This is a genomic window from Variovorax sp. VaC1, assembly GCF_043658315.1.
In the GTDB taxonomy this organism is placed as follows: Bacteria; Pseudomonadota; Gammaproteobacteria; order Burkholderiales; family Burkholderiaceae_C; genus Variovorax.
The window spans coordinates 447192-891900 of sequence record NZ_JBIGLT010000003.1; the positions used below are offsets into that span (position 1 = coordinate 447192).

The window sequence follows — 444709 nt, forward strand, 5'->3', positions numbered from 1 at the left end:
GTTGGTCGCGGGTGCTGGCGCGCTTTTCGCCAGAAGCCGCAGCCTTGTCGGCACCGATGGCGCCGCCTTCGGGGGTCTTGGCTTCGTCGCCAGCAGGACCAGCAACCTTGCCAGCGGGCTTGGCAGCCTTCTTGGCTTCAGCGCGTTCTTGCGACTTGCTGTTCGTGGCGTTCCCTTGCTCGGGCGACGTGCCAGCCGGGTTTTGGGCGTAAGCGCCAGCGGCGAACAGGCCAGCGATCATGACTGCGAGAATTTTGCTCATTGATGATTCCTCTATCGAGAATTGGTTGGAAACGCCTCCCGGCGAGCAGAAGGTCAGCCACTAACGAGGCCATTGGCCCTATGGTTGACAAACGCCAGCTGATGGGTTGCGTCTAAAATGTACAGCGATTTGTTCATGGGCTGTACAGCGATTCCCCCTCGTGTCTGAATTCGCTGACAGTCGCCAAGATTACGCCACCCCCGGAGCCATTTCCCCCATGTCCAGCTACCAGCACATCAAAGTTCCGGCCGAGGGCCAGAAGATCACTGTCAACGCAGACAACTCGCTCAATGTGCCGGACCAGCCGATCATTTCGTTCATCGAAGGCGATGGAACCGGCCTGGACATCACCCCCGTGATGCTGAAGGTGGTGGACGCAGCCGTGGCCAAGGCCTACGGCGGCAAGAAAAAGATTCACTGGATGGAGGTTTTCGCCGGCGAGAAGTCGACGAAGGTCTACGGTCCCGACGTCTGGCTCCCCGAAGAAACGCTGCACGCCGTACGCGACTACGTGATCTCCATCAAGGGCCCGCTGACCACGCCCGTTGGCGGCGGCATCCGCTCGCTGAACGTTGCGCTGCGCCAGGAGCTCGACCTGTACGTCTGTCTGCGTCCTATCCAGTACTTCGAAGGCGTGCCCAGCCCGGTGCGCGAGCCGCACAAGACCAACATGGTCATCTTCCGCGAGAACTCGGAAGACATCTATGCCGGTATCGAGTTCGAAGCCGAAAGCGACAAGGCCAAGAAGCTCATCAAGTTCCTGCAAGACGAACTGGGTGTCAAGAAGATCCGCTTTCCCAATACCTCGGGCATCGGCGTCAAGCCCGTGTCGATCGAAGGCACCGAGCGCCTCGTGCGCAAGGCGCTGCAATACGCCATCGATAACGACAAGCCCAGCGTGACCATCGTGCACAAGGGCAACATCATGAAGTTCACTGAAGGCGGCTTCCGTGACTGGGCCTACAACCTCGCTGCCAAGGAGTTCGGTGCCGAGCTGATCGACGGCGGCCCGTGGATGAAGTTCAAGAGCCCGAAGACGGGCAAGGAAATCACTGTCAAGGACAGCATCGCCGATGCGTTCCTGCAGCAGATCCTGTTGCGTCCCGCCGAGTACAGCGTCATCGCCACGCTGAACCTCAATGGCGACTACGTGTCCGACGCGCTGGCCGCGCAGGTCGGCGGCATTGGTATCGCACCGGGCGCGAACCTGAGCGACACCGTTGCCATGTTCGAGGCCACCCACGGCACTGCGCCCAAGTACGCCGGCAAGGACTACGTCAACCCCGGCTCCGAAATCCTCTCGGCCGAGATGATGCTGCGCCACATGGGCTGGACCGAAGCGGCCGACCTGATCATCAGCGCGATGGAGAAGTCGATTGCCAGCAAGAAGGTCACCTATGACTTCGCGCGCCTCATGGAAGGCGCAACGCAGGTGAGCTGCTCTGGCTTCGGTCAGGTCATGATCGATCACATGTAATTGCTGTCGCCGACGCCTTCTGGCGTTGAGCATCAAAGCCCTTGAAGTTCCGAGAGGAATTCAAGGGCTTTTTTCTTGGCTGCCATCGCTTTCTTATTGAGTTGAGTTACTACTTTAGTGAAAGCCAAAACAGGCTGCATTGGGCAAATTGCACGCTTCAATCGCCTGCTTTTTAGGGGTAACTATTGGTAGAAACTGTGCTTGTCGCATGCCCGTGCACGGCCCCCAGAATCGCGCATTCATAAAGCACGAGGAGTGTTGGAGTGGGCAAGAAAATCGCAGAGAGTGGCGCGATGTGGGTGGGCGTCGCATGCAATGCCATTGAACAAATGGCATTGCGTGCCGAGCTCTGGATCGCCCCATGACGATTTCCCGACGGGCGTTGTTCGGCAAGCTTGATCTCACTCTGTTTCGCGGCATCGAATCCGCGACAGCCTTTGCCAGATTGCGTGGCAATCCATACGTCGAACTGACGCACTGGATTCATCAGCTCTGGCAACTCAGCGACAGCGATCTGCATCGCGTCTGCCGCCATTACCAGATCGATTCGCAGGTCATCGAAAAAGACCTGACTGCCGCTCTGTCCGGATTGCCCTCGGGGGCCACGTCGCTGGTCGATTTTTCGCATCACATCGAGTCGGCGATCGAGCGCGCTTGGGTGTTGTCCAGCCTTGAATTCAACGGCCGTTGCGTGCGCGGTGCCTGGTTGCTTGCTACCTTGGTGCAAACACCCGACCTGCGACGCGTATTGCTCGGCATCTCGCCTGCATTCCAGCGGATTCCCGCAGATCAACTGACGGATGCCATCGCCGCGATCATTGCCGGATCTCCCGAAGACCAGGAAGGGCCGCACGACGGTTCCGGTCTGCCGTCCGCCTTGCCAGGAGAAGCCAGTGGTGCCATCGCCGATCAGTCCGATGGCAAGTCAGCGCTGGCCAGGTACTGCACCGATCTGACGGAACGCGCGCGCAGCGGGCAGATCGATCCAGTGATCGGGCGCGAACACGAAATTCGCACGATGGTCGACATCCTGCTGCGCAGGCGGCAGAACAACCCCTTGCTCACCGGTGAGGCTGGTGTGGGCAAGACCGCCGTGGTCGAAGGGCTCGCCCTGGCAATTGCCAATGGCGAAGTGCCACCAAGTCTCAAAGAGGCGCGTTTGCTGAGTCTCGACGTGGGGGCGTTGCTGGCCGGAGCCAGCATGCGGGGCGAGTTCGAGTCGCGCCTGAAGTCACTTCTCGAAGAAGCGGGCAAGTCGATCCAGCCAGTCATTGTCTTCATCGACGAAGTGCACACCCTGGTCGGCGCGGGTGGACAGGCTGGCACGGGCGACGCCGCAAATTTGCTCAAACCGGCTCTTGCCCGAGGCACCTTGCGAACCGTGGGAGCAACCACGTGGAGCGAATACAAGCGCCATATCGAGAAAGATCCCGCACTGACCCGGCGCTTCCAGACACTGCAAGTCATGGAGCCCGAAGAGGCTTCCGCCATTGAGATGGTGCGCGGTCTGGTGGCAACATTTGCCAAGCATCACGGCGTGACCGTTCTGGACGAAGCCGTGCAGGCCGCTGTCACGCTGTCGCATCGATACATTCCTGCGCGCCAGTTGCCAGACAAGGCCATCAGCCTGCTCGATACAGCCTGCGCGCGCGTCGCGATGTCGCTGCATACGCCACCTCCCGTGGTTGAGCAACTGTGCCGGCAAATCGTGGCACTCGACGTGGAGCTCGAGTTGCTGAATAAGGAGCGATGGGTTGCTCAGGGCCACGATGTCAGAGCGAAACGCATCGAGACCGCAACTGACTAACAACAGCCAGGCACCTGACTGTGCGCGAGGTCGAGCGTGCATGGACGGTGCCTCGTCCGGCCGACGCGTACAGCCCCGAATCGGTGGCGCAGCAACTGGCCGAGCTGCACCGCGAGGCGGAGGGCGACGTGACCGCTGCGGTGCGCCTGCTGGCGGAGGCGTCGCAGTCCGCGCAATGGATCGGCGGCTGGGCTGCGGATCATCTCGGGCACGATGCGCCTCCACTGCAAGCGCTCCTGCGATTGTTGAAACCGTTCGATCCGGTCGCGCCGATCATCGTGGCCGGGGCCGATGTGGCGGGCGAAGCGGCCAGAGGCTTGCTTCCTGTGAGGTTGGCCGGCACCGCCACGCGTGACGACATTCAAAGAAGCATTCGCGCTGCGCGAGAGTGGTTCGAAGACCACGAGCCGAGCAGCCCGGTAGCCGTGCTGCTAAGACAGGCTGAACGCATGGTCGGCAAGCGCTTCGCAGAGGTCGCCGATGCGATTCCCCTGGACCTGTTGCGCAAATGGGATGCCGAGGGAGAGCTGTCGCGATGACGGAAGCCCACCTCGGCTTTCTGGTTGTCTGCCTTGTGGTTGGTGTCCTGGGGGCGGTGCTGGGTGCCTGGGCCTATTCGCGCAGCCGTCAAGCGGAACTCGAGGCACAGAGCCATGCCTTCGAGCTTGCCCGGGAGAAGGCGAATCGGGATTGGCAACAGGCCTTGCTGTGCGTGCCGCAATGGATCCAGCAGAACATCCGGCTCGAGCTTGAAATCGTGGTGCGGCAACAAGCCGAGCGCTGGAAGGAGCAGCTTCGCGAGCAGCAACGCTGGCAGTCCGAGCAGGACGAGTTGAGGCAGGCGGAGTGGCGCGCACTGCTGTCTGGCTCGCCGCAGCGGCCAGGTAGGGCGCCCGCGCCCGTTGTCACCACTGCACCAAAGCGGTCCACTCTGGTCTCCGAGCGTGCGTTCGTTCCAAGGCCAATACCGGCGCCACTGCCGGCTCACTCGCCAGAGCCGTCGGAGACCCCACGGCCTCAGCCCGTGCCGGTATACATGACGCAGGTCCCGGAGCGCGAACTCAGCGACGAAGAAATCGACGCCTTGCCACCCGATTTACCGGCGCCGAACCGGCTCTCGGGTCGAAAATTGCCGGCACCCAAAGGGCCGGTCCTGCGCAACATCTGAAAAGACCGGCAGCCTGCCGGTTTTTTTATGCCAACTGGGCTGGCGCACACGGCGCAAGCCCCTTGATTTGTCGAATACGCGCCACCAAGTCTGCTGGCGTCGGCACGGTGCTTGCACGCTCTATAGAATCTTTTTCATGGCAACGAGAATTCCCAAGACCCCCAGCACCCCTCCGGCGCAGAAACCGGGCGGGGATGACGGAGATTCGGTCGTCCTGGAGCGCCGGCCGCAGAAAACTGCGCCGCCCCAGATGTACCAGGTGGTGATGCTGAACGACGACTACACGCCGATGGAGTTCGTGATCGTCGTGCTGCAGGAATATTTCAGCAAAGACCGCGAAACCGCGACCCAGATCATGCTCAAGATTCACCTCGATGGCCGAGGCGTCTGTGGGGTTTATTCCCGCGACATGGCGGCCACCAAGGTCAACCAGGTGATGGAAGCTGCGCAGCAGGCCGGGCATCCGCTGCAATGTGTCAGCGAGCCTGTTGCATGAACCAGTTGAATTGCGCAAGCTCCAACCCATCTGAGAACTTATTTACAGCAAGGCAAAAGGAAATCACATGATTGCCCAGGAACTGGAAGTCAGCTTGCACATGGCCTTTGTCGAGGCCCGGCAGCAGCGCCACGAGTTCATCACCGTGGAGCATCTGTTGCTCGCTTTGCTGGACAACCCGAGCGCCGCGGAAGTTCTGCGCGCCTGCTCGGCGAACGTCGATGACCTGCGGGCGTCGCTCACCAACTTCATCAAGGACAACACGCCGCAGGTGGCGGGTTCCGACGATGTCGACACCCAGCCCACGCTGGGTTTCCAGCGCGTGATCCAGCGCGCCATCATGCATGTGCAGTCCACCGGCAACGGCAAGAAGGAAGTCACCGGCGCCAATGTGCTGGTCGCGATCTTCGGCGAGAAGGACTCGCACGCGGTGTACTACCTCCACCAGCAAGGCGTGACCCGTCTCGACGTGGTGAACTTCATCGCCCACGGCATCAAGAAGAGCGATCCGCCGGAAGCCGTCAAGGGCAGCGGTGAAGCCCCTTCGGGCGAAGGCGAAGAGGGCGGTGGCGAGCGCAACGAAAAGACGTCGCCGCTCGAGCAGTTCACGCAGAACCTCAACCAGCTTGCCAAGGACGGCAAGATCGATCCGCTGATCGGCCGCGAATACGAGGTCGAGCGCGTCATCCAGATCCTGTGCCGCCGGCGCAAGAACAACCCGCTGCTCGTGGGCGAAGCCGGCGTCGGCAAGACCGCGATTGCCGAGGGCCTGGCCTGGCGCATCACGCAGAACGACGTGCCCGAGATCCTCGCCGAGGCGCAGGTGTACTCGCTCGACATGGGCGCATTGCTGGCCGGCACCAAGTACCGCGGCGATTTCGAGCAGCGTCTGAAGGGTGTGCTCAAGTCGCTCAAGGACAAGCCGAACGCAATTTTGTTCATCGACGAAATCCACACGCTGATCGGCGCGGGCGCTGCCTCGGGCGGCACGCTCGATGCGTCGAACCTGCTCAAGCCGGCGCTCTCGAGCGGCCAGCTCAAGTGCATCGGCGCGACCACCTTCACCGAGTACCGCGGCATCTTCGAAAAAGACGCGGCCCTGTCGCGTCGCTTCCAGAAGGTCGACGTGGTCGAGCCGACGGTGCAGGAAACCGTCGACATCCTGAAGGGCCTGAAGTCGCGCTTCGAGGAACACCATGGCGTGAAGTACGCCGTGGCGGCCCTGCAGGCCGCCGCCGAGCTGAGCGCTAAGTACATCAATGACCGCCATCTGCCCGACAAGGCGATCGACGTCATCGATGAAGCCGGTGCCGCCCAGCGCATCCTGCCGCCGAGCAAGCGCAAGAAGACCATCAGCAAGGCCGAGGTCGAGGACATCGTCGCGAAGATCGCGCGCATTCCCCCGGCCAACGTCAGCAACGACGACCGCGGCAAGCTGCAGACCATCGAGCGTGACCTCAAGAGCGTGGTGTTCGGCCAGGACAAGGCACTCGAAGTGCTGGCCTCCGCGGTCAAGATGGCGCGTTCGGGCCTGGGCAAGGGCGACAAGCCGATCGGCTCGTTCCTGTTCTCCGGCCCCACGGGCGTCGGCAAGACCGAAGCCGCGAAGCAGCTCGCCTACATCATGGGCATCGAGCTGATCCGCTTCGACATGTCGGAGTACATGGAGCGTCACGCGGTGAGCCGCCTGATCGGCGCGCCTCCGGGCTACGTCGGTTTCGACCAGGGCGGTCTGCTGACCGAGGCCGTCACGAAGAAGCCGCACTCGGTGCTGCTGCTCGACGAAATCGAGAAGGCGCACCCGGACATCTTCAACGTGTTGCTGCAGGTGATGGACCATGGCACGCTGACCGACAACAACGGGCGCAAGGCCGACTTCCGCAACGTCATCATCATCATGACGACGAATGCGGGTGCCGAGACCATGAACAAGGCGACCATCGGCTTCACCAACCCGCGCCAGGCGGGCGACGAAATGGGCGACATCAAGCGTCTGTTCTCGCCTGAATTCCGCAACCGGCTGGATGCCATCGTCAACTTCAAGGCGCTCGATGAAAACATCATCCTGCGCGTGGTCGACAAGTTCCTGCTGCAGCTCGAAACGCAACTGGCCGAGAAGAAGGTCGAAGTCACCTTCAGCGACAAGCTGCGCAAGCACCTGGCCAAGAAGGGCTTCGATCCGCTGATGGGCGCGCGTCCGATGCAGCGCCTGATCCAGGACACGATCCGTCGTGCACTGGCCGACGAGTTGCTGTTCGGTCGCCTGACCGACGGTGGCCGCCTCGAAGTCGACCTCGACGACAAGGACGAAGTGCTGCTGGACATCCAGCCTCTTCCCAAGAAGGAAGGCAAGTCCAAGCCCGAGGCTGAAGAAGCAGCCGCAGGTTGAGAAACCGGGCATTCCGTGGCCGATGAGGCCGTGGAACCGCCTCCAAAGGCCGGTAGCATCGCGCTGCCGGCCTTTTTCTTTGGGCCGGTCGAAACCACACAGCGTTCTTCGCCTTGATCCTCCCCGAATTCAGTCACGAATGGAAAACCGGCCTCTCCCTGGCGTGGAGCGGCTACATCGCCGTGCTGTCGGTCTGGATCGTGATGCAAAAGCGCGCGCCGGTGTCCACCATGAGCTGGATCCTGTCGCTGGCGCTGCTGCCGTTCGCGGGCTTCGTCATCTATTACTTTCTCGGGCCGCAGCGCTTGCGCAAGCAGCGGCTCAAGCGGCTGCGCAACCGCGCCAGCGCCTACGCCCAGGCCGACCTTGCGCGGCTGCGCGATGTGGCGCAAAGCGCGCCACCGGCCCTGCAGCAGATGGCGCGGCTGGGCACTGCGACCTGCGGGCTGCCGGTGTCGAGTGCGGTCGATGTCGAGCTGCTGTCGGGCGGAGCGCGCACCTTCGACGCGATCTTCGAGGCCGTGCGCGCGGCACGCGACCACATCCACCTCGAGTACTACATCTTCGAGCCCGACAAGATCGGCACCGCACTGCGCGACCTGCTGATCGAGCGTGCGAAAGAGGGCGTGACCGTGCGCCTGCTGATCGACGCACTCGGCTCCAAGCGCATCGGCCGCGAGTTCATGGCGCCCATGCACGCCGCCGGCGTGAAGGTCGCGCTCTTTCACGACACCAAGATCGGCCGCCGCCTTAGGCCCGTGACCAACTACCGCACCCACCGCAAGATCGTGGTGTGCGACGGCCGCGTGGGCTTCACCGGCGGCGTGAACATCACCGACGAGGAAGACAAGCGCACCAACCCCGAGGCCTACCACGACGTGCACCTGCGCATCGAAGGCAGCGCGGTGCGCTGGCTGCAGACCACCTTCCTCGAAGACTGGACCTACGCCACCGGCGAAGACTCGCGCGGCATGGACGACACCATGGACGCCATGCTGCCGCAGCTGGAGGCCGGCGACATCCCCGTGCAGATCGTCACCAGCGGCCCCGACAACACGCTCGAAGCCATCCATCGCATGCACGTCGAGGCGATCCATTCGGCCACGACCCGCGCCTGGCTCACCACGCCGTACTTCGTGCCCGGCGAGCCCGCCCTGATGGCATTGACCAGTGCCGCGCTGCGCGGCGTCGACGTGCGCCTGCTGGTGCCGCGCCGCAGCGACTCGGCCGTGGTGAGCGCCGCCGCGCGCTCGTACTTCGACGAGCTGATCGCTGCCGGCGTGAAGGTCTGGGAGTACAAGGCACGCATGCTGCATTCCAAGACCTTGGTGGTCGACGACCATTGCGCGATGATCGGCACCGCGAATTTCGACAACCGCAGCTTCCGGCTCAACTTCGAGGTCTGCGCCGTGGTCTATGGTCCGGCCTTGGCCCGGCCGCTGGCGGCGCAGTTCGAGACCGACCTGCACAGTTCCGGCGCCGTGCGTGCCCATCGGCCCCAAAGTTTCTGGCGCCGCCTCGGCGATTCCGTTGCGCGCCTGTTTTCACCCTTGCTCTGAATGAACCACACCTTTCTCTGGCACGACTACGAAACCTTCGGCGCCGTGCCGCGCCGCGACCGGCCCTCGCAGTTCGCTGCCATCCGCACCGACGCCGAGTTGAACGAAGTCGGCGAGCCGCTCATGGTCTATTGCAAGCCCGCGCCAGACTACCTGCCCAGCCCCGAGGCCTGCCTCATCACCGGCATCACGCCGCAGGTGTGCCTGGAGCGCGGCATTCCCGAGCACGCGTTCGCCGCGCAGATCGAGCAGGCCTTTTCGCAGCCCGGCACCATCGGCGTGGGCTACAACACCATCCGCTTCGACGACGAGGTCACGCGCTTCATGTTCTGGCGCAACCTGATCGACCCGTATGCGCGCGAGTGGCAGAACGACTGCGGCCGCTGGGACCTGCTCGACGTGGTGCGCCTCACGTATGCACTGCGCCCCGACGGCATCGAGTGGCCGAAGAAGGAAGACGGCAAGCCCAGCTTCAAGCTCGAAGACCTGGCGCGCGCCAACGGCCTGCTGCACGAGTCGGCGCACGATGCGCTGTCGGACGTGCGCGCCACCATCGCGTTGGCCCGGCTCATCCGCGACAAGCAGCCCAAGCTGTTCGACTTCGCCTTCGGCCTGCACCGCAAGGACCGCGTGGCCAGCGAACTCGGCCTGCCCGCGACGCGCGAAACCGCCAAGCCCTTCCTGCACGTCTCGGGCATGTTCCCGGCCGAGCGCGGCTGCCTGGCCGTGATGTGGCCGCTCGCGAGCCATCCGACGAACAAGAACGAGTTGCTCGCCTGGGATTTGTCTTACGACCCGAGCGAGCTGCGCGACATCGACGCCGACACGCTGCGCCTTCGCATGTTCACCCGCACCGCCGACCTGCCTGAAGGCATGGTGCGGTTGCCCGTGAAGGGCATTCACCTCAACAAGTCGCCGATGGTGGTGGGCAACCTGCGCACGCTGGCACCGGCCATGGCCGAGCGCTGGGGCGTCGATCTGGACACGGCCATGCGCCATGCCGCCATCGCACGCGACCTGCCCGACATGAGCGCCATCTGGTCGAAGGTGTATGCCCGGCCGAAAGAGGCCACGCCCGATGTCGATGAAGACCTCTACGGCGGCTTCGTCGGCAACGCCGACCGGCGCCGCCTGAACCAGCTGCGCGCGTTGTCGCCGGAAGAACTCACCAAGGACCGCACCGGCTTCGACGACGGCCGGCTCGACGAGATCCTGTTCCGCTACCGCGCGCGCAACTGGCCCGAGCTGCTGAGCGAGGACGAAACCGAGCGCTGGGAAGCCCTGCGCGTTGCAAAGCTCTTCAAGGGCGAGGGCGGGGCGCGCACCATCGAGATGCTGTTCAGCGAGGTCGACGCGCTTTCCGAGAACGCCGACGAGCGCGGGGAAGAGATCCTCGGCGCGCTTTACGAATACGCCGAGGCCATCGCGCCCGAGGCCTGACAGGCGCACCCCATGAGCCTGACGATCAACGCCGAACTCTCGAAGGGCCTCGAAAGCTACGGGCTCTTCATTTCGGAAGGCTCGCTGCTGCCGACGCCGTTCCGCTTCGAGACGCCGCTGCGCGTCTGGCACGCCGTGCAGATGCACGGCCGGTGCGCCGTGGGCGCGTATTCGAGCATCTCGCCCGGCGCGCTGCTCGTCGACGTGCACATGGGGCGCTATTGCTCCATCGGCGATGGCGTGCAGACCCTGTCGGACCATCCCGCCGACTGGTTCACGACACACATGCTGGCCTATGCGCCGAATTTCCCGGAACCCTACCGGCACCAGTCCGTCGGCCAGTTTCCGTCGCATTCGCCGGTGACGATCGGCAATGACGTGTGGATTGGCTCGCGGGTGAGCCTCAAGAGTGGTATCACCATCGGCGACGGTGCAGTGATCGGCGCGGGTGCGGTGGTGACGCGCGACGTGGCGCCTTTCACCGTCGTGGGCGGCGTGCCGGCCCGGGTGATCCGCCAGCGCTTTCCCGACGCGCTCGTCGAATGCATCCGCGCTTGCCCCTGGTGGGACTGGGACCTGCGCACGCTGGCGCTCGACTGGCAGCATCCGGAGGTGGCGCAGTCGACGCTGGAGGCGGCAGTTGCCGCGGGCAGCCTGTCGCGCTGGAATCCCGGCTGGCGCCTGCTCGATCGCGGTGAGCCGCCCGCCGAGGGGCAACCCGCGCCGCTGATCTTTCTGCCCGGTTGACGACGACGCACGGAGGTTTTTTCGCATGAAGACAACAGGCATCCCGTCTCTTGCCCGTACCGCGTTGGCGGCTGCCTTGGTGGCCGTGGCGCTGGCCGGATGCGGTGCCTTGCCGCCATCGGCATCCGGCGGTGCGAAGGCCTGCGCCAGCGGCTTCGAACCCTTCGAGCGCGACACGCTGTTTTTCGGCCGAGCCATTCCCTCGGGTGGCCAGGTGTCGGATGCCGAGTGGACGGCGTTCCTCGATGCCACCGTGACGCCAGCCTTTCCGCAGGGCCTGACGGTGATCGATGCCGCCGGCCAGTGGCGCGGCGTGTCGGGCGAGGTGGTACGCGAGCGCTCCAAGCTGGTCGTGCTGCTGCATTCGCGCAGCGAGAAGGACGATGCCGCCATCGCGACCATCGTCGGGACCTACCGTCAGCGCTTCGCGCAGGAGGCCGTGCTGCAGGAAAGACAGGCCGTCTGTGTCCGCTTCTGAGGCTTCGCCGCAAGACCGCGACGTCGTCCGCCAGTTGAACGCGGCCGACGCGCAGGCCTATCGCGGCGTGATGCTTGATGCCTACGCCACGCACCCCAGCGCCTTCACCTCCACGGTGGAAGAACGCGCCGCCTTGCCGCTGGGCTGGTGGATGCAGCGCCTGGGAGCCGACGACGGCGGCGAGAGCATCGTCTACGGTGCCTTCGACGACAGCGGCGCGCTGGTCGGCGCGGCGGGCCTGAGTTTCGAGACGCGGCAGCGAACGAGCCACAAGGCCACGCTGTTCGGCATGTCGGTGGCGGCCTCGGCGCGCCGTGCCGGTTTTGGCAGGCGACTGGTGCTGGCCTTGCTCGACCACGCACGCGCGCGCGGTCACCTGAGGCTCGTGCAACTCACCGTCACCGAAGGCAATGAAGCGGCGCAGAAACTCTATGAGGACTGCGGCTTTCGCGTCTTCGGCACCGAGCCTCTGGCCATCGCAGTCGGCGATGCCTTGCTGGCGAAGGTCCACATGTGGTGCGACCTCGACGCACCCGGATCTTGATCCGGAGAGTTCAGGCCGGTTGCGTATCGACGGCCGGCAACCCGCTCAGGCCTTCCGACCACGCCAGTGCCGAGCGGCACCATATCCGTCGGCGTGGAGGCAGCAGCGCGCGCTGCGCCAGGGGGCCGATGCGCAGCGAATGGCTGGTCGGGGCATCGCTGTCCGCGCTGGCGTGGATCGGTGTGCCGCAGTTCCAGGCGCCTTGGACTTTCATGCGAACTCCTGGTGAGGTGGTGCAGGCATCGTAGGAAGGGCTGCCTCGGGGCGCAACAGCTGTCGTTCGACGTGGCTCCCTCGGTGCCGGCCATTTCCCCCTGGCCGCACGGCTCACGGCGAGGCCACGTATGCTCCCCGGATGGACGCCAATTCCGCCGCGCTCGCCGACTTCGCCACACGCCACCGCAAGCTCTTCGTGCTCACCGGCGCAGGGTGCAGCACCGATTCGGGCATCCCCGACTACCGCGACGTCGATGGCGAATGGAAGCGCCCGTCGCCCGTCACTTACCAGGCCTTCATGGGCGAGGAGTCCACGCGCCGACGCTACTGGGCGCGCAGCCTGATCGGCTGGCCGACCATGGCCGGCGCCCGTCCGGGCGCGGCGCATCGCGCGCTGGCGCGACTCGGGGAGGCAGGCCGCGTGGGCATGCTGCTGACGCAGAACGTCGATGGGTTGCACGAGGCCGCCGGTAGCCGGGGCGCCATCGATCTGCACGGCCGCATCGACACCGTACGCTGCATGGGCTGCGAACGGCGCACATCGCGCGCGGAGCTGCAGATCGAATTGCGGCAACGCAACCCGCGCTGGGCCGAGCTGGAGGCCCGCGCCGCTCCGGACGGCGATGCGGACCTGGAAGGCCGTGATTTCTCCACCTTCGACGTGCCCGCCTGCCCGCATTGCGGCGGCCTGCTCAAGCCGGATGTCGTGTTCTTCGGCGAGAGCGTCCCGAAGGAGCGCGTTACCGCCGCCTTCGCGGCGATGGAACAGGCCGATGCGGTGCTCGTGGCCGGTTCGTCGCTGATGGTGTATTCGGGCTTCCGCTTCGTGCAGGCGGCCGCTGCGGCAGGCAAGCCCGTGGCGGCGGTGAACCTGGGCCGCACGCGGGCCGACGCGCTGCTTTCGCTGAAGATCGAACGCCCGGTGGGCGAGGCGTTGTCCGAACTCGCGCAGCAGCTGGCGCCTGAGCCGCAACCCGACGCTGCCTAGCTCCGGCCCGGCGCGCCGCGCAAGGCCAGGGGCCGGATGAACGCATCCACCGTCGCCGTGTATGCGCCTGGAAGCCCCAGCTCGGCGTTGACCTGCGCGTGCGACAGGTCTTGCGGCGCCACTTCCGCACGACCGCCGGTGGCGGCGATCCGCGCAGCGAACGCCCGAGCCTGGGTGCACGAGCCGTCGCGGCGCTGGGTGGAGCACACCAGCAGCATTGGCGGCGCGCCACGCGTGAGCGTGTCGGTGGGCGACACAGTGCGCCAGTAGGCGGGATCGTTGCCGAAGACGCGGTCGTAGAAGGGCATGTGGCGACGCTGCATCAGCGCGGCCGTGTCCAGCGCGGCGCTGTCGAGTGCCACGGTGCCAAGCCATGGGCGGGCGCCTTGCTGCCGCGCGATGCCGGGCGAGGCGCTGAGCAGCGCGACGAGGTGCGCGCCGGCCGAATGGCCCATGAGCACGAAGCGGCCGGCATCGCCGCCCCAGGCGTGCGCGCTGGCCTGTGCGGTGGCCACGGCTCGGGCCACGTCCTGCGCCTGCTGCATCACATCGACCTGCGGCACAAAGCGGTAGCCCACTGATACGAGGATGAAGCCCTGGTCGCGCACCCAGTGTTCGACCTTCTGGTTCACCACCGAGGCCGCCTCCTTGCTGCCGAACATCCAGGCCCCGCCGTGGACCATCACGAGCACCGGGGCGTCTTGCGCATTGGGCGGCAGGTAGACGTCCATGCGCTGCCGAGCATCCGGACCGTAGTGCTGGTTGGCCAGCAGCCGCACACCACCGGGTGTCGCGGTCGCCTCGGCAGGCTGCTGCGCCATGACCGGCGAGAAGGCCAGCACGAGCAGCCATGTCGCGCAGATTCGTGCAAGACGTTTCATGAGAGGGCTCCCGATGAACCGATGAGATTCGAGATTTTCACGCGGCAGCCCTTTCGGCGGGCTGACCGCTTCACTCACTCAGCCGGCGTGCCTCGGCGCCATCCAGCTCGTCGAGGCCCCCCGACCCGCTAGATGCAGGCTGGCGGTGGCGGCGGGCGTCTCGGCCAGCAACTGCCCCTTGCGGAACACCTTGAGTCGCACGGCACGCAAACGGATCGCCTCGACCGGGTCGCGCGCCTGCAGCAGCACGAAGCTCGCGTCGCAGCCGGCCGCGATGCCGTAGTTTTCCAGGTGCATCACGCGCGCGGCATTCGTCGTCACTGCCTCGAAGCACTGGCGGATGCCGGCCTGGCTGGTCATCTGGGCCACGTGCAGGCCCATGTGCGCCACTTCGAGCATGTCGCCCGAGCCCATGCCGTACCACGGGTCCATCACGCAGTCGTGGCCGAAGGCGACGTTCACGCCGGCGGCCATCAGCTCGGGCACGCGGGTCATGCCGCGCCGCTTGGGGTAGCTGTCGTGGCGGCCCTGCAGCGTGATGTTGATGAGCGGGTTCGAGATCACCGCCACGCCGCTCTGCGCGATCAGCGGCAACAGCTTGCTCACGTAGTAGTTGTCCATCGAGTGCATCGAGGTGCAGTGCGAGCCGGTCACGCGGCCCTGCATGCCCAGCCGCTGCGCCTCGAAGGCCAACGTTTCGATGTGGCGCGAGAGCGGGTCGTCCGACTCGTCGCAGTGCATGTCGACCAGCTTGCCGCGCTCGGCCGCCATTTCGCACAGCAGCTTCACGCTCGCGGCGCCATCGGCCATGGTGCGCTCGAAATGCGGAATGCCGCCGACCACGTCCACGCCCTTGTCGAGCGCGCGCTCGATGTTCTCCACGCCGCCCGGCGAGCGCAGCACGCCATCTTGCGGAAAGGCGACGAGCTGCAGGTCGAGGTAGGGCGCCACCCGGCGCTTGACTTCGAGCAGCGCATTGACGGCGAGCAGGCTCGCGTCGCTGGTGTCCACGTGCGAGCGCACCGCCAGCAGCCCCTTGGCCACGGCCCAGTCGCAGTACGCCAGGGCGCGTTCGATCAACGCATCGGCCGTGAGCAGCGGCTTCAGCTCGCCCCACAGCGCGATGCCTTCGAGCAGCGTGCCGCTCTCGTTGACGCGCGGCAGGCCGTAGCTCAGCGTGGCGTCCATGTGGAAGTGCGGGTCGACGAAATGCGGCGCGAGCAGCAGGCCCTGTGCATCGAGCTTCTCGTGCGCCGGTGCGTCGAGGCCTTCGGTGACTTCGGCGATGCGGCCGTCCTGCACGGCAATCGACATGCCGGTGCGGCCGTCGGGGAGGGTGGCGTTGGTGATGAGAAGGTCGAGCATCGTGTGGAGGTCTCTGGAGGACGGATGGGTGGGCGGTATTTTCCGCCGCGATGCCGCTGGAATGCGGGGCGGGCCGTGAAAATCCCGCGATGGCAAAGAAACCCGGGACAAAGACCGAGGCCGACGGCGGCATGCCCGACCTCAGCGAGCGCGCCGACGGCCCTGCGCTGATCGCGCTGTGGGGCGACGACGACGCGGGCAACGAGTTCCGCCTCGGCACGCGCGAATACGACTGGCACAGCCACTTGCGCGGACAGGTCTTCTGCGTCGAAAGCGGCCTCGTGCACGTGCGTACCGCGCACGGCTCATGGCTGCTGCCGCCACACCGTGCGGGTTGGCTGCCGCCCGGCGAGGCGCACAAGGTCAGCATCAGCGGCGCCATGAGCGGCTGGAGCGTGCTGATCACGCCCCAAGCCAGCCACGAGCTGCCCACGCGCCCCTGCGTCATCGGCATCAGCGAGCTGATGCGGGCGCTGGTGCGTCGTGCGGTCACCTGGACCGGGCAGGCGCAACTGGACGCCGAGCAGGAGCGGATGATCGCCGTGCTGCTCGACGAAATGCGCCGCGCGCCGCACGAGCCGCTGCACCTGCCGATGCCCACCGACCGCCGCCTGCTGCGCATCGCAACGGCCATCTACGCGCAGCCCGAGGACGGCCGCACGATGGATGAATGGGCACGATGGGCAGGCCTGTCCGCGCGCACATTGAGCCGCCTGTTCCTGGCCGAAACGTCCGTGAGCTTTGCGCAATGGCGCCAGCAGGCGCGACTGGTGCATGCGCTGGAGCGGCTTGCGCGCGGCGAGGCGGTGGCCGACATTGCCGATGCGCTGGGCTATGCGACGCCGAGCAACTTCATCGCGATGTTCAGGCGCAGCTTCGGGGAGTCGCCGGCGCGGTACTTTGCGAGCCGGGCTGCGCTGCATTGAGTTGAACGGTCAGCGCGCCCAGGTGTTGTTGCGGGTGTGAACGTAGATGTGAACGTTCTCGCTGCGATCCCTGGCGATGCCGACCTCGCCCCAGGGGAAAGATGCGGGCGTGGCCGCGATGCCGATGGACCGGAGCCAGCGCGCGTGCACGCGTTGGCGGTCGTCGGCACTGTTGTAGAAATCGTCGCCGCTCAGGTTGCGAAAGCGCGGCGGAGTGAGGGTGATGAAGGCGCTGACCAGCAGTTCGTTTTCGAAGCGCAGTGTCAACTCTGCGGTCATGTTGTCGACGGTGCCGGTGGCACTAGCGAAGACGCAGCTGACCGGCCTGCCTTCGATGTTCGCGGCCTGGCATGTCTTCGAGAAGAGCGCGGGAAGGTCTTCGGCCTTGATGTCGGCATCGATGGCGATGCCGAAGGCCGTGATGCGGCCATCCGCGGGAGCGATGCTGAAGACGGCGCTGGTCATCAGGTGCGGGTCGCGTTGCTCGTCGGCAAAGATTCCGCTCAACGCGTGCGCTGCGCCCGATACCGGTACTGCCCAGCCGCCGGCCCGACCTCGATCGTCACCCGCCGCAGCTTGTCGTCATGCCCTGACGAGGCCTTGGCCGTCACCACAACGCCGCGCGGGGAGGCGCGGCAGGTGAGGTCCGACAACGCGATCTCCGCATGGTCGTTGTCCAGCTCGGCGATGGCGGCGGTGTGTTCGGCCTGCAGGCTGCCGTTGGCATCGCGCCCCATCCACTGCACGTAGAGGAACGACTGCGCGAACTGCTCGGCATGCACCACGCGGTAGGTGCCCTGGTGGTCTTTACCCCAGGTGCCGCACAGCTGCACCCAGTTGACTGTGTCCGGCGTCTTGAAGGTCTCGTAGCTGTAGTCGGCGCCCAGCGCCTGCGCGTTCGCGCCGCACAGCGCCAGCCATGCGGCCAGCAGGGCGCCGCGCGTGGGGAAGAGCGTTGTCTTCATCAGCGTTCTCCCTTGCGGTAGGGCTTCATCAGTGCCTGCGGATAGCTGGCCTTGCGCGCGACCAGCACCAGCGCCAGGATCGACAGCAGGTACGGCAGCATCAGGTAAAGCTGGTAGGGCAGCACGGCATCGCCCGATTGCTGCAGGCGCAGCTGCAGCGCGTCGAAGAATGCGAAGAGCAGGGCGCCCAACAAGGCCTTGCCGGGCCGCCACGAGGCAAACACCACCAGCGCCACGCAGATCCAGCCGCGCCCGTTCACCATGTTGAAGAAGAAGGCGTTGAAGGCCGACAGCGTGAGGAACGAGCCCGCCATGCCCATCAGCGCCGAGCCCGCGACGATGGCGCCGGTGCGCGTGGCCGCGACCGACACGCCCTGGCTTTCAGCGGCCTGCGGGTTCTCGCCGGCCATGCGCAGCGCAAGGCCCAGCGGCGTGCGGTAGAGCACCCAGCCAACCACCGGCACCAGCAGCAGCGCGAAGAGCGTGAGCGCGGTCTGCGCGCTCAGGATCGGGATGGGCAGCCAGTCCATCGGCGCGAAGGGCGTGATGGTCGGCGGCGTGTTGACCTTCGGAAAGCTCACGCGGTAGCCGAAGTAGCTGAGCGCGGTCGCAAGCAGGGTGATGCCCAGGCCCGACACGTGCTGCGACAGCGCAAGGCCCACGGTCAGGAAGGCATGCAGCAGCCCGAACACCATGCCCGTGAGCGCGGCCACGCCGACGCCCACCCACAGCGGCGCGCCGGCGTACACCGCGAGCCAGCCGGTGAAGGCGCCCGCGACCATGATCCCTTCGATGCCCAGGTTGAGCACGCCCGCGCGTTCGCACAGCAGCACGCCGAGCGTGCCGAGGATCAGCGGCGTGGCGATGCGCAGCACGGCGACCCAGAAGGCCGGGTTGGCAAGAATGTCGAGAAGGTCGGTCATGGGGTATCTCTCCCTCCCCCGTTGGAGGAGGGTTGGGGTGGGGGCAGGCGGCGCTCGAAGTGGAGGCCGATGCCCCCATCCCAGCCTTCCCCCAGGAGGGGAAGGGGCAAGGCAAAAGAAGATGCGAAGGCTGCCGTCATTTCTTCATCCTCACCCGGTATTGGGTCAGCAACGTCGCCACCAGCACCGCGATCAGCGATGCGGCCACGATCACATCGGCGATGTACGTCGGCACGCCGACCGCGCGGCTCATGGTGTCCGCGCCGACCAGCACGCCGGCCACGAACACGCCGGCGGCAATCACGCCCAGCGGATGCAGCCCCGCGAGCATCGCGATCACGATGCCGGTGTAGCCGTAGCCCGGCGACATGTCGAGCGTGACGTAGCTGGTGCGGCCGGCCACCTCGATGGCGCCGGCCAGCCCGGCCAATGCGCCCGAAAGCAGCGCCACCATGACCACGGTGCGCGTCACCGGTACGCCGGCAAAGGCGGCGGCGCGCGCGTTGGCGCCCACGGCGCGGATGTCGAAGCCCAGCACCGTGTACTTGAAGACTGCCCAGACCATCACTGCGAGCGACACGGCCCACAGCAGCCCGGTGTGCACGCGCGTCTGCGCGATCAGCTTGCCAAGCTCCAGGTCGGACTGCAGCGACACACTCTGCGGCCAGCCCATCGCGGTCGGGTCTTTCATCGGCCCGTCGAGCAGCGCGGACACGCCCAGCAGCACGATGAAGTTGATGAGCAGCGTGGTCACCACCTCGTCGACGCCGAGCTTGTTCTTCATCAGCGCCGGGCCCAGCAGCATCAGCGCGCCGGCCACCGCCGCCGCCAGCATCATCAGCGGGAACAGCAGCCAGGGCGACAGCTCGAAGCCCATGCCGCCATGCATGCCGCCCACCGCCACGGCCGCCAGCGCGCCCGCGTAGAGCTGGCCCTCGGCCCCGATGTTGAACAGCCGCGCCTTGAAGGCGACCGTGGCCGCCAGCCCGGTGAGGATCAGCGGGATCGCGCGCGTCAGCGTTTCGCTCCACGCGAACACCGAGCCGAAGCCGCCCTGCAGCAGCAGCGCATAGGTGCGGCCAACCGGCGCGCCGGCCCACAGCACCAGCAGCGCGCTCACCACCATGGTGAAGACGACCGCGCCGATCGGTGCGAGCACCAGCGCGGCGCGCGAGGTCTCGTGGCGTCGTTCGAGCCGCATCATGACGAGGCTCCCGTGCGTTGCGGGGCGGCAGCAGTCGCGCCGGCCATGGCCAGGCCGATGGCTTCGCGTGTCCAGGCCGCAGCGGGGCGTGCCTCGCCCAGGTGACCGCCGTGCATCACGGCCACGCGGTCGCCCAGCGTGAGCACTTCGTCGAGGTCGTCGGAAATCACCAGCACCGCCGCGCCGGCATCGCGCGCTGCAATGAGCTGCTGCTGCACATAGGCGACCGCGCCGATGTCGAGGCCCCAGGTCGGTTGGTGCGCCACGATCAGGCGCGGCGCGCGCGTCGGGTACTTCTTGTTGTCGTTGCCCTTGGCCTCGTCGGGCTGCTCGGGCGCGAGCAATGCGCGCCCCAGAATCAATTTCTGCATGTTCCCGCCAGAGAGCGAGCGGGCCGGCGCCATCAGGCCGGCGCCGCGCACGTCGAATGCTTTTTCAATGCGCCGGGCGTGCAGGCGCGCGGCCGCGCGCTTCACGATGAACGACCAGCGCGAGAAGACCGGGCTGCGCAACCGCTCCGACACCGCGTTCTCCCATACCGGCAAATCGCCGACCACGCCGACCGCGTGCCGGTCTTCCGGAATTCGCGCCACGCCGCGCTGCACCAGCCGCGCAGGCGAGGGCGGCAGTGCCCGACCCATCAGTTGCGCGGAGCCAGAACTGGCCCGGCGCGTGCCGCACAGCAGCTCGGCCAGCACCACCTGCCCGTTGCCGGACACGCCCGCGATGGCCGTGATTTCGCCTGCGCGCAGCGTCAGCGACACCTCGCGCAGCCGGTCCTGGCCGCCGTCCTTGCTGGCCGCGGTGCTCACATGGTCGAGCACGCAGATCGCATCGCCGACCGACTTCGCGGGCCGACGCTGCGGTGCCTCGACCGCGTGGCCGACCATCCACAGCGCCAGCTGCGCTTGCGTGGTGTCGGCCGTGCGCGCCTCGGCCACCAGCTTGCCGCCGCGCAGCACGGCCACGCGGTGCGACACGCGCAGCACCTCGCCCAGCTTGTGGCTGATGAAGATGACCGACAGGCCCTGCGCCACCATCTGCGCGAGCGTGGCGAACAGCGCCTCGCTTTCCTGCGGTGTCAGCACGGCGGTTGGCTCGTCGAGGATCAGGATGCGGGCGCCGCGGTACAGCGCCTTGAGAATTTCGACGCGCTGGCGTTCGCCGACCGACAGGCTACCGATCTTCGCGTCGGGCTGCACCGGCAGGCCGAAGCGCTGCGCCACTTCCAGCAACCGCTCGCGCGCGGCCGCGCGGCGCGACACCGGGCGCCACAGCGGCTCGGTGCCCATCATCACGTTGTCGAGCACGCTCAGGTTGTCGGCCAGCGTGAAGTGCTGGTGCACCATGCCGACGCCGGCGGCGAGCGCGGCCTTGGGGTTGCCGGGCGGCAGCGGCGCGCCGAACACTTCGATGTGGCCTTCGTCGGCGACGTAGTGGCCGAACAGGATCGACATGAGCGTCGACTTGCCCGCGCCGTTCTCGCCGAGCAGTGCGAGCACCTCGCCAGATTGCAGGTCGAGGGAAATGGCATCGTTGGCCACCAGTTCGCCGAAGCGCTTGGTGATGCCGCCTAGCCGGAGCACAGTGGGGTTCATGGTGTGGCGGGCTCGGGGTTGCCAAGCTCGCGGCAAAAGGTTTCGATGGCGCGGGCGGCGGCAACGGGCGCGGCCTGCAGCAGGCCGTGCGGCCCCTCCAGGCGCACGATGCGAAGGCCCGACAGGGCGCGTTGCACGATGCGGGCCGCCTGCGCGGGCACGATGCGGTCGTGCATGGCCTGCAGGTACATCGCGGGCACGCGCACCTGCGAGAGTTTGTCGATCACGTTCACGCGCTGCACTTCTTTCATGCGGCGCGTCATGACGGCAACCGACACCTGCCGCAGCGAACCCTGCAGCAAGGCGACAAGGTGCGGCGTGGCGAAGCGGCCCAGCAGCATGTGGCGCATGGGCCCGCGCATCAGGCTGGAGTGCATGAACTTCATCGACATCTCGAGCAGGCCACCGCGCAACAGCGCCAGCCCGGGCTTGGGGCTGCGGGCGAAGCTGCAGCACAAGATCAGTCCGCGCAGTCCCGGCGGCGGAGCGGCCGCGATCGAGATGGCCAGCGGGCCCGAGAACGATTCGCCGAGCAGCACGAAAGGCTGGCCGGCGGGCAGTTGCGCGCGCACCAGCCGTTCGAGTTCGTCATAGCCCAGCGCCTCGGTGCCGGGGTAGCGCACCACGTCGATGGTGTCGCGCGGCCCCATGGCTTGCGCCAGGGGCTCGAAGAGGTCACCCGTGCCGTCCATGCCCGGAAGCAGAACAAGGCGAAGGGGGCCAGCGGGCGCCGCCGTCACTTCCAGGCGGCAAGAAAGGCCAGCATGACCTTGGCGGAGTTGTCCGCCGCGATGCTCATGAAGGTGCCCATCTCGTTCTCGCCGTCGCCGCCGCCCGCGAGGTCGCTGAGCGAGCGGAAGGCGATGTACGGCACGCCGTTGCTGTAGGCGACCATGCCCACGGCCGCGGTTTCCATGTCGAGCACGTTGGCCTGGAAGGTCTTGTAGGTGTATTCGCGCAACGCCTTGTTGTCCATGAAGGCCTGGCCCGAGACGCCGTTGCCGCCCACCACCAGCTGCGGCTTGCGCGCCAGGCACTTGCCCGCGCTGCAGTTCGCCAGGTCGACGTTGCGGATGCTGCGCGCCACCTCGAGCATCTTCGGGTCGGCCTCGAACCAGAACTTGCGCACGATCTCCGGCTTGGCCGCCGAGCGCACTTCGACCGGGCGCGGAAACATCATCCCGAAGTTGGGCAGCGTGGCGTCGGTGATGAAAGGCGGCGCGCTGTATTTGCCCGGCGCGGTTTCGCGCGCCATCAGCACTTCGAGGTACTGGCCCCATTGCGCCGGCACCGTGACATCGCCCACGTGCAGTTGCGGGTTCACGCCGCCCGCGATGCCGCTGAACACGATGTTCGTGATGCGAAAGCGGTTGAGCACGAGCTGCGTGTTCATGGTCGCGTTCGTCATGCTGATGCCCGACAGGAACAGCACCACCGGCTTGCCTTCGAGCGTGCCGGTGGTGAACTCCACACCGTTCACGCTGTGCTTCACCGGCCCTTGCAGGCGGGTCAGCAGCAGCTTCAGCTCGGGTTCGAAGGCCGAGAGCACCGCGATGCGCGGCGTGTCGTCCAGGCGCGTGCTGCTGTTGATGCTGACCACGTCGGACTTGCTGTAGACCCCGACGCAGCCCGTGAGCGCAAGCCCGACCACGGCGGCAACGAGCGGACCGCGCAGGCGCTGAAGCAGGGAAGTAGTGTGGGTCGTCATGGGTTCATTGCGTGAGTTGAGGGCGGTGCGCTGCGTCGGGCGTGGCGATCCAGGCCTGCAGCGACGCAACGCGTGCGTGCTTGGGCGACAGGCCGACGAAGGTGGTGTAGGCGGCCAGCGCCTTGGTGTCGTTGCCGGCCTGCAGGTAGGCATCGCCGAGGTTCAGGTAGGCGAGCGCGCGGCTGCCGTCCATCTCGATGGCCTGCTCGAACCAGCGCGCGGCCTCGACCGGCTTGCCGCGCTTGAAGTACACGAAGCCCAGGTTGTTGGCCGCCAGTGCAAAGCGCGGCTGCAGCTTCAGCGATTCGGTGAAGGCGGCCTCGGCCTCGTCGTAGCGGCGCTCGCGGTACAGCTGCAGGCCACGGTCGTTGGCGCGCTGCGCGGCCACGCGTGGCGGGAGCGGCGCGGCGGCCGGCATGGTCAGCTTGGCGTCGCCGCCTTCCAGGTTCTTCACCACCACCTCGATGGCGGGCGCACCGGCTGCTGCACCGGCCTTGGGCGGCGCGGCGGCATGCACGGCTTGCTCGTTGGCTTCGTCGATGCGCTTGTTGACCTGGCTGGCGGCTGCGTCGAGCTGCACGCTGTCGCCACTGAGGCCTTCGCGGTCCACGGGCAGCTCGAACACGAATTCGCCGCCCTCCGAGCCCGGCAGGCTGCCGAAGGCCGGCGTCTGCCGCGCGATGGCCGAGACGGCCGGCGCCACGTAGGCCGCGAGCTCGGTGCCGGTGATGACGCCGTCGCCATTCAGGTCGGCCTTGCCCGAGAGCGCCTGCAGCACCGTCCAGGTAAAGACCGAGTGGCCGCCGGGGCCGTCGTCGGCCACCTGCTGGTCGGCACCGCCGGCGGTGATCATCTGGCGGCCGATGCGGCGTGCGTTGTCGCTCAGGAAGTTCTTGCTGCCGCGCGGCGCACCGCCGCGCGTGAGGCCCAGGCCCGAGTAGCAGGCGTCCACCAGAAAGAGCACGTGCTTGGCCGACAGCGCCTCGGCCACTTCCTGCAACTGAGGCATGGAGATGGCGTCGGAGGCGAGGTCGTCCAGCGCCGCGTCGACCGGGATGATGTAGCCGACGTCGCGCCCGCTGGCGAGCTTGCGGGTGCTGCCGTGGCCGGCAAAGAACACCAGCACGCGGTCGTCGCGCTTCACACGCTTGCTGTCGGTGAGCTTGTCGTTGAGCACGCGCAGGATGTTGGCGCGCGTGGCTTCGCCGTCGTACAGCGCCGTGACGTTCTCGGGCTTGAAGCCGAAGCGCGTGACGAGCAACTGCTCTATCGCCTTGGCATCGGGCACCGCGTGGTGCAGGCCGGGCCACTTGGCGTACTTGTCGATGCCGATCACGAGTGCGTGGCTCTCGCGATAGAGCGTGTCGCCGGCGGCGGCCACGCCGTCGTCGGGTGCGGCCTTCTTGGGTGCGTTGACGACGAACTTGCCGTCGCGCCAGGTGGCGAAGCGGTAGCCGTCGGCCACCAACTGGTCGAGCACCGTGGGCAGGGCCTGCACGGTGCGGCCCTGGATGTCGTGGAACAGGATCACGCCGCGCTTGGCCTTGTCGACCTCGGCCAGCACGCGGTCGGCAATCGACTTGGGCACCGGGTCGGCCCAGTCCATGGAGTCGACGGTCCAGAGCATGGAGCGCAGCTTGAGCGCTTCGACGGTGCTCAGCTTGTCTTCGTTGCGTGCGCCGTAGGGAAAGCGGAACAGGGTCGATTGCGGGCGGCCGGTGGCGTCGAGCAGGGCTTCGGTTTCGGTGGCCTCGTTGCGCACTGCGTCGTCGCTCATCTTGGCCATCATGCTGTGGCTGAAGCTGTGGTTGGCCAGCACGTGGCCGGCGGCCAGCACGCGCTTGGCCACCGCGCCATTGGCGCCGAGCTGCGCCTTGCCCTGCGCGTCGAGCTTGCCCAGGTTCTGGCCGAGCTCGAAGAAGATGGCCGGCGCGTCGTAGCGCTTCAAGATTTCCAGGATCTCGTCGGTGTGCTTGGCGTGCGGGCCGTCGTCGAAGGTCAGCACCACCGTCTTCGGGGGCAGCGAGGTGCCGAAGATCTCGCGCACGTCGCCGCCTTCCTTGTCCTTGGCTCCGCCCGCGGGCTGGGTGTAGGGAACGATGGAGCCGAAGTCCTTCAGGATCTTGTCGCGCGAATACAGGCCCTGCAGCTTGGCCACGTAGTCGGCCCACTTCTCGCGCTGGGGCTCGATGCCGCGCTGCGCAAAGCGGCCGAACACGTCTTTCAGCTCGCGGTCGTAGGCCTGCTCGATCTCGGCGAGCACCGCCAGGTCTTCGCTCGCGCGGCGGCCAAGCTTGAGGCCGGGCAGCGATTGCGCCTGCCCGTAGCGCGTGCTCAGCTCGCCCAGGAATTCCTTGAACGCGAGGCGGTCGGCATCGAACCAGCTCGGCTCGCTTTCGATGCGGTCCAGCAGCGCGTTCAGGGCCGGCACCGTGGCCGGGTCGGCCATGTCGCCGGCCTGCGCGATCAGTGCGCGCTGGCGCTCCTGCATGTCATGAAACAGCAACTGGCCGACGGCCCCGACGGCGCGCTTCTCGGCCGCGCCCAGCGCGCGCTCGCCGGTCATCAGCACGATCATCTGCCGGTGCGCGGCGAGCAGGGCGTCGGCGCGTTCCTGCAGCGCGGCCGGAATGCCGACCGGTGCCGCGACCACAGGCGCCGCCGCCGCGGCCGAAGAGGCCGCAGCCACGGGCGGAGCGGCCGCTTCAGCCGGTGTTGCCGTGCCCGCTGGCTCAGGTTTGCATGCGGCGAGCGAAACGGCCAACGCCGCAACAGCTACACCATGGATTGCGGTCCGCCATCGCGCACGGTTCATAGGTCTTGGAGATGCTTACTTCGCAGTGGACTTGGGCTGGCCGTCGTCCACCTTGACGGTGAACTTGCCCGCCAGGATGTCGGCCTGCTTGGCCTTCACCTTCGCGATGATGTCGGCCGGCACCTTTTTCTCGAAAGTGCCGAGCGGCGCGAGTTCGGAGCCCTTGTGCTTCATCTGCGCGTACACGCCGTAGTCTTCGGCGGCGAACTTGCCTTCCTTCACCAGCTTGATCGCGTGGTCGGCGGCGGGCTCGAAGTTCCACAGGGCCGAGGCGACCACGGTGTCGGGGTACTGGGCCTGGGTGTCGATCACGTTGCCGATGGCGAGCTTGCCCTTTTCCTTGGCCGCGTCCGACACGCCGAAGCGCTCGGCGTACATCACGTCGGCGCCCTTGTCGATCATGGCGAAGGCGGCTTCCTTGGCCTTCGGCGGGTCGAACCAGCTGTTGATGAAGCTCACGCTGAACTCGACCTTCGGGTTCGTTTCCTTGGCGCCCGCCATGAAGGCGTTCATCAGGCGATTGACCTCGGGGATCGGGAAGCCGCCGACCATGCCGATGCGGTTGCTCTTGGTCACGCCGCCGGCCACCATGCCGCTCAGGTAGGCGGGCTCCTGGATGTAGTTGTCGAACACGCTGAAGTTGGGTGCCTGCGGCTTGAGCGACGAGCCCATCAGGAAGGCGACCTTCGGAAAGTCTTTCGCGACCTTGCGCGCCGCCGCTTCCACGCCAAACACCTCGCCCAGGATCAGCTGGTTGCCGCCGGTGGCGTACTCGCGCATCACGCGTTCGTAGTCGGCGTTGCTGACGTTCTCGGTGGCCTTGTATTCGATCTCGCCGCGCGCCTCGGCCGCCTTCAGCGCCTTGTGGATGCGGCCCACCCATTGCTGCTCGAAGGGCACGGTGTACACCGCCGCCACCTTCAGCTTGGCCTGCTGCGCAAGCGCCAGGCCGGGGGCGCCGGCCGCGAGTGCCGCGGCGATGGCGACGGAACGAATGATCAACTGACGGCGTGCTGCCATGGTCTTCTCCTCGAGGTGTGGAAATATTGTTCTGGGCTGTCCCATGGACAGCCGGACGCCCCTCGGAACCGGAGGGGCGTTGGGTGGGGCGGTTTACTTGGTGCCGAAGATGCGGTCGCCGGCGTCGCCCAGGCCCGGAAGGATGTAACCGTGGCTGTCGAGTTCGCGGTCGATCGCGGCGGTGTAGATCGGCACGTCCGGGTGCGCGGTCTGCATCGTCTTCACGCCTTCGGGGCAGGTCAGCAGGCAGACGAACTTGATCGACTTGGGGTTGAGCTCTTTCAGGCGCTCGACCGCGGCCACGGCCGAGTTGCCGGTGGCCAGCATCGGGTCGACCACGATCACGTCGCGGCTGTCCATTTCGCCGGGCATCTTGAAGTAGTACTCGACGGCCGTGAGCGTCTTGGGGTCGCGGTACAGGCCGATGTGGCCGACGCGGGCGCCCGGCACCACGGTCAGCATGCCGTCCAGGATGCCGGTGCCGGCACGAAGAATGGACACCAGCACCAGCTTCTTGCCGTCGATGACCTTGGCCTGCATGGTTTCGAGGGGTGTTTCGACCTCGATGTCCTGCATGGGCATGTCGCGGGTGACCTCGTAGGCCATCAGCATGCTGATTTCATTGAGGAGCCGGCGGAAGCTGTTGGTGGACGCATCCTTGCGGCGCATCAGCGTGAGCTTGTGCTGGACGAGGGGGTGATTGACGAGGTGGACGTTGCTCATTTGAATTTTTTCTGGCGTTGCTGAACCCGGGAGTCTAAAAGACGGTGCCGTCGCTCTCGATCAACAGGGGTGGCGCACCGTCTCGCAAGCGTTGTGCCAGCGCCCGGCCGGCGGCCCAGGTGCCGCCTTCGAGGATGCAGGCCAGCGGCAGTTCTTCGGCGGTGCGGTCGAGCACCTTGCGCACGCGCGGCGCCACTTCGTCGAGCAGAGCCACGGTCAGCGCGCGCCATTCGACGATGAATTCGTCGCTTGCCTTCCATCGGCAGGTGAGGAAGGCCGGGTCTCTGGGCACGATCACGCCGCTGTCGATCAGGAGGCCGCCGTTGCGGTATTCGGGCAGGGCGGTGAGCGCATCGAGGTGCCGCACCTTCACGCCCGCCCACTCGAAGGGTTCGAGCAGCGAATAGGTGAGCCATTGCGACAGCTTGTGGAAGGGCATCCAGCCATTGGTGAGGCCGGGCCCGCGCACGGCGCTGTGGCGCCAGCAGTCGCCGAGCGCCAGCGCCGGATCGCCCGAGCCGATGCCGCCCGCGTTGTCGCTGCCATCGGCCGCGATGCTGTCCACGGCATTGGCCGAGGGCCAGATGCGCGAGAGCGAATCGAGCAGCAGCGACAGGATCTGGTGCGCCGTGATCTCGGCGGTGGGCGGCGCGGCCGGGCCATAGGGGCCGACCAGCGCGTCGAACAGGCGGCCGGGCCGGCCGTCGTCGCCGAAGATCTCGGGCTGCTCGTTCATCGCCTCGCCCAGCCGGCGCAGCAGCGTGGCGCGGCCCGCCAGCCCGACCAGCGGATTGACCTCGCTGACCTGGAAGGCGTCGCCCAGCCGGTCGGTGACAAGGCCGCGCAGGCCGGCCGCATCGACCTGGTACGGATGGTCGGGGTCCGAGGAGAACAGCCCGCCCATGAAGGCATGGAAGCTCGCCACGCCCAGGCCCTCGGAACGCGTGAAGCGCTCGCCGGTGGCCGATTCTGTGTAATGCCAGTCGGGGCCCGCGCCCGCATCGAGCAGCACGCTCACCAGAACGAGATCGATCTGCGCGCGGGCGCGCTGCCGCGCATCGAGCCCGTTCAGCCGGGCGTTGAGCTCCTCGATGCGGTCGACTCCGCCGGCCTCGAAGTGGCGCCATCGGCTGTGATAGGGGATGGTGTCCCAGGGATAGCGCTCGCGCGTGACCTCGGCCACGGTGCGCGCCGCGTCTTCCAGCGCATCGTCGCCGCCGATGCGGAACCACTGCGATTCGCCCCGGCGCGCGCGTGCCAGCAGGGCGCTTGCGCGCTGGCGGATGGCGGCGGTGGTGCGCAGCAGGCTTGCCGCGCCGGCCGGGTGGCCGGTGTCGGCGGCGAACTCGATCGATGGATCGACCTTGCCCGCGCCGCCGGGCGGCAGGCTGCCGGAGCCGTCGACGGGCATGTGGGGGTCGGTGTTGCGGCTGGTGGTCATTCAGTCAGTCCCCGGCCCTTGGCCTTCTTGAGTTCTTCGGCATCCGGCACCGGGCCGGGCGTGAAATAGCCGGCCGCCATCTTGGCGTCCATCTCGACGCGGGCGTCGGCCGGAATCAGTTCGTCGGGAATGTTCACGCGCTCGCCGATCTCGATGCCCGAGCCGGTGATCGCGTCGAACTTCATGTTGCTCATCGATACGAGGCGATGGATCTTCCGGATGCCAAGCCAATGGAAGACATCGGGCATCAGCTCCTGGAAGCGCATGTCCTGCACGCCGGCCACGCACTCGGTGCGCGCGAAATACTGGTCGGCCGTGTCGCCGCCCACCTGGCGCTTGCGGGCGTTGTAGACCAGGAACTTGGTCACCTCGCCGAGCGCGCGGCCCTCCTTGCGCGAGTAGGCGATCAGGCCCACGCCGCCGCGCTGGGCGCCCATGATGCATTCCTCGATGGCGTGCGTGAGGTAGGGGCGGCAGGTGCAGATGTCCGAGCCGAACACGTCGGAGCCGTTGCACTCGTCGTGGATGCGCGCGGTGAGCTCGACCTGCGGATTCGCCAGGTCGCGCGGGTTGCCGAAGATGTACAGCGTCTGCCCGCCGATGGGCGGCAGGAACACCTCGAGGTCGGAGCGCGTGACCAGCTCGGGGTACATGCCGCCGGTTTCCTCGAACAGGGTGCGGCGCAGGTCGGTCTCGGAGCAGCCGAAGCGGCGGGCCACCTCGGGCAGGTACCACACGGGTTCGATGGCCGCCTTGGTCACCATCGCGGCACCGCCCGCGGTGAGGAAGTGGCCGTCGGCCTTGAGCCGGCCGCTCTGCAGCGCCTCGATCACCTCGGGCAGGATCACGTGCGCCTTGGTGATCGCGATGGTCGGGCGGATGTCGTAGCCGGCCGCCAGCTCGGCCGAGAACACATCGGCCACCAGCGCGCCCCACGGGTCCATCGAGACGATGCGCCCCGGCTCGCTCCATTGCGGGTACGGCCCGATCACGTCGGTGGGCGCGGTGTTGGTCAGGTCGGCCTTGTGCTCGCGCTTGAGCGCGCCGGAGGCCACCGCCAGCGCGCGGTACACGCTGTACGAGCCGCTGTGTGTGCCGATCACGTTGCGGTGCGCGCGCTTGGTGGTGGTGCCGACGACCGGGCCGCGCTCGGCGGCGGTGGCCGCGCCCCACTGGATCGGCAGCGCGCCGAAGCCGCCGGCGTGCGATGTCAGCCGGATGTGGCCGGTCGACGAGGAGGGGTGAAGCGCAGGGGAAGGCGTGGTGCCGGCGGGTGGTTCGGCGGTCGCGAGCGGCGCGGCGAACGGGGCGGCAAGCGGCGTTGCAGAAGGGATCGTTGTGCTGTCGGCAGACATTGGTAGCCCTCAAAAAACACAATGTACCGATGGTGTGTGGTGCTTGCAAGCGGGCGGCTTCGGCACAATCGGCCGGAATCTTTTTTCGACAAGGCTGTAACCAGCCAGCCCGATGGCACGAAACACCGTAGGCAGCAGGATGCAAACAAGCGACGCGGAAGCGGCGCTGCGGAGCCTGTTCCTTCGCGGCCTCGATGGCGACGCGACGGCCTACCGCGAATTCCTGCAGAAACTCAGCGCGCACCTGCGCGCCTTTCTGGGCAAGCGCCTCTTTGGCTGGCCCGATGAAGTGGAAGACCTCGTCCAGGAATGCCTGCTCGCCATGCACAACCAGCGCCACACCTACCAGAGCGACCAGCCGTTGACGGCCTGGGTGCACGCGATCGCGCGCTACAAGATGATCGACCTGCTGCGCGCCAAGTCGGTCCGCGAAGACCTGCATGACCCGCTGGACGACGACCTGGCCGTGTTCGCCGAATCGGCCACCGAGGCCAGCGATGCCAAACGCGACCTGGGCGGCCTGCTCGACAGCCTGCCCGAGCGCCAGCGCCTGCCGATCGTGCACGTGAAGATCGAGGGCCTGTCGGTGGCCGAGACGGCGAGCCTGACGGGCATGTCGGAGTCGGCCGTCAAGGTCGGCATCCATCGGGGCCTGAAGGCGCTGGCCGCCAGGTTCGGCAACAGCTGGGGCGGTGCCGCATGAAGACCGACGACCTCGTGGCGATGCTGGCCACCGGCCACGTGGCCGTGCCGCGGCGCGGCGCGGGCTGGCGCATCGGGCTGGCGGTGCTGGCCGGCCTGCCGCTGTCGTTCGCGATCCTCTTTGCCGAATACGGGCTGCGGCGCGACCTGATGCAGGCCCTGTCGTGGCCGATGTTCTGGGTCAAGGTGCTGTTTCCGCTGTGCATCGCGGCAGCGGCCTTCGTGATGGTGCAGCGGCTGGCCCGTCCGGGTGTCGCGGTACAGCGCTCCTGGCTCGGCGCGGTGCTGCCGGTGCTCGCGATCTGGGCGTTGGCCGTGGTCGCCTGGTTTGCCGTGCCGGTCGAGGAACGCATGTCGTCGCTCATGGGGCAGTCGTGGCGCATCTGCGCGCTCAGCATCGGGTTCATGGCGCTGCCGATCTTCGTGGCCACGCTGGTGGCCCTCAAGAACCTGGCGCCCACGCGGCCGGCGCTGGCGGGCGCGGCTGCCGGGGCGTTGGCGGGCGGCGTGGGTGCCGCGGTCTACGCGCTGCACTGCATGGAACTGACCGCGCCGTTCCTGGCCGTCTGGTACGTGAGCGGGATCGCCGTGCCGGTGCTGGTGGGGGCCGTGCTGGGGCCCCGGCTTCTGCGCTGGTAGCAGGCGGGCCGAAGACTCAGCCTGCCGGGTCGAACATCGCGGTGTAGCGGCGCTGCATTTCCTCGGGCGTCAGCTTCTCGATGCTGTGGCCCACGTTCCAGCGATGGCCGAAAGGGTCGCGGAAGACGCCGGAGCGCTCGCCGTAGAACTGGTCCTGCGGCGCCATGTCGAGCGTGGCGCCGGCCGCGACCGCACGTGCCACCACCGCATCGGCGTTGTCGACGTGCAGGTGCAGCGTGACGGCGCTGCCGCCCAGCGTCTTGGCGCTGTAGATGTTGCACTCGGCGAACTCGTCCGAAATCATCAGGATGGCGCCGTTGTGGAAGTCCAGTTCCGCGTGGCCGATGCGACCGCTGGGCTCGGTGAGACGGAAGATTTCCTTCACCTCGAACACGTTGCAATAGAAGTCGATGGCCGCGCCGGCGTCGTGCACGCACAGGTACGGAAACAGCTCGTGGATTGCCATGATGGGTTGCCTTTCAGAGAGGGGCTGCAGAGTCGTGGCGGCGATTCTGGCGCGCCGCGCCACTAGCGTCTTGAACGAATTTGACCTGCGGCCGGCACGTGCCTCGGCGACGTCGCGCCCGCCTGCCGCCAGGCCTGCGGGGACATGCCCGCCAATGCCGAGAACTCGCGGCTCAGGTGCGCCTGGTCGCTGTAGCCCGCGTCGAGCGCGATGTCGGTCCAGGCCCGGTCGGCGTCGGCCGCCAGCGCCAGTGCGCGGTCGAAACGCATCACGCGTGCGTATTCCTTGGGGCCAAGACCGATGGCGCCGCGAAAGAGCGCGATGAAGCGGCGGTGGCTGTAGCCGATGTGCGCCACCAGCGCGGCAATCGACGGGTTCTGGTGCGTGAGCGGGCCGAGCGTTGCCGCCACGGCCGGATGCAGGCCATTCAGGCCGGCCCGCAGTGCGGCGGCGAGGCGTTGCGTCAGCAGGGCCTCGAACACCTGCAGCTGCAGCGCGGGGTCCCCGGCTTCATGGAGCCTTTCGAGCGCGTCGGCCGTCAGCCGCTCGCCCCACACCGCTTCGAGCGGCGTGTGTTGCCCGGCCAGCGCGTCTTCGGGCGCGCCGAGCAGGGCGCGGGCGGCGCCCGGCTGCAATTGCGCGCCGACCGAGCACGTGGCCACGGACACATCGCGCAGGTAGAAGGCGGCACGCGCGCCGCCGACGATGGCGTAGCCGACTGTCTGGCCCAGGGCGTCGCCCGTGTGGCCGAACAATTTCAGCGGCGGCCCGGACAAGCGGAACACCAGGTGCATGCCGCCGGTGGGCAGCACGTGCTCGCGGGCACCGGGCCGCTCGGCGGGCGTGCCGTCGGGCGCCGAGGCCCACAGCTGCCGCACGAAGGGCTGCAGGTGCGGGGCGGGAGGCCGCGTCAGTTGCATGCGGCAGGGCCTGTCGGAGGCTGGCGGTGGCACATCGGCGCATTGTGCGCCGGGGCTTTGCCGGGCGGGCGGCTCACCAGTCGCGCGGCGCGATCAGCTCTTCGGTGTCGATGTCGAACCCGTAGGCCCTTGCGATGGTTTCGAAATCCGCCGCGATGGCCTCGCGCGCGGCGGTTTCCAGTTCGCTGTCGTTCTCTTCGAATTCCTCGGCGATGGCGTTGAATTCTTCGGTGGCGGCGTGGGTCAGCCGCAGCAGGCCGGCGTTGTCCGAAGGCTTCTGCGCTTCGATCGCCTCGCACAGGCGAACGAGGATCTGCTTGCACTTGTCCACCAGGAAGTCGGGAAAGTACGCGTCGCGGTACATGTCCTGGAGGAACGGGTGGCTCAGCAGTTGCGGGTTCGTGATCGGCATGAAACGGGCTCCTGGTTTCCGCGCGGCGCGCACGGCCGCGGCAGTCTAGGGCGAGGTGTTTTCCGGGATATGACGGCCGCGCTAGCATCGGTGCATGAGCAAGCCTTCTACAGCACTGATCCATCACCCCTACACCCCGCCCGACACATTCGCCGCGCCGCAGCCCGGCGTGTTCAAGGCGTCGACGGTGTTCTTCGCCGACGTGGCCGCCATGCGCGCGCGCGACTGGAAAACCAAGGCCGGCTACACCTACGGCCTGCACGGCACGCCGACCACCTTCATGCTCGAAGAACGCCTGGCTACGCTCGAGGGCGGCACCGAATGCCTGCTGGTGCCGAGCGGGCTGGCGGCCATCTCGCTGGTGGCGTTCGCCTTCCTGAAGACCGGCGACGAGGTGCTGATCCCCGACAACGCCTACGGCCCCAACAAGGCGCTGGCCACCGGCGAGCTGGCCAACTTCGGCATCACCCATCGCCTGTACGACGCGATGGACCCGTCCGACCTGGCGGCCAAGATCTCGCACCGCACGCGGCTGGTGTGGGTCGAAGCGGCGGGCTCGGTGACGATGGAGTTCCCCGATCTGCCGGCGCTCGTGAACGTCTGCCGCGCGCGCGGCGTGCTGACGGCGCTCGACAACACCTGGGGCGCCGGCCTTGCGTTCGCGCCCTTCGATTTCAACGACAGCGGGCAGGGCGTCGACATCTCGGTGCACGCGCTCACCAAGTACCCGAGCGGCGGCGGCGACGTGCTGATGGGCAGCGTGGTCACGCGCGACGAGCGGCTGCACCGCGCGCTCAAGCTCACGCACATGCGCATGGGCTTCGGCATCGGCGTGGGCGACGTCGAAACCCTGCTGCGCTCGCTGCCCAGCCTGTCGCTGCGCTATGCCGCGCACGATCGCGCGGCGCGCGAACTGGCGGGCTGGCTCAACGGCTGCGAAGAAATCGCGCAGGTGCTGCACCCGGCGCTCGAAGATTCGCCGGGCCACATCCATTGGCGCGCGCTCTGTGGCGCCACCGACCTGGCCGCCGGCCTGTTCTCGGTTGTGTTCGACGAGCGCTACAGCACCGAGCAGGTCGACCGCTTCTGCGACAGCCTGCAGCTGTTCCGCCTGGGCTACTCGTGGGGCGGGCCGATCAGCCTCGTGGTGCCTTACGACATCGGCCTGATGCGCGATGCCAGCGTGGCGCGCTGGCCCTACAAGGGCACGCTCGTGCGTTTTTCGATCGGCCTGGAAGACGTGGACGATTTGCGGGCCGATCTGCAACAGGCCCTCGCGAGGATGTAAGAAAGCGCGTCGGCGGCCTTGGGAAGTCCGCCGCCGGGCGCTCTGAAGACGTACCGTTATCGCTTACAGTAGCCCAACGCGCAGTCACCGTGACTGCCTCGCCCCAAGGAGAAGCAGTGGCAACACCAAATTACGGCTACGAGAAGCGCCAGAAGGAACTGGCCAAGAAGAAGAAAAAGGAAGACAAGCTCCGAGAAAAGGCGAACCGCAAGCTCAGCCCGAGCAGCGATGGACTGGCTCCCGGAGACCCGGAGACCGACGTGGCATCGCTCGAGCGCGATCCCCCCACGGTGCCCGAGTTGCCCACCAAGAACGGTTGATCCGCTCCTGGCGTCCCCTTCAAGAAGCCGCCGCAGGCCTGTGCCTGCGGCGGCTTTTTCATTGCCGGCGCCTGGCGTTATTTCGGCAGCAGCTTGCGCAGCTCGGGCCAGACGTTGTCGAGCAGTTGCGGCTGCGCCACCGCGGTCGGATGGATGCGGTCGGCCTGGAACAGCGAGAGCGCATCGGGCGCGTCGGCCACGCCCTTGAGCAGGAAGGGCACCAGCGCCGCCCGGGTCGTGCTTGCGACCTTCGAGAACACCGCCTCGAAGCGCCGCGTGTAGTCGGCACCGTAGTTCGGTGGCACCTGGATGCCCACGATCAGCACCTTGGCGCCGGCGGCCTGCGCGGCCTTGGTGATCTGCAGCAGGTTGTCTTCGGTGTTGGCGAGCGGCAGGCCGCGCAGCGCATCGTTGGCGCCCAGCTCCAGCACCACGTAGTTCGGCTTGTGCTGCGTAAGCAGGGCCGGAAAGCGGGCGCGGCCGCCGGAGCTGGTGTCGCCGCTGATGCTGGCGTTGACCACGGTGGCCGCGATCTTCTGCTGCGCAAGCCTTTTTTCGAGCAAGGGTACCCAGCCTTCGCCGCGCTTGAGGCCGTACTCTGCACTCAGCGAATCCCCGAGCACCAGGATCACCGGCTTGCCTGCCGTCGCGGCCTGGGCTTGTGCCGCGGTCGTCCAAGTCCCCGCGCTGCCGAGCGCGGCGGTGGTCAAGATAAAGTCACGTCGATTCAAAACCAAAGCCTTTCCATGTCCCAACCCCCGTCTGATGCCATTGTCGCCGTCGAGCATGTCTTCAAATCCGTCACCGACTCGACCGGTACGCTGGACATTCTGCAGGACATCGATTTCACCCTCGGGGCACGGGAAACCGCCGCCATCGTTGGCGCCTCGGGCTCCGGCAAGAGCACCTTGCTGTCGATCATCGCGGGCCTAGACACGCCCACGCGCGGCACCGTCAAGCTGGCCGGCGACGACCTCTTTGCCATCGACGAGGACGAGCGCGCGGCATTGCGCGCGCAGCGCGTGGGCTTCGTGTTCCAGAGTTTCCAGCTGCTGGGCAACCTGAGTGCCCTCGAAAACGTGATGCTCCCGCTGGAGCTGGCCAACCGCAAGGACGCCCGCAAGGCCGCCACCGAGATGCTGGGGCGCGTCGGGCTGGGCCAGCGGCTGGGCCACTATCCGAAGGTGCTGTCGGGCGGCGAGCAGCAGCGCGTGGCGCTGGCCCGCGCATTCGTCGTGCAGCCGGCCTTGCTGCTGGCCGACGAGCCCACTGGCAGCCTCGACTTCGCCACGGGCGAGCAGGTGATGAAGCTGATGTTCGACCTCAACCGCGAACTGGGCACCACGCTCGTGCTCGTGACGCACGACCGCGGCATCGCCGCCCGTTGCGAGCGCCGCATCACCATCGAGGCCGGCCGCGTGGCGCTCAACGAGAAAACGCCCATTTCGATGGGCGAACCTGCGCTGTAAGCTATCAAATAAATAGCGGCCCCATCAATCAACGAGGAGGAGATGCCCGTGGACACGCTACCCCCCGAGGCTGTGCTCGCGCTGCGGCGCGGTCAGCTCATCGAGGCCATCAAGATCGTGTGCGAGAGCACGGGCATGGATCTCAAGTCCTCCAAGGACGCGGTCGATCGCTACGTCAAGCGGCTGCAGGACCAACCAGGCTGGCAAGAGGCCGACGCGGGCCGCGAAGCGCCCGATGCGGCCATGCAGGACAGGGGCTTCGCCTCGATGCCGTCCACCGCGCTCGCCGCCCTGGCACAGGGCAACAAGCTCGAGGCCGTCCGCCTCACGCGCGAGGCGACGGGGCTGGGCCTTGCCGCGGCCAAGCGGCTGGTCGAGAACCACGAGAACCCGCCGGTCGGCGCCATCGGTCATCTGCCGTCGGAAGTGCCGCGCAGTCCCATGGCCGAGCCCGGACGCGTGCGGCCGGTCGGCTACGACAAGTGGCTGCCCGTGGCCATCGTCTTGCTGGTCATGGCGATGGCCTGGATCTATTTCGGCGGAAAGGGCTGAGTCGATGATCGTTCCCCAGTACTGGGCCGAAGGCCGCATTCAAGAGCAGGTGGCGGGCAAGCAGCTCACCGTGCGCCGCTACGGCTGGTCCGACGACAGCCCGCTGGCTGCGCAGGCGCATGCCGACCAGCGCACCCGCGAAGCCTTCGACCGCATCGCCAGTGGCGAGAAGCTCGACCGCCGCGAGCGCAAGCTGGCCTACAACGGCGCCAACGGCGTGCCGATCCGCGAGGAAATCGTCGAGCGCCAGGGCGACACCGTCATCACGCGCAACAGCTACGGCGCCCGCTGCCTGAACACGCCCGACGTGCTTTTTGTCGACATCGACTTCGACGAACCGCTGCGCGGCAGCCTGTTCCTGTTCGCGCTCTTTCCCGCGCTGATCGCCGGCGTGGTCGGCGGTTGGGCCGGCCGGACCTGGCTCGGCGGTCTGATCGCGTTCTTCATCGTCTTTGCCGTGGCCTACGGCATCGGCCGGCGCAAGAAGCGCGGCGAGCACACGGACAACCCGACGCCCGAGAAGCGCGCGGCCGAGCGCATCGGGCGCTTCGTTCACCAGCACCCCGACTGGCATCTGCGCATCTACCGCACGCCGGCCGGTTTTCGCGTGCTGGCGATGCACGATGTGTTCAACCCCGGCGATGCGGTCGTGGCCGACTGCTTCCAGCTGATGGGCGTCGACAAGATCTACGCGCGCATGTGCCGCAACCAGAACTGCTTTCGGGCCCGCCTGAGCGCAAAGCCCTGGCGCATCGGTATCAGCGAGCCGATGCGGCCGCGACCCGGTGTCTGGCCGGTGTCGCCCGACAGGCTGCCGCAGCGCGACGCCTGGGTGGCGCGCTACGAAAAGACCGCCGAAGGCCATGCCGCCTGCCAGTACCTGGAAAGCGTCGGCAACACCGAACGCCTGCACCCTCGTGCGCAAGCGGTGCAGGAACTGCACGACGAACGGACCCGCGCGACCAGCGGTTTTCCGCTGGCCTGAGGGCTCCGAATCGTTCGAGGCTCGGGGGTGGGGATAATCGGCGGATGTCTTCCCCCAAAGTGATCTTCGGCTTCCATGCCGTGGGCGTGCGCATCAAGACCGCGCCCAAATCGGTGCTCGAAGTGATGTTCGATGCCAGCCGGCGCGATGCGCGCATGAAACAGTTCATTGCGCGTGCGCAAGAAGCCGGCGTGCGGCTGGTCGAGGCCGACGGCCTGCGGCTGTCCAAGCTCAGCGGCAGCCACGGCCATCAGGGCGTGGTGGCGCGGGTCGAACCCGCCGCGCAAATCCATTCGCTCGACGAACTGCTCGAAGGCCTCGAAGAGGCCGGCACCGTGCCGCTGCTGCTGGTGCTCGATGGCGTGACCGACCCGCACAACCTCGGCGCCTGCCTGCGCGTGGCCGACGGTGCTGGCGCACATGCGGTGATCGCGCCCAAGGACCACGCGGCCGGCATCAACGCCACCGTGGCCAAGGTGGCGAGCGGCGCGGCCGAGACCGTGCCGTACTTCATGGTCACCAACCTGGCACGCACGCTCAACGAACTCAAGGAACGCAACATCTGGTGCGTAGGCACCAGCGACGACGCGCCGGGCACCATCTACCAGAGCGACTTCAAGCGCCCGCTGGCGCTGGTGCTGGGTGCCGAGGGTGAGGGCATGCGCCAGCTCACGCGCAAGACCTGCGACGAGCTGGTCAGCATTCCGATGGCCGGCGCGGTCGAGAGCCTGAACGTCTCGGTGGCCAGCGGCGTGTGCCTTTATGAAGCGATGCGCCAGCGAAGCCTCTGACGAGGCCTGAGCGCGCCGCGTGACCGGTGGCCATGCCGTGGGTCATCCGGCCGATGGCCCGCCCTTGCGGTGGAAGTAGATGAGTTCCGCCACGCGCCGCATCTGCGGCGTGCCCAGCAGGTGGTTGAACATCCAGTCGCTCTGGAAATTGTCGAAAGCCCAGCGCAGCGTGCGCTTGAGCAGAAAGCTTGGGTAGCTGCGCACGAACCACGTGGCCGGGTCGTCGGCCTCGCCGCGCACGAAGCGCGCCACCGCCTCGCCCGCGCGTTCACCGTGCTGCAGCGCCGTGTGGATGCCGCCGGCCGTGACCGGCGACACCATGCCGGCCGCGTCGCCCACCAGCAAGGCCCGCTCGCGCGCGACCATCGGCAGCACGCCGCCGCAGGGGATCATGCCGGCGCGCACCGCCACCGGCGGCGCATCGCCCGGCGTCACCACCGAGGCGATCTTGTGCAGCAGCGGGTCGAGCCGCAGCGCGCCCGCGTCACTGGGTCTCATGCGGCGGGCCAGCCCGATCTGGCTCACGCCCACGCCGTCGAGCGCCCAGCCGATGTAGCCGGGCGCCAGCTTGCGGTCGATGAAGCAATGCAGCAGGTCGGGCGCCATGCGCGCGCCCTGATATTCGTGCTCGATGCCGTACAGAAAGCGTTTGTTGCGCGAGAGGCCGAGCGCCTTGGCCACGCGTGAGTGCGGCCCGTCGGCGCCCACGAGGTAGGTGGCCGTGACGCAGGGCCCCTGCGTCACCGGCACTTCCCAGCGGCCGTTCAGCCACAGAGCTTGTTCGAAGAGCGTGCCCAGCCGCACGTCGACGCCGCAGTCGCGGGCCGACTTCACCATCCAGTCGAGCAGCGCGGGCGCATCGGTGGCCCAGAACCAGTAGCCGGGCGCGTGCAGGTCCACGTGGCGCATGTTGGGCGCATAGAGCCGCACGCCTTCGATGCGGCGCACGAGCTCGGGAGGAACCTCTCCCAGCCACGGCACGCTGTCGACCGCGTCCTTGACGATGATGCCCGTGGTGTGAAGCTTGGAACCGGCGCTGGCTTTCTTCTCCAGCACCATCACGCGGAGCCCGGCAAGGGCGGCGGCGCGTGCGCAGGCCAGGCCCGCAAAGCTCGCCCCGACCACGAGAAGATCGACCTTGGTGTTGCCGGTGCCGTTCGCGGCCATGGGAGCGGGGGCGCAGCCGGACGCGGCGCGGGAAGAGGGGGCGAGAGGAGAAAAGAAACTGGAGGAAGTTGTCATGGGGCAGCTGACCGAAGTCGATGGGCACCGCGATCTGCGGTGCGCATGCGAAGTTAGCGACGCCATGTGCGCGCGGCGTGAAGCCTGTGTGAACTCCCGCGTCCAGCCCGCCGCAACGATCAGGCGGGGCTGGCCACCAGCAGATAGCGGCAGGCGCCGCGCCCGAGCGCCTTGAAGACCAGCGGCCGATCGACGCCGAAGTCGAGGCAGTCGCCGGGTGCCAACTCGAAGCGTTCGTCACCGTAGTCCACCCGCAGTGCGCCTTCGAGCATCCACAGGCACTGGCGATAGGGCTTGCCGCTCCATCGCGGGTAGCTGACCTGTGCCGAACGCGGCAATTCGACCTCGACCAGTTCCACGCCGCTGCCCGCATGCCGCTCCGCGACCTGGCGCCGCAGATAGCCCGCCTCGGGGTCGCGCCAGACTTCCTGCATGGCCCTGGTGCGCAGCCTTTGGGGTTGTTCCTTGTCTTCGGTGAGAAGCTGCGCCAGCGGCACGCCGAGCCCGGCCGCCAGGCGTCCGAGCAGCACGGCGGTGGGGCTGCTCTGCGCGCGCTCCACCTTCGAAATCATCGCCTTGCTGACGCCCGAACGTTCAGCCAGCTCGGCGAGGCTGAGGCCCTGCGCCTGCCGCAAGGCCAGCAGCCGGGCGGCGATGAGCGCGTCGATATTGGTGGCCGGATCGCTTGGGGCAGGTGAGGTGTTTCTCATATGAGATTATTATTCTCCTATATTCAACGATTGGCCGAGCCGGAATTTCCGTCCGCGCAGCCCCGAAAGGAACACCATGCGTCTCGTCCCCTGCACTGAAGAAGCCCACTCGGGCGCCATCCTCGCCATCCTCAACGAAGCCATCGTCACCTCGACCGCGCTGTACGACTACAAGCCGCGCACGCCCGAGAACATGGTGGCGTGGTTCGCCACCAAGCGCGCCAACGGCTTTCCGGTGATCGGCGCGGTGGACGAGAGCGGCAAGCTGCTGGGCTTCGCGAGCTACGGCGCCTTTCGCGCCTTCCCGGCCTACAAGTACACGGTGGAGCACTCGGTGTACGTCGACAGCGCGCACCGCGGCTCCGGCCTGGGCCGCACGCTGATGGAGGCACTGATCGCCGAAGCCATCGCGCGCGATGTGCACGTCATGGTCGGTGCCATCGACGCCGCGAATGCGGGCAGCATCGGACTGCACGAGCGCCTGGGCTTCGAGCACTCGGGCACGGTGCGGCAGGCCGGGTTCAAGTTCGGCCGCTGGCTCGACGTGGCCTTCTACCAGCGCATTCTTTCTACGCCGCTGAATCCCGTCGACGGCTGATCGCCCGCCATCGGTCGCCGCGCGGGCTTCAGCTTCGCACCAGCGTGCCCGATTCCGACGTGCCCCACAGGTGGCTGGCCGGTGCCCCCGGAAACAGCCAGTACGGCGTGCATTCGCTCGACGGCACGACGTTGCTGAACGCATGGCTGGCCGCGCTGCCTGCGATGGTCTTCTCGAGCACCATCGACAGGTACTGGTCGTTGCTGCTTTCCTGCGTGTTGCCGTTGAGGATGACTTCCGCCCCGGTGGCCTTCGCGAAACGGCGGATGCCGTTGTGCCGCGAGTTCGCGGGCGCCCAGCTGTCGGCCGCAACGCCGTTCTCGCTGCTCACGCGCAGGCCATCGGCGGTGCGCCACACCAGAGAATGGTTGCCCTCGGTGTGCCCCGGCGTGTGAACCAGCGCAAGCCCTCGGCCGAGCTGCACGCTGCCGTCGAAGGCAACGATGCGTTCGGCCGGCACGCCATCCAGCCCCTGCGGGCAGTACCAGTCCGCCTGCACCGGCAGCAGGCCGCTTACGCTCGCCAGCTCTTGCCGGTGCACCAGCAGCCGCGCATTCGGGAACAGGCCCGGCTCGCGCGCGTTGCCCAGCCAGCGCCGCAGGTTCTGCGTGTGCAGGTGGTCGTAGCTGATGTAGTCGATGCACGCCGGGTCCAGGCCGATGCTCGCCAGCGCCTGTGGCACCGTCGAATGGATCGGCGCGATGGTGCTGTGCAGGAACCTGGGCGTCTGCTCGCTGAGCCGCTTGAAATAGGGCGTTTCGCTGCCGGTCTCGAAGTCGGCCGGCGTGAAGAGCAGGTGGCGCAGTTGGCCGTCGAAGTCCTCGAACTGGACCAGCACGGTGCGCGCCAGCAGATGGACCATGTGCGGCTTGAGCAACTGCTGCGAGTACACGCCACTGAACGCATACCAGGCCGGATAGGGAATGCGCAGCAGGTCGAAGCTGCGCACGTACCGAACCGGTGGCTCGTCGAGGAAGCGTTCGCGAAACCGCAGCCCGCCGTAGCGCAGGGCGCGCAACCTGTCCTGCGGCATCGCGTGCTGTCGCGCGCCGTCGAACTCGGTGATGGGCCGCAGGAGGGGCAGAGGCGGCGTGGCGTCGCGCATCATGGCGGCCTTTCGCTCAGGCTGCGGCAGCGGTGCGTTCGGGGGCGGCGGTTGCATCGGCGGCCGACTGGCCGAGCAGCCCGCCGATCACCGTCGGCAGCATCGCGGCCGGCACGCCCACGAGCAGTTGCCTGAGCATCGTCAGCGTGTCGAAGTAGACGCGCTCGCACATCAGCCGCTCGCCCTCGAAGATGAAGAGCGCGATCATCCGGCAGCGAAAGGCGTTGCCCGTGGGCGGCAGGCCCTTGAGCGGGCCGCGGTGCGTGCCGAGCAGCCAGAACTCGACGATCACCGAGTCGTCGGCATGGCGCAGCTGGATGATCTCGTGGCGCTGGTCGGGGAAGGCGGTGCGCGTCTCGGTGTAGTACTGGCGCACGTTGGCCGTGCCGTCGTGCACCTCGCCGCTCGGAATCAGCTCGTAGTGCGGATGCGGGAAGGTGCCGAGCACGGCGTCGAAGTCCTGGCGGGTCTCGTCGGCGAAATGGTCGAGCACGAGGCGTTCGCGGCGGGCCTGCAGGCCGGTGTCGGTGGTCATGGGGTTTTCTTTCTCCATCGTGGGTTGGGGGTGCGCTGCGGCGGGGTCGGACGTACGGACGTACTATCGGCGCCGCCCTCGACGCAGACTGTCCGGTGTTGGCAGTTGCAGCTCGGGACAAACCCGCAATGACCATTTCCGCCCCCGAGCCGATCGACGCCGACGACCGCATGCGCCTGCCCGACGCCGTGCAGCAGACGCTGCTCGACGTGGCGCATCGCAGGCGCCTTGCGCGCGGGGATTCGCTGTTTCTCAAGGGCTCGTCGCCCGATGCGCTGTTCGGCGTGATCGCGGGTTCGCTGCGCGTGAGCGTGGTGGCGCCGGGCGGGCGCGAGGCGGTGATCGCGGTGCTGGAGCCTGGTCACTGGTTCGGTGAGGTCTCGCTGCTCGTGGGGCGCGAGCGCGTCTACGACACCTGCGCGGTCGAAGACACCAAGATGGCCGTGGTGCGCGCCGAAGACTTCCATCGCCTCATTGCCGAGCGGCCCGACGTGCACATGGCTTTCACGCGGCTGGTCTGCCTGCGGCTGCGGCAGGCGCTGGCGTGGATCGACGACGCCATCCTGATGCCGCTGCCCGTGCGCCTTGCGCACCGGCTGCTGACCATCGACGTGCACCCCGCGTCCGCCGGTGAGGCGGCGATGCTCGCGGTGTCGCAGGAAGACCTGGCCTTCATGCTGGGCGTTTCGCGCCAGAGCGTGAACCGCCAGCTGAAGCTGTGGGAAGAAGAGGGCATGCTGCGCCTGCGTTACCGCGGCGTCGAGCTGCTCGACCGCGACCGTCTCGCGGCGTGCGCGCAGCCGGCCGCCTGAGCGGCGCGGCGGGCGTTAACAGGCCCTAAACCAGCGCGAAGAAGCGCATCAGCACCTCGGCGGGGTGCCTGACGCCGGCGCCAACGAACATTCGTTCATTGATCCACTGGAGCGCGGGAGACGCGGTCTCGAAGCGCGGGTTGCAGCGGAAATACACCTGCCCCGCATCGACCGGCTCGCCGTGCAGCAGCTTCGCCATCACCTCCGGTGGCGCCGAGCGAATGGCCCGGTTCTGCACGTAGACGAGGTCGCCCGCGTCGGTTTCGAGGCCGTAGCGTGCGTCGAGTTCGGAGAAGGTGTCGCTTGCGATCAGCTGGAAGTCGCTGCCGCCCGGCAGCACGCGTGCGCGCCAGCCATGGCCGATGGCTTCGCCGCCGGTGATGGGCACGACACGGTGCAGCCCGCGCGGGCCGCTGCCGAACACCTTTGGCACGCCCACTTCGACGCGCAGGTCGACGAAGTGTTCGAGCGCGGGCGCGGCGATCGAATCGAAGATGCTCATCGCTGGTGTCCGGTTGTCTGGCTCAGACAGCCGCCGTTTCGGCGCTGGCGCGGTCGAGCATTCCGATGGTGCCCGCGTCGAGCTTGAGCTGCGTGGCCACCACGAGCTCTTCGAGCTGCGCGATCGACGTGGCGCTGGCGATGGGCGCCGTCACGCCCGGGCGCGCGATCTGCCACGCGATGGCGACCTGGCCCGGCTTGGCGTTGTATTGCTGAGCGACGCGGTCGAGCGCATCGAGGATGCGCAGGCCGCGCGGGTTCAGGTACTTCTTGGTGGTGTTGGCACCGCGCGCGCTCTTGGAGGCATCGGCCTCGGTGCGGTACTTGCCGGTGAGGAAGCCGGCGGCCAGCGCGTAGAAGTTGATCACGCCCACTTCGCGCTTCAGGCACAGCGGTGCGAGGGCATCTTCGAACACCGCGCGGTCGTACAGGTTGTACAGGGGCTGCAGGCTTTCGTAGCGTGCAATGCCGAGCCGCTCCGACACGTCGAGCGCCTCGGCCAGCCGCGGCGCGGTGTAGTTGGAAGCGCCGATGGCGCGCACCTTGCCTTCCTTGATGAGCGCATCGAAGGCGCCGAGCGATTCTTCGAGCGGCGTGTTGGCGTCGTCGTCGTGCGACTGGTACAGGTCGATGTAGTCCGTCTGCAGGCGCTTGAGCGAGGCCTCGACCGCCTCGCGGATGTACTTGGGCGACAGCCCCACCTTGCCTTCGCCCATCGGCTTGCCGACCTTGGTGGCAAGCACCACGCGGTTGCGCTTGCCGCTTTGCTTGAGCCACTTGCCGATGATGGTCTCGGACTCGCCGCCGGTATGGCCCGGCACCCAGGCCGAGTACACGTCGGCTGTGTCGACGAAGTTGAAGCCCGCGTCGAGCCATGCGTCGAGCAGCTTGAACGAGGCGGCCTCGTCCACGGTCCAGCCGAACACGTTGCCACCGAAGGCGAGCGGGGAAACCAGGAGGCCGGAGCGGCCGAGCGGGCGAAGTTGCGACATGAGGATGTGTTCCCGAAGAAGCGTTGAGAAAGAGAAAGGGTCAGACGAAACCGATGGCGCCCAGCACCGCACCGGCACCGAGCAGCCAGAGCAGGTGGATGCGCGTGCGCCAGACGATAAGCGCGGCCGCGCCGGTCAGCAGCCACAGGTGCCACGCAGGCGCATTGCCGGCATGGTTACCGGTGGCGAGCACCCAGCCGGTGGCGATCAGCAGGCCGACCACCACGGGCGCCATGCCCTGCTTGAAGGCGCGCACCTCGCGGCGGGTGCGGTTGCGATGGCCCCAGCGCGTGGCGAAGTAGGTCAGCGTAGTGCTCGGCAGCATGATGCCCACCATGGTCACCAGCAGGCCGAAGAAGCCGAGCAGCCACGCGCCCGGTCCCGCGCCGATGCCGCCGCCGGCGTTGAGCCCGACGTTCCAGCCCATCAGCGCCACGAACAGCACGTTGGGGCCAGGCGCGGCCTGGGCGATGGCGACCGAGGAGCTGAACTGCGCATCGGTGAGCCAGCCGTGCTGGGCCACCAGGAAGCGGTGCATGTCGGGCACGGTGGTGATGGCGCCGCTGATGGACAGCAGTGAAAGCAGCAGGTACTGGCCGAACAGGGCCAGCCAGTCGTGCCATTGCATTGCGATGGTCATGCGGGGATCTTTCGCCAGGTCCAGACGCAGGCCACGCCGCCCAGCACCAGCAGCACCCAGCCCAGCGGGATCTTGAGCATCGTGATGGCAAGGAACACCAGCGCCATGATCGCCAGGCAGACCGCGAAGCCCAGCGGGTGCTTGCGCAACTGCGGCACCAGCTTGATGCCGGTGGCCGCGATCAGCCCGCCCGACACCGCGCCCATGCCGCGCAGCGCGGCCGCCACCTGCGGATTGCCGGCGTAGTGCGCATAGAGCACGGCCAGTGCGAGGATGACGACCAGCGGAATGGTCAGCATGCCCGCCACGGCGGCGAGCGCGCCGCGCAGGCCGAAGTAGCGGTCGCCGATCATCAGGCCGAGGTTGATGACGTTGGGCCCGGGCATCACCTGGGCCACGGCCCAGTCCTCGAGGAACTGCTCGGGCGTGAGCCACTTCTTTTTCTCGACCATCTCGCGCTGCACGATGGCCAGAACGCCACCGAAGCCCTGCAGCGCAAGCCAGGTGAATGACACGAACAGGTCGCGCGGCGACTGGGGCTGGGCGGGGATGGGTGGCGCCACCGCGCCGGAGGCTGGGGGAGACGTTTGCATGTGGAGCGATTATCGTAGGCGGGCCTGCAATATGCCGGGCACCGGGCCGGCGGGCCGCGGGCCATTCCACAGGGAGACTCCATGCTCACGCAAATCCGCGCACTCTTCGATCTCTGCCAACGCGCCGTCGCCTCCTGGTCGAACGACTATGCGCCCAGCATGGGGGCGGCACTGGCCTACTACACGGTGTTTTCGATTGCGCCGCTGCTCCTGATCGTGATCGCGGTGGCGGGCCTCGTGTTCGGGCAGGAGGCGGCACGCGGCGAAATCTTCGCCCAGTTGTCGGGCCTGATGGGCGAGCAGGGCGCAACGGCGGTGCAGGGCATGCTGAAGGCGGTCAACAAGCCGGCCGAAGGCATCGTGGCCACGGTGATCGGCATCGGCCTGCTGGTGGTGGGTGCGACCACCGTCTTCGGTGAACTGCAGGACGCGCTCGACCGTATCTGGCGTGCGCCGGCCCGCGAAAAGAACAAGGGCCTGTTCAACATGCTGCGCGTGCGGCTGCTGTCGTTCAGCATGATCATGGGCATCGGTTTTCTGCTCATGGTGTCGCTGGTGGCGAGCGCCGCGCTGGCGGCGCTGGGCAAATGGTGGTCGCCCATCTTCGGCGCGTGGGAGACGCTGGCGCAGGCGGTGAACTTCATCTTCAGCTTCGGGATGGTCACCGTGATCTTCGCGATGATCTACAAGATCATGCCGCGCGCCAAGGTGCAGTGGCGCGACGTGTGGGTGGGCGCTGCGGTCACGGCGCTGCTCTTCACGGTCGGCAAGCACCTGATCGGCCTGTACATCGGCAAGAGCAGTGTGGCCTCGGGCTATGGCGCGGCGGGCTCGCTGGTGGTGGTGCTGGTGTGGGTGTACTACTCGGCGCAGATCTTCCTGCTGGGCGCGGAGTTCACCTGGGTCTATGCGCGCACCTATGGCTCGATGAAGGACTCGAAGGGCGCGGCCGATCTGAACCCTTCACCGACGCGGGATGTGCCGCTGGCGCACAACGACGCCTGAGCCATCCGGCGCATCCGGCGGCCATTCAGCCGGCGAAGCCGCCTTCGTCGAGAAACTTCTGCTCCTCGGCCGTGGACTCGCGGCCCAGCAGCCTGTTGCGATGCGGGAAGCGCCCGAAGCGCGCCACGATGTCCCGGTGCAGCACGGCGAAGCGCTGGGTGTCGCTGTCGAGCGCGGCATTGAGTTCGACCGAACGCTCCTGCTCGGCCAGCACTTCGGAGTGCATGAAGGGCAGGTAGAAGAAACGCCTCAGTGCCGGGTCGGGCTGCAGGTCGAAGCCTGCGGCAACGGCTGCCTTGGCCACGGCCAGCGCCTTGCCGTCGGTGGCGAGCATGTGCGGGTTGTTGCGCCAGGTGTTGCGCGGGAACTGGTCGAGCAGCACCAGCAGCGCGAGCGCGCCTTCGGCATCGGCCAGCCAGTGGTCGAGTTCGCCACGGGCGGAGGCCTGGTGGGCAAGCGAGAAGCGGGCGGCGAAGTCGGTGTCGAAGGCTTCGTTCTTGGCAAACCAGCGGTCGGGGCCGGCTTCGCGCCAGAAATCGACGACGGCGCGGGCGGCGGGGAGGGCATTGGAAGTCATCGTTGCATTCTCTTTCAGCCTTGTGAGCCTCGCCCTGCCTGGGCGACCAAAGTCGGGGTGGTGGCCGACAAGACATCGCTTCAGGGCTGCCTATGCTGGCATGTTCTTATAACCAGGAGATAACGCTCATGAACCGATATGGCACTCTTTTGCGCGCAGCCCTCGTGACCGGCGTGGCCGCGGCTGCACTGGCCGGCTGCGGAATGATGTCGAAGTCGAACGTCGCCAGCTTCAGCGGCGCGATGAACGCCGCCAGCGAAGTCCCGCCGAACATGACGCGCGGTAGCGGCATGGCCGAAGCCTGGCTCAACCGCGACACCAACGTACTCAAGTACAAGATCACCTACACCGGCCTGAGCGGCCCGGCCACCATGGCGCACTTCCACGGCCCTGCGGCCGCGGGCGCCAACGCGGGCGTGGTGCTGCCCTTTGCGAATCCGATGAGCCCGATCGAGGGGCAGGCCACGCTCACGCCCGCGCAGGCCGCCGACCTCGTTGCCGGCAAGTGGTATGCCAACGTGCATACCGCGGCCAACCCGGGTGGCGAGATCCGTGGGCAGTTGCTGCCGAAGATGTGAAATCGTTCCAGGGGTGAACAACCCCTGGTCAGGTTGGTGTCGCACGGCTGGTGTCAAATGAACGCATGACGACACCAACGAAGAAGAAACCCCGTGCCGCATCCCAACCCCTCAACCCTTTCGCATCACGCCGCGAAGACATGCGCAGCGCCCGCAAGGCGCTCGTGCTGCAGGGCGGTGGGGCGTTGGGTGCCTACCAGGCGGGGGTGTACGCGGCGCTCAGTGAAACCGACCTGCAGCCGCACTGGATCGCAGGCGTTTCCATCGGTGCCATCAATGCGGCGCTGATTGCGGGCAACGCGCCCGAGCGGCGGGTCGACCGGCTGCGCGAGTTCTGGCATCTGGTGTCTTCGGGGCCTTCGCAGCGCCTGCCGTCGTGGCTGGGCGACCGGGCCACGCAGAACCAGTGGAGCGCGACGATGGCCTCGCTGGTGGGCATTCCGGGCTTCTTCGAGCCGCGCTATTCGCCGGCCTTGCTGATGGGCGGCGCGGCGCCGCTGCTGAGCTACTACGACACCTCCGCGCTCAAGACCACGCTCGAGCGTCTCGTCGACTTCGACCGCATCAACGCCTGCGAAGCGCGCTTCAGCGTGGGGGCCGTCAATGTGCGCACCGGCAACTCGGTGTACTTCGACAACACGCGCCAGCGCATCGGCCCCGAGCACATCATGGCCAGCGGTGCGCTGCCGCCGGGCTTTGCGCCCATCACCATCGATGGCGACGACTACTGGGACGGCGGCATCGTTTCCAACACGCCGCTGCAGTACGTGCTCGACATGCACCCGCGCTCAGAGCCGCTGGTGGTGCTGCAGGTCGACCTGTTCAATGCGCGCGGCGAAATGCCCCGCACCATGGCGGGCGTGATGGAGCGGCAGAAAGACATCACCTATTCGAGCCGCACCCGCATGAACACCGACGCGATGGCCGCCAACATGAACCTGCAGCAGGCCATTGCCGACCTGATCAGCAAGCTGCCAGCCCATCTGCGCAAAGACCCGAGCGTGCTCGAGGTGCAGTCGCAACTCACGCACGAGCCCATCGACATCTTTCACCTGATCTATCGCGACAAGCCCTACGAACTCGAATCGAAAGACTACGAGTTCTCGCGCGCCGCAGTCGAAGAGCACTGGGAGTCGGGCGCACGTGACATGCGTGTGACGCTGGCCCACCCCGAGACGCTGCGCGCCGATGCCACCGTCAACGGTGTCACCACCTTCGACCTGGGCGAGCATGGCGCGGGGCGCGTCAAGCGTCCGGGCCTGTCGCGCTGAGCGACGCATCAGGTTCAGTTTCAACTAAGAAACCAGCGCCAGACTGGTCGGCCACTTCAACAGGAGGAAATGTTCATGAACATTGAAGATGTGCGGCGCCAAGCCTTTGCGATGCCGTTGACCAGCCCCGCCTTTCCGCCCGGACCTTATCGCTTCGTCCGGCGCGAATTTCTCATCATCACGTACCGCACAGACATGGACGCCCTGCGCGCCGTGGTGCCCGAGCCGCTCGAAGTGGTCGAGCCGCTGGTCAAGTACGAATTCATCCGCATGCCCGACTCCACCGGCTTCGGCGACTACACCGAGTCGGGCCAGGTGATTCCCGTGCAGCTGCGCACCGACAAGGGCGTGGAGAAGGGCGCGTACGTTCACGCGATGTACCTCAACGACCATCCGCCGATTGCCGGCGGACGCGAGCTGTGGGGCTTTCCGAAGAAGCTCGCCTCGCCGGTGCTCGACTACGAGACCGACGTGGTCGTCGGCACGCTCGACTACGGCAAGGTGCGCGTGGCCAAGGCCACCATGGGCTTCAAGCACCGCACGCTCGACCCCGCGCCGATCCTTGCGGGCATTGCGCAGCCCAACTTCCTGCTGAAGATCATTCCGCACGTCGATGGCACGGCCCGCATCTGCGAACTGGTGCGCTATCACATGGTCGACGTGACGTTGCACGGCGCATGGGGCGGGCCAGGTTCGCTCGAACTGCATCCGCACGCGCTGGCACCGGTGGCCGATCTGCCGGTGCTGAAGGTCGAATCGGCCGTTCACTACATCGCCGACATGACGCTGGCGCTCGGCACGGTCGAACACGACTATCTCGCCTGATTCCTGTCGACACCTTTCAACTCCACTCTCAAGGAACATTCCCATGCAACTCAAGGACAAGGTCGCCTACATCACCGGCTCGGCCAGCGGCATCGGCAAGGAAATCGCCATTCTTTTCGCACAGGAAGGCGCGAAGATCATCATTGCCGACCTCAACAAAGAGGCCGCGGACGCCACCGCGGCCGAGCTGAAGGCCACGGGCGCACAGGCCATCGGCGTGGGCGTCGACGTGACCAACGAAGACCAGGTCAATGCATCGGTGGAAGAGGGCGCTGCCGCCTTCGGCGGCATCGACATCCTGATCAGCAACGCCGGCATCCAGATCGTGCATCCGGTCGAGGAGTTCAGCTTCGCCGACTGGAAGAAGATGCTCGCCATTCACCTCGACGGCGCGTTCCTCACCACCAAGGCGTGCCTCAAGCACATGTATGCGCAAGGCCGTGGCGGCAGCGTGATCTACATGGGCTCGGTGCACTCCAAAGAGGCTTCGCTGCTGAAGGCGCCTTACGTCACGGCCAAGCACGGCCTGATCGGCCTGGCCAAGACGGTCGCCAAGGAAGGCGCCAAGCATGGCGTGCGCGCCAACGTGATCTGCCCGGGCTTCGTGCGCACGCCGCTGGTCGAAAAGCAGATTCCCGAGCAGGCCAAGACGCTGGGCATCAGTGAGGAAGAAGTCATCAAGAACGTGATGCTCAAGGAAACGGTCGACGGCGAATTCACCACGACGGAAGACGTGGCGCGCGTGGCGCTGCTGTTCGCTGGCTTCCCGACGAATGCGCTGACCGGCCAGTCGCTCGTGGTGAGCCACGGCTGGTTCATGCAGTAAGTTTTTTCTTTCTTTCTCCCTCCCCTTACGGGGGAGGGTTGGGGTGGGGGCTCGACGGCCTCCATTTCCAACGCTCTGCCTGCCCCCATCCCGGCCTTCCCCCAGAGGGGGAAGGAGCAAGTCAAGGCCGGCGTGGCGCTACAGCTTCAATTCCCAGGTCTCACCCACGAGCGGTTCGCCGTAACCCTCGTGCGGTTCCGAGTGCGTCAGCTTGAAGCCGCGCGTGGCGTAGATGCCGCGCGCAGCCAGCAGGACGCTGTTGGTCCACAGCACCATCTTCTTGTAGCCCTTGCGCCGCGCAAAGGCGATGCACTCGTCGACGAGCCGGCCGCCCAGGCCCAGGCCGCGCGCAGCGGGCGCAAGGATCAGCAGGCGCAGTTGCGCCACCGTGGCCGATTTGCGCACCACGAAGATCGCCCCCACGCGCTCGCCGTTGAGCTCGGCGATCCAGCAGCGCTCCCACTCGGGCTGGAACTTGAGCAGGAATTCGCTCGCGATACCCGCCACCAGCGCCTCGAACTTGCTGCCCCAGCCATATTCGCGCGCATAGATTTCGCCGTGCTGCTGCACCACCCAGCCGATGTCGCCCGGCGCCGGATCGCGCAGCACGGCTGTCTGTGGCCGGGCTGGGGCGGCTTCGGGGTCGAGCAGCGACTGCATCGTGCCCATGGCCTGCACCAGTTGCTGGCGTTGCGCCGGTGCGAGCGGCGTCAGCAGGGCCGCAGCCTCATCGCGCGATTTCTGTTGCAGGGGCGCAAAAGCGGCGTGGCCAGCATCGGTCAGGCGCAGCACGCTTTGCCGTGCGTCGCGAGCGTCTGGCGCGCGCGTGAGCCAGCCTTCGGTCTCGAAGCGGCGCAGGATGCGGCTCATATAGCCCGCGTCGAGCCCGAGGTCGCGCCCGATCTCGCTGGCGACGGGCGTTTCGCGATGCGCCAGCTCGTACAACACGCGCACATCGGTCAGGGACATGGGGCTGCCCAGGTAGGGGTCGAGGGCGCCGATGCGGCGGGTATAGAAGCGGTTGAACTGCCGGATTGCCTTGACGGCGGCGGTATCGACGGTGGGTGATGGCGTAGACATGGTTGCCATTGTCATTCAATTGATTGACTTTAGCAATCGATTGATGAGCAGGCAACGCCCCGGTCACTGGATGTTTGTCGCGACAGGGATGCTGGAAAACCCTAAAATCGAGGGTTGCCCACAACAGCGCGCCCTTGGCGCTGTCAACTCCCACCGATGAACGCCCCCGTCGACGTCTCCTTTTTCGCGCGTGCCGCCAAGCCGCTGACCAGCTACCGCAAGTACTGGGCGGCCCGCTTCGGCACGGCCAAGTTCCTGCCGACCACGCGCAAGGAGATGGACGCCCTCGGCTGGGACAGCTGCGACATCATCGTGGTCACCGGCGACGCCTACGTCGACCACCCCAGCTTCGGCATGTCGGTCATCGGCCGCATGCTGGAGGCGCAGGGCTTCCGCGTCGGCATCATTGCGCAGCCTGACTGGCAGAGCGCCGAGCCCTTCAAGGCGCTGGGCAAACCGAACCTGTTCTTCGGCGTCACGGCCGGCAACATGGATTCGATGATCAACCGCTACACGGCCGACCGGAAGATCCGCAGCGACGACGCCTACACGCCCGGCGACGTCGGCGGCTCGCGCCCCGACCGCGCGGCCATCGTCTATTCGCAGCGCTGCAAGGAAGCCTGGAACGACGTGCCGATCATCCTCGGCGGCATCGAAGGCAGCCTGCGCCGCATCGCCCACTACGACTACTGGTCGGACAAGGTTCGCCGCTCCATCGTGGTCGATTCGAAGTGCGACCTGCTGCTGTACGGCAACGCCGAGCGCGCCATTGTCGAGATCGCGCATCGCCTGGCCGCCAAGGAGCCGGTGCAGCAGATCACCGACGTGCGCGGCACCGCCTATGTGCGCCGCGAAACGCCAGAGGGCTGGTTCGAGATCAACTCCACTAGCGTGGACGAGCCGGGCCGTGTCGAGGCGCACGTCAACCCGTACCTGATGGTGTCCGAGCAGGCCAAGGCCAACGGCGCCACCTGCGCGAAGGAAGACGAGGCGAACGACGTGGCCAAGGCGGCGGAGGCGGCCGGTTCGCCGGCGCTTCAGTCGGTGGTCAACCCCGCGATCAAGCCGCTGACCTTCATGCCGAATCCGGCGCTGCAAGGCCGGGGCAAGATCAGCGTGCCACCGCGCGACCGCTCGGTGATCCGCCTGCCTTCGTACGAACAGGTGCGCAGCGACCCGGTGCTCTACGCCCACGCCAACCGCGTGTTGCACCTCGAAACGAACCCCGGCAATGCCCGCGCACTGGTGCAGGCGCACGGCGAAGGCACCACGGCGCGCGACGTGTGGATCAACCCGCCGCCCATTCCGCTCACCACGGCGGAAATGGACTACGTGTTCGACCTGCCATATGCGCGCAGCCCGCATCCACGCTACGCCGACGAAAAAGGCAGCCACGACGGCGCGACGAAGATCCCCGCGTGGGAAATGATCCGCTTCAGCGTGAACATCATGCGCGGCTGCTTCGGCGGCTGCACCTTCTGCTCGATCACCGAGCACGAGGGCCGCATCATCCAGAGCCGCTCGGAAGATTCGATCATCAAGGAGGTCGAAGCCATCCGTGATTCCGTCAGCGGCTTCACTGGCGCCATCTCCGACCTGGGCGGCCCGACCGCCAACATGTACCGCCTGGGCTGCAAGAGCCCCGAGATCGAAGCCGCTTGCCGCAAGCCCAGCTGCGTGTACCCCGGCATCTGCCCGAACCTGGGCACCAACCACGACCCGCTCATCAAGATCTACCGCCGCGCGCGTGCGTTGCGGGGCATCAAGAAAATCCTGATCGGTTCCGGCCTGCGTTATGACCTGGCCGTGCAATCGCCCGAGTACGTGAAGGAGCTGGTGCAGCACCACGTCGGCGGCTATCTGAAGATCGCGCCCGAGCACACCGAGCAGGGCCCGCTCACCAAGATGATGAAGCCCGGCATCGGCAGCTACGACAAGTTCAAGCAGATGTTCGAGAAGTTCTCGGCCGAGGCGGGCAAGAAGCAGTACCTCATTCCGTACTTCATCGCTGCGCATCCGGGCACCAGCGACGAGGACATGATGAACCTCGCGATCTGGCTCAAGAAGAACGGCTTTCGCGCCGACCAGGTGCAGACCTTCTACCCGTCGCCCATGGCCACCGCGACGACGATGTACCACACCAACAAGAACCCGCTGCGCAAGATCACGCGCGAGAGCGAGACGGTGGACATCGTGCGCGGCGACAAGCGCCGCCGCCTGCACAAGGCCTTTTTGCGCTACCACGATGCCAACAACTGGCCGCTGCTGCGCGAGGCGCTGAAGAGCATGGGCCGCGCCGACCTGATCGGCAACGGCAAGCACCACCTGATCCCGACGTGGCAGCCGCTGACCGATGGCGGCTACACGAGCGCGCGCCGCAAGAACTCGACGGCCGTGCCCGTCAAGGCTGCTTCGGCGCCGGTCAAGCTGACGCCGGTGAAGCCCTCGAAGGGCCGCATCCTGACGCAGCACACCGGCCTGCCGCCGCGCGACAACGGCTCGGCGCCGCGCAAGGCGTCGTCCGGTCCGGTGCGCGGCAGCATTCGCAAGCCGCGCTGAGCCCCACGCCGAAAGGCTGGCCGGCTGGCATGCGCCCCGCCAGTCCGGCAGGGGCCGCTACGCGTACTGCATTTCCCCGTTGCCGAACGACCAGTTCTCCTTCGCCACCTCGACGAGGTTGATGAAGACATCCTCGCGCCGGATGCCCAACTGGCCGTGCAGGTCGTCGGCCACGCGCCGGTAGAAGGCCTTCTTGAGGTCGATCGAGCGGCCATGGTTCAGCGTCACCTGGATCATCACCAGCCCCGCCGAGTATTCGATGCCGAGGTAGCTGGCCGGGCGAACCAGTTCGCCGGCAGCGTGCCGCGTGACGATCTGGAACTTGTCGTCTGCCGGCACGTTGATGGTGTCCCGCATGGCCTGGTAGATCAACTCGCCGATGGCGGTGCCCAGCGTCTCGGGGCTGTCGTTGGAAAGATCGATTCGAACGAGTGGCATGTGTGTTTTCCTTGAAGGGATGGGGTGAGGGTAGGAGCATCCCGAGGCCATAGTCTGCGCCCAAGCCTCTAAGATCGCCGCCATGGCTCTGTACCGTTCTCCCCCTCCGTCGACCCGCAGCTGACGCGCGCCTCGTGCCGCGCTCAGACCCGCAAGTGGTCGCCGCCGTCCGCCTTCTTCGCGAAGGCCGGATGACGGCCGGATGGTCGTGCCCGCCCTCTGCAAAGAGAAAGAAGCGGCGGGCCTCATGGAGAACTTTCAACAATGAACGCAAGAATGTCTGCCGCCCTGGCCTGGGGCGGTGTGTTGCTGGCCGGCGCGCTGTGGGGCGGCGGCGCGCTGGTGGCGCAATTCCTGATCGATGGCGGCATCGCGCCGCAAAGCCTGTCGCTGGCGCGCTTTGCGTTGGGGCTTCCGCTGCTCTGGTGGCTGTATTGGCGCGCGCCTGCCCAGCCGGATGCGCGTTGGGCCGATCTGTCGGGGCGGGAGCGCTTCCAGATCGTCGCCACGGGCGCGGCCATGGCGCTCAACGTGAGCTGCTGGTTCGCGGGCATCGCGCACCTGGGGGCGGCGTTGCCGACGGTCATCTCGATCTGCTGTGCACCGGTGATCGTTGCGCTGGTGTCCGTGCTGCGCGGCTACGAGCGTTTCGGCGTGCGCCTGCTTGCGGGGCTGCTCCTCGCGCTGGCGGGCGTGCTGCTGCTCGTGATGCCCGCCGAAGGCTGGGGGCCGTTGGCGCAGGGGCACGTGGCGGGGCTGGCCTGGTCGTTCGGCTCCGCGTTCTGCTACGCGCTGGTGGTGCTCGGCAACGCGCGCATGCCGGTGCGGGTGCCTGCGGTCACGGCGTCAGCCTGGGGCATGACGGTGGCGGCGCTGTGCATGTTCGCGATCGCATGGCCCGGCGGCATCACCTGGCCGGCGAATGCCGCGCAATGGCTGGGCGTGGGCTACACGGGCGCGGTGACGACTTCGGTGGCGTACCTTGCATTTGCCTGGGGGGCGCGGCGGCTGTCGCCGACGGCCGCCGTGGTCGGCACGCTGATCGAGCCGCTGGTGGCGGCCGTGCTGGCGGCAATGCTGCTTGCACAGCCGATGTCGCCGCGCCAGTGGGCTGGGGCCGTGCTGCTGGCCGGGGCGATGGTTCTTTTGGTCAGACGCCAGGGAACTACGGGAGCGGCCTGAGCGCAAACTGAGGCACTCCGTTGTATGGTGTGGCCCCATGAGTCATTCGCTCCGTACGCCGGCCCCATGGATGCGCACCCTGGCGGGCGCCGTGCTGTTCGCCGCGGCGTTGCCGGTGCTGGCGGCGTCGCCCGAGGCCGCGCCGGCTGCGTCGGCCACGCCCGCCCAGACCTTGCGCGCCGCCCATCAGCGCATGAGCGACAAGCTCGATCACAGCAGCTTCGGGCGGCCCGTGCAGCTCGACTCGGAGGAGACGCCCGGTGGCCTGCAGGGCGACGTCTATGCGGTGGTCGACCATTCGCTCTCGGAGATCACCTCGACGCTGAAGGGGGCCACGCGCTGGTGCGACGTGCTGGAACTGCACATCAACAACCGCCGCTGCCGCACGGGCACATCGCCGCAGGGGCGCGAGACGCTCACGCTCTACGTGGTGCGGCGCTACGACAAGCCGGTCGACCAGGCCTTCGAGCTGCCTTTCGTCTATCGGATCGTGAACGCCGCGCCCGAGCACCTGTCGGTCGAGATGACGGCGGCCAGCGGCCCGCTGGGCACGAGCAACTACCGCGTCACGCTCGAAGCCGTGGCACTGGACGAGCGCAAGAGCTTCCTGCACTTCAGCTACAGCTATGACCACAACATGATGGTGCGGCTGGGCACCCAGGCCTACCTGGCGACCTTCGGCCGCGACAAGGTGGGCTTCACACCGGTCGGCAAAGGCCCGGACGGCCAGCCCGAGTACATCCGGGGCCTGCGTGGGCTGGTGGAGCGCAATGCGATGCGCTACTTCCTCACGCTCGATGCCTTCCTGGCGGCGCCGGCGCAAGACCAGGCCGAGCGCCGCGAGCGCTACTGGTTCGCGGCGGCCGAGCAGTATCCGCGGCAGCTGCACGAGGTCGACCTCGACACCTATCTCGCGCTCAAGCGGGAAGACCGCAAGCGCGAAGGCCCCGCCCGCTGACCGGCCAGGCTGCGTTGCAGCGGATCAGTCGGCCAGCGTGAGCAGCGGCACGTCGCGCTCGCGGCTCATGGCGTCCAGCTCGGCACGCGTGCGTGCGGCCAGCCACGCGGCCAGCGCGTCGTGCGTGGCCGGTGCCAGCATGTCGCGCGACGTCACGCCCGCCGCTTCGCAAAGGCGTGCCGCGAAATGCGGCTCCAGCGCCGCGACCGCCACCCGGCCATCGGCACAGCGATAGATGCGGTAGCCCGCATGCGCGCCGCCCACCGCGCCCGAGGGCTGCGTCAGGCCCCAGGTGCGCGGCAGCGCGAGCCAGTCGGCGGAGGCGTTCAGCGCGACTTCGAGGTACACGCCGCCGGCCTTGTGGTCGTCGCCTGTGCCGGCGCGGGCGCGCAGCAGCATGGCCTTCAGCACCGCCTCGCTCGCGAGCAGGGCCCCGCCCATGTCGGCGTAGAGCGTGGGCGGCAGTTCGGTGCCGGTGACGAGGCCGCTTTCGGCCAGGTAGGTGAGGTCGTGGCCCGGCTCTTCGGCCCGCTCGCCCGGCGCGCCGACGATGGCCACCTGCGACAGCGACGGGTGGCGCGCCTGCAGCGCGGGCCAGTCCAGGCCCAGCTTGCGCAAGGCCGAAGGGCGGAAAGAGGTGAGCAGCACGTCCGTCTTCGCCAGTTCGGCGTGCAACTGCTGCTGCCCTGCCTCGGTCTTCAGGTCCGCGGTCTGGACGGTGATGCCTTCGTGCAGCGCGGCATACGCGGGCTGGTTGTAGAGCCCCATCGGATCGCCGCCCGGCGGTTCGAGCTTCAGGCAATCGGCGCCCATCTCGCGGCAGCGCAGGAGCGCGGCAGGGCCGGGCAGGTTGAGCGCAAGGCTCAGGACGCGCACGCCCGCGAGCGGCAACAGGGAAGGGGCTGATTGGCTTGGCATGGGCGTGTATCCAGAAGCAGGTGGCTGTCGAATGGCAGCGATTCTCGCCCGGCCGCCCAAGCCCACGAGAGCCAGATTCCGCAAGCCGGCGCACCGGGTGCGCGCGTAGCATGCGGCATGGCGGCGCTCTTTCCTGCCGCTGCCGCAACGACAAGGAGATGAACATGTTCGAAGCTTCCCTCATGAGCGGCCAGCGCATCCTCGTGACCGGTGGCGGCACCGGTCTCGGTCGCGCGATGGCCGAGCGCTTCCTCAGCCTGGGTGCCGATGTCGCCATCTGCGGACGGCGCCAGTCGGTCTGCGAGGAAACGGCGGCCGAGTGGCGCCAGCAGTTCCCGGCGCGGCGCATCGACACCTTCGGCGTCGACATCCGGGTGGCGCAGGCGGTCGATGAAATGGTCGATAGCCTGTTCCAGAGCGGCGGCCTCACCGGGCTGGTCAACAACGCGGCGGGCAACTTCGTGTCGCCGACCGAAGCCCTCTCGCCACGCGCCTTCGACGCCGTCGCCAACATCGTCTTCCATGGCAGCTTCTACGTGACGCAGGCCGTGGGCAAGCGCTGGGTGGCGCAGTCCAAGGCGGGCGAATGGAAGCAAGGCGATGCCTTCCGCAGCGTCATGAGCATCATCACGACCTGGGTCGACAACGGCAGCCCCTACGTGGTGCCCTCGGCCATGAGCAAGGCCGGGATCGACGTGATGACCAAGTCGCTCGCGGTCGAATGGGCGCGGCACGGTATCCGCCTGAATGCCGTCGGCCCCGGCGAGATTCCGACCGAAGGCATGAGCAAGCGCCTGAACCCCGGCGAAGAGCCCGGCGCGCGCAGCAAGCAGAACAACCCGATGGCGCGCACCGGCCGCATGAGCGAGCTGCAGAACCTCGCGGCCTTCCTCATGGCTCCGGGCCAGTGCGACTGGCTCACCGGCCAGAGCATCATGATGGACGGCGGCAATGCGCTGGCCACCGGCGGCAACTTCTACGAGCTGCGCCAGTGGAGCGACGCCGACTGGCTCGCGGCCCGCGAACGCATCGAGGCGCAGAACCAGAAGGACAAGGCGCAGCGCTGACGGCTGCACGGCTGCGCTGCCGCGCGGTCACTTGCGCGGCAGCTTCGCGGCGTGCACGGTGACGTGCTTGTTCACGGGGCTCGACAGCACCAGCGAGGTGGTCACCGCGCCGTCGACTGCCAGGGCGTCCACCACGTGCTGCAGGTCGGCCGGCTCGGCGATCGCGCAGCGCACGATGAAGCAGTCTTCGCCGGTCACGCGGTCGGCGCTCAGCACTTCGGGCATGGCGTCGAACAGCTTCAGGTACTTGGCGATGCCCGCATGCGTGGTCTCGATGCGGATGATGGCCTGCAGCCCCACGCCCAGCGCGCGCAGGTTGACGCGGGCGCCGTAGCCTTCGATCACGCCCGCGTCTTCGAGCTTGCGCACGCGCTCGCTCATGGCCGGTTGCGAAAGGCCGATGCGCTTGCCCAGCGCGGCCAGGCTCTGGCGGGCATCGGCCTGCAGGGCTTCGAGGATCAGGCGGTCCTTCTTGTCGATGTTCATGTGTGCGCTCGGGCAGGTGTGGCGGTGGCCGATGGTTGATCGGTTTGCGGCCCCGATTTTCGATGGATTGCCATTCGGCGCGGGCATGGTGGCCGGTATCGTGGCGCATCTTCTTCAGGAGAAACAATGCAACTCGTCGGCATGCTCGACTCACCCTTCGTGCGGCGCGCCGCCATTTCGCTGCGGCTGCTCGGCGTTCCTTTCGTGCACCGGTCGATCTCGGTGTTCAGCACCTTTGAGCAGTTCCGCCAGATCAACCCGGTGGTGAAGGCGCCCACGCTGGTGTGCGACGACGGCACTGTGCTGATGGATTCGACGCTCATCATCGACCACGCCGAAGCAAGCTGCGGCCGCAGCCTCATGCCGCGCGATGCGGCCGAACGGCTGCGTGCGACGCGCGTGGTGGGCCTTGCGCTGGCCGCGTGCGAGAAGACGGTGCAGATCGTCTACGAGCGCAACCTGCGCCCGGCCGAGAAGCAGCACCAGCCGTGGATCGACCGGGTGCACGGCCAGCTCATCGCGGCGTACGCGGCGCTCGAAGAGGTGGTGGCTGCGCATCCGCTTGCGGCTGAAGAGGCGGCGATGACGCAAGCCGGCGTGTCGACCGCCGTGGCCTGGGCGTTCACGCAACTGGTGTTGCCCGATGCCGTCGCGCCTGGCGACTTTTCGTTGCTGGCCGCGTATTCCGCGCAGGCGGAAAGCCTGCCGGTGTTTCTTTCCGCGCCGCAGGTCTGAATCAACCCGCGATGTCGGCGCCGCGCTCGGCCAGCAGGGCGCGCAGCACCGAGCGGTGGCAGTGCGATTCGTCCTCGCAGTAGCAGCCGACCGCGAGCGACGTGCCGTGCGACAGCGCGGCGAGCAGGTCGAGGCTGCGGCTCGCGTCGGCCTCGGCCATCTCGGCCTTGAACTTGCGCACGAAGGCGTTCCATTGCGCGGGCGTTTCCGCTTCCTGCGCCTGCTTCATGGTCTCGACCGAGGGTGCGAGATTCGGGTACCACACGTCATACCAGTTCTGCGACGCGAATTCCGTCTTCGGAACGCCGCGCGGCGGGCGCCTGACGGTGCCGATGCGCAGGCCCTCGCCGGTTGCGCGCGGGGTGCCGAGGCGAACGATGCGGATGCTCATGACATGGTCCTTCTGTTGTCTAGTCTCGTGAGGGGTGTGATGCGATGCGCTCAGGTGCCGACGATACCGCCGTCGCGCCGCCGGATCGCCAGCGTGGCCGAGCGGGGGCGCGTGCTGCCCGGCGTCGTGCCGTCGGGCCATGCGCTGTTCGGTGTGGCGCTGCCGTCGTCGCGCGCCTCGCCCGGGTGCTGGATGTTGACGAACAGCGTGCGCCGGTCGGGCGTGACCACGCAACCGGTGATCTCGCAGCCGTTCGGCCCCGTAAGAAAGCGCTGGATGCGGCCGGTGGCGGGGTCGGCGCACAGCATCTGGTTGTTGCCCAGTGACGCGTACGGCGGCTTGCCGATGACTTGGCCGCTCATGTCGGTCTGGATCCAGAGCAGGCCGCCGCTGTCGAAGTGCAGGCCATCGGGGCTGCCGAACATGTCGGCATCGGCCGACGGGTAGCGCGCACCGCTGCCCGGTTGCGCGGGGTCGCCCGCCAGTGCGAAGTGGTCCCATGCGAAGCCGGTGCTGGCGGCGTCGCCACCGTCCTCGCGCCAGCGCAGGATGCCGCCGAAGAGGTTGTTGGCGCGCAGGTTGGCCGCATCGGTCGCGGGCTTGCCGGCATCGCCGCGCTGGCTGTTGTTGGTGAGGGTGACGTACACCTCGCCGCTTTGCGGATGCACCGCGATCCATTCGGGGCGGTCCATCTTCGTGCCGCCCACGGCGTCGCCCGCAAGGCGTGCGTGGATCAGCACGTCGGCCTGGTCGGCAAAGCCCTTGCCAGCGTCGAGCCCGTCGCGGTCGTGCGCGAGTTCGAGCCACTGGCCGCGGCCACCCGCGTCGTAGCGCGCAACGTAGAGCGTGCCTTCGTCCAAGAGGTGCCGGTTGGCGGCGCGCGCTGCGGCATCGGTGCCGGGGCGCACCTTGTCGCGGCTGACGAACTTGTAGATGTATTCGAAGCGCGAGTCGTCGCCCATGTAGACGACCACGCGGCCGTCCTTGGCTAGCGTGCAGGTGGCGCTCTCTTGCCGCTTGCGGCCCAGGGCGGTGCGCTTGATGGGCGTGGAGGTCGGATCGAAGGGATCGATCTCGACCACCCAGCCGAAGCGGTGTGCCTCGTTCGGATGCCGGCTCAGGTCGAAGCGTTCGTCGAAGCGCCAGTACTCGACCCATTGCGAGCCCGGCACCGTGCCGTAGCGGCGCTGCGCGTCCGTCATGCCTTTCGCGGCTTCCTTCGGTCCGCCGAAGTAGCCGTGGAAGTTTTCTTCGCAGGTCAGGTAGGTGCCCCAGGGCGTGACGCCCATGGCGCAGTTGGCGAAGGTGCCGAAGACCGCATCGCCGGCCGGGTTGGCGGCGGTGCGCATGCGCGGCGTGCCAGCGGCCGGGCCGGCAATGCGCATGGGGGTGTTGCCGTGCACGCGGCGTGCGAAAGGCGAGGGCAGCACCTGCTGCCAGCCGGTCGGCGTGCGGCGGATCTCGATCACCGAGACGCCCATCGCGTGCAGCGACTTGCGGACCTTGTCCGCTGTCCAGGCCTTGATGCCGTCGGTGTGCAGCAGCTGCTCGTCGGTGTATTCGTGGTTCATCACGAGCAGGCCGCGCTCGCCGCTTGCGTCGAGCGCAAAGAAGTGCATGCCGTCGTGGTGCATGCCGGCCTGCACTGCCTGGTCGGCGGCGCTGTTGCCGGCGTCGGGTGCAAAGGCCGGCATGTGGCCGGCAACGCCGGTCGGCGTGCCCCAGGGATAGAGCACCTGCCACTCGTATTCGGGCGGCACCACGACGGCGTCGCGCAGCGAGGCGGGCACGCTGGTGAAGCCGGGCGCACCGCTCCGGCGTGGGGTAACGGGCGAAGCGCAGCCTTGTCCGAACAGCGCGACCACGGCGGCGGCGGAGCCCGATTGAAGAAGAAAGCTGCGGCGGTCCAGTGGCATGGCGAAGGTGTTGTGTAGGCGACAGCCGCCATCATCGCCCAGCGCCATGCCGGGCGATACTGCCCACCAGAACCGCCCAGGAGACACGTCCCATGACCGACCGCCGAATCGAATGGACCCGCCACCCCGATGGCGTGGTGGAACTGCAGCTCGCACGCGCCGACAAGATGAACGCGCTCGATCCAGCGATGTTCGATGCGCTGATCGAGTCCGGCGAGGCGCTGCGCGGCGACGGCTCGGTGCGGGCGGTCGTGATCTCCGGCCGCGGCAAGGCTTTCTGCGCGGGGCTCGACATGGCCTCCTTCGAGCGCATGCAGCAGCAGGGCGGTGCCGCCGATGTCTTGGGCGCGGGCGCTGCAGGAACCGACCTGCTCAAGCGCACGCACGGCATCTCGAATGCGGCGCAGCAGGTCGCGATGGTCTGGCGCGAAGTGCCGGTGCCGGTCATTGCGGCCGTGCACGGCGTGGCCTTCGGCGGCGGCCTTCAGGTGGCGCTGGGTGCCGACGTTCGCATCGTGGCGCCCGACACCAAGCTGTCGGTCATGGAGATCAAGTGGGGCCTGGTGCCCGACATGGCCGGCATGGTGCTGATGCGCGAGCTGGCCCGCAGCGACGTGGTGCGCGAGCTCACATTCACCGGCCGCATCTTCTCGGGCGAAGAGGCTTTGCAGATCGGCTTCGCCACGCGCCTTTCGGCCGACCCGCTGACCGAGGCCCTGCAGATGGCACACGAGATCGCGGGCAAGAGCCCCGATGCCATCCGTGCCGGCAAGCGCCTGCTCAATGCCGCGCTGGCACAGAGCGCGGCGCAACTGCTGATGGCCGAATCGGTCGAGCAGCAGGCATTGATCGGCAGCCCGAACCAGATCGAAGCCGTCAAGGCCAACATCGAGCGCCGCGCACCGCGCTTCAACCCGGCAGCCTGACGGCGCTTCGGCAGCGTTCCGGCGGCGGGTGCCGCGACATCGACGCAAGGGGCCTGCAGGCACGCATGCAGCCCTTGGTGTTGCGTGCCCTGCACACGGCTGGGTGGGTATTCCCGGAGATGGCTTGCCGCAGCGCTGGCTCTGCGTGCACGCTCGCACACTTCCTCTTTGTTCTTCCTTGCAAGCGCCACATCGGTGCTTGTTTGCCCCGAGTTCGGGAGCATTTCGCGCTACCAACGCCCGAAAAACGCTGAAAAGTGCACTTGGAGTGCCCTTGTGTAAGAATAAAGTAGTTGTTTTAAGGGGAGGATGGATGAAAATGGAGACAATTTGTGTGCAGAAGGTCACGTCTTCCCGTGAGACAGGCCTTAAGGAGGATGGCTCCTGACGTCACAGTCATCAACAATCGAACACTTTGCCTAGCGACGGCGATCCTGCATGTCGACGACCACGTTTTTCTGTAACCTCAGCGTGCCCATCCTGGTGGGCGAGGATCGCTACAAGTACGTCCCCATCGTTGGGGTCTTTCGCAGTATTCCGTTCGATCAAGTGGATGAATGGGTGATGCACCCCGATGGCCGGCCGCGCAGCGACCGCGAATTGGCGGCTGAAGTTCTTGTCGAGATCCGCAAGCCACTCGGTTCGAGTGGACGCACCGCCCCGCACGCCTTCGACGTGGGAGACATCCTGCAGCTCGATCGCGCCGCCGCGATCGTCGTGTCGACCTATCTTGCGGCGTTGCCGCGCATCTGAGCCTCGCGCTCGATCACACCTCCATCGCACCAGGGCAGAAGAGCACGCCGTTGCCCGGCACGCTTCAAATGGCCTCTCTTCAAGACGCGACCGCGCCCACTGCCCAGTAGAAAGTCGGCCTTGCTCCGTTGAGCAGATGGTCGCCCACCACCCGCCCTTTGTAGATCGTCGGGTTGTGCGAAGCCAGCGTGCGCGCGTTGCGCCAGTGGCGATCGAGCCGACGGTCTTCCTGCAGCGCTGAAGCGCCCCCGATATCGAACAGCCGCGTGCCGGCCTGCAGCACCGCATCGACGATGCCCGCCTGTGCCTTGGCGGTGTTGAGTTCGACCTCGAACAGAAGACTTTCGGGCACGGTCTCGCCGCGCTGAAGAAAGCGGTCGATCTCGCCAAGGCCGCGTGCCACCGCCTGCACGGTCGATGCCGCAATGAACGCGGTGCTCGCCAGTTGGCCGATGACCTGCTGCACCAGCGGATCTTCACGCGGCGTGTCGCCGCTGCCGTGGCTGTAGACGCGCTTGCGCGGCTGCACGAAGGCCACTGCGTCGCGCACGATGGCACGCGCGATGCCCGCCAGCGTCGCAAGGTGCGTGAGCTGAAAGTGCGCGGTCAGCGGCGTGGGTTGGTCGCGCACGTACAGCAGCACGTTCTCGGGCCTCACGCGCACGTTGCGAAAGCGCGTGGTGCCCGATGCGCTCAGGCGTTGACCGAAACCGCGCCAGTCGTCGACGCGTTCCACGCCGACCGCCTCCGAGGGCACGAGGGCGATCACGCGCTCGCTGCTGCCGTCGTCGTTCAGGCGCTGGGCCGAGACCGAGATCCAGTCGGCATAGAGCGTGCCGGTGCTGTAGTACTTGTCGCCGTCGAGGCGCCACGCATCGCCGTCGCGCTTCAGCGTGGTCTGCAGGGTGCTCAGCGAGCCTTCGCCGAGTTCGGTGGTGGCGTTGCCGAAGATCACGCCTTCGGCGGCAAGACGCATCCACGGGCCGTGCAGCGCGGGGTCGATCTCGGCGAACAGGCGCTCGATGAAGCCGAAGTGCGCGCGCAGGATCTGCGGCAGATTGGAGTCGGCTTCTCCCAGTTCGATGAGCAGGTCGTAGAGCTGCTCGACCGAGGCACCGAGGCCGCCGTGTTCGACCGGCACGCGCAGCGCGCCGAAGCGCTCCGCATTGAGCCAGGCCACGGGCTCGTAGGCCAGCTCGCGTTCGTTCTCGCGCTGTGCGGCGCGTTCGGCGATGCGATGAAAGATCGGGCGAAAGCGTTCGGCGAGTTGCTGCGAAGTGAAAGGGGATGCGGGCTTTGCCGCGTGACGCGGCCTCGCCGCCTGTGCCGCGAGGTCGGCCGTTTCTTGGATGGATGCCATGGAGACCGGACAGCCCCGGGGCCGTCCGCGAAAAGAGAGACAGGCGCCGACTGTGCCCCCGCGATGCCTGCCTTGTGAAATACGCTTTTCGAGTTTCCTTATGCCGGTCGGTGCCTACCGCTTGCCGCGCGCGTCCACCGGCCAGATGGCGACCAGCGTGTCGCCATCGACCACGTGATAACTGTCATGCAGATTGACCGTCGGGTCGCAATGCGGCGTGACGAATTCGACGCGGGCGCCGAGTTCGGGCCGGGGCCCTGGCGGCAGCATCAGCTTGCCGTGCTCGTCGCCGAAGAAGGCATAGCGGCTCGACGGGTCGACGCCATGCGCCACCAGCGGCACGCCGCTGTCGGTCGAAAAGCACTTGCTGCCGCCATCGACCGTCACCCATTCCGCCGCATTGGTGCTGACCACCGCGGTCTGCACCAGCAGCGAGACCTCGAAGGGAGAGGGCTGCGTGCCACTGGCCAGCACGCGCGTGTATTCCGCGTCCATGAAAACGTAAGAGCCGGCCTGCAGTTCGGTGAACGCGTTCTCTTGCGAGTCGAGGTCGTGCGTGCCAGTGCCCGCGCCGGTGACGATCTCGAAGTGAATGCCCTTGGCCTTCGCCGCGGCGACGATGCCCGCCACCGTCTCGCGCAGGCCCGCCGCCGCAGCGCTGCGCCGATCGCGCTCCACGATGTGCTGCAGGTTGCCGGCATAGGCCTGCAGGCCGCGCAGCCGCAGGCGCGGCTCGGCTGCAACCTGTGCCGCCAGTTCGAGCACTTGCGCCTCGGTGGCGGCGCCGGTGCGGTTGTAGCCTGCACCGTAGTCGACCAGCACGTCGAGCGGATGCGCGAGTTCGCTGGCAGCCTGCGCCAGGTCAGCCAGGTTGCGTGGGTGGTCGACCACCACCATCACGTCGCCAGGGCGCGCGCGCTGTGCGAGCTTCATCAGCCGCGCGATCTTGCTCGGCGTGACGGCCGGCGATGTGATCAACACGCCGGTGATGCCGCCCTCGACCATGATCTCTGCCTCGCCCAGCGTGACGCAGCTCACGCCGATGGCGCCGGCCGCCACCTGGCGCCGGGCAATCTCGACCGACTTGTGCGTCTTCACATGCGGGCGCAGCCCGATGCTGCGCGCCTTGGCAAAGGCCGCCATGCGTTCGATGTTGCGCGTCATCGCGGGCAGGTCGATCAGCAGGGCGGGTGTGTCGAGCAACTGGCGGCCGCCAGGCACGCCGATCAGTGGCGCGTTGACTTGGAGTTCAGTGGGCATGGGCGAAGCCTTGGTTCTTGAAGATGACGGTGCGATGCAGGGAGCGCCGCGCTGTGAAATGATCGCATCGAAATGCGTGCACCCCCCTTGTTTGCGAAATGGCAGGCCCGCGATGAAGGCCCTCGACATCGAAGCCGTGCAGGCCTTCGTGCGCGTGGCCGACCTCAAGAGCTTCACGCGCGCGGCCGAAGCCATGGACAGTGCGCAGTCGGCCGTGAGCCTCAAGATCAAGCGGCTCGAAGAGGTGTTGGGGCGACGCCTGCTCGAACGCACGCCGCGCTCGGTGCGGCTTTCGGCGGAGGGGTTGGCCTTCTTGCCATCGGCGCGCCATTTGCTGGCCGCGCACAGCGGCGCGCTCGAATCTTTCGGCATGCAGCCGCGCCGCCTGGTCGTCGGCATCAGCCACCACGTCGTGGGTGCGGAGCTTCCCTTGCTGCTGCGGCAGATGAAGGACGCGGAGCCCCGCGTGGTGATGGAGGTTCGCGTCGCGACCTCGCGCGAACTGCTCGATGCCTTCGACCGCGGGCTGATCGATGCCGTCGTCATCCTGCGGCACGACAGCCGGCGGCTCGATGGCGAGTTGCTGCTTGAAGAGAAATTCGGTTGGATGGCCGCACCCGACTTCGTGCACCGCTCGGGCGAGCCGTTGCGGTTGGCCACGCAAGCCGAGCCGTGCAGCGTGCGCAGCATGGCGGTTGCCGCGCTGGCCGAAGGCAAGGTGCCGTGGACCGAGGTGTTCGTGGGCGGCGGCGTGCTCACGGTGGGCGCCGCGGTTTCGGCAGGGCTGGCGGTGGCGGCCCTGGGGCGGCGCGTGGCACCGCCAGGAACCATCGACGTCGGGCCGGCGCTGGGCTTGCCGCCATTGCCGTCGCGCGAGGTGGTGCTGCACACCGGCGTGTCCGATCCGCAGGGGCGCAGTGCGCTGCGCTCGCTGTCGGCGGCGATTCGTTCGACGGCGGCGTAGCCGCTGCGCAAGGGCACGCGGCTACGTCGACAGCAGGCGATGCACCGCCATTGCCGCCAGTGCGGCAAGCCCGCAGATCGATGCGGCAGCAACGCCCAGGCTTGCGAGATGACCCAGCAGTATTTCCGTGCGGCGGGATGAGCGGTCGTGGGTCATTCGAGTCGGCCGATGCCCGGCTTCGCAAGGTGCAGCACTTCGTAGGTCGTGGCGCCGTCGACATGCGCTGGCGCGCGGGTCGAGAGCGTGAAGCGGACCAGCCGCCAGCTCGCGAGATCGAGTGCCGTCCAGACGGCGACGGTGTCGGGTCGCACCGCCCGTTCGCGGTTGCCTTCGGCCTCCGTCGCTTGAAAGGCGGTGCGGTCCATCGCCGCATCGAGCACGCGTTCCTCGCGAAGGAGCGAATGCGCATGCTGGGCGCTATCGGTGCCAGCGCGCGCATCAAGCGGCAGCCAGGTTTCCACGCGCGGCCGCCCGAAGGAATCGATCACGCTCTGGAAGCGCTCGCCCATGAGAAAGCGCACTGCTGCCGCCGAATCGAGCCAAAGATAGACCGAGGCATAAAGGTGCCCCGTGGCGCCGTGCCGGCCGCGTTCCTGCGCGACGATGGCCTTGAAGGCGAGGCCTTCCGTGTCGTCCCACAGCGGGCCCCGGCGCGCCGCGCGCTGGCGGATCGTCTGCATGTCGTAGTCGGCCGGCAGCCTGTGCGAATACTGCATCGCGAACATCGTGTCGCTCCTTGTCGTGAATGGAGCAGACAAGCTTGCGCGCGTGCGTGCACCAGGAGAAGAGGGCGCGCGATATAGCTGTGATTCGTCGGCGCAATGGCTGGCGTGGCTGGCCAGGGGCCTGCGCCTTTCCCCGCTGCGCGTGTCCGGCTATGCCGAGTGCGACGGCACGCGATGCACCTGCCGGCGTCGACGCAGCGCCAGCCACCACAGCAGCGCCGCATTGATCGCCCAACTGCCGGCAAGCAACAGCAACGCCGTGTGGGCCACGCCGGGCGATAGGCCCAGGGTCAGCAGGCTGAGCGACCACGGAAGGCCGCCCAGGATGGCGATGAGCATGCCCACGTCGCTTTCCGGCGCGAGGGCGCAGGCCACGATGCAAATGACGCCCACGATCGTGTAGATCGACGCTGCAAGGCGCCATCCGGAGAGCTGGAACGACCGTGAATTCGCGGTGGGCATACCGCAAGCTTCGCCGATTGCGCGATTCGGTGTGAAGGCCTTCAGCGCGTAGGGATGTAGTGCTTTGACGATGGTTGCTGGGGCGGGCCCGGCAACCGGTTTTCAGGCGTGTTTATTTCTTCTGCCTGTCACTTGAAGGCGCCACCATCCGCGCATGACAGGCCAACTGATCTCCATCGCCCTGACCGTGGACCAGCACGACGGCGGCGACTATTTCTGGGTATTGCTCGAATCCTTCGACCACTCGATGGAGTTCGAGCCGCTGCTGGAAGCGGCTGCGGGTTTTTCCACTTACGCCGATGCCTTGCAGGCAGGCTATGCGGTGCTGAAGGGCTTGTCGGAAGACCTGAACATCGGCCCTCGGGAAGAGCGCGACGATCCGGTCGAGGCGGCCGACGACAGCGCCTTTCTGTAGCACACCGCTTGGGTTGAGGCCGTACGTGCGGTGATCGCCGTGCGGCGGTCGGCGCCGTATGCGGGGCGGGCTATGCTCGCGGCAGTTTTTGCGCCACCGAACTGCCTGCCATGAAGAAATCCAAGCCCCCGAAGAAGACGAGCACCTACGACATCAAGAAGCAGTGGCATTGGGGCCGTGCCATGCGGGAGCTTCGCATCGCCGACTTCCTGAAGGACGGCCGGCTTCTCGTTCCCGGCGAGTACACAGGGGAGGGCCCCGCCACCGACGACGGAACTGGCGCACTCCGGACCGTGGGAGGCATCCAGGTCGGTGCCGCCGATTACGCGACGGGAATGATGTGGGTCGGCCGCAAGCTGCGAGAGGGCGATCTGCCCGCGAAGCCGGCCTCGCAGGCATAGGGTAAGTCCTCGCGATTTTTGTCTCTTGCAGGTCTATCTTGGGTTCGTGACCCACTGCAGGAGACGATCATGCTGATGGTTACGAAAGTGGTTGCAGCGGGGGTGACCGCCCTCGCATTCGGCGGTGCGCCCTCTCCGAACAACGGCGTTGCCGACCAGTACCGTCCCGCCGAGCCGGTCGTTGCCGCGCAGGCCCATCCAGACGCGCAGTGCCCGAACGGATGCAATGTCTGGCGCCTGATTTACGACGGGCGCTGACGCTCGCCGGCGTTCGATCAAAAGCGGCCCGTTGCCGCATGGGTCCGCGTTGGCTTGCAATCGCTCGACAGCGGCATCGAATGGCGGTGTCGAGTCAACGATCAAGGCGCGGAAGTGGGTAGAATCCGGCCTTCCCCGGTTTGCAGAAACAGCGGCTAAGTCGTTGATTTGCTTGGAATGTCGCCCTGCATTGGAAACAGACGGCCGAAAGCTCGAAGGCTTTCGCACCCGGCCAGGCAAGCCTCTCCAGCTTTCGCTTGCAGCTTCTCTGTCCAACCCGGAATCTGCCCGTAGCTCAGTTGGATAGAGCACCTGCCTTCTAAGCAGGTTGTCGGGGGTTCGATCCCCTCCGGGCAGGCCAATTCAATGCCAATGTGAGACGCGGTTTGCCGTCAATCGTCAGGCCCTGCATACCCTTCGAAGACATGCGCATCGTCGGCACAGCCAGCCACGAATCACGAAGCGCCGGAAAGAAAATCAGACCCCGAAAAGCAAAATGCCTGCAACGACATGAGTCATTGCAGGCATTCACTTTTTTTGGTCGGGGCGAAAGGATTCGAACCTTCGACCCTCTGGTCCCAAACCAGATGCGCTACCAGGCTGCGCTACACCCCGACAAGCCTTCTATTCTAGCCCGGATATTGACCCGATTCAGCGTTTCTCGTACTGAGTCTTACCGAAAAGAATCTCGCGCTCCTTGTCGCCGGTGATCGGCTGGCGCAAATCGGCCAGCACTTTCACGCCGCGCTGCACGGCGGGGCGTGCGGCGATGCCGTCGAACCAGGCCTTCAGATGCGGGAAGTCGGTGAGGGTGATGCCCTGGTTCTCCCAGCTGCGCAGCCAGGGGAAGATGGCGATGTCGGCAATCGAATAGGTCTTGCCGGCGATGAACCTGTTCTTCGACAGCTGCTTGTCGATCACGCCGTAGAGGCGCCGCGCCTCGTTGGTGTAGCGGTCGATCGCATAGGCGATCTTCTCGGGGGCATACATGCGGAAGTGGTGCGCCTGGCCGAGCATCGGACCAACGCCGCCCATCTGGAACATCAGCCACTGCAGCACGTCGTAGCGCTCGCGATCGCCGGTGGGCAGCAGCTGGCCGGTCTTGCCGGCGAGGTAGACGAGGATGGCGCCCGACTCAAAGAGCGAGATCGGCTTGCCATCCGGACCGTCGGGGTCGGTGATGGCGGGGATCTTGTTGTTGGGGCTGATCTGCAGGAACTCGGGCGCAAACTGGTCGCCCTTGCCGATGTTCACGGGGTGCGCGCGGTAGGGCAGGCCGCACTCCTCCAGCATGATGTGAATCTTGTGGCCGTTCGGCGTGGGCCATGAATAGACCTCGATGGGCGATGCGGACATGTCGCGGGCTCCGGTGGGTGTGGATGTGATGCGAGCGCGCAGCATATACGCGCGAATCCACCCGCGTGCAGGCGCGGGAATTGGCCCACCGCAAGCCTTTTCAGCCGACCTGTTTCTCGTGTGCGTTGCACCACATCCAGGCTTCACCGGGCTCGATGGACTGGATCACCGGATGCCCTTCGGCCTTCGAGTGTCGGGTTGCGTGGCGGTTCTTCGATGAGTCGCAGCAACCCACGTGGCCACAGTGCACGCACACGCGCAGATGAACCCAGGTGTCGCCCGTCTTCAGGCAGTCTTCGCAGCCCTTCAGGGTGTGAGGCTGGGCAATGGTCGAGGGCACGTGGTCGCAGGCTTTGATGGGCACCGGGAGGCTCCTTGTTGCAGGGGATGTGGGAGACGAATGAATGAACGGCTTCAGGCAACAGCCGACGCCGAAGACAGATGCTGGTGGATCAGCGCGACCGCCGCAGCGCCTTCGCCGATGGCACCACCCACGCGCTTGACCGAGCCCGAGCGCACGTCGCCCACGGCGAACACGCCCGGCACGCTCGATTCGAGCGCGGTGGCCGGCCGCGCCGGAAAGCCGCTGCTGGCCTCGGTGCCGGTCAGCACGAAGCCGTGCTTGTCGACCGACACGCCGCAGCCTTCGAGCCACGATGTCTCGGGTTCCGCGCCGACGAACAGGAAGATGTTGCGTGCCGGGCAATCGTGCTCGTTGTCCGTCGTGTGGCAGCGCCACGTCGCACCCGTAAGGCCTTCGTCCGAACCGCCATGCAGGCGCACGAGTTCGGTGTGCGGCTGCAGCGAGATGTTGGGCGTGGCCTCGATGCGATCGATCAGGTAGCGCGACATGCTGGCTGCCAGCGACGGTCCGCGCACCAGCACGTTGACCTTGGCCGCGTGGTGCGACAGGAACACCGCCGCCTGGCCGGCCGAGTTGCCGCCGCCGACCAAGGCCACTTCCTGATTCGCGCAGATCTTCGCCTCGATGGCCGATGCCCAATACCAGATGCCGCGGCCCTCGAATTCGGCCAGCCGCGGCACGCCGGGACGCCGATAGCGCGCGCCGCTGGCAATGACCACCGTGCGCGCGTTGATCGTGCGGCCATCGGCCAGCGCAACGGACAGGCTGCCGAGCGCGTTGTTGCGCGAGCAGTCCAGCGACACGACCTTGGCCGGGATCAGCATCTCGACGCCGAACTTCTGCGCCTGCACGAAAGCGCGGCCCGCCAGGGCCTGGCCGGAGATGCCGGTCGGAAAACCCAGGTAGTTCTCGATGCGCGCGCTGGCGCCGGCCTGGCCGCCGAAGGCGCGGCAGTCGAGCACGATCACGCGCAGCCCTTCGGAGGCTGCGTACACGGCGGTCGCCAGGCCGGCCGGACCGGCGCCGACCACGGCCACGTCGAACAGTTCGTCGTGCGCCACGGTATCGACCATGCCGAGGCAGCGCGCCAGCGCGTCGTCGCCCGGGTTCACCAGCACCGAGCCGTCGGGGCAGACGACGAGCAGCTGGCTGGCGCCGTACTGCGCGAGCAACGCCGCAGCATCGGGGTCTTCGACCGCATCGACCACGTGATAGGGATAGCCGTTGCGGCGCAGGAAGTTCTCGAGCCGCGCCATGTCGGGCGACTGCGGCGGGCCGATCAGCACAGGGCCGCTGGCGCCCGATTCGATGAGCGCCACCCGGCGCAGGATCAGCGCGCGCGTGATGCGTTCGCCCAGGTCGGCTTCGGCCACCAGCAGCGCGCGCAATTGCGCGGGCGACACCAACAGTGCCTCGACGTCTTCGTCGGCGTGGCCGTCGACCAGGGCAGGGCGGCCGCTCAACTGTCCGACTTCGGCCAGGAACTCGCCCGGCCCCTGTCGAACGATCGGCACCACATGGCCCAGGCCATCGCGTTGCGTGACAGCCACGATGCCTTTGAGCAGCACGAACATGCCGGGGCCGGTTTCGCCAGCGGTAAACAACCGCTCGCCGCGCGCAAAGCGCTGCACGCTGCCAAAGCGTGCAATGCGCGCAATCTCGGTGTCACTGAGGACCGGGAAGGTCTGGTGAAGGCGGCTGTTGCCGGTGTTGCTGATGTCGATGGGCATGGGCTGACACTCCGTTTCGCGAATCCAGCGCATTAAACGCCGAAGCCTTGCCGACGCGTTGTAACACCGTCATGTGGCTGCAATGTTCCTGACATGCCGGCTTCATCGCAGGTGCGGAGACTCCCTCGGCAGAAAGGGTTCCCCATGAAAGAACTGCCCAACCCGACGTTTCCGCTTTCGCAGATCGGGCTGCGCGCGGCCTTGTGGCCCGCTCCTGCAACCGGCGCCTCGACGGCAGCCCGCACGTCGGTGCCCCAGGCCCCGGCCGTCATTCTTCCGCCGGTCATCGAGTCCAAGCAAGGCATCACGGTGGGCTGGGCCCGCCACCTCGACGACGTGCGCGCCGCCCAGCGCCTGCGCTACGACGTATTCGTCGGCGAGATGGGCGCACGGGTTTCGTCGCCGCTGGCCGGCCACGACATCGACCTGTTCGACGACTTCTGCGAACACCTGCTGGTGCGCGACGAATCGACGCAACAGGTGATCGGTACCTACCGCGTGCTCACGCCGGCACAGGCCCGCCGCGTGGGCAGCACCTACAGCGACACCGAATTCGACCTGACCCGGCTGCGCGACCTGCGCGAGCGCATGGTCGAGCTGGGCCGCAGCTGCGTCCACCCGGACCATCGCCAGGGTGGCGTGATCCTGGCGCTGTGGGGTGCGCTGGCCGGTTTCATGCACCGCAACAAACTGGACACCATGATCGGCTGCGCGAGCATCCCGATGTCACACAACGGCGTGACGAACGGCGACGCGGCCGCCAGCATCTGGCGTCAGGTGTCGGCCAAGCACATGGCGCCCATTCAATATCAGGTGCAGCCCCGCCTGCCGCTGCCGGTCGAACGGCTCGACAGCACGCTCGACGTGGAGCCGCCGGCGCTCATCAAGGGTTACCTGCGCCTGGGCGCCAAGGTGCTGGGCGCACCGGCCTGGGACCCGGACTTCAACGCCGCCGACTTGCCGATGCTGATGCGCATCGACGATCTGCCGGCGCGCTACCGCAAGCACTTTCTGGGCGCATGAAGCCAGCGGCCGCCCGGCCCGACACCGGGCCGCTTGCTTCTTCCCCGGCGGGCGCCAGGCCGTCATCGGCCGGCACAGGGGCGTCACAAGAATGTCATGCAACTGTCACAAGCGAGGCTGACACTGTCATATTTCAGCCTACGTGTTCTCCCGTGCCGCTTGCATCAGAATCAGTGCCCATGCCATCCGCCCCCGCAGACCTGTCGCCCGACGTCGCGGCGCCCACGTTCACGCTGCTGGACCGCGATCACAGCATCCTGTCATTCAATGAGCGGGTGCTCGACTGGGCGCATCGCCCCGAAGTCCCGCTGATCGAGCGCCTTCGCTACCTGTGCATCGTCTCGTCGAACCTCGACGAATTCTTTGAAGTGCGTGCCGCGCCGCACCTGATTGCAGGCAGCGCCGGTGACCACAAGGGAACCTACACCGTCGAGTCTTTCGAACGCCTGGCCGAGGCGGCCCATACGCTCGTGGCGCGCCAGTACGCGCTGTACAACGACGAGTTGATGCCGACCTTTGCCAAGCACGGCATCCACATCATTTCGCACGGCGAGCGCAACCCCGCGCAGCGCAAGTGGGTCAGCGAGTATTTCGAGCGCGAAGTGCGCCCGCTGCTGATCCCGGTCGGGCTGGACCCGGCGCACCCGTTCCCGCAGGTGGCGAACAAGTCGCTCAACTTCATCGTGCGGCTGGGCGGCAAAGATGCGTTCGGGCGCGAGAACCCGATCCAGATCGTCAAGCTGCCGCGCGTGCTGCCGCGCCTGATCCGCATGCCGGCCAAGGTGTCGGACGGCAAGACGCTGTTCGTGGCGCTGTCGAGCGTGGTGCGGGCGCACCTGTCGAGCATGTTCCCGGGCCGCGAGGTGGGCGACTTCTCGCAGTTCCGCGTGACGCGCCACTCCGACCTCGCGGTCGACGAGGAAGACGTCAAGAACCTGCGCACCGCGCTGCGCCAGGGCCTGCAGCACCGCCATTACGGGCAGGCCGTGCGGCTCGAGGTGTCGGCCAGTTGCGCCGAATCGCTCGCCAGCTTCCTGCTGGCGCAGTTCAACCTGCCGCCGGAGGCCCTGTATCGCGTGCACGGGCCGGTGAACCTGGCGCGCCTCACGCAACTGATCGACCTGATCGACGAGCCGCAACTGCGTTTTCCGCCGTACCCGGCGTCGTATCCCGTCACGCTGTCGCCGGCCCAGTCGTTCTTCGAGCGGCTGCAGCGCGGCGACGTGCTGATTCACCAGCCCTTCGAGAGCTTCGACGGCGTACTCGCCTTCCTGCGCGAAGCCGTGCTCGACCCGCAGGTGCTGGCGATCAAGCAGACCATCTACCGCACCGGCGCCGACTCGGAGCTGATGGACCTGCTGCGCGAAGCCGTTCGCCGCGGCAAGGAAGTCACTGTGGTGGTGGAGCTGAAGGCGCGCTTCGACGAAGAGGCCAACATCAACTGGGCCGAAATGCTCGAGTCGATCGGCGCGCAGGTGGTGTATGGCGTGGTGGGCCTGAAGACCCACGCCAAGATGCTGCTGGTGACGCGGCGCGAGGGCAAGCAGATGCGCCGCTACGGCCACCTGTCGACCGGCAACTACAACCCGCGCACCGCGCGCCTGTACACCGACATCAGCCACCTCACGGCCGATCCGATGCTGACGGCCGACATGGAGGCCGTGTTCGTCCATCTGGCAAGCCAGAGCCGGCTGCCCAAGCTCAACCGCATGTGGCTCGCGCCCTTCGACCTGCACAAGAACCTTGTCACGCAGATCGACGCGCTGGGCGTGGCGGCCGCGAGCGGCCAGCCGACCCGCATCGTCGCCAAGATGAACGCGCTGACCGATGACGAGATCATCGGCGCGCTGGTCCGCGCGGGGCAGAAGGGCGTGAAGATCGATCTCATCGTGCGTGGTGCCTGCACGCTGCCGGCGCAGGTGCCGGGGCTGACCGACAACATCCGCGTGCGCTCGGTGATCGGCCGCTTCCTCGAGCACTCGCGGGTCTTCTACTTCCGCAATGGCGAAGACGAGTCGCTCTACCTGTCGAGCGCCGACTGGATGAACCGCAACATGATGCGGCGCGTCGAACTCGCCTGGCCCGTGACCGACCCCGGGCTGCGCCAGCGCCTCATCGACGAATGCCTGGTGGCCTACCTGCACGACGGGCGCGATGCCTGGGACCTGGGCGGCGACGGCATCTACACGCGCGTCAACCACGACACGCATGCGGGCGAGGCGGGCGCTTCACCTGTCGTCGAGGCGCATGGCGCACAGGCTGCCCTCATGAACCGCTATGCATCGCGAGGGCATCATCGTGATGCAAGCAGCAACTGAAGACCGAAAGACGATGACCATGGACTTGATCTTCTGGCGTCATGCCGAAGCCGAGGACTGGACCGAGGGCTGCGACGACATGCAGCGCTCGCTCACCGCACGCGGCGAGAAGCAGGCCAAGCGCATGGCCAGCTGGCTGGACCGCCAACTGCCCGATGGCACGCGCATCATCTGCAGCCCCGCGCGGCGCTGCGAGCAGACCGCGCTGGCACTGGGCCGCAAGTACAAGGTGCGCTCCGAGCTGTCGCCCGAGACCACGGCCGAGGCGCTGCTCGGCGCGGCCGGCTGGCCCAACGGCAAGTCGGTGGTGCTGATGATCGGCCACCAGCCTTCGGTGGGGCAGGCGATCTCGCTGCTGCTCGGCCTGAAGCAGGACAGCTGCCCGGTGCGCAAGGGCGCGCTGTGGTGGATTCGCACCCGCGAGCGCGACGGCGACGTGCAGACCGTCGTGGTGACGGTGCAGTCGCCCGAGCTGCTCTAGCGCGCTGCCTTAACCCTCGCTCAGCTCCACGCGCCAGTTGCTGGTCTTCTGCCAGGCCAGCACTTCTTCGCGCAGCAGGTGCGCCGACTGCGGATAGGCCTCGGCCCAATCCGGCGCGCAGGCGATCGTGAACGCCCGCGCGCCCAGCGCCGCAAGGTGCAGGGCTTGCGGATCGGGATCGCGGCGCGCGTGGCACAGGATCACCGCCAGGCGCAGCGCGAGCAGTTGCATCACGAAGGTTTCGTCGTCCAGCGCCACCTCGAGCTTGCGCAGCTTGCCGCGCTGGCCCAGCACGAGCTGGCCGAGCGCATGCATCTCGTTGACGGCGAAGCCGGGCGCATCGGTGTTGTCCAGGATGTAGGCGCCGTGCTTGTGATAGTCGCTGTGCGAGATCTGCGTGCCGATCTCGTGCAGTTGCGCGGCCCAGCCCAGCTTGCGCAGGGCGCGGCCGGCACGGCTCGAGGTGTTGCCGCCGCGCGCCGCGGGAGACAGCTGCAGGAACAGGGTCGCGGCCGTTTCGCCGACGCGCTTGGCCTGCGCCGCATCGACGGCGAAGCGATTGGCCAGCCGCGCGACCGTGGCGGTGCGCATGTCGGCCACGCTGTCGTCGCGCTCCAGCAGTTCGTAGAGGACGCCGTGGCGCAGCGCGCCCTGGGCCACTTTCATCTCGGTGATGCCGAGCAGGTCGAACACCGCGCGCAGCACGCTCACGCCGCCGCCGATCACGGCCTTGCGGTCTTCGCGCATGCCGTCGATGCGCAGCTTGTCGGCGCTGCCGGCCTTGAGCAGGCGGTCGAGCAGCCAGTCGAGGCCTTCGCGCGTGACGAGGCCGGGTTCGGCGCCGGCGGCGGCCAGCACGTCGCCGACGGCGCCGATGGTGCCGGAGGCGCCGTAGGCCACGTCCCACTGGTCGCGCGTGTAGCTGGCCAGTGCGTCGTCGAGCACGGCCTTGGCCGCGACCTCGGCGGCGCGGAAGGCGGGCAGGGTGAACAGGCCTTCGCCGAAGTGCTTCATCGACCAGGCGACGCTGCCGACGCGGTACGACTCCATCCGCTCAGCTTCCAGTGCGTGGCCGATGATCATTTCGGTGGAGCGCCCGCCGATGTCGATCACCAGCCGGCGTTCGCGGTCGGAGGCGTCGGTGTGCGGGAGCATGTGCGTCACGCCCTGGTAGATCAGGCGGGCTTCTTCCCGGCCCGGGATCACATCGATGCCAAAACCCAGGATGGTGCGCGCGCGCAACAGAAATTCTTCGCGGTTGCGCGCTTCGCGCAATGTCTGCGTGGCCACGGCGCGCACCTGCGAGCGCTTGAAGCCGGCCAGCCGTTCGCCGAAACGCGCAAGGGCGTCCCAGCCACGCTGCATGGCCTCGGGCGTGAGGTTGCGCGCGCTGTCCAGGCCGTTGCCCTGGCGCACGGTTTCCTTGAGGTACTCGGTGCGGTGAATCTGACCATGGTCGACCTGTCCGATTTCCAGCCTGAAGCTGTTCGAACCCAGATCGACCGCTGCGAGGCGGGTGCCGTTTTGCATTGTGTAGTGAGGAGGGCGGTTCTCTGATCGTAGCGCCGTGACAGAACGCGCCGTCGCCCAAGTGTCATCACGGGGAGGGTTGGAGACTAGGTGCGGCGCATGACGGTTGTGTGACAGCGTCACACAAACCGATGGGGAGAAGACGGCATTTTCCCTCGACAGAGGGGTGTCATATGGATGTCACAGAAGCTTTTTAGAGTCCGTCCCAAGCCCGAAAGGGACTACTTCTTACTTCTAAAGGAAGCTTTATGAAAACGACGTTCAAATTTGCTGCAGCCGGCCTGATCGCCGCTGCTTTCGCCCAAGCTCCCGCCTTCGCACAAGATGTGACGGGCGCCGGTGCCAGCTTCCCGGCACCGCTGTACGCCAAGTGGGCTTCCGACTTCAACAAGGCCACCGGCGTCAAGATCAACTACCAGTCGGTCGGTTCGGGCGCTGGCATCAAGCAGATCGAAGCCAAGACCGTCGACTTCGGCGCATCGGACGCTCCCCTGAAGGACGACGAACTGCAAGCCAAGGGCCTGATGCAGTTTCCCACCGTCATCGGCGGCGTGATCCCCGTGGTCAACATCCCTGGCATCAAGCCCGGCGAGCTGAAGCTCAACGGCCAGGTCCTGGGCGACATCTACCTGGGCAAGATCACCAAGTGGAACGACCCCGCCATCAAGGCACTGAATGCATCGCTGGCCCTGCCGGACGCCGCCATCGCGCCGGTTCGCCGCGCCGACGGTTCGGGCACCAGCTTCCTGTTCACGAACTACCTGAGCAAGGTCAACGCCGAGTGGAAGTCGAAGGTCGGCGAAGGCACGGCCGTCAACTGGCCCACCGGTGCGGGTGGCAAGGGCAATGAAGGCGTTGCCGCTTTCGTGAGCCGCCTGCCGAACTCGATCGGCTACGTCGAGTACGCCTACGTCAAGCAGAACAAGATGACGTATGCACAGATGCAGAACGCTGCTGGCACCTTCGTGTCGCCTGACGACACCGCCTTCAAGGCCGCTGCCGCCGGCGCCGAATGGAGCAAGAGCTTCTACCAGGTGCTGACCAACCAGGCTGGCAAGGACGCATGGCCCATCACCGGCGCCACCTTCATCCTGATGCACAAGGTGCAGGACAAGCCCGCCAACGCGACCACCGTGCTCAAGTTCTTCGACTGGGCCTACAAGAGTGGCGACAAGACTGCCGACGACCTCGACTACGTGCCGATGCCTGACGCCGTGAAGGCCACCATCGCCAAGTCGTGGGGTGAAGTGAAGGACGCGTCGGGCAAGGCCGTCGCGTACAAGTAAACCCACCCATCAGTCCAGGACGGCGCGCCCATGAGCATTTCATCGCTCGAGGACGCGCCGATTTCGTCTTTGCCGGAGCGACCCTTGTCATCCACCTTTCCTGCCGCCGCCGCCACGCTCGACCTCGCGGCCGAGCGCGGTCGTGCCACCGCCCCTCCGCCTCCTGCCAAGGCACCGCGTTCCGGCCCCATGGCCGACCGGCTGTTCGGCTGGGCCGCCAAGGGCGCCGCGCTGCTGACGCTCGCGATGCTGATCGGCATCCTGTTGTCACTGGTGATCGGCGCCTGGCCCGCCATTTCCAAGTACGGCCTCGGCTTTCTCACGAGCAGCGTGTGGGACCCGGTGAAGGACGAGTACGGCGGCCTGGTGATGATCTACGGCACGCTGGCCACCTCGTTCATCGCCCTGGTGATCGCGGTGCCGGTGAGCTTCGGCATTGCGCTCTTCCTGACAGAACTTTCGCCCAACTGGCTCAAGCGCCCGTTGGGCACGGCCATTGAACTGCTGGCGGCGGTGCCTTCGATCGTCTACGGCATGTGGGGCCTGCTGGTCTTCGGCCCGATCCTCTCGACCTGGGTGCAACAGCCGCTGCAGAAGCTGTTGACCGGCGTGCCGTACCTTGGCGCGCTGGTGTCCGGCCCGCCCGTGGGCATCGGCATTCTTTCGGCCGGCATCATCCTGGCGATCATGATCATCCCGTTCATCGCCTCGGTGATGCGCGACGTGTTCGAAGTGACGCCGCCGCTGCTCAAGGAGTCGGCCTACGGCCTGGGCTCCACCACCTGGGAAGTCGTGTCCAAGGTCGTGCTGCCCTACACCAAGGCCGGCGTGATCGGCGGCATCATGCTCGGCCTGGGCCGGGCGCTGGGCGAAACGATGGCCGTCACCTTCGTGATCGGCAACATGAACCAGCTCAACTCGCTGTCGGTGTTCGAGGCTGCCAACAGCATCACCTCGGCACTTGCCAATGAATTCGCGGAAGCCGGCGCCGGCCTGCACCAGGCTGCGCTGATGTACCTGGGCCTCGTGCTGTTCTTCATCACCTTCGTCGTGCTATCGCTCTCGAAGATGCTGCTGACCCGGATGAAGAAGAGCGAAGGAACGAAGTCGTGAGCACAGCACAAAACCTGCTGAGCGCCAAGGCGCTCGCCGAAACGCGCCAGGCGAAGTTCGCCTCGCGCAACCGTGTCAACAAAATCGCGCTCACGCTGTCGCTCGCTGCGATGGCGTTCGGCGTGTTCTGGCTGGTGTGGATCCTGTGGGAAACGCTGCGCCAGGGCGTTGGCGGCCTGGCCATCGCCACCTTCACCGAGATGACGCCGCCGCCGAACGAGGCGGGCGGTATTGCCAACGCCATCTTCGGCTCGTTCGTGATGGTGATGCTGGCCACCTTCGTGGGCACGCCGATCGGCATCATGGCCGGGATCTACCTGGCCGAATACAACCCCAAGGGCTGGCTCGCCTCGGTCACGCGCTTCGTCAACGACATCCTGTTGTCGGCGCCGTCGATCGTGATCGGCCTGTTCGTCTACGCCGTGGTGGTGGCCTACTTCAAGACCTTCTCGGGCCTGGCCGGTGCGCTGGCGCTCGCGCTGATCGTGATTCCGGTGGTGATCCGTACCACCGAGAACATGCTGCAGCTGGTGCCGCCGGGCCTGCGCGAAGCGGCCTACGCCCTGGGTACGCCCAAGTGGAAGGTGATCCTGAGCATCACGCTGCGCGCCGCGCGTGCCGGTGTGGTCACGGGTGTGCTGCTGGCCGTGGCGCGCATTGCCGGCGAAACCGCGCCGCTGCTCTTCACCGCGCTGAACAACCAGTTCTGGACCGCCGACGTGAGCCAGCCGATGGCCAGCCTGCCGGTCACGATTTTCAAGTTTGCGATGAGCCCGTACGAGAACTGGCAGAAGCTGGCGTGGGCCGGCGTGTTCCTGATCACCGTCGCCGTGCTCGCCCTCAATATCCTGGCGCGGGTCCTCACGCGCACCAAACACTGACTGAAGAAGAAGATCACCCATGGCAAATACCGTCGCACAACCGTCGCGTTCGAAGATCTCGGTCAAGGACCTGAACTTCTACTACGGCAAATTCCACGCGCTCAAGGGCATCAACCTCGAGATCCCCGAGAACAAGGTCACGGCCTTCATCGGCCCGTCGGGCTGCGGCAAGTCGACCCTGCTGCGCACCTTCAACCGCATGTTCGAGCTTTACCCCGAGCAGCGCGCCGAGGGCACGATTGCCCTGGACGGCGAGAACCTGCTCACGTCCAAGCAGGACGTGGCGCTGATCCGCGCCAAGGTCGGCATGGTGTTCCAGAAGCCGACGCCGTTCCCGATGTCGATCTACGACAACATCGCCTTCGGCGTGAAGCTGTTCGAGAACCTTTCGGCCAGCGAGATGGACGACCGCGTCGAGTGGGCCCTGAAGAAGGCGGCCCTGTGGACCGAAGTGCGCGACAAGCTGCAGCAAAGCGGCTCGGGCCTCTCCGGCGGCCAGCAGCAGCGCCTGTGCATTGCGCGCGGCATTGCGATCAAGCCCGAAGTGCTGCTGCTCGACGAGCCGTGCTCCGCGCTCGACCCGATCTCGACAGCCAAGATCGAAGAGCTGATCGCCGAACTCAAGAATGAGTACACGGTCGTCATCGTCACGCATAACATGCAGCAGGCCGCCCGCTGCAGCGACTACACCGCCTACATGTACCTCGGCGACCTCATCGAGTTCGGCGCGACCGAACAGATGTTCTTCAAGCCGCAGCGCAAGGAGACCGAGGACTACATCACCGGCCGTTTCGGTTGATCCCCAGGAGACACCATGACTGAAAAACACCTCTCCAGCCAGTTCGACAGCGAACTCAACGGCGTTTCGTCGCGCGTGATGGAACTCGGCGGCATGGTCGAGTCGCAGATCCACCAGGCGGTGTACGCGCTGCTGCAGTTCGACCCCGAGGCGGCCGACCGCGTGATGGAAACCGAGCACCGCGTCAACGCGATGGAAATCGACATCGACCGCGAGCTGTCGTCGATCATCGCGCGCCGCCAGCCGACCGCCCGCGACCTGCGCCTGTTGATCGCCATCTCCAAGACCACCGCCAACCTGGAGCGTGTGGGCGACGAGGCCAACAAGATCGCGCGCATGGTCAAGTCGATCATCGAGAGCGGTTCGGCCCGTGCGCTGCCCACCACCGAGCTGCGCATCGCGGCCGACCTCGCGTCGAGCCTGCTGCGCACCGCGCTGGACGCCTTCGCGCGCCTGGACACGGCCGCGGCGCTGTCGATCCTGAAGGACGACGACCTGATCGACAAGGAGTTCGACGGCTTCGTGCGCAAGCTGGTCACCTACATGATGGAAGACCCGCGCACCATCTCCGCCAGCCTCGACCTGCTGTTTCTGGCCAAGGCCATCGAACGCATCGGCGACCACGCCAAGAACATCGCCGAGTTCATCATCTACATCGTCAAGGGTGCCGATGTGCGGCACACTTCGATGCAAGAAATCGAGTCCGCGCTGCAGTAAGCGCGGCAAAAGACTCCCAAAGAAAGCATGAAGAAACCCCGAGTCCTGATCGTCGAAGACGAGTCCTCGATCGCCGAGCTGATCGCCGTCAACCTGCGCCACAACGGCTTCGAGCCGATCTGGTCGGAAGACGGTGCCGCAGCACAGCGAGAGATCGACGCCTTCCTGCCGGATCTGATCCTGCTCGACTGGATGCTGCCGGGCCAGAGCGGCCTGCAGCTCGCGCGCCAGTGGCGCAAGGACCCGCGCACCAAGGCCATCCCGATCCTGATGCTGACTGCGCGCGGCGACGAACCCGACAAGGTGGCGGGCCTCGATGCAGGCGCCGACGACTACATCACCAAGCCTTTCTCCACGCAGGAGATGCTGGCCCGCATCCGTGCGGTGCTGCGCCGCCGTGCACCCGAAGTGGTGACCGAGCGCGTCGAGATCGGCGAGCTGGCACTCGACACCTCCACCCACCGCGTGACGTGGCAGGGCGGAGCGCTGAAGGTCGGGCCGACCGAATTCAAGCTGCTGGCCTACCTGATGCAGCACGCCGAGCGCGTGCACAGCCGGGCGCAACTGCTCGACAAGGTGTGGGGCGACCATGTCTACATCGAAGAGCGCACGGTCGACGTGCACGTCAAGCGCCTGCGCGAGTCGCTGGGTGCGGCCGCGCCGATGGTGGAAACCGTCCGGGGAGCGGGCTATCGCCTGACCGCCCAAGTCACGGTTTGAACGCCGTGACGTCCCTTGGCTGCGGGCGCGGATAATCGCCCGCCATGCCCTTTCGAATCGCTACATTTTTAATAGCGTCCCTCGTAATAGGAGCGGGCGCTGTCGGCCTTTTCGGCTGGAAGTTCGCCTGGCTCGGCGCCTGGTTGGGCGCCGTGCTGTGGCTGGGGCTCGACGCCTGGCGCGCCGAGCGCCTGCTGCAGGTGCTGCGCAACGACGCCCTGGGCCTGCCGGCGCGTGGCCCCGGCGTGTGGGGGGAACTCTCCGAACGCATCCGCAAGCTGCTGCGCGACCGCGAGCAGCAGACCCGCCAGGCCGAAGACCGGCTGCAGGAGTTTCTGGCTGCGATCCAGGCGTCGCCCAACGGCGTGGTGCTGCTCGACGAGCAGGGCCGCATCGAGTGGTGCAACGAGACGGCGGCCGGCCAGTTCGGCATCGACGCCGAGCGCGACCTTGCGCAGCATCTGGCGAACCTCGTGCGCGACCCGGCTTTCGTGGCTTACCTGGCTTCGTGGAACTACAGCCGCGACGTGATCATCGATGCCTCCGGGCCGGGCCATGCGCACCTGCGCAGCCATCCTGTGCGGCTGTCGGTGCAGGTGCATCCCTACGCAGGCAACCGCCGGATGCTGCTTACGCGAGACATCACCGCGCTCGAACAGGCCGAGGCGATGCGGCGCGATTTCGTCGCCAACGTCTCGCATGAAATCCGCACGCCGCTGACCGTGCTGGCCGGCTTTGTCGAGACCCTGCAGAACCTGCCGCTCGATGCGGACGAGCGCACGCGCTATCTCGCGCTGATGGGACAGCAGTCGCACCGCATGGAAACGCTGGTGAACGATCTGCTCACGCTGTCGCGTCTCGAAGGCAGTGCGGCGCCTTCGGGCAACCAGTGGATTCGCACCCGTGCCTTGTTGGCGCAGTGCGAGGACGAAGGCCGTGGCTTGTCGGGACGGCTGGCGCCACTGGGGCATCGGCTGTCGTTCACCATCGATGCCGAGTCCGAGGTGTCGGGTGCGCCCACCGAACTGCAAAGCGCGATGTCGAACCTGTTGAGCAACGCAATCCGCTACACGCCCGGTGGTGGCGAGGTGGCCGTGAGCTGGAAGGTGCTGCCGGATGGCCGTGGCGAGTACGCGGTGCGCGACACCGGCCCGGGCATTGCGGCCGAGCACATTCCACGGCTGACCGAGCGCTTCTACCGCATCGACCGCAGCCGCTCGCGCGAGACCGGCGGCACCGGGCTGGGCCTTGCGATCGTGAAGCACATCGCGCAACGCCACGGCGCCGAGCTGCGCATCGAGAGCACGGTCGGCAAGGGTTCCCGCTTTGCGCTGCTGTTTCCGGCGGCACGCGTGCGGGAAGCGCGCGTACTCGCGAAGTAAGCGGCTGGCGGGTCGGGCGACTCAGGCCGCCCGCTTCGCCATCGTCCAGCGCAGCAGTGCGCCGAACAGCAGGGCAGTCAGTGCCAGTGCCGCTGCACTCATGATCCAGAACGCCAGCGGCGACTGCATGGCCTCCCAGGGGCCGAGCCCGTGGTACGCCAGCAGGTAGCTGCCACCGAGGCCCAGGCCCCAGAGCATCGTGCAATAGATGACCAGCGGCGCCAGCGTGACCCGGTAGCAGCGCAGCACGAACACGCAGAGCGTCTGCATCGCATCGGCCAGGTGGAATGCGGCCACCGGCAGCATCAGCGCCGCGGCCAGCGCAATGACGGCGGGGTTGTCTGAATACACATTGGCCAACGGAAAGCGCAGCGTGACCAGCGCCGTCGCGAAGAGCAGGGCGCACAGCACCGCCAGCTCGAAGCCCAGGCGACAGCTGTGCCGCGCCTTGGCGGCATCGCCCGCGCCGAGCCAGAAGCTCACGCGCGCGCTGGTGGCGATCGAGAGCGACAGCGGCACCATGTAGGCCACCGCCATCAGGTTTGCGGCGATCTGGTGGGCGGCTGCCGCGGCGGTGCCCAGGCGCGCGATGAACAGCGCCATCAGCGTGAACGAGGTCACCTCGACCAGCACCGCAAGGCCACCGGGTATGCCCAGTCGTGCGAACTGCCGGATCTGCTGCCAGTCGGGCTTCTCGATGCGCTCCCAGAGCCGGTAGTTCCGGTAGAAGGGGCTGCTGCGCAGCAGCCACACCGCACACGCGAGCATGGCCCAGTTCACGCACAGCGTCGCCCAGCCGCAACCTACGAGGCCCATCGCCGGCAGGCCCGCACCGCCGAAGGTGAACCAGATCGACAGCGGGAGCTTGACGAGCAGCGAGCCCAGCTGCAGCCAGGTCACGAGTTGGGGCTTGCCCAGGCTCTGGTTCAGGGTGCTGAAAAGGCGAAACAGCAGGGAAGGCGCGAGGGCGAAGGCCAGCACGCTCAGGTACATCTCCACTTCGCCGCGCATTTCCGCAGGCACCTGCGTCAGCCGCAGCACCGCGCCGGGCGACAGCAGCGCCGCCATGCCGACCACGATGGCGATGGCGGCAAGGTACAGCGATTGCCGCACCGAGCGGCCCACCTCGCTGCTGCGGCCGCCGCCGTGCAGTTCGGCCCAGATCGGCAGCAGGGCCTGCAGCACGCCCATCAGCGAGACATACACGCTGATGAAGATGGCGGCACCGACCGAGAGCGCGGCCAGCGCGTTCTCGGAATAACGGCCGGCGATGATGGTGTCGGTGACGCCGAAGGCCATCACCGCCAGCTGGCCGACCAGCACGGTGCCTGCGTGCCGCGCGATCAGGCCCCGTTCGCCTTTCACTGCGGCGGGATCTTCTGATACAGCAACAGGTCGTCGGCCGGGCTGCTGGGACGGCGCAGGGTGCCGCTGAACCGCCATTGATCGAAGGGGATGATCGTGTGCAGCCGCCCGATCGTGTCGGGGCTCACCAGCAGCCAGGGGCAGTTGGTGCCCAGCAGCAGCGGCTGCAGGTTGAAGTTGCCGTGGTGGCGCAGCGCGGCGATGTGCTGCCGGCTCAGGGCCAGTTCGGCAATGCAGCGCGGCTGTCCGACCCGCTCGGCCACGGCGCGCACCTGCGGCACGTAGCTGCGTGCGTAGTCGATGGGAGGCAGCCAGAGCGTCATCAGCAGCATCCAGCACAACGCGGTGCCACCGGCTGGCAGCACGAGCGTCTTCCAGAGCGCGGCGCGGTGCCGCCCGGTGCGCCAGCGCACCAACCAGCACCAGGCGATGGTCGCGGCCAGCGCGAGCACGAAGGCGATCGGCGAGAACTCAGGCACGAAGCCGGGCACCAACCGGGCCACGCTGGCCGCGGGCTTCGGCGGCACGCCGGTCAGCATGGCGATCCAGTACATCCAGCCCAGCGCGGCGAGGCTGCTGAACAGGAGCACGTTGAACCAGTCGATCAAGGCCAGTGCGCTCCGGCGGAAGGTGGGCAGGGCAAAGGCGGCCAGGGTGGCGAAGGCCGGAAGCGCCAGTAGCAGCGAGCGATCGGAGAAGTCGGTGGTCCAGGTGGCGGCCAGCGGAACCAGCGCGAACCAGAGCGGCAGCGCCACATGGCGCGCGGAGAGCTGGCGTCGCCAGCGCCACAGCGTCCAGAGCGCGAACGGCCAGACCGGCCACGTGAACCACAGCAGCAGCTTGGCCTGGCTGCGGATGTCGCCGAACAGCGAGTTGCCGATCAGCGTGATCTTCCACTGCTGCAGGCCCAGGCCGAAAACCAGCGCGGCCGCAAGAAGGACGACGCAGACCATCGTGATCAGCGCGCCGCGGGTGTAGCCCGGGCCGTCGTCGGGACTGGCATCGGCGCCGAGCTTTGCCGTGCGACGGCGCTCGTAGGCGATGTACAGCGCACTGCCGGTGGCCAGCGCAAGGCCGACCGTCGGCGCGCCGCTCAGCGTGATGCCAAGCGTGCCCACGATCAACCCGATCACCGGACCGGCGCGGCGGTACGGAAGTGCCGCCACGCCGTAGAACAGGTGCGAGGCGAAGTACAGCTGGGCCAGTGCCGGCGTGGTCTCGTGGCCGAGCTGGGCCAGGCCCATGCAGGCAATCAGCGCCAGCAGGCCGCCATCGGCGATGGCACGTGCGTAATCGGTGGGGCGGGCCTCGCCGCCGAACGCGAACGCGACAGGCTGCGCGCGGGCTGTGCGGGCGAGGTAATAGACGGCGTACCAGGTCGCGGTGAAGGTGCCCCAGAGCAGCAGCGCAAAGGCGATGCGCACGGCCAGGTCGGGGTTCAGCCACGAGGGAGAAATCTTGATGGCCCAGGCGCCGATCCAGTAGGGGATCAGCGCGGGCGTTTCCGGGCGCATGCCCAGCAGCATCGGGTCGAACCAGCGGGAAATGCCCTCGGTGGTCCGCGCCAGTTCGGCCATGTAGCCGAAGGCCGTGATGTCAGCGCTCTTCCAGGGGCCCCGGCCCACCAGACCCGGCAGCAGATAGGCCGCGCAGAGCAGCAGCAGCGCGATGCGCGGCAGCCGGCGCACGGCGTTCTGGGCAACGATTGCGGGAGTGGGTTGGTTCAAGAGACGGGGAGCCGGGTTCGGAAAGAAAAAGGGCAGCGCGGTAAACCGGGCTGCCCTCGACGCAAAAGCGCGTGCCTTACTTCGAGGCGGCGCCGGTGGTCTTGCCGAAGCGGTTGCGGAACTTCTCGACGCGACCGCCCATGTTGTCGACCGACTTTTGCGTGCCGGTGTAGAAGGGGTGCGATTCGCTCGTGGTGTCGAGCTTGAACAGGGGCAGCTCGCGACCGTCATCGGTCGTGCCCATTTCCTTGGTGTTCGCGCACGAACGGGTCACGAACTTGAAACCGTTCGACATGTCGACGAACAGGATTTCGCGGTAATTGGGGTGGATGCCTTCTTTTGCCATGGTCTTTCCTTTTGCGCTGTTGGAATCAATGCGCGGTCGATGCGAGAGCCACCGGTGTGCCAGCAATCTGGCGCGCCGTTCTCAAGTGAATTGAGAAAGCTGGGCGACGCTGCCCAGCCGCACTTTTCGCGGAGCCCATGATTATCGCATACTGGCCCATTTTCGAACAAACCCGACCCTCCCATGACCTCCACTCCCCTGCGCGCCGGCCTCGTCGGCTACGGTTTTGCCGGCCAGACCTTCCATGCGCCGGTGCTTTCCGCCGTGCCGGGGCTCGAGCTGGCGGCCGTGGCGAGTTCGCAGCCCGACAAGGTCCGGGCCGACTGGCCGGGCGTCGCGGTGGTGCCCGACGTGTCGGCGCTGGTGGCGCGGGCGGACATCGACCTCGTCGTGGTCGCCACGCCCAATGCCCAACACTACCCGGTCGCGAAAGCCGCGCTGGAGGCCGGAAAGCACGTGGTGGTGGACAAGCCCTTCACCCTCGATGTGGCGGAAGCCAGGGCACTTGAAGTGTTGTCAAGGCACAACAATCGAGTGCTGGCGGTCTACCAGAACCGGCGTTTCGACGCCGATTTCCTGACGCTCAAGGACGTGCTGGCAAGCGGCGAGCTGGGCCGGCCGGTGTATCTGGAGTCGCATTTCGACCGATTCCGGCCCGAAGTGCGCGAGCGTTGGCGTGAGCAGGCCGTGCCGGGATCGGGCCTTTGGGTGGACTTGGGCGCTCATCTGGTCGATCAGGCGGTGCAGCTGTTCGGTCGGCCCGACACGTTGCAGCTCGACACCGCCGCCCTGCGCGATGGCGCGGTGGTCGAAGATTACTTTCATGCCGTTTTGCGCTACGAGCGCGGCGCCCACGCGCCGCTGCGCGTGGTCTTGCACGCCACCGCGCTGGCGGCTGAAGCTGCGCCGCGCTACATCGTCCACGGTACCCGGGGCAGCTACATCAAGCACGGTGTCGATACGCAAGAAGATGCGCTGCGCGCCGGACAACGGCCGCCAGCGGCAGGGTGGGGCGTCGATCCGCTCGATGGCGAAATCACCGTGATCGGCAGCGACGGCGTGCCGCAGCGGCGTGCCTTGCCGACCCGGGCGGGCAACTACGTCGACTACTACGTCGCGGTGCGCGACGCAATCCTTGGCAATGGCCCCAATCCCGTGCCGCCCGAGCAGGCCGTCGCGCTGATGGAGCTGCTCGACATCGGCCGCCAGAGCGCTCTCGAAGGCCGCGCGATCCATACGTCGCACCCATGAAAAAAGCGCGTTGGCCCGCAAGGGCCAACGCGCTTTTGCGACAGAGCTTGAAGCTCAGCCGCCGCGACGCATCATGTCGAAGAACTCGACATTGGTCTTCGTCGCCTTCATGTTCTTGAGCATCAGCTCCATCGACTCGATCTCGTCCATGTTGTACATGAGCTGGCGAAGAATGCGGGTCTTCTGCAGGATCTCGGGGGCCAGCAGCAACTCTTCGCGGCGCGTGCCGCTGCGGTTCAGCTGGATCGAGGGGAACACGCGCTTTTCGTACAGGCGGCGGTCGAGGTGGATTTCGGAGTTGCCGGTGCCCTTGAACTCTTCGAAGATCACTTCGTCCATGCGGCTGCCGGTGTCGATCAGCGCGGTGCCGATGATGGTCAGCGAGCCGCCTTCTTCCACGTTGCGCGCGGCGCCCAGGAAGCGCTTGGGGCGCTGCAGTGCGTTGGAATCGACACCGCCGGTCAGTACCTTGCCCGACGAGGGCACGACGTTGTTGTAGGCGCGGGCCAGACGCGTGATCGAGTCCAGCAGGATCACCACGTCCTTCTTGAGTTCGACCAGGCGCTTGGCGCGCTCGATCACCATTTCGGCGACGTGCACGTGGCGCGCTGCAGGCTCGTCGAAGGTCGAAGCAATGACTTCGCCCTTCACCGTGCGCTGCATTTCGGTCACTTCTTCAGGGCGCTCGTCCACGAGCAGCACCATCATGTGGACGTCGGGGTAGTTGGCGCTGATCGCGTGGGCGATGTGCTGCATCATCACCGTCTTGCCGCTCTTGGGCGGCGCCACGAGCAGGGCGCGCTGGCCTTTGCCGATGGGGGCGATGATGTCGATGATGCGGCCGGTGATGTTCTCTTCGCCCTTGATGCCGTCGCGCTCGAGCTTCATCTGCTCCTTGGGGAACAGCGGCGTCAGGTTCTCGAACATCACCTTGTGCTTGTTCTGCTCGGGCGGGCCGTCGTTGACCTTGTCGAGCTTCGTCAGCGCGAAGTAACGCTCGCCGTCCTTGGGCGTGCGCACTTCGCCTTCGATCATGTCGCCGGTGTGCAGGTTGAAGCGTCGCACCTGGCTGGGCGAGATGTAGATGTCGTCGGTACTGGCGGTGAAGCTGGTGTCCGGGCTGCGCAGAAAGCCGAAGCCATCGGGCAGGATTTCGAGCACGCCGTCGGCAAAGACCTGTTCGCCGGCCTTCGCGCGCTTCTTGATGATCGCGAACATCAGCTCCTGCTTGCGCATGCGGCCGACGTTTTCGATCTCAAGCGCTTCAGCCTGCTTGAGGACTTCAGACACGTGGAGTGCCTTGAGTTCGTTTAAGTGCATGGAATGACCCCTCGCGGGGCAATCGAACGGAAAACGGGGGGAGGTTTGATGTGAAGCGAGAACTGCTTCACTAACCGGGGAACTCGAACCGGTTGCCAGAAAGGGCCGGTGATCTGTGGAAGATTATGACAGTAAAAAAGCGCTCCGGCCAACGCATTGCGCGTCGGCCGGATCAAATGTCGCTCAGGCGAGTTGCTGGTCGATGAAGGCCGTGAGTTGCGCCTTGCTCATTGCGCCGACTTTGGTGGCGGCCAGTTGGCCGTCCTTGAACAGCATCAGCGTTGGGATGCCGCGAATGCCGAACTTGGCGGGGATGTCGCGGTTCTCGTCGACGTTCAGCTTGGCGATCTGCAGCTTGCCTTCGTAGGTGGCCGAGACTTCGTCCAGGATCGGGGCGATCATCTTGCAGGGGCCGCACCATTCGGCCCAGTAGTCGACCAGCACCGGCTGGCTGGACTTGAGCACGTCGGCCTCGAAGGAGGAATCGGAGATGTGTTTGATGAGTTCGCTGGCCATGTAATGGGTCCTTGTGCGCAGAGAGTTTCGGTGCAGCTAAAGTGCAGGTCATTGTGACAGAAACCAAGGGGTGGCGCGCCATGCGCAGACGCTATGGCACCGATAGCCAAAGCCCTTTGCGGGTCACCTCCAAGCGCTCTTCAACCCCTCGATAGAACATGAACGAAGGCCACCCTGTACAGGCCCTGTGGTGCGATCCCGCCGACGGCGTCGTCGCGCGGATCGTCCGCGCGCTCGAGCAGCGTCAGTTGCATGCGGCGCGTACTGTCGTGCTGGTGCCGTATGCGCAACTGATGGGTGTGGCGCGCAGCATGTGGGCGCGGTGCGGCAGCCCCGGTTTCGTTCCGCGCTTCGAGACCACGCACAACTGGGCGCGCAGCGCGGGCGGTTTCGTGCCGACCGGTTACGACATCGCGCACGACATGGCCCGCGATCTCGTGACGGCACAGGCGTTGCTGTCGCAGGCTGGCTTCAACGCCGAACGCTTTGCCCTGGCGGGGCGCGTGGTCGAGTTGGTCTACCAACTGGCGCCGCTTGCGGCCGCCGTAGCACCGGAAGAGCGGGGCGTCGAATGGGCGCAGCGCGCGTCGGCGGTGGCCGAGGCCGGCAGCGAGTCCGAGTGGTTCCGCACCGAAAGCGCGCTGATCCGCATCGCCGTCGCGTGGGCCGCGAACTCCGGCTTCGCCACCGATGTGCTGCTGCGCGACAGCACGCGCGACCAGGTCGATGCATTGATCGTGCTCGATGGCTTCCAGACCGACCCTTTGACGCACGCGCTCTGCAATCTGTGGGGCGACCGCGCCCTGCATCTCTCGTTGGTGCCTCTCGAAGCCCCGACCGAGGTCGCGGCTTCGCACGTCGCCCTCGACCCCGAAGACGAAGCCGAGCTGGCGGCCGCCTGCGTGTTGCGCCACCTTGCCGAAGACCGTGCGCCGGTCGCGCTGGTCGCCACCGACCGCGCGCTCACGCGCCGCATCAGTGCCCAGCTGAAGGCGCAAGGCATCGTCACGCACGACGAGACCGGCTGGAAGCTCTCGACCACCCGCGCCGCCGCCGCATTGATGAGCGCGCTGCGCGCCTGTGCGCATGACGCCGGCAGCGACCAGGTCCTCGAGTGGCTCAAGAGCGGCGCCGGTGGCGACGCGCTGGCCGTCCAGTCGCTCGAAATTCGCCTTCGACGCGAGGGCTTGCGTGACTGGTCAGCCTGGTGTGCCCTGGTGGCTCGCACCGGCGAAATGAAGGACCCGACGCTGTTGCCCTTCACCGAAGCCATCGAGGCACGCCGTGCGCCGATGGCCCGCTCACGCTCGCTGGCCGATTGGCTGCGTGCCCTGCGCGAGTTGCTGGAGGCCAGTGAGCAATGGGAGCCGCTCGCCGACGACCTTGCCGGCGGCAAGGTGATCGCCGCGCTGTGGCTCGATGCCGACGCCCACGGCGATGACGGCGATTTCCCCGGTGGCCGCCACACGCTCGCCGAGTTCACCGCCTGGGTGCGCGACGTGCTCGAAGACGCGAGCTTCGTGCCGCCCGCGGGCGACCAGGCGCCCAAGGTCGTGGTCCTGCCGCTCTATCAGCTGCTGGGCCGTGCATTCGGCGCCGTGGTCATCCCTGGTTGCGACGATCGGCGCCTGCCGGCATCGCCCGAACCCCCCGGCAACTGGAGCGCAGCCCAGCGCGCCGAGCTGGGCCTGCCTTCGCGCGACATGCTCGAAGCTGCGCAGCGCGCCGCCTGGAGTGCGGCCCTGCACAACCCCTCCTGCGAGATCGTCTGGCGTCAATCCGATGCCACCGGCGAGCCGGTACGCCCGAGCCCGTTGGTGCAGGCGCTGCATCTCGACCATGCCTTGCAGTCCGCCGACGACCCGCGCACGGAACGCGAGGTTGCCGTGCAGCCCACCGCGTGCCCCGCGCCGTCGGGTGCCTTGTTGCCCTTGCTGAACATCTCGACCAGCGTCTACGAGGACCTGCGCCGCTGCCCCTATCGCTTCTTCGCCTTACGGCAGTTGGGCCTGCGCAGTGCCGACGAGCTCGATGCCGAGATCGACAAACGAGACTTCGGCAACTGGCTGCACGCCGTGCTGGGGCATTTTCATGAGGCGCTGCTCGAAGCGCCGACGCAAGATGCACAGGCGCGCATTGCACTCATCGAAAGCGCGGCGCAGCGCGCAACGCAGGAGCTCGGGTTGTCCGACGCCGAGTTCCTGCCGTTCGCCGCCGCGTGGCCAGCCGTGCGCGAGGGCTACCTTGAATGGCTCGTGGGGCACGAGGCGAGCGGGGCTGTCTTCGTCGAGGCCGAACCCTGGAAGGAGCAGCCGCTGGGCGACCTGCGGCTGATAGGCCGGCTCGACCGCATCGACCGCACAACCGACGGCAAGGCCTTCGTGATCGACTACAAGACCGAGTCCGCCACCGTTTCCAGGGAGCGCGTGAAAGACCCGACCGAAGACACGCAGCTTGCGTTCTATGCCGCCCTGGTGGCCGACGACACCCTGCGCGCGGCCTACGTGAACGTGGGCGAAAAATCTTCCGGCACGCAGACCGTCGAGCAACCCGCCGTGGTCGAAGCACGGGACGCGCTGGTGGCCGGCATCATCAGCGACTTCACCCGCATCGCGCAGGGCGCGGCATTGCCGCCGCTGGGGGAGGGCGCGGTCTGCGACTACTGCGCCGCGCGCGGCCTTTGCCGCAAGGACTTCTGGAGCGACGAGGCGCTGCGGCCCACGGTTCCTGAAGAACTGGCGCCGTCCTCGCAGGGTGTCCCCACCGTTGGAGGCGATGCGAAATGAGCGGTGCAGCCTACGAGCACAACGGCAAGCACGTCACCCGCGAGGCGTTCTACACCGTCGCCTGCGATCCGCGCCGCTCGGTCGCGGTCGAAGCCTGCGCTGGCGCGGGCAAGACCTGGATGCTGGTGTCGCGCATCGTGCGCGCGTTGCTCGAAGAGGGCGACTCGGCCTGCGAGCCGCACGAGATCCTGGCCATCACCTTCACCAAAAAGGCCGCTGGCGAAATGCGCGAGCGGCTCGACCAGTGGCTCGAACAGTTCGCTGAACAGCCCCCCGAAGAACTGGTGAAGCAGCTCGTGATGCGCGGGGTCGAACCCGCGGCGGCGCTGTCGGCCGTGCCGCGCCTGCAGGGCCTCTATCGACGCCTGCTCGAAGGCGGCAGGCCAGTGCAGTTCCGTACCTTTCATGCCTGGTTCGCGGGGCTGCTGCGCAATGCACCGCTGGCGGTGCTGCGCGAGTTGGGCTTGCCGTCCAACTACGAACTGCTCGAAGACGATGCCGAGGCGCGCAGCCACACCTGGCGGCCGTTCTTCGAGGCCGTCACGGCCGACAAAAGCGCGCTGGCCGACTACTACGCCGTCGTCGCCACGCACGGCCGCTCGCAGACCGCCAAGGCCTTGAGCGAAGCGCTGTCGAAGCGCGTCGAATTCTCGCTTGCGGATGCGGAGAACGCGGTCCAACACTTCAGCGCGCTCCATTCATCGCTGGCCGGCATGGACCAGCCGACCGACGCCTTGCGCGGCGAACCGGTCCGTCGCCGCTGGCTCGACCGTGCCGCCGCGCTCGGCCGCGAAAGCAACAAGACGCCGCAGAAGGCAGCGGAGGCCATCATCGACGTGTTCGGTGTCGGCGAGCCCGAGAGCGAATCGCTGGTGGCCGCACTGGCGCACCTGCGCAAGAACTTCTTCGTTGCGAGCGAAGACCGCCTCAACAAGAACCTGCAGAAATTCCCCGCGGCCCAGGAGGCCGAAGCCGAGCTGCAGGTGCTGTGCGCTGCGCAGGCGCAGCACGCGGCATGGCTCTACCAGCAGCGCATGACGCGGCTCACGCGCATCCTGATTGCCGCCTTTGCCGAGGTGAAGCGCGCGCACGGCTGGGTCGACATGAACGACGTCGAACAGGCCGCGCAGTTGCTGCTTGGCCAGTCGGCGTTGTCGGGTTGGGTGCAGGAGCGGCTCGACGCGCGCATCGCGCACCTGCTGATCGACGAGTTCCAGGACACCAACCCGCTGCAATGGCAGGCGCTTTACGGCTGGCTCAGCGCCTACACCGGTGCGCAGGGCCGCGCGCCGCGCGTCTTCATCGTGGGCGATCCGAAGCAGAGCATCTACCGCTTTCGCCGTGCCGAGCCACAGGTGTTCATTGCCGCCAAGAAGTTCGTGCGCGAAGGGCTCGACGGCGAGCTGCTCAATTGCGATCACACCCATCGCAACGCACGCGGGGTCGTCGGGTTGGTCAATGCGGCAATGCTGGCCGCGCAAGAGGCTGGCGAGTTCGACGGCTACCGCGCTCACACCACCGAGCGCGGCGACGATGGCGAGCTGCTCAAGCTGCCGCCCATCGACCGCGATGCAGTCGGTTCGGCCGCCGAAGCAGCGCCCGCGGACGACGGCATGCTGCATTGGCGCGACAGCCTCATCACGCCGCGCGTGCTGCCCGAAGAGCAACTGCTGCAGAAAGAATGCGAGCAGGCCGCGCGCTGGGTCGCGCAGCGCATCGCCGACGGCACGCCGCCGCGGCAGATCATGGTGCTGGCGCGCCGGCGCAGTCGTCTGTCTGCGATGCAGGACGCACTGCGGCAGCGCCACATTCCCGTGCAGCAGCCCGAGAAGAACGAGCTGCATGACGCACCCGAAGTGCAGGATGTGGTTGCGCTGATCGACGCGCTGGTTTCGCCTGCGCACGATCTCTCGCTGGCGCAGGCGCTGAAGTCGCCGCTGTTCGGCATCGATGACGAGGCACTGGTGCAATTGGCGTTGCGCCAGCGCGAGCGTCCTTCAGCCAGCTGGTTCGGCCTGATCCAGAAGGGCGAGGGCTTGCCGCCGGTGCTGGTCGAGGCTGGTGCCAGGCTCAGGAAGTGGCAGCGCTGGTTGATGTCGCTGCCGCCTCACGATGCGCTCGACGCGATCTTTCATGACGGCGATGTGCTGGCGAAATTCGGCGCCGCGGTGCCCGCCGCCATGCGGCAAAGCGCGCTGGCCAACCTGCGCGGCTTGCTGTCGGCATCGCTCGACATCGAAGGCGCGCGTTTCGCCACGCCTTATGCGCTGGTGCGTGCCCTGCGTGCCGGCGGCGTGCGTGCGCCGTCCGTCGCCGCACCCGGTGCGGTGCAACTGCTGACTGTGCACGGTGCAAAGGGGCTGGAGGCCGACACCGTCCTGATGCTCGATTGCGATGCCGCACCACCGCGCGCGCAAACCATGGGCGTGCTGGTCGAATGGAAGGGCAGCGACAGTGCGCCGACGCGCTTCGTGTTTCTTGCGAGCGAGAAGACGCCGCCTGCCTGCGCGGCGACCTTGCTCGAGGACGAGCAGCGCGCGCGCCGTCGTGAAGAACTCAATGGCCTGTACGTTGCAACCACGCGGGCGCGCGAACGGCTGGTGCTGTCGTCGGTGCGGCCGGCGCGCGCCAACGAAGGCAGCTGGTGGACGCGGCTGGAGCCGCTGTGCGAGCCCACCGAGGCCGATGAGCCGCTGGTCGCGCTGCCCGTCGAGACCAGCGTCGCCAGCTTCTCGATGAAGCGGATGCCGGTTCTCCCCGTTGCTGTCGAACAGCCCTCCGCCAAGAAGGCTGCGGATGCCACGGTCGATGCGCGCGCTGCAGCCTTCGGCCAGGCCATGCACCGGTTGCTCGAATGGGCTGTGCCCGGCGAGCCGTTGCCGCCGGCCCACGTGCGTGCCGCGGCGCGGGAATTCATGCTCGATGCGCAGCAGGCGCGTGGTGCCGCAACACTGGCCGAGCGCATCCGCGCGGGGGCCGGCGCCTGGGTGTGGGACGATCGCCGGGTCGACTGGCATGGCAACGAAGTCACGCTGGTCCATGAAGGGGAGACCTTGCGCATCGACCGCCTGGTGCGCGAGCGCGCCAGCGGTGCCTGGTGGATCCTCGACTACAAATCTGCCGCGCGCCCCGAACGGGACGCGGCGTTGATCGCACAGATGCAGCGCTATCGCGCGGCAGTGCAACATGCCTACCCTGGTGCCACGGTCCGCGTCGCGTTCCTCACCGGGCAGGGCGAACTGGTAAATCTCGAATGACTGTTTCTCCTGTCGTCGCCGTGATCGGCGGCGGACCCGCCGGCCTGATGGCGGCTGAAGTTCTCAGCGCGTCCGGTGCGCAAGTGCATGTGTATGACGCCATGCCCTCGGTGGGGCGCAAGTTTCTGCTGGCTGGCCGTGGAGGCCTGAACCTCACGCATTCGGAGCCCTTCGATGTTTTCATGAGCCGCTTCGGCGAACGCCGCGCACAGCTCGAGCCGATGCTCGCCCAGTTCGGACCGCAGCAAGTGCGCGAATGGGCAGCGGGCCTGGGCGTCGAGACCTTCGTCGGTACGTCGGGCCGGGTGTTTCCGACCGACATGAAGGCCGCGCCGCTGCTGCGCGCGTGGCTGCAGCGGTTGCGCGCAGCGGGCGTGCAGTTCCACATGCGCCATCGGTGGCTGGGCGGCGAGCACATCGATGCAGCGGCATTGCGATTTGCAACGGCGGCAGGCGAGGTCACGGCAAAGGCCGACGCCGCAGTGCTGGCGTTGGGCGGCGCCAGCTGGGCGCGGTTGGGCTCCGATGGCGCGTGGGCGCCGTGGCTGGAGGCCTGCGGCGTGGGCATCGCGCCGCTGCTGCCTGCCAACTGCGGGTTCGACGGCGCTGGCTGGAGCGAGCATTTCTCCAGCCGCTTTGCGGGCCAGCCTTTCAAGTCGGTCGCGATTTCTTTCACCGACAGCCAGGGACACCGCTTTGCACGCAAGGGTGAATTCGTCGCGACGGCCACGGGCATCGAGGGCAGCCTGATCTACGCCGCGTCCGCGCTGTTGCGAGACGAGATCGCCGCGAATGGCAGTGCAACGCTGTTGCTGGACCTGCTGCCCGATCGCAGCGCTGAACAGGTGCTGGCTGCGGTGAAGCATCCGCGCGGCGCGCGTTCCCTGAGCAGCCACCTCAAGAGCCGCCTCGGGCTGGAGGGCATCAAGGCTGGCGTGCTGCACGAGGCATTGAGCCGCGAAGCGATGCAAGACCCGGTGCAACTGGCGGCAACGATCAAGGCCGTGCCGTTGAGGCTGGTTGCAACTCGACCCATCGATGAAGCCATCAGCACGGCCGGTGGCGTGCGCTTCGATGCGCTCGACGAGCAGCTCATGGCGAGCGCGTTGCCTAGCGTGTTCGTTGCAGGGGAGATGCTGGAGTGGGAAGCACCGACCGGCGGCTATCTGCTGACGGCCTCGATGGCGAGTGGCGCGGCGGCCGCGCGCGGCGCGATCCAGCGGCTGGGCCTGTGAGGGCCTCTTGCCGGCGGATGTTCTGTCGCTGAGTGTGTTTGCAAACCTCGTTTCATTTCGCATCGGAATGAAACGAGGCCGCTGAAGAGGTTGACGAGCCTTACCCCTGGCACTGACTACGCAGTTAGGGCTGCTTGGTTCCCCACCTGACCCGGTTGGCCACTTCACCATGCAGGGAGGCCCGTCAGTGCGGATTGTAACCCGCCGAGGTGTGCCCACTCCGTGGTGCTCTGCAAAGGATGCAAGCCTTTTTTCATTGCAGCGCGGGTTCGAGGACCGTCGCCGCGCCTTTTAGAATGCCCGCAATGTCTTATCTCGTGCTCGCTCGCAAGTTCCGTCCGAAAACCTTCGGTGAGATGGTCGGTCAGGGGCATGTGGTCCAGGCGCTCGAGAACGCGCTGACCACGCAGCGCCTGCATCACGCCTATCTTTTCACCGGCACACGGGGCGTGGGCAAGACCACGGTCTCGCGCATCCTGGCGAAGTCGCTCAACTGCCAGGGCCCGGACGGGCAGGGCGGCATCACCGCCACGCCATGCGGTGTCTGCCAGGCCTGCCGCGACATCGATTCGGGCCGCTTCGTCGACTACACCGAGCTCGACGCGGCCTCCAACCGCGGCGTGGACGAGGTCCAGTCGCTGCTCGAACAAGCTGTCTACAAACCGGTGCAGGGGCGCTTCAAGGTCTTCATGATCGACGAAGTGCACATGCTGACCAACACCGCGTTCAACGCGATGCTGAAGACGCTCGAAGAGCCACCCGAGTACCTCAAGTTCGTGCTGGCCACGACCGATCCGCAGAAGGTGCCGGTCACGGTGTTGTCGCGCTGCCTGCAGTTCAACCTGCGGCCGATGGCGCCAGAGACCGTGCTCGAGCACCTGACCAGCGTGCTGCAGACCGAGCAGGTACCCGCCGAGCCGCAGGCACTGCGCCTGCTGGCACGCGCCGCACGTGGTTCGATGCGCGATGCGCTCTCGCTGACCGATCAGGCCATTGCATTCGGCAATGGCGAACTGCTCGAAGCCGGCGTGCGCCAGATGCTCGGCAGCGTCGACCGCGGCCACGTGTTCCGCCTGATCGAAGCGCTGGCCCAGGGTGATGGCAAGACGGTGGTCGACACCTCCGAGGCGCTGCGCCGAGACGGCATGTCCGCCGCCTCCACGCTCGAGGAAATGACGGCGGTGCTGCAGGCCATGGCCGTGCTTCAGGCCGTGCCTTCGCGGGCCGAGTCCGCCGATTCGGCGACCGACCCCGACGCGGCGGACACCGCGCGCCTCGCATCGCTGATGCCGGCCGACGAAACCCAGTTGCTCTACAGCCTGTGCCTGCACGGCCGTGGCGAGCTGGGCCTGGCACCCGATGAATACGCCGCGCTGACCATGGTGTTGCTGCGGCTGCTGGCCTTCAAGCCTTCCAACGCGGCTGCTGCGACAGCCTCCCCGGAAAAAAAAACTCTGAATGAAGCCGCGGTCGCGGCGCCGACGGCTCCGTCGCGCATTGCGCCCCCCGTTCCGGCACCTGCGCCTGCGGCTGAATCCCCGACCGCGCCCGCCCCGATGCCGCCAAGACCGGCCCCGGCACCAGCCGCGCAGTCGGCTCTGGCCCCCGCAGGACAGCGCCTCTCAGTAGTCGACGAGCCCTTGCGGCAGCCCGCACCCCGGAGCGAGGGCGCATCGGAGGCCCCGGCCAAGGTCGTCGGCGTCCCCATCCGCGTGCAGCCGCCACCCGGTGCGCGCGATGCGCCCCGTACCGAAGAATCGCGCAGCACCTACACCCCCATCCCGACCAGCGAAGACGGCGACTTCTGGTATGCCACGGTCACGCAGCTGGTCGCCGCCGAAGCCGTCGCGGCCCTGTCCCGCGAGCTGGCCCTGCAGTCGCAACTGGTGGCGCGCGACACCGACCAGTGGATGCTGCGCATCGAGCGCGAAACGCTCAATCAGCCGTCCAGCCGCGAAAAGCTCACCGCCGCATTGAATGCGCTCGGCCACGACGTCAAGCTGGTCATCGAAATCGGTGGCGTGGTCGACAGCCCCGCGCGCCGCAACAAGCAGGCGGCCGACGAGCGCCAGCGCGTGGCCGAAGAGGCCATCCACAACGATCCCGAGGTGCAGGCGCTGATGCGCGACTTCGATGCGAAGATCGTGCCCGGAACGCTCAAGCCGGCCTGACCCGCGAGCGGCAACAATCCCGGGTCGGCCCTTGCGGCACTTCAGCCCGGCCACCATCTCTCTTATCCTTCCTCCACTTTCCAACCAATCAGGACCAACGATGTTCAACAAAGGACAACTGGCCGGCCTCATGAAGCAGGCGCAGGCAATGCAGGACAACCTCAAGAAGGCCCAGGAAGAACTGGCGCACATCGAGGTCGAAGGCGAATCCGGCGCCGGCCTCGTCAAGGTCGTCATGACTTGCAAGCACGACGTCAAGCGCATCACCATCGACCCCAGCCTGCTGGCCGACGACAAGGACATGCTTGAAGACCTCGTGGCTGCGGCCTTCAACGCCGCCGTGCGCAAGGCGGAAGAAACCAGCGAGCAGAAGATGGGCAAGCTCACCGCTGGCATGCCGGGCCTCCCGCCGGGCATGAAGCTGCCGTTCTGAGCCATTGATGGCAGACGCCAGTTCGCTCGACGCGCTGGTCGATGCGCTGCGTCGCTTGCCCGGCGTCGGCGTCAAGTCGGCTTCGCGCATGGCCTTCCACCTGCTGCAGCACGACCGCGAGGGTGCGCAGCTGCTTGCACGCGCATTGCAGCAGGCCGCCGGCAACGTGCGGCATTGCGAGCTTTGCAACACCTTCACCGAAGCGCCGATCTGCAGCGTCTGCATGGACTCGCGGCGCGACGGAACCAAGCTCTGCGTGGTCGAGACGCCGGCCGATCAGGCCGCGCTCGAACGCACCGGTGCGTTTCGTGGCTATTACTTCGTGCTGATGGGCAAGCTCAGTCCGCTCGACGGCATCGGGCCCAACGACATCGGCCTGAAGAAGCTCTTCGAGCGTGCGCTCGACGGCACGGTGAGCGAGGTGATCCTTGCCACCAACTTCACGGCGGAAGGCGAAGCCACCGCGCACGTGATCGGTGAAACGCTCAGGCAGCGCGGGCTCAACGTGACGCGCCTTGCGCGTGGCGTGCCAGCCGGCAGCGAACTCGAATACGTGGACCTCGGCACCATCGCGCACGCACTGGTCGACCGCCGGTAAAAAAGCCTCGACGGGGCACCGCGCGCCGCGCAACGGAGACAAATCGACATGACTTTTTCATTGCTCACGGTAGCCTACTGGTGCGTGTTCATTGCCTGCGGATTGCCGTACCTGGCCGCATGGATCGCCAAGGCCGGCAGCTTCGGTCCGCGCGACAACCTGCACCCGCGCGACTGGGCCGCAAAGCAGAGCGGCTGGCGTGCACGTGCCAACAGCGCGCAGGCCAACAGCTTCGAGGGCTTGCCGTTCTTCATCGGCGCGGTGGTCATCGCGCATCAACTCGGTGTGGCGCAGGCGCGGCTCGACATGCTCGCGGTGGCTTACGTGGTGCTGCGCGTGATCTATCTGGGCCTTTACATCAAGGGCATCGGCGTTGCGCGCAGTGCGGTCTGGTCCCTCGCGTTCATCGTCAACATCGCGATCCTTTTTCTCGCGCGATAGACGCGCATCGCAGGCCTGCGAGAGGCCTTCGTGCTTACGTAAAAACCCGCACGGGATGACCCCGATGCAGGCGCATGAGGGCGCCCCTAAGCTCGATTCAGTTCACAGGAATCACAGAGCCCTCAGGCACCGTTCATGCTCCATCGCCGCACCCTTATTTCTGCTTCCGCCATCGCCGCCGCAACGATCGCATTGCCGCGTGTCTTTGCGCAGCAGGCGAAGCTGGAGAAGACCAAGGTCTCCATCGCGGTCGGTGGCAAGGCGGCGTTCTATTACCTGCCGCTCACCATCTCCGAGCAGCTCGGCTACTTCAAGGCCGAAGGCCTAGAAGTGGAGATCTCCGACTTTGCAGGCGGCGCACGCGCGTTGCAGGCGGTGGTCGGTGGCTCGGCCGATGTGTGCTCGGGCGCCTACGAGCACACCATCAACCTGCAGGCCAAGAACCAGTTCTTCCAGGCCTTCGTTCTCCAAGGCCGCGCACCGCAGATCGCGGTGGGCGTGTCGACCAAGAACATGGCGGGCTACACCGGCATCGCCGATCTCAAGGGCAAGAAGATCGGTGTCTCGGCGCCGGGCTCGTCGACCAACATGGTGGCCAACCTCGTGCTCTCGCGCGGTGGCCTGAAGGCGAGCGACGTGAGCTACATCGGCGTGGGCGTGGCGGCCGGTGCGCTGACTGCATTGCGCTCGGGCCAGATCGATGCCATCAGCAACACCGACCCGGTGATGACGATGCTCGAACAGAAGGGCGACGTGAAGATCATCAGCGACACGCGCACGCTCAAGGGCACGCAGCAGGTGTTCGGCGGCACGATGCCCGCGGCCTGCCTCTACGCATCGACCGAGTTCATCCAGAAGAATCCCAACACCTGCCAGGCGCTGGCCAATGCCATCGTGCACGGGCTCAAGTGGCTGCAGACGGCGGGGCCGGGCGACATCATCAAGACCGTGCCCGAGACCTACCTGCTGGGCGACCGCGCGCTGTACCTTGCGTCGTTCGACAAGGTGCGCGAGTCGATCGCCACCGACGGCCTCGTGCCGACCGACGGGCCCAAGACGGCGCTCACGGCCATCGCCAGCTTCGACACTTCCGTGAAGGCCGACAAGATCGACCTCTCCAAGACCTACACCAACGATTTTGCAAGGCGCGCGAAAGACAGGTTCAAAGCCTGACTGCGAACGTCCCGCGACCCGGCCCAGGCCGGGTTTTTTATGCCATGTCCGACTACGCCCTCGAACTCCTTTCCATCAGCTGCACCTTCCACTCGAAGGACGATCCGGGTCAGCGCTACACGGCCGTGGCCGACACCACGCTGCGCATCCGGGCCGGGGAGTTCGTCTCGGTGGTCGGGCCCACGGGCTGCGGCAAGTCGACACTGCTGAACGTGGGAGCCGGCCTGCTTGAGCCGTCTTCCGGCACGGTGAACGTCTTCGGAAAGCCGCTCTCGGGTGTCAATGCACGCGCTGGCTACATGTTCCAGACCGAAGCGCTGATGCCATGGCGCAGCGCCATCGACAACGTGATGGTGGGCCTGCAATACCGCGGCGTGCCCGATGCCGAAGCGCGCAAGCAGGCCGAGGCGTGGCTGTCGCGCGTGGGGCTTTCGGGCTTCGGCGACCGCTACCCGCACCAGCTCTCGGGCGGCATGCGCAAGCGCGTGGCATTGGCGCAGACGCTGGTGCTCGACCCCGACATCATCCTCATGGACGAGCCCTTCAGCGCGCTCGACATCCAGACGCGCCAGCTGATGGAAAACGAAGTACTGGACCTCTGGAGCGCGAAGAAGAAGGCGGTGCTCTTCATCACACACGACCTCGACGAAGCGATCGCAATGAGCGACCGCGTGGTGGTGCTGTCGGCCGGCCCGGCGACGCATCCGATCGGTGAGTTCGCCATCGACCTCGCGCGTCCGCGCGACGTGGCCGAGGTTCGCACGCAGCCGCGCTTCGTCGAACTGCACACCCAGATCTGGGAGGTACTGCGCGACGAGGTGCTCAAGGGCTATGCGCAGCAACTGAAGAAGGCCGCGTGATGTCGCGCCTCAATGAACGCAACGCGCGCATCTGGCAACTGGCGTTGCTGGTGGTGATCCTGGTGGCGTGGCACCTGGCTTCACGCAACCAGCAGTTCGCCTTCTTCGTCGGCGAGCCGATCCAGGTGGCAGGGCGCATCTGGAGCTGGTTCCTGCCATTCGAGGTGTCGCCCAACGCGCTGTTTCCCGAAGGGCTGAAGGGCAACGCCGACATCTATCTGCACCTGGGCACCACGCTTCTCGAAACGGTGCTGGCCTTCGGCATCGGCACCGTGCTGGGGCTGGCCTGCGGGCTCTGGCTGGCGCTCGCGCCCACGGCGAGCATGATCCTCGATCCCTACATCAAGGCCGCCAACTCAATGCCGCGCGTGATCCTTGCGCCCATCTTCGCGCTGTGGTTCGGCCTGGGCATCTGGAGCAAGGTGGCGCTGGCGGTCACGCTGGTGTTCTTCATCGTGTTCTTCAATGTCTACCAAGGCGTGCGCGAGGTGAGCCCGGTGGTGCTGGCCAACGCGAAGATGCTGGGCGCCAACCAGCGGCAGTTGCTGCGCACGGTGTACCTGCCGAGCGCGACGAGCTGGGTGTTCTCGAGCCTGCACACGTCCGTCGGCCTGGCCTTCGTGGGCGCGGTGGTGGGCGAGTACCTGGGCTCGGCGCGCGGCGTGGGCTACCTGATCCTGCAGGCCGAGGGGACCTTCGACGTCAACACCGTGTTCGCCGGCATCGTGGTGCTCACGGCCTTTGCACTGGTGCTCGATGGTGTCGTCGGCCTGATCGAAAAGCGCCTCATGAAGTGGCAGCCCAAGACGGGCGAAACCGAGAAGTTGTAGCGCCCGGGCGTATCGGCCCAGAGCCCTCACCGTGCGATGATCGCGCCCGCGCCGGGGGCGCAACAACGACTTATGGGGGTGAATCTTGAAACACAACAAGAATGAACGCGCGAGCACCTTGCGCACGCGTGGCGAGTCGGCCAGGGTCTTGAACGAAGAGCTTTTCTTCGACCTTGTCTATGCGTTTTCAGTCACGCAACTGTCCCACTACCTGCTGGACCACCTGACGCTGCTGGGCGCGCTCCAGACGCTGGTGATGTGGTTCGCGGTCTGGCTCGGCTGGCAGTACACGGCCTGGGCCACCAACTGGTTCAACCCCGGCACGCTGCGCATCCGGGGCGTCCTGTTCGGAATCATGCTGCTGGCACTGGCGATGGCTTCGGCCCTGCCCGGAGCTTTCGCCGAACGAGGCTTGGTCTTTGCGCTGTGCTTCGCGGGCATCCAGGTCGGCCGCACGCTTTGCATGCTGATCGCGGTCGGGCGCAACCACGCGCTGGCGCCCAACTTCCGGCGCCTGCTGGCCTGGAACTGCGTGGCCGCGGTGTTCTGGATCGCGGGTGGCTTTGCGGAAGGGCAGGCGCGCCTCGCCCTGTGGTTCGGTGGCGTGCTGTGCGAATACATCGCGCCGATGATCGGGCTGCGGTTTCCGGGGCTGGGGCGTTCGTCGACGGCCGACTGGACGATCGACGGCGGCCATCTGGCCGAGCGTTGCCAGCTGTTCGTGATCGTGGCACTGGGCGAATCGGTGCTGGCCACCGGCATCGCATTCGGGCATCACGCCGAATGGCATTCGATGGATCTGTTCGCGCTGCTCGTGAGCTTTGCGGGCAGCCTGGCCATGTGGTGGATGTACTTCGACACCAGCGCGAAAGAGGCCACGCACGTCATCGAGCACTCGAGCGACCCCGGTGGCGTGGGCGCCAAGTTTCATTACACGCACGTGATCCTGGTGGCCGGCATCATCGTGTCGGCGGTGGCCGACGAACTGGTGATCGGAGAGGGCTCGCACCACGCGGAGTGGAAGTACCTTGGAGCCCTGCTCGGCGGGCCGGCGCTCTACCTGTTCGGCAATGCGCTGTTCAAGCGGGTGGTGCGTGGCTTCCTGCCGCAGTCGCACCTTTACGGGCTGGCCTTGCTTGCAGTGCTGGCGATCTTCGCGCCGCACCTGTCGATGCTGGTGGTGGGCACGCTCACGACTGTGGTGATGATCGCCGTGGCGGCACTGGAGGCCGTGGTGCGTCGCCGGGCGTGGGCTGCGGAGTCGCATCCGCAGCACTGAATGTCGTCCGATGCCTGCCGGGGCTGTGCCCGGCAGGTTTTTCGCATCAGTGCTTCTTCTTCGCTGGCGTCTTGACCGGCGTGCCGCCGCGCTTTTCGCGCACGACCTGCTGCTTGCTGCTGGCGGGCACCTTCACGATCTGGCCGCCACGCGAGGCGGCTGCCTTCGCCGGCGCCGCGCCACCGCGCTTGGCGGGAGGTGCCGCCGTGTGGCCGCCGCGGGCAGCCACCGACACGCCGGCACCCGCACGGGCCGCGACCGTCGCACGAACCGGCAGGTACACCACCACGCTGTAGCCACGCTTGAAGGCGTGGTTGGGCTTCACGTCGTTCCACTCGGCGACGTTGGTGGGCTTGAGGTTGTAGCGGCGCGCGATGCTTGCCACGTTGTCGTTGCGTCCGGCCTTGACGGTCGTGCGGCGGTTGACGATCTCGGGCTGGAAGCTCAGGTGGCCCTCGTCGGCCACGACGGCGGCCACGTCTTCCTTGACGCGGGCGCCGCGCGGCACGATGAGCGTCGAGCCCGCCTTGATGAGCATGCGCGGCGGCACGTTGTTGATTGCGCGCAGGTCGCTCTCGCTCATGCCCGAGCGCTGGGCCGCGTCGGCGACCGTCATGGTGGTGGGCACCACCCAGGCCGTCCAGCTGGCGTACTGGCCTTGCGCATAGGCATCGAAGTTGCGCTGGAACACGGCCGCGTTGTCCCACGGCAGCAGGATCTGCGGTGTGCCGGCGGCGATCAGCACCGGCTTGTGCGCGGCCGGGTTGAGCGCGCGGAAGTCTTCGAGCCGCACGTCGGCCAGCTTGGCCGCCAGTTCGACGTCGAGGTCGCGCGTGAGCGTGACGGTCTGGAAGTAGGGGTGGTTGGCGATCAGCGGCAGTTCGGTGTTGAACGCCTGCGGATTGGCCACGATGTTCTTCACCGCCTGCAGCTTGGGCACGTACATGCGCGTCTCGGCGGGCATGGTGAGGTCGCTGTAGGTGGTGGGCAGGCCCAGGCGCTGGTTCTTGGCGATGGCGCGGCTCACGCTGCCTTCGCCCCAGTTGTAGGCGGCCAGGGCGAGTTGCCAGTCGCCGAACATGCCGTAGAGCTTTTGCAGGTAGTCGAGCGCGGCGCGGGTCGAGGCCAGCACGTCGCGACGGTCGTCACGGAAGATGTTCTGCTTCAGGTCGAAGTCGGTGCCGGTGGCGGGCATGAACTGCCACATGCCGGCGGCGCGCGCGCTCGAGATGGCTTGCGGGTTGAATGCGCTCTCGATGTAGGGCAGCAGCGCCAGCTCGGTCGGCATGTTGCGCCGCTCGAGTTCCTCGACGATGTGAAAGATGTACTTGTTCGAGCGCTCGGTCATGCGCTGGATGTAGTCGGGCCGGCTGGCATACCACTGCTCGCGATCACGCACCATGTCGTTGTCGAGGTTGGGCATCTTGAAGCCACGGCGGATGCGATCCCACATGTCGACCGGTGGCGCGAGCGTGACCACGCTCTGCGAATGAGCCTGGCTGCTCGAAAGAGGGGTGAGGGCGTCGCGCGGGTAGACCGGAGACGTGCTGCCTGCGGCTTGGGGAGAGGTCGAAGAGGGTGTGGAGCTGTTGTTCGTGGTCGCGCAGCCCGCGAGCACCAGTGAACCTGCAAGGCAGGTGGCAGCGATAAATTTCATCGGAAGTCGTTTTTCCATTGGCGCAGTGCGGCAAACACATCGGCTTCGCCTGCATCGGCAGAAAGCTCGGCATGGGCACGCACCGCTCGAAGGACAGTGGCTTCGCGGCTGCGAAGAAAGGGGTTGATCCGGCGTTCAGTCGCCAGTTGCGACGGCAGTGTGGGCTGCCCCTGTGCGCGCAGGCTTTCGCAGCGCGCGTTGTAGTGAGTCAGATCGTCGTTGGCGGGTTCCACCGCACGAGCGAAACGCAGGTTAGCAAGTGTGTATTCGTGGGCACAGCACACGCGCGTGTCGCCCGGCAGCGCCGCGAGCGCATCGAGCGAGGCCAGCATCTGCGCGGGCGTGCCCTCGAACAGGCGGCCGCAGCCGCCGGAGAACAGCGTGTCGCCGCAGAACAGCAGTGGCGCCTGTCCCGCCGTTGCCGGCAGGAAGTAGGCGATGTGGCCCGCCGTGTGGCCTGGCACGTCGATGACCTGGAAGCGCAGGCCGAGCACCTCGGCGGTGTCGCCTTGCGAAAGCGGCGTGAACGGCTCCGGGATGCGTTCGCGTGCGGGGCCCCACACCGGTGCGCCCGTGGCGGCGTGCAGCGCGGCCACGCCGCCGGTGTGATCGGCATGGTGGTGCGTGACTAGAATCGCGGCCAGCTGCAGCTTGTGGCGCGCCAGCGCGTCGAACACCGGTTGGGCATCGCCCGGGTCCACCACGATTGCGTTGGGTCCGTCGTGCAGCATCCAGATGTAGTTGTCAGCGAAGGCGGGCAGCGGAACGAGGGTCATGAGCGGTCAAATTATAGGTTTGCAGGATTGGTTCGCGACCCCCCCCGGCCGCTACCTGCTGGCGTGGGAGCAGGCCCAGTTCGACCAGGCGGTGGCCGATGTGTTCGGCTACCACGCGCTGCAGCTGGGCGCGGCGGAGGTCGATGGCCTGCGCGCCAATCGCATGCCGCACCGCTGGCTGGCGCTGGACGACCCGGCCCGGGCCGGCAAGGCGACGCTGCTGGCCGACTTCGCGGCGCTGCCGTTCGCGGCCAACAGCCTCGACCTGGTGGTGATGCCGCATGCGCTGGAGCTGAGCCCCGACCCGCACGCCACGCTGCGCGAGGTCGAGCGGGTGCTGGTGCCGGAGGGCCGCGTGGTGATCTGCGGGCTGAACCCGACCAGCCTCTGGGGCATGCGGCAGCGCCGTGCGCACATCTACCGCAAGCTGGGTATCGGCGACCTGTTCCTGCCGGAAGGCGGGGAGTTCATCGGCTATTGGCGGATGCGCGACTGGTTGCGGCTGTTGAGCTTCGAGGTGGAATCGGGCCGCTTCGGCATCTACCGGCCGGCCGTGCGCAGCGAAGCCTGGCTGGAGCGTTCGCGCTGGATGGACGCGGCCGGCGAGCGCTGGTGGCCGATCTTCGGCGCGGCCTACTTCCTGGTTGCGGTCAAGCGGGTGCGCGGCATGCGCCTGCTGAGTGCCGACTGGCGCCGCGCCGGTGCCCGCGCCACGGCCCCCGTGCCCATCGCCGGCAAGGTGCATCGCCACGAGGCCGGCAAGAATTGAAGACGAATGAATTGAATGAATGATCGAATCGAAAGCAGAAGGAAAAGCCAGTTTGAATGAAGTCGTGATCTACACCGATGGCGCGTGCAAGGGCAATCCGGGCCCGGGAGGCTGGGGCGCATGGCTCAAGTCGGGCGCCACCGAAAAGGACCTGTTCGGCGGTGAACTCAACACCACCAACAACCGCATGGAACTGACGGCCGTCATCGAGGGCCTGGCCGCGCTCAAGCGGCCCTGCAAGGTGCTGCTGTACCTGGACAGCCAGTACGTGCGCAAGGGCATCACCGAATGGATTCGCGGCTGGAAGGCCAAGGGCTGGATGACCGCCGGCAAGCAGCCCGTGAAGAACGTCGAGCTCTGGCAGCGGCTCGACAAGCTGGTGGCCGAGGGCGGTCACCAGATCGAATGGCGCTGGGTCAAGGGCCACTCGGGCGATCCGGGCAACGAGCGCGCCGACATGCTGGCCAACAAGGGCGTTGACAAGGCATTGGGACGCATCTGATCGATTGAGCCCCGGCTCGTTCGTGGAACACCGCGGAACCGGCTCTGCCGGGCTGCAGGTGTTGCCCCCGGCGAGGGGGTTGGCGAAGCGACACGAAGTGCGCGAAGCCTGGGGGAGTACCTAGATACAGCCGTCGAACATCATCACGTCCACCTCGTCGCCTGCGGCGACGGGGCCTTGGTCGTGATGCAGCACCACGAGCCCGTTGGCTTCGAGCATCGAGCTCAAGACGCCCGAGCCCTGGTTGCCCGCAACGCACACCTCGGGCAATGCGCCCGCCACCGCCTTGACGAAGCCGCGCTGGTACTCGGTGCGGCCCGGCTTCTTGCGGATCGCGCTTGCGCTGCGCGCCCGCAGCAACGGTGGCGGTGCGGCTGCGGCCTCGTGGCAACCCATCATGCGCAGCAGCGCTGGCCGCACGAAGGCGAGAAAAGTCACCATCACCGCGACCGGATTGCCGGGCAGGCCGAACAGCACGGCCGGTTGTGGTGACGAGGCTTCTTCACGCGGAATCAACCCAACGGCCAGCGGCCGTCCGGGCCGCATCGCCACGCGCCAGAAGGCCATGTCGCCCAGTTGCTGCATCACGTCGCGCGTGTGGTCGGCCGCACCGGCGCTGACGCCACCGCTGGTGATGATGGCGTCGGCCTCGCGCGCGGCGCGTTGCAGCGTTGCGGCCAACGTGGCGGGGTCGTCGCGCACGAGGCCGAGGTCGATCACTTCGCAGCCCAGCCGCGCCAGCAGGCCGAACACGGTGTAGCGGTTGCTGTCGTACACGGCGCCTTCGCGCGGCGCATCGCCGAGGCTCAGGATTTCATCGCCAGTCGAGAAGCAGGCAACACGCAGCCGCCGCAGCACCGGCACGCTGGCCAGGCCCAGGCTGGCGACCATGCCGAGCGCGGCGGGCGAGAGCCGCTCGCCGCGGCGCAGTGCGGCCTGGCCCTTCATCAGGTCTTCGCCGGTGAAGCGGCGGTTGTCGCCGCGGCGCAGCACCTTGGCCGGAAAGCTCACGCGATCGCCTTCGACGTTGCAGAACTCCTGCGGGATCACGGTGTCGAGGCCGGGCGGCATCATCGCGCCGGTCATGATGCGGACCGCATCGTGGGCGCCGAGCGCGCCGCGCCAGGCCGAGCCGGCCAGCGCCGTGCCCACCACGCGCAGGCAGATGGAGGCATCGATTGGCGGATCCTGCGGCAGCACCGCGCCATCGAAGGCGTAGCCGTCCATGGCGGAGTTGTCGTGCGGCGGCACGCTGATGGGCGAGACGATGTCTTCGGCGAGCACGCGGCCCAGGGCCTCGAACAGCGGAACGGTTTCGCGCTGCGTGACGGCTGCCGATGCGGTCAGCGCCGAAAGAAAGGCCTGCACCGCATCGACGCTGAGGTCGGCGGCGTCATAGGCCGGCAGGGCGGCGGCAATGTCTGCGATGCGGCTCATCGGTTTTCGAGGGCTTGCAGTTCGGCCAGGGTGTTGGCGTTGAAAAAAGCGTCGGGCGCATCGCTGGGCCGGTCGAAGGGCACGGCCACGGTGCGGTGCTGGGCGGTCCATGCGTGGACCTTGCGGCCGCCAGCTTCGGTGAAGCGGCGCAGGCTGTCGTGCAGGTCGGCGCGCAAAAGACAGAAGACGGGCTGGGGGCGCAACACGGGCGGCATCGCGCTGTCGGCTGCTGCTTCGGGTGCGCTGGCCATGGCGATTTCGGCGTCGCTCGCGGCGGCCGCTTTGGCGAGGCGGACAGCCAGGTCGAGCGGAAACAGCGGCGTGTCGCACGGCACGGTCAGCAGCCAGGGCGTGGTGCAGTGCGCCAGGCCCGTCAGGAAGCCCGCGAGCGGGCCCGGGTAGTCGGCCAGGCTGTCGGGCCATACCGGCACGCCGAAGGCCTCGTAATCGGCCAGGTTGCGGTTGGCGTTGACCATGAGCGCCCCGACCTGCGGGGCCAGCCGCCGCATCGCATGCAGCGCCAGCGGCTCGCCGTTGAAAAGCTGCAGGCCCTTGTCGACGCCGCCCATGCGCGAACCGCGTCCGCCGGCCAGCAGCAGGCCGGTGATGTCGGCGGGTGCGATGGCATGCGCAGGCATGGCGGCCGCCTGCGTCATCCGCCGATGTAGCTCATCTCGACGCGGCGCGGTGCCTTGCCGTTGGCATTGCTGTCGTTGTCGTCGTGGTGGTTGTCCGGGCCGCGCAGCGCACGAAGCTCGGAGTAGCGGTCGGCACGGCCCTGCCAGATGTGGCCGATGGCGGAGGCAATCTCGTCGTCGCTGGCGGTGCCGCGCAGCAGGGGGCGCAGGTCGTGGCCGGCGCTGGCGAAGAGGCACAGGTAGAGCTTGCCTTCGGTCGACAGGCGCGCGCGGCTGCAGTCGTGGCAGAAGGCCTGGGTCACGCTGCTGATCACGCCGACTTCGCCGCCACCGTCCGCGTAGGCCCAGCGCTGGGCGGTTTCGCCGGGCGTGCTGGCTTCGAGCGGCACGAGCGGGAATTCGGCGGCGATGCGCGCGATGACATCGGCCGAGGGCAGCACCTCGTCCATGCGCCAGCCGTTGGTGGCGCCCACGTCCATGTATTCGATGAAGCGCAGCACCACGCTGCCGCCGTGGTGCTCGCGGAAGTAGCGCGCCATCGGCAGGATCTCCTGGTCGTTGGCGCCACGCTTGACCACCATGTTGACCTTGATCGGCCCGAGGCCGGCGGCCCGTGCGGCGTCGATGCCGGCCAGCACGTCGGCCACCGGAAAGTCGACGTCGTTCATGTGGCGGAACACGGCGTCGTCGAGACTGTCCAGGCTCACCGTCACCCGCCGCAGGCCGGCGGCCTTCAGTGCGGCGGCCTTGCGCGCGAGCAGCGATCCGTTGGTGGTGAGCGTGAGTTCCAGCGGCTCGCCGCCGGGCGTGCGGAGTTCGGCGAGCTGTTCGATCAGTCCCTCGATGTTCTTGCGCAAGAGCGGCTCGCCGCCGGTCAGGCGGATCTTGCGCACGCCGTGCGCCGCGAACAGGCGGGCCAGGCGCGTCATTTCCTCGAAGCTCAGCAGCGCGCTGTGCGGCAGGTACTTGTAGTCCTTGTCGAACACGTCCTTCGGCATGCAGTAGCTGCAGCGGAAGTTGCAGCGGTCGGTCACGCTGATGCGCAGGTCGGTCAGGGGACGGCCGAGGCGGTCGAGCAGCAGGCCGGTGGCGGGCACGGGCACCTCGGGCACCGCGACGGCGGGGCGCAGGTGTCCGACCTCGGTGATCGGAATGACGGTGCTGCTGCTGTTCTTCATGGTGGAGACGAACGCCGATTTTGCGCCATCGACCAAGGGCCGGCGCGCCGCGGGCTACTTGAGCATGGCCGCGTACACCATGTCGCGCGTGAGGCTGCGGTAGTGCGTGCGGTACTTGGGTGACTGCAGCATGAGCACGACGAACATCTCGTTCTTCGGATCGACCCACATGTAGGTGCCGCCCGCGCCGCCCCAGTTGTATTCGCCGCCGGCGGCCGGGTAGGGCGCCTCGCCGTCGTTGCGGCGCACGGCAAAGCCCAGGCCGAAGCCGTAGCCGGGGCCCGGCAGGTAGAGCGGGCCGGGCACGATGCCGGCCCCGGCGTTGGAGTGGTCGGCCGTCATCAGCGCCAGGGTGCGCGGGCCGAGGTAGCGCTTGCCGTCGAGCGAGCCGCCGTTGAGCAGCATCTGCAGAAAGCGTGCGTAGTCGCCCGCCGTCGACACCAGCCCGCCGCCGCCCGATTCGAGCTTGCGCACGACGCGCGGATCGTTGAAGTCGGCCCCCACGCCGAAGCTGCGGTCATTGGCCAGCGGCTCGGCAATGCGCGGCTGGCGTGCCGCCTCGGGCACGTAGTAGCTGGTGTCCTTCATGCCCAGCGGGTCGAGCAGGCGGCCTTTCTCGAATTGGTAGAGCGACTGGCCCGACACCACTTCGACCACGCGGCCGAGGATGTCGGTGGAGTGGCTGTACTCCCAGGTCGTGCCGGGCTGGTAGGCCAGCGGCAGCTTGGCCAGCCGTTGCGAGAACTCGGCGTTGGTCGGATCGTCCACGCCCAGGTTGGCCGCGTTGTAGGCCTGCTTGACGAGGCCCGGGCCGAAGAAGCCGTAGGTCAGGCCCGAGGTGTGGCGCATGAGGTCTTGCACGGTGATCGGGCGGCGCGCGGGCACGGTGTCGAGCACCGGCTTGCCGTCGGGCCCCGGCTTCTCGACGCCGACGGTCATGCGGGCGAACTCGGGGAGGTACGTGGCGATCGGGTCGTCGAGCTTCAGGCGGCCGTCTTCCACCAGCATCATCGCGGCGACGGTGGTGATGGGCTTGCTCATCGAGTAGATGCGGAAGATGCCGTCGCGCGGCATGGCCGTGCCGCTGGCGGGGTCGAGCTTGCCGACCGGCTCGAACCAGGCGACCTTGCCCTGGCGTGCCACCAGCAGCACCGCGCCGGGGATCTTGCCGGCCGCCACGTCGGCCTTGAGCACGTCGCTGAGCATCTGCAGGCGCGGGGTGGACAGGCCGACCTGCTCGGGCGTTGCCGTGGGCAGCGACTGCGCCGCGGCGAGCAGGGGAAGGGCCAGGCCGAGCACGGCGGCGCAGAGGCTGCGCTGGAAGAACTTCATGGTGTTGTCTCCGTCTTGTTGCGAATGGAAATTCGGCACGGCGGTCTTGGGTGCCGCCTGTTGCCCTGCGCGGGCGATCGGCGAGGCTATCCGCGGCAGAGCTTCAGGTTCGTGCGCGTGGCGCGGACCACGGGCAGGAAGATTTCCGCATCGGCGGGCGGATAGTTTTCCTTGATGCCGTCGTCGGTGCGGGCGGCGTCCTCGGCCAGCGGCTGCAGGGTCTTGAGGCAGGCCGCGCGGTCGTTGAGCTTGAACTGCGTCAGCGCGACGTCGTTGCGCATCCAGCCCTTGGTGATCCAGTCGAGGGTCTTGTCGCACTCCGAAAGCACGGGGGACAAGGTGGCCAGGGCGATGGCGTAGTCCTTCGCGTCGTACTGGCGCTTGAAGGCCTTGCGGGAGTTCGCCACGGCCTTGTCGGTGCAGGCCGGAGTGGGGCGGGTGTAGGTGCCTTCGAAGCCGGCGCGCATGCCGCAGTTTTCGCGGCATTGGTCCGCCCCGTTGGTGCTGACCTGCACCTTGTCGGCACTGGTCGCGAAGTTCACCACGCAGTTCGTGTCGCCGAGCTTGGCCTTGCCGCGCACGATGGTGCCGTCGAGGGCACAGGTGTGGGCGTTGCTGCCGATGGTGGTGATGTCGAAGCGCCCGTCAGGCTTGACGCGCAACGCGCCGCTGCCGCCCTCGTAGATGTACTCGCCGGCCGGTGGCGTGGCGGTCTGTGCGAAAGCGAGGCCCGCGCAAAGCAGCAGGGCGAGGGGCAGGGCACTTTTCTTGAGCTTCATCGTGACGGGCTGGTCTGCGAGACGCATGTGTATCTCCCAAAAAAGGAGGCCGCGTGCAGTGTATCGAGCGTCGCCGTTGGTACCGATGGTTTGGCTTGTTTGAACCATCGGAGGGTTGTATGTCTTGACATAGACAATGCGAATTACTATCATCTGGACGCCTGAGTACGCAGCACGTCGACAACGCAAAGGGCTCTTCAACCAAGGAGCTTTCGAACCGTGCCGTACACCCTCCCAGCCTTGCCCTATGCCTTCGATGCGCTCGAACCCCACATCGACGCGCAGACGATGGAAATCCACCACAGCAAGCACCACCAGACCTATGTGAACAACCTCAATGCGGCCCTGAAGGACACGCCGCACGAGGGCCCGCCGGTCGAGGAGCTGATCGTCGGCGTCGAGAAGCTGCCCGAGGCGCTGCGCGCGCCGGTGCGCAACAACGGTGGCGGCCATGCCAACCACAGCCTGTTCTGGACCGTGATGGCGCCCGCCGGCCAGGGCGGAGGCGGCCTTCCCACAGGGGCGCTGGCCAAGGCCATCGACACCGACCTGGGCGGCTTCGACGCCTTCAAGGAAGCCTTCACCAAGGCCGCGCTCACGCGCTTCGGCAGCGGCTGGGCCTGGCTGTCGGTTGCCAGGGGCGGCAAGCTCGCCGTCGAGAGCAGCGGCAACCAGGACAGCCCGCTGATGCAGGGCATCGGCTCCGGCAACACGCCGATCTTGGGGCTCGATGTGTGGGAGCACGCGTACTACCTCAAGTACCAGAACCGCCGTCCCGACTACATCGCGGCCTTCTACAACGTGGTGAACTGGACCGAAGTGGCGCGGCGCTACGCCGCAGCCACCGGCGGCTGAAGGGCGATCCCATGAACGACGAGACGCAGCAACAGCCGAAGGTTCTGGCCGTGCCGGCACGGCCAAGGGCGGCAGCCGTCCGCTCGGTGCGCGAGCGGATCGGGCTGGCCATCGTCGGCGCCGGCGTGCTGGTGCTCGTGTCGCAGTTCTGGCAGGTCGTGCGCGCCGACCCGATCGTCTGGAACGCCTTGCTCGGCGGTTCGGTGGCTGCGCTGGCGACCGCGCTCGGCACGCTGCCGGTGGTGTTCTCGCAGAAACTGCCGGAGCGGTTGCAGGACACGCTGTTCGGTTTCGGCGCCGGCGTCATGCTGGCGGCCAGCGCCTTCTCGCTGATCATCCCCGGGCTGGAGGCGGCGAAGAACGTGGGTGTCTTCGGCGGTGGCCCATGGGCCGCGGGCGGCACGATCGGCTCGGCCATCCTGCTGGGCGGCCTCGTGCTCATGGTGATGGACCGCGTGCTGCCGCACGAGCACTTCATCAAGGGGCGCGAAGGGCAGTCGGCCAGGCAGTTGCGTCGGACGTGGCTCTTCGTGTTCGCGATCGCGCTGCACAACGTGCCCGAGGGGCTGGCCATCGGCGTCGGCTATGCGGCCAACAACGGCTTGCGGGCCGATGCGCTGGCCACCGGCATCGCGATCCAGGACGTGCCCGAAGGGCTGGTCGTGGCGGTGGCGCTGCTGGCGGCCGGCTACAGCCGGATGTTCGCCGTGCTGATCGGCATGGCCTCAGGCCTGGTCGAGCCGCTGGGTGCCGTGCTGGGCGCGGCCGTGGTCGGCCATTCGGCGATGCTGCTGCCCTGGGGCCTGGGCTTTGCGGCGGGCGCGATGCTGTTCGTGATCAGCCACGAGATCATTCCCGAATCGCACCGCAAGGGGCACGAAGCCTTTGCCACCAGCGGGCTGATGATTGGCTTCGTGCTGATGATGCTGCTGGACACCGCGTTGGGCTGAACCCCGGCGTGGTGCCGGCGTTCAGTCTCAACCGTGCTTGACGGCCACGGTCTTCAGCGTGGTGAAGCCGTACAGCGCCTCGAAGCCCTTCTCGCGGCCATAGCCTGAAGACTTCACGCCGCCGAAGGGCAGCTCGACGCCACCGCCCGCACCGTAGTTGTTGATGAACACCTGCCCGCTGCGCACGCGCTTGGCCATGCGGAACTGGCGCGATCCGTCGGCCGTCCACACACCGGCCACGAGGCCGAACTGGGTGGCATTGGCAAGGGCCACGGCCTCGTCTTCATCAGCGAACTGCATCGCAGCCAGCACCGGGCCGAACACTTCTTCTTGCGCGAGGCGGTGGTTCACCGGCACATCGCGCAGCAGCGTGGGGGCCTGGTAGAAGCCGGTTTCGGGCGCTTCCTCGACCACGATGCCCTGCGCCACCATCGGGATGCCGGCATGCTGCGCATCGCTCAGGAAGTCCCACACGCGCTGCTGCTGCGTCTGGCGGATCAGCGGGCCGACATCGAGGTCCATTGCAGCAGGACCGACGCGCAGGGCCTCGAAGGCATGGCCGAGGCGTTCGAGCAGCGGCTCGTAGATGTCGCGCTGGATCAGCACGCGCGAGCCGGCCGAGCAGGTCTGGCCGGCGTTCTGCACGATGGCGTTGATGATCACGGGGACGGCCGCATCCAGGTCGGCATCGGCAAAGATGATCTGCGGGCTCTTGCCGCCCAGCTCCAGCGTGACGGGGCAATGCCGCTCGGCCGCCACCTGCTGGATCAGCGTGCCGATCTTCGGGCTGCCGGTGAAGCTGATGTGGTCGATGCCTTCGTGCCGCGCAAGCGCATCGCCCACTTCATGACCGTAGCCCGTCACGATGTTGAGCGCGCCCGCCGGAAAGCCGACTTCGGCCGCCAGCTGCGCTACGCGGATCAGCGAAAGGCAGGCGTCTTCGGCCGGCTTCACCACGCACACGTTGCCCGCCGCCAGCGCGCCGCCCACGCTGCGCCCGAAGATCTGCATCGGGTAGTTCCACGGAATGATGTGGCCGGTCACGCCGTGCGGCTCGCGCCAGGTGAAGACGCTGTAGCCATCCTGGTAGGGGATGGTCTCGCCGTGCAGCTTGTCGCAGGCGCCGGCGTAGAACTCGAAGTAGCGCACCAGCGCCACCGCGTCGGCACGCGCCTGCTTCACGGGCTTGCCGCAGTCGCGTTGCTCGATCAGCGCGAGCTCGTCGACATGCTCGGCGATCTTCTGCGAGAGCTTGAACAGCAGGCGGCCCCGGTCGGCGGCGCTGACCTTGTGCCAGACGCCCTCGAAGCAGTCGCGTGCGGCGCGCACGGCCGAGTCGATGTCGGCGGCGTTGCTGCGCTGGATTTCGTCGAAAGGCTGACCGTCGGAAGGGTCGATGACCGGCAGGGTGCGGCCGGAGGAGGACGGAACGTCCGCGTTGGCGATGTAGTTGAGCTGCATGGGGCGGGATTTTGCGCGAATGCGAAAAAACCGCGGCCTGGTTGTTTCGTATCCCGAGCGGCGATCAGGCGACAGCCCTTAGCAAATCTACTTAGTACTTAAAGACTAATGAGCTGGGGGGCTCTGTGAAAACCATATGGTCCGTGGAAAAAGCACATGACCATGAGCGTCTTCACGCAGGAAACAAGGGATACAAGCGGATACGATACCGGGGAGTCAGGCCGAAAACGGTGACTTGGAATGGGCTGTATCGGCAGTGAGGGCGATGCAGGTGTGGAGAAGTCTTACTTAAAAACGAAGGAACGTACTGTGGCGATCATCAACGGCACTCCCGGAAACGATACTTTGGTTGGAACCCCCGGCGCGGACATCATTCACGGCGGCGCCGGGAACGATGTCATCGACGGCGGCGCAGGCGATGACGTCATCTTCAGTGACGAAGGAAACGACGACATCTGGGGCGGCCAAGGCAACGACATCATCACCGGCAACAACACCGGTTTGGTCATCGTTCACTACAACGACGGCCCTGCTGGGGTCACGGTTGATCTGCGTGCCGGCACGGCGACGGACGGGTGGGGCAATCGCGACACGCTGTCGCAAATCTATGCTGTTGTCGGTTCGGACTTCAACGATACGTTGACGGCTCTCGGTGCGACAAGTTCTGTCTACCTGAACGGCGGTGCCGGCGACGACAAGATCACCGGTGGCTGGGGCAACGATGGGTTGGTCGGCGGCGCGGGCAACGACATCATCGACGGTGGCGACGGCATCTTCGGCACTGCGAACACGGCCTATGGCGCTGTCTATCGCCTGTACCAGGCAACCCTTGGCCGGGAGCCGGACGTCGGTGGTGTTGAAGCCTGGGCCGGAGCTCTCAAAGGTGGAACGGCGCTGAATTCGGTCGCGTCAGGCTTCGTGGGTTCCGCGGAATTCCAGTCGGTCTACGGTGCCCTGAACAACGCCCAGTTCGTGACCCTGCTGTATCAGAACGTGCTGGGCCGCACGCCCGACAGCGGCGGTCTGGCGGCTTGGGTGCAGGCATTGAACTCCGGCACCTCCCGCGCGGATGTGGTCGTCGGCTTCTCGGAGTCCAGCGAATTCAGGAGCACCACGTCGACTGACGTCGATGCCTTCATGACGTCGAAGTTCAGCGGGGAGCATCAAGGCGCCATTTATCGTCTCTACAAGGCCACCCTGGGCCGCGAGCCCGATGGTGGCGGCATGGTCAGCTGGACCAACGCCATGGACACGGCCAGCCAGACGATCCAATCGGTTGCACAGGGCTTCGTAGGTTCTGCGGAATTCCGCAACACCTATGGCGCGCTGAATAACAGCCAGTTCGTGTCGCTGCTCTATCGCAACGTGCTGGGCCGCGATCCCGACCAAGGTGGCTTGGCCGCATGGGTCAATGCGCTGAACAATGGAGCGAGTCGCGCCGGCGTGGTGGTCGGTTTCTCCGACTCCGCCGAATTCCGCGCGAGCACTGCGGCCGGACAGGCCAACTACATGGCAAATACCTTCGGCAGCTGGGCTGATACGTTGAACGGCGGTGCAGGAAACAACACATTGATCGGCGGCCGTGGCGCGGACCTGTTCATTTTCAGCGCAGGCACCGAAGCCAGCAACAACCAGGTCTACGGGCTCGAGGGCGTTGACCAACTGAGGTTCTCCGGCTTCGGCTACGGCGGTACGGCCGATGTCATGAGCCACATGACGCAGAACGGGCAGAACGTGGTGTTTACCGATGGTAATCAGAGCATCACATTCCACCACGCAACCCTCGCGCAGCTCTCGCAGGCCAATATTCAACTGACTGCGTGATGTAGGTAACGCGTCGCTTGTGCACTGCTTGGGCTGCAGAGCGACGCGGCGCCTTGATTGAGAAAAGAGCTGGGACCGCTTTGGATCAAAAGGGTATGGAAGAGGGGGGCACGAGCCAGTCGCAGCAGGCCTTGAATAGTCCTGGTGGCCCCGCCATGCCGCCTCCGCCAGGAGGCGTCTCTTTTCCAGCGTTGCAAGGCCTCTCCGCCCTGCAGCCCATCGTTGCATTCTTTTCCCTGGAGATGAGTGTCCAGGCGCTTGGCCAGGCGATGGGCTGGCGCCCTGAAACTCCCATCGGTGTGCAGGAGCTGCAGCATGCGGCACAGCATCTGGGGCTCGTGTCGAAGCCTCAGCAGGTCCGGGAACTTCCGTCGCGCAAGTGGCCGCTCCTCAAGCAACGCGGCGGCGCACGATCACTCCCCATTCCTTGCGTGATCGTCGGTGCCGACGGCAACGTGGTCACCGTGGTCGCCCGGCGCGAGACGCGCGGCTCTCCTGTAGGGCCACGCAACGGCGCTGCGAGTGAATCGGATGCCGTTGCGCCGAAGCAGCCTTCGGAAGAGCTGCTCCTCTGGGTACCCAAGACTTCGAAATTCACGTGGGTTTCGATGGCGGACCTGGTTCGCAGCCACGGGGAAAACGGCGTACTCCCTGTCATCCGTTTTCGCCAGCCCTTGCAACTCGTTGCAGCCAACGGCTCGCCTTCCCGACGTTTTGGCCTCGGATGGTTCGTTCCGGTGCTATGGCGTTACCGCAAGCCGCTGGGCCAGGTGTTGCTCGGCGCGTTTTTGCTCCAGTTGGTCGCGCTGACGACGCCGCTGTTCAGCCAGGTCATCATCGACAAGGTCCTGATGCACAAGAGCCTGTCGACCCTGCATGTGCTGGGCATCGGCATGGCGGGCCTGATCGTCTTCGAAGCGGTGACCAACACGCTGCGCGGCTATATGCTCGCCCACACGTCCGCGCGGCTCGACGCCGGCCTGTCGAGCGATCTCTTCCGCCACGTGCTCAGCCTGCCTATCCGCTACTTCGAGCAGCGCCAGGCCGGCGACACTCTGGCCCGCACGCGCGAACTCGAGAACATTCGAAGCTTCTTCACAGGCGGCGCGCTGACGACGTTGGTAGACGGACTTTTCATCGGCATCTTCATAGCGGTGATGCTGCTCTACAGCATCAAGCTGACCATCGTCACGCTCATCGGCTTGCCGATCCTTGCACTGGTCACGCTTGTGGCTCAGCCCATTTTTGCGAGGGCGCTGCAGACGAAGTTCGACCGCAGCGCGGAGGCCGGCAGCTTCATGGTCGAGAGCATCCAGGGCATCCACACGCTCAAGAGCCTGGCGCTGGCGCCCATGTGGCAGCGCAAATGGGACTTGCTCGCCGCCCGGCAAGTGGCGGCGGGGTTCGATGTCAGCAAGTTGGGCAATGCGGCGCAGAGCATCTCGCAGGCGGTGCAGCGGATGCTGACGCTGGCGGTGCTCTGGGTTGGTACCACGCTGGTGATGAACAACAGTCTCACCGTCGGTGGGCTCATCGCGTTCCAGATGCTGGCCGGGCAGGTGCTGCAGCCCGTGTCCCGCCTGGTGGGGCTCTGGCAGAACTTCCAACAGGTCAAGCTCTCCGTTGACCGCATGGGCGACCTCATGAATGCACAGCCGGAGCCCGCCAATACGGGCGTCCAGGCCATGCCGCCGCTGAAGGGCCGCATCGAGCTGCAATCGATCCATTTCCGCTACCAATCGGAAGCGCCGCTCGTGCTGAATGATGTGAGCCTTCTGCTGGAGCCGGGCGAAGTGGTTGGCATCGTGGGGCGTTCGGGCTGCGGCAAGTCGACGCTTACCAAGCTCATCCAGCGGCTGTACGGCATGGAGGCGGGGCGTGTGCTGGTCGATGGCCACGACATCGCGCATGCCGATCCGCAGCAACTGCGCCGGCAGATCGGCGTCGTGCTGCAAGATAGTTTCCTGTTCAGCGGGACGATTGCAGAAAACATTGCGGTTGCCCACCCGGGAATGTCGTTCGACCGCATCGTCTTCGCGGCGCAGCAGGCGGGTGCGCACGAGTTCATCACGGCATTGCCGCAGGGCTACCAAACGCCGGTCGGCGAGCGCGGCGCTCTTCTGTCTGGTGGGCAGCGTCAGCGCATCGCCATTGCTCGCGCGCTGACGGGAGACCCGCGCATCCTGATCCTGGATGAAGCCACCAGCGCGTTGGATGTCGAGAGCGAACAGGCCATCCAAGCCAACATGGCGCAGATCTGCCGCGGCCGCACGGTCATCATGATTGCCCACCGTCTTTCCACGCTGCGCCATTGCAGCCGCATCGTCGTGTTCGACAGCGGCAAGGTGGTGGAGCAGGGTGGGTTGCAGCAACTCATTGCGCAGCAGGGCGAGTTCGCAAGGCTTTGGGCGTTGCAGCAACACGAACCGGCGGGCAGCCTCCACAAGAACTCTTCAGTGCATCGTGCCGAACGGCGCGGCAATCCTGCGGAGACTGAAGCATGAGTACCGTGCTGTCCCCGAAAGAGAGGGCGTTCCACAGCCCGGCGCTCGCCATCGAGGAAACGCCTCCGGCGCCGTTTGCCACTGGCCTGATGTGGGCGCTGGCGGTGCTGCTGCTGGGCGCCATCACTTGGGCGTGCATCGGCGAGATCGAGATCGTGGCGACGGCGCCCGGCCGATTGATTCCCGACGGTCGTGTGAAGGTCCTTCAGACGATCGAGCCGGCGCTCGTGCGAGCCATTCATGTGCGCGAAGGCCAGCGCGTCAAGGAGGGCGACCTCCTGATCGAACTCGATCCGACGTTGTCCCAGGCCGACCTGTCCAGCAGCCAGCAGCGGCTGCAACAAAACCAGCAGCAGATGGCGCGTCTCATGGTGGAGATGAGAGGGCAGCACCTGCCCATGTCGGCATCAGGCAGTGGCACCGGCGGGGTGGGAGCTACGCCAGCGTTGACGCCCGACCAGATGGCGACCATCCGGGCCCGCGAAGCGGCCTTCGAGGCCAAGCTCGCGGAGGCCAAGGCATCGGTCGACGAAAAGACGAAGGCCCTCAAGGCCGCCGAGTCGACGCACACGAAGCTGCGGCTGAACCTCGGACTTGCGACCAAGCGCTACCAGCAGAGCCTGGCGCTTGTGAAGGAAGGTTTCTTCAGCGAAGGCGAGCGGCTCAAGCAGGAGCAGGAAGTGGTCGGCCTGGAGCACGACCTGGCGGCGCAGACCCAGACACTGGCCCAGCTTGCAGCAGGGCTCCAGGAGGCGCGTTTCCGACAGGCGGCCGTGGAGCAGGAGCGCAAGGTGCAGATCCTTGCGGAGGTCGAGCAGGCGAGCCGGGAAGGCGCGAGCCTGCAGGCGGAGTTCGAGAAGGCCCAGCAGCTCAACGGCCTGAAGACCCTGCGCGCGCCGGTTTCGGGCGTCGTGCAGAGCATCGGGGTCACGACGCTGGGGAGCGCGGTGGCGGCCAATCAACCGCTCCTGACGATCGTTCCCGAGAACACACCGTTGATTGCCGAGGTCCTGCTCAGCAACAACGACATCGGCTACGTCAAGATCGGCCAGCCTGTCGAGGTCAAGCTCGACAGTTTTCCCTTCACGCAATACGGTGCAGTGGCGGGCACGGTGAAATGGATCAGCGCGGACGCCGAGTTCCAGAATCCGCAGGCGCTCGACAAGCAGACAGGCGCAGGCCAGGCCGCGTCCAGCAACCGCAACTTCGACAGCACCAATTCGGACCAGCAGCGAACGAACGGACTGGCCTACCGGGTGCAGATCGCCCTGGCCGGGCCTGATGCCAGTATCTGGGTCAAGGGGCACGCGCAGCCGCTCCAGTCGGGCATGAGCCTCCAGGCGGACATCCAGACCGACAAGCGTCGATTGATCCAGCTGGTGCTGAACCCGTTGGAGAAGGGGTGGAACGAGGGTGTCCGGGTCAGGTAGTTCGACCGGGCTTGCCCCTCGTCTTACTTCGCCGCCGTGGCCTTCGGCAGCGCCCGCACCGCGTTCAGCATGCGCTCCACATGCTTGTCGGGGTTGAGGTTCTGGTAGTAGTAGGCGACCTTGCCATCCGGTGCGATCACGTACGACAGGCGGTTGGCAAAATCCGGCCGCGTCTGCATCAGTGCATCGAAGCCTTGGATCACGGCTTTCGATTCGTCCGACGCCACGGGAAAGCGGCTTTGGCAGGACTTGACCGAGAACTTCGCCAGGGTGCCGATGTCGTCCGCCGACACGCCGATCACGCTGGCGCCCAGTGCGGCGAACTGGTCGACGGCCTCGGCGAAGGCATGGGCCTCGATCGAGCAGTCGTTGGAGTCGGCCGCCGGAAAGAAGTACACCACCACCGGCCCCTTGGAGAGCGCATCGGCCAGCGAATAGCGGAAGGTCTTGCCGCCCAGTGCGGCGTTGGCGGTGAACCGGGGCACGGGGTCGCCGATGTCCAGCGCAGCCCAGGCGGGATGGGCGAGGGCTGCAAAAACCGTCATCAGGGCGATGCGCGAAAAGGTCGATCGGGCCATGATGTAACTCCGAAGCGGTGTGGGGAGAATTCTAGGCTCCGCACCATCCGAAGGGGCATGTGAAACCGGCCCCGGGCGGCGGGCGTATTCAAGGCAACGGCTGGCAAAACAAGGCAACGGAAACATCCTCATGAACGCCTCGATGATTGTTCTTCTGCGCATGGCGCTGGCAGGCGTGCTGGTCGCGGCGCTCGGTGCCTGCGGCTCCTTGCCCCCGGCGCGCGAGCGGCCCGCCGAGCAGGCGGCGCCGGCCGATCCCTCGACCCCGCTGGCGAAGATCGCCGCCGCCTCCACGCCGCCCGGGGAGCATTCGGGCTTTCGCCTGATGCCGCTGGGCGTGTATTCGCTGGACGCGCGCATCCAGCTGGCGCAGCGCGCCCAGCGCTCCCTGGTGGTGCAGTACTACCAGCTTGAAAACGATGCCGTCGGCCGCCTGCTGCTGCGCACGCTGCGCGAGGCCGCGGCCCGGGGCGTCAAGGTGCGGGTGCTGGTGGACGACCTGTACACCGTCAAGAGCCAGCAGCTGCTGCTGGCGCTGTCCGAAACGCCAAATGTCGAGGTGCGGTTGTTCAACCCTTTCTGTTGCGGCCGTGACGGACTTCTCTCGCGCTTCGTAGCTTCGCCGTTCGAGATCAACCGGCTCAACCACCGCATGCACAACAAGCTCTTCATCGCCGACGGCGTGATGGCCGTGGTGGGCGGGCGCAACATCGCCGAAGAATATTTCGTGCTCAGCGAGGCCCAGAATTTCATCGACATGGATGCGCTGGTGGTCGGCAAGGTGGTGCCGCAGCTCGAATCGATCTTCGACGCCTACTGGAACAGCGTGCAGGTCTGGCCCATTGCCGACATCGTGACGGGCGAGGGCGGCCACAAGCCCGGCGCCGACGACTTCGACAGCTGGGTCGGCATGGCCGCGCCGCCGCCGAAGATCGTGTTGCCGCCGTCTGACATCCTGGGCTATGGCCCCATCGCCGAAGAACTCGACGGCGGCCGCATGGGCCTGCTGTGGGGCGAGGCCCGCGCCATTGCCGACCCGCCCTCCAAGCCCGCGACCATGACGGCCGACGAGGCCATCGCCACCAGCGTGACGATGAAGGTGTGGGCCCTGCTGCTCGACGCCAAGACCGAGGTCGACATGACCTCGCCTTACCTCGTGCCGGGCGAGCGCGGCATGGCGGCTTTCGAGGATCTGTCCCGGCGCAAGATCAAGGTCACGCTGCTGACCAACTCGCTGGCCGCCAACGACGAGCCGCTGGTGCATGCCGGCTATGCGCGCTATCGCGAGCGGCTGCTGCAGGGCGGCGCCGACCTGTACGAGCTGAGCCCGCAGCGCACCAGCGCGGGCGAGCGCTTCGGCATGTTCGGCAAGTCGCTCGGCCGGCTGCATGCCAAGACCGCCGCCATCGACAAGGAGCGCATCTTCATCGGCTCGATGAACCTCGATCCGCGCTCGGCCAGCCAGAACACCGAGATGGGGCTGGTGGTCGACAGCCCGCAGCTGGCGCGCGAGATGCTGCGTGTCATCAACATCAGCAAGCTGCAGAACTCGTACCGGCTGCGGCTGGCCAAGGACACCGGCACGCTGCAGTGGCTCACCAACGACGGCGAGAAAGAGGTGATCCTGACCGCCGAACCCGAGTCGGGTTTCTTCAAGCGCTTCTACAACATGCTCATCGCGCCGATCGTTCCCGAGATGCTGTTGTAGCCTTGGGGGATGGCACAGACTTTTACATCGCTGTCCGTCCTGCAGGTCATGCTGTGGGGCGTGCTTTTTTTCGGAGGCATCTACTTCGGTTTCGGCGGCATCTTCTGGCTGCTGACGAAGCGGGTGCTCCCGGCGCTCGGCATCGGGCGTGCGCTCGATCCGCGCCCGCTGCAGCCGGGGCAATTGCGGCGCGAAATAGGGCAGTCGAGCATCTCGGTGCTGATCTTCGGGCTCGGCATGGTGTTTCCGTGGGGCTTGCTGCAGCTGGGCTGGGCACGGCTCGATGCCGATGAGGGCGGGTGGCAGATCGCGATTGAAATTCTTGTGCTGGCGGTCTGGAACGACGTCCATTTCTGGATCAACCACCGCCTGCTGCACACGCGATTGCTGCGGCGCTTTCATGGGCCGCATCACCGCTCGTTCGTGACCACGCCGTGGTCGACGTACAGCTTTCATCCGATCGAGGCGCTGATGCTGGGCAACGTGATCCTGCTGCCGATGGTGGTGCACGACTTCAGCTTCTGGTCGCTGGCGGCGGTGCCGGTGTTCAGCCTGTTCTTCAATTGCGTCGGGCACTCGAACTACGATTTCTTCAAGCGGGTGTCGTACAACCACTGGTTTGCCGCGAGCCGCCGCCATCATCTGCACCATGCCGTTCACAACGGCAACTATGGCTTCCAGTTCACCTTCATGGACCGGTTGTTCCGCACTCGCATCGCGGCCGATGCCGCCGAGCCGCTTTTCCAGGCCTTCCGCGACAAGCAACTGCAAAGGCAACAGCAGCAACCCCAACCAGAGCAGCATGGCGCGACCGCCTGACGTGCGCCGCCGCTTGCCACGCCTGCCGCGCCTGCGACATTGGCGCGACTGGCAGAGCCTGGCCTACCTCGTGGCGCTGCCCGCGCTCGCGGCGTGGCAGTGGGGGCATGGCTTCAACGTGCTGCTCTACGCGCTGATGCTGTTCCTCACGCTCGGCATCGGTGTGATCCACCACAACCACGTGCACCTGCGCATGTGGCGCGGGCGGCGCATGAACCGGCTGACAGACTTCTGGATCACGCTGCTGCAGGGGCACCCGACCTTCGTGTTCTGGCCCGCGCACGTGGCCAACCACCATCGCTACCGGCACGGGCCGAAGGACGTGGCGCGCACCTACCGTTTCGGCGGCGACACGAACCACCTGTGGGGCTACCTGCTGCACCCGTTCCAGGCGGTGTGGGTGCTGATGCCCGTGTTCTTCGACTGGCTCGCAAGGCTGCGCAGGCACCAGCCCGGCGCCTGGCGTTATTGCATGGCGCAGTACGCGCTGTGGCTGGCGAGCTGGGCCGTGCTGCTGGCGCTCGACTGGCGCAAGGCGCTGCTGTTCGTGATCGTGCCGCAGCTGCATGGCCTGCACTGGCTGCTGGCGACCAACTACCTGCAGCACGCGCACGCCGACGGCCGCAAGACGCCGCGCGAAGAGAAAGAGGCGCTGGGCGATACCCACGGGAGCGGACTGAACTACGCGCGCAATTTCGAGGGGCTGGTCAACCCCTTGCTGTTCAACATCGGCCTGCACACCGCACATCACGAGAACCCGCATGCCCATTGGTCCGAGCTCACGCACCTGCATCACACGCGCTACCGCGCGCAGGTCGCGCCCGTGCTCAACGAGGGCGGGCTGGTGCCGTACATGCTGCGGGTGTTCGTGCTGGGGGCCGTGTGGCCGCGCTTTCGCAGCCGCTCGCTGATGCCTCCCGATTCTTCAATCCACTGATCCCATGCCTGTTCCATTTCAACGCGTCTACCTTGAAAGCGCCGGCTACTTCATGCCGGGCGAACCCATTCCCAACGAGCGCATGGATGCGTACATCGCGCCGCTCAACCGTATGTCGGAGCGCATCAAGCGGCGCATCCTGGTGGAGAACGGCATCCTCACGCGGCACTACGCCATCGACGCCGAGGGCGTGACGCAGCACACCAATGCGCAACTGGCCGCCGGTGCGATCCGCGACTGCCTGCGGCGCGGCGGGGCCGAGCTGTCGCGCGTGTCGCTGCTGGCCAGCGGGTCGTCGGGCGGCGATGCGCTGATGCCCGGCTTTGCCAACATGATCCAGGGCGAGCTTGCGGCGCAGCCGATGGAAACGCATTCGGTGCACGGCATCTGCGCCGCGGGCGTCTCGGCGATCCAGACGGCCGCGCAGGGCATCGAGCTGGGCGCGCACCGCACGGCGATGGCGGTGGCGAGCGAGATGCCGTCGCGACTCTTCAAGCGCTCGCGCTTTGCGGCGCGCGGTTACGAGACAGATTTCGACTCGCACTTCCTGCGCTGGATGCTGTCCGATGGCGCGGGTGCCTTGCTGCTGTCCGATGGTTCGCCGGCACTGGCCGGCGTGCCGGGGCTGCGCCTGCGGCTGAAGTGGGTGCATCAGCGCGCCTTCTCGGGCGACTACCCGGTCTGCATGCAGCTCGGCCTGACCGAAGACCGCGCACGCGGCCACCTCGACTTCGGCTCGTGGGCCGAGGCGGAAGCCGCCGGCGCGCTGTCGCTGCGGCAAGACATCCGCCTGCTGCCGCACCTGTTCGACGTCGGCATCCACGAATACGCGGGGCTGGTGCGCGACGGCTGGGTCGATCCGAAGCGGGTCGATCACTTCCTGTGCCACTACTCGTCGGAAAGATTCATTCCGGTGGTCGAGGACCTGATGGCAAAGGCCGACCTGTCGATTCCGCGCGAACGCTGGTGGAGCAACCTGGCGTGGCGCGGCAACACGGGCGCGGCGTCGATCCTCGTGATGCTGGCCGAATTCCTGCACACCAAGACGCTGAAGCCCGGAGAGCAGATCTTCTGCTACGTGCCCGAGTCGGGCCGCTTCATGGCGGCGTACATGCTGCTCGAAGTCGAGGCGATCGATGCGGCACCGACCGCCGTGGCGCTCCGTGCAACGGCCCCGGCGGTGCCCGACGACGACCTCGTCATCGCGCCCCCGCACGATCCGGCCGCCGCACCCGAAGGTCTCGGCGCCTTGCTGACGGAGTTGGCCGCCATCTGGCACGACTACCGCTCGCGCGTCTGGCGCACGCCGCTGATCCGCCAGATCCGCGAGCGCCGCTTCGCTTTGCCCGACTACCTGAACTGGATGGAGCAGTGGGTGCCGCAGGTGCGCGAAGGCAGCAAGTGGATGCGTGAAGGCGCGGCCTCGCTGAGCGAGCCCTACCAGATGCTTGCGTCGCTGATCGACGTGCATGCGGGCGAGGAGCAGAACGACTTCAACATCCTGTTCGACGACTACAAGAAGGCCGGCGGCACGGTCCGGCAGATCGACGAGCTGCGCCGCAACCCCGGTGGCGAGGCGCTCAACGCCTACCTGCACGGGCTGGCCGCCACGCGCGACCCGATCGGCCTGCTGGGCGCCATCTACATCATCGAGGGCACGGGCCAGCGCATCGTGCCGGCGCTGTTGCCGCTCATCAAGGCGGGCTTGAAGTTGCCGCCCGATGCCTTCCGCTTTCTCGAATACCACGGCCACAACGACGAGAACCACCTGAACCGCTGGCTCGCCGCGGTCGAGATGGTCATGGCGGTGGAAGGGCAGGCGCGCGCGGCCCGCCAGATCATCGACACGGCGCGCCACACGGCTGCGCTGTATCTGATGCAGTTCCAGCACATCACGGAGCGAATGACCCATGAGCCGAACGCCTGAATTCCTGACCCAGGCACACGACGAGCGCGACCCCAGCCCGTGGCTGGCGCTTTATCTCGACCAGAGCACGCCGCTGCCGGACAACGTCAAGTCGGCGTGGCTGGCCGATTCGAGCTCGGGGTCGCGGCAGTACCTGTTGCCCTTTTTGCGGCCGCTGGCGCGGCTGACGATCATCCTGATCCAGATCGTCAAGGTGTTCGTGCCGCGCAACTGGTCGCACTCGAAGCTGCTGCACCGCTTCCTGGCCTGGGGGCTGACGCACTTCGTGTCGCCCGAGGCCAACTGGCTGATCCTGCGGCACTTTCACCTGGGCTCGCAGGTGCTGGCCTTCATCGGGCGCAATTCGCCGGCGCCCGTGGCCACGAACCCGCTGGAGCCGGCCGACATCGACGCGCTGAAGGACGAGATGTTCCTCAAGCACGACCTGAACCTCTTCAACTTCGTGATCCGCCTGAACACGGCGCTGCGCGAGAAGGGGCTGGCGCTGTGCAAGGCCGAAAAGGTCGATTTCTCGATGATCAAGGAGCCGGGGCTGCGGCTGGAAGACATGCCGAACGGCAAGCTGAACTTTCTCGACCTGCAAAGCGCGATCGAGCTTTTCACGCCGCTCTACCAGCTGATGCTGACCGACAACGATTTCTGGCGTGCGGCCAACTCCTTGCAACTGGACGAAACCATCGGCATCTACACGGCGACCCTGCTGAACGCGCCCGAGCACCTGATCCTGGTCAACAACAAGCACCCGCTGGTGCCGCTGTCGACCCTGCGCGCGGGGCACCGGCTGGTGATCCACGGGTTGTCGACCGAGATGCTCCACAGCCTGCTCCAGCGGATGCAGGCGGCGCAGAAAGCGGGGGAAGCCGAGACATCCCTGTACGAGCAGCCACTTGCATAGGCGTATGCTGCCCCCAGATGCAAACCATGAACACGACCCGAAATCCGTCGCCCAAGACCGATCTGGCAGTGACCCACGTGCTGGCTCAACTGTTGGAAAAGCTCGAGCACAGCCCTGTGCCCGTCGGCGCCGAGCAGTACCGCTCGGTGGTCGAGCACCTTGTCCACGAGTTCGAGGATGTCGAACAGGGCGCCGACCTCGGCCGGCTGCTCGATGCCTATCCGGCCGCCTCCGAGGTCTACGAAAATCTCAACTATCAACACGCCGGGCTGTGCCGCTCGGCGCTGGACGTTTCCCTTGCGGCTGAAGCCAGCGCCAGGGAAGCCATTGCACGCGCGATGCGCCGTGCCGAACCGAACAACAAGGACAAGACGCATGGCGAAGGGTGAAGTGAAGACGGCAGTGGTGGCGGACGGCCTGCGCTACAAGACCAAGACGCCGGGCTCGCCGTTCCGCGCCTCGGCATCGTTCAGCGGCGCGACCATGTCCTGCTTCATGTGCGGCAAGCACCGCGTTCGCTCGCAGCTGCGCACGCGCCAGGTGCTCGGAAAATCCCAGACCGTTTGCGCGCCTTCGTGCAAGGCGCTCGACGAGGCATTGGCGGCGGAATAAAACAGCGTCTCCCCGCTACCACGGTGGGGAGACGTTTTGGCGACATTTCCGCGCGAGCTTGTCGCTGATTGGCTTCCACATCGGGCCCAATCGATATACAGTTGGAAACAAATGATGCATCGATTTGCATTTATTCAAAAGTTCTAATCTGTAGTCGATTTCCAATGAATTTGCAGCAAAGCCATTGGCGCTCCGCACCGGGCGCGGATTTCAACGCTCGCAAAGGGGTTCAGCCATGAGCAAGCCGCGCCATGTGGTCATGCAGGTGGTCAAGCGCTCATCCGGCAGCGCCACGCACCACGTCGAATTCCTGATGGACGACAACTTCGCCGAGCGACTGCGCCAGCTGCGCTCGCTCGTTCCGCCCCTGGGCAGCCTCAACAAGCAACGCGACCTCGTGATCGACAAGGTCCGGGTGCGCCTGCCCAACGCCATCTGGCGCTCGGGCAACGAGATCGACGTGGACGGGGGCGTGGACGGCTCCTGCATCGTCATCGCCGCCGAAGGCTCGTTCAACTGCGGTGGCAAGGACCGCAAGACGCGCGAGAAGCTGGTGACGTACAACTTCTCGATCGCGCGCCTGATCGAGCTCCACGGCGAGCGCCCCGAAGGCGAAACCCTCTACATCCGTGATGGCGTGTTCGCCAACGACGAACCGGCCGAATCGCCGGCCGGCCGCTGGGTGACGTCGATGCACGAACTCGAAGTGGTGATGCGCGTGCCCGACGCCCCGTCGGACTTCGACACGCTGCACGACCTCACGCTGCGCCCCGAGCACCAGCAGGCCGGCAGCGGCGGCCCGCACCGCGCCACTTTCTACTGATTCATCGAGCGGCGGCTGCCTCGGGCGCCGCGCCCACGGGCGTGTATTGCGCGCGGTTGTCCACCAACCAGCGCGTCGACAGGCTGCTGTCCTGCTGCGCCGGGTGGAAGTCCGCGCGCAGGTAGCTGCGCCAGCCGCTCAGGTTGCCGCGCAGCAGGCCATCGCGGCTCAGGAGGATGCGCGCGGCACTCTTCCAGGTCGACCATTTCCACAACTGCTTTTCGTGGCGCAGGTTGTCGATGGTCTGGTGCATCAGGTCGCCGAGGAACATCATCGTCACGCGGCGGAACCAGCGCTTGCGCCAGGCCTCGGAGCCGTCCGCGGCCTTGTAGATGTCGAAGGCGACGCTCTTGTGCTCCAGTTCTTCGGCGCTGTGCCACAGCCACATGGTGCGCAGGCGCGGCTCGGCGCCGTCGAGTATCCCGGGGTGGGCCAGCAGCCATTCGGCAAACATCGCGGTGAAGTGCTCGGTGGCCGCGGTGACCGCCAGCGCATGGCGCGGATCGGCGCCTTCCATCAAGGTCATGCGCTTGCCGGCGCGCGCGGTCCAGCCGTCCACCAGGCCCTGGCTTTCGAGGTGGGCATTGAACAGCGAATGAATGCGGCGGTGCGTGGCTTCCTGGCCGATGAAGCCGCGCACGTCGGCGCGGTACTTTTCCTGGACCTCGGGGGGCAGGGTGGCCACCGCGTCACGCACGGCATCGATGAAAAACTGCTCTCCGAAGGGAAAACTCATCGACAGCGCGTTGAAGAAAGCGGTCGAGAATGCATCGCCGCCGCACCAGTCGCGGGCAAATGGCGATTGCAGATCGATCAGAAGGCGGCGAACAACGAGTTCAGTCATGAAAACAATCCTCGAAAAAGCACGGGAAGCGTGGGATGGGCGATTGGTACAACTGCGTACCGAATGCCGCCATGGTGCAATCGCAGACTGGTACTGTCAAGTACCGAGACGTAGGAAAATGTGCCATTCATGAGCGCAACCATCGAAAAGACAGCTGTCGCCAAGCCCGCCGAGGGCCCGGTCAACGAACATTACGCCCGGCTGCTCCAGGGCATGGCGCATGCCGTGGCGGCCAAGGGCTACGCCGAAACCACCATTGCCGACATCGTGCGCGAGGCCGCCGTCTCGCGCCGTACCTTCTACGAGCATTTCAGCACCAAGACCGAGTGCCTGATCGCGCTCTACGAAACCGCGAGCCGGCTGGCGCTGCAGGCGGTGAGCGAGGCGTTCGATCCGGTGCAGCCCTGGCATGCGCAGGTCGAGCAGGCGATGACCGCGTACTTCGACTACCTCGCGCAAGATCCGGTGCTGCTGCGCACGCTCTTCGTCGAGATCCTGGGGCTGGGCATGCCGGGCCTGGTGGTGCGGCGCCGGGTGAACGACGAGATCGCCAACTTCATCCAGATCGCGATCAACAGCAGCGGTGGCGCGGAGGGCCCCGCGGCGCACCTGACGAACGAGATGGCGATGACGGTGGTCGGCGGCATCAATGAACTGGTGCTGCAGTCGATCGAGCAGGACCGCGCGGGCGATCTGCGCGAACTGGTCGGCCCGGCCACGCGACTGGTGCGCGCGGTGGCCGCCGAGAGCCAGCGTTAGAGGCGCTTCTTGTCCGCGGCGCGTGGCGTGGCGGCGAGCCACAGCGTCAGCAGGCCAGCGAACGTCAGCGACAGCAGCACGCCCAGGTAGGGCAGCACGTCATGCAGCGGCGCGCCCATCTGGTTGAGGCGCAAGGAGGCCTGAATGCCCGAGGTGCTCGGAAAGACCCAGCGCAACACCTGCAGCGGCCCGGGCAGGGCTTCGACCGGCCATGAGAAGCCCGAAAGAAAGGCCATCGGCAACGCAGTGAACAGCAGCACCTGCAAGGCCCGCTCCCGATCGCGGAACCAGCAGCCCAGCAGCAGGCCCAGCGTGCAGATCGCGGGCACGTAGAACACGAGCAGCACCAACGCACCCCACGGATTGCCGCCGCGCGGGTAGTCCTGCAGGAAGAACACCCAGCCGAAATAGAAAAGGCCGCTGAGAACCCCGAACACCGACAGCGCGCCCAGGCGCCCCAGCCACGCGCTCGTGGACGCGCGCAGCCGCCCGGCCTCGGCCCAGGTGCCGGCCAGCATTGCAGCGCCCATCAGCAGTGTCTGCTGCAGGATCAGCAGCGCCACCGCCGGCACCACGTAGCTGCCGTAGCCTTCGGTCGGGTTGAACAGCGCGACGAGCTGCGTGTTGAGCGGGCTGCGGCTGCGCGCCGCCTGAATCGCGCTCTGGCCACCGGCCTGCAGCTTGCGGATCTCGACACCCGCCGAGACCGTGCCGACCGCCTCCGAAAAACCGTACAGCACTGCCTTGTTCAAGAGCGCATAGGCGCCATTGCCCTCGATCGTGACCACCGCCGACGTGCCGCGCAGCACGTTGCGCTTGAGGTCGGCCGGCAGCAGCGCATAGCCCTCGATATCGCCGCGCCAGAGCGCTTGCTGCGCCTCGTGCACGTCGGCCGTGACCATGCGCACATCGAGGCGCGGGTTGGCCATGGCAAAGCGCGCGATCTGTCGCGACAGCCCGCTGTGGTCCTGGTCGACCACCGCCACTGGCACGCGCGTCACCGCCTGCGTGCCGTAAGGCCACGGATAGAAGAAGCCGTAGATGATGGGCGCGAGCAGCATGATCAGCAGCACGCCCTTGTCGCGCAGCACCGCCAGCGCGGTGTCGCGCCAGGCGGCGCCCAGGCGGGTGCGGCTCGCATCGTTCGTCATCAGCGGCCACCCCAGGTGTCGGGCGCTCCGGTGGCGCGCACCAGCGCACGGGCCGACACGGCAAGCAGCACCGCCGTGCCCAGCACCATCCAGAGCGGTGTCGCTGCCGAGTAAGCCAGCGGCGCGCCCATCTGCAACTGCTCCATCTGCACGCGGATGTAGTGCGTGTAGGGCAGCAGGGTGGCCCAGGCCTGTGCAAAGAAAGGCATCGCGACCAGCGGAAAGCCCACGCCACCGAACGCGAAGGCCGGCGCGGTGATGAAGCCGGTGGCCGACAGCGCAGTACGCAGCGACCGGGTGAGGCTGGCGGCAAAGGCACCCAGCGCGATCGACAACGCAAGGAACACCACGAGCGCAAACAGCGTCCACCCCACGGAGCCGACCGGGTGCCATCCGCGTCCGGCCGTGATCCACAGCATGGCCGCGATCCCCACCGTGGAAAGGCTGGCGAACGGCAGCGCCAGCTTGCCCGCCAGCGCAGCCAGTGCCTCGTGCCAGCGCGGCGAGGTGCCGAGCCACTGCGCGATGCTGCGGTCGCGCAGCTCGCGGCCCACGGCCCAGGCGCCGGCCGTCATGGCCAGGATGTGCAGCAGCGCCGGAATGAGCGCGGCGCCAAGAAATTGCTCGTAGTCGGTCGAGGTGTTGAACAGCGCCACCATGCTCGCCTTGATCGGCTCCATGCTCACGCGCGCCGACGTCATCGATTCGCCGCGCTTGTTGCGCACCGTGAGTTCGACGCCGGCCGATACGGTGCCGACGGCGGTACGCACGTCGCGCTGGATCAGGCTCGAATGCGTGCCCAATTGCGCGTTGTGCAGCAACAGCACCTGGCCGACGCGGCCCTGCTTGACGTCGCGGCTCAGGTCGCGCGGCAGCTGCACGGCGGCATCGACCGCGCCGCTGGTGAGCGCGCGCGACATCGCGCCTTCGTCGTCGAACTGCTGCACCACACGCAGGCCGGGCGTGGCATCGAGAAAGCGCACCAGTTGCCGCGAGAGGGCCGAGTGGTCCTGGTCGAGCACGCCGATCGGCAGGCGCTCGGGCAGGCCGGCCGAGAAGATCCACCAGATCAGCCACACCGCGAGCAACGGCACCCACGAGATCATGGCCAGATCCCAGGGGCGGGTGCGCAGCAGCGAGAACTCGCGCCGTGCACTGGCTGCGGAAAAGCCTCGGAGGCTCATCGGACGGCGCCGTGCGGGTTCAGTCGACCAGCACGCTCATGCCGGGGCGTGCGCCTTCGATGGGCTTGAGCGGCCGCGCGCGAACCTCGAAAGTGCGCACGTCGAAGCCGGCACCGCCGCGCGTTGCGCGCCAGGTGGCGAAGTCGGGCATGACGGCGCTGTAGTAGACCTTGAAGCGGGCCTCGCGCTTGTTGCCGCCGCTGGCCAGCGCGGGCAGGCGGGCATCGAATTCATTGCCGAGCGCGAAGCGGGCGAGCCGGTCCTCGCGCACGTTGAGCACCACCCACTGGTCGCTCAGGTCGACCACCGTGACCACCGCCACGCCCTGCGGCGACAGCTCACCGACCTTGGCCAGCACCTTCGCAACTTCGCCGCCCACGGGGCTGCGCAATTCGGTCTCGGCCTTGGCGGCTTCGGCTTCGGCCACCACGCCCGCGACCTGGCGCGCCTGCGCGCTGGCCGCGGCCTTGTCTTCGGGGCGGGCGCCGCTGCGCGCCATGTCGTACTGGGCCTTGGCCGCGATGGCGGCATCGCGCGAGGCCTTCCAGTTGGCTTCGGCCTCGTCGCGTTTCTGGTCGGCCACCAGGCCTTCGCGGGCCAGTCCGTCGACACGGCGGAAAGAGGTCTGCGCCAGCTGGGCCGCGGTTTCGGCGCGCTGCCACTGCATGCGTGCCATCTCGACCTCTTGCGGGCGGGCGCCGTTCTGCGCCTTTTCGGCCACGGCCTGCGCGGCCTGTTCTGCGGCGGTGGCCTGCGCGAGCTTGGCCCGCACTTCGGGGCTGTCCATGCGCACCAGCACGGCACCGGCGGGAATGCGGTCGCCTTCCTTCACCAGCACTTCGGCGATACGCGCCGTCACCTTGCCGGCCACGTCGGTCTCGCGCGCCTCCATCTGGCCCTGGAACACCTCGGGCGCGGGCTGCGACGCACGCCAGAAGCCCCAGATGAGCAGCGCCAGCACCAGCAGGGCGGCAAGGATCGCGATCAGTTTTCGGGTCTTGGCACTCATCATCAATTCACCCTCACGTCGGCGCGCGCGATGTAGTCGGAAAACTTGTCGGAAAGGCCCGCGCTTTCGAGCAGTTGCGCGAGCGCCTGCACGTAGTCGTTGGCGGCTTGCGCACGCTCGGTCAGCACCTTGGCTTGATTGGTTTCGGCGTCGATCAGGTCGAGCGTGGTGCTCGTGCCTTCGCGCAGGCCCGAGGTGCGCAGCTTGACGACTTCTTGCGCGAGCTCGATCGAAGCCTTCATTTCCAGGTATTGGCGCCGCGCGTTTTCGAGCGCGCGCCAGTTGCGCTCGACCAGCAGCGAGATGTCGCTGCGCGCCTGCGCGTCGGTGCGTTCGGCCTGCTCGACCTTCTTCATCGAAGAGGCCGAGAGCGCGTCGCGGTCGACGGAGTCGTAGAGCGTCCAGCGCACGCCCAGGCCGGCCACCCAGTCGGCATTGCCGCCCTTGATCTGGCGCGTGCCGAAGGCAATGACCTGCGGGCGCCGCAAGGCTTCTTCGCCTTCATGCAGCTGCTCGGCCTGCGACTTCTTGGCCGCGACCTTGTCCAGGCCCGGGTGGCGCGTGAGCGCCGAATCGATGAAGTAGCCCAGCGGCTCGATGGGCGTGCTGATGAGGAAGAGCGGCGTTTGCGGTGCCACGCTGCCGTCGGCGCGCACGGTGCGCGCGAGCGCCACGGCGGCCAGTGCCGCGTCGTCTTCGGCCTTGCGCGCGTTGCGCCGGGCTTCTTCGTAAGCCGCGCTGGCCTGCAGGCGCTCCACGCGCGAGATCACGCCGGCCGCGAGCATCTTCTGCGCGGCCGAATCGTGTTGCGCGATGGTGCGCTCGGCCTGTGCGCGCAGTGCGGCCGCGCGCCGGGCGAGCTGGGCGCCGAAGTAGCGCTGCACCAGCAGCGTGTCGACCTCGTGGCCGGCCTGATCGGCATCGGCCTGCGCTTCACGCGTCTGTGCCGACACGAAGCCGCGAACAGCGTCGGTCGCGCCGCCGACGTAGATCGGCCAGACCGCCGAGACCGAGGCGTTGGAGCCGGTGTCGTGCCGGTTGATCGTGTAGCTGTTGGGCAGCTGCGGAATCGGCATCTGCGAGATGAGGCCCTGGATGGGCGACGGCAATGCCTGGCCGAGCTGCCCGAGCCTCTGGTTGAGCGGATCGAGGTCGAGGTTCAGGTTGGCGTTGTACGCATAGGCCAGCCCCGAGACGCTGACAGACGGGCCACCCAGGCCCTTGAGGCCCTGGCTCTGCAGCTCCTTGGATTCGACCGCCGCGTGGGCGGCGGCCAGCTTGTCGGAGCGCTCGATCATGCGGGCGCGGGCCGCGTCGAAGCTCAGCGCCAGCGTGTCGCCGCGGGCTTGCGCGAAGGCGGTGCCGCCGGCCAGGGCCGGCAACAGCAGCAAGGTGTGGAGGAGGGCGTGGCGGGGGCTTGTCATCGGGTTCAGGCGGCCTTGCGCAGCAGGGCGTCGAGCTCCTGCTGCAGGATCACGGGGAACGCGGCCTGCACCGCGCCGGTGGCCAGCGGCCGCGCCTTTTCGAGCAGTTGCGCGGTGCGTTCGGCATCGATCGCATCGCCCGCCAGCAGGCTGTCGGCCAGCGTGCGCAGCCAATGGCGCGCGGTGGTGCGCAGCGTGCGGGCCATGGTTTCCTGCATGCCGATCACTTCTTCGAGCGGCAGGCCCAGCGCAGCCAGTTGTTCGGCGATCTGGCCGAGCGCGGGGCTCAGCATCTGCACCTGGCCGTCGGGCAGTTCGCGCATGAGGCCGGCCTTGGCGGCGCGCACGAGCAGGGCCGGCGTCATCTGGCCTTTCCATTTGGCGGCGAGCGCCTTGGCCGACACCACGACGGGCGTTTCCGAGGCAAAGAGGCTGCCCGACACGGAGCGCGCGACGGCAACCAGGTCGCCCCAGGCCGAGGCCGGCGCGCGCCCGAAGATGCGGCGGATCGCCTCGATGCCGAAGCCCTGGTCGCGCAGCTCGCGAATCAGCGCCAGCCGCTGGGCATGGTCATCGCCATACAGCCCGAGGCGGCCCCGCAGCCTGGGCGACGGCAGCAGCCCCGCCGTGGTGTAGGCGCGGATGTTGCGCACCGTGACGCCCGTGCGCGCTGCCAGGGCCTCGATGGAGAGCTCCTGGGTGGCGTCGACGTCGGTGTCGGCGGTGGGCGTGGCGGGTGCGGTCATTCGACAAATTCTATGTGACATCGAAAGTGTTGCATTCGCCGGATGCCCTCAGACCTGGATCGTGGGCTTGTAGTCCGACAGCAGCACCTCCTTCCATTTGCCGAAGATCGCCATCAGTCCGACCGCCACCGCGCCCGACAGCACCACCACGCCGCAGGCATGCGCCCAGCCGTCGTCGAAGGCGCCGAACATCACGGCGCGGAAGGCCTGCACTACCCAGCTGAAGGGCAGCCAGCTATGGACGGTGCGAAAGAACCCCGCCGACAGTTCCACCGGCAACACACCGCCGCCGGCGGACAGCTGCAGCGTGAGCAGCAGCACGGTCAGGATGCGGCCGAAATCGCCGAACACATGCAGGATCGCGAACAGCACCACGAGAAACACCAGCGAGGCCAGCGCCATCGTGAGCGCCAGCGCCGCCACCCGCGGCGCCTGCACCTCCAGCACGCCCAGCAGCGTGGCCAGCACCAGCGCCACCTGCAGCAGCACGATGAGCGCCGGCACGGTGATCTTGCCCAGGGCCTTGGCGAGCTTCGGATAGTGGGTGTGGTCCACCAGCACGATGCGGATGTTGAACAGGTAGCCGGCCATCACGGCGCCGATCCACAGCGCGACCGACACCATGTTCGGCACGAAGGCGCTGCCGTTGTTGGCCACCGGCGCCACCACCTCGACCTTGGGCTCGACCGAATCGGCCAGCCCCGAGGCGCTGCCCTGGATGCGGGTGATGGACGCGGGCAGGGCGGCTTCAATGGTGCGCACGCCGGTCAGCAGCCGCTGCGCGCCCTGCGCCAGCTGTGCGCCGCCCTGGATGAATTCGTCGAGCTTGCGGTCTTCGGGCAACTTGCCCGCCATGGTGCGGATGCCGGCGGACAGCGCGCCCATGCCGTCGGTGAGCTTGCCGACGCCGCCTTCGAGGGCCGAAGCCCCGGTGGCGAGTTTCTGGTTGCCTTCTTCCGCCTTGCCGAGTGCGGCCTGCGCCTGCCCGAGGCCACCGTGCAGCTTGTCCGCGCCGGCGGCAAGTTCTCCGGCGCCCTTGGCGAGGCGGTCGCCGACGAAAGGGATGTCGGCCGTTTCTTTCTGCATCCGGCGTGCGCCGTCGCCCAATTGGCCGGCACCTCCGTTGAGCAGTTCGAGCCCGTCGCCGATCTGCGCGAGGCCGCTGCCCAGCTCATGCTGGCCGGCTGTGAGTTGCTGCGCGCCGCTCTTGAGCGCACGCAGGTCTGCGTCGGCCGGCAGTTTCGACTGGATGGTCCGGATGCCGCCGTTGACCTGCTTGAATCCGCCACCGACCTGCTGCGCCGCGGCGCTGTACTGGGCAGCGCCGTTGGCGAGTGTCTGGCTGCCGTCGCGCAGCTCCAGCAACGCCTGCTTGAGCTTGTCGAGCCGCGCTTGCGAGCCGGAGGCCGCGTTCAGCACCAGGCCCCAGCGCTGCTCGTTGAGCATCTCGTTGACCTGGTGGCCCAACTCGCCTGCAAAGCGGCGGGCCAGCCCGGCCGAGCTGTAGTTGTTGCCTTCGGAGGTGTAGACCACCAGTTGCCCGGCGCCGCGCTGGGTGCCCGGCACCGCGTTGGCACTGAAGTCGCCGGGGATGAACAGCGCAAAGGCCAGCGTGCCGCGCCGCACCTCGGCGCGCGCGGCCTCGGCATCGGTCATCACCCGAAAGCCGAAGGCGCGTTTGGCGAGCAAAGTGCGCGTCAGCTCGTCGCCAACGTTGACCGAGTGCGCCATGTAGGTGACGCCACGGTCTTCGTTCACGATGGCCGCGGGCAAGTCGGCCGTGTGGCCGGCCGGGTCCCAGACGCTTGTGAGATAGATCAGCGCATAGATCGCCGGCACCACGCCAACGGCCACCACGGCCAGCAGGATGCGCGGAAAGCGCCGCACGATCGCCAGTTCGGCCAGGGCGATGGTCAGCGTGCCGGCAATCAGTGCGCGGAGGTATCGCATGGGGCTAGGAGGTGGTCTTCAGCGCCATGGCGGTGGAAGCGTGCGGTGTCTTCAGCCCGGCTTTCTTTGCGCCGGGTCGTAGAAGAACTGCTCCTCGGCGATGCGCTCGCCTTCCCATCGCTGCCACGCGATCTCTTCCATGCGCATCGTGCCGCCATTCTTGAAGATGAACTCGAAGACCCAGTGGATCGCCACGTGGTCGCCGTTCACGAGCACCGGCCGCACGCAGGTGCTGGTGACCGATTCGGTGCGCGCGAGCACGGCTGTTTCCTGTGCCACCAGCGTGCTGCGGCCGCGCCGCGGTTCGGCCTGGTTCTCGCGCATGGTGGCGTCTTCGGTGTAATAGTCCTCGATGGCTTGGGCATGCGCGCCGCCTTCGACGGCGGCGATGAAAGATTCGAGTCGTGCGGCAGTGGGCATCTCAGGACTTTACTTTGACTTCCACGCGGCGGGCTTCAGAAGGTGGCCCGTCGGCCTGCGATTGTTCGGGCTTGGCAAGCTCGATCTTGTCTTCGGGTGCGCCGGCCGCCTTGAGCGCATCGCTCACGGCCATGGCGCGCTGCTTGGCAAGCTCGGCGTTTTTCGCCGGGTCGCCGCTGGCGTCGTGGTAGCCGCTCACGAGCACGGTGCTGCCGCTCTGCACCGCCTTGATGACATCGGCCAAGGCTTCCTTGGCATTGGGCGCGACCTCGGCGCTGGCGGTGGCGAAGTAGAACTTGACCACGCCGTTCTCGACCTTCACCGCGGCGGCCTCGGTGGCCGTCACGGCGGCCGAGGCGATGGCCGCGCCCGGTGTGGCCGGTGCCATGGCGGCAGGTGCGGTCGCGGCCGGCGGCGTTTCCACCTTGGCAGGTACGGCCGCTGCCGCATCGCCGGCGTGGAATTTCACGACCAGCGGCACGATCAGCAGCGCCACGATGTTGATGATCTTGATCAGCGGGTTCACGGCCGGGCCGGCGGTGTCCTTGTAGGGGTCGCCCACGGTGTCGCCGGTCACGGCCGCCTTGTGCGCCTCGGAACCCTTGCCGCCGTGGTGGCCGTCTTCGATGTACTTCTTGGCGTTGTCCCAGGCGCCGCCGCCCGTGCACATCGAGATCGCGACGAAGAGGCCGGTGACGATGGTGCCCATCAGCAGGCCGCCCAGCGCCTTGGGTCCGAGCAGCAGGCCGACCAGGATCGGCACCACCACCGGCAGCAGCGAGGGGATCATCATTTCCTTGATGGCTGCGCCGGTCAGCATGCCCACGGCCTTGCCGTACTCGGGCTTGCCGGTGCCTTCCATGATGCCGGGGATGTCGCGGAACTGGCGGCGCACTTCTTCCACCACCGCACCGGCCGCGCGGCCCACGGCTTCCATGGCCATGGCACCGAACAGGTAGGGGATCAGGCCGCCGATGAAGAGGCCGACGATCACCATCGGGTCGCTCAGGTTGAAGCTGATGTTCAGACCGAAGCTCTCCAGCTTGTGGGTGTAGTCGGCGAACAGCACCAGCGAGGCGAGGCCGGCCGAGCCGATCGCGTAGCCCTTGGTCACGGCTTTCGTCGTGTTGCCGACCGCGTCGAGCGGGTCGGTCACGGCGCGCACGCTGTCGGGCAGCTCGCTCATTTCGGCGATGCCGCCGGCGTTGTCGGTGATGGGGCCGTAGGCGTCGAGCGCGACCACGATGCCGGCCATGCTCAGCATCGACGTGGCGGCCACCGCAATGCCGAAGAGGCCTGCGAGCGAGTACGAAGCCAGGATCGCGATGCACACGAAGATCACCGGCCAGGCCGTCGAACGCATCGACACGCCCAGGCCCGCGATGATGTTGGTGCCGTGGCCGGTGGTCGAGGCCTGCGCGATGTGCTGCACGGGCTTGTACTGCGTGCCGGTGTAGTACTCGGTGATCCACACCAGCGCGGCCGTCAGCGCGAGGCCCACGAAGCAGGCGCCGAAGAGCTTGAGCTGGCTGCCGCTCGCGGCGATCGCGTTGTCGGGAATGATCCAGCTCGTGACGAACCAGAACGCGATCAGCGACAGGATGCCCGCCACCGCCAGGCCCTTGTAGAGCGCCGGCATCACGTTGACCATGCCCGGCGATGCCTTCACGAAGAAGCAGCCGATGATCGACGCGACGATCGACACGCCGCCCAGTGCCAGCGGATACAGCACCGCATTGCCCGGTGCCGTGGTGACCATCAGCGCGCCCAGCACCATGGTGGCGATCAGCGTCACGGCGTAGGTCTCGAACAGGTCGGCCGCCATGCCGGCGCAGTCGCCGACGTTGTCGCCTACGTTGTCGGCGATCACGGCCGGGTTGCGCGGGTCGTCTTCCGGAATGCCGGCCTCGACCTTGCCCACCAGGTCGGCGCCGACGTCGGCGCCCTTGGTGAAGATGCCGCCGCCCAGCCGTGCGAAGATCGAGATCAGCGAGGAGCCGAAGGCAAAGCCGATCAGCGGATTCAGCAGGCCCGAGAGGCTCTGGCCCGCAACCGGCGTGCCGCTCGACAGGAACCAGTAGAAGGCAGAAACGCCCAGCAGGCCCAGGCCCACCACCAGCATGCCGGTGATGGCGCCGCCGCGGAACGCCACGTCAAGTGCCGGGCCGATGCCGTGCGTGGCCGCCTGCGCGGTGCGCACATTGGCGCGCACCGACACGTTCATGCCGATGAAGCCGCAGGCGCCCGACAGCACGGCGCCGACCACGAAGCCCACGGCCGTGGTCATGTCCAGGAACAGGCCGATGAGGATGGCGAGGATGATGCCGACCACCGCGATGGTGGTGTACTGCTTTGCGAGGTAGGCCGAGGCGCCGGCCTGGATGGCCGCGGCGATTTCCTGCATTCGCGCGTTGCCCGGGTCCTTGGCCAGAATCCAACTTCGAGCCCAGAAACCGTAGCCCACGGCCACGAGGCCGCAGACGACTGCCAGTATCAGGGGAGTGTTGCCGATCATGCTTTGCTTCTCCATTCGTTCGTTGTGACTTGTGGAGACGGACAGCAGGGGCCCTGCGCACAACGCGTACGGGACCTGATTTCCGCCGCGTTGCTTCCTCGAAGCTCACTGCACCGGAGGTGCGGAGCCGATTGGCCAACGGTGGCAATTTACAGGCAAAAACAGATGCGTGTGCGACCGCGCCGTGACACGGAAAGTAAACTCCGGGTTTGTCCCCATCCCTCTCATACTTTTCAACTACTCGAAAAACGTCATGTCCTTCGACAAAGTTTCCCCCGGCAAGAACGTTCCCGACGCCTTCAATGTGGTCATCGAAATCCCGATGAACGCCGACCCGATCAAGTACGAGGTCGACAAGGAATCGGGCGCGATCTTCGTCGACCGCTTCATGACGACGGCCATGTACTACCCGGCCAACTACGGCTACGTGCCGCAGACGCTGTCGGGCGACGGCGACCCGGTCGATGTGCTGGTGATCGCACCGTACCCGCTGCTGCCCGGCGTGGTGGTGCCTTGCCGTCCGCTCGGCATCCTGATGATGGAAGACGAAGCCGGCGTCGACGGCAAGGTGCTGGCCGTGCCTACCGACAAGGTGCTGCCGATCTACAGCCACTGGAAGTCGGTCGACGACGTGAACCCGATGCGCCTGAAGGCCATCAGCCACTTCTTCGAGCACTACAAGGACCTGGAAGCCGGCAAGTGGGTCAAGGTGCTGGGCTGGGAAGGCATCGACGCCGCCAAGAAGGAAGTGTTGGACGGCATCGCCGCTTACAAGAAGTAAGAGCAAGCCAGCGTCTTCGTGATTCGTGAAACACCGCGGAGCCGGCTTTGCCGGACCGCAGGTGTTGCCCTCCGACTGAAGGGTGACGCGACACGACGCGCCTGAAACCTGGGGCTAGCCTAAGCCTTGAACGGGCTGCGTTCGCCCAGGTGGTCCATGTAGTTTTCGATGCCCGCGCCCTCGCGTTCGAGAAAGCGCTCCACGGCATCGGAGAACGCCGGGTGTGCCAGCCAATGTGCGCTGGTCGTCTTCACCGGCATCAACGCCCGTGCCATCTTGTGCTCGCCCTGGGCACCGCCCTCGAAGCGCTTCGCACCATGCGCGATGCACCATGCCAGCGGCTGGTAGTAGCAGGCCTCGAAGTGCAGGCAATCGACGCGTTCCAACGCTCCCCAGTAACGACCGTAGGCAACCAGCGCCTTGTCTTCCTGCGTCGAGAGGGCGATCAGGCTGGAGGCCATGGGCTTGCCGTTGCGCTCGGCGATGAACAGGAGCCAGGCCTCGGGCATCGTGTCGGCCATGCGCTGGAAGAAGTCGCGGGTGAGGTAGGGCGGGTTGCCGTGCTCGCGGTAGGTGCGCTCGTAGCAGCGGTAGAAGAAATCCCAGTCGGCCGCGGAAATGTCGGCGCCGCGTGACCAGCGAAAGCTCACGCCGGCGTCGGCCACCTTGCGGCGCTCCTGGCGGATCTTCTTGCGCTTGTCGTGGGAGAGGCTTGCGAGGAAGGTGTCGAAGTCCGGATAGGCCGCTTCGCCTTCAGCAGGCTGCAGAGGCTCATCGCCGCAGGGCTTCGGGGCAGCGTTCGTCCAGTGGAACTGAACCGTGTTACGCAGCATCAGCCCGGCCTCGGTACAGGCGGCGATGTCCGCGTCGGCGCCGAACAGCAGGTGCAGCGACGACAGTTCTTCCTGCTTGCACAGGGCGACCAGCGCCTGCACCAGCAGCGTGCGGCTCTCGGCGTTGCGCGCCAGCAGCCGCGTGCCCGGCACCGGCGTGAAAGGCACCGCGACCACGGCCTTGGGGTAGTAGGCCAGGCCGTGCTGCTCGTAGGCATTGGCCCAGGCCCAGTCGAAGACGTACTCGCCGTACGAATGGTCCTTGATGTAGAACGGGCAGGCCGCTTCGAGCCGCTTGCCGCGCCACAACGTCACGAACTGCGGCATCCATCCGCTGGCGGGCGAGGCGCTGCCGCTTTCATGCAGTGCCGACAGGTATTCGTGGCGCATGAAGGGCGAGGGCTCGGCCTCGGTGGCCAGCAGCGCGTTCCAGGCTTGCGGGCTCACGTCCGACGGTGACGCCAGAACCCGAATGACATAATCGTTCAAGCCTTTTTCTTCCTTCTGTATGACGCTCAAGCTCGCCATCGCGCAACTCAATTTTGTGGTGGGCGACCTCGCCGGCAACGCAAAAAAGATCGTCGATGCCGCACGCCACGCCTATGCGGAAGGCGCGCGCCTGCTGCTGACGCCCGAACTCTCGATTGCCGGCTATGCGGCGGAAGACCTGTTCCTCCGTCCCGCCTTCACCGAAGCCTGTGATGATGCCGTGAAAGGCATTGCCGCTGCGCTGGCCGACCTCAAAGACATGGTCGTGGTGGTGGGGCATCCGACCGGTGGCAGCCTGCGCAGCCGCTCGGTGGCAGTGCAGATGCGCCACAACGCGGCCAGCGTCATCAAGGACGGCCGCATCCTCGAGACCTACGCAAAGCGCGAGCTGCCGAACTACCAGGTGTTCGACGAGCGCCGCTATTTCACGCCGGGGCAGGGTACTTGCGTGTTCGAGGCGGGCGGCGTTTCGGTCGGCTTGCTGATCTGCGAGGACGCCTGGTTCGACCAGCCGGCCGAGCTGGCGCGCGAGTCCGGCGCCGAGGTGCTGGCGGTGATCAATGCCTCGCCCTACCACGTGGGCAAGGAGGGCGAGCGCGTGGCGCGCATGGCCGATCGGGCACGCGCCGTGGGCCTGCCGCTGGTCTACGCGCATCTGGTCGGTGGGCAGGACGAGGTGGTGTTCGACGGTGCCTCCTTCGCATTGCAGGCCGATGGCGCGGTCGCCATGCAGGCCGAGAGTTTTCGCGAGCAGGTGCCGTTCGTGCAGCTCGAGCGGGAGCCGAAAGGCAGCGTCGGCTTCGTGGCCGAGCCCGGTGCCATCGCGCCCCCGCGCGAGGCCGAGGCGCAGCTCTGGGACGCATTGGTGCTGGGCGTGCGCGACTACATCGGCAAGAACGGTTTTCCGGGCGCCATCCTGGGGCTCTCGGGCGGCATCGACTCCGCATTGGTGCTTGCCATCGCCGTCGATGCACTGGGCAAGGACAAGGTGCGTGCAGTGATGATGCCTTCGCCTTACACCGCCGACATCAGCTGGATCGACGCGCGCGACATGGCCGGCCGGCTGGGCGTGCGCTACGACGAAATCTCGATCAGGCACACCTTCGAATCTTTCAAGGGCGCGCTGGCCGACGAGTTCAAGGGCCGGCCCGAAGACACGGCCGAAGAGAACATCCAGGCCCGCATCCGCGGCACGCTGCTGATGGGGCTGTCGAACAAGTTCGGATCGATCGTGCTGACCACAGGCAACAAGAGCGAGATGGCCACCGGCTACTGCACGCTCTACGGAGACATGGCTGGCGGCTTCGCGGTCATCAAGGACCTGCTCAAGACCACCGTGTTCGCCCTGGCGCGCTGGCGCAATGCCCACGACCCCTATGGCACCGGCGCCGAGCCGATTCCCGAGCGCATCATCACCCGCCCGCCGAGCGCGGAGCTGCGGCCCGACCAGACCGACCAGGACAGCCTGCCGCCCTACGACATCCTCGACGGCATCCTGGCACGCTACATGCAGGACGACGAGGGCATCGACGAGATCATTGCCGCGGGCTACGACCGCGCGGTGGTCGAACGGGTTGCGCGGCTCATCAGGATCAACGAATACAAGCGGCGCCAGGCGCCCGTAGGCATCCGGGTCACCCATCGAAGCTTCGGCAAGGATTGGCGTTACCCTATCACCAGCAAATTCAACGAAACCGCCGGAGCACAAAACCCATGAAGCAGATCACCGCCATCGTCAAACCCTTCAAGCTCGAGGACGTGCGCGAGGCCTTGGCCGAAGTGGGCGTTACCGGCCTGACCGTGACCGAAGTCAAGGGCTTCGGCCGCCAGAAGGGCCACACCGAGCTTTACCGCGGCGCCGAGTACGTGGTCGACTTCCTGCCCAAGATGAAGGTCGAAGTGGTCGTCAACGAGGCTGATGTGGAGCGCTGCATCGAGGCCATCGTCAATTCCGCGCGCACCGGGAAAATCGGCGACGGGAAGATTTTTGTCACCGCCGTGGAGCGCATCGTGCGCATCCGCACCGGCGAAGAGAACGAAAACGCAGTCTGACAAGGCGCAAAAAAGCCCCCGAGCGGGGGCTTTGTCGTTGAAGGCAGGCGTCAGAGGTTTTCGGACAGCCTGTCTTCGCGCGGATGGAGCGGCACTTCGGCGCGCAGTGCCGACAGCAATTCGGTTGCGTCGGTACCGGTGCGGATCAGCTCCATCTGCCATTCCTCCATGAAGCCTTCGCGCACGCTGTGCGCCAGGAAGCCCAGCAACCCGTCGTAGTAGCCCGCGGTGTTGAGGATGCCGGTCGGCTTGTCGTGATAGCCGAGCTGGCGCCAGGTCCAGATCTCGAACAGCTCTTCGAAGGTGCCGATGCCGCCCGGCAGCGCCACGAAGGCATCGGCGCGCTCGCCCATCATGGCCTTGCGCTCGTGCATGGTGTCGACCACGTGCAGCTCGTCGCACAGCGGATTGGCCAGTTCCTTGTCGACCAGCGCCTTGGGAATGATGCCGACCACGCGGCCGCCGGCCTGGCGGGTGGCCTCGGCCACCGTGCCCATCAGGCCGGTGCGGCCGCCGCCGTAGACCAGTTGGCCGCGATGCTGGCCGATCCATTGGCCGACCGCTTGCGCGGCCTGGGAAAACTCGGGGCGCTCGCCGGGGCGCGAGCCGCAATAGACACAGATCGAAAATTCAGGATTCATCCCGCCATCATGCCGCAGCCGGCGGGCTGTCTCATGACACGAAGCGTTGCCAGAGCGCGGCCGCCCAGATGCCACCGCACAGCGTGAGCGAGAGCAGCACGGCGGCGCTGCCCATGTCCTTGGCGCGCTTGGAAAGGTCGTGCCATTCAGGGCCGATGCGGTCGATGGCGGCTTCCACGGCGGTGTTGAGCAGCTCGACGATCATCACCAGGATGGCACTGCCCGCGAGCAGCGCCACCTCGACCCAGCTGCGCCCGAGCCAGAAAGAGGCCGGGATCATCACGATCGACAGGACAGCCTCCTGGCGGAAGGCGGGTTCGCTCCAGCCGGCGCGCAGGCCGTGCAGCGAGATCAGCGTGGCGTGCCAGACGCGTTCGAAGCCTTTGCGGGCCTTTTGCGGGTTGACGGCGGGATCGGGGAGATTGGGCAAGGCACTCATCGGCGGCTCATCGGTTGGGAGGTGATGAGCCGTGTACCGGCCCAGGCGTCGTGCCAGAACTGGCGATCGGGGTGAAAACGGGCGAGCAGGGCCCAGACGGCGACCCAGCCAAAGACGAGGAGCGTTGTTTCGCCGCCCGACAGCTTGAAAGGCGCAATGGCGGCCAGCGGCGGCAGGAACCAGACCCAGCTCAACAGGTAGCGCGCCAATGCGCGGCGCTGGCTGACGGGATGGCCCTGGGCATCGACGATGCGGATGTTCCAGGTTTTCATGGCGAGCGTCTGGCCCTTGGCCCAGAACCAGACGAAGTACACGCCGAACACCACGAAGAGGAAGGCCTGGAAGAGGTGTCGGCGCGAGTCCATCGCGTCGCGCATCTGGCCCAACGTGCTGAACAGCCAGCCTGAAACGAAGACAACGGCGAAGAGCAGCATGCCCTCGTAGAGCCAGCAGGCCATGCGGCGCCACAGGCTGGGCACGATCGAAGCCGGGGTGCCGATTGAAGTGGGAGCAGGCGAGCCGGGCTGATTGGACCCCGAAGCCTCGGGCGTGCTGGAAACCATCGAAGCCTTCGGTCAGGGGGCGGAGGAAGGCGGCTCGGTCGCCGAGGACGGCGGCGGTACCTGGGCTTCGGCCGGGACCGGAGGCGACGTGATGTTGGCGGGTGCGGGCGGTGCTGCCGGCACGACAGCGACGGCCGGGGTGGTCGCCGGAACCCGTTCAGCCGGTGTCGCCACCATCATCGTTGCCGGGGCCGAAGCCGGGGCAGGCGGGGGCGTCAGCAGGATTCGGGGCGTGTGCTGTCCACCGGGCGCGATGGCCGGCACGGGCACGAGCTTCTGGGCGGAAACCGGGCGCACCGGAATGGCGGCACCGCGCGGCTTGACCGGTGCGCGCTCAGCAAGCTTGCGCTTTTCTTCTTCGCTCAGGGCCTGGTATTGCTCCCACTTCGCCTTGCGCTCATCGGCCGGGATGCGCTTGACCTCGGCGAAATTCAGGCGGGCTTGGGTGCGTTGCTGGTTGCTCAGCGCGGCCCATTCGATCATGCGGCTGTGCAGCGTGACCTGGTCGTCGGCCGACACGTTCGCGAAATTGCGCGACAGGGCCAGCCATTTGCGTTTCTGGCCGGCGTTCAGCGCGTTCCAGTGAGGAGCCAACGGCTTGAGGGCCATTTGCTGCCCTGCGGTAAGTTCGCTCCAGAGCGGCTTGGTCGGCGAAACCGCCTTGGGGCTGGTGGCAGCCGCGGAAGAGGCGGCCGCCGCCGGGCTGCCCGCTGCCTTGATTGCCGCCTCGGGGCGGGTCTGGGCGCTGGCGAGCGTCAGGCTGAAGGCCGCGGCTGCAAGCGCACCCGCCCAAACGACTGCGCCCGCCGGGAGCGGGCGCAACGGGCGGGGCTTGTTCGCGCTGGGGAGAGGGCGGCGTCGCATTCGGTCGGTGAAAGTTCAGTCGGAGGCGCTGTCGGCCTTCAGAAATTGGGCAAAACCGGGGTCGGTATAGGCGGCAGGCGGCAGATCGCCCGTCAGGAGTGCGGAATCCACTTCGGCCAGTTCGCTGGCTCGGTCGTCGTCCTGCATCACGCTGATGGTGATGAGCCCGGCGACGAGTGCAATCAAGGGCACCACCGAACCGATACGGGTCCACCAACTGCCACCCAGCGTGGCCGTATGGCCCGATCGGACCACGACGGGCGCCGTTCGCAACTGCGGCGGCAGCTTGCGTGCGGCCACCGCTTGCGCACGGGCGACCCGCAGGCGCTCGCCGATGTCGTGCGACAACTCGCGGTTGCCGCTCGACAGGCGTGCAGCCAAGCGCTGGCCGAACTGGTCTTCGGCGGCGGATGAAGAAGTTGGAACCTTAGTGTTCATAGCGATATTCCCTTGGCCTTGAGCGCCTTGCTCAGAGCGTGAACGGCTCGCGAGCAATGGGTTTTGACGCTGCCTTCGGAGCAGCCCATCGCGGCGGCCGTCTCGGCGACGTCCATTTCCTCCCAGTAACGCATCAGGAAAGCCTCGCGTTGACGGCCCGGCAGCGCCGCGATTTGTTCCTCGATCTCGTGGAAGACCTGGGCGCGGCGGGTCGTGTCTTCGGCGCTCTCCGTCTCCCTAGAGTCGGCGGGCGAGACGAAGTTCTCCAGCAGATCGAAATCGCCGTCGTCGTCGATCGAGTCGAAATCGCTGAGGTTCGAGAACAGGGCGCGGCGGGTTTTCTGGCGGCGGAACCAGTCGAGCGTGCAGTTCGACAGGATGCGCTGGAACAGCATCGGCAGCTCGTTCGCCGGCTTGTCGCCGTAGTGCTGCGCCAGCTTCATCATGCTGTCCTGCACGATGTCGAGCGCCGCTTCTTCATCCCGCACGTGATAGACCGAGCGCTTGAAAGCGCGCCGTTCGACGCTTTTCAGGAAGTCGGAGAGTTCTTGTTCAGTGGCCAAGCGAGAAGGGGCGCAGGGCGCGCCGCGTGGGGAGGAGGTGTCTAGCGATCGCGTATGTTTACCGCCGGGGATTATGCCTTTGTGTCTTTACACGACAGCTGAAGCGAATCTGAACGCCCGGAAATGTCATAATCCGCCCTGCAAGTCAAAAGGCAAACGGGTCAAGGTCCGGCGGAACATCAGTCCGCTCATGGCTATGGCCTCAAGTCCTGGCGCGACCTCACAAGGGTTGGCAAGGGGCACCCAAGGTATTTCGTTCCCGAAATAGACAAAGGTTGATCATGGAAATCTCGAAGGCGGAAATCATCTCCGCAGCCGCCGCGTCTTCCGGCGCCGGCAATGCCACGCAAGAACTCATGGGCGCTGAAGTGCTGGTCAAGGCACTGCAGGCCGAAGGCGTTCAGTACGTCTGGGGCTACCCCGGCGGCGCGGTTCTCTACATCTACGACGCGTTCTACAAGCAGGACACCATCCAGCACGTGCTGGTGCGCCACGAGCAGGCCGCCGTCCACGCAGCCGACGGCTATGCGCGCGCTACCGGCGAAGTCGGCGTGGCGCTGGTCACCTCGGGCCCTGGCCTGACCAACGCGGTCACCGGTATCGCCACGGCGTACATGGATTCGATCCCGATGGTGATCATCTCGGGCCAGGTGCCGACGGCAGCCATCGGCCTCGATGCTTTCCAGGAATGCGACACGGTCGGCATCACCCGCCCCATCGTCAAGCACAACTTCCTCGTCAAGGATCCGAAGGATCTGGCCATGACGATGAAGAAGGCCTTCCACATCGCACGCAGCGGCCGCCCCGGCCCCGTGGTGGTGGATGTGCCCAAGGACGTTTCCTTCAAGAAGACGCCTTACGCCGGCTATCCCGACAAGGTCGAGATGCGCTCGTACAACCCCGTGCGCAAGGGCCATGGCGGCCAGATCCGCAAGGCGCTGCAACTGCTGCTGGCGGCCAAGCGTCCGTACATCTACACCGGCGGCGGCGTGCTGCTGGGCAATGCCTGCAACGAACTGCGCACGCTGGTCGACATGCTCGGCTACCCGGTCACCAACACGCTGATGGGCCTGGGTGCCTATCCGGCGAGCGACCGCAAGTTCCTCGGTATGCTGGGCATGCACGGCACCATCGAAGCCAACAACGCGATGCAGAACTGCGACGTGCTGCTGGCGGTGGGTGCGCGTTTCGACGACCGCGTGATCGGCAACCCCAAGCACTTTGCGCAGAACGAACGCAAGATCATCCACGTCGACATCGATCCGTCGAGCATCTCCAAGCGCGTGAAGGTCGATATCCCGATCGTCGGCGACGTGAAGGACGTGCTCACCGAACTGATCTCGATGATCCGCGAGAGCGCGACCAAGCCCGACGCCGGCGCACTGGCCGACTGGTGGAAGACCATCGAGGCCTGGCGCTCGCGCGATTGCCTCAAGTACGACCGCGACAACAAGGACGTCATCAAGCCGCAATACGTGGTCGAGACCCTCTGGAACATGACCAAGGACGCCGACGCGTACATCACGTCGGACGTCGGCCAGCACCAGATGTGGGCCGCCCAGTACTACCGCTTCGACGAGCCGCGCCGCTGGATCAACTCGGGCGGCTTGGGCACCATGGGCGTGGGCATTCCCTACGCCATGGGCATCAAGCTCGCCAAGCCCGAGTCGGAAGTGTTCACCATCACCGGCGAAGGCTCGGTGCAGATGTGCATCCAGGAGCTCTCCACCTGCTTGCAATACAACACGCCGATCAAGATCTGCTCGTTGAACAACCGCTACCTGGGCATGGTGCGCCAGTGGCAGGAGATCGAATACTCCGGCCGCTACAGCCACAGCTACATGGATGCACTGCCCAACTTCGTGAAGCTTGCCGAGGCCTACGGCCACGTCGGCATGCTGATCGAGCGTCCACAAGACGTGGAGCCGGCGCTGCGCGAAGCACGCAAGCTCAAGGACCGCACGGTGTTCATGGACTTCCGTACCGACCCCACCGAGAACGTGTTCCCGATGGTGAAGGCCGGCATGGGCATCACCGAGATGCTCCTGGGTTCCGAGGATCTCTGATCTCGGTTCCCCGTTCGTTCGCTAGTTCTCGTTCAACCCTTACTGACGAATCTATTGCCCGCCAAGCCCGCGCATTACCGTGCGCGGGGGAGGGCGGCGAAAGCGAAAGCTTCCGCGCAGGCGAAAAGAGGAGTCACGCAAACATGAAACACATCATTGCAGTGCTGCTGGAAAACGAGCCGGGTGCTCTTTCCCGCGTGGTGGGCCTTTTCTCGGCCCGTGGCTACAACATCGAATCGCTGACCGTCGCGCCGACCGAGGACTCGAGCCTCTCGCGCATGACGATCGTCACCACCGGTTCGGACGACGTGATCGAGCAGATCACCAAGCACCTGAACCGCCTGATCGAAGTCGTGAAGGTCGTCGACCTGACCGAAGGCGCCTACACCGAGCGGGAGCTCATGATGGTGAAGGTGCGCGCGGTCGGCAAGGAGCGCGAAGAAATGATGCGCATGGCCGAGATCTTCCGAGGCCGCATCATCGACGTGACCGACAAGAGCTACACCATCGAACTCACCGGCGACCACGGCAAGAACGACGCTTTTCTTGAAGCGATCGACCGTAGCGCTATCCTCGAGACTGTCCGCACCGGTGCCAGCGGCATCGGGCGCGGCGAGCGCATCCTGCGCGTGTAGGGGGTGAAGATCCCCTCAGTTCCATCGTTTATCAACACGACATGAGGAGAAGGTGATGCAAGATTTGCTGGGTTTCGACAAGATGGTGACCCCCATCGTCATCCGGGTACTGTATTTCCTGGGGTTGCTGGCGGTATTGATTACCGGGGTTGGCACGCTTTTCAGCGGCGGCCTCAGGGGCATTGTTGCTGGCCTCGCGATTCTGGTTATCGGCGCGATCATGGTTCGCGTCTACAGCGAATTGCTGATCCTGCTGTTCCGCATTCACGACAACCTCGTGTCCATCAATCAGCAAATGAAGGACCGGAATTCTTCCGGCCAACTGTGAGTGAACGCACCCCCGTGGAGGGGGTGCTCGAGATTAAATAGGAAAGACGCATATGAAGGTTTACTACGACAAGGACGCGGATCTCAGCCTCATCAAGGGCAAGACGGTCGCAATCATCGGTTACGGGTCGCAAGGTCACGCGCATGCGCAGAACCTGAACGACAGCGGCGTCAAGGTCGTGGTCGGCCTGCGCAAGGGTGGCGCTTCGTGGGACAAGGTCGGCAAGGCCGGCCTGCAGGTCGCCGAGGTGGCCGATGCCGTGAAGTCGGCCGACGTGGTCATGATCCTGCTGCCCGACGAGCAGATCGCCAACGTCTACAAGAACGACGTGGCCCCGCACATCAAGGAAGGCGCTTCGCTCGTCTTCGCGCACGGCTTCAACGTGCACTATGGTTTCGTGCAGCCACGCGCTGACCTCGACGTGTGGATGGTCGCCCCCAAGGCCCCAGGCCACACGGTGCGCAGCACGTACACGCAAGGTGGCGGCGTGCCCCACCTCGTGGCCGTGCACCAGGACAAGACCGGCAAGGCGCGTGACCTCGCGCTGAGCTACGCCACCGCCAACGGCGGCGGCAAGGCCGGCATCATCGAGACCAACTTCCGCGAAGAAACCGAAACCGACCTGTTCGGCGAACAAGCGGTTCTGTGCGGCGGCACGGTCGAGCTGATCAAGGCTGGTTTCGAAACGCTGGTGGAAGCCGGCTACGCGCCCGAAATGGCGTACTTCGAATGCCTGCATGAGCTCAAACTCATCGTCGACCTGATCTATGAAGGCGGCATCGCCAACATGAACTACTCGATCTCGAACAACGCCGAATACGGCGAGTACGTCACGGGCCCGCGCATCGTGACCGACGAGACCAAGAAGGTCATGAAGCAAGTGCTCAAGGACATCCAGACCGGCGAATACGCAAAGAGCTTCGTGCTCGAAGCCGCTGCCGGCCAGCCCACGCTGATCAGCCGTCGTCGCCTGGGTGCCGAGCACCAGATCGAAGTGGTTGGCGAAAAGCTGCGCGCGATGATGCCCTGGATCAAGAAGAACAAGCTGGTCGACCAGACCCGCAACTGATCCTGCAGGCAAGAACGGGTGCTTCGGCGCCTGTTTCCCAAGGGCCACCCGTCGCGGTGGCCCTTTTGTTTGATGGGGGCAAAGCATCCCCTGAACTACACTGCGAACCATGCGACTCACAGATCAAGATGCTATCGAATGGATAGCTGGCCGCGCAGTGCCCATGAGGGACGGAGGCAAATTCAATGCATGACGATACGGTTCCCGACGAGGTGCAACCGCGCAAACGCCGCAAGGGCATCTACATCCTGCCGAACCTGTTCACGCTGGCGGCGTTGTTCGGCGGTTTCTACTCGGTCGTGATGGCCATGAACGCGCGCTTCGATCTCGCGGCGCTCGGCGTGTTCGCCGCGATGATTCTCGACAGCCTCGATGGCCGCGTCGCGCGCATGACCAACACGCAAAGCGCATTCGGCGAGCAGATGGATTCGCTGTCCGACATGGTGTCGTTCGGTGCCGCGCCTGCGTTGATCGCCTACGAGTGGTCGCTCAAGGGGCTGGGGCGCTGGGGCTGGATCGCGGCTTTCGTGTACTGCGCCTGTGCCGCGCTGCGGCTGGCGCGTTTCAACGTCAACACCGGCGTGGTCGACAAGCGCTGGTTTCAGGGCCTGCCGTCGCCTGCGGCTGCGGCATTGGTGGCGGGCTTCATCTGGCTGGTGGACGAGTGGGGCAAGCGTGGCGGCGAGGTGCTGTACCTCTCGTGGACGCAGATCACCTGGGTCACCTTCGCGTTCACGCTGTATGCGGGCCTGACGATGGTCACCAATGCGCCGTTCTACAGCTTCAAGGACATCCAGATGAAGAAGAGCGTGCCCTTTGCAGCGATCGTGCTGATCGCGCTCGGCATCGCGGTCATCAACATCCATCCGCCGACCGTGCTGTTCGGCCTGTTCGTCGTCTATGGGCTGAGTGGCTATGTGGTCTACGGATGGCGCAAGGCCAAGGGTCAGCCGGCCAGCGTGATTAGCACCTCGACCGAAGAGCCTGACGAGCGAGGCCTGCACAACTGAGCCCCGGGGCCTTCCCAGGCCCGCAAAGGCTGTGCTACATTCGCAACCCTCATGACCAAGATTTCGCTGCTGGCCCTACTAGCTCTCCCTCACGGGCGGAGACGGTAGCGCACGCGCAAATCCCTCACCACGGCCCGTTCGCACCAGCAACGGGCCGTTTGTTTTTGGGGTTGCTGGTTGAATACCAACCATCACAGAGAAATCGACATGCTCAAGCAACCTCAAGCCAAATACCGCGCATTCGCCCCGATCGGCCTCAAGGACCGCACCTGGCCCGATGCCGTGCTGACCAAGGCCCCGATCTGGCTGTCGACCGATCTGCGTGATGGCAACCAGGCCCTGGTCGAGCCCATGGACATCGCGCGCAAGATGCGCATGTTCGAGACTCTCGTGGCCATCGGCTTCAAGGAAATCGAAGTCGGCTTTCCTTCCGCTTCCCAGGTCGAATTCGACTTCGTGCGCAAGCTGATCGAGGAAGACCGCATTCCCGACGACGTGACGATCCAGGTGCTGACGCAGGCACGCGACCACCTCATCGCCCGCACCTTCGAGGCGCTGCAGGGCGCGCCGCGCGCCATCGTCCACCTCTACAACGCCGTGGCCCCGGTGATGCGCCGCGTGGTGCTCGGCATGAGCGAAGACCAGATCGTCGAGCTCGCCACCACCCATGCGCGCATGTTCAACGACTTCGCCGCCAAGCAGCCGGCGACGCAGTGGACCTTCCAGTATTCGCCCGAAATGTTCTCGGGCACCGACGTCGTGTTCTCCAAGCGCGTGGTCGATGCGGTCACCGAAGTCTGGGCGCCGACGCCCGAGCGCAAGTGCATCGTCAACCTGCCCACCACGGTGGAGCATTCCACGCCGAACATCTTTGCCGACATGATCGAGTGGATGCACCGCAACCTCGCGCGGCGCGACTCGATCATCCTCTGCGTGCACCCGCACAACGACCGCGGTACCGGCACGGCGGCAGGCGAGCTGGCATTGATGGCGGGTGCCGAGCGCATCGAAGGCTGCCTTTTCGGCAACGGTGAACGCACCGGCAACCTCGACCTCGTGAACGTCGCGCTCAATCTCTACACGCAAGGCGTGTCGCCCGAACTCGACTTCTCGAACATCGACGAGATCCGCGCGACGGTCGAGCATTGCAACCAGATTCCGGTACACCCGCGCCACCCGTACGTGGGCGACCTGGTCTACACCTCGTTCTCGGGCTCGCACCAGGACGCGATCAAGAAGGCCTTCGCCGCGCGCAAGGAAGGCGACATCTGGGACATGCCCTACCTCCCCATCGACCCGAAGGACGTGGGCCGCAGCTACGAGGCCGTGATCCGCGTCAACAGCCAGTCGGGCAAGGGCGGCATGGCCTACCTGCTCGAGAGCGAGTACGGCATCGAGATGCCGCGCCGCCTGCAGATGGAATTCATGCAGACCGTGCAGCGCGTGATGGACGTGGCCGGCAAGGAGCTCACGGCGGCCGACCTCTGGGATCTCTTCGTGCGCGAGTACGGCATCGAGGCCGCCCATTCACTGCAGCACCGCGTGATCGAGGAAGAAGGCGAGGGCGCCGATGCTGTCGTGGTTCTGCGCGGCGACCTGCCCTGGGACGGCGAGATCCGCGCCATCGAAGGCCGCGGCAACGGGCCGATCGACGCCTTCACGCAGGCACTGAGCAAGGCCACCGGCCACACCGTGCGCGTGATGGACTACCACCAGCACGCGATCGGCGCCGGTGCCGATGCGAAGTCGGTGGCGTACCTCGAGCTGCGCGTCGACGAAAGCCAGACCCTGTTCGGCGTCGGCATCGACGCGAACGTGATCTCGGCATCGCTCAAGGCCATCGTCTCGGGCGTCGAGCGGGCGCGGAGCCGGGGCGCGCGCAGCGCACAATCGGCGGTTGAAGTCGCCTGACGCTGCCCTTTGCCGGGGGCGCAAGGTGGAAACGAACAAAGGAGATTCACGATGGCTGACCAACTCATAATTTTCGACACCACCTTGCGCGACGGCGAGCAATCGCCCGGCGCCTCGATGACGCGCGACGAGAAGATGCGCATTGCCAAACAGCTGGAGCGGCTCAAGGTCGACGTGATCGAGGCCGGCTTCCCGGCCAGCTCCAACGGCGACTTCGAGGCGGTCAAGGCGATTGCAGATGTCATCAAGGACGCGACGGTGTGCGGCCTTTCGCGCGCCAACGACCGCGACATCGCACGCGCGGCCGAGGCGCTGAAGGGCGCGGCGCGCGGCCGCATCCACACCTTCATTGCGACGTCGCCGCTGCACATGGAGAAAAAGCTGCGCATGTCGCCCGAGGAGGTGCATGAGCAGGCCAAGCTGGCCGTGCGCTTTGCGCGCAATCTGGTGGGCGACGTCGAGTTCAGCCCCGAAGACGGCTACCGCAGCGACCCCGACTTTCTCTGCCGCGTCATCGAGACCGTGATCAACGAAGGCGCCACCACCATCAACGTGCCCGACACCGTCGGCTACGCGATCCCCGAGCTCTACGGCAGCTTCATCAAGATGCTGCGCGAGCGCGTGCCCAACAGCGACAAGGCGATCTGGTCCGTGCACTGCCACAACGATCTCGGGATGGCGGTGGCCAATTCGCTGGCCGGCGTGAAGATCGGCGGCGCGCGCCAGGTGGAATGCACCATCAATGGCCTGGGCGAACGCGCGGGCAACTGCTCGCTCGAAGAGGTCGTCATGGCGGTGAAGACCCGCAAGGACTACTTCGGGCTCGACCTGCGGATCGACACCCAGCACATCGTGGCCGCCAGCCGCATGGTGAGCCAGACGACCGGCTTCGTGGTGCAGCCCAACAAGGCTGTGGTGGGGGCGAACGCCTTTGCGCACGCTTCGGGCATTCACCAGGACGGCGTGCTCAAGGCGCGCGACACCTACGAGATCATGCGGGCCGAAGACGTGGGCTGGACGGCCAACAAGATCGTGCTGGGCAAGCTCAGCGGCCGCAATGCCTTCAAGCAGCGCCTGACCGACCTGGGCGTGGCCATGGCGAGCGAAGCGGACATCAACGCCGCGTTTTCGCGCTTCAAGGAGCTGGCCGACCGCAAGTCCGAAATTTTTGACGAAGACATCCTCGCGCTCGTCAGCGCGGAAGAGGTGTCGAACGTTGGTGAGCAGTTTGCTTTCGTCTCTCTCTCCCAGCACAGCGAAACCGGCGAGCGCCCCCAGGCGAAGGTGGTTTTCACCGTCCAGGGCAAGGAAGTCACCGGCGAGTCCGACGGGAATGGCCCGGTGGATGCTTCCCTCAAGGCCATCGAGTCGCACGTCCAAAGCGGCGCCGAGATGGTTCTTTACTCTGTCAACGCCATCAGTGGCTCGACGGAAAGCCAGGGGGAAGTTACAGTCCGGTTACAAAACGCAGGGCGGGTGGTCAACGGTGTGGGTGCAGACCCCGACATCGTGGTCGCTTCGGCAAAGGCTTATTTGAGTGCGCTCAACAAGTTACAGAGCCAAGCTGAGAGAGTGGCAGCGCAAGGTTAGGTTTTCAGGCGTTCCTTGGTATTCGAATGAAGAAGAGGATGCAAGTAACTGATATTGCGTGTCTTTTTTGAATTCGATACACTGCGGTCCTCGTTTGTCGCCGCTGGAGATTTATTAATGCCTGAAGCCCGTCTCCGCCGAGTTTCCAGCCAGCGGTTTCTACCCGCGTTCAAATTCATCGCCGTCGCGCTCTGTGCCACGGCGTTTTTGCTGCCTGGCGCCCAGGCCGCAAAGAAAGAAAAGCCCACCGCCACCAAGACCGCCGCCGCCAAGAAGGCGAAGGGTCCGGTGCCGGTCGAAGTCAAGCGCACCGCGTCCGCCAAGGGCGCGCGCGGCGCCACCGCCGTTGTCGCCAAGCGCGGCGGCCGGGCCGAGAAGGCCGAGAGAGCAGAAAAGGTCGTTCGTGGCGGCCGCAATGTCGTCGCGACCATCCACAAGAAGAACGGCAAGACCGTGGTGGCCGTCCAGCGCCGCTCGATCGTTCGCGTCGAAGCCCCCCCGCGCCAGTCCTTCGGCCAGATGGCCGGACTGCACGGCACCGAAGACGTGCTTGACCTGAAGTCGAGCGTTGCACTGGTGATCGACCAGGACACCCACGAAGTGCTGTTCAGCAAGAACGACCACGCCGTGCTACCGATCGCGTCGCTCACCAAGCTGATGACCGGCCTGCTGATCAGCGAAGCCCATCTGCCGAACGACGAACTCATCACCATCACCCAGGACGACGTCGACACCGAAAAGCGCAGCAGCTCGCGCCTGACGGTCGGCACCACGCTGTCGCGCGGCGAACTGTTGCACCTGGCGCTGATGTCGAGCGAAAACCGCGCGGCGCATGCATTGGGCCGCACCTATCCGGGTGGCCTGACGACCTTCGTGAGCATCATGAACGCCAAGGCCAGGATGCTCGGCATGAAGGACACGCGCTACGTGGAGCCCACGGGCCTGTCGAGCCGCAACCAGTCGAGCGCGCAAGACCTGGCGCTGCTGGTCAATGCCGCGTATTCCGATGCCACGGTGCGCTCGCTCTCGACGTCGCCTGAATACCAGGTCGAGGTCGGCAACCGCGTGCTGCAGTTCAACACCACCAACCGCCTCGTGAAGAGCCCCGATTGGGAAATCGGCGTGCAAAAGACCGGCTACATCTCCGAAGCCGGCCAGTGCCTCGTGATGCAGGCGAAGGTGGCTGGGCGCAAGCTGATCATGGTGTTCCTGGATTCGGCCGGCAAGTTCAGCCGCATTGCCGACGCCGAGCGCGTGCGTCGCTGGGTCGAGGCCACGCATGCCGTCGGTTCGCCGGCGGCTTCTTCCCGGAACACGAGCTTCCAGGTCGCTGGCTGAGAGGCACGATCCACAAAAAAGCCCGCTCTGCAGCGGGCTTTTTTATTTGCGCAGTCGAAGGGGCCTTGGCCAAAGGCCAAGGGGGTCGATCAAACGCCCGCAGTCGACGACGAACTGTTGCCAGCGGGTGCCGGCGTGGCAGACGCCCCGTCCTTGAACCCGAGCGCTCCCGATATTTCGTTGGCTGTGGCTTGAAGCTTTGGCAACCAGCCTTCGTCCAGGCGATCGGCGGGGGCGGAAATCGACAAGCCGGCCACCAGCTTGCCCTGATCGTCGTAGATGCCTGCGGCCATGCAGCGCACGCCCAGTTCGAGTTCTTCGTTGTCGCGGGCAATGCCGTACTGGCGCGCCTTCGACAGCTCCCGTTCGAGCGCGGGCAATTGCGTGATGCTGTTGCGCGTGTGGCCGGCCAGGCCCGTGCGCGTGGCGTAGCTGCGTACGCGCTGCGGATCGTCGGCCGCAAGGAACAGCTTGCCGGTCGATGTCAGGTGCAGGGCGGCCCGGCCGCCGATGGCGCGCACCACCTGCATGCCCGAGCGCTCGCTGTAGGAGCGCTCGATGTACACGATCTCGTCGCCCTGGCGCATGCTCAGGTTGACGGGCTGCTGCGTGAGCTTGTGCAGCTCGCGCATCGGGCCCAGGGCGGCGTCGCGCACATTGAGCCGGCCTTTCACCAGGTTGCCCAGCTCCAGCAGGCGCATGCCGAGCCGGTAGCTGCCCGCCTCGGGCCGGTCGACAAAACGCCCGACGGCCAGGTCATTGAGGATGCGGTGCGTGGTGGAGGGGTGGAGGCCGGTCTTTTCGCTGATCTCCTTCAGCGAAATGGCCTCCTCGCGCGATGCCAGGACATCGATCAGCGAGAACATGCGCTCGATCACCTGGATCACGGGAACGGCTGGAACGTCGGATTGGTTTTTTCTCATGGCGCTGTGCGGTGAAGACCGGGCGCCATTTTACCTTGTGAAATCGCTTGGTGCCTGCCAGTGTCCATCCACCAACACTTCGTGAGGGGAAAAGCGCGCCTTGTAGTTCATCTTCGAGCTGTGCTCGATCCAGTAGCCGAGGTAGACGTGCGGCAGCCCGAGCTTGCGGGCCTGCTCGATCTGCCAGAGCACGCTGTAGGTGCCGTAGCCAGCGCTCGTGTCGGGCTCATAGAAGGTGTAGACGGCTGAAATGCCATCGTTCAGCACGTCGAGGATCGACACCATCCGCAATGCACCAGCACTGCCGTCGGGCAGCGTCTCGCGAAACTCCACCAGCCGCGAGTTGACCCGGCTCTGCAGCAGGAACTGGGTGTACTGGTCGATGCTGTCGTGGTCCATGCCGCCGCCCGCGTGGCGGCCGTTCTGGTAGCGCAGGTAAAGCTGGTAGTGCTCGGGCATGAAGCACAGCTTGAGCACACGCGCCTGCAGATCGGAATGCTGCTTGAGCGCGCGCCGCTGGCTGCGCGTGGGACGAAAGCTGTTCGCCAGCACCCGCAGCGGAATGCACGCGCGGCAGCCGTCGCAGTAGGGGCGATAGGTGAACATGCCGCTGCGCCGGAAGCCGCTGAGCACCAGGTCGGAATAGGCGTCGTTGTGGATCAGGTGGCTGGGCGTGGCCACCTGCGAGCGGGCCTGGCGATCCGGCAGATAGCTGCACGGATAGGGCGCCGTCGCATAGAACTGCAGCGTGTGAAGCGGGAGATCCTTGAGGTGCGTCACGTCGAAAGAGGAGGTCGCGCGGACAGGAGTTCGTTCCAGTATACGGGCTCGAATCGCCACCGTGGCGCCTCCTCGTTCCGTGCCGCGGCCACATGCGCGACGAAGCGCTTGCGCGCCATCTCGCGGGCGCCGAGGCTCGCCAGATGAGCGGTGTTCTGCTGGCAGTCGATCATCTGCACGCCGAAGCGGCGGCACAGCGACACCAGCGCGGCCAGCGCGATCTTCGAGGCATCGGGCTGGCGGGTGAACATCGACTCGCCGAACACCGCGCGGCCCAGCGCCACGCAATACAGGCCGCCTGCGAGCTTGCCGTCGATCCAGGTCTCGACGCTGTGGGCATGGCCGGCCTCGTGCAAATTCGTATAGGCCTTGACCATGTCCGGCACGATCCAGGTGCCAGTCTGGCCCACGCGCGGCGAGCGCGAGCAGGCCTCGATGACCGAGGCGAAGTCATGGTCGATGCGCACTTCGCAGCCGGGCGTTTCTGCAAATCGGACCAGCGTCTTGCGCAGCGAGCGATGCAGCTTGAACTGCGCCACCTGCAGCACCATGCGCGGGTCCGGGCTCCACCAGAGGATCGGCTGGTCTTCGCTGAACCACGGAAAGACGCAGTGGCTGTAGGCCTGCATCAAAGTATTGACGTCCAGTGCACCACCGGCCGCAAGAAGGCCGGGTACAGGGTCGGCCATGCCCCATGCCGAGGCGGGGTCGGGCAGGGCATCTCCGGGTTCGAGCCAAGGCAGTTGTCGCATGGGCATAGGTATACACGGCTTCACCAACCCCACTCCAGTTGGGCGAAAATCGCAGATCGCCGACACCGCCACGAGGGTTCGGCTCACAAGCTACGGCACCACAAAATCCGCCGAAAACCCTATAGTGCACAGCTTGCATTCGCAGCACACAGCAAGATCAGGCAGGCCCACGCACGCGTTGGGGATGAGCACAAGAGGACCACGTTGACCACTGAACCCAACCCAACGCGCTTCGGCAGCGGCCAGGCGGTGCGCCGCCTTGAAGACGAAAGCCTGCTGGCAGGCGCCGGCCACTACACAGACGACGTCACGCTGCCCGACCAGGCCCACCTGGTCTTCCTTCGTTCCGCCTATCCCCACGCACGCATCCTGTCGATCGACACCAGCGCGGCCGCTGCCATGCCCGGCGTGCTGCGCGTGATCACCGGCGCCGACATGGCCGCGGCAGGCGTCAAACCGATGCCGGGTGCCGCAGGCTTCAAGCGCGCCGACGGCACCGACAGCGCCAGCCCGCCGCGCCGTGCCATGGCCCACGAGCGCACGCGCTTCGTCGGCGAGGCGGTGGCGGCGGTCATTGCCGACACGGTCCAGCAGGCGCGTGATGCCACCGAAGCCATCCTGGTTGAGTACGAAGACCTGCCCATGGTCGTCGATCTCGCCAGTGCCACCGCCGAAGGCGCGCCGCAGCTGTGCGAGGAGGCCACCGGCAACATCGCCGCCGAGATGCGGCACGGCAGCAGCGAGGCCGCGACGGCCGCCTTCGCCAAGGCCAGCCACGTGGTCGCGCTCGACGTCCACAACCAGCGCGTGGTCGCGCTCACCATCGAGCCGCGCTCCGTGCTGGCGGTGCAAGACGATGAGTCCGGCCGCCTCACGATCCGCATGAGCACCCAGATGCCCTCGGGCGTGCGCGATTCCGTCTGCGCGGCCATCGGCCTTGCCAAGGAAAAAGTGCGCGTGGTCGTGGGCGACGTGGGCGGCGGTTTCGGCATGAAGACCGGCGCCTATCCCGAAGACATCGCGGTCGCCTTTGCGGCCCTGCAGGTCAAGCGGCCGGTCAAGTGGGTGGCCGACCGCAGCGAAGAATTCCTGTCGAGCGCGCATGGCCGCGACATCGAGGCCCGCGCCGAAATGGCGCTCGATGCCCAGGGCAAGATCCTGGCGCTGCGCATCAAGACGCTGGCCAACGTGGGCGCCTATGCCACCGGCACCGGCGTCGCGATCCAGCTGCTGATCGGCCCGTGGGTGCAGACCAGCGTCTACGACATCCAGACCATCGACTTCCACTTCAAGGCCGTGCTCACCAACACGGCCCCCACCGGCGCCTACCGTGGCGCGGGGCGGCCCGAGGCCATCTTCACCATCGAGCGCCTGATGGACGAGGCCGCACGCCAGACCGGCATCGACCGCATCGTGCTGCGCCGCCGCAATTTCATCCGCCCCGAGCAGATGCCGTACAAGAACCCGATGGCGCAGACCTACGACACCGGCAACTTCGAGTCGGTGATGGACCAGGCCCTCACGCTCGCCGACTGGCAGGGCTTCGAGGCCCGTGCGGCCGAATCGGCCAGCCAGGGCAAGCATCGCGGCCTGGGCATCGCCACCTTTCTCGAATGGACGGGCGGCAATGTGTTCGAGGAGCGCGTCACGGTCTCGGTGCAGGCCGACGGCGTGATCGAGGTGTTCTCCGCCGTCAACGCCATGGGGCAGGGCATTGCCACCTCGCTCGCCCAACTGGCGGTCGATGCCTTCGGCGTGCCGATCGACAAGGTGCGCGTGGTGCTGGGCGATACCGACCGCGGCGACGGCTTCGGCAGCGCCGGCTCACGTTCGCTCTTCACCGGCGGCTCGGCCGTGCGCATCGGCGCCGAGCGCACCATCGACAAGGCACGCGAACTCGCGGCGCAAGAGTTCGAGGCCGCCCTCGACGACATCACCTACACCCGCGGCGTGTTCACCGTGGCCGGCACCGACCTCGAACTCGACCTCTTCACGCTCGCCGGCAAGCAGCCCGAGCGCGAGATCTTCGTCGACTCCACCAGCACCGTGGCCGGCCCCACCTGGCCCAACGGCTGCCACATCTGCGAGATCGAGATCGATCCGCCCACCGGCGAGATCAGCGTGGTGGCCTACAGCTCCGTCAACGACGTGGGCCGCGTCATCAACCCGATGATCGTGCGCGGCCAGCTCGAAGGCGGCGCGGTGCAAGGCATCGGGCAGGCGCTCTACGAGCAGGTGGTGTACGACCACGAAACCGGCCAGCCCGTCACCGGCAGCCTGATGGACTACGCGGCCCCGCGCGCCGACATCGTCAGCACCATGTTCAACATGGAGATGGACGAATCGACCCCCTGCATCAACAACCCGCTGGGCGTGAAGGGCGTGGGCGAACTCGGCACCATCGGTGCCACGCCGGCCATCGTGAATGCGGTGGCCGACGCCTTTGCGCGCAACGGCCTGGCAGCGCGGGCACCGCGCCTGCACATGCCGCTGAGCCCGTCGCGCGTCTGGCAGGCGATGCAGACCATCGACTAGGAAGGCCGCTCGCCGCAGGGTGAAACGCGATGCTCGTCACCACCGAACTGCAGACCGACCCGATCCGCGTGTCGCGTTACCGCTGCGACGCGGGCCCCGATGCGCAGCCGTTCACCGAGATGCACGAGGGCTACTCGGTCTCGTACGTGCGCAAGGGCAGCTTCGGCTATCGCACGCGCGGCAACGCTTATGAGCTGGTCGCGGGTTCTGTGCTGGTCGGCTGTCCGGGCGACGAATACGTCTGCACGCACGATCACCACATCTGCGGCGACGAGTGCCTGGCCTTCCACCTGTCCCCGGGTTTCGTCGACCTGATCGGCGGCGACCAGCGCACCTGGCGCACGGCAGGGCTGCCGCCGTTGCCCGAACTCATGGTGCTGGGCGAGCTGGCCCAGGTCGCGGCCGAAGGGCAGAGCGATGTCGGGCTCGACGAGCTGGGCATGTGGTTCGCCAGCCGCTTCGTCGAAGTCGTGGGTGGCCAGGGCAAGCCGGCACCCAAGTCCGCCGGTGCGCGAGACCGCCGCCGCGCGGTCGATGCGGCGATGTGGATCGACGCCAACTCCCACGACGACATCGGCCTCGACGGCGCGGCATCCGAAGCGGGCCTGAGCTCGTTCCACTTCCTGCGCCTGTTCTCGCAGGTGCTCGGCGTCACGCCGCACCAGTACCTCGTACGCTCCCGGCTGCGCCACGCCGCGCGCCTGTTGGCAGACGATGAGCGCCCCGTCACCGACGTGGCCTTCGACGTGGGTTTTGCCGACCTCAGCAACTTCGTGCGCACCTTCCACCGGGCCGCCGGCGTGTCGCCTCGCGGCTTCCGGCAGGCCGCCAAGGGCGACCGCAAGATTTTCCAAGATCGCATTGCCGCGCTCTTCCATGATGACCGCCTGATTCACACATCGAGCAGGAAGCCATCATGTACGACCACATCGGATTGAAAGTCGCGGACCTTTCCGCGAGCCGCCGTTTCTACGAAGCCGCGCTTGCGCCGCTCGGCCACGTGCTGGCCTCGCACGACGACAGCTATGCCGGCATCGGACCGGCCGGAGCGCCCGCGCTGTGGCTCTATGCGTCCAAGGGCGCGAAGGGGCCGGGCACTCACATCGCGTTCCGCGCCACCGACCACAAGGCCGTCGCGGCCTTCCACAAGGCGGGCTTGAAAGCAGGCGGCACCGACAACGGCGGCGCCGGTCCGCGCACCGACTACAGCCCGACCTACTACGCGGCCTTCCTGATCGATCCGGATGGCAACAACGTCGAGGCCGTCTGCCCCTGAGGCCGCGCGCAAGACCATGGCAACGATCTACAAGGAATTCATCGTCGAAGCGGATGTGGCGCAAGTGTGGGATGCATTGCGCGACTTCGGCGCCGTGCACACGCGCCTGGCGCCAGGCTTCCTGACGGGCTGCAAGCTGGACGGCACGGGTGCCCGCATCGTCAGCTTCGCCAACGGCCTCGTCGCGCGCGAGATGCTGGTCGGCATCGACGACGCGAACCGCCGCCTGGCCTACACCGTCACCGACGGCAAGGCCAGCCACCATCACGCGTCTGCGCAGGTGTTCGCGCAGGGCGAGGGGCGCGCCCGTTTCGTCTGGATCACCGACGTGCTGCCGGACGCACTGGCGGCCTACATCGAGCCGATGATGGTGCAGGGCGGGCAGGCGATGAAAGCCGCCCTCGAAGGGCAAAGCGCCACTGTGGCGCCGCTCGCCTAGAAGTCTTCGAGCGGCAGGCCGACGTAGTTTTCCGCCAGTGCGGTCGACGCCGCTTTCGAGTGCACCAGATAGTCGAGTTCGGCTTCCTGGATCTTCTGGCCGAAGGCGCCGGTCTCGGGAAAGCGGTGCATCAGCGAGGTGAACCACCACGAGAAGCGCTCCGCCTTCCACACGCGACGCAGGCAAAGGTCGGAATAGCGGTCGAGCGCCGAGGCCGATTTTTCGCCGTAGAAGATCTCGAGCGCACGCGAGAGATAGCCCACGTCGGCGGTCGCAAGGTTCAGCCCCTTGGCGCCGGTCGGCGGCACGATGTGTGCCGCATCGCCGGCCAGGAACAGCGAGCCGAAGCGCATCGGCTCAGCAACGAAGCTGCGCAGCGGCGCGATGCTCTTTTCGAGCGAGGGGCCGGTCACCAACCGCTCGCGGGCCTCGGGGTCGAGCCGCGCGCGCAGCTCGTTCCAGAAGGCTTCGTCGCTCCAGTTTTCCACGCGCTCTTCGGTCGGCACCTGCACGTAGTAGCGGCTGCGGGTGGCGCTGCGCATGCTGCACAGCGCAAAGCCGCGCTCGGTGTTCGCGTAGATCAGCTCGTGCGACACCGGCGGCACATCGGCCAGCACGCCCAGCCAGCCGAAGGGGTAGACCTTCTCGTAGGTCTGGATCGCATCGGCCGACACGCTGGCGCGGCTCACGCCGTGGTAGCCGTCGCAGCCGGCGATGAAGTCGCATTCGATCTCGTGCGTCTGCCCGTCTTTCTCGTAGCGCACGCGCGGCCTGGCCGAATCGAAGTCGTGCAGGCTGACGTTCGCTGCGCTGTAGATGGTGGCAAGGCCCTCGGCCGTGCGCGCTTCCATCAGGTCGCGCGTCACTTCGGTCTGGCCGTACACCGTGACCTGCTTGCCGCCCGTGAGGCCGTGCATGTCGATGCGATGGCGCGCGCCCTTGAACAGCAGCTCGATGCCCTCGTGCGGCAGGCCCTCGGCCTTGGCGCGGACATCGACGCCGGCGCGCGCCAGCAGGTCCATCGTGACCTGTTCCAGCACGCCGGCGCGGATGCGGCCGAGCACGTAGTCGCCGCTCTGGCGTTCGACGATGACGTTGTCGATGCCTGCCTTGTGCAGCAGTTGTCCGAGCAGAAGGCCGGCGGGGCCTGCGCCGATGATGGCGACCTGGGTGCGCATGTTCGTGTCTCCGGAGGGTTTTGCAGAGCGTAGGGCGCACCCGGTGTTTTGGCGCGGCGGACCGCGAGGCTCTGTGCGATCATGCGAACGCGTGCGCGATGATCGCGCAAACACTTCGACAGACCCACGAATGACCATCGCCAAAGCCGATTTCATCGAAGGCATTGCCAAGGGAATGGCGGTGCTCGAGAGCTTCGACACCGAACGCCAGCGCCTCAATGCCACCCTGGCCGCCGAGCGCGCCGGCCTCACGCGCGCCGCCGCCCGCAGGCACCTGCTGACGCTGGCGCACCTGGGCTACCTCGAAACCGATGGCAGCTATTTCTGGATGGCACCCAAGGTGCTGCGCTTCTCGGGGAGCTACCTGGCCTCGTCGCGCCTGCCGCGTGCGTTGCAGCCCACGCTGAACCGGCTGGCGGCGCAGACCGGCGAGTCGTTCTCGGCGGTGGTGCTCGACGGGGAAGAGGTGGTGATCGTCGCGCGCAGCGGCAGTTACGGCACGCCGACCCGCGTGCTCGCCTACGGCCTGCACCTGGGGGCGCGGCTGCCGGCCCATGCCACTTCCACCGGTCGCGTTTTGCTGGCCGCCTTGCCGCCCACCCAGTTCACGCAGTGGCTCAAGGGCCGCCACCTCGCGCGGCTGACGCCGCACACCGTGACCCAGGCACGCGGACTGCGCCAGCTGGTTGCGCGCGCACGCAAGGACGACCATTGCTTCGCGAGCGAAGAGCACGAGCTCGGCGTGCAGGCGCTGGCGGTGCCGTTGCGCGACATGCAGGGCCACACCGTGGCCGCGCTCAACGTGGTGTTGTCGGGCACGCGCTACCAGGAAGAGGCCCTGCAGCGCGACATGCTGCCGCTGCTGTTCGAGGCGGCGCGCGAAGTCCGCTCCCTGCTCTGAACTGAACTTCGCCGCAAGCTCTGCCTCGAAGCCAAAAACGGAACACAACCATGCGACTCCTGCTTCTCGAAGACGACGTGATGATCGGCGAGGCCGTGCTCGACCTGCTGCGCGCGGAGCAATACGCGGTGGACTGGGTGAAAGACGGCGATGCCGCCGAGTCGGCATTGCGCGCCCAGCAATACGACCTCGTGATGCTCGACCTGGGCGTGCCCCGGCGCGATGGCCTCGAGGTGCTGCGCAACCTGCGCGCGCGCAAGCAGCGCATGCCGGTGCTGATCGCCACCGCGCGCGACTCGGTGCAGCAGCGCATCGAAGGGCTCGATGCCGGTGCCGACGACTATGTGCTCAAGCCCTACGACCTCGACGAACTGCTGGCCCGCATCCGCGCCTTGCTGCGACGCGCCGCGGGCCGCGCGGAGCCGGTGTACGAACACATGGGCGTGAGCATCAATCCGGCCACGCGCGAGGTCACGGTCAACGGACAGCCGGTGGTGCTCTCGGCGCGCGAATGGGCCGTGCTGGAGCCGCTGCTCGCGCGGCCCGGCATGGTGCTTTCGCGCGCACAGCTCGAAGAAAAGCTCTACAGCTGGAAAGACGAGATCAGCAGCAACGCCGTCGAGGTGTACGTGCACGGCCTGCGCAAGAAGCTCGGCGCCGAGCTGATCCGCAACGTGCGTGGCGTCGGCTACATGGTGCCGAAGGTATGAGGCGCAGCCTGACCGGATCGTTGCGCGCGCGGCTGCTGTGGTTCCTGCTCGCGGCCATCGTGCTGGCCGCCGGTGCGCAGGCTCTCGTGGCCTATCGCACCGTGCTGAGCGAAGCCGACGACATCTTCGACTACCACATGCAGCAGATGGCGATGTCGTTGCGCGCCGGCCTGCCGCCGAGCGCGGCCGTCGGCGGCATCGGCAGCGGCGAACAGAACTTCGACTTCGTCGTGCAGGTGTGGACGGCCGACGGTGTGCGCGTCTTCGAGTCGGCCGAGCAGGCGGCGTTGCCGCAGCTCGCGGTGCTGGGCTTTGCCGACGTGCATGCGCGGGGCACCACCTACCGCGTGTTCTCGATGCAGACGCGCGGGCTGGTGATCCAGGTGGCGCAGGACATGGCGGCGCGGCGCAGCATGGCCGGCACGCTGGCGTTGCGAACCATCGCACCGGTGGCGCTGATGGCGCCCCTGCTGATGCTGGTCGTGTGGTGGGTGGTGAGCCGATCATTGGCGCCGGTGGCGCGCGTGCGAACGCAGGTGGCGTCGCGGCAGGCGGACGACCTGTCGCCGGTGAGCGAAGAAGACCTGCCCGACGAAGTGCGCCCGCTGGTGCAGGAGCTGAACCTGCTGTTCGACCGCGTGCGGCATGCCTTCGATGCGCAGAAGCACTTCGTCGCCGATGCGGCGCATGAGCTTCGATCGCCGCTCGCCGCGCTCAAGCTACAGGTGCAGGGCCTGCAACGCGCGCCCGATGGGGCATCGCGCGACCTGGCCGTGAGCCGGCTGGTCGCGGGCATCGACCGTGCCACGCGGCTGGTCGAGCAGATGCTCGCGCTGGCCCGCCACGAGGCCAGCATGGCGGCCGGTGCCCGGCCGGAACCGGTCGATCTGTCCGAGGTCGCGCGCCTGGCCGTGTCCGACGCCGTGGCCGCCGCGCAGGCGCGTGGCATCGACATCGGCATCAACCATGCGGATGCAGCCGTGGTCAGCGGCCAGCCCGAGGCCTTGCGCATGCTGCTGCGCAACCTGCTGGAGAACGCAGTCAAGTACACGCCCCTCGAAGGCCGCGTCGACATCGGCATTGCGCGGCTCGACGGCGCGGTCGAACTCAGCGTCGAAGACAGTGGCCCGGGCCTGCCCGAAGCCGAGCGCGAGCGCGTGCTCGACCGCTTCTATCGCTCGGGCGAAACGCAGGCGCCCGGCAGCGGGCTGGGCCTTGCCATCGTCAAGTCGATTGCCGAGCTGCACGGCGCCACGGTGGCGCTCGACGCCTCGCCCAGCCTGGGCGGCCTGCGCGTGCGGGTTGTGTTTGCTCCCTCCGGTCCGGAAAAGGCGAAGACATAAGGCTCTGGCCCGTTTAAGCGGTGCTTAAGTCAGCGCAACGACATTCCTTTCATCGTGTTTGCGTCCATACGCATTGAAAGGAACCGACAAATGAACACCCGTCTGACTTCGCCCCGCGCCCTGGTGATTGCACTGGCGAGCGCAGGTGTGATCGGCGCCGTCGGTGCCGGTGCCTACACCAGCGCCCGTGCCGTGAATGCCCCGGCGACCACCACCGCCACGACGGCGGCGCCCGCGGCCATGGTCACGCTGCCCGACTTCTCGACCATTACCTCGCGCGACGGCCCGGCCGTGGTCAACATCAGCGTGACCGGCACCATGAAGGCCTCGGACGACCAGGCCGCCGCCGAGATCCAGGGCATCGACCCCGACGATCCGATGTTCCAGTTCTTCCGCCGCTTCCAGGGCCAGATGAACCCGCGCGGCCAGCAACAGCAACGCGACGTGCCGGTGCGTGCCGAAGGCTCGGGCTTCATCGTGGACCCGAACGGCATCATCATCACCAACGCCCACGTCGTGAAAGACGCGAAGGAAGTCACCGTCAAGCTGACCGACCGCCGCGAGTTCCGCGCCAAGGTGCTCGGCGCCGATGCCAAGACCGACATCGCCGTGCTCAAGATCGACGCGAAGAACCTGCCCGTGCTGGCACTGGGCAACACCAAGGACCTGAAGGTCGGCGAATGGGTGCTGGCCATCGGCTCGCCCTTCGGCTTCGAGAACACCGTGACGGCCGGCGTGGTCAGCGCCAAGGGCCGCTCGCTGCCTGACGACAGCTACGTGCCCTTCATCCAGACCGACGTGGCCGTGAACCCCGGCAACTCCGGCGGCCCGCTGCTCAACACGCGCGGCGAGGTGGTCGGCATCAACTCGCAGATCTACAGCCGCAGCGGCGGCTACCAGGGCCTGTCGTTCGCGATCCCGATCGACGTGGCGATCCAGGTGAAAGACCAGATCGTCGCGACCGGCAAGGCGCAGCACGCGCGGCTCGGCATCGCGGTGCAGGAAGTGAACCAGGCCTTTGCCGATTCGTTCAAGCTCGACAAGCCCGAAGGCGCGCTGGTCTCGAACATCGAGAAGGGCGGCCCTGGCGACAAGGCCGGCCTGAAGGCGGGCGACGTGATCCGCAAGGTCGACGGGCAGGCCATCGTGTCGTCGGGCGACTTGCCCGCGGTGATCGGCCAGCAGGCACCGGGCAAGAAGGTCACGCTCGAAGTGTGGCGCCAGGGCGAGCGCCAGGAACTGCAGGCAAAGCTCGGCGACGCCAGCGACAAGCCGGCGAAGGTCGCCAAGGCCGACACCGCCACGGGCCAGGGCAAGCTGGGCCTGGCGCTGCGTCCCCTGCAGCCGCAGGAAAAGCGCGAGGCCGGCGTCGACGGCGGGCTGCTGATCGAAGACGCGGCGGGCCCCTCGGCCATGGCGGGTGTGCAGGCCGGCGACGTGCTGCTGGCCATCAACGGCACGCCGGCGCAAAGCCTGGAGCAGGTGCGCGAGGTGGTGGCGAAGGCCACCAACAAGTCGGTGGCGCTGCTCATTCAGCGCGGCGAAGACAAGATCTTCGTGCCGGTCCGCATCGGCTGACGCAAGGGCTTTGGTCGGATGAAGCCGCCCGGCAAGCTGCCGCACGAAGTGCTCCAGGAGCGTGCGCCGACCGGCGGCTTGTCGGCGCACATCCTGCCCACGTCGGCCACGATGATTGGCGTGTGCATGACTGTGATGTCGATTGGTCACCTGGGGCCACGCGACGACATGCGGTTGCTGATCGATCGTTTGCTGGCTGTCGACGCGCTGGTCTTCCTGGCCAGCGCGTTGCTGTCTTTCATCTCGATGCGCACGCGCAAGTCGGGTGCGCGGCTCGAGGCCTGGGGCGAGATGGTCTTCATCGCCGGACTGGCGTTGCTGGCACTCGGAGCGGTCACGCTGGCGTTCGCGCTGCGCTGACGCGCCATCCGATCAGGGCAGGGCGCAGGGCCAGTCGAGCTGAATGCGCGTCCCACCCGCGCGTTCGTCGGCTGTTTCGATGTGCAGCCGCGCGCCGATGGATTGGGCGCGTGCCCGCATGTTGTTGATGCCATGCCCCGTGGGCCGGCCGCCGGCGGGGGCTGCGGGCAGGCCGCGTCCGTTGTCGGTGAGCACGATGCGCACCAGTGGCGGCGTTTCGTCGCCATGCCAGCTTGCATGCAGCACGATGCGCGTGGCCGATGCGTGCTTGAGCACATTGGTGAAGGCTTCCAGCAGGATGCGCTGCAACTGCAGGGCCGCCTGTGCGGCGAAGGGCGCGACGGTGGGAATCACGGCCACGTCCCACACCAGCTCGATGCCAGCGGCATCCAGGCGCGGTTGCAGGCGATAGCGCAAGGTGGCCAGCACGGTGGGCAGGTCGTCGTGCGTGGGCTGCAGCGAATCGACGGCCATGCGCATTTCGTCCAGCGCGAGCTTCACGTGCTCTTCGACCACGCCACGGTCGGGCGTGGTCTGGGTCACCACGTTGAGCAGGCCCACCAGTTGCGAGCCCACGCCGTCGTGGATCTCCCGCATGATGCGCTGGCGCTCCAGCAGCACCGCCTGCTCTTGCTGTTGCTGGCGCATGGTTTCGAAGGCGCCGCGCAACTGCTCTTCGCGTTCCGCGACACGGGCCGCGAGGTTGGCGTTGAGCGCGCCGTAGTCGGCCACGGTGCGGCTGTAGCGCTCGACCACCAGCCCCGCGAGGATCATCACGAAGAAGAACATCGCATGCGGCGTGAGCGTGTAGTAGGCGCCGCCGAAGAGGCCCATGCGCACCAGCAGCAGGTCGTGCGCGCCGGCCAGGATGGCGAGCGTGCCGGCCGCCATCAGCACGCCCGCAATGCGCCGCCGTGCCACCAGCGCGCCATGGACCACGTAGGGCAGGCAGACGATGCTGGTCACCTGCAGGATGACGAGGCCGCTGGTCCACAGCTTGGGCAACGCAAAGGCGAAGGAGGCGCAGGCCAGCGTTACCGACAGCGTCAATGCGATGTAGATCGACCGCACCAGCCACGGCGGGTTGCGGTCCAGCACCAGCAGCACGAAGCGCGCGATGAGGCCGATGTGCAGCGCATAGCAGACCGCCACCACCGCGCCCCACAGAGGCCATGGCACGGGCACTTCGGGCCAGACGCGGTCGAGGTTGCGCGTCACGCCCGACAGCGCCGCCAGCGCGAAGCAGCCGTAGAGCGCATCGCGCTGGCGCAGCCACAGGCCGCCGGCCATTCCACCCATCAGCAGCAGGCTGACCGCATAGACGATGGCCGAGGTGTTGCGCCAGTTCTGCTGCGTGCGGTAGAGCGATGCGAGCGAGGCTTCGGTGCCATAGCGGATGCTGGCCAGCCCCGCGCCGCGCTGGCGTTGGATGGTGGTGCGCACGACCAGCACCTGCGACTGCCCCTCGCGATGCAGCGCGGCTGCCAGGGGAACCAGTTGGTTGCCCTTGGCCGCGTCGTATTCGGGGTCGCCCAGCGTGCCGAAGCTGGCGACCTGTGCGTCGTTGAACACGACGGCCACCTGGTTGCCCACGCCCGACATCAGCAGCGCTGCGGATTCGCCGCTCGGAACTGCTGCGGCGGGAAGATCGATGCGGTAGCTGGCCTTGCCGCCGAGGCCGGGAAACTCGTGGTCCCAGCGGAACGGCAGTGGCACACGGCGCACCTGAACGGGAAGGCCATCGGGCTCGAGGGTGGCCTCGGCGAAGCTCGCGTCGATGGCTTCAGCGGACCTGGCCGCGTGGGCAAGATGGCCCGTCAACGCGGCGATCAGCAGCAGTGCCGCGAGCAGCAGGCGATGGACTCCTCCTGCAGCCACGGGACTAGGGAAGCCAGCCGAGATTGCGAGCCTCGAACACGGCTTCCGATTTGTTGTGCACATCCAGCTTGCCGTAGATATTGCGGATATGGGTTTGGACCGTCGAGGCCGAGACTCCCATCTGCACGCCGACTTCGACATAGGTGAAACCACGAGACACCAGGTCGAGCACTTCGAATTCGCGCGGCGACAGGCGCTCCGAGGCGGTGCTGGCGCCGTAGGCCGCGGCGCTCGATGGCCGGGCGGCGACGGGTTCGGGCGGCATGCCGGCGCGGGTCTGCCAGCGGCGCAGCAACTGGCGCGCGATCACCGGCGACATGGGCGAGCCGCCCGCGCGCAGGTGGCGGATGTGGGTGGCCAGGTCTGCCTCGGTGCCGTCTTTCAGCAGGTAGCCGCTGGCGCCGGCCTCGAAGGCCTGGACCATGTTGGCCTCGTCGCCGAAGATGGACAGCACCATCACCGCGCAGGCCGGTTGCATGTGGCGGCACTGGCTGATGACCTGCAGGCCGGGGTGGTCGGGCAGGCCGAGGTCGACCAGCAGCACGTCGACCGGGTTGTCGACCAGCCAGGCCAGGATGTCGAGGGCGTTGGAGGCGCTGTAGGCCAGGGTCAGCGATGGGTCGGCATCGACGACCCGCGCGATGCGCTCGCGCATGCCGGTGTCGTCTTCGACCAGCGCGACCTGCGTCGCCATCGTCATGCGCCTGCCCGGCGCAGCTTCGGCCCATCCGCCGGGAAGGCGCCGATGGCGATACCCGGTGTGAGAAAACTGTATGCGCTCATACAGGACAGGGAAGCGAGGCGCATGAGGAGCCCTTGGCGGCAGGTTTGCTGAATGACGCCGAGGGTAGGGGCCGGTCGGGCCCGTGCACATCCTATATACGGGGGAGGCGGCGCGCCGCTTTTCAGGGCTGGCGCTCGGCCTTGTTCGGCCGCCAGTCGACGCACACCTCGGCACGAGGCGTGGCCGGCCGGCGGTGAACCCGGGTGCTTACTGTTGCTGCTGCTTGCGACGTCCCCTGGACGTGCTCGGGGCCGAGGTTTGCGAGGGTGCCGCACCGCCGTCCACGCCCAGGCGGCCGCCGCCACCGAGGCCCTGGCCGCGCACGGTCTGCGCCTTGTAGTTGCGCAGCGAACGGACCATCTGGTTGAAGGCGTCCATGAAGGCCGCGGCGATCACCTTGCCTTGCGGTGTGCGCGTGTAGCCACCGATGCCGCCGGCGGCGGAGATGCCGCTCAGATTGGCGAAGCCGCCGAAGTCGGTCTTGGAGGCACTGCCTTCGGCCGCTGCGACTTGCACGCCCGAGCGGTTGTCGATCAGCGTCAGGAGCGCGCTGGCTTCCTTGGTCTGCAGGTTGGCACCGAGCTGGGCCAGTGCTCGGCCACGACCGCCACCGACCAGGCCGCCCAGTGCGCCGCCGATGCCGCCGGCATCGCTGTTGCTGAACACGATCTCGGGCGACAGGCCGTAGTCGGAAGCCACCATCTGGCCGCGGCCGAAGTTGCTGCCGCCGCGCATTTCGCCCGACTGCATCAGCGCGCGTTCGCGCGTCATGGCGTTCATGCCGGCCGCGCCGCGCTCGACCACCACGAAGCAGTTCGATTGCTGCACCAGCAGGCGCAGCAGGTTGGCCGTGGGCGGCAGCTTGTATTCGCCGGTGAGCACCGTGTACCAGCCGGCGTTCACGTTCTCGATCAGCGAGACGGTGCCCAGCGGCGAGTCGCAGCGCTCGAGCTGGCTGCTTTCGCCGGAGGTGGCGGCGCCGGCCGCGCTGCCAGTGGCCACGGTCTTGGCCGACTGGCTGCCCATTTGCATGTCCATGGTCTGGCAGCCCGAAAGAGCCAGCAGGCCGGCGAGTGCGCTTGCGAGAGAGAGTTTAGAAAAAGCCATGTCCCGATCTATCAAGTGAAAACAATGCGGTGCCCGTTGCGGGCGGCACGCGTCGAGAACCGAAGAGGGGGCTGCGTGGCCTGTACGGCCTCCCGATCCGACGCGCTGCAGCAAGCGGCCGCGCGACGATACGACCTGAAAGTCAGGCACACCAGTGCCGAAAGTCATGTGCATGCGCGCAAGGCCCGGTCGTCTGCCGCTCACCGCGGAGGGCATGTCGACCCGTGTCTGGAACGGGGACGCATGGGTTGCCAGCAACCCGATCCTCGATCGCTCCGGTCATGACGCCAAACAGAGAGCTCTGTGCGAGGGCGGCCAGCGGAGCGGGGCGATTATTACTCAGGACGCTGCGTCGAACAGGCGTGAGACGGAGGGCGCGGCGCCTTGCCTGAGAGGGGGCAGGGCGGCGCTGTCTCGAAGGTTACAGCCGGGGTGCTTGATGGCGTTGCGGCCATCGACTGCACCATGCGTTGAAGCTCAGGTCGTGTAGTCGCCGCTGGCTTCCGGCTGGAAAAGAATCGCGACCACGCGCGCCGCGCCTTCCGCGCCGTTCGGCATCTGCCAACGGGCCAGCGTGCCAGCCTTCACGCCGAGCAGGCCGATGCCCACCGGCGAGAGCACGGAGATGAAGCCGGACGCCGGCTCCGCATCGCCCGGGTAGCAGAGCGTGATCTTCTGCGTCTGCTGCGTGGCCGGGTCTTCGACCTCGATCTGCGAGTACATCGTCACGATGTCCGCGGGCACCTCGCGCGATGGCAAGACCTCCGCCAGGTCGAGAAGATCGGCCAGCGCGGGCGGAAGCTGGCTGCCGTTCAGCTTGTTGAGGCGGGCGACGTCGAGTTCGGTGAGCGTGCGCTCCCCGTGAATGGTTGCAAGCATGAAGCACTCCAATGGAATGCGACCTCGCCTGTGTCTGTGTTGAGGTAGGCGAAGTCGCGACCGCGCGGCGGGTGCCCGGCGGTCAATGGTTCGCGCAACAAGAAGGGAAGTAGCGGACCGCCGGGCTCAGGAAAGTGCGGAGGTACGTCGGATGACCATCGTGGTCGCCGCAACGGCAACGCCCGCGCGTCGGCCGGCCGCTGCCAGCGGCAGGGCGGCGCACGTGGGGTGCTTGCGGGACGAGGACGGGGAGAGCATTCGGGCGAGTGTAGGTGTGCCGTGTGGGGGCATCAAGCAATGGCCTCACGTGCCTTGCCGATAAGCCCGGCCGTGCGGCGTACAACGCGGCCCGCACAATCGGCGGATGCGGACCTTTCTTCTTTATGTCGCGACAGCCCTCGCGGAAATCGTCGGTTGCTACCTGCCTTATCTTTGGCTCAAGCAGGATCGCTCGGCGTGGCTGCTGGTGCCGGCAGCGATCAGCCTCGCGGCCTTCGCGTGGCTGCTCACGCTGCATGAGGCCGCGGCGGGCCGCGTCTATGCGGCGTATGGCGGCGTGTACATCGGTGTGGCCATCGCGTGGCTGTGGGCGGTGGACGGCATGCGTCCCACGCCGTGGGACGTTGCAGGCGTTGCGGTATGCCTTGTCGGCATGGGGCTGATTGCGTTCCAGCCGAGCTAGTCGGAACGCCAAAAGAAAATGCCCCGCTACCTTGTGAGTAGCGGGGCATCCAAGAACCACGAGGGTTTGTTTTGGCTCCTCGACCTGGGCTCGAACCAGGGACCTACGGATTAACAGTCCGGCGCTCTACCGACTGAGCTATCGAGGAACAAGCCTCAAATTATATTCAATGAAATTGTCGATTCCGGGCTTGCCGACTTCATTTTTTGAGAGGCAATGCGCGGAGCGTGGTGAAGCCGCAAATGAAAATGCCCCGCTACCTTTGAGTAGCGGGGCATCCAGTTGCCTTGCGGCTTGTAGTGGCTCCTCGACCTGGGCTCGAACCAGGGACCTACGGATTAACAGTCCGGCGCTCTACCAACTGAGCTATCGAGGAACAAGCCTTAGATTATAGCGTGGTTTTTCGAGGCTTCTCAAGTGCACGCCACTGCTCCGCTAAATTTCTGTGGGCGCGGTACTCACAGCGCAATGCTCAACCCGAGGCGCAAGGTGCGCGGCGCTCCCGGAAAGAGGTAGACGTGGCTGAACTGGTAGGGCGATTCCTTCCAGTAGCGGCGATCGAACAGGTTGTCGACGGCCAGCGTCCAGGTCGCATTCGCGCCGCGCAGCTTCGTGTCGTAGCGCAACACCGCATCGACGCGCGTCCACGAAGGCAGCGTGACCGAGCCATCGGGCAGCACATTGCGGCGGCCTTCGTACGAAAGCTGCCCCGCCAGTTCGAGGCCCGGCACCGATGCGAAGCGGTAGGCCGTCTGTGCGCGCAGCACCTGCTTGGGCACGTTGGTGGGCGACTGGCCATTGAGAGCCGGGTTGGCCGTGCTGTCGCGCCGCTTCGCATCGATCAGCGTGAGGCTGCCGCCAATGCGCCAGGGCCCCTGGTTCCATTGCGCGCCGGCTTCGAGGCCGCGATGCACCGCGCGGCCATCGTTGCGCACTTCGCACAAGCCGCTGCACAGGTCGAGGTTGGTCATCGGCCGCGAGATGTCGAACCACGCGAGCTGCCAGTTGAAGGCGTCGTTGCCGCCCTTCAGGCCCAGCTCCCATTGGCGCGAGCGCAGCGCGGGCAGTGCCTGGCCGGCATTGCTGTACTGCGAACTCTTGTTCGGCACGACCTGCGACTCGACGCCCTGGCCCCAACTCGCATAGGCGAGCAGCCCCGGCTGTATCGCGAAACTGGCGGCGAGCCACGGCGTCGTCACGCCCTGCTTGTAGCCGGTGGGGTTCGAACCGTCGTTGCCGATGCTGCTGCGGTCGAGCCGCGTGTGCCGTGCGCCGAGCCAGGTGGTGAAGCGATCGTTCCAGCGGATCGCGTCCTGTACCGAGAGTTCGGTCGAACGCTCGTCGCGGTTCGTCTGCGGCGTGGTGGCGTCGGGGTTCGGCGGCACCATGGCCGTGGCCCAGATGTTGCCGGTGCCCGCGTAGTTGTAGGCCTGGTTCTGGAAGCGGTTGCGCACGCGGCTTTGCATCAGGCCGAAGCCCAGCTCGTGCCGCACGCTGCCGGTCATCACGTTGCCCTTGAGATTGAGGCTGCCCGCGGTCTGCGTGCGGCGCTCGTTCTCGCTGCGGAAATCGTAGACGTCGAAGGTGCCGTCGGAGCAGTAGCGGTCGTAGTTGCCCTCGGCGCTGCAGCCGAAGGCATAGGCCAGCCGGTCGTCGCTCTTCAGGCGCTGCTGGCCGATCTGCGCGCTCCAGCGCCAATCGGTGTTGATCGCCTGGCTGAAGCGCAAGGTGCCTGTCAGCGCCTTGAACACTGAAGGCTGCGACCACGGCTGGTTGTTGAGGTTGATGCGCGGATCGACCGGCGCAGGCAGCACATTGCCCAGCAGGCTGTAGCCGTTCTGGCTCGGCTGCGTCTTGCGGCTTTGCTCGATCTCGAACTCCAGCACCGAGTCGCGCGTGATGCGCCAGTCGGCCGCGAGCGAGAACAGGTTGCGGTTGCCGTCGAGGTCGTGCGTGAGAGGCTTGAGGTTTTCGCTCGCCACATTGAGCCGGTAGCCGAACTGCCGGTTCTCGCCGAAGCGTCCGCCAAGGTCGATGGCGCCCAGCACGCTGCCGCGGCTGGTGGTCTCGATGCGCACCACGCGCAGGTCTTGTTCGGTCGGCCGCTTGACGACGTAGTTGACCAGCCCGCCCGGCGCGCTGGTGCCGGCCTGGATGCCGCTGGTGCCGCGAAGGATCTCGACGCGCTCCTTGTTGTCGAGCGGGATCGATGTCTCCGCGCTGATCGGCAGGCCTTCGCGCCGGTAGTTGAAGCGGTTGTCGAGCACGAAGCCGCGCACCGTCAGGTAGTCCCAGTAGCCGGCGGAGTTGTAGGCGTCGGTGACCGAGGCGTCGAACTGCGTGAGGTCGGCCAGCCGGCGCGCGCCGCTGGCGCGCAGTTGCTGGCTGTCGATCACCGTGGCCGAGATCGGCAGCTCGCGCAGCGGCACGTCGCCGAAGCCGCTGATGTCTGCCTGCGGCGCGGTTGCGCCTTCATTGACGGTGACTTCGGGCAGCGAGGCCTGCTGCGCATGGGCGCTGCAAGCGGTCGCAAGGAACACAACGGCGATCGCACGTGAAACGGGAGAGAGCGGCTGGATGGAAGAAAGGAAAGGGAGTCGTTGGTTCATTCTGTTCAGTTGCCTGCGGCGGCGCCCAGGGCGGCCATCCATTGCGCGGCCGTGGCCTCGGGGTCTTCGGCCGCGACCAGCGCGCGCACCACGGCGACCGAGCCGACGCCGGTGGCCAGCACTTCCGGCAGCCGCACGGCATCGATGCCGCCGATGCCGACCTGCGGATAGCCGCGCAGCAGGCGCGCATAGGCTGCGAGCCGAGCCACGCCCTGCGGCGCGGTCGCCATTCTTTTGAGCGTCGTCGGGTACACCGCGCCCATCGCGATATAGCTTGGGCTCACGGCATCGGCGCGCACCATCTCGGCGTAGCCATGGGTACTGACACCCAGCCGCAAGCCGGACGCACGAAGCGCCTGCAACTGCGCGGGCGAAAGCACGTCGAGGTCTTCCTGGCCGAGGTGAATGCCGTAGGCGCCGGCAGCGATGGCCACTTGCCAGTGGTCATTGATGAAGAGCAGGGCACCGGTGCCTTGCACGGCTTCGACGGCCGCGCGCACTTCGCGTTCGATGGCCGCTGCGTCGTCGGACTTGAAGCGCAGCTGCACGGTCGGCACGCCGGCACGCGCCATGCGGCCGACCCAGGCCGCATCGGGCAGCACCGCATAGAGGCCGAGCCGTTCGGGGCAGGGCGGAAAGGCGTCGCCGCGCGCGGCGGGAGGGAACGGTCGCAAGCCGAAGTCGGCGGGGTTGTCGGGCCACAGTGCCGTGTCGAACTGGCTCAGCCGTTCGGTCTGCGCGCGCCAGGCGTGCGCAAGGCACTCGGCATCGATCTCGATGAAGCCAAGGGCCGCGCAGGCCTGCTTGGCACCGCGATAGACAGGATCGTCCGAAGAAAAGATCGGTGCGCTGACAGGGGCCGCGGTGTTGCTTCCGAAGCGCAATCCATGGGCGGCGACGATGGATTGCGCCACGGTGCGGGCGTCGTAAGTGCAGCTCATGGTGCGTGGTGCCAGAAGGGCGTGCCGAGCACGGGTGTGCTCGGCTGTGCGGCGTCCTGCGCAGCCATGGCGCCGGCGCGATACGCCGTGCGGCCCGCCTGCACGGCGTCGGCGAAAGCGCCCGCCATGGCGACCGGGTCTTGCGCGAGGGCCACGGCCGTGTTGAGCAGCACGCCGTCGTATCCCCACTCCATGACCTGGCAGGCGTGCGACGGAAGGCCCAGGCCCGCGTCCACCAGCATCGGCACCTTGAGCCGGTCGCGCAGCACCTGCAGCGCGTAGGGGTTGATCGGTCCGCGGCCGGTGCCGATGGGCGCGGCCCAGGGCATCACGGCTTCGCAGCCGACATCGACCAGCCGCTGGCACAACACCAGGTCTTCGGTGCAATAGGGCAGCACCTTGAAGCCATCGCGGATCAGCTGCGATGCGGCATCGACGAGGTTCAGCGTGTCGGGCTGCAGCGTGTAGTCGTCGCCGATCAGCTCGAGCTTGATCCACGGCGTGTCGAACAGCTCGCGTGCCATCTGCGCGGTCGCGACCACCTCCTGCACGCTGTGGCAGCCGGCGGTGTTGGGCAGCACCGGCACGCCGAGGTTGCGCAGCAGTTCCCAGAAGCCGTTGCCGAGGTCGCTGTTGCCCGAGCCCTGGTGGGCGGCCTGGCGGCGCAGCGAGGCGGTCAGCATCGCGGGCTTGGCGCGCTTCACCGCGGCTTCGAGCAGGTCGGGCGAGGGGTAGCGCGCGGTGCCCAGCAGCAGGCGGCTCTGGAAGGTCTGGCCGTAGAGAACCAGCGGATCGTTCGTGTTGTTCGTCATGGGGGTTGTCTCCATCGTTTGTTCAGCCGCCCGTCACCGGGCGGATCACCTCGACGCGGTCGTCGGGTTGCAGCGTGCGCGCCGCATAGGCCGAGCGCGGCACGAACTCTCGGTTCACGGCCACCGCGAACGGCGGCGTGGCATTCAGGGCCACCAGCGCATCGGTGAGCGTGGCGCTGTCGGGCAGCGCGAAGGGCTTGTCGTTGATCAGGATGTTCATCGTCATGCGTTGTCGGAGGTCTCCATGCCGAAGCTGCGCGCGAGCGTGGCGTGGCCGTGCGCAAGCAGTTCCATGGTGGCGTCGAGGAGGGCGGGCGCGATCATGAAGCCGTGGCGGTACAGGCCGTTGATCTGCAGCACGCGCGGCTGCGGCTGGTGGATGGACGGCAGGTTGTCGGGCAGCGTGGGGCGGCACTGCGTGGCGATCTCCACGATGCGTGCTTCGGCAAAACCGCTGTGCACGGCATAGGCAGCGCTCAGCAACTCGAGCGTGGAGCGCACGCTGGCGGGCGACATGTCGTCCGACTCGATCTCGGTTGCGCCGATCACGAAGAGGTTGTCGGGCTTGGGCGCGATGTAGAGCGGATAGCGCGGATGCACCAGGCGGGTGGGGCGCTTCAGCGTCACTTCGGGCGCATGCACGCGGATCACTTCGCCGCGCACGCCGCGCAGCGCCTGCCACTGGGGCCTGGCGCCGAGGCCACGGCAGTCGATCACCCAGTCGGGCTGGCCGGTGGTGCCGGGCAAAAAATCTGCCGGGGCGCGCGGCGATTGCCAGTGCAGGCTGACTTTCGGATGGGCCTGCAAGGTGGCGAGCAGCGATGCCAGCAGCGCACGGTTGTCGAGCTGGCCTTCACCTGGGAGGAACAGGCCCTGCGCGAAACGCTGGCCCAGTGAAGGCTCCAGCGTGGCGATGGCTGCCGCGTCGATTGCCCGCATCGGCGCGAGCTCAGGCACCTGTGCGCCCGTTGCGGCAAGCACGCGCGCGAGTCGCGAGGCTTCGGCGGCATCCTGTCGATGCCAAAGCACGAGCGTGCCTTCGCGCTGGAAGAACACGGGCTGCGCGAGCGAGGCCAGCAGTTCGGGCCAGCGCGACAGCGCGTGCTGGCCCATGCGCACGACCGACACCGGCGCCACGGCCGATTCGGCCAGCGGCGCGAGCATGGCGGCGGCCACGCGCGCGGCCGCACCCTCGGCATCGGCGCTGCCCGCTTCGTACAGGTCGACCTTGCAGCCGGCCTGTGCCAGCGTGGTCGCAAGCAGCCGGCCCATGAGGCCCGCACCGAGGATGGCGACTGAGTGAAATGGCAGGTTCATGGTCTTGCTCCTTCCCCCACTGGGGGAAGGTCGGGATGGGGGCAGGCAGAGCGCCCGATGGAGACGCCGCGTGCCCCCACCCCAACCCTCCCCCGGGAGGGGAGGGAGAAATTCAAAGCCAGTCGCCGATAATTTTCGGCATGACCCAAGGACTTCCCCAGCGCTACGCACGTGTGCTTTCCATCGCCGGCTCCGACAGCGGCGGTGGCGCCGGCATCCAGGCCGATCTCAAGACCTTCGCGGCCCTCGGCTGCTATGGCATGACGGCCATCACCGCGCTCACCGCGCAGAACACGCTGGGTGTGTCGGGCATTCACGGCGTGCCGCCCGACTTCCTGAAGGCGCAGATCCAGGCGGTGGTCGAAGACATCGGCGTCGATGCCGTCAAGCTCGGCATGCTGCATGCGCCCGAAGTTGTGGACGTGGTGGCCTGGGCCATCGATCGCTATCAGCTGAAGAACGTGGTGCTCGACCCGGTGATGGTCGCCACCAGCGGTGACCGCCTGATCGCTGCGGAGACCGTGCAGGTGCTGGTGCGCGAACTGTTCCCGCGTGCGCTGGTCGTCACGCCCAATCTGGACGAAGCGGCCTTGCTGATCGGCCATGCCATCGATGGCGTGGATGCGCTCGATGGCGCCGCCGACGAACTGCTGGCACTCGGCGCCAAGGCTGTGCTGCTCAAGGGCGGACATCTGCCGGGCGACGACGTGGTCGACGTGCTGCTGCAGGCTGGCGGCGCGCGCAAGCGGCTGGCGTCGAAGCGCATCGCGAGCCGCAATCTGCATGGCACCGGCTGCACGCTGTCGTCCGCCATCGCGGCGCATCTGGCACTGGGCTTTGCCTTGCCCGAAGCGGTCGAGAAGGCGCGTGCGTACATCCTCGGCGCAATGACCGCCGGTGCGAGCGTGCAGGTCGGTGCGGGCCATGGTCCGCTCAACCACGGCTTTGCGCCAGTGCCGACGCACCGCCTGCCCGCGACGGGCGGCTGAACCACGCAAGCACGAAGGTTGTTGCCAGCGTCGGCAGCGCCGAGCCCAGCTGCGGCGCCCACTTGGCCAGCGCGTGGTACGCCGCAATGCCGGCGATCCAGATCAGTGCCGCGCTGAAGTCGACCTGGCGCGTGCCGGTCGTCACCACCGACTGGCCGCTGCCCAGCCGTCCGAGGATCACGCCGTAGAGCGGCACGAACACCGAACTGAGCAACAGCAGGAAGGGCTCGAGCGTGTGCATCGGCAGCACCAGGGCCAGCGCAATGCACAGCGTGGCCAGCAGCAGGCCCCAGCGCCGCACGCTCCATCGGGGCAGCAGGCTGTGGGTGGAGACCGAGCCCGAGTAGACGTCGCCGTACGCGTTGTCGAGTTCGTCGATGAGGATCAGGCCCAGCGCCACCAGCCCGCCCTGCGCCAGCAGCAGCGCGGTGACGAGGCTGACGCCCGGCTCGGCCACGCTCACCACCATCACGCCCAGCGCATAGCACCAGATGTTGGCCAATGCGTAGCCGATCCAGGTGCCGTTGAACGCGCCGCCCAGACCGCCTGTGCTGCGCTTACCGTGCCGCGCGTAGTCGGCCACCAGCGGCAGCCATGACACCGGCATCGCGATCACCAGATCGAGCGCGCCGAACATGCCCATGCTGCCGTCGCCCGGCCGCGCCCAGAAGGCGTCCAGACCCTTGGCCTGCAGCCGCGTCGCGAACTGCCAGCTGAGCCACAGCAGCGACAGCACCACCAGCGGCAGGCCGAAGCGGCTGACGAAGCGCCGCACCAGCTTGACCATCGAGCCCGCAAACAGCGCCAGCAGCACCGCGCCCCAGAACAGCGTGGTCAGCACGCCACCCCAAAAGGAGCCGAGCGACGGCCCGAACGCCAGCTGGCCGATGGCCTGCGTGCCTTCTCGCATGATCACCAGCTCGAAAGTGGTCCAGCCCACCAGTTGCACGATGTTCAGCAGCACCGGCAGGCGCGCGAAGGCGCTGCCGTAGGTTGCGTGCATCAGGCCGGCGCTGGCGAGGCCGCTTTCGCAGCCCAGCCGCGCGGTCCAGGCCAGCAGGCCGGCGCCGATGACGGAGCCGACGACGATCGCAATGGCCGCATCGCGCGTGCCCACCGCCGGCACCAGGTAGGCGCCGATCTGCATCACCAGCAGCCCTACGCCCAGGCTGAACCACAGCGAGGCATGGTCGTGCAAGCCGAAGACGCGCTTGGACGCGGGCAGCGGCGTCAGCGCCTCGTTGGCGCCGGGGTGATCGTTGTTGTCGTGTGCCATCCATTTGCTCCAGTGCAAAGGTTTGGCAGGTGGGCGAGGCCCCAGCGGCTCGGCCATCGCGCGAGACAACGCGACAGGCCACCGGACCAGCTTCCCTGCGCGAGGATTACCTCAAGCCGACAAAATAAGTTGCGGCGGAACAGGTTCAAAGGGTCTGATCTCAGCCGGTCCGGCAAAGCCGTTCCAGCACCCCTAGCGAGCGCGCATTGTAGGCGCTGCCAATGGGGATGCGGGCGGTGTGGGTGACTTGGAGCTGGCCCCAGTGGTCGGTCGGGCAACCGAGGAGGGCCGTTCGAGTGGGGCCGTGTCAGATGGAAAAGGGGAGTTGAAAGGGCGCAGAGAATTCGCGCCTCTTCGGCTGAATCAACTCAGGATTCGGGCTGCCCGTCTTCGGAAGGCTGCAATCTCGTTGTGATTCCGTATTGCGCCAGCAGGCCCAGCACGTGTCCGATGGCAACGCCGGGCTCGCCCGATTCAATGCGGGCGATCGTCTGCACGTGCACGCCCAGCCGGGCGGCCGCTGCGGCCTGGCCTTCCCCGGCCTGGGTGCGTGCCAGTTTGGCGGCTGCGCCCATGTCCTTGATCGCCTGAAGGGCGGTACTGCCGATGTCGACTGAAATGCGTTTGCCTTGGGCCATCAGGGAATTGTCGCCGCACAATCCCCGCGTGCCTCGAACCCCGCCTGCTCCATCGTCCACGCCGTACTGGCTCTACCTCCTCGAATGCGAGGGCGGCGTGTACTACGTGGGCATCGCGATCGATGTGGAGCGGCGCTTCTTTCAGCATCTCTTCGGAGTGGGCGCCAAGTTCACACGCGCCCGCCCTCCGGTGCGCGTGCTGGCCGCGCGCGAGTATGCGAACAAGGGGGCTGCACTGCGGGCAGAGTTGCAGGTCAAGGCACTGCCTCGTGCCCGGAAGCTGGCCTTCTTCGCGGAGGTGGGGGCGGTTCTCGCCGAGTGATTTGCAGCGAGCGACTTCGGGGAGTTTGTCTGCGTGCCTGCGTCTTTCTTCACGGACACGACTGTTACCTGCATGCCCCATGTATTCCATGCGAGGCGGCCTGCACGTTATCTTCCTTCAGCCAAACCTAAGGTTGGCGAACGATACTGGCGTTGACGGTCTGTTGGCGCTGGCAGAGGTCGCTTTGGTACCGCTCCTGAATGCGGTTCCTCGAGGCTGGCAGTCGTCGCGAATCCCTCGATGTTCCTGCTGCGATGTGAAGCTGCAGGCTTAAAAAAAATGCGCCACTCACTCCTTCGTTATCTCGCCGGTCAATCGCTTCCCGCCACGGTCGCGGGAACAAGCGGCGTTGCCGCCGTGCAAGCCCTTGTTCAAGATGGTCTTGTGAAGGCGATCCTTCCTTCGATCCGCTCTGCTGCAGCGCAATTGCCGGCGGCCACGGTGATCGAATTGACCCGCCTGGGACTGCGCGAGTTGCGCCGCAACCAACCGGCTCCTTCGCCGCAGTAAACGGCCTTTTCGGCTCTGGCAAAGCCTCCCGCACTTTCTCGAGCGCGGGCCATGCGTGAAATACTCCCCGTTTCCGCTATCGAACTTGTGGAGTTTCAGCACTGTCGTACGCAATGTCGACGGTGGCCTATTCCCAAGGCCTCATCCTCTGCATCACACTCTTTTCCAAAATGAAAATTAGGTGGTGCTATGGGAGCGATGAAGGAACTGTCACTTGAGGCGGGCGCGTTTTTGTGCCGCTTCAATATTCCAATCCGGCTGGACGAAGATCGGCATCAATATGTCCCGGTCCTCGGCGTCTTCCGACGCATTCCCTTTGATCGACTCGATCAATGGGTGATGCGGGCGGACGGTCGACCGCGCACCGATCGGGACCTGGCTGCCGAGGTGCTCCTCGAGTTGCGACGACCGCTCGGAACAACGGGCAAGACCGCTTCGCTGCGATTGAGCTTGAGCGAGATCATCGAGTTCGACCGCGCCGCGGCGATCATCGTCGCGACCTTCCTTGCCGAGCTGCCGCGCGAAGCGGCATGCGGGGAAGACCTTGAACTGGCACGCGCGGCATAGCGCGTTCTTCCCGACGTAAAAAAGCCCTCGCGAGGAGGGCTTCTTTGCGATCGGGCAGACGCTGCGTATCAGCAGGCCTTGCCGTGGGCTGCGTGCGCGCCCTTTGCCTTCGCATCGGCTTCGGACATGTACGAGCCATGCTTGGTCTTGCCGAAATACTTGTCGCTGGCGCAGTGATAGACCTTGCCGTTGACCCACACCTGGCCAGGTGCGGCACCTGCTGCAGGCGCTGCTGCTGCGGTTGTGGCGGCTGCCGGCTTTGCAGCAGGGGCAGGCGTTGTGGCCGGTGCGGCTGCAGGTGCCGGAGCGGCGGCAGGCGCGGCTTGAGCCGCTGGGGCAGGGCTCGCTGCAGGGGCTGCAGCAGGCGGCTTCTGCGCGAAGACCGAAGCGGTGAAGACGGTACCAGCGGCCAACAGGATCAGAGCTTTTTTCAAGGTTGCACCTCAAGGTTCGCACGGAAAGACGTGCATGTTGCAACCAACGCGTGGGTCTGATTTCAGTTGACTGTTCGGACACCATGTTGATGCGACTGACCTGATGAGCGGTCATTTTTCACGCTTTGCATCGGCCTTCTTCTGTGGCCTAAATAGCTAGAAGGCGATGGGCGTTCTGCGATGCCGGAGTACTTTTCTCTTCGACGGAGCCTGCCGCACGTTGGCCGTCTTCAGCCCGTCGAAGTCAGCACGCAGGATTTGTCTCATCTGAAACAACTTGTATGACGCATGCAGCAGCGTGGGCAGCGTTCTGCGAGCCGGCGGCTCTCTACGCCGCCTTGACCCTTCGGGCGAAGGCTTCCAACCCATCGATGGTGATCTGCACATGCCGCTCGAAGCTGCTGTCCAGCGGCACTGTCGTGCCGTTGTCCCAGCGCACGATGAAAGCCTTGTTGGCCAGCAACGGCAGGTGTCGCGTGAGCACCGGGTGATCGAGCGGGCGAATGGTGTGGACGCGCTCGCGCAGTTCCTCGGCCCAGGCCTGCGTGTTGTCGGAGGGCAGGGGCGAGAACTCCATCGTCACGAAGCCAAGCATCGCCGCGATCACGCAGTTGTAGGCCTCCAGCAGCGATTCGCCTTCGAAGCCGGCTTCGACCAGCGCCGCGAGCGTGCCCTCGACAAGCTCGGTGGGCAGGCTGCCGTTCGACACCAGCTGCGCACCCAGCAATTGCGCCACGTTCGGATGGCGCCGCACCGTCGCCCGGCAGCGGCGGAACAACTCGGCGATCCATGCCTGCCAGGCCAGCTTGCCCGGAGGCGGGGTGACCTCGGCCATCACCGTCGCAGCGACCTCGGCGAGCAGGGCTTCGCGTGTGCTGACATGCCAGTGCACCGTGGCCGGATAGACGTCGAGCCGCGCCGCGATCTCGCGCATGCTGAAGCCACCGAGGCCGAACTCGTCGATCTGTTCGAGCGCGACTTCGGCGATGCGTTGCTTCGTCAGCGCGGCACCGCCTGCGGGGCGGCCGGCTGTTCTGGGTTTGGGCTTGGCAGGCGTTTTCTTCATGGATGGTGGCATTGTGCCGCCAGTAAATTGCTTGTATAAATAATATTAATTGAGCAACGATCAATTAAGTGCGACGAATGAATCCAGGCGCATCACCATCGAGAGGACATCTCCCATGACCGACACCGCGATCGACCAGGCCCTTGCCAGGGCACATCGGCACTTCACCGACAGCAATCCGGCCAGCCTGCGCCAGTTCGAGGAACAGGCGCGCTACATGCCGGGTGCCAACAGTCGCTCGGTGTTGTTCTATGCGCCGTTCCCGCTCACCATCGCCAAAGGCGAGGGCGCCGCGCTGTGGGATGCCGACGGACACCGCTATGCCGACTTCATCGCCGAGTACACGGCCGGCGTCTATGGCCACTCCGCACCGGAGATCCGCGATGCCGTCTTCGAGGCGATGAATGCCGGCATCAACCTCACCGGACACAACCTGCTCGAAGGGCGGCTGGCCCGGACCATCTGCGAGCGCTTTCCGCAGATCGAGCAACTGCGCTTCACCAATTCGGGCACCGAGGCGAACCTGATGGCGCTCACGGCGGCGCTGCATTTCACGGGGCGCCGCAAGATCGTGGTGTTCTCCGGCGGCTACCACGGCGGCGTGCTGGGCTTTGGCGCAAAGCCGTCGCCGACGACGGTGCCTTTCGACTTCCTGGTGCTGCCCTACAACGACGCGCGGGCCGCGCGCGCGCAGATCGATGCGCATGGCCCGGAGATCGCCGCGATCCTGGTCGAGCCGATGCAGGGTGCCAGCGGCTGCATTCCAGGGCGCCTCGACTTCTTGCAGGCGCTGCGCGACGGTGCCACGCGCGTCGGTGCGCTGCTGGTCTTCGATGAAGTCATGACCTCGCGCCTCGCGCCGCATGGCCTGGCCAACAAACTGGGCATCCGTTCCGACCTGACGACGCTGGGCAAATACATCGGGGGCGGCATGTCCTTCGGCGCGTTCGGCGGGCGCCGTGACGTGATGGCGCTCTTCGACCCGCGCACCGGTCCGCTTGCCCACTCGGGCACCTTCAACAACAACGTGATGACGATGGCGGCCGGTTATGCGGGCCTGACGAAACTGTTCACGCCCGAGGCGGCCGGCGCACTGGCCGAGCGCGGCGACGCCATGCGCGCGCGCCTCAACGCGCTGTGCGAAAAGGAAGGCATCGCGCTGCAGTTCACCGGCCTGGGGTCATTGATGAACGCGCATTTCGTGGTGGACGAAGTGCTGCGGTCCGAAGACCTTGCGGCGGTCGACGGGCGGCTGCGCCAGTTGCTGTTCTTCCACCTGCTCGGCCAGGGCGTCTATGCCTCGCCACGCGGCTTCATCGTGTTGTCGTTGCCGGTGAGCGATGCCGACATCGACCGTTTCGTCGCCGCCATCGGCAGCTTCATCGACGAATACCGGCCGTTGCTGGCGGCGGTCGGCTAACGCGGAACGCTCACGCCCAGCAGCTCGTGCAGGCGGGTGCTGGTGGTCGTGTATTGCAGCGGCACAGCCTTGCCCGGGAACACAATGGCCGTGGCGCCCCAGGCCGCCAGCGTGGCTTCGTGGAAGCCGCAGACGATGAGTTTCTTCTTGCCGGGGTAAGTGTTGATGTCGCCCACCGCGAACACGCCACGCTCACGCGTCTCGTATTTCTCGGTATCGACTGGCACCTGCTTGCGCTCCAGTTCCAGGCCCCAATCGGCGATGGGGCCTAGGCGCGGCGAGATGCCGAGGCAGGCGACCAGCGCATCGAGCGGCAGGTCAATGGTCGTGGCGTCCGGCGTGGTGATCTGCAACCGCGTGCCGTCGAACGCCGTCGGCTGCCCGACCTTGAAGGCCAGTTTGCCGGCAGCCACCAGCGCGCGCATCGATGCCACGGTGTCTTCGTTGGCCTGGAAGCCGTCGCGCCGGTGAACCAGCGTGACCTGCGCGGCCGTGGCCGAGAGGGCGATGGCGGTTTCGAGCGCGATGTCGTCGCCGCCATTGACCACCACGGTCTGACCGGCGAAACGGTCCAGCGAATCGGGGTGATAGAAAAGCGACGTGCCCTCGAGGCGCTCGATGCCTTCCACGGCGATGCGCTTGGGCACGAAGGCGCCGACACCCGCTGCGATGAACACTGTTTTCGTGAGGAAGGCCGTGCCGGCCGACGTTGTCATCAGCAACCGCCCATCGTCCTGGCGGGCCAGCGTGGCCACCTGTTCGCCGAAGTGAAACTGCGGCTTGAACGGCGCGACCTGCTGCAGCAGCGATTGCGCGAGTTCACGCCCGCTGGTCACCGGCGTGCCGGGAATGTCGTAGATCGGCTTTTGGCCATACAGCGCCACGCACTGGCCGCCCGCGGCGGGCAGTGCATCGACGATGTGGCAGGAGATTTCAAGCAGGCCCAGCTGGAAGGCCTGGAACAGCCCCACAGGGCCGGCACCGACGATCAGTGCGTCGGTTTCGACGGGCGCGGTGGGCTGGTTCAGCGCACCAGCTCCCCGACCTTGTCCGTCTTGTCCTTCCACTCTTCAGCGTCGGGCAGGGCGGGCTTGCGCTTGGTGATGCTTTTCCAGCCGTCGGCCACGGCCAGTTCGGCATTGATCTTGATGAAGGCGATCTGGTTGGCCGGGAGGTCTTCCTCGGCGTAGATCGCGTTGACCGGGCATTCGGGGATGCAGACCGCGCAGTCGATGCATTCGTCCGGGTCGATCACCAGCATGTTGGGACCTTCGCGGAAGCAATCCACGGGACAAACGTCCACACAGTCGGTGTATTTGCAACGGATGCAGGCTTCGGAGACGACGTGGGTCATTTGTCTTTTAACGTCAGTGTGTCGGGGGAAACCCGAGATTTTAGGCCTTTGCGGCGGCAGGCTGCACGAGCACGGCAGCGGCGGTCTTGTGGGAGGCCGTATCGACCAGCACCAGGGAGCCCAGCGCACGCGATTGCGTGAAGGGCAGCACCGCCAACGGCTGCTGCAGCGCCAGCACCACGTCGCCGATGGAATTGGCTTCCAGCTGCGTCGCCGGCTCCGAATCGAGCGTCGTGATGTTCACCCGGTCGACGATGCGCGCCACCTTGGCCTTGACCCAGCGGTGGCCCTGCAGCGCCCAGTACACACGGCCCGCGACCAGTGGCTCGTCGTCGAGCCAGGCCACGGTGGCGGTGATCTCGCGCACCGGCTCGAAAGCCTCAGGGGCCAGCAGCCAGTCGCCGCGCGACACGTCGACCTCGCGGTCGAGCACGATGCCGGCGCTGTGGCCCGCATGCACCGACTTCGGCTGGCGCGTGTGGCTCAGCACCTGGGCGACGGTGGCGGTCTGGTTGCTCGGCAGCACGGTCACGCGCTGGCCGGGCTCCACATGGCCCGATGCCACGCGGCCCCAGAACACGCGGCGGCCCTGCGAGGTGTCGGCGGACGAAGAGAACTTTTCGACCCACTGCACCGGAAAGGCAAAGGGCACGGCCTCGTCCTGCGCGGTGACCGGCAGGTCTTCGAGCAATTCGAGCAGGCTCGGGCCTTCGTAGCCGACCCAGTCGGCATGGCGCGTGGCCACGTTCCAGCCCTTGAGGGCCGAGATCGGCACGATGGCGGCGACCTTCACGCCGGCCGCTTCGGCAAAGGCATTCAGCGCGGTCGAGATGCGCTCGAAGGCCAGGCCGGCGTCGTCGATGGCGTCGAGCTTGTTGACCGCGAACACGATCGACTGAACGCGCAGCAGATGGGCCAGCAGCGTGTGGCGGCGCGTCTGCGGCAGCAGCTCGCGCTTGACCACGGTGCCGTCTTCCACTTCGGCGGCCCAGGCCAGCTTGGTTGCATCGACCAGCACCACGGCGGCATCGGCGGCCGAGGCGGCGGTGACCATGTTGCGCGTGTACTGCTCATGGCCCGGCGCGTCGCCGATGATGAACTTGCGCTTGGCGGTCGAGAAGTAGCGGTAGGCCACGTCGATCGTGATGCCTTGCTCGCGCTCGGCCGAAAGGCCGTCGGTCAGCAGGGCCAGGTCGGTTTCGCCGCCGCGTTGCACGCCGGCGAGCTGGTCTTGCAGCACGGTCTTGCTGTCCACCAGCAGGCGGCCGATCAGCGTGCTCTTGCCGTCGTCGACCGAGCCGCAGGTGATGAAGCGCAGGGCGGTGCCGGTGTCGCCGTGGATGTCGGTGATGACGGGGATTGCAGTCGTCGCGCTCATCAGAAGTAACCGTCTTTCTTTCGTTTTTCCATGGAGGCTTCGGACGTCATGTCGTCCATGCGGGTGGCGCCGCGTTCGCTGACGTCGACCGACAGCGTTTCCAGCACCACGTCGCCCGCGTCGGCCGCAAGGCTCTCGACCGGGCAGGTGGTCGTGATGTCGCCCACGGTGCGAAAGCGCACGTCGCGCACCTGCACGGTTTCGCCGTCGCGTGGCGGCGTGAGCTCGGTCACCGGCACCAGCAGGCCGCGGCGCTCGACCACTTCGCGCTTGTGCGTGTAGTAGATCGAGGGCAGGCCGACGTGCTCGCGCTCGATGTATTGCCACACGTCGAGTTCGGTCCAGTTCGAGATCGGGAACACGCGGAAGTGCTCGCCCGGAGCCAGGCGCGTGTTGAACAGCGTCCACAGCTCGGGGCGCTGGTCCTTGGGTTGCCATTGGCCGAAGGAATCGCGGTGCGAAAAGATGCGCTCCTTGGCGCGCGCCTTTTCTTCGTCGCGGCGGGCACCGCCGATCAGCGCATCGAAGCGAAACTCTTCAATGGCTTCGAGCAGCGTCACCGACTGGTGCGCATTGCGCGATTCGCCCGGGTGCGCCAAGCGCACGGTGCCGCGCTTCATCGAGTCTTCGACATTGCGCACGATCAGCTCGGCGCCCAGTTCCTTCGCGCGCTGGTCGCGGTAGGCCGTCACTTCAGGGAAGTTGTGGCCCGTGTCGATCATCAGCAGCGGGTAGGGAATGCGGCCCACGCCGAAGGCCTTCTCCGCGCACTTGAGCAGCACCAGCGAATCCTTGCCGCCCGAAAACAGCAGGGTGGGGCGCTCGAAGGCGGCCGCCACCTCGCGCAGGATGAAGATGGTTTCTTCTTCCAGCGCATCGAGGTGCGTGTTGGACAGGTGTGCCGGTGACAGCAGCAGTTCGGTTTCGGTACGGGCGTTCATCGGGTGAGGTGCTGAATGCGAAGAGTCGGTGGGGCGTGAGGCGAGGCGCTGGCTCTCAGTGCGAGAGATGCAATCCGCACTCGCGGTTGTCTTCGCCCTTGGTCGGGTCCACGTAGTCGAAGTTGTTGGGCAGGCCATGCGCCGTGCAGTACTCGTACAGGTCCTTGGACGACCAGTGCAGCAGCGGCGCGACCTTGATCAGCCCGTCGGGGTTGACGCTGACCGGGTCCATCTGCGCACGCACGGCCGTGTCGGTCGCCCGCAGCGCGGTGAACCAGACCTTCGGTGCCGTCTCGCGCAATGCGCGGGCAAAGGGCTCCAGCTTGACCTCTTCAGTGAACGCGGCGTGGCGCGGATCGTCGAGCGCCGGCGTCGCACCTTCCACCGCTTCGCGATGCGCGCGCGAGCGGCGTGGCAGGTAGATGTGCAGATCAAGACCCAGAAGCTTCGTCACTTCGTCGGCAAAGCGGTAGGTGGCTTCGGTGTTGTAGCCGTTGTCCATCCAGATCACCGGAACATCGCGCCTGGCGCGCGTGACCATGTGCAGGATCACGGCTTCGAACGGACGGAAGTTGGTGGTGATGATCGAAGGCTGGCCGAGGCCGATCGCCCAGTCCACCAGGCCTTCGGCGTTGCGGCCGAGGTCGGTGTTGATGCGCGCGAAGTCGATATCCGTGGCGATGCTCATGTCGGGTCCGATGCGGTCTCAGTTGCCGGCTGCCACGAAGTGCGGCGCGGTCTTCACCGCATCGCCTTGATAGAAGGCGGAGAAGCGGTCGAACTGGCGCTGCGCGTCGGAGGCGTCCACGCCTTCTTTCAGCACGGCGCTCGAGAAGCCGGTGCGTTCCATCTGCACCAACTGGTCGATCAGCACGTCGCCCGTGGCGCGAATGTCGCCGGTGAAGCCCAGGCGGCGGCGCAGCAGGAAGGCCTGGCTGTACGCACGGCCGTCGGTGAACTTCGGAAAGTTCAGGTCGATGCGTTCGATGTCCGCCAGGCAGACCTCGATGGCGAGCGGGTCGGCATCGTTGGCCAGTTGCAGGACCTTCGGGTCGCCGTCGTCGATGTGCTCTTCGGCCGAGAGGATGTTCAGAGTCTTGTTCATGCTGCCTCCTCCACCTTGAATCGCGCACCGTTGGCCGCGGCCTTGAACGGGTCGTGGCCCACGCGGCGCAGGGTGTCGATGAAGGTCTCGCCGCCTTCGCGGGTGTCGCGGTATGCAGTAAGCACGGCTTCGATCACGCCTGGCACTTCGGCCGCCGAGAACGAGGGGCCCACGGCCTTGCCGGCTTGCGGCGTGCCGCTGAGTGCCGAACCGTCGGAGCCGCCCAGCGTGACCTGGTACCACTCCTTGCCGTCCTTGTCGACGCCCAGGATGCCGATGTGGCCGCTGTGGTGGTGGCCGCACGAGTTGATGCAGCCGCTGATGTGCAGGTCGATCTCGCCGAGGTCGTCGAGCTCGTCGAGGTCTTGATAGCGCTCGGTGATTGCTTCGGCAATCGGGATCGAACGCGCATTGGCCAGCGCGCAGAAGTCGCCACCGGGGCAGGCGATCATGTCGGTCAGCAGGTGCACGTTGGCGCTGGCAAAGCCGGCGGCGCGGGCGGCGAGCCACAGCGCGTGCAGGTCTTCGGCATGCACCCAGGGCAGCACCACGTTCTGGTCGTGCGTCACGCGGGCTTCACCGGCCGAGAAGCGGTCGGCCAGCAGCGCGAGCGTGTCGAGCTGGTCGGCCGACGCATCGCCGGGCGCCTGCTTCAGGCGCTTGAACGACAGCGTGACGGCGCGCAGCGCGGGGTTCTTGTGCGGTGCCACGTTACGGGCGAGCCAGCGCGCGAACTGCACGTCGTCGGCGGCGTGGGTGCGCAGCTCGGCGTCGGTCTTCTCGGCGCTTTGCAGCACGCGGGTGGCCAGCGTCGGCGGCACGAAGGAGGCGGCCACGCGGTCGTACTCTTCCTGCGTGATGGTGTGCGGTGCGCCGTCGTGTTCGAGGATCTGCTTGTACTCGGCGTCCACGTCGTCGATGTAGCGCTGGCCTTCGGCCTTCACCAGGATCTTGATGCGCGCCTTGTAGATGTTGTCGCGGCGGCCATAGCGGTTGTAGACACGGATCACCGCTTCGAGGTAATTCATGATCTGCTGCCAGGGCAGGAACTCGCGCAGCACGGTGCCGATGATCGGCGTGCGGCCCATGCCGCCGCCGACCTGCACGCGGAAGCCGATTTCGCCGGCTTCGTTCTTCACCACGTGCAGGCCCACGTCGTGCCAACCGGTGGCGGCGCGGTCTTCGGTGGCGCCGGTGATGGCGATCTTGAACTTGCGCGGCAGGAACGCGAACTCGGGGTGCAGCGTGCTCCACTGGCGCATGATTTCCGCGAAGGGGCGCGGGTCGGCGATTTCGTCGATGGCGATGCCGGCGCGCTCGTCACTCGTGATGTTGCGGATGCAATTGCCGCTGGTCTGGATGCCGTGCATGTCGACCGAGGCCAGCAGGTCCATCACGTCGGCCGACTTGGCCAGCGGAATCCAGTTGAACTGGACGTTCTGGCGCGTCGAGAAGTGGGCGTAGTGGGTCGGGAGCTTCTGGCTGCCGAGCAGGCCCTGCGTTTCGATGGCTTTCTTGTAGACCTCGGCTTCGGGTTCGTCGTACTCGCGGGCAATCTTGGCCAGCACACGCAACTGGCGGCTCGAAAGCTCGCCGTAGGGCACGGCCACGCGCAGCATCGGTGCGTAGCGCTGGACGTACCAGCCGTTCTGCAGCCGCAGCGGGCGGAACTCGTCCTCGTGCAGGCGGCCCTTTTGCCAGCGTTCGAGCTGGTCTCGGAATTGGGCAGCGCGTTGGTGAACGAACTGGCGATCGAATTCTGTGTATTGGTACATCGTGCGTGCTGTGTCTTGAGAAGTGCGGTGCCGAACGTGAAACGGGGCGCCCCAGCAAGAAGCCGAGATTCTGAAAGGGGGCCTTATGGAAACAAACTATTTTTTGGTTCGCGCCTTATCCGGATAAGCATATTCACCAGTCCCCATGCGGGTTTTCAGACGGTTGGATGCTTATTCCGGATAAGGCGCGGGCGCCTGGGAAGGCTTGCTCGGCCCGGGAATTCTAGGAACAGAACGAAGTTCCGGCTGGCGCGGGGCGGGCCGCGTCCGGTTCCGGCGCAGCCTGCCTAAAGTTTTCCGCCGAACCGCCGATATCAAGCCATGGAGAGCGGCCAACGGGGCCGCTTTTTCCCCTCAGGCTCGACGGCACCGCCCGTGTCTTGCCGCCGTCTTTCCGTCCCCCCTTGCGTTCTGGAGTTCGATCATGTTCTTGAGCAATGTCTCGATTGGCAAGCGCCTTGCCATCGTGCTGGGCGCCATCCTGGCGCTCTTTCTTGCCACCAGCGTTGCCGCGGTGCTGAAGCTGCAGCAACTGAGCCTGGAGATCGACGCCATGATCCAGGACAACGTCAAGACCGAGCGCGCGGGCTCCGACTGGCTGCGCCACACCACGTCGGGCGTGCAGCGCGCGGCGGCCATCGCCAAGAGCGGCGACACCAGCCTGATCGAGTACTTCGCACCCGCAACAGCCAAGTCGATCAAGGAAACCAACGAGCTGCAGAAGTTCATCGAGACCAAGCTGGTCAGGCCCGCCGAGCGCGAGCTGTTCGAGAAGGTCGGCAACCTGCGCAAGGCCTACCTGGCTTCGCGCGAAGAGGTGAGCAAGCTCAAGCAGATCGGCGACCTGGCGGGCGCCAGCCGTGCCTTCGAAGACCAGTTCCAGCCGACGTCGACCAGCTACCTTGCCGGCGTGCAGCAGGTCGTGGACATGCAGCGCGAGCAGCTCGACGCCGCCGCGGCCCGCGCCAAGGATCTGCAGGCCCAGACCCGCACGCTGCTGATCGTCTGCTCCGCCGTGAGCCTGGTGCTGGGCGCGCTGCTGGCGTGGCAACTGGCACGTAGCATCACCCACCCGCTGCGCAGCGCCGAAACGATTGCCCAATCGATTGCCGACATGGACCTGACAGGCATGCCCCAGCCGGGCTACGCCAAGGACGAAACCGGCCGCCTGCTGCGCGCGCTCGACCTGATGCGCTCGGCCCTGCAGGGCTCGCTGATGCAGGTGCATGGGGTCGTGATGAACGTCTCGACCGCCAGCACCCAGATCGCGATGGGCAACCAGGACCTGTCGTCCCGCACGGAAGCGCAGGCAAGCTCGCTGGAGCAGACCGCCGCATCCATCGAGGAGCTGACGTCGACCGTCAAGCAGAACGCCGACAACGCGCGCCAGGCCAACCAGCTGGCCACGTCCGCGTCCGAAGTGGCGGTGAAAGGCGGCAGCGTGGTGTCGCAAGTGGTCGACACCATGGGCTCGATCAATGCCTCGTCGAAGAAGATCGTCGACATCATCGGCGTGATCGACGGCATCGCCTTCCAGACCAATATCCTGGCGTTGAACGCGGCGGTTGAAGCGGCCCGTGCCGGCGACCAGGGGCGCGGCTTCGCGGTGGTGGCGTCCGAAGTGCGCAGCCTTGCGCAGCGCTCGGCTGCCGCGGCCAAGGAAATCAAGACCCTGATCGGCAACTCCGTCGAGAAGGTCGAAGAGGGCAGCCGGCAGGTGGCCGATGCGGGCCGCACCATGGACGAGATCGTGGGCAGCGTGAAGCGCGTGACCGACATCATGGGCGAGATCAGCGCAGCGAGCCAGGAGCAGACCTCGGGCATCGAGCAGATCAACCAGGCCATCACGCAAATGGACCAGGCGACACAGCAGAACGCCGCGCTGGTTGAAGAGGCCTCGGCCGCCGCACAGTCGCTTCAGGAGCAGGCCGGCAGCCTGTCGAAGATCGTCGGCGAGTTCAAGCTGGAACAGGGCGGCCAAGGCGGCCGGAGCGCAACTCCGGCCCTGGGCTACGCGGGCTGATTGGGTAGCTAGCGCTTCAGCGCAGCATCGTCGACATCGCCGAGCAGCAGTTCAGCATGCGCACGGCCGCCTCGACCGTGTCGGCCGTGAAGCACAGGGTCACGCCGTCGACGCGCTCGAAGTTCGGCCACTGGCAGAACAGATCGGCCAGCGCGGGCGACTGGCAGCGCAGCCTGACGGTCTGCGGCCCCTTGAAAACCAGCGGCTTGGCATCGGCACGCGCCGCCAACGCCTCTTCAATCCCCGCGCGAATCGCATGGCGCGACTGCTCGGGCGACAGCGACACGCCGCTGTTGTTTCCCGTGGCCCGCTTGGTCTGCACGAAGGTCGCGTGCGGAAACAGCGGCCGGTTCTCGGCGATGAACACGTCGTCGCCGCTGCCCATCACCACCGGGGCGCCGTACTCGCCGGCCAGCGCGCCATAGACGCCGGCTTCGCCCAGCTCCTGCTCGCCGAACCAGATGCCGGCAAAGGCAAAGCCGTTGATCGTGTGCGCGAGGATGCCGCGCCCCTGCGCGCGCGAGTGGTAGCCCACCATGCAGACCGCGTCCACGCCTTCGTCCACGCCGGCCACCATGCTCAGGTAGCGCGGCTTGCCCTGCACCACGCGCGCACGCGCATCGAGCACGTCGGGCGGCATGTTGCGAAAACCGCCGTGCGAGTCGTTCACCAGCACGTCGGTGGCGCCTGCATCGAATGCACCGGCAATGGCCGCGTTGGCCTCGTGCGCCATCAGCAGGCGGGCACGTTCGTATTCCGGATTGCCCTGGCGCGTCTGCTCGGGGTGGTAGACGCCGGCAACGCCTTCGATGTCGGTGGAGATCAGGACTTTCATGGGGCGAAGGCTTTCCTCAGGCGAGGGGTGAAAGGGAAGACGCCGGCAGCAACTCGCCGAGCGCGGCGCGGTGGTTGCCGTCGCGGCCCGTGACGGGCGTCGCGCGCCACAGCGCATGAAGAATAGCCTGCTCGGTGCTGTCGGCCGCGGCCTGGAACAGGCCATCGAGCAGCCCGTCGTGCAGCATCGCCACAGCCGGCATGGGCCGCTCGATGCGGTCGGGCACGGTGTAGGCGATCGAGAAGGCGAGCACGATGTCGCCGCTGCCGTGGCCGAAGACCGAGCCCGTGCGGGCCAGCCCTGCACCCGCGCGCAACGCCAAGCGGCGCAACTGGCGCGCATCGAGCGGCGCGTCGGTGGCGACGACGATGATGATCGAGCCCTTTTCAGGTTCGCCCGACACCGCGGCGTTGCGCGATGCCTGCAGCGCCGCCAGCCGCTCGCCGACCGCATGGCCCGCCAGCAGCATCTGCGGCTGGCGCCCGTAGTTGGCCAGCACCAGCGCGCCGACCGTGTGCAGCCCGCCGTCGCGCGACGACACACGGCGCGAAGCGCTGCCGATGCCGCCCTTGAGCTGGAAGCTCGACATGCCGCGCCCCGCGCCGACCGAGCCCTGCGCGAAGTCGACGGCGGCGCTGTCGAAGGCGCGCAGATAGTCGGCCTCCGTCACCGCCATCCGCTGGATGTCGTTCAGAAAGCCGTCGTTGCACTCGAAGACCAGCGGGTTGACCGTGGGCAGCGCCCGCCCGGTCTCGGGGTTGGCCGCCGCGCACTGGCGGATCTGCGCCGTGGCCACGGTGCCGACCGAGAAGGTGTTGGTCAGTGCGATCGGCGTTTCGAGCACGCCGAGCTCGGCGACCTGCACCAGCCCCACGCTCTTGCCAAAGCCGTTGAGCACCACGGCAGCCGCCGGCACCTTGTCGCGGAACGGGTCGCCCGCGTGCGGCCGGATGACCGTCACGCCGGTCTGCACTGCGCCATCGCTCAGCGTCTGATGGCCGACCGTGACGCCCGCGACATCGGTGATGGTGTTGCGTTCGCCCTGGAGCAGGTGGCCGATGAAGGGCAGGGGAGAAGTCTGCGTGAGGGATGGCATGAAGAACGGAAAGACTACGTGCGGTCGATCTTCGGATCGAGCGCGTCGCGCAGGGCGTCGCCCAGCAGGTTGAAGGCGAGCACGGTGAAGAAGATGGCCAGGCTGGGGAACAGCGCCACGTGCGGCGAGGTCACCATGTCGGCGCGGGCTTCGTTGAGCATCGCGCCCCACTCGGGCGTCGGCGGCTGCGCACCCATGCCCAGGAAGGAAAGGCTGGCCGCCGTGATGATCGAGGTGCCCACGCGCATCGAGAAATACACCACGATCGACGAGATGGTGCCGGGCAGGATGTGCCGCACGATGATGGTCCAGTCCGAGGCGCCGATGCTGCGCTCGGCCTCGATGTAGGTCTGCTGCTTGAGCACCAGCGTGTTGCCGCGCACGAGGCGCGCGAACGCCGGCACGCTGAACACCGACACGGCCACCACCACGTTGGTCATGCTGCTGCCCAGGATGGCCACCACGCCCAGCGCCAGCAGGATGCCGGGGAAGGCGAACAGCACGTCCGAGATGCGCATCACGATGCGGTCCCACCAGCCTTCGTAGTAGCCCGCGAGCAGGCCGAAGGCGGTGCCCACGAAGCCGCCCACCAGCACCGACAGGAAGCCGGCCGCCAGCGAGATGCGCGTGCCTGCCAGGATGCGGCTGAAGATATCGCGGCCCAGCGGATCGACGCCGAACCAGTGCGTGGCCGAAGGCCCGCTGTTGAGCATGTCGTAGTCGAAGAAGTTCTCGGGATCGAAGGGCACGATCCACGGCGAGAACACCGCGATGAACACCAGCAGCAGCACGAAGAGGGCCGCCACGATGCCCACGGGCTGTTTCTTGAAGCGGCGCCAGCATTCGCCCCAGGGCGTGCGGACCTTGCCTGCGGTCAGCGCAACGGCAACGGGAGACAGAGGAACGATGGATTCGGCAGGCACGCCGGTAGCTTGCGTCATGGCTGCTTGCTCACTTGTAGCGGATGGTCGGGTTGATGTAGCCGTACAGCACATCGACCACGAGGTTGATCAGGATGAATTCGAGCGAGAACAGCAGCACCAGCGTCTGGATGACGGGGTAGTCGCGCATCTGCACCGCGTCCACCAGCAGGCGGCCCAGGCCCGGCCAGTTGAAGACCGCCTCCACAAGAATGGAGCCGCCCAGCAGAAAGCCGAACTGCAGGCCCATCATCGTGACCACCGGAATCAGCGCGTTGCGCAGCGTGTGCTTGAACACCACGCGGGTTTCGTGCACGCCCTTGGCACGCGCGGTGCGCACGAAGTCTTCCTGGATCACTTCGACGAAAGACGCACGCGTGAAGCGCGCCATCACGGCCGCGACGGCCGCGCCCAGCGTGATCGAGGGCAGGATGTAGTGCTTCCAGGTGGCGGCGCCCACGGTGGGTAGCCAGCCGAGCTGGACCGAGAAGATCTGCATCAACAGCATGCCAAGTGCAAATGCGGGAAAGGAGATGCCCGAGACCGCGAGCGTCATGCCCAGCCGGTCGGGCCATTTGTTGCGGTACACCGCTGAGACGATGCCGATCCCCATGCCGAAGATCACCGCCCACACCATGCTGGTGATGGTCAGCATCACCGTCGGGAAGAAGCGCTCGGCAATCTCCGTGGACACCGGCCGCCGCGTGCGGATCGAGGTGCCGAAGTCGCCCTGCAGCATGTGGGTGAAGAAGTTCACGAACTGCTGTGGCAGCGGCTTGTCGAGGCCCAGCTCCTGGCGCACCATGGCCACGGTCTGCTCGTCGGCGTCCTGTCCGGCGGCAAGGCGCGCTGGGTCGCCGGGCAGCATGTGGACGAACAGGAACACCAGCACTGCCACGATGAGCAGCGTCGGGATCAGGCCCAACAATCGTTTGAGGAAGTAATTCAGCATGGGGTGCGGTTGTCGCGAACGGGCGGCAGCAAAGGGCCGCCGCCCGCCGGACAGTCAGTCAGGAAACGAAGAGCGCGCGATCAGTTCGACACCGACACGGCGTCGATGTTGATGTTCGCGTCGGGCATCACGAACACACCCGACAGGCGCTTGGCGTGCGCCGACAGGTTCTGCTCGGTGACCAGCGGCACGCGCGGCAGGTCCTTGCGGATCTCGTCCTGCGCGGTCTTGTAGAGCGCTGCCTTTTCCTTGTCGTCCACCGTCACCAGCGCCTTGGCCAGCGCGGCGTCGACCACGTCGCTCTTGTAGAACGACATGTTGTTGAGCTTCGGTGCCCACGACTCCGAGGCGAACAGTGGGCGCAGGCCCCAGTCGGCTTCACCGGTCGACGACGACCAGCCCGTGTAGTACATGCGGACCTTGGCCGTCTTCGGGTCGGGCCATGCATCGACCTGCTCGGTGCGCTGACCCACTTCGAGCGCCTGCACCTGCAGCTTGATGCCCACCTGCGCGAGCTGCTGCTGCACGAACTGGATGGTCTTCTGGCTGGTCGTGTTGTTGTAGGCGCTCCACAGCACCGACTCGAAACCGTTGGGGTAGCCGGCTTCGGCCAGCAGTTCCTTGGCCTTCTTCACGTCGTAGGGAATGGGCGCCATCTTCTCGGCGAACTTCACGCCCTGCGGCATCACGCCTTGCGCGGGGAAGGCATAGCCGCCGAAGGCGACCTTCGACAGCGCTTCCTTGTTGATGGCGTAGCCGATGGCTTCGCGCACCTTCGGGTTGTCATAGGGCTTTTGCAGCATGTTGAATGCCAGGAAGCGCGTGATGATCGAAGGCGATGCCACCACTTCGAGCTTGTCGCTCTTCTTCAGCAGCTCGGCCTGCTCGTAGGGAATCGGGAAGGCGAAGTCGGCTTCGCCGGTCTGCAGCATGGCGGCGCGCGTGTTGTTCTCGAGCACCGGCTTCCATTGCAGGTTGTCGATCTTCGGGTAGCCCTTCTTCCAGTAGCCGTCGAACTTCTTGGCCTTGACCGCGTCGGTCTGCTTCCACTCGACGAACTCGAAGGGGCCGGTGCCCACGGGGTGGAAGGCGATGTCCTTGTTGCCCCACTTCTTCAGCGCGGTCGGCGAGATCATCGCGGCCGATGCGTGGGCCAGCGAGTTGATGAAGGGGCCGAAGGGCTCCTTCAGCGTGATGCGCACGGTGCTGGGGTTCACGGCCTCGACCTTGCCGACGCGGTTGAACTGGTTGTAGCGCAGCAGCTTGTTGTCTTGATTCAGCACGCGGTCGAGCGTGACCTTGACGGCTTCCGCATTGAAGTCGGTGCCGTCGTGGAACTTCACGCCCTGGCGCAGCTTGATGGTGTAGACGAGGCCGTCCTTCGACACGTCGTAGCTCTCGGCGAGCACGTTCTGCACCTTCAGGTCCTTGTCGAACTGGAACAGGCCTTCATAGAAGGTCTTGGTCACGGCCGTGGTGATGGTCGTGTTGGTGTTGTACGGGTCCAGCGTTTCCGGCTGGTAGCCGATGGCCAGCACCACGTCTTTGGCGGCCAGCGCCGTGCCCGATGCGGCAATGGCGGCCAGGCCCAGCAGTGCGGATGCCCATCGCAGGGAGGAAGAAGATGGCTTCATGGAAGAACTCCAGTCGGTTCGTGGAAAAAAGCAGGAGGGCCTGCGGGATGAAAAACGGTTCGGGTTCAGAAGGTCGGAGGCTCAGAAAGCGCCGCCGATGGCATGCCGCGCCACGAAGTGGCCCGGCGCGACCTGCACCAGCGGCGGCACGTCGGGCTCGTCGCCGACCGCGCGGATCGGGCTGGGGATTTCGCCTTCGAGCAGCGCGCGCGGCTTGTGGCGGCGCGACGGGTCGGCCACCGGCACCGCCGCCATCAGCTTGCGCGTGTAGGCGTGTTGCGGTGCCTCGAACACCGCGCGTCGCGGGCCGATCTCGACGATCTGGCCCAGGTACATCACGGCCACGCGGTGGCTGATGCGTTCGACCACCGCCATGTCGTGCGAGATGAAGAGAAAGGCCACGCCCAGCTCGCGCTGCAGGTCGAGCATGAGGTTGACGATCTGCGCCTGGATCGACACGTCCAGGGCCGACACCGACTCATCGGCCACCACCACCTTGGGGTTCAGTGCCAGGGCGCGTGCAATGGCGATGCGCTGGCGCTGGCCGCCCGAGAACTCGTGTGGATAGCGTTGCGCCACTTCGGGCGGCAGGCCGACCTTCTGCAGCAGCCAATCGACGCGCTGCTGCGCTTCGGCGCCCTTGGCGATGCCGTGGATCAGCAGCGGCTCCATGATCGAGAAGCCCACCGTCACGCGCGGATCGAGAGAGGCGAACGGGTCCTGGAAGATGAACTGGATGTTGCGGCGCAGCGCCTGCAGTTCGCGCGTGGGCAGCTCGCGGATGTTCTTGCCGCCGAACTCGATGGCACCGCTCTGGCTTTCGACCAGGCGCAGCAGCGAGCGGCCGGTGGTCGACTTGCCGCAACCCGATTCGCCGACCAGCGCCAGCGTTTCGCCGGGGTACAGGTCGAAGCTGATCTTTTCCACCGCATGCACGCGGCGCTTGACGCGGCCGAAGATGCCGCTGCGCACGTCGAAGCGCGTGACGAGGTCGCGCACCCGAAGAATGGGCCCGGCTTCTTCGCGCACCGTGTCTTGCGGCGTGGTGTGGTCGCACGGCGCCATCTCGGCGCTGGCTTCCGTGCGCAGCAATTCGAACTTGGCCGGCAGGTCGGTGCCCTGCATCGCGCCCAGCTTCGGAACGGCCGACAGCAGCGCCTTCGTGTAGGGGTGCTGCGGCGAGGCGAAGACGGTATCCGACGTGCCGGCTTCGACCTTGTCGCCGCGGTACATGACCAGCACGCGGTCGGCAATCTCGGCCACCACGCCCATGTCGTGCGTGATGAAGAGCACGCCCATGCGCATCTCTTTCTGCAGCTCGCGGATGAGCTGGAGAATCTGCGCCTGGATCGTCACGTCGAGCGCCGTGGTGGGCTCGTCGGCAATCAGCAGCTGCGGCTTGCACGACAGTGCCATCGCGATCATCACGCGCTGGCGCATGCCGCCCGACAGCTGGTGCGGAAAGCGGTCGAGCACGTTGCGCGCTTCGGGAATGCGCACCAGCTCCAGCATGCGCAGCGCCTCGGCGCGCGCGGCCGCATTGCTCTTGCCCTGGTGGATGCGGATGGCCTCGGCGATCTGGTCGCCGGCGGTGAACACCGGGTTCAGCGACGTCATCGGCTCCTGGAAGATCATCGCGATGTCGGCACCGCGAATGCCGCGCATCGTGTTGTCGCGCGCCTGCGCCAGGTCGAGCACTTCGCCGTTGCGGCGGCGAAACGCCATGCTGCCGCCGAGGATGCGGCCACCGCCGTGCTCCACCAGCCGCATCAGCGCGAGCGAAGTCACCGACTTGCCAGAGCCCGATTCGCCCACCACCGCGAGCGTTTCGCCGTGATCGACGTGAAAGGACAGCTTCTTGACGGCATCGACGGTGCGCTCCGAGGTCGAGAAGCGAACAGTGAGATCGTCGACGGCGAGAACGCGGCCGTCCGGCAGGGCGAGGGCAGGGGTGGACATGGGAGTGCGAGAGAAAGAGGGCGCGCGTGTCAGGCGAAGATGGCAGTCACGGGCGCTTGGTCGCCGCGCGCGTGGCCGCGGTACATGCCTTCGGTGTTGAAGGCGAGGCTCAGGTTGCCGTGGCGGTCGATGGCGATCAGCCCGCCGGTGCCGCCGATGGCGGGCAGCGACTGCTGCACCACCGCGTGCGTGGCGGCTTCGAGCGTGGCGCCGCCGTAGGCCATGCGGGCGCAGACGTCGTAGGCCGCGGCGACGCGGATGAACATTTCGCCGCTGCCGGTGCAGGACACGGCGGCGGTGCGGTCGTCGGCGTAGGTGCCGGAGCCGATGAGGGGCGTGTCGCCGATACGGCCGACGCGCTTGTTGGTCATGCCGCCGGTCGAGGTGGCGGCCGCCAGGTGGCCGTGCACGTCGAGCGCGACGGCGCCCACGGTGCCGAACTTCTTGTCTTCGTCCAGCGGCGGCGTCATGGCCGCGCCTTCGTGGTCGACCACCACGCGGCCGGTGTCGCGCACGCGGTAGAGCTGCTGGCGGCGCGCCTCGGTGGAGAAGAACGAGGGCTCGACCATTTCCAGCCCGCGCTCGCGTGCAAAGACCTCGGCGCCCGCGCCGGCCAGCAGCACGTGCGCGCCGTCTTCGAGCACGGCACGCGCGGCGCGCACCGGGCGGCGCACGTGGCACACGCCAGCGATGGCACCGGCGGCGAGCGTGGTGCCGTCCATCACGGCGGCGTCGAGTTCATGGGTTTCATCGTGGGTGAAGACCGCGCCGTGGCCCGCGTTGAAGAGCGGGCAGTCTTCGAGCATTTCGACGGCCAGGCATGCGGCGTTGAGGGCGCTGGCGCCCTTCAGCAGCATGCCTTGCGCTGCAAGCACGATGGCGTGCAGGGCATCGTGATAGGCCTGCGCCTGCTCGGGGCTGGTCGTGGCGGCGCTGATGGTGCCGGCGCCGCCGTGGATGGCGATGACGGGCGTGGTGTTCTTCATCGGGAAGCTTTCTTTTTCTTCTTGGCGGCGCCGTTCAGGGCGGCGTCGTCGGAGGTACCGGTGGTGCGCGCTGCAAGGCCGTCGATGCGCGGCAGCCCGTTCGCGCCGTGCAGCCAGGGCCGCAGCACCTGCAGCGTGCGGCGGGCCGACTGCACCGGGTCGGGCGCCCGCAGCGCCACGGCGCTGGTCAGCGCCTCGACCAGCGCGAGCACGCTGGTTTCGCAATTCGGGCGGTAGTTGGTTTCGGTCTGGCAATACAGCGCCACGTCGGCCAGCGGCGCCATGGGCGAGGTCGGGCGGTCCGTGAGCGCGATCACGCCGCAGCCCTGGTCGCGTGCGATCTGCGCGAGCATCACGGTGTCGGTCAGGTAGCGCGGGAAGGTGAGGCCGATGAACACGTCCTTCGGGCCCGCGTGCATCAGCGAGCGGGCCGCATGCGTGACGCCGCTCACGCCGGGGAGCAGGCGCACGTCGCGGCAACTGCTGTCCAGCCCGTGCTGCAGCAGGCCCGCGAGCCAGCCGCTCGCGCCGAAGCCCGCGATGTAGATCGAACGCGCCCTGCCGATGCGCTCCACCGCGGCTTCGCAGGCGGCGTAGTCCAGCGTCTGGCGCGTGGCCTCGATGTTGCGGCGGCTCTCGTCGAGCGCGGTGGAGAACACCTCGGCCACCGTGCTCGGACGCTCCAGGTTGCCGCGCAGCCGCTCCACAGGCGCCACCAGCGGCTCGAAGCCCCGCACGAGCTCGGCACGGAAGGTGGCGTAGCCGTCGAAGTCCAGCGCGCGGGCGAAGCGGTTGGCCGTGGCGACCGAGACGCCTGCGGCTGTGGCGAGTTCGTCGATGGGCAGCGTGGCCACCTGCAGCGGGTGCTCCAGCACGTAGTCGGCCACTTGCCGGTGCGAACGCGTCAGCCGCGGCAGCGCCTGCGCAATGCGCTGGGCCACGGTGGTGCCTGGGGTGTCGACGTTGGTGCTCATGCGGGGAGTGGGGCGCCCGAAGGGGTGCGGTTTATGAAAATGAGTTTACAAATATAAGTCAGATAAGAAAATTTTCTGTCATTTTGAGACGAAGTTGCAAGTAACGGGCCAGCGGCGAGGGGGCTTTTCTTGCCCGGTTCGAACGCGGCATGCGCGTCGTTTCCCTCGTGGGGCGGTCGTTTAAGCTCGACGCAGTTCGGCCTCTAGGTGTTTTCCCGATGTCTTCGTTTCGTTCACCGTCAGCAGCAGCCGACACCGGCAATGCCGCCGCATTCGCCCAGCCCGCGCCAACGCGGAATTTCAGGATCGACATCCTTCGCGGGATCGCGATCTCGCTGGTGCTGCTGCTGCACTTCCACCTGTCGTACTCGCTGGTCGACAGCCCGCTGGCGGCCGTGTTGCCGGAGGAGTTCATCAAGTCCCTGGCGCGCAACGGCAACTACGGCGTGACGATGTTCTTCGCCGTCTCGGGCTATCTCATCACGTCGACCACGCTGCGGCGCTACGGCAGCCTTGGCAACGTGGACGTGCGCAGCTTCTATGCCTTTCGCTTCGCGCGGATCGTGCCGTGCCTTGTGGTCGCGCTGGCCGTGATCGTCGGGTTGGGGCTGCTGAAGCAGCCCGCCTTCATGAACGTCGCCAAGCCCGGCTGGCCCGAGGTCGGCTACCCGGTGGCGGTGCTGTCGGTGCTGAGCTTCTGGCACAACGTGCTGATGCAGCACGCGTGGTACTTCAACTACGCGATGAACATCTACTGGTCTCTGTCGGTGGAAGAGGTGTTCTATCTCGCGTTCCCGCTGCTGTGCTTCGGGCTGAAGCGCCAATGGGCCATCGTGGCCGTGTGGGCGGTGGCGATCGTCGCGGGGCCGGTCTATCGCAGCTTTCATGCGGACGACGAGATCTACTTCATGTACGGCTATCTGGCGTGTTTCGACGCGGTGGCCTTCGGCTGCTGTGCCGCGTTGCTGGCGCAGCACATCCGGCTCGACAGCTGGGGTGGCCGCCAGCTCCAGCTGGCAGCGGCCTGCCTCGTGGCCGTGACGTACCTGCGCGGGATTCACGGCAACGAAGTCTTTGGCTTCACCGTCATTGCGGCCGGCACCGCCGTGCTGCTGATCGGCGCGCACAACGAGCGCGTGCCGGGCTGGGCACTGCGAAGCAGGGCGCTGGCGGCGCTGCGCTGGCTGGGGCGGCACAGCTACGAGCTGTACCTCTTCCACATCATCGTGCTGGGGTTGATGCGCAGCTTTGTGCCGCGCGGGGCGATGCCTGCCGTGTGGAAGCTGCCGGCGATGGGGTTCTTCGTTGCGGCTTCGGTGGCGGTGGCTTGGGGCATTGCGCGGTTTTATTCGGAGCCGATGAATGCGAGGCTCAGGGGCTTTCTGTTGCGCAAGCGGGTGGCTTCCTGACTTTGCTTTGCCTGCCGGCTTGGGTGTGTTCGGGGGCGTGTGCACAGGACACCGGGTACTCCCCTCCGCGAATGTCCCCCGCCTTCGGCTCCTCCTTTATTTCGCTGCGGGGAGCACCCGGTGCCCTGCGCACGATGAGCGCGGTCGTTGTGCTGGGCGATCAACGGGTGCTCTGCTGATCACGTCGGAGTGAGCGGACCCGGAAGCAGGTGCAACGCCCATCCGGCCGCATAGAGGCCAAAACCGAACACACCGTGCGTGACGAGGCTGTGGAAGCGCGCGATGTTCGGGCGCGGCGTGCGGCTGGCCGCGATGCCTGCGCCCATGCCCGGCTGCATCACCAGGAAAGGCGCGGCCACGCTGGCGATGCCGACGATCATCGGGGGGCCAAGCGTCGGGTGGTGAATCCATTCGAGGCCCCAGATCGCCAGCAGCACGGCTGCGAACGCGATGCCGATGGCGTAGTGGGCTGTCCATCCGATTGCGCGCTCGCCCTTCACGGGAGCGGAGGCACCGATGGGCGCGTGGCGAAAGCGGCCGCGCGTCAGGTACACGAGCCAGCGGCCGACCAGCGCGTAGTCGAGCGACGGGATGCCGAACAGTTGCTTGCGGACGATGGCCCAGATGTCCATCACCGCTGTCGCACCCGCTCCGATCAGGGCGGCGGATGCGAGATAAGTCATCGCCTCAGACATTGGCAGCATCCTTCGGCGCGGCCGATGCGGAAGCTGCACGTGCACAGACCATCCAGCAGGCTGCGGTCAGGCGAACTTCATCGCCGTGCACGTACGGCTCGAAGGCGGTGCGGATCGTTTCGATGACTTGCGCGCGCGCTGGCTCGTCGATGGCTGCCAGTGCCAGTCCGACGGGGCCGAGGCGGGAGAGGTAAGTGCGCAGGTCTTTCTCGGGGAAGGTGCAGGCCAGGTCGACCGGCTGGATGTCGATGCCGGTCCAGCCGCTGTCTTCCAGCAGGGCCTCAATCCGGTGCCGGTCGGCGAAGGCGAACTGTCCGGGTGTGCCCGGTTTGCGAACGGGGAGGTTCGGCAGCAGTGGCGCCGCGGCACGTTCGGCGGTCGTCATGAACGGGTTTTCCGCGGCGCTGCGCCATGCGATGAAGCGAAGTTGGGCGCCATCCCGCGCGGCACTTCGCAGGTTCGCAAAGGCGAGGACGGGATCGTCGAAGAACATGACGCCCAGGCGCGAAACGATCAGGTCGAAGCTTGCGGGCTCGAACGCATGGGTCTGCACGTCGGCGCAGATGAAGCTGGCCGGCAGGCCTTCGCGTTCGGCGCGCGTTCGGGCCGCCGCGATCATCGGCTCCGAGATGTCGATGCCGGTGCAGTGGCCCTGGGCGCCTTGCCTCCGCGCGAGCGCGCGTGTGATGGCGCCGGTGCCGCAACCCACGTCGAGCACGCGGCCCGGCGGGGTGGTGCGCATCGCTTCGACCAGCAGGTCTTCGAGCGGTTGGAACAGATGGTCGAGCGTGGCTTGCACATCGACCCAGGCGTGGCCGGCGAGGCCATTCCAGAGCTTGGCCTGTTCGTCGTAGGCATGCTGCATGTCAGTCATGATCGTCTTCCTTTGCGTGCCCTCAGGGGGCGGAAGCTAGACTGTGCAACTTCAAGTCGACTTGAGGTCAAGGGGTAAGAGACATGGACATCGCAGAGGTGTCGCAGCGGTCCGGCGTTCCTGCTTCAACGCTGCGGTTCTATGACGAAAAAGGGCTGATCACGTCAATCGGCAGGCATGGCTTGCGCCGGCTGTTCGATCCGGGCGTGCTCGACCGGCTGGCCCTGATCGCGCTGGGGCGTGCCGCCGGCTTTTCGCTGGACGAGATTGCGCTGATGTTCGCGTCGGATGGCCAGCCGCGCATCGACCGGCGGATGCTTGCGGACAAGGCCGATGAACTCGACAGGACGATCCGCAACCTGAGCGCCATGCGCGACGGGCTGCGGCACGCGGCCGTATGCCCCGAGCCGAGCCACATGGAATGCCCCAAGTTCCGCCGCATCGTGAAGGCGGCGGCGTCGGGCGCCATTGGCGTTCCGGGGAAGAAGATCCGCCGCGTGGTGAGCGCGCCTTCGAAGTAATCGCGGCGGCAAGAGCCAGGCTACTGCTGCACGTCCTTCTGCATGAACACGCTCAGCGGATCGTCCGGGTAGGTACCGAACCGGCCGCGCCGCACATAGCCCGAACGTGCATAGAACGACAGCGCCTCGGGCTGGCTGACACCCGTCTCCAGCCTGAACATCGCGCAGTTCCGCCGCATCGCTTCGCCTTCAAGAAAGGCCAGCACCTTCGCGGCGATGCCTTGTCCCCGGTTTTCCGGTCGCACGTACATGCGCTTGAGTTCGCCATAACCGGGCTCCATGACGATGGCCCCGCAGCCGATTGCCGTGCCGGCCTCGTCGCGCGCCACCGCGAACAACACATGGGCCGCGGACAGCGCCGCGATGTCGATGCCGTAGTGGCACTCGGGTGGATACAGCGGCTTCTGGTACGCATCGAGATCGTCGATGAGCTGGATGACGTCGGGTTGGTCGGGGCTTTCAAGTGCAATGGTCATCGGGTCTGCTTCTTTCGGAGCGTCGATATTACTTAGCCCGATCGGCAAAGCCCGTCTGCCAGTGGGGCTTCGACGCCACGGCCAACAATGGCTGCGACGACAGGCCGACCTGCCTGCCGGAACCCCGTCCGTTTGTTCGCATGAAGGAGTCACACTTTGGAATACCGTCACCTGGGTAAATCGGGCCTCAAGGTCCCCGTGTTGAGTTTTGGCACCGGCACGTTCGGTGGCAAGGGCGAGTTCTTCAGCGCGTGGGGCAGCACCGACGTGGCCGAGGCGCGCAAGCTCATCGACATCTGCATCGATGCCGGCGTCAACATGTTCGACAGCGCCGACATCTACTCGGCCGGCGCGGCCGAGTCGGTGCTCGGCGAAGCCATCAAGGGCCGGCCGCGCGACCGGCTCATCATCTCGACCAAGGCCACCTTCCGCAGCGGCGAAGGCGCGAACGATGTGGGCTCGTCGCGCCACCACCTCGTGCAGGCGGTCGATGCCGCGCTCAAGCGGCTGGGCACCGACTACATCGACCTGTTCCAGCTGCACGGCTTCGATGCGAGCACGCCGGTCGAGGAAACCGTGTCCACGCTCGACGACCTCGTGCGCGCGGGCAAGCTGCGCTATGTGGGCGCGTCGAACTTCTCGGGCTGGCACCTGATGAAGTCGCTGGCGGTGGCCGAGCGCTACGGCTACGCGCGCTATGTGGCGCACCAGGCCTATTACTCGCTGGTCGGCCGCGACTACGAGTGGGAGCTGATGCCGCTGGCCAAGGACCAGGGCGTGGGTGCCGTGGTCTGGAGCCCGCTGGGCTGGGGCCGGCTCACGGGCAAGATCCGCCGGGGCCAGCCGTTGCCCGCCAACAGCCGCCTGCACGTGACGGCCGACATGGGGCCGCCGGTGGCCGACGAGCTGCTGTTCCGCGTGGTCGATGCGCTGGAAAAGATCGGCGCCGAAACCGGCAAGACCGTGCCGCAGGTCGCGCTCAACTGGCTGCTGCAGCGCCCGACCGTGTCGACCGTGGTTGTCGGTGCGCGCGACGAGGCGCAACTGCGCCAGAACCTCGGTGCGGTCGGCTGGAACCTGACGCCCGCGCAGGTCGCTGAACTCGACGCGGCCAGTACCGTCACACGGGCCTATCCGTACTGGCACCAGCAGGGCTTTCTCGAGCGGAACCCGAACCCTGTCTAAGCAGGCGTCAGCCCGAGCACCCATTTCTTGAAGTGCTCCAGCGCCCCGGAGGCCGGTCGGCCTTCGGGGTACGCAAAGTAGTAGCCCTGGCGCACGTCCAGGTGCCGGTCCACCGGGATCACCAGTTCCCCGGCGCGCAGCTCGTGTTCGATCAGGATGCGCGGCGCCAGGCCGATGCCCATGCCGGCGGCAGTGGCCGCCACCACCATCGTGAACAGCTCGTAGCGCGGCCCGCGCGAGGCGTGCACCGTGTAGTCCCATCCTTGCTGTGCGTACCAGTCGCGCCATGCGTGGGCACGCGTGCTCAGGTGCACATGGCGGCATCGCTCGAAGCCGGCTTCGTCCCATGGCCCGTTGGCATCGCGAAACGCAGGGCTGCAGACCGGCACCATCTCGCCCTCGGCAAAGATCAGCCCGCCGCGCGTGTCGGGCCAGAACTGGTCGCCGAAGTAGATGGCCGCGTCGTAGGCGTTTTCTTGAAAGGAGAAGGGCTGCGAGCGCGCCGACAGGTTGACGGTGATGTTCGGGTGCAGCCGGCTGAACTCGGGCAGCCGGGGAATGAGCCACTGCGTGGCGAAGGTCGGCACCACGGCCAGTTCGAGCACGAAGCCCATCTCGTGGCCCGCGCTGATTTCCAGCGTGTCGCGGCGGATCTGGTCGAGGTGGCGGCGGATGCGCGCCGCGTATTCGCGCCCCACCTCGGTGAGCGTCAGCCGCCGCCGCACGCGCGAGAACAGCGGCACGCCCAGCCGCTGCTCGAGCATGGCCACCTGCCGGCCGACCGCGCTCTGCGTCAGCGCCAGCTCGGTCGCGGCGCGTGTGAAGCTCCCGAGCCGCGCCGAAGCCTCGAAGGCCTGGAGCGCGCCGAGGTTGGGAATGTCTTTTCTCATCGATTCACTGCCTGTTGTCTCTGTCTTCTTGTCGAAGCACCCGCCGTGCCTGCTTCGGGGAAACCGCGCCAGGGCGCCGGCTTCCTTCCGCGCCTGCACAACGTTGTGAGTATTTAGCGTTTGTTCCGCACGCGGTCACGACTCTATTCTGCGTGCCGACCCCTGCCAACGATACGAGGAGACTTCCGATGATTGTTTCGTGCAAACGGCGCGCTGCCCTGGGCATCGCGCTCGCTTCCGTCCTGGGCCTGCCCGCCGCCGCGTGGGCGCAGGCCGAGCAGACCGTCACCATCGGCCACGCCGGCCCGCTGACCGGTGGCGCCGCCCACTGGGGCAAGGACAACGACAACGGCGCGCGGCTTGCGGTCGAAGACCTGAACAAGCAGGGCCTGGTGATCGGCGGCAAGAAGATCAAGTTCGTGCTGCAGTCCGAAGACGACCAGGCCGACCCCAAGCAGGCGATGGTGGTCGCCAACAAGCTGGCCGACATGGGCGTGAAGGGCATGCTCGGCCACTTCAACTCGGGCGCGGCCATTCCGGCATCGGCCGTCTACAGCCGCGCGGGGCTGCCCGACGTGTCCACCGCGACCAACCCGACCTTCACGAAGCAGGGCTACGACAACGTCTTTCGCATCCTGGCCAGCGACGACGACGTGGGCGTTGCCATCGCCAACTTCACCGTGAAGGACCTGAAGGCGAAGAACATCGCCGTGATCGACGACCGCACCGCCTACGGGCAAGGCGCCGCCGAGGTCTTCACGCGCGGCGTGAAGGCGCTGGGCGGCAACATCGTGGCGCAGGAGTACGGCAGCGACAAGGCCACCGACTTCATGGCCATCCTGACCACCATCAAGGCCAAGCAGCCCGACGTGGTGTTCTACGGTGGCATGGACGCGCAAGGCGGCCTGATCGCGCGCCAGATGAAACAGCTGGGCATCACCGCCAAGCTGCTCGGCACCGATGGGCTGTGCACCAACGAAGTCGCCAAGATCAGCGCGGGCGCCGTCGATGGCCTGCTGTACTGCACGCGCGGCGGCAAGGAGCTGGAGAAGACCCCGAAGGGCGCCGAGTTCGAGCAGCGCTACAAGGCCCGCTTCGGTGTCGATGTGCTGACCTATGCGCCGTACCTCTACGACGCCATGATGGCGCTGGCCGCGGGCATGCGCGCGGCCAACTCCGTCGAGCCCGAGGCCTACCTGCCGGCCATGCGCAAGGTGAAGTTCGACGGCGTGACCGGCACCATCAGCTTCGATGCCAAGGGCAACCTGCAGAAGCCTGACTTCACCGTTTTCACCTACAAGGACGGCAAGCGCGTTCGCGTAGCCGGCTCCTGACGCCAGCACCCGCATGCGAACCCTGAACGCGGCGGAAACCGCCGCAGCGCTTCCCTACGGTGCGCTGGTCGATGCGCTGCTGCAGATGTTCGAGCGCGAACGCCGGGGCGAGGCGCACGCCGCGCCCCGCACCTGCGTGCCGCTCGCGGCCGGCGGCGTCATGCTGCTGATGCCCGCGGCCGACCTGTGCTTCGCGGTGCTGAAGACCGTGACCGTGCACGCCGGCAACGCCGCGCAGGGCCTGCCGGTGGTGCAGGGCGACGTGACCTTGATGGACGCGGCCAACGGCAACCGGCTGCTCGGCATGGATGGCAATGTGCTGACGGCTCGGCGTACGGCGGCGTTGTCGCTGGCGGGTGCCATGCGGGCAGGGCGTAAGGGCGGGGCTCGCATGCTGCTGATCGGCGCGGGCGTTCAGGCGCATGCGCATGCCGAGGCTTTCGCCGAGGTGTGGGGCGTGCGGCACCTGCAGGTTCACGCTCGCTCGCAGGCGCATGCCGAAGCGCTGGCGCAACACATGCGGGCGCGCGGTGTCGATGCCAGCGCGGTCGCCGACCCCACGGCCGCGGCCGCGGAAGCCGACGTGGTCGTGGCCACGACCAATTCATGCGATCCCGTGGTGCCGCCGCAATTGCGGCCGGACGCCACCGTGATCGCCATCGGCGCCTACCGCGCCGACATGGCCGAAGTGCCGCCCGAGGTGGTGCGGCGCTGCGCCGTGTTTGTGGATACGCTGGAGGGCGCGCGCGCCGAAGCAGGCGACCTGATCCAGGCCGACGTCGAATGGTCCACCGTGCAGGCCTTTGCCGGCGCATCGCCCGTGGCGGCCGATCGGCCGGTGCTGGTCAAGACCGTGGGCCATGCGCTGTGGGACCTGGCGGCGGCGCAACTGGCGTACAAGAATCAGCAATGACGCCGGCTGTGATGCAGGGCAGAAGCAAGAAGAAAGGCAATTCATGCGTCGTGTGGTGATCATCGGCGGCGGTGCCATCGGCTCCGCCATCGCCTACTTCCTGACCCGGGAGCCGAAAGAGGAGCCCTTCGAGGTCACGGTGGTCGAGCGCGACTTTTCGTACAAGCAGGCGTCGTCGGCGCTGTCGGCCAGTTCGATCCGCCAGCAGTTCTCGACCGCCATCAACATCGAGATGTCGCTCTATGGCATCGACTTCTTCCGCAAGCTCGGCGAGACCTTGCGCGTGGGCGACGACGTGCCCGACATCGGCCTGGTCGAGCCCGGCTACCTCTACCTGGCTTCACAGGCCGGTGTCGACGTGCTGCGCGAGAACCATGCGATGCAGAAGGCGCACGCGGTCGACGTGGCGCTGATGACGCCCGACGAGCTGAAGGCGCGCTTTCCGTGGATCTCGACCGACGGCGTCGCCCTCGCATCGCTCGGCCTCTCGGGCGAAGGCTGGTACGACGGCTACAGCCTGCTGCAGGCCTTTCGCAAGAAGGCCGTATCGCAAGGCGTGCGTTATGTGCAGGCCCATGCCACCGGCCTGCGGCGCAAGGGGCGCGCGCTGACCGGTGTCGAACTCGACGGCGGCCAGGTGCTCGATGCCGACGTGGTCGTCAACGCGGCGGGCGCCTGGGCCGCGAAGGTTGCCGATTGGGCGGGCATTGCGCTGCCGGTGCGCGGGCGCCGCCGCAGCGTGTTCAGCTTTTCATGCCCCGACGCATTGCCGGGCTGCCCGTTGGTGATCGACACCTCGGGCATCTGGCTGCGCCCCGAGGGCCGCCAGTTCATCTGCGGCTTCGCGCCGCCCGAGGCGCAAGACCACGACGACGTGCCGCTCGACGTCGAGTACGACGCCTTCGACAACTTCATCTGGCCCGCGCTGGCCGAACGCGTGCCGGCCTTCGAGGCGATCCGCATGACGGGCGCCTGGGCCGGCTACTACGAGATGAACGTGTTCGACCACAACGCCATCCTCGGCCTGCACCCTGACTGCGACAACCTGTTCTTTGCGAACGGTTTTTCGGGCCACGGGCTGCAGCAATGCCCGGCGGCGGGGCGGGGCGTGGCGGAGTTGATCCGCTTTGGCGAATACCGCAGCCTCGATCTTTCTGCGGTCTCGTTCGACCGCATCCTCAAGAACCGGCCGCTGCTCGAAAAGAACGTGATCTAGGGCGACGCCAGCGCGGTGAACGGCCCCGCCTGGCCCAGCGCCGTCTGCCCTTCGTTCAGCACGGCCACCAGCCTGCCGTAGAAGAACGGCAAGCCGAAATCGATGGCGCCATTGATGCCGGTGCCGGCCACATCGTTGACCGCCACCGCGCCCGGGTTGCTCGTGAACAGCGACTGCGCATTCGCGATCGAGAAGTTCTGGCTCAACGAAGACCCGCCTGCCGCGGTGAAGCTGGCCGACAGGGGCAATGAACTCGCGGGGCAATAGAAGCCCGCAAACGAACCGCTCGGGCATTTGGCAATCGCGGAATCGTTCAGGAAGAAGAAGTTCGAGCCGCTGTCCAGAAAGCTGTCGGGAAAGCTCGTGCCCTTGTAGGTCGCCGAGACGGCGAGCGTCTGCGGATTGGTTCGCAGCACCGTCGCGCCGCTCATCGCGTTGTTGGATTGCGTGCCAACGCCGAAGTAGAGCGTGCCGAGCGTCGTGCCTTGGCCTGCCGCCGAGATCGCAGGCAGGCTGAGCACGACCCCGTTGTTGTCCTGCGCGAAAGCGGCCACGAGGTTCTGGGCCTGCATCGCGAGGGGCACCATGCTTCCCTGGCACGCACCTCCCGAGGGGCAGGTGTAGTAGGTGGCCGCAACGACCTGCTGCGCGCAGGCCGTACCGCAATCGTGCAGGAAGGCCGCCATGCCGATGATGCCGTTCGTTCCAAGGTCAGCGGGGGTGTTTTCAGCCGCCAGCGTGCCGTTGTCCGAGCATGTGACGGGGGCGCCGCCCGCCGCCGTGTCGCCCACGATCTGCAGCGGTTGCGCCGCCGCCGATTTCGGCCCCAGCGTGACGTCGGCCACGCGCATCGTTCCCCAGGTGTAGCCATCAAGGAACTGCTGGCACGCATTCAGCGGCGCACTGTTCACCGACTCGCGCGGCAAGGCCGCGAGCAGCGAAGGATTGATGGCGGCGGCGGTGATCCGCAAGCCCGTGGAGCCGGTGTCGATCAGCACGTTGTTGATCGTCTGGCAGTTGCTCGTTCCCGGCGCGCAGAGCTGCACGCTGACCTGTGGAAGATTGACCCCGCTCGAACCCGTTCCACGGTCCACCGTGACGGTCATCGAATTCTGCGTGCTTGCCACCGGGGCCGGGGCCGGTGCAGGGGCCGGAGCCGCGACAGGGGGCAACCCGATCGGCAGGCCACCGCCGCCTCCACCGCCGCCCCCACCGCAGGCAGCGAGGCCCGCCGCGCATGCAGCCATGGCCGCAGCCCTGAAAAGCCAGGCTTTGGCGCGCGGGGGCATTGCCTTCGCACGCGCGCTGGCGCCGGTCATGCGTTCGTTGCTTGCCTGCTGTGATTCCATGGGCATGTTGGCTGGTGACTGAATCAAGGGTTGAGAGGCTCAGGAGCCTGGCGGGATCGACAGCGCATCCGGACTGACGCCGGCAGGCAGCAACTTCGGCAGCCAGGCAACGCCCGTCGAAGAGCGTTGGTGCGTGGAGGCCTGCACCGCGAACGTCTCGTCATTCTGCGAAGTCGTGCCGTGCGAACCCTTGCCTTGCAGGCGCAGCGCGCGTGCGTTTCGGGACATCTGCGTGGCGTACTGGGTGCCCAACAAGACCGAGAGTTCGGGCCGGTGCGAGCCGCGCCACGCCACCGCGAACACGACACCGTCCGCCGTCAGGTATTCACGCTCGATCAGGCCGTCGGGCAGCGTGGTTTCGCGCGTGGTCCAGCTTGGCGTTGTTCCTGTCGTTGCGCTGCCGCCCGTTGCCGGTTCGGTGCTGGTCGCTGGGCTGCTGGCCTTGTTCGACTCGACGGCAAGGCGCTGAACCGAACGCGCGCTGGCGGCACTCAGCGTGGGGGCACCCCCCAGTTCGGCAAACGCCGAGGGCATGCCGGCCGCGCCGAGCGCAAGCGCGAAGCCGCCCAGCAGGGCGGCCCGTTGGGCACGGTGCGCATGACATTTTTGTGACCTGCTCTTCATGCAGTTTTCCTTTGACGTGCCGACGCGCGGAGATTACATCTCGTTGGCACCGGGTGGGCAAAGACCTGTGTGCCTGCATAGGCTGGCACGCCAAGTCGGCCAGCGATCAGGTTGGCAGTGTTAACGAGTTCGCGGCGAGGGCGTAGGATCGCCGCCAGAGAGGTGTCCCGACATGACCGCACAGACATTGATCGATACCGCGCAGGCGCTGGTCGCCGGCGACAAGGGCCTGCTCGCGATGGACGAGAGCAACGCCACCTGCAACAAGCGCTTCGCGGCGCTGGGCATTCCGCAGACCGAGGGCGCACGGCGCGACTGGCGAGAGCTGATCGTCACCGCGCCCGGCCTGGGCGACAGCATCAGCGGCGCGATCTTGTTCGACGAAACCATCCGGCAGAAGACGAATGCCGGCACGCCGTTCGCCAAGGCGCTGGCCGACGTCGGCATCATCCCGGGCATCAAGGTCGACATGGGCGCGAAGGCGCTGGCTGGCCACTCGGGCGAGACGGTCACCGAGGGCTTGGACGGGCTGCGCGAACGGCTGGCCGAGTACGTCGGCATGGGCGCGCGCTTTGCCAAATGGCGCGGCGTGATCGCCATCGGCGACGACCTGCCCAGCCGTGCCTGCATCGACGTCAATGCCCATGCGCTCGCGCGCTATGCGGCGCTGTGCCAGGAGGCCGGGGTGGTCCCCATCGTCGAGCCCGAGGTGCTGATGGACGGCGACCATTCGCTCGCGCGCTGCGCGCAGGTGACCGAAGAGGTTCTGCGCGAAGTGTTCGCCCAGCTGAACGCGCAAGGCGTGCTGCTGGAAGGCATGCTGCTCAAGCCGAACATGGTGCTGCCGGGGCATGGCAGCCAGGTGCAGGATTCGGTCGAGGCCGTGGCCGATGCCACCGTCGCCTGCCTGCTGCGCACCGTGCCCGCGGCCGTGGCCGGCGTGGCGTTCCTGTCGGGCGGGCAGTCGGCGCAGCTGGCGTCGGCCCGCCTCAATGCGATGAACACGAAGTTCAGGTCGCGCCTGCCGTGGGCGCTGACCTTTTCCTTTTCTCGCGCGGTGCAGCAGCCGGCGCTCGATGCATGGAAGGGCGATGCGGCCAACGTCGCCGCGGCCCAGCAGGCGCTGGTGTTCCGCACCCGCAGCAACCGGGCGGCGCGCCGTGGGGCGTACGACGCGCAGAAGGACGCGCCGCGCTGAGCGATCACTCGTTCAAGCAAGCAATCGATCAACAAACAGACAACGAGAGACAAGACCCGCTTCATGACGATGCAAGACCTGTACGCGCAAAAGCGCGTTTCCGCCGCCGATGCCGTGCGCCACGTGCGCAACGGCGACATGATCATCGTGCCGACCGGCGTCGGCGAGCCGCCCACGCTGCTGACCGCACTGTCGGAGCAGCGGCGCGACTTCCGCGACGTCAAGGTGGCGCAGATTCTTGCGATGCGCAAGTACGCCTACATCGACCCCGAGACGGCTGAGCATGTGCGGCACGTCGCGCTGTTCTTCGGCGGCGCCACCCGTGCAGGCGGGCAGGAGGGCTGGATCGACTTCATCCCCAACTACTTCTCGGAGATCCCGGCGCAGATCGAGCGCGAACAGATTCCGGCCGAGGTGGTGTTCAGCATGGCGTCGCCGATGGACGCGCACGGCTACTTTGCCGTGAGCCTGGGCGCCGACTACACCATGGCTGCCATTGCGAAGGCGCGCGCGGTGGTGCTGGAGGTGAACCCGAACGTGCCCTTTGCGTATGGCGACTGCCACGTGCACATCTCGCAGGTGGCGGCGCTGGTCGAAAGCGACGCGCCGGTGATGGAAGTCGGCCTGCCCAAGATCGGCCCCGTGCAGGAGGCCATCGGCAAGCACGTGGCCGAGCTGATCGATGACGGCTCGACGCTGCAGATCGGCTATGGCGGCATTCCCGATGCGGTGGTGATGCAGCTCACGGGCAAGCGCGACCTGGGCATCCACACCGAGATGATCGGCGACGGCATCCTTACGCTGGTCGAAAGCGGCGCCGTCACCAACCGCCGCAAGAACTACCTGCCGGGCAAGTCGGTCGCCACCTTCGCGCTGGGTTCGAGCAAGCTGTATCGCTTCATGGACCGCAACCCGGCGCTCGAGATGCACCCGGTGAACTTCACCAACGACCCGGCGCTGGCGGGGCTGAACGACAACCTCATCGCCATCAACGCCACGATGCAGATCGACCTGCTCGGGCAGTGCGGCTCCGAGAGCCTGGGGCACGCGCCGTACTCGGGCACGGGCGGGCAGTCGGACTTCGTGCGCGCGGCGAACCGCTCGCGGGGCGGCAAGGCCTTCATCGTGCTGCCCTCGACGGCCAAGGGCGACACCATCTCGCGCATCGTGCCGTCGCTCTCGCCCGGCACGCATGTGAGCACGAGCAAGAACGACATCAATTACGTGGTCACCGAATACGGCGTGGCGCAGTTGCGTGGCAAGTCGGCGAAGCAGCGCGCGCAGGCGCTGATCGCCATTGCGCACCCGAACTTCCGCGCGGAGCTGACCGAGCAGGCCAGGCGCGCGAAGCTGCTCTGACTCAGCTGGCCTTGGCCGCGCGCACCAATGACGGCGTGGCCTTGTAGCTTTCGGGGAAGAGCTTCTTCAGGTCGTCGATCTTCGGCAGGTCGTTGATCGCGATGTAGGGCTGGTTGGGGTGCAGCGTCAGGTAGTCCTGGTGGTAGTCCTCGGCCGCATAGAAGGGCTTGGACATCTCGACGGTGGTCGCGAGCGGCTTGCCGAAGGTCTTGGCCTGGTTGAGCTGCGCGATGTAGTCCTTGGCCACACGGGCCTGCTCGGCGTTTTCGGCAAACACCGTCGAGCGGTACTGCGTGCCGCTGTCGGGCCCCTGGCGGTTGAGTTCGGTCGGGTCGTGCGCCACCGAGAAGTAGATCTGCAGCAGCTTGCCGTAGCTGACCTGCTGCGGGTCGTAGGTGATGCGCACCGATTCGGCATGGCCGGTGCTGCCCGAGCCGACTTCGTCGTAGCGCGCGGTTTTGGCGTCGCCGCCGGCATAGCCCGACACCGCGTTGCTCACGCCCTTGACGCGCTGGAACACACCCTGCACGCCCCAGAAGCAGCCGCCGGCGAACACCGCGGTTTCGGTCTTCGCGGTCGGCGGGGCCGCAAGGTCGACGGTGGGCGCGGGCACGCGGCGGGCCGTTTCGGCGAACGAGGGCACGGCATGCCAGACCAGCAGCGCGGCGGCGAGCGTGCCTGCGGTGAGTGCGAAGGATTTCATGGGGTCTCCTTGAGAGAGGTGTCGGTCGCGAAACCGGTTGACGAGACGTTGACGCCAAACCTGCCGGGCGTCAATGGCGGCTGCTGTGGGTGAAAGCGTTCGAGCAGGCGTTGCTCCAGGCCAATGCCGCCGTCGCCGGACGACCATTGCGCCAGCAGGCCCGTATCGAGCCCGAGCGCCACGGCACCCACGCCCGCGAGCACCGCCACGCCCAGGCCCTTGCGGACCCATTCGCCGATGCCCAGCGAGCGCTTCATGGCCGCGAACAGCCGGCCGCCGGTCCACAGGGCGAGGGCGAGCGAACTGGCCGCGCCGGCCGCATAGGCCAGCAGCAGCAATGAGGTCTGCACGCTGGCGCCGTGGATCGCGGCACCGGTCAGCACGAGGCCCAGCACCGGGCCGGCGCAGGGCGCCCACAGCAGGCCGGTGGCGATGCCGAGGATGAAAGAGGGAACGGGGGACGCCGGTGCGCGCCGTGCCCTGCGATCGGCCGTATCGGACAGCCGCGCGCCCAGCGTCACCAGCGGTTGCGCAAGCCGTGCCGAAAGGCGCGGTGCCAGCAGGGTAAGGCCGAGCAGCGCCAGCATCGCCATCGCGAGGTAGCGGCCGATTTCGTTGGCGTGTACCGCCCATGCGCCCCCGACCGCCGCGAGGCTGGCCACGGCGGCGAAGGTGAGCGCCATGCCCGCCAGCAGCGGCAGGCCGCTGCGCGCGAAGGGCTGGTCGACCCGTGCGAACACGAAGGGCACGACGGGCAGGATGCAGGGCGCGAAGATGGTGAGCGCGCCGCTCAGGTACGACAGCACGAACAGGATCACGAAGGCTCCTTCGGTGCGGGTCGCACCGGGCGGCGCATGGCTTGCAAGGCAGAGGCGGGGACAGAAGAAGGAAGAAAGCGCCCGGCGCTTACTTCTTCATCTCGTCCTTGCCCATGCTGTCCTTGGCCATGGCGTCCTTCTTCATGCCGTCCTTCGACATCGAATCCTTGGCCATCGAGTCCTTCTTCATGCCGTCTTTGGCCATGCCGTCCTTGGCCATGGCGTCTTTCTTCATGCCGTCCTTGGACATCGAGTCCTTGGCCATGCCGTCTTTCGCCATCTCGTCGGCAGCGAAGGCCGAGGCGCCGGCAAAGGCCATGCAGGTTGCGAGCAGGGTTGCGGTGAGCTTGTTCATTTGAAGTCTTCCAGTTGAGGTTTCGTTTTCAAAAAATGGCGCGGTTCCAGGGAACGCGGCCTCGCACTTTCATCGGCAGTCGAGCGGCTGTGGCAGCCGCTCAGCTCCCTCCGAACCAGTTGTAGCCCTGGTCTTCCCAGTAGCCACCGGGATAGGTGTTGGTGACGAAAATCGCCTTGATGTGTTTCGGGTTCTTGTAGCCAAGCTTGGTGGGCATGCGCAGCTTCATCGGAAAGCCGTACTTGGGCGGCAGGGGCTGGCCGTCGTAGGTCAGCGTCAGCAGCGTCTGCGGATGCAGCGCGGTGGGCATGTCGATGCTGGTGTAGTAGTCGTCGGCGCACTTGAAGCCGACGTACTTGGCGGTGGTGTCGGTGCCGATGTGGCGCAGGAAGTCGGCAAAGCGCACGCCGCCCCATTTGCCGATGGCGCTCCAGCCTTCCACGCAGATGTGCCGCGTGATCTGGTCGTGCTGCGGCATGGCGCGCAGCTCGGGCAGCGTCCAGCTGCGCTTGTCGGCGACCATGCCGGTCACTTCGAGCTTGTAGCTGGCTTCGTCGACCTCGCGGACCTCGTCTTCGCCGTAGTAGGCATTGAACGGAAAGGGGCGCGTGATTTCCGATTCAGCGTAGGTCGGCGCAAGCTGCGTGGGGCTGAAGATCAGGCCCTGCACCTTGTCGTTGAAGCGCGAGATCTTCGTCAGCGCCGCTTCGACGTGGCTCTCGTCGCTGATGCTGCAGCCCGTGAGCAGCGACAGGCCACCCAGCGTCAGCGAGCGCTGCAGGAAGGCGCGGCGCGCGGGCTGGTCGAGCTTCTTCGCAATCAGCGAGCGGGCTTCGCGCACGACGGCGTCGCCGTCGATGCCGGTCAGGGAGGGGGCTTTGAAGATTTTCATCGGGCTTTGGGCGCGCGGCCGCGGATCATGGTCAGCAGGGTGCGGGGAACCAGCGCCACCATCACAAGGTGCAGCGCCACGAAGGCGACGATGGCGGCCATGGCAAAGAAGTGGATGCGGCGCGCAAACTCGTAGCCGCCGAGCAGGTCACGCAGCACGGCGAACTGCACCGACTTCCACAGCACCAGGCCCGACAGCACGATCACGATCAGGTCGAGCATCACGAACAGGTAGGCCAGGCGCTGCACGCTGTTGTAGCGGCGCGGGTCGGCATGCGAGAGCTGGCCCTTCAGCGCCGCCAGCGCGTCGTGCCAGATGCCCGCCGGCGTGACCGGGAAGAACTTGGCCGCGAACCGGCCGCTGGCGATGTTGATGGCCAGGTACACGAAGCCGTTGAAGACCAGCAGCCACATGGCGGCAAAGTGCCACTGCAGTGCACCGCCGAGCCAACCGCCGAGCGTGATCACGGTCGGGATGGTGAACGGGAAGAAGGGCGACGCGTCGTAGATGCGCCAGCCGCTCGTGACCAGGATCAGCACGGCCAGCGCGTTCAGCCAGTGCGTGATGCGCATCCACAGCGGGTGGATGGGGCGGGCATCGGGTGCGGTGCTTGCGATGGCGGTGCTGTTCATGGGGCGGATTGTTGGGCGCACCCCATGGCCGATTCATCACGCAAAGTTCAATTAATCGTGATAACTCCAAAATCCGTATCGCGGGACAATCGGCGCCATGGACACCCCCAAGCGCGTGCTGATCGTCGAAGACGACGCCCACATTGCCGAACTGCTGCGCATGCACCTGCGCGACGAAGGCTATGGGGTGGAACACGCCGCCGACGGCCACGCCGGCCTGCGTGAACTGGAGCGCGGCAACTGGGACGCGCTGGTGCTCGACCTGATGCTGCCCGGCATCGACGGCCTCGAAATCTGCCGCCGCGCCCGCGCCATGGCGCGCTACACGCCGATCATCATCATCAGCGCGCGGTCGAGCGAGGTGCACCGCATCCTCGGGCTGGAGCTGGGCGCCGACGATTACCTTGCCAAGCCTTTCTCGGTGCTGGAGCTGGTGGCGCGGGTGAAGGCGCTGCTGCGGCGCACCGACGCACTGGCACGCAATGCGCGCATGGAATCGGGCAGCCTCACGCTGGGCAACCTGGACATCGAGCCGCTGGCGCGCGAGGTGCGCGTCGAAGGCAAGCTCATTGAACTCACGCCGCGCGAGTTCGACCTGCTGTACTTCTTCGCGCGCCATCCCGGCAAGGTGTTCTCGCGGCTCGACCTGCTCAACCAGGTCTGGGGCTACCAGCACGACGGCTACGAGCACACGGTCAACACGCACATCAACCGGCTGCGCACCAAGGTCGAGGCCGACCCGGCCGAACCGCGCCGCATCCTGACGGTCTGGGGGCGCGGCTACAAGCTGTCAGCCACCGGAACCGGCGAGGAGGGCGCCGCATGATGGCTTGGGCCACGCTGTCGCGGCGGCTGTCCGCCGTGTTTGCGGTGCTGCTGCTGGCCTGCTGCGGCGCATCGGCATGGCTGCAGATGCGCGCCAACGGGCAGCACGAGCAGGAAGTGATCCAGCGGCTGTCGAGCGGCCTGGCGGCGCACATCGCGGGCAACTCCGAGCTGATGCGGCCCGGCGGCCTCAACCAGGACGCGGTGAAGGACCTGTTCGACAAGCTGATGGCCGTGAACCCCAGCGTCGAGGTCTACCTGCTCGACCCCGAGGGCCGCATCGCGGCGCAGGCGGCACCGCCCGGCCACCTGAAGCACGACAAGGTCGACCTCGCGCCGATCCGCCGCTTGCTCGCGGGTGCACCGCTGCCGGTGCTGGGCGACGATCCGCGCGGCGAGGGCGGCGCCGGCAAGGTGTTCAGCGTGGCGCCCCTGCGTGTCGACGGGCGCGATGCCGGCTTTGTCTACGTGGTGCTGCAGGGCGAAGACCACGATGCGCTGGCCGCCAACGTCGCGGCCAACAACGTGCTGCGCACCACGCTCTGGTCGATGGGGCTGGTGGCGCTGCTGGGCCTGCTGGCTGGCCTTGCCGCTTTCCGGCTCATCACCCGGCCGCTGCGCGAGCTGACGGCGGCGGTCAAGCGCTTCGAGACCGAAGGCATCGCATCGCTGGAGCGCGAAACGCCCCGGCTGGAGCGGTTGTCGCGCGGCAATGACGAAATCGCCCAACTGGGCGAAGCCTTCACGCAGATGACGCGCCGCATCGCCGAGCAATGGCGTGAACTCACGTTGCAGGACCAGCAGCGCCGGGAGCTCTTCGCCAACATCTCGCACGACCTGCGCACGCCGCTCACGTCGCTGCACGGCTACCTTGAAACGCTGCTGCTCAAGGCTGGCACGCTGAGCGAGGAAGAGCGGCGCCGCTACCTGGAGATCGCGCTCGGCCAGAGCCGCAAGGTGGGCCGCCTCGCCCAGGAGGTGTTCGAGCTGGCGCGGCTCGAATACGGCGTGGTCAAGCCCGAGAAGGAAAGCTTTGCGCTGGCTGATCTCGTGCAGGACGTGTTCCAGAAGTTCGAGCTGGCGGCCGAGGCGCGCCACCAGCAGCTCAAGCCCGACATCGCGCCGGGCCTGCCGGTGGTGTCGGCCGACCTCGGCATGATCGAACGCGTGCTGACCAACCTGCTCGACAACGCCATCCGCCACACGCCGGCGGGCGGCCAGATCGAGGTGCAGTTGCGTGCCCAGAACGGCGGCGTGGCAGTGCAGGTGAGCGACACGGGGCCGGGCATTCCGGGCGAACTGCAGAAGGCGCTGTTCATGCGCCCTGTGTTCATGAGCGGCTCGCGCACCGACAGCGCCAGCAGCGGCGGCCTGGGCCTGGTGATCGTCAAGCGCATCCTGCAGCTGCACGACAGCGACATCAGGCTCGTGCAGCAGGCGGACAAGGGCGCGGTGTTCCGCTTTCAGTTGAGTGGGGCGGCCTGATCGCTGGGGTCAGTACGCCGGCCCCACGTGCCGGTTCAGCCGCTCGATCAACCCCGTCACATCGAAGCCCTGTTCCGCGACCGACCTCGGCAGGATGTGGAACATCCGCGGCATTGGATATATCAGCACGAAGCGCTCGTCATAGCGCCATCTGAGAATGTTCTCCCAGATCAGCGTGTAGTCACCGTGCTCCGACGCGATGCACACGCCTGTGTCCAGCAGTTCGGCCGTGAATTCCCCGTGAATCGCCTTGTACTTGCGGTAGTGCCTGCGTGTTATCTGCGGCGCCACGATGGTCGTGATCACAACCACAATGACCAGGCCGATCACGCCACCGAGGGTGGCTGGCCAGAGTTCGCGGCCTGCGGAAAGTGCGACGAGCAGGAGCACCGTGAGGATGCTTGTCAGCAGCAGTCGTCGAAGGAAGGTCGGCCGCGCGAACAGCTTCATCGCGGCCGCGTAGTCGTCTTCGGAAATTCTGAATGTCGCCGTCATCGCGCGGTGCTCCCCCGTGGTTTGCCTGTGCCGGTTGGCCTGGGGGCGATGCTACAAGAGCATTGCGACCCAACCCAAGGAGACACAAGACCATGCCCGCCTTCAAGACCGTCCTGATCGACAAGGACCCGCAATACCCGCGCATCGCACGCCTCGTGCTCAACCGGCCCGAGAAGCTCAACGCCATCGGCGAGACCACGCCTTCCGAGATCCGCCGCGCGGTCGAATGGGCGGAGGCGGACGACGAAGTGCATGTGATCGTGGTCGAAGGCGCGGGCCGTGCCTTCTGCGCCGGCTACGACCTGGGCGACTACGCCGAAGGCCAAGGCCGCGAAGGGAAGGGCGACCACCCCTGCCGGCAAGAGAAGACGCCCTGGGACCCGATGCTCGACTACGCCGCCATGAAGCGCAACACCGAAGACTTCATGGCCCTGTGGCGCTGCAACAAGCCGACCATCGCCAAGGTGCACGGCTACGCAGTGGCCGGCGGCAGTGACATCGCGCTGTGCTGCGACCTGCTGACCATGGCCGACGACGCGCGCATCGGCTACATGCCCACGCGCGTGTGGGGCTGCCCGACCACCGCGATGTGGACCTACCGCCTGGGCGCCCTGCGCGCCAAGCAGCTCATGTTCACGGGCGACACCATCCCCGGCACGCAGGCGGCCGAATGGGGCCTCGCCAATTTCTCCGTGCCCGCCGCGCAACTCGACGACGCCACGCTGAAGCTGGCGCAGCGCATCGCGGGCGTGCCGCGCTCGCACCTGATGATGCACAAGCTCGTCGTCAACCAGGTGTGGCATTCGATGGGGCTGGAGCAAAGCCAGATGTTCGCCACCGTGTTCGACGGCATCACGCGCCACAACCCCGAGGGCATGTGGTTTCGTCGGCAGGCGGAGGCCGAGGGTTTCAAGAGCGCCGTCACGTGGCGCGACAGCGGCCGCGACATTCCCGAGGGCGACGAGGCGAGGGCGCTCGTGGCGGAACTCGAAGCAAAGCTGGCCGCGGCGCGGGCGGCCGTGCCGGTCAGCCGGTCGTGAGCCGCATCTGCGGCCGCTGGCGTTCGGGCTGGCCCTCGATGGGCGCCGCGATGGCGCCGATGCGTTGCGCGCCGAAGGCCTGGTAGAAGGCTTCGGCGTACGGGTCGGCGTCGATGTGCAAGGTGCTGGCGCCTTGCGCGGCCGCGAGCTGCCGGGCGGCCATCAGCAGCGCGCGGCCGATGCCGCGGCCCATGTGGGCCGAAACGACCCAGAGGTGGTCGAGCAGCCACTCGGCATTCGCATCGGCCTGCGGCGGCACGATGATGACGAAGCCCGCCACCTCACCGGCGACTTCGGCCACGCGCGCATAGCGTTCATCGAGCTGCGCTGGCTCGACCGTCAGGTCGCCGCGCCAGCGCTCCAGCTGTGCGGCGGGGTACGGCCAATGGGCTTTGGAAGCCAGGGCGATGTCGCTCAGCAGCGCAGCCTCGTTGGCGCGGGCGGGGCGCAATTGCCACGGCGTTTTCTGCGATGTCGTCATGGCCCGGTTGCACCGCCGGCACCCCGGCGTGTGACGACCACCGTGGCTTCGAGGCCCTCGTACGCCTCGGCGTCGCCATACCAGCTGCCCGAGATCGGCGCCGCCTGCGCGGGGTCGCGCGTGACGCCGACGCGGATCAGCTGGCCGCTGCCCATCAGGTTGTTGGTGGGGTCGAATGCCAGCCAGCCGACGCCGGGCAGGTAGGCCTGCAGCCAGGCGTGGGTGGTGCCGGCACCGGTCATCGATTCGCCGGCGGTCTGGTTGGCGCGGTCGAGCGCGGCGTCGTAGAGATAGCCGGAGACGAAGCGCGTCGCGATGCCCAGGCGGCGCGCGGCTTCCATCATCAGCAGTGCGTAGTCGCGGCAACTGCCGCTGCCCAGGGCCAGCGTGGCAAGCGGCGTCTGCGTGCCTTCTTCGTCGCGTGCCTTGTATTCGAGGCTCTGGCCGATGTGCGCGTTCATGCGCGTGAGCACTTCGCGCGTGCTGTTCGGCTGGTCGGTGTGCAGGAACTGGTGGGCCCAGCGGATCAGCGTGCCCTGGTTGTCGTCGTCGTGGTGCGGGCGCAGGTAGTGCTCGAGGTCGAGGCGCTCCTGCACCGAATAGGCAAAGGGCAAGAACTCTGCGGCCGGGTCGAGCGCGAGCTGGTCTTGCTGCGCGGGCACATGCTCGATGGTGAAGGAGCAGGTGATGCGCAGCTCGGTGGCCTCGCCCATCGGCTGCACCAGCGCCACGGAGTTGGAATGCGGGTCTTGAATGAGCCGCGTGAAGGCCTGCGGGCTCACCTGCAGGTCGGTGGCCAGCACGCGCAGGTCGTGGCTGTCGCGTGGACGGAACATCACGCGGTGCAAGCCGAAGGTGACCGGCTTCTTGTAGCGGTAGACGGTGGTGTGTGTGATGTCGTACTGGATGGCCATGCGCTGCATTCTCACGCGTTCACAAGACAAGTGGTGGCTTGCGGCGGCCCGATGCCGCAGAATCGGCGCCCGCCCGATCTTTCGGGCCGTCTTCTTTCATCCAGGAGATTCCGGCCGCCATGTTTTCCGCCACCTTCATCTTCGCCAAGAAGCAGTTCGACGACGAGTTCCATCGCCTCGACCAGACCATCGCCGCGGCCGCGAAGTCGCTGCCCGGCTACCTGGGCGAAGAGACGTGGGAGAACACCGGCAACGGGCTGATGTCGAACGTGTACTACTGGGAGTCGCTCGACAGCCTGCAGGCGCTGATCCGCCATCCGGTGCACCAGCAGGCCAAGGCCGCGCAGGCGAACTGGCTCGATGGGTACAAGGTGGTGATCTCCGAGGTGGTGCGCACCTATGGAGACAGCCGCATCGATCACATGCTGGCGCCTTCGGGCCAGGCCGGGGCGTAGCCGGCGCATGACCGAATCGTTCGACCTCGTCCGGGTGCTGGGCGGTCTGGCGATCGGTGTCTTCTCGGGCGCGGTGGCCGGCTTGCTGGGCGTGAGCCCGGGCGGTGCGCTGGTGCCCGCGCTGGCGCTCATGCCGGGCCTGGGGCAGCACGATGCGCAAGGCATCTCGCTCGCGGCGCAGCTGGTGCCGACCAGTCTGGCGGGGTTCCTGCGCTACCGGGTGTCGGGGCACGGTGCGTCGTGGCGCACGGTGGTCTGGATCTCGCTGGGTTTTCTGGGCGGCGCCTACCTGGGCGCGCGCGGTGCGCATGGCGTGGGCGACGCGGCCCTTCGATGGATGTTCGTCGGCTACCTGCTGGTGCTGGCGGCGCTCGTGGTGCTGAAGTCGCCGTCTCCGCACCCGGCCGGCGTGGGCATTGCGCTGCCTGACGAGCCGCGCGGTTCGATGCCTGCATTGCTGGCGGTGGGCGTGGTGGCGGGCGCTTCGTCGGGTCTGCTCGGCATTGGCGGCGGGCTGGCCATCACGGCGCTGCTGACGGTGGCACTGCATTACTCGCAGCACCGGGCGCAGGCGGTCAGCCTTGCCATCAACGCGTTGCCGCTCGCGCTGCCGGCCGTGTTCGTCTATGCCAGCCTGGCGAACGGGTTGCCGTGGGTGCTGCTGGGGTTTGTCGTGGTCGGGTTGTGGATCGGCACGGCGCTGGGGGCCCGGCTTGCCACAGGGCTGGAAGAACGCGCGCTGCGCAAGTACTTCCTGGTGCTGGTGGTTTGCATGGCGCTCTTGATGGCGTATCGGGCCGCGGGCGCAGCCTGAAGCGATCGTTCAGAGCCGCTGCGTGCCGAGTGCCTTGGCCAGCGTTGCGGGCAAGGGGAGCGGTTCGCCATGCCATTGCGCCACGAGCAACTCGGCGCACAGCGCGGCAAAGCTCAGGCCGCGCGAGCCCAGGGCGGTGCAGGCCCAGGGGGCGTTTGCATCGGCACCCAACGGGCCGACCAGTGGCCGCCGGTCGCCCGAAGCACAGCGCACGCCGACCCACGCGTTGACTTCGCCGCGCTCGAACGCCGGTGCCAGCGAGGCGGCCGCGGCGGGGTGCAGGCGGGCGAGGCGTTCGCGGTTTGCCGTGGCGTCTTCGGCGTTTGGCGCAAGGTCGGTGCTGTCTCGGTCGAAGGTGGCACCGGCCAGCCAGAGCAGGGCGCCTTCGGTGCCTTCGGTATGGGGGACGTGGGCGATCAGATGGCCGTCGCCGTTGAGTGGCGTGGTGGGCAGCGCGGCTTCGGCTGTCATGCGCCCCCATGCGACCTGACCGCGCACGGGTTGCAAAGGGAGTTCGGGAGCGAAACGGCCCGATTCGAAGCCTGCGGTGATGACGACGCGGTCCGCTTCTGCCAGCAGTTTGTCTGCGGCGTCGAGCAGTTGCCAGCCTGTCGTGCTGTGCGTGAGGCGTGCCACCGGGCTGCCGCCACGGAACACGATGCCGGGTTCGCTCAGCCACGCATCGATCAAGCGATGAGGCTTCACCCATGCAGCACGCATGTGCCAGAGCGCTGGCGTATCGGCGGGCAGATCGACGGCTGTCAGCTGCGCCGGGCTTGCGGGCCACGATTCATTGGGGCCGCTGTCGCTCCAGCCGGCAGGCACGCGCGCATCGCCATCGGGGCGACGCTCCAGCACGCCGCTGGCACGCCAGTCGCGGCCTTCTTCGAGCAGGCGTGCGAGTTCCTGCCATGTGGCACGGATGCCGGCACGCGTCAGGCGCGAGAGCAGCGCGTCGTCTGGCGAGACATGGGGTGCCAGCATGCCCACCGGCAGGCCCGAAGCGCCCGAGGCTGGGTGGTCGGCCGCATCGAGCACGGTAACCCGCCATCCGCGCCGCGCGAGGCTGGCCGCGACGGCAGCCCCCGCGAGGCCAGCGCCGATCACGGCGCAGCGCCCGGGCGTCTCGACATGCTCGGCTGCCGGCCCGCGCCGCCGCACCGTCCACGCAGGCGAAAACACGCCGCCCAGGCAATCGCGCTTGGGCGGCAGGCCGGGGCGCCTTTCAAGCTGAAAGCCGTTCTGCTGCAGCGCATCGCGCACCGCGCGCGCAAAGGTCCAGGTGGCCAGCCCGGTACCCTGGCGGGCAAAGCGCGACACCGCCTTCAGCGTGTCGGGCAACCACATGGCCGGGTTCTGCTGCGGGTTGAAGCCGTCCAGGAAGATGCTGTCGGCCTCGAAACGCTGCGCGCGCAGCATCGCCTGCACATCGCCGATGCACAGCGTGAGCAGCACGCGGCCTCCGTCGAAGGCGAGCCTGTGAAAGCCGGGCAGCAGCCCATGCCATTGCGCGACCAGTTCCTCGGCCAGCGGCAGCAGCTCGGCATAAGCCCCGGCGGCGCGCAGCAGGTCTTCAGGCGCGATCGGGTGCGCCTCGACCGAGACGAAGTGCAGCATCCGTGGCCGGCCGGCGTCCGCACGCCAGGCCTGCCAGGTTGTCAGAAAATTGAGGCCCAGGCCGAAGCCAGTTTCGAGAATCCGCCATTGCGGGCGTCCGGCCCAGGCCGCGGGCAGCCCGCAGCCGCCCAGGAACACGTGGCGCGACTGCGCCAGTGCCCCGGTTTCGGTGTGATAGATGTCGTCGAAGCGTTCGCTGCGGGGCACGCCGTCGGCGCGCCAGGTGACGGGCTCGGCCGCCAAGGCGGACTCAGTTCGAGGGAGGGACGTAGCCTTGCGCCACGTCGGCGCCTTCGCCGAAGAAGTGCTTTTCCATCTGGCGGGCCAGGTACTGGCGGGCGCGCAGATCGGCCAGATTCAGCCGGTTTTCATTGACCAGCATCGTTTGCTGCTTGAGCCAGGCGGCCCAGGCTTCCTTGCTGACGTTTTCCCACAGGCGCTTGCCCAGGTCTCCGGGGTAGGGCGGGAAGTCGAGCCCTTCGGCCTCTTTGCCGAGCTTGATGCACTGAACCATGCGTGCCATTTTTTGCCTCTTGTGGGGGGTAAGCGTGTTGCTTAGTTGATTTCGCTATTTAGAACTGAAAACTTGGTCGTTCCAGTTCCTATATGTCGTATTGAGAATACGCAGCTCCATTGATATGCCTTTTTAGAGCAAGACACCATGAGCCTTCGCCGCGACTTTATCAAGCTTTCCCTGGGTGCCGGCGTGGCCGGTGCCATGGCCCTGTCGGCATTGCCGACGTTTGCCCAAGGCGGCGCGGCGCCCGTGACGCTGCTGAACGTGTCGTACGACCCGACGCGTGAGCTGTACGTGGACTACAACCAGGCCTTCGCCAAGTACTGGAAGGCCAAGACCGGCCAGGACGTGACGGTCAAGCAATCGCACGGCGGTTCGGGCAAGCAGGCCCGCTCGATCATCGACGGCATCGACGCCGACGTGGCCACGCTGGCGCTCGGCGGCGACATCGATGCGCTCGTCACCCATGGCGGCCTCGTCAAGGCCGACTGGCAAAAGCGCCTGCCGCACAACTCCGCGCCCTACACCTCGACCATCGTGTTCCTGGTGAAGAAGGGCAACCCCAAGGGCCTGAAGGACTGGGACGACCTCGTCAAGCCCGGCGTGCAGGTGATCACCCCCAACCCCAAGACCTCGGGCGGCGCCCGCTGGAACTACCTTGCCGCCTGGGAATTCGCCAAGCGCAAGTATGGCGGCGATGCCAAGGCCAAGGAATACATCGGCAACCTGTTCAAGAACGTGCCCGTGCTCGACACCGGCGCGCGCGGCGCAACCATCACCTTCGTGCAGCGCGGCGTGGGCGACGTGCTGCTGGCCTGGGAAAACGAAGCCTTCCTGGCGCTGAAGGAATTCGGCCCCGAGAAGTTCGAGATCGTCGTGCCTTCCATCTCCATCCTGGCCGAGCCCAGCGTGGCGGTGGTCGACAAGGTCGTCGACAAGAAGGGCACGCGTGCCGTGGCCGAGGAATACCTGAAGTACCTGTACTCCGATGAAGGCCAGGACATCGCCGGCCGCAACTTCTACCGCCCGACGTCCGACAAGGCGAAGGCCAAGTACGACAAGCAGTTCCCCAAGCTGACGCTGGTGACCATCGACCAGGCCTTCGGTGGCTGGGCGAAGGCCGACAAGGAGCACTTCGCCGATGGCGGCTCCTTCGACCAGATCTATACCGCCAAGCAGAAATAAGCAGCCCGGTCCGCTGTCCAGCCGATAGCGCATGGCGCCCGTTCGACGGGCGCCATGGGCTGTTTCGCCCTGAATTCCTGAAGAAAAACGAAAGCCTTCCGTGTCCGTTCTCCTGATTGCCGGCAGCCCCTCGGCCCCGTCCCGTTCCACCGCCTTGCTCGAGGCCGTGGGCGAGCGGCTGGCCAAACGCCATGCGCAGATCGAGCGGCTCGCGATCCGCGACCTGCCGGCGCAGGCGCTGCTGCTGGCCGAGTGGAGCCACCCGGCCATCGAGCGTGCCGTTGCCCAGGTGGCGGCGGCGCGCGTGATCGTGGTGGCCACGCCGGTCTACAAGGCGGCCTACAGCGGCGTGCTGAAGGTCTTTCTCGACCTGCTCGCGCAGAACGCGCTCAAGGGCAAGACGGTGCTGCCATTGGCCACCGGCGGCAGCCCGCACCACATGCTCGCGCTCGACTACGCGCTGCGGCCCGTGCTGCAGTCGCTGTCGGCGCGCCACATCCTGCCGGGCGTCTACGCCAGCGATTCGCAGATTGCGCTGACGCCCGAGAACGCCTACCAGGTGCACAACGACCTGGCCGAGCGGCTCAACGAGGCCGTCGAGGTGCTCGCCACCGAAGGCCTGAAGCTGCCCGCCACACATGGCTTCGAGCCGGTGCCGTTTTCGCGCGTGCGATGTAGCGTCTGACGGCCGGGTTCTTCATCGAACCGGCCTCATCCAGACTCCAGACCCATCCCTGCTCCCGATTTTTCGAAGCCGCCCGTGCGCGGCCGGGGACAGCCTTTGCCTGACGTTTTGCAACACCAAGGAAGCCACGCATGACCCCCGTCGCCACCGAAGACTCCGTGCTCGACACGACACCGCGTTCCCTCTGGCACGCGCTGGGCGACCTCGCCGTGAGTGCCGTCGTCGTCAGCGCGATCGCGCTGATCGTGAGCTTCATTTCCGCCGCTTGATTTGCGCGGCGCCCCTCCACACGAACACCGATCGCCATGACACTGATTTCCGCTCCCCGCCGCCGCCTGATCCAGGGCGTTGCCGCCGCCATCGCGCTGCCTTCCTCGTTCGCCGCACTGGCGCAGGCGCCCGCGCGGCAGCTTCGCATCGGCCACCAGAAAGGGCCGCTCAGCATCCTCAAGGGCCGCGGCACGCTGGAAAAGCGGCTCGCGCTGCTCGGCGTGACGGTCAAGTGGACCGAGTTCACCGCCGGCCCCGTTCAGCTCGAAGCCCTCAACGTCGGCTCCATCGACTTCGGCGATGTGGGCGAAGCGCCGCCCATCTTTGCGCAGGCTGCCGGTGCGCCGCTGGCCTATGTGGCGGCCACGGTGACGCGTCCGCAGTCCGAGGCGGTGCTCGTGCCCAAGGGCTCGGCCATCAAGACCGTGGCGGAGCTGAAGGGCAAGAAGATCGCGCTCAACAAGGGCTCGAATGTTCATTACTTCATCGTCAAGCTGTTCGAGAAGCACGGCCTCTCGTACAGCGACCTGAACCTGGTCTACCTGCCGCCCGCCGATGCGCGCGCCGCCTTCGAGAAGGGCTCGGTCGACGCCTGGGTCATCTGGGACCCGTTCCTCGCCGCGGCCGAAAAAGCGCTGGAAGCGCGCGTGCTGGCCGACGCCACCGGCGTCGTGGGCAACCGCGCCTACTACTTCTCGTCGCTCGACTACGTGGCAAAGAACGCCGACGTGCTCGCCATCGCCATCGAAGAGCTCAACAAGATCGACGTCTGGGGCGCCGCCAACAAGAGCGAATACGCGGGCGAACTGGCCAAGCTCTGGGGCCTGCCCAAGCCGGTGGCCGACCTGTCGGTGGGCCGCGTGGGCTTCGGCACGGGCCCGATCACCAAGGCCATCCTGGCCGAGCAGCAGAAGATTGCCGACACCTTCTTCGAGCTGAAGCTGATCCCGAAAAAGATCAACGTGCTCGAAGCCGCTGGCGCAGGGATCGCGTGATGCAGATCTTCTGGTTTCTCCCCACGCACGGCGACAGCCGCTACCTTGGCACGAGCGAAGGTGCGCGCCCCATCGACCTGGCCTACCTGCAGCAGATCGCGGGGGCAGCCGACAACCTGGGCTACGAAGGCGTGCTGATTCCCACGGGCCGTTCTTGCGAAGACCCATGGGTCATCGCATCGAGCCTGATCGGCTCGACGAAGAAGCTCAAGTTCCTGGTCGCGGTGCGGCCCGGCCTGCACCAGCCCAGTCTGGCCGCGCGCATGGCCGCCACGTTCGACCGGCTTTCCGGTGGGCGCCTGCTGGTGAACCTCGTGACCGGCGGCGACCAGGCCGAACTCGAAGGCGACGGCGTGTACCTCGATCATGCGTCGCGCTACGAGCAGTCGGCCGAGTTCATCCGCATCTGGCGCGAGATCATCGCGCGCAGCCATGACGGGCAGGCCTTCGACTACGACGGCAAGCACCTGAGCGTGAAGGGCGCCAAGCTGCTGTATCCGCCAGTGCAGAAGCCGCACCCGCCCGTGTGGTTCGGCGGCTCGTCGGCCGCGGCGCACGACCTCGCGGCCGAGCAGGTCGATGCGTACCTCACCTGGGGTGAACCGCCCGCCGAAGTGGCGAAGAAGATCGCCGACGTGCGTGCCCGTGCCGAGAAGCAGGGCCGCCGCGTCGAGTTCGGCGTCCGCCTGCACGTGATCGTGCGCGAGACCGAAGACGCTGCCTGGAAGGCCGCCGAAGAACTGATCAGCCGCGTGGACGACGAGACCGTCATTCGCGCCCAGGCCGCCTTCGCGCGCATGGACTCCGAAGGCCAGCGTCGCATGGCTGCACTGCATGCCGGCGGTGCGAAGCGCTCGCGCGCCGAGCTGGAGATCTCGCCGAACCTGTGGGCCGGCGTGGGCCTCGTGCGCGGCGGTGCCGGTACCGCACTGGTGGGCGATGCGAAGACGGTGGCTGCGCGCATCGAGGAGTACGCGGCACTCGGCCTCGACAAATTCATTCTCTCGGGCTACCCGCATCTGGAAGAGGCATATCGCTTCGCCGAGCTGGTGTTCCCGCTGCTGTCGCGCAAGGCGCAGGCGCGTCTGGCCGGGGGCTCGCTGAGCGGCCCGTTCGGTGAGGTCGTTGCCAACCTCGATGCGCCGTCGCGCCTCGTTTCTCAAAGCTGAAGGACGCTTATGACTGAACAAGTGCAGGAGCTTCCGGTGGCTTCGACCGATTCCGACGCGGCTCCCGGCAGCGCGCTGAAGGCCTTCGCCCTTAACGTCGCGGGCCGCCTCGTTCCCTGGCTCGTGCCCGTGGGGCTCATCGTGTTCTGGCAGATCGCCTCGTCGTTGGGCTGGCTGTCGACGCGCGTGCTGCCGGCGCCCATCGATGTGGTCAAGGCCGCATGGACGCTCACCGCATCGGGCGAGCTGTGGACGCACGTCAAGGTCAGCGCCGGCCGCGCGCTCGCGGGCCTGGCCATCGGCGGCGGTGCCGGGCTGGCGCTGGGCCTGTTGACGGGCTCGGTGAAGTTCGCCGAGACGCTGCTCGACTCGACCATCCAGATGGTGCGCAACATCCCCGCGCTGGCGCTGATTCCGCTCGTGATCCTGTGGTTCGGCATCGACGAGTCGGCCAAGCTGTTCCTGATCTCGGTGTCGGTGTTCTTCCCGATCTACCTGAACACCTTCCACGGCATCCGCAACGTCGATCCGCAGCTCATCGAGATGGGTCGCACCTACGGCCTGTCGCGATGGCAGCTGTACCGCGAGGTGATCCTGCCGGGTGCGCTGTCGTCGATCCTGGTGGGCCTGCGTTTTTCGCTGGGCCTGATGTGGGTGATTCTGATCGTGGCCGAGACCATCTCGGCGCAGGCCGGCATCGGCTACCTGACCATGAACGCCCGCGAGTTCCTGCAGACCGACATCGTGCTGGTGGGCATCCTGCTGTATGCGCTGCTCGGCAAGCTCGCCGACCTGTTCGCGCGCGGACTGGAGCAATGGTGGCTGCGCTGGCACCCCGGCTACCAGCGCAAGCCGAAGTGAGGGCAGGGCACATGATGAACTACGCCATTTCGCGACGCACGGCCATCGCCACGTTGGGCGCGCTGGGTGTTGCGGGTGCGGGCGTCGCGCTGGCACAAGGTTCCGTCACGCGACCTGTGACCGTGCGGCTCGGCTATCAGAAGTCTTCCACGCTGATCGCGGTGCTGAAGGTGCAAGGCACGCTCGAAAAGCAGCTCGCGCCGCTCAACGCCGCGCTGAGGTGGCATGAGTTCACCAGCGGCCTGCCGCTGCTCGAAGCGCTGAACCTCGACAACCTCGACATCAGCGCCGACGTGGCCGACACCGTGCCCGTGTTCGCGCAGGCGGCCGGTGCCGACCTGACCTTCGTCGCCCAAGAGGCGCCGTCGCCCGCCGCGCAAGCCATCGTGGTGCGCGAAGACTCGCCGATCCGCTCGGTGGCCGACCTCAAGGGCAAGAAGATCGGCTTTGCGAAGGCGGCCGGCGTGCACTACCTGCTGATCGCCGCGCTCGACAAGGCGGGCCTGTCGTTCAAGGACATCGAGCCCGCGTACCTCACGCCTGCCGATGGCCGCGCCGCCTTCGAGAAGGGCGCGATCGACGCCTGGGTGGTGTGGGACCCGTTTCTTTCCGCGGCACAACGCCAGCCGGGCCAGTCGAAGGTGCGCGTGCTGGCCGACGGCACGGGCATCGCCTCGTACCAGCGCTACTACCTTGCCGGCAGCAAGTTCGCGAAGGCGCGGCCCGACGTGCTGCGCGTGGTCTACGCCCAGTTGGAGAAGACCGGCCAGTGGGTCAAGCAGAACCCGAAGGAAGCGGCCGTGCTGCTGGCACCGGTCTGGGGCCTGGACGCCGCGACCATCGAGCAGGCCAACAGCCGCCGCAGCTATGTGGTGCGGCCGGTCGTGGCCGAAGGGCTGGCCGAGCAGCAACGCATTGCCGATGCCTTCTTCGCCGAGAAGCTGCTGCCCAGAAAAATCAATGCGCTGAACGTGGCGCTTTTCAAACCCGGAGCCTGATCCATGAGTGCCGTCCTGAAAGATATCCAGCAACCCCAGGCCATCGGGGGTGGCGTGCGCCTGGAGGCGCGCGGCCTGCACAAGCGCTATGGCGCGCGCGAAGTGTTGCGCAACACCAGGCTCACCATCGAGCCGGGCCAGTTCATCGCCATCGTGGGGCGCAGCGGTTGCGGCAAGAGCACGCTGCTGCGGCTCATCGCGGGCCTCGAAGAGGCATCGTCCGGCGGGCTCTATACCGACGGCAAGGCCGTGCATGGCCTGCACGACGACACGCGGATCATGTTCCAGGAAGCGCGCCTGTTGCCCTGGCGCCGCGTGCTCGACAACGTGACGCTCGGCCTGCCCGGCGACGCCAAGGCGCGCGGCAAGGAAGTGCTGGCGCAGGTCGGCCTGGCCGACCGCGAGAACGAATGGCCGGCGCGGCTGTCGGGCGGCCAGCGCCAGCGCGTGGCGCTTGCGCGGGCACTGGTGCATCACCCGCGGCTGTTGCTGCTCGACGAGCCGCTGGGCGCGCTCGACGCACTCACGCGCATCGAGATGCACCGCCTCATCGAGAACCTGTGGCAGCGCCATCGCTTCACCGCGCTGCTGGTGACGCACGACGTGCAGGAAGCCGTGGCGCTGGCCGACCGCGTGATCCTGATCGAAGACGGCCGTATCGCGCTCGACGAAAACATCGCGCTGGCCCGCCCGCGTTCGCAGGGCGACCCGGCCTTCGCGGCCATCGAGAAACGCATCCTCGACCGCGTGCTGCAAAAGCCCGACGAGCCCGAGGCGGACAACGCCGGCGCGGGCTGGCTTGGCACGCCGGCACATGCGCTGCGCTGGGCCATCTGATTTCTTTTCTTTCTTCCGTCTCTCTTTCTTTTTCTCCAACCCTGAAAGGCAGTTGTATGTCGCAGAACTGGAAATTCGAAACCCTGTCGGTGCATGCCGGCTACTCGCCCGAGCCGACCACGCGCGCCGTCGCACCGCCGATCTACCAGACGGTGGCCTACGCCTTCGACAGCGCGCAGCACGGTGCCGACCTGTTCGACCTGAAGGTGCCGGGCAACATCTACACCCGCATCAACAACCCGACGCAGGACGTGCTGGAGCAGCGCGTGGCCGCGCTCGAAGGCGGCATCGCAGCGCTGGCACTGGCCTCGGGCCAGGCGGCGGTGACTTACGCGATCCAGACCATTGCCGAGGCGGGCGACAACATCATCAGCAGCACCGCGCTGTATGGCGGCACCTACAACCTGTTCGCGCACACGCTGCCGCAGTTCGGCATCACCACGCGCTTTGCGGACCATCGCGATCCGAGCAGCTTCGAGAAGCTGTTCGACGAGAAGACCAAGGCCGTGTTCGTCGAGTCGCTGGGCAACCCGGCCGGCAACGTGACCGACATCGCGGCCATCGCCGAGATCGCGCACCGCCACGGCGTGCCCCTGATCGTCGACAACACCGTGCCTTCGCCTTACCTGAGCCGGCCCATCGAGCATGGTGCCGACATCGTCGTGCATTCGCTCACCAAGTACCTGGGCGGCCACGGCACCAGCATCGGCGGTGCCATCGTCGATTCGGGCAAGTTCCCGTGGGCCGAGCACAAGCAGCGCTTCAAGCGCCTGAACGAGCCCGACGTGAGTTACCACGGCGTGGTCTACACCGAAGCGCTGGGCCCGGCCGCCTACATCGGCCGCGCGCGCGTGGTGCCGCTGCGCAATACCGGCGCGGCCATCTCGCCGTTCAACGCCTTCCTGATTCTGCAGGGCATCGAGACGCTGGCGCTGCGCATGGACCGCATCAGCAGCAATGCGCTCGCGGTGGCGCAGCACCTGAAGACGCACAAGGCCGTGAACTGGGTCAACTACGCAGCGCTCGAAGACCACCCCGACCACGCGTTGGCCAAGAAGTACTTCGGCGGCAAGTCCAGCGGCGTGCTGACCTTCGGCATCGGCAGCGGCCGCGAGGGTGGGGCGAAATTCCTCGATGCGCTCAAGCTGTTCACGCGACTGGTGAACATCGGCGACGTGCGTTCGCTGGCCACGCATCCGGCTTCGACCACGCACCGCCAGCTGTCGCCCGAAGAGCTGGCCAAGGCCGGCGTGACCGAAGACACGGTGCGCCTGTCGGTCGGCATCGAACACATCGACGACCTGATCGCCGATCTCGACGTGGCGCTGGCCGCCGCGTCCTGAACGCCTTGCAGAAAGAACCATGAGCACACTCAACACCATTCCCGACGCGGCGCTCGACCAGCTGTTTCGCAAGGCGCGCACCGTGCACGCCTTCAAGCCGGTGCCGGTGACCGACGAACTGATCCACAAGCTCTACGACCTCGTGAAGTGGGGGCCGACCGCCTTCAATGCCCAGCCGGCGCGCTTCGTGTTCGTGCGCAGCGAAGAGGCCAAGGCAAAGCTCAAGCCAGCGGTGTCGGCGGGCAACACGGCGCAGACGCTGCAGGCCGGCGTGACGGTGATCGTGGCGCACGACACGCGCTTCTACGAGCACCTGCCCGCGCAGTTCCCGGCCTACGACGCCAAGCCCATCTTCGAGAAGAGCGCCGAGGCCGCGCAGGCCACGGCCTTTCGCAACAGCAGCCTGCAGGGCGCTTACCTGATCCTGGCGGCGCGTTCGCTCGGGCTCGACGCGGGGCCGCAATCGGGCTTCAACGCGGAACTGGTCGACAAGGCCTTCTTTCCCGATGGTCGCTACCGCGCCAACTTCCTCGTCAACCTCGGCGTGGCCGACCACGCCAGCACGTTCGAGCGGGGGCCCCGGCTCGCGTTCGACGAAGTGGCGCAGATCGTTTGAGCTGCCGCCGCTTCATCACTTCCACCCAGACCCATCCTTCCACCTGAAAGAGAAACCATCATGTCCATTCAAGCCATCAACGTGCGCAACCAGTTCAAGGGCAAGGTCCGCGAGATCATCCGCGGCGACGTCGTCTCCGAAGTCGATGTCGAAACCGCCTGGGGCATCGTGACCTCGGTCATCACCACGCGCTCGGTCGACGAGCTGCAGCTCAAGGTCGGCTCCGACGTGGTCGCCCTCGTGAAGTCGACGGAGGTTTCGATCGCGAAGCTCTGACGGACCCTCGGGCAATTGCGAACAACCCGGCGCCGTTTTTGGCGCCGGGTTTTTTTGCGTCAGGCCGCGAGCGGCACCAGTCGCCAGAGGCCGTAGGGGTTGTGAAAGAGCGAGTCTTCCTCGTAGGTCTGGTTGCTCTCTTCTTCGATGCGGTAGACCGGCGCGTCCGCCGCCACCGAGAAGGTCTGGCCGCGCCGGATGGTGGGCTGCTCGGTGAACAGGTAGTGCGTGAAGGCGCGCAGCAGTTCGGTGGCGGCCGTCGGGTCGCCGGGGCCGGTGGTCACGGCATCTTTCAAGCCGAGGTTGTGCATGCCGCAGGAGCACACATCCTCGCCGGTGAGATAGACCACCAACGCCCGGTGGGCAAAGAACAGATGGAGGTGCGCGCAGTGGTCGAGCCATACGGAAGGCGTGTGCGCCAGGCCCGTGCTCTCCACCTTCACGCCGAGGCCGCCCGCGCGCACGAGGGCTGCACCTGCCCGCATGAGCGATTCGGCGTTCTGCTGGCTCCCGCCAGAACCAACGAGATAGACCACCGACCGGTGCGTGGCAATGGCCGCCATCTCGGCCGTGTCGCGCCAGTGGGGGCCGGCCGCGTGGAAGGCCCTGGCCATGCGTTCGTCCCGATCTTCGAAGACCAGTTCGCAGCTGAAGCGCGTCTCGGTGTGCATGAGGATGCGGCCGGCGAAGAGGTAGCCGTCGCCGTCCTCGATGAGCCGGGGGATCAGCTCGGTGGTGCTCTCCCAGGGGCCGGGAATGCACAGGACCATCTCGGGATCTTGGATCGGCTCGCTCACATCTTGTCCTTGCCGTTGTCGGGGCGGCCATTTTGCGCGAGGCATCGAGCGGCTTATAGATCGCCTGGTTGTTAGGAATCGACTTTTCAGTTGTTGGAGCTTCGGCCTCGCACTCCTAAAGTGGTGGTCATCGCCACCAAGGCGACATCCAACGCACAACAGGAGCCGCACAGCATGTCAGTGGAAGTCGAAGAACTCGTCCTGCCCGAAGCACTGGAACAGGCGCGCGCCAAGGCAGCCGAAGCCAACTGGCCCTACGCGGGCGGCGTGACGCCACCGGTGGCGTGGGCGCTGGTACAGAAAGGGCAGGCCATGCTGGTCGATGTGCGCTCGGGCGAAGAGCGCAAGTTTGTCGGCCACGTGCCAGAAAGCCTGCACGTGGCCTGGGCCACGGGAACGGCCCTCACGCGCAACCCGCGCTTCGTGCGCGAGCTCGAAGCCAAGCTTGCCAAAGATGGTGGCAAGGAGGCGGTGGCGCTGCTGCTGTGCCGCAGTGGCAAGCGCTCGGCGCTGGCTGCCGAGGCTGCGGCCAAGGCGGGCTTTACCCACGTCTTCAATGTGCTCGAAGGCTTCGAGGGCGAGATCGACGACCAGCAACACCGCGGCGGTGCCGACGGCTGGCGCTTCCACAAGCTGCCCTGGGTGCAGGACTGACCCACTACGACAAACCGGATTTTCCAGGGAGGAAAAACACATGGCCCATTTCGAGGTGAGCGACATCGTGCGCGCGCTGCATGGCGTGCGCGACGAGTGGCGTGATTCGCAACGCCGTTCGCGCGAACCCGGCGCACGCGAGTTTCCGTCGCGCGATGCACTGGCGCAGATCGTGGAGTCGCTGAAAGGCGCGCTGTTTCCGATGCGGCTCGGGCCGCCCGACCTGCGCCACGAGAGCGAGGACTTCTATGTCGGCCACACGCTCGATGCGGCCTTGCAGGCACTGCTGGTGCAGGCGCGGCTCGAGTTGAACTTCAACGCGCGTCACCAGCCGCGTTCCGCGAGCGAGATCGACGAGGCCGCGACGGAGGCGGTACGCCAGTTCGCGAATGCATTGCCGGGCTTGCGCCGCCTGCTCGACAGCGACGTGCTCGCGGCCTACCAGGGCGATCCGGCCGCACGCAGCGTGGACGAAGTGCTGCTGTGCTACCCCGGCGTGCTCGCGATGATCCATCACCGTCTGGCGCATCGGCTGTACGCGCTCGACCTGCCGTTGCTGGCGCGCATCGTCGCCGAACTGGCACACGCGCAGACCGGTATCGACATCCATCCGGGCGCGCAGATCGACGCGGGTTTCTTCATCGACCACGGCACGGGCGTCGTGATCGGCGAGACCGCCGTCATCGGCAAGCGCGTGCGGCTCTACCAGGCCGTCACGCTCGGTGCCAAGCGCTTTCCGACCGATACCGAAGGCAACCTGCAGAAGGGATTGCCGCGGCATCCGGTGGTGGAAGACGACGTGGTGATCTACGCCGGCGCGACCATCCTCGGGCGCGTCACGCTGGGCAAGGGCGCGGTCATCGGCGGCAATGTGTGGATCACCGACGACGTGCCTGCGGGCGCGAGCGTCACGCAGGCCAGCCTGCAGAACGCACCGAAAGCGAGTGCGCCATGAAAGCCTTTGTTGAAGACTTCGGCGTCACCGTGCGCCAGTTGCGCGAGGGCAAGGGCTGGTCGCAGGAAGAACTGGCGGAGCGTTCCGATCTGAACCGCTCCTACGTGGGCGAGATCGAGCGCGGTAGGGTGATCCCCTCGATCGTCACCGCGCAAAAGCTCGCCACTGCGTTGGGCATCAACATGGTCGGCTTGCTCATGCGTTGCGAGCAGCTGGAGCAATCGCGCCTTGCGCGAAGAATCAACTTGGCGGCTATAGCCTGTTGAGGGGAAACCCGTGGTCGCCAGACACTGGCGGCCACTTTCTTTCCAACAGGAGCCTTGATTCATGAGCGCAACAGTCGGTGGTACCACCGCCCTTGGCGACAACGCCGCACGCCAGCTAGCTAATGCCACCAAGACAGTTCCCCAGCTCGAGACGATCAGCCCGCGCTGGCTGACGCACCTGCTGCAATGGGTGCCAGTTGAAGCGGGTATCTACCGCGTCAACAAGGTCAAGAACCCCGAGTCGATCAAGGTCACCTGCACCTCGCGCGAAGAAGAAAACCAACTGCCGCGCACCTTCGTCGACTACGAAGAAAACCCGCGCGAGCACTACCTCAATGCCGTGAGCACCGTGCTCGACGTGCACACCCGCATCTCCGACCTGTACAGCAGCCCGCACGACCAGATCAAGGAGCAGCTGCGCCTGACGATCGAGACGATCAAGGAGAACCAGGAGAGCGAGCTCATCAACAACCCCGACTACGGCCTGCTGGCCCAGGTGAGCGAAGAGCAGCGTATCTTTCCGCTGACCGGCGCGCCCACGCCCGACGACCTCGACGAGCTGCTGACCAAGGTCTGGAAAGAGCCCGCGTTCTTCCTCACGCACCCGCTGGCCATTGCCGCCTTCGGCCGTGAAGCCACCCGCCGTGGCACGCCGCCGCCGACCGTGAGCCTGTTCGGCTCGCAGTTCATCACCTGGCGCGGCATTCCGCTGATTCCCTCGAACAAGGTGCCGGTGGCCGATGGCAAGAGCAAGATCCTGCTGCTGCGCGTGGGCGACAAGCGCCAGGGCGTGATCGGCCTCTTTCAGCCGGGCTTGTCGGGCGAGCAGAGCCCGGGCCTGTCGGTGCGCTTCATGGGCATCAACAACCACGCGATCGCGTCGTACCTGATCTCGCTGTATTGCTCGCTCGCGGTGCTGACCACCGATGCGCTGGCGGTGCTCGACGACGTCGAGATCGGCAAGTACCACGACTATCCCGACACCTACAAGTAAGCCGCGGTGAGTACCCCATTGACTCCGGGCGGCCTGCCGTCGCAGGCGGGCGAGGCGCCGTTCGATCCGGCCATCCTCTCGCGCATGGCCAGCGCCATGTTCTCCGCGCTGCCGGGCACGCCGCCGTCCTCGTTGCCGGGTGTGGCGAGCGGGCTGGTGCCGGGCGCGCAGTTTCCCGCCAATATCGCACCGCCGGGTTCACCGTTGGTGAGTCCGGCCGGCTTCGGGCCGAGCGTGCCGGGCACGCCGATTCCGCAAGGGCAGATTCCGGGCGCGAACGTGCTGCCCGCGTCGCTGACGCAATTGCCGTCGCTCGCGAATCGCGTGCCGGCCTTGCTCCCGCATGCAGTGGCGGGCAATGGCGTACCCGACCACGTGCTGTCGGTGGCACCGGCTTTCGAGCCGCGCCTGGGCGGCACGGTGCAGGGCCTGCCGCAGCAGGCCAATGCGCCTGCTGCGCCGCAGGCGGCCGCGTCGCCGTTCTACTTCTTGAATAACAGCTACGGTCATCCGTTGGCGGGTGACGGCCATGGTGCCGCGATTCATGACCCGTTCGCCGGCCTTGCCGCACCTGTGGCCCAGCCGGCATTGCCGCCGAGCCCGCCTTCTGCGTCAGCCGGTCGCGATGCGCAGTTCTACTTTGTCGATGCGGTGCGCTTGCCCAACGGCTTCGTCACGCCAGCCAAGCCGGACCCACGTGGCCCCGAGGCCGTGCCATTGGCCGGCAGTGGACAGCATCCTCCATTCGACGTTCATGCCGTGCGGCGCGACTTTCCGATCCTGCAGGAGCGCATCAACGGGCGGCAACTCGTGTGGTTCGACAACGCGGCCACCACGCACAAGCCGCGATCGGTGATCGACCGCATCGCGTACTTCTACGCGCACGAGAACTCGAACATCCATCGCGCAGCGCATGAACTGGCCGCACGCGCAACCGACGCCTATGAAGGCGCACGGGAGCGGGTACGCAAGTTCATCAACGCGCCCGAGGTGGAAGAGGTGATCTTCGTGCGTGGCACCACCGAGGCCATCAACCTCGTGGCCAAGAGTTGGGGTGGCCAGCATGTGGGCGAGGGCGACGAGATCATCGTTTCCAACCTGGAGCACCACGCCAACATCGTGCCTTGGCAGCAGCTTGCTGCCGCCAAGGGCGCGAAGCTGCGCGTGATTCCGGTCGACGATTCGGGGCAGGTGCTGCTCGATGAATACCGCAAGCTGCTCAACGACCGCACGAAGATCGTGGCCGTCACGCAGGTCTCGAATGCGCTGGGCACCGTGGTGCCGGTGAAGGAGATCGTCGAGCTGGCTCATCGTGCGGGCGCGAAGGCGCTGGTCGATGGTGCGCAGTCGGTCTCGCACATGCGCGTGGACGTGCAGGACATCGGCGCCGACTTCTTCGTGTTCTCCGGTCACAAGGTGTTCGGCCCGACCGGCATCGGCGTGGTCTGGGGCAAGCGCGAAGTGCTTGAAGACATGCCCCCTTGGCAGGGCGGCGGCAACATGATTGCCGACGTGACCTTCGAGAAGACGGTGTTCCAGCCGATCCCGAACAAGTTCGAGGCCGGCACCGGCAACATCGCCGACGCGGTGGGGCTGGGTGCCGCCATCGACTACGTCAACAAGGTCGGCATCGAGAACATCGCGCGCTACGAGCATGACCTGCTGGTCTACGGCATGGCGCAACTCGGCGCGATCCCGGGTGTGCGGCTGATCGGCACGGCGGCCGACAAGGCCAGCGTGATGTCCTTCGTGCTCGACGGCTACAGCACCGAAGAGGTGGGGCAGGCGTTGAACGAAGAGGGCATCGCGGTGCGCACGGGCCACCACTGCGCGCAGCCGATCCTGCGGCGCTTCGGTGTCGAGACCACGGTGCGGCCGTCGCTGGCGTTCTACAACACCTTCGACGAGGTCGATCGGCTGGTGGCTGTGGTGCGCAGGCTGGCTGGTCAGCGCCGCGCGGGTTAGGGGGCGGCTCTTCCGCCCCGGCAGCTGTCAAACGCTGCCAAAGACTATCAAAGGCCCGTCGCCGATCCGCGTCGGACCGCGCCAACTCAAGGCACGCCGGCAGAGCGGATGGGAATGAGCAGGTCCGTGCGCAGCTCGGCCTGCGACACCTGCCGCGGCGAGTTCAGGTAGTGCTCCAGCATGGGCCGGTCGTCCGGCTCGTAGCCGCTGCCCGGCAGCCAACGGGCATACAGCGCGTTGATGGCTGCGTTGATGCGGGCATAGGGGCCGGCCAGGCAATGCAGCGCATAGCGGCCGCCCGGCAAGTCCAGCGTTTCGAGCTTCACGTGGGCAGGCCAGGGCTCGGGCGATGCCGCTGCGGCGTAGTACCGGTAGTCGTCAGGATTGGGCCCCTCGCCGCAGGAAACGCCCAGCCAGGCCGACATGACCCGGTCGCCGGCGTAGGCGCGCAGCCGGCGATGCGTGTGCGGAATGGTCGACAGCGGCCCCAGGTGACGCAAGGCCTGCACTTGCTGCGCGGGCCGCTCGACGATCCGCACCAGGGCCTGGGCGGCGCCGGCATCGGGCGCCATGCGCTGCATCTGCTGCTGGAACTCGCGCGGCGACTGTCCGGTGAAGTGGCCGAAGGCCCGCGAGAAGGCCTGCGGGCTGTCGTAGCCGACCTCCATGGCCACCTGCGTGACGCTCTGGTGGCCTTCTTCGAGCAACTGCGTCGCGCGCGCCAGCCGCACGCGACGCACCGTGGCCGCCACCGTTTCGCCGGCGATGCTGCTGTAGACGCGGTGGAAGTGAAAGGGCGAGAAATGCGCCAGCCGCGCCAGGTCTTCGAGGCGGTGCTCCGCCATCGGGTCCGCCACGATGGCCGCGACCACACGGGCCACGCGGGCCCGGTAGTTCTCTTCGGCGCGCGGGGTTCTCATGGGGGCGAGTGTGCCGCTTTCAGGCGCGGCGTACTTAGCCGTTCTTGCGCAGTGACGCCAAGGCCGCGCCTGCCTAACGATGGCGGAGCAACCGGCCAGCACGAAAGGCCGGCGTGCCTAGGCGTCAGGAGTTAGCCGCCTGCAGAAGATGCCGCTTGAGGAATTCAACCACCTTGGCGTTGAAAGTGGCATGAAAGGCCGCCCGGTCGAAGCCCGGTTCGTCGTTGCAGATCTCCAGTTTGGCCGCGAGCTGCGTGGCCGAGCAGGGCGGCAGAAAGCCGAAGTGCGCGGCCTTGTCCGCCACGTGCCACTCGGGCGGTGAGGGCAGGTTGCGGCGAACCGCGGCTACGCTTTCCGGCGTGACGCCGTCACCACCGTAGGCGGAGGCCCAGAGCTGGATCGGGAGGGTGACGTTCTTCAGGCCTTGGGTGTCGAAGATCGGGCTGAACGGGTCGGCGATCACCGCCGCCTTGATGCGTGCGTCATGCGTCAGCGGCGTGGCCAGGAGCTCCCTGAAGCGCTCCTGCATCAGCGTGCACAGCGGACTCGTGGGGGCCGATGCGCAGTTGGACGAAGGCAGGGGCGGGAGCCGTTCGAAATTGGGCACGGCACCGCCGAGCACGAGGCCGGTGTAGCCGCCCCTGGAAAAACCGAAGAAGCCGATCCTGTCGGCCGCCAGCGCGCTGCGCGACGGCCACTGCTGCAGCATGTAGTCGATCAGCCGCTTGATGTCGGTGGTGCGCGTCGCGAGCGCGGAAATCCTGTCGTTCGGGCCACCTCGGATCTGGTAGTTGTCGCTCGAATGGCTGATGGCCGCGACCACGAAACCGGCATCGGCCAGGGCTTGCGCCGTGTCCTGGTGGCCGCGGAAGGAGCCGCCATAGCCGTGCGACACCACGACCAACGGCAATTGCGCACCGGCGACCGGGCAGTCCTTGGTGTCGGGCGTGGCGCAGGGCGTCCACACGGCGCCGTGCAGCGCCGGGCCTTGCGCGTCGGCGGGTACTTCGATGGTGGTGAAACCGGCGGCCTGGGCGAAGGGCGCCGCGAGGCAGCAGAGCGTGAGCAAGAGCAGGCGAAGAAGGGGCATGGCGGGTCCTGGCAAGAGAGGATGCAAAGGCCGGGGCGCGTGGCGGGCGTGGCGCATCTGCCGGCCGCGACGGCACGGGTTGTCATGGCGGCCAGTGTGCCGATCCGGGCCGCCGCGTACTTAGCAGACTTTGCGCAAATGCACCGGCTTGGCGCGGCGGCGCCGGAGCGTTTTTTCGCCGCGTTATGCTGTGCGGCACCGTCAATCACGAGCCTCACACGAATGCCCCCGATCGAAGATTCCCCCGTTCCTGCCAGTGCCGATGCATCCTGCGATGTGCTCGTGATCGGCGGCGGCCCTGCCGGCTCCACGGTGGCGGCGCTGCTGGCGCAGCAGGGCCGCAGCGTGGTCTTGCTCGAAAAGGCGCACCACCCGCGCTTTCACATCGGCGAATCGCTGCTGCCCGCGAATGTCGAGCTGTTCGAAAAGCTCGGCGTGCGCGACCAGGTCGAGAAGATCGGCATGCCCAAGTTCGGCATCGAGTTCGTCTCGCCCGAGCACGAGCACCGCAGCTATGTGGAATTTGCCGAGGGATGGGACAAGTCGCTCGACTCCGCCTGGCAGGTGCGCCGCTCCGAACTCGACGAGCTGCTGTTCCGCAATGCCGCCACGCGCGGCGCGCAGACCCTGGAAGGCTGCAAGGTGCGCGACGTGTCTTTCGACGCCGACGGCGCCACGGTACAGGCCGAGATGGACGACGGCGCCAAGCGCAGCTGGCGCACCCGCTTCGTGGTCGATGCGACCGGGCGCGACACGCTGCTCGCCAACAAATTCCGCTGCAAGGAAAAGAACCCCGACCACAACAGCACCGCGCTGTTCGGCCATTTCACGAATGCCGAGCGGCTCGAAGGCAAGAAGGAAGGCAACATCAGCATCTGCTGGTTTCCGCACGGCTGGTTCTGGTTCATTCCGCTGGCCGATGGCACCACCAGCGTGGGCGCGGTCTGCTGGCCGTACTACCTGAAGACCCGCGACAAGCCGCTGAAAGAATTCTTCTACGACACCATCGCGCTGTGCCCGGTGCTGGTGGACCGCCTGAAGAACGCCACGCTGGTCGACGATGCGGTGCACGCCACCGGCAACTTCTCGTACTCGAGTACGCACGCCACCGGCGACCGTTACCTGCTGCTGGGCGACGCCTTCACCTTCATCGACCCGATGTTCTCGTCGGGCGTGTACCTGGCGATGCACAGCGCCTTCGACGGTGCCGAGCTCGTGGCCACCGCGCTCGACCGGCCGGCGGAAATGCCCGCCACGCGCCAGGCCTTCGAGGCCATGATGCGCAAGGGCCCGAGCGAATACTCGTGGTTCATCTACCGCGTGACGAACCCGACCATCCGCGACATGTTCATGCACCCGGGCAATCCGTTCCGGGTGAAAGAGGCGCTGATGTCGCTGCTGGCCGGCGACATCTACAAGGGCACGCCGATGTGGGGCGCGCTGCGCATGTTCAAGGTGCTGTACTACGGCATCTCGATCGCCAACTTCCGCCGCACCTGGGCCGGCTGGAAGCGGCACCGCTTCAACACCCGCGACATGGGAATGTTGAAGGGCGAGACGATCCTCAAGTCGGACTGAGGTTCCACGCGGTGCGCGAGGCGCGCAGCGTGGCCACGGCGTGCGCAACGCCGAGCCCGGGGCTGCTGAGCACTTCGATGCCGAGGTTGCCGAGCAGGGCCGTCACCGGTGCCATCGAGGCCTGCGCCAGCACGATCACATCCGAGGCACTGGCCGCGGCGCGGATCGATTCGGCCAGCGTCTGCACATAGCGCGCGATGTCGCCGGCCTGGAAATGCACCCAGGCGTCTTCGACCAGCAGCGTGTTCGCGCGAATGCCGACGCCGGCCTGCGTGGCCGCCGAAAGAACCAGCGAGCGGGTCGGGTCCAACGTGCTTTCGACCGCACCGACGATCAGCACGCGGGGCCCGCTGCGCACCGCGCGATCGGCCATGGGCCGGTCGATGCGCAGGGCGGTGAAGGCGCCGCCGGTGGCCGTCTTTTCGGCGATGCCGCCGATGGTCGAGCAGGTGCACACGACCACCAGTGCGCCGTCCGCCGCGGCTTCGCGCATGGCCTCGTGCACGCGCGTGACCAGGCCCGTGTTGTCGACGCCCAGCGTGCGGGCATCGGCCAGCAGGTCTTCCATCACCAGGTGCTGGACGTTCAGCTCGGGCGCAAGCTCGCGCGCGAGACTCCCGAAGGTCTGCACATGCACCTGCGCCGTATGGAGGAACGCGAGCGTGTCACCCATGGTTTCTTTCGTGTCTTCGGTTTCAGCCGGCTTCGCGGGCGCGCCTGGCTTCGTAGGCCTTCAGGTGGACGTAGGCGGTGCGCAGCACCGAGGGTACGGCCGGGTCGCCGGCCGGCGCACGGCGCAGCAGGTCGCCAACGATGTGGTCGGCCTCGACCTGCGCACCGCGCACGATGTCCTTGTACATCGATGCCGTCATCGGCGAGCCCGCCGTCGTGACCACCGCGCGGCCGCGTTCGAGCGCCGAGGGGCGGGGCGCGAAGCCGTTGTGCGCGGCGATGGCGCAGCCCTCGTTGAAGATCGAGAGCGCCACGTCCTGGCCGCCGGCGGCCACGATGTCGCCGATGGACGCACGCATCAGGCTCGTGAGGCCCGCCGCCGAGGCGATGAAGACCCACTTCTCCCACATGTCCTGCATGATGGTTTCGCTGGCGGTGGCATCGAACTTCGCGCCCGCGAACTGTGCCGCGATGGCGTCGACGCGGGCCGATCGGCCGCCGGTGCGCTCGCCGTAGGTCAGGCCATGCATGTCGTTCAAGTGCAGCACGCGGCCTTCGTCGTCCAGCGTGGCGGAGATCATGCACAGGCCGCCGAGCACGCGTTCTTCACCGAAGCGCTCGACCAGCCGGTCGATGTGCTTCATGCCGTTGAGCAGCGGAAGGATGAGGGTGTTCGGGCCGACCGCGGGTGCGAACGCGTCCATGGTCGCATCGAGGTCGTAGGCCTTGCTGCCGACCACGACGACATCGAAGGGCGTCTTGATGTCTTCGGCCAGCACATGGGGCGGGGCCGGCAATTGCAGGTTGCCGAAAGGGCTCTGCACCACAAGCCCGGTCTTGGCGAGTTGCGCCACGCGGCGCGGGCGAAGCAGGAAGGTGACGTCGCGCCCCGCCTCGATCAGTCGACCGCCGAAATAGCCACCGAGTGCACCCGCACCCACCACCAGAAATCTCATCGCGCGTCGCTCCTGAAACGGAAACAAATAAAGATCGGGAGCGATGATGCCCGGGATCGCGCGCGCTTGCTCTAGGTTGTTTCCTTCCCCAGAAGTCGCTGTCGGGCAAAAGGCCTCAGGTCCAGGTCGTGCGAGCTGGCGCGGCCCAGCACGTGCTCGGCAACGGCTTCGCCCAGGCCGGCCGAGTGCTTGAAACCATGGCCCGAGCAAGCCGAAGCGATGAGCACGTTCGGCAGCCCGTCGAGTGCGTCGATCACGAAGCTGCGGTCGGGTGTCACGGTGTACATGCAGGCACGCGCCTTGATCGCGCGGCCGTCGATCTGCGGAAAGCGGCCGGCCACGCGGTGGCGGTACATCGCGGCGGTTTCCTCGGGGCTCACGGTGCGGTCGAGCGCGTCGGGCGTGGTGGCTTCGACGTACTGCTCGGTCGCGACCTTGAGCGCGGGCTGCGACGGGTCGGAGGCCGGAAAGCCGTACATGTAGTCTTCCTGCGCGTCGCCGAACATCCAGATGAAGATGGGAAAGCGGCCCGGCGCGAAGTCTCCAGCGGCACTGCCCGTGTCGAACCAGTGCATGACCTGGCGGTGCACCGAAAAGTTCGCCTGCCAGTCGGCGCGGGCCTGCCGGCCGAGAAACTCGGGCAGCCATGCACCGGCCGCAACCACGACGCGATCGGCCGTGAAGCTGGCCGTGTCGGTGCGAACCCGCACCGTGTCGCCATTGCCCACCGGTTCGACCGACTGCACGCGCTCGCCGGTGCGGGTCTGCGCGCCCGAGGCACGGGCCACCGCGAGCTGGGCGCCGATGGCGTCTTCGGGCCGCACGAAGCCGGCGTCGCGCTCGTGGTAGCCGATCTCGTCGCCCTGCAGATTGAATTGCGGAAAGCGCGCGCGGATGCCGGCCGCGTCGAGCACGTCGTGCGCGATGCCGAAGCGCTCGGCGCAGGCGATGGTGCGGCGCACGAAATCCGATTTGCCATGGTGCTCGGCCACGCGGTCGCGCGGCGCGAGGATCAGGCCGCTCGTGGTGGTCATCAGCGGCTTGCCGGTGCGGGCTTCGAGCTCGCGCCAGATCGCGTGCGAGCGCTGCACGAAGGGCACGTAGGCATCGCCTTCGCCGACAGCCAGCCGCGTGATGCGCGAATCGCCGTGCGAGGAGCCCTGGTCGTGCGGGGGCGAGAACTGGTCGATGCCCAGCACGCGCGCGCCGCGTTGCGAGAGCTGGTAGAGGGTGGCTGCGCCGAGGGCGCCAAGGCCGACGACGATGACGTCGTAGTGGGAAGACGTGGTCACGTGAGCAGGCGTTTCAGACGAGGTTCAGGTCCAGGAAGGCGTCTTTCACCTCGATGGGTTTGGGAATAAGCTTGAGTTGCGCGAACACGTCGGCCAGGCCTTGCTGTTCTTTCGCAATGGCGGGCGTGAGCGCGACCACGCCATATTGGCGCCGTTCGGTCGCCAGCGCCAGTACCTTCGGATCGACCTTGAGCTGCGGCGACAGCGTGGCCACCACGTCGGCCGGATGCGCCTGCGCCCATTCGTTGGCCTTGCGCAGTTCGGTGAACACGGTGCGCAGGATGTCCTGGTTGGCCCGCGCATAGCCGGGTTGTGCGAAGTGGTAGGTGCGGTTGCCGCTCAGGCCGGTGCCGTCGAACAGCACGCGCGAGTTGGTCGCGATCTGCGCACCGGCCAGGAACGGGTCCCACAGGCCGATGGCCGCGACGCTGCCCGACTGGTAGGCCGCCACCGTGTCGGAGGCCGTGACGATGTAGACGGGCTCGATGTCTTCGTAGCGCAGGCCCGCGGCTTCCAGCGCGCGGATCAGCACGTACTGCGTGTTGTAGCCACGGCCGGTGACGACACGCTTGCCTTTCAGGTCGCGCACGCTGCGGATCGACGAATCGCGCGGCACCAGGAAGCCGACGCCGCCGGGGTACGGGCTTTCCGCCGCGAGGTAAACAAGGCCCTTGCCGCTGGCCTGCTGGAACACGCCGATGCCGTCGGAGGCATGGCCGAAGTCGATGGCACCGGCGGCCAGCGCTTCCGACAACTGGCTGCCGCCGAGAAACTCGGCCCATTCCACCTTCACGCCGGAGGCTTCGAGCGCCTTCTCGAGTTGGCCGGTGCCCTTGAGGATGTTGAGCGTGTTGAACTTCTGGTAGCCGATGCGCAGCGTCTTGGCGCGCGATTGGGCAAAGAGCGGGGTGAGGGCGGCGGTGGTCGCGGCACCGATGCCGGCGCGAAGCAGGAGGCGCCGCGACAGGGCGGGCGTGAAGGGGTGGTTGGGGTTCATGACGCTGCCGCGCAGGCGCGCGGTCTGGAGAAAGAAGAGAGAGGCCGGCGAATTTAGAAGCACGCCCTTCATCGCGCCACGAAGCTTTTCTCATTAGTTCATGCGCAAGTCGGCGATGCATAAGCAAGCGGAAATTGCTTCGTTGGCGCGAGCGGGCGGGCTGCCTAGAGTCGCGGCTTCTCATTTCCGAGAAGAGCAGGCATGACCCGCAGCACATTCATCGTTTCAAGCCTGGCGCTAGCCGCCGGCTTTCTTTCCTTTGGCGGCACCGCATGGGCCGACAAGCTCGACGACATCAAGAAGGCCGGCGTGCTGCGTGTGGCCGCCTTCGACGGCAATCCGCCCTTCGGCTACATCGATGCGGCCAGCAAGAAGCAGGTGGGCCACGACATCGACCTGGCCACCGAATTCGCCAAGAGCCTGGGCGTGAAGATCGAGCTGGTGCCGACGAACCCCGCCAACCGCATTCCGCTGCTGACCTCGGGCAAGGTGGACGTGGTGTTCGCGAGCTTCACCATCACCGACGAGCGGGCCAAGGCGGTCGACTTCACCACGCCTTACTTCCTGGTCGGCCAGCAGTTTCTTGCAAAGAAGGGCGTGCTGAAGGATGCCGCGCAGATCAAGGACATCCGCATCGGCACCGAGAAGGGCACGACGATGGAAGCCAACCTGCGCAAGAACTACCCCGACGCCAAGGTCGTGCTGTACGACGATTCACCCTTCGCACTGGCCGCGCTGCGCAACGGCAACGTGCAGGCCATCACCAACGACGGCGTGAAGCTCACGGCCCAGTGGAACGCGATTCCCGACAAGGAGAAGTACGAGATCCCGGCGATCACCGTGTCGAAGGAATACCTTGGCGCCGCCGTGCCGAAGGGCGAGACGCGGCTGCTCGAGGCGCTGAACACCTGGCTGATCGACAGCGAGAAGAACGGCCGCGCGCTGGCTATCTACGACACCTGGTTCGGCCCGAACAGCAAGGCACCGCTGCCGCGCCTGCTGAAGATCGGCGACCAGCGCGTCGCTGCCGCCAACTGAGGTCGATGCGGCCTTGATCGATCTGTTGCGCGAGCAGTTGCTCGCGCCTCGCTATCTGGGCTGGCTGCTCGACGGCTGGTTGACCACGCTGTGGGCTTCGCTGCTGGTGTCGGCGGGAGCCACGGCGCTCGGCGTCGTCATTGCAGCGGGCCGCTCGTCGAGCCGGCCCGTCCTGCTGCGCGCGACGGGCGCGTATGTCTCGCTGTTTCGCAATACGCCGCTGCTGGTGCAGCTTTTCTTCTGGTACTTCGGCGCGCCGAGCGTGCTGCCCGAGGCCGTGCGCGAATGGCTCTATGCGGGGCATGCGCTGTCGTTCGAGTTGCTCTCGGCGCTTGTCGGGCTGACGCTGTACGCGGCCGCCTATGTGGGTGAAGACATCCGCTCCGGCATTCGCGGCGTGCCCGTGGGCCAGACGCTGGCGGCGTCCGCCCTCGGCTTCACGCGTGCGCAGGTGCTGGCGCACGTGGTGTTGCCGCAGGCGCTGCGCATCGCCTTGCCGCCGCTCTTGGGGCAGTACATGAACATCGTCAAGAACACCTCGCTCGCGATGGCGGTGGGGCTGGTCGAGTTGTCGTATGCGTCGCGGCAGGTGGAGGCCGAGACCTTCAAGACCTTCCAGGCCTTCGGCTTCGCGACGCTGCTGTACATCGTGACCATCGGCGCCATCGAGGTGCTGGCCGCGTGGGCGGCGCGTCGGCAGGCGCTCGCGCCGGGGAGGGCGGCATGACGGCGATCGGAACGCTGTGGGACAGCCTGCCGTACCTGCTGTGGGGCGCGTTCCCCAACGGGCAGCTCGGTGGCGCGGCACTCACGGTGCTGCTCAGTGCCGGGTCGGGCATCGCCTCGGCGGTGCTGGGGCTGGCGTGGGGCATCGGGCTGGCGATGGCGCAGGGTTGGCTGAAGAGCGTGCTCACGCTGGTGCTCGGGTTCTTCCGCGCGATCCCGGTGCTGATGCTGATCTTCTGGACCTACTTTCTCTTGCCGTTCGCGCTCGGCATCAGCGTGCCGGGCGTGCTGTCTGTGATGTGCGCGCTGTCGCTGGTGGGCGGTGCCTACCTGGCGCATGCGGTGCACGCGGGCATTCGCGGCATCGGGGCCGGGCAGTGGGCTGCGGGGTTGTCGCTCGGCCTCACGCGCTGGGGCACGCTGCGATTCATCGTGCTGCCACAGGCGCTGCGGATGATGCTGCCGTCGTTCATCAACCAGTGGGTGACGCTGGTGAAGGACAGTTCGCTGGCCTACATCGTGGGCGTGGGCGAGCTGTCGTTTGTGGCCTCGCAGGTGAACGCGCGCACGATGGTCTTTCCGGCGGAGATCTTCATGCTGGTGGGCGCCATCTACTGGCTGTTGTGTACCGGGCTCGATCGCCTGGCGAACAGGCTCGCGCGGCGCGCGCAAGAAGGTGTGCGGGAGCGCAAGAACTTTTCTGGAAAAGGTCTTGAGCGGTTCGCATAATCGCGTTCGTCATTTCGACCCCCTCACTTCAAGGAGTTACATCCATGGCCCAGACCCGGATCGCAGTCATCGTCGGCAGCCTTCGCAAGGAATCCCACAACCAGAAGCTGGCCCTGGCGCTCGCGCACCTGGCCCCGTCGGATTTCACTTTCGAGCACTTGCGCATCGACGACCTGCCGCTCTACAACCAGGACGACGACGGCAACCAGTCGCCGCAGGTCAAGCGGCTCAAGAGCGAAATCGCCGCGGCGCAGGGCCTGCTGTTCGTCACGCCCGAGTACAACCGCTCGATTCCTGGCGTGCTGAAGAACGCGATCGACCATGCCTCGCGTCCTTATGGCCAGAACGCCTGGGGTGGCAAGCCGGCTGGGGTGGTGGGTATTTCGGTCGGCGCCATCGGCACCGCGCTGGCGCAGCAGCACCTGCGCAACATCCTGGCCTACCTCGATGTGCCCACGCTCGGCGCGCCCGAAGTGTTCCTGCAGACCAAGGACGACCTGTTCGACGACAAGGGCCACATCGGCAACGAAGGCTCGAAGAAATTCCTGCAGGGGTGGATGGACAAGTACGTGGCCTGGGTCAAGAGCCATTCGGCCTCGTAAGGTGCTTGCGCATCTCTCGATGCGCCAGACGTGAAAAAGCCGCCCGGCAAGGGCGGCTTTTTTCATGGGCGCGAAGCAGGGCGGATCAGGCGGCTTGCGCCACGTCCTTCTGGTTCGCGGCTTCGGCCGTGGCCACCAGGATGTCGGCCCGTGCGGAGGCCAGCGCGGTGGCCTTGGCGCCGTCGCCCATCGCCACGCCTTCGGCACGCACGAAGCGCACGTCGGTGATGCCGAAGAAACCGAAGATCACCTTCAGGTAGCTCTCTTGATGCTCCATGGCCTGACCGCCTTCGGTGGTCGAGTAGATGCCGCCGCGGGTGGAGGCCACGATCACGGTCTTGCCGCCGGCCAGGCCCACGGGGCCCTTGTCGGTGTACTTGAAGGTGCGGCCGATCTGCGCGAGGCGGTCGATCCAGGCCTTCAGTTGCGTCGGGATCGAGAAGTTGTAGAACGGCGTGCCGATCACGACCACGTCGGCGGCCAGGAACTGGCTCACCAGCTTTTCGGACAGGGCGTTTTCGCGCTGCTGGGCGTCGGTCGGCTGGGCTTGCACGCCCGTCTTGATGCCCAGGGCGTCTGCGCTGAAATGCGAGGGGGTGTCCACGGCCAGGTCGAGGTATTCGACGGTGGTGTCGGGGTGGGCGGCCTTCCAGGCGGCCACGGTTTCGGCGGAGAGCAGGCGCGAGGTCGAGTTCGTGCTGAGGATGCTGGAGTCGATGTGGAGCAGCTTCATGATGGATCAATCACTTTCGTGTGGCTGTCGGCGCTCAAGGTGGCCGGCGATGTGAGAATTCTATTTTTAGACCGAGTGACTGATAAGTAGCCAAAAATCGCCTAGCTCGTTCTATTTGCAGGACAATCGAGCCCATGCAAGACCTCAACGACATGGTTTTCTTTGCCGAAGTCGCCGAACGCGGCGGCTTTGCGGCGGCCAGCCGGGCCCTGGGCATTCCCAAGTCGCGCCTGTCGCGCCGCGTGGCGGAGCTGGAAGAACGGCTTGGCGTGCAGCTGATGCAGCGCAGCACCCGGCGCTTGTCGCTCACGCCGGCGGGCGAGATCTACCTGCGGCACGCGTCCGCCATGCGCGATGCGGCCCAGGCGGCGGCCGAAGCCGTGGCCCAGGTGCAGACCGAGCCGAGCGGGCTGGTGCGCCTGACCTGCCCCGTCACCATCGCGCACAGCGGGCTGGCGCAGCTGATGCCGATCTTCATGGACCGGTATCCGGCGGTGCGCATCGACATGCGGGTGATCAACCGGCCCGTCGACCTGATCGAGGAGGGCGTCGACATCGCGCTGCGCGTGCGGCCCGCCATCGAAGACAGCACGGTGCTGGTGGCCAAGACCTTCGGCTACAGCCGCGGCGTGCTGGCCGCGAGCCCGGAGCTGCTGGAGCAATACGGCCCGGTGAACACGCCGGCCGACCTGGCGAAGCTGCCGACGGCGGCGATGTCGGTCAACGGCGAAGGGCGCTCGGAATGGCGCCTCGACGGTCCGAACGGCGAGACCCACGTGCACATCCACACGCCGCGCTATGTGGCCGACGACCTGGCGACGCTGCAGTTCGGCGCACTGGGCGGCGTGGGCGCCACGATGCTGCCCGACTACATGTGCCGGGCCGACATGGTGGCCGGACGCCTCGTCAGGCTGCTGCCCGGATGGGGCCCGCCGCCCGTGGTGGCGCACATGGTGTTTCCGGCGCGGCGGGCGCTGGTGCCGGCGGTTCGGCGGCTGATCGACTTTCTGACGGAGCGTTTGCAGAGCGCCGATATGCAGATGTTCTGAGGCCGAATGGGCGGCTGCGACCGCCACAACAACGGATGGTGCTATTCAAAAGATAGCGACCCGGCTTGACCGCCAGCATTCGTTATGCGGAAAACGTCATATCCAAACAAGCAGATATTCGTTTGGCATTGAAGCCGCCGTTCGCACAATCCAGGGCTCCCATCCATTCAGGAGCGACCATGGCAACTCTGCGACTCGGCGACACCGCCCCCAATTTCACCCAGGATTCCAGCGAAGGCCCCATCGACTTCTACCAATGGGCCGGTGACTCCTGGATCGTGTTCTTCTCGCACCCGGCCGACTTCACGCCCGTCTGCACCACCGAACTCGGCAAGACCGCAGCGCTGTCGGGCGAGTTCGCCAAGCGCGGCGTCAAGCCCATCGCGCTGAGCGTCGATCCGGCCACCAAGCACAAGGAGTGGATCAGCGACATCAACGAAACGCAGAACACCACGGTCAACTTCCCGATCATTGCGGACGCCGACCGCAAGGTGGCCGACCTGTACGACCTGATCCACCCGAACGCCTCGACCACGGCCACGGTGCGCAGCGTCTACATCATCGACCCCAAGAAGGTGATCCGCACCACCATCACCTACCCCGCGTCGACCGGCCGCAACTTCGACGAGATCATCCGCGTGATCGACTCGCTGCAGCTCACCGACAGCCACAAGGTCGCCACCCCCGTGAACTGGAAAGACGGCGACGACGTCGTCATCGTGCCCAGCATCCAGGACCCGGCCGAGCTGGCCGAGCGCTTCCCCAAGGGCTTCAAGGCCGTCAAGCCTTACCTGCGCATCACGCCGCAGCCCAACAAGTAAATAGCAAGGCGGCACCCGCAATGCAGACCAGCGTCGTCATCGTGCCCGGTTGGCGCGACTCCGGGCCCGGCCATTGGCAGAGCCTGTGGGAGGAGCGCATTCCGGGCGCCGCGCGCGTGGCACAGGACGACTGGGCCTCGCCCAAGCGCGACGCCTGGGTGTCGACGCTGGCGAAGCTGGTGCTCGACTGCGAAGGCCCGGTGGTGATCGCCGCCCACAGCCTGGGCTGCATCGCCACGGCGCATCTGCCGGCCGCCGCCGCTGCCCGCATCCGCGGTGCGCTGCTGGTGGCCCCGGCCGACCCGGAGCGCCGCGCGGTGCTGTCCGACTTCGCGCCCGTGCCGTATGCGGCGCTGCCGTACCGCAGCATCGTCGTGGCCAGCAGCAACGATCCTTACTGCCCGATCCGGCTGGCGGGGGCCTATTCCCGCGCCTGGGGCAGCGAGTTCGTCCGCATGCAGAATGCGGGCCACATCAACATCGATTCGGGGCACGGAGACTGGCCGCTCGGCCTGGCCCTGCTGCAATCGTTGACCGACGAACCCGCCGCCTGGCCGGCGGGTCGTGAATTTTCAGAAAACCTGGCAACCACATGACTTCCAGAATCAAGACCTTCGTCGCCGTGCTCGCGCTGGCGTCCTCCGCTCTCGCCGGCAGCAGCGCCTTTGCCCAAGGTACGTCGCTGCTGAACGCCTCGTACGACGTGGCCCGCGAGTTCTACAAGGACTACAACGCAGCCTTCGTGGCGCACTACAAGAAGGCCACCGGCAAGGACGTCAAGATCGACCAGTCGCATGGCGGCTCCAGCGCCCAGGCACGCGCCGTGGCCGACGGCCTCGACGCCGACGTGGTGACCATGAACACCTCGACCGACATCGACTTCCTGGCCAACACCGGCGTGGTCGCGAAGGACTGGACCAAGAAGTTCCCCGACAACGCATCGCCGACCACGTCGACCATGCTGTTCCTGGTGCGCAACGGCAACCCCAAGGGCATCAAGGACTGGGACGACCTCGTCAAGCCGGGCGTGCAGGTCGTGATCGTCAACCCCAAGACCGGCGGCAACGGGCGCTACGCCTACCTTGCGGCCTGGGGCTACATCAAGAAGAAGGGCGGTACCGATGCGCAGGCCGCCGAGTTCGTCGGCAAGCTGTTCAAGAACGTGCCGGTGCTGGCACGCGGCGGCCGCGACGCCACCACCGCCTTCCTGCAACGCAACATCGGCGATGCGCTGATCACCTTCGAGTCGGAAGTGGTCTCGATCGACCGCGAGTTCGGTACCGGCAAGGTCGACTCGGTCTATCCGTCGATCAGCATCGTGGCCGAGAACCCCGTGGCCGTGGTCGAACGCACCGTCAACAAGAAGGGCACGGGCGAGCTGGCCAAGGCCTACCTCGACTGGCTGTACTCCGAAGAAGCGCAGGAAATCGCCGCCAAGCATGCGCTGCGCCCGCGTTCGCAGGCCGTGCTCAAGAAGTACGCATCGACCTTCAAGCCGCTGCAGCTCTTCACGGTGCAGGAACTGTTCGGCAGCCTCGGCGAAGCGCAGAAGGTGCACTTCAATGACGGCGGCCAGTTCGACAAGCTCTACACGCCCGGCGCGAAGTAAATGAGCGGCGCTGTTTCATCGGCGCTCCCGTCCGCGGGAGCGCCTTTTTCGCGTGCCAACCGGGCAGGAGGTGCCAAGCGCGTGCTGCCCGGTTTCCACATCACGCTCGGCTTTTCGATCCTCTATCTCAGCCTGATCGTGCTGATCCCGCTGTCGGCGCTGGTCTTCAGGACTTTCACGCTGACCTGGGACCAGTTCTGGGTGGCCGTGACCGCGCCCCGCGTGATGGCCTCGTACCGGCTGACCTTCGGTGCCTCGCTGATCGCGGCCGTGGTGAACGCGGTGTTCGGCCTGCTCGTGGCGTGGGTGCTGGTGCGCTACAAGTTTCCGGGCAAGCGCATCGTCGATGCGCTGGTCGACCTGCCATTCGCGCTGCCGACGGCCGTGGCCGGCATTTCGCTGACCGCGTTGCTCGCGGGCAATGGCTGGATCGGGCAACTGCTGGAGCCGCACGGCATCAAGCTGGCCTTTACGCCGGCGGGCATCGTGATCGCGCTGATCTTCATCGGGCTGCCGTTCGTGGTGCGCACGGTGCAGCCGGTACTGGAAGATGCCGAGAAAGAGCTCGAAGAAGCCGCCACCTCGCTCGGTGCGACGCGGCTGCAGACCTTCACCAAGGTGATTTTCCCGTCGATCGCCCCGGCGCTGCTCACCGGCTTTGCCATGGCCTTTGCGCGTGCCATCGGCGAGTACGGCTCGGTGATCTTCATCGCCGGCAACATGCCGATGATTTCGGAGATCACGCCGCTCATCATCATCGGCAAGCTGGAGCAGTACGACTATGCGGGCGCCACGGCGGTTGCATTGGTGATGCTGGTCATTTCCTTCGTGCTGCTGCTGGTCATCAATGGCCTGCAGGCATGGCAGCGCCGCAGGGCAGGGGCCTGACATGAGCGCACCTTCCAAAGTCATTCGCCGCGCACAGGCCGGCACCACCGAAGCCGCATGGGTGCGCTGGCTGCTGATCGGCGTAGCGCTCGCGTTCATGTTCCTGTTCCTCGTGCTGCCGCTGGCGGCCGTGGCGACCGAGGCGTTGCGCAAGGGCGTTGGCGCCTACCTCGACGCGCTCAAAGAACCCGACGCCTGGAGCGCCATCCGCCTCACGCTGATCACCGCCGCCATCGCGGTGCCGCTGAACCTCGTGTTCGGTGTCGCGGCGGCCTGGGCCGTTGCCAAGTTCGAGTTTCGCGGCAAGGCCCTGCTCACCACGCTGATCGACCTGCCGTTCGCGGTGTCGCCGGTGGTCGCGGGCCTGATCTACGTGCTGGTGTTCGGCGCGCAGGGCTGGCTCGGCCCGTGGCTGTCGGAGCACGACATCAAGATCATCTTCGCCGTGCCCGGCATCGTGCTGGCCACCGTGTTCGTGACCTTCCCGTTCATCGCGCGCGAGCTCATTCCGCTGATGCAGGCGCAGGGCACCGACGAGGAGCAGGCCGCCATCGTGCTGGGCGCGACCGGCTGGCAGACCTTCTGGCGCGTGACGCTGCCCAACATCAAGTGGGGCCTGCTGTACGGCGTGATCCTGTGCAACGCGCGCGCCATGGGCGAGTTCGGCGCGGTGTCGGTGGTGTCGGGCCACATCCGCGGCCAGACCAACACCATGCCGCTGCACGTGGAAGTGCTCTACAACGAATACCAGTCGGTGGCCGCGTTCGCCGTGGCTTCGCTGCTGGCGATCCTGGCGCTGGTCACACTGGTGATCAAGTCGGTCATCGAGTGGCGCCACGAGCGCGAGATGAAGGCCATTGCCGAGTTGCCCCCCGAGCGTCCGCCTGAAACGACGGCAGCCTGAGAGAGAGAAGAAACCATGAGCATCGAAATCCGCAACATCAGCAAGCAGTTCGGCGACTTCCGCGCGCTGCGCGACGTGAACCTCGACGTGGAGTCGGGTGAGCTCGTCGCGCTGCTCGGCCCCTCGGGCTGTGGCAAGACCACGCTGCTGCGCATCATCGCGGGGCTGGAAACGGCCGACACCGGCAGCATTCTGTTCTCGGGCGAAGACACCACCGACGTGCACGTGCGCGAGCGGCAGGTCGGCTTCGTGTTCCAGCACTATGCGCTGTTCCGCCACATGACCGTGTTCGAGAACGTCGCGTTCGGCCTGCGCGTGAAGCCGCGCAAGGAGCGCCCGAGCGACGCGCAGATCAAGACCAAGGTGACCGACCTGCTCAAGCTGGTGCAGCTCGACTGGCTGGCCGACCGCTATCCGTCGCAACTGTCTGGCGGCCAGCGCCAGCGCATTGCGCTGGCCCGCGCGCTGGCGGTGGAACCCAAGGTGCTGCTGCTCGACGAGCCCTTCGGCGCGCTCGACGCCAAGGTGCGCAAGGAGCTGCGCCGCTGGCTGCGCCGGCTGCACGACGAGCTGCACGTCACCTCGATCTTCGTCACGCACGACCAGGAAGAAGCGCTCGAAGTGGCCGACCGCGTGGTGGTCATCAACAAGGGACAGATCGAGCAGGTCGGCTCGCCACAGGACGTCTGGGACAAGCCCGCGAGTCCTTTCGTGTATGGCTTTCTCGGCGACGTGAACCTGTTCCATGGCCGCGCGGACAACGGCGCGGTGCAGCTCGACGGCATGCGCCTGGATTCGCCCGAGCACAGCGGCGCGCGCGATGCCAAGGCGCTGGCCTACGTGCGGCCACATGACCTGGATGTGACACGCTACGTGACCGGTGCCACCGGCATCGTCGCTACGCTGTCGCGCGCGATTGTTGTCGGACCTATCGCAAGGCTGGAACTTGAGCCCACCGAATCGAATCCAGATAATCCGGGCTCCGGAACCATCATCGAAGCGCAACTCCCTGCGCAACAGTTCCGCGACCTGGGCTTGAAGGAAGGCGACACCGTCGTCGCCAATCCTCGCAAGGCCAGGGTGTTCGTCGAAGAAGAATGGGTATCTCCTTGATCGATTGGTACTTTGGCGCGCCGCGCCGCGCGTACGGGCTGATCTGCCTGGCCTGTGTCCTGATGCTGGCCTTCGGGCTCTACCTGCAGCACGTGGTCGGGCTCGAACCCTGCCCGATGTGCATCGTGCAGCGCTATGCGCTGGTGCTGGTGGCGCTCTTCACGGGGCTGGCCGGTGCGTTTCGCAACAGGGGCCTGCAGATCACCGGGGGCCTGTTGGCGCTGGTCTCGGCCATCGGCGGCGCCTACACGGCGGCCGCGCAGAGCTGGCTGCAGTGGTATCCGCCTGAAGTCGTGTCCTGCGGGCGCGACCTCTACGGAATGATCGAGACCTTTCCACTCAAGCGCGCACTGCCAATGATCTTCCGTGGTGGCGGCGACTGCTCCAAGGTCGACTGGTCGCTGTTCGGCCTCACGCTGGCCAACTGGTCGTTCGTTGCGTTCACCGTTCTCTCGCTGTTGCTGATCACCCTGCTCGTGCGCTCGCGCCGCGCGCGTTGAGCCACTGATTGAACGCACGGCAGCCGGCATGGCTGCCATGGGGTGCCATGTGGCGCCATCCAATCGCCTCGCGGGCCTGAAAGGGCCGGCGGGGCTTTTTGCTTTTTTTTCCTTCCTCCAGCCGGACAAAAGTCCCTGCAAGGCGCAGCCCCCTTTAGCAGGCCTTAAGTAACGGGCGATAGGATCGATCCGCTTCTGCAGCGTGTTCCACTCCCATCTCATTGCATGCCCAACATCCCCCCGCGGCGATCGCGCAAGCTCCTTGTCGGTATCGTCGCGATCGCTGTCCTGGCCCTCGTTGGCTTTTTCTGGCTGAGTCCCGCAAAGAAGAACGAGTACCTGACCGCCACGGTGCAGCGCGCCGACCTCGAGAACGCGGTGCTCGCCACCGGCGTGCTGCAGGCGCTCAAGCAGGTGGAAGTGGGTGCGCAGGTCAGCGGCCAGCTCAAGTCGCTCAAGGTCGTGCTCGGCCAGACCGTGAAGAAGGGCGACTGGCTGGCCGAGATCGATCCGGTCATCTCGCAGAACACGCTCGCACAGGAGCAGGCCAAGCTCGAAAACCTGCAGGCGCAGAAGCTGGCGAAAGAGGTGCGCGTCAAGCAGGCCGAACTCAGCTGGGCCCGCCAGCGCGAAATGCTCGCGCAAGACGCGGCGGCGCGGCAGGACATGGAAAGCGCCGACACCGAGCTACGCGCGCTGCGCGCCGATGCGGTGTCGCTCGACGCGCAGATCCGCCAGCAGAAACTGGCGCTGGCCTCGGCGCAGACCAACCTGTCGTACACGCGCATCGTGGCGCCCATCGATGGCGACGTGGTGTCCATCAGCACGCTCGAAGGCCAGACGGTGGTGGCCTCGTTCCAGGTGCCCACGCTGATGAAGCTGGCTGACCTGTCGACCATGACCGTCAAGGCCCAGGTGTCCGAGGCCGACGTGGTGCGCGTGCGGCCGGGGCAGCCGGTGTACTTCACCATCCTCGGCGACCCCGACAAGCGCTACTACGGCACCTTGCGCGCCGTGCAGCCGTCGCCCGAGAAGATCAACAACGCCGTGTTCTTCAATGCGCTGTTCGACGTGCCCAACCCCGACCGCACGCTGCGTGTGGACATGACGGCGCAGGTCGCCATCATGCTGGGCGAGGCCAAGCAGGCGCTGACCATTCCGCTGACCGCACTCGGCGCGCGCGACAAGGAAGGGCGGCGCGAGGTCCGCGTGCTCATGCCCGACCAGTCGGTGCAGACGCGGCACGTGCGCGTCGGCATCACCAACAACTTCCAGGCACAGGCGCTGGAGGGCCTGAAAGAAGGTGACAACGTCATCACCGGCGACGCTTCGGCGCTGGAGAAGGCGGACGACGGCAACGGCCGGGGCAAGCACTGATGGCACAGGCACCGCTGTCGCCGCCGCAGCAGCAGCAACCGCAACCCCTGCTGGCGCTGCGCGGCATCGGCCGCAGCTTTCCTTCGGGCGAGCAAGAGGTGCAGGTGCTGAAGGACGTCAACCTCGACATCGGCAGCGGCGAAATGCTGGCCATCGTCGGCGCCTCGGGCTCGGGCAAGTCGACGCTGATGAACATCCTCGGCTGCCTCGACCGGCCCAGCACCGGCACCTACACGGTGTCGGGGCAGGACGTGGGCACGCTCGACAGCGACGCGCTGGCCGAGCTGCGGCGCGAGCACTTCGGCTTCATCTTCCAGCGCTATCACCTGATGCAGCACCTGACGGCCACGGGCAACGTCGAGGTGCCTGCCGTCTATGCCGGCACCGAAGGCAGCGCGCGCGAGTCGCGTGCCCGCCAGCTGCTCGCGCGCCTGGGCCTGGGCGACCGCACCGAACATCGGCCGAGCCAACTGTCGGGCGGCCAGCAGCAGCGCGTGAGCATTGCGCGTGCGCTCATGAACGGCGGCCAGGTGATCCTTGCCGACGAGCCCACCGGCGCGCTCGACAGCCGCAGCGGGCAAGAGGTGATCGCGATCCTGCGCGAGCTGCATGCGCTGGGCCACACCATCATCATCGTGACGCACGACATGCAGGTGGCCAGCTGCACCGAACGCATCATCGAGATCGCCGATGGCGTGATCGTGGGCGACCGACCCAACGTACCGACCGTCGCCGCGGCGGAGCAGGAGACGCAGACCGGGCCTGCCGACACCGACATCGAAGCCGGCGCCATGGGCCGGCCGCGCCTGGGCATCGCGCGCTTCAGCACAGGCTGGGCGCGTTTTGCCGAAGCCTTCCGCATGGCATGGCGCTCGATGATGGCGCACCGCATGCGCACCGCGCTGACCATGCTGGGCATCATCATCGGCATCACCTCGGTGGTGTCGATCGTGGCCATCGGCGAGGGCGCCAAGCGCTTCGTGCTGTCGGACATCAAGGCCATCGGCACCAACACGCTCGACATCTATCCGGGCCACGATTTCGGCGACGACAAGGCGGCCGGCATCCGGACGCTGCTGCCGTCCGACCTGCAGGCGCTGTCGGCGCAGTCGTATGTGCACAGCGTGACGCCCGTCACCATGCGCAGCCTGCGGCTGCGCTATCGCAACGCGGACATCAACGGCAACGTGAACGGCGTCAGCGACAGCTACTTCCAGGTGCGCGACATCCAGATCGGCAGTGGCTCGAGCTTCAACGCCGAAGACGTCCGGCGCCAGTCGCAGGTGGTGGTGATCGACCAGAACACGCGGCGCAAGCTGTTCACCGACGGCAGCGATCCGGTCGGCAAGGTGATCCTTGTCGGCAACCTGCCGTGCACGGTGATCGGCGTGGCGGCAGAAAAGAAGAACATGTTCGGCGAGAACAAGTCGCTCAGCATCTGGCTGCCCTACAGCACGGGCGCGAGCCGGCTGTTCGGGCAGCAGCACTTCGACGCGATCACGGTGCGCATCCGCGACGACCAACCGACCCGCGCCGCCGAAGACAGCATCGTGCGGCTGCTCACCATGCGCCATGGCAGCAAGGATTTCTTTACCTACAACATGGACAGCATCGTGAAGACGGTCGAGCGCACCAGCCAGTCGCTCACGCTGCTGCTGTCGCTGATCGCGGTGATCTCGCTCGTGGTGGGCGGCATCGGCGTGATGAACATCATGCTGGTGTCGGTGACCGAGCGCACCCGCGAGATCGGCATCCGCATGGCCGTGGGCGCACGCCAGAGCGACGTGCTGCAGCAGTTCCTGACCGAAGCCGTGCTGGTGTGCCTCGTGGGCGGGCTGATCGGCGTGACGCTGTCGTACGGCATCAGCTTTGTGTTTTCGCTTTTCGTCAAGCAATGGCAAATGATCTTTTCGATGGGCGCCGTGGTCTCGGCGTTCTTGTGCGCGTCGCTGATCGGCGTGCTGTTCGGCTACCTGCCGGCGCGCAACGCCGCGCGGCTGGACCCGATCGAGGCACTGGCTCGTGAGTAGCGCGCGTTATTGCTTGCGACTTGGGGCGGTCGCCGTCGCGGCGGCGCTTGCCGGGTGCACCGCGTTCCAGCCGGAGCAGCGAGCGCAGCGGCCGATCGAGATGCCGCAGGCGTGGCAACAGCAGAAAGCGCCGCAGCCGGCCGCGATGAATGCCGCCGCGATGCCCGCGACCCGCTGGTGGACGGCCTTCAACGACCGCCAGCTCGACACCGTGATCGACAGCGCGCTGAGCACCAACAACAACCTTGCTGCAGCGGGCATTCGCGTGCAGCGCGCGCAGTTGCAGGCGGGCCTTGCGAACACGAACCTCACGCCGGGCGTGGTGGGGCAGACCGGCACGAGCCGTGGCTACGACCTGAAGCGCGGCGGCGTGGCGGGCACCACATCCAGCACGCAGATCACGCTGAGCTACGAGGTCGACCTGTGGGGGCGACTCGCCGCATTGCGCAGTGCCGCCGATTGGGAGCTGAAGGCGACGGAGTCCGACCGACAGGCCACGGCACTCGCACTCGTGGGCACCACGGCCGGACTGTATTGGCAGACCGGCTACCTGAACCAGCGCATCGCCTTGAGCGAAGCGGGCATCGAGGACGGTCGGCGCATTCTGGCGCTGGTGCGCGTCAAGTACGCCGCCGGAGCCGTGTCGGGGCTGGACGTGGCGCAGGCGGGCCAGAACCTGGCGAGCCAGGAAGCCGCGCACACGCAACTGCTGCAGCAGCGCGTCGAGGCACGCAACGCGCTGGCGATCCTGTTCGACCGGCCGCCCGAGGCGATGGCAGTCGAGCCCTTGCAGCTGCCGGTTGCCGAACTGCCGGGGATCGACGCAGGTTTGCCCGCGAGCCTGCTGGGCCGTCGCCCCGACCTGCGCGCGGCCGAGCTGCGCCTGCGTGGGGCACTGGCCAACGTCGACGCAACGCGCACCGGCTTCTATCCGACGCTGAGCCTTACCGGTTCGCTGGGCACGTCGAGCACCGCGTTGGGCGATCTGCTGAAGAACCCGGTCGGCACGCTCGGTGCAGGGCTGGCGCTGCCGTTTCTGCAATGGAACACGGCGCGGATGACGGTCGCCGTTTCGCAGACGCAATACGAAGAGGCGGTGCTGGGCTTTCGCCAGTCGCTGTACACGGCGCTGTCCGAAGTGGAGAACGCGCTGTCGTCACGCACGCAACTGCGCGACGAGAGCGGAAAACTGGTGCTGGCATTGCAGCAGGCGCAGCGCGCGGAGACGCTGTCCGAGGTGCGCTACAAGGCGGGTGCGACGGCGCTGCAGCCGGTGCTGGACGCCAAGGACAGGCGCCGTGCGGCCGAGGTATCGCTGGCCCAGAACCGGTTGAACCAGCTCAATGCGACGATGACGCTCTACAAGGCGCTGGGTGGGGGCGCTGTCGTCGAGTAGCGGCTTGCGGGTCTTGTCCGGGGTGCTGCCATGAGCAGGCACCACTTCAGAACTACAGCGGCAAGGTATCGAACGCCGCGTAGACAGTCGCCAGCCACGACTTCACACGCTGCCGTTCGAGCAGCCCCAGCGCATGCGCCCCTTCGCGGTCGTTCACGGCCTTCCAGAAGCTGGTGTTCTGTGCATCGATCTTCCGCATGCTGGCTTCGTGCAGGCGCGGGAGCGCAATGACGCGCGCGCCGTTGGCGGTGGCCTTGGAGAGCGACTGCGAGCCCAGCAGCATGCCGAAGTCGCTGCCGCGTCCGTAGTTCTGCACCACGATGTAGTTGGGCCGGTTGCCGAAGGTGTCGATCAGCGTGCCGAGCAGGTCGGTCGAGTCCTTGCCGTCGTCCAGCACGTGCCAGAAATTGACGGTCACGCCGATCTCGGCGAAGACGTCGAAGAGGTCGGATTCCTTGATCCAGCGCGACAGCGGCGCGAGCGTCTGCGCCGCGAGGTCGACGATCACGCTTTGCTGCGGGTTGGCCTCGAAGCCGTTCACGACCGTGTCGAGACCTTCGAAGCTGTCGACCACCACGGGCGAGGCGAAGCCTTCGTAGAAGCGGGTGAACGAGCTGTGCGAGCGGTCGGTGTCGAAGCCGGTGAACGGGCGGCTGTGGTCGATGAAGTACTGCGCCAGCACGCGCGCCGTGACCGACTTGCCGACACCGCCTTTTTCGCCGCCGATGAAATTGATGGAGCTCATGAGTTGCTGCTGCCTCGAATGGGTTGAGGGGTGAAGGGCGGATTCATTCTAGGGGCCTGCTTTTTCTGTGGACCACGCTGGGCAATGGTTTGCAGCAAGGCGCGTGCCCGGAGAAACATCTTCTTTCCGGTCGATCCTGCCGGCCTACTTGGGCACCAGTGTGAAGAGCGGCATGACCACGCCCATGATCCAGTTCTGGCCGAAGTCGAGCGCCGCGCGGCGGTACTTCTCGTCGGCCTGGGCGGCCAGCAGGTCGAGCCGCGCGATCACCTTCGACAGTTCGCGGTCGGCCACGAGGTTACGGCCGCGGTCGCTGATTTCGGTGGCCAGCAGCAGCGGCTGGCCGTCGGGGCCGGTCTTGGAAGAGATCAGCCAGAGCGAGATCTCGAAGTTGCGGGCCACCCGGTAGCTGTTCTCGGCGTCGATGCCGTCGATCATGGTCTGGTCCCAGGTGTTGCCGTTGGCCTGCTTGAGCATTGTGGTCCAGCCGTACACCAGCGCCGCGACGCGGTCGCCCTGGTAGGCCTGCGGCCCGGTCTCGAAGGCCAGCCGGACGGCATCGATACCTGTGGCGCCATGCAGCTCGGGCAGGGTGCCGTCTTTGAGCACCGCGTCCCAGGTGCGCTGGGTGGCTTCGTCCATGCTGGGCGCCGATTTGCGCCATTCGCGCGGGTTGCGCCGGTAAAGGGTGTTCTGCACGCGCCGGACCGATTGCAGGTTGTCGCGCAGCGAAAGGCTGGCAATGCGGTTGGCACCGGACTGAAGCCACTCATGGCTGGCATAAGGCTCGGCGCGATCGGTGGAGCGGACCGACGAACAGCCGGCCAGGCCGAGCAGGGCAATGACGCCTGCCTGCAGGCAAATGCGTCGCGCCGCAAGGGGGGGTGAAACCAAGGAATCGCTCATGCCCTGACGTTATCATCCACAACTGGGGCGGCGGCCTGCTGCAAGCCTGCAGGCCCGTGCAATTTTCCTTACAAATCAATACCTTGGCGCTACGCCAAGGCAGGCCGACAAGTCGTGCGTCTTAATTCCATCAAGCTTTCGGGCTTCAAGTCGTTCGCCGAACCCACCAACTTCCTGCTGCCGGGCCAACTGGTCGGCGTGGTCGGACCCAATGGTTGCGGCAAGTCGAACATCATGGATGCGGTGCGTTGGGTGCTGGGCGAGTCGCGTGCCTCGGAGCTGCGCGGCGAGTCGATGCAGGACGTGATCTTCAACGGCACGACCACCCGCAAGCAGGCCAGCCGTTCGAGCGTGGAACTGGTGTTCGACAACGCCGACCACCGCGCCGGCGGCCAATGGAACCAGTTCGGCGAAATCGCGGTGCGGCGCGTGCTCACGCGCGACGGCACCAGCAGCTACTACATCAACAACCAGCCGGTGCGCCGGCGCGACGTGCAGGACGTGTTCCTGGGCACCGGCCTCGGCCCGCGCGCCTACGCCATCATCGGGCAGGGCACGATCAGCCGGATCATCGAATCCAAGCCCGAAGAACTGCGCCTGTTCCTCGAAGAGGCGGCCGGTGTCTCCAAGTACAAGGAGCGCCGTCGCGAGACCGAAAACCGCCTGGGCGACACGCGCGAAAACCTCGTGCGGGTCGAAGACATTCTTCGCGAGCTCAACGCCAACCTCGAAAAGCTCGAGAAGCAGGCCGAGGTGGCCGCGCGCTACAACACGCTGCAGGGCGAAGCCACCAAGAAGCAGCATCAGCTGTGGTTTCTCAAGCGCAGCGAAAGCGATAGCGACCAGGCCAAGATCAAGGCCGATTCCGAAAAGGCCATCAACGACCTCGAATCGCGCACCGCCGATCTGCGCCGCATCGAATCCGAGCTTGAAACCGTGCGCCAGGCCCACTACGCGGCCGGTGACCAGGTCAACCAGGCGCAGGGCAAGCTCTATGAGGCCAGCGCCGAAGTGGGCCGGCTCGAAGGCGAGATCCGCTTCGTGGTCGAAGGCCGCCAGCGCGTCGAGCAGCGCCTGGTGCAGTTGCGCGAACAGATGGGCCAGTGGGGCACGCGGCGCACCGACGCCGAAGCCGAGATCGAAACGCTGGCCGGGCAGGGCGTCGATGCCGAAGAGCAGGCCATCCTGCTGGCCGCGCAGCTCGAAGAACACGACGCGCGCATGCCCGAGCTCGAAGAAGCCGTGCAGCGTGCGCAAGACGAGGCCAATGCCCAGCGCACGACCGTGTCGCAGGTGCAGCAGCAGATCCAGGTGCTGGCCGCCGACCAGCGCAACATCGAAGACCAGAGCCGCCAGCTCACGCAGCGCAGCGAACGCCTGCGCGCCGACCAGAGCGCGCTGGCCGCGCCCGACGAAGCGCGTCTGCTCGAAATGCAGGAGCAGCTGGCGGCCGCACAGGAAGTCGCCAGCGAAGCCGATGCGCGCCTGCAGGAGCTGCAGGAAGCCGTGCCGCAACTCGACGACGACCGCCGCGCGAAGCAGCAGGCCGTCAACACCGAAGGCGCCCGCCACGCGGAGTTCTCGGCCCGCCTCGAAGCGCTGCGTGCGTTGCAGGAAAAGGTCAAGACCGACGGCAAGCTGGCGCCCTGGCTGGCCAAGCACGGCCTCGACGGGTTGCAGGGCCTGTGGAGCCGCATCCACATCGAGCAGGGCTGGGAAAGCGCGCTCGAAGCCGCATTGCGCGAGCGCCTGGGTGCGCTCGAAGTCAGCCGGCTCGAGATGGTGCGTGCCTTCGGCAACGACGCGCCGCCCGCCAAGCTGGCCTTCTACAGCCCGCCGGCCGCCGGTGTGCCGCAAGACGCAGGCACGCTGCCACGCTTGTCGAGCCTTCTGCGCCTGAACGACGCGGGCCAGCAGGCCCTGCTGACCGATTGGCTCCACGGCTGTTACACAGCCGCGAGCTTCGAGGACGCACTGGCGCAACGCGCCACGCTGCAGCCCGGTGAAGTCATCTATGTGCAGAGCGGCCATGCCGTGTCTTCGCACAGCGTCAACTTCTACGCGCCCGATTCCGAGCAGGCCGGCCTGCTGGCACGCCAGCAGGAAATGGAAAACCTGGAGCGGCAACTGCGCGCCCAGACGCTCATCAACGAAGAAGCGCGCACCGCGTTGATCCGTGCCGAGGCTGCCTATGGCGATGCCGCCTCGCGCCTCGTGACCGCACGGCGCGAAGCCGCCGACACGCAGTCGCGCGCACACGAGCAGCAGGTCGAGACGCTCCGCATGACGCAGTTGGCCGAGCAGACCCGCGCGCGCAGCGAGCAACTGGCCTCCGACCTCGGCGAAGTCGACGCACAGCTCGAAGAACTGCAAGAAAAACGCATCGCCGCCGAAGGCCGCTTCGAAGAACTCGACATGCAGCTGGCCGACAGCCAGGAGCGCCACGCCCAGCTGGACGAACGCGTCATCGATGCCGGCCGTGCGCTGAATGCCAGCCGCGAGCAGCACCGCAGCCTGGAGCGCCAGGCGCAGGAAGCGACTTTTTCGCAGCGCACGCTCGAAGCGCGCCGCGCCGAACTCAACCGCGCCATCGAAACCGCCTCGCAACAGGTCGTGGCGCTCACCGACGAAGACGAGCGCGCCCGCGCCGAACTGAGCCGCCTGTCCGATGCCGCCGCACAGGCCGGCCTGCAGGACGCGCTGTCGCTCAAACTCGAACGCGAAGCCTCGCTGGGCGCCTCGCGCAGCCAGTACGACGACCTCACGCTCAAGCTGCGCGCGAGCGACGAGCGCCGCCTGCAGCTCGAACGCGAACTCGATCCGCTGCGCCAGCGCATCACCGAGTTCCAGCTCAAGGAACAGGCCGCGCGCCTGGGCGTCGAGCAGTACCAGCAGCTGCTGGACGACGCGGGCGCCGACCTCGAAGCCGTGGCGCTCTCGATCGAAACCGACAAGGTGCGACTGACGGGCCTGCAAAGCGAAATCGACCGCCTCAACCGCGAAGTGGTCGCCCTGGGTGCGGTGAACCTGGCCGCGCTCGATGAACTCGCCATCGCGAGCGAGCGCAAGACCTTCCTCGACGCGCAATCGGCCGACCTGAACGAAGCCATCGGCACGCTCGAAGACGCCATTCGCAAGATCGACGCCGAAACGCGCGACCTGCTGGGCGGCACCTTCAAGATCGTCAACGACCACTTCAGCCGCATGTTCCCCGAGCTGTTCGGCGGCGGCAATGCGCGGCTCGTGATGACCGGCGACGAAATCCTCGATGCCGGCGTGCAGGTGCTGGCGCAGCCACCCGGCAAGAAGAACCAGACCATCCACCTGCTGTCGGGCGGCGAGAAGGCGCTCACGGCCATTGCGCTGGTGTTTGCGATCTTCCAGCTCAACCCGGCGCCTTTCTGTCTGCTGGACGAAGTGGACGCGCCGCTGGACGACGCGAACACCGAGCGCTATGCCAAACTCGTGACCGCCATGAGCCGCGAAACCCAGTTCCTCTTCATCAGCCACAACAAGATCGCCATGGAAATGGCCGAGCAGCTGATCGGCGTGACGATGCAGGAGCAGGGCGTGTCGCGGATCGTCGCGGTCGACATGGAGTCGGCGGCCTCGATGGTCGAGGCTGCTTGAAGCGGGCGGCCTCATGAGCAACCTCACTCTTGCCCTGGCCATCCTCGGTGGCCTCGTTCTCGCAGCCGTCGTGGGCTACGAGGCCATGATGTCGCGCCGCAATGCGCCGCGCCAGCCCGATGCGGTCGATACCGCGCTGGCCGACGTCGAGCGCTCCCTGTCGTCTTCGGGCGATGGCGTGGAGCCGATGCTGCATGTCGACCCGCACCAGGTGTCGGGCAGCGCCGATCGGCATGAACCCCTGTTCGACCCCGACCTGCCTGCACCCAGCGGCGTGCCCGTGCCGACCGGCGAACGCCGCGGCGGGCTCGATCCGCTGATCGACGTGATCGCGCCGATCTCGCTGGACGGCCTGGCCTCGGGCGATGCCGCCATCGCCGCCATGCCGCCGACGCGGCGCGCGGGCAGCAAGCCGGTGGCCATCGAAGGCCTGAACGAGCGCAATGGCCAATGGGAGCCGCCCGCACCCGGCCAGCGCTACAGCGCGTTCCAGGTGGGCGTGCAGTTGGCCAACCGCACCGGCGCGCTCAACGAGATCGAGTATTCCGAGTTCGTCGTGAAGGCGCAGGCCTTTGCCGACGCGGTCAATGGCGCGCCCGAATTTCCCGAGATGCTCGACGAAGTGGCGCGCGCCCGCGAGCTCGACCAGTTCGCCAGCGCGCACGATGCGCAACTCGGCTTCGTGCTGCGCGCGCTGCATGCGGCCTGGAGCCCGGGTTATGTGCAGCAGAACGCCGCGCGGCTCGGTTTCGTGGCCGGCATCATTCCGGGGCGCATGGTGCTGCCGACGGGTGAGGTCGGCCTGCCGCCGATCCTCGGGCTGGCCTTCGACACCCAAGCCGCGCTGGCCGACGACCCGGCGCAATCGGCGATTCGCGAACTCAGCCTGAGCCTGGACGTGCCGCAGGTCGATCGCGACGAAGAGCCGTTCCGCCGCATGCGCGAAGCCGCCGCCACGCTCGCCCGCGAAATGGACGGCGTGGTGACCGACAGCGACGGCCAGTTGCTGCGCGACGAGACGATGGACGTGATCGGCACCGACCTCGAGCAGCTCTACGACACGCTCGATGCGCGCGATCTTGCAGCGGGTTCGCCGCTGGCGCGCCGCCTCTTCAGCTAATCCGATTCTTTCGGGAGACAACCCCATGACGACGCGCGACGAAGCGGCTCGCGAAGCCGCCGCACTGAGCGAACAGCTTCACCGCAACGCTCACCTCTACTACGTGCTCGACGCGCCCGAACTGCCCGACGCCGAGTACGACAAGCTGTTCCAGCGCCTGCAGGCCCTGGAAGCCGAGTACCCCGAGCTGCGCACGCCCGACTCGCCCACGCAGCGCGTGGGTGGCAAGGTGCTCGACGGTTTCACCAAGGTGCGCCACAAGGTGCCGATGCTGTCGATCCGCACCGAGACCGACATCACGCCCGGCGGCGCCAGCGCCTTCGATGCGCGCGTGCGTAAGGAACTGGGCCTGGCCGAAGACGGTCCGCAGGTCGAATACGTCTGCGAGCTGAAGTTCGACGGCCTGGCCATGAACCTGCGCTACGAGAACGGCGTGCTGGTGCAGGCCGCGACGCGTGGCGATGGCGAAGTGGGCGAAGAGGTCACGCAGAACATCCGCACGGTGCGTGAGATTCCGTTGAAGCTCAATGGCAAGGCGCCGCCCGTGGTCGAAGTGCGTGGCGAGGTCTACATGAAGCGTGCCGATTTCGACGCGCTCAACGAGCGCCAGCGTCAGAAGATCGCGGCGGGCCAGAAGAACGAGAAGGTGTTCGTCAACCCACGCAATGCGGCGGCCGGCGCGGTGCGCCAGCTCGATCCGGCGATTGCCGCGGCACGGCCGCTGAGCTTCTTTGCCTACGGGCTCGGCGAAGTGACGCCAGCCAGCGAAGGTGGACCCGATTGCCCGACGCAGTTCGACTGGCTGCAGCAATTCCATGCGTGGGGGTTTCCCGTTGCAACGCAGACCGCGCGTGCGAAGGGTGCTATTGAACTCATAGCGTTCCACGAGAACATCGGCCGCCAGCGCGATGCCTTGCCCTACGACATCGACGGCGTGGTCTACAAGGTCGACAGCGTCGAACTGCAGCGGCAACTGGGCTTTGTCTCACGCGAGCCGCGCTGGGCCGTGGCGCACAAGTACCCCGCGCAGGAGCAACTGACCGAGGTGCTCGGCATCGAGATCCAGGTCGGCCGCACCGGCAAGCTCACGCCGGTGGCCAAGCTGGCGCCGGTGTTCGTCGGCGGTGTGACCGTGACCAACGCCACGCTCCACAACGAGGACGAGGCCCGTCGCAAGGACGTGCGCGTGGGCGACACCGTCATCGTGCGGCGCGCGGGCGACGTGATTCCCGAAGTGGTTGGCGTGGTGCCCGAGAGCCTCGCCAAGCCTGACGAGCAGCGCGGCCCGGTGTTCACCATGCCGCACCAGTGCCCGGTGTGCGGCTCGGAGGCCGTGCGCGAAGAGGGGGAAGTCGACTACCGCTGCACCGGCGGCCTGTTCTGCGCGGCACAGCGCAAAGAGGCCATCCTGCACTTCGCAGCGCGGCGCGCGGTCGATGTCGACGGCCTGGGCGACAAGCTGGTCGAGCAGCTGGTCGACGCCAACCTCATCCGCACCTTGCCCGATCTCTACAAGCTCGGATTCACCACGCTGGCGGGGCTGGACCGCATGGCCGAGAAATCGGCCAAGAACCTTGTCGACGCGCTCGAAGCCTCGAAGAAGACCACGCTGCCGCGCTTCCTGTTCGGCCTGGGTATCCGCCACGTGGGCGAGAGCACCGCAAAAGACCTGGCCAAGCATTTCGGCAAGCTCGACGCGATCATGGACGCGACCGAAGAGCAATTGCTCGAAGTCAACGACGTGGGGCCGGTGGTGGCGCAGAGCCTGCGCACCTTCTTCGACCAGCCGCACAACCGCGAGGTGGTCGAGCAGCTGCGCGCCTGCGGCCTGACATGGGAAGAGGGCGAGCCCGCGGCGCGTGCGCCCAAGCCTTTGGCGGGACTGACCTTCGTCATCACCGGTACCCTTCCTACGCTGGGCCGCGACGAAGCGAAGGATAAATTGGAGGCAGCCGGCGCCAAGGTCGCCGGCTCCGTCAGCAAGAAGACCCACTACCTCGTGGCCGGCGAAGAGGCCGGCAGCAAGCTCGACAAGGCCCGCGAGATCGGGGTCGAAGTGATCGACGAGGCGCGTATGCTGGAGATTCTGGCGAACGGTGTCCCGGAAAAATGAAGACGTAGCGGCGGGCTCTCTTTACCGGCCGTTACGCGACTTCATCCTGCCGCAGTCAACAGGGTCTACAACCTGGCGTTGAAAGCAAACTGAAGGCCAATAAGGAGAGACCCTCATGCAAAAAATTCGTGTTCTTGGTGCCACCATCGCCCTCGGCGGCCTCGTGCTTCTGACCGGTTGCGCCGTTCCAGGCGATCCCTATTACGGTGGGGGCTACGCTGGCGGAGGTTATTCCTCGGGTGGTTACTACACCGATCCCGCGCCAGTGGTCGTCCAACCGGCGCCGGTCTACATCAACGGCGGGGGCTACTACGAGCGCCGCCCCTCGTACTACGACCGTCCCTACTACGACCGTCGCCCCTACTACAACAGGCCCGGATACCCGTATCCGGGGGGCGTGCGGCCGGGCAACTACCCGCGTCCTCCTGTCGTCGGGATTCCTGCCCAACCCGTCCGGCCGGGTGGGCTTCCGGCGACCGGCCGGCCGGCGTTGCCCAACCTGCCGGGCACGCCGATCCACAGCACGACGAACCCAGTCCGCGATCAGTGACCTTCGCGTCCTGATGGTGCTGTGAGATCGCGCAGCGTCGCGATAATCGCGCCATGGCCATCCGCGAAATCCTCAAGATGGGCGACCCCCGGCTGCTGCGCATCGCGCAGCCGGTCGCCGCCTTCGACACCGACGAACTGCACCTGCTGGTGCGCGACATGTTCGAGACGATGCATGCCGTCAACGGCGCGGGCCTCGCGGCTCCGCAGATCGGCGTTGACCAGCAGCTCGTGATCTTCGGCACCGACATCGTCAACCCCCGTTATCCCGACGCGCCGCCGGTGCCTCGCACGGTGCTGCTCAATCCCGTCATCACGCCGCTGAGCGATGAAGAGGAAGAGGGCTGGGAGGGATGTCTTTCGGTGCCGGGCCTGCGCGGCGTGGTGCCGCGCTTTGCCAACGTCCGCTATACCGGCTTCGACTTGTACGGCGATCCGATCGATCGGGTCGCGAGCGGTTTTCATGCGCGCGTGGTGCAGCATGAAGTCGATCACCTGCTGGGCAAGCTCTACCCGATGCGGGTGCGCGATTTCTCGCGTTTCGGCTACACCGAGGTCCTGTTCCCAGGCCTCGATGCGGCCGATGACGACTGACTGAGCCGGCTCAGTTGTATTTGCTGCTGAGGGCGAAGCGGCCGCCGCCCATGAACGCGAGGGCCAGCGCCGCGAACAGGAACATGCCCTGCAGTTCCAGTGCCCAGCCGCCTTGCTTGCCGAGCGCCGTCAGCTCCTTCATGTGGACCAGCGCAAAGGCCACCAGCATGTTGATCGCGACGATCCATGCAGCGGGCCGCGTGTAGAGCCCGATGATCAGCAGCACGGGCGCCACCACCTCGCCGATGTAGACCAGGTAGGCCAGCGCGCCCGGCAGGCCGTGCTGGGCCAGCATGCCGGAAATGAAGCCGACGCCACCCTGCAGCTTGGCGATGCCGTGCAGCAGGATCAGGACGCCAAGCGAAACGCGCAGGATGAACTTGCCGGTGTCGTCGGATTTGACCATTGTGTTGATTCCATTTGAGAGTGATTCGAGGGCCGTATGGTAGTGAACCGCCAGCGCTTTCGGGCGCTGGATGAGGGGCGAATCGCCGGCATATGCATCCAACCCGGTGTTCTTTGGCAGAGTGCGGTGTCGCCCCGTACACTGCCTTTTGCTTACTGTTGAGGAGAACACCAATGATGAAGAACCGATTCGCCGGATTCCGTCCGGCCCTGCTCGCCGCCGCGTCCGTCGTCGCCTTGGCCTCTGCCGCCCCAGCCTTCGCCGGCAAGACGCTCGATGCGGTCAAGCAGCGCGGCACCGTCAAGTGCGGCGTGACCAACGGCGTGGCCGGGTTCTCGGCGCCCGACACCCAGGGCAACTGGTCGGGCCTCGATGTCGACACCTGCCGCGCCATCGCGGCCGCCGTGCTCGGCGACGGCAAGAAGGTCGACTTCGTGCCGCTCAACTCGCAGCAGCGCTTCTCGGCCCTGCAGGCCGGCGAGATCGACATCCTGGCGCGCAACACCACCTGGACGCTCACGCGCGACGCGTCGCTCGGCTTCAACTTCACCACCATCACCTACTACGACGGCCAGGGCTTCCTGGTGCCGAAGAAGCTCAAGGTGACCAGCGCCAAGCAACTGAAGAACGCCACCGTCTGCACGCAGTCGGGCACCACCAACGAGAAGAACGTGTCGGACTACTTCCGCGCGCAGAACATCCCGGTCAAGACCGTCGTGTTCGAGAGCTTCGAGGCTTCGTTCAAGGCCTTCTTCTCGGGCCGCTGCCAGGCCTTCACGACCGACGCCTCGGCGCTGGCGGGCCTGCGCAACAAGGAAGCGCCGAATCCCGACGACTACATCATCCTGCCCGAGCTGATCTCCAAGGAGCCGCTCGCGCCGCTGGTGCGCCGTGGCGACGACGAATGGTTCGCCATTGCCAAGTGGGTGCCCAACGCGCTCATCGAGGCAGAAGAATTCGGCATCACGCAGGCCAATGCCGACCAGCTCAAGGCCAACAGCAAGGACCCGGCGCAGCAACGGCTGGTTGGCACCGGCGAAGACCTCGGCAAGCTGCTGGGCCTCGACAAGGACTGGTCGTTCCGCGCGATCAAGGCCGTGGGCAACTACGGCGAGATGTTCGAGCGCAATGTCGGGCCGAAGTCGGTGCTCAAGCTGCCGCGCGGCTCGAACAACCTCTGGAGCAAAGGCGGCCTGATCTACGCACCACCGGTGCGATGAACGGCAGGGCCTCGCGCCGCGGCGCCTGGCTGGCCTGGGTGGTCCAGGCGCTGCTGGTGCTGGCTGTCGTGGCCGGTGCGGCCTGGGTGGTGCACCACGCGCTCGAAGTGCTGCGCGCGCGGGGTGTCCGCTCCGGTTTCGACTTTCTCACCGAGCCTGCGGGTTTCTCGATCAGCGAAGGCTGGCTCGACTTCGATGCGAGTCAGCCTTTCTGGCGTGCATTTCTCGCGGGCCTGATCAACACGGTGCGCGCGGCGGTGCCGGCGGCCATCTTCGCGGTTGTGCTCGGCACGCTGATCGGCATCGGCCGGCTGGCACCGCACGTGCTGCTGCGCGGCATCTGCACCGCGTATGTCGAGTTGCTGCGCAACGTGCCGCTCTTGGTGCAGCTGTTGATGTTGGCCTTCGCCATGGCCAACCTGCTGCCCGACCCGACCGAGCCCGTGCACCTGATGCCGGGCGTGTGGCTCAGCAAGGGCGGCCTCAGCGTGCCCTGGCCCGTGGCGGGCGAGGGCGGCTGGTGGCCCACGCATTTCGAGTGGCCCGAGCGCGGCGATTTCGGCGTGAGCGGTGGCGCCGCGCTGAGCCCCGAATACGTGACCATCGTGGCGGGGCTGTCTTTCTACTCGGCCGCCTTCGTGGCCGAGATCGTGCGCGCCGGCATCCTGTCGGTCTCGCAGGGGCAGGTGCTTGCGGGGCAGGCGCTGGGGCTGTCGTCGATACAGCAATTGCGCATCGTGATCCTGCCGCAGGCGCTGCGGGTGATCGTGCCCTCGCTCACCAACCAACTGCTGAGCCTCGTCAAGAATTCGTCGCTGGCGGTGGCGGTGGGCTACCCCGAACTGGTGTCGGTGGCCAACACCACCATCGGCTCGAATGGCCGGGCCTTCGAGTGCATCGCGATCATCATGGCGGTCTACCTGCTGCTGTCGCTGCTGATTTCCTTCGGCATGAACCGCTACAACGCGCGCGTCGCGCTGCGAGGCTGGCGATGAGGAACGTCGCACAGGGCCCGATCGCGTGGCGCAGCGAACTCTGGGGTTCGCCACTTCGCGCGCTGGCGACCGTGCTGTTGATTGCGCTGCTCGTGTGGGGCGGTTTCCATGTCGTCGAGTGGGGCGTGGTGCATGCCGTGTTCCGCCCCGATGCCGAAGCCTGCCGCGCGGTGCAGCACGGCGCCTGCTGGGGCGTGGTGGCCGAGAAGTGGCGGCCGATGCTGTTCGGCCGCTTTCCCTATGAAGAGCAATGGCGCCCAGCCATCGCGGTGGTCGTGCTGTCGGCGGTCACCGTGCTCAGTGCGTGGCCGCGCAGCTGGCGCTGGTGGCTGGTGCCGCTGTGGGTTGGCGCGCTACTGTTGTTCGTGCTGCTGATGCGTGGTGGCGTCGCCGGGCTGAGCCATGTGCCGACGAGCCGCTGGGGTGGCTTGCCGCTCACCATCGGGCTGGCCGTGGTCGGGCTGTCGCTGGCCTTTCCGCTCGCGTTGCTGCTGGCATTGGGGCGCCGCTCGGGCTGGCCCGTGGTGCGCACGCTGAGCGCGAGCTACATCGAGCTGGTGCGCGGCGTGCCGTTGATCTCGGTGCTGTTCATGGCCTCGTTCCTGTTGCCGCTGCTGTGGCCCGCGGGCTGGCAGCCCGACGTGCTGGTGCGGGTGCTCGCGGGCCTCACGCTGTTCGTGGCGGCCTATCTGGCCGAGATCATCCGTGGCGGCCTGCAGGCGGTGCCGCGCGAGCAGACCGAGGTCGCGATGGCGCTCGGCTTCGGCCGCTGGCCGGTGCAGCGTGACATCGTGCTGCCGCAGGCACTGCGGCTCGTGGTGCCGGCGCTGACCAACAGCGTCGTCGGCACGCTGAAAGACACCTCGCTGGTCACGGTGGTCGGCCTGTTCGAGCTGACCGGTGCGCTGGGTCTGGCGCTTGGCGGCGATCCGACCTGGCGGCCGTTCTACCTCGAGGGCTACCTGTTCATCGCGGCCGTGTACTGGGTGCTGTGCTTCGGGCTCTCGCGCTACAGCGTGTGGCTCGAAAAGCGCCTGTCGGCCGCGCCCTGAGCCGGTTGGTTAACAAGCCTGTTGTACACTCCGGCCCTCATGTCGAGCCACAACTTCCCCCCCGCATCCGCCGCAGCCTCCATGGCTCGCATGATGCCGCCTGCCTCCGCGCAGGCGATGGTTGTTGCTCGAATGATTACCACCATTACCACCGCGGCCACCTGAGCACGCGCAGGTGGCCGTTCCGGCAGCCACCTGGTGTATCGCTCTCTCCCCGAACGAATCAACCCAGCTCTGGCAGCTGGGTTTTGTTTTTTCGTCTGGAGATGTCCATGTACCGCGATCCCGTTGAATCCCCCGAGCCCCTGCACAGCCTGAACACCGATCGGGCGGCCATTCGTCCCCTGCGCGTGGGGATGATCGGTATCGGCACCGTGGGCTCGGGCACCTTTCGCGTGCTGGCCCGCAACCGGGCCGACATCGCGGCCCGTGCCGGCCGGGCAATCGAGCTGGTGATCGTTGCGGCCCGCAACCTCGAGCGAGCAGGCGCGATCGTCGAAGGCAGCGTGCCGCTCACCGCCGACCCACTGCACGTGGCCACGCACCCCGACGTCGATGTGGTGGTGGAAGTGGCGGGCGGCACCGGCCCCGCGCGCGACTGGGTGCTGGCCGCCATCGCGCATGGCAAGCACGTGGTCACGGCCAACAAGGCCTTGCTGGCGGTGCACGGCACTGAAATCTTCGCCGCCGCGCGGGAGAAGGGCGTGGTCGTGGCCTACGAAGGCGCCGTGGCCGTGAGCATCCCGATCATCAAGGCGCTGCGTGAGGGCCTTGCGGCCAACCGCATCGAATGGGTGGCGGGCATCATCAACGGCACCACCAACTTCATCCTGAGCAAGATGCGCGACGAGGGGCTGGACTTCGCGAGCGCGCTCGCGCAGGCCCAGTCGCTCGGCTACGCGGAAGCCGACCCGACATTCGACATCGAGGGCATCGATGCCGCCCACAAACTGACGCTGCTTGCCGCCAATGCTTTCGGCATGCCGCTGCGCTTTGTCGATGCGCAGGTGGAGGGCATCACCGCCTTGCAAGGGCTGGACGTGGCCTGCGCCGAGCAACTGGGCTACCGCATCAAGCTGCTCGGCGTGGCGCGCCGCAAGGCAGACGGCGTGGAGCTGCGCGTGCAGCCCGCGCTGGTGCCGGCCGACCACCTGATGGCGCATGTGAACGGGTCGATGAACGCGGTCATGGTCAAGAGCGATGCCGCCGGCCTGACGATGTACTACGGCGCGGGTGCCGGCTCGGAGCAGACCGCATCGGCCGTGATTGCCGACCTGGTCGACGTGGCGCGGCTCGATGGGGTGCATGCCGCGAACCATGTGCCGCATCTGGGCGTGCATGCCCACGCGATGAACGCCTTGCCGGTGCTGCCGCGCGCGGCCGTGCACACGGTGCACTACCTGCGGGTGCCGGTGCACGCGGTCGGCCAGATCCAGGCGGTGACGGCCTGTCTTGCCGAGCAGCGCGTGCCGGTTCGGCAGGTGGCGCTGGCGGCCGAGCGGCCCGGTGTCGGTCCGCAGGTGCTGGTGCTGACAGGGCCTGTGTCGCAGGGCGCGCTCGACCTGGCGGCGCATGCACTGCAGGCGCGCGCGGAAGTCGCTGGCCCGGTGGTGACGCTGCGCGTGGAAGCGCTGGAGGCCTGAGCGCCCTTCAGTGCGTCAGACCGTCCGAGCGCGCAGCTCCGGCTCGGCCGAGTCAGGCAGTGGCTCATCCTGCAGCCCCAGCGCGATCGCCTCGCGCCGCGGCGCTGCCGTGGCCAGGCTGACGACCACGACCACCGCCGCGTTGATCGCCATCGCGATCAGCCCAGCCTCCCACTGCGGCACGGCCGTCGCCCAGAACTTCGCCGCGAAAGGCGCCAGCAGGGCGACAAAGCCCGCCACCAGCCCCGCCAGCACGCCGATCGCGCTCGTGCGTTTCCACAAGAAGCCGAGGAACACGCCGGGCGCGAGCATGCCGATGGCTGAATAGGCGTCGAGCAGGATCTTCACCAGCGAGCCCTTCTGGCTGACCGACAGCCACACCGCGATGGCCGCGAACACCACCAGCGAGCCGCGCGACAGCGCCAGCGACCCACGCTCGCCCAACCCGGGCCGGAACGGCCGCACCACGTTGCGCGTGAAGATCGAGCCGGCCGTCAGCAACAGCAGCGAGCCTGGCGCCAGTGCCAGCAGAAAGCCCGTGCCCGCGAGAAGGCCGACCATCCACGCCGGATAGCGGTCCGACACGAACTGCAGCAGCGCCGCGTTCAGGTTGTCGCCCGGAGGTTGCGTGTGGGCCAGCAGCGCCGCGAAGCCCAGCAGGATGATGAAGAAATAAGCCAGCGAATACAGCGGCTGCCAGATCGCATTGCGGCGGATCGCCGTGGCGCTGTGCGCCGTGTACGACATCTGGAACAGGTGCGGAAAGACCCAGTTGCCCAGCGCGATGTTGATAGCCGATGTCATGAGCCAGATCGCAGTGGTGGGCGACGTGGCGTCCAGCCCCGGAAACTTGCCGATGCCGGGGTGCTGCGCCTCGGCCATCGAGAACAGGTCGAGCAGCGAGGCCGCGCCGACCTTGCTGGCCACTGTCACGCTCAGAAGCACCACGACGATGACCATCAGCACGTCTTTCACGCCAGCCGCGAAGGCGGCCGAACGCACGCCTGCCGTGAAGACGAAGGCCACCATCAGCAGGCCCGCGCCCACCGTCGCGGCTTCGCCCGAGATGCTGCTGCCCAGCGTGAGCTGCACGATCAACCCGAGGCTCACCAACTGGATCTGCACGTACACGACCAGCGAGGCGATGCCTACCACGCCCGTGAGCACGCCGAGCCAGGGCGCGTCGTAGCGCGCGGCGAAGAAGTCCGACTGCGTGAGCAGCCGCCCGAGCCGGCCCGCGCGCCAGATCTTCGGCATGAGCCAATAGCCGACCGCATAGCTCATCGACACCGAGCAGAACGCGAGGTAGGCGGGCGCGCCCAGCGCCCATGCGTAGCCCGAGATGCCGAGCACCGCGAAGGTCGTATAGACCTCGCCCGCATTCATGAACCAGAACACCAGCGTGCCCAGGCTGCGTCCACCGACGGCCCAGTCGGCAAAGCTCTTGCCATGGCGGGTGCGGCGGCCGTAGGCGATGGCGCCCGCCACCGTGGCCAGCAAGATGGCCAGGACGATCGCGAGCTTCATGGCGTGCCGTCCTTGCCTGCGTCGTCGGCCTGCTGGCTCTTCGCGAGGAACTCGGCCTCTTCGGCGTCCACGCCGGCGCGCGCATCGAGCCTGAAGACCAGCGCGATCACCACGCTCGTGAGCACGATGCCGGCCATCTGCCAGAACATCGGAAAGGGCAGTCCGAAGGGCGTGGCGGCGATGTCGTTCACTGCCGGCGCCAGGCAGGCTTGCCAGACGAAGGGGAACACCAGCAGCCATCGGTGGCCAAGGCGGGGTGGCTTGCTTCTGCTGCGCGCGGTGGGGACGTCGGCCATCTCGGTTCCTGTAAAGTGGTACTGCACAAAACTCGACGGAGTGTGCAACCGGATTGCCGGAAAGCGCAAGATGGTATTCCGCTATTTTTTGTTCTTCATTAGCTTGTTTCTTGGCAATATTCCAGTGCACAGGCTTCGGGAGAAAGCACCGTTGACGTGCAGCCACACAGCACATACCATCGCCATCCAATGAAGCCACACTGCACAAAATCAGGATGCCCGCATGATCGGTGAACGACTGAAGGAGCTGCGTACCGTGCGCGGCCTGTCGCTGCGCGATCTGGCCGCCCAGGCTGGCGTTTCGGCCACGCTGCTGAGCCAGATCGAGCGCTCGGTCACCGATCCGAGCCTGGACACCATGCGCCGGCTGGCTGGCGTTTTTGGCGAATCGGTGTCTTCGCTGTTCTCCGCGCCGGCGCCGCCTTCGGTGTGGATCAGCCGTCCGGGCGAACGCTCGCTGCTTACCGCGCCCAAGGGGCAGGTCGGCTACGAACGCCTCACGGCCGGCAACGGGCAGCTCGAAGTGCTGCGCGCCGTGCTGCAGCCGGGGCAGGTGTCGGCCGACGAACCGCGCGGCCATGCCTCGACGGAGTGCGTGTACGTCGTCGGCGGCGCGCTGGTGGCGCAGATCGCGGGCGTCGATTACCCGGTGCTGGCCGGCGAGAGCATCTCGTTCGACTCGCGCCTGCCGCACCGCTACATGAACCAGTCGCAGGCGCCCACCGAAATCATCCTGTCGGTGACGCCACCCAACCCCTGAACCCCCAAGGCCCCCGATGACCACCGACACCCGTTTCACGCTCCATGACCTGCGCGTCGAGGTCGTCGCCCCCGAAGGCGCCAGGCTTTACTGCGGCGCGAAGGTCGGCGATTTCTTCGAGCTGCGCGGCGAGATGCTGCATCTGCCTGAAGGGCAGGGCTTTTCGATCTACTCGCTCGGCGCCTTGCTGCCGCTGCTGGCCGCCAAGCAGCGGCCCACCGATGCGAACGACTGGATGAGCACCGACGCCGAGGTGGCATGCCCCGATCCGCATTGCCCGTCGCGCTTTCGCATCACCCGCATCGGGCTGCGCACCTTTCGCCACGCCGACACCACGGCGGTGGTCCATCCCTCGAACGAGCCTTCATGACTTCTTCTCTCACCTCTTCTTCGCAGCACCGCATCGAACTCGCACCCGGCTACTCGATCTCCCGTTTGCTCAAGGGCGGCTGGCAACTGGCCGGCGGCCATGGTGACGTCGACCGCGCAAGCGCCATCGCCGACATGGCGGCTTACTACAACGCCGGCATCACTACCTTCGATTGCGCCGACATCTACACGGGCGTCGAAGAAATGATCGGCGAGTTCCGCGCCGACCATCTGCAGCGCCACGGCCAGGACAGCCTTGCGCAACTGCGGGTGCACACCAAGTTCGTGCCCGACCTTGCGATCCTGCCAACCATCGACAAGCGCCAGGTCGAGCAGACCATCGACCGCTCGCTCAAGCGCTTGCGCATGGAGCGGCTCGACCTCGTGCAGTTCCACTGGTGGGACTACAGCGTGCCGCGCTATCTCGAAGTCGCGCACTGGCTCACCGAGCTTCAGCGCGCCGGCAAGATCGACCGCGTGGGCGGCACCAATTTCGACACGCCGCACGCGCGTGAGCTGGCAGAAGCGGGCGTACCCTTGTTCAGCATGCAGGTGCAGTATTCGCTGCTCGACCAGCGGCCCTTGCCGCTCATGACGCCGTACTGCGCGCAGTCGGGCATGAAACTGCTGTGCTACGGCAGCGTGGCCGGTGGTTTCCTGTCGGAGCGCTGGCTGGGCAAGAGCGATCCGGGCCACACCTTCGAGAACCGCTCGCTGGTCAAGTACAAGCTCGTCATCGACGACTTCGGCGGCTGGGACCTGTTTCAGCAACTGCTGGTGCAGCTGCAACGGGTTGCGCAGCGGCATGGCGTGTCGATCCCGACGGTGGCCATGCGCTGGGTGCTGCAGCAGCCGGCCGTCGCGGCCGTCATCGTGGGCGTGCGGCGCGGCGACCATCTTGCGGACCACCTGAAGGTGCTCGACCTGCAGCTCGACGCGGCCGATCTTGGGGCGCTGGATGCGGTGCTGTCGCAGCGCAATGCGCCCAGCGGCGACGTGTATGCCGTCGAGCGCGACCTCGAAGGGCGCCACGGCCGGATCATGAAATACGACCTGAACGACACGCCGCACTGAAGGCGGCGCACCAAGCGTTCAGCTCAGGCGGCGCGGCACCAGTTCGGCATAGCCGGTCGCGGCATCCGTTTCGCGCGAGAACTGCCAGTCGGGCAGCTGCGCGATGAGGATCTCGGCCGTGGTGCGCACCACGCACCCCGGCGCCGCATGGCCGCCGAAGACGCGCCCCTCGGTATCCGACACGCTGATGTGCAGGTGCGAACCGTCCGGCGACAGCGAGCCCGCGAGCGTGAGAATTTCCAGTGCGCCTTCGATCCGTGCCGGCGCTTCGGCCCCCGCGAAACGGATGCTTGCGCCGGCGAGGCTGCCGATGCCCGACACCACGAACGCGGCCTTGCCGCCGCCTTGCTTCAGCACGAGATCGAGCGCGGCCCGCAGGTCGTCGCCCGGGTTCAGCCGCAGCACTGTCGTTTGCATGCCGTGCGCGTTCGCTCAGGCGCCAGAGAGCGCGCCATCCACCACGTGCTGCGCCTCTTCGAGAATGCGCGCCAGATGCTCCTTGCCCAGGAAGCTCTCGCCGTAGATCTTGTAGATGTTCTCCGTGCCCGAAGGCCGCGCAGCGAACCAGCCGTTCTCGGTCATGACCTTCACGCCACCGATGGCCGCACCGTTGCCCGGCGCATGGCTCAGCACGTTGACGATCTTCTCGCCCGCCAGATCGGTCGAACGGATCTGCTCCGGCGACAGGCTCGACAGCCGTTTCTTCTGCTCGACCGTGGCCGCAGCATCCACCCGGTCGGACACGGGCTGGCCCAGCGCCTGCGTCAGCTCGGCATAGCGCTCGCCGGGGTCGCGCCCGGTGCGCGCAGCGATCTCGGCGGAGAGCAGGGCGGGCACGAGGCCGTCCTTGTCGGTGGTCCAGGTCGAGCCGTCCAGCCGCAGAAAGGTCGCGCCCGCGCTTTCTTCGCCGCCAAAGCCCAGCGAGCCATCGACCAGCCCGTCGACGAACCACTTGAAGCCCACAGGCACTTCGTACAGCTTGCGGCCCAGCCGCGCGGTGACGCGGTCGATCATCTGGCTGCTCACCACCGTCTTGCCGACAGCTGCCTGCGCCGGCCACTGCGGGCGATGCGTGTAGAGGTAATCGACCATCACCGCGAGGTAGCTGTTGGGCTGCATCAGCCCCGCGCTGCGCGCGACGATGCCGTGGCGGTCGTGGTCGGTGTCGCAGGCAAAGGCAATGCCGAAGCGGTTTTTCAGCGCGATCAGCTTGTGCATCGCGTCGGGTGATGATGGGTCCATGCGGATGCGGCCGTCCCAGTCGAGCGACATGAAGCGGAAGGTCGGGTCGACCTCCTGGTTGAGCACGGCCAGGCGCTCGAGTTTGTAGCGCTCGGCAATGGCCGGCCAGTAGTGCACGCCCGCGCCGCCCAGCGGATCGACGCCCAGGTCGATCGCCACGCCGCGGATCGCGTCCATGTCGAGCACCTGCGCCAGGTCTTCGACGTAGGTGTTCAGGTAGTCGTGCTGGTGCGTGGTGGCGGCGCGCAATGCCTGCGCGAGTGGCATGCGCTTCACGCCGTCGAGCTTGTTCGCCAGCATCTTGTTGGCGGCGGCTTCCACGGCGGAAGTGATGTCGGTGCCGGCCGGGCCGCCGTTGGGCGGGTTGTACTTGAAGCCGCCGCTTTCGGGCGGGTTGTGCGAGGGCGTGATGACGATGCCGTCGGCCAGCCCGCTCGTGCGCCCGCGATTGTAGACCAGAATCGCGTGCGACACGGCCGGTGTCGGCGTGTATTCGTCGTCCTTCGACAGCATCAGCTCGACGCCGTTGGCCGCCAGCACCTCGACCGCGCTGTTGAACGCGGGCGTCGACAGCGCATGCGTGTCGATGCCCAGGAACAGCGGCCCGTCGATGCCTTTCTGCTTGCGGTAGTCGCAGATGGCCTGGCTGATTGCCAGCACATGCCATTCGTTGAAGGCGTTGTCGAACGACGAGCCGCGATGGCCCGAGGTGCCGAAGGCCACGCGCTGGGCCGGCACGGCGGGGTCGGGCTGCCCCGTGTAGTAGGCCGAGATCAGCCGGGGCACATTGACCAGCAGGTCGAGCGGTGCGGGCTGGCCCGCGAGAGGGTTGGTGGCTTGGCTCATGTCGAAGAAAAGTCGATGTTGACCAGATCGCCGATGCGTTCGATGGTGATGTCGACGGGCGCGTAGGCGGCAATGGCCTGTGTGTCGAGCGCGTAGTGGCCCTGCCGCACGAAGACGGTGGTCAGGCGCGGCCCCCAGATCGCCTTCATGGCGGCAAGGATGCGCAGCTTGTCGTCGACCATCACGTAATGCGCGGCGGGGTGGCATTGCGCGATGGTGTCGAGCATCTGCTCCTTGTGCACGTAGATCAGCACGCGGCCCTCGGTGGCGTCCCACAGGCCCGAGCGCTGCACCTTGCGCGGCTGGAACACCACGTCGCCGTCGGACAGGATCACCGTGGGCCCGTGGCGGCGCAGGTGCTGCAGCGCCGCCAGCGCCCCCGGGTACAGCCGGTCGGCAAAGGGGTAGTCGATGAGAAAGCCCGACATCAGCAGCAGGCGCGAGTCGCTCATGCCGCGCCGGCTTTCCTCGGCGCGGTAGCGCTGCAGGGCGCCCAGGTAGTCGACGTAGCCCAGTTCGCTGCGCAGCGCCTCCAGCGCCACCCAGTAGCGGCTGGCGCTTTCGGCGCCGAAGCTTTCTTCGAGGTGGGCGCGCAGGTCGTCCACGACGCGGTCGTTGTCGAGCAGGGTGTTGTCGACGTCGATCAGGAAAACGGTGTCTGCAGGCTGTGTCATGGAAGATAGGGCCGTGGGCCTGTGCTGCGCGTCGTGGGCAGCATACCCCTCGATCGTGGCGCGAGGCCATCGGGAGGCGAAACCTTGGATAAGCTCCCACCAGTTTCAAGGAGCAAAAAATGCGCATGACGAATGGTCGAGGACGAATCTGCTTTCTGGCCCTGGCTTTTGTGCTGGCCGGCTGCCAGGCGCCGCCCAAGGACCGGCCGCTGACCTCCGAGGTGCCCGAGCCGCCCAGTTTTGCGTCGCCGCCCGAAGCCTGCCAGGCCGCCGCCGTGCGCTTCGGGCTGGGGCTGCGCGTCACCGCGCCATTGCTGGAAGAAATGCGCCAGCGCGCCGGCGCCCGGCTGGGCCGCACCGTGCTGGCGACCGACCCCACGGACCCGGTGCAGGACGCGACGCGGCTCAATGTCCAGGTCGAGCCCACGGGCCGCATCGTGGGGGCGTACTGCGGCTGATCGCCACCGTTCGTGCTGCTTTCCGCGTCCAAGTGTTGTGCGTAAACCGCGCTGGTAACAAATCTGCGTTGCAAACCGTGGAAAGCCCCGAATTGGGAGAACAATAGTCCGCGCCTTTTCGGAGCCTCTCTTTCTTGTCGTCCAAGCAACCCGTCGTCTCACTCCCGTCGCACCACGACGGCTCGGCACGCCTTCCGCCGGATGAGGTGCTGCGCCCCTTGATGGCCGACTGGGCCCGCTCAGGCAAGCGCCTGGCTGCGGTGTGCTATCTCGACATCGACCGTTTCCGCGATCTCAACGACCGCTTGGGCATGGTGGCCGGCAATGCCGCGCTGGAAGAAGTGGCCCGGCGCATCCAGGCCCAGCTGCCGCGCGAAAGCGTGATGGCCCGCGTCGGCGGCGACGAATTCGCCGCCGTGTTCGCCGGCCTGGGCACCTCGCAATGCGCGCAGGTGCTCGAAAGCATCCAGGCCGCGCTGGCCGTGCCCTGGACCTGGCGCGACCAGACCGTCAGCCTCGACGCCAGCATCGGCGCCATGCTGCTCGACAGCAACGGCCCGCCGCCCGAAACCGCCTTGCGCCAGGCGCAGCACGCGGCCTTCTTTGCCAAGCGCGCTTCCGACGGCAAGGTCCATTACTTCGACGCCCCGCAGGCCCGCGCCGACGAGCAGGTGGTGCGCGAGCGTCAGCGCATTCAAGAGGGGCTGGTGCGCGACGAGTTCTTCCTCGTCTACCAGCCCAAGGTCGACATGCAGCGCGGCGTGGTGGTCGGCGTCGAGGCGCTGATCCGCTGGCAGCACCCCGAGCGCGGCCTGCTGCCGCCCGTGCAGTTCGTGCCGCTGATCGAAGACGACGTGCTGGTCGAGCAGATCGGCGACTGGGCCATCGGCACGGCACTCTGGCAGGCGCACCAGTGGCGCCTGGCCGGCCTTCAGATTTCGGTCAGCGTGAACGTGGCGCCGCGCCACATGATGCGGTGGGACTTCGTCGACCGGCTGTCGCGCCACCTGTCGCAGTTTCCGAACCTGGGCGCCGGCATGCTGGAGCTGGAGATCCTCGAAACCACCGCCATCAGCCAGTTCGCCAACGTGGCGCTCTTCGTGGAGGCCTGCAAGGCGCTCGGCGTGGGCGTGACCATCGACGACTTCGGCACCGGCTATTCGTCGCTGACCTACCTGCGGCAACTGCCGGTGTCGGCGGTGAAGATCGACCAGTCTTTCGTGCGCGGCATGCTCGACAACGCCCAAGACCGCGCGATCGTGCAGGGCATCCTCGCGCTGCTGCAGGCGCTCGGGCTCACAGCCGTGGCCGAGGGCGTGGAAACGCTGGGGCAGGGCGAAGCACTGCTCGCCATGGGCTGCACGCTGGCGCAGGGCTACGGCATCGCGATGCCGATGGCCGCCAAGGACGTGCTGGCGTGGGTGGCCGAGTTCGAGCGGGCGCCGCTGTGGGGCACGGGCTCGACGGCGGGCGTGGCGCTGCCGCCATCTCCGGCCGCCTGACCCTGATGCCCTGAATGCCGGCGATTGCCGGCTGTGGCGCGGGGTATCGCGCCCCCGCCTTCAGGCCCGCTCACACATTGCTGGTTGCGCGGATCTCATCGAAGGTCGTCTTGCCGGCAAGCACCTTCTCGATACCGTCCTGCCGCAGCGTACGCATGCCTTCGCCCAGCGCGGCTTCCTGAATTTCTTCCGCGCGCGCGCCGCCCTGCACGAGCCGGCGCAGGCCCTTCGACATCACCATCAGTTCATGGATGCCGACGCGGCCCTTGAAGCCGGTGTCGTTGCAGTGCTTGCATCCCACGCTCCTGTAGACCTGCAACTGCCCGTCGCGGCCGTAGCGGCGCAGCCAGTCGCTGCGCACGGTTTCGCGTTCCTTCGGGGTGTCGTGCGAGCCGAAGGGGTGCATGTAGTTGGCCAGCAGTTCCTCGGCCTGTTCCGGGCTGGCGGGGCTGCTGCTGACGCAGTGGCTGCACAGGCGGCGCACCAGCCGCTGGGCCAGCACCGCCAGCAGGGAGTCCGCGAAGTTGAAGGGGTCCATGCCCATGTCCAGCAGCCGGGTCACGGTTTCGGGGGCGCTGTTGGTGTGCAGGGTCGACAGCACGAGGTGGCCGGTCAGCGAGGCTTCGATGGCCGTCTTCGCGGTTTCCTCGTCGCGGATTTCGCCGACCATGATCACGTCGGGGTCGGCGCGCACGAAGGCGCGCAGGGCCTTGGCGAAGGTCCAGTCGATGCGCGGGTTGACCTGCACCTGTCGCAAGCCGGTCTGCGTGATCTCGATGGGGTCTTCCGCGGTCCAGATCTTTCGCTCGGGCGTGTTGATGTGCATCAGCGCCGAGTGCAGGGTGGTGGTCTTGCCCGAGCCCGTGGGCCCGACGCACAGCACCATCCCGTAGGGGCGCTCCACGGCCTGCGCCAGCTGCGCGAGGTTGCGCTCTGACAGGCCCAGCTCGCTCATGGGAATGGGCTTGGCCGAGGCCAGGATGCGCATCACCACGTCTTCGAGGCCGCCGCTGGTGGGAATGGTCGCCACCCGCAGCTCGATCCGATGCTGCGGCGAGAACTTGGCGAAGTTGATCTTTCCGTCCTGCGGCTTGCGCTTTTCGCTGATGTCCAGGTCGCACATGATCTTCACGCGCGCGACGATCTCGTTGCGGTAGCTGGGCGGCAGCTCCAGGTAGGTGTAGAGCCGGCCATCGCGGCGAAACCGGATGCGGGTCTTTTCCTGCCCCGGGTAGCTCTCGATGTGGATGTCCGATGCGCCCTCGCGGTGCGCCTCGAGGATCATGCTGTTGATCATCCGCACCAGCGAGTTGTCCGATTGCTCGACCGGTGCTGCCTCGGTGCTGGCGAGCGACAGTTCTTCCTTCTCGAGCGTCTGCAGCAGCTCGCCGGTGCCGGCCATGTCGAACTCGATGGGCTGCGCCGGATCGATGCCGAACGAAAAACCGGTCGCCAGCTCGCCGGCTTTCTCGTACGTGCGTTGCAGCACGCTGTCCAGGTCGAGGCATTTGCCCAGCACCGGAACGACCTTCATCTGCGCGATGAACTCCACCTCGTCGATGACCGAATGCCGGTCGGACAGGTCTTCGAGTGCAAGGATGAGGCGCCCCTCGTGCACCATCAGCGGCATGACCTGCAGGCGCCGGGCAACGGCGTGGTTGATCTTGCGCAGGGCTTCCGTCGTCGCCGGAAACATGTGCAGGTTCACCAGGGGGTAGCCCATCTTTCGCACCAGCGCGGTCTGGAGCTGGCCCCGACTCACGACGCCCATGCGCACCAACGTCTCGCCCAGCGGCACGTGGGGCTCTTTCTTCTGCTGGGCCAGCCCGGCGTGCAGCTGGTCTTCGGTGATCATGCCCAGCGCTGCCAGTGCCTCGCCGATCCGCGCGATCGGCATGCGGCTCTGCGCGTCGAGCTCCTTCAGCAATTGCTCGGGCATGACGACTTCGGTCGATGACATGAGATCGATCTCCTGTTGGGGCTGGCTCGGGCTCTGCGCGGCAAAGCCCCGGTGCGGCGGATTGAAAACGTAAACAGATTGTGTCTTGCTTGACACGCATCGTAACGTGTCCCCCGCGTGGGGAAATGCCCTGTGGCTCGCCAGCGTCGGAAGCGGGTTGCTAGCGGCCCACGCGCACCACGCCACGACCGGCCGCCTTCGCGGCGTAGCACGCGGCATCGGCGGCTTCGACCCAGGCATCGACGGAGTCGATCTCGGGCGTGAGGCTGGCCACGCCGATGCTGGCGCCGACCTGCAGGCTGCCCGACAGCCAGGGCAGCGCGATGGCTGAAATCGAGGCCACGATGTCTTCCGCCACGCCCACCGCCGCCTCGTGGCTGCACTGTTCGAGCAGCAACGCGAATTCGTCGCCGCCGATGCGCGCGGCCAGGTCGCCGGAGCGCACGCGCGACATGATGGCCGCGGCCGCCGCGCGCAGCATCGCGTCGCCCGAGAGATGGCCGGCGGTGTCGTTGACCGCCTTGAAGTGGTCCAGGTCGATGAACACCAGCGCCGCGGGCAGCGAGCCGGGTCGGGCGCCGATCAGCCGCTGCGCCTGCTGGTCGAAGCGCTGGCGGTTGGCCAGCCCGGTCAGGCCGTCATGGGCGGCCGACCATTCGAGCGCGCGGCGGGCGTTGCGCTGCTCTTCGATGTTGACCAGCGTCCAGATCGAGCCGAGATCGGTCTGCGCCGCATCGACCGGCCGGCTGCGCAGCCGGGCCCAGAAGCGGGAGGCGTCGCCGCGCCGCATGCGCCGTTCGCCCACGTACGAGTTGCCGCTGGCAAAGGCCTCTTTTTCGAGGGCGGCAAGGTCGGGCTGGTCGTTTTCCGGTGGCACGACGATCAGGTCGACCGGCTGGCCCAGCAGGTCGTCGGCCGTATAGGCGAGCATCCGGCACAGCTCGTCGCTCACCAGCTCGAAGCGGCGGTCGCGAACGAAGGCGATGCCGATGGGCGCCGCGCGCATCACCGAGCGCAGCTTGCTGATCATTTCGCTGTTGAGTTGCTCCAGCCCGGCGCGCTGGATGCCGACCTGGCGCAACACCTTGCCCAGATTGCCGATTTCTCCATCAGCGTTCGGCCAGCCGTCTTCGGCCTTCATGCCGCTGTCGAACATGTGCTGCGCGCGGCGCTCCAGCAGCGTCAGCGGTTGCAGCAGCCACCACAGGATCAGGAAGAGCCCGGCCGACAGCACAGCGACAAGGCTGCCGGCCCACACCATCGCCTGCTCGCGCGCAGCCTTGACGGGTGCCAGCACCTCGGCTTCGGAGCGCTCGCGCCACACGATCCAGTCGGGCCCCGGCACGCCGGCGGCGCTGACGATCTCGCGCGCCTGCGGCAGCAGAACCCCCTGGGGCTCGATCGGCGCGCCGCTGGCCTGCCAGGCCTTGAAGGCCTGCGCCAGCCGGGGCTCGTCGGAGATCGAATGCAGGAGCTTCTTGCGGTCGGGGTGGGCCAGCACCAGGCCCTGGGTGTCGGTGACGACGATGAGCGAGCTGGCGTCGCTTTCCTGCGCGTCGACCAGCCCGTCGAGCAGGTCGCGGCTGGACAGCCGCAGCGTGCCGCCGAGCACACCGTAGATGCCGTTGGCATTGCGCACCGGCTGCGTGAAGGCCACGATGGGCTCGCCGCTGATCGACCCGCGCAGCGCGGTGGACACCGTGGGCCGGCCCTCGGCCAGCGTGAGGCTGAAATACTGGCGGTCGCGGATGTTCAGCGTGGGCCACGACAGGCCCTTTTCGTCGGCCACGATGCGCACCTGCCCATCGGGCGTCGCCACGTAGACGGTGGCGAAGAAGTTCCGCATCACCGGCTTGTTCTGCATGAACGCCTTCAGCGCGGCGGGGTCGTCCAGCGTGGGTTCGTCGAGCATCGCCGTCACGGATTCGAGCACCCGCTGCAGCTGGATCACGTTGTGGCCCAGCAGCGCGGCGGTGCGCACCGATTCGCTCAGCTCGCGCTGGCGCTGCGATTCAAGAAGGTCGTGCTCCGTCCGGCCCACCAGGACGGTGGTGATCAGCCCGATGCCGAGCACCAGCGCCAGAATCCCGCCCATCGTGATCCGCGCCTTGAGCGAACCCAGGGCGCTTTCGAGGCGAGCCAGCCAGTCGGTTTTCATTCAGACGGACGACGTTTCCCTGGCGGCCGCACGGCGGCTGCGCTTGACCTCGTACATGGCGTCGTCTGCCTTTCGCAGGGCTTCCTCGGCGGAGGCGGCACGCGGGTCGACGGCCACCACGCCGACGCTGGCCCCTTCGTAGCGCACCGTCGCCCGATGCAGCTTCAGTTCGCTGACTGTGCTGGCCGCCACGCGCGCTTCGAGCGCCCGTGCCGCGCCGGCGGGCGCTTCGCCCAGCGCCGGGCCGGGGCCGATCACCACGAACTCGTCGCCGCCGAAACGCGCGAGCATGTCGTTCGCGCGCAGCGAGGTCGAAAGCCGCGCGGCCATCGCGGCCAGGAATTCGTCGCCGGCATCGTGGCCGTGCGCATCGTTGATCTGCTTGAAACCGTCGAGGTCGATGAAGCCGACCAGCACCCAATGACCGTCTTGCGCGCCCTGCGCGAGCATGCGGCGCAGCGCCTCGATGAGCGAGCGGCGGTTGGCCAGGCCGGTGAGGGCGTCGGTCGATGCATAGGCGGCCAGCTCGGTGTTGGCCTTCTTGAGCTTGACGAACAGCAGCTCGCGCTCGACCTGCTGGCCGATCAGCCGCGCGAAAAGCTGGAGCACCGATTCCGCGCGCGACGACAGCGGAAGGCGCACCGCGCTGGCCGCGCACAGCGTGCCGAAGAGGCCGCCGCTGTCGGTTTTCACGGGCGTACTCACATAGGTCTGGATGCCGAGCTGCCGCGCCGCGTCGGAGTCGCCCCAGCAATTCGCGACGTCGTCGGTGTAGGTGCGGCCTTCTTCGAGCGCGCGCCGGCACAGCGTGTCGGACCAGGGCACCGACAGCCCTTCGGGAATGGTCAGCTGCCTGGCGTTGCGCGCAAAAAGAATGTGCTGCAGACCCTTGTCGAGGTCGATGGTCGTGAGGTAGGTCGATTCGAGGCCGGTCACCACTTCGAGCATCTCGAGCATCGGACGCGTGAGGTCTTCCAGCGTCTTTGCCGAAGAGACCGAGTCGGAAAGCTGTTCGATCAAAGTGTCCATGTCGGCATTCTGAAGGCGATGGTCCGAAACGTCGGCCTGGCGTGGCGATGGGCCGCATGACCCGCGGCGCCACTCGGGAATCGGTTGCTCAGGAGGCCAGGGCTTCCATCAGGTCGGTTTCGATGGCCAGCTGCGTCTTCTGGCCCTGCAGTTCGGGGCCGCTGATGAGGAAGCTGTCTTCGACGCGCTCGCCCAGCGTCGTGACCTTGGCGAGCTGCAGGTTCAGGTGATGGCGCGCGAGTACGCGAGCCACCGAATACAGCAGGCCCGCGCGGTCGCTGGCCGAGATGCTGAGCACCCAGCGCTGCGCCTTGTCGTCGGGCACGAGGCTGATGCGCGGCTTGATCGGAAAGCTGCGCACCCGGCGCGACACCCGGCCCATGCTGGGCGCGGGCAGGGCGCCGGCCTCGGTGAGCGTCTGCGCCAGGCCCGACTCGACCATGCTGATGAGGTCGCGGTAGTGGTCTGGCAGGAAGGTGGTCACGACCTGGAAGGTGTCGAGCGCGTAGCCGTTGCTCGTGGTGTGCACCTTGGCATCGAGGATGCTGAAGGACGACTGGTCGAAGTAGCCGCAGATGCGCGCGAACAGGTCGGGCTGGTCGGGCGTGTAGACGACCACCTGCAGCCCTTCGCCCACCGGCGACAGGTGCGCGCGCACGATGGGCGGCGCCTTCGGGTCGATGGGCACGTTCTTGGGCGGCACGAAGCGCGAGAGCTGCTTGGCGTGCCAGGCGATCTCGGTGGCGTCGTGGCGCATGAAGTAGCCGACGTCGAGCGTGTCCCACAGGGCCTTGTGCGCCTCGAAGCGCTGGGCGTGCAGGGCGAGCAGCACCAGCGCTTCGCGTTTGCGCGACTCGACCTCGGCGTCCGGGTCGGGCATGCGCCCGCCGAGCGCGCGCAGCGTGAAGCGGTACAGGTCTTCGAGCAGCTTGCCTTTCCAGGCATTCCACACGCGCGGCGAGGTGCCGCGGATGTCGGCGACCGTCAGCAGGTACAGCGCGGTGAGATAGCGCTCGTTGCCCACGCGCTTGGCGAAGGCGCCGATCACCTCGGGGTCGCTCAGGTCCTGCTTTTGCGCGACCTGGCTCATCACCAGGTGCTCGGCGACGAGAAACTCGATGAGCTTCGCGTCTTCGCGCGCAATGCCATGCTGCTTGCAGAAGCGCTGCACGTCGCGCGCGCCCAGCGTCGAATGGTCGCCGCCGCGGCCCTTGGCGATGTCGTGGAACAGCGCCGCCACATAAAGAATCCACGGCTTGTCCCAGCCGGCCGCGAGCTGCGAGCAGAACGGATATTCGTGCGCATGCTCGGCAATGAAGAAGCGGCGCACGTTGCGCAGCACCATCAGGATGTGCTGGTCGACCGTGTACACGTGGAACAGGTCGTGCTGCATCTGCCCCACGATGCTGCGGAACACGCGCAGGTAGCGCCCCAGCACCGAGGTCTGGTTCATCAGCCGGAAGGCATGCGTGATGCCGTAGGGCTGCATCAGGATCCGCATGAAGGTCTCGTGGTTGACCGGGTCGTTGCGGAACTTGCTGTCCATCACGTGGCGCGCGTTGTACAGCGCGCGCAGCGTGCGCGCCGACAGGCCCTTCACGCCGATGGTCTTCTGGTACAGCAGGAAGGTTTCGAGCACCGCATGCGGCTCGCGTTCGTACAGGTCGTCGCTGGCGATCTCGATCAGGCCGGCGCGCTCGTAGAAGCGCTCGTTGATCGGCGTGGGCTGCTCGCCCTGCGGCTGCAGCCGTTCGGCGATGTTGAGCAGCAGGATCTGGTTGAGCTGCGACACGGCCTTGGCGGCCCAGTAGTAGCGCCGCATCAGCGCCTCGCTCGACTTGCGCTGCGATTCGCTTTCGTAGCCGAAGCTCGCGGCCACGGCGGTCTGCAGGTCGAACACCAGCCGGTCTTCGCGCCGGTTGGCAATCACGTGCAGTCGGGCGCGAATCAGCGAGAGCAGGGCTTCGTTGCGCTTGATCTGCTGGGCTTCGAACGAGGTGGCCAGGCCGTTCTTGGCAAGGTCGTCCCAGCGGCTGCCGAAGCCGGCGGCCCTGGTCATCCACAAGATGGTCTGCAGGTCGCGCAGGCCGCCGGGCGATTCCTTGCAGTTGGGTTCGAGCGCGTAGGGCGTGTTGTCGAACTTCTGGTGGCGGTGCCGCATCTCTTGCGACTTGGCGACGAAGAAGGCCTGCGGATCGATGGCGCGCGTGAAGCGGCGGCGAAAGGCGGTAAAGAGCTTCTTGTTGCCGGCGATCAGCCGGGCTTCGAGCAGCGAGGTCTGGACGGTGACGTCTTTCTCGGCTTCGGCCAGGCACTCTTCGACCGTGCGCACGCTGGAGCCGATTTCCAGGCCCGCGTCCCAGCAATGGCCAATGAAGGCCTCGATGCGGGCCGGGTCGATCTCGCTCTCGTGGCCTTCGGGCGGCAGCAGCAGGAGCACGTCGACATCGGAATACGGAAACAGCTCGCCGCGGCCGAAGCCGCCCACGGCCGCCAGCGTCAGCGAATCGCCGAAATCGGCTTCTTCCCAGAGCGTGCAGAGCGTCTGGTCGGCCAGCGCCGAGAGCTGGCGCAGCACGGTGTGCACGCTGCGCGTGGGGGCGCGCGCAAAGCGCAGGGTGTCGAAGAGGGCGAGCTTCTTCGCGCGATAGGCTTCGCGCAGCGTCGCCACGTCGATCTTGGCTGCTTCGATCACGGCCGGGGGGCGCGCTCGGGGCGCGTCAGGTCTTGGTCGAGGTGACGAAGGAGGGCAGCGGCGGGCTGCCTTCCGACAGGGTCAGCACCTCGTAGCCGGTTTCGGTGACCAGCACCGTGTGCTCCCACTGGGCCGACAGCGAGTGGTCGCGGGTGACGATGGTCCAGCCGTCGTACTGGCCGCCCTTGAAGTCTTCCTTCACGTCGCGCTTGCCGGCGTTGATCATCGGCTCGATGGTGAAGATCATGCCGGGCTTGAGTTCTTCCATGGTGCCGGGGCGGCCGTAGTGCAGCACCTGCGGCTCTTCATGAAAGCGCTGGCCCACGCCGTGGCCGCAGAACTCGCGCACCACCGAAAAGCCCTGGCCCTCGGCGAACTTCTGGATCGCGTGGCCCACGTCGCCCAGGTGGCCGCCGGGGCGCACCTGCAGGATGCCGTGCCACATGGCTTCGAAGGTGATGGAGCACAGGCGCTTGGCCGCGATGGAGGCGTCGCCGATCACGAACATGCGGCTGTTGTCGCCGAACCAGCCGTCCTTGATGACGGTGACGTCGATGTTCATGATGTCGCCCTTCTTCAAGGGCTTGTCATTGGGGATGCCGTGGCACACCACGTGGTTGACCGAAGTGCACAGCGATTTCGGAAAGGGCACGCTGCTGGCGCCCAGGTAACCCACCGTGGCCGAGGTGGTGCCCTGCTTGACCATGTATTCCGCCGCCAGCCGGTCGATCTCGTTCGTCGTGATGCCGGGCTTGATGAAGGGCGTGAGGTAGTCCAGCACTTCGGACCCGAGGCGGCAGGCGACGCGCATGGCGGCGATGCCTGCAGCGTCTTTGTAAGTAATGCTCATCCCGGAATTATCCCATCGCAGAATGAACCTGCCCCCAGCGCGGGGCACTTCGTGTTCCCGCTGCCCCCCGAGGGGGGCGGCCAACTTGGGGCGGCCCGGCGTTGGCCTAAAATCCCGGGTTAACGCGGATGACCCCAGTCAGCGGCCATCCGCCTCGATTCCTTGATTCCCAACGCGGCCCCCGAGGCCCAAATCGACCGTGACGCAGCCCGCATCCCAAGCCCTTCCTGTCGTAACCCTGTTCGAGGGCGGCAGCGCGCTCAGCGACTTCCGCGCGCGGCAACTGCTGCCGAAACTGCAGGCCATCGAGCCGCGCATCGAAGGCATTTCGGCCCGTTTCGTGCACCTCGTGGTGACTGACGCCTCGCTGGGCGACGCCGACCGTGACCGCTTCGCCGCGCTCCTGACCTACGGCGAGCCCTTCGAGGCGCCGGCCAAGGCGGGCACTTCGGTGGTCGTCACGCCCCGGCTGGGCACGGTGTCGCCCTGGGCCTCCAAGGCCACCGACATTGCTCACAACTGCGGCCTGGCGCTGCGCCGGGTCGAGCGCGTCACGCAGTACCACCTGAAGCTCAAGGCCCCGCTGATCGGCAAGGCGCCGGTTCTTGAAGGCGATGCATTGGCCGCCGTGGCCGGCCCGCTGCACGACCGCATGACCGAATCGGTGCTGGCCACCGTCGAGCAGGCGGCCAGCCTGTTCAGCGAACTGCCGGCCCAGCCGATGGCGCAGGTCGACGTGCAGACCGGCGGCCGCGCGGCGCTGGAGGCGGCCAACACCGGCTTCGGCCTGGCGCTGGCCGAGGACGAAATCGACTACCTGGTCGAAGCCTTCACCCGCCTGGGCCGCAACCCGAGCGATGTCGAGTTGATGATGTTCGCGCAGGCCAACAGCGAGCACTGCCGCCACAAGATCTTCAACGCCAACTTCACCATCGACGGCGCGGCGCAGCCGCAAAGCCTGTTCTCGATGATCCGCCACACCGAGAAGCAGAACCCGCAGCACACGGTGATCGCCTATGCGGACAACGCCTCGGTGATGGAGGGCAACAACATCGAGCGCTTCGTGGCACGTGCGAGCGGATCGGGCGAGCAGGGCTATCAAAAAGAGAGCGCCCTGAGCCACGTGCTCATGAAGGTCGAGACGCACAACCACCCGACGGCCATTTCGCCTTTCCCCGGCGCCTCGACCGGCGCGGGCGGCGAGATTCGCGACGAAGGCGCCACCGGCCGCGGCTCCAGGCCCAAGGCCGGCCTGACCGGCTTCACGGTGTCCAAGCTGTGGCCTGAAGACGGCCACTACGGCAAGCCCGAGCACATCGCCAGCCCGCTGCAGATCATGACCGAGGGCCCGCTGGGCGGCGCCGCATTCAACAACGAATTCGGCCGGCCCAACCTGTTGGGTTACTTCCGCGAGTACGAGCAGACCATCGCGAGCGACCTCGACACCGTGCAGCGCGGCTACCACAAGCCCATCATGATCGCGGGCGGCCTCGGCAGCATCGACGCTGCGCAGACCAAGAAGATCCAGTTCCCGGCCGGCTCGTTGCTGATCCAGCTCGGCGGCCCCGGCATGCGCATCGGCATGGGCGGCAGCGCCGCCAGCTCGATGGCCACCGGCGCCAACGCGGCCGAGCTCGACTTCGACTCGGTGCAGCGCGGCAACCCCGAAATCGAACGCCGTGCGCAGGAGGTCATCAACCACTGCTGGCAGCAGGGCGCGGCCAACCCGATCCTGGCGATCCACGACGTGGGCGCGGGCGGCCTGAGCAACGCTTTCCCCGAACTGACCAACGACGCCGGCCGTGGCGCGCGCTTCGACCTGCGCGCCGTGCCGCTCGAAGAGTCGGGCATGGCACCGAAGGAAATCTGGTGCAACGAAAGCCAGGAGCGCTACGTGCTGGCCATCGCGCCGGAGTCGCTCGAACAGTTCAAGGCCTTCTGCGAGCGCGAGCGCTGCCCGTTCTCGGTGGTCGGCGTGGCGACCGAAGCGCGCCAGCTGCTGGTGGCCGACGAAGGCGCCGCGGTCCAGCCGGTCGACATGCCGATGGACGTGCTGCTGGGCAAGCCGCCCAAGATGCACCGCGACGTGAAGAGCGTCGCCCGCAGCTTCAAGCCGCTCGACCTCACGGGTGTTGATCTGCAGAAGGCCGCCATCGACGTGCTTGCGCACCCGACCGTGGCGTCCAAGCGCTTCCTCATCACCATCGGCGACCGCACCGTGGGCGGCCTGAGCCACCGCGACCAGATGGCCGGCCCGTGGCAGGTGCCCGTGGCCGATTGCGCCGTGACGCTGGCCGACTACAAGGGCTTCGCCGGCGAAGCCATGAGCATGGGCGAGCGCACGCCGCTGGCCGCGCTCGACGCGCCGGCCTCGGGCCGCATGGCCGTGGCCGAGGCCATCACCAACCTGCTGGCCGCGCCGATCGAACTCTCGCGCGTCAAGCTGTCGGCCAACTGGATGGCGGCTTGCGGCGAGCCCGGCGAAGACGCCGCGCTGTACGAAACCGTCAAGGCCGTGGGCCTGGAGTTGTGCCCGGCGCTGGGCGTGTCGATTCCGGTCGGCAAGGATTCGCTGTCGATGCGCACGCAGTGGAAGGACGACGGGCAGGCCAAGAAGGTCACCTCGCCTGTGAGCCTGATCGTCACCGCCTTCGCCACGCTGGCCGATGTGCGCGGCACGCTCACGCCGCAGCTCGACGCCACCGAGGCCGACACCACGCTCGTGCTGATCGACCTGGGCCGTGGCCAGCACCGCATGGCCGGCAGCATCCTGTCGCAGACGCTCAACCAGAGCGGCGACGCCGTGCCCGACCTCGACGATCCGGCGCAACTGGTCGCGCTGGTGAACGCCGTGAATGCGCTGCGCGCCGACGGCAAGATCCTCGCGATGCACGACCGCAGCGACGGCGGCCTGTTCGCCACCGCCTGTGAAATGGCCTTTGCCGGCCATGTCGGCGTGGCGCTCAACGTCGACATGCTGGTCACCGAAGGCGACGGCATTTCCGACAGCCGCATGGAAACCGGCGACGCCAAGAACTGGGCGCAGCAGGTCAGCGGCCGGCGCGAAGAGCTCACGCTCAAGGCGCTGTTCAACGAAGAACTCGGCATGGTGCTGCAGGTGCGCACGGCCGAGCGCAACGACGTGATGCAGGTGCTGCGCACCCATGGCCTGAGCGCCCACAGCCATTTCGTCGGCAAGACGCGGCCGGCCAGCTCGACCATGGACGCCGGCAAGGGCAAGCTCGAAATCTGGCGCGATGCCAAGTCGGTCTTCAGCGCGACCTTGCAGGACCTGCAGCAGGTGTGGGATTCGGTCAGCTGGAAGATCGCCCGCGAGCGCGACAACCCGGCCTGCGCCGATGCCGAGCACGCCGCGGCCGGCGAGCCTTCGGACCCGGGCATGCACGTGTTCCTGCCGAACGCGCAGCCGGCGGCCCCAGCCATCCTCCAGTCCCGGCCCAAGGTCGCGATCCTGCGCGAGCAGGGCGTCAACTCGCATGTCGAGATGGCCTATGCCTTCACCGAGGCCGGCTTCGAGGCCTACGACGTCCACATGACCGACCTGCAGACGGGCAGGGCAGACCTGGCCAACTTCAAGGGCGTGGTCGCCTGCGGCGGCTTCAGCTACGGCGACACGCTGGGCGCCGGCATCGGCTGGGCCCGCAGCATCACCTTCAACCCGAAGCTGGCCGAGCAGTTCAAGGCCTTCTTCGGCCGCACAGACACCTTCGGCCTGGGCGTGTGCAACGGCTGCCAGATGTTTGCCGAACTGGCCGACATCATTCCGGGCGCCGAAGCCTGGCCGCGCTTCACCACCAACCAGAGCGAGCGCTTCGAGGCCCGCCTGTCGATGGTCGAAGTGCTCGAATCGCCCAGCATCTTCTTCGCGGGCATGGCCGGCAGCCGCCTGCCGATCGCGGTGGCGCACGGCGAGGGCTACGCCAACTTCAAGCACCGCGGCGATGCGGGCAAGGCCATCGCGGCCATGCGCTTCGTCGACAACCACGGCAAGCCGACCGAGCAGTACCCGTTCAACCCGAACGGCAGCGCAGGCGGCCTGACCTCGGTCACCACGCCGGACGGCCGCTTCACCGCCGTGATGCCGCACCCGGAGCGCGTGTTCCGCAACATCCAGATGAGCTGGACGCCGGGCGACCGCAGCGAACTGAGCCCCTGGATGCAGATCTGGCGCAACGCGCGCCGCTGGGTGGGCTGAAGCCGATGCTCGACCTCGACCATCCGCAAAGCCGGCATGTGCTGGAAGCGGCGCGGATCGAGGACCTGATTCGCAAGCAACTGCTCGCGTGGCAGGGCGATCCGGCTGCCGAGCCGGTGGCCCGTGCGCAGGTGTTGCAGGTTCTGCTGCCGCAACTCGATGCGCTCAACGCCGCGTATTTCGGCGCCTCGAAGAAGATCGTGCGCACGCTCGACGCGCTGCGCCGAGCGATGCAGGGCGACAGCGCGGATGCCGCCTGGCGGGCTTTTCTTGTGCTCGACGGGCCGGGCGACAACTTCGGCACCTGGGCGATCTGACTTCGCCGGTTTCAAGGCAATAAAAAAGCGGCCCGCGGGCCGCTTTTTTTGTGGGGGCAGAAGCCGGAGGCTTGCTTACTCCACCTTCGCCTTCGCGCGCAGTTCTTCCTGGTACTTCTGCAGGCGTTGCTGCTGCAGTTGCTGGATGATCTGCGGCTTCACTTCTTCCAGCTTCGGCAGTTGGGCCTGGCGGATGTCGTCGACACGGATGATGTGCCAGCCGAACTGCGTCTTGATGGGCGCGGGGGTGGTCTCGCCCTTCTTGAGCTTGATCATGGCTTCGGAGAACTCGGGCACGAAGCTCGCGGGGTTGGCCCAGTCGAGGTCGCCGCCGTTGGCGCCCGATCCCGGGTCCTTGCTCTGCTTCTTGGCGATGTCTTCGAACTTGGCACCCTTCTTCAGGTCGGCCATGATCTTCTTGGCCTGGTCTTCGGTTTCGACCAGGATGTGGCGGGCCTTGTATTCCTTGCCACCGTTGGCCGCGACGAACTTGTCGTACTCGGCCTTGACGTCGGCGTCCGAGATCGGGTTGGTCTTGCGGTAGTTGTCGAACAGGGCGCGGATCAGGATGGCCTGGCGTGCGAGCTCGAGCTGGTTCTTGTAGTCGTCGCTGGCGTCCAGGCCCTGCTTTTGCGCTTCCTGCATGAACACTTCGCGCGCCACGATTTCCTCGCGCAGCTGGCCTTGCATTTCAGGCGTCACCGGGCGGCCGGCAGCGGCGAGCTGCTGTGCCAGCACGTCCATGCGGGCCTTGGGCACCGGCTTGCCGTTGACGATGGCTGCGTTCTGCGCCAGAGCCGCCAAGGGGATGGCACCGAGCAGCGCTGCGGCCGCAACGGCCTGCAAGATTTGTTTTTTCATGGAATGAATATCAAGCTGGGAAGGAAATGCGCGTGTAGAAAAAGGCGCGTGAAAGAAAGCAGGAATGGGGGAGAAATTGGGGAAGAAGGGGTTGGGTGGCCGGCTTGCCGCGACGAATGCGGTTGGCGACCGGCTTGTGACCCATGGACGACTCAGAGCACCTCGATGGCGATGGCGTGCAGACCCTGTGCGATAAAAACTTGGAGGGCATCATACACAAGCCGATGCCGCGCAACGCGGGGCTTTCCGGCGAAAAGCGGGGAGGCGATGCGCACCCGGAAATGGGTGCCGCGGCCCTCTGCGTTGGCGCCTGCATGGCCGGCGTGGGCGCCGCTCTCGTCGATCACTTCGAGCGTCGTGGGCGCCAGTGCTTCGCGCAGCGCGGCTTCGAGGTCGGCCGCGGTGGGCAGGAGTGCAGCGGTGCTCATGCGGTGGGCTTGTCGTCGCCCTTCAGGTGCGGCGCAATGTACAGGCCCTGGGCCACCAGGAAGACGATGGGGAATACATAGCCCCAGAGCTTGAAGTTGACCCAGGCCTCGGTGGTGAAGTAGGCCGCCACGTAGCCGTTGATGAGCGCCATGAAGAGGCAATAGCCGATCCACGCCACGTTCAGCCGGCCCCAGATGCGTTCGGGCAGCTCGAGCTGCTGACCCAGCAGCATCTTCAGGAAGTTCTTCTTCAGCGCCCAGAGCGCCACCGCCAGCGCGATCGCCATGGCGCCGTAGAGCACCGTCGGCTTCCACTTGATGAAGCGGTCGTCGTGTAGCGCCAGTGTGAGCGTGCCGAACAGCAGGATCAGCACCAGCGTGGCCTTCTGCATCGCCTGCAGCTTGCGTTCCATGGCGTAGATGACCGCCATCTGCACCACGGTGGCGGCCATCAGCACGCCGGTGGCGGTGTAGATGTCGCCCAGCTTGTAGGCGCCGAAGAACAGCAGGATCGGGAAGAAGTCGAGGAGCAGTTTCATTTATTTTTTCTGGAAGTCGAGCGATGCCGAGTTCATGCAGTAGCGCAGGCCGGTTTCGGTCGGGCCGTCGGGGAACACGTGGCCCAGGTGGGCGCCGCAGTTGGCGCAGACGTTCTCGGTGCGCACCATGCCGTGCGAGCGGTCGACGATGTTGCGGATGGCGCCGGGCACGGCTTCTTCGGAGAAGCTGGGCCAGCCGCAGCCCGCGTCGAACTTGGTGCCCGACTCGAATAGCTTGGCGCCGCAGCACACGCAGTGGTAGGTGCCGTCGTCCCAGTGCGCTTCGTACTTGCCGGTGAAGGGGCGCTCGGTGGCGGCGTGGCGCGTGACCTCGAAGGCTGCAGGCTCGGCGCCTTTTTCAGCGAGGAGGGCTTTCCATTCGGCGTCGGTCTTTTCAACGGGGTTGGTCATGATGAGCAGCTGATTTCAATCGTGGACGCCCAGTCGGGCGGGAAGCCGGCATACGCGTCGGCGCCGGGGTGTTCTTCAAATGGGGCTTCGAGCAGCGCCAGCAAGACTGCCACACCCGAGTTGTCTTTTTGCTGACTTGCTTCGATGGCTTGCTGGCCGAGGTGGTTCCGCAGCACGAACTTGGGGTTGGATTTGAGCATCAAATCGGCCGCTTGCGAGCGCTGGCCCTTCGCATGCCGCTCTGAAAACAATAGCAGCCAGGCATCGAAGCCCTCGCGGTCGAGGAACAGGTCGCGCACCGGCTCGACCTTGCCGTCGGCCATGAAGTGCGAGAGCCGGCGCCAGAAGATCGTGTAGTCGACCTTGCCCGCGGCCAGCAGCTTGAGCACGCCTTCGATCAGCGCGCGGTCGCCTTCGGCCGAATCGGTCAGGCCGAGCTTGGCGCGCATGCGGGCCTCGAACTCGGTGGGGAACACGGTCTTGTACGACTCCAGCGCGGCCACTGCGACTTCCTGGTCGCCGATCAGCGGCAGCAGCGCCTGCGCCAGGCAGAACAGGTTCCAGTACGCCACGTTGGGCTGCTGGTTGAAGGCGTAGCGCCCGCTGGTGTCGCTGTGGTTGCAGATGTGGCGCGGATCGAAACCGTCGAGGAACTGGAAGGGCCCGTAGTCGATGGTGAGCCCGAGGATGCTCATGTTGTCGGTGTTCATCACCCCATGGCAAAAGCCCACGGCCTGCCATTGCGCGAGCAGGGCGGCGGTGCGCTCGCTCACCGCTTCGAGAAAGGCCGCGTAGGCATTGCCGTTGAAGCGCTCGGTGGTGCGGCAGGCCGGGTAGTAGCGGTCGATGACGTAGTCGGCCAGCGCGCGCAGTTCGTCCTCGCGCTGGTTGGCCGCAAAGTGCTCGAAGTGGCCGAAGCGGATGAAGCTGGGCGCCACGCGGGTGACCACGGCGGCACTTTCCAATTCTTCGCGGAGCACGCGGGCGTCGGAGCCGGTCACGCAGAGCGCGCGGGTGGTCGGAATGCCCAGGCCGTGCATGGCCTCGCTGCAGAGAAATTCGCGGATGCTCGATCGCAGCACCGCACGGCCGTCGCCGCCGCGCGAATAGGGCGTGCGGCCCGCGCCCTTCAGTTGCACTTCGAGGCCGGCTTCGGTCTCGCCGATCATGATCGCGCGGCCATCGCCCAACTGGCCCGCCCACACGCCGAACTGGTGGCCGCTGTAGACCGTGGCGAAGGGTTGCGTGCCGGCAACCGGCATGCTGCCCGTCAGTGCCCGGAGCGTGCTGTCGGAAGGCCAATCGGCCGGCAGGCCGAGTTCGCGCGCGACGGCCTCGCTGCGGCACACCCAGTACGGGTCGGGCAGCGGTGTCGGTTGCAGTGCGGTGAAAAACGCGGGGCCGAGGGTCGAAAAGCCGGGTTTCCAGCGCAGTCCCAGGTTCGCGATGTCGGTGTCTTCAGCAAGCAGGCTCATCGCCGGATTGTCCGGCAGAGCGCGAAACCCCTTGCCGGCGGGGCCTTCAGTTCAGCAGCGCGCCGGCCGGCAGCATCCTGCCCGCCGGGCCACTGCCTTGCCAGATCCGCGCCCGGTACTGCGCGGGCGGCAGTCCGAACCAGCGCTTGCAGGCGCGAAAGAAATTGCTGGTGTCCACAAAGCCGAGCAGGTCGGCCACGTCGGTCAGCGTGTGGCGCTGCTCGGCCAGGTACTGCTGCGCCAGTTCGCGGCGGGTGCGGTCGAGCAGCGACTGGAACGACACCGACTCTTCCTGCAGCCGGCGCTGCAAGGTGCGCTCGGCAATGCCGAGGCCGGCCGCCACGTCCTGCCGGCGAGGCTCGCCCTGCTGCAGCCGGCGCGCGATTTCGGCGCACACGAGGCTGCTGGTGGTGGTCTGGCCGAGCTGGGTCAGTTGGTCTTCGAGCAGGTGCTGGTGCATCTCGGCCAGCGCCGGATGGTGCGTCGGCAGGTGCATCGTCATGTCGACGGTCGACAGCAGCAGGCGGTTGGCGCTGCAGTTGAAGCGGATGTCGCAGCCGAAGGCTTCGCGGTGCGGGCGGTCGTCGGCCGGGGCAGGGTAGACGAACTCCACCATCAGCGGCTGCAGGTCGCGCCGTGCGGCCCAGCGGGCGAAGGTGAACAGCGTCAGCAGCGCGTATTCGACGCGCTGGCGCGGAATCGGCAGGCTGCCGCCGCTGTGCTCCAGCGACATCCAGCTGCCGCGCGGGTCGTCGTTCATCGAGAAGGTGGTGGCGTCCGAGATCACGGCCATGTAGCGCGTGAGGCTGCCCAGGCTGGTCTTCAGGTCGGGCGCGCAGGCCATCGCATGGCCGACGGTGCCCAGCTTGCTGTAGGTCGAGGCCAGTTCGCGGTTCAGGCCTAGCGTGGGCTTGCCGACGCGCGACACCGCCAGCTGCCAGAGCATCGTGATCTCGTCGACCGGGAAGCGCGCGTTCTGCTGGTGCAACGACTCCGGATCGAACCCCGCGTCGCGCAGCAGTGCGGGCACGTCGAGCCCTTCGGCCTCGAACATTCCGAGCACCCCCTCCAGCCAGTCGGCGGAGCTGGTGCGCAGCTCGGGCTGCGGCACACAGGCCCCCCGGCGCTGCGGACGGCGCAAGTGGCGGGGGATTTGTGCTCCTGAAGTCATTGCTTTGGCTCGTTTGTGATAGCGGGAAATGCGGGGCCGGTTTCTAGAATTTTTGTGGGTTCGGCGGGCCGGAGTATGGGTGCCGGGCGCCGATGCACGCATTCCGATTAACCCGGTGTGGAGACAAAAAAATGAACAGCACAGAGACAACGGAAAACCAGGGTACGGCAAGGGCAGGAACGACAAAGGCCGGCGCGATCGCGCTGGCCGTGACCGCATGCATGGCCCTGTCGGCCTGCGGTGGCGGATCGTCGGGGTCAGGCTTCATTCCCCTGCCGCCACCGGCAGCCGTCGCACCACCACCCGCGCCGCCCGCACCACCCGCCGACGGCCCCATGGTTCGCCAGACCTCGGCCGGCAAGATCGAAGGCGTGGACGACAGCGCCAATTCGGGCAGCTACTTCTGGAAGGGCGTTCCCTTCGCGCAAGCGCCTGTGGGCGATCTGCGCTGGCGCGCGCCGGTCGAGCCCACGGCCTGGAGCGACACGCGCAAGGCCGACAAGTTCGGCAATGCCTGCCTGCAGATGGGCCGCATCTACGGCCCCGGCAGCCACAACACTTATGACGCGAGCATCGGCACCACGCTGAACACCCCGGTCGGCAGCGAAGACTGCCTGACGCTCAACATCTGGCGCCCGGCCAACACCGACAAGAACCTGCCGGTGCTGCTGTTCCTGTATGGCGGCAGCAATATCTCGGGCTACACCGCCGACCCGGTGTACGACGGCGCCAGGCTCGCCAAGGCCACCAACGCCGTCATCGTCACGGCCAACTACCGCGTCGGCATCCTGGGCTACCTGGCCATACCGCAACTGCGCACCGGCAGCGCCGCGGGCGACGATTCGGGCAACTTCACCATGCTCGACAACATGGCGGCGCTGCGCTACATCCAGAAGAACATCGAGGTCTTCGGCGGCGACCCAGGCAACGTCACGCTGTCGGGCCAGTCGGCCGGCGGCACCAACGTGCTGGCGCTGCTGGCGTCGCCGATGGCCAAGGGCCTGTTCCACAAGGCGTTGCCGATCAGCGCGGGGCTGTCGCTGCAGAGCAATCTGACTGCCGGGTTGCCCACGCTGAGCCCCGAATCGACCGCGCTCACGCAGGGCCAGAACATCTTGAAGACGCTGGTGGTGGTCGACGGCAAGGCATCGAACGCCACCGCCGCGAGCTACATCGCCGCGCAGCCGCCGGCGCAGATCGCCGCCTACCTGCGCGGGCAGGATGCGAACAAGCTGCTGGCCAACGTGCTGGCCGCGGGCCTGAACAGCGCCGGGCCGATTCCCGATGGCAAGGTGTTGCCGGTCGATCCCATCCATGAGATCGGCGTCGGCAACTACAACAAGGTGCCCTTGCTGCTGGGCTTCACGCGGGACGAGGGCAAGCTCTTCGCGCCGCTGCTTGCCAGCCTGGCGCCGGGCGCCAAGCCGGGCCACCTCATCAGCGACGCCGCGCGGTTCTCGATGATGATGAACTTCAAGCCCGACGAGCCCACGCCGCTGACGGTGGCCGACATCATCGATCCGTCGTATCTGCCCATCACGGCGCCCGGCACCGGCTTCAATGCGAAGACCGCGCTCATCACGCAACTGCTGGGCGACGCCAGCCGCGTGAACCTGCTCGACACGCTGAAGCTGCAGCAGCCGAACAGCGTCTGGCACTACCGCTTCGACTGGGCGCAGGAACCCGCGCCGTGGAACGACGTGTACGGCGCCGCGCACGGCTTCGACCTGGGCTTCATGTTCGGCAACTTCGGGCCGTCGCTCTTTTCCAGCGTGACCAACAGCACCGCCAACAAGCCGGGCCGCGTGGCGTTGTCGAACGCCATGATGGCCAGCATCGGTGCCTTCATGCGCAAGGGCGACCCGAACACGCCCGAACTCGGCGCCACCTGGGCGCCCTGGCCAGCCACGCTGCGCTACGACGCCACGCTCACCGAAACCCGGATCACGACGACGCCCTGAGTCGCCGGATCGCTTGAATCGCCTCGAATCGCGCCTGGGCCGCGCATGACTTCAAAACAACAACGGAGACAACCAATGACGACTTTCAGACACCCCAACCGCTGGCGGCTTGCCGCTTCGCTCGTGGCCGTTGCGGCCGGCCTTGCCGCATGCGGCGGCGGCTCGCACAGCGGGTTCTCGTTCTTCCCGTCGGCCGGCTCGCCGCCGCCGGCCACCACGCCCGAGGCCCAGCCCGAGAAGGGCCCGGTGCGCAAGTGGGGCTACATCACGCTGCCCGATGGCAACAAGATGCGCTACTCGCTGCTGCTGCCCAGTGCCACCGGCAGCTTTCCGCTGCTGGTGGAGTACGACGGCTACAGCTCGGGCTCGGCCCCGAACGTCGGCCAGCCCTGGTTGGCCGAAGGCTATGCGGTCATGGGCCTGAACGTGCCGGGCACCGGCTGCTCGACCGGTGAAGACCAGGTCTTCGACGCCAGCACCGGCGCGGCCGGCGCCTTCGCGCTCGAATGGGCCGGCAAGCAGCCATGGTCGAACGGCAAGATCGGCATGATCGGCTACTCGTATTCGGGCTACAACCAGCTGTGGGTGGCGGCGCACCGGCCCAAGGGCCTGCTGGCCATCACGCCCAGCAAGAACGTGACCGACCCGTACCGCGACGTGGGCTACCCCGGCGGCATCAAGAACATCGGGTTTCCGGCGCAGTGGTGGGGCGGGTTCCCGGCCACCTGGAACAAGGCCGCCGATATCGCGGCCAAGCTCGACGGCGACACCGAGTGCGCCAAGACCGTGGCCGACAACATCGCGAAGATCAAGCGGCCCGATCTGGACCTGACGAAGTGGTTGGAGAACCCCTACGCCGACGGCCTGTACGTCAAGCGCAGCGCGTTCTACGAGACCGCCAAGATCGACATCCCAGCGCTGGGCACCCAGTCGTGGCAGGACGAGCAGATCGGCCCGCGCTCGGGCTACTACGAAGACACGATGGCGCCCGAGAAGATGTGGCTCATCAGCGCCAACGGCGACCACCACACCAACGTCACCTCCGACTACATCGACAGCGCACTCAAGCGCTTCCTGGCCCATTTCGTGAAGGGCGAAGACAACGGCTTCGAAAAAGAGCCGCATGTGCGCCTGCTGCAGGAGATGCAGAAGATCGACCAGAAGGCCATCACCGGTGCGCCGAAGCTCAAGCCCACGGGCGTGGCCGAGTTCGACCGTCTGCCGGTCAAGGTCACGCCGATGCGCCTGTGGATGCAGCCGGGCGGCATGCTTGCCGATGCCAAGCCGACGCAGGTTTCCGATTCTTCGACCTACCGCTACCCGGTGAAGAGCCCGGTGGTGAACAACCCCGCCGCCGAAGGCTGGCAGGCCGTGGCCGACAGCGAAAAGGACGGCCAGCTCACCTTCACCACGGCCGCTCTGCCGGAAGACCTGAGCTTCTACGGCGAAGGCTCGGCCGACCTGTGGATCAACGCCACCGCCGCCGACACCGACCTGCAGCTCACCGTGTCCGAGGTGCGGCCCGACGGGCAGGAGATGTTCGTGCAGCGCGGCTGGCTGCGTGCCTCCAAGCGTGCGCTGGACGGTGCCCGTTCGTCGGTGCTGCGGCCCTTCGGCGACTTCACCAAGGCGACCGAAGCGCCGTTGGATGCAGCCCAGCCCAATCCGGTGCGCGTGGAGATCCAGAAGTTCGCCCACGTGTTCCGCGCCGGCTCCAGCATCCGCGTGACCGTCGATACCCCTTCGCAGACTGGGTTCTGGATCTTCGGCAACAACACCACGGCCTCGACCAACAAGGTGTGGCACGACGCCACGCACCCTTCGAGCATCGTGCTGGGCCACATCCCGTATGCCCATGCGAAGGAGCTGCCGAGCTGCGACAAGACGATCCGCCAGCCGTGCCGCAAGGTCGTGGGCGCGGTGCCCGCGGGTGTCGGGCCGCGGGCGCCCACTTGAGCCGCTTCGTTCAATCATGCAGTGCGGGTTTGTGTCATTGTGCAAGTGGCCGAAGCTTGCGTGAATCTCTTGTTCGCAAGCTTTCAGAAGTCATTTCACAAAGGAGTCCGTAGATGCTGGGTTTGATGCAAGACCAACCGCTTTTGATCTCGTCGCTGATCGAGTTCGTCGAGCGCCACAACGGCGACGGCGAGATCGTCTCGCGCCGGGTCGAAGGCGATATTCACCGCACGACGTGGGGCGGTATCGCATCGCGTGCCCGGCAGGTGGCCAACGCGCTGGACGGCGAGCAATTGCTGTTCAGCGACCGCGTGGCCACGCTGGCCTGGAACGGCTATCGCCACCTGGAGCTGTACTACGGCGTGAGCGGCAGCGGCCGCGTGCTGCACACCATCAACCCGCGCCTGCATCCCGACCAGATCGCCTGGATCGCCAACCACGCCGAAGACCAGATCCTGTGCTTCGACCTGAGCTTCCTGCCGCTGGTGCAGGCGGTGCATGCGCGCTGCCCGACGATCCGCAAGTGGGTGGCGCTGTGCGACGCCGACAGGCTGCCGGCCGACAGCGGCGTGCCCAACCTCGTGAGCTACGAAAGCTGGCTCGGCCAGCAGTCTTCGGACTACGACTGGCCGACCTTCGACGAGAACTCGGCGTCGAGCATGTGCTACACGAGCGGCACCACGGGCAACCCGAAGGCCGCGCTCTACAGCCACCGCTCGACGATGCTGCACGCCTACGCCGCGGCGCTGCCCGACGTCATGCGCATCTCGGCGCAAGACTCGGTGCTGCCGGTGGTGCCGATGTTCCACGTCAACGCCTGGGGCATTCCGTACTCGGCCGCGCTGGTGGGCTGCAAGCTGGTGTTTCCGGGCCCGTCGCTCGACGGCAAGTCGGTGTACGAGCTGATCGAGTCCGAGGGCGTGACCTTCGCGGCCGGTGTGCCTACCGTCTGGCAGATGATGCTGGGCCACATGCAGACCAACGGCCTGAAGTTCAGCAAGCTGAACCGCACCGTCATCGGTGGCTCGGCCTGCCCGCCGGCCATGATTACGGCGTTCCAGGAGAACTACAACGTCGAGGTGCTGCACGCCTGGGGCATGACCGAGATGAGCCCGCTGGGCACGCTCTGCACGCTCAAGAACAAGCACCTGTCGCTGCCGGCCGATGCGCAACTGCAGATCCGCATGAAGCAGGGCCGGGCGATCTTCGGCGTCGACATGAAGATCGTCGACGGCGACGGCAACGAGCTGCCCTGGGACGGCAAGGCCTACGGCGACCTGCTGGTCAAGGGCCCGTGGGTCGTGAAGGAATACTTCAAGGGCGAGGGCGGCAACCCGCTCATCGCCGACGCGCAGGGCCGCGGCTGGTTCCCGACCGGCGACGTTGCCACCATCGACGCCGACGGCTACCTGCAGATCACCGACCGCAGCAAGGACGTGATCAAGTCCGGCGGTGAGTGGATCAGCTCCATCGACATCGAGAACATCGCGGTCGCGCACCCGGCGGTGGCCATGGCCGCCTGCATCGGCGTGTTCCACCCGAAGTGGGACGAGCGCCCGATCATCGCGGTCGTGAAGAAGCCCGGCGCCGAGGTCACGCGCGAGGAGCTGCTGAAGTTCTACGAAGGCAAGACCGCCAAGTGGCAGATCCCCGACGACGTGGTGTTCGTCGATGCCATTCCACTGGGCGCCACCGGCAAGATCCTGAAGACCCGTCTTCGCGAACTGCTCAAGGACTACAAGCTGCCCACGCTCTGAAGACACAAGCCAAGCCCACACGCACTGTCGCGCACGTGATAGCAAGGCCGCCTCGGCGGCCCTTCTTCCGGGCATTCCCTGTGCGGCGAAAAAAAGGGCGCTTGTACGCTGGCATCCCGCCTTTCACTCAGGAGACTCTTCATGCAATTTGCTATCAAGTCAGTAGCTGCCTGTGCAATGTTGGTGAGCGTGACGGCCGCATTCGCCCAAAAGGGCGAGACGGTCAAGATCGCCTGGCTCGACCCGCTGTCGGGCCTGATGGCCGCGGTGGGCACCAACCAGCTGAAGACCACGCAATACCTTGCTGAAGAGTTCAACAAGAAGAACCTGTCGGGCGTGAAGTTCGAGATCCTCGCGCTCGACAACAAGCTCAGCCCGCAGGAAACCACCGCCGCGCTGCGCTCCGCGCAGGACCAGGGCGCGCGCTACATCATGCAGGGCAACGGCTCCGGCCCCGCGCTCGCGATCATCGACGCCGTCGAGAAGAACAACGCGCGCAATCCGGGCAAGGAGCTGCTGTACATGAACTACGCGGCGGTCGACCCCGACCTGACCAACAGCAAGTGCAGCTACTGGCACTTCCGGGTCGACGCCGACACCTCCATGAAGATGGAGGCACTGACCACCTGGATGAAGGACCAGCCCGACATCAAGAAGGTCTACATCCTCGGCCAGAACTACGCGCATGGCGTGCAGGTGTCGAAGTTCGCCAAGGAAGACCTGAAGGTCAAGCGCCCCGACATCCAGATCGTGGGCGACGACCTGCACCCGCTGGCGCAGGTGCGCGACTTCTCGCCCTACATCGCCAAGATCAAGGCCTCGGGCGCAGACACCGTCATCACCGGCAACTGGGGCTCCGACCTGTCGCTGCTCATCAAGGCGGCCAACGACTCGGGCCTGAACGTCAAGTTCCTGACGTATTACGCGCCGGGCGCCGGCACGCCCACGGCCATGGGGGCCACGTCCGACGGCAAGGTCTACACCGTGGCCTATGCCCACTACAACATGGGCGGCGACATCCAGAAGATCATGGCGGGCTACAAGAAGAAGATGAACGACGACCTGACGCAGGCCTCGATCTATCACGTGTTCGCGCTGCTCGACGCCGCCTTCGCGCAGACCAAGTCGACTGATCCGGTCAAGGTCGCCGCCGCGCTCGAGGGCATGAAGATCAAGAGCTTCAACGGCGAGGTCGAGGTGCGCAAGGCCGACCACCAATTGCAGCAGGGGCTGTACATCTCGCGTTGGGAAAAGGCCAGTGCCAAGTACCCCTACGACGCTGAAAACACCGGTTACACGAACGTCCCCGTGAAGTATTACGAGTCGTATGTGGCGAGCACGCCCACGACCTGCCAGATGAAGCGCCCCTAGGCGTCTTTGTGAACGCATTTCCTACCCGTTGGTAGAAGTCATCTACCCACGGGTAGCAATTTGGAGAAATGCGGTGTCGCCTGCGCGATAGAAACGGGCCTTCGAGGCGCCTCCCTTACGGGCATTCCCTGAGGGGAGGGGCTGCGAACGCTTGTACTCTCGTGAGGCCTTTTGAATCGGTTTGACCAGGAGATATAGATTGAAGTTCGCTCTGAAGATCGTTACCGCAGCCGTTCTCGCGGCAAGTGCCACCGGCGCGCTTGCCCAGAAGGGTGAAACCGTCAAGATCGCGTGGATCGACCCGCTGTCGGGCCTGATGGCTGCGGTGGGAACGAACCAACTCAAGACCTTCCAGTTCTTTGCCGAAGAATTCAACAAGAAGAACGCGGCCGGCGTGAAGTTCGAGATCATCGCGATCGACAACAAGCTCAGCCCGCAGGAAACCACCAGCGCACTGCGCTCGGCCATGGACCAGGGCGCACGCTACATCGTTCAGGGCAACGGCTCCGGCCCCGCGCTCGCGATCATCGATGCGCTCGAGAAGAACAACGCGCGCAATCCGGGCAAGGAAGCGCTGTACCTGAACTACGCCGCGGTCGACCCCGAGCTGACCAACGCCAAGTGCAGCTACTGGCAATACCGCTTCGACGCCGACACGTCGATGAAGATGGAAGCGCTGACCACCTACATGAAGGACCAGCCGGACATCAAGAAGGTCTACATCATTGGCCAGAACTACGCCCACGGCCAGCAGGTTTCCAAGTACGCCAAGGAAGACCTGAAGCACAAGCGCCCCGACGTCCAGATCGTCGGCGACGACCTGCATCCGCTCGCACAGGTGCGCGACTTCTCGCCCTACATCGCCAAGATCAAGGCTTCGGGCGCCGACACCGTCATCACCGGCAACTGGGGCTCCGACCTCGCGCTGCTCATCAAGGCCGCGAACGACTCGGGCCTGAACGTCAAGTTCTATACCTACTACGCCGTGACCAGCGGCACGCCGACCGCCATGGGCGCCGCGTCCGATGGCAAGGTGTTCCAGGTCGGCTATGCCCACTACAACATGGGCGGCGAGATGCAGAAGTACGCCGAGGACTTCAAGAAGAAGTTCAACGACGACATCTACACGACCGATGCCTACACCGTGTTCCAGGCCCTGACCGAAGCCTTCGTCAAGACCAAGTCGACCGACGTGGTCAAGGTGACGGCGGCGCTCGAAGGCATGAAGTTCAAGAGCTTCAACGGCGACGTCGAACTGCGCAAGACCGACCACCAGCTGCAGCAGGGCCTGTACATCGCCCGTTGGGAGAAGGCCAGCGCCAAGTACCCGTACAGCCCGGAGAACACCGGCTACACGCTGGCACCGGTGAAGTACTACGACGCCTACGTGGCCAGCACGCCCACCACGTGCCAGATGAAGCGGCCCTGAGTCAGGCAGCACGCTAACGCGGTCGAGGCCCGACTTCAACACTCGGGCCTTTTTCTTTTTCAACCGACACGAAAGACCGATGAACGTCGAATTCTTCGTCATCTCGCTGCTCAACGGCGTCAGCTACGGCTTGCTGTTGTTCATGCTGAGTTCTGGCCTCACGCTGATCTTCAGCATGATGGGCGTGCTCAACTTCGCGCACGCCAGCTTCTACATGCTGGGCGCCTATTTCGCCTACACGCTGTCGGGCATCCTGGGCTTCTGGCCCGCGCTGTTCATTGCGCCGCTGCTGGTGTTCGTGCTGGGGGCGGCCTTCGAGCGCTACTGCCTGCGCCGCGTCCACAAGTTCGGCCACGTGCCCGAGCTGCTGGTGACCTTCGGTCTTTCGTACCTGATCCTTGAAATCGTGCAGCTGGTCTGGGGCCGTTCCACGGTGCCGTACGGCCTGCCGGCGGCACTGCAGGGCCCGCTCTTCTCGCTGTACGGCACGCAGTTCCCCAAGTCGCGCTCGTTCATCATGCTGGTGGCGGTGCTGATGCTGATCTCGGTGTGGCTGCTGCTCACGCGCACGCGCATCGGGCTGGTCATCCAGGCGGCGCTCAAGCACCCCGACATGGTCGAGGCGCTGGGCCACAACGTGCCGCGCGTGTTCATGCTGGTGTTCGGCGGCGGCGCCGCGCTCGCCGGCCTGGCGGGCGTGGTCGGCGGCAACACCTACGTCACCGAGCCGGCCATGGCGGGTTCGGTCGGCTCCATCATCTTCGTGGTGGTGGTGGTCGGCGGCATGGGCTCGCTGGCTGGTGCCTTCCTGTCGTCGCTGATCATCGGCGTGGTGCAGACCTTCGCCGTGGCCATGGACCAGTCGCTCGCGACCGGGCTGCAGGCCCTGGGTGTGGCCGTGACCGACCAGACCTTCGGCTACGAGCTGCTCAAGCTCACGATCTCGCAGGTGGCGCCCATTCTTCCGTACCTGTTCCTGGTGCTGATCCTCATCTTCAGGCCCAAGGGTCTTCTCGGAACCCGGGAGGACTGACGCCATGACCGCTGCAACCACAACGACACCGACGTCGGCACCCAATCCGACGCCCACGCGGTACTACCGCTTCAAGCCGCTGAACATCGGCCGCATCCTGATCTGGTCGCTGTTCGCCGTGCTGCTGATCGTCGCGCCGATGATCTTCACCAGCAGCCTGGCGCTGACCATGCTCTCGCAGATCGGCTACCTCATCATCATCTGCCTGAGCTACAACATCCTGCTGGGGCAGGGCGGCATGCTCAGCTTCGGGCATGCGGTGTACGTGGGCCTGGGCTCGTTCATCGCCATTCATGCGATGAACCTGGCCGGCGCCGGCAAGCTGCCGATTCCGCTGGTGCTCATTCCGCTCGTGGGCGGCCTGGGCGGCATGTTCTTCGCCATGGTGTTCGGCTACGTGTCGACCAAGAAGTCGGGCACCACCTTCGCGATGATCACGCTCGGCCTCGGCGAGCTGGTGGCCGCGATGGCGCTGATGTTCCCCAGCTTCTTCGGCGGCGAAGGCGGCATCACCACCAACCGCGTGTACGGCGCGTCGTTCTTCGGCATCAACTTCGGGCCGCAGAACCAGGTGTATTACCTGATCGCCGTGTACTGCTTCATCTGCACCGGGTTGATGTTCGCCTTTACCGGCACGCCGCTCGGACGCATGCTGAACGCGGTGCGCGACAACCCCGAGCGCGTCGAGTTCATCGGCTACAACACGCAGCGCGTGCGCTACTTCGCCTTCATCATCGCGGGCTTCTTCGCGGGCATCGGCGGCGGGCTGGCGGCCATCAACTTCGAGATCGTGAACGCGGCCGACAGCCTGAACGGGCTGCGCTCGGGCAGCTACCTGCTGTTCACCTTCCTGGGTGGCGCCACCTTCTTCTTCGGGCCGATCATCGGGGCGGCATTGCTGGTGTTCGCGCTGGTGCTGTTGTCCGAACTCAGCAAGGCCTGGCTGCTGTACGTGGGCCTGGTGTTCCTGCTGATGGTGATGTTCGCGCCGGGCGGCGTGGCCAGCCTCATCATGATGAACGTGCGCGTGGCGCTGTTCGGCAAGATCAAGCGCTTCTACCTGCTCTACGTGGGCCTGTTCATCGGCGCGGCCATCATGCTGGCGGGCGCCGCGGCCATCGTCGAGATGATCTATCACATGCAGCTGAACGCGGCGCTCGGCTCGACCGTGCCGTTCGCGGGCCTCACGCTGGACACCGCGTCGGCCACGAGCTGGGTCGTTGCCGCCGCGTTGCTTGTGGTGGGCCTGGGCATCTTCGAGGTCGTACGCCGTCGCTTTGCGCGGGTGTGGGGTCAGGCACAAGAAGAAATTGAAGCCGAGATCAAGCGGCGGGAGACGGCATGAGCTATTCACTCGAACTCAAGGGCCTGAAAAAGAGCTTCGGCAAGACCGACATCATCCGTGGCGTCGACCTGGCGGTGACGGCGGGCGAGCGCGTGGCCATCATCGGGCCGAACGGCGCGGGCAAGTCCACGCTGTTCAACCTGATCAGCGGGCGCCTTGCGCCCACCAGCGGCGAGGTGCTGCTGAACGGCCAGCGCATCGACGGCATGAAGCCGTACGAGATCAACCGGCTGGGCCTGTCGCGCAGCTTCCAGATCACCAACATCTTTCCGAAGCTCACCGTCTTCGAGAACCTGCGCTGCGGCGTGCTGTGGAGCCTGGGCTACAAGTACACCTTCCTGCGCTTTCTCTCGAACCTGGACGACGCCAATGCGCGCACCGAAGAGCTGGTTCGCCAGATCGGGCTGGAGCGCAAGCGCGACGTGCACGCGGTCAACCTCACGTACGCCGAACAGCGCGCGCTCGAGATCGGCGTGACCATCGCGGGCGGCGCCAGCGTCATCTTGCTGGACGAGCCCACGGCCGGCATGAGCAAGACCGAGACCTCGCATTTCATCTCGCTCATCAAGCACGTCACGGTCGGCAAGACGCTGCTGACGGTCGAGCACGACATGGGCGTGGTCTTTGGCCTGGCCGACAAGATCGCGGTGGTGGTGTATGGCGAAGTGATTGCCTTCGACACGCCCGCGGCCGTGCGTGCCAATGCGCGCGTGCAGGAGGCCTATCTGGGCTCCTCGGTTGCCGACGCACAAGGGGCAGGACACTGACATGCTGAAGCTTCAAGACATCCACGCCTACTACGGCAAGAGCCATGTGCTGCATGGCGTTTCCTTCGACGTGAACCCGGGCGAGATCGTCGCGCTGCTGGGCCGCAACGGCTCGGGCCGCTCGACCACCGCCAAGGCCATCATGGGCCTGGTGCATGCCGAGGGCGGACTGCACTGGAAGGGCCAGGACATCCTGCGCCGCAAGGCCTACGAGATCGCGCATTTCGGCATCGGCTACGTGCCCGAGAACCGCGACATCTTCCCCAAGCTCACGGTGCACCAGAACCTGCTGCTGGGGCAGAAGGGCTCGGGCAAGGGCAGCCGCTGGTCGTTCAACGACATGTACGGCATGTTCCCGCGCCTGAAGGAGCGCCAGCACACCGAGGCGGGCGTGCTCTCGGGCGGCGAGCAGCAGATGCTCACGCTGTGCCGCACGCTGATGGGCGACCCCGATCTCATCATCATCGACGAGCCGACCGAGGGCCTCGCGCCCAAGATCGTCGAGCTGGTGGGGCAGTACCTGCGCACGCTGAAGGACAAGGGCATCTCGGTGCTGCTGATCGAGCAGAAGCTCACCATCGCGATGCAGATCTCCGACCGCGCGCTCGTCATGGGCCACGGCAGCATCGTGTTCGACGGCACGCCCGACAGCCTGCGTGCCGACGCCACCACTCGCAAGGAGTGGCTGGAGGTTTAGCAAACCCCCAGGCTTCGCGCACTTCGTGTCGCTACGCCAACCCCCTTGCAGGGGGCAACACCAGCGGCCCGGCAAAGCCGGTTCCGCGGTGTTCCCCGAAAGTCCCGCCCTCCGCACGAAGGGCTTGTCTCGACAGCGACTGCGTGCCATTGTTGCGTCGCCACAAACGCCTAGAATCCCCCGAAAAAGAACACTCGTGCTTTTTCTTCTTTTTCTTCACACACCAAGGAACGCAGCATGACGGCTGAATACAAAGTGCTCGGCGATGTCGCCGTGATCACACTGACCAACCCTCCGGTCAACGGTCTCGGTTTCTCGACCCGCATCGGCATCACCGATGGGCTGGCCAAGGCCAATGCCGACGACGCCGTCAAGGCCATCGTCCTCACGGGCGCCGGCAAGGCGTTCTCGGGCGGCGCGGACATCAAGGAATTCGGCACGCCCAAGGCGCTGCAAGAGCCCAACCTGCTGAGCGTGATCCTGGCGCTCGAAGCTTCGCCCAAGCCCATCGTCGCTGCCATCCACTCGGTGTGCATGGGCGGCGGCCTCGAACTGGCCCTGGGCTGCCACTACCGCGTGGCCGCACCCGGCACCGCCGTGGCACTGCCCGAAGTCAAGCTGGGCCTGCTGCCCGGCGCCGGCGGCACGCAGCGCCTGCCGCGCGTGCTCGGCGTGGAAACCGCACTGAACATGATCGTGAGCGGCGAAGCCGTGCGCTCCGAAGTGCTGGCCAGCCTGCCCGGCCAGAAGCTGTTCGACAAGCTGGCCGCATCGGCTGAATCGGTGTTCGAGGAAGCCGTGGCCTTCGCCAAGGGCGTGGCCGGCAAGACCGGCGAGGCGCTGCCGCTGGTGCGCAACCTGCCGTGCAAGCACCCGCAAGGCGATGCCTACTTCCAGTTCACCAAGAACATGGTCGGCGCCATGTCGAAGAACTACCCGGCACCGCTGAAGTGCATCGAGGCCGTGCAAGCCGCCACCAAGATGAAGTTCGAAGACGGCATGGCCGAAGAACGGCGCCTCTTCACTGCGCTGATGTTCACGCCCGAATCGCTGTCGCTGCGCCACCTGTTCATGGCCGAGCGCGCCGCGAGCAAGATCCCCGACGTGCCCGAAGACACGCCCAAGCGCGAGATCAAGGCCGTGGGCGTGATCGGCGCCGGCACCATGGGCGGCGGCATCTCGATGAACTTCCTGAACGCGGGCATCCCCGTCAAGATCCTCGAGATGAAGCAGGAAGCGCTCGACCGCGGCGTGGCCACCATCAAGAAGAACTACGAAGCCCAGGTCAAGAAGGGCAAGCTCAAGCAGGACAAGTACGAGCAGCGCATGGCGCTCCTGAGCACCACGCTGAGCTACGACGACCTGAAGGACGCCGACCTCATCATCGAAGCCGTGTTCGAAGAAATCGGCGTCAAGGAAAAGGTCTTCAAGGAACTCGACCGCGTCGCCAAGAAGGGCGCGATCCTGGCTTCGAACACCTCGACGCTCGACGTCGACAAGATCGCCGCCTTCACCGAGCGTCCGCAGGACGTGGTCGGCATGCACTTCTTCAGCCCGGCCAACGTGATGAAGCTGCTTGAAGTGGTGCGCGGCAAGGCCACCGCCAAGGACGTGCTCGCCACGGTCATGGCCATCGGCAAGAAGATCAAGAAGACCTCGGTGGTCTCGGGCGTGTGCGACGGCTTCATCGGCAACCGCATGATCGAGCAGTACTCGCGCCAGGCCGGCTTCCTGCTGGACGAAGGCGCGCTGCCGCAGCAGGTCGACAAGGCCATCGAGAAGTTCGGCTTTGCCATGGGCCCGTTCCGCATGGGCGACCTGGCCGGCAACGACATCGGTTGGGCCATTCGCAAGCGCCGCGCCACCGAGCGCGCCGACATGAAGTACAGCCGCACGGCCGACAAGCTCTGCGAACTGGGCCGCTTCGGCCAGAAGACCGGGGCAGGGTGGTACGACTACCAGGCCGGCAAGCGCGATGCGATTCCGTCGGAACTCGTCAACAAGATGATCGAAGACCACCGCAAGGAGCTGGGCATCACGCCGCGCAAGATTTCCGACGAGGAAATCGTGCAACGCCTGGTGTACGCATTGGTCAACGAAGGCGCGCACATCCTCGAAGACGGCATTGCCTCGAAGTCGGGCGACATCGACATGGTGTACCTCACCGGCTACGGCTTCCCGATCTGGCGCGGCGGTCCGATGCACTACGCATCGCAAGTCGGCCTGTACAACGTGGCCGAGTCGATGAAGCGCTTTGCCAAGAACCCGCGCGACGACGCCGAGTTCTGGCAGCCCGCACCGCTGATCCAGAAGCTGGTCGCCGAAGGCAAGCAGTTCGCCTGATACCGACGCAAAGACAGGACACCGACCGCCAATGTTGAAACGCATTTTTCTCGGGCTGCTGCTGGCAATCGTCTTGCTGGTGGCCGTCGTGGCGGTCAAGACCTGGACCACGCCATCGCAGCAACTGGCGGTGGCGCCCGCACCCAAGCTGGACTTCGACCTGCAGGCAGCCGCCAAGCGGCTGTCCACGGCGATCACGTTCCGCACGGTGTCGGGCATGGACGACCCGGCCGCCAACGCGGCCGAGTTCGACAAGCTGCATGCCTACCTCGAACAGCAGTTCCCCAAGGTCCACGCCACCCTGAAGCGGGAAGTGGTGGGCAACAAGGCGCTGCTCTATACATGGACTGGCACCGATCCGAACGCCAAGCCGATCGCGCTGATGGCGCACCAGGACATGGTGCCCATCGCTCCCGGCACCGAGAAAGCGTGGACGGTCGACCCCTTCAGCGGCGAGATCAAGGACGGCTTCATCTGGGGCCGCGGCACGCTCGACAACAAGAGCAATCTCTTCGCGCAGATGGAAGCCATCGAGCTTCTGATCGGCAGCGGCTTCAAGCCCAGGCAGACCGTCTACCTCGTGATGGGCGACGACGAAGAAGTGAGCGGCCTGCGCGGTGCGCTGCCGATTGCCGAACTGCTCAAGTCGCGCAACGTGCGCCTGGACTGGGTGCTCGACGAAGGCCTGCTGGTGCTCGACGGCGTGCTGCCCGGCCTCTCGAAGCCCGCGGCGCTCATCGGCCTGGCTGAGAAGGGCTACGGCACTTTCTTCCTGTCGCTCGACACCGCCCCCGGCCATTCGTCGATGCCGCCGCAGCACAGCGCCATCGGCAGCATGAGCGCGGCGCTGGCACGGCTTGAAGCCAACCCCATGCCCGGTGGCATCAGTGGCGTGGCCGGCCAGATGTTCGGCGCGCTGGCGCCCGAGATGAGCGGCATCAACCGCGTGATGCTGTCCAACCTGTGGCTCACCGAGCCACTGGTGCGCGGCCAACTTGAAAAGAGCCCGAGCAGCAACGCCATGCTGCGCACGACCACCGCACTGACCATCGTGCGCGCCGGTAATAAAGACAACGTGCTGCCCGGCCGTGCCGAGGCTGCCGTCAACTTCCGCATCCTGCCGGGCGACACCATCGCGAGCGTCGAGGCGCACCTGCGCAAGGCGCTGGCCAACGACGACATCAAGATCAAGCAGTACCCCGGCAACGCAGAGCCGTCGCCCGTGTCGTCGACCGACAGCACCGGCTACCGCGCGATCCAGCAGGCGGTGCGCCAGACTTTCCCCGACGCCATCGTGGCCCCCGGCCTCATGACCGCCGCCACCGACTCGCGCCATTTCAGCCTCGTGAGCGATGCCGTCTTCCGCTTCTCGCCGTTTCGCGCGAAGGGCGAAGACCTCGCGCGCTTCCACGGCAACAACGAACGCCTGGCCGTCTCCAACTACGGCGAGATGATCGGCTTCTATCACCAGCTCCTGAGCAACACCAACGCTGCTCCGGCGCCATGACGACAACCTTCTTTCCCTTCCATCTTCAAAGGACCTCACCATGACCAGCGCCGTCATTGTTTCCACCGCCCGCACGCCGCTCGCGAAGAGCTGGAAGGGTGCCTTCAACATGACGCACGGCGCCACGCTCGGCGGCCACGCCGTTCAGCACGCCATCTCGCGCGCCGGCATCGAAGCCGCCGAAGTCGATGACGTCATCATGGGTTGCGCCACGCCCGAAGGCGCCACCGGCTCCAACATCGCGCGCCAGATCGCGCTGCGCGCCGGCTGCCCGGTCACCACCTCGGGCATGACCATCAACCGCTTCTGCTCGTCGGGCCTGCAGACCATCGCCACCGCTGCGCAACGCATCATCGCGGGCGAAGGCGAGGTGTACGTGGCCGGCGGCGTCGAGAGCATCTCGTGCGTGCAGAACGAAGCCAACAAGCACATGCTGGCCGACCCCTGGCTCGTGAAGCACAAGCCCGAGATCTACTGGAACATGCTGCAGACGGCCGAGCAGGTCGCCAAGCGCTACAACATCGGTCGCGACGCCATGGACGAATACGGCGCAGCCAGCCAGCAGAAGGCCACCGCCGCGCTGGAAGCCGGCCGCTTCAAGGACGAGATCGCCCCCATCACCGTGCTGGCCGGCGTGGCCGACCCGGTGCTGGGCCTGCGCACCAAGGAAGTCACCATCGAGAACGATGAAGGCATCCGCGCCGGCACCACCAAGGAAGGCATCAGCGGCATCCGCTCGGCACTGCCCGGCGGCCTGATCTCGGCCGGCAATGCCAGCCAGTTCTCGGACGGCGGCGGCGCCTGCGTGCTGGTCGAAGAAAAGTACGCCGAGAAGAAGGGCCTGAAGCCGCTCGGCCGTTTCCTCGGTTTTGCCGTGGCCGGTTGCGAGCCCGACGAAATGGGCATCGGCCCGGTCTTCGCGATTCCCAAGGTGCTCAAGCGCCTGGGCCTCACGGTCAACGACATCGACCTGTGGGAGCTGAACGAAGCCTTCGCCGTGCAGGTGATCTACTGCCGCGACAAGCTCGGCATTCCGGCCGACCGCCTGAACGTGGACGGCGGCGCCATCGCCGTGGGCCACCCCTACGGCGTGAGCGGCCAGCGCCTGACGGGCCACGCGCTCATCGAAGGCAAGCGCCGTGGCGCCAAGAAGGTGCTGGTCACGATGTGCATCGGCGGCGGCATGGGCGCCGCGGGCGTCTTCGAGGTCTTGTAATCATGGCCGGCTTGGGCCACGACCAGGAGGTCTCGCCCGAAGCCGCCCTGGCCGTTCTCGCATACGGGCGCGGCGTTCTGGCCGCGCAGCCGTTCAGCGTGCTGATCGGCGCAGAGCTTCATGCGCTGTCGCCGGGCCATGCCGAGATCCAGCTGCCGCTTTCCGCGCAGCTGAAGCAACAGAACGGTTTCGCCCATGGCGGGATCGTCAGCTACATGGCCGACAACGCACTGACCTTCGCCGGCGGCAGCGCATTGCGCGTGCCGGTGGTGACTTCCGAATTCAAGATCAACTACGTGCGGCCCGCCCTCGGCGAGCGGCTGGTCGCGCGTGCCCGGACGGTCCATTCGGGCAGCTCGCAGGCCGTCTGCGCCTGCGAGGTGTTCGTGGTGAAGGACGGCGTTGAAAAGCTCTGTGCACTGGCGCAGGGCACCATCGCGAAGCTGCCGGAGCGATAGATTGGCCGCCAGGCGGCGGCAGACAGAACCCTCGAAGAAATCGACATCATCATGAGCCTGCGTTCCACCCTCGACTTTCTGCTCTACGACTGGCTCGATGCCGAGTCGCTCAACCAGCGCGAACGCTTTGCCGACCACTCGCGCGAGACCTTCGATGCGGTGCTCGACACCTGCGAGCGCATCGCGCGCGAGAAGTACGCGCCGTTCAACCGCACGGTCGACACGCAAGAACCGCATTTCGACGGCGAGAAGGTCGTCTTGCCGAAGGCCACGCACGACGCGCACAAGGCCTTCGTCGAATCGGGAATGATGAGCGCGGCGCAAGACTACGACATCGGTGGCATGCAGCTGCCGTACACGCTCTCGGCCGCCGCCAACAGCTTCTTCGCGATGGCCTCGGTGAGCATCGGCTCGAACATGCTCACGAGCGGCAACGCCAACCTGCTGATGGTGCATGGCACCGAGATGCAGAAAGAGGTGTTCGCCAAGAACGAGTTTTCGGGCCGCTGGGCCGGCACCATGTGCCTGTCGGAGCCGCAGGCCGGTTCGTCATTGAGCGACGTGGCCACGCGCGCCGTGCCCGATGGCGCCGACTTCCAGAACGATCCGCTGGGCCCGCGCTATCGGCTCACGGGCAACAAGATGTGGATCTCGTCGGGCGACCACGAGCTGACCGAGAACATCGTGCACATCGTGCTCGCCAAGATCCCGGACGAAAACGGCAAGCTGGTGCCGGGCACGCGCGGCATTTCGCTTTTCATCGTGCCCAAGCGGATGGTGGACACCAAGGGCCAGCTCACCGGTGAGCGCAACGACGTGGCGCTCGCGGGCCTGAACCACAAGCTGGGCTGGCGCGGCACCACCAACACGCTGCTGAACTTCGGCGAGGGCAAGTACCCGGTCGATGGCAAGGCGGGCGCTGTCGGCTATCTGGTCGGCGCGCCGGGCAAGGGCCTGCACTGCATGTTCCACATGATGAACGAGGCCCGCATCGGCGTCGGTACGGCCGCCACCATGCTCGGCATGGCGGGCTACCACGCCTCGCTCGAATACGCCAAGAGCCGCCCGCAGGGCCGGCTGGTGAAGAAGCCGGAAGCCGCAGGCATCGCCGTCGTCAAGGACTCGGCCGCGCCGCAGGTCCGCATCATCGAACACGCCGACGTGCGCCGCATGCTGCTCGCGCAGAAGGCGTATTGCGAAGGCGCGTTGGCGCTGGAGCTGTATTGCGCCCGGCTGGTCGACGAACAGAAAACCGGCGACGCGCAGGCTGCCGACGACGCGCGCCTGCTGCTCGAAGTGCTCACGCCCATCGCCAAGAGCTGGCCGAGCGAGTGGTGCCTGGAAGCCAACTCACTGGCCATCCAGGTGCACGGCGGCTACGGCTATACGCGCGACTTTCCGGTGGAGCAGTACTGGCGCGACAACCGCCTGAACATGATCCACGAGGGCACGCACGGCATCCAGGCGGCCGACCTGCTGGGCCGCAAGGTGCTGATGGAAAAGGGCCGGGGCCTGCAGCTGCTGGCCGGCCGCATCACCGACACCATCGGCCGCGCGGCGAAGGTGCCGGCGCTTGCGGCGAACGCCAAGGCGCTGGGTGCCGCGCTGCAGCGCATCGGCAGCGCCACCGAGGCCGCATGGTCCACCGGCGACCCGGCCGACGCGCTGGCCAACGCCGTGCCGTACATGCAGGCTTTCGGCCACACGGTGCTGGCCTGGATCTGGCTCGACGTGGCGCAGCGCGCCCTGGAGATCGACAGCGAAAAGGCGAGGGCGGTAACAGCTGGCAAGATCGGTGCCACGGACTATTTCTTCCACTACGAGCTGCCGAAAATCGGCGCATGGCTCAACGTGGTCGAAAGCCGCGACCCGACCTGTACAGCTTTGCCCGAGGACGCCTTCTGATGGCCACTACCAATCCGCCGAACCCCAGCAACAACAACACCCCCGTCAAGCCACCCAAGCCGCATGCCCGGCTGGAGAAGTGGATCTGGATCCTGATCTACGGCGGGCTGTTTCTCGTGATTTTGGGGATTTCTACCGGTCGCACCGATGCCGCTCTGGGCTGGTCGATGGCGGTGCCCGGCGGGTTGGTGACGCTGGTGGGCTTCGTGCTCATCTACGTGCGCTCGCGGCTCAACGACAAGTAACCCACCCATCCAGCAAGCAACGCAAAGGACCGCCATGCTCAAGCACATCGTGATGTGGAAGTTCAAGGAGCACGCAGAGGGCGCCGACAAGGCGACCAACCTGCTGAAGGCCAAGGCGCTGCTCGACGCCTGCGCCAAGCTGTCGCCCGGCACGCGCCTGTTCGAGGTGGTGATCGCCCAGCCAGGGCTTGAAGCGACCTACGACCTGATCCTCAATTCGGAGTTCACCGACGCCGCCGCGCTCGCGGCCTATGCGGACCATCCGCAGCACGTGGCGCTGAAGCCCTTCATTGGCGCGGTGCGCGAAGCCCGCCAATGCATGGACTACGTGATCTGAGCCAGACAGACGACCTTCCACACCGGAGACATTCCATGACCCCCCGTACCGTTCAAAAACTCTTCGACCTCACGGGCAAGACCGCCCTCATCACCGGCGGCTCGCGCGGCCTGGGCCTGCAGATGGCCCATGCACTCGGCGAAGCCGGCGCGAAGATCATGTTGAGTTCGCGCAAGGCCGACGACCTGGAGCAGGCCGCCGCCGAGCTGCAGGCCGCCGGCATTGACGCGCGCTGGATCGCCGCTGATTGCTCCAAGGAAGAAGACACCCGCCGACTGGCCGACGAGACGCTGGAGCGCATGGGCGCGGTCGACATCCTCATCAACAACGCCGGCGCCAGTTGGGGCGCACCCGCCGAGAACCACCCGGTCGAGGCCTGGGACAAGGTGATGAACCTCAACGTGCGAGGCTATTTCATCCTGTCGCAGCAGATCGCGAAGGGCTACATGATCCCGAAGAAGACGGGCCGCATCATCAACATCGCCTCGATCGCCGGCCTGAACGGGAACGGCCCGGGCATGCAGACGCTGGCCTACAACACCTCGAAGACGGCGGTGATCGGCTTCACGAAGACGCTGGCGGCCGAATGGGGCAAGTACGGCATCAACGTGAATGCGATCTGCCCGGGCTTCTTCATGACGAAGATGGCGGCGGGGCTGATCAAGTCGCTCGGCGAGGACAACATGGCCGCAGCCGCGCCGTTGGGCCGCTTGGGCGACGAGGAAGACCTGAAGGGCATCACGCTGCTGTACGCGAGCGATGCCGGCAAGCACATCACGGGGCAGTGGGTTGCTGTCGATGGCGGTGTCAGCGTGGTGCTCGGCGCCTGAGTTTTTTCAATAGGCTGGGCGTGATTTCGGGCGTGGCTGTTCGGGGTGGCGCCCACGCCGACGGCGTACTCCCCTCCGCGAATGTCCCCCGGCCTGCGGGCTACCGCCCCTCCTCCTTTGTTTCGCTGCGGGGAGCACACCATCGACGTGAGCGTTGCGCGCAGCGGTCGTTGATCGGCGATATACCAGCAGCGTGCCCTGTGCGAATGGCACCGGGTGCTCCCCGCAGCGAAATAAAGGAGGAGCGAAGCGGGGGACATTCGCGGAGGGGAGTACCCGGTGTCATTCGCACGCGCCCTGAAATCAGTGGCAAGAACAATCCTTCCGTAACTCAACAAGCAGACCCCCATCAAGATGTCTACATCTGATTCCAGCGACATCAACATTCGCTCCTACACGAGCCAGATTCCGTTCGCCCGCCACCTGGGCTTCGAGCTCACGAAGTTCGAGAACGGCGAGTCCGAGATCATCTACACCGCCAAGCCCGAGCACCTCAACACCTTCGACGTGACCCACGGCGGCGCCTGCATGACGCTGCTCGACATCACCATGGCCGCGGCGGCGCGCAGCGTTGCGCCCGAAACCGGTGTCGTCACCATCGAGATGAAGACTAGCTTCATGCAGCCTTCGGTCGGCCCGCTGCATGCGCGCGGCACGCTGATCCATCGCACCGCCACGCTGGCTTTTACCGAAGCCAAGATCTACGACGAACACGAACGCGTGTGCGCCCATGCCACCGGCACCTTCAAGTACGTGAAGCGCCGGCTGCCTACCGGCCCCACCAGCGTCAACGAGATGCGTCCGCCTTCCACCGATTGATTCACTGATTGATTGCCCCGGAGACTTCCATGCCCACCAACAAGCAGATCCACCTCGACAACCGCCCCGAGGGCGAAGCCGTCGCCAGCAACTTCAAGCTGGTGACCGCCGAAACGCCCGCACTGAAGGACAACCAGGTCCTGGTGCGCCACCACTACATGAGCCTCGACCCGTACATGCGCGGCCGCATGAACGACGCCAAGAGCTATGCGCAACCGCAGCCGCTCGGCGCCGTGATGCAGGGCGGCACCGTGGGCGAAGTGGTCGAAAGCAAGCACCCCAAGTACGCGGTCGGCGACAAGGTCGTCGGCTTCGGCGGCTGGCAGGAATACAGCGTGGTCGATGCTTCGCAGCCCGGCGCGCTGAAGAAGGTCGACACCACGCACGTGGCGCTGTCGCACTACCTCGGCGCAGTCGGCATGCCTGGCGTCACGGCCTGGTACGGCCTCGTGAAGATCATTGCACCCAAGGCCGGTGAAACCGTGGTCATCACGGCCGCCAGCGGTGCGGTCGGCAGTGCCTTCGGTGCGCTGGCCAAGGCGCGCGGTTGCCGCGTGGTCGGCATTGCCGGCGGCGCGGACAAGTGCAAGTACGTGACCGACGAACTCGGCTTCGACGCCTGCATCGACTACCGCCTGCACCCCGACGTGAAGAGCATGAGCGCCGCGCTCAAGGAAGCCTGCCCGAAGGGCATCGACGGCTACTTCGAAAACGTCGGCGGCTACATCTTCGACGCCGTGCTGCTGCGCGCCAACGCCTTTGCACGCGTGGCGCTGTGCGGAATGATCGCGGGCTACGACGGCCAGCCGCTGCCCCTCGCCAACCCGGCGCTGATCCTCATCAACCGCATGAAGATCGAAGGCTTCATCGTCAGCGAGCACATGGAAGTGTGGCCCGAGGCGCTGACCGAGCTGGGCACGCTGGTTGCCACCGGCAAGCTCAAGCCGCGCGAGTCGGTGGCGCAGGGCATCGAGTCCGCCCCTGAAGCCTTCCTGGGTTTGCTCAAGGGCAAGAATTTCGGCAAGCAGTTGGTCAAGCTGATCTGAATGAGATGAGATGAACTGAACGCACGGCAAGGAGGCCGGATATGGAAATGACGCACGAGGTGTTCAACCAGCCCGCACCGCTGGTGGACTACAACCTCTTCGACACCAACCGGCCCCTGCGCGATGCGTTGAAGTTCAACGCGCCCGCGTTGCAGCTTGCGCAGCTGCAGGAGTTGGGCACAACCCTCGGTTCGGCCGGCATGCAGATGCATGCGCGGCTTGCCAACATCCACACGCCCGAACTGCACACGCACGACCGCTTCGGGCGGCGCATCGACGAGGTGGAGTTTCATCCCAGCTACCACGCGCTGATGACGGCCGCCGTGGGTGCCGGCTTGCACGGCACGCCGTGGACCGGCACGTCGGCCTCGCCGCATGTGCTGCGCGCGGCCGGCTTCATGCTCTTCACCGAGCTGGAGCCATCGATTCTTTGCCCGATCTCGATGAGCTATGCGGTCACGCCCGCGCTGCGCGGCAATGCGGCCGTGTACGCCGGCTGGGGCCCCAAGCTCGGCAGCCTCTGGTACGACCCCGCGCTGAAATCGTTCAAGGACAAGCCCGGCGTGACCATGGGCATGGGCATGACCGAAAAGCAGGGCGGTTCCGACGTTCGCGCCAACACCACGCGCGCCGTGCGGGACGGCAGCGATGCCTGGGGCGAGCGCTATGCGATCACCGGCCACAAGTGGTTCTTCTCGGCGCCGATGTGCGATGCCTTTCTGGTACTGGCGCAAACGCCCGCCGGGCTCAGCTGCTTCTTTCTTCCGCGCGTGCTGCCCGATGGCGCGCGCAACGCCATCCGCATCCAGCGCCTGAAGGACAAGCTCGGCAACAAGGCCAACGCGAGTTCCGAGGTCGAGTTCGACGGTGCCACCGCATGGCTGGTGGGCGAAGAGGGCCGTGGCATTCCGCAGATCCTCGAGATGGGCACGATGACCCGGCTCGACTGCGCACTCGGCACCAGCGGCCTGATGCGCCAGGCCCTGAGCATCGCGCTCAACCACACCAGCCAGCGCAGCGCCTTCGGCAAGCCGCTGATCGAACAGCCGCTCATGAAGAACGTGCTGGCCGACCTCGCGCTTGAAAGCGAAGCCTCGACCGCGCTCGCGATCCGCCTGGCCCGCGCCTTCGATCACCCCGACGACGAACACGAACGCCTGATGGCACGCCTGCTCACACCGGTCGCCAAGTTCTGGATCTGCAAACGCGGCAGCCACTTCGCGCAGGAGGCGATGGAATGCCTCGGTGGCAACGGCTACGTGGAAGAGGGCGGCGAAGGCATCATGGCGCGCATCTATCGCGAGATGCCGCTCAACTCGATCTGGGAAGGCGCCGGCAACATCATGGCGCTCGACCTGCTGCGTGGCCTGCGCAAGGGCGATGCGGTCGCCGGCCTCGCGAAAGAGCTGGCTCCCGCGCGCGGCCAGCATGCCGCGCTCGACCGTCTGGCCGACGCGCTGCCCGCGCGCATCGAGGCGATGGCCTCCGAGGTCGAGGCGCGCCGTCTGGCACAGGACGTGGCGCTGGCGGTGCAGGCTGCATTGCTCGTTCAGACCGCACCGGCCGCAGTCTTCAGCGCCTTCTGCGACTCACGCCTTGGCGGCGACTGGGGCCAGACCTTCGGCACGCTCGGCGCGGGCACCGATTTCGATTCGATCATCCAGCGCGCGCAACCTCGTTGAGCCGCGCTGAACATTCACCCGCAGAAGCAAGCAAACCCCTCACGGAAAACACCACATGGCCGACCTGATCCTTCACCACTACACCACCTCGCCGTTCTCCGAGAAGGTGCGGCTCATCCTCGGCGCCAAGAAGCTGCCCTGGAAGTCGGTCCTGATTCCGCCGATCATGCCCAAGCCCGATGTGGAGGTGCTCACGGGCGGCTACCGCAAGACGCCGTTCCTGCAGATCGGCGCCGACATGTATTGCGACAGCGCGCTCATCGCCGACGTGCTGGAGCACCTGCAGCCCGAGCCCACGCTCTACCCCGAGCCCGAAAAAGGCATGTCGCGCATCCTGGCGCAGTGGGCCGACACCACGTTGTTCTGGGCCGCGATGGCCTGGAACATGCAGCCCAAGGGCGTGGCCGAAGTGTTCGCCAAGGCGCCGCCCGAAGCCGCCAAGGCCTTCGGCGAAGACCGCGGCAAGATGAGCGCCGGCAACATGACGCGCCTGCGTTCGGCCGACGCCACCAGCGCCTACAAGTCATACCTGCGCCGCCTGTCGGACATGCTCGACGACAAGCCCTTCCTGCTGGGCGGATTCCCCTGCATCGCCGACTTCTCGGCCTACCACCCGCTCTGGTACACGCGCCGCATCGAGTCGGTGCGCACCATCCTCGACCTGACGCCTGCGGTGATCGACTGGATGGACCGCATGGCCGCCATCGGCCATGGTGCACCCGAGAAGTTCAGCGCCGCCGAAGCCATCGCCGTCGCCAAGGCCGCGACGCCGCACACGCTGCTGACCGACAGCACCTTCCAGGACGACCACGGCATTCCGCTGGGCAGCGCCGTCACGGTGCGTGCCGAGAGCTTCGGCCTCGAAGAGACGCCGGGCACGCTGGTCGCCGCCACGCGCACGCACTACACGCTGGCGCGCAGCGGCGATCGCACGGGCACGGTGCATGTGCACTTTCCGCGCATCGGCTACGTACTGAAGAAGGCCGAGGCCTGACAAGGTGTGACCGAAAACGCAGCGCGTGGCGGGCACCTTCGTGACTGCGCCCGCGCGCGTTCCGTATTTCAATAGCGGCTCCAACGTCAGAGACATTCAACAGAAGGACACCGGCAAATGATTCAGGACTTCAAGGGCAAGACCGCCGTACTCACCGGCGCTGGTTCGGGTTTCGGGCTCGAGTGCGCACGCATCGGCGCTGCCCGTGGCATGAACCTCGTGCTGGTCGACGTGCAGCAGGACGCACTAGACAAGGCCAAGGCCGAGATGGAAGCCGCCGGCGTGCAGGTGATGGCCCGCAAGGTCGATGTGTCCGATGCCGCGCAGATGGAAGCACTGGCCGCCGCCGTCAAGGAACGCTTCGGCGCGCCGCACTTCGTGTTCAACAACGCCGGCGTGGGCGCGGGTGGCCTCGTGTGGGAAAACACCGTCGCCGACTGGGAGTGGGTGCTGGGCGTCGACCTGTGGGGCGTGATCCACGGCGTGCGCCTGTTCACGCCGATGATGCTCGAAGCGGCCGCCAAAGACCCTAGCTATCGCGGCCACATCACCAACACCGCCAGCATGGCCGGCCTGCTCACGCCGCCCAACATGGGCATCTACAACGCGGCCAAGGCTGCGGTCGTGAGCCTCACCGAGACCATGTACCAGGACCTGAACCTCGTGACCGACCAGATCGGTGCGAGCCTGCTGTGCCCGTACTTCGTGCCCACCGGCATCACGAGCAGCGAGCGCAACCGTCCGAACGCGCCGAAGGATTCGGAGCTCACGAAGAGCCAGCTCATCGGCCAGGCCATGAGCAACAAGGCGGTGAGCAGCGGCAAGATCACCGCCGCCGAAGTGGCGGCCAAGGTGTTCGAGGCGATCACGGCCAACCAGTTCTACGTGTTCAGCCACCCCAAGGCGCTGGGCAACGTGCGCAGCCGCATGGAGAACATCGTGTCGGGCACGAACCCGGCCGACCCGTTCCTGGAGCGGCCCGAGATCGGACAGAAGCTGCGCGAGCAGCTTCGTTCGGCCTGAAGCCGAGCCACGCTGAGCCACGCCGCGCCAGGCGCGGCACGGATTCAGTTGGTCAGTTGTAGCTGACCGTCACCATCGCGCCGGCCATGCGGCCGGCCGGTGGCTGGCCTTGCGGCTTGATCGACAGCGTGCCGCCATCGAGGCCCACGTGCTGTTCGCCCGCCGGATCGAAGGTGTTTCGATGGCCCTTGGCGTCGGTGAATGCGGTGGCCAGGGGCAGGCCACCGAGTGCATCGACACGAACCCTGGCGCTGGGGCGGTCCACCCATTGCCGCAGGAACACCACCTCGGTGGTGCTTGCCGCAACCACGCGGTGCGTGACTGCGGGCGCCTTGGCGACGACCCGCATTTCATACGGAGCGCCGACGATCTCCCCCGTGAAGTGAATCGTGCCGTCTGCAGCGTTGGCGCTCAACGATGCCGCACCCATAAACAAGAATCCCAATGTCGCGAACACGCGCGAACGAAGGTCATGCCTGGTCATTTCGAGCCCTTCTTTTCTCTCTCTTCTTGTGGCTCCCTTTTTGTGTGCATTTGTAATGCACAGCCCATGACATCACAACGAAAGAGAGAGCACAAGGCGCATTTGCATGCGCGTGGCGACATGCCCCGGCTGTGTTGTCAATTGCCCTCGCACTGTTGTCGCGAATTGCATTTCAGGCGTGCGCAGCCGACTGCAATTCATGCACGAGTGCATCGACACGCGCGAGCGCCACAGCGATCGATTGATCGAGCAGGTCGCCGTGGTCTTCCGCATGTTCGATGGACACGCGGTGAAGCTCGTCGAGCCCGAGCAGCGCGAGCGGGGTCGCGACACCCGGCGTGAGCAGGTCCATGTGCGCCTGGAAGCCGCCGGGGCCGTAGCCGTTGCTGCCGCATGAAGTGAGCAGCACGGTGCGCCGTACGCGCTCGGCCAGCAGCGGCACATAGGGGTTCTCGCGGCTGCGATCGAAGTCGAAGGTGGCGCCGATGCGCACGACGTTGTCGATCCACGACTTCAGCGGCGCCGGCATGCTGAAGTTGTACATGGGTGTGCCGATCACCAGCACGTCGGCCCGGCGGATCTCCGCGATCAACGCGTCGCTTTCGGCGAGCACGCCATGCATCCACGGCGCGCGCAGTGCCTCGGGTGTGTAGCCCGCCTCGATCCATTCGCCGGTGACCACACCGGGCGGCTTCGCGCCGATGTCGCGGTAGATCACTTCGTCGTGCGGACGGGTGGCCTTCCAGGCCGAGACAAAACGGTGGCTCAAGCGGCGCGAGTGCGAGCCGTGCTCGGTGGAGCCCGAAAGGCCGGGGCGGGCGCTGGCGTCGATGTGGAGCAGGGTGGTCATGGCGTGGTCCTCGGATGGGTTGATGGGGTGAATGAAATTCATCTGTTTGCTTGACACGGTTTGAAATTTATCCAAGCATCACAGCCGCCACAAACGACGATTTCTTTGCCTTGCAGAAAAATTAATTCATCCATGGCCACCCTTCATTCATTGCCTCCGCTCGCGGCGCTGCGCGCCTTCGAAGCCGCCGCGCGGCACTGCAGCGCCAAGCTCGCGGCGAACGAGCTGTCGGTCACGCCCACGGCCATCAGCCATCAGGTGCGGCAGCTCGAAGAGTCGCTGGGGGTGCAGCTGTTCGTTCGCCAGCCGAGGCAACTGGTGCTCACGCCGCAGGGCCGGGAACTGCAGGCGGTGTTGAGCGAGTCGTTCAGTGCCATGGCCAACGCCGTCGCGCGGCTGCGTGCGCCACCCGCGCGGCAGGCCATCACCTTGTCGACCACGCCGGCCGTGGCGGCGCGCTGGCTGCTGCCGCGCGTGAGCGCCTTGCGAGCGCAGCACCCTCGGCTCGACCTGCGCATTCACGCATCGCACGAAGCGGTGGCGCTCGACGGCATCACGGCCGACATCGCCATCCGCTACGGCAAGGGCCAGTGGCCGGGCCTCGTGGCCGAGAAGCTGTTCGACAACACCTTCGCGCCGGCCTGCAGCCCCGCGCTCAAGCTGCGCCGCCGCAGCGACCTGACGAAGCACACGCTGCTGCATTTCGCGCTGCCCGGCAGCAAGAGCCCGCCGGGTACGTGGGCCGAATGGCAGCAGCAGGCGCAGGTGCCGGGCCTCGACGTGTCGGCCGGGCCGGTGTTCTCCGACGAAACGCACACCGTGTCGGCCGCGCTGCAAGGGCAGGGCGTGGCGTTGATGGGCCTGGCGCTGATCGCGGACGAACTGCGCGCGGGCAATCTGGTGCAGCCTTTCGGGCCCGTGCTGTCTGGCCTGCCGTTCTACCTGGTGTGCCCGGAGGCGCGGCGCTCCGAGCCTGCCGTTGCGGCGGTGTTCGAGTGGGTGAGGGGGTTGTCGCCCCTGGGCGCTGCGGCTTGAAACTCGCGCGGCGGCATCACTGCCGCGGATGCGCCTTGCGCCCCTTCGCTTCGGCGGACTGCAGTTCCTTCGCCGTCAAAACGTAGGTCGTGTTGTTCACGAGGCGCTGCACCGCCAGGTCGATGAAGGCCCTGACGCGCGTGGGCTGCGCAACGCGGCTTCCGTAGTAGACGAAGGTGCTGGAGTGGTCGTCCACGTGAGGGGTCAGCAGCGGCACCAGACGCCCGGCGCGGATGTGCGGCGCGGCGATCACGCCCGTCAGCAGCCCGAGGACGTGCCCGGCCAGCACGGCTTCGGTTTCCAGCGCTTCGTCGTTGATGCACAGCGCGGGCACCACGTGATGCTCGAGTCGGGCGTCTTCCACCTTCACGTACCACGGCAGCACCCTGCCGGTGCCCGGATGGCGAAAGGCGCTGCAGCGATGGGCGGCGAGTGCATTGAGGCTGTCGGGCGCACCATGGCGGGCAAGGTAGGTCGGTGCGCCGCAGATGATGAGCTGCGATGAAAACAGCTTGCGCGCGATCACGCCCTCGGCCGGCGATTGCCCCACACGAAAGCCCACGTCGACGCGGTCTTCCACCCAGTTGCCGATGCGGTCGTCCAGGTGCACGTCGGGTTGCACGTTCGGGTAGAGGCGGCAGAACTCGTCGAGCAGCGGCCACAGCACCGGCGCGAAGGTCGAGCGCGGGCCGACGATGCGCAGGGGCCCGGCGACTTCGTCCTTGGCCTGGCGCGCCATGCTCAGTGCGCGCTGCAGGCCGACCAGCGACGGCTGCGCGGCTTCGAGAAACTGCCGGCCCTCGTCGGTGAGCGACATGCTGCGCGTCGTGCGGTGAAACAGCCGCACGCCCAGGTGCTGCTCCAGTTGGGCCAGCGCCTGGCTCGCCGCCTGCGGCGTGATGCCCTGTGCGGCGGCCGCCTGGCGCAGGCTGCCGAGCTCGGCGGTCTTGGCAAAGGTCGCGATGGAGCGCAGTTCGTTGATGGGCATGGGCACCTCTTTCGCCGGCGATTATCAACAGCAACTTGCCAGTCCTTCAAGGTTGCGGGGTCTATTCGCGCCGGGGGCGCAGACCTACAGTCCGTTCTTGCCGGTCGTCCGGGCTGGCCAGCCACCTGCGCGTGGCGCTGTGCCCACGCAGCGCATGCGATCGACCAAGGAGCAGACGCGACATGACAACCCCCGATGAGTTCACGATTTCCCGGCGCTGCCTGCTGAAGGCGGGCGCGGCCACCGCATCGGTGCCGGCGCTGGTGACCGCCGCGCCAGCCATCGCTGCGCCGCCTCGCACTGCCGGCGACGCAGCGCTTTCGCCCGTGACGCTGAACGTCAATGGCAAGGTGCACCGCCTGTCGCTCGACACCCGCACGACCTTGCTCGACGCATTGCGCGAGCACCTGCACCTGACCGGCACCAAGAAAGGCTGCGACCACGGCCAGTGCGGTGCATGCACGGTGATGCTCGATGGCCGACGCATCAACTCGTGCCTCACGCTCGCCGTGATGCACGAGGGCGCGAAGGTGACGACCATCGAAGGCCTGGGCACGCCGGGCAAGCTGCACCCGATGCAGGCCGCCTTCGTCAAGCACGACGGCTACCAGTGCGGCTACTGCACGCCGGGACAGATCTGCTCGGCCGTGGGCATGCTGGGCGAGATCGCGCAGGGCATTCCGAGCCACGTCACCGAAGACCTGGGCGCGAAGCCGCCGCTGTCGAGCGTCGAGTTTCGCGAGCGCATGAGCGGCAACATCTGTCGCTGCGGTGCCTACAGCAACATCGTCGAGGCGATCACCGAAGTGGCGGGGGTGAACGCATGAAGGCCTTTACCTACGAGCGCGCGGCATCGCCCGCGCAGGCCGTCGCGGCGGCTGTACGCGTACCGGGCGCGCGCTTCATTGCGGGCGGCACCAACCTGCTGGACCTGATGAAGCTGGAGATCGAAACGCCCGCCCACCTGATCGACGTCAACGGCCTGGGCTTCGACAAGATCGAGGGCACGCCCGACGGCGGCCTGCGCATCGGCGCGCTGGTGCGCAACACCGACCTTGCCGCGAACGAGCGCGTGCGGCGCGACTACGCCGTGCTGTCGCGCGCCTTGCTGGCGGGTGCCTCGGCGCAGTTGCGAAACAAGGCGACCACCGCGGGCAACCTGCTGCAGCGCACCCGCTGCCCGTACTTCTACGACACCTACCAGGCGTGCAACAAGCGCCAACTCGGCAGCGGCTGCGCGGCCATCGGTGGGGTCAGCCGGCAGCATGCGGTGATCGGCGCGAGCGATGCCTGCATCGCGACGCACCCCAGCGACATGGCCGTCGCCATGCGCGCGCTCGACGCGAGCATCGAGACGATGCGCCCCGACGGCGCGCGGCGGACCATTCCCATCGCCGACTTTCACAAGCTGCCCGGCGCCACGCCGAACGTCGAAACCGCGCTGCAGCCGGGCGAGCTGATCACGGCGGTCCAGTTGCCGAGCCCGGTGGGCGGCCGGCATGTCTATCGCAAGGTGCGCGACCGCGCGTCGTATGCCTTTGCACTGGTCTCGGTGGCCGCGATCGTGCAGCGCGACGGCTCCGGCCGTGTCGCATTGGGTGGCGTTGCGCACAAGCCGTGGCGCGTCGATGCCGCCGAGCGCGAGCTGCCGCGCGGCGCGAGGGCCACCACCGATGCGCTGCTCGCCGACGCCCGGCCGACCGCGCAGAACGCCTTCAAGGTGACGCTGGTCGAGCGCGCACTCGATGCGGTGCTGACGGACGCGAGGAGCTGAGCGATGAAATTCGACACACCCGCCACCACCAACCCGATCGACCAGCTCAAGGTGATCGGCCAGCCGCTGGACCGCATCGACGGCAAGCTCAAGACCACGGGCACGGCGCCCTATGCCTACGAGCGCCACGATGTGGCGCCCGACGCGGCCTACGGCTACGTCGTCGGTTCGGCGATTGCCAAGGGCCGCATCGCGTCCATCGATGCGAGCCGCGCGAAGGCCGCGCCCGGCGTGATCGCCATCGTCACCGCCGAGAACGTCGGCAAGCTCGACAAGGGCCGATTCAATACCGCGAGGCTGCTTGGCGGCCCGATGGTCGAGCACTACCACCAGGCCATCGCGCTCGTCGTCGCGGAAAGCTTCGAGCAGGCGAGGGCGGCCGCGCAGTTGCTGCACGTCGAGTACGTCCGCGCGGACGGTGCCTTCGACCTGGCGGATGCGAAAGACTCGACCGAGCGGCGCACCACCGACCGCAACAGCACGGTCGGCGATTTCGCGGGCGCGTTCGGCAAGGCCGAAGTGCGGCTCGACCAGACCTACACCACGCCCGACCACTCGCACGCGATGATGGAGCCGCACGCTTCGACTGCGGTGTGGCATGGCGACAAGCTCACAGTCTGGACGTCGAACCAGATGATCGACTGGACCCGCTCCGACCTGGCGACGACGCTCGGCATTGCAAAAGACAACGTCCGCCTCGTGTCGCCGTTCGTCGGCGGGGGCTTCGGCGCAAAGCTGTTCCTGCGTGCCGACACCGTGCTGGCCGCCCTCGGCGCGCGCATCGCGCAGCGACCGGTGAAGGTGACGCTGCAGCGGCCGCTGGTGGCCAACAACACCGTGCACCGGCCGGCAACCATCCAGCGCGTGCGCATCGGCACGACCCGACAGGGCCGGATCACGGCCATTGGGCACGAGAGCTGGTCGGGCAACCTCGTCGGCGGCAAGCCCGAGAACGCGGTGCAGCAGACCCAATTGCTCTATGCCGGAGAAAACCGCCTGACCGGCACGCGGCTCGCACTGCTCGACCTGCCCGAAGGCAACGCGATGCGCGCGCCGGGCGAGGCACCGGGGTTGATGGCGCTGGAAATCGCCATCGACGAAATGGCCGAGAAGCTCGGCATGGACCCGGTCGAATTCCGCGTGCTGAACGACACCCAGGTCGACCCTGCGAATCCGAACCGCCGCTTTTCGGAGCGCCGGCTCATCGAGTGCCTGCGCACCGGCGCACAGCGTTTCGGCTGGGCGCAGCGCAGCGCCCAACCCGCGCAGCGGCGCGAGGGGCGCTGGTGGATCGGCACGGGGCTGGCCGCCGCCTTCCGCAACAACATGGTCATGAAGTCGGGTGCGCGCGTGCGGCTCGACGGGCGCGGCGTGGTGACGGTGGAAACCGACATGACCGACATCGGCACCGGCAGCTACACCGTCATCGCGCAGACCGCCGCGGAAATGATGGGCGTGCCGATCGATCGCGTGGTGGTGCGGCTTGGCGATTCGTCCTTTCCCGTGTCATCGGGCTCCGGCGGGCAGTGGGGCGGCAACAGCGCGACCGCCGGTGTGTATGCCGCTTGCGTCAAGCTGCGCGACACCGTGTCGCAGCGCGCCGGGCTCGACGCGGCCAGCGCGACCTTCTCCGACGGCATGGTGCGTGCCGGCGGGCGCAGCCTGTCGCTCGCATCGGTGGCCGGCGAGGGCGGCATCGTGGTCGAAGACACCATCGAATACGGCGACCTCACCACCAGGTACCAGCAATCGACCTTCGGCGCGCACTTCGTCGAAGTCGCGGTGGACGCCTTCACCGCCGAGGTGCGCGTGCGCCGGATGCTCGCCGTGTGCGCGGCGGGCCGCATCCTCAACCCCAAGTCGGCGCGCAGCCAGGTGATCGGCGCCATGACGATGGGCGTGGGCGCGGCATTGATGGAAGAGCTGGCAGTCGATACGCGGCTGGGCTTTTTCGTCAACCACGACCTGGCCGGCTACGAAGTGCCGGTGCACGCGGACATCCCGCACCAGGACGTGATCTTCCTGGACGAAACGGACGTCATGTCGTCGCCCATGAAGGCCAAGGGCATCGGCGAGCTGGGCCTGTGCGGCGTCGGCGCGGCCGTGGCGAACGCGGTCTACAACGCGACCGGCGTGCGGGTGCGCGACTACCCGGTCATGCTCGACAAGCTCATCGGCCACATGCCTTCGCTGGCTGCCTGACATTGCCGCCCGCGCTTTTTCTTTTTCTTCTTCACACGACCATCCGATGAAATCCATCGCACTGACCGCCGTTTCCCTTTCCATGGCGGCGTCCGCGCTGGCGCAGCCCGACAACGACGGCCTGCAGATTGCGCGCAACGGTTCGCAGGCGTCGGCCAAGGGGCCGGCCGACTATTTCACCGGCACCGTGCGGGTCGATCCGCTCTTTCTGCAGCCGAAGGCGCCCGCGCGCACGACCGGTGCGTACGTGACCTTCGAGCCCGGCGCGCGCACCGCATGGCACACGCACCCGATCGGGCAGACGCTGATCGTCACCGCGGGCTTCGGCCTGGTTCAGCGCTGGGGCGATCCGGTGCAGGAGATCCGTCCGGGCGACGTGGTCTGGATTCCGGCGGGCCAGAAGCACTGGCACGGCGCATCGCCCACCACGGCCATGACGCACATCGCGATCACCGAGCAGGAGAACGGCAAGGCGGTCGACTGGATGGAAAAAGTCAGCGACGCGCAGTACGGAAAACAGCCCTGAGCAAGCGGAAGAGCGCAAGCCAGGAACCCCTCGGCGTCCGGGGACAACAGGGCGGGGCGTTGCGGGTGGGCCCTTAGAATCGCTGCTCCCTTGGGGAGTAGCCGGCTTCCGGACTTCGGAAGCGTTCACGTCAACATACTCGATTCGCACCTTGCGAACCGTGGCGTGAGCAACCGACAGGTTGGCGAGACCAGTGGTGCATGAACACGGCATTGGCCGGCGGGTTCGTGTGCCGCGGCGTCTTGAACCGGCCTTTCTTGCTACTTCCAACCATGAACATCGCTTCCACGATTCTTCTTGCATTCGCCATGTCGACGGATGCCTTCGCCGCTGCCGTCGGCAAAGGCGCGGCGCTTCGCAAACCTTCCTGGCGCGAGGCCTTGCGCACGGGCCTCATCTTCGGCGTCATCGAGGCCTTGACGCCCGTCATCGGCTGGGCGGCCGGCCTGGCCGCCGCCAGCTACGTCGCCCAGTGGGACCACTGGATCGCGGTCACGCTGCTCAGCGTGCTTGGCCTGCGAATGATCTGGGCAGGCTTCGGCGCGCCCGATGCGGTGGAAGACAAGCCCAGTCGCAATTCCTTCTGGACGCTGGCCATCACCGGCTTTGCCACCAGCATCGATGCGATGGCTGTGGGCGTGGGCCTGGCCTTCATCAACGTGAACATCGCCTGGACCGCGCTGGCCATCGGCCTGGCCACCATGGCCATGGTGACCATCGGCGTGATGATCGGGCGCGTGGTGGGCGCGGTGATCGGCAAGCGCGCGGAGATCGTCGGCGGGGTGGTGCTGATCGGGATCGGCTTCCTCATCCTCTACGAGCACCTTGGCGCGGCGGCCTGAGCCGTTGCAAAAGGGTGGCAAGCCGGCCTCGTATTTGTTGTAATCCAAAGGTTATAGAGCTGGGCCTGAAAAATGCCCGGACCCTCTCGCGCACTTCCATACTGCCACCCGCGGAACAACAAGACAGACAAGGATCTCCATGGAGACGTACCCGACCCTGCGCCAGGCCACAGGCGTTGCCCGCATTCTCAGCAAGCGCTCGGCCTGCACCATCGTGGTCTACCGGCAGGGGGACGAAAAATTCGTGGCGGCGCATTCCGCCGATGCCGTGGACGGCACCATCGAAGCCGTGTACCGCGACGGGTATGTCGTGCCGACGCTCTTGAGCAAGACGACGCGCTGACGCACCGGGTGCTCCGGTTCAACGGACTCGAGGCCAAGCCTCCTTCGGGAGGCTTTTTCGCGTGCGCTTTCTCCAGTGGGTCGGTGCGACCTGTCGGTGCACATCAACCGTTGTGTGTCTCGGGTGCCCCAGCCTGCGTCGCAATCCAATCCCACACGGCGCGAATCGCGGGTTCGTTCTCGCGTCCGTTCGCGGTGGCCAGAAAGTAGCTGCCCGTTTCAAGCGCAGGCCCGAAGGGTTGCACCAGCGCGCCGCTGCGCACTTCCTCGGCCGCGAGCGTGAGGCTCAGCAATGCCACGCCGTGTCCGCCGAGCGCGGCGAGCATCGCATGCGTCTCGTCTGAAAAAGACAGGCCCGAGGCCTTCATCGCCCGTCCCCTTGGCGGTGCGATGCCGGCCTTGCGAAACCAGCGCGGCCAGACGGCCGGCGCCGTTGCTTGCGGCTGCCAGTCGCAATGGATCAACTGGTGCTTCGGAAGATCGGCCACGCGCCGCAGGCCCAGCATCGGGCTGCACAGCGGCGCGTAGCGTTCGGACATCAGCTCGCGCGACACGAGGCCGGGCCAGTTGCCGCTGCCCATGCGCACCGCGATGTCGGCATCGCCGCGCGCAAGGTCGACCGACGTGTCGCTCGCATGCAGCCGCAGCTCGATGCCAGGGCAGGCCTCGCGAAAGGCCGCCATGCGCGGCAGCACCCATCGCGCGGCGAATGCGGTGTTGGTGGTCAGCGTGACGGCCTGCGATGCCGCAGGGCGGCGCAATTTGTCGACACCGGCTTCGAGCACGTCGAAGCCCGTGCGCAGGTCGTCGAACAGCCGTTGGCCCGCGGGCGTCAGCGCGAGCTGACGCGTGAGACGGCGAAACAACGGCTGGCCCAGCGTGTCTTCGAGCGCACGCACCTGGTGGCTGATGGCCGAGGGCGTGACCGACAGCTCGAGTGCCGCGCGCTGAAAGCTCAGGTGCGCCGCCGCGGCCTCGAAGGCGCGCAGCGCCAGCAGTGGCGGCAATCGGCGAGGTTGCCGGACAGATGAGCCAATCTCGTTCATGAGAGGAAAAATTATCGTTTGTGAATGCCTCGAAGCGTCTCTAGATTCAAGGCCTGCGCAGTCATTCTGACAGCGCGGCACAGAATAGATCAACTCACTCATCAAGACGCTCATGACTTTGAACCTTCTTCACATCGACGCCAGCGCCCGTCCGGGCCGTTCCGACACCGACGCGCACGGCTCGCACACGCGCCGGCTTTCCGCGCGCTTCGTCGAGCGCTGGCGCAAGGCGCGGCCGGACGACCGCATCGACTACCTCGACGTCGGGCAGCAACCGCCCGCGCACGTCAACGGCCGTTGGATTCACGCGGCCTTCACGCCGCCGGCCGCGCGCGAGCCGTGGATGGCCGATGTGCTCGCCGAGAGTGACCGGCTGGTCGACCAGCTCATCGCCGCCGACGTCGTCGTGGTCGGCCTGCCGATGTACAACTTCAGCGCGCCCGCGCAGTTCAAGGCCTGGATCGACAACATCGTGCGCGTGGGCCGCACCTTCGGCTTCGATCGTTCGCGCGGCGCCGTGCCTTACTGGCCGTTGCTGGCGGAGGCGGGCAAGCGCGCGGTGCTGCTGGGTGCGCGCGGCGACCACGGCTACGACGCGGGCGGGCGCATCGCGCACCTCAACCACACCGAGAACAGCGTGCGCTCGGCGCTCGGCTACATCGGCATCACCGACGTCTTCGAGGCGGCGGTGGAGTCGGACGAATTCGGCGGCGAGCAACTGGCGCAGTCGATGCGCAAGGCCGAAGCCGCCGTCGATCGCCTCGTCGACGAGCTTGCCGGCACGGCGGCATGCAAGGCCGGTGCAGACACCGATCGCAAGCTCGTATATTCAGACGGACCTTGACGACGAAATCGGAGAAGATGGCGGCCCGGCCGCTTCAACGACATCGATGAATCCATCGGCTCCCTCGAAATTCCGCATCGGTTTGCACACGCGCCTGAGCCTGGGCGTCGCGGCGGTCGTGCTGACGGCCACCTTCGCCATTGCCACCGTCGCGCTGCATCTGGTCAAGAGCCGCATGCGCGCGTCGATCGCCGACGAGCAGGTGGCACGCGTATCGGCCATCGCGGACGCCATCGACCAGAAGTTCAGCAGCCGCCGGATATTGCTGCAGACCTTTGGCGACAGCGTGGAAACGCAGGGCTTCGAGAACGCCGCGCCGCTGCAGGAATTCCTGGAAAAGCACCCCGCGCTGAAGCAGGCCTTCGACAACGTGGCTTTCATCGACACCGACGGCAATCTGGTGGCCAACCAGAACGGCGCACAGCAGATCGGCAGCGTCAACCTCAAAGACCGCGCGTACTTCCAGCAGACGGTGGCCTCGAAGGCCGGCGTCATTTCGCAGCCGTACCGCAACCGCCTGAACGGGTTGGCGCAGGTCGCCATCACCGAGCCGGTGCTCGACAGCGCGGGGCAGGTGCGGTTCGTGATCTCCGGCGCCATCAACCTGAAAGACCGCAGCATCCTGGGCAAGCTGGCCGATGTCCGGTTCGGCAAGACGGGCTACCTGTTCATCACGACCACCGACGGCATCGTGGTCGATCACCCGCATGCCTCGCGCATCCTGAACCACATCCGGGCGGAAGGTGGCGGTGCGCCGGAAGTCATCCGCGCGATGGCCGGTTTCGAGGGCGCGAGCGAGGGCATCGACGAGGGCGGCGTGCCCGGCCTCTATGCCTTCGACCGCACCGAGCAGACGAACTGGATCGTCGGGGCCATGTACCCGCGCGCCGAGGCCTTCGCACGGCTGGACGCCATCGAGCGCGGCGCATGGCTCGGGGCTTTGCTGCTCGCGCTGTCGGCGGGCGCGCTGGCGCTGGGCGTGGTGCGGCGCCAGCTGCGGCCGCTGGACGACCTGCACCGCCACATGCAGTTCGCCCAGGACGCGCCTTCGGAAGTGGTGGCGCCGCGCACCTACACGCAAGACGAGATCGGCGACCTCTCGCGAACCTTCGACGAACTGATGGCGCAGCGGCGCGCCAGCGAAGTCAGCCTGGCGCACAGCGAGGCGCAGGTGCGCACCATCGCCGACAACATCCCCGCGATGGTGTCGCACGTGGACGCGTCGCTGCACTACACCTTCGTCAATGCGCACGTGAGAACGCTGCACAAGAACGCGCAGCTGGTCGGGCGGTCGATGCCCGAGGTTCGCGGCGCGAAAGACTTCGCCACCGTCGAGCCGCATTTCCGGCGCGCGCTGGCCGGCGAGACCGTCATCCTCGAGAAGACCGGCGACCCGTCGCTCGGCATCGGCAACCGCACCTTCAAGGCCCACTACATCCCCGACATCGACGTCGACGGCGTGGTGCAGGGCGTGTTCTCGATGACCTTCGACATCACTGAAGAGGTCAATATCCGCAAGGCCCTGACCGAGCAGGAGAAGCGGGTGCGCGACGTGACCGACAGCATCCCGGCGCTGGTCGGCTACTTCGACCGCGACCAGAACTGCCTGTACGGCAACAGCCGGGCGCGGCAGATGGCGGGCGTGGGCGACGGCTCGCTGCAGGGCCTGACGTTGCGCTCGGCGCTGGGCGACGCGATGTACGCGCAGCACGAGCCCTACCTTCCGATGATGTTCAGCGGCCAGAAGGTGCGCTTTCCGGTGCACGCGCCGATGCACGGCAAGGAGGGCTACTTCCAGGTCAACCTGATTCCCGACAAGAACCTGCAGGGCGAGGTGCTGGGTTTCTATCTCATGACCTTCAACATCACGGCCTTGAAAGAGGCCGAGCTGCACCAGGCCGAGAGCGAGCTGCGCCTGCGCACCATCACCAACAGCATGCCGGCGCTGATCACCTACATCGACCGCGAGGAAAAGATCACCTTCGCCAACGCCACCAGCCGCGAGTGGCTGGGGCTCGATCCGTCGCAGGTGCTGGGGCGCCACGTGCAGGACGTGGCGGGCGCCGATGTGTACCTCTCGCGCAAGGCCATGATCGCGCGGGCCCTGGCGGGTGAGCGGGTGGAGTTCGAGGCGCGCACCCAGCGCAAGGGGTTCGAGCGCATCACGCAGGTGATCTACGTGCCCGACACCCGTGCCGATGGCGTGACGCACGGCATCTTCTCGCTCGCGCTGGACATCACCGCGCTGAAGGTGGTGGAGCACAAGCTCATCGAGCTGGCGCGGCTCGACACGCTCACCGGCTTGCCGAACCGGCTGGCCTTCAACGAATACCTGCCCGACGCGGTGCTGCGCGGGCGGCGCACGGGCCATGCGCTGGCACTGATGTTCCTGGACATCGACCACTTCAAGCGCATCAACGACACGCGAGGCCACGCGGTGGGCGATGCGGTGCTGGTCGAATACGCGCGGCGGCTGCTGGGTTGCGTGCGCGGCACCGACATGGTGGCTCGGCTCGCGGGCGACGAGTTCGTGCTGGTGCTTGAGAACCCGAGCACGCCGGAGGCCGTGGCCGCCGTTGCCGAAAAGATCGTGGCGCGGATCAACGCGCCGGCGTTCGAGGTCGATGGGCAGCGCATCGAGGTCACGACCAGCGTCGGCATTGCGTTTCTCCGGGCTGCCGATTCGTCCGTCACCGCTGCAGAGCTGCTGGCGCGGGCCGATGCGGCGCTCTACAACGCCAAGGCGCAGGGGCGCAACCGGTTCGAGTTCTTCATGCGGGTGGTGCAGGCCGACCCGGCCACCGAGAAGCACTGACGCGGGCTGCGGCCGGCGCGGTTCAGTTCAGGGCACCGGCGGAAGCTCCGCGCGGCTGTCTCCCGGGACCAATGCGAGCACATGGTTCTCGTGGCGCCCCTCGCCAAGAATGAAATGGGTGCGGCCTTTTTCGACCAGGCCGTGCTTTTCGTAGAAGTCGCAGGCCCGCCGGTTCCTGACGTTGACCGACAGCCACAGCGCATCGATGCCCGTGCGTTCTCGAACCGCGGCACGCACCTCGCGAAGCAGCGCCGAGCCGACGCCGCATCCGGTGAAAGGCTCCTGGACATAGAGCGTGCAAAGCTCCGTATCGGTTGAAGCCACAAGCGGCTGGGCGACACCGAAGCGCACCAGCGCATAGCCGACGAGGTGCCTGTCGATCTCCGCAACGAGCAGGCAAACGCCGGCGTCTTCGATCGATGCGGCAAATTTCGCCGGCGTGAACTCGCCGAGCACATGGCTTGCGAGCAGGTCGTTCATACCGTCCGTGGCGTAGGTGTCGAGCCAGACCTGGATCGCCAGTGCAGCGAGCGTGCGCGCATCTGGCGCAGCGGCCGGGCGCACGGCGATGTGCGCACGTGCCGCGTTCTCCGGCGCTTTGCGGTCTTGCCGCAGGCAGCCTTCGAGCTGTTCGATCAGGCGCCTGACTTCGCCTTCGCCCAGGTCGAGCGGATCACCGTGCGCACCCACGGCAATGAGGCAGATGGCCGAGCCGTCGTGCCAGGCTTCCAGGCGGTCTTTCTTTTCTGGCGCGGGCGTTGTGGTCGGGGTGGTCATGGCGAAGTTCTATCACGCGGTGGCGCCAGTGCCCGGCTTGCACGGACACCGGTGCACCAACGAGTGAACAGGCTCGCGCCGGCGGCGGGCGCTTCAGACCTGCGCCGAAGCGCAATCGCTCAGCGAGGCACGTGCCTCGTGCTTGTCGAGCGAGCGGCTCCACAGCGCGATGCCGAGGCCCACGAGCGTCAGCAATGCCGCCACCCAGCCCAGCGCATGCAGCCCCGGGCCGTGGTCGATCACCACGCCACCGACCCAGGCGCCGAGCGCATTGCCCAGGTTGAAGGCCGCGATGTTGAGGCTCGACGCGAGGTTCTGGCCCGCACCCGAGGCCTTTTCGAGCACCCGCAACTGCATCGGTGCCACGGTGGCGAACGAGGCCACGCCGAGCAGGCCGACGAAGACGACCGCCGTGAATGGCGTGCCGATGGTGAACTGCATCGCGCCCAGCACCACGGCCAGCGCCACCAGTGTGCCGAGCACGGCGGGCATCACCGAACGGTCGGCCAGCTTGCCGCCGAGGATGTTGCCGATGGCCAGGCCACCACCGAACACCAGCAGGATCGGCGACACGGCCGACTCCGACAGGCCGGTGATCTGCGTCAGCAAGGGTTGGATGTAGGTGTAGACCACGAACACGCCGGCAAACCCGAGCACCGTCATCGCGAGGCCCAGCAGCACCTGCGGGCGGGCCAGCACGGCCAGCTCTTCGCGCAGCGGTGCGGGCTTGACTTCCCCCTTCATGCGGGGCACGAAGGCCGCGAGCACCACGAAGGCTAGCACGCCGATCAGCGTCACCGCCCAGAAGGTCGAGCGCCAGCCCAGTTGCAGGCCCAGCCAGGCGCCGGCCGGCACGCCGAGCAGCGTGGCGGCGGTCAGGCCGGTGAACATGATCGCGATGGCCGAGGCGCGGCGCTCCGGCGCCACGAGGCCGGTGGCCACCACCGAGCCGACGCCGAAGAAGGTGCCGTGCGCCAGCGAGGTGATCACGCGCGCGGCCATCAGCATTTCGTAGTTGGGCGCCAGCGCACAGGCGAGGTTGCCGAGCGTGAAGATCGCCATCAGCGCGAGCAGCACGGTCTTGCGCGGCAGCTTGCGCGTGGCGATGGTGAGCACGGGAGCACCGACCGCGACCCCGAGCGCATAGCCCGAGATCAGCAGGCCGGCGGCCGTGATGGTGACGTGAAGATCCGTCGAGACCTGCATCAGCAGGCCCATGATGACGAACTCGGTGGTGCCTATTCCGAAGGCACCGGCGGTGAGGGCAAGAAGAGCGATGGGCATGATGCCATGTACTGTGCGGACATTCGCCTTCGATGACTAGAATGCCGCAAAGACAAGCACTTGTGAGTTGAACTCACAGAAAGAGCGTATGCCCCGCATCGACGTCAACCGCTCCGGCGAAATGGAAGCCTTCGTGCAGGTGGTCGAATCGGGCGGCTTCTCGGCGGCCGCGCGCCAGCTGGGCATGACGCCTTCGGCCGTGAGCAAGCTGGTCGCGCGGCTCGAACTGCGGTTGGGCATCCAGCTCGTGCACCGTTCCACGCGCAAGCTGCAGCTCACGCCCGAGGGCACGCAGTTCTACGAGCGCAGCACCCGCGTGCTGGCCGACATGGACGAGGCCGAGCGTTGCGCGGCCGCCGGTGCCGCGCCACGCGGGCGCGTGAGCATCAACGCCAGCGTGTCTTTCGGGCAGCACAAGCTGGTGCCGCTGGTGCCGCGCCTGCTCGAGATGCATCCGGAGATCACGCTCGACATCGCGCTCACGGACCGCATCGTCGACCTGATGGACGAGCGCGCCGACATCGCGATCCGCTGGGGCCAATTGCCGTCGTCCGACCTGGTGGCACGGCGGCTGGGTGAAACGAGCCAGGCCATCGTGGCCGCGCCGGCCTACCTGGCGAAGTACGGCACGCCGCGCACGCCGCAGGAGCTGGAGGCACACAACCGCCTGGGCTGGACCTACCGGCGCAACGCGCCCGACTGGCCGTTGCGCATCGACGGCCGGATGATCGCGCTGCCGGTGGTCGGCCCGGTGCGCGCGGCCGACGGCGAGACGTTGCGCCACCTGGCCATCGCGGGCGCGGGTGTGGCGCGGCTGTCGCTGTACCACGTGCAGCACGACATCGACGCGGGGCGGCTGGTGCCCTTGCTCGAGGAGTTCAACCCCGGCGAGATCGAGCCGATCCACGCGGTGTACATCGGCAAGGCCGGCACGCTGCCGGCGCGGGTGCGCGCGGTGCTCGACTTCCTGGTGGCCTGTTCGGGCGTGGGTGGAGGGCGCTACACGCTCAAGCGCACGGCGCCGATGCCGGGGAATTCCGCCGTCACCTGATCGCCACGGCGGCAGGGCAGCACGCCGACCCACGAGCCCGTGGTGACGACGGTGCCGGCCGGCACGGTCTGGCCGTGGCGCGTGAGGTGGCGCAGCCAGATCGGCAGCAGCCACGCCGGGTCCGACAGCGGATGCGTGCCGACGCGCACCACGGTGTCTGCATGGCCGACCTGGGTCTCGCAGCGTTGCGAGGCCCAGTCGACGGCGGCGTAGGGGCGCCATTCGCCAAGCACCAGGGCGCCGTGCACTTGCGAGTCGGCCAGGCGGAGCAGGGCGGGCGTGGTGGGCAGGTCTTGCCAGCGCGCGTCGACGATCTCGACCGAGACGGCCATGGCGTCGATGAGCGATGCGGTATCGGGGTGGTCGAGCTTGGCGGCCTGCGCGGGCGTGACATCGCTGCCGAGTCGCAGCGCGATCTCGGCTTCGATGCCGGGTGTGTGGAACACGAGGTCGCTGAAGTCGGCGGGGCTTTGCCGCACGCCGGCGGGCGGCAGCGGCGCATGCGTGAGCGTGAGCGTTGCGCTGCGCGAGCCGCCGCCGGATTTCCAGGTGCGGGGCAGGGCGGTTGCGCCGAACCAGCCGAGTGCGGCGGCGACGGCGTCCTGCACTTCGTAGGCCTGGGTGTCGTTGCCCAGCGTGTCGGTCCAGGGCGTGGCGTCGAGGGTGCGGTTACCGCGGCGTGCGGCGACCAGGGCGTCTGTGAGAGCTGTCTGTGAAGGGGTCATCTGTCGGATCTTCTCAGTTTGCGTAAGAGGGTATTCGGGGCGCGTGCACAGAGCACCGGGTGCTCCCCTCCGCGAATGTCCCCCGCCTTCGGCGTGAGCGCGCCCTGAACAACAGCGTCCCGTCAGGTCTCGACGTGCACCTTCCCATCCTTCACCACCTTCGCCCACTTGGCAATCTCGGTGTTGATGAACTGCTTGAACTTGTCCTGCGAACCGCCGCCGTCTTCGGCCCCATAGGTGTCGAGCCGCTCCTGCACATCGGGCATCGCCAGCACCGTGTTCACGTCGCGATTGACCTTCTGTGCAATCGCCGGTGGCAGCTTGCCGGGGCCGGCCAGTCCGTACCACGTGGTGGCCTCGAAACCCTGGAAGCCCTGTTCCTGCATCGTCGGCACGTTCGGGTGGCCCTTCGCGCGCTTGGTGCGCGTCTGCGCGATGGCCAGCACGCGGCCGTTCTTCACATGCGGCGTGGCGGCCGTCATGGTCTCGAAGCTGTATTGGATCTGCCCGCCCATCAGGTCGGCCAGCAACGGGCCGCTGCCCTTGTAGGGCACGTGCAAGGCGTCGATGCCGCCTTGCAACTTGAACATCTCCAGGGCCAGATGCTGCGCGGAACCGGCGCCGGCCGAGCCGAAGCTCACGGTGCCGGGCGCGGCCTTGCAGGCGGCCACGATGTCTTTCACCGTCAATGCCTTCTGCGAAGGGCCCGCGATCAGCAGGTTCGGCGTGACGCCCACCAGCACGATCGGCACGAAGTCGCGCTCCACGTTGTAGCGCAGCTTGGGCTGCAGGCTGGGCGCGAGCGCATGGCTGTTGATGTGGGCCATCAGCAAGGTGCTGCCGTCGCTGGGCTGCTGCGACACGTAGTCGGCCGCGAGCACGCCCGCCACGCCGGCCTTGTTCTCGACGATGACCTGCTGGCCCCACATGAGCGTGAGCTTCTGCGCGACCACGCGCGCCAGCGCATCGGTGCCGCCGCCCGGTGGAAAGCCCACCACGATGCGCACCGGCCCGGAAGGCCACTCCTGCGCGAAAAGGCGCGGCACGCCCAGGGTGGCGGCGGCCGCGCCCGCGGCTTGAATGAGGGAACGTCTTTGCATCATCTTTGTCTCCGTGGTGTTGGGGTCCGATGCGTGCCGGGCCTGAAGGCCCGGCAGGTGGGCCGCCGCGTCGTTCGAGCGACGCGATGCGGCCGGTGTGCGTGCTTGCGCGTGCGCGCGTGTTTGTTTGTTTGCTCCGGCGGTGCCTAGGCAGCCTTCTGCAACGCCGCCGCGGGCGCGGCATGGCTCGCGAAATGGTCCATGGCCGCGTGCACGCCGCTGCCGGCCAGCTTGATGCCCGCGAGCTTCATGCCCATCTCGACACCCGCGACCATCGCCACCAGCGTCAGGTCGTTGCTGTCGCCCAGGTGGCCCATGCGGAACATGCGGCCCTTGAGCTTGCCCAGGCCCGTGCCCAGCGACAGGTCGAAGCGCTGGTGGATCAGGCGGCGCAGCGCGTCGGCGTCGACGCCCACGGGCGTGATCACGCCGGTGAGCACGGGCGAGTACACGGCCGGGTCGGCGCACTGGATCGGCAGGCCCCACGCATTGACAGCGGCGCGCACGCCGGCGCCCCAGCGCTGGTGGCGCGCGAACACGTTGTCCAGCCCTTCGCCGAGGATCATGTCGAGCGATTCCGACAGGCCATACAGCAGGTTGGTGTTGGGCGTGTAGGGCCAGTAGCCGTCCTTGTTCATCTCGACGATCTCGTCCCAGGCCCAGAAGGCGCGCGGCAGCTTCGCGGTCTTCGCGACTTCGAGCGCGCGCGGCGACAGCGCGTTGAAGCTGATGCCCGGCGGCAGCATCAGGCCCTTCTGCGAGCCGCTGATGGTCACGTCCACGCCCCATTCGTCGTGCCGGAAATCGGCGCTCGCCAGGCCCGAGATGCTGTCGACCATCAGCAGGGCGGGGTGGCCGGTCGCGTCGATGGCCTTGCGCACCGAGGCGATGTCGGAGGTGACGCCGGTCGAGGTCTCGTTGTGCACCACGCACACGGCCTTGATCTTCTTTTCGGTGTCCTTGCGCAGGCGCGCCTCGATGAGTTCGGCCTGCACGCCACGGCGCCAGCTCGGCGCGTTGGGCAGGTGCTCGTCGGTGCCGCCTGCGGCCAGGAACTCTGTCGACAGGCCCAGGCGCGTGGCCATCTTCTGCCACAGCGAGGCGAAGTGACCGGTCTCGTACATCAGCACGTGGTCGCCGGGGCTCAGCGTGTTGGCGAGCGCGGCCTCCCATGCACCCGTGCCCGACGCGGGGTAGATCGCGACGGGATGCTTCGTCTTGAAGATCTCCTTGATGCCGCCGAGCACCTTCAGGCCGAGCGTGCCGAACTCGGGCCCGCGGTGGTCGATGGTGGGCAGGCTCATGGCCCGCAGGATGCGGTCGGGCACCGGGCTGGGCCCGGGAATCTGGAGGAAATGGCGGCCGGTGGGATGGATGTCGAGTTGCAGCATGGACGTTCCTTTCGCATTCAGTTTTGCATTCAAAATGCATTTTTGTTTGATGGTTTACCCTTAATTCAAAGGCTTGTGGTGCCATTTTTTTGCATTCAAAATGCATTCAAGGGACACAAACCATGACAGCAGACATCATCGAAATCTCGCGCCTCGCACTGCACGACCAGGTGGCTTCGCGCCTGCGCACCTTGCTGGTCGAAGGGCACATCGCACCCGGCGCCAAGCTCAACGAACGCGAGCTGTGCCTGCAGATGCATGTGTCGCGCACGCCGCTTCGCGAGGCCATCAAGCTGCTGGCGGCCGAAGGGCTGGTCGACCTGTTGCCCAACCGCGGCGCGGTGGCGGTCAAGCTCACCGAGGCCGACGTGCTCAACACCTTCGAGGTGCTGGCCATGCTCGAAGGCATGTCGGGCGAGTTGGCAGCCAAGCGCATCACCGACGAAGAACTGGCCGAGGTGCGCGCGCTGCACTACGAAATGATGGCCTGCTTCTCGCGGCGCGACCTGTCGGGCTACTACCGCATCAACGCGCGCATCCACACCGCCATCAACGAGGCCGCCGGCAACCCGGTGTTGTCGAACACCTACCGCTCGATCAATGCGCGCGTGCAGTCGCTGCGCTTTCGCACCAACCAGAACGAGACCAAGTGGAAGCACGCGGTCGAAGAGCACGAACAGATGATCGAGGCGCTGGCCGCGCGCGATGCGGCGGCCATGCGCAAGGTGCTCACGGCGCACGTGCTGCGCAAGCGCGACACCGTGCTGGAGCTGCTGCGCGCCGGCGAGATCTACCCCCAGGCCCAGAACAAAGCGAGCTGACCTCACACACACCATGCGCATCGACCCCGCCAGCCACATGCAGCCAGCCGGAACCGTTCTTCCGCCCAACGACACCTGCGAACTGCTCGCGCGCCGGCTGCGTGCCGACACACAGGGCGAGGTGCTGTTCGACGACGGCTCGCGCGGGCGCTACGCCACCGATGCGTCGATCTACCAGATCACGCCCGTGGGCGCCTTCGTGCCGACGAACGAGCGCGACATCGCCACCGCCATCGACATCGCACGCGACCTGAAGGTGCCGGTGCTGGCGCGCGGCGGCGGCACCAGCCAGTGCGGCCAGACCACGGGCGCGGCGCTGGTGATCGACAACAGCAAGCACTTCCGGCGCGTGCTCGACGTGAACGTGGAAGAGGGCACCGCCACGGTCGAACCCGGCCTGGTGCTCGACCACCTGAACGCGCAGCTCAAGCCGCACGGGCTCTGGTACCCGGTCGATGTGTCGACCAGCGCGCAGGCCACGCTGGGCGGCATGGCGGGCAACAACTCCTGCGGCTCGCGCTCCATCGCCTACGGCAACATGGTGCACAACGTGCTGGGCGCGAGCGCGTGGCTGTCGAGTGGCGAACTGGTCGAGTTCGGTCCGCAGGCGACGCTGGGCGCGCGCGCGGCCGGCATCGCGCAATTCGTGCATGGGCTGGCGCAGCAGCACCGCGAGCAGATTGCCGCGCACTGGCCCAAGGTGATGCGCCGCGTGGCGGGCTACAACCTCGACATCTTCGACAACCAGAGCGAGCGGCCGTATACCGCCGATGGCAGCGTCAACCTCGCGCACCTGCTCATCGGCGCCGAAGGCACGCTGGCGTACACCAAGAGCCTCAAGCTCAAGCTCGCACCGCTGCCGCGCGCGAAGGTGCTGGGCATCGTGAACTTCCCGACCTTTCATGCGGCCATGGACGCGGCGCAGCACATCGTCAAGCTCGGGCCCACGGCGGTCGAGCTGGTCGACCGCACCATGATCGAGCTGAGCCTGGCAAACCCCGCGTTCAAGCCCACGGTCGAGACGGCGCTGATCGGCCGGCCGGCGGCCATCCTGCTGGTGGAGTTCTCGGGTGCCGACAAGGCTGCATTGCTGCCGCAGCTCCAGCAGCTTGTCGAGCTGATGGGCGACCTGGGCCTGCCCGGCAGCGTGGTCGAGATGCCCGATGACGCCCGCCAGAAGAACCTGTGGGAAGTGCGCAAGGCCGGCCTCAACATCATGATGAGCCTGAAGGGCGACGGCAAGCCGGTGAGCTTCATCGAAGACTGCGCCGTGCCGCTCGAGCACCTGGCCGAATACACCGACGCACTGACCGAGGTGTTCGCCAAGTACGGCAGCCGGGGCACGTGGTATGCGCACGCCTCGGTCGGCACGCTGCATGTGCGGCCCATTCTCGACATGCGCGTGGACGGTGCTGCAAAGATGCGCGCCATTGCCGAAGAGGCCAGCGCGCTGGTGCGCAAGTACAAGGGCGCCTTCAGTGGCGAGCATGGCGACGGCCTGTGCCGTGGCGAGTGGATCGAATGGCAATTCGGTCCGGCCATCAACGAGGCCTTTCGCGCCATCAAGCAGAAGCTCGACCCGGCCAACCTGTTCAACCCCGGCAAGATCATCGACCCGCCGCGCATGGACGACGGCGCGCTCTTTCGCTTTGCGCCGCCCACCGCGCCGAAGCCGTACCGCCGCATCGAGCTGAAGCCGGTGCTCGACTGGTCGGCCTGGAACGTCAATGCCGACCCCGTGACCGAAGAGACCACCGCGCCCGGCACCGGCGGCGACAGCACCGGCGGCCTCGCCAAGGCCGTGGAGATGTGCAACAACAACGGCCACTGCCGCAAGTTCGATGCCGGCACCATGTGCCCCAGCTACCGCGTGACGCGCGACGAACAGCACCTGACGCGCGGCCGCGCCAACACGCTGCGCCTTGCACTGTCAGGCCAGCTCGGCCCCGACGCCTTCACCAGCGAGGCCATGCACGAGACCATGGACCTGTGCGTCGGCTGCAAGGGCTGCAAGCGCGACTGCCCGACCGGCGTCGACATGGCGAAGATGAAGGTCGAGTTTCTCGACCACTACAAGAAGCGCCACGGCCACACGCTGAAAGACAAGCTGGTCGCCTACATGCCCGACTACGCGCACAAGGCCAGCCGCATGCCGTGGCTGCTGAACCTGCGCAACAACGTGCCCGGTGCTGCATGGCTCGGCGAAAAGCTGCTGGGCTTTTCGGCGAAGCGTTCGCTGCCCGAGTGGCGCAGCGACACCTTCTGGCGCGCCAAGGGCAACGAGCCGGGGCTGTTCACCGACCAGGCCTCGGTGCTGTCGGTCGCAGCGCGCGGCGGCAAGGCGGCCGTGCTGTTCGTCGACACCTTCAACGGCACCTTCGAGAGCGAGAACGCCTTCGCGGCCGCGCGCGTGCTCGAAGCTGCAGGGTACGTGCTGCACACCGTGGAAAAGCGCGGCGGCCACCATTGCTGCGGCCGCACCTTCCTGGCCAGCGGTATGGTCGCAGAGGCCAAGTTGCGCGCCGAGGCGCTGGTCGATACGTTGCTGCCGCTGGCGCAAGCCGGCATTCCCATCGTCGGGCTGGAACCTTCGTGCCTGCTCACGCTGCGCGACGAAACGCTGGCCATGGGCTTCGGCGACAAGGCCCACACCGTGGCCGGGCAGGCGCTGCTGTTCGAGGAATTCATCGCACGCGAGATCAAGGCCGGCCGCTTCGAACTGGCACTGAAGCCATCCACCGGCCCGATCCTGCTGCACGGCCATTGCCATCAGAAAGCGTTCGGCGCTGTCAGCCCGGTGATGGACGTGCTCAAGCTGATTCCCGGCGCGCAGCCCGAGCTGATCGAAAGCTCGTGCTGCGGCATGGCCGGCAGCTTCGGCTACGAGGCAAGCCACTTCGACGTGTCGATGCAGATGGCCGAGGCCAGCCTGCTGCCCGCCATCCGCGCGAAGCCCGATGCGACCGTGGTGGCCGACGGCACCAGCTGCCGCCACCAGATCGGCGACGGCACGCAGCGCGAAGCCGTGCACGTGGCGGTGCTGCTGGCGCGGCATCTGCTGAACAGCAGCGACCGGGCGGCCGGCGCGGCTTGAGAGGCGAAGCCCTCGCCAGCACGATCGGGCAGGGTGCCGCAAAATAGGCGGCCCCCATCGCCCCGATGTCGACCTCGCTCACTTCCACAGCCCTTCCTGCGCAGCCCACGCTGCGACTCGCATTCGCGCTCTCGATGGGCGCGGCCGTGTCGCTCGGCATCACGCGTTTCGCCTACGGGCTGCTGCTGCCGCCGATGCGTGCCGACCTGGGCTGGAGCTACGCGCTGGCCGGTGGCATGAACACGGCGAATGCGGTGGGCTACCTGATCGGTGCGCTCATCACGCCGATGCTGATGCGCCGCTTTGGCGTGGCGCGGCTGCTGGTGGTTGGCGCGGTGCTGGCGAGTGTCTTCATGGCCGGCAGCGGCTTCGTGACTGCCGCACCGGCCTTGCTGCTGCAGCGCCTGCTGGCCGGCATCGCCAGCGCCTGGGTCTTCGTGGCGGGCGGCTTGCTGGCCGCGCGGCTCGGCGAGGCCGGGTCTTCGCGGGGCGGCCTGTTGCTCGGCATCTACTACGGCGGCACCGGCTTCGGCATCACGTTGTCCGCGTTGCTCGTGCCGCAGGTGCTGCGCGCAGCGGCCGACGTGTCGCATGGCTGGGCCTGGGCATGGTGGGCATTGGCGATCGCAAGCGCGGCCGCCACCTGCCTGCTGGCCTGGGCGGCTCGCGCCATGCCGGACAAGCCGGCGACGCACACCGCGCAGCCAGCCGCATCCACCACCAATGCACCGCCGGTCGCACTGCACCGCTTCGGCTGGGCGCTTGCCGGCTATGCGCTCTTCGGCATGGGCTACATCGGCTACATGACCTTCGTGATCGCGTTGCTGCGCGAGCAGGGCGCCAGCGCCGGCTTCGTCACGCTGTTCTATGCCTTGCTGGGTGTCGCCTGCGTGGCTTCTTCGCGCCTGTGGGCCGGACTGCTCGACCGCTACCACGGCGGCCAGCCGCAGGCCCTGCTGAACGGCCTGCTCGGTGTGGCCACGCTGCTGCCGGTGCTCAGCCCTTCGGCGCCGATGGCACTGGTGTCGGGCGTGCTGTTCGGCGGGGTGTTCCTTTCGGTGGTGGCGTCGACCACCGCGTTGGTGCGCCACAACCTGCCGCCCGCGCGCTGGGTGCAGGGCATCAGCATATTCACCATCGTCTTTGCAGCCGGGCAGATCGTCGGGCCGACCGTCACGGGCTGGATTTCCGACGGCCCCGGCGGGCTGGCGCGGGGCCTCGTGGCTTCGTCGATCACGCTGTGGGCGGCGGCCGTGCTGGCGTCGCGCCAGCATTCGTTGCGGGAGGTGTGATGAGCGGCTTTGCCTTGTTCGAGACATCCATCGGCATGTGCGCCCTGGCGTGGGGGCCGCAGGGGCTGGTCGGCGTGCAACTGCCCGCCGACAACGGCGAGCCGGCCACGCGGGCGCGCATGAAGCGGCGCTTTCCGGATTTGCAGGAAGGGCCACCCGACGAGACGGCACAGCGCGCCATCGTGGCGATTCAGGGTCTGCTGCAGGGCGAGCGCGATGACCTGGCCCACATCGAACTCGACATGCGCGGCGTGTCGGAATTTCACCAGCGCATCTACGCGATCGCGCGGCGCATTCCGCCCGGGCAGACGCGCACCTATGGCGAGATCGCCGAAGAGCTGGGCGACAAGAGCCTGTCGCGCGCCGTGGGGCAAGCCATGGGCCACAACCCGTTCGCACCCGTGGTGCCTTGCCATCGCGTGCTGGCAGCGGGCAACAAGCCCGGTGGTTTTTCAGCGGGCGGCGGCGCGCTGACCAAGCTGAAGATGCTCGCCATCGAGGATGCGCGGCCGAACGGAATGGCGTCGCTGTTCTAGAGCGTCCCGTATCGACGCAAGCGCCCAGAGCCGTCGTTGATCGGCGATATACCCGCAGCGTGCCCAGTGCGAATGGCACCGGGTGGTCCCCGCAGCGAAATAAAGGAGGAGGGGCGCAGCCCCGGGGGACATTCGCGGAGGGGACCACCCGGTGTCATCCGCACGCGCCCCGAAAAGAAGCCCGGAGCGCACGAACGAGAGGCCCCGTCAGCGATCCAACCCCGCAAGGCAAACGTACTTCACTTCGAGGAAGTCATCGAGCCCGTACTTCGACCCTTCGCGCCCCAGCCCCGATTGCTTGACACCACCGAACGGTGCCTCAGCGGTTGAAACCAGCCCCGTGTTCACGCCCACGATCCCAGATTCCAGCGCCTCGGCCACGCGCATGATCCGCCCGATGTCGCGGCTGTAGAAGTACGCGGCCAAACCGAACTCGGTGTCGTTCGCCGCCGCGATGGCCTCGGCCTCGGTGTCGAATGCAAAGATCGGCGCCAGCGGCCCGAAGGTTTCTTCACGCGCAAACAGCATGTCGGCCGTCGCGCCGCCAATCACTGTCGGCTCGTAGAACAGGCCACCCAGCGCATGCCGCTTGCCACCGGCCAGCACCTTGCCGCCCTTGGCCATGGCATCGGCCACATGCTCTTCGATCTTCTCGACCGCCTTGCCGTCGATCAGCGGACCTTGCGTGACGCCGGCCTCGGTGCCGTCACCGACCTTCAGCGCATTGACCTTTGCCACCAGCTTCTGCGTGAAGGCTTCGAGCACCCCGCGCTGCACATAGATGCGGTTCGCGCACACGCAGGTCTGGCCCGTGTTGCGGTACTTGGAGACCATCGCGCCCTCGACCGCCGCGTCCACGTCGGCGTCGTCGAACACGATGAAGGGCGCGTTGCCGCCCAACTCGAGCGACAGCTTCTTGATGGTGTCGGCCGACTGCTTCATCAGCGTGCGGCCCACCTCGGTCGAGCCGGTGAAGGTCAGCTTGCGCACGACGGGGCTGCGCGTCATCTCGCCGCCGATCTTGCTGGCCGAGCCGGTGAGCACCGACAACAGACCCTTCGGCACGCCGGCACGGTCGGCCAGTTCGGCAAAGGCCAATGCCGAAAACGGTGTTTGCGTGGCGGGCTTGACCACCATCGCGCACCCGGCGGCGAGCGCGGGGCCGGCCTTGCGCGTGAGCATCGCGGTCGGGAAATTCCACGGCGTGATCGCAGCCGTCACGCCCACGGGTTGCTTGAGCGCGAGGATGCGGCGGTCGGCCTGCGGCGCGGGAATGGTGTCGCCATACACGCGGCGCGCCTCTTCGGCGAACCACTCGATGAACGAGGCGGCATAAGCGATCTCGCCGCGGCTCTCGGCCATCGGCTTGCCCTGCTCGGTGGTCATGATGAGCGCGAGGTCGTCGACATTCGCGAGCATCAGGTCGTTGAGCCTGCGCAGGATGGCCGAACGCTCCTTGGCCGGCACCCTGGCCCAGGCTTTTTGCGCCTTCTCGGCGGCGGCGATGGCGCGCACGGTTTCTTCGGTGCCGCACATCGGCACGATGCCGATCTGCTGGCCGTTGGCGGGGTTGGTGACGGCCACGGTGGTGCCGTCGTCGGCGTTCACCCAGGCGCCGGCAATGAAGGCCTGCTGGCGCAGCAGGGTCGGGTCTTTGAGCTGGATGGGCATGAGGTGATGGATGTGTGAATCGGATGGTCAGGCTTGCAGGGCCGCCGCGAGGATGCCAAGGCCTTCTTCGAGCACGGCATCTTCGATGGTCAGCGGGAACAGGAAGCGGACCACATTGGCATGCACGCCGCAAGTCAGGAGCAGCAAGCCCGCGTCGCGTGCGCGGGCTTGCACCTGCTTCGTGAACTCGGGGTCGGGCGCGCCGTGCGCATCGGCGAACTCGACGGCCACCATGGCGCCAAGGCCGCGCACGTCCGAAATCTGCGGCACCCTGGCGCGCAGGCCTTCGAGGCGCGCCTTGAGCCGGTCGCCCAGCACCTGCGCGCGATCGCAGAGCTTTTCTTCCTCGATCACGTCGAGCACCGCATGCGCCGATGCAATCGCCAGCGCGTTGGCGGCGTAGGTGCCGCCGAGCCCACCGGGCGCCGGCGCGTCCATGATGCTGGCGCTGCCGCACACCGCCGACAGCGGCGTGCCGCCAGCCAGGCTCTTGGCCATGGTCATGAGGTCGGGCACCACGTCGTAATGCTCCATCGCGAACCACTTGCCCGTGCGGCCGAAGCCGGTCTGGATCTCGTCGGCGATCAGCAGAATGCCGTAGCTGTCGCAGATCCGGCGCAGCGCGCGCATGAACTCGGGCGGAGCCGCATAAAAACCGCCTTCACCCTGCACCGGCTCCAGGATGATGGCCGCCACCTGCTCGGGCTCGATGTCGGCCTTGAACAGCCGGTCGATGGCGCGCAGCGAGTCTTCGACCGACACGCCGTGCAATGCAATCGGCGCGGGTACATGGAAGATGCTGCCCGGGAAGGGGCCGAAGCCGGTCTTGTACGGCACCACCTTGCCCGTGAGCGCCATGCCCATGAAGGTGCGGCCATGAAAGCCGCCACCCAGCGCGATCACGCCGGGGCGACGCGTGGCCGCGCGGGCGATCTTGATGGCGTTTTCGACGGCCTCGGCGCCGGTGGTGAAGAAGGCCGTCTTCTTGGCGTGCGTGCCGGGCGTCAGCTTGTTCAGGCGCTCGGCCAGCGAGACCACGCTTTCATACGGCACCACCTGGTAGGCCGTGTGGGTGAAGCGGTCGAGCTGCCTGCGGATCGCCTCGACCACGCGCGGATGGCGGTGCCCGGTGTTGAGCACCGCGATGCCCGAGCCGAAATCGATGTAGCGCCGGCCTTCCACGTCCCACAGCTCGGCGTTGAGCGCGCGCTCCGCATAGATCGGAAAACCGATGCCGATGCCGCGCGGCGTGGCCGCGATGCGGCGTGCGTCGATGGCGGCGTTGTTGAGGGGAGTCATGCGAGTTTTCCTTCCTTGTGGCTTGTTGTCGATATCTGATGGCCGGCTTCAATGGGCCGTTGGCCCGGTCAGTGGCTGCCCGGCGCCACCATCCGATGGCGGACCTGGTCGGCAACCACCGCCACGATCAGCAGCGCGCCCAGCACCACCATCTGCAGGTAAGAACCCACGCTGGCCAGGTTCATGCCGTTCTGCACCAGCCCGATGAAGATCGCGCCCATCACCACGTTCGGCACCCGGCCGATGCCGCCGCGCAGGCTCACGCCGGCGATCACGCAGGCAGCGATGGATTCGAGCGCCACGGTGCCGCCGAGGTTGGCCTCGCCGGTTTCCACGCGCGCCGTCAGCAGCAGGCCGCTCACGGCAGCGAGGCCCGCGCACAGCAGGTACGCCATCAGCAGCACGCGACGCGTGTCGATGCCCGAGAGCGCGGCCGCCTTGGCATTGCCGCCCACGGCCAGCAGGTGCGTGCCGGTCGGCATGCGCGCCATGAGCACGCCCATGCCCGCGACGCACACGGCCGTCACCAGAATCGGTATGGGCACCCCGAGCAGCGTGCCAAAGCCGAACAGCTCGCTGAACTCGCTGGGGATGCCCGACACCGGCACGCCGCCCGTGAGGTAGAGCGCAAAGCCGAAGCCGATGGACTGCACGCCCAGCGTCACGATGAAGGGCGAGACGCCGATGAACGCCACGCCGATGCCGTTGATGAGACCCACCGACAGTCCTGCGAGCAGGCCGCAGGCGCAGCCTGCGATCACCACCACCCATGTCGCGTCGGGCAGCGCCGCGCCGAAGCTTTGCATGGCCAGCGCCGAGACCACCGAGGTGATCGCCATGACGGTGCCAACCGAGAGATCGAAGCCGCCCGTCACCAGCGCCAGCATCTGGCCCATCGACACCAGGATCAGGTAGACCGACTGGCGCAGCAGGTTCACCAGGTTCTGCACCGTGAGGAACTGGTCCGACAGCGTGCTGAACACGATGAAGGCGATGACCAGCATGAAGGGCAGAACGCCCAGCCGCAGGAACAGGCTGCGCAGCAGTCCGAGCAGGCGGCCCGCAAGTCCGGGAGCGGGTGCAGCAGTGGCAGTGGTGGTTGCAGTGGTGGTTGCAGTGGTCGAGGCCACAGTGGGAGACGGAGTCATGGCTTTCTTTCGCTGGAACCGAAAAACAGGTTGAGCACGCGGGTTTCGCTGATCGCATCGCCTTGCAGCTCGCCGGCGATCTCGCCGCGGCACATCACATAGACGCGGTGGCTCAGGTGCAGCACCTCGGGCAGGTCGGACGAGATGACGACCACGGCCGCGCCGCTTTCGCAGAGCTTCTGGATCACCTGGTACAGCGCGCTGCGCGTGCCGATGTCCACGCCCACCGTGGGTTCGTCGAACACATAGAGGGCGGCGTCGCGCGTCATGCCCTTGCCGAACAGCACCTTCTGCTGGTTGCCGCCCGACAGCAGCGCCACCGGCCGTTCGAGGTTGCGGGGCGCCAGCTCCACGCGCTCGGCCGCCGTGGTGGACAGCCGGCGCCCGAGCCGCTTGCGCAGCCAGCCGCCATGTCCGCGCAATGGCCCGTGCACCAGTGGCAGCGTGATGTTGGCGCGCGAGCTGAAGCCCAGCACCAGCCCTTCGCCCTTGCGGTCCGGCGGCAGGTAGAACAGGCCTTCGTCGAGCAGTTGCCGCACCTTCGCGCCGGTGCGCGGCAGGCCCTTGAACAGCACGCGGCCTTCGCTCACCGCATCGAGCCCGTAGATCGCACGGAACAGCTCCGACTTGCCGCAACCCACCAGCCCCGCCAGCCCGACCACTTCGCCGCGCCGCACCGTGAGGCTCGCGCCGCGCACGCCGTTGGGCGAACTCAGGCCCTCGACCTGCAACACCACTTCGCCGGGGGCATGGGCGATGCGCGGGTAGATCTGCTCGATCGCGCGGCCGCTCATCAGCTCGATCAGGCGGTCGGCGCTGGTCGCGCTCGCTTGCACCGTGGTGACCTTGCGGCCATCGCGCAGCACCGTGATGCGGTCGGCGATCAGCGCGATCTCCTGCATGCGGTGCGAGATGTAGACGATGCCCACGCCGCGCGCCTTCAGCCGCGCCACCAGTTCGAACAGGCGCTGCGTCTCGGTGTCGGTCAGCGAGGCAGTGGGTTCGTCCAGGATCAGCACCGACACCTCGCCGCGCAGGCCCTTGGCAATTTCCACCATCTGCTGCTGGGCGCGCGTGAGGCCCGAGACCGGCGCATCGACATCGATCTCGAAGCCCAGGTCGGCCAGCATCGCGCGGGCCCGCTCGCGCACCGCCGCGCGGTCGAGCAGGCCGCCCTTGCAGGGCTCTTCGCCCAGGCTCAGGTTCTGCGCCACCGACAGCGTGGGAATCAGCGAGAACTCCTGGAACACCGCGCTGATGCCGTGGCGCCGGGCCTCGTGCACGTTCGAGAACTTCACGCGCTCGCCATGCATGCGGATCTCGCCGGCTGAAGGCGTGTTGGCGCCGGCCAGCAGCGAGATCAGCGTGGACTTGCCGGCCCCGTTCTCGCCGAACACCACATGCACCTCACCGGCGCGCAGCTCGAGATCCATCGCGTCGAGCGCCAGCACGCCGGGGTAGCGCTTGCCGAGGCCGACTGTTTGCAACAACGGGGCAGACATCGACGGCGGGCTTACTTGACCTCGAACACCGGCTTGAAGCCCGGCGGCGGCAGGATGTCGTCCAGCTTCACGCTCTTGATGTTGCTGCTGTCGACCACGAAGATCTTCGGGCCGACGTGCTTCACCACCTCCTTGTTCTCGAGCAGGCGCACCGCCTGGTCGACCGCGATGCGGCCCTGGATCACCATCGAGTCGGCCGGGGAGGCGACGATGCGGCCCTTCTGGATGCCCTCGTAGACGCCTGGCGTCATGTAGAAGGACAGCACCTGCACCTTCTTGTCGAGGTTGCGCGAACGCAGGATGCCGGTGGCCGCCTCGGCCGTGACCGCGGTGCCGGCCACGTAGGCCAGGTCGGGGTTGCCCTGCAGCACGTCTTCGACCAGCTTGGCCTGCGCCTCCTTGCCGGTGTCGCCGTATTTCGGGTCGAGCACCACCACCGCGCTGCCCTTGATCGCTTCCATGAAGCCCTTGTGCGCGGCCTCGACCCAGCCTGCGCCGGCCGGGCCGGGGAACCAGCCCACCTTGACGGGCGGCGAGCCGGCCGGGTGCTTCTTCGCGAGGTACTCGCCGGTCGAATGGCCCATCGTGTAGAACGACACCAGCGACTTGGCCGACAGGTCGGGCGAGTTGATGCCATTGACGAGGTCGATCACCGGCACCTTCTTCGCGGCCGTGGCCTTGATGACGTTGTTCAGGCCGTCGCCCGAGATCGCGCCGATGATCACCGCGTTGGCGCCGCGCGCCACGCAGTCCTCGATCTGCGAGACCTGCTTGGCCAGGTTGGTGTAGCCGCCCGCGTCGGCCACCTGCAGCTTCACGCCCTGGCGGCGGGCTTCCTCGATCACGCCGTAGTCGACGCCGAGCCAGTACGCATCTTTCATGTGCGGGAACGACACGCAGATGTCCCACTTCTTCGACGCCTTGGCCAGCGGCGCGTAGTCGATAGGCTTTTTCGTGCCCTCGGCCGAGAAGGCGGGCTCGGTCGCTTCGGCCTTGTAGGGGAACCAGTCGGCGGCCGAGGCCGCGCCGTGCCACAGCAGGCCCGTGGCGGCGAGCGAAGCGGCGATCAATGAAACGCGCAGGGGCGAGCTGTTCATGAAGAACTCCTTGGGTGACAGCGGTGAAAAAAGAGGGGGAAGGGTGGCCGCGGCTCAGGCCGCGAGTGCCGCGCGCAGGCGGTCTATCCGTCGTCGCCGTTCGGCGCGGGCTTTGAGCGCCTGGGCCATGTCGACCTCGACGAAGCGGGCCTTGTGGTTGGGCTGCATCTGGGCGATGAGGTCCATGTCCGCGCTGATCACGGTGCCCACCATCGCGTAGCCGCCGCCCGAGACCGCATCGCGGTGCAGGATGATCGGCTCGCGCCCACCGGGCACCTGGATCGATCCATACGGGTAGCCCGCATCGACGATGTTCGACGGGTCGTCGCCCGCGCCGAAGGGCGGCTTGCGATCGAGAAACTTCAGCGGCGTGCCGTTCTTGTAGCGGTAGCCGATGCGGTCGGCCTCGGAGCCCACCGTCCAGGTGTCGGCGAAGAAGCTCTGCACCGACACCTCTTGCAGGCGGTGGAAGTAGATGCCCGGCAGCACACGCAGCGCCACTTCTTTTGTCAGCACAGGCAGCAGTGCGGCATCGACCTTGCGGCCGGGCCTGGCCTTGGCCGATGGCGTGCCGACCGGCAGGCTGTCGCCCGCCAGCAGCTTGCGGCCGTTGAAGCCGCCGAAGGCGCCCAGCCCGTAGGTCGAGCGGCTGCCCAGCACCACCGGCACGTCGATGCCGCCGGCCACCGCGATGCACATGCGGGCGCCGAGCTTCATGAAATCGAAGCTCAGCTTGTCGCCCGCCTGCACCGCGAAGGATTCGTTGCGCGGCATCTCGTTGCCGTTGAGCTTGACCTTGGCGTCGGCACCGGCCACGGCCACCAGCGCGGGTGCGTCGAACTGCAGCTCGGGCCCGAGCAGCGTGCTTTCGATGACGGCCGCGCCTTCGTCGTTGCCCACCAGCAGGTTCGCGAGCACCAGGCTTTGCTGGTCGAGCGCGCCCGACAGCGGAATGCCCAGGTTGTAGTAGCCGGGGCGGCCCGCGTCCTGCACGCTGGTCGCCAGGCCGGGCTTGATGACTTCAATCGCCATGGAGCACCTTCAGCAGCTGTTGGTTGTAGCCATCGGGGTTGGCCAGGAATTCCTTGAGCGAGAACGACACCGGCGCGATGCGCAGCGTGTAGCTCCCGTCTTCGACCTGCGCGATCTGGCGGTCGTACTCGGCGCGATCGATGGGCTTCCACTTCACGATGTCGCCGGGCTGGAAGAACACCATCAGGTCTTTCAGGTACGACAGCCGCTGGGCCGGGTCGAAGATCGGCGCGGGCGTGACGCCGAACATCTGGTAGCCACCCGCGCCGCGCACCGAGTAGATGCAACTGAAGCAGCCGCCGTGGCCCAGCGTGAGCTTGGGCGTGTCGGTGCGAGGGCTCAGGTACTTGGGCACCTGGATCTGCCGCTCGCGCCCGACCATCTGGAACAGGAAGGGCAGGCCGGCCACGAAGCCCACCATCGACACGAACCACGGCGCGGACGAATGCGCCTCGATGAAGGCATCGACCGAGGCATGGCCGTTGATGCGCGCAGCGTACTCGATGTCGGTGCTCGTCGGGTCCTGGTGCCGCTCGCGAAAGCGCATCAGCGTTTCGTGCGTCCACGGGTCGTTGTAGAGCACCGGGATTTCGATGATGCGGGTCTGCAGCTGCAGGTCGGCTTCGCCGAGGCCCGCCTCGATTTCCTTCAGCGTGGCGAGCAATGCATCGGGCGCGATCGCATCGGGGTCGAAGCGCACGAGGTAGGCGGCATTGGCCGGGCAGATCTCCGTGACGCCGGGCAGCGCACGGCGGCGCAGCTCGTTGCAGATGGCCATGCCCTTGAAGAAGGCCGGCAGCGACATCTCTTCGCTGATCTCGACGAACAGGTGCTCGTCGCCGCCGAAGCTGTAGCGGGCCTGGGCGGGCAAAGTGGTTGCAGCGGTCATGCGGGCACCTTCACAAGCGGAGCGGCATCGGCGAGCGGATTCGCCGCGAGCCATGTTTCGAGAAAGCCGGTATGGAAGGCGGCCTTTGCCACGTCCGCGTCATTGCACAGCGCGCGATGCAACGGGATCGTGGTGTGGATGCCCTCGACCTTGAGTTCGCCCAGCGCGCGGCGCATGCGGGCCAGCGCGCCCGCGCGGTCGGCGTCGTGCACGATCAGCTTGCCCAGCAGCGAGTCGTAGTAGGCCGGCACCGTGTAGCCGGGGAACAGCATGGTGTCGAAGCGCACGCCCGGCCCACCCGGCACCACGAGTTGCGAAACCAGTCCCGGGCTCGGCATGAAGTTCTTCGCGGCGTTCTCGGCGTTGATGCGCACCTCGATGGCGGCGCCGGTCAGGCGGATGTCTTCTTGCTCGAGGTGCAGCGGCTGGCCGAGTGCGATGCGCAGCATTTCCTTGACCAGATCGACGCCGGTGATCATCTCGGTGATGGGGTGCTCGACCTGGATGCGGGTGTTCATCTCGATGAAGAAGAACTCGCGCGTGTCGTCGTCGTACAGGTACTCGAGCGTGCCGGCGCCGCGATAGGCCACGGCATTGGCCAGCCGCAGTGCCGATTCGCACAGCGCGGCGCGGGTGGCGTCGCTGATGGCGGCCGAAGGCGCTTCTTCCCAGACCTTCTGGCGCCGGCGCTGCAGCGAGCATTCGCGCTCGAAGCAATGCACCACGCGCTGCCCGTCGCCAAGGATCTGCACTTCGATGTGGCGCGCCTGCCGGATGAAGCGTTCGAGGTACACCTCGCCGTTGCCGAAAGCCGCCTGCGCTTCGGCCGTGGCCGTGGCGAACTGCTGGCGCAGCTCGGTTTCGTCCTGCGCCACGCGAATGCCGCGCCCGCCGCCGCCGGCCGAGGCCTTGATCATGATCGGGTAGCCGATGTCTTTCGCCACCTCGACGGCCGTGTCGGGGGCGGTGACCACGCCGGCGCTACCGGGCACCGTGGGCACGCCGGCCTTCATGGCGGCGGCGCGCGCGGCGGCCTTGTCGCCCATGGTGCGGATGGCGTGCGGCGTGGGGCCGACGAACACGAGGCCTGCGGCTTCGACGCGTTCGGCGAAGTCGGCGTTCTCCGAAAGAAAACCGTAGCCCGGATGCACCGCGCCGGCACCGCTGTCTGCGGCCGCCTGCAGGATGGCATCGACGCTCAGGTAGCTCTTGGTGGCATGCGCCGGGCCGATGCGCACGGCTTCGTCGGCCATCTGCACGGCGAGGCTCTGCGCGTCGGCGTCGCTGTAGACGGCGACCGTCTTCAGCCCCAGTTCTTTCGCGGCGCGGATGATGCGCACCGCGATCTCGCCGCGGTTGGCGATCAGCAGCTTGTCGAATGCGACGTTCTTCATGGGCGTTGCGCTCATGCCTTCAGACCGTCTCGATGACGGCCAGCACCTGGCCCGGATCGACCGGCTCGCCGTTCTCGACCGCGAAGCGCTGCAGGCGGCCGGCCGCATCGGCCGTGACCTCGCTGAACTGCTTCATCACCTCGACCAGGCCCAGCACGTCGCCCACGGCCACCGTGTCGCCTTCGGCCTTGAAGGGCGGCGCGTCGGGCGCCGAGCGGCGATAGAAGGTGCCCGGCAGCGGGCTCAGGACTTCGTGGGTAGCGGACATCGGATGCACTCCTGGAACAAGAACGAAAAAACGCAATCAGCCCTGCGCCGGCGCGGCAGGGCCGGCAACGCGAATGTCGTGGTCGGCGAGGGTGCGCCGCGTGGCCTGCACCAGCGCGAGCGCACCGGGCGTGTCGCTGTGGATGCAGACCGAGTCGAAACCGACAGCAATATCCTTGCCTTCGACGGTGCGCACCAGCCCCTCGGTGCAGGCGCGCAGCACCTTGGCGGCCACGGCGTCGGGCTCCAGCGCACCGACGCGGCGGGTGAAGACGATGGAGCCGCTCAGGTCGTAGTCGCGATCCGCATAGAACTCGCGCACCACCGGCTGGCCGAGCTCGCGGGCCACCCGGTAGGTGACGGAGGCTTCCATGCAGAACAGGCGCAGCGTGGGTTCGATCTGCTGGAGCGCCGTCACCAGCGCACGCGACAGCGTCTCATCGTGCGCCGCATGCATGTAGAGCGCGCCGTGCGGCTTGATGTGCTGCAGCGTCATGCCTTCCAGGCGTGCGAACTCGCGCAACGCACCGAGCTGGTAGACCATGTCGTTCACCAGCTCGTCGGCCGGCGCCGTGATGTGGCGGCGGCCAAAGCCCACCAGGTCGCGAAAGCCCGGATGCGCGCCGATGCCGACGCCGTGCTCGCGGGCCAGTAGCACCATCTTGCGCATGATGTTCGGGTCGCCTGCATGGAAGCCGGTCGCGATGTTGGCCGAGCTGATCAACGGCATGAGCTGCTCGTCGACACCATCGCCGATGGTCCAGGGGCCGAAGCCTTCGCCCATGTCGGAGTTCAGATCGATCAGCGTCTTCTTCACGTCTCGCAGCCTTTGTTCTGTGGGCATCGCCGGACAGCGGCAATGCAGGACAGGGCGAAGATTAGTGAGCGGTCGAAAGACTGAAAAGCATTGTTTTCGAGCGGCTAGATATCTGAAAAACAGATGCTGCAATGCCGCGGATTGGGCGCTACTCTGGAGGGGCGCGATTCTGCGATATCGGGTTTTCACCTAATGCGAGGTGCCCGTCGCGCATCCTGCAATACCCGACCGAAGACTCCGAGGAGGCCCGCGCCATGTCCCTGACCCTTCGCCAGCTCAAGTACTTTTCTGCCGTAGCCGAGGTGGGGCGCATCTCGCACGCGGCGCTGCAGCTCAACATCTCGCAGTCGGCCGTGACCACCGCCATCCGCGAGCTGGAAGAAATGATGGGGCAGCAGCTCTTCGAGCGGCATCCGCATGGCGTGGAATTGACGAAGGCGGGGCGGCGTTTTTTGAGCCACGCGTACGCGGTGCTGTCGGCGGCGGACGAGGCGATCCGCATGCCGCACGAGGGCGCGAACGTCGAAGGCTCGCTGACCATCGCCGCGAGCTACACGGTGCTGGGCTACTTCCTGCCGCACCATCTGCAGCGCTTCGAGCAGCTGCATCCGCAAGTCACGGTGAAGGTGCACGAGGTGGCGCGCGAGGCCATCGAAGAAGGCCTGATCACGCAGAGCTACGACATGGGCGTGGTGCTCACGTCGAACGTGGTGCTGCGCGAGCTGTCGCTCGAAACCTTCTTCGGCTCGCAGCGCAGGCTGTGGGTGCCCGCCAAGCATCCGCTGCTGGATAAAGCCGAGGTCACGCTGGCCGACGTGGCGGCCGAGCCCTACATCATGCTCACGGTGGACGAGGCCGCGGCCACGGCGCTGAAGTACTGGAGCAAGACGCCGCACCAGCCGCACATCAGGCTGCGCACCAGTTCGGTGGAGGCGGTGCGCAGCACGGTGGCCAACGGGTTGGGCGTGACGGTGCTGTCGGACATGGTCTACCGGCCGTGGTCGCTGGAAGGCAAACGCATCGAGACCATCAACCTGCGCGACGCGGTGCCGACCATGAACATCGGCCTGGGGTGGAAGCAGGGCGTGGAGTTCTCGCCGGCGATGACGGCGTTTCGCGATTACTTCCGGCAGCTGTTCCTGGAGCCGGCGTCGGCGCGGCAGGTGCGGAACCGGGCCGCCTGAGCCAGCCTCAACCCGCCGCCACGGGCAAGTGGCGCAGCCCCGCGACGCGCGAGGCAAAGATGATCGCAGCCTGCAGCACGAACCCTGCGAGCGCCAGCAGCAGGCAGGCCGGCTCTCCCCATGCCGCGCCGACTGCGCCACCCAATGCAGCGCCAATGGGGCGTGAGCCCGCGTTGATCGTGAGGAACACGGCCGACACGCGGCCGAGCATGGCCGCGTCGGTCACGCTCTGGCGCAGCGTGGTGGTCGTGATGACCCAGACCATCGGCCCCGCACCGAATAAAAAGAACGACAACGCAGCCAGCGATGCCGTCGGCACGATGAGCGTCGCGGCCATCGTGGCTGCGGCAACGACGGCCACGGCAGGGCCGACCTGGATCGCGCGGCCGAAGGGCATGCGTGCCACCACGCGCGACGTGAGCAAGGCCCCGGCCACCATGCCCGCGCCATACATCGCAAGCGTGAAGCCGACCGCCTGCGCGCCCAGGCCCAGCACGCGCACGGCATAGGGCACATACCCCGCCTGCAACACGAACCACGAGATGTTGAAGACCGCGCCCGTCATCAGCATGGGGCGCAACAACGCGTGCTGCCAGACGAAGCGCGCACCGTCGCGCACGTCGAGCAGCGGATGGCGCCGCGATGCCGTATTGCGTGGCGCTTCAGCCAGCTTCAGCAGCAGGCCCACGGCCGAGACCGAGAGCAGCGCGGCCAGCACGAACGCGGCCGGCGCACCGGCCCATGCAACCAGCGCGCCCGCCAACGCGGGGCCGGCGGTGAAGGCCGCGCTGCGCGCCAGCTCCAGCCGTCCATTGGCCGTGGCCAGCGCCTCGCGCGGCACGAGCGCCGGCACCAGCGCGGGCGCCGCGACGCTGAAACCCACGGTGCCCACCGCGCCCAGAAAACCGAGCACCGCCAGCCAGCCGATGCTCAAGCTCGACGCGAGCACCATCGCCAGAAGCACCAGCAGCGACACTGCCCGCAGGGCCTCGGACCAGACCATCAACCGCCGCCGCGACATGCGGTCCGCGAGCAGGCCCATCGGCATCGACACCAGCAGAAAGGGCAGCGTCTGGATGGCGGCCAGGAAGCCGATTTCTCCAGGCCCGGCGCCGAGTGCGAGCACCGCCACCAGCGGTACGGCTGCAAGGCTCAGTTGTTCGGCGGACTGCGCGGCGAGGTTGGACCACGCGAGGTTCAGGAAGGGGCGGGGGAGGGTTGCGGACATGCGGGACGGTCTTGAAGAAGAGGAAGGTCTTGGGGAGAGGCTTCATCTTGCGAGCCGGGGTCGTCGCGCGCTGGCCGTTTACGGACCTGACAGCGATTCGCGGATCGGGCGTTACCTGCAGGCGGCTTTGGCCGCTGTCTGGCTGGCCGACTGCCTGTCGGCCGGATGCGGAAGTTCCGTGAACGCCTGACCTAGCTTGGTCAGGGCGTGGTGGAGGTTGCCGTGGTCGCTTGGGTCATGACGGTGGCCCAGGCACCATCGATGCGCTTCCAGACTTCCACGACCCACAACCCGCCGCTGAAAAAGCGAGTGACCACAAGGTCGCCTTGCTGCTTGTGCTGCTCGCGTTCGCGCGGGACATAGGGCCGCTGCTTCTGCGTGGCAAGGTTGCCGATCCGCTCGGCCCGAGACATGAATTGGCCGTTCTGCTGAACAGTCGTGAAGTCGCTCGCGGTGTACTTGGCCCACTGCGCCGAATCGACGGCATAGAAGGCTTCGTCTCGGGCACGCATAGCGGCTTGAAGGTCTGGAGGGAGCGTGTTTGTGTCGGTCATGAGAGCACTGTAGTCGTCATGGTCGAGGTCTGTTGTGGGCCCACTGCTGTCGGTCGGCCGTGCGTAAAGCCGTCAACGTGTCCGAGTCGAATGACCTGTTAGACGCCGTGTTTATCGATGAAGTGTTACCGCTTTTCGATAACGAAGGATTTGTAGAAGTCCCTGCGGTGCTTCGCAAACGGCGCGTCAGGTAAGCCGTAGCTCAGGGCGACTGCTCTAGCGAGAAATTGTCATCTCGCCTTGCTGATGTCAACAACCGAAATGGACGCGCGTTTGCCGGAAATTATGGTCGACATCGAAGGCAAGTAGACGATGGAACCACTGCCTTTTTCCTTTAGGTCAATGAGGTTCCTGCTGCCGCTCTCGAGGTGGAGAATCTCTAGGAAATTGTCGAAGCCTTGGGTGTCGCCTTTTCGAAACCCCACCATGGCGAGCCGGGCCTCCCCCGGGATGAAAACCGTCGCGCCGACGAACCCCAGAGAAACATCGCGCGAACGCAGTCGCTCCAGAGTCCCGGCCGACCACTCGTCCAGGTTGCCGCGCTGAGGCAACGAGTAGAGGGACTGGCCCTTGTTGAAGAATTGGACGCCGAGAACCCAGTTGCCCATCGCATATGGCACGGCAGCCGCAACACGCTTCAGTGCGGGCGTTGGAGACTTGGTCAGCTTCCAGACTTCCACGCCTCCCGAAGCCGTCCCGATGCCGAGCTGGTCTGTAGGCGCGTCATAGGCTATCGCGGTCACCACGCCTCCCACCTGTCGGAAGGCACCCGGCAGCAGTTCCCCGCGGGTCAGGTCGAAGATGCCCAGTCCGTTATCTGTGCCTAGCACGAACAGGTTCGGGTCGGAGGTCTGCACCACAGGCCCGCGCGACCGCTCGATGGTATGGATGATCGCCCCTGATGCAGTGTCCCAGACATGCGTGGCATCGTGTGCGTGGTAGTTGGAAAAGAAGACTCGGCCATCGGACGAAAAGGTCAAGCGAACCGGAGCCTCGGGCGCCTTGACCTCCGTCCTCGCGTTGGCCTGCTTCCCATCCCAGATGTCGATCGCTCCCGACTCACGTCCAACCAAGAAGAGGTCATTCCGTGTGTCGAAAGCCATGGTGCGCACGCCGTCACGCGCTTTGATGCTTGACAGTTGCTTGTTAAGGTTTCGGATGAACTGCGGGTCGATGCGCGAAGCGGAAGCGCGCGAACCCATGTCTTCAGACTGTCCAGAGGGCGCCCGTCCCCCAGTGAACTCGAGCTTATTGACAGCTGTTCGCCGAGCGATGCAGGCCGGCGAATCCGTCGAGTAAGTCCTGAGCGCTGAAAGCAGAACGCCCTCTTGTCGGCGGAGAAGGGCGGGGTCAGCCGAGGATAGATAGAAGAAGTCGGCCTCGTCGTCGTTCACAACAACGTACCCGTACAACGTATGGCCACGGAATGGGGACTTTAGCTGTCCGTTCTGCATATTTGCACTGACGTCGCAATTGGAAGCAAGGAACACCTTCGCCTCCTTTCCATCTCTGGTCTGGATCACGTCCTTCGTAGCCAGCTGGCAATTGTCCTCGGTCGCCGCAGACCAGCCGCCAGGAGACTTGTCGTCCCGCCAGAACCGGTTGATCGAAAGGAAGACCCGTGGACCGGCAATCTCGGACTTTGGCACCAGTACCGGAATGTTGGCGTAAGTCTCCGACATGGGATCTAGCGCCCAGTCTCCATTCGCGGTGAAGGAAAAGTCACACTGGGTCTGACCAATCATGAACATTTCTCCGCTCGTTCTGCCATTGGGAGACGACACGCAACCGACTACGAACAGGCCGAGAACAATCGTCGGCCATTTGCATAGCCTGCAGACCCCACGACTCATCGAGTTACCTCCTGCGGCATCTCGCGTCCACTGTGGGTTGAGTAGCGATTGGAGCTAGCGAGAGTAGGGCTGCCAGCAGGCCTTCTTGCAACTCCACCAAGGAAAGTGGCAAAAGGCAACGTGTCGAGAAGAGCAGACGGGTCGCAAGGCATCGGAATCTCCTTGACATTTAACGTGGAAATGACCGGAGGACAGTAGGCCGGCGAAAGCCGGCCGATAGCCGCTCGGGCGGCACCACCGGGCGCTCGGTGTTTTGCCCAAGAGAGGGCTTTCCCATAAATAGAGTTTCTTGAGTCGAGTTTGAGCGTGCTTTAGAACGACCGTTCTTGGCCGACTGTAGCCGGTCACAGGGCCATCGCGAAGGTGCCCTAAATGGCTATTGCATGCCTTGAAGCGGTCACTCATGAAAGCACGTTGTATGGCTCTGACTCAGTGCCTCGACCCCTATGGATGTAGTTGTCTTCACAGACAGGACATCCTCGGTTCCACGTGTATAAGGAATGAACGGCGCAGTATGGCGCTTGCTCTCCTGGAGCAAACGAAGCCACTGTCAGTTTCTCGGTTCCGGCTTCGACGAATGCCGGCAGTCTTCCAAGCTCAACGTGTGCGTCCTCCCATCCGAGGGATCGGAAGAGTTCAACCGGCTGACCAGCATCTATTGCTGTGCCAAACAATCGGTGAACGTCGATTTCCCTCCATCCTGTCTGTGTGGCCATCCACTTCCGAAACTCTCGCTTAGCGTCTGCGCGAATCTTGGCCCACACCGAGAAAACGGCTATTTCAGTCATGTTTTTGAAGCTCCACGACTCGACTCAATGGTTCTTCCCAATAGACCGCTTCTGGCTGCATGCAGGATTCAAGGGTCACTTGCCCGACGACACCGCCCGCTGAAAACCCTGCGCAAGCTCGAGGAAGTCGTCAGCCACCTTGATTGCCGCTTCTGACTCCATGCCGATCATCGGAAGCATGAAGACAGCGCCAACCGCGTCGAAGGCATAGATTTCACCACCGCCGTTCCCAGCGAAGGCCACGAAACCCGGCGCATACACGTCCATGTCCATCTCTGAATCGGCGGTGGCGACCCCGTCTTCGCCCCAGAGGATCACGTAGTGTTCCTCACCCGACAAGACAGCGAAGCCCTCAAATAGACCGTTCGTGTCGATGAAAGCGCGGTAGACAGCGGGCAGCTGGAAGGTCATTGGCAATGTCTGGTTCTGGCCAACAGCCGTACAAGATGCATCAAGGCGGGGCACAGCGTTCTTTGACCCACTCATCCACGAGTGGATCGTCAGTTGGAATGATATTTTTCGAGAGTGCCGCTAGGTAGCCTTCCCAATGTTCGGATGGCTCATCAAAGTCCAGTTCTCGAAGGGTCCACCAACGATCAAAGACCTGAATGCTTATGGCATCGGAGCCCAGGACTTTCTGCGCATCCTCCGCACGCGAGAGAAAGTCATACTCACGCATCACTGCAACATGGAGCAGCTTGACTGCTTTCGCAACAGTACCGGGTCGCCATGCTGAGCGATCCGCCCAATACCTGCTTGTTAGCTTCGCTTCAAGCAATAGCTCAGCGCTCCCTGCTCCTGCTAGCTCGGGAAAGGTCGATTTCGCCTCTGCCGTAGGCTCGATATAGAAATAGCTGATATGTCGCATAGGAGTGTTGACTACTTCTTCAGGTCATCTCGCCGATTGCGTGAATAACTGCTTCGAAGCGATTCAGAACATCTTGGCGAGCGTCCGGTTCTGGCCGACTGCAGACATACGCTCTTGCCTCGTTTGACGAGCGCTACTTCTTCGCAAGAAACGAAGCAACCAAGGCGTTCGCATGCCCATGACCAATCTTGTGTTGGGTCTTGAGCTGATTCACAAGCTCCATATGCTTCAGCGGCCCCGCCTTCTCAAGAATCGCCATCCAATGCGCGATCGGCTGGGCGTAGGTCTTCTCGATGGAGGGAAAGTATGAGGCGGGTCCTTTTACCTTGGTTGTCTCGGCCATGAAGGGCTCCTTCTTACGTTGAGAGAGTGCGGTTCGTGTTGGTGAAGGTCTGATTCTGGTCGACTGTATCCGGTCGCGCGAAAGAACCTCGAGCCGATTTCTGCTGCTCGATCCTCTTGAAAGCGGTCACTGGCCGGTGGCCCGAAAGGGTCAAGCGCGCGCAGGTCGCCAGGTTCCATGGAAGCCGAACGGTACGCGGTGCGGCAGGCGGGCGACCGCAACCGGTCCCGCTGCCAGGTCCATTGCATCGAACACCAGCAGGTCGCTGCGTTTTTCCTGTTCACGCCAGGCCACGGCAAGCAGCCAGCCGTCGCCCTCGGCCGCATCGGTGGCGCGCGGCACGAACACCGGCTCGGACACCACGTCTCCATGCGGCAGCGTGTGCATGCTGCGTTCGCCGGTGTCGAAATCGAAACGGGCGAGGCTGTCGTAGAGCACGCTTTCCGAGTCATCCCTTGCGCGCGCCGTCGCATGGCAGGTGTAGAAGCCGTAGCGGTTGCGCCGGCCCATGTAGCGTTCGTCGATGCGTGGAAACTCCGCCACCAGGTCGTCGAGGTACTCGCGCCGAAATCCTGTGCCTGTACCGCTCAAGTCGAACGTCCAGCGACACAGGCGCGCAGCCATGGCGTCGGGGTCACCGGCAAGGCCTTCGGCATCGGGCAGTCCGGGCGCTGTTTCCGACTGCATCACATAGGCCACGACGGTGGTGCCGTCGTCCCAGGCATTCATCACATGGAACACATGGCAGGGGTCGGCGTCGAACCAGCGCAGTGTGTCTGCCGTGCCGCCGCGCTGCATCACGCCAACATGAGTCCGCAGGGCGGCGTCCCAGGCCAGCAGTGGCTTGCCGCGCATCGCGCGCTCGACACTGAGCGTCAGCGGCGTGATGGGAAAGAGCACATGCCCGCGCGTCACCATGAAGTCGTGCGCCATGCTGGCGTAGGGCGCCTTGAATGACTCGAGCCGCGTGACCTCGCAGTGCTTGTCCATCACGCCATAGAGCATGGTCGGCGAACAAGGGCCGTCGGGCGAGTAGGCAAAGAAGTGCAGTTCGCCGCTCTCGGGGTCCACCTTCGGGTGCGCGGTGCAGCGCGAGCTCACACGGTCGCCAAAGCTCTGATGCCCTTTGGAAGCCAGCGTGCAGGCGTCGAGCTCAAAGGGTTGATGCGACTCTTCGAGGGCGAACAACCGGTCGCCATGCCACAGCATGCTGGTGTTGGCCGTGCCACCGTTGCGGCCATGCGCCAGCGGGTCGCTGGTGGCGGGGTTGCCGAAGGTGCCGAAGAGTGCGCGCCCGGCTTCATGTTCGAGCTGCCATTTCGGCGTGCGCGCCCAACGGTTGCTGTACGACACGCTGCCCTTGTCGATGTGGAAGGCATGCACCATGCCGTCGCCGGAGAACCAGTGGTAGTTGTTGTCGCGCGGCGCGTACTGCGGGCTTGGGCCGACACGGTACAGGCTGCCCGACAGCCCGGGCGGCATCGTGCCTTCGATGTGGAGCTGCGCAATGTCGTGCTCCTCGGTGAGCGGTGCGTAGTTGCCGGTGAAGAAGTGAGGGTTGGTCTGTGTTTCTGCGTTCACGTAAAGCCTTTGGAATTCATTCAGGCGGTCGATGTGCCGTTCAGGCGCGCGATGGCTTGCCCGACGTAGGCGGCCAATGTCTCGTCGATGCCTGAGCCAACCCGCAGCGCCGGATCGTGATGAAACGCGTGCTGCAGCTTCGCGTGCAGCGCGGCATCGCCGCCGGCCTTGGCGAGCGATAGCTCATGCCAGCGCTGCGCCAGCGCACGCATGGCTTCGTCATCGATGGGGGTGCCCGCCAACATCTGTTGCCGCACCTCGGCGATGAGCGGCGGCCACGCATCGGTCTGCGCGACGTAGTGCTGGCGCAACTTGGCCATGTCGCGGGCGCTGCAGTAGGGCGCGTAGAGCTGGAGGCGCGCGAAGGCCATCGCGTGCGAGATGTAGCGGATGCCTGCGCGGTCCACACCGGTCAGCGCGTGGAGCGACGGCTCGTTCCAGTGCATGGCGTAGAGCTTCATCAGCAGACCTTCGTCGCCGCCGGCTTCTTCGAGCAGCAGCTCAATCCAACGTCGCGCCAGGGCCTGCGCTTGCGGGCTCTCGGGCGATACGCCCGCGGAGACCAGGCGATGCAGCCACGCCGACAACTCGGCGCGCTCGGGCGCCGTGGCGTCAGTGAAACCGTCGCGTTGCGTCTTGAGCGTGCGTTGTTCGTCGTCGTTGAAGTACTTCGAACCCGCGACCATGTTTTCGAGTGCGAGAAGCCAGTCGTCGATGCCGGGTTCTTCGCTGGCCTGCAACTGGCCCTGCACCGCGAGCAGATGGGTGCGCAGCGCCGACGCTTGCAGGATCTCGCGGTCGAGTTGCGCCACCTGCTGCGCCACGATTTCCGCAATGCCGCCGGCCGCGTTGTCGAGCAGGCCTTGTATGTCGGCGAGCGAGAGGTCGAGCCGCCGCAATGCCTGAATGCGGTAAAGCCGCGCCACGTCTTTCCGCCCGTACAGGCGGTAGCCGCCACTGGACCTTTCGGACGGCACCAGCAGGGCGATGTCGTCATAGTGCCGCAATGCGCGCACGGTCAGCCCGGTGCGCCGGGCCAGTTCACCAATCCTCAGAAACATGCCTTCCCTCTCAAGTTGAAGGCATCCTAGACCGTGCCGTTACGAGAGGGTCAAGGCCTTTTGGTGGCTCGCGGTTGCTCTGCCATCAGCTTTGATGCGTCCGAGGCGGCTCTGGCAAGAAGCTGGACCGTCGTGCCGAACCTCCGGTACTGGCCGACTTCAGTCACATGGCTGAAATCGCTTGCACTCGGGCACGACACGAATCGATGTCAGCGTGTTCTCACCATCCAGATGCTTCGAGGTGAACCTTACCCAAGAGCCTTCCGGAATATCGGCCGTCAACGACCGGTCGAGCAGCCTGAAGGTCTGTGTGGTGAAGGGAACCTTGGATCTGGGCAACAGCTTCAATCGCACGTAGAGCTTGCCGCCAGGTTCTTCAAACGAAGACGCGAGTCGCGCTCGCGTGGAGACCGCGGCCGGGTCATTGGTTTGCGCTGTGGCTGCGCTCGCTACGACTGCGCACATCGCGACCGCGATGGTTCTGCGGAACGCACTCGACATCGTTGCCTCCTCGGGTGTTGGTCAGCCCTGATCGGCATTCTGCATTGCTCATCGAGGTCCGGCCTTGGTCGATGGCGCCCACATCAATCAGGCGCATCACGCGTGCCCCGCCAACATGTCCTCGAACCATTCAGCGACGTACTGCGCCTCGGGCGCCGCATCCGGCGCAAGACCGTAGTAATAGCGATCGAGCGTCATGCGCGAGGTGGGCAACGGCGATTGCAGCCGGCCCGATGCGAGGTCGTGCGCGACCAGCGAAGTCGGTGCCAGCGCAATGCCCAGGCCATCGACCGCAGCCTGCAGCACGAAGTGCAAGTGATCGAATTGCAGCCGGCCCGCGGGCCGTGTGCGCGGTGCACCGACCTGCTTCTTCCAGGCGTCCCAGTCTTCCTTGCGCGTCTTTGCGGACAACAGCACATGCGATGCGAGCGCGCGCAAATCGGACAGCGGATGCGCCTTGAACAGCGCTGGCGCGCCGACCACCAGCACTTCGTCTTCAAGAAAGGGCCGAACCTTGATGGACGGCGGCCAGCCGTCCAGGCCACGGCGCACCGCGATGTCGAAGCTGTCGAGCGCCTGCTCGGGCATGACGGTGCTGGTGATGACCTGCGGCTCGATGTCGGGGTAGCGCTCGACGAACGAAGGCAGGCGCGGAATGAGCCAGCGGACCGCGAAGGACGGCCGCACGTTGATGCGCACCGCGCGCGCCGGCCCCTGTGCCTGCAACGCACGCGCGGCCGATGCGATCTGCGCGAGCGCGGGGCCCACGTCGGCAAAGAACTGCTGGCCCTCGGCGGTCAGCACAACCTGCCGGATACGGCGCTCGAACAGCGCCACGCCCAGGAAGGCTTCGAGGCTCTTGATCTGCCGGCTCACCGCGCTGTGCGTGACATGAAGCTCCAGCGCCGCGCGCGTGAAGCTCAGGTGGCGGGCCGCGGCGGCAAAGGCGCGCACGGCGTTGAGGGGAGGCTCTCGAAGCGGCATGCGTGCGATTTTCTCATGCATGCGGGGCGTTAATGTCGTTTGTCGGCGGGCGTTGCGGCGGCGCACCATCGGGGCTCGATGTCCCTCTCTTCACCAGCCCCGAACCCCAACTCCACCGACCTGAATTCGCGCCATGCGGCGATGGCGCTCGGCCTGTCGCTGCCGGCCGATGTGGTGCTCTATCTGCTGCTGCCGATGTATGCCAGCCAGTTCGGCGTGACGCTGGTCGAAGCCGGCATGCTGCTGGCGGCCAACCGGCTGGTGCGCATCGCCGGCTACGGCTGGGTCGCGCGCTTCTACGCCCGCAATGGCGACCGGCTGACCTGCACGATCGCCGTGCTCGCGGCCGCGGTCTGCGGTATCGGCTACGCCACGCTGTCGGGCTTCTGGGCGCTGCTGCCGCTGCGGCTGACATGGGGCCTGTGCTTCGCGGCGCTCAATCTGTCGACGCAGGCGCTGGCCACGGCCGACCCGATCGGCGCTGCGCGGCGCAACGGGCGCTCGCGGGCCTTCATCGCGATGGGGCCGGTGCTGGCGCTGCCGTTGGGCGCGTTGCTGGCGCATGCGTACGGGCCGCGCGTGATCTTCGGCATCCTCGCGGTGTTCTCGTTGCTGGCGTGGTTCGTCACGCGGCGGCTGCCGTCGGCGCCGCATGCGGCCGGCAAGCCGACGCGGCGCTTCAAGTGGCCCAACAGCCTCGATGGCTGGTCGTTCATGGAAGGGCTGGCGCTCGACGGTCTCTTTATCGTCGGCCTCTCGTACCTGGGCAAGGACCTGATGCCGGGCGGTGCGGTGATCGTGGCGGGCGTGCTGATGGCGTTGCGCTACCTCGCGGAAATCTTGTTGAGCCCGGTCGGCGGCCACATGGCCGAGCGCTTCGGCGCCGAGCGGCTGCTGGTGAGCCTGTCGCTCGTGACGGCCATTGCGCTCGTGGGCTTCGGCCTCGGCTGGCTCTGGAGTTGCGCGGCCCTGATCGTGGTGCTGCGCGCGCTGCAGCTGCCTTTGCTGCCGCCCATCGTGGCAAGGCGCACACCGGGGCCGGAGCGCGTGCAGGCGCTGGCCGCGCGCTCGGTGTGGCGCGACATCGGCGCCGGCACCGGGCCCTTGCTGGCGGGGCTGCTGCTGCCGATCGCTTCGCCGCCGTGGATCTACGGCATTGCCGCGCTGCTGCTCGCGCTGATGGCGCTGGCCTGCGGCTGGAATTCGTCGCCCATGGCCGAGACGGCGCGGACGGCGGGTTGAAGAACAATCCTCCTTTCCGCCTACGCGCATTCACACATCCTCGCATTCACTTACCCAGGAACAACTGCCGATGACCTCGTCCCACACCATCGACACCGTGGCCCAGCTCGAAGCCCTGTTCGGCGTGCCCGGTGAGGCCTCGCTCAAGAAAGAGGTGCCGTACCTGCACCCGGCCTACCAGGCGCTGATTGCTGCGTCGCCCTTTGTGGTGCTCGCGACCCTCGGCCCGGGCGGCCTCGATGCCTCGCCGCGCGGCGACCCACCGGGCTTCGTGGCCGTGCAGGACGAGAAGACCCTGCTGATGCCCGAGCGCCGTGGCAACAACCGCATCGACAGCCTGCGCAACATCGTGGCCGATCCGCGCGTGGCGCTGCTGTTCCTGATTCCGGGAGTGGGCGAGACGCTGCGCGTGAACGGCACCGCACGCATCACCGTCGAGCCGGCCTTGCTGGCGCGCTTCGCGATGGAGGGCAAGCCGCCCCAATGCGTGATCGAAGTCCGGGTCGAGACGGTGTTCTTCCAGTGCGCCCGTGCGATCCAGCGTTCGAGGCTGTGGGCGCCGCTGCCGGCGGATGCAAAGCGCGAGGTGCCCACGCCCGGCGCGATTCTTTCGGCGCTGACCGAATCGGCATTCGATGGCGCAACCTACGACCGCGAATTGCCAGCAAGGCAGCGCGCGACGCTGTACTGACCGGATGCTGACCCGCTGCTTCGAGCAGGCGTAAAAAAGCCCGCATGCGCGGGCTTTTTCATGAGGGGATCAGCGCACCCAGTGGCACACGCGGTGGTGATGGCGAGCGTCCCACTTGCACACCTTGTGCTTTTGCGGGTGACGGGGTGCTGCCGAGGCGATGCCAGGGGCCAGCAAGGCCAGGCCGGCAAACGCGAGGATGCCGGAAAAAATGATTTGCTTGGTTTTCATGGTGGTCTTTCTAAGCAATGACATCAAGGATGGATGCGTCTTTCAGGCGCACTCACCCAACGAGCCGGGAGTGCTTTCGGATGACATCCGGAAGGCCGTCATTTGGTAAAGAGCCGGGGCGACTGGGGCGGCCGTTCCGGGCTCAGGCCCGGCCCGGTTCCACGGCCTGCTCGGTGCGCGCGTCGTGCCCGATGATGAGCACCAGCGCAAAGGCCACCACCGACAGCAGCGCCAGGAAGATCACCGCATACAGGTCGTTGCCCATGCGGTCCTTCAGCGCGCCGAAGATGGTCGGGCCGATGTAGCCGCCGAGGTTGCCGATGGAGTTGATCCACGCAATGCCCGCCGCCGCGGCCGTACCGCTCAGCAGGGCGGTCGGCAGGGTCCAGAAGGTGGGCAGCGCACTGAAGATGCCGAAGGCGGCGAGCGTCACAGCGGCCATCTTGGGAACCGGCGCGCTGATCTGCGCGGCCAGCACGAGGCCGATGAAGATGCAGGCCAGCGGAATCAGCAGGAACCACTTGCGCTCCTTGCGCGCGTCGGAGGCACGCGTCCAGAACAGCATGGCGATGGCGCCGACCAGGTACGGAAAAGCGTTGATGAAGCCGATCTCCACATTGCTCAGCCCGCCAAAGCCCTTGATGATCTGCGGCAGGAAGAAGCTCAGGCCGTACAGCGGCACGGTGATGCCCATGTAGACGAAGCCCAGCCCGATCACGCGCGGGTTCAGCAGCGACTGTTTCCACGAAATCTTGTGGATCGACTCGCGGTTGCGGCGCTCGGCGTCCAGCGTCTGCTGCAGCCAGTTGCGCTCTTCGTCGCTGAGCCACTTGGCATCCTTCGGGCCGTCGGGCAGGTACATCAGCACGACGAAGGTCAGGATCAGCGAAGGCAGCGCCTCCAGGATGAACAGCCACTGCCAGCCGTGCATGCCGCCGATGCCGTCCATGTTCAGGATGTAGCCCGAGATCGGCGAGCCGATGACGGTCGAAATCGGAATCGCGAACATGAACCAGCCCACGATGCGCGCGCGGTACGCCGCCGGAAACCACAGCGTGATGTAGAAGATCACGCCCGGAAAGAACCCCGCCTCGGCAATGCCGAGCAGGAAGCGCACGACGTTGAAGCTGGTCGAGCCGCCCACCCATGCCTGCGCGGCCGACAGGACGCCCCAGCTGAACATGATGCGGGCGATCCAGCGGCGTGCGCCGAAGCGCTCCAGCGCCATGTTGCTCGGCACCTCGAACAGGAAGTAGGCCAGAAAGAAGATGCCCGCCGCGCTGCCGAACACGGCGGCGCTGAAGCCCAGGTCCTTCGACATGGAGGCCCCGGCAAAGCCGAGGTTCACGCGGTCGAGGTAGGCGATGAAGTAGCTGACCATCAGGAGCGGCAACAGCCGCCAGCTGATCTTCGAGATGGTTCTCTGTTCGATGGGATTCATGGTGTCTCCGGTGTTGTGTGGATTGGTTTTTGTGGAGCTGTATCGGATGCGGGGGAGGGCGGCCGTTGCCGCCGCGCGGTGCTACTGAAGTGCTGGTTGTTCCTGCTCCTGCTGCTGGTGGTGTTGTTGTTGCTGCTGCGCTCTCATGATCTGGTGCCGTTGCCAGTAGTGGCCGACCGCGGCCTTGAAGTGTTCTTTCTGCTTGCCCAGTCCGCCCAGCTTGACCTTGGTGGTGCGTGCCCCGCCGAGCTTGCGCTTGTCGGGGTGGGTGACGATCAGCGTGTCGCCGAAGCTGCTGTCCTTGTAGGTCAGGCCCTTGACCTCGTCCCACGGAATCGGCGATGCACCCTCGGCGCTCGGGTGGAGGCCGCTATAGCTGATGTCGATGCGGTTGCCGTTCTTCAGCGCGAAGCCGATCGGCGGAAAGTGGCGCAGCACCACGGCACGCTCTTCTTCGGTGGCGGGTTCATAGCGGTAGGCGAGGCTGAGTTCGTGGTTCTCGACGAAGCGCTGCTCGTACTCGCTCCACATGCGCTGCTCGATGGCGGCGGCGGTTTCGATGAAGTCGGCCCACGAGGCCTGCGGCGCGGTCGCGACGATGGCGCCATAGGCGCTCTCGGGCACGTGGTGGCCGACGTTGCGCATGCGCTCGAGCAACGGCGGATGGCTGTCGTAGGGGTGCGGCACGTCAGCGGTCTTCATGGCTTCGATGAAAGCATCGGAGCTCGCATACGGCGGCAGCCCGGCCGCCACGAAGCCAGCGATGCCCAGCGCGCCGTCGTGCTGGCGGTTCTGCTCGAACAGCTTCTGCTCGACGTCGTTGCGGTAGCTGGCGTACGCCGAAATCTTGATGAGCGATTGCACGATGGCGCTCGGTGCCGTAAGGCCCGCAGCCACGCGGTCGGCCTTGTACTCGCGCTCGCGGCTGTCGCGCGCCAGGGCAAACGCAAAGATCATGCGGTACAGGCGCAGGAGGTAGTGCGCCACGATGGTCAGGCCGGCGCCGCGCATCTTCCAGGTGTACTGGTCGAACTGCAGCAGCTTGGGGCCGAGCGCCGCGCTGCTGCGCGTGTCGCCGCCGCCCAGGTGGGCCAGCTCGTGCGCCAGCACCGCGTCGGCCTCGGTCTGGTCGAGCACGCGCAGCAGCGGAATGCTGACGAACAGCGTGCGGCCGTTCAGCGTCTGCCCGCGCACTTCGCAGGGCGCCTCGGTCACGAAGAAGTTGGTGTCGATGCCGGCCACGATCTGGTCGGGCGGCGCGGTCTGCACGCGGCCGGCCAGCTGGCGGATGCGTTCCCACAGGCGCGGGGCATCGGCTTCGGCGATCAGCTCGCCCTCGATCTCGTTACCCGAGGGCAGCGTCTTGAACAGCGTGTAGACCGCATAGAACACGGCCGCCGCGGCCGCGATGCCCGCGATGGCGATCAGCTTGATGTAGTAGCTGTGCCAGAAATAGGCGGTGAGCCAGAACGACAGCCACACCACCATCGCGCCCTGCAGCACGACCTCGACCGCGCTCGACACCGTCATCAGCCGCCAGCCGGCAACGAAGCTCGCATAGCGCAGGCCGCGGTTGGCAAAGGCCAGCGCGCCCAGCACCAGCGCCGCCGCGAGCAGCGCCGCGCCGAGCACGATCGTCCAGATGGCGGCGCGGTCGGCCCAGTGGAACTGCCACTGCATCGAGTAGGGGCTGCAGACCTTGTCGTGGAAGTCCTTGTCCTCGGCGGCGGTGGCATCGCAGGCCTTTGAAAGCGGATGGCTCCGGTAGAACGCCGTGGTCTCGGCCTTGTCGCTGGCGGACAGGCGGGTGTCGGCGGCGATGCGTCTTTCGATCGACTGCAGGAAGGTCGTGTCCTGCGAGCGCAACGCGTATTCGGTAAACAGCAGCGTCGCCGCCGGAATGGCGAAGAGCGACACGAGCGTCAGGAAGAACACGCGCAACAGGTCGGCGCGAATCGTTTGAGCGGGGGCCATGGGTTCACTTCTCCTGGAAGGCAACTGCTGTGCTTTGTTGTTCGAGCGGTCCGGGAAGGCGATAGGGTAGCGGGCGTTGGCGCGATTGCGAAGGGATTGCGAAGCGCATCGCGCATGGCGCGAAGCAAGGTGGGCGTCAAGCGGGGTTGCGCACCGACCTATGGGCAAATAAGGTTATCGCCTTTCTGTCGTTCCACGCCCCGAAGCGCAGGTATAGCCTCCGTGCTCACTTATGACTGTCGCCTCCGTCACTCCCCCGGTTTCTTCTTCGCCTTCGCCTGTCGCATGGATCGCGGGTGTGGGGGCCAGTGCCGGGCTCGGCGCCGCACTCGCGCGGCGCTTTGCGGCCGAAGGTTTTGTCGTCGCATTGACCGGCCGCACGCAGGCGCAACTGCAGGCGGTGGCCACCGAGATCGAAGCGGCCGGTGGCCGTGCCCACGCCTTCGCAGGCGACGTGGCGAGCGAGGCCGAGATCCACGGCATCGCGCAGCGGGTGCGGGTGCTGGGCCCGCTCACGGTGGCGATCTTCAATGCCGCGAGCGCGGTGCGGGCGCCGACGCTCGACATCTCGGTCGACCAGTTCACGCAGGCCTGGCGCACCAGCGCGCTGGGCGGTTTCGTCTTCGGCCGCGAGGCATTGCGCGGCCTGCTGGCCAACACCTTCGAGGCCGATGGCGCGAAAGGGCGGGGCACCCTGTTGTTCACCGGTGCCACGGCCGCACTGCGCGGCAAGCCGCCGTTCGCGGCCTTCGCCGCGGCCAAGGCCAGCCTGCGCTCGCTGAGCCAGAGCCTGGCGCGCGAGTTCGGCCCGCAGGGCATTCATGTGGCGCACGTGGTGATCGATGGCGGCATCGACGGCGAACGCCTGCGCAACAACGCGCCACAACGGGTGGCACAAGCCGGCGACGACGGGCTGCTGCAGCTCGAGGCCATCGCCGAAAGCTACTGGCAGCTGCACGTGCAGCACCGCAGCGCGTGGACGCAGGAACTCGACCTGCGCCCGTTCAAGGAACCGTTTTGAGGAGACACGCTGCATGAGCGTCGGATCGAATGGCCAGATGCTGGCGGCAACGCTGCCTTCGGTGGAGGCAGAGGTCAATTACCTCAAGGCCGGCGAGGGCCGGCCCGTCAGCTACACCTTCGAGCCGCCGCCCGGTGTGCCGTGGGTCACCGGCACGCTGGAGCCGCACCGCGTGAGCATTCGCGACGGCCGGCCGCTGGTGGCGCTGAACGAGCTGTCGCTCGACCGCAGCGGCTTCACGCAGATTTCGCACCGCAGCGTGGTGGCCGATTTTTCGCACGAGGCGACCATTCGCGACATCTACTACCGCGAGTCCGAGGCCCTGCTGCGCGACATCACGGGTGCCGAAAAAATCGTGGTGTTCGACCACACGCTGCGCGACAGCGCGCAAGGTTCGCGCCGCACGGCCGAACTGCGCGAGCCGGTGCGGCGCGTGCACAACGACCAGACTTTCGTTTCCGCGCCACGCCGCGTGCGCGACCACCTGCCACCCGAAGAGGCCGAGGCGCGCCTGAAGCAGCGCTTTGCCATCATCAACCTGTGGCGGCCGCTGGCCACGGTCGAGCGGCTGCCGCTGGCGCTGTGCGATGCACGTTCCATCGCCTTCGAGGACATGGTGCCGAGCGATCTCGTCTACCCCGACAAGGTGGGCGAAACCTATTCGTTCACCTACAACCCGAACCACAGCTGGTACTGGTTCCCGCGGCTGCGGCCCGACGAGGCGCTGCTGCTGAAAATCTACGACTCGCGCGAGGACGGCACCGCACGCTTCACCGCGCACACCGCCTTCGAAGACCCGAACGGCGCGCCCGAGGCGCCGCCGCGCCGCAGCATCGAATTGCGCGCGCTGGTGTTCTGGCCCGCCGGCAAATGAGCGCCGGCAAGCAGCTGCGGCTGGGCGCGTTCATGCGGCCGGTCAGTATCCACACCGGCGCATGGCGCTATCCGGGTGCCTGGCGCGACGCCAACTTCAACTTCGAACGCCTGAAGCAATTGGCGCAGACGCTGGAGCGCGGCCGCTTCGACGCCTTCTTCATGGCCGATCACCTGGCCGTGCTGAACATGCCGATCGAGGCCCTGCAGCGCAGCCACACGGTCACGTCGTTCGAGCCTTTCACGTTGCTGTCGGCGCTGGCGCAGCACACGAAGCACCTTGGCCTGGTGGCGACGGCCTCGACCACCTTCGACGAGCCGTTCCACGTGGCGCGCCGCTTCGCATCGCTCGACCACCTGAGCGAAGGCCGCGCCGGCTGGAACATCGTGACCACCTCCAACCCCGACGCCGCGCTGAACTTCGGCCGCGACGACCATATGGAACACGACGAGCGCTATGTGCGCGCCCGCGAGTTCTACGACGTGGTCACCGGCCTGTGGGACAGCTGGGCCGACGATGCCTTCGAGCGCGATGCCGAAAGCGGCCGCTTCTTCGACCCGGCCAAGCTGCATGTGCTGAACCACAAGGGCAAGCACCTGTCGGTGCGCGGCCCGCTGCACATCGCGCGGCCGGCGCAGGGCTGGCCGCTGATCGTGCAGGCCGGTGCCTCGGAAGCAGGGCGGCAGCTCGCGGCCGAAACGGCCGAGGCTGTGTTCGCCGCGCCGGGCACGCTGGCCGCGGCGCGCAGCCTGTATGCCGACATCAAGGGCCGCATGCGCGCGATTGGCCGCGAGCCGGACCACCTGAAGATATTGCCGGCCGCCTTCGTCGTGGTCGGCGACACACTGGAAGAAGCGCGCGCCATTCGCGCAAGGCTCGACAGCCTCGTGCACTACGACAGCGCCATCGCCTCGCTGTCCATCGCCCTCGGCCACGATGCCTCGAAGTTCGACCCCGACGGCCCGCTGCCCGAAGTGCCCGAGACCAACGCCAGCCAGAGCGGCCGCGCCCGCGTGGTCGAGCTGGCCCGCAGCGAGAAGCTCACCGTGCGCCAACTGGCCCAGCGGCTGGGCGGCTACGGCGGGCTGGCCTTCGTCGGCACGCCGCAGAGCATTGCCGACGAGATGCAGGAATGGCTCGACAGCGAAGGCTGCGACGGCTTCAACGTGATGTTCCCGTGGCTGCCCGGCGGGCTCGATGCCTTCGTCGACAAGGTGGTGCCCGAGCTGCAACGGCGCGGCATTTTCCGGCGTGAATACGAAGGTCGTACCCTGCGCGAAAACCTCGGCCTGCCGCGCCCGGCCAACCGTTTCTTTGCCCAGAATTAGCATCGGCGCCTGACTGCCGGGTGCCCGACCCCACGCCTGCACCGATTGCCGCCCTTGGCGACAATCGGTCCAATGCGTTCTTCTCCTTTCTTCAAGATGGCCCTGCTGCTGGGCCTGCTTTCGGCTATCGGGCCATTCGCCATCGACATGTACCTGCCGGCGCTCCCTGCCATCGGGCAGAGCCTGCAAGCCGACATCGGCGCGGTGCAGATGAGCCTCACGGCCTTCTTTCTTTCGCTGGGCGCGGGCCAGTTGCTGTATGGGCCGATCTCCGACATGGTCGGCCGCAAGCCGCCGCTGTATGCGGGCCTCGTGCTCTTCGCGCTGGCCAGCGTGGGCTGCGCGCTGGCAACCGACATCCAGACATTGATCGTGCTGCGCTTCGTCCAAGGTCTGGGCGCGGCGGCCGGCATGGCGATTCCGCGCGCGGTGGTGCGCGACCTGCACACCGGCACCGATGCCGCGCGGCTGATGTCGCTGCTGATGCTGGTGTTCAGCGTGTCGCCGATCCTGGCGCCGCTCGCGGGCAGCCTCGTGATCGCATTCGCCGGCTGGCGCGGCGTGTTCTGGGCCGTGACCATCGCGGCGGTGGCGGGCCTGGCGATGATGGTCAAGCTGCTCGACGAAACGCGCCCCGCCTCGGAGCGTGTCGAAAGCAGCCTGGGCAGCGCGCTTGCCGCCTACTGGCTGCTGCTGCGCGACTGGCATTACCTCGGGCTGGTCTTCATCGGCAGCTTCGCGATGGCGGGCTTCTTCACCTACCTGGCCAATTCGTCGTTCGTGATGATCGACCACTACGGCCTGTCGCCCGCCATGTACAGCGTGGCCTTCGGCGTGAATGCGGCGGCCTTCATCGCGGCCTCGCAATTCACCGGGACGCTGGGCGAGCGCTTCGGGCTGGTCAACCTCGTCAAGTTCGGCGTGGTGTGCTGCGGCGTGGCCATGGTCGCGATGTTCATCTACTTCGCGACGGGCGGCGACAACATCTGGGTGCTGATCGTCCTGTACTTCATCGCGTCCGGCTTCATGGGCCTCGTGATTCCCACCACCGGCGTGCTCGCGCTAGAAATGCACGGTGCCATTGCCGGCACCGCCTCGGCGCTGCTGGGCACGCTGCAGATGCTGACCGGTGCGCTGGCCATGGCGGTGGTCGGCCTCTTCACCGATGGCCGTCCGCTGCCGATGGTGGCCGGCATGGCCGCCGGCGCGCTCATCGCGCTGGTGCTGACCTGGCTCACGCTGGGCGGCACGCGCGCCGAAGCCGCGCAGGAGGCGCAACGAGCCTGATGAACACCGCATCCGCAGGCGCCGCACGACCGGTGGCCGAAGACTCTTCTCACCGCCAGCCCATCGACGGGCTGGCATCGCCCGAGCGGGGCTGGGCGATGCTGGTCATCATCCTCGGGCTGATCGTGGCGGTGCTCGACGGCACCATCGTCAACCTCGCGCTGCCCGGCATCGCACGTGAGCTGCAGGCCAGCCCGTCGCAGGCGATCTGGGTGGTCAACGCCTACCAGATCGCCACGCTGGTGATGCTGCTTCCGCTGGCCTCGCTGGGCGACCTGGTGGGCTACCGGCGCGTGTATCTCGTGGGCATGGCGGTGTTCACGCTGTCTTCGCTGGCCGCGACCTTCGCCAATTCGCTGGGCACGCTGATCGCGGCGCGCGCCTTCCAGGGGCTGGGGGCGGCGGGCATCATGAGCGTGAACGCGGCGCTGGTGCGGCTGACCTATCCCTCGTCGCAACTGGGCAAGGGCATGGCGATCAATTCGCTGGTGGTGGCCACGTCGTCGGTGGCCGGGCCGTCGGTGGCGGCGGCCATCCTTTCGGTGGCCTCGTGGCCCTGGCTCTTTGCCATCAACGTGCCGCTGGGCATCATCACCTTCGTGCTGGGCATGAAGGCGCTGCCGTTCAATCGCGTGGCGCCGGCGGCCGGGCTGCGGTTTTCTCCGGTCGATGTGGCGCTCAACGTGCTGATGTTCTCGCTGGTGTTTCTGGGCGTCGACCGCCTCGGCGTGCGCGAAGGCGCGGTGGAGGCGGGCGGTTCGCAGGCCTCGGCCTGGGGCATTCTGCTGGCCGGGCTGGTGGTGGGCTTTGTCTACCTGCGGCGCCAGCGCAAGCAGGCGGTGCCGCTTTTCCCCATCGACCTGTTGCGCATTCCGGTGTTCGCGCTGTCGATGGGCACCTCGGTCGCCGCGTTCTGCGCGCAGATGCTGGCCTACATCGCGCTGCCTTTCCTGCTGCTCGACGTGTATGGCCGCAGCCACATCGAAGCCGGCTTGCTGATCACCGCGTGGCCGCTCGCCATCGTGGTGATCGCGCCCATCGCCGGGCGGCTGATCGGCCGCTACCCCGACGGGCTGCTCGGCGGCATCGGGCTGGCGCTGCTGGCCACCGGGCTCGCGCTGCTGGCGGCACTGCCCGCGCACCCGGGCAATGCGGACATCGCCTGGCGCATGGCGCTGTGCGGGCTGGGCTTCGGGCTGTTCCAGTCGCCCAACAACCACACCATCGTCACGTCGCCACCGGCGCACCGCAGTGGTGCGGCCAGCGGCATGCTGGGCACGGCCCGGCTGACCGGGCAGACGCTGGGCGCGGTGGTGCTCGCGGCGGTGTTCAGCCTCTGGAGCCCGCATGGCGGGCATGGGCCGGTGGTGGCCCTGGTGCTGGCGGCAAGTTGTGCCGCGGTGGCCGCAGTCTTCAGCACGCTGCGCCTCAAGACGACAAGCCACGCCGCCTGAATGAGTTAGGGTGCTGACCTATGAAGGAAGTACCTGACACAGTGGTTTGCCCGGGTTGCGATGCGGTCTATGCCCGCACGCCGCTGCGTCCGCGCGACGTGGCGCATTGCTCGCGTTGCGGCACCGAGCTCGACAGGCACACCGGTTCGCAGCAGCAGCGCATCCTGCCGCTGACGGTGGCGAGCCTGATCATGTTCGCCATCGCCAACCTCTTTCCCATCGTCGAGATCGAGCTGCAGGGCCTGCGCAGCCAGACCACGCTGGCCGGCGCAGTGGTGGCATTGAGCGCCGAGGGCATGTCGGTGGTGGCCTTGCTGGTGCTGGCCACGACCATTCTTTTTCCGCTGCTGCAGCTGTGCATCCTGGCCTACCTGCTGGTTCCGCTGAGTCGCGAGCACCGTCCGCTGGGCTTTGCGTTGCTGGTGCGGTCGATGCAGTCGCTGCGGCCCTGGGGAATGATCGAGGTGTTTCTGCTCGGCGTGCTGGTGGCCATCGTCAAGCTTTCGAGCATGGCGACGGTGGTGCCAGGGCCGGCGCTGTGGGCCTTCGTGGCGCTCACGGTCACGCTGACATCGGTGCTGTCTTTCAACCCCGGTGCATTCTGGGAAATGGCCTTTCGCCCGCGCGGCGAGCCGGAGACGCCGGCATGAGTTCACTGTTCACCCGCATGTCGCGCGAGGCGCCCGGCCACGACGACGCAGGCGAGGGCGCCGCACCAGTGGCCACGGCCGCCTCGCTCGGCCTGCTGGCCTGCCCGCATTGCGGAACCGTCTGGCGCGACGCCGAAGAGGGCGACGCCTGCGGCCGCTGCGGCACGCACCTGCATGGCCGCAAGCAGCAAAGCCTGAACCGCACCTGGGCCTTCCTGATCGCGGCCTGCGTGATGTACATCCCCGCGAACCTGCTGCCGGTGATGATCACGCGCACGCTGTTCGGCGCGCAGTACGACACCATTTTGAGTGGCGTGATCTATTTCTGGGTCTCCGGGGCCTACGGGCTTGCGGCCATCGTCTTCATTGCCAGCTTTCTGGTGCCGCTGTTCAAATTGGCGGTCTTGTTCTTGCTGGTGGTGCTGGCGCAGCGCGGCAGCACCTGGCGCCGGCAAGAGCGGGCCAAGCTTTATCACATCATCGAGATCATCGGCCGCTGGTCGATGCTCGACGTGTTCGTGGTGTCGCTGCTGACCGGGCTGGTGCAGATCCAGGGGTTTGCCGTCATCACGGCGGGCGTGGGCATCGCGGCGTTCGGCTCGGTCGTGGTGCTGACCATGCTGGCTTCGCTGAGCTTCGATCCGAAGCTCACGTGGGACAGCAAGGAAGAACAGGCGCTCGAAGCGCAGGCCGCAGCCATTGCACAGGGACAGGACAACAGGGATGAGAAACCAGCATGAGTGAAGACGAATCGCAACCCCAGGACAAACCGGCGCCGCCCGTGCCGCCCGCGCTGCCCCGGCCGCGCGTGGCGCGGCGGCGCGAGTGGCTGCCCTCGCTGATCTGGCTCATTCCCATCGTGGCGGCGCTGGTCGGCATCACGCTGGTGGCCCGCATCCTGATGGAGCGCGGCCCCGAGGTCGTGCTGACCTTCAAGACGGCCGAAGGCCTGGAGGCCGGCAAGACCGCCGTCAAGTACAAGGACGTGCAGATCGGCCTCGTCACGCACCTGCGGCTGGCACGCGACCGCTCGCACGTGCGCGTGCTGGTGCAGTTCAACAAGGACGCCGAAGGCTTCACCGCCGAAGACTCGCGCTTCTGGGTGGTGCGGCCGCGGCTCGACACCTCGGGCATCTCGGGCCTGGGCACCTTGCTCTCGGGCGCTTACATCGGCGCCGACGCGGGCGTGTCGAAAGAAACCTCGGGCGAATTCACCGGGCTCGAAACACCGCCCATCGTCACGAGCGACGACTCGGGCCAGCAGTTTTTGTTGCGTGCCAATGACATCGGCTCGCTCGACGTGGGCTCGCCGGTGTACTTCCGGCGCGTCAAGGTCGGGCAGGTGGCCGCCTACGAACTCGATGGCGACGGGCGCGGCGTGACGATCCGCGTCTTCATCAATGCGCCGTACGACAAGTTCGTCGGCATGAACACGCGCTTCTGGCAGGCCAGCGGCATCGACGCGCAACTCAGCGCCAGCGGCTTCACGCTGCGCACGCAGTCGCTGGCGACCATCCTGCTCGGCGGCATCGCCTTCCAGGCGCCCGACGACGCGATGGGCCCGCTGGCCAAGGCGAATGCCTCGTTCACGCTGGCGCAGGACGAGGCCGCGGCCATGAAGGAGCCCGACGGTCCTTCGCAGACGCTGCTGATGTACTTCAACCAGTCGCTGCGCGGCCTCACGCCGGGCGCACCGGTGGACTTCCGCGGCGTGGTGATCGGCGAGGTGAAGTCCATCGGCGTCGAGTTCGACCGCGCCGAGCGCGAGTTCCGCATGCCGGTGCTGGTGCAGGTCTACCCCGACCGCCTGCGGCGCCGCGAGGGCAACGCCACCGGCACCGAGTCGCGCTCGACACAACAGGAGCGATTGCGCTTCCTGGCCGAGAAGGGCTTGCGCGCCCAGCTGCGCAACGGCAACCTGCTGACCGGGCAGGTCTACGTGGCGCTCGACTTCTTCCCGAAGGCGCCGCCGGTCAAGGTCGACGTGACGAAGAACCCGATCGAGCTGCCCACGGTGGCGAACAGCCTCGACGAGATCCAGTCGCAGGTGCAGGAAATCGCGACCAAGCTCAACAAGGTGCCCTACGAGCAGATCGCGGGCGACCTGCGCACGACGCTCGCCACGCTCAACAAGACGCTGACCGCCACCGAGCAGACCGTCAACCGCATCAACAGCGACGTGACGCCCGAGCTGGCCGCCGCCATGAAGGACGTGCGCAAGACCGTCAACACGGCCGAACGCACGCTGGCCGACGATTCGCCGCTGCAGCAGGACATGCGCCAGACGCTGCGCGAGCTGACGCGCGCCGCAGGCTCTGTGCGCATCCTGACCGACTACCTCGAACGCCATCCCGAGTCGCTGCTGCGCGGCAAACCGGACGACAAGAAATGAAGAAGACCTTCGCATTCGGAAACGCCTTCGGAAAACCCACGCTCGCCGGCGTCGGCGTGGTCGCGTTGACCGCACTCGCGGGCTGCGCGAGCAAGCCCGACAGCTACTACACGCTCGCCAGCCCGGTGGCTGCCGCCGACGCTGCGCCATCGACGCTGGCCAGCGCCAAGCCGCTCTACATCGAGCTGGCACCGGTGGCCGTGCCCGAGCGGCTCGCGCGGCCGCAGATGGTGGTGCGCCAGCCCAACGGCAGCGTGCAGGTCGAGGTGCTGGAGCAGCACCGCTGGGCCTCGTCCTTCGAGAACGAGTTGCGCGATGCGCTCTCGGCCGGCATTGCCGGACGGCTCGGCGCGCTCGACGTGACCAAGGGCGGCCGGCAGACCTCGCAGCCGGTCTGGCGCATCGCCGTGCAGCTGCGCCAGTTCGATGCCGTCGATGGTGGCCGCGTCGATGCCGATTTCAGCTGGACGCTGCGGCGCTCCGACGAGGCGCGCACGCTGATCTGCCAGCTGCGGCTCGGCGAGGCCGTGGGCGGTGGCATGGATGCGGTGGCGCAGGGCGCCCAGCGTGTGACCGCTGCGGCCGCTGCGGCGATGGCCCGCAGCGTGAGCACAGCGCAAGCCAATCCGGCCGCCACGGCATGCGCGCTCTGACTGCGCTGATGTTTCTTTCTCCCTCCCCCTCTGGGGGAGGGCAGGGATGGGGGCACGACGGCGCGCAACGATGCACAGCGCCCATTTGGACGATGCCCCCATCCCAACCTTCCCCCAGAGGGGGAAGGGGCCAGACCGAAACCGAATAGATCGGAGCCCGGCAACCATGGCACAGATCGGCAAGGCGCCCTGCGACGACACGCTGATCCTGCATGCTGCCGGGCCGCAAGAAAGCGCCTGCCCCGACGCCTCGAAGCCCTGGGTGTTGGCCGCGGCCATCGTCGGCTCGAGCATGGCCTTCATCGATGGCACGGTGGTCAACGTCGCATTGCCGGCCATTCAGTCCGACCTGCACGCCACGGCCTTCCAGGCGCAATGGGTGGTCGAGTCGTATGCCTTGTTGCTCGCCGCGTTGCTGCTGGTGGGCGGCGCGCTGGGCGACCACTACGGGCGCCGGCGCATCTTCGCCATCGGCGTCGGCATCTTCGCCTTGTCGTCCGTGGCCTGCGCGCTCTCGGCCACCGTCCACCAGCTCATCGCCGCGCGTGCGGCGCAGGGCATCGGCGGCGCGTTGCTGGTGCCGGGGAGCCTGGCGCTCATCAGCGCCGCCTTTCCCGAGAAAGAGCGGGGCAAGGCCATCGGTACGTGGTCGGGCTTCAGCGGCATCACGGCGGCCGTGGGGCCGGTGCTGGGCGGCTTCCTGGTCGATCACTTCTCGTGGACCTGGGCCTTTCTCATCAACGTGCCGATGGCGCTGCTGGTGCTGTGGATCGTGTGGCGGCACGTGCCCGAGAGCCGGGGCGCCTCGGCACGCGGCGGCCTCGACCTGTGGGGCGCGCTGCTGGCCACGGCCGCGCTGGGCGGCATCGTCTATGCCTTCATCGAGGCGCCCACGCAGCATTGGAACTCGCCGGCCGTGCTCGCGGCGCTGGGCATCGGTATCGTCGGGAGCGCGGGTTTCATCGCGGTCGAGCGCAAGGCCCGCACGCCGATGCTGCCACTGGGCCTGCTGCGCATCGGCAACTTCAGCGGTGCGAATCTGCTGACGCTGCTGCTCTACGCCGCGCTGGGCGGCGGGCTGTATTTCTTTCCGCTCAACATGATCCAGGTGCAGGGTTACTCGGCGACGGTGGCGGGTGCGGCGCTGCTGCCGTTCATCTTCATCATGTTCGCGCTGTCGGGCTGGGCCGGGCAGCTGGTCGACCGCTTCGGGCCGCGCATGCCGCTGGTCGTCGGGCCTTCCATCGCGGCCGTGGGCTTTGCGTTGTTCGCATTGCCGGGCGTGGGCGCGAGCTACTGGAGCGGCTTCCTGCCCGCGGTGGTGGTGCTGGGCTTCGGCATGACGGTGACGGTGGCGCCGCTCACCACCACCGTCATGAATGCGGTCGGGCCCGAGATGGCGGGCGTGGCCTCGGGCGTGAACAACGCGGTGTCGCGCGCGGCCGCCGTGCTGGCGATCGCGGTGTTCGGCGCGGTCATGGCCTGGGCCTTCGACGCAGCGCTGGCGCACAACCTGCGCGAGATGGGCGCGTCGGCGCAGGTGGCGGCATTCCTGGAAGGCGAGCGCAGCAAGCTGGCCGGTGCGGCGATGCCGCCGGGTGTCGATGCCGCGACGGCAGCCGCCGTCAAGCACGCCGTGGCCGAATCGTTCGTGGCGGGCTTTCGGTGGGTGATGCTGCTGAGTGCCGGGCTGGCGGTGCTCAGTGCGGTGAGTGCGTGGCGGATGATCCGAGGTGGGCCAGCCGCCGGGAGTCCTTCAATCCAAAAGACAGAATCAGTCAGTTCATGAAGCACAGAGAATTTGTCATAGAGAACAACGCAATCGACAGCGCAGATACACCGTACATCGTCCAGCGGCTGGACGGCCTGCCAACGCTCCGTACCGACGAAGAACAGAGGGAAGGTGCCTTCCTCCTCACGTTGAGAGGTCTTGATGACGGCCTTGAGTCTTCGTCCCTGAAAGAGAACACTGTCTATTCGATTTCTCAGATGATCGCGGGACATTGCGTGGATGCGGCATACATCCATTGCAGGAAGCTGGTGTTCAAGGCCACGTCGCATCAGGTCTATCTGGTTGACGTTGGCCGTTCGGATCTTCTGGTGCTCCAGATATTGGAAGCGTGGTCCGATGGTGTCGTGCTGAATTGGCGTGATCTCGATGTGATCTACAGGGACTCGTGGTTTCGAGCTTGCAGGACGCTTGCCGGCCCTGACGAATGGCGTCAGACGCCTGTGACGAACAGCATCGTCCTCGCTCCCGAAGGACTCGCGTCAGAGGACGACTTCTATTGCTACCTGGGGGAGCAATTGTTCGGACACAAGGGATATGCTGGCACGAATCTCGATGCCTTCTACGACGTGCTCAAGTGCAATGACTTGAGGGGCATCACGATCCATATTCCGAACGAAGAACGCTTTGCCGAAACTCTTCAAAGTATCACGGGGGACGCTGACTACTTCTCGAAATTCAAGTCGTGTTTCACGGATGCCAAGATCGATCTGAGGCTCGGCGGCATTCATTCCTCTTGACGGAGAAACAGCCGGCACCATGGAACAACACCTCGACGTCCTGATCGTCGGCGCCGGCCTCTCGGGCATCGGCGCCGCCTACCACCTCCAGGTGAATTGCCCTGGCCGCAGCTACGCGATCCTCGAAGGGCGCGAGCGTAGCGGGGGCACCTGGGACCTGTTCCGCTATCCGGGCATCCGTTCGGATTCGGACATGTACACGCTGGGCTATTCGTTCCGGCCGTGGACGCAGGCCAAGGCGATTGCCGATGGCCCGTCGATCCTGAAGTACGTGCGCGAGACCGCGAAGGACCATGGCATCGACGCGAAGATCCGCTTCAACCATCGCGTGGTGCGTGCCTCGTGGTCCACGGCCGAGGCGCGATGGTGGGTGGACGTGGAGCGCGGCCCCGAACGCGAGCCAGTCCGCATGAGTTGCAACTTTCTCTTCATGTGCAGCGGCTACTACAACTACACGGCCGGCTACACGCCCGACTTTGCGGGCACGGCCGACTTCACCGGCCACATCGTCCATCCGCAGCACTGGCCCGAAGACCTCGACTACGCAGGCAAGCGCGTGGTCGTGATCGGCAGCGGCGCCACCGCGATGACGCTGGTGCCCGAGATGGCGAAGACCGCCGGGCACGTCACGCTGCTGCAGCGCTCGCCCACCTACGTGGTGTCGCGGCCGGCCGAAGACCCGATTGCCAACCGGCTGCGGCGCCACCTGCCGGACCGGCTCGCGTACGGCATCACGCGCTGGAAGAACGTGCTGCTGAGCATGCTGTTCTTCCGCCTCTCGCGGCGCAGGCCGGAGCGCGCGAAGCAGATGATTCTGGGCGGCGTGCGGCAGGCCCTCGGGCCCGACTACGACATCGCCACGCACTTCACGCCGCGCTACAACCCGTGGGACCAGCGGCTGTGCCTCGTGCCCGATGGCGACCTGTTCGCGGCGCTCAATGCCGGCCGCGCGTCGATGGTGACGGACCACATCGACACCTTCACGCCGCGCGGCATCCGGCTGAAGTCGGGCCAGGAACTCGATGCCGACCTGATCGTCACCGCCACCGGGCTCGACCTGCAGGTGCTGGGCGGCATCGCGCTCGACATCGATGGCGTGCCCGTCGATCCGGCCGCGACCTTCAACTACAAGGGAATGATGTACAGCGACGTGCCGAACCTGGCGTCGTCGTTCGGCTACACGAATGCCTCGTGGACCTTGAAGTGCGACCTGACCTGCGAGTACGTCTGCCGCGTGCTCAACCACATGGACAGGCACGGCTGGCGGCAATGCACGCCGCGCAACACCGACCCGGCATTGGTGGCCGAGCCCTGGCTCGATTTTTCTTCGGGCTATGTGCAGCGCTCGATCGGCAAGTTTCCCAAGCAGGGCTCGCGCGCGCCGTGGCGGCTGTACCAGAACTACGCGCGTGACCTGATGAGTCTGCGCTTCGGGGCGGTGGATGACGGGGTGATGGTGTTTTCGAGCCCGTGCGGCAAAGCCTAGGCCGAGGGCATGTGCGCAGGCGAGAGCAGGGTGTCCAGCTCCGCCCACAGCGGATCGCACAGCCCCGCGCGGAACGCGGCGGTCCTGAAGGTCGGGTGCTCGCCGTGATAGGTGTCCCATAGCGCGCGATGCCCATCGGCCACGCAGGCACGCACATTGGCCAGCCGGTCGGCGGCCTTGACCACCAGGGCCAGTTCTTCGTCACCGGTCACCAGGGCCAACGCCGCATAGGTCTTGGCCTTGCGCTCCTTGCGGTTGGCGCCGGGCGCATCGGTCAGTAGCGAAACGCACCGCGCCACCAGGTCGCCGAAGCGCTCCTGCACGTCCGACACCGTGGCGTCGGTGTCCTCGACCACGTCGTGCAAAAAGCCGATGACCTGCGCCTGCTTTCCATACGGTTGCAGCAGGGCGGCCACGGCGTCGAGGTGATGCACGTACGGATGCACGCCGTACTTCTGGTCCCCATGCATCTCGATGGCGTAGGCGCGGGCGGCTTCAGGTGTCGATGTGGTCATGAGCGTCCGTTGGTTTTTTCCATTCTGCCTTTGCGCGGGGTGGTCTTTACCTTGTTTACGAAGGAAAACACCTACCGGAACGGCATTGTCGGGGTTCTTGTGTATCGATACAGTAAATCGTTCCACCAAACGAGCCACAAATGGGCAATCGACCCACAGGAGACAACACCATGCACCCGATTTCACGCCGTCAGTTCGTCCAGTCATCGTCGGCGCTGTCGCTCGCGATGGCGGCCACAGGCCTTTCGCAAAGCGCCGCCGCACAAGGCAAGACCGTGGTGCTGCGCCTGTCGTCGTCCCACGTGGCCGACCTCAATTCGTCGCACTTCGCGTGGTCGCAGCTGATGCAGGCGAACCTGAAGAAGGCGGTGGGCGACCAGATCCGCATCGACTACTTTCCGAACAACCAGCTCGGCAAGGAAAGCGACGTGGTGCAGCAGGTGAAGGTCGGCTCGGTCGACATGATGCTCACGGGCTCGTCGATCTGGGCCACGGTGACGCCGCAGCTCGGCATGCTCGACCTGGGCTATGTGTTCGACAGCTACGAGCATGCGGCCCGCGCACTCGACGGCGGCGTGGGCGCCAAGCTCAACGACATGCTGGTCAAGAGCACGGGCTGCCAGGTCGTCACCTGGGGCGCGCACTACGGCGCGCGCAACGTGTACACCAAGCAGCCGGTGAAGTCGCTGGCCGACATCAAGAACGTCAAGCTGCGCGTGCTGCCCACGCCGGCCTTCATCGAGACCTTCAAGATCATGGGCGCGATCCCCACGCCCATTTCTTTCGGCGAGCTCTACATGGCGGCGCAGACGGGCGTGGTCGATGGCTTCGAGCACGACGCGGCCACGGTGCTGGCAAGCAAGCTCAACGAGGTCGTCAAGTACTGCTGGATGACCGAGCACCTGTTCAGCCCGATGGTGTGCATTGCCGGCAAGCGCGCCATGGACAAGATCCCCGCCACGCTGCGCCCGGCCTTCATGAAGGCCGCCAACGACTCGACGCTGCAGCAGCGCGAGATCGGCACGCAAAAAGGCCTGCAGGCCATCGAGGAACTGAAGAAGCTGGGCATCGTGTTCACGCCCATGCAAAAGAGCGAGCGCGACCAGGTCCGCAAGGAAATGGAAACGCGCCTGTGGGCGGCCTTTTCGAAGCAGTACCCGGAGACGGGGCCGCTGTTCGCCGCCATCACCGCCGCGCGGGCCTGAGCCGCCATGTCGAGCCTTTCGATCTCGCCGGGTGCTCCGTCCATGCAGCCGCTCGCACTGTCGCCCGCACTGGGTTTCGACGTCAGCCATGCCTCGGGCCGCTGGCTGGCGTGGCTGATGCGCGTCACCGAATACATGGCCGGCGTGGTGCTGGCCATCGACGTGGTGGTGGTCTTCATCTCGGTGATCTTTCGCTACTTCCTGCACGACCCCTTTGATTGGGCGGAGGAGGTGGCGCGCGCGCTGATGGTCATCCAGGTGTTCTTCGGCGCGGCGACGGTGCTCGCGCGCAGCCAGCACGTGGGCGTGGACCTGTTCCGCGGCATGCTGCCGGCGAGCTGGCAGCCGGCGCTGATCCAGTTGGGCAGCTGGATCATCGTGGGCGTGTCGGCGAGCCTCTTCGCCTCGTCGTGCGAACTGCTGGTCGACTCGTACAGCATGACGACATCGATCGGCCTGCCGCAGTGGATCTACGTCTATCCGGTGACCATCGGCAGCCTGTTCATGACGCTGTTCGGGCTGGCCAATGCCATCAATGGCCCGTCGCGCCGGGTGTGGGGCACGCTGGGCGTGGGCATCGCGCTCACGGCGGCGGTGGTTGCGTGGAACACGCTCATGGCCGACCACGCGATCCCGCCGTGGGCGCTGCTTACCGCCGGCTTTCTGGGCGGCATGGCGCTGGGCATGCCCATCGCCTTCGTGCTGGCGCTGTCGTCGCTGGTGTTCTTCATGGCCGATCCGTCGTTGCCCATGCTGGTCTATTCGCAGCAGGTGATGGCGGGCACCGACCACTACGTGCTGCTGGCCATTCCGTTCTTCGTGCTGGCCGGCCTGCTGATGGAGGCCAACGGCATGTCGTCGCGGCTCATCGAGTTGCTGCTGCGCATGTTCGGCCGGCTGCGCGGCGGGCTGGGGCTCATCACCATCACGGCCACGGCCTTCTTTTCGGGCGTGTCGGGCTCCAAGCTGGCCGACATCGCGGCGGTGGGCGGCATCATCATGCCGGCCGTGCGCAGGACGAAGCAGGACCCGAACGAAACAGCCGGCCTGCTGGCCTGCACCGCGGTGATGGCCGAGACCATTCCGCCGTGCATCAACATGATCATCATGGGCTTCGTGGCGAACATCTCGATTGCCGGGCTGTTCATGGCCGGGCTGGTGCCGGCGGTGGTGATGGCCGTGTCGCTTGCGGCGGTGACCATCTACGTGGGCACCAAGATCAACCCCGACGAAGCCTTCGACGTGCGCACGCCGATGTTCCGCCTGCTCGGCGGCGCGCTGGTGGCGCTGGTGATGGTGGCCATGATCGGCAAGGGCGTGACCTCGGGCATCGCGACCTCGACCGAGGTGTCGTCCTTCGCGGTGATCTACGCGCTGGTGGTGGGCTGGCTGGCCTTTCGCGAGCTGACGGTGAAGTCGGTGGCGCGGCTGTTCGTGCGCTCGGCGTCGATGGCCGGCGGCATTCTCTTCATCGTGGCGGCGGCGTCGAGCCTTTCTTTTGCGCTCACGATCCAGCAGATTCCGCAGTACCTGTCGGAGTTCATGATCGGCTTTGCGCATTCGTACGGCAGCACGATGTTCGTGATGCTGTCGGTGCTCATCATGATCGTGTTCGGCGCCATCCTCGAAGGCGCGCCCGCGCTCATCATCTTCGGCCCGCTGCTCACGCCCATCGCTTCGCAGCTCGGCGTGAACCCGCTGCACTTCGGCACGGTGATGGTCATTGCCATGGGCTTCGGCCTGTTCGCGCCGCCCGTGGGCCTGGGGCTTTTCGCCACCTGCGCCATCACCGGCACGCAGGTGAAGGACGTGGCCCGGCCGATGCTGAAATACCTCGCCGTGTTGTTCGTTACCCTCGTGGTGCTGGTCCTCGTGCCGGCGTTCTCCACGTGGCTGCCGATGCGCGTGGGGTTGTGATCGACCCCAGAGACAGACATAGAACAGGAAAGATTCCGTGAGCAGAATCAGTGACGTCGCCCAGCGGGCAGGTGTTTCGACCAGCACCGTGTCGAACGTGTTGAACGGGCGCGGCGACCGCATGGCCAAGGAGACGCTGGCCCGCGTGGAAGCCGCGATCCGCGAACTCAAGTACCGGCCCAACACTTCGGCGCGGCAGCTCAAGACAGGGCACACGCCGCTGATCGGCCTGCTGGTGCCGTCGATGGCCAACCCGATGTACGGCTTCATTGCCCGCGAGGTCGAGAGCCTGGCGCAAGAGCGCTACGGCTTTCGCATCATGATCGGCAACACGTACCGCGATGCGGGCAAGGAAGCGCATTTCTTCGAGGACCTGATGGCGCATGGCGTGCGCGGCGTCATCATCATTTCGTCGCTGATCGACGAGCAGCATGTGGAGGCTGCCGCCGAGCGCGGGCTGGTGGTGGTGAGCTACGACCGGCGCGCCACGCCGGGCGTGCCCTCGGTCATCGACCATGTGACGGTCGACAGCTTCGAGTCGTCGCGCATCGCCACTGCACATTTGATCGAGCAGGGGCACCGCAGGCTGGCCTTCGTCACGCCCTCAGGCCGCACCATGAGCCGGAACGAGAAGATCAACGGCTTTCTGGCTGCAGCAAAAAGCGCGGGCCTCGAAGGCAGCGCGCAGGTCATCGAAGGGCTGCCGGTGGACGAGTACGGCGACTCGATGATGAGCGAACTGGGCCGCATGCAGGCCAGCCAGCTCGCCGGCTCGGCCGAGCGGCCCACGGGCGTGGTCGGCGTCAACGACCTGCTGGCCTTCGGCCTGATGGCGGGCTTTCGCGATGCGGGCCTTTCGGTGCCGCAGGACGTGTCGGTCGTCGGTATTGACAACGTCTTTCTCTCGATGCTGATGCACCCGGCCATGACCTCGGTGCGCGTGCCCGTGCCCGAGATGGCGCAGGTGATGGTCGAGCGGGTGATGAGCCGGCTGTCCGATCCGTCGATGCCGACGTCTGAGTTCTTGTTTGCGCCAACGCTGGTGGCGCGTGACTCGGTGGCGCCGCCGCGCGCTTGAACCCCTTCTTTTTTCTTCTTGTGAGCAAAGTCGTTTTTTCATGACCACGGTTTTCGTCAGCCATCCGCAGAGCAAGCTCGCTTCCTATTTCGGCGACCGGGCCATCGTTGCCTTGCAGGCCATCGCGCAGGTGCGCTTCAACCCGACCGACACCGACCTGTCGTCGCACGAACTGGCCGAGCTGGCGCGCGAATGCGATGCGATCATTTCCTACCGTCAGACGGTGGGCGACGAGGCGTTGTTCGCGGCGCTGCCGCAGCTCAAGGCCTTCGTGCGCTGCGCCATCGACATCCGCAACATCGACGTGGCCTCGGCCAGCCGGCATGGTGTGCTGGTGACGCAAGCGAGCGCGGGCTTCATCGCGTCGGTGTCCGAATGGATCGTGGGCGCCATGATCGACCTGGGGCGGCACATCAGCGCATCGACCGCGCTGTACCACGCGGGCCAGCCTGTCATGCCGGTGATGGGCCGTGAACTGCGCGGCAGCACGTTGGGCGTGATCGGCTTCGGCCAGATCAGCCGCTACCTGTGCGACATCGCGCTGGCGTTGGGCATGCGCATCGTGGTGCACGACCCGTACACCGCAACCGGCCGTGCGGAGTTCACGCAGGCCGGGCTCGATGAATTGCTGACGCAATCCGACTTCGTGGTGTGCCTCGCGGCTGCCACTGAAGCGACCGAGAACATGATGGACGCGAAGGCCTTCGCCGCGATGCAGCCGCATGCCTTCTTCATCAATGCCGCGCGCGGCAACCTCGTGGACGAAGACGCGCTGCTCGCCGCGCTCGACGCCGGCACCATCGCCGGCTGCGCGCTGGACGTGGGCCGCGCGCCCGACCAGATGCCGTCGCCGCGCGTGGCGGCGCACCCGCGCGTGATCGCATCGCCGCACGTCGGCGGGCTCACGCCGCCAGCGGTGGAGCACCAGGCGATGGAAACCGTGTCGCAACTGGCCGAGATTTTTCAGGGCAGGGCGCCAAAAGGCGCGGTCAATGCCGCCGAGGCCATGCGCTGGCGGCAGGCCTACGGCACCCGCGACTGATCGATCCGACCGACATCACAACAACTCGAAGAGACGCTCCATGGAACCGACCCTGAACACGCGCTACGCCGGCGCTTGCGACTGCCACGTCCACATCTACGAAGACCGCTTTCCGCTGATCCCCAACGTGGCGTGGGTGCCGCCGCATTCGCCGGTGTCGACCTACCGCGCACAGGTGCAGGAACCGCTGGGCATCGATCGCGCGGTGGTCGTGCAGCCGACCGGCTACGGCTTCGACAACAGCTGCACGCTCGATGCGCTGGCGCAGTTCGGCGATTCGGCGCGCGGCATTGCATTGGTCGCGCCCGAAGTGAGCGATGAAGAGATTGCGCGCCTGCATGCCGGCGGCATCCGCGGTGCGCGCTACATGATGATCGGCGGCGTGCTGAGCTGGGTGTCGCTCGAACCGATGGCCGCGCGCCTGGCCAATGCCGAATGGATGGTCAACCTGCAGCTCGACGGCCGCACGATGCCCGACCACGAAGAGGTGCTCAAGCGCCTGCCGTGCCGGCTGGTGCTGGACCACAACGGCAAGTTCCTGGAGCCGGTGGCGCCGTCGCATCCGTCGTTCCAGTCGCTGCTGCGCGTGCTCGATTCGGGCCGCGTGTGGATCAAGCTGTCGGCACCGTACGAAACCTCGAAGACCGGCGCGCCCGGCTATGACGACGTGAGCCTGCTGGCGCGCACGCTGGCCGAGAAGTTTCCCGAACGCTGCCTGTGGGCCAGCAACTGGCCGCATCCGGGGCGCAACCCGGTGCCGGCGAACGTGCCGCTGTACGACTTGCTGTTCTCGTGGGCCACGAGCGACGACGCGCGCCGCCGCATCCTCGTGGACAACCCTGCCGCGCTGTACGGTTTCTAGGCGCCGCGCCTGATCGGCCCGGCTGGGTGCGTCCGTCGCAGGCAGGGTAGCCAGGGCCGTCCCGATCGCGGCAAGCGAAACGCCTACCCTTTGCACGACACGCACGAAGGCCACACCGCAGCATCGTGCGTGCATGGCGGCACTGGTTGCCCGGCGCGCGGGAACTGCCGGTCAGTCCTTGTGTTTCATGGAAATGGCATCGGCTTTCAGCGCGCCACGCGACGGCCTTGCCCCAGTAGATGCCGCCCGAGCGCCTCGAAAGCCGGCAGCGTGACCGGGTCGTTGGCCGAGTTGCTGGCCACGGGGTGCGAGGCGTAGCGCACGATCACCATCTCGGCCTTCGGGTCGATGTAGATGCGCTGGCCGTGCACGCCGCGCGCCATGTAGGCGCCGTGGTCGTTGTGCGTGACCCACCACATGTCGCGGTAGCTCCAGCCCTTCAGCAGCGGATAGCCGCCCTTGGCGAAAGCAGCCTTGTCGCCACCGCGCCGGATGTCTTCGACAGCGGCCTTCGGCACGATCTGCTGGCCGTTGAAGCGGCCGTCGTTGCGCAGCATTTCGCCGAAGCGTGCGAGGTCGCGCAGGCCGGTGTTCAGGCCGCCGCCGGCGAAGGGCGTGCCGATCGAATCGACAGTGAAGTAGGCGTCCTGCTCTGCACCGATGCGGCGCCAGATGCGCTCGGACAGCAACTGCGCCACGTTGCGGCCTGTGGCGCGCGCGATCACCCAGCCCAGCACGTCGGAGTTGACGGTCTTGTAGCCGAAGCCGTCGCCGTGCCGTCCTTCGGGTTGCACGGTCTGCAGGAACTCGTAGTAGCTGCGCGGGCCTGTGTAGTCCTTGGGTTTCGGCAAGGGGTTGCCAGCCTGCGCATGCGCCCAGACTTCGGCGTTCGGGTCGGCATAGTCTTCGCTGAACTTGAGCCCAGTGGTCATGTCGAGCACCTGGCGCACCGTGGCGTTGCCGAAGGCGGACTTCGCAAGTTCGGGCACGTACTCGGAGACCTGCTTGTCGGCATCGAGCCTGCCTTCGGCCACCAGCATCGCGCCGAGCGTGCCGACCACCGACTTGGTGACCGACATGACGCCATGCTGGCCGTCGTCTTTCAGCGCGCCGAAGTAGCGCTCGTACACGATGCGGCCGCGATGCAGCACCACGATGCCGTCGGTGTAGGTGGCGGCGAGCGATTGCGCCCAGCTCATCGGCGCGGTTGCGCCGAGCGGCGTGAAGCTGAGCGTGTCGATGTCCTTGCGCAGGGCCGAGGGCAGGGCGACGGGCGCGCCCAGGGCGCGCGAGACATTCATGGTCGGCATCAGCTGGCGGAAGTTCGACACGCTCCAGCGCATCGCCGGAAACTGGAAGTAGCTGCCGTCGTCGAAGCGCAATGTGCGGTCTGCGGGCGGGGGCGAGCCGGTCATCCAGCCGAGCGTAGCCGGGTCGCTGGCGGCGGCATCGGGAAAGGGCGCGGTGTCCGCCGCGTGGGCTGCATGAGCCGCAAAAGCGATGAGGCACGCGAGCATGGCGGCGTTGCGCTTGAAGCTGCTTTGGAGTGTGGCGAGCATGGCGATGACGCAGGAGTGAACGGGCATTGTGGACCGCCATAGCCCATGGGAACTTCCCTCTGACAGCCGCCGCGCGGCTTGACAAGGCCAGCTTCGCGATTTGATACTGAACCCTCAGGTTCATCATTCAAGCGAAGGAGACCCCATGCAGAAAATCGTGCCCTGCCTCTGGTTCGACGGCAACGGCGAAGAAGCGGTGAAGTTCTACACCGGCATCTTTCCCAACTCGCGCGTGACCGACAAGCTGCTCTGGGGCGACACCAACCCCGCGCTGAAGGGCTCGCTTCTCACCGCGGTCTTCGAGCTCCAGGGGCAGGAGTTCATGGTGATCAACGGCGGCCCGCAGTTCAAGTTCACCCCGGCCATCTCGATGTACCTGAGATGCGAGACGCAGGCCGAGGTCGACAACTACTGGAACCGGCTGCTCGAAGGCGGAAAGCCGATGGAGTGCGGCTGGCTCACCGACCGCTATGGCGTGGCCTGGCAGATCGTGCCCGACGGCCTGATCGAGATGTTCCAGGACAAGGACCCGGCCAAGGCCGCCCGCGCGATGCAGTCGATGATGACGATGGTCAAGCTCGACATCGCCGCCGTGCGCAAGGCCTTCGACGGGGCCTGATCCATCGACCCGCCGCCGCCGAGGCGGCTGTCAGACCAGCCGGTGGATCGCCTTCTTGCGCCACACCAGCTGGTAGTACGCGGTCTGCAGCAGCAGCATCACACCGAAGGTCGCGGGGTAGGCGATCCAGATGCCGTCCAGCCCGATGCGGTGGCTCATGACATACGCCACCGGCACTTCCACGCCGAGGATGCAGAAGATCGAGATCAGCGTCGGCACCAGCACCGAGCCGCTGGCCCGCATGATCCCCGACAGCGCCGAGGCCATGCCGAAGAGCACCAGGCTCCACAGCATGATGTGCAGCAGCGTCTGAGCGATCTCGATCACCGGCGCGCTGGTGATGAAGAAGCCCATCAGGTGGCGCGAGAACAGGTAACCCAGCAGCACGAGGCTGCCGGTGAGCACCAGGTTCATCATCAGCGCCGTCTTGGCGATGGCGCCGAGGCGGTTGGCACGGCCAGCGCCGATGGCCTGCGCGCCAAGGATCGACGCCGCAATGGCAATCGAGATCGCCGGGAACTGCACATACGCGACCACCTGGTTCACCGCGCCGTAGGCGGCCGTGGCGTTCGAGCCGTAGCTGTTGACCATCGACAGCAGCACCACTTCGGCCAGCGCCACCACGATCATCTGCACGCCCGTGGGCACGCCGATGCGGAGCACGGCCTTGAGCAATTGCGGCTGGATGCGCATGTTGCGCATGAACTCGGCGTCGGGCGCCAGCGGGCTCTTGCGATGGCGCAGCCGGAAGCCCAGCCACAGCGTGGCGACCACGAAGGCCACCACCGTGGCCCAGGCACCGCTGGCCACGCCAAGTTGCGGCAGGCCACCCCAGCCGCGAATGAGCGCGGGCGTGACCATCAGCCCGACCAGCGTGGAGATGACCAGCGTGAACAGCGGCGTGATGGTGTCGCCCACGCCGCGCAGCATGGCGGTGGACAGCAGGAACACGAAGAGGCCGGGCATCGCGATGAGCATGATGCGGGCGTAGCGGGTGGAGTCGGCCAGCACGTCGGGCGGCGTGCCCAGCATGGCCAGCATCGGCGTGGTGAAGACACCGCCGAACACCGCGATCACCAGGCCCATCAGGATGCCCACCGTGAGGGTGGTGCCGGCCACGGCCTTGACCTTGGCGACATCGCGCGCACCCCAGGCCTGGCCGATCAGCACCGACGCACCGGCGCCCAGGCCGATGATGAAGGCGATGAAGAAGAACATCACCGGGAAGAAGCTCGACACCGCCGCCAGCGCGCCCACGCCGAGCATCTGCCCGACGTAGATGTTGTTGAGCGTGCCCGACAGCGATTGCAGGATGTTGCTGAGCAACATCGGCGCCAGGAAGAAGAGAAAGACTTTCCACAGCGGGCGCGGTGCGCCCACGGGCGCGACGGGCACGCCCTTGAGCCCACTCGGGTCGCTCGTCGAGCCACTGGCTCCGCTTGGGCTGCCTTGGCTGGCGTTGGGGGTCTCGGGGGTTGCTCTCATGCGGGGGTGCTCCAGCCGGCGGCGGACAGTTTTTGCAGGTGTGCGCGCAGGTCTGGCGGCCAGGCGTCGATCAGTGCTTCGAAGCGATTGCGCTCGCCCGCGAACAGCGCGCGGGTGGCTTCCTCGAAGCCGGGCAGGGCGCCGGCGATGGCGGTCATGAAACGGTAGGCGGCTTCGCGCGATGCGCGCACGGCATCGCGGTCGGCGTTGACGCGGCTGGCGTCCTGCACCAGCCGCCGCAGCGCGACCGAGGCGCCGCCGGGCTGGCGATTGAGCCAGTCCCAGTGGCGCGGCAGCAGCGTGACTTCGCGTGCGACCACGCCGAGCTTGGGGCGGCCCACGCCGCGCGGCGCGTCGTCATGCGTCTCGGCACTGCCGGCGGGCGTGACCGCGCCGGCACGGTTGTGCACGTCGAAGTCGAGCAGTTCGCCGGTCTGCTCGTCGAACACGAGGTAGGGCGTGTCGTCGGTGCGCTCGCGCAGTTGCGCGAGCACGTCGGCGGTGGTTCCCAGGGCGATGCGTTTGAAGCCAGCGAAAACAATCAGGTGGGTCGGGGGCGCAGGGGTATCGGATGGCATGTCGGATTCTTTGTTCTTCCGGGTCCGGGCGAAACGAGGTGCGTAATCTACCCGTTGAATGGCTCAGGCGTGCGGCGCGTCGTCCTGGCACAGCACCCGCAACGCGGCGTGGATGTCCGGCAGGCGTTGCGGGTCCAGCGACTTCACGGCGTCGGCGCAGATCGCCTCGACGGTGGTCACGGCGGCCTGCATCAACAGTCGGCCACCGCGGCGGATGGCCGCATGGCGCCGGCTGTCGCCGTTCGGTCCCGCCACGCGCTCGGCCAAGCCGGTTTTTTCGAGCAGCAGCATCTTGCGGATCAACGCCGACATTGGCAACCCCAGGGCCCGCGCGAGATCGGGCATGGGCATGCGGCCGTCGTCGCCTTGCAGGAGCAAATAGAGCAGGGTGAAGTCTTCGTAGTTCAGCCCGTGGAAGGCGCCGAGGTCTTCGTCGAGCTTCAGGGTCAGGGTGGCGTGGGCGCGGCCGATGCCAAGGCAAAAGTCCAGTGCATCGGCGCTCATGGCGTGTTGTAGCCGTTCTCGCCGGTGCACTGGAGTTCTTCGCACCAGAGCAGGAGCAGCTTTTCAAGCTCGGCCTTGCGGTCGAAGGCCGGGTCGTCGCGCTCCTTGACCCGGTCGATCACCTCGAAGCTGAAATTCGCCGCGCCGTGCGCGAGCCAGTCGTGTCCCAGCGCCTTGTTGCGGTGCGAGCGCAGGTCGAGTTCGAAGCGGGCGCGGTTCATGGCGCCTTCGACGTCGAGGCTGCCGGCCACATAGACGCGGCCGGTGAGCGTGTTGCGGATGACGTAGACGCCCGCAGGGCGTACGGATTCCTTGTAGGCCTTGACGAGGGCGCGCCGTGTTTCTTGAGGCAGGTTCATGCCTCAAATATTACCCGGGTCAAATTGAATTGACAATATACCCGGGTAAAAATAAATTCAGTCTTCCCTCAGCCTTCCTTCAGCCGCCGCCACCCACGGGAAAGCCGCCGGTTGATCGCCCGCACCACGCGCCACGGCCGGCTCTGGCGAACGCGGGTCAGCACCTGGTCTTTCCAGGCTTTCCAGCGCGGATACCAGCGGGCGAACCAGGGAATGCGCATGAGCGGGCCTTCGACCAGCTGGAAGATCCGCGCCACCACGGCCGTGCCGACCAGCTTGGCCAGCACCAGCACCGTCACGCCACTGGCCGCGTGGCCGCGCCCGAAAAGAAAGAGCGCCAGCACCTTGACCGGCAGCAAAAGGAGCATCGGCACGAAGAACGCCAGCAACGCGGCCCAGGGCGGCAGCTTGCGCAGGCGGTCTTCGAGACGCGCCCACAAGGGCAGGCGGGACAGCCGCGCCATCAGGGCGGCCAGCGGCTCCCATCCCCATTCCTCGAAGAGCAGGAAGGGCACGATGAGCACGGTGCCTATGGCGCGGATGATGACGCGCAGGGCGCGCGTGAAGGAGTTCATCCGCGAAGGGTACGGCAACAACAACGCGGCCGGGCGGCCGCGTTTGTCGTCGCTGCTGCCCGGCGCGCGTGGACTGTCGCGCTACTTCTCGGCGGGCCGGAAGAACAGGTACTCGCCCCGTCCGAGTTCCGGCGTCAGCTCGTAGCCGTTGCAGAGGTCGCCGACGCACTGCAGGATCACGACGCGCGGCCAGATGGTCGCTGCCGTCGGAAAGCCCGGCATGTACTGCGGCACGTGCCACACGCCGTAGTCGCCGACCGGCTGGGCGTTTTCAGTGCCGTTGGCGTTCTGCAGGCCGCTGCCCATGGCCACCCGCTCGACGCGCAGGTTGGAGGGGTAGGTTGCCGCGACGGAGGCCGTTGCCACGCAACAAGCCGCCATCCAGAGGAGTACGGTCCTGGTCATCATGGCCTCCATGCGGTCATTGCGCAGTCGCCGTTGCCTGCGGTGCCGTCACGGCGTCGCCGGCCGCTGGTTCCGGCTCCGCGAGGCGGCGCGTCACGCGGTCGGCGCTGGCTTCGCCGGCATCGTTCGGCATCACCGTGGCGCTGGCGACGGGCATCGTCGTGGCGGCCGGCGGTTCTTCGGCTGGCGCGGCGGCCACGGGTTGCGCCACCGGTTGCGGCGCGGGCGCCATCTGGACCACGGGCGCGGGCGGCGTTGGCAACGGCGCTGGCACAGGTGCCGGGGCGGGCGCGACCGCGGCCGGCTGCACCATCGCAACCGGTTGGGCGACGGGCCGTGCGGCGACCGGCGGTGCGGCACCGGTGCTCGATGCCTGCGGCCCGTACGCGCTCACGCGTTCGTCCGCCGTCATCGATTGCGGGCATTTCGTGCCTGTCATCTCCAGGGCCGCCTGGGCCGACGGGTCCATGCAGTCCATGGCGAGCGATGCTGCCTTCATGCCCTTGTTCCAGAGCTCGCGGCTCATCTTCAGGCGCTTGCAGTGCTCGTCCGTCCAGGTGGTGCCGAAACTGAGACCGACACCCGGGCCGTTGGCGCTCGCGCTCGTGCTGCCCATGCAGGTGTCGTTGCTGGTGGTCAGGTTGGGCCCGTTGACCGACGGCACGTTCTTGATCGTGTAGCTGCCCTGGTAGTCGACAGTGCTCTGGGTCGCGCCACTGTTGACGATGTTCTGGTTGCTGTTCAGGCTCGTCTGGTTGGTGGTACTCGCGGGACTGGAGAACGTCACAGCCTGGTTGTTGCCCTGGGCCGAGGTGGTGGCCGAGCTGGACGATCCGTTGTTCGCGCCGCCAGCTGTCGTTTGAGCCATCGTCGCCGCGGACACGGTCAGCAGCGCGAAGAAAAGCAGTTTTTTCATTTTCTCAACTCCTTTGATGCCGGGGAGGGGCGGTGGCCCCTCCCCATTTCCAAACGCAACCTTGCCTGCAGCGCACTGCTCAGTTGGTTGCTGCGCTGGCGCCAGCGCCTGCCACACCGCCGGTGCCGCCACCGTTGCTGAAGCCCGCGGCATTGCCGAAGTGGAAGTTCGCCACGCCCGAAGAGCCGCCTGCCGAGCCGGCGGTTGCCGAGCTGCCAGTAGCGGTGATCGGACCCGAGATCGCGCCGGAGGAGGCGTTGTAGCCCGACGTGGTGCCTGAAGTGCGCGTCACGACAGCGAGACCGCCGCCAGGGCCGGCAGCCGTGGCAGCCGTGTTGTTGGTGCTGGAGCCCGCGAAGCCTGCGGCCGAGCCGTTCACCGGGTGGGAGTTGTCCACGTCGAAGCTGGCATTGGAGGCCGAGCCTGCGTTCGCCGATGCATTGGCACCGCCGATGGCCGCGCCGTTGCCGGTCGTGGCTGCCACGCTGGTCACCTTGCCTGTGGTCGATGCCGAACCCTGCACGCCTGCTGCGCCGACGCTGCCGCCCGGGAAGCCGGTGCCGAACGCGCCGCCGCTGCCCGTTGCCGAGGCATTGGACGTTGCCGAGTTGTAGCTCAACGCACTCCCGGTGCCGGAGCTCGCTGCCAGAGAGCCAGCCGAACTGGAGGCGCCCGTCGTCGTCGTCGTGGCGGCTACTGCGGTGCTGCTGACGGTTGCCGAAGCAACGCCAGCGACCAGAACCACTGCGATCGCAATAAGAGTCTTCTTCATGATGCTTCCTCGAAAGTGTGTGAAACAAACCCGATTGCCGGACCCTCCGGCCATCAGCTGACGGTCAGTGAACGCGGAATGAAATGTTTCCGTGGCGACCGGGATGAAGTTTCAGCGTCGAGTTGCAAACAAAAAATGCCTCAGGCTGGGTAGTGCAAGGCTATGGCGAAAGGAATGGATAAGGCAGGTTGCAAGCCCCTCTTAAAACCGCTTTTCCATGCGGCGACCGTGACAAAAACTACAACTTTTGATGGACATAGAAAATGAGTAGCAACAAAATGCAACCAAAGTAATCAAAAAAGCAGAATCACGGAATTTGAGTAGAAATGAACTAACTTTTGCTCACGAACAGCGTGATTCTTTTGTCACAAAGGGGCTGAAATGGAAAGCGAACTCGACATTTCATTGACAGACATCGGAAGCGGGGCTAGGAAATTTTCCAACCCTGGACAGTTCGGCGGGCTCCTCGCACCCTCCGCCGATACCCTCCCGTGGCCTGATTTCCTGACGGGTCAACAGACCAAGCCGGTGCGTGTTCTGCTGGTCGACGACGACCCCTTCGTGCGCCGCGTGATTGCCCAGGAATTGCTGAGCGATCTGCGCATCCAGCTCGAAGGGCAGGCCGGTACCTTGCGAGAGGGGCGGCGCCTCTTGATGCAGCACGAGTTCGACGTGCTCATGGTCGACATCCGCCTGGGTGACGGCAGCGGATTCGAGCTGATCGAAGAGGCCAAGAAGCACCGCAGCGCGGCCGAGATCATCGTCATCTCCGCGCTCGAAGACGAGCCGCAGGTGCTGCATGCCTTCGAGCTCGGCGCCTCCGGCTACCTCGTGAAGAACGCGTGGTTCCAGAGCTATGCGCAGGCCGTGTTGCAGGTGGTGAACGGCGGTGCCGCGATCACCCCGCGCCTGGCGCGCCGGCTGCTGGTTCACCTGGATCACAAGCGCTCCAACGTGAACCCGGTGCGCCCGCCGGACAGCAAGGCGACGTTATCGGCACGGGAGCGCGAAGTGTTGCGACTTGTAGCGACGGGGTACGTCACCGAAGAGATCGCGCTGCAGCTCACCATCAGCGCCCAGACGGTTAACGCACACGTGAAGAACATCTACCGCAAGCTGCACGCCCACACCCGGGCACAGGCGGTGAGTTTTGCGTCGCACCGGGGTCTTCTGTAGGCCATGCTGCCATGCTCTCCCAGGAGGTCCTTCATCTCCCGCACTTGCTGGAAGACCAGTACGTGTGGCTGTCGATTGCCTCCTGGTGCGTGCTGCTGACCTGGCTGTGGCCGCGCATTTCCCGCCGCCGCATGCTCACCTGGATCGCGCTTGCCGCAGCCCTGCACCTGACGCCAGTGGCTGCGCAGGTGATCCGGGCCACCTCGGCGATCACGCTGCTGGCGCACGACATGCCGGTGACCTTCTGGGCGCTGCAGGCCGTCAACGTGCTGGTGCTCGGCATGATCGTGAGCATCTGGTACGTCTCGCAACGCCGCGTTGCGCGCTACCGGCAGGTGCAGGCCGTCATGAACGAGCGCCGCCGCATCGCCAACGACCTGCATGACGGCGTGGGCTCGCGGCTGGTGGCGCTGCTCGCCAGCCAGGACCCGAAGAAATCCGCCGAGCCCGATGGACTGTCGATGGCGCTGCAGGCCTGCCTGCTCGAACTGCAGATGACGGTGGATGACCTGGACGACCAGACCTCCGCCAGCGTCGTCGAAAGGCTGGGCCACCTGCGTTACCGGCTGCAACCCGCGTTCGACCGGCTCGGCATCGCGCTGGAGTGGCACATCGCCAGCGCCGCCCACACCTGCCCGTTGCAGCCCGAAACCGCCGTGCAGATCTGCCGGGTGGCGCAGGAGGCTTTGTCCAACGCGCTGCGCCATTCGCAGGCCACCCGCGTCGAGCTGCATTTCGGCCCGCAGGGCCACAAGCGCGGGATGATGGTGGAGGTGCGCGACAACGGCCGCGGCTTGCAGACATCGGCCACCGTGCCATCCGACCACGCGGGCAAGGGGTTGCGCAGCATGCGCGCCCGCGCCGAGGCGATACACGGCGAGCTGGCCGTCATGGATTTCGCGCCGCACGGGCTCTGTATCCGCCTGCTGATCCCGTGCCACGAAGTGGCTGCGGCCAGCGTGAATCCCGAGCCCGAAAGCATGCTGTAACACGCCCGCCGGGTGGCCCGGCAGGGGGCCGGTCGCGCCTATGGCAAACTCCCGCGCTTTGCCAGGGACGCGCTCAAGACATGCAGAAAATCATTCGCCAGCTCGCCGCCGAAATCAAGGTTGGCGAGCATCAGGTGAAGGCCGCCGTCGAACTGCTCGACGGGGGCGCCACGGTTCCTTTCATCGCCCGCTACCGCAAGGAAGCCACCGACGGCCTGGACGACGTCCAGCTGCGTGAGCTGGAAGCCCGCCTTTCCTACCTGCGCGAACTGGAAGACCGCCGCGTCGCGGTGCTCAAGAGCATCGACGAACAGGGCAAGCTCACCCCCGAGCTGCGCGCCGCGATCGAATTCGCGCCGACCAAGCAGGAGCTGGAAGACCTCTACCTGCCGTTCAAGCAAAAGCGCCGCACCAAGGGCCAGATCGCCCGCGAATTCGGCATCGAGCCGCTGGCCGACAAGCTGCTGGCCGACCCCACGCTCGACCCGGCGGTGGAGGCCAAGGCCTTCCTGCAACCCGCCACCACGCTGGACGACGGCAAGCCCGGCCCCGATTTCTCGACCGTGCCGCTGGTGCTCGACGGCGTGCGCGACATCCTGTCCGAACGCTGGGCCGAAGACGCCGCGCTGGTGCAGGGCCTGCGCGAATGGCTCTGGAACGAAGGCCTGCTCAAGTCCAGCCTGATGGCCGGCAAGGACGAAAACAACGTCGACGTCTCCAAGTTCCGCGACTACTTCGAATACGACGAGCCCATCGGCCGCGTGCCGTCGCACCGCGCGCTGGCCGTGTTCCGCGGCCGTGCGCTCGACATCCTCGACGCCAAGCTGGTGCTGCCGGTCGAGCCCGAGCCGGGCAAGCCCAGCGTGGCCGAAGGCCGCATCGCGCTGCACCTGGGCTGGAGCCATGCGGCTCGCCTGGCCGATGACCTGATCCGCAAGTGCGTGGCCTGGACCTGGCGCGTGAAGCTTGCGCTGTCGACCGAGCGCGACCTGTTCACCCGCCTGCGTGAAGACGCGGAAAAGGTGGCGATCAAGGTGTTTGCCGACAACCTGCGCGACCTGCTGCTGGCCGCACCCGCCGGCCCGCGCGTCGTGATGGGGCTCGACCCCGGCATCCGCACCGGCGTGAAGGTGGCGGTGGTCGACTCGACCGGCAAGCTGGTCGAGACCGCCACCGTGTTCCCGCACGAACCGCGCAAGGATTGGGAAGGCTCGCTGCACACGCTCGGCAAGCTCTGCGCCAAGCACGGCGTGAACCTGATCGCCATCGGCAACGGCACCGCCAGCCGCGAAACCGACAAGCTGGCCGCCGACCTCATCAAGCTGCTGGCCAAGATGGCCGCGCAGGCCGGCGCGCCCGAGATCAAGGTCGACAAGGTCGTCGTCAGCGAGGCGGGCGCCTCGGTCTACTCGGCCAGCGAATTCGCCTCGCAGGAAATGCCCGACGTCGACGTGAGCCTGCGCGGCGCCGCGTCGATTGCGCGCCGCCTGCAAGACCCGCTGGCCGAACTCGTGAAGATCGACCCCAAGAGCATCGGCGTGGGCCAGTACCAGCACGACGTGAACCAGAGCGAACTGGCGCGCACCCTGCAGGCCGTGGTCGAAGACTGCGTGAACTCGGTGGGCGTGGACCTCAACACCGCGAGCGTGCCGCTGCTGTCGCGTGTCTCGGGCCTGTCGGCCAGCGTGGCCAAGGCGGTGGTGCGCTGGCGCGAATCGAACGGCGCCTTTGCCACCCGCAAGCAACTGCTCGACGTGACCGGCTTCGGCCCCAAGGCCTTCGAGCAGAGCGCGGGCTTCCTGCGCATCCGCGGCGGCACCGACCCGCTCGACGTGACCGGCGTGCACCCCGAAACCTATCCGCTGGTCGAGCAGATCATCGTCAAGACCGGCAAGCCGATCGCCGAGCTGATGGGCCGCGCGGAAATGCTCAAGACGCTCAAGCCCGAGCTGTTCGCCAACGAGAAGTTCGGCGTCATCACGGTCAAGGACATCCTGGGCGAACTTGAAAAGCCCGGCCGCGACCCGCGCCCCGACTTCAAGGTGGCGCGCTTCAACGACGGCGTGGACGACATCACCGACCTGGCCGAGGGCATGATCCTCGAAGGCACGGTCAGCAACGTCGCGCAGTTCGGTGCCTTCATCGACCTGGGCGTGCACCAGGACGGCCTGGTACACGTGAGCCAGCTCAGCCACAAGTTCGTGAACGACGCGCGCGAAGTCGTCAAGACCGGCGACATCGTCAAGGTCAAGGTGATGGAAGTGGACGTGACGCGCAAGCGCATCGGCCTGTCGATGAAGCTCGATGCGGCGCCCGCGCGCCGCGACGGTCCGCGCGACAACCGCTTCGAAGGCGCGGGGCGCGGCCAGCAACAGCAAGGCCGCCGCGACAACTCGCCGCAGCCTGCCGGCCAGATGGCCAGCGCCTTCGCCAAGCTGCAGGGGCTGCGCAAGTAGGCCGCGATGCACGGTTCTTGCTGAGGCCTCGGGCATGGTGAAAGCACTGCGCATTTATGCCGGGCCCACGGCCCGCAAGCACATCGAGCAGCACGGCCTGCGCCCGCAGGACGTCCGCACCATCCCCGGTGCGGCGGGCGGGCCCAAGGGCCTGATCCTCGGGCCGCTCGACCGTTTCATCTTCGGCCGCTGGCTCACGCAGTCGAGCCAGCAGGTGCATCTGGTGGGCGCGTCGATCGGCGCCTGGCGGCTGTCGACGGCCTGCCTGTCGGACCCGGAGGCCGCCTTCCAGCGCTTCGAGCACGACTACGTGCGCCAGCAATTCGAGGTGCCGCCGGGGCAGAAGCGGCTGAGCCCGCACCAGCTCAGCGAGCGCTTCGCGCAAAGCCTCGAAGACTTCTACGGCGGGCGCATCGCCGAAGTGCTGAACCACCCGCGCTATCGCCTGCACGTGGTGACCTCGCGCGGGCGCCATATCCTCGGGCGCGAGGGCAGGGCGCGTACGCCGGTTGGCTACCTGGGCGCCTTTGCCTCCAACAGCCTGCACCGCAAGAGCCTGGGTGCGTGGCTGGAGCGCTGCGTGTTCTCCACGCCCGGCGCGGCCTTGCCCTTCGGCACGAAAGATTTCCGCACGCGCCAGCACGCGCTGAGCGAGGCCAACTTCAACATGGTGCTGCAGGCCTCGTGCTCCATTCCGTTCCTGCTGGCGGCGGTGCACGACATTCCCGGCGCGCCGCGCGGTGCTTACTGGGACGGTGGCATCACCGACTACCACCTGCACCTGGACTACCAGCCGGCCGACGACGGCATCGTGCTGTACCCGCATTTCCAGCGGGCGGTGGTCCCGGGCTGGCTCGACAAGGGGCTGCGCTGGCGCCACAGGTCTACCGGCTTTCTCGACCGCATGGTGGTGCTCGCGCCCGACTCGGAATGGGTGAAGTCGCTGCCCAACGGCAAGCTGCCCGACCGCAAGGACTTCGTCCGTTTCGCCAACGATGCGCAGGCGCGCATCACGGCGTGGGGCCGGGCCACGCGCGAGGCGCAGCGGCTGTCGGACGAGTTCGAGGCGTGGCTCGAAACCGGACGCACGCCCGAAGTCCTGCCGCTCTGAACAGGCGCGTGCGCGCGACAATGCCGCCGGGCAAACCCTGACCAGCGGCGCGGGTGGCGCTTCGAGAATGGATCGATCCATTCAGAAGCAAGGAAGAGACAAGCCACCATGCCGCACGCCACGTTGTCACGCCGCAGATTCACGCTCGCCACCGCCGCGGCAAGCCTTGCCGTTCCGTCCTTCGCGCAAAGCGCGTGGCCCAGCAAGCCGATCCGCATCGTCGTGCCCTACACGCCGGGCGGCTTCACCGACCAGATGGCGCGGCTGGTGCAGGTCGGCTTGCAGACGCGGCTCGGCCAGCCGGTGCTTGTCGACAACAAGCCCGGTGCCAACAGCCTGATCGGCGTCGATGCCATCGCCAAGGCGCCGCCCGACGGCACCACCTTCGGCGTCGTCATCGCGGCCTATGCGGCCAACACCACGCTGTACCCCAAGCTGCCCTATGACCCGGGCAAGGACCTTAAAGGCGTTTCGCTCATGGGCGTGTCGCCCTTGCTGGCGGCGGTGAGCATGAACGCGCCGTTCAAGACCGCGCGCGAACTCATCGACTACGCGCGCGCCAACCCCGGCAAGGTGAGCTTCGGCTCTTCGGGCAACGGCTCGGCCGCGCACCTGACCACCGAGCTGTGGAAGTCGCTCACGCAGACCTACATGATCCACATCCCGTACCGCGGCGCCATGCCCGCGCTGACGGACCTGATGGGCGGGCAGATCCAGTTGTTCTTCGATGCGCCCACGGGCCTCATCAACCAGGCCAAGGCGGGCAAGGTGCGGCTGATCGGCGTTGCGGGCGACAAGCGCCTGCCGGCCGTGCCCGACGTGCCGACCTTTATCGAGCAAGGGTTCGCGGGCTTCACCGGCAGCACCTGGGCGGGCATGCTGGCGCCGGCCGGCACGCCGCGCGATGTCGTCAAGCGCATGTCGGAAGAGGTGGCACGCATCATCCGTAGCGACGAGACGCGCGCGAAGCTCGACGCCATGGGCACGATTCCGGCGGGCAGCACGCCCGAAGAGTTCGATGCCTTCATCACCGCGGAGACCGCCAAGTGGGGCAAGGTCATCCGCACTGCGGGGGTGACGGCGGAGTAGGGAAGCGGGGCAGGCCTTGCGGCCGGTTTCAGCGCAGCGCCAGCGGCGCGGTGCAATCGAGGATGTTCACGTGCACCGCATCGCCCACCTTCGGCTCGCTCCCCGCGGGCCAACGCCCCGTGCCCAGCGAGCGCGTGTGCACGCCGCCGTTGCGATAGCGCACGACGGCGTAGCGCGCCGTGGCGCCACCGTCCGCGCCGCAATCGCGATCGGCCGTGCCGGCCAGATCGCCGGCTTGCCCCACGCTCACGACCTGCGCAGCGCGCCAGCCTGCCGCGTGATCGAAGGAATGCGCGTCGAGCGCCGTGCAGCCACCGAGCGCCAGCGCCCAGAGCATGGCAACGCGCCCCTTGGAGATCATGGTGCCGGCCCGATCGCGGCCGTGGCCTGGATCTCGATGCGGTACTCGGAGTCGATCAGCTTGGCGCCGACCGTGGCGCGCGCCGGCGTGTGGCCCACGGGCACCCATTCGTCCCATACCGAATTCATCGCGGCGTAGTCGCCCACGGTGCGCAGGTAGATGGTCACGCTCACCAGGTCTTTCTTGGTGGCGCCCTGGGTGGCGAGCATGCCGTCGATGTGGTGCAGGATCTCGCGCATCTGGCCCGTGATGTCGAGCGAGGGGTTCTCGGCCACCTGGCCCGACAGGTAGAGCAGGCGTGCCGTGCCGAGGTCGACGACCACCATCTCGCTGAAGCGTGGTCCCATCTCGTGGCGAATGATGTTCATGGCGATGTGGACTTCGATGCAGTTGCGATGGATGAGTGTGGAGCAGAAACAGCGGCCACGCCGTCCGGCGGCGCATTCCACCAGCCGCCGCCCAGGGCCTGGAAGAGGGCGGCCGCATCGGTCAGCCGGAGCGCGCGCGCCTGCACGAGGTTCAGCAGCGCCTGCTGCTGGGCCTGCTGCGCCAGCCGCAACGACAGCGCGCTGGCATCGCCCAGCTGCACCTGCTTGCGGGTGCGGGCAAGGCTCTGCGATGCGGTGCGCTCGGCCTTGATGGCGGCTTGCAGCGCGCGGGTGTCGGCGTCGATGGCTTCGAGCGTGTTGGCCACGTCCTGGAACGCGGCCAGCACGGTGGCGCGGTACTGCGCCGCGGCCTGGTCGAACGAGGCGCGGGCCGCCGCTTCGCGGTGCTTGAGCGCGCCGCCGTCGAACAGTGGCTGCGTCACGCTGCCTGCAATCGTCCAGAACAGCGACGACGACTTGAACAGATCCGACAGCGTGTAGGCCGACGAGCCATAGGCGTTCACGCCCAGCGTCACGTTGGGCAGGCGCGCCGCGACGGCCACGCCGATGCCGGCGCTGGCGGCCTGCAGCTGCGCCTCGGCCGCGCGCACATCGGGGCGATGCTCGACCAAAGTGGACGGCAGCGTCAGCGGCAGTTCGTTCGGCAACTGGAGCGCATCCAACTCGAAATGCGCCGTCACGCCCTCGCTGGGGTAGCGGCCGGCCAGCGTGGCGAGCAGGTTGCGCTGCTGCGCGAGTTGCTTGTCGATTGGCGGCAGCGTGGCCTCGGTGGCGGCCAGAGAGGCTTCTTGCGTATCGACGTCGGCCAGTGCCACCTGGCCCAGGGCTTGCTGCTTGCGGAAGGCCTGCAGCATCTCTTTCTGGCCATCGATGATCGCCAGCGTGGCGCGCTGCTGCGCGCGCAGCGAGGCTTCGGTGATGGCGGCCGCCACCACGTTGCTGCTCAGCGAAAGCCGCGCGGCCAATGCCTGAAAGCGCTGCTGCTCGGTCTGCGCCTGCGCGCCCTCGACCTGCCGGCGGGTGGCGCCGAACACATCGGGCGTGTACGACACCGTCACCTGTGCCGTGTGCAGCGTGTACAGGTTGGCGTTGGACGACACCGGGCTCGCCACGGTGCTTGCCACGCGCTGCCGCGTGGGCGAGTAGTTCAGCGCCACGGTCGGCCAGAACGCGGCCTGGTTGGCGGCCTCGTTCTCGCGCGCCACGCGCAGCGCGGCATCGGCCGCCTCGATGGTCGGATTGCCGGCCAGGCTCTGCGTGACCAGTGCATTCAGCGGCTCGGAGCGGAAGGCCTGCCACCACTGTGCGGGCACGTCGAGGTCGGGCGACAGGCGCGCCAGCGGCACGCCTTCGGCCTGCTGGGTGGTCGGGGGCGCGGCGATGTACTGCGCGGGCAGGGCCAATGGCGGCCGCACGTAGTCGGGGCCGACCGCGCAGCCGCCCAGCAGCAATGCAATGCCGGCTGCGGCCGTCGCTGCGCCGCCGGGCACGAAGCTTCTCGTTGTCATGGGATGGATGGGCCTTGTCATTAGCGGTCGCGGCGCGGGCGGTTGCCCCAGCCCTTGCGCTCGAAGAAGCGCTCCAGCGCGAAGTAGAGCGTCGGCAGGATGAACAGCGTCAGCAGCGTGGACACCACCAGCCCGCCGACCACCACCGTCGCCAGCCCGCGTTGCACGTCGGTGCCGACACCGGTGGCGAGCGCCGCCGGCAGCATGCCGATGGAAGCGACGGTCGCCGTCATCAGCACCGGTCGCAGCCGCTCGGCCGCGCCTTCGAGCACCGAAGCCTGCAGCTCCAGCCCTTCGCCGCGCACGCGCCGGAAGTTGGCGACCATGATGATCCCGTTCTGTATCGACACCCCGAAGAGCGCGATGAAGCCCACCGCCGTGGCCACGTTGAGCGTTTCGCCCGCCACGTGCACCGCGATCAGCCCACCCAACATGGCCATCGGCACCACGCCCAGGATCAGCACCACCTGCCGGATCTTGCCGAACTGGAAGAACAGCAGCACCGCCATGATCGACACCACGACCGCGAGCGACACCGCCAGGCGCGCCTGCGCGCGCTGCTGGTTCTCGAACTGGCCGGCCCACTGCAGGCGGAACTTGGTGGTGTCGAACTTGACCTCCTTGCCGATGCGCTCCTGCGCTTCGACCAGGTACGAGGCCAGGTCGCGGTCGCGGTTGTCCACGCGCACGGTGATCTGGCGCTCGTTCATCTCGTGCGAGATGGTGCTTTCGCCGGTCTGCAGCCGCACGTCGGCCACCTGCGACAGCGGCACCTTGGCGCCGCTCGAACTGTTGAGCAGCAGCGCGCCGATGGCCTCGGTGTTGCCCTTGGCGCTCTTGGGCAGCTTCACCGACACGTTGTAGGTGCGGTTGCCGGCGTAGACGGTGATCACCGGTGCGCCGCCGATGCCGGTCTGGATCAGATTGGCCACGTCGTTCGCATTGACGCCGAAGCGTGCCGCCGCCTCGCGGTTCAGCTGGATCACCACCTGCGGAATCGGCGGCTCCTGGAACAGCGAGGCCGAGGCCGTGCCGCGCACCGTGCCCAGCAGCTCGACGATCTGGTTGCCGATGCGGCGACTTTCCTTCAGGTCGTCGCCGTAGATGCGCAGCACCAGCGGGCTGTGCGCGCCGCCCACCGCGTCGTTCACGCCGTCGATGATCGGCTGGCTGATGCCCACGTCGAAGCCCGGCATCTTTGCGAAGCGCTCGGTCAGCGTGCGCACGAAGGCCGCCTTGTTCACACCGGCCGGCCACTCGTCGTAGGGCTTCAGGCCCACGGGCACTTCCATGTGCGAGGGCGTCCACGGGTCGGTGCCGTCGTCGTTGCGCCCGAGCTGGGTCACCACGTAAGACACCTCGGGGTATTCGAGCAGCACGTGGCGCATTTCGGTCGCCATCTCGCTGGCCTTGTCCAGCGACAGGCCCGAAGGCAACTGCACCTGTAGCCAGAGCGCGCCTTCGTCGATGTCGGGCAGGAACTCGCGCCCGGCGGTGGCGCCCAGCACCAGCACGGCCGCCAACGCCAGTGCGCTCAGGCCATAGGCAATGGCGGGCACGTTCAGCAGGTGGCTCAGCACGCGCCGGTAGGCACCGGTAAGCCACACCAGCGGCTTGTTGACGAACGGCTTGCTGGGCTTGCGCAGCGCCACGTAGGCCAGGCTGGGAATGAGCGTCAGCGCGCACAGCAGTGCACCGACCAGCGCATAGCCCACGGTGAAGGCCATCGGCTTGAAGAGCTTGCCCTCCGCGCGCTCGAAGGCAAAGAGCGGAAAGTACGCCGTGATGATGATCAGCGTGGCAAAGAAGATCGGCCCCGACACATGGCTCACTGTCTCGAGGATGTTGCCCTCGGTGAGCGTGGCGTTGGGTTCTTCCTCGCGCCGCCGCAGGATGGCTTCCATCACCACGATGGCGCCGTCCACGATGATGCCGAAGTCGATCGCGCCTAGCGAGAACAGGTTGGCCGGCATGCGGGTGAAGTGCATCACGATGAACACCGTGACCAGCGACATCGGAATCGCCACCGCCGCCACCACCGCGCTGCGCGGGCTGCCCAGGAAAAGAATGAGCACGAAGCACACCAGCGCCATGCCTTCCAGCACCGTGTGCGTGACCTTGTCGACCGTGAGCTTCACCAGGTCGTCGCGGTCGATGTAGGGCACGATCTTCACGCCCATGGGCGCCAGCTGCGTCTGCAGTTCGTCGATCTTCTTGTGCACGCCTTCGAGCACGCGCGAGGGGTTCTCGTACTTGAGCATCAGCACGATGCCCTCGATGGTGTCGGGGTTGGTGTCCTTGCCCAGGATGCCGCCGCGCTCCTGGTGGCCGAACTGCAGCCGGCCCAGGTCGCGCACCAGCACCGGCGAGCCGCTGCTCTGCGTGACCACCACCGTGCCCAGGTCGTCCAGCGTGTGGATCTGGCCGATGCCGCGCACCACGTAGCTCTGGTCGCCGCGCGCGATGCGCCCGCCACCCGCGTTGGCGCTGTTGTTGTTGATGGCCGTGACCACGTCGTTCAGCACCAGCCCGTACTTCTGCATGCGGGCCGGGTCGAGTTCGAGCTGGAACTCCTTGGTGAAGCCGCCGAAGTTGTTGATGTCCACCACGCCCGCGACCTGCTTGAGCGCGGGAATCACCTTCCAGCGCTGGATCTCCGACAGCTCCATCAGGTTCTTGGTGTCCGACTCCAGCGTGTAGCGGTAGATCTCGCCCGCCGGCCCCGCGACCGGCCCCAGGCCCGGCTGCGCACCAGAAGGCAGGCTGACCTGCCCGATGCGCTCGGTCACGCGCTGGCGCGCGAAGTAGTCGTCGGTGCCGTCCTTGAAGCTCAGGTTGATGAGCGACAGCCCGAAGGTGCTGCTCGAACGGATCGAGGCCAGCCCGGGCGTGTTGCTCAGCGCGCGCTCCAGCGGCGTGGTGATCTGCTGCTCGATCTCTTCGGCGGCCAGGCCGTTGACCTGCGTCGTGACCTGCACCGTGACGTCGCCCAGGTCGGGATAGGCCTCGACCGTCATCTGCGTCCACGACCAGGCGCCGAACAGCACCAGCGCGATCGACATCGCCCAGGCCAGGTGCCTGCGGCGAAAGAACTGGGTGATGATGAGATTAATCATTCAGCAGCACACCGCCACGCACCACCACGCGCTCGCCCGCGGCCAGGCCGCTGCGGATGCGGACCCGGTCGCCGTCTTCGCGGCCCAGTTCGACCATGCGCCGCACGAAAGTCCAGGGCTCGGCCTCGACGAACACGCTCACACTGTCGTTGTTCATCAGCAGCGCCGATGCCGGCACCTGCGGCTGCTGCGCCTGCGGCACGCCGAGCACTGCCGTCGCGTACATGTTGGGCTTGAACAGGCCTTCGCTGTTAGAGAAGACGATGCGCGCGCGGGCGCGGCGCGTGTCCGCATCGAGCACCGCGCTCACGAAGCCGACCTTTCCGGTGAAGCTGCGGCCCGGGTAGGCGGCCAGCGTGACCACTGCGTTCTGACCCGGCGCGACGGCGCCCACCACGCTCTCGGGCACGTTGACCGTGACCCAGACCGAGTCGAGGTTCGACACCGTCATCAGCACCGCATTCGGGTCGTTCAGGTTGGCACCCACGGCTCCGTTCAGGGCGGTGATCGTGCCCGAGGTGGGGGCGACGATCTTCAGCGACTGCCCGGCCTGCGTGCCGGAGCCATCGGCGCCGAGGCTGCGCAGCCGCGTTTCGCTGCGGCGAAGCTCGGCCGCCTGCTGCGCGACGCTGCTCTGGGCCGCTTCCACGTCCTTGGTCGCGTTGGAGCCGGTTTCGTTGACGCCGCGTGCCCGCACCAGCGCGCGCTGCGCCAGGTCGAGCGCGTCGCGCGCCTTCTGGGCATCGGCCACGGCCTGTGCCAGGTCGGGCGAGGTGATCGTGGCCAGCACCTGGCCGCGCTTGACCGTGTCGCCCAAGCGCACCTTCAACTCGATCAGCTTGCCGGTCAGCGGCGGCAGGATGTTGACGGTGTTGGCCGGGTTGGCTTCCACCGTGGCGGGCAGGCTGACTTCATGCGGCGAGGCTTCGGCGCCGACCGTGGCGACCAGCAGGCGGTCGCGCAGCGGCGAGCCGGCGGGAATGGTCAGGCGGTTGCCCTGGCGCACCACCATCGGTGCGGGCGCCGCGGCCACGGCGGTGGCGGCATGGGCACCGTCGCCGAAAGAGTCGACGCACAGGGCCGCGCAGGTCAGCACGCCGAAGACCAAGCGGGCCGGCGTTATTTGGTAGAGGGATTTTTTCATCGCGATGCGGCGTCCGTTGGAGCCGGACGCGCCGCGCACGGGACGCCTTCCCATGCCCTTGACCCGCCCCGTCGCCCCGGATCGAGAATACGAAGACGCGACTGAAGAACATCCCAAGAAATCCTGAAGTTTTCTTCAGGATCGGGGCCTGCCGTCAGGAAGGAACGGCATGATCCACCCCCATGAGAATCCTGCTGATCGAAGACGACCGCAAGGCCGCGCGCCTGCTGGCCCGGGGCCTGCAGGAAGAAGGCTTTGTCGTCGACGTCGTGCACACGGCAGAGGAGGGCGACGAGGAAGCCTTCGTCATTGCCTATGACCTGATCGTGCTCGATTGGATGCTGCCCGGCAAAGACGGCCTGACGCTGTGCCGCGACCTGCGCCAGCGCGGCTGCAAGACGCCGGTGCTGATGCTCACCGCCCGCGACGCCCTGGCCGACCGCGTGACCGGCCTGAACAGCGGTGCCGACGACTACCTGACCAAGCCCTTTGCCTTCGACGAACTGCTGGCCCGCGTGCGCGCCTTGCTGCGCCGCTCCGAAATCATGCGGCCGGTGGTGCTGGCCGTGGCCGACCTGAGCCTGGACCCGTTGAGCCAGCGCGTGGTGCGCGGCGGCGCGGTGCTGGAGCTGACCCACAAGGAATTCGCGATCCTGCAGATCCTGCTGCGCCATGCCGGCGAGGTGGTGAGCCGCTCGCGGCTGGCCGAGCAGGTCTGGAAAGATGACCTCATCGCCATCGACAACCTGATCGACGTGCACATCGGCAACCTGCGCCGCAAGGTCGATGCGCCGCCGGCCGTGCCGCTGATCCAGACCGTGCGTGGGCGCGGCTTCCGGCTGGCGCAGGCCGACGATGCCCATGCTTAGTTTTCGCAGGCGGCTGGCGCTGGCGCATGTCAGCGTGATCGTGGTCGTGATGGCGATTGCCGCCTTCGGCTCGTACCTCGTGTTCTCGCGCAACGTGCACCGCGAACTCGACGCGGCCCTGCTCGCGCTGGCCGAAACCGAGATGGGCATGCTGCTGTCCGCCGGGTCCGGCGACACGGTGATCGTGCACGAGGCGCCGCCCGGCCCCGGCGCGCCTTCGTTCGTGCGGCTCGACCGCCTGGTGCAGATCGTCGACACCGATGGCCGGGTGCTGGCGCGCAGCTCCAACCTCGGCGAGGCGCAACTGCCCATTCCCGAAGTGCTGCGCAACCGGCTCGCGGCCGGCGAGACCGTGTTCGAAACGCTCAACGGCTTCGGCGAGGAGCCGACCCGCATGGTCTCGGTGCCCGTGCCGGGTCGGCCTTCGTTGCTGGCGGTGCAGGTGGCCGGCTCGCTGGACGACGTGAACCGCACCGTCGCCATGGCCAGCGTGCTCTTTCTGATCCTGGGTGGCGCGTTGCTGCTGGCGTTGGGCGCGGCGGGCGCGTTGATCACGCGGCGAGCCTTCGGCGCCATCAACGACGTCGTGCAGCAGGCCCACCGCATCGGCGATGCGAACCTGGGCGAGCGCCTGCCGCATCCGGGCACGAACGACGAGATCGGGCGGCTGGTCGACACGCTCAACGACATGCTGGGCCGGATCGAGAACGGCATGGAGGCACAGCGTCGCTTCACCTCCGATGCCTCGCACGAATTGCGCTCGCCGCTGTCGCGGCTGCGCACCGAGCTCGAGCTGGCTTTGCGGCGCCCGCGCGACCCGGCCGCCTATGTGGAGACGCTGCATTCCTCGCTCGAAGAGGTCGAGTCGCTCACGCTGCTGGTCGAAGAGCTGCTGGTGCTGGCCCGGCTCGATGCCGGCCAGGAGCGCGATGCGGCCGAGACGGTGTCGCTCAACGTGCTGGCCGAGGAAGCGGTGCGCCGGCTGGAGCCGATGGCACGCGAGCGCCGCTTGACGCTCCTGCTCGAACCCGCACCGCCCGTGGCCGCGCGGGTGGCGCGCGGCGCGGCCAGCCTGGCGCTGGCGAACCTGCTCGACAACGCGCTCAAGTTCTCGCCGCCCGACACCACCGTGCGCGTGAGCCTGCGCGCCGATGCAGAGGCCAACGAGGCCGTGCTCAGCGTGTCAGACCGCGGCCCCGGCATCCGCAGCGACGACCTGCCGCATCTGTTCGAGCGCTTCTATCGCGGGGCCGTGGCCCGATCGGACGAGAAGACGCCCGGGCTCGGGCTTGGGCTGGCGCTGTCGCAGGCCGTGGTGCATGGGCACGGGGGGCGCATCGAGGCGGCGAATGAAAGCGGTGGCGGCGCGCGCTTCGACATGCGGCTGCCGTTGGCGCATTGATGCCCCAGCGCATTCAGGAAGATAAAAACCGTTCGCGGCGAGTGTCCCGAGGTGCTCGTCGTGCCGTTCCACGCGGCGTGCCTGTCGCCGAGGAGCCTGCGCATTTCGCCTGCGCGAGCTCCTCGCTCTGCCCTTACTTGCCGTCGGTCTGACTGCTCGCCTTGGCCGCAGCCTTCATGCGCATGACCCGCTGGGGCGTGCGTTGCGACTGGAAGCGCAGCACGTCGTCGAGCCGGACATAGCCGCTGCCGGACTGGTCGATTTCGCTGAAATGGTCACTCACGAAACCCCAGCCTGCCGCCTTGGCCTGCTGCTGGGACAGCATGCCGTTGACGTCGCCTCCCGTGGCGGCGGCGAAGCGCTCGCGGGTCTGGGTCTCGACGTGCTGCGACACGGAGTCTTCGGTCGGCTTCGGTGGATGGACCCAGCCCTTGGGAGGCGGCGGCGGCCTGGGCATGTCGTCGTAGGCGTGTGCGGTGCTCATGCCCATCAACGGGACGATGGTGGCGATGGCGCTGGCGGTCAACCAGAAAGATGTGTTTTTCATGGTGAGCCTTTTGTTTACTGGAGTTGAGCGGCCGAAGCACTGGCGTTGTCCAGTGCGTCCTGGGCCGGCAGGGCGTAGTAGTCGTTGAGCGTCTGCTTGAGCGGCGCCCGCGATGCCTCGGTGTTGTAGATCATGTGGCCGCCTTCGAACCATTTGACCGGGATACGGCTGCCCAGGTTCACGCTTTCCAGGTCGAGTTCGGTCTGGAAGCCCGGCGTCGCCACGTCTTCATAGCCGTGCAGGATCAGCATCTTGCTGTCCGGATTGGCGGTCAACACCGCCTGGATGTCGGTGATGCTCTGCGGGTAGAAGTCGTTGCTGCCGGCGCGCTGCCATTTCCAGTACTGGATCGTCTGGTTGTTCAGCGGCTGATAGGCCGTCTTGTTCTTGTAATTCACGAAATCGGGGAAATAGGTCTTGAGCTGGTTCAGGAATGCGACGTTGATGTAATCGTCGGCCGCAAAGCTGTTGCCATTGGGAACTTTCATCCGCGCGTCGTAGCGGCCGAGCGTATTGCCCGCAACCAGTGCCGTCCGGAAGCTGCCAGGGCCGTAGTTGAAGCTGCCCTTCCAGGTCGCCGCGGAAATTCCGGTGTAGGCCGCCATCTGATTGAGCACCGTCTGGCCGGCCGTGCTGGCGGCGAAGGTGTTCCATTGGCTCTGACTCTTGGGGACGCTGTAGTCGCTCGGGCCGAAATACGTGGTCAGCGTATTTCCGTACGTCGTTTTCGCGAGCGTGCGCAATTCGGCAAGGTATTGATCCTGGGTTTTTGTTCCGCGCTTGGTGGATTTCCCGAAATAGTCCGCCGTCATTGCGTACGAGGGGATGTAGCCTTCGCAGGAAGACTGCTCGTCCATCATGTCGCAGTTGGAGTTGTAGTTGACCAGCGGCGAATTGAGGATGAACCCGGCCAGTACCTTCGCCGGCTTGCCCGATGGGTCGGGTACATAGCCGCTGGTGCCGGCCTGCTCCAGCAGGTTGGCGACGATGGGGGTGCGGATGCCGCCGTACGACTCGCCATACAGGTACTTGGGCGAGCTCTGCCGGTTGAACTTGTTGGTGTAGGCGACGATGAAATCGGCGACCACCTGGGCATCGATGTCGGTGCCCCAGAGGTCCGCGTTCTTCAAGGGCGAGATGGCGGTCGAAAGCCCGGTGCCGGGCGGATCGAC

General features: G+C 66.8%; 424 protein-coding genes, 4 tRNA genes, 1 other RNA gene and 3 pseudogenes (2 of these 432 only partly in view). 230 read left to right on the forward strand and 202 right to left on the reverse strand.

Features of this window, described 5'->3' with window-relative positions; all coding sequences use genetic code 11:
* Nucleotides 1-262, reverse strand: partial view of a cell envelope biogenesis protein TolA gene (locus tag ACGLHS_RS14230; RefSeq protein WP_093241067.1) — the 5' portion only. 77 nt of this gene lie to the left of the window's left edge; the window shows 262 of its 339 coding nt (coding positions 1-262); it begins with the start codon at nt 260-262; its stop codon lies off the left edge, out of view.
* Between the two features lie 217 nt (nt 263-479).
* On the opposite strand from ACGLHS_RS14230, the gene icd reads away from it, so the two are divergent.
* From icd to ACGLHS_RS14285, 11 genes and pseudogenes are all read left to right on the forward strand, one after another.
* A complete protein-coding gene (gene icd / locus ACGLHS_RS14235; protein WP_394480562.1) occupies nt 480-1739 on the forward strand; it encodes an NADP-dependent isocitrate dehydrogenase in 1260 nt (419 codons plus the stop codon).
* A 361-nt stretch (nt 1740-2100) separates the two neighbouring features.
* A pseudogene (locus tag ACGLHS_RS14240) lies at nt 2101-3510 on the forward strand (AAA family ATPase); the annotation flags it as partial.
* A gap of 56 nt (nt 3511-3566) precedes the next feature.
* The gene (locus ACGLHS_RS14245; protein WP_394480564.1) at nt 3567-4085 is read left to right on the forward strand and encodes a hypothetical protein; all 519 of its coding nucleotides are present in this window, start codon (nt 3567-3569) and stop codon (nt 4083-4085) included.
* On the forward strand, nt 4082-4714 hold the full coding sequence (locus ACGLHS_RS14250) for a hypothetical protein (RefSeq protein ID WP_394480566.1): 633 nt from the start codon (nt 4082-4084) through the stop codon (nt 4712-4714). Before ACGLHS_RS14245 ends, ACGLHS_RS14250 begins: the two co-directional genes overlap by 4 nt.
* Before the next feature lie 136 nt (nt 4715-4850).
* The gene (gene clpS, locus ACGLHS_RS14255) at nt 4851-5210 is read left to right on the forward strand and encodes an ATP-dependent Clp protease adapter ClpS (RefSeq protein WP_093241028.1); all 360 of its coding nucleotides are present in this window, start codon (nt 4851-4853) and stop codon (nt 5208-5210) included.
* Between the two features lie 67 nt (nt 5211-5277).
* Complete coding sequence (gene clpA, locus ACGLHS_RS14260) at nt 5278-7599, forward strand: ATP-dependent Clp protease ATP-binding subunit ClpA (protein WP_093241025.1); 2322 nt, start codon at nt 5278-5280, stop codon at nt 7597-7599.
* A 113-nt stretch (nt 7600-7712) separates the two neighbouring features.
* Nucleotides 7713-9158, forward strand: a complete 1446-nt coding sequence (gene cls / locus ACGLHS_RS14265; RefSeq protein WP_394480569.1) for a cardiolipin synthase — start codon at nt 7713-7715, stop codon at nt 9156-9158.
* Nucleotides 9159-10598: an exodeoxyribonuclease I gene (gene sbcB, locus ACGLHS_RS14270; RefSeq protein WP_394480571.1), complete on the forward strand. Its 1440-nt coding sequence runs from the start codon at nt 9159-9161 to the stop codon at nt 10596-10598. It begins immediately after the preceding gene.
* Between the two features lie 12 nt (nt 10599-10610).
* Nucleotides 10611-11345, forward strand: coding sequence for a CatB-related O-acetyltransferase (locus ACGLHS_RS14275; RefSeq protein ID WP_394480573.1), 735 nt, complete (start codon nt 10611-10613; stop codon nt 11343-11345).
* Between the two features lie 25 nt (nt 11346-11370).
* On the forward strand, nt 11371-11823 hold the full coding sequence (locus ACGLHS_RS14280) for a DUF3574 domain-containing protein (protein ID WP_394480575.1): 453 nt from the start codon (nt 11371-11373) through the stop codon (nt 11821-11823).
* On the forward strand, nt 11810-12367 hold the full coding sequence (locus ACGLHS_RS14285) for a GNAT family N-acetyltransferase (protein WP_394480578.1): 558 nt from the start codon (nt 11810-11812) through the stop codon (nt 12365-12367). Before ACGLHS_RS14280 ends, ACGLHS_RS14285 begins: the two co-directional genes overlap by 14 nt.
* 10 nt (nt 12368-12377) lie before the next feature.
* On the opposite strand, the gene ACGLHS_RS14290 is transcribed toward ACGLHS_RS14285, so the two are convergent.
* Nucleotides 12378-12581, reverse strand: a complete 204-nt coding sequence (locus ACGLHS_RS14290) for a hypothetical protein (RefSeq protein WP_394480580.1) — start codon at nt 12579-12581, stop codon at nt 12378-12380.
* A 141-nt stretch (nt 12582-12722) separates the two neighbouring features.
* Here ACGLHS_RS14290 and ACGLHS_RS14295 point away from each other — a divergent pair, with 141 nt between their 5' ends.
* Nucleotides 12723-13571, forward strand: coding sequence for an NAD-dependent protein deacetylase (locus tag ACGLHS_RS14295; RefSeq protein WP_394480582.1), 849 nt, complete (start codon nt 12723-12725; stop codon nt 13569-13571).
* Here the strand turns inward: ACGLHS_RS14295 and ACGLHS_RS14300 are convergent.
* Nucleotides 13568-14452, reverse strand: a complete 885-nt coding sequence (locus ACGLHS_RS14300; RefSeq protein ID WP_394480584.1) for an alpha/beta hydrolase — start codon at nt 14450-14452, stop codon at nt 13568-13570. The two genes, ACGLHS_RS14295 and ACGLHS_RS14300, sit on opposite strands and share 4 nt — an antisense overlap.
* 78 nt (nt 14453-14530) lie before the next feature.
* Entirely contained in the window at nt 14531-15817 is a 1287-nt protein-coding gene (locus ACGLHS_RS14305; protein WP_394480586.1) for an amidohydrolase family protein, read from the reverse strand.
* Nucleotides 15818-15906: 89 nt separating this feature from the next.
* On the opposite strand from ACGLHS_RS14305, the gene ACGLHS_RS14310 reads away from it, so the two are divergent.
* Nucleotides 15907-16743 (forward strand): AraC family transcriptional regulator, encoded by an 837-nt coding sequence (locus tag ACGLHS_RS14310; RefSeq protein WP_394480588.1) that lies wholly within the window; start codon nt 15907-15909, stop codon nt 16741-16743.
* A 9-nt stretch (nt 16744-16752) separates the two neighbouring features.
* On the opposite strand, the gene ACGLHS_RS14315 is transcribed toward ACGLHS_RS14310, so the two are convergent.
* The 12 genes from ACGLHS_RS14315 to ACGLHS_RS14370 all read right to left on the reverse strand — a co-directional run bounded on the left by ACGLHS_RS14315 (nt 16753) and on the right by ACGLHS_RS14370 (nt 30495).
* Nucleotides 16753-17250: a hypothetical protein gene (locus ACGLHS_RS14315; protein ID WP_394480590.1), complete on the reverse strand. Its 498-nt coding sequence runs from the start codon at nt 17248-17250 to the stop codon at nt 16753-16755.
* Nucleotides 17247-17708, reverse strand: a complete 462-nt coding sequence (locus ACGLHS_RS14320; RefSeq protein ID WP_394480592.1) for a hypothetical protein — start codon at nt 17706-17708, stop codon at nt 17247-17249. Before ACGLHS_RS14320 ends, ACGLHS_RS14315 begins: the two co-directional genes overlap by 4 nt.
* Nucleotides 17708-18631 carry an ABC transporter permease gene (locus tag ACGLHS_RS14325; RefSeq protein WP_093240997.1) on the reverse strand — a complete coding sequence of 308 codons (924 nt, stop codon included), beginning with the start codon at nt 18629-18631 and terminating at the stop codon, nt 17708-17710. Before ACGLHS_RS14325 ends, ACGLHS_RS14320 begins: the two co-directional genes overlap by 1 nt.
* Before the next feature lie 136 nt (nt 18632-18767).
* Nucleotides 18768-19832: an ABC transporter permease gene (locus ACGLHS_RS14330; protein WP_394481463.1), complete on the reverse strand. Its 1065-nt coding sequence runs from the start codon at nt 19830-19832 to the stop codon at nt 18768-18770.
* Complete coding sequence (locus ACGLHS_RS14335) at nt 19832-21433, reverse strand: ABC transporter ATP-binding protein (protein ID WP_394480595.1); 1602 nt, start codon at nt 21431-21433, stop codon at nt 19832-19834. The genes ACGLHS_RS14330 and ACGLHS_RS14335 overlap by 1 nt, the downstream gene beginning before the upstream one ends.
* Nucleotides 21430-22125, reverse strand: a complete 696-nt coding sequence (locus tag ACGLHS_RS14340) for an alpha/beta fold hydrolase (RefSeq protein WP_394480597.1) — start codon at nt 22123-22125, stop codon at nt 21430-21432. Before ACGLHS_RS14340 ends, ACGLHS_RS14335 begins: the two co-directional genes overlap by 4 nt.
* A 44-nt stretch (nt 22126-22169) precedes the next feature.
* Nucleotides 22170-23141, reverse strand: a complete 972-nt coding sequence (locus ACGLHS_RS14345) for a 5'-methylthioadenosine/S-adenosylhomocysteine nucleosidase (RefSeq protein WP_394480599.1) — start codon at nt 23139-23141, stop codon at nt 22170-22172.
* Between the two features lie 4 nt (nt 23142-23145).
* A complete protein-coding gene (locus tag ACGLHS_RS14350; protein ID WP_394480601.1) occupies nt 23146-25830 on the reverse strand; it encodes a polysaccharide deacetylase family protein in 2685 nt (894 codons plus the stop codon).
* Between the two features lie 141 nt (nt 25831-25971).
* The gene (locus ACGLHS_RS14355; protein ID WP_093240981.1) at nt 25972-26976 is read right to left on the reverse strand and encodes a BMP family protein; all 1005 of its coding nucleotides are present in this window, start codon (nt 26974-26976) and stop codon (nt 25972-25974) included.
* A 93-nt stretch (nt 26977-27069) separates the two neighbouring features.
* On the reverse strand, nt 27070-27699 hold the full coding sequence (gene upp / locus ACGLHS_RS14360; RefSeq protein ID WP_093240978.1) for a uracil phosphoribosyltransferase: 630 nt from the start codon (nt 27697-27699) through the stop codon (nt 27070-27072).
* Between the two features lie 34 nt (nt 27700-27733).
* A complete protein-coding gene (locus tag ACGLHS_RS14365; protein WP_394480605.1) occupies nt 27734-29140 on the reverse strand; it encodes a URC4/urg3 family protein in 1407 nt (468 codons plus the stop codon).
* Nucleotides 29137-30495, reverse strand: coding sequence for a GTP cyclohydrolase II (locus ACGLHS_RS14370; RefSeq protein ID WP_394480607.1), 1359 nt, complete (start codon nt 30493-30495; stop codon nt 29137-29139). Before ACGLHS_RS14370 ends, ACGLHS_RS14365 begins: the two co-directional genes overlap by 4 nt.
* A gap of 112 nt (nt 30496-30607) precedes the next feature.
* Here ACGLHS_RS14370 and ACGLHS_RS14375 point away from each other — a divergent pair, with 112 nt between their 5' ends.
* Both ACGLHS_RS14375 and ACGLHS_RS14380 read left to right on the forward strand, forming a co-directional pair.
* The gene (locus ACGLHS_RS14375; RefSeq protein WP_093240970.1) at nt 30608-31198 is read left to right on the forward strand and encodes a sigma-70 family RNA polymerase sigma factor; all 591 of its coding nucleotides are present in this window, start codon (nt 30608-30610) and stop codon (nt 31196-31198) included.
* Nucleotides 31195-31836: a DUF1109 domain-containing protein gene (locus tag ACGLHS_RS14380; RefSeq protein WP_394480609.1), complete on the forward strand. Its 642-nt coding sequence runs from the start codon at nt 31195-31197 to the stop codon at nt 31834-31836. The genes ACGLHS_RS14375 and ACGLHS_RS14380 overlap by 4 nt, the downstream gene beginning before the upstream one ends.
* Nucleotides 31837-31852: 16 nt before the next feature.
* On the opposite strand, the gene ACGLHS_RS14385 is transcribed toward ACGLHS_RS14380, so the two are convergent.
* The 3 genes from ACGLHS_RS14385 to ACGLHS_RS14395 all read right to left on the reverse strand — a co-directional run bounded on the left by ACGLHS_RS14385 (nt 31853) and on the right by ACGLHS_RS14395 (nt 33634).
* The gene (locus tag ACGLHS_RS14385) at nt 31853-32302 is read right to left on the reverse strand and encodes a VOC family protein (protein WP_093240965.1); all 450 of its coding nucleotides are present in this window, start codon (nt 32300-32302) and stop codon (nt 31853-31855) included.
* 62 nt (nt 32303-32364) lie between these two features.
* Nucleotides 32365-33222: a helix-turn-helix domain-containing protein gene (locus tag ACGLHS_RS14390; protein WP_394480612.1), complete on the reverse strand. Its 858-nt coding sequence runs from the start codon at nt 33220-33222 to the stop codon at nt 32365-32367.
* Between the two features lie 73 nt (nt 33223-33295).
* Nucleotides 33296-33634 carry a DUF5713 family protein gene (locus ACGLHS_RS14395; protein WP_394480614.1) on the reverse strand — a complete coding sequence of 113 codons (339 nt, stop codon included), beginning with the start codon at nt 33632-33634 and terminating at the stop codon, nt 33296-33298.
* Between the two features lie 94 nt (nt 33635-33728).
* Here ACGLHS_RS14395 and ACGLHS_RS14400 point away from each other — a divergent pair, with 94 nt between their 5' ends.
* Together ACGLHS_RS14400 and ACGLHS_RS14405 are read left to right on the forward strand one after the other, a co-directional pair.
* Nucleotides 33729-34922 (forward strand): PLP-dependent transferase, encoded by a 1194-nt coding sequence (locus ACGLHS_RS14400; protein ID WP_394480616.1) that lies wholly within the window; start codon nt 33729-33731, stop codon nt 34920-34922.
* A 116-nt stretch (nt 34923-35038) separates the two neighbouring features.
* On the forward strand, nt 35039-35242 hold the full coding sequence (locus ACGLHS_RS14405) for a hypothetical protein (RefSeq protein WP_056521727.1): 204 nt from the start codon (nt 35039-35041) through the stop codon (nt 35240-35242).
* A 77-nt stretch (nt 35243-35319) separates the two neighbouring features.
* On the opposite strand, the gene ACGLHS_RS14410 is transcribed toward ACGLHS_RS14405, so the two are convergent.
* Nucleotides 35320-35952 (reverse strand): arylesterase, encoded by a 633-nt coding sequence (locus ACGLHS_RS14410; protein ID WP_394480619.1) that lies wholly within the window; start codon nt 35950-35952, stop codon nt 35320-35322.
* Nucleotides 35953-35988: 36 nt separating this feature from the next.
* On the opposite strand from ACGLHS_RS14410, the gene ACGLHS_RS14415 reads away from it, so the two are divergent.
* The 4 genes from ACGLHS_RS14415 to rlmB are packed head-to-tail and all read left to right on the forward strand — an operon-like array spanning nt 35989 to nt 39039.
* Nucleotides 35989-36711, forward strand: coding sequence for an ABC transporter ATP-binding protein (locus ACGLHS_RS14415; protein WP_394480621.1), 723 nt, complete (start codon nt 35989-35991; stop codon nt 36709-36711).
* Nucleotides 36712-36753: 42 nt separating this feature from the next.
* On the forward strand, nt 36754-37263 hold the full coding sequence (locus ACGLHS_RS14420; protein ID WP_394480623.1) for a hypothetical protein: 510 nt from the start codon (nt 36754-36756) through the stop codon (nt 37261-37263).
* 4 nt (nt 37264-37267) lie between these two features.
* Nucleotides 37268-38248: a hypothetical protein gene (locus ACGLHS_RS14425; protein ID WP_394480625.1), complete on the forward strand. Its 981-nt coding sequence runs from the start codon at nt 37268-37270 to the stop codon at nt 38246-38248.
* Nucleotides 38249-38292: 44 nt separating this feature from the next.
* On the forward strand, nt 38293-39039 hold the full coding sequence (rlmB, locus tag ACGLHS_RS14430) for a 23S rRNA (guanosine(2251)-2'-O)-methyltransferase RlmB (RefSeq protein WP_093240947.1): 747 nt from the start codon (nt 38293-38295) through the stop codon (nt 39037-39039).
* Nucleotides 39040-39081: 42 nt separating this feature from the next.
* Here the strand turns inward: rlmB and ACGLHS_RS14435 are convergent, their stop codons facing one another.
* Nucleotides 39082-40206: an NAD(P)/FAD-dependent oxidoreductase gene (locus ACGLHS_RS14435; protein WP_394480628.1), complete on the reverse strand. Its 1125-nt coding sequence runs from the start codon at nt 40204-40206 to the stop codon at nt 39082-39084.
* 194 nt (nt 40207-40400) lie between these two features.
* A complete protein-coding gene (locus ACGLHS_RS14440) occupies nt 40401-40991 on the reverse strand; it encodes a helix-turn-helix domain-containing protein (protein WP_394480630.1) in 591 nt (196 codons plus the stop codon).
* A 76-nt stretch (nt 40992-41067) separates the two neighbouring features.
* On the opposite strand from ACGLHS_RS14440, the gene ACGLHS_RS14445 reads away from it, so the two are divergent.
* Nucleotides 41068-41589, forward strand: coding sequence for a GNAT family N-acetyltransferase (locus ACGLHS_RS14445; RefSeq protein WP_093240938.1), 522 nt, complete (start codon nt 41068-41070; stop codon nt 41587-41589).
* A gap of 28 nt (nt 41590-41617) precedes the next feature.
* Here ACGLHS_RS14445 and ACGLHS_RS14450 read toward each other — a convergent pair whose 3' ends face one another.
* Together ACGLHS_RS14450 and ACGLHS_RS14455 are read right to left on the reverse strand one after the other, a co-directional pair.
* Complete coding sequence (locus ACGLHS_RS14450) at nt 41618-42697, reverse strand: hypothetical protein (protein ID WP_394480633.1); 1080 nt, start codon at nt 42695-42697, stop codon at nt 41618-41620.
* A gap of 13 nt (nt 42698-42710) precedes the next feature.
* The gene (locus ACGLHS_RS14455) at nt 42711-43229 is read right to left on the reverse strand and encodes an ester cyclase (RefSeq protein ID WP_394480635.1); all 519 of its coding nucleotides are present in this window, start codon (nt 43227-43229) and stop codon (nt 42711-42713) included.
* Nucleotides 43230-43357: 128 nt separating this feature from the next.
* On the opposite strand from ACGLHS_RS14455, the gene ACGLHS_RS14460 reads away from it, so the two are divergent.
* Nucleotides 43358-44041 (forward strand): Crp/Fnr family transcriptional regulator, encoded by a 684-nt coding sequence (locus ACGLHS_RS14460; RefSeq protein ID WP_394480637.1) that lies wholly within the window; start codon nt 43358-43360, stop codon nt 44039-44041.
* Between the two features lie 25 nt (nt 44042-44066).
* Here the strand turns inward: ACGLHS_RS14460 and ACGLHS_RS14465 are convergent, their stop codons facing one another.
* Genes ACGLHS_RS14465 through ACGLHS_RS14480 form a run of 4 tightly spaced genes read right to left on the reverse strand, consistent with a single transcriptional unit; the run spans nt 44067 to nt 46767 of the window.
* Nucleotides 44067-44543 (reverse strand): DUF3237 domain-containing protein, encoded by a 477-nt coding sequence (locus tag ACGLHS_RS14465; protein WP_394480639.1) that lies wholly within the window; start codon nt 44541-44543, stop codon nt 44067-44069.
* A gap of 22 nt (nt 44544-44565) precedes the next feature.
* Nucleotides 44566-45534, reverse strand: a complete 969-nt coding sequence (locus ACGLHS_RS14470; protein ID WP_394480640.1) for an aldo/keto reductase — start codon at nt 45532-45534, stop codon at nt 44566-44568.
* 40 nt (nt 45535-45574) lie between these two features.
* Nucleotides 45575-46174, reverse strand: coding sequence for a chromate transporter (locus ACGLHS_RS14475; RefSeq protein ID WP_093240922.1), 600 nt, complete (start codon nt 46172-46174; stop codon nt 45575-45577).
* Nucleotides 46171-46767 carry a chromate transporter gene (locus ACGLHS_RS14480; protein ID WP_394480641.1) on the reverse strand — a complete coding sequence of 199 codons (597 nt, stop codon included), beginning with the start codon at nt 46765-46767 and terminating at the stop codon, nt 46171-46173. Before ACGLHS_RS14480 ends, ACGLHS_RS14475 begins: the two co-directional genes overlap by 4 nt.
* An 81-nt stretch (nt 46768-46848) precedes the next feature.
* On the opposite strand from ACGLHS_RS14480, the gene ACGLHS_RS14485 reads away from it, so the two are divergent.
* Entirely contained in the window at nt 46849-47772 is a 924-nt protein-coding gene (locus ACGLHS_RS14485) for a YihY/virulence factor BrkB family protein (protein WP_394480642.1), read from the forward strand.
* A 25-nt stretch (nt 47773-47797) separates the two neighbouring features.
* Here ACGLHS_RS14485 and ACGLHS_RS14490 read toward each other — a convergent pair whose 3' ends face one another.
* Entirely contained in the window at nt 47798-48349 is a 552-nt protein-coding gene (locus tag ACGLHS_RS14490) for a DUF924 family protein (protein ID WP_394480643.1), read from the reverse strand.
* Between the two features lie 128 nt (nt 48350-48477).
* Here ACGLHS_RS14490 and ACGLHS_RS14495 point away from each other — a divergent pair, with 128 nt between their 5' ends.
* The 4 genes from ACGLHS_RS14495 to ACGLHS_RS14510 all read left to right on the forward strand — a co-directional run bounded on the left by ACGLHS_RS14495 (nt 48478) and on the right by ACGLHS_RS14510 (nt 51849).
* Entirely contained in the window at nt 48478-48927 is a 450-nt protein-coding gene (locus tag ACGLHS_RS14495; protein ID WP_093240911.1) for a CHRD domain-containing protein, read from the forward strand.
* Nucleotides 48928-48992: 65 nt separating this feature from the next.
* Nucleotides 48993-50198, forward strand: coding sequence for a patatin-like phospholipase family protein (locus ACGLHS_RS14500; RefSeq protein WP_093240908.1), 1206 nt, complete (start codon nt 48993-48995; stop codon nt 50196-50198).
* A 75-nt stretch (nt 50199-50273) separates the two neighbouring features.
* Nucleotides 50274-51023, forward strand: coding sequence for an acetoacetate decarboxylase (locus ACGLHS_RS14505; protein ID WP_093241726.1), 750 nt, complete (start codon nt 50274-50276; stop codon nt 51021-51023).
* A gap of 43 nt (nt 51024-51066) precedes the next feature.
* Entirely contained in the window at nt 51067-51849 is a 783-nt protein-coding gene (locus ACGLHS_RS14510) for a 3-hydroxybutyrate dehydrogenase (protein WP_093240906.1), read from the forward strand.
* Nucleotides 51850-51987: 138 nt separating this feature from the next.
* Here ACGLHS_RS14510 and ACGLHS_RS14515 read toward each other — a convergent pair whose 3' ends face one another.
* Entirely contained in the window at nt 51988-52929 is a 942-nt protein-coding gene (locus ACGLHS_RS14515) for a GNAT family N-acetyltransferase (protein ID WP_394480647.1), read from the reverse strand.
* 156 nt (nt 52930-53085) lie between these two features.
* On the opposite strand from ACGLHS_RS14515, the gene ACGLHS_RS14520 reads away from it, so the two are divergent.
* Nucleotides 53086-55488, forward strand: coding sequence for a YgiQ family radical SAM protein (locus ACGLHS_RS14520; RefSeq protein ID WP_394480649.1), 2403 nt, complete (start codon nt 53086-53088; stop codon nt 55486-55488).
* 57 nt (nt 55489-55545) lie between these two features.
* Here ACGLHS_RS14520 and ACGLHS_RS14525 read toward each other — a convergent pair whose 3' ends face one another.
* Complete coding sequence (locus tag ACGLHS_RS14525; protein ID WP_093240898.1) at nt 55546-55926, reverse strand: tautomerase family protein; 381 nt, start codon at nt 55924-55926, stop codon at nt 55546-55548.
* Between the two features lie 276 nt (nt 55927-56202).
* On the opposite strand from ACGLHS_RS14525, the gene ACGLHS_RS14530 reads away from it, so the two are divergent.
* Together ACGLHS_RS14530 and ACGLHS_RS14535 are read left to right on the forward strand one after the other, a co-directional pair.
* Entirely contained in the window at nt 56203-57108 is a 906-nt protein-coding gene (locus tag ACGLHS_RS14530; RefSeq protein ID WP_394480652.1) for a DMT family transporter, read from the forward strand.
* A 37-nt stretch (nt 57109-57145) separates the two neighbouring features.
* Complete coding sequence (locus ACGLHS_RS14535; protein ID WP_093240893.1) at nt 57146-58066, forward strand: hypothetical protein; 921 nt, start codon at nt 57146-57148, stop codon at nt 58064-58066.
* A gap of 24 nt (nt 58067-58090) precedes the next feature.
* Here the strand turns inward: ACGLHS_RS14535 and ACGLHS_RS14540 are convergent, their stop codons facing one another.
* Nucleotides 58091-58984, reverse strand: a complete 894-nt coding sequence (locus ACGLHS_RS14540; protein ID WP_394480654.1) for a CoA transferase — start codon at nt 58982-58984, stop codon at nt 58091-58093.
* A 164-nt stretch (nt 58985-59148) separates the two neighbouring features.
* On the opposite strand from ACGLHS_RS14540, the gene ACGLHS_RS14545 reads away from it, so the two are divergent.
* A complete protein-coding gene (locus tag ACGLHS_RS14545) occupies nt 59149-60051 on the forward strand; it encodes an SDR family oxidoreductase (RefSeq protein WP_093241724.1) in 903 nt (300 codons plus the stop codon).
* A gap of 27 nt (nt 60052-60078) precedes the next feature.
* Here ACGLHS_RS14545 and ACGLHS_RS14550 read toward each other — a convergent pair whose 3' ends face one another.
* Nucleotides 60079-60537 carry an Lrp/AsnC family transcriptional regulator gene (locus tag ACGLHS_RS14550; protein ID WP_394480657.1) on the reverse strand — a complete coding sequence of 153 codons (459 nt, stop codon included), beginning with the start codon at nt 60535-60537 and terminating at the stop codon, nt 60079-60081.
* Nucleotides 60538-60663: 126 nt separating this feature from the next.
* On the opposite strand from ACGLHS_RS14550, the gene ACGLHS_RS14555 reads away from it, so the two are divergent.
* Nucleotides 60664-61272: a glutathione S-transferase gene (locus ACGLHS_RS14555; RefSeq protein WP_394480659.1), complete on the forward strand. Its 609-nt coding sequence runs from the start codon at nt 60664-60666 to the stop codon at nt 61270-61272.
* Nucleotide 61273: 1 nt separating this feature from the next.
* Here ACGLHS_RS14555 and ACGLHS_RS14560 read toward each other — a convergent pair whose 3' ends face one another.
* Together ACGLHS_RS14560 and ACGLHS_RS14565 are read right to left on the reverse strand one after the other, a co-directional pair.
* On the reverse strand, nt 61274-61663 hold the full coding sequence (locus ACGLHS_RS14560; RefSeq protein WP_394480661.1) for a DUF488 domain-containing protein: 390 nt from the start codon (nt 61661-61663) through the stop codon (nt 61274-61276).
* A 50-nt stretch (nt 61664-61713) separates the two neighbouring features.
* A complete protein-coding gene (locus tag ACGLHS_RS14565) occupies nt 61714-63579 on the reverse strand; it encodes a PhoX family protein (RefSeq protein ID WP_394480663.1) in 1866 nt (621 codons plus the stop codon).
* 92 nt (nt 63580-63671) lie between these two features.
* Between ACGLHS_RS14565 and ACGLHS_RS14570 the strand changes: the two genes are divergently transcribed.
* Both ACGLHS_RS14570 and ACGLHS_RS14575 read left to right on the forward strand, forming a co-directional pair.
* Entirely contained in the window at nt 63672-64505 is an 834-nt protein-coding gene (locus ACGLHS_RS14570) for a crotonase/enoyl-CoA hydratase family protein (RefSeq protein WP_394480665.1), read from the forward strand.
* Between the two features lie 438 nt (nt 64506-64943).
* Nucleotides 64944-65258 carry a hypothetical protein gene (locus ACGLHS_RS14575; RefSeq protein ID WP_093240874.1) on the forward strand — a complete coding sequence of 105 codons (315 nt, stop codon included), beginning with the start codon at nt 64944-64946 and terminating at the stop codon, nt 65256-65258.
* A gap of 79 nt (nt 65259-65337) precedes the next feature.
* Here ACGLHS_RS14575 and ACGLHS_RS14580 read toward each other — a convergent pair whose 3' ends face one another.
* Complete coding sequence (locus tag ACGLHS_RS14580) at nt 65338-66618, reverse strand: acyl-CoA dehydrogenase family protein (RefSeq protein WP_394480667.1); 1281 nt, start codon at nt 66616-66618, stop codon at nt 65338-65340.
* 114 nt (nt 66619-66732) lie between these two features.
* Complete coding sequence (locus tag ACGLHS_RS14585; RefSeq protein WP_394480669.1) at nt 66733-67878, reverse strand: DSD1 family PLP-dependent enzyme; 1146 nt, start codon at nt 67876-67878, stop codon at nt 66733-66735.
* Nucleotides 67879-67990: 112 nt separating this feature from the next.
* Here ACGLHS_RS14585 and ACGLHS_RS14590 point away from each other — a divergent pair, with 112 nt between their 5' ends.
* A complete protein-coding gene (locus ACGLHS_RS14590; RefSeq protein WP_394480671.1) occupies nt 67991-68842 on the forward strand; it encodes a LysR family transcriptional regulator in 852 nt (283 codons plus the stop codon).
* Nucleotides 68843-68863: 21 nt separating this feature from the next.
* On the opposite strand, the gene ACGLHS_RS14595 is transcribed toward ACGLHS_RS14590, so the two are convergent.
* From ACGLHS_RS14595 to ACGLHS_RS14605, 3 genes are all read right to left on the reverse strand, one after another.
* Nucleotides 68864-68998 (reverse strand): hypothetical protein, encoded by a 135-nt coding sequence (locus ACGLHS_RS14595; RefSeq protein WP_394480673.1) that lies wholly within the window; start codon nt 68996-68998, stop codon nt 68864-68866.
* Nucleotides 68995-69567 (reverse strand): DUF4865 family protein, encoded by a 573-nt coding sequence (locus ACGLHS_RS14600; RefSeq protein WP_394480675.1) that lies wholly within the window; start codon nt 69565-69567, stop codon nt 68995-68997. The genes ACGLHS_RS14595 and ACGLHS_RS14600 overlap by 4 nt, the downstream gene beginning before the upstream one ends.
* A 150-nt stretch (nt 69568-69717) precedes the next feature.
* A complete protein-coding gene (locus tag ACGLHS_RS14605) occupies nt 69718-70029 on the reverse strand; it encodes a hypothetical protein (RefSeq protein ID WP_394480677.1) in 312 nt (103 codons plus the stop codon).
* 154 nt (nt 70030-70183) lie between these two features.
* Here ACGLHS_RS14605 and ACGLHS_RS14610 point away from each other — a divergent pair, with 154 nt between their 5' ends.
* The 4 genes from ACGLHS_RS14610 to ACGLHS_RS14625 all read left to right on the forward strand — a co-directional run bounded on the left by ACGLHS_RS14610 (nt 70184) and on the right by ACGLHS_RS14625 (nt 71464).
* Nucleotides 70184-70444 (forward strand): hypothetical protein, encoded by a 261-nt coding sequence (locus ACGLHS_RS14610; RefSeq protein ID WP_093240859.1) that lies wholly within the window; start codon nt 70184-70186, stop codon nt 70442-70444.
* 110 nt (nt 70445-70554) lie between these two features.
* Nucleotides 70555-70845 (forward strand): hypothetical protein, encoded by a 291-nt coding sequence (locus tag ACGLHS_RS14615; RefSeq protein WP_093240857.1) that lies wholly within the window; start codon nt 70555-70557, stop codon nt 70843-70845.
* Between the two features lie 69 nt (nt 70846-70914).
* Nucleotides 70915-71103 carry a hypothetical protein gene (locus ACGLHS_RS14620; protein ID WP_394480680.1) on the forward strand — a complete coding sequence of 63 codons (189 nt, stop codon included), beginning with the start codon at nt 70915-70917 and terminating at the stop codon, nt 71101-71103.
* A 284-nt stretch (nt 71104-71387) separates the two neighbouring features.
* A tRNA-Arg gene (locus ACGLHS_RS14625) sits at nt 71388-71464 on the forward strand.
* 177 nt (nt 71465-71641) lie between these two features.
* Here ACGLHS_RS14625 and ACGLHS_RS14630 read toward each other — a convergent pair.
* From ACGLHS_RS14630 to ACGLHS_RS14645, 4 genes are all read right to left on the reverse strand, one after another.
* Nucleotides 71642-71718, reverse strand: a tRNA-Pro gene (locus tag ACGLHS_RS14630).
* 36 nt (nt 71719-71754) lie between these two features.
* Entirely contained in the window at nt 71755-72459 is a 705-nt protein-coding gene (locus ACGLHS_RS14635; RefSeq protein WP_093240853.1) for a glutathione binding-like protein, read from the reverse strand.
* A gap of 100 nt (nt 72460-72559) precedes the next feature.
* A complete protein-coding gene (locus ACGLHS_RS14640; RefSeq protein ID WP_394480683.1) occupies nt 72560-72823 on the reverse strand; it encodes a UBP-type zinc finger domain-containing protein in 264 nt (87 codons plus the stop codon).
* 50 nt (nt 72824-72873) lie between these two features.
* Entirely contained in the window at nt 72874-74553 is a 1680-nt protein-coding gene (locus ACGLHS_RS14645) for an FAD-dependent oxidoreductase (protein WP_394480685.1), read from the reverse strand.
* 144 nt (nt 74554-74697) lie between these two features.
* Between ACGLHS_RS14645 and ACGLHS_RS14650 the strand changes: the two genes are divergently transcribed.
* From ACGLHS_RS14650 to ACGLHS_RS14660, 3 genes are read left to right on the forward strand one after another with little or no spacing between them, the layout of a single operon-like run.
* Nucleotides 74698-75576: a GNAT family N-acetyltransferase gene (locus ACGLHS_RS14650; RefSeq protein ID WP_394480687.1), complete on the forward strand. Its 879-nt coding sequence runs from the start codon at nt 74698-74700 to the stop codon at nt 75574-75576.
* On the forward strand, nt 75573-77894 hold the full coding sequence (ppk1, locus tag ACGLHS_RS14655) for a polyphosphate kinase 1 (protein WP_394480689.1): 2322 nt from the start codon (nt 75573-75575) through the stop codon (nt 77892-77894). The genes ACGLHS_RS14650 and ppk1 overlap by 4 nt, the downstream gene beginning before the upstream one ends.
* A 19-nt stretch (nt 77895-77913) precedes the next feature.
* A complete protein-coding gene (locus ACGLHS_RS14660) occupies nt 77914-78375 on the forward strand; it encodes a histidine phosphatase family protein (RefSeq protein ID WP_176801147.1) in 462 nt (153 codons plus the stop codon).
* A 9-nt stretch (nt 78376-78384) separates the two neighbouring features.
* Here the strand turns inward: ACGLHS_RS14660 and ACGLHS_RS14665 are convergent, their stop codons facing one another.
* Nucleotides 78385-79905: an exopolyphosphatase gene (locus ACGLHS_RS14665; RefSeq protein ID WP_394480691.1), complete on the reverse strand. Its 1521-nt coding sequence runs from the start codon at nt 79903-79905 to the stop codon at nt 78385-78387.
* A gap of 248 nt (nt 79906-80153) precedes the next feature.
* Between ACGLHS_RS14665 and pstS the strand changes: the two genes are divergently transcribed.
* The 7 genes from pstS to phoR are packed head-to-tail and all read left to right on the forward strand — an operon-like array spanning nt 80154 to nt 86803.
* The gene (gene pstS / locus ACGLHS_RS14670; protein WP_093240837.1) at nt 80154-81191 is read left to right on the forward strand and encodes a phosphate ABC transporter substrate-binding protein PstS; all 1038 of its coding nucleotides are present in this window, start codon (nt 80154-80156) and stop codon (nt 81189-81191) included.
* Nucleotides 81192-81221: 30 nt separating this feature from the next.
* Nucleotides 81222-82304, forward strand: coding sequence for a phosphate ABC transporter permease subunit PstC (gene pstC, locus ACGLHS_RS14675; RefSeq protein ID WP_093240835.1), 1083 nt, complete (start codon nt 81222-81224; stop codon nt 82302-82304).
* On the forward strand, nt 82301-83185 hold the full coding sequence (gene pstA / locus ACGLHS_RS14680) for a phosphate ABC transporter permease PstA (protein WP_093240832.1): 885 nt from the start codon (nt 82301-82303) through the stop codon (nt 83183-83185). Before pstC ends, pstA begins: the two co-directional genes overlap by 4 nt.
* 19 nt (nt 83186-83204) lie before the next feature.
* The gene (gene pstB / locus ACGLHS_RS14685; RefSeq protein ID WP_093240829.1) at nt 83205-83984 is read left to right on the forward strand and encodes a phosphate ABC transporter ATP-binding protein PstB; all 780 of its coding nucleotides are present in this window, start codon (nt 83205-83207) and stop codon (nt 83982-83984) included.
* Nucleotides 83985-83999: 15 nt separating this feature from the next.
* Entirely contained in the window at nt 84000-84701 is a 702-nt protein-coding gene (gene phoU, locus ACGLHS_RS14690; protein WP_093240827.1) for a phosphate signaling complex protein PhoU, read from the forward strand.
* Nucleotides 84702-84728: 27 nt separating this feature from the next.
* Entirely contained in the window at nt 84729-85421 is a 693-nt protein-coding gene (gene phoB / locus ACGLHS_RS14695) for a phosphate regulon transcriptional regulator PhoB (protein ID WP_007836652.1), read from the forward strand.
* Between the two features lie 44 nt (nt 85422-85465).
* Nucleotides 85466-86803 (forward strand): phosphate regulon sensor histidine kinase PhoR, encoded by a 1338-nt coding sequence (gene phoR / locus ACGLHS_RS14700; protein WP_093240824.1) that lies wholly within the window; start codon nt 85466-85468, stop codon nt 86801-86803.
* Between the two features lie 21 nt (nt 86804-86824).
* On the opposite strand, the gene ACGLHS_RS14705 is transcribed toward phoR, so the two are convergent.
* From ACGLHS_RS14705 to ACGLHS_RS14715, 3 genes are all read right to left on the reverse strand, one after another.
* Nucleotides 86825-88168 carry an MATE family efflux transporter gene (locus ACGLHS_RS14705; RefSeq protein ID WP_394480699.1) on the reverse strand — a complete coding sequence of 448 codons (1344 nt, stop codon included), beginning with the start codon at nt 88166-88168 and terminating at the stop codon, nt 86825-86827.
* Complete coding sequence (locus ACGLHS_RS14710; protein ID WP_394480701.1) at nt 88165-89895, reverse strand: hypothetical protein; 1731 nt, start codon at nt 89893-89895, stop codon at nt 88165-88167. Before ACGLHS_RS14710 ends, ACGLHS_RS14705 begins: the two co-directional genes overlap by 4 nt.
* Nucleotides 89896-89971: 76 nt before the next feature.
* Nucleotides 89972-90241: a type B 50S ribosomal protein L31 gene (locus ACGLHS_RS14715; RefSeq protein ID WP_093240817.1), complete on the reverse strand. Its 270-nt coding sequence runs from the start codon at nt 90239-90241 to the stop codon at nt 89972-89974.
* A 183-nt stretch (nt 90242-90424) separates the two neighbouring features.
* Here ACGLHS_RS14715 and ACGLHS_RS14720 point away from each other — a divergent pair, with 183 nt between their 5' ends.
* The gene (locus ACGLHS_RS14720; protein WP_394480704.1) at nt 90425-91492 is read left to right on the forward strand and encodes an oxidoreductase; all 1068 of its coding nucleotides are present in this window, start codon (nt 90425-90427) and stop codon (nt 91490-91492) included.
* 54 nt (nt 91493-91546) lie between these two features.
* Here the strand turns inward: ACGLHS_RS14720 and rho are convergent, their stop codons facing one another.
* Together rho and trxA are read right to left on the reverse strand one after the other, a co-directional pair.
* Complete coding sequence (gene rho, locus ACGLHS_RS14725) at nt 91547-92812, reverse strand: transcription termination factor Rho (protein ID WP_081266259.1); 1266 nt, start codon at nt 92810-92812, stop codon at nt 91547-91549.
* A 183-nt stretch (nt 92813-92995) separates the two neighbouring features.
* Nucleotides 92996-93328: a thioredoxin TrxA gene (trxA, locus tag ACGLHS_RS14730; RefSeq protein ID WP_042578306.1), complete on the reverse strand. Its 333-nt coding sequence runs from the start codon at nt 93326-93328 to the stop codon at nt 92996-92998.
* A 158-nt stretch (nt 93329-93486) separates the two neighbouring features.
* Between trxA and ACGLHS_RS14735 the strand changes: the two genes are divergently transcribed.
* From ACGLHS_RS14735 to ACGLHS_RS14745, 3 genes are read left to right on the forward strand one after another with little or no spacing between them, the layout of a single operon-like run.
* Nucleotides 93487-96114, forward strand: coding sequence for a PD-(D/E)XK nuclease family protein (locus ACGLHS_RS14735; protein ID WP_394480707.1), 2628 nt, complete (start codon nt 93487-93489; stop codon nt 96112-96114).
* Nucleotides 96111-99371 (forward strand): UvrD-helicase domain-containing protein, encoded by a 3261-nt coding sequence (locus ACGLHS_RS14740; RefSeq protein WP_394480709.1) that lies wholly within the window; start codon nt 96111-96113, stop codon nt 99369-99371. The genes ACGLHS_RS14735 and ACGLHS_RS14740 overlap by 4 nt, the downstream gene beginning before the upstream one ends.
* On the forward strand, nt 99368-100606 hold the full coding sequence (locus tag ACGLHS_RS14745) for a TIGR03862 family flavoprotein (protein ID WP_394480711.1): 1239 nt from the start codon (nt 99368-99370) through the stop codon (nt 100604-100606). The genes ACGLHS_RS14740 and ACGLHS_RS14745 overlap by 4 nt, the downstream gene beginning before the upstream one ends.
* A gap of 89 nt (nt 100607-100695) precedes the next feature.
* On the opposite strand, the gene ffs is transcribed toward ACGLHS_RS14745, so the two are convergent.
* Nucleotides 100696-100792, reverse strand: an RNA gene (gene ffs, locus ACGLHS_RS14750) — signal recognition particle sRNA small type.
* Nucleotides 100793-100911: 119 nt separating this feature from the next.
* Between ffs and dnaX the strand changes: the two genes are divergently transcribed.
* The 8 genes from dnaX (at nt 100912) to ACGLHS_RS14790 (ending at nt 108391) form a co-directional block, all read left to right on the forward strand.
* Nucleotides 100912-102777: a DNA polymerase III subunit gamma/tau gene (gene dnaX, locus ACGLHS_RS14755; protein ID WP_394480713.1), complete on the forward strand. Its 1866-nt coding sequence runs from the start codon at nt 100912-100914 to the stop codon at nt 102775-102777.
* Nucleotides 102778-102877: 100 nt separating this feature from the next.
* Nucleotides 102878-103210: a YbaB/EbfC family nucleoid-associated protein gene (locus ACGLHS_RS14760; protein ID WP_007836669.1), complete on the forward strand. Its 333-nt coding sequence runs from the start codon at nt 102878-102880 to the stop codon at nt 103208-103210.
* A 7-nt stretch (nt 103211-103217) separates the two neighbouring features.
* Nucleotides 103218-103808 carry a recombination mediator RecR gene (recR, locus tag ACGLHS_RS14765; protein WP_394480716.1) on the forward strand — a complete coding sequence of 197 codons (591 nt, stop codon included), beginning with the start codon at nt 103218-103220 and terminating at the stop codon, nt 103806-103808.
* Nucleotides 103809-103856: 48 nt separating this feature from the next.
* Nucleotides 103857-104249, forward strand: coding sequence for an MAPEG family protein (locus ACGLHS_RS14770; RefSeq protein ID WP_394480718.1), 393 nt, complete (start codon nt 103857-103859; stop codon nt 104247-104249).
* Between the two features lie 135 nt (nt 104250-104384).
* A complete protein-coding gene (locus tag ACGLHS_RS14775; RefSeq protein ID WP_093240793.1) occupies nt 104385-105422 on the forward strand; it encodes an ABC transporter substrate-binding protein in 1038 nt (345 codons plus the stop codon).
* Nucleotides 105423-105466: 44 nt separating this feature from the next.
* A complete protein-coding gene (locus tag ACGLHS_RS14780) occupies nt 105467-106282 on the forward strand; it encodes an ABC transporter ATP-binding protein (protein WP_394480721.1) in 816 nt (271 codons plus the stop codon).
* Entirely contained in the window at nt 106282-107112 is an 831-nt protein-coding gene (locus tag ACGLHS_RS14785) for an ABC transporter permease (protein WP_093240788.1), read from the forward strand. The genes ACGLHS_RS14780 and ACGLHS_RS14785 overlap by 1 nt, the downstream gene beginning before the upstream one ends.
* Nucleotides 107113-107197: 85 nt before the next feature.
* Nucleotides 107198-108391: a low temperature requirement protein A gene (locus ACGLHS_RS14790; protein WP_394480724.1), complete on the forward strand. Its 1194-nt coding sequence runs from the start codon at nt 107198-107200 to the stop codon at nt 108389-108391.
* Between the two features lie 46 nt (nt 108392-108437).
* Here the strand turns inward: ACGLHS_RS14790 and ACGLHS_RS14795 are convergent, their stop codons facing one another.
* Together ACGLHS_RS14795 and gloB are read right to left on the reverse strand one after the other, a co-directional pair.
* The gene (locus tag ACGLHS_RS14795; protein WP_093240785.1) at nt 108438-110048 is read right to left on the reverse strand and encodes a transglycosylase SLT domain-containing protein; all 1611 of its coding nucleotides are present in this window, start codon (nt 110046-110048) and stop codon (nt 108438-108440) included.
* A complete protein-coding gene (gloB, locus tag ACGLHS_RS14800; RefSeq protein WP_093240783.1) occupies nt 110045-110824 on the reverse strand; it encodes a hydroxyacylglutathione hydrolase in 780 nt (259 codons plus the stop codon). Before gloB ends, ACGLHS_RS14795 begins: the two co-directional genes overlap by 4 nt.
* Between gloB and ACGLHS_RS14805 the strand changes: the two genes are divergently transcribed.
* Both ACGLHS_RS14805 and rnhA read left to right on the forward strand, forming a co-directional pair.
* Nucleotides 110823-111593 (forward strand): class I SAM-dependent methyltransferase, encoded by a 771-nt coding sequence (locus tag ACGLHS_RS14805; protein ID WP_394480727.1) that lies wholly within the window; start codon nt 110823-110825, stop codon nt 111591-111593. The two genes, gloB and ACGLHS_RS14805, sit on opposite strands and share 2 nt — an antisense overlap.
* A gap of 52 nt (nt 111594-111645) precedes the next feature.
* Complete coding sequence (gene rnhA / locus ACGLHS_RS14810; protein WP_093241719.1) at nt 111646-112095, forward strand: ribonuclease HI; 450 nt, start codon at nt 111646-111648, stop codon at nt 112093-112095.
* Nucleotides 112096-112215: 120 nt separating this feature from the next.
* Here the strand turns inward: rnhA and glp are convergent, their stop codons facing one another.
* The 5 genes from glp to ACGLHS_RS14835 form a co-directional block, all read right to left on the reverse strand.
* Entirely contained in the window at nt 112216-113532 is a 1317-nt protein-coding gene (glp, locus tag ACGLHS_RS14815) for a gephyrin-like molybdotransferase Glp (RefSeq protein WP_394480730.1), read from the reverse strand.
* Entirely contained in the window at nt 113529-114170 is a 642-nt protein-coding gene (gene mobA, locus ACGLHS_RS14820; RefSeq protein ID WP_394480732.1) for a molybdenum cofactor guanylyltransferase MobA, read from the reverse strand. Before mobA ends, glp begins: the two co-directional genes overlap by 4 nt.
* A gap of 14 nt (nt 114171-114184) precedes the next feature.
* A complete protein-coding gene (gene moaA / locus ACGLHS_RS14825; protein WP_394480734.1) occupies nt 114185-115348 on the reverse strand; it encodes a GTP 3',8-cyclase MoaA in 1164 nt (387 codons plus the stop codon).
* 54 nt (nt 115349-115402) lie between these two features.
* Nucleotides 115403-116680, reverse strand: coding sequence for a serine hydrolase domain-containing protein (locus ACGLHS_RS14830; RefSeq protein ID WP_394480737.1), 1278 nt, complete (start codon nt 116678-116680; stop codon nt 115403-115405).
* A gap of 86 nt (nt 116681-116766) precedes the next feature.
* A complete protein-coding gene (locus ACGLHS_RS14835) occupies nt 116767-117486 on the reverse strand; it encodes a hypothetical protein (protein WP_394480739.1) in 720 nt (239 codons plus the stop codon).
* A 192-nt stretch (nt 117487-117678) separates the two neighbouring features.
* Between ACGLHS_RS14835 and ACGLHS_RS14840 the strand changes: the two genes are divergently transcribed.
* Both ACGLHS_RS14840 and ACGLHS_RS14845 read left to right on the forward strand, forming a co-directional pair.
* Nucleotides 117679-118314, forward strand: a complete 636-nt coding sequence (locus tag ACGLHS_RS14840) for a superoxide dismutase (protein ID WP_394480741.1) — start codon at nt 117679-117681, stop codon at nt 118312-118314.
* 11 nt (nt 118315-118325) lie between these two features.
* Nucleotides 118326-119264, forward strand: coding sequence for a ZIP family metal transporter (locus ACGLHS_RS14845; RefSeq protein ID WP_394480744.1), 939 nt, complete (start codon nt 118326-118328; stop codon nt 119262-119264).
* 27 nt (nt 119265-119291) lie between these two features.
* On the opposite strand, the gene ACGLHS_RS14850 is transcribed toward ACGLHS_RS14845, so the two are convergent.
* Complete coding sequence (locus ACGLHS_RS14850) at nt 119292-120725, reverse strand: aldehyde dehydrogenase family protein (RefSeq protein WP_394480746.1); 1434 nt, start codon at nt 120723-120725, stop codon at nt 119292-119294.
* Between the two features lie 309 nt (nt 120726-121034).
* Here ACGLHS_RS14850 and ACGLHS_RS14855 point away from each other — a divergent pair, with 309 nt between their 5' ends.
* The 3 genes from ACGLHS_RS14855 (at nt 121035) to ACGLHS_RS14865 (ending at nt 126483) form a co-directional block, all read left to right on the forward strand.
* Nucleotides 121035-122549: a DUF4214 domain-containing protein gene (locus ACGLHS_RS14855; protein ID WP_394480748.1), complete on the forward strand. Its 1515-nt coding sequence runs from the start codon at nt 121035-121037 to the stop codon at nt 122547-122549.
* A 191-nt stretch (nt 122550-122740) separates the two neighbouring features.
* Nucleotides 122741-125053 (forward strand): peptidase domain-containing ABC transporter, encoded by a 2313-nt coding sequence (locus ACGLHS_RS14860; RefSeq protein WP_394480751.1) that lies wholly within the window; start codon nt 122741-122743, stop codon nt 125051-125053.
* Nucleotides 125050-126483 (forward strand): HlyD family type I secretion periplasmic adaptor subunit, encoded by a 1434-nt coding sequence (locus ACGLHS_RS14865; protein ID WP_394480753.1) that lies wholly within the window; start codon nt 125050-125052, stop codon nt 126481-126483. The genes ACGLHS_RS14860 and ACGLHS_RS14865 overlap by 4 nt, the downstream gene beginning before the upstream one ends.
* Nucleotides 126484-126506: 23 nt before the next feature.
* Here the strand turns inward: ACGLHS_RS14865 and ACGLHS_RS14870 are convergent, their stop codons facing one another.
* Entirely contained in the window at nt 126507-127061 is a 555-nt protein-coding gene (locus ACGLHS_RS14870; RefSeq protein WP_093240764.1) for a peroxiredoxin, read from the reverse strand.
* A gap of 130 nt (nt 127062-127191) precedes the next feature.
* On the opposite strand from ACGLHS_RS14870, the gene ACGLHS_RS14875 reads away from it, so the two are divergent.
* The 8 genes from ACGLHS_RS14875 to ACGLHS_RS14910 all read left to right on the forward strand — a co-directional run bounded on the left by ACGLHS_RS14875 (nt 127192) and on the right by ACGLHS_RS14910 (nt 134782).
* Nucleotides 127192-128769: a phospholipase D family protein gene (locus tag ACGLHS_RS14875; protein WP_394480756.1), complete on the forward strand. Its 1578-nt coding sequence runs from the start codon at nt 127192-127194 to the stop codon at nt 128767-128769.
* Between the two features lie 9 nt (nt 128770-128778).
* Nucleotides 128779-129588, forward strand: coding sequence for a sterol desaturase family protein (locus ACGLHS_RS14880; protein WP_394480758.1), 810 nt, complete (start codon nt 128779-128781; stop codon nt 129586-129588).
* The gene (locus ACGLHS_RS14885) at nt 129572-130525 is read left to right on the forward strand and encodes a fatty acid desaturase (RefSeq protein ID WP_394480760.1); all 954 of its coding nucleotides are present in this window, start codon (nt 129572-129574) and stop codon (nt 130523-130525) included. The genes ACGLHS_RS14880 and ACGLHS_RS14885 overlap by 17 nt, the downstream gene beginning before the upstream one ends.
* A gap of 4 nt (nt 130526-130529) precedes the next feature.
* A complete protein-coding gene (locus ACGLHS_RS14890; RefSeq protein ID WP_394480762.1) occupies nt 130530-132452 on the forward strand; it encodes an iron-containing redox enzyme family protein in 1923 nt (640 codons plus the stop codon).
* Nucleotides 132436-133347, forward strand: a complete 912-nt coding sequence (locus ACGLHS_RS14895; protein WP_394480764.1) for a DUF6999 family protein — start codon at nt 132436-132438, stop codon at nt 133345-133347. Before ACGLHS_RS14890 ends, ACGLHS_RS14895 begins: the two co-directional genes overlap by 17 nt.
* Before the next feature lie 17 nt (nt 133348-133364).
* Nucleotides 133365-133736 (forward strand): hypothetical protein, encoded by a 372-nt coding sequence (locus ACGLHS_RS14900; RefSeq protein WP_093240751.1) that lies wholly within the window; start codon nt 133365-133367, stop codon nt 133734-133736.
* Nucleotides 133723-133959: a hypothetical protein gene (locus ACGLHS_RS14905; RefSeq protein WP_093240749.1), complete on the forward strand. Its 237-nt coding sequence runs from the start codon at nt 133723-133725 to the stop codon at nt 133957-133959. The genes ACGLHS_RS14900 and ACGLHS_RS14905 overlap by 14 nt, the downstream gene beginning before the upstream one ends.
* Before the next feature lie 235 nt (nt 133960-134194).
* Complete coding sequence (locus tag ACGLHS_RS14910) at nt 134195-134782, forward strand: hypothetical protein (RefSeq protein ID WP_093240747.1); 588 nt, start codon at nt 134195-134197, stop codon at nt 134780-134782.
* 1 nt (nt 134783) lies between these two features.
* Here ACGLHS_RS14910 and ACGLHS_RS14915 read toward each other — a convergent pair whose 3' ends face one another.
* Nucleotides 134784-135626: a metal-dependent hydrolase gene (locus ACGLHS_RS14915; RefSeq protein WP_093240746.1), complete on the reverse strand. Its 843-nt coding sequence runs from the start codon at nt 135624-135626 to the stop codon at nt 134784-134786.
* A gap of 129 nt (nt 135627-135755) precedes the next feature.
* Between ACGLHS_RS14915 and ACGLHS_RS14920 the strand changes: the two genes are divergently transcribed.
* Complete coding sequence (locus ACGLHS_RS14920; RefSeq protein WP_394480768.1) at nt 135756-136385, forward strand: TetR/AcrR family transcriptional regulator; 630 nt, start codon at nt 135756-135758, stop codon at nt 136383-136385.
* Here the strand turns inward: ACGLHS_RS14920 and ACGLHS_RS14925 are convergent.
* The 8 genes from ACGLHS_RS14925 to ACGLHS_RS14960 are packed head-to-tail and all read right to left on the reverse strand — an operon-like array spanning nt 136382 to nt 146784.
* A complete protein-coding gene (locus ACGLHS_RS14925) occupies nt 136382-137536 on the reverse strand; it encodes an ABC transporter permease (protein ID WP_394480770.1) in 1155 nt (384 codons plus the stop codon). The two genes, ACGLHS_RS14920 and ACGLHS_RS14925, sit on opposite strands and share 4 nt — an antisense overlap.
* Nucleotides 137536-138720: an ABC transporter permease gene (locus ACGLHS_RS14930; protein ID WP_394480772.1), complete on the reverse strand. Its 1185-nt coding sequence runs from the start codon at nt 138718-138720 to the stop codon at nt 137536-137538. The genes ACGLHS_RS14925 and ACGLHS_RS14930 overlap by 1 nt, the downstream gene beginning before the upstream one ends.
* Before the next feature lie 19 nt (nt 138721-138739).
* On the reverse strand, nt 138740-139732 hold the full coding sequence (locus tag ACGLHS_RS14935) for an HlyD family secretion protein (RefSeq protein WP_093240735.1): 993 nt from the start codon (nt 139730-139732) through the stop codon (nt 138740-138742).
* A complete protein-coding gene (locus ACGLHS_RS14940) occupies nt 139732-141153 on the reverse strand; it encodes a TolC family protein (RefSeq protein ID WP_394480775.1) in 1422 nt (473 codons plus the stop codon). Before ACGLHS_RS14940 ends, ACGLHS_RS14935 begins: the two co-directional genes overlap by 1 nt.
* Nucleotides 141154-141158: 5 nt before the next feature.
* Nucleotides 141159-141899, reverse strand: coding sequence for a MerR family transcriptional regulator (locus tag ACGLHS_RS14945; RefSeq protein ID WP_394480777.1), 741 nt, complete (start codon nt 141897-141899; stop codon nt 141159-141161).
* Nucleotides 141900-141947: 48 nt separating this feature from the next.
* The gene (locus tag ACGLHS_RS14950) at nt 141948-143849 is read right to left on the reverse strand and encodes a YhgE/Pip domain-containing protein (RefSeq protein ID WP_394480779.1); all 1902 of its coding nucleotides are present in this window, start codon (nt 143847-143849) and stop codon (nt 141948-141950) included.
* A gap of 51 nt (nt 143850-143900) precedes the next feature.
* A complete protein-coding gene (locus ACGLHS_RS14955; RefSeq protein ID WP_093240730.1) occupies nt 143901-144269 on the reverse strand; it encodes a nuclear transport factor 2 family protein in 369 nt (122 codons plus the stop codon).
* Nucleotide 144270: 1 nt separating this feature from the next.
* Nucleotides 144271-146784 carry a sodium-translocating pyrophosphatase gene (locus ACGLHS_RS14960; RefSeq protein ID WP_394480782.1) on the reverse strand — a complete coding sequence of 838 codons (2514 nt, stop codon included), beginning with the start codon at nt 146782-146784 and terminating at the stop codon, nt 144271-144273.
* 253 nt (nt 146785-147037) lie between these two features.
* Here ACGLHS_RS14960 and ppa point away from each other — a divergent pair, with 253 nt between their 5' ends.
* The gene (gene ppa, locus ACGLHS_RS14965; RefSeq protein ID WP_007834256.1) at nt 147038-147565 is read left to right on the forward strand and encodes an inorganic diphosphatase; all 528 of its coding nucleotides are present in this window, start codon (nt 147038-147040) and stop codon (nt 147563-147565) included.
* Nucleotides 147566-147684: 119 nt separating this feature from the next.
* Here the strand turns inward: ppa and ACGLHS_RS14970 are convergent, their stop codons facing one another.
* The gene (locus tag ACGLHS_RS14970; RefSeq protein WP_394480784.1) at nt 147685-148887 is read right to left on the reverse strand and encodes a GNAT family N-acetyltransferase; all 1203 of its coding nucleotides are present in this window, start codon (nt 148885-148887) and stop codon (nt 147685-147687) included.
* Between the two features lie 19 nt (nt 148888-148906).
* Here ACGLHS_RS14970 and ACGLHS_RS14975 point away from each other — a divergent pair, with 19 nt between their 5' ends.
* Entirely contained in the window at nt 148907-150604 is a 1698-nt protein-coding gene (locus ACGLHS_RS14975; RefSeq protein ID WP_394480786.1) for an NAD+ synthase, read from the forward strand.
* Nucleotides 150601-150939 carry a P-II family nitrogen regulator gene (locus tag ACGLHS_RS14980; RefSeq protein ID WP_019652991.1) on the forward strand — a complete coding sequence of 113 codons (339 nt, stop codon included), beginning with the start codon at nt 150601-150603 and terminating at the stop codon, nt 150937-150939. The genes ACGLHS_RS14975 and ACGLHS_RS14980 overlap by 4 nt, the downstream gene beginning before the upstream one ends.
* A gap of 50 nt (nt 150940-150989) precedes the next feature.
* Here the strand turns inward: ACGLHS_RS14980 and ACGLHS_RS14985 are convergent, their stop codons facing one another.
* The 6 genes from ACGLHS_RS14985 to ACGLHS_RS15010 are packed head-to-tail and all read right to left on the reverse strand — an operon-like array spanning nt 150990 to nt 154447.
* Complete coding sequence (locus tag ACGLHS_RS14985) at nt 150990-151580, reverse strand: TIGR00730 family Rossman fold protein (protein ID WP_394480789.1); 591 nt, start codon at nt 151578-151580, stop codon at nt 150990-150992.
* 31 nt (nt 151581-151611) lie between these two features.
* Nucleotides 151612-152019, reverse strand: a complete 408-nt coding sequence (locus ACGLHS_RS14990; protein WP_093240718.1) for a diacylglycerol kinase — start codon at nt 152017-152019, stop codon at nt 151612-151614.
* Nucleotides 152016-152582: an RDD family protein gene (locus tag ACGLHS_RS14995; RefSeq protein ID WP_394480791.1), complete on the reverse strand. Its 567-nt coding sequence runs from the start codon at nt 152580-152582 to the stop codon at nt 152016-152018. Before ACGLHS_RS14995 ends, ACGLHS_RS14990 begins: the two co-directional genes overlap by 4 nt.
* 12 nt (nt 152583-152594) lie before the next feature.
* Complete coding sequence (locus tag ACGLHS_RS15000) at nt 152595-153446, reverse strand: DUF3106 domain-containing protein (RefSeq protein WP_394480793.1); 852 nt, start codon at nt 153444-153446, stop codon at nt 152595-152597.
* Nucleotides 153447-153461: 15 nt separating this feature from the next.
* The gene (locus ACGLHS_RS15005) at nt 153462-153884 is read right to left on the reverse strand and encodes a DUF3619 family protein (RefSeq protein ID WP_394480795.1); all 423 of its coding nucleotides are present in this window, start codon (nt 153882-153884) and stop codon (nt 153462-153464) included.
* Nucleotides 153881-154447 (reverse strand): RNA polymerase sigma factor, encoded by a 567-nt coding sequence (locus ACGLHS_RS15010; protein ID WP_093240708.1) that lies wholly within the window; start codon nt 154445-154447, stop codon nt 153881-153883. Before ACGLHS_RS15010 ends, ACGLHS_RS15005 begins: the two co-directional genes overlap by 4 nt.
* A gap of 281 nt (nt 154448-154728) precedes the next feature.
* Between ACGLHS_RS15010 and ACGLHS_RS15015 the strand changes: the two genes are divergently transcribed.
* The 8 genes from ACGLHS_RS15015 to ACGLHS_RS15050 all read left to right on the forward strand — a co-directional run bounded on the left by ACGLHS_RS15015 (nt 154729) and on the right by ACGLHS_RS15050 (nt 164394).
* A complete protein-coding gene (locus ACGLHS_RS15015; protein WP_394480797.1) occupies nt 154729-156513 on the forward strand; it encodes an acetolactate synthase 3 catalytic subunit in 1785 nt (594 codons plus the stop codon).
* Nucleotides 156514-156656: 143 nt separating this feature from the next.
* Nucleotides 156657-157148 carry an acetolactate synthase small subunit gene (gene ilvN, locus ACGLHS_RS15020; protein ID WP_093240703.1) on the forward strand — a complete coding sequence of 164 codons (492 nt, stop codon included), beginning with the start codon at nt 156657-156659 and terminating at the stop codon, nt 157146-157148.
* A gap of 55 nt (nt 157149-157203) precedes the next feature.
* Nucleotides 157204-157476: a DUF4282 domain-containing protein gene (locus ACGLHS_RS15025; RefSeq protein WP_093240699.1), complete on the forward strand. Its 273-nt coding sequence runs from the start codon at nt 157204-157206 to the stop codon at nt 157474-157476.
* Between the two features lie 52 nt (nt 157477-157528).
* On the forward strand, nt 157529-158545 hold the full coding sequence (ilvC, locus tag ACGLHS_RS15030) for a ketol-acid reductoisomerase (protein WP_093240696.1): 1017 nt from the start codon (nt 157529-157531) through the stop codon (nt 158543-158545).
* A 185-nt stretch (nt 158546-158730) separates the two neighbouring features.
* Nucleotides 158731-159555, forward strand: coding sequence for a CDP-diacylglycerol--serine O-phosphatidyltransferase (gene pssA / locus ACGLHS_RS15035; RefSeq protein WP_093240693.1), 825 nt, complete (start codon nt 158731-158733; stop codon nt 159553-159555).
* A gap of 207 nt (nt 159556-159762) precedes the next feature.
* Nucleotides 159763-161466 carry a 2-isopropylmalate synthase gene (gene leuA, locus ACGLHS_RS15040; RefSeq protein ID WP_394480801.1) on the forward strand — a complete coding sequence of 568 codons (1704 nt, stop codon included), beginning with the start codon at nt 159763-159765 and terminating at the stop codon, nt 161464-161466.
* Between the two features lie 51 nt (nt 161467-161517).
* Entirely contained in the window at nt 161518-163056 is a 1539-nt protein-coding gene (locus tag ACGLHS_RS15045) for a 2-isopropylmalate synthase (RefSeq protein ID WP_093240687.1), read from the forward strand.
* Between the two features lie 117 nt (nt 163057-163173).
* Entirely contained in the window at nt 163174-164394 is a 1221-nt protein-coding gene (locus tag ACGLHS_RS15050) for a serine hydrolase (protein ID WP_394480803.1), read from the forward strand.
* Nucleotides 164395-164483: 89 nt separating this feature from the next.
* On the opposite strand, the gene ACGLHS_RS15055 is transcribed toward ACGLHS_RS15050, so the two are convergent.
* The 3 genes from ACGLHS_RS15055 to aat are packed head-to-tail and all read right to left on the reverse strand — an operon-like array spanning nt 164484 to nt 166849.
* Complete coding sequence (locus ACGLHS_RS15055; RefSeq protein WP_093240682.1) at nt 164484-165317, reverse strand: IclR family transcriptional regulator; 834 nt, start codon at nt 165315-165317, stop codon at nt 164484-164486.
* Between the two features lie 30 nt (nt 165318-165347).
* Nucleotides 165348-166097: an arginyltransferase gene (locus ACGLHS_RS15060; protein ID WP_093240679.1), complete on the reverse strand. Its 750-nt coding sequence runs from the start codon at nt 166095-166097 to the stop codon at nt 165348-165350.
* Complete coding sequence (gene aat / locus ACGLHS_RS15065; RefSeq protein WP_394480806.1) at nt 166094-166849, reverse strand: leucyl/phenylalanyl-tRNA--protein transferase; 756 nt, start codon at nt 166847-166849, stop codon at nt 166094-166096. Before aat ends, ACGLHS_RS15060 begins: the two co-directional genes overlap by 4 nt.
* A 204-nt stretch (nt 166850-167053) precedes the next feature.
* Between aat and ACGLHS_RS15070 the strand changes: the two genes are divergently transcribed.
* From ACGLHS_RS15070 to ACGLHS_RS15085, 4 genes are read left to right on the forward strand one after another with little or no spacing between them, the layout of a single operon-like run.
* On the forward strand, nt 167054-169384 hold the full coding sequence (locus tag ACGLHS_RS15070; protein WP_394480808.1) for a xanthine dehydrogenase family protein molybdopterin-binding subunit: 2331 nt from the start codon (nt 167054-167056) through the stop codon (nt 169382-169384).
* A 29-nt stretch (nt 169385-169413) separates the two neighbouring features.
* Nucleotides 169414-170322: a helix-turn-helix transcriptional regulator gene (locus ACGLHS_RS15075; RefSeq protein WP_394480810.1), complete on the forward strand. Its 909-nt coding sequence runs from the start codon at nt 169414-169416 to the stop codon at nt 170320-170322.
* A complete protein-coding gene (locus ACGLHS_RS15080; RefSeq protein ID WP_394480812.1) occupies nt 170301-170660 on the forward strand; it encodes a VOC family protein in 360 nt (119 codons plus the stop codon). Before ACGLHS_RS15075 ends, ACGLHS_RS15080 begins: the two co-directional genes overlap by 22 nt.
* 16 nt (nt 170661-170676) lie before the next feature.
* Complete coding sequence (locus ACGLHS_RS15085; protein WP_394480814.1) at nt 170677-171099, forward strand: SRPBCC family protein; 423 nt, start codon at nt 170677-170679, stop codon at nt 171097-171099.
* Here the strand turns inward: ACGLHS_RS15085 and pobA are convergent.
* Complete coding sequence (gene pobA, locus ACGLHS_RS15090; RefSeq protein ID WP_394480816.1) at nt 171096-172277, reverse strand: 4-hydroxybenzoate 3-monooxygenase; 1182 nt, start codon at nt 172275-172277, stop codon at nt 171096-171098. The genes ACGLHS_RS15085 and pobA overlap by 4 nt on opposite strands.
* A gap of 130 nt (nt 172278-172407) precedes the next feature.
* Between pobA and ACGLHS_RS15095 the strand changes: the two genes are divergently transcribed.
* The 5 genes from ACGLHS_RS15095 to ACGLHS_RS15115 all read left to right on the forward strand — a co-directional run bounded on the left by ACGLHS_RS15095 (nt 172408) and on the right by ACGLHS_RS15115 (nt 177169).
* Complete coding sequence (locus ACGLHS_RS15095) at nt 172408-173178, forward strand: IclR family transcriptional regulator C-terminal domain-containing protein (protein WP_093240664.1); 771 nt, start codon at nt 172408-172410, stop codon at nt 173176-173178.
* A 50-nt stretch (nt 173179-173228) separates the two neighbouring features.
* Entirely contained in the window at nt 173229-173888 is a 660-nt protein-coding gene (locus ACGLHS_RS15100) for a response regulator transcription factor (RefSeq protein ID WP_093240660.1), read from the forward strand.
* Complete coding sequence (locus ACGLHS_RS15105; RefSeq protein WP_394480819.1) at nt 173885-175231, forward strand: ATP-binding protein; 1347 nt, start codon at nt 173885-173887, stop codon at nt 175229-175231. Before ACGLHS_RS15100 ends, ACGLHS_RS15105 begins: the two co-directional genes overlap by 4 nt.
* Nucleotides 175232-175321: 90 nt before the next feature.
* Nucleotides 175322-176809, forward strand: a complete 1488-nt coding sequence (locus tag ACGLHS_RS15110; protein WP_093240654.1) for a DegQ family serine endoprotease — start codon at nt 175322-175324, stop codon at nt 176807-176809.
* An 18-nt stretch (nt 176810-176827) separates the two neighbouring features.
* Nucleotides 176828-177169 (forward strand): hypothetical protein, encoded by a 342-nt coding sequence (locus ACGLHS_RS15115; RefSeq protein ID WP_093240651.1) that lies wholly within the window; start codon nt 176828-176830, stop codon nt 177167-177169.
* Between the two features lie 12 nt (nt 177170-177181).
* On the opposite strand, the gene ACGLHS_RS15120 is transcribed toward ACGLHS_RS15115, so the two are convergent.
* The 4 genes from ACGLHS_RS15120 to ACGLHS_RS15135 form a co-directional block, all read right to left on the reverse strand.
* On the reverse strand, nt 177182-179047 hold the full coding sequence (locus ACGLHS_RS15120; protein WP_394480823.1) for a sensor histidine kinase: 1866 nt from the start codon (nt 179045-179047) through the stop codon (nt 177182-177184).
* A gap of 4 nt (nt 179048-179051) precedes the next feature.
* Nucleotides 179052-179741 carry a response regulator gene (locus tag ACGLHS_RS15125; RefSeq protein WP_394480825.1) on the reverse strand — a complete coding sequence of 230 codons (690 nt, stop codon included), beginning with the start codon at nt 179739-179741 and terminating at the stop codon, nt 179052-179054.
* Between the two features lie 297 nt (nt 179742-180038).
* Nucleotides 180039-180938, reverse strand: coding sequence for a CsgG/HfaB family protein (locus tag ACGLHS_RS15130; RefSeq protein ID WP_093240643.1), 900 nt, complete (start codon nt 180936-180938; stop codon nt 180039-180041).
* Between the two features lie 477 nt (nt 180939-181415).
* Nucleotides 181416-181817 carry a GreA/GreB family elongation factor gene (locus ACGLHS_RS15135; RefSeq protein ID WP_394480829.1) on the reverse strand — a complete coding sequence of 134 codons (402 nt, stop codon included), beginning with the start codon at nt 181815-181817 and terminating at the stop codon, nt 181416-181418.
* A gap of 364 nt (nt 181818-182181) precedes the next feature.
* Here ACGLHS_RS15135 and ACGLHS_RS15140 point away from each other — a divergent pair, with 364 nt between their 5' ends.
* Nucleotides 182182-182499 (forward strand): YnfA family protein, encoded by a 318-nt coding sequence (locus tag ACGLHS_RS15140; protein WP_394480831.1) that lies wholly within the window; start codon nt 182182-182184, stop codon nt 182497-182499.
* Between the two features lie 72 nt (nt 182500-182571).
* Here ACGLHS_RS15140 and ACGLHS_RS15145 read toward each other — a convergent pair.
* The 7 genes from ACGLHS_RS15145 to ACGLHS_RS15175 all read right to left on the reverse strand — a co-directional run bounded on the left by ACGLHS_RS15145 (nt 182572) and on the right by ACGLHS_RS15175 (nt 188178).
* A tRNA-Asn gene (locus ACGLHS_RS15145) sits at nt 182572-182647 on the reverse strand.
* 152 nt (nt 182648-182799) lie between these two features.
* A tRNA-Asn gene (locus tag ACGLHS_RS15150) sits at nt 182800-182875 on the reverse strand.
* An 82-nt stretch (nt 182876-182957) separates the two neighbouring features.
* On the reverse strand, nt 182958-185108 hold the full coding sequence (locus ACGLHS_RS15155) for a TonB-dependent siderophore receptor (protein ID WP_394480833.1): 2151 nt from the start codon (nt 185106-185108) through the stop codon (nt 182958-182960).
* Nucleotides 185109-185113: 5 nt separating this feature from the next.
* On the reverse strand, nt 185114-186049 hold the full coding sequence (gene thiE, locus ACGLHS_RS15160; protein WP_394480835.1) for a thiamine phosphate synthase: 936 nt from the start codon (nt 186047-186049) through the stop codon (nt 185114-185116).
* Nucleotides 186046-186861: a thiazole synthase gene (locus ACGLHS_RS15165; RefSeq protein ID WP_093240627.1), complete on the reverse strand. Its 816-nt coding sequence runs from the start codon at nt 186859-186861 to the stop codon at nt 186046-186048. The genes thiE and ACGLHS_RS15165 overlap by 4 nt, the downstream gene beginning before the upstream one ends.
* A gap of 22 nt (nt 186862-186883) precedes the next feature.
* Complete coding sequence (gene thiS, locus ACGLHS_RS15170) at nt 186884-187087, reverse strand: sulfur carrier protein ThiS (RefSeq protein ID WP_394480838.1); 204 nt, start codon at nt 187085-187087, stop codon at nt 186884-186886.
* The gene (locus tag ACGLHS_RS15175) at nt 187084-188178 is read right to left on the reverse strand and encodes an FAD-dependent oxidoreductase (RefSeq protein ID WP_394480840.1); all 1095 of its coding nucleotides are present in this window, start codon (nt 188176-188178) and stop codon (nt 187084-187086) included. The genes thiS and ACGLHS_RS15175 overlap by 4 nt, the downstream gene beginning before the upstream one ends.
* A 140-nt stretch (nt 188179-188318) precedes the next feature.
* Between ACGLHS_RS15175 and thiD the strand changes: the two genes are divergently transcribed.
* Nucleotides 188319-189167 (forward strand): bifunctional hydroxymethylpyrimidine kinase/phosphomethylpyrimidine kinase, encoded by an 849-nt coding sequence (thiD, locus tag ACGLHS_RS15180; RefSeq protein WP_394480842.1) that lies wholly within the window; start codon nt 188319-188321, stop codon nt 189165-189167.
* Here thiD and ACGLHS_RS15185 read toward each other — a convergent pair.
* Both ACGLHS_RS15185 and ACGLHS_RS15190 read right to left on the reverse strand, forming a co-directional pair.
* The gene (locus tag ACGLHS_RS15185) at nt 189112-190443 is read right to left on the reverse strand and encodes a purine-cytosine permease family protein (RefSeq protein WP_394480844.1); all 1332 of its coding nucleotides are present in this window, start codon (nt 190441-190443) and stop codon (nt 189112-189114) included. The genes thiD and ACGLHS_RS15185 overlap by 56 nt on opposite strands.
* A gap of 368 nt (nt 190444-190811) precedes the next feature.
* Nucleotides 190812-191081 carry a helix-turn-helix domain-containing protein gene (locus ACGLHS_RS15190; RefSeq protein WP_394480846.1) on the reverse strand — a complete coding sequence of 90 codons (270 nt, stop codon included), beginning with the start codon at nt 191079-191081 and terminating at the stop codon, nt 190812-190814.
* Here ACGLHS_RS15190 and ACGLHS_RS15195 point away from each other — a divergent pair.
* The 3 genes from ACGLHS_RS15195 (at nt 191062) to ACGLHS_RS15205 (ending at nt 192480) form a co-directional block, all read left to right on the forward strand.
* Nucleotides 191062-191403, forward strand: a complete 342-nt coding sequence (locus ACGLHS_RS15195; protein ID WP_394481465.1) for a GIY-YIG nuclease family protein — start codon at nt 191062-191064, stop codon at nt 191401-191403. The two genes, ACGLHS_RS15190 and ACGLHS_RS15195, sit on opposite strands and share 20 nt — an antisense overlap.
* 240 nt (nt 191404-191643) lie before the next feature.
* Nucleotides 191644-191913, forward strand: a complete 270-nt coding sequence (locus ACGLHS_RS15200; RefSeq protein WP_394480848.1) for a hypothetical protein — start codon at nt 191644-191646, stop codon at nt 191911-191913.
* 198 nt (nt 191914-192111) lie between these two features.
* The gene (locus tag ACGLHS_RS15205) at nt 192112-192480 is read left to right on the forward strand and encodes a hypothetical protein (RefSeq protein WP_256327298.1); all 369 of its coding nucleotides are present in this window, start codon (nt 192112-192114) and stop codon (nt 192478-192480) included.
* A gap of 68 nt (nt 192481-192548) precedes the next feature.
* Here the strand turns inward: ACGLHS_RS15205 and ACGLHS_RS15210 are convergent.
* Nucleotides 192549-192839: pseudogene (locus tag ACGLHS_RS15210) on the reverse strand (hypothetical protein); the annotation flags it as partial.
* Between the two features lie 403 nt (nt 192840-193242).
* The gene (locus ACGLHS_RS15215) at nt 193243-193980 is read right to left on the reverse strand and encodes a TetR/AcrR family transcriptional regulator (RefSeq protein ID WP_093240602.1); all 738 of its coding nucleotides are present in this window, start codon (nt 193978-193980) and stop codon (nt 193243-193245) included.
* Between the two features lie 115 nt (nt 193981-194095).
* On the opposite strand from ACGLHS_RS15215, the gene ACGLHS_RS15220 reads away from it, so the two are divergent.
* Nucleotides 194096-195400: an aspartate aminotransferase family protein gene (locus ACGLHS_RS15220; RefSeq protein WP_394480851.1), complete on the forward strand. Its 1305-nt coding sequence runs from the start codon at nt 194096-194098 to the stop codon at nt 195398-195400.
* Here the strand turns inward: ACGLHS_RS15220 and ACGLHS_RS15225 are convergent.
* From ACGLHS_RS15225 to ACGLHS_RS15255, 7 genes are read right to left on the reverse strand one after another with little or no spacing between them, the layout of a single operon-like run.
* A complete protein-coding gene (locus tag ACGLHS_RS15225) occupies nt 195397-196467 on the reverse strand; it encodes an NAD(P)/FAD-dependent oxidoreductase (RefSeq protein ID WP_394480853.1) in 1071 nt (356 codons plus the stop codon). The genes ACGLHS_RS15220 and ACGLHS_RS15225 overlap by 4 nt on opposite strands.
* The gene (gene fdxA, locus ACGLHS_RS15230) at nt 196425-196754 is read right to left on the reverse strand and encodes a ferredoxin FdxA (protein WP_093240594.1); all 330 of its coding nucleotides are present in this window, start codon (nt 196752-196754) and stop codon (nt 196425-196427) included. Before fdxA ends, ACGLHS_RS15225 begins: the two co-directional genes overlap by 43 nt.
* A 40-nt stretch (nt 196755-196794) precedes the next feature.
* Nucleotides 196795-198132: a sulfate adenylyltransferase subunit 1 gene (locus tag ACGLHS_RS15235; protein ID WP_093240592.1), complete on the reverse strand. Its 1338-nt coding sequence runs from the start codon at nt 198130-198132 to the stop codon at nt 196795-196797.
* Nucleotides 198132-199073 carry a sulfate adenylyltransferase subunit CysD gene (cysD, locus tag ACGLHS_RS15240; RefSeq protein WP_093240588.1) on the reverse strand — a complete coding sequence of 314 codons (942 nt, stop codon included), beginning with the start codon at nt 199071-199073 and terminating at the stop codon, nt 198132-198134. The genes ACGLHS_RS15235 and cysD overlap by 1 nt, the downstream gene beginning before the upstream one ends.
* A gap of 55 nt (nt 199074-199128) precedes the next feature.
* Entirely contained in the window at nt 199129-199761 is a 633-nt protein-coding gene (locus ACGLHS_RS15245; RefSeq protein ID WP_093240585.1) for a phosphoadenosine phosphosulfate reductase family protein, read from the reverse strand.
* 18 nt (nt 199762-199779) lie between these two features.
* Complete coding sequence (locus ACGLHS_RS15250; RefSeq protein WP_093240582.1) at nt 199780-200178, reverse strand: DUF934 domain-containing protein; 399 nt, start codon at nt 200176-200178, stop codon at nt 199780-199782.
* Nucleotides 200175-201953 (reverse strand): nitrite/sulfite reductase, encoded by a 1779-nt coding sequence (locus ACGLHS_RS15255; RefSeq protein WP_394480858.1) that lies wholly within the window; start codon nt 201951-201953, stop codon nt 200175-200177. The genes ACGLHS_RS15250 and ACGLHS_RS15255 overlap by 4 nt, the downstream gene beginning before the upstream one ends.
* Before the next feature lie 424 nt (nt 201954-202377).
* Between ACGLHS_RS15255 and ACGLHS_RS15260 the strand changes: the two genes are divergently transcribed.
* The gene (locus ACGLHS_RS15260) at nt 202378-203976 is read left to right on the forward strand and encodes a methyl-accepting chemotaxis protein (protein ID WP_394480860.1); all 1599 of its coding nucleotides are present in this window, start codon (nt 202378-202380) and stop codon (nt 203974-203976) included.
* A 16-nt stretch (nt 203977-203992) separates the two neighbouring features.
* On the opposite strand, the gene ACGLHS_RS15265 is transcribed toward ACGLHS_RS15260, so the two are convergent.
* The 8 genes from ACGLHS_RS15265 to ACGLHS_RS15300 all read right to left on the reverse strand — a co-directional run bounded on the left by ACGLHS_RS15265 (nt 203993) and on the right by ACGLHS_RS15300 (nt 213332).
* Nucleotides 203993-204811: a M55 family metallopeptidase gene (locus ACGLHS_RS15265; RefSeq protein ID WP_394480862.1), complete on the reverse strand. Its 819-nt coding sequence runs from the start codon at nt 204809-204811 to the stop codon at nt 203993-203995.
* A 16-nt stretch (nt 204812-204827) separates the two neighbouring features.
* The gene (locus tag ACGLHS_RS15270) at nt 204828-205907 is read right to left on the reverse strand and encodes a P1 family peptidase (protein ID WP_394480864.1); all 1080 of its coding nucleotides are present in this window, start codon (nt 205905-205907) and stop codon (nt 204828-204830) included.
* 14 nt (nt 205908-205921) lie between these two features.
* Nucleotides 205922-206848 (reverse strand): glutathione ABC transporter permease GsiD, encoded by a 927-nt coding sequence (gsiD, locus tag ACGLHS_RS15275; RefSeq protein WP_394480866.1) that lies wholly within the window; start codon nt 206846-206848, stop codon nt 205922-205924.
* Nucleotides 206849-206858: 10 nt separating this feature from the next.
* Nucleotides 206859-207779 carry a glutathione ABC transporter permease GsiC gene (gene gsiC / locus ACGLHS_RS15280; RefSeq protein ID WP_093240567.1) on the reverse strand — a complete coding sequence of 307 codons (921 nt, stop codon included), beginning with the start codon at nt 207777-207779 and terminating at the stop codon, nt 206859-206861.
* An 80-nt stretch (nt 207780-207859) separates the two neighbouring features.
* Nucleotides 207860-209413, reverse strand: coding sequence for a glutathione ABC transporter substrate-binding protein GsiB (gene gsiB / locus ACGLHS_RS15285; protein WP_093240564.1), 1554 nt, complete (start codon nt 209411-209413; stop codon nt 207860-207862).
* Between the two features lie 81 nt (nt 209414-209494).
* On the reverse strand, nt 209495-211372 hold the full coding sequence (locus ACGLHS_RS15290) for a dipeptide ABC transporter ATP-binding protein (protein ID WP_093240560.1): 1878 nt from the start codon (nt 211370-211372) through the stop codon (nt 209495-209497).
* A 29-nt stretch (nt 211373-211401) separates the two neighbouring features.
* On the reverse strand, nt 211402-212358 hold the full coding sequence (locus tag ACGLHS_RS15295) for an isoaspartyl peptidase/L-asparaginase family protein (protein ID WP_394480869.1): 957 nt from the start codon (nt 212356-212358) through the stop codon (nt 211402-211404).
* Nucleotides 212355-213332 (reverse strand): MurR/RpiR family transcriptional regulator, encoded by a 978-nt coding sequence (locus tag ACGLHS_RS15300; RefSeq protein ID WP_394480871.1) that lies wholly within the window; start codon nt 213330-213332, stop codon nt 212355-212357. Before ACGLHS_RS15300 ends, ACGLHS_RS15295 begins: the two co-directional genes overlap by 4 nt.
* A gap of 218 nt (nt 213333-213550) precedes the next feature.
* Between ACGLHS_RS15300 and ACGLHS_RS15305 the strand changes: the two genes are divergently transcribed.
* Nucleotides 213551-214741, forward strand: coding sequence for an acyltransferase family protein (locus ACGLHS_RS15305; protein ID WP_394480873.1), 1191 nt, complete (start codon nt 213551-213553; stop codon nt 214739-214741).
* Between the two features lie 179 nt (nt 214742-214920).
* Here ACGLHS_RS15305 and ACGLHS_RS15310 read toward each other — a convergent pair whose 3' ends face one another.
* Both ACGLHS_RS15310 and ACGLHS_RS15315 read right to left on the reverse strand, forming a co-directional pair.
* A complete protein-coding gene (locus ACGLHS_RS15310) occupies nt 214921-215436 on the reverse strand; it encodes a DUF2938 domain-containing protein (RefSeq protein ID WP_394480875.1) in 516 nt (171 codons plus the stop codon).
* Nucleotides 215429-216310, reverse strand: a complete 882-nt coding sequence (locus tag ACGLHS_RS15315; RefSeq protein WP_394480877.1) for a class I SAM-dependent methyltransferase — start codon at nt 216308-216310, stop codon at nt 215429-215431. Before ACGLHS_RS15315 ends, ACGLHS_RS15310 begins: the two co-directional genes overlap by 8 nt.
* Before the next feature lie 83 nt (nt 216311-216393).
* Between ACGLHS_RS15315 and ACGLHS_RS15320 the strand changes: the two genes are divergently transcribed.
* Entirely contained in the window at nt 216394-216831 is a 438-nt protein-coding gene (locus ACGLHS_RS15320) for a helix-turn-helix domain-containing protein (protein ID WP_394480879.1), read from the forward strand.
* A gap of 20 nt (nt 216832-216851) precedes the next feature.
* Here the strand turns inward: ACGLHS_RS15320 and ACGLHS_RS15325 are convergent, their stop codons facing one another.
* Entirely contained in the window at nt 216852-217307 is a 456-nt protein-coding gene (locus ACGLHS_RS15325) for a GNAT family N-acetyltransferase (protein WP_394480881.1), read from the reverse strand.
* Nucleotides 217308-217463: 156 nt separating this feature from the next.
* Between ACGLHS_RS15325 and ACGLHS_RS15330 the strand changes: the two genes are divergently transcribed.
* Nucleotides 217464-218492, forward strand: a complete 1029-nt coding sequence (locus ACGLHS_RS15330) for an aldo/keto reductase (protein ID WP_394480883.1) — start codon at nt 217464-217466, stop codon at nt 218490-218492.
* Here the strand turns inward: ACGLHS_RS15330 and ACGLHS_RS15335 are convergent.
* A complete protein-coding gene (locus ACGLHS_RS15335; protein ID WP_394480885.1) occupies nt 218489-219382 on the reverse strand; it encodes a LysR substrate-binding domain-containing protein in 894 nt (297 codons plus the stop codon). The two genes, ACGLHS_RS15330 and ACGLHS_RS15335, sit on opposite strands and share 4 nt — an antisense overlap.
* Nucleotides 219383-219570: 188 nt before the next feature.
* On the opposite strand from ACGLHS_RS15335, the gene ACGLHS_RS15340 reads away from it, so the two are divergent.
* The 3 genes from ACGLHS_RS15340 to ACGLHS_RS15350 are packed head-to-tail and all read left to right on the forward strand — an operon-like array spanning nt 219571 to nt 222845.
* Complete coding sequence (locus ACGLHS_RS15340; protein ID WP_394480887.1) at nt 219571-220716, forward strand: branched-chain amino acid ABC transporter substrate-binding protein; 1146 nt, start codon at nt 219571-219573, stop codon at nt 220714-220716.
* A 13-nt stretch (nt 220717-220729) separates the two neighbouring features.
* Nucleotides 220730-221629 carry a delta(1)-pyrroline-2-carboxylate reductase family protein gene (locus ACGLHS_RS15345; RefSeq protein ID WP_394480889.1) on the forward strand — a complete coding sequence of 300 codons (900 nt, stop codon included), beginning with the start codon at nt 220730-220732 and terminating at the stop codon, nt 221627-221629.
* 43 nt (nt 221630-221672) lie between these two features.
* Nucleotides 221673-222845: an NAD(P)/FAD-dependent oxidoreductase gene (locus tag ACGLHS_RS15350; RefSeq protein ID WP_394480891.1), complete on the forward strand. Its 1173-nt coding sequence runs from the start codon at nt 221673-221675 to the stop codon at nt 222843-222845.
* On the opposite strand, the gene ACGLHS_RS15355 is transcribed toward ACGLHS_RS15350, so the two are convergent.
* Together ACGLHS_RS15355 and ACGLHS_RS15360 are read right to left on the reverse strand one after the other, a co-directional pair.
* Complete coding sequence (locus ACGLHS_RS15355) at nt 222842-224194, reverse strand: DUF3443 family protein (protein WP_394480893.1); 1353 nt, start codon at nt 224192-224194, stop codon at nt 222842-222844. The genes ACGLHS_RS15350 and ACGLHS_RS15355 overlap by 4 nt on opposite strands.
* Before the next feature lie 39 nt (nt 224195-224233).
* The gene (locus ACGLHS_RS15360) at nt 224234-224818 is read right to left on the reverse strand and encodes a DUF2844 domain-containing protein (RefSeq protein WP_394480895.1); all 585 of its coding nucleotides are present in this window, start codon (nt 224816-224818) and stop codon (nt 224234-224236) included.
* A gap of 172 nt (nt 224819-224990) precedes the next feature.
* Between ACGLHS_RS15360 and ACGLHS_RS15365 the strand changes: the two genes are divergently transcribed.
* The gene (locus ACGLHS_RS15365; protein ID WP_394480897.1) at nt 224991-226016 is read left to right on the forward strand and encodes a class I fructose-bisphosphate aldolase; all 1026 of its coding nucleotides are present in this window, start codon (nt 224991-224993) and stop codon (nt 226014-226016) included.
* 63 nt (nt 226017-226079) lie between these two features.
* Nucleotides 226080-227375 carry an acetyl-CoA hydrolase/transferase family protein gene (locus ACGLHS_RS15370; RefSeq protein WP_394480899.1) on the forward strand — a complete coding sequence of 432 codons (1296 nt, stop codon included), beginning with the start codon at nt 226080-226082 and terminating at the stop codon, nt 227373-227375.
* 1 nt (nt 227376) lies between these two features.
* Here the strand turns inward: ACGLHS_RS15370 and msrA are convergent, their stop codons facing one another.
* The 5 genes and pseudogenes from msrA to ACGLHS_RS15395 form a co-directional block, all read right to left on the reverse strand.
* Nucleotides 227377-228078 (reverse strand): peptide-methionine (S)-S-oxide reductase MsrA, encoded by a 702-nt coding sequence (msrA, locus tag ACGLHS_RS15375; protein ID WP_394480901.1) that lies wholly within the window; start codon nt 228076-228078, stop codon nt 227377-227379.
* 95 nt (nt 228079-228173) lie between these two features.
* Nucleotides 228174-228896, reverse strand: a pseudogene (locus ACGLHS_RS15380) (cytochrome c biogenesis CcdA family protein); the annotation flags it as partial.
* 88 nt (nt 228897-228984) lie between these two features.
* Complete coding sequence (locus ACGLHS_RS15385; protein WP_093240504.1) at nt 228985-229251, reverse strand: pentapeptide MXKDX repeat protein; 267 nt, start codon at nt 229249-229251, stop codon at nt 228985-228987.
* A gap of 100 nt (nt 229252-229351) precedes the next feature.
* On the reverse strand, nt 229352-230143 hold the full coding sequence (locus tag ACGLHS_RS15390; protein ID WP_093240501.1) for a molybdopterin-binding protein: 792 nt from the start codon (nt 230141-230143) through the stop codon (nt 229352-229354).
* Nucleotides 230140-230775, reverse strand: a complete 636-nt coding sequence (locus tag ACGLHS_RS15395; RefSeq protein WP_093240499.1) for a cytochrome b/b6 domain-containing protein — start codon at nt 230773-230775, stop codon at nt 230140-230142. The genes ACGLHS_RS15390 and ACGLHS_RS15395 overlap by 4 nt, the downstream gene beginning before the upstream one ends.
* A 97-nt stretch (nt 230776-230872) precedes the next feature.
* Here ACGLHS_RS15395 and ACGLHS_RS15400 point away from each other — a divergent pair, with 97 nt between their 5' ends.
* Nucleotides 230873-231601 (forward strand): response regulator transcription factor, encoded by a 729-nt coding sequence (locus ACGLHS_RS15400; RefSeq protein WP_093240496.1) that lies wholly within the window; start codon nt 230873-230875, stop codon nt 231599-231601.
* Nucleotides 231598-233085 carry an ATP-binding protein gene (locus ACGLHS_RS15405; RefSeq protein ID WP_394480906.1) on the forward strand — a complete coding sequence of 496 codons (1488 nt, stop codon included), beginning with the start codon at nt 231598-231600 and terminating at the stop codon, nt 233083-233085. The genes ACGLHS_RS15400 and ACGLHS_RS15405 overlap by 4 nt, the downstream gene beginning before the upstream one ends.
* Nucleotides 233086-233094: 9 nt before the next feature.
* Here ACGLHS_RS15405 and ACGLHS_RS15410 read toward each other — a convergent pair whose 3' ends face one another.
* Complete coding sequence (locus ACGLHS_RS15410; RefSeq protein WP_394480908.1) at nt 233095-233580, reverse strand: YcxB family protein; 486 nt, start codon at nt 233578-233580, stop codon at nt 233095-233097.
* A 92-nt stretch (nt 233581-233672) separates the two neighbouring features.
* Here ACGLHS_RS15410 and ACGLHS_RS15415 point away from each other — a divergent pair, with 92 nt between their 5' ends.
* On the forward strand, nt 233673-234620 hold the full coding sequence (locus ACGLHS_RS15415) for a crotonase/enoyl-CoA hydratase family protein (RefSeq protein ID WP_394480910.1): 948 nt from the start codon (nt 233673-233675) through the stop codon (nt 234618-234620).
* Here ACGLHS_RS15415 and ACGLHS_RS15420 read toward each other — a convergent pair.
* Both ACGLHS_RS15420 and ACGLHS_RS15425 read right to left on the reverse strand, forming a co-directional pair.
* Nucleotides 234607-235101, reverse strand: coding sequence for a GNAT family N-acetyltransferase (locus ACGLHS_RS15420; protein WP_394480912.1), 495 nt, complete (start codon nt 235099-235101; stop codon nt 234607-234609). The genes ACGLHS_RS15415 and ACGLHS_RS15420 overlap by 14 nt on opposite strands.
* The gene (locus ACGLHS_RS15425) at nt 235098-236024 is read right to left on the reverse strand and encodes a transglutaminase family protein (protein WP_093240486.1); all 927 of its coding nucleotides are present in this window, start codon (nt 236022-236024) and stop codon (nt 235098-235100) included. Before ACGLHS_RS15425 ends, ACGLHS_RS15420 begins: the two co-directional genes overlap by 4 nt.
* Nucleotides 236025-236134: 110 nt before the next feature.
* Between ACGLHS_RS15425 and ACGLHS_RS15430 the strand changes: the two genes are divergently transcribed.
* Both ACGLHS_RS15430 and ACGLHS_RS15435 read left to right on the forward strand, forming a co-directional pair.
* Entirely contained in the window at nt 236135-236470 is a 336-nt protein-coding gene (locus ACGLHS_RS15430; protein WP_394480915.1) for an antibiotic biosynthesis monooxygenase family protein, read from the forward strand.
* 7 nt (nt 236471-236477) lie between these two features.
* A complete protein-coding gene (locus ACGLHS_RS15435; protein ID WP_394480917.1) occupies nt 236478-237284 on the forward strand; it encodes a sulfite exporter TauE/SafE family protein in 807 nt (268 codons plus the stop codon).
* Nucleotides 237285-237293: 9 nt separating this feature from the next.
* Here ACGLHS_RS15435 and mnmC read toward each other — a convergent pair whose 3' ends face one another.
* A complete protein-coding gene (gene mnmC / locus ACGLHS_RS15440; protein WP_394480919.1) occupies nt 237294-239144 on the reverse strand; it encodes an FAD-dependent 5-carboxymethylaminomethyl-2-thiouridine(34) oxidoreductase MnmC in 1851 nt (616 codons plus the stop codon).
* A gap of 7 nt (nt 239145-239151) precedes the next feature.
* Complete coding sequence (locus ACGLHS_RS15445) at nt 239152-239424, reverse strand: oxidative damage protection protein (RefSeq protein WP_070060844.1); 273 nt, start codon at nt 239422-239424, stop codon at nt 239152-239154.
* 138 nt (nt 239425-239562) lie between these two features.
* On the opposite strand from ACGLHS_RS15445, the gene ACGLHS_RS15450 reads away from it, so the two are divergent.
* From ACGLHS_RS15450 to ACGLHS_RS15500, 11 genes are all read left to right on the forward strand, one after another.
* Nucleotides 239563-240603, forward strand: coding sequence for a sulfate ABC transporter substrate-binding protein (locus ACGLHS_RS15450; protein WP_093240478.1), 1041 nt, complete (start codon nt 239563-239565; stop codon nt 240601-240603).
* A 100-nt stretch (nt 240604-240703) separates the two neighbouring features.
* Nucleotides 240704-241288 carry an NADPH-dependent FMN reductase gene (gene ssuE / locus ACGLHS_RS15455; RefSeq protein ID WP_093240477.1) on the forward strand — a complete coding sequence of 195 codons (585 nt, stop codon included), beginning with the start codon at nt 240704-240706 and terminating at the stop codon, nt 241286-241288.
* A gap of 131 nt (nt 241289-241419) precedes the next feature.
* Nucleotides 241420-241557: a hypothetical protein gene (locus ACGLHS_RS15460; RefSeq protein ID WP_176801123.1), complete on the forward strand. Its 138-nt coding sequence runs from the start codon at nt 241420-241422 to the stop codon at nt 241555-241557.
* A gap of 36 nt (nt 241558-241593) precedes the next feature.
* On the forward strand, nt 241594-242553 hold the full coding sequence (locus tag ACGLHS_RS15465; RefSeq protein WP_394480923.1) for a sulfonate ABC transporter substrate-binding protein: 960 nt from the start codon (nt 241594-241596) through the stop codon (nt 242551-242553).
* Nucleotides 242553-243722: an FMNH2-dependent alkanesulfonate monooxygenase gene (ssuD, locus tag ACGLHS_RS15470; RefSeq protein WP_394480925.1), complete on the forward strand. Its 1170-nt coding sequence runs from the start codon at nt 242553-242555 to the stop codon at nt 243720-243722. Before ACGLHS_RS15465 ends, ssuD begins: the two co-directional genes overlap by 1 nt.
* Before the next feature lie 9 nt (nt 243723-243731).
* Entirely contained in the window at nt 243732-244583 is an 852-nt protein-coding gene (ssuC, locus tag ACGLHS_RS15475; protein ID WP_394480928.1) for an aliphatic sulfonate ABC transporter permease SsuC, read from the forward strand.
* Between the two features lie 14 nt (nt 244584-244597).
* Nucleotides 244598-245581 carry an aliphatic sulfonate ABC transporter substrate-binding protein gene (locus ACGLHS_RS15480; protein ID WP_394480930.1) on the forward strand — a complete coding sequence of 328 codons (984 nt, stop codon included), beginning with the start codon at nt 244598-244600 and terminating at the stop codon, nt 245579-245581.
* A gap of 3 nt (nt 245582-245584) precedes the next feature.
* Entirely contained in the window at nt 245585-246418 is an 834-nt protein-coding gene (locus ACGLHS_RS15485) for an ATP-binding cassette domain-containing protein (protein ID WP_394480932.1), read from the forward strand.
* A 56-nt stretch (nt 246419-246474) separates the two neighbouring features.
* Nucleotides 246475-247761, forward strand: coding sequence for an O-acetylhomoserine aminocarboxypropyltransferase/cysteine synthase family protein (locus ACGLHS_RS15490; protein ID WP_093240467.1), 1287 nt, complete (start codon nt 246475-246477; stop codon nt 247759-247761).
* A gap of 19 nt (nt 247762-247780) precedes the next feature.
* Nucleotides 247781-248377: a malonic semialdehyde reductase gene (locus ACGLHS_RS15495; protein WP_394480934.1), complete on the forward strand. Its 597-nt coding sequence runs from the start codon at nt 247781-247783 to the stop codon at nt 248375-248377.
* Nucleotides 248378-248437: 60 nt separating this feature from the next.
* Nucleotides 248438-248653 (forward strand): molybdopterin-binding protein, encoded by a 216-nt coding sequence (locus ACGLHS_RS15500; protein WP_007829250.1) that lies wholly within the window; start codon nt 248438-248440, stop codon nt 248651-248653.
* Nucleotides 248654-248712: 59 nt separating this feature from the next.
* Here the strand turns inward: ACGLHS_RS15500 and ACGLHS_RS15505 are convergent, their stop codons facing one another.
* On the reverse strand, nt 248713-249450 hold the full coding sequence (locus ACGLHS_RS15505; protein ID WP_394480937.1) for a DUF4261 domain-containing protein: 738 nt from the start codon (nt 249448-249450) through the stop codon (nt 248713-248715).
* A 174-nt stretch (nt 249451-249624) separates the two neighbouring features.
* On the opposite strand from ACGLHS_RS15505, the gene ACGLHS_RS15510 reads away from it, so the two are divergent.
* The 5 genes from ACGLHS_RS15510 to ACGLHS_RS15530 all read left to right on the forward strand — a co-directional run bounded on the left by ACGLHS_RS15510 (nt 249625) and on the right by ACGLHS_RS15530 (nt 254284).
* On the forward strand, nt 249625-250104 hold the full coding sequence (locus tag ACGLHS_RS15510; protein ID WP_394480939.1) for a rhodanese-like domain-containing protein: 480 nt from the start codon (nt 249625-249627) through the stop codon (nt 250102-250104).
* A 40-nt stretch (nt 250105-250144) separates the two neighbouring features.
* Nucleotides 250145-251059: a serine O-acetyltransferase EpsC gene (gene epsC, locus ACGLHS_RS15515; protein ID WP_394480941.1), complete on the forward strand. Its 915-nt coding sequence runs from the start codon at nt 250145-250147 to the stop codon at nt 251057-251059.
* Nucleotides 251056-251325, forward strand: a complete 270-nt coding sequence (locus tag ACGLHS_RS15520; RefSeq protein WP_093240461.1) for a helix-turn-helix transcriptional regulator — start codon at nt 251056-251058, stop codon at nt 251323-251325. Before epsC ends, ACGLHS_RS15520 begins: the two co-directional genes overlap by 4 nt.
* Before the next feature lie 61 nt (nt 251326-251386).
* The gene (locus ACGLHS_RS15525; RefSeq protein WP_394480944.1) at nt 251387-252319 is read left to right on the forward strand and encodes a family 2A encapsulin nanocompartment shell protein; all 933 of its coding nucleotides are present in this window, start codon (nt 251387-251389) and stop codon (nt 252317-252319) included.
* An 84-nt stretch (nt 252320-252403) separates the two neighbouring features.
* A complete protein-coding gene (locus tag ACGLHS_RS15530) occupies nt 252404-254284 on the forward strand; it encodes a family 2A encapsulin nanocompartment cargo protein cysteine desulfurase (RefSeq protein ID WP_394481467.1) in 1881 nt (626 codons plus the stop codon).
* An 86-nt stretch (nt 254285-254370) separates the two neighbouring features.
* On the opposite strand, the gene ACGLHS_RS15535 is transcribed toward ACGLHS_RS15530, so the two are convergent.
* A complete protein-coding gene (locus tag ACGLHS_RS15535; protein WP_394480946.1) occupies nt 254371-255204 on the reverse strand; it encodes a GyrI-like domain-containing protein in 834 nt (277 codons plus the stop codon).
* 124 nt (nt 255205-255328) lie between these two features.
* Nucleotides 255329-256294 (reverse strand): alpha/beta hydrolase family protein, encoded by a 966-nt coding sequence (locus ACGLHS_RS15540; protein WP_394480948.1) that lies wholly within the window; start codon nt 256292-256294, stop codon nt 255329-255331.
* Nucleotides 256295-256516: 222 nt separating this feature from the next.
* On the opposite strand from ACGLHS_RS15540, the gene ACGLHS_RS15545 reads away from it, so the two are divergent.
* A complete protein-coding gene (locus ACGLHS_RS15545) occupies nt 256517-257872 on the forward strand; it encodes an NAD(P)/FAD-dependent oxidoreductase (RefSeq protein WP_394480950.1) in 1356 nt (451 codons plus the stop codon).
* Here ACGLHS_RS15545 and ACGLHS_RS15550 read toward each other — a convergent pair.
* From ACGLHS_RS15550 to ACGLHS_RS15565, 4 genes are all read right to left on the reverse strand, one after another.
* Complete coding sequence (locus tag ACGLHS_RS15550; protein WP_394480952.1) at nt 257859-258545, reverse strand: Asp/Glu/hydantoin racemase; 687 nt, start codon at nt 258543-258545, stop codon at nt 257859-257861. The genes ACGLHS_RS15545 and ACGLHS_RS15550 overlap by 14 nt on opposite strands.
* Nucleotides 258546-258567: 22 nt before the next feature.
* Nucleotides 258568-259500: a 2-dehydropantoate 2-reductase gene (gene panE / locus ACGLHS_RS15555; RefSeq protein WP_394480954.1), complete on the reverse strand. Its 933-nt coding sequence runs from the start codon at nt 259498-259500 to the stop codon at nt 258568-258570.
* A gap of 71 nt (nt 259501-259571) precedes the next feature.
* A complete protein-coding gene (solA, locus tag ACGLHS_RS15560) occupies nt 259572-260792 on the reverse strand; it encodes an N-methyl-L-tryptophan oxidase (protein WP_394480956.1) in 1221 nt (406 codons plus the stop codon).
* A gap of 13 nt (nt 260793-260805) precedes the next feature.
* A complete protein-coding gene (locus tag ACGLHS_RS15565) occupies nt 260806-261861 on the reverse strand; it encodes an aliphatic sulfonate ABC transporter substrate-binding protein (protein WP_394480958.1) in 1056 nt (351 codons plus the stop codon).
* 129 nt (nt 261862-261990) lie between these two features.
* Here ACGLHS_RS15565 and ACGLHS_RS15570 point away from each other — a divergent pair, with 129 nt between their 5' ends.
* Genes ACGLHS_RS15570 through ACGLHS_RS15585 form a run of 4 tightly spaced genes read left to right on the forward strand, consistent with a single transcriptional unit; the run spans nt 261991 to nt 264884 of the window.
* On the forward strand, nt 261991-262827 hold the full coding sequence (locus tag ACGLHS_RS15570; protein ID WP_394480960.1) for an ABC transporter substrate-binding protein: 837 nt from the start codon (nt 261991-261993) through the stop codon (nt 262825-262827).
* A gap of 22 nt (nt 262828-262849) precedes the next feature.
* Nucleotides 262850-263554 carry an amino acid ABC transporter permease gene (locus tag ACGLHS_RS15575; RefSeq protein WP_394481469.1) on the forward strand — a complete coding sequence of 235 codons (705 nt, stop codon included), beginning with the start codon at nt 262850-262852 and terminating at the stop codon, nt 263552-263554.
* Nucleotides 263551-264282 carry an amino acid ABC transporter permease gene (locus ACGLHS_RS15580; RefSeq protein ID WP_394480962.1) on the forward strand — a complete coding sequence of 244 codons (732 nt, stop codon included), beginning with the start codon at nt 263551-263553 and terminating at the stop codon, nt 264280-264282. Before ACGLHS_RS15575 ends, ACGLHS_RS15580 begins: the two co-directional genes overlap by 4 nt.
* A gap of 44 nt (nt 264283-264326) precedes the next feature.
* Nucleotides 264327-264884, forward strand: coding sequence for an NADPH-dependent FMN reductase (locus ACGLHS_RS15585; RefSeq protein ID WP_394480964.1), 558 nt, complete (start codon nt 264327-264329; stop codon nt 264882-264884).
* 85 nt (nt 264885-264969) lie between these two features.
* Here the strand turns inward: ACGLHS_RS15585 and ACGLHS_RS15590 are convergent, their stop codons facing one another.
* Complete coding sequence (locus tag ACGLHS_RS15590; RefSeq protein WP_394480966.1) at nt 264970-265617, reverse strand: FMN-dependent NADH-azoreductase; 648 nt, start codon at nt 265615-265617, stop codon at nt 264970-264972.
* Between the two features lie 134 nt (nt 265618-265751).
* On the opposite strand from ACGLHS_RS15590, the gene ACGLHS_RS15595 reads away from it, so the two are divergent.
* From ACGLHS_RS15595 to ACGLHS_RS15645, 11 genes are all read left to right on the forward strand, one after another.
* Nucleotides 265752-266666: a LysR family transcriptional regulator gene (locus tag ACGLHS_RS15595; RefSeq protein WP_093240442.1), complete on the forward strand. Its 915-nt coding sequence runs from the start codon at nt 265752-265754 to the stop codon at nt 266664-266666.
* Nucleotides 266667-266845: 179 nt separating this feature from the next.
* Nucleotides 266846-267487, forward strand: a complete 642-nt coding sequence (locus ACGLHS_RS15600; RefSeq protein ID WP_093240439.1) for a peroxiredoxin — start codon at nt 266846-266848, stop codon at nt 267485-267487.
* 20 nt (nt 267488-267507) lie between these two features.
* Nucleotides 267508-268083: an alpha/beta hydrolase gene (locus ACGLHS_RS15605; RefSeq protein ID WP_093240436.1), complete on the forward strand. Its 576-nt coding sequence runs from the start codon at nt 267508-267510 to the stop codon at nt 268081-268083.
* Nucleotides 268080-269096 carry a sulfate ABC transporter substrate-binding protein gene (locus ACGLHS_RS15610; protein ID WP_093240433.1) on the forward strand — a complete coding sequence of 339 codons (1017 nt, stop codon included), beginning with the start codon at nt 268080-268082 and terminating at the stop codon, nt 269094-269096. Before ACGLHS_RS15605 ends, ACGLHS_RS15610 begins: the two co-directional genes overlap by 4 nt.
* Nucleotides 269097-269984 (forward strand): sulfate ABC transporter permease subunit CysT, encoded by an 888-nt coding sequence (gene cysT, locus ACGLHS_RS15615; protein WP_093240430.1) that lies wholly within the window; start codon nt 269097-269099, stop codon nt 269982-269984. It begins immediately after the preceding gene.
* Nucleotide 269985: 1 nt separating this feature from the next.
* A complete protein-coding gene (gene cysW / locus ACGLHS_RS15620) occupies nt 269986-270888 on the forward strand; it encodes a sulfate ABC transporter permease subunit CysW (RefSeq protein ID WP_394480971.1) in 903 nt (300 codons plus the stop codon).
* A gap of 15 nt (nt 270889-270903) precedes the next feature.
* The gene (locus ACGLHS_RS15625) at nt 270904-272001 is read left to right on the forward strand and encodes a sulfate/molybdate ABC transporter ATP-binding protein (RefSeq protein WP_093240424.1); all 1098 of its coding nucleotides are present in this window, start codon (nt 270904-270906) and stop codon (nt 271999-272001) included.
* On the forward strand, nt 271986-272501 hold the full coding sequence (locus ACGLHS_RS15630; protein ID WP_394480973.1) for a disulfide bond formation protein B: 516 nt from the start codon (nt 271986-271988) through the stop codon (nt 272499-272501). Before ACGLHS_RS15625 ends, ACGLHS_RS15630 begins: the two co-directional genes overlap by 16 nt.
* Before the next feature lie 225 nt (nt 272502-272726).
* Nucleotides 272727-273878: a macrolide transporter subunit MacA gene (macA, locus tag ACGLHS_RS15635; RefSeq protein WP_093240419.1), complete on the forward strand. Its 1152-nt coding sequence runs from the start codon at nt 272727-272729 to the stop codon at nt 273876-273878.
* Nucleotides 273878-275908, forward strand: a complete 2031-nt coding sequence (macB, locus tag ACGLHS_RS15640) for a macrolide ABC transporter ATP-binding protein/permease MacB (protein ID WP_394480976.1) — start codon at nt 273878-273880, stop codon at nt 275906-275908. Before macA ends, macB begins: the two co-directional genes overlap by 1 nt.
* Nucleotides 275901-277304 carry an efflux transporter outer membrane subunit gene (locus tag ACGLHS_RS15645; protein ID WP_394480978.1) on the forward strand — a complete coding sequence of 468 codons (1404 nt, stop codon included), beginning with the start codon at nt 275901-275903 and terminating at the stop codon, nt 277302-277304. Before macB ends, ACGLHS_RS15645 begins: the two co-directional genes overlap by 8 nt.
* 52 nt (nt 277305-277356) lie before the next feature.
* Here the strand turns inward: ACGLHS_RS15645 and ACGLHS_RS15650 are convergent, their stop codons facing one another.
* Together ACGLHS_RS15650 and ACGLHS_RS15655 are read right to left on the reverse strand one after the other, a co-directional pair.
* The gene (locus ACGLHS_RS15650; protein ID WP_093240411.1) at nt 277357-278049 is read right to left on the reverse strand and encodes a mobilization protein; all 693 of its coding nucleotides are present in this window, start codon (nt 278047-278049) and stop codon (nt 277357-277359) included.
* Between the two features lie 144 nt (nt 278050-278193).
* Entirely contained in the window at nt 278194-278943 is a 750-nt protein-coding gene (locus ACGLHS_RS15655) for a hypothetical protein (protein ID WP_256327294.1), read from the reverse strand.
* 126 nt (nt 278944-279069) lie between these two features.
* On the opposite strand from ACGLHS_RS15655, the gene smc reads away from it, so the two are divergent.
* From smc to def, 5 genes are all read left to right on the forward strand, one after another.
* Complete coding sequence (smc, locus tag ACGLHS_RS15660; RefSeq protein WP_394480981.1) at nt 279070-282585, forward strand: chromosome segregation protein SMC; 3516 nt, start codon at nt 279070-279072, stop codon at nt 282583-282585.
* A gap of 13 nt (nt 282586-282598) precedes the next feature.
* Nucleotides 282599-283705, forward strand: a complete 1107-nt coding sequence (locus tag ACGLHS_RS15665; protein WP_093240402.1) for a cell division protein ZipA C-terminal FtsZ-binding domain-containing protein — start codon at nt 282599-282601, stop codon at nt 283703-283705.
* A gap of 25 nt (nt 283706-283730) precedes the next feature.
* Nucleotides 283731-285818, forward strand: coding sequence for an NAD-dependent DNA ligase LigA (gene ligA, locus ACGLHS_RS15670; protein ID WP_394480984.1), 2088 nt, complete (start codon nt 283731-283733; stop codon nt 285816-285818).
* 115 nt (nt 285819-285933) lie between these two features.
* Nucleotides 285934-286368 (forward strand): hypothetical protein, encoded by a 435-nt coding sequence (locus tag ACGLHS_RS15675; RefSeq protein ID WP_256327293.1) that lies wholly within the window; start codon nt 285934-285936, stop codon nt 286366-286368.
* A gap of 53 nt (nt 286369-286421) precedes the next feature.
* The gene (gene def / locus ACGLHS_RS15680) at nt 286422-286961 is read left to right on the forward strand and encodes a peptide deformylase (RefSeq protein ID WP_093240397.1); all 540 of its coding nucleotides are present in this window, start codon (nt 286422-286424) and stop codon (nt 286959-286961) included.
* Between the two features lie 10 nt (nt 286962-286971).
* Here the strand turns inward: def and ACGLHS_RS15685 are convergent, their stop codons facing one another.
* Entirely contained in the window at nt 286972-287367 is a 396-nt protein-coding gene (locus ACGLHS_RS15685) for a DoxX family protein (RefSeq protein WP_394480987.1), read from the reverse strand.
* A 176-nt stretch (nt 287368-287543) separates the two neighbouring features.
* Between ACGLHS_RS15685 and ACGLHS_RS15690 the strand changes: the two genes are divergently transcribed.
* The 4 genes from ACGLHS_RS15690 to ACGLHS_RS15705 all read left to right on the forward strand — a co-directional run bounded on the left by ACGLHS_RS15690 (nt 287544) and on the right by ACGLHS_RS15705 (nt 292277).
* Nucleotides 287544-288587 carry an amino acid ABC transporter substrate-binding protein gene (locus ACGLHS_RS15690; protein ID WP_394481471.1) on the forward strand — a complete coding sequence of 348 codons (1044 nt, stop codon included), beginning with the start codon at nt 287544-287546 and terminating at the stop codon, nt 288585-288587.
* Nucleotides 288584-289582, forward strand: coding sequence for an amino acid ABC transporter permease (locus ACGLHS_RS15695; RefSeq protein WP_394480989.1), 999 nt, complete (start codon nt 288584-288586; stop codon nt 289580-289582). The genes ACGLHS_RS15690 and ACGLHS_RS15695 overlap by 4 nt, the downstream gene beginning before the upstream one ends.
* Entirely contained in the window at nt 289579-290634 is a 1056-nt protein-coding gene (locus tag ACGLHS_RS15700) for an amino acid ABC transporter permease (protein WP_394480991.1), read from the forward strand. Before ACGLHS_RS15695 ends, ACGLHS_RS15700 begins: the two co-directional genes overlap by 4 nt.
* Nucleotides 290635-290906: 272 nt before the next feature.
* The gene (locus ACGLHS_RS15705; protein ID WP_394480993.1) at nt 290907-292277 is read left to right on the forward strand and encodes a homoserine dehydrogenase; all 1371 of its coding nucleotides are present in this window, start codon (nt 290907-290909) and stop codon (nt 292275-292277) included.
* 15 nt (nt 292278-292292) lie between these two features.
* Here the strand turns inward: ACGLHS_RS15705 and ACGLHS_RS15710 are convergent, their stop codons facing one another.
* Nucleotides 292293-293804: a sodium:solute symporter gene (locus tag ACGLHS_RS15710; protein ID WP_394480995.1), complete on the reverse strand. Its 1512-nt coding sequence runs from the start codon at nt 293802-293804 to the stop codon at nt 292293-292295.
* Nucleotides 293801-294100, reverse strand: a complete 300-nt coding sequence (locus tag ACGLHS_RS15715) for a DUF3311 domain-containing protein (protein WP_394480997.1) — start codon at nt 294098-294100, stop codon at nt 293801-293803. The genes ACGLHS_RS15710 and ACGLHS_RS15715 overlap by 4 nt, the downstream gene beginning before the upstream one ends.
* Before the next feature lie 223 nt (nt 294101-294323).
* On the opposite strand from ACGLHS_RS15715, the gene ACGLHS_RS15720 reads away from it, so the two are divergent.
* From ACGLHS_RS15720 to ACGLHS_RS15730, 3 genes are read left to right on the forward strand one after another with little or no spacing between them, the layout of a single operon-like run.
* Nucleotides 294324-294860 carry a cupin domain-containing protein gene (locus ACGLHS_RS15720; RefSeq protein WP_093240375.1) on the forward strand — a complete coding sequence of 179 codons (537 nt, stop codon included), beginning with the start codon at nt 294324-294326 and terminating at the stop codon, nt 294858-294860.
* A 16-nt stretch (nt 294861-294876) separates the two neighbouring features.
* Nucleotides 294877-295230: a TIGR04076 family protein gene (locus tag ACGLHS_RS15725; RefSeq protein ID WP_093240372.1), complete on the forward strand. Its 354-nt coding sequence runs from the start codon at nt 294877-294879 to the stop codon at nt 295228-295230.
* Nucleotides 295227-296303, forward strand: a complete 1077-nt coding sequence (locus ACGLHS_RS15730) for an aldo/keto reductase (RefSeq protein ID WP_394481000.1) — start codon at nt 295227-295229, stop codon at nt 296301-296303. The genes ACGLHS_RS15725 and ACGLHS_RS15730 overlap by 4 nt, the downstream gene beginning before the upstream one ends.
* 18 nt (nt 296304-296321) lie before the next feature.
* Here the strand turns inward: ACGLHS_RS15730 and ACGLHS_RS15735 are convergent, their stop codons facing one another.
* Genes ACGLHS_RS15735 through ACGLHS_RS15745 form a run of 3 tightly spaced genes read right to left on the reverse strand, consistent with a single transcriptional unit; the run spans nt 296322 to nt 299065 of the window.
* Nucleotides 296322-296720: a PPC domain-containing DNA-binding protein gene (locus ACGLHS_RS15735; protein ID WP_394481002.1), complete on the reverse strand. Its 399-nt coding sequence runs from the start codon at nt 296718-296720 to the stop codon at nt 296322-296324.
* Nucleotides 296721-296735: 15 nt separating this feature from the next.
* Complete coding sequence (pgm, locus tag ACGLHS_RS15740; protein ID WP_394481004.1) at nt 296736-298391, reverse strand: phosphoglucomutase (alpha-D-glucose-1,6-bisphosphate-dependent); 1656 nt, start codon at nt 298389-298391, stop codon at nt 296736-296738.
* Nucleotides 298388-299065 (reverse strand): HAD family hydrolase, encoded by a 678-nt coding sequence (locus ACGLHS_RS15745; RefSeq protein WP_394481006.1) that lies wholly within the window; start codon nt 299063-299065, stop codon nt 298388-298390. The genes pgm and ACGLHS_RS15745 overlap by 4 nt, the downstream gene beginning before the upstream one ends.
* 119 nt (nt 299066-299184) lie before the next feature.
* Here ACGLHS_RS15745 and ACGLHS_RS15750 point away from each other — a divergent pair, with 119 nt between their 5' ends.
* Both ACGLHS_RS15750 and ACGLHS_RS15755 read left to right on the forward strand, forming a co-directional pair.
* Entirely contained in the window at nt 299185-299523 is a 339-nt protein-coding gene (locus ACGLHS_RS15750; RefSeq protein ID WP_394481008.1) for a hypothetical protein, read from the forward strand.
* A gap of 134 nt (nt 299524-299657) precedes the next feature.
* Nucleotides 299658-301025, forward strand: a complete 1368-nt coding sequence (locus ACGLHS_RS15755; RefSeq protein WP_394481009.1) for a putative bifunctional diguanylate cyclase/phosphodiesterase — start codon at nt 299658-299660, stop codon at nt 301023-301025.
* Between the two features lie 70 nt (nt 301026-301095).
* On the opposite strand, the gene ACGLHS_RS15760 is transcribed toward ACGLHS_RS15755, so the two are convergent.
* The 5 genes from ACGLHS_RS15760 to map form a co-directional block, all read right to left on the reverse strand.
* Complete coding sequence (locus ACGLHS_RS15760) at nt 301096-302985, reverse strand: GspE/PulE family protein (protein WP_394481011.1); 1890 nt, start codon at nt 302983-302985, stop codon at nt 301096-301098.
* Nucleotides 302986-303145: 160 nt separating this feature from the next.
* Nucleotides 303146-305143: a diguanylate cyclase gene (locus tag ACGLHS_RS15765; protein WP_394481013.1), complete on the reverse strand. Its 1998-nt coding sequence runs from the start codon at nt 305141-305143 to the stop codon at nt 303146-303148.
* Entirely contained in the window at nt 305144-306172 is a 1029-nt protein-coding gene (locus tag ACGLHS_RS15770) for a sensor domain-containing diguanylate cyclase (protein WP_394481015.1), read from the reverse strand.
* A gap of 88 nt (nt 306173-306260) precedes the next feature.
* Nucleotides 306261-308867: a [protein-PII] uridylyltransferase gene (locus ACGLHS_RS15775; protein ID WP_394481017.1), complete on the reverse strand. Its 2607-nt coding sequence runs from the start codon at nt 308865-308867 to the stop codon at nt 306261-306263.
* A gap of 25 nt (nt 308868-308892) precedes the next feature.
* Entirely contained in the window at nt 308893-309717 is an 825-nt protein-coding gene (map, locus tag ACGLHS_RS15780) for a type I methionyl aminopeptidase (protein ID WP_394481019.1), read from the reverse strand.
* A 199-nt stretch (nt 309718-309916) separates the two neighbouring features.
* Here map and purL point away from each other — a divergent pair, with 199 nt between their 5' ends.
* Nucleotides 309917-313933 carry a phosphoribosylformylglycinamidine synthase gene (gene purL, locus ACGLHS_RS15785; RefSeq protein ID WP_394481021.1) on the forward strand — a complete coding sequence of 1339 codons (4017 nt, stop codon included), beginning with the start codon at nt 309917-309919 and terminating at the stop codon, nt 313931-313933.
* A 5-nt stretch (nt 313934-313938) separates the two neighbouring features.
* On the forward strand, nt 313939-314250 hold the full coding sequence (locus ACGLHS_RS15790; RefSeq protein ID WP_394481023.1) for a hypothetical protein: 312 nt from the start codon (nt 313939-313941) through the stop codon (nt 314248-314250).
* A gap of 75 nt (nt 314251-314325) precedes the next feature.
* On the opposite strand, the gene ACGLHS_RS15795 is transcribed toward ACGLHS_RS15790, so the two are convergent.
* The 6 genes from ACGLHS_RS15795 to ACGLHS_RS15820 all read right to left on the reverse strand — a co-directional run bounded on the left by ACGLHS_RS15795 (nt 314326) and on the right by ACGLHS_RS15820 (nt 319135).
* A complete protein-coding gene (locus ACGLHS_RS15795) occupies nt 314326-315111 on the reverse strand; it encodes a peptidylprolyl isomerase (RefSeq protein ID WP_394481025.1) in 786 nt (261 codons plus the stop codon).
* 152 nt (nt 315112-315263) lie between these two features.
* A complete protein-coding gene (locus ACGLHS_RS15800) occupies nt 315264-315539 on the reverse strand; it encodes a BolA family transcriptional regulator (protein ID WP_187110215.1) in 276 nt (91 codons plus the stop codon).
* Nucleotides 315536-316078, reverse strand: coding sequence for a septation protein A (locus ACGLHS_RS15805; protein ID WP_093240336.1), 543 nt, complete (start codon nt 316076-316078; stop codon nt 315536-315538). The genes ACGLHS_RS15800 and ACGLHS_RS15805 overlap by 4 nt, the downstream gene beginning before the upstream one ends.
* Nucleotides 316079-316489 carry a peptide-methionine (R)-S-oxide reductase MsrB gene (gene msrB / locus ACGLHS_RS15810; protein WP_394481028.1) on the reverse strand — a complete coding sequence of 137 codons (411 nt, stop codon included), beginning with the start codon at nt 316487-316489 and terminating at the stop codon, nt 316079-316081.
* A complete protein-coding gene (locus tag ACGLHS_RS15815) occupies nt 316486-317964 on the reverse strand; it encodes a YdiU family protein (RefSeq protein ID WP_394481030.1) in 1479 nt (492 codons plus the stop codon). The genes msrB and ACGLHS_RS15815 overlap by 4 nt, the downstream gene beginning before the upstream one ends.
* A 46-nt stretch (nt 317965-318010) precedes the next feature.
* Complete coding sequence (locus ACGLHS_RS15820) at nt 318011-319135, reverse strand: AraC family transcriptional regulator (RefSeq protein WP_394481032.1); 1125 nt, start codon at nt 319133-319135, stop codon at nt 318011-318013.
* A 131-nt stretch (nt 319136-319266) separates the two neighbouring features.
* Between ACGLHS_RS15820 and ACGLHS_RS15825 the strand changes: the two genes are divergently transcribed.
* The 22 genes from ACGLHS_RS15825 (at nt 319267) to ACGLHS_RS15930 (ending at nt 345856) form a co-directional block, all read left to right on the forward strand.
* On the forward strand, nt 319267-321096 hold the full coding sequence (locus ACGLHS_RS15825; protein WP_394481034.1) for a carboxylesterase/lipase family protein: 1830 nt from the start codon (nt 319267-319269) through the stop codon (nt 321094-321096).
* A 75-nt stretch (nt 321097-321171) separates the two neighbouring features.
* Nucleotides 321172-323052 (forward strand): CocE/NonD family hydrolase, encoded by a 1881-nt coding sequence (locus tag ACGLHS_RS15830; protein WP_394481036.1) that lies wholly within the window; start codon nt 321172-321174, stop codon nt 323050-323052.
* 113 nt (nt 323053-323165) lie between these two features.
* Entirely contained in the window at nt 323166-324809 is a 1644-nt protein-coding gene (locus tag ACGLHS_RS15835; protein WP_394481038.1) for a 3-(methylthio)propionyl-CoA ligase, read from the forward strand.
* A 141-nt stretch (nt 324810-324950) separates the two neighbouring features.
* Nucleotides 324951-326180 (forward strand): branched-chain amino acid ABC transporter substrate-binding protein, encoded by a 1230-nt coding sequence (locus ACGLHS_RS15840; protein WP_093240326.1) that lies wholly within the window; start codon nt 324951-324953, stop codon nt 326178-326180.
* Nucleotides 326181-326379: 199 nt separating this feature from the next.
* A complete protein-coding gene (locus ACGLHS_RS15845) occupies nt 326380-327609 on the forward strand; it encodes a branched-chain amino acid ABC transporter substrate-binding protein (RefSeq protein ID WP_394481041.1) in 1230 nt (409 codons plus the stop codon).
* 79 nt (nt 327610-327688) lie between these two features.
* Nucleotides 327689-328642, forward strand: a complete 954-nt coding sequence (locus ACGLHS_RS15850) for a branched-chain amino acid ABC transporter permease (RefSeq protein WP_394481043.1) — start codon at nt 327689-327691, stop codon at nt 328640-328642.
* A 4-nt stretch (nt 328643-328646) separates the two neighbouring features.
* Nucleotides 328647-329987 (forward strand): branched-chain amino acid ABC transporter permease, encoded by a 1341-nt coding sequence (locus ACGLHS_RS15855; protein WP_093240321.1) that lies wholly within the window; start codon nt 328647-328649, stop codon nt 329985-329987.
* Complete coding sequence (locus ACGLHS_RS15860; protein WP_093240318.1) at nt 329984-330754, forward strand: ABC transporter ATP-binding protein; 771 nt, start codon at nt 329984-329986, stop codon at nt 330752-330754. Before ACGLHS_RS15855 ends, ACGLHS_RS15860 begins: the two co-directional genes overlap by 4 nt.
* Before the next feature lies 1 nt (nt 330755).
* The gene (locus tag ACGLHS_RS15865) at nt 330756-331451 is read left to right on the forward strand and encodes an ABC transporter ATP-binding protein (protein WP_394481046.1); all 696 of its coding nucleotides are present in this window, start codon (nt 330756-330758) and stop codon (nt 331449-331451) included.
* A gap of 237 nt (nt 331452-331688) precedes the next feature.
* Nucleotides 331689-333794 carry a 3-hydroxyacyl-CoA dehydrogenase NAD-binding domain-containing protein gene (locus tag ACGLHS_RS15870; RefSeq protein WP_394481048.1) on the forward strand — a complete coding sequence of 702 codons (2106 nt, stop codon included), beginning with the start codon at nt 331689-331691 and terminating at the stop codon, nt 333792-333794.
* A 31-nt stretch (nt 333795-333825) separates the two neighbouring features.
* Complete coding sequence (locus ACGLHS_RS15875; protein WP_394481050.1) at nt 333826-335301, forward strand: M20 family peptidase; 1476 nt, start codon at nt 333826-333828, stop codon at nt 335299-335301.
* Nucleotides 335302-335341: 40 nt separating this feature from the next.
* Nucleotides 335342-336517, forward strand: coding sequence for an acetyl-CoA C-acyltransferase (locus ACGLHS_RS15880; protein ID WP_093240308.1), 1176 nt, complete (start codon nt 335342-335344; stop codon nt 336515-336517).
* 2 nt (nt 336518-336519) lie between these two features.
* Complete coding sequence (locus ACGLHS_RS15885) at nt 336520-336975, forward strand: PaaI family thioesterase (protein WP_394481053.1); 456 nt, start codon at nt 336520-336522, stop codon at nt 336973-336975.
* 51 nt (nt 336976-337026) lie between these two features.
* The gene (locus ACGLHS_RS15890) at nt 337027-338880 is read left to right on the forward strand and encodes an acyl-CoA dehydrogenase (RefSeq protein ID WP_394481055.1); all 1854 of its coding nucleotides are present in this window, start codon (nt 337027-337029) and stop codon (nt 338878-338880) included.
* Nucleotides 338880-339125, forward strand: coding sequence for a hypothetical protein (locus tag ACGLHS_RS15895; protein ID WP_394481057.1), 246 nt, complete (start codon nt 338880-338882; stop codon nt 339123-339125). The genes ACGLHS_RS15890 and ACGLHS_RS15895 overlap by 1 nt, the downstream gene beginning before the upstream one ends.
* A 34-nt stretch (nt 339126-339159) precedes the next feature.
* The gene (locus ACGLHS_RS15900) at nt 339160-339462 is read left to right on the forward strand and encodes a Dabb family protein (RefSeq protein WP_093240298.1); all 303 of its coding nucleotides are present in this window, start codon (nt 339160-339162) and stop codon (nt 339460-339462) included.
* A 35-nt stretch (nt 339463-339497) separates the two neighbouring features.
* Nucleotides 339498-340292: an SDR family oxidoreductase gene (locus ACGLHS_RS15905; RefSeq protein WP_394481060.1), complete on the forward strand. Its 795-nt coding sequence runs from the start codon at nt 339498-339500 to the stop codon at nt 340290-340292.
* Nucleotides 340293-340646: 354 nt separating this feature from the next.
* Nucleotides 340647-341111 (forward strand): PaaI family thioesterase, encoded by a 465-nt coding sequence (locus ACGLHS_RS15910; RefSeq protein ID WP_394481062.1) that lies wholly within the window; start codon nt 340647-340649, stop codon nt 341109-341111.
* Between the two features lie 29 nt (nt 341112-341140).
* Nucleotides 341141-342157, forward strand: a complete 1017-nt coding sequence (locus tag ACGLHS_RS15915) for an NADP-dependent oxidoreductase (protein WP_394481064.1) — start codon at nt 341141-341143, stop codon at nt 342155-342157.
* A gap of 41 nt (nt 342158-342198) precedes the next feature.
* On the forward strand, nt 342199-343839 hold the full coding sequence (locus ACGLHS_RS15920; RefSeq protein WP_394481066.1) for an isovaleryl-CoA dehydrogenase: 1641 nt from the start codon (nt 342199-342201) through the stop codon (nt 343837-343839).
* A 55-nt stretch (nt 343840-343894) separates the two neighbouring features.
* Entirely contained in the window at nt 343895-344833 is a 939-nt protein-coding gene (locus ACGLHS_RS15925; protein ID WP_394481068.1) for a glutathione S-transferase family protein, read from the forward strand.
* A 117-nt stretch (nt 344834-344950) separates the two neighbouring features.
* Nucleotides 344951-345856, forward strand: a complete 906-nt coding sequence (locus ACGLHS_RS15930) for an SDR family oxidoreductase (protein WP_394481070.1) — start codon at nt 344951-344953, stop codon at nt 345854-345856.
* Between the two features lie 52 nt (nt 345857-345908).
* Here ACGLHS_RS15930 and ACGLHS_RS15935 read toward each other — a convergent pair whose 3' ends face one another.
* Entirely contained in the window at nt 345909-346271 is a 363-nt protein-coding gene (locus ACGLHS_RS15935; RefSeq protein ID WP_394481072.1) for a hypothetical protein, read from the reverse strand.
* A 241-nt stretch (nt 346272-346512) separates the two neighbouring features.
* On the reverse strand, nt 346513-347190 hold the full coding sequence (locus ACGLHS_RS15940) for an FMN-dependent NADH-azoreductase (protein WP_394481074.1): 678 nt from the start codon (nt 347188-347190) through the stop codon (nt 346513-346515).
* Nucleotides 347191-347322: 132 nt separating this feature from the next.
* On the opposite strand from ACGLHS_RS15940, the gene gcvA (ACGLHS_RS15945) reads away from it, so the two are divergent.
* Nucleotides 347323-348225: a transcriptional regulator GcvA gene (gene gcvA / locus ACGLHS_RS15945; RefSeq protein WP_394481076.1), complete on the forward strand. Its 903-nt coding sequence runs from the start codon at nt 347323-347325 to the stop codon at nt 348223-348225.
* Nucleotides 348226-348241: 16 nt separating this feature from the next.
* Here gcvA (ACGLHS_RS15945) and ACGLHS_RS15950 read toward each other — a convergent pair whose 3' ends face one another.
* Nucleotides 348242-349213, reverse strand: a complete 972-nt coding sequence (locus ACGLHS_RS15950; RefSeq protein ID WP_394481078.1) for a LysR family transcriptional regulator — start codon at nt 349211-349213, stop codon at nt 348242-348244.
* A gap of 182 nt (nt 349214-349395) precedes the next feature.
* Here ACGLHS_RS15950 and paoA point away from each other — a divergent pair, with 182 nt between their 5' ends.
* From paoA to ACGLHS_RS15980, 6 genes are all read left to right on the forward strand, one after another.
* Complete coding sequence (gene paoA, locus ACGLHS_RS15955) at nt 349396-350040, forward strand: aldehyde dehydrogenase iron-sulfur subunit PaoA (RefSeq protein WP_394481080.1); 645 nt, start codon at nt 349396-349398, stop codon at nt 350038-350040.
* Nucleotides 350037-350987, forward strand: a complete 951-nt coding sequence (locus ACGLHS_RS15960; protein ID WP_394481082.1) for an FAD binding domain-containing protein — start codon at nt 350037-350039, stop codon at nt 350985-350987. Before paoA ends, ACGLHS_RS15960 begins: the two co-directional genes overlap by 4 nt.
* Nucleotides 350988-350990: 3 nt before the next feature.
* Nucleotides 350991-353189, forward strand: a complete 2199-nt coding sequence (paoC, locus tag ACGLHS_RS15965; protein ID WP_394481084.1) for an aldehyde oxidoreductase molybdenum-binding subunit PaoC — start codon at nt 350991-350993, stop codon at nt 353187-353189.
* A 46-nt stretch (nt 353190-353235) separates the two neighbouring features.
* Complete coding sequence (locus ACGLHS_RS15970) at nt 353236-353715, forward strand: cupin domain-containing protein (protein WP_394481086.1); 480 nt, start codon at nt 353236-353238, stop codon at nt 353713-353715.
* A gap of 272 nt (nt 353716-353987) precedes the next feature.
* Complete coding sequence (gene mntP / locus ACGLHS_RS15975) at nt 353988-354557, forward strand: manganese efflux pump MntP (protein ID WP_394481088.1); 570 nt, start codon at nt 353988-353990, stop codon at nt 354555-354557.
* 139 nt (nt 354558-354696) lie between these two features.
* The gene (locus ACGLHS_RS15980; protein WP_093240259.1) at nt 354697-354900 is read left to right on the forward strand and encodes a hypothetical protein; all 204 of its coding nucleotides are present in this window, start codon (nt 354697-354699) and stop codon (nt 354898-354900) included.
* A 103-nt stretch (nt 354901-355003) separates the two neighbouring features.
* Here the strand turns inward: ACGLHS_RS15980 and ACGLHS_RS15985 are convergent, their stop codons facing one another.
* Nucleotides 355004-355945: a LysR substrate-binding domain-containing protein gene (locus ACGLHS_RS15985; RefSeq protein ID WP_394481091.1), complete on the reverse strand. Its 942-nt coding sequence runs from the start codon at nt 355943-355945 to the stop codon at nt 355004-355006.
* A gap of 112 nt (nt 355946-356057) precedes the next feature.
* Here ACGLHS_RS15985 and ACGLHS_RS15990 point away from each other — a divergent pair, with 112 nt between their 5' ends.
* Both ACGLHS_RS15990 and ACGLHS_RS15995 read left to right on the forward strand, forming a co-directional pair.
* The gene (locus tag ACGLHS_RS15990; protein ID WP_394481093.1) at nt 356058-356789 is read left to right on the forward strand and encodes an FMN-dependent NADH-azoreductase; all 732 of its coding nucleotides are present in this window, start codon (nt 356058-356060) and stop codon (nt 356787-356789) included.
* A gap of 46 nt (nt 356790-356835) precedes the next feature.
* Nucleotides 356836-359604 (forward strand): diguanylate cyclase domain-containing protein, encoded by a 2769-nt coding sequence (locus ACGLHS_RS15995; RefSeq protein ID WP_394481095.1) that lies wholly within the window; start codon nt 356836-356838, stop codon nt 359602-359604.
* A 27-nt stretch (nt 359605-359631) separates the two neighbouring features.
* On the opposite strand, the gene ACGLHS_RS16000 is transcribed toward ACGLHS_RS15995, so the two are convergent.
* Both ACGLHS_RS16000 and ACGLHS_RS16005 read right to left on the reverse strand, forming a co-directional pair.
* Nucleotides 359632-360381 carry a GNAT family N-acetyltransferase gene (locus tag ACGLHS_RS16000; protein ID WP_394481097.1) on the reverse strand — a complete coding sequence of 250 codons (750 nt, stop codon included), beginning with the start codon at nt 360379-360381 and terminating at the stop codon, nt 359632-359634.
* Between the two features lie 93 nt (nt 360382-360474).
* Nucleotides 360475-361665 (reverse strand): MFS transporter, encoded by a 1191-nt coding sequence (locus ACGLHS_RS16005; RefSeq protein ID WP_394481099.1) that lies wholly within the window; start codon nt 361663-361665, stop codon nt 360475-360477.
* Between the two features lie 88 nt (nt 361666-361753).
* On the opposite strand from ACGLHS_RS16005, the gene ACGLHS_RS16010 reads away from it, so the two are divergent.
* The gene (locus ACGLHS_RS16010; protein WP_394481101.1) at nt 361754-362716 is read left to right on the forward strand and encodes a LysR substrate-binding domain-containing protein; all 963 of its coding nucleotides are present in this window, start codon (nt 361754-361756) and stop codon (nt 362714-362716) included.
* On the opposite strand, the gene ACGLHS_RS16015 is transcribed toward ACGLHS_RS16010, so the two are convergent.
* The 3 genes from ACGLHS_RS16015 to ACGLHS_RS16025 all read right to left on the reverse strand — a co-directional run bounded on the left by ACGLHS_RS16015 (nt 362665) and on the right by ACGLHS_RS16025 (nt 365932).
* Nucleotides 362665-363441, reverse strand: a complete 777-nt coding sequence (locus ACGLHS_RS16015; protein WP_394481103.1) for a fumarylacetoacetate hydrolase family protein — start codon at nt 363439-363441, stop codon at nt 362665-362667. The two genes, ACGLHS_RS16010 and ACGLHS_RS16015, sit on opposite strands and share 52 nt — an antisense overlap.
* Before the next feature lie 122 nt (nt 363442-363563).
* Nucleotides 363564-364541, reverse strand: coding sequence for a Bug family tripartite tricarboxylate transporter substrate binding protein (locus ACGLHS_RS16020; RefSeq protein WP_394481105.1), 978 nt, complete (start codon nt 364539-364541; stop codon nt 363564-363566).
* Nucleotides 364542-364687: 146 nt separating this feature from the next.
* Nucleotides 364688-365932: a pyridoxal-phosphate-dependent aminotransferase family protein gene (locus ACGLHS_RS16025; protein ID WP_394481107.1), complete on the reverse strand. Its 1245-nt coding sequence runs from the start codon at nt 365930-365932 to the stop codon at nt 364688-364690.
* Nucleotides 365933-366054: 122 nt separating this feature from the next.
* Here ACGLHS_RS16025 and ACGLHS_RS16030 point away from each other — a divergent pair, with 122 nt between their 5' ends.
* From ACGLHS_RS16030 to ACGLHS_RS16045, 4 genes are all read left to right on the forward strand, one after another.
* The gene (locus ACGLHS_RS16030) at nt 366055-366753 is read left to right on the forward strand and encodes a GntR family transcriptional regulator (RefSeq protein ID WP_093240234.1); all 699 of its coding nucleotides are present in this window, start codon (nt 366055-366057) and stop codon (nt 366751-366753) included.
* Between the two features lie 13 nt (nt 366754-366766).
* Nucleotides 366767-369847, forward strand: coding sequence for an FAD-binding and (Fe-S)-binding domain-containing protein (locus ACGLHS_RS16035; protein WP_394481110.1), 3081 nt, complete (start codon nt 366767-366769; stop codon nt 369845-369847).
* A 65-nt stretch (nt 369848-369912) separates the two neighbouring features.
* Entirely contained in the window at nt 369913-371139 is a 1227-nt protein-coding gene (locus tag ACGLHS_RS16040) for a YbfB/YjiJ family MFS transporter (RefSeq protein WP_394481112.1), read from the forward strand.
* Complete coding sequence (locus tag ACGLHS_RS16045; RefSeq protein WP_394481114.1) at nt 371139-371675, forward strand: methylated-DNA--[protein]-cysteine S-methyltransferase; 537 nt, start codon at nt 371139-371141, stop codon at nt 371673-371675. The genes ACGLHS_RS16040 and ACGLHS_RS16045 overlap by 1 nt, the downstream gene beginning before the upstream one ends.
* Nucleotides 371676-371882: 207 nt before the next feature.
* Here the strand turns inward: ACGLHS_RS16045 and ACGLHS_RS16050 are convergent, their stop codons facing one another.
* The 10 genes from ACGLHS_RS16050 to ACGLHS_RS16095 form a co-directional block, all read right to left on the reverse strand.
* Nucleotides 371883-373346 carry an NAD-dependent succinate-semialdehyde dehydrogenase gene (locus ACGLHS_RS16050; RefSeq protein ID WP_394481116.1) on the reverse strand — a complete coding sequence of 488 codons (1464 nt, stop codon included), beginning with the start codon at nt 373344-373346 and terminating at the stop codon, nt 371883-371885.
* A 27-nt stretch (nt 373347-373373) separates the two neighbouring features.
* Nucleotides 373374-374645 (reverse strand): 4-aminobutyrate--2-oxoglutarate transaminase, encoded by a 1272-nt coding sequence (gabT, locus tag ACGLHS_RS16055; RefSeq protein ID WP_394481118.1) that lies wholly within the window; start codon nt 374643-374645, stop codon nt 373374-373376.
* A gap of 68 nt (nt 374646-374713) precedes the next feature.
* On the reverse strand, nt 374714-375793 hold the full coding sequence (locus tag ACGLHS_RS16060) for an ABC transporter permease (RefSeq protein WP_394481120.1): 1080 nt from the start codon (nt 375791-375793) through the stop codon (nt 374714-374716).
* Nucleotides 375790-377295: a sugar ABC transporter ATP-binding protein gene (locus tag ACGLHS_RS16065; protein ID WP_394481122.1), complete on the reverse strand. Its 1506-nt coding sequence runs from the start codon at nt 377293-377295 to the stop codon at nt 375790-375792. Before ACGLHS_RS16065 ends, ACGLHS_RS16060 begins: the two co-directional genes overlap by 4 nt.
* An 11-nt stretch (nt 377296-377306) precedes the next feature.
* A complete protein-coding gene (gene torT / locus ACGLHS_RS16070; protein ID WP_394481124.1) occupies nt 377307-378392 on the reverse strand; it encodes a TMAO reductase system periplasmic protein TorT in 1086 nt (361 codons plus the stop codon).
* Nucleotides 378393-378446: 54 nt separating this feature from the next.
* Nucleotides 378447-379424 carry a biotin-dependent carboxyltransferase family protein gene (locus ACGLHS_RS16075; RefSeq protein WP_394481126.1) on the reverse strand — a complete coding sequence of 326 codons (978 nt, stop codon included), beginning with the start codon at nt 379422-379424 and terminating at the stop codon, nt 378447-378449.
* Nucleotides 379414-380313, reverse strand: coding sequence for an allophanate hydrolase subunit 1 (locus ACGLHS_RS16080; RefSeq protein WP_394481128.1), 900 nt, complete (start codon nt 380311-380313; stop codon nt 379414-379416). The genes ACGLHS_RS16075 and ACGLHS_RS16080 overlap by 11 nt, the downstream gene beginning before the upstream one ends.
* Nucleotides 380310-381707, reverse strand: a complete 1398-nt coding sequence (locus ACGLHS_RS16085) for an acetyl-CoA carboxylase biotin carboxylase subunit (protein WP_394481130.1) — start codon at nt 381705-381707, stop codon at nt 380310-380312. Before ACGLHS_RS16085 ends, ACGLHS_RS16080 begins: the two co-directional genes overlap by 4 nt.
* A 19-nt stretch (nt 381708-381726) precedes the next feature.
* Nucleotides 381727-381975, reverse strand: coding sequence for an acetyl-CoA carboxylase (locus tag ACGLHS_RS16090; protein WP_394481132.1), 249 nt, complete (start codon nt 381973-381975; stop codon nt 381727-381729).
* A gap of 36 nt (nt 381976-382011) precedes the next feature.
* A complete protein-coding gene (locus ACGLHS_RS16095) occupies nt 382012-382791 on the reverse strand; it encodes a 5-oxoprolinase subunit PxpA (protein WP_394481134.1) in 780 nt (259 codons plus the stop codon).
* Nucleotides 382792-383045: 254 nt separating this feature from the next.
* Here ACGLHS_RS16095 and ACGLHS_RS16100 point away from each other — a divergent pair, with 254 nt between their 5' ends.
* Nucleotides 383046-383975 (forward strand): LysR family transcriptional regulator, encoded by a 930-nt coding sequence (locus ACGLHS_RS16100; protein WP_394481136.1) that lies wholly within the window; start codon nt 383046-383048, stop codon nt 383973-383975.
* A gap of 7 nt (nt 383976-383982) precedes the next feature.
* On the opposite strand, the gene ACGLHS_RS16105 is transcribed toward ACGLHS_RS16100, so the two are convergent.
* From ACGLHS_RS16105 to gcvA (ACGLHS_RS16150), 10 genes are all read right to left on the reverse strand, one after another.
* Complete coding sequence (locus ACGLHS_RS16105; protein ID WP_394481138.1) at nt 383983-385203, reverse strand: MFS transporter; 1221 nt, start codon at nt 385201-385203, stop codon at nt 383983-383985.
* 200 nt (nt 385204-385403) lie between these two features.
* A complete protein-coding gene (locus tag ACGLHS_RS16110; protein ID WP_394481140.1) occupies nt 385404-385757 on the reverse strand; it encodes a nuclear transport factor 2 family protein in 354 nt (117 codons plus the stop codon).
* A 230-nt stretch (nt 385758-385987) separates the two neighbouring features.
* Entirely contained in the window at nt 385988-387502 is a 1515-nt protein-coding gene (locus ACGLHS_RS16115; RefSeq protein ID WP_394481142.1) for a WD40 repeat domain-containing protein, read from the reverse strand.
* A gap of 971 nt (nt 387503-388473) precedes the next feature.
* Nucleotides 388474-388809 (reverse strand): SMI1/KNR4 family protein, encoded by a 336-nt coding sequence (locus ACGLHS_RS16120; protein ID WP_394481144.1) that lies wholly within the window; start codon nt 388807-388809, stop codon nt 388474-388476.
* Nucleotides 388810-388849: 40 nt separating this feature from the next.
* A complete protein-coding gene (locus ACGLHS_RS16125; protein ID WP_394481146.1) occupies nt 388850-389266 on the reverse strand; it encodes a hypothetical protein in 417 nt (138 codons plus the stop codon).
* 133 nt (nt 389267-389399) lie between these two features.
* A complete protein-coding gene (locus tag ACGLHS_RS16130; protein WP_394481148.1) occupies nt 389400-389609 on the reverse strand; it encodes a DUF4287 domain-containing protein in 210 nt (69 codons plus the stop codon).
* Nucleotides 389610-389759: 150 nt separating this feature from the next.
* Nucleotides 389760-391190 (reverse strand): carotenoid oxygenase family protein, encoded by a 1431-nt coding sequence (locus tag ACGLHS_RS16135; protein WP_394481150.1) that lies wholly within the window; start codon nt 391188-391190, stop codon nt 389760-389762.
* A gap of 20 nt (nt 391191-391210) precedes the next feature.
* Nucleotides 391211-392251: a MerR family transcriptional regulator gene (locus tag ACGLHS_RS16140; RefSeq protein ID WP_394481152.1), complete on the reverse strand. Its 1041-nt coding sequence runs from the start codon at nt 392249-392251 to the stop codon at nt 391211-391213.
* 159 nt (nt 392252-392410) lie between these two features.
* Entirely contained in the window at nt 392411-392752 is a 342-nt protein-coding gene (locus ACGLHS_RS16145) for a hypothetical protein (RefSeq protein WP_394481154.1), read from the reverse strand.
* A gap of 96 nt (nt 392753-392848) precedes the next feature.
* Complete coding sequence (gcvA, locus tag ACGLHS_RS16150; RefSeq protein WP_394481156.1) at nt 392849-393736, reverse strand: transcriptional regulator GcvA; 888 nt, start codon at nt 393734-393736, stop codon at nt 392849-392851.
* Between the two features lie 78 nt (nt 393737-393814).
* Here gcvA (ACGLHS_RS16150) and ACGLHS_RS16155 point away from each other — a divergent pair, with 78 nt between their 5' ends.
* Both ACGLHS_RS16155 and ACGLHS_RS16160 read left to right on the forward strand, forming a co-directional pair.
* Complete coding sequence (locus ACGLHS_RS16155; protein ID WP_394481158.1) at nt 393815-394978, forward strand: MFS transporter; 1164 nt, start codon at nt 393815-393817, stop codon at nt 394976-394978.
* Between the two features lie 70 nt (nt 394979-395048).
* The gene (locus ACGLHS_RS16160; protein ID WP_394481160.1) at nt 395049-395669 is read left to right on the forward strand and encodes a pyridoxamine 5'-phosphate oxidase family protein; all 621 of its coding nucleotides are present in this window, start codon (nt 395049-395051) and stop codon (nt 395667-395669) included.
* A 69-nt stretch (nt 395670-395738) separates the two neighbouring features.
* Here the strand turns inward: ACGLHS_RS16160 and ACGLHS_RS16165 are convergent, their stop codons facing one another.
* From ACGLHS_RS16165 to ACGLHS_RS16175, 3 genes are all read right to left on the reverse strand, one after another.
* Nucleotides 395739-395900 carry an HHHH-motif protein gene (locus tag ACGLHS_RS16165; RefSeq protein WP_394481162.1) on the reverse strand — a complete coding sequence of 54 codons (162 nt, stop codon included), beginning with the start codon at nt 395898-395900 and terminating at the stop codon, nt 395739-395741.
* Nucleotides 395901-396042: 142 nt separating this feature from the next.
* The gene (locus ACGLHS_RS16170) at nt 396043-397341 is read right to left on the reverse strand and encodes an MFS transporter (protein ID WP_394481164.1); all 1299 of its coding nucleotides are present in this window, start codon (nt 397339-397341) and stop codon (nt 396043-396045) included.
* An 81-nt stretch (nt 397342-397422) separates the two neighbouring features.
* Nucleotides 397423-399315 carry a M48 family metallopeptidase gene (locus tag ACGLHS_RS16175; RefSeq protein WP_394481166.1) on the reverse strand — a complete coding sequence of 631 codons (1893 nt, stop codon included), beginning with the start codon at nt 399313-399315 and terminating at the stop codon, nt 397423-397425.
* Between the two features lie 232 nt (nt 399316-399547).
* Here ACGLHS_RS16175 and ACGLHS_RS16180 point away from each other — a divergent pair, with 232 nt between their 5' ends.
* The 12 genes from ACGLHS_RS16180 to ACGLHS_RS16235 all read left to right on the forward strand — a co-directional run bounded on the left by ACGLHS_RS16180 (nt 399548) and on the right by ACGLHS_RS16235 (nt 412989).
* Nucleotides 399548-400336 carry an SDR family NAD(P)-dependent oxidoreductase gene (locus ACGLHS_RS16180; RefSeq protein WP_394481168.1) on the forward strand — a complete coding sequence of 263 codons (789 nt, stop codon included), beginning with the start codon at nt 399548-399550 and terminating at the stop codon, nt 400334-400336.
* A gap of 13 nt (nt 400337-400349) precedes the next feature.
* Nucleotides 400350-401210, forward strand: coding sequence for a CmcJ/NvfI family oxidoreductase (locus ACGLHS_RS16185; RefSeq protein ID WP_394481170.1), 861 nt, complete (start codon nt 400350-400352; stop codon nt 401208-401210).
* Nucleotides 401207-402538 (forward strand): LLM class flavin-dependent oxidoreductase, encoded by a 1332-nt coding sequence (locus ACGLHS_RS16190; protein WP_394481172.1) that lies wholly within the window; start codon nt 401207-401209, stop codon nt 402536-402538. Before ACGLHS_RS16185 ends, ACGLHS_RS16190 begins: the two co-directional genes overlap by 4 nt.
* Before the next feature lie 72 nt (nt 402539-402610).
* Nucleotides 402611-403825, forward strand: coding sequence for a multidrug effflux MFS transporter (locus ACGLHS_RS16195; protein ID WP_176801117.1), 1215 nt, complete (start codon nt 402611-402613; stop codon nt 403823-403825).
* Nucleotides 403825-405279: an MFS transporter gene (locus tag ACGLHS_RS16200; protein WP_394481175.1), complete on the forward strand. Its 1455-nt coding sequence runs from the start codon at nt 403825-403827 to the stop codon at nt 405277-405279. Before ACGLHS_RS16195 ends, ACGLHS_RS16200 begins: the two co-directional genes overlap by 1 nt.
* Nucleotides 405280-405299: 20 nt before the next feature.
* A complete protein-coding gene (locus tag ACGLHS_RS16205) occupies nt 405300-405929 on the forward strand; it encodes a paraquat-inducible protein A (protein WP_093240136.1) in 630 nt (209 codons plus the stop codon).
* 17 nt (nt 405930-405946) lie between these two features.
* Nucleotides 405947-406669: a paraquat-inducible protein A gene (locus tag ACGLHS_RS16210; protein WP_394481473.1), complete on the forward strand. Its 723-nt coding sequence runs from the start codon at nt 405947-405949 to the stop codon at nt 406667-406669.
* Nucleotides 406666-408321, forward strand: a complete 1656-nt coding sequence (locus tag ACGLHS_RS16215) for an intermembrane transport protein PqiB (protein WP_093240134.1) — start codon at nt 406666-406668, stop codon at nt 408319-408321. Before ACGLHS_RS16210 ends, ACGLHS_RS16215 begins: the two co-directional genes overlap by 4 nt.
* The gene (locus tag ACGLHS_RS16220) at nt 408318-408974 is read left to right on the forward strand and encodes a membrane integrity-associated transporter subunit PqiC (RefSeq protein WP_394481178.1); all 657 of its coding nucleotides are present in this window, start codon (nt 408318-408320) and stop codon (nt 408972-408974) included. Before ACGLHS_RS16215 ends, ACGLHS_RS16220 begins: the two co-directional genes overlap by 4 nt.
* Before the next feature lie 166 nt (nt 408975-409140).
* Complete coding sequence (locus ACGLHS_RS16225) at nt 409141-410763, forward strand: MFS transporter (protein WP_394481180.1); 1623 nt, start codon at nt 409141-409143, stop codon at nt 410761-410763.
* Complete coding sequence (locus ACGLHS_RS16230) at nt 410760-411503, forward strand: barstar family protein (protein WP_394481182.1); 744 nt, start codon at nt 410760-410762, stop codon at nt 411501-411503. Before ACGLHS_RS16225 ends, ACGLHS_RS16230 begins: the two co-directional genes overlap by 4 nt.
* A gap of 19 nt (nt 411504-411522) precedes the next feature.
* On the forward strand, nt 411523-412989 hold the full coding sequence (locus tag ACGLHS_RS16235; RefSeq protein ID WP_394481184.1) for a flavin-containing monooxygenase: 1467 nt from the start codon (nt 411523-411525) through the stop codon (nt 412987-412989).
* Here ACGLHS_RS16235 and ACGLHS_RS16240 read toward each other — a convergent pair.
* Entirely contained in the window at nt 412986-413504 is a 519-nt protein-coding gene (locus ACGLHS_RS16240; RefSeq protein ID WP_394481186.1) for an HD domain-containing protein, read from the reverse strand. The genes ACGLHS_RS16235 and ACGLHS_RS16240 overlap by 4 nt on opposite strands.
* Nucleotides 413505-413674: 170 nt before the next feature.
* Here ACGLHS_RS16240 and ACGLHS_RS16245 point away from each other — a divergent pair, with 170 nt between their 5' ends.
* The 5 genes from ACGLHS_RS16245 to ACGLHS_RS16265 are packed head-to-tail and all read left to right on the forward strand — an operon-like array spanning nt 413675 to nt 419608.
* Nucleotides 413675-414709 (forward strand): TRAP transporter substrate-binding protein, encoded by a 1035-nt coding sequence (locus ACGLHS_RS16245; RefSeq protein ID WP_394481188.1) that lies wholly within the window; start codon nt 413675-413677, stop codon nt 414707-414709.
* 6 nt (nt 414710-414715) lie between these two features.
* Nucleotides 414716-416626: a TRAP transporter large permease subunit gene (locus tag ACGLHS_RS16250; protein WP_394481190.1), complete on the forward strand. Its 1911-nt coding sequence runs from the start codon at nt 414716-414718 to the stop codon at nt 416624-416626.
* Between the two features lie 37 nt (nt 416627-416663).
* Nucleotides 416664-417704, forward strand: a complete 1041-nt coding sequence (locus tag ACGLHS_RS16255) for a LacI family DNA-binding transcriptional regulator (RefSeq protein WP_394481192.1) — start codon at nt 416664-416666, stop codon at nt 417702-417704.
* Between the two features lie 40 nt (nt 417705-417744).
* Complete coding sequence (locus ACGLHS_RS16260; protein ID WP_394481194.1) at nt 417745-418746, forward strand: hydroxyacid dehydrogenase; 1002 nt, start codon at nt 417745-417747, stop codon at nt 418744-418746.
* A 40-nt stretch (nt 418747-418786) separates the two neighbouring features.
* Nucleotides 418787-419608 carry an amidohydrolase family protein gene (locus ACGLHS_RS16265; RefSeq protein ID WP_394481196.1) on the forward strand — a complete coding sequence of 274 codons (822 nt, stop codon included), beginning with the start codon at nt 418787-418789 and terminating at the stop codon, nt 419606-419608.
* A 206-nt stretch (nt 419609-419814) separates the two neighbouring features.
* Here the strand turns inward: ACGLHS_RS16265 and ACGLHS_RS16270 are convergent, their stop codons facing one another.
* Complete coding sequence (locus ACGLHS_RS16270) at nt 419815-421125, reverse strand: serine hydrolase domain-containing protein (protein WP_394481475.1); 1311 nt, start codon at nt 421123-421125, stop codon at nt 419815-419817.
* 187 nt (nt 421126-421312) lie between these two features.
* Here ACGLHS_RS16270 and ACGLHS_RS16275 point away from each other — a divergent pair, with 187 nt between their 5' ends.
* Entirely contained in the window at nt 421313-421786 is a 474-nt protein-coding gene (locus tag ACGLHS_RS16275; RefSeq protein ID WP_394481198.1) for a VOC family protein, read from the forward strand.
* A gap of 30 nt (nt 421787-421816) precedes the next feature.
* Here the strand turns inward: ACGLHS_RS16275 and ACGLHS_RS16280 are convergent, their stop codons facing one another.
* From ACGLHS_RS16280 to ACGLHS_RS16315, 8 genes are all read right to left on the reverse strand, one after another.
* A complete protein-coding gene (locus ACGLHS_RS16280) occupies nt 421817-423271 on the reverse strand; it encodes an MATE family efflux transporter (protein WP_394481200.1) in 1455 nt (484 codons plus the stop codon).
* A complete protein-coding gene (locus ACGLHS_RS16285) occupies nt 423268-423849 on the reverse strand; it encodes a DUF2239 family protein (RefSeq protein WP_093240105.1) in 582 nt (193 codons plus the stop codon). The genes ACGLHS_RS16280 and ACGLHS_RS16285 overlap by 4 nt, the downstream gene beginning before the upstream one ends.
* Nucleotides 423850-423912: 63 nt before the next feature.
* Nucleotides 423913-424353, reverse strand: coding sequence for an AsnC family transcriptional regulator (locus ACGLHS_RS16290; protein WP_394481202.1), 441 nt, complete (start codon nt 424351-424353; stop codon nt 423913-423915).
* The gene (locus tag ACGLHS_RS16295; RefSeq protein ID WP_394481204.1) at nt 424350-424712 is read right to left on the reverse strand and encodes a GIY-YIG nuclease family protein; all 363 of its coding nucleotides are present in this window, start codon (nt 424710-424712) and stop codon (nt 424350-424352) included. Before ACGLHS_RS16295 ends, ACGLHS_RS16290 begins: the two co-directional genes overlap by 4 nt.
* A 68-nt stretch (nt 424713-424780) precedes the next feature.
* On the reverse strand, nt 424781-425287 hold the full coding sequence (locus ACGLHS_RS16300; RefSeq protein WP_093240097.1) for a hypothetical protein: 507 nt from the start codon (nt 425285-425287) through the stop codon (nt 424781-424783).
* A gap of 81 nt (nt 425288-425368) precedes the next feature.
* Nucleotides 425369-425692, reverse strand: a complete 324-nt coding sequence (locus ACGLHS_RS16305) for a hypothetical protein (protein ID WP_394481206.1) — start codon at nt 425690-425692, stop codon at nt 425369-425371.
* Between the two features lie 16 nt (nt 425693-425708).
* Nucleotides 425709-426608, reverse strand: a complete 900-nt coding sequence (locus ACGLHS_RS16310) for a hypothetical protein (RefSeq protein WP_394481208.1) — start codon at nt 426606-426608, stop codon at nt 425709-425711.
* Between the two features lie 79 nt (nt 426609-426687).
* Nucleotides 426688-427380 (reverse strand): hypothetical protein, encoded by a 693-nt coding sequence (locus ACGLHS_RS16315; RefSeq protein WP_093240094.1) that lies wholly within the window; start codon nt 427378-427380, stop codon nt 426688-426690.
* Between the two features lie 381 nt (nt 427381-427761).
* Between ACGLHS_RS16315 and ACGLHS_RS16320 the strand changes: the two genes are divergently transcribed.
* From ACGLHS_RS16320 to ACGLHS_RS16340, 5 genes are all read left to right on the forward strand, one after another.
* Nucleotides 427762-428556 (forward strand): response regulator transcription factor, encoded by a 795-nt coding sequence (locus ACGLHS_RS16320; protein ID WP_093240092.1) that lies wholly within the window; start codon nt 427762-427764, stop codon nt 428554-428556.
* An 11-nt stretch (nt 428557-428567) separates the two neighbouring features.
* Nucleotides 428568-429545 (forward strand): sensor histidine kinase, encoded by a 978-nt coding sequence (locus ACGLHS_RS16325; RefSeq protein ID WP_394481211.1) that lies wholly within the window; start codon nt 428568-428570, stop codon nt 429543-429545.
* An 80-nt stretch (nt 429546-429625) separates the two neighbouring features.
* Nucleotides 429626-432001, forward strand: coding sequence for a Tex family protein (locus tag ACGLHS_RS16330; RefSeq protein ID WP_394481213.1), 2376 nt, complete (start codon nt 429626-429628; stop codon nt 431999-432001).
* A 37-nt stretch (nt 432002-432038) separates the two neighbouring features.
* Complete coding sequence (locus ACGLHS_RS16335) at nt 432039-433112, forward strand: phospholipase (protein WP_394481477.1); 1074 nt, start codon at nt 432039-432041, stop codon at nt 433110-433112.
* Between the two features lie 108 nt (nt 433113-433220).
* Entirely contained in the window at nt 433221-434201 is a 981-nt protein-coding gene (locus ACGLHS_RS16340; RefSeq protein ID WP_394481215.1) for a tripartite tricarboxylate transporter substrate binding protein, read from the forward strand.
* Between the two features lie 28 nt (nt 434202-434229).
* Here the strand turns inward: ACGLHS_RS16340 and ACGLHS_RS16345 are convergent, their stop codons facing one another.
* Genes ACGLHS_RS16345 through ACGLHS_RS16365 form a run of 5 tightly spaced genes read right to left on the reverse strand, consistent with a single transcriptional unit; the run spans nt 434230 to nt 440719 of the window.
* Entirely contained in the window at nt 434230-434562 is a 333-nt protein-coding gene (locus ACGLHS_RS16345; RefSeq protein ID WP_394481217.1) for a hypothetical protein, read from the reverse strand.
* Complete coding sequence (locus ACGLHS_RS16350; RefSeq protein ID WP_394481219.1) at nt 434559-434930, reverse strand: RidA family protein; 372 nt, start codon at nt 434928-434930, stop codon at nt 434559-434561. The genes ACGLHS_RS16345 and ACGLHS_RS16350 overlap by 4 nt, the downstream gene beginning before the upstream one ends.
* On the reverse strand, nt 434927-436459 hold the full coding sequence (locus ACGLHS_RS16355) for an efflux transporter outer membrane subunit (protein WP_394481221.1): 1533 nt from the start codon (nt 436457-436459) through the stop codon (nt 434927-434929). Before ACGLHS_RS16355 ends, ACGLHS_RS16350 begins: the two co-directional genes overlap by 4 nt.
* Before the next feature lie 20 nt (nt 436460-436479).
* Nucleotides 436480-439575, reverse strand: a complete 3096-nt coding sequence (locus tag ACGLHS_RS16360; RefSeq protein WP_394481223.1) for an efflux RND transporter permease subunit — start codon at nt 439573-439575, stop codon at nt 436480-436482.
* Complete coding sequence (locus tag ACGLHS_RS16365) at nt 439568-440719, reverse strand: efflux RND transporter periplasmic adaptor subunit (protein ID WP_394481225.1); 1152 nt, start codon at nt 440717-440719, stop codon at nt 439568-439570. The genes ACGLHS_RS16360 and ACGLHS_RS16365 overlap by 8 nt, the downstream gene beginning before the upstream one ends.
* A 182-nt stretch (nt 440720-440901) precedes the next feature.
* Here ACGLHS_RS16365 and ACGLHS_RS16370 point away from each other — a divergent pair, with 182 nt between their 5' ends.
* Together ACGLHS_RS16370 and ACGLHS_RS16375 are read left to right on the forward strand one after the other, a co-directional pair.
* The gene (locus tag ACGLHS_RS16370; protein ID WP_394481227.1) at nt 440902-441588 is read left to right on the forward strand and encodes a response regulator transcription factor; all 687 of its coding nucleotides are present in this window, start codon (nt 440902-440904) and stop codon (nt 441586-441588) included.
* Nucleotides 441581-442990 carry a cell wall metabolism sensor histidine kinase WalK gene (locus ACGLHS_RS16375; RefSeq protein ID WP_093241646.1) on the forward strand — a complete coding sequence of 470 codons (1410 nt, stop codon included), beginning with the start codon at nt 441581-441583 and terminating at the stop codon, nt 442988-442990. Before ACGLHS_RS16370 ends, ACGLHS_RS16375 begins: the two co-directional genes overlap by 8 nt.
* A gap of 133 nt (nt 442991-443123) precedes the next feature.
* On the opposite strand, the gene ACGLHS_RS16380 is transcribed toward ACGLHS_RS16375, so the two are convergent.
* Together ACGLHS_RS16380 and ACGLHS_RS16385 are read right to left on the reverse strand one after the other, a co-directional pair.
* Nucleotides 443124-443537 (reverse strand): hypothetical protein, encoded by a 414-nt coding sequence (locus tag ACGLHS_RS16380; protein WP_394481229.1) that lies wholly within the window; start codon nt 443535-443537, stop codon nt 443124-443126.
* Between the two features lie 14 nt (nt 443538-443551).
* A protein-coding gene (locus ACGLHS_RS16385) for a peptidase (protein ID WP_394481231.1) crosses the window boundary here: on the reverse strand, nt 443552-444709 show its 3' portion. 612 nt of this gene lie beyond the right edge of the window; only the last 1158 of its 1770 coding nucleotides appear in the window; its start codon lies off the right edge, out of view; its stop codon occupies nt 443552-443554.

Excerpts from the sequence above, each read along its gene's own strand:
- icd (WP_394480562.1), top strand. The coding sequence starts at position 480 with ATGTCCAGCTACCAGCACATCAAAGTTCCGGCCGAGGGCCAGAAGATC.
- ACGLHS_RS14250 (WP_394480566.1), top strand. The coding sequence starts at position 4,082 with ATGACGGAAGCCCACCTCGGCTTTCTGGTTGTCTGCCTTGTGGTTGGT.
- clpS (WP_093241028.1), top strand. The coding sequence starts at position 4,851 with ATGGCAACGAGAATTCCCAAGACCCCCAGCACCCCTCCGGCGCAGAAA.
- clpA (WP_093241025.1), top strand. The coding sequence starts at position 5,278 with ATGATTGCCCAGGAACTGGAAGTCAGCTTGCACATGGCCTTTGTCGAG.
- sbcB (WP_394480571.1), top strand. The coding sequence starts at position 9,159 with ATGAACCACACCTTTCTCTGGCACGACTACGAAACCTTCGGCGCCGTG.
- ACGLHS_RS14275 (WP_394480573.1), top strand. The coding sequence starts at position 10,611 with ATGAGCCTGACGATCAACGCCGAACTCTCGAAGGGCCTCGAAAGCTAC.
- ACGLHS_RS14280 (WP_394480575.1), top strand. The coding sequence starts at position 11,371 with ATGAAGACAACAGGCATCCCGTCTCTTGCCCGTACCGCGTTGGCGGCT.
- ACGLHS_RS14290 (WP_394480580.1), bottom strand. The coding sequence starts at position 12,581 with ATGAAAGTCCAAGGCGCCTGGAACTGCGGCACACCGATCCACGCCAGC.
- ACGLHS_RS14295 (WP_394480582.1), top strand. The coding sequence starts at position 12,723 with ATGGACGCCAATTCCGCCGCGCTCGCCGACTTCGCCACACGCCACCGC.
- ACGLHS_RS14300 (WP_394480584.1), bottom strand. The coding sequence starts at position 14,452 with ATGAAACGTCTTGCACGAATCTGCGCGACATGGCTGCTCGTGCTGGCC.
- ACGLHS_RS14305 (WP_394480586.1), bottom strand. The coding sequence starts at position 15,817 with ATGCTCGACCTTCTCATCACCAACGCCACCCTCCCCGACGGCCGCACC.
- ACGLHS_RS14310 (WP_394480588.1), top strand. The coding sequence starts at position 15,907 with ATGGCAAAGAAACCCGGGACAAAGACCGAGGCCGACGGCGGCATGCCC.
- ACGLHS_RS14320 (WP_394480592.1), bottom strand. The coding sequence starts at position 17,708 with ATGAAGACAACGCTCTTCCCCACGCGCGGCGCCCTGCTGGCCGCATGG.
- ACGLHS_RS14325 (WP_093240997.1), bottom strand. The coding sequence starts at position 18,631 with ATGACCGACCTTCTCGACATTCTTGCCAACCCGGCCTTCTGGGTCGCC.
- ACGLHS_RS14330 (WP_394481463.1), bottom strand. The coding sequence starts at position 19,832 with ATGCGGCTCGAACGACGCCACGAGACCTCGCGCGCCGCGCTGGTGCTC.
- ACGLHS_RS14335 (WP_394480595.1), bottom strand. The coding sequence starts at position 21,433 with ATGAACCCCACTGTGCTCCGGCTAGGCGGCATCACCAAGCGCTTCGGC.
- ACGLHS_RS14340 (WP_394480597.1), bottom strand. The coding sequence starts at position 22,125 with ATGGACGGCACGGGTGACCTCTTCGAGCCCCTGGCGCAAGCCATGGGG.
- ACGLHS_RS14345 (WP_394480599.1), bottom strand. The coding sequence starts at position 23,141 with ATGACGACCCACACTACTTCCCTGCTTCAGCGCCTGCGCGGTCCGCTC.
- ACGLHS_RS14355 (WP_093240981.1), bottom strand. The coding sequence starts at position 26,976 with ATGGCAGCACGCCGTCAGTTGATCATTCGTTCCGTCGCCATCGCCGCG.
- upp (WP_093240978.1), bottom strand. The coding sequence starts at position 27,699 with ATGAGCAACGTCCACCTCGTCAATCACCCCCTCGTCCAGCACAAGCTC.
- ACGLHS_RS14365 (WP_394480605.1), bottom strand. The coding sequence starts at position 29,140 with ATGACCACCAGCCGCAACACCGACCCCCACATGCCCGTCGACGGCTCC.
- ACGLHS_RS14370 (WP_394480607.1), bottom strand. The coding sequence starts at position 30,495 with ATGTCTGCCGACAGCACAACGATCCCTTCTGCAACGCCGCTTGCCGCC.
- ACGLHS_RS14375 (WP_093240970.1), top strand. The coding sequence starts at position 30,608 with ATGGCACGAAACACCGTAGGCAGCAGGATGCAAACAAGCGACGCGGAA.
- ACGLHS_RS14380 (WP_394480609.1), top strand. The coding sequence starts at position 31,195 with ATGAAGACCGACGACCTCGTGGCGATGCTGGCCACCGGCCACGTGGCC.
- ACGLHS_RS14385 (WP_093240965.1), bottom strand. The coding sequence starts at position 32,302 with ATGGCAATCCACGAGCTGTTTCCGTACCTGTGCGTGCACGACGCCGGC.
- ACGLHS_RS14390 (WP_394480612.1), bottom strand. The coding sequence starts at position 33,222 with ATGCAACTGACGCGGCCTCCCGCCCCGCACCTGCAGCCCTTCGTGCGG.
- ACGLHS_RS14395 (WP_394480614.1), bottom strand. The coding sequence starts at position 33,634 with ATGCCGATCACGAACCCGCAACTGCTGAGCCACCCGTTCCTCCAGGAC.
- ACGLHS_RS14400 (WP_394480616.1), top strand. The coding sequence starts at position 33,729 with ATGAGCAAGCCTTCTACAGCACTGATCCATCACCCCTACACCCCGCCC.
- ACGLHS_RS14415 (WP_394480621.1), top strand. The coding sequence starts at position 35,989 with ATGTCCCAACCCCCGTCTGATGCCATTGTCGCCGTCGAGCATGTCTTC.
- ACGLHS_RS14420 (WP_394480623.1), top strand. The coding sequence starts at position 36,754 with ATGCCCGTGGACACGCTACCCCCCGAGGCTGTGCTCGCGCTGCGGCGC.
- ACGLHS_RS14425 (WP_394480625.1), top strand. The coding sequence starts at position 37,268 with ATGATCGTTCCCCAGTACTGGGCCGAAGGCCGCATTCAAGAGCAGGTG.
- rlmB (WP_093240947.1), top strand. The coding sequence starts at position 38,293 with ATGTCTTCCCCCAAAGTGATCTTCGGCTTCCATGCCGTGGGCGTGCGC.
- ACGLHS_RS14435 (WP_394480628.1), bottom strand. The coding sequence starts at position 40,206 with ATGGCCGCGAACGGCACCGGCAACACCAAGGTCGATCTTCTCGTGGTC.
- ACGLHS_RS14440 (WP_394480630.1), bottom strand. The coding sequence starts at position 40,991 with ATGAGAAACACCTCACCTGCCCCAAGCGATCCGGCCACCAATATCGAC.
- ACGLHS_RS14445 (WP_093240938.1), top strand. The coding sequence starts at position 41,068 with ATGCGTCTCGTCCCCTGCACTGAAGAAGCCCACTCGGGCGCCATCCTC.
- ACGLHS_RS14450 (WP_394480633.1), bottom strand. The coding sequence starts at position 42,697 with ATGATGCGCGACGCCACGCCGCCTCTGCCCCTCCTGCGGCCCATCACC.
- ACGLHS_RS14455 (WP_394480635.1), bottom strand. The coding sequence starts at position 43,229 with ATGACCACCGACACCGGCCTGCAGGCCCGCCGCGAACGCCTCGTGCTC.
- ACGLHS_RS14460 (WP_394480637.1), top strand. The coding sequence starts at position 43,358 with ATGACCATTTCCGCCCCCGAGCCGATCGACGCCGACGACCGCATGCGC.
- ACGLHS_RS14465 (WP_394480639.1), bottom strand. The coding sequence starts at position 44,543 with ATGAGCATCTTCGATTCGATCGCCGCGCCCGCGCTCGAACACTTCGTC.
- ACGLHS_RS14470 (WP_394480640.1), bottom strand. The coding sequence starts at position 45,534 with ATGTCGCAACTTCGCCCGCTCGGCCGCTCCGGCCTCCTGGTTTCCCCG.
- ACGLHS_RS14475 (WP_093240922.1), bottom strand. The coding sequence starts at position 46,174 with ATGACCATCGCAATGCAATGGCACGACTGGCTGGCCCTGTTCGGCCAG.
- ACGLHS_RS14480 (WP_394480641.1), bottom strand. The coding sequence starts at position 46,767 with ATGCAAACGTCTCCCCCAGCCTCCGGCGCGGTGGCGCCACCCATCCCC.
- ACGLHS_RS14485 (WP_394480642.1), top strand. The coding sequence starts at position 46,849 with ATGCTCACGCAAATCCGCGCACTCTTCGATCTCTGCCAACGCGCCGTC.
- ACGLHS_RS14490 (WP_394480643.1), bottom strand. The coding sequence starts at position 48,349 with ATGACTTCCAATGCCCTCCCCGCCGCCCGCGCCGTCGTCGATTTCTGG.
- ACGLHS_RS14495 (WP_093240911.1), top strand. The coding sequence starts at position 48,478 with ATGAACCGATATGGCACTCTTTTGCGCGCAGCCCTCGTGACCGGCGTG.
- ACGLHS_RS14500 (WP_093240908.1), top strand. The coding sequence starts at position 48,993 with ATGACGACACCAACGAAGAAGAAACCCCGTGCCGCATCCCAACCCCTC.
- ACGLHS_RS14505 (WP_093241726.1), top strand. The coding sequence starts at position 50,274 with ATGAACATTGAAGATGTGCGGCGCCAAGCCTTTGCGATGCCGTTGACC.
- ACGLHS_RS14510 (WP_093240906.1), top strand. The coding sequence starts at position 51,067 with ATGCAACTCAAGGACAAGGTCGCCTACATCACCGGCTCGGCCAGCGGC.
- ACGLHS_RS14515 (WP_394480647.1), bottom strand. The coding sequence starts at position 52,929 with ATGTCTACGCCATCACCCACCGTCGATACCGCCGCCGTCAAGGCAATC.
- ACGLHS_RS14520 (WP_394480649.1), top strand. The coding sequence starts at position 53,086 with ATGAACGCCCCCGTCGACGTCTCCTTTTTCGCGCGTGCCGCCAAGCCG.
- ACGLHS_RS14525 (WP_093240898.1), bottom strand. The coding sequence starts at position 55,926 with ATGCCACTCGTTCGAATCGATCTTTCCAACGACAGCCCCGAGACGCTG.
- ACGLHS_RS14530 (WP_394480652.1), top strand. The coding sequence starts at position 56,203 with ATGTCTGCCGCCCTGGCCTGGGGCGGTGTGTTGCTGGCCGGCGCGCTG.
- ACGLHS_RS14535 (WP_093240893.1), top strand. The coding sequence starts at position 57,146 with ATGAGTCATTCGCTCCGTACGCCGGCCCCATGGATGCGCACCCTGGCG.
- ACGLHS_RS14540 (WP_394480654.1), bottom strand. The coding sequence starts at position 58,984 with ATGCCAAGCCAATCAGCCCCTTCCCTGTTGCCGCTCGCGGGCGTGCGC.
- ACGLHS_RS14545 (WP_093241724.1), top strand. The coding sequence starts at position 59,149 with ATGTTCGAAGCTTCCCTCATGAGCGGCCAGCGCATCCTCGTGACCGGT.
- ACGLHS_RS14550 (WP_394480657.1), bottom strand. The coding sequence starts at position 60,537 with ATGAACATCGACAAGAAGGACCGCCTGATCCTCGAAGCCCTGCAGGCC.
- ACGLHS_RS14555 (WP_394480659.1), top strand. The coding sequence starts at position 60,664 with ATGCAACTCGTCGGCATGCTCGACTCACCCTTCGTGCGGCGCGCCGCC.
- ACGLHS_RS14560 (WP_394480661.1), bottom strand. The coding sequence starts at position 61,663 with ATGAGCATCCGCATCGTTCGCCTCGGCACCCCGCGCGCAACCGGCGAG.
- ACGLHS_RS14565 (WP_394480663.1), bottom strand. The coding sequence starts at position 63,579 with ATGCCACTGGACCGCCGCAGCTTTCTTCTTCAATCGGGCTCCGCCGCC.
- ACGLHS_RS14570 (WP_394480665.1), top strand. The coding sequence starts at position 63,672 with ATGACCGACCGCCGAATCGAATGGACCCGCCACCCCGATGGCGTGGTG.
- ACGLHS_RS14575 (WP_093240874.1), top strand. The coding sequence starts at position 64,944 with ATGTCGACGACCACGTTTTTCTGTAACCTCAGCGTGCCCATCCTGGTG.
- ACGLHS_RS14580 (WP_394480667.1), bottom strand. The coding sequence starts at position 66,618 with ATGGCATCCATCCAAGAAACGGCCGACCTCGCGGCACAGGCGGCGAGG.
- ACGLHS_RS14585 (WP_394480669.1), bottom strand. The coding sequence starts at position 67,878 with ATGCCCACTGAACTCCAAGTCAACGCGCCACTGATCGGCGTGCCTGGC.
- ACGLHS_RS14590 (WP_394480671.1), top strand. The coding sequence starts at position 67,991 with ATGAAGGCCCTCGACATCGAAGCCGTGCAGGCCTTCGTGCGCGTGGCC.
- ACGLHS_RS14595 (WP_394480673.1), bottom strand. The coding sequence starts at position 68,998 with ATGACCCACGACCGCTCATCCCGCCGCACGGAAATACTGCTGGGTCAT.
- ACGLHS_RS14600 (WP_394480675.1), bottom strand. The coding sequence starts at position 69,567 with ATGTTCGCGATGCAGTATTCGCACAGGCTGCCGGCCGACTACGACATG.
- ACGLHS_RS14605 (WP_394480677.1), bottom strand. The coding sequence starts at position 70,029 with ATGCCCACCGCGAATTCACGGTCGTTCCAGCTCTCCGGATGGCGCCTT.
- ACGLHS_RS14610 (WP_093240859.1), top strand. The coding sequence starts at position 70,184 with ATGACAGGCCAACTGATCTCCATCGCCCTGACCGTGGACCAGCACGAC.
- ACGLHS_RS14615 (WP_093240857.1), top strand. The coding sequence starts at position 70,555 with ATGAAGAAATCCAAGCCCCCGAAGAAGACGAGCACCTACGACATCAAG.
- ACGLHS_RS14620 (WP_394480680.1), top strand. The coding sequence starts at position 70,915 with ATGCTGATGGTTACGAAAGTGGTTGCAGCGGGGGTGACCGCCCTCGCA.
- ACGLHS_RS14635 (WP_093240853.1), bottom strand. The coding sequence starts at position 72,459 with ATGTCCGCATCGCCCATCGAGGTCTATTCATGGCCCACGCCGAACGGC.
- ACGLHS_RS14645 (WP_394480685.1), bottom strand. The coding sequence starts at position 74,553 with ATGCCCATCGACATCAGCAACACCGGCAACAGCCGCCTTCACCAGACC.
- ACGLHS_RS14650 (WP_394480687.1), top strand. The coding sequence starts at position 74,698 with ATGAAAGAACTGCCCAACCCGACGTTTCCGCTTTCGCAGATCGGGCTG.
- ppk1 (WP_394480689.1), top strand. The coding sequence starts at position 75,573 with ATGAAGCCAGCGGCCGCCCGGCCCGACACCGGGCCGCTTGCTTCTTCC.
- ACGLHS_RS14660 (WP_176801147.1), top strand. The coding sequence starts at position 77,914 with ATGGACTTGATCTTCTGGCGTCATGCCGAAGCCGAGGACTGGACCGAG.
- ACGLHS_RS14665 (WP_394480691.1), bottom strand. The coding sequence starts at position 79,905 with ATGCAAAACGGCACCCGCCTCGCAGCGGTCGATCTGGGTTCGAACAGC.
- pstS (WP_093240837.1), top strand. The coding sequence starts at position 80,154 with ATGAAAACGACGTTCAAATTTGCTGCAGCCGGCCTGATCGCCGCTGCT.
- pstC (WP_093240835.1), top strand. The coding sequence starts at position 81,222 with ATGAGCATTTCATCGCTCGAGGACGCGCCGATTTCGTCTTTGCCGGAG.
- pstB (WP_093240829.1), top strand. The coding sequence starts at position 83,205 with ATGGCAAATACCGTCGCACAACCGTCGCGTTCGAAGATCTCGGTCAAG.
- phoU (WP_093240827.1), top strand. The coding sequence starts at position 84,000 with ATGACTGAAAAACACCTCTCCAGCCAGTTCGACAGCGAACTCAACGGC.
- phoB (WP_007836652.1), top strand. The coding sequence starts at position 84,729 with ATGAAGAAACCCCGAGTCCTGATCGTCGAAGACGAGTCCTCGATCGCC.
- phoR (WP_093240824.1), top strand. The coding sequence starts at position 85,466 with ATGCCCTTTCGAATCGCTACATTTTTAATAGCGTCCCTCGTAATAGGA.
- ACGLHS_RS14715 (WP_093240817.1), bottom strand. The coding sequence starts at position 90,241 with ATGGCAAAAGAAGGCATCCACCCCAATTACCGCGAAATCCTGTTCGTC.
- ACGLHS_RS14720 (WP_394480704.1), top strand. The coding sequence starts at position 90,425 with ATGACCTCCACTCCCCTGCGCGCCGGCCTCGTCGGCTACGGTTTTGCC.
- rho (WP_081266259.1), bottom strand. The coding sequence starts at position 92,812 with ATGCACTTAAACGAACTCAAGGCACTCCACGTGTCTGAAGTCCTCAAG.
- trxA (WP_042578306.1), bottom strand. The coding sequence starts at position 93,328 with ATGGCCAGCGAACTCATCAAACACATCTCCGATTCCTCCTTCGAGGCC.
- ACGLHS_RS14735 (WP_394480707.1), top strand. The coding sequence starts at position 93,487 with ATGAACGAAGGCCACCCTGTACAGGCCCTGTGGTGCGATCCCGCCGAC.
- ACGLHS_RS14740 (WP_394480709.1), top strand. The coding sequence starts at position 96,111 with ATGAGCGGTGCAGCCTACGAGCACAACGGCAAGCACGTCACCCGCGAG.
- ACGLHS_RS14745 (WP_394480711.1), top strand. The coding sequence starts at position 99,368 with ATGACTGTTTCTCCTGTCGTCGCCGTGATCGGCGGCGGACCCGCCGGC.
- dnaX (WP_394480713.1), top strand. The coding sequence starts at position 100,912 with ATGTCTTATCTCGTGCTCGCTCGCAAGTTCCGTCCGAAAACCTTCGGT.
- ACGLHS_RS14760 (WP_007836669.1), top strand. The coding sequence starts at position 102,878 with ATGTTCAACAAAGGACAACTGGCCGGCCTCATGAAGCAGGCGCAGGCA.
- recR (WP_394480716.1), top strand. The coding sequence starts at position 103,218 with ATGGCAGACGCCAGTTCGCTCGACGCGCTGGTCGATGCGCTGCGTCGC.
- ACGLHS_RS14770 (WP_394480718.1), top strand. The coding sequence starts at position 103,857 with ATGACTTTTTCATTGCTCACGGTAGCCTACTGGTGCGTGTTCATTGCC.
- ACGLHS_RS14775 (WP_093240793.1), top strand. The coding sequence starts at position 104,385 with ATGCTCCATCGCCGCACCCTTATTTCTGCTTCCGCCATCGCCGCCGCA.
- ACGLHS_RS14780 (WP_394480721.1), top strand. The coding sequence starts at position 105,467 with ATGTCCGACTACGCCCTCGAACTCCTTTCCATCAGCTGCACCTTCCAC.
- ACGLHS_RS14785 (WP_093240788.1), top strand. The coding sequence starts at position 106,282 with ATGTCGCGCCTCAATGAACGCAACGCGCGCATCTGGCAACTGGCGTTG.
- ACGLHS_RS14795 (WP_093240785.1), bottom strand. The coding sequence starts at position 110,048 with ATGAAATTTATCGCTGCCACCTGCCTTGCAGGTTCACTGGTGCTCGCG.
- ACGLHS_RS14805 (WP_394480727.1), top strand. The coding sequence starts at position 110,823 with ATGAGCGGTCAAATTATAGGTTTGCAGGATTGGTTCGCGACCCCCCCC.
- gloB (WP_093240783.1), bottom strand. The coding sequence starts at position 110,824 with ATGACCCTCGTTCCGCTGCCCGCCTTCGCTGACAACTACATCTGGATG.
- glp (WP_394480730.1), bottom strand. The coding sequence starts at position 113,532 with ATGAGCCGCATCGCAGACATTGCCGCCGCCCTGCCGGCCTATGACGCC.
- mobA (WP_394480732.1), bottom strand. The coding sequence starts at position 114,170 with ATGCCTGCGCATGCCATCGCACCCGCCGACATCACCGGCCTGCTGCTG.
- moaA (WP_394480734.1), bottom strand. The coding sequence starts at position 115,348 with ATGAAGAACAGCAGCAGCACCGTCATTCCGATCACCGAGGTCGGACAC.
- ACGLHS_RS14830 (WP_394480737.1), bottom strand. The coding sequence starts at position 116,680 with ATGAAGTTCTTCCAGCGCAGCCTCTGCGCCGCCGTGCTCGGCCTGGCC.
- ACGLHS_RS14835 (WP_394480739.1), bottom strand. The coding sequence starts at position 117,486 with ATGCGTCTCGCAGACCAGCCCGTCACGATGAAGCTCAAGAAAAGTGCC.
- ACGLHS_RS14845 (WP_394480744.1), top strand. The coding sequence starts at position 118,326 with ATGAACGACGAGACGCAGCAACAGCCGAAGGTTCTGGCCGTGCCGGCA.
- ACGLHS_RS14850 (WP_394480746.1), bottom strand. The coding sequence starts at position 120,725 with ATGCAGCTCAACTACATCGCCAACGCGGACGTTCCGTCCTCCTCCGGC.
- ACGLHS_RS14865 (WP_394480753.1), top strand. The coding sequence starts at position 125,050 with ATGAGTACCGTGCTGTCCCCGAAAGAGAGGGCGTTCCACAGCCCGGCG.
- ACGLHS_RS14870 (WP_093240764.1), bottom strand. The coding sequence starts at position 127,061 with ATGGCCCGATCGACCTTTTCGCGCATCGCCCTGATGACGGTTTTTGCA.
- ACGLHS_RS14875 (WP_394480756.1), top strand. The coding sequence starts at position 127,192 with ATGAACGCCTCGATGATTGTTCTTCTGCGCATGGCGCTGGCAGGCGTG.
- ACGLHS_RS14880 (WP_394480758.1), top strand. The coding sequence starts at position 128,779 with ATGGCACAGACTTTTACATCGCTGTCCGTCCTGCAGGTCATGCTGTGG.
- ACGLHS_RS14885 (WP_394480760.1), top strand. The coding sequence starts at position 129,572 with ATGGCGCGACCGCCTGACGTGCGCCGCCGCTTGCCACGCCTGCCGCGC.
- ACGLHS_RS14890 (WP_394480762.1), top strand. The coding sequence starts at position 130,530 with ATGCCTGTTCCATTTCAACGCGTCTACCTTGAAAGCGCCGGCTACTTC.
- ACGLHS_RS14895 (WP_394480764.1), top strand. The coding sequence starts at position 132,436 with ATGAGCCGAACGCCTGAATTCCTGACCCAGGCACACGACGAGCGCGAC.
- ACGLHS_RS14900 (WP_093240751.1), top strand. The coding sequence starts at position 133,365 with ATGCAAACCATGAACACGACCCGAAATCCGTCGCCCAAGACCGATCTG.
- ACGLHS_RS14905 (WP_093240749.1), top strand. The coding sequence starts at position 133,723 with ATGGCGAAGGGTGAAGTGAAGACGGCAGTGGTGGCGGACGGCCTGCGC.
- ACGLHS_RS14910 (WP_093240747.1), top strand. The coding sequence starts at position 134,195 with ATGAGCAAGCCGCGCCATGTGGTCATGCAGGTGGTCAAGCGCTCATCC.
- ACGLHS_RS14915 (WP_093240746.1), bottom strand. The coding sequence starts at position 135,626 with ATGACTGAACTCGTTGTTCGCCGCCTTCTGATCGATCTGCAATCGCCA.
- ACGLHS_RS14920 (WP_394480768.1), top strand. The coding sequence starts at position 135,756 with ATGAGCGCAACCATCGAAAAGACAGCTGTCGCCAAGCCCGCCGAGGGC.
- ACGLHS_RS14925 (WP_394480770.1), bottom strand. The coding sequence starts at position 137,536 with ATGACGAACGATGCGAGCCGCACCCGCCTGGGCGCCGCCTGGCGCGAC.
- ACGLHS_RS14930 (WP_394480772.1), bottom strand. The coding sequence starts at position 138,720 with ATGAGCCTCCGAGGCTTTTCCGCAGCCAGTGCACGGCGCGAGTTCTCG.
- ACGLHS_RS14935 (WP_093240735.1), bottom strand. The coding sequence starts at position 139,732 with ATGATGAGTGCCAAGACCCGAAAACTGATCGCGATCCTTGCCGCCCTG.
- ACGLHS_RS14940 (WP_394480775.1), bottom strand. The coding sequence starts at position 141,153 with ATGACAAGCCCCCGCCACGCCCTCCTCCACACCTTGCTGCTGTTGCCG.
- ACGLHS_RS14945 (WP_394480777.1), bottom strand. The coding sequence starts at position 141,899 with ATGACCGCACCCGCCACGCCCACCGCCGACACCGACGTCGACGCCACC.
- ACGLHS_RS14950 (WP_394480779.1), bottom strand. The coding sequence starts at position 143,849 with ATGCGATACCTCCGCGCACTGATTGCCGGCACGCTGACCATCGCCCTG.
- ACGLHS_RS14955 (WP_093240730.1), bottom strand. The coding sequence starts at position 144,269 with ATGCCCACTGCCGCACGACTCGAATCTTTCATCGCCGCCGTCGAAGGC.
- ACGLHS_RS14960 (WP_394480782.1), bottom strand. The coding sequence starts at position 146,784 with ATGATCGGCAACACTCCCCTGATACTGGCAGTCGTCTGCGGCCTCGTG.
- ppa (WP_007834256.1), top strand. The coding sequence starts at position 147,038 with ATGTCCTTCGACAAAGTTTCCCCCGGCAAGAACGTTCCCGACGCCTTC.
- ACGLHS_RS14975 (WP_394480786.1), top strand. The coding sequence starts at position 148,907 with ATGACGCTCAAGCTCGCCATCGCGCAACTCAATTTTGTGGTGGGCGAC.
- ACGLHS_RS14980 (WP_019652991.1), top strand. The coding sequence starts at position 150,601 with ATGAAGCAGATCACCGCCATCGTCAAACCCTTCAAGCTCGAGGACGTG.
- ACGLHS_RS14985 (WP_394480789.1), bottom strand. The coding sequence starts at position 151,580 with ATGAATCCTGAATTTTCGATCTGTGTCTATTGCGGCTCGCGCCCCGGC.
- ACGLHS_RS14990 (WP_093240718.1), bottom strand. The coding sequence starts at position 152,019 with ATGAGTGCCTTGCCCAATCTCCCCGATCCCGCCGTCAACCCGCAAAAG.
- ACGLHS_RS14995 (WP_394480791.1), bottom strand. The coding sequence starts at position 152,582 with ATGGTTTCCAGCACGCCCGAGGCTTCGGGGTCCAATCAGCCCGGCTCG.
- ACGLHS_RS15000 (WP_394480793.1), bottom strand. The coding sequence starts at position 153,446 with ATGCGACGCCGCCCTCTCCCCAGCGCGAACAAGCCCCGCCCGTTGCGC.
- ACGLHS_RS15005 (WP_394480795.1), bottom strand. The coding sequence starts at position 153,884 with ATGAACACTAAGGTTCCAACTTCTTCATCCGCCGCCGAAGACCAGTTC.
- ACGLHS_RS15015 (WP_394480797.1), top strand. The coding sequence starts at position 154,729 with ATGGAAATCTCGAAGGCGGAAATCATCTCCGCAGCCGCCGCGTCTTCC.
- ilvN (WP_093240703.1), top strand. The coding sequence starts at position 156,657 with ATGAAACACATCATTGCAGTGCTGCTGGAAAACGAGCCGGGTGCTCTT.
- ACGLHS_RS15025 (WP_093240699.1), top strand. The coding sequence starts at position 157,204 with ATGCAAGATTTGCTGGGTTTCGACAAGATGGTGACCCCCATCGTCATC.
- ilvC (WP_093240696.1), top strand. The coding sequence starts at position 157,529 with ATGAAGGTTTACTACGACAAGGACGCGGATCTCAGCCTCATCAAGGGC.
- pssA (WP_093240693.1), top strand. The coding sequence starts at position 158,731 with ATGCATGACGATACGGTTCCCGACGAGGTGCAACCGCGCAAACGCCGC.
- leuA (WP_394480801.1), top strand. The coding sequence starts at position 159,763 with ATGCTCAAGCAACCTCAAGCCAAATACCGCGCATTCGCCCCGATCGGC.
- ACGLHS_RS15045 (WP_093240687.1), top strand. The coding sequence starts at position 161,518 with ATGGCTGACCAACTCATAATTTTCGACACCACCTTGCGCGACGGCGAG.
- ACGLHS_RS15050 (WP_394480803.1), top strand. The coding sequence starts at position 163,174 with ATGCCTGAAGCCCGTCTCCGCCGAGTTTCCAGCCAGCGGTTTCTACCC.
- ACGLHS_RS15055 (WP_093240682.1), bottom strand. The coding sequence starts at position 165,317 with ATGAGAAAAAACCAATCCGACGTTCCAGCCGTTCCCGTGATCCAGGTG.
- aat (WP_394480806.1), bottom strand. The coding sequence starts at position 166,849 with ATGCGACAACTGCCTTGGCTCGAACCCGGAGATGCCCTGCCCGACCCC.
- ACGLHS_RS15075 (WP_394480810.1), top strand. The coding sequence starts at position 169,414 with ATGCTCGTCACCACCGAACTGCAGACCGACCCGATCCGCGTGTCGCGT.
- ACGLHS_RS15080 (WP_394480812.1), top strand. The coding sequence starts at position 170,301 with ATGTACGACCACATCGGATTGAAAGTCGCGGACCTTTCCGCGAGCCGC.
- ACGLHS_RS15085 (WP_394480814.1), top strand. The coding sequence starts at position 170,677 with ATGGCAACGATCTACAAGGAATTCATCGTCGAAGCGGATGTGGCGCAA.
- pobA (WP_394480816.1), bottom strand. The coding sequence starts at position 172,277 with ATGCGCACCCAGGTCGCCATCATCGGCGCAGGCCCCGCCGGCCTTCTG.
- ACGLHS_RS15095 (WP_093240664.1), top strand. The coding sequence starts at position 172,408 with ATGACCATCGCCAAAGCCGATTTCATCGAAGGCATTGCCAAGGGAATG.
- ACGLHS_RS15100 (WP_093240660.1), top strand. The coding sequence starts at position 173,229 with ATGCGACTCCTGCTTCTCGAAGACGACGTGATGATCGGCGAGGCCGTG.
- ACGLHS_RS15105 (WP_394480819.1), top strand. The coding sequence starts at position 173,885 with ATGAGGCGCAGCCTGACCGGATCGTTGCGCGCGCGGCTGCTGTGGTTC.
- ACGLHS_RS15110 (WP_093240654.1), top strand. The coding sequence starts at position 175,322 with ATGAACACCCGTCTGACTTCGCCCCGCGCCCTGGTGATTGCACTGGCG.
- ACGLHS_RS15115 (WP_093240651.1), top strand. The coding sequence starts at position 176,828 with ATGAAGCCGCCCGGCAAGCTGCCGCACGAAGTGCTCCAGGAGCGTGCG.
- ACGLHS_RS15125 (WP_394480825.1), bottom strand. The coding sequence starts at position 179,741 with ATGGCGACGCAGGTCGCGCTGGTCGAAGACGACACCGGCATGCGCGAG.
- ACGLHS_RS15130 (WP_093240643.1), bottom strand. The coding sequence starts at position 180,938 with ATGGCTTTTTCTAAACTCTCTCTCGCAAGCGCACTCGCCGGCCTGCTG.
- ACGLHS_RS15135 (WP_394480829.1), bottom strand. The coding sequence starts at position 181,817 with ATGCTTGCAACCATTCACGGGGAGCGCACGCTCACCGAACTCGACGTC.
- ACGLHS_RS15140 (WP_394480831.1), top strand. The coding sequence starts at position 182,182 with ATGCGGACCTTTCTTCTTTATGTCGCGACAGCCCTCGCGGAAATCGTC.
- ACGLHS_RS15155 (WP_394480833.1), bottom strand. The coding sequence starts at position 185,108 with ATGAACCAACGACTCCCTTTCCTTTCTTCCATCCAGCCGCTCTCTCCC.
- thiE (WP_394480835.1), bottom strand. The coding sequence starts at position 186,049 with ATGAGCTGCACTTACGACGCCCGCACCGTGGCGCAATCCATCGTCGCC.
- ACGLHS_RS15165 (WP_093240627.1), bottom strand. The coding sequence starts at position 186,861 with ATGACGAACAACACGAACGATCCGCTGGTTCTCTACGGCCAGACCTTC.
- thiS (WP_394480838.1), bottom strand. The coding sequence starts at position 187,087 with ATGACGATGAACATCCTGATCAACGACAAGCCCTTCGCGCTGCCCGAC.
- ACGLHS_RS15175 (WP_394480840.1), bottom strand. The coding sequence starts at position 188,178 with ATGAACCTGCCATTTCACTCAGTCGCCATCCTCGGTGCGGGCCTCATG.
- thiD (WP_394480842.1), top strand. The coding sequence starts at position 188,319 with ATGACCCAAGGACTTCCCCAGCGCTACGCACGTGTGCTTTCCATCGCC.
- ACGLHS_RS15185 (WP_394480844.1), bottom strand. The coding sequence starts at position 190,443 with ATGGCACACGACAACAACGATCACCCCGGCGCCAACGAGGCGCTGACG.
- ACGLHS_RS15195 (WP_394481465.1), top strand. The coding sequence starts at position 191,062 with ATGCGTTTGCCTTGGGCCATCAGGGAATTGTCGCCGCACAATCCCCGC.
- ACGLHS_RS15190 (WP_394480846.1), bottom strand. The coding sequence starts at position 191,081 with ATGGCCCAAGGCAAACGCATTTCAGTCGACATCGGCAGTACCGCCCTT.
- ACGLHS_RS15200 (WP_394480848.1), top strand. The coding sequence starts at position 191,644 with ATGTTCCTGCTGCGATGTGAAGCTGCAGGCTTAAAAAAAATGCGCCAC.
- ACGLHS_RS15205 (WP_256327298.1), top strand. The coding sequence starts at position 192,112 with ATGAAGGAACTGTCACTTGAGGCGGGCGCGTTTTTGTGCCGCTTCAAT.
- ACGLHS_RS15215 (WP_093240602.1), bottom strand. The coding sequence starts at position 193,980 with ATGAAGAAAACGCCTGCCAAGCCCAAACCCAGAACAGCCGGCCGCCCC.
- ACGLHS_RS15220 (WP_394480851.1), top strand. The coding sequence starts at position 194,096 with ATGACCGACACCGCGATCGACCAGGCCCTTGCCAGGGCACATCGGCAC.
- fdxA (WP_093240594.1), bottom strand. The coding sequence starts at position 196,754 with ATGACCCACGTCGTCTCCGAAGCCTGCATCCGTTGCAAATACACCGAC.
- ACGLHS_RS15235 (WP_093240592.1), bottom strand. The coding sequence starts at position 198,132 with ATGAGCGCGACGACTGCAATCCCCGTCATCACCGACATCCACGGCGAC.
- cysD (WP_093240588.1), bottom strand. The coding sequence starts at position 199,073 with ATGAACGCCCGTACCGAAACCGAACTGCTGCTGTCACCGGCACACCTG.
- ACGLHS_RS15245 (WP_093240585.1), bottom strand. The coding sequence starts at position 199,761 with ATGAGCATCGCCACGGATATCGACTTCGCGCGCATCAACACCGACCTC.
- ACGLHS_RS15250 (WP_093240582.1), bottom strand. The coding sequence starts at position 200,178 with ATGAACAAGACTCTGAACATCCTCTCGGCCGAAGAGCACATCGACGAC.
- ACGLHS_RS15255 (WP_394480858.1), bottom strand. The coding sequence starts at position 201,953 with ATGTACCAATACACAGAATTCGATCGCCAGTTCGTTCACCAACGCGCT.
- ACGLHS_RS15260 (WP_394480860.1), top strand. The coding sequence starts at position 202,378 with ATGTTCTTGAGCAATGTCTCGATTGGCAAGCGCCTTGCCATCGTGCTG.
- ACGLHS_RS15265 (WP_394480862.1), bottom strand. The coding sequence starts at position 204,811 with ATGAAAGTCCTGATCTCCACCGACATCGAAGGCGTTGCCGGCGTCTAC.
- ACGLHS_RS15270 (WP_394480864.1), bottom strand. The coding sequence starts at position 205,907 with ATGCCATCCCTCACGCAGACTTCTCCCCTGCCCTTCATCGGCCACCTG.
- gsiD (WP_394480866.1), bottom strand. The coding sequence starts at position 206,848 with ATGACGCAAGCTACCGGCGTGCCTGCCGAATCCATCGTTCCTCTGTCT.
- gsiC (WP_093240567.1), bottom strand. The coding sequence starts at position 207,779 with ATGCTGAATTACTTCCTCAAACGATTGTTGGGCCTGATCCCGACGCTG.
- gsiB (WP_093240564.1), bottom strand. The coding sequence starts at position 209,413 with ATGAAGCCATCTTCTTCCTCCCTGCGATGGGCATCCGCACTGCTGGGC.
- ACGLHS_RS15290 (WP_093240560.1), bottom strand. The coding sequence starts at position 211,372 with ATGTCCACCCCTGCCCTCGCCCTGCCGGACGGCCGCGTTCTCGCCGTC.
- ACGLHS_RS15295 (WP_394480869.1), bottom strand. The coding sequence starts at position 212,358 with ATGAAGAACACCACGCCCGTCATCGCCATCCACGGCGGCGCCGGCACC.
- ACGLHS_RS15300 (WP_394480871.1), bottom strand. The coding sequence starts at position 213,332 with ATGAGCACCAACGTCGACACCCCAGGCACCACCGTGGCCCAGCGCATT.
- ACGLHS_RS15305 (WP_394480873.1), top strand. The coding sequence starts at position 213,551 with ATGTCTTCGTTTCGTTCACCGTCAGCAGCAGCCGACACCGGCAATGCC.
- ACGLHS_RS15310 (WP_394480875.1), bottom strand. The coding sequence starts at position 215,436 with ATGTCTGAGGCGATGACTTATCTCGCATCCGCCGCCCTGATCGGAGCG.
- ACGLHS_RS15315 (WP_394480877.1), bottom strand. The coding sequence starts at position 216,310 with ATGACTGACATGCAGCATGCCTACGACGAACAGGCCAAGCTCTGGAAT.
- ACGLHS_RS15320 (WP_394480879.1), top strand. The coding sequence starts at position 216,394 with ATGGACATCGCAGAGGTGTCGCAGCGGTCCGGCGTTCCTGCTTCAACG.
- ACGLHS_RS15325 (WP_394480881.1), bottom strand. The coding sequence starts at position 217,307 with ATGACCATTGCACTTGAAAGCCCCGACCAACCCGACGTCATCCAGCTC.
- ACGLHS_RS15335 (WP_394480885.1), bottom strand. The coding sequence starts at position 219,382 with ATGAGAAAAGACATTCCCAACCTCGGCGCGCTCCAGGCCTTCGAGGCT.
- ACGLHS_RS15340 (WP_394480887.1), top strand. The coding sequence starts at position 219,571 with ATGATTGTTTCGTGCAAACGGCGCGCTGCCCTGGGCATCGCGCTCGCT.
- ACGLHS_RS15345 (WP_394480889.1), top strand. The coding sequence starts at position 220,730 with ATGCGAACCCTGAACGCGGCGGAAACCGCCGCAGCGCTTCCCTACGGT.
- ACGLHS_RS15350 (WP_394480891.1), top strand. The coding sequence starts at position 221,673 with ATGCGTCGTGTGGTGATCATCGGCGGCGGTGCCATCGGCTCCGCCATC.
- ACGLHS_RS15355 (WP_394480893.1), bottom strand. The coding sequence starts at position 224,194 with ATGGAATCACAGCAGGCAAGCAACGAACGCATGACCGGCGCCAGCGCG.
- ACGLHS_RS15360 (WP_394480895.1), bottom strand. The coding sequence starts at position 224,818 with ATGAAGAGCAGGTCACAAAAATGTCATGCGCACCGTGCCCAACGGGCC.
- ACGLHS_RS15365 (WP_394480897.1), top strand. The coding sequence starts at position 224,991 with ATGACCGCACAGACATTGATCGATACCGCGCAGGCGCTGGTCGCCGGC.
- ACGLHS_RS15370 (WP_394480899.1), top strand. The coding sequence starts at position 226,080 with ATGACGATGCAAGACCTGTACGCGCAAAAGCGCGTTTCCGCCGCCGAT.
- msrA (WP_394480901.1), bottom strand. The coding sequence starts at position 228,078 with ATGAAATCCTTCGCACTCACCGCAGGCACGCTCGCCGCCGCGCTGCTG.
- ACGLHS_RS15385 (WP_093240504.1), bottom strand. The coding sequence starts at position 229,251 with ATGAACAAGCTCACCGCAACCCTGCTCGCAACCTGCATGGCCTTTGCC.
- ACGLHS_RS15390 (WP_093240501.1), bottom strand. The coding sequence starts at position 230,143 with ATGAAAATCTTCAAAGCCCCCTCCCTGACCGGCATCGACGGCGACGCC.
- ACGLHS_RS15395 (WP_093240499.1), bottom strand. The coding sequence starts at position 230,775 with ATGAACAGCACCGCCATCGCAAGCACCGCACCCGATGCCCGCCCCATC.
- ACGLHS_RS15400 (WP_093240496.1), top strand. The coding sequence starts at position 230,873 with ATGGACACCCCCAAGCGCGTGCTGATCGTCGAAGACGACGCCCACATT.
- ACGLHS_RS15405 (WP_394480906.1), top strand. The coding sequence starts at position 231,598 with ATGATGGCTTGGGCCACGCTGTCGCGGCGGCTGTCCGCCGTGTTTGCG.
- ACGLHS_RS15410 (WP_394480908.1), bottom strand. The coding sequence starts at position 233,580 with ATGACGGCGACATTCAGAATTTCCGAAGACGACTACGCGGCCGCGATG.
- ACGLHS_RS15415 (WP_394480910.1), top strand. The coding sequence starts at position 233,673 with ATGCCCGCCTTCAAGACCGTCCTGATCGACAAGGACCCGCAATACCCG.
- ACGLHS_RS15420 (WP_394480912.1), bottom strand. The coding sequence starts at position 235,101 with ATGACGACATCGCAGAAAACGCCGTGGCAATTGCGCCCCGCCCGCGCC.
- ACGLHS_RS15425 (WP_093240486.1), bottom strand. The coding sequence starts at position 236,024 with ATGCAGCGCATGGCCATCCAGTACGACATCACACACACCACCGTCTAC.
- ACGLHS_RS15430 (WP_394480915.1), top strand. The coding sequence starts at position 236,135 with ATGTTTTCCGCCACCTTCATCTTCGCCAAGAAGCAGTTCGACGACGAG.
- ACGLHS_RS15435 (WP_394480917.1), top strand. The coding sequence starts at position 236,478 with ATGACCGAATCGTTCGACCTCGTCCGGGTGCTGGGCGGTCTGGCGATC.
- ACGLHS_RS15445 (WP_070060844.1), bottom strand. The coding sequence starts at position 239,424 with ATGGCACGCATGGTTCAGTGCATCAAGCTCGGCAAAGAGGCCGAAGGG.
- ACGLHS_RS15450 (WP_093240478.1), top strand. The coding sequence starts at position 239,563 with ATGAGCCTTCGCCGCGACTTTATCAAGCTTTCCCTGGGTGCCGGCGTG.
- ACGLHS_RS15460 (WP_176801123.1), top strand. The coding sequence starts at position 241,420 with ATGACCCCCGTCGCCACCGAAGACTCCGTGCTCGACACGACACCGCGT.
- ACGLHS_RS15465 (WP_394480923.1), top strand. The coding sequence starts at position 241,594 with ATGACACTGATTTCCGCTCCCCGCCGCCGCCTGATCCAGGGCGTTGCC.
- ssuD (WP_394480925.1), top strand. The coding sequence starts at position 242,553 with ATGCAGATCTTCTGGTTTCTCCCCACGCACGGCGACAGCCGCTACCTT.
- ssuC (WP_394480928.1), top strand. The coding sequence starts at position 243,732 with ATGACTGAACAAGTGCAGGAGCTTCCGGTGGCTTCGACCGATTCCGAC.
- ACGLHS_RS15480 (WP_394480930.1), top strand. The coding sequence starts at position 244,598 with ATGAACTACGCCATTTCGCGACGCACGGCCATCGCCACGTTGGGCGCG.
- ACGLHS_RS15485 (WP_394480932.1), top strand. The coding sequence starts at position 245,585 with ATGAGTGCCGTCCTGAAAGATATCCAGCAACCCCAGGCCATCGGGGGT.
- ACGLHS_RS15490 (WP_093240467.1), top strand. The coding sequence starts at position 246,475 with ATGTCGCAGAACTGGAAATTCGAAACCCTGTCGGTGCATGCCGGCTAC.
- ACGLHS_RS15495 (WP_394480934.1), top strand. The coding sequence starts at position 247,781 with ATGAGCACACTCAACACCATTCCCGACGCGGCGCTCGACCAGCTGTTT.
- ACGLHS_RS15500 (WP_007829250.1), top strand. The coding sequence starts at position 248,438 with ATGTCCATTCAAGCCATCAACGTGCGCAACCAGTTCAAGGGCAAGGTC.
- ACGLHS_RS15510 (WP_394480939.1), top strand. The coding sequence starts at position 249,625 with ATGTCAGTGGAAGTCGAAGAACTCGTCCTGCCCGAAGCACTGGAACAG.
- epsC (WP_394480941.1), top strand. The coding sequence starts at position 250,145 with ATGGCCCATTTCGAGGTGAGCGACATCGTGCGCGCGCTGCATGGCGTG.
- ACGLHS_RS15520 (WP_093240461.1), top strand. The coding sequence starts at position 251,056 with ATGAAAGCCTTTGTTGAAGACTTCGGCGTCACCGTGCGCCAGTTGCGC.
- ACGLHS_RS15525 (WP_394480944.1), top strand. The coding sequence starts at position 251,387 with ATGAGCGCAACAGTCGGTGGTACCACCGCCCTTGGCGACAACGCCGCA.
- ACGLHS_RS15530 (WP_394481467.1), top strand. The coding sequence starts at position 252,404 with ATGGCCAGCGCCATGTTCTCCGCGCTGCCGGGCACGCCGCCGTCCTCG.
- ACGLHS_RS15535 (WP_394480946.1), bottom strand. The coding sequence starts at position 255,204 with ATGAGAACCCCGCGCGCCGAAGAGAACTACCGGGCCCGCGTGGCCCGT.
- ACGLHS_RS15540 (WP_394480948.1), bottom strand. The coding sequence starts at position 256,294 with ATGCCCCTTCTTCGCCTGCTCTTGCTCACGCTCTGCTGCCTCGCGGCG.
- ACGLHS_RS15545 (WP_394480950.1), top strand. The coding sequence starts at position 256,517 with ATGCCCCCGATCGAAGATTCCCCCGTTCCTGCCAGTGCCGATGCATCC.
- ACGLHS_RS15550 (WP_394480952.1), bottom strand. The coding sequence starts at position 258,545 with ATGGGTGACACGCTCGCGTTCCTCCATACGGCGCAGGTGCATGTGCAG.
- panE (WP_394480954.1), bottom strand. The coding sequence starts at position 259,500 with ATGAGATTTCTGGTGGTGGGTGCGGGTGCACTCGGTGGCTATTTCGGC.
- ACGLHS_RS15565 (WP_394480958.1), bottom strand. The coding sequence starts at position 261,861 with ATGAAGGGCGTGCTTCTAAATTCGCCGGCCTCTCTCTTCTTTCTCCAG.
- ACGLHS_RS15570 (WP_394480960.1), top strand. The coding sequence starts at position 261,991 with ATGACCCGCAGCACATTCATCGTTTCAAGCCTGGCGCTAGCCGCCGGC.
- ACGLHS_RS15580 (WP_394480962.1), top strand. The coding sequence starts at position 263,551 with ATGACGGCGATCGGAACGCTGTGGGACAGCCTGCCGTACCTGCTGTGG.
- ACGLHS_RS15585 (WP_394480964.1), top strand. The coding sequence starts at position 264,327 with ATGGCCCAGACCCGGATCGCAGTCATCGTCGGCAGCCTTCGCAAGGAA.
- ACGLHS_RS15590 (WP_394480966.1), bottom strand. The coding sequence starts at position 265,617 with ATGAAGCTGCTCCACATCGACTCCAGCATCCTCAGCACGAACTCGACC.
- ACGLHS_RS15595 (WP_093240442.1), top strand. The coding sequence starts at position 265,752 with ATGCAAGACCTCAACGACATGGTTTTCTTTGCCGAAGTCGCCGAACGC.
- ACGLHS_RS15600 (WP_093240439.1), top strand. The coding sequence starts at position 266,846 with ATGGCAACTCTGCGACTCGGCGACACCGCCCCCAATTTCACCCAGGAT.
- ACGLHS_RS15605 (WP_093240436.1), top strand. The coding sequence starts at position 267,508 with ATGCAGACCAGCGTCGTCATCGTGCCCGGTTGGCGCGACTCCGGGCCC.
- ACGLHS_RS15610 (WP_093240433.1), top strand. The coding sequence starts at position 268,080 with ATGACTTCCAGAATCAAGACCTTCGTCGCCGTGCTCGCGCTGGCGTCC.
- cysT (WP_093240430.1), top strand. The coding sequence starts at position 269,097 with ATGAGCGGCGCTGTTTCATCGGCGCTCCCGTCCGCGGGAGCGCCTTTT.
- cysW (WP_394480971.1), top strand. The coding sequence starts at position 269,986 with ATGAGCGCACCTTCCAAAGTCATTCGCCGCGCACAGGCCGGCACCACC.
- ACGLHS_RS15625 (WP_093240424.1), top strand. The coding sequence starts at position 270,904 with ATGAGCATCGAAATCCGCAACATCAGCAAGCAGTTCGGCGACTTCCGC.
- ACGLHS_RS15630 (WP_394480973.1), top strand. The coding sequence starts at position 271,986 with ATGGGTATCTCCTTGATCGATTGGTACTTTGGCGCGCCGCGCCGCGCG.
- macA (WP_093240419.1), top strand. The coding sequence starts at position 272,727 with ATGCCCAACATCCCCCCGCGGCGATCGCGCAAGCTCCTTGTCGGTATC.
- macB (WP_394480976.1), top strand. The coding sequence starts at position 273,878 with ATGGCACAGGCACCGCTGTCGCCGCCGCAGCAGCAGCAACCGCAACCC.
- ACGLHS_RS15650 (WP_093240411.1), bottom strand. The coding sequence starts at position 278,049 with ATGAGCTCCATCAATTTCATCGGCGGCGAAAAAGGCGGTGTCGGCAAG.
- ACGLHS_RS15665 (WP_093240402.1), top strand. The coding sequence starts at position 282,599 with ATGAGCAACCTCACTCTTGCCCTGGCCATCCTCGGTGGCCTCGTTCTC.
- ligA (WP_394480984.1), top strand. The coding sequence starts at position 283,731 with ATGACGACGCGCGACGAAGCGGCTCGCGAAGCCGCCGCACTGAGCGAA.
- ACGLHS_RS15675 (WP_256327293.1), top strand. The coding sequence starts at position 285,934 with ATGCAAAAAATTCGTGTTCTTGGTGCCACCATCGCCCTCGGCGGCCTC.
- def (WP_093240397.1), top strand. The coding sequence starts at position 286,422 with ATGGCCATCCGCGAAATCCTCAAGATGGGCGACCCCCGGCTGCTGCGC.
- ACGLHS_RS15685 (WP_394480987.1), bottom strand. The coding sequence starts at position 287,367 with ATGGTCAAATCCGACGACACCGGCAAGTTCATCCTGCGCGTTTCGCTT.
- ACGLHS_RS15690 (WP_394481471.1), top strand. The coding sequence starts at position 287,544 with ATGAAGAACCGATTCGCCGGATTCCGTCCGGCCCTGCTCGCCGCCGCG.
- ACGLHS_RS15695 (WP_394480989.1), top strand. The coding sequence starts at position 288,584 with ATGAACGGCAGGGCCTCGCGCCGCGGCGCCTGGCTGGCCTGGGTGGTC.
- ACGLHS_RS15700 (WP_394480991.1), top strand. The coding sequence starts at position 289,579 with ATGAGGAACGTCGCACAGGGCCCGATCGCGTGGCGCAGCGAACTCTGG.
- ACGLHS_RS15705 (WP_394480993.1), top strand. The coding sequence starts at position 290,907 with ATGTACCGCGATCCCGTTGAATCCCCCGAGCCCCTGCACAGCCTGAAC.
- ACGLHS_RS15710 (WP_394480995.1), bottom strand. The coding sequence starts at position 293,804 with ATGAAGCTCGCGATCGTCCTGGCCATCTTGCTGGCCACGGTGGCGGGC.
- ACGLHS_RS15715 (WP_394480997.1), bottom strand. The coding sequence starts at position 294,100 with ATGGCCGACGTCCCCACCGCGCGCAGCAGAAGCAAGCCACCCCGCCTT.
- ACGLHS_RS15720 (WP_093240375.1), top strand. The coding sequence starts at position 294,324 with ATGATCGGTGAACGACTGAAGGAGCTGCGTACCGTGCGCGGCCTGTCG.
- ACGLHS_RS15725 (WP_093240372.1), top strand. The coding sequence starts at position 294,877 with ATGACCACCGACACCCGTTTCACGCTCCATGACCTGCGCGTCGAGGTC.
- ACGLHS_RS15730 (WP_394481000.1), top strand. The coding sequence starts at position 295,227 with ATGACTTCTTCTCTCACCTCTTCTTCGCAGCACCGCATCGAACTCGCA.
- ACGLHS_RS15735 (WP_394481002.1), bottom strand. The coding sequence starts at position 296,720 with ATGCAAACGACAGTGCTGCGGCTGAACCCGGGCGACGACCTGCGGGCC.
- pgm (WP_394481004.1), bottom strand. The coding sequence starts at position 298,391 with ATGAGCCAAGCCACCAACCCTCTCGCGGGCCAGCCCGCACCGCTCGAC.
- ACGLHS_RS15745 (WP_394481006.1), bottom strand. The coding sequence starts at position 299,065 with ATGACACAGCCTGCAGACACCGTTTTCCTGATCGACGTCGACAACACC.
- ACGLHS_RS15750 (WP_394481008.1), top strand. The coding sequence starts at position 299,185 with ATGCGCATGACGAATGGTCGAGGACGAATCTGCTTTCTGGCCCTGGCT.
- ACGLHS_RS15760 (WP_394481011.1), bottom strand. The coding sequence starts at position 302,985 with ATGTCATCGACCGAAGTCGTCATGCCCGAGCAATTGCTGAAGGAGCTC.
- ACGLHS_RS15765 (WP_394481013.1), bottom strand. The coding sequence starts at position 305,143 with ATGAAAACCGACTGGCTGGCTCGCCTCGAAAGCGCCCTGGGTTCGCTC.
- ACGLHS_RS15770 (WP_394481015.1), bottom strand. The coding sequence starts at position 306,172 with ATGGACACTTTGATCGAACAGCTTTCCGACTCGGTCTCTTCGGCAAAG.
- map (WP_394481019.1), bottom strand. The coding sequence starts at position 309,717 with ATGAGCATTACTTACAAAGACGCTGCAGGCATCGCCGCCATGCGCGTC.
- ACGLHS_RS15790 (WP_394481023.1), top strand. The coding sequence starts at position 313,939 with ATGCTCGACCTCGACCATCCGCAAAGCCGGCATGTGCTGGAAGCGGCG.
- ACGLHS_RS15795 (WP_394481025.1), bottom strand. The coding sequence starts at position 315,111 with ATGAAAAAACAAATCTTGCAGGCCGTTGCGGCCGCAGCGCTGCTCGGT.
- ACGLHS_RS15800 (WP_187110215.1), bottom strand. The coding sequence starts at position 315,539 with ATGAGCACCGCTGCACTCCTGCCCACCGCGGCCGACCTCGAAGCCGCG.
- ACGLHS_RS15805 (WP_093240336.1), bottom strand. The coding sequence starts at position 316,078 with ATGAAACTGCTCCTCGACTTCTTCCCGATCCTGCTGTTCTTCGGCGCC.
- msrB (WP_394481028.1), bottom strand. The coding sequence starts at position 316,489 with ATGACCAACCCCGTTGAAAAGACCGACGCCGAATGGAAAGCCCTCCTC.
- ACGLHS_RS15815 (WP_394481030.1), bottom strand. The coding sequence starts at position 317,964 with ATGAGCCTGCTTGCTGAAGACACCGACATCGCGAACCTGGGACTGCGC.
- ACGLHS_RS15820 (WP_394481032.1), bottom strand. The coding sequence starts at position 319,135 with ATGACTTCAGGAGCACAAATCCCCCGCCACTTGCGCCGTCCGCAGCGC.
- ACGLHS_RS15825 (WP_394481034.1), top strand. The coding sequence starts at position 319,267 with ATGAACAGCACAGAGACAACGGAAAACCAGGGTACGGCAAGGGCAGGA.
- ACGLHS_RS15830 (WP_394481036.1), top strand. The coding sequence starts at position 321,172 with ATGACGACTTTCAGACACCCCAACCGCTGGCGGCTTGCCGCTTCGCTC.
- ACGLHS_RS15835 (WP_394481038.1), top strand. The coding sequence starts at position 323,166 with ATGCTGGGTTTGATGCAAGACCAACCGCTTTTGATCTCGTCGCTGATC.
- ACGLHS_RS15840 (WP_093240326.1), top strand. The coding sequence starts at position 324,951 with ATGCAATTTGCTATCAAGTCAGTAGCTGCCTGTGCAATGTTGGTGAGC.
- ACGLHS_RS15850 (WP_394481043.1), top strand. The coding sequence starts at position 327,689 with ATGAACGTCGAATTCTTCGTCATCTCGCTGCTCAACGGCGTCAGCTAC.
- ACGLHS_RS15855 (WP_093240321.1), top strand. The coding sequence starts at position 328,647 with ATGACCGCTGCAACCACAACGACACCGACGTCGGCACCCAATCCGACG.
- ACGLHS_RS15860 (WP_093240318.1), top strand. The coding sequence starts at position 329,984 with ATGAGCTATTCACTCGAACTCAAGGGCCTGAAAAAGAGCTTCGGCAAG.
- ACGLHS_RS15865 (WP_394481046.1), top strand. The coding sequence starts at position 330,756 with ATGCTGAAGCTTCAAGACATCCACGCCTACTACGGCAAGAGCCATGTG.
- ACGLHS_RS15870 (WP_394481048.1), top strand. The coding sequence starts at position 331,689 with ATGACGGCTGAATACAAAGTGCTCGGCGATGTCGCCGTGATCACACTG.
- ACGLHS_RS15875 (WP_394481050.1), top strand. The coding sequence starts at position 333,826 with ATGTTGAAACGCATTTTTCTCGGGCTGCTGCTGGCAATCGTCTTGCTG.
- ACGLHS_RS15880 (WP_093240308.1), top strand. The coding sequence starts at position 335,342 with ATGACCAGCGCCGTCATTGTTTCCACCGCCCGCACGCCGCTCGCGAAG.
- ACGLHS_RS15885 (WP_394481053.1), top strand. The coding sequence starts at position 336,520 with ATGGCCGGCTTGGGCCACGACCAGGAGGTCTCGCCCGAAGCCGCCCTG.
- ACGLHS_RS15890 (WP_394481055.1), top strand. The coding sequence starts at position 337,027 with ATGAGCCTGCGTTCCACCCTCGACTTTCTGCTCTACGACTGGCTCGAT.
- ACGLHS_RS15895 (WP_394481057.1), top strand. The coding sequence starts at position 338,880 with ATGGCCACTACCAATCCGCCGAACCCCAGCAACAACAACACCCCCGTC.
- ACGLHS_RS15900 (WP_093240298.1), top strand. The coding sequence starts at position 339,160 with ATGCTCAAGCACATCGTGATGTGGAAGTTCAAGGAGCACGCAGAGGGC.
- ACGLHS_RS15905 (WP_394481060.1), top strand. The coding sequence starts at position 339,498 with ATGACCCCCCGTACCGTTCAAAAACTCTTCGACCTCACGGGCAAGACC.
- ACGLHS_RS15910 (WP_394481062.1), top strand. The coding sequence starts at position 340,647 with ATGTCTACATCTGATTCCAGCGACATCAACATTCGCTCCTACACGAGC.
- ACGLHS_RS15915 (WP_394481064.1), top strand. The coding sequence starts at position 341,141 with ATGCCCACCAACAAGCAGATCCACCTCGACAACCGCCCCGAGGGCGAA.
- ACGLHS_RS15920 (WP_394481066.1), top strand. The coding sequence starts at position 342,199 with ATGGAAATGACGCACGAGGTGTTCAACCAGCCCGCACCGCTGGTGGAC.
- ACGLHS_RS15925 (WP_394481068.1), top strand. The coding sequence starts at position 343,895 with ATGGCCGACCTGATCCTTCACCACTACACCACCTCGCCGTTCTCCGAG.
- ACGLHS_RS15930 (WP_394481070.1), top strand. The coding sequence starts at position 344,951 with ATGATTCAGGACTTCAAGGGCAAGACCGCCGTACTCACCGGCGCTGGT.
- ACGLHS_RS15940 (WP_394481074.1), bottom strand. The coding sequence starts at position 347,190 with ATGACCACCCTGCTCCACATCGACGCCAGCGCCCGCCCCGGCCTTTCG.
- gcvA (WP_394481076.1), top strand. The coding sequence starts at position 347,323 with ATGGCCACCCTTCATTCATTGCCTCCGCTCGCGGCGCTGCGCGCCTTC.
- ACGLHS_RS15950 (WP_394481078.1), bottom strand. The coding sequence starts at position 349,213 with ATGCCCATCAACGAACTGCGCTCCATCGCGACCTTTGCCAAGACCGCC.
- paoA (WP_394481080.1), top strand. The coding sequence starts at position 349,396 with ATGACAACCCCCGATGAGTTCACGATTTCCCGGCGCTGCCTGCTGAAG.
- ACGLHS_RS15960 (WP_394481082.1), top strand. The coding sequence starts at position 350,037 with ATGAAGGCCTTTACCTACGAGCGCGCGGCATCGCCCGCGCAGGCCGTC.
- paoC (WP_394481084.1), top strand. The coding sequence starts at position 350,991 with ATGAAATTCGACACACCCGCCACCACCAACCCGATCGACCAGCTCAAG.
- ACGLHS_RS15970 (WP_394481086.1), top strand. The coding sequence starts at position 353,236 with ATGAAATCCATCGCACTGACCGCCGTTTCCCTTTCCATGGCGGCGTCC.
- mntP (WP_394481088.1), top strand. The coding sequence starts at position 353,988 with ATGAACATCGCTTCCACGATTCTTCTTGCATTCGCCATGTCGACGGAT.
- ACGLHS_RS15980 (WP_093240259.1), top strand. The coding sequence starts at position 354,697 with ATGGAGACGTACCCGACCCTGCGCCAGGCCACAGGCGTTGCCCGCATT.
- ACGLHS_RS15985 (WP_394481091.1), bottom strand. The coding sequence starts at position 355,945 with ATGAACGAGATTGGCTCATCTGTCCGGCAACCTCGCCGATTGCCGCCA.
- ACGLHS_RS15990 (WP_394481093.1), top strand. The coding sequence starts at position 356,058 with ATGACTTTGAACCTTCTTCACATCGACGCCAGCGCCCGTCCGGGCCGT.
- ACGLHS_RS15995 (WP_394481095.1), top strand. The coding sequence starts at position 356,836 with ATGAATCCATCGGCTCCCTCGAAATTCCGCATCGGTTTGCACACGCGC.
- ACGLHS_RS16000 (WP_394481097.1), bottom strand. The coding sequence starts at position 360,381 with ATGACCACCCCGACCACAACGCCCGCGCCAGAAAAGAAAGACCGCCTG.
- ACGLHS_RS16005 (WP_394481099.1), bottom strand. The coding sequence starts at position 361,665 with ATGCCCATCGCTCTTCTTGCCCTCACCGCCGGTGCCTTCGGAATAGGC.
- ACGLHS_RS16010 (WP_394481101.1), top strand. The coding sequence starts at position 361,754 with ATGCCCCGCATCGACGTCAACCGCTCCGGCGAAATGGAAGCCTTCGTG.
- ACGLHS_RS16015 (WP_394481103.1), bottom strand. The coding sequence starts at position 363,441 with ATGACCCCTTCACAGACAGCTCTCACAGACGCCCTGGTCGCCGCACGC.
- ACGLHS_RS16020 (WP_394481105.1), bottom strand. The coding sequence starts at position 364,541 with ATGCAAAGACGTTCCCTCATTCAAGCCGCGGGCGCGGCCGCCGCCACC.
- ACGLHS_RS16025 (WP_394481107.1), bottom strand. The coding sequence starts at position 365,932 with ATGCTGCAACTCGACATCCATCCCACCGGCCGCCATTTCCTCCAGATT.
- ACGLHS_RS16030 (WP_093240234.1), top strand. The coding sequence starts at position 366,055 with ATGACAGCAGACATCATCGAAATCTCGCGCCTCGCACTGCACGACCAG.
- ACGLHS_RS16035 (WP_394481110.1), top strand. The coding sequence starts at position 366,767 with ATGCGCATCGACCCCGCCAGCCACATGCAGCCAGCCGGAACCGTTCTT.
- ACGLHS_RS16040 (WP_394481112.1), top strand. The coding sequence starts at position 369,913 with ATGTCGACCTCGCTCACTTCCACAGCCCTTCCTGCGCAGCCCACGCTG.
- ACGLHS_RS16045 (WP_394481114.1), top strand. The coding sequence starts at position 371,139 with ATGAGCGGCTTTGCCTTGTTCGAGACATCCATCGGCATGTGCGCCCTG.
- ACGLHS_RS16050 (WP_394481116.1), bottom strand. The coding sequence starts at position 373,346 with ATGCCCATCCAGCTCAAAGACCCGACCCTGCTGCGCCAGCAGGCCTTC.
- gabT (WP_394481118.1), bottom strand. The coding sequence starts at position 374,645 with ATGACTCCCCTCAACAACGCCGCCATCGACGCACGCCGCATCGCGGCC.
- ACGLHS_RS16060 (WP_394481120.1), bottom strand. The coding sequence starts at position 375,793 with ATGACTCCGTCTCCCACTGTGGCCTCGACCACTGCAACCACCACTGCA.
- ACGLHS_RS16065 (WP_394481122.1), bottom strand. The coding sequence starts at position 377,295 with ATGTCTGCCCCGTTGTTGCAAACAGTCGGCCTCGGCAAGCGCTACCCC.
- torT (WP_394481124.1), bottom strand. The coding sequence starts at position 378,392 with ATGAACAGCTCGCCCCTGCGCGTTTCATTGATCGCCGCTTCGCTCGCC.
- ACGLHS_RS16075 (WP_394481126.1), bottom strand. The coding sequence starts at position 379,424 with ATGGCGATTGAAGTCATCAAGCCCGGCCTGGCGACCAGCGTGCAGGAC.
- ACGLHS_RS16080 (WP_394481128.1), bottom strand. The coding sequence starts at position 380,313 with ATGACCGCTGCAACCACTTTGCCCGCCCAGGCCCGCTACAGCTTCGGC.
- ACGLHS_RS16085 (WP_394481130.1), bottom strand. The coding sequence starts at position 381,707 with ATGAAGAACGTCGCATTCGACAAGCTGCTGATCGCCAACCGCGGCGAG.
- ACGLHS_RS16090 (WP_394481132.1), bottom strand. The coding sequence starts at position 381,975 with ATGTCCGCTACCCACGAAGTCCTGAGCCCGCTGCCGGGCACCTTCTAT.
- ACGLHS_RS16100 (WP_394481136.1), top strand. The coding sequence starts at position 383,046 with ATGTCCCTGACCCTTCGCCAGCTCAAGTACTTTTCTGCCGTAGCCGAG.
- ACGLHS_RS16105 (WP_394481138.1), bottom strand. The coding sequence starts at position 385,203 with ATGTCCGCAACCCTCCCCCGCCCCTTCCTGAACCTCGCGTGGTCCAAC.
- ACGLHS_RS16110 (WP_394481140.1), bottom strand. The coding sequence starts at position 385,757 with ATGACCGACACAAACACGCTCCCTCCAGACCTTCAAGCCGCTATGCGT.
- ACGLHS_RS16115 (WP_394481142.1), bottom strand. The coding sequence starts at position 387,502 with ATGATTGGTCAGACCCAGTGTGACTTTTCCTTCACCGCGAATGGAGAC.
- ACGLHS_RS16120 (WP_394481144.1), bottom strand. The coding sequence starts at position 388,809 with ATGACCTTCCAGCTGCCCGCTGTCTACCGCGCTTTCATCGACACGAAC.
- ACGLHS_RS16125 (WP_394481146.1), bottom strand. The coding sequence starts at position 389,266 with ATGCGACATATCAGCTATTTCTATATCGAGCCTACGGCAGAGGCGAAA.
- ACGLHS_RS16130 (WP_394481148.1), bottom strand. The coding sequence starts at position 389,609 with ATGGCCGAGACAACCAAGGTAAAAGGACCCGCCTCATACTTTCCCTCC.
- ACGLHS_RS16140 (WP_394481152.1), bottom strand. The coding sequence starts at position 392,251 with ATGTTTCTGAGGATTGGTGAACTGGCCCGGCGCACCGGGCTGACCGTG.
- ACGLHS_RS16145 (WP_394481154.1), bottom strand. The coding sequence starts at position 392,752 with ATGTCGAGTGCGTTCCGCAGAACCATCGCGGTCGCGATGTGCGCAGTC.
- gcvA (WP_394481156.1), bottom strand. The coding sequence starts at position 393,736 with ATGCCGCTTCGAGAGCCTCCCCTCAACGCCGTGCGCGCCTTTGCCGCC.
- ACGLHS_RS16155 (WP_394481158.1), top strand. The coding sequence starts at position 393,815 with ATGTCCCTCTCTTCACCAGCCCCGAACCCCAACTCCACCGACCTGAAT.
- ACGLHS_RS16160 (WP_394481160.1), top strand. The coding sequence starts at position 395,049 with ATGACCTCGTCCCACACCATCGACACCGTGGCCCAGCTCGAAGCCCTG.
- ACGLHS_RS16165 (WP_394481162.1), bottom strand. The coding sequence starts at position 395,900 with ATGAAAACCAAGCAAATCATTTTTTCCGGCATCCTCGCGTTTGCCGGC.
- ACGLHS_RS16170 (WP_394481164.1), bottom strand. The coding sequence starts at position 397,341 with ATGAATCCCATCGAACAGAGAACCATCTCGAAGATCAGCTGGCGGCTG.
- ACGLHS_RS16175 (WP_394481166.1), bottom strand. The coding sequence starts at position 399,315 with ATGGCCCCCGCTCAAACGATTCGCGCCGACCTGTTGCGCGTGTTCTTC.
- ACGLHS_RS16180 (WP_394481168.1), top strand. The coding sequence starts at position 399,548 with ATGACTGTCGCCTCCGTCACTCCCCCGGTTTCTTCTTCGCCTTCGCCT.
- ACGLHS_RS16185 (WP_394481170.1), top strand. The coding sequence starts at position 400,350 with ATGAGCGTCGGATCGAATGGCCAGATGCTGGCGGCAACGCTGCCTTCG.
- ACGLHS_RS16190 (WP_394481172.1), top strand. The coding sequence starts at position 401,207 with ATGAGCGCCGGCAAGCAGCTGCGGCTGGGCGCGTTCATGCGGCCGGTC.
- ACGLHS_RS16195 (WP_176801117.1), top strand. The coding sequence starts at position 402,611 with ATGCGTTCTTCTCCTTTCTTCAAGATGGCCCTGCTGCTGGGCCTGCTT.
- ACGLHS_RS16200 (WP_394481175.1), top strand. The coding sequence starts at position 403,825 with ATGAACACCGCATCCGCAGGCGCCGCACGACCGGTGGCCGAAGACTCT.
- ACGLHS_RS16205 (WP_093240136.1), top strand. The coding sequence starts at position 405,300 with ATGAAGGAAGTACCTGACACAGTGGTTTGCCCGGGTTGCGATGCGGTC.
- ACGLHS_RS16210 (WP_394481473.1), top strand. The coding sequence starts at position 405,947 with ATGTCGCGCGAGGCGCCCGGCCACGACGACGCAGGCGAGGGCGCCGCA.
- ACGLHS_RS16215 (WP_093240134.1), top strand. The coding sequence starts at position 406,666 with ATGAGTGAAGACGAATCGCAACCCCAGGACAAACCGGCGCCGCCCGTG.
- ACGLHS_RS16220 (WP_394481178.1), top strand. The coding sequence starts at position 408,318 with ATGAAGAAGACCTTCGCATTCGGAAACGCCTTCGGAAAACCCACGCTC.
- ACGLHS_RS16225 (WP_394481180.1), top strand. The coding sequence starts at position 409,141 with ATGGCACAGATCGGCAAGGCGCCCTGCGACGACACGCTGATCCTGCAT.
- ACGLHS_RS16230 (WP_394481182.1), top strand. The coding sequence starts at position 410,760 with ATGAAGCACAGAGAATTTGTCATAGAGAACAACGCAATCGACAGCGCA.
- ACGLHS_RS16235 (WP_394481184.1), top strand. The coding sequence starts at position 411,523 with ATGGAACAACACCTCGACGTCCTGATCGTCGGCGCCGGCCTCTCGGGC.
- ACGLHS_RS16240 (WP_394481186.1), bottom strand. The coding sequence starts at position 413,504 with ATGACCACATCGACACCTGAAGCCGCCCGCGCCTACGCCATCGAGATG.
- ACGLHS_RS16245 (WP_394481188.1), top strand. The coding sequence starts at position 413,675 with ATGCACCCGATTTCACGCCGTCAGTTCGTCCAGTCATCGTCGGCGCTG.
- ACGLHS_RS16250 (WP_394481190.1), top strand. The coding sequence starts at position 414,716 with ATGTCGAGCCTTTCGATCTCGCCGGGTGCTCCGTCCATGCAGCCGCTC.
- ACGLHS_RS16260 (WP_394481194.1), top strand. The coding sequence starts at position 417,745 with ATGACCACGGTTTTCGTCAGCCATCCGCAGAGCAAGCTCGCTTCCTAT.
- ACGLHS_RS16265 (WP_394481196.1), top strand. The coding sequence starts at position 418,787 with ATGGAACCGACCCTGAACACGCGCTACGCCGGCGCTTGCGACTGCCAC.
- ACGLHS_RS16270 (WP_394481475.1), bottom strand. The coding sequence starts at position 421,125 with ATGCTCGCGTGCCTCATCGCTTTTGCGGCTCATGCAGCCCACGCGGCG.
- ACGLHS_RS16275 (WP_394481198.1), top strand. The coding sequence starts at position 421,313 with ATGCAGAAAATCGTGCCCTGCCTCTGGTTCGACGGCAACGGCGAAGAA.
- ACGLHS_RS16280 (WP_394481200.1), bottom strand. The coding sequence starts at position 423,271 with ATGAGAGCAACCCCCGAGACCCCCAACGCCAGCCAAGGCAGCCCAAGC.
- ACGLHS_RS16285 (WP_093240105.1), bottom strand. The coding sequence starts at position 423,849 with ATGCCATCCGATACCCCTGCGCCCCCGACCCACCTGATTGTTTTCGCT.
- ACGLHS_RS16290 (WP_394481202.1), bottom strand. The coding sequence starts at position 424,353 with ATGAGCGCCGATGCACTGGACTTTTGCCTTGGCATCGGCCGCGCCCAC.
- ACGLHS_RS16295 (WP_394481204.1), bottom strand. The coding sequence starts at position 424,712 with ATGAACCTGCCTCAAGAAACACGGCGCGCCCTCGTCAAGGCCTACAAG.
- ACGLHS_RS16300 (WP_093240097.1), bottom strand. The coding sequence starts at position 425,287 with ATGAACTCCTTCACGCGCGCCCTGCGCGTCATCATCCGCGCCATAGGC.
- ACGLHS_RS16305 (WP_394481206.1), bottom strand. The coding sequence starts at position 425,692 with ATGACCAGGACCGTACTCCTCTGGATGGCGGCTTGTTGCGTGGCAACG.
- ACGLHS_RS16310 (WP_394481208.1), bottom strand. The coding sequence starts at position 426,608 with ATGAAAAAACTGCTTTTCTTCGCGCTGCTGACCGTGTCCGCGGCGACG.
- ACGLHS_RS16315 (WP_093240094.1), bottom strand. The coding sequence starts at position 427,380 with ATGAAGAAGACTCTTATTGCGATCGCAGTGGTTCTGGTCGCTGGCGTT.
- ACGLHS_RS16320 (WP_093240092.1), top strand. The coding sequence starts at position 427,762 with ATGGAAAGCGAACTCGACATTTCATTGACAGACATCGGAAGCGGGGCT.
- ACGLHS_RS16325 (WP_394481211.1), top strand. The coding sequence starts at position 428,568 with ATGCTCTCCCAGGAGGTCCTTCATCTCCCGCACTTGCTGGAAGACCAG.
- ACGLHS_RS16330 (WP_394481213.1), top strand. The coding sequence starts at position 429,626 with ATGCAGAAAATCATTCGCCAGCTCGCCGCCGAAATCAAGGTTGGCGAG.
- ACGLHS_RS16340 (WP_394481215.1), top strand. The coding sequence starts at position 433,221 with ATGCCGCACGCCACGTTGTCACGCCGCAGATTCACGCTCGCCACCGCC.
- ACGLHS_RS16345 (WP_394481217.1), bottom strand. The coding sequence starts at position 434,562 with ATGATCTCCAAGGGGCGCGTTGCCATGCTCTGGGCGCTGGCGCTCGGT.
- ACGLHS_RS16350 (WP_394481219.1), bottom strand. The coding sequence starts at position 434,930 with ATGAACATCATTCGCCACGAGATGGGACCACGCTTCAGCGAGATGGTG.
- ACGLHS_RS16355 (WP_394481221.1), bottom strand. The coding sequence starts at position 436,459 with ATGACAACGAGAAGCTTCGTGCCCGGCGGCGCAGCGACGGCCGCAGCC.
- ACGLHS_RS16360 (WP_394481223.1), bottom strand. The coding sequence starts at position 439,575 with ATGATTAATCTCATCATCACCCAGTTCTTTCGCCGCAGGCACCTGGCC.
- ACGLHS_RS16365 (WP_394481225.1), bottom strand. The coding sequence starts at position 440,719 with ATGAAAAAATCCCTCTACCAAATAACGCCGGCCCGCTTGGTCTTCGGC.
- ACGLHS_RS16370 (WP_394481227.1), top strand. The coding sequence starts at position 440,902 with ATGAGAATCCTGCTGATCGAAGACGACCGCAAGGCCGCGCGCCTGCTG.
- ACGLHS_RS16375 (WP_093241646.1), top strand. The coding sequence starts at position 441,581 with ATGCTTAGTTTTCGCAGGCGGCTGGCGCTGGCGCATGTCAGCGTGATC.
- ACGLHS_RS16380 (WP_394481229.1), bottom strand. The coding sequence starts at position 443,537 with ATGAAAAACACATCTTTCTGGTTGACCGCCAGCGCCATCGCCACCATC.